406 protein-coding genes, 4 tRNA genes, 1 other RNA gene and 1 pseudogene (2 of these 412 running past the window's edge) are annotated in these 453,758 nt (G+C 66.9%); 208 read left to right on the forward strand and 204 right to left on the reverse strand.

What is annotated here, in order from left to right:
* Positions 1–236 carry the 3' portion of a PEPxxWA-CTERM sorting domain-containing protein gene (locus OIK44_RS13595; protein ID WP_273671308.1) on the forward strand. Its footprint begins 412 nt before the window's first position, so only the last 236 of its 648 coding nucleotides appear in the window; the start codon falls outside the window, past its left edge; it ends in the stop codon at positions 234–236.
* 16 nt (positions 237–252) lie between these two features.
* On the opposite strand, the gene OIK44_RS13600 is transcribed toward OIK44_RS13595, so the two are convergent.
* From OIK44_RS13600 to OIK44_RS13625, 6 genes are all read right to left on the reverse strand, one after another.
* Entirely contained in the window at positions 253–729 is a 477-nt protein-coding gene (locus OIK44_RS13600) for a DUF4405 domain-containing protein (protein WP_273671310.1), read from the reverse strand.
* 3 nt (positions 730–732) lie between these two features.
* Complete coding sequence (locus OIK44_RS13605) at positions 733–1,560, reverse strand: FAD:protein FMN transferase (RefSeq protein ID WP_273671312.1); 828 nt, start codon at positions 1,558–1,560, stop codon at positions 733–735.
* Positions 1,557–2,093 (reverse strand): FMN-binding protein, encoded by a 537-nt coding sequence (locus OIK44_RS13610; protein ID WP_273671313.1) that lies wholly within the window; start codon positions 2,091–2,093, stop codon positions 1,557–1,559. Before OIK44_RS13610 ends, OIK44_RS13605 begins: the two co-directional genes overlap by 4 nt.
* Before the next feature lie 9 nt (positions 2,094–2,102).
* Complete coding sequence (locus tag OIK44_RS13615) at positions 2,103–3,422, reverse strand: outer membrane beta-barrel protein (protein WP_273671314.1); 1,320 nt, start codon at positions 3,420–3,422, stop codon at positions 2,103–2,105.
* A gap of 25 nt (positions 3,423–3,447) precedes the next feature.
* The gene (locus OIK44_RS13620; RefSeq protein ID WP_273671315.1) at positions 3,448–4,683 is read right to left on the reverse strand and encodes a cytochrome-c peroxidase; all 1,236 of its coding nucleotides are present in this window, start codon (positions 4,681–4,683) and stop codon (positions 3,448–3,450) included.
* A gap of 284 nt (positions 4,684–4,967) precedes the next feature.
* Positions 4,968–6,095: a M14 family metallopeptidase gene (locus OIK44_RS13625; protein ID WP_273671316.1), complete on the reverse strand. Its 1,128-nt coding sequence runs from the start codon at positions 6,093–6,095 to the stop codon at positions 4,968–4,970.
* A 203-nt stretch (positions 6,096–6,298) separates the two neighbouring features.
* Between OIK44_RS13625 and OIK44_RS13630 the strand changes: the two genes are divergently transcribed.
* Both OIK44_RS13630 and OIK44_RS13635 read left to right on the forward strand, forming a co-directional pair.
* Positions 6,299–7,387 (forward strand): TRAP transporter substrate-binding protein, encoded by a 1,089-nt coding sequence (locus OIK44_RS13630; RefSeq protein ID WP_273671317.1) that lies wholly within the window; start codon positions 6,299–6,301, stop codon positions 7,385–7,387.
* 88 nt (positions 7,388–7,475) lie between these two features.
* Positions 7,476–8,261 (forward strand): type 2 periplasmic-binding domain-containing protein, encoded by a 786-nt coding sequence (locus OIK44_RS13635; protein ID WP_273671318.1) that lies wholly within the window; start codon positions 7,476–7,478, stop codon positions 8,259–8,261.
* Here OIK44_RS13635 and paaX read toward each other — a convergent pair.
* A complete protein-coding gene (gene paaX, locus OIK44_RS13640) occupies positions 8,229–9,152 on the reverse strand; it encodes a phenylacetic acid degradation operon negative regulatory protein PaaX (protein WP_273671319.1) in 924 nt (307 codons plus the stop codon). The genes OIK44_RS13635 and paaX overlap by 33 nt on opposite strands.
* 221 nt (positions 9,153–9,373) lie before the next feature.
* Between paaX and paaA the strand changes: the two genes are divergently transcribed.
* The 16 genes from paaA (at position 9,374) to OIK44_RS13720 (ending at position 26,291) form a co-directional block, all read left to right on the forward strand.
* Positions 9,374–10,363, forward strand: a complete 990-nt coding sequence (gene paaA, locus OIK44_RS13645) for a 1,2-phenylacetyl-CoA epoxidase subunit PaaA (RefSeq protein WP_273671320.1) — start codon at positions 9,374–9,376, stop codon at positions 10,361–10,363.
* A 14-nt stretch (positions 10,364–10,377) separates the two neighbouring features.
* Positions 10,378–10,662, forward strand: a complete 285-nt coding sequence (gene paaB, locus OIK44_RS13650) for a 1,2-phenylacetyl-CoA epoxidase subunit PaaB (RefSeq protein ID WP_093382317.1) — start codon at positions 10,378–10,380, stop codon at positions 10,660–10,662.
* Between the two features lie 18 nt (positions 10,663–10,680).
* Positions 10,681–11,433: a 1,2-phenylacetyl-CoA epoxidase subunit PaaC gene (gene paaC / locus OIK44_RS13655; RefSeq protein WP_273671324.1), complete on the forward strand. Its 753-nt coding sequence runs from the start codon at positions 10,681–10,683 to the stop codon at positions 11,431–11,433.
* Entirely contained in the window at positions 11,434–11,952 is a 519-nt protein-coding gene (paaD, locus tag OIK44_RS13660; RefSeq protein ID WP_273671326.1) for a 1,2-phenylacetyl-CoA epoxidase subunit PaaD, read from the forward strand.
* 35 nt (positions 11,953–11,987) lie between these two features.
* Positions 11,988–13,067: a 1,2-phenylacetyl-CoA epoxidase subunit PaaE gene (paaE, locus tag OIK44_RS13665; protein WP_273671328.1), complete on the forward strand. Its 1,080-nt coding sequence runs from the start codon at positions 11,988–11,990 to the stop codon at positions 13,065–13,067.
* A 41-nt stretch (positions 13,068–13,108) separates the two neighbouring features.
* The gene (gene paaG / locus OIK44_RS13670) at positions 13,109–13,900 is read left to right on the forward strand and encodes a 2-(1,2-epoxy-1,2-dihydrophenyl)acetyl-CoA isomerase PaaG (protein WP_273671330.1); all 792 of its coding nucleotides are present in this window, start codon (positions 13,109–13,111) and stop codon (positions 13,898–13,900) included.
* A 3-nt stretch (positions 13,901–13,903) separates the two neighbouring features.
* Positions 13,904–15,460 carry a 3-hydroxyacyl-CoA dehydrogenase PaaH gene (paaH, locus tag OIK44_RS13675; RefSeq protein WP_273671332.1) on the forward strand — a complete coding sequence of 519 codons (1,557 nt, stop codon included), beginning with the start codon at positions 13,904–13,906 and terminating at the stop codon, positions 15,458–15,460.
* The gene (gene paaI / locus OIK44_RS13680) at positions 15,453–15,905 is read left to right on the forward strand and encodes a hydroxyphenylacetyl-CoA thioesterase PaaI (protein ID WP_273671334.1); all 453 of its coding nucleotides are present in this window, start codon (positions 15,453–15,455) and stop codon (positions 15,903–15,905) included. Before paaH ends, paaI begins: the two co-directional genes overlap by 8 nt.
* A 19-nt stretch (positions 15,906–15,924) precedes the next feature.
* Positions 15,925–17,253 carry a phenylacetate--CoA ligase PaaK gene (gene paaK / locus OIK44_RS13685; protein WP_273671336.1) on the forward strand — a complete coding sequence of 443 codons (1,329 nt, stop codon included), beginning with the start codon at positions 15,925–15,927 and terminating at the stop codon, positions 17,251–17,253.
* 68 nt (positions 17,254–17,321) lie between these two features.
* Positions 17,322–18,527: a 3-oxoadipyl-CoA thiolase gene (gene pcaF / locus OIK44_RS13690; protein ID WP_273671338.1), complete on the forward strand. Its 1,206-nt coding sequence runs from the start codon at positions 17,322–17,324 to the stop codon at positions 18,525–18,527.
* Positions 18,528–18,586: 59 nt separating this feature from the next.
* Positions 18,587–19,735 carry an ABC transporter substrate-binding protein gene (locus tag OIK44_RS13695; protein WP_273671340.1) on the forward strand — a complete coding sequence of 383 codons (1,149 nt, stop codon included), beginning with the start codon at positions 18,587–18,589 and terminating at the stop codon, positions 19,733–19,735.
* 174 nt (positions 19,736–19,909) lie between these two features.
* The gene (gene paaY, locus OIK44_RS13700) at positions 19,910–20,521 is read left to right on the forward strand and encodes a phenylacetic acid degradation protein PaaY (protein WP_273671341.1); all 612 of its coding nucleotides are present in this window, start codon (positions 19,910–19,912) and stop codon (positions 20,519–20,521) included.
* A gap of 56 nt (positions 20,522–20,577) precedes the next feature.
* Positions 20,578–22,629, forward strand: a complete 2,052-nt coding sequence (gene paaZ, locus OIK44_RS13705) for a phenylacetic acid degradation bifunctional protein PaaZ (protein WP_273671342.1) — start codon at positions 20,578–20,580, stop codon at positions 22,627–22,629.
* Positions 22,630–22,948: 319 nt separating this feature from the next.
* Positions 22,949–24,208, forward strand: coding sequence for a porin (locus OIK44_RS13710; protein ID WP_273671344.1), 1,260 nt, complete (start codon positions 22,949–22,951; stop codon positions 24,206–24,208).
* A gap of 22 nt (positions 24,209–24,230) precedes the next feature.
* Positions 24,231–24,629 (forward strand): type 2 periplasmic-binding domain-containing protein, encoded by a 399-nt coding sequence (locus OIK44_RS13715; protein WP_273671345.1) that lies wholly within the window; start codon positions 24,231–24,233, stop codon positions 24,627–24,629.
* Positions 24,630–24,734: 105 nt separating this feature from the next.
* Positions 24,735–26,291, forward strand: coding sequence for a methyl-accepting chemotaxis protein (locus OIK44_RS13720; RefSeq protein WP_273671346.1), 1,557 nt, complete (start codon positions 24,735–24,737; stop codon positions 26,289–26,291).
* 82 nt (positions 26,292–26,373) lie between these two features.
* Here the strand turns inward: OIK44_RS13720 and OIK44_RS13725 are convergent, their stop codons facing one another.
* The 12 genes from OIK44_RS13725 to OIK44_RS13780 form a co-directional block, all read right to left on the reverse strand.
* Positions 26,374–27,597, reverse strand: coding sequence for a M24 family metallopeptidase (locus OIK44_RS13725; RefSeq protein ID WP_273671347.1), 1,224 nt, complete (start codon positions 27,595–27,597; stop codon positions 26,374–26,376).
* A 151-nt stretch (positions 27,598–27,748) separates the two neighbouring features.
* Positions 27,749–28,240: a type II secretion system protein gene (locus tag OIK44_RS13730; RefSeq protein ID WP_273671348.1), complete on the reverse strand. Its 492-nt coding sequence runs from the start codon at positions 28,238–28,240 to the stop codon at positions 27,749–27,751.
* A 1-nt stretch (position 28,241) separates the two neighbouring features.
* A complete protein-coding gene (locus tag OIK44_RS13735; RefSeq protein WP_273671349.1) occupies positions 28,242–28,622 on the reverse strand; it encodes a type IV pilin protein in 381 nt (126 codons plus the stop codon).
* Positions 28,623–28,627: 5 nt separating this feature from the next.
* Positions 28,628–29,098: a type II secretion system protein gene (locus OIK44_RS13740; protein ID WP_273671351.1), complete on the reverse strand. Its 471-nt coding sequence runs from the start codon at positions 29,096–29,098 to the stop codon at positions 28,628–28,630.
* On the reverse strand, positions 29,095–31,029 hold the full coding sequence (locus OIK44_RS13745; protein WP_273671352.1) for a tetratricopeptide repeat protein: 1,935 nt from the start codon (positions 31,027–31,029) through the stop codon (positions 29,095–29,097). Before OIK44_RS13745 ends, OIK44_RS13740 begins: the two co-directional genes overlap by 4 nt.
* Positions 31,026–31,550, reverse strand: a complete 525-nt coding sequence (locus OIK44_RS13750) for a hypothetical protein (RefSeq protein WP_273671355.1) — start codon at positions 31,548–31,550, stop codon at positions 31,026–31,028. Before OIK44_RS13750 ends, OIK44_RS13745 begins: the two co-directional genes overlap by 4 nt.
* Positions 31,547–32,155, reverse strand: a complete 609-nt coding sequence (locus tag OIK44_RS13755; protein ID WP_273671357.1) for a hypothetical protein — start codon at positions 32,153–32,155, stop codon at positions 31,547–31,549. Before OIK44_RS13755 ends, OIK44_RS13750 begins: the two co-directional genes overlap by 4 nt.
* The gene (locus OIK44_RS13760) at positions 32,143–32,685 is read right to left on the reverse strand and encodes a hypothetical protein (protein WP_273671359.1); all 543 of its coding nucleotides are present in this window, start codon (positions 32,683–32,685) and stop codon (positions 32,143–32,145) included. The genes OIK44_RS13755 and OIK44_RS13760 overlap by 13 nt, the downstream gene beginning before the upstream one ends.
* Positions 32,676–33,458: a hypothetical protein gene (locus OIK44_RS13765; RefSeq protein WP_273671360.1), complete on the reverse strand. Its 783-nt coding sequence runs from the start codon at positions 33,456–33,458 to the stop codon at positions 32,676–32,678. The genes OIK44_RS13760 and OIK44_RS13765 overlap by 10 nt, the downstream gene beginning before the upstream one ends.
* Positions 33,445–35,127 carry a GspE/PulE family protein gene (locus OIK44_RS13770; protein ID WP_273671361.1) on the reverse strand — a complete coding sequence of 561 codons (1,683 nt, stop codon included), beginning with the start codon at positions 35,125–35,127 and terminating at the stop codon, positions 33,445–33,447. The genes OIK44_RS13765 and OIK44_RS13770 overlap by 14 nt, the downstream gene beginning before the upstream one ends.
* Positions 35,124–36,308 (reverse strand): type II secretion system F family protein, encoded by a 1,185-nt coding sequence (locus tag OIK44_RS13775; protein ID WP_273671363.1) that lies wholly within the window; start codon positions 36,306–36,308, stop codon positions 35,124–35,126. The genes OIK44_RS13770 and OIK44_RS13775 overlap by 4 nt, the downstream gene beginning before the upstream one ends.
* Before the next feature lie 301 nt (positions 36,309–36,609).
* Positions 36,610–39,126, reverse strand: a complete 2,517-nt coding sequence (locus tag OIK44_RS13780) for a M4 family metallopeptidase (protein WP_273671364.1) — start codon at positions 39,124–39,126, stop codon at positions 36,610–36,612.
* A 730-nt stretch (positions 39,127–39,856) separates the two neighbouring features.
* Between OIK44_RS13780 and OIK44_RS13785 the strand changes: the two genes are divergently transcribed.
* Positions 39,857–40,513 carry a hypothetical protein gene (locus OIK44_RS13785; protein WP_273671365.1) on the forward strand — a complete coding sequence of 219 codons (657 nt, stop codon included), beginning with the start codon at positions 39,857–39,859 and terminating at the stop codon, positions 40,511–40,513.
* A 178-nt stretch (positions 40,514–40,691) separates the two neighbouring features.
* Here the strand turns inward: OIK44_RS13785 and OIK44_RS13790 are convergent, their stop codons facing one another.
* The 3 genes from OIK44_RS13790 to argH form a co-directional block, all read right to left on the reverse strand.
* Entirely contained in the window at positions 40,692–42,356 is a 1,665-nt protein-coding gene (locus OIK44_RS13790) for a TRAP transporter large permease (RefSeq protein ID WP_273671366.1), read from the reverse strand.
* A gap of 51 nt (positions 42,357–42,407) precedes the next feature.
* Complete coding sequence (locus OIK44_RS13795; protein WP_273671978.1) at positions 42,408–42,980, reverse strand: TRAP transporter small permease subunit; 573 nt, start codon at positions 42,978–42,980, stop codon at positions 42,408–42,410.
* 98 nt (positions 42,981–43,078) lie between these two features.
* On the reverse strand, positions 43,079–44,476 hold the full coding sequence (gene argH, locus OIK44_RS13800) for an argininosuccinate lyase (protein WP_273671368.1): 1,398 nt from the start codon (positions 44,474–44,476) through the stop codon (positions 43,079–43,081).
* Between the two features lie 381 nt (positions 44,477–44,857).
* Between argH and OIK44_RS13805 the strand changes: the two genes are divergently transcribed.
* Positions 44,858–45,052, forward strand: coding sequence for a hypothetical protein (locus OIK44_RS13805; RefSeq protein ID WP_273671370.1), 195 nt, complete (start codon positions 44,858–44,860; stop codon positions 45,050–45,052).
* A gap of 140 nt (positions 45,053–45,192) precedes the next feature.
* On the forward strand, positions 45,193–45,633 hold the full coding sequence (locus tag OIK44_RS13810) for a GNAT family N-acetyltransferase (protein ID WP_273671371.1): 441 nt from the start codon (positions 45,193–45,195) through the stop codon (positions 45,631–45,633).
* A gap of 43 nt (positions 45,634–45,676) precedes the next feature.
* On the opposite strand, the gene OIK44_RS13815 is transcribed toward OIK44_RS13810, so the two are convergent.
* Both OIK44_RS13815 and OIK44_RS13820 read right to left on the reverse strand, forming a co-directional pair.
* A complete protein-coding gene (locus OIK44_RS13815) occupies positions 45,677–47,065 on the reverse strand; it encodes a YfcC family protein (protein WP_273671373.1) in 1,389 nt (462 codons plus the stop codon).
* A 36-nt stretch (positions 47,066–47,101) separates the two neighbouring features.
* Positions 47,102–48,220, reverse strand: a complete 1,119-nt coding sequence (locus OIK44_RS13820; protein ID WP_273671375.1) for a succinylglutamate desuccinylase/aspartoacylase family protein — start codon at positions 48,218–48,220, stop codon at positions 47,102–47,104.
* 272 nt (positions 48,221–48,492) lie between these two features.
* Between OIK44_RS13820 and OIK44_RS13825 the strand changes: the two genes are divergently transcribed.
* The 14 genes from OIK44_RS13825 to OIK44_RS13890 all read left to right on the forward strand — a co-directional run bounded on the left by OIK44_RS13825 (position 48,493) and on the right by OIK44_RS13890 (position 69,249).
* Entirely contained in the window at positions 48,493–51,225 is a 2,733-nt protein-coding gene (locus OIK44_RS13825; protein ID WP_273671376.1) for a TonB-dependent receptor, read from the forward strand.
* A gap of 112 nt (positions 51,226–51,337) precedes the next feature.
* Positions 51,338–52,486, forward strand: coding sequence for a cyanophycinase (locus OIK44_RS13830; protein WP_273671980.1), 1,149 nt, complete (start codon positions 51,338–51,340; stop codon positions 52,484–52,486).
* Positions 52,487–52,571: 85 nt separating this feature from the next.
* On the forward strand, positions 52,572–54,005 hold the full coding sequence (locus OIK44_RS13835) for an IgA Peptidase M64 (RefSeq protein ID WP_273671377.1): 1,434 nt from the start codon (positions 52,572–52,574) through the stop codon (positions 54,003–54,005).
* Positions 54,006–54,267: 262 nt separating this feature from the next.
* On the forward strand, positions 54,268–56,016 hold the full coding sequence (locus tag OIK44_RS13840; protein ID WP_273671379.1) for a PHA/PHB synthase family protein: 1,749 nt from the start codon (positions 54,268–54,270) through the stop codon (positions 56,014–56,016).
* A gap of 1 nt (position 56,017) precedes the next feature.
* The gene (gene fabI / locus OIK44_RS13845) at positions 56,018–56,788 is read left to right on the forward strand and encodes an enoyl-ACP reductase FabI (RefSeq protein ID WP_273671382.1); all 771 of its coding nucleotides are present in this window, start codon (positions 56,018–56,020) and stop codon (positions 56,786–56,788) included.
* An 11-nt stretch (positions 56,789–56,799) separates the two neighbouring features.
* Complete coding sequence (locus tag OIK44_RS13850; RefSeq protein WP_273671383.1) at positions 56,800–58,191, forward strand: efflux transporter outer membrane subunit; 1,392 nt, start codon at positions 56,800–56,802, stop codon at positions 58,189–58,191.
* A gap of 50 nt (positions 58,192–58,241) precedes the next feature.
* Positions 58,242–59,315 (forward strand): HlyD family secretion protein, encoded by a 1,074-nt coding sequence (locus OIK44_RS13855; RefSeq protein ID WP_273671385.1) that lies wholly within the window; start codon positions 58,242–58,244, stop codon positions 59,313–59,315.
* Positions 59,316–59,317: 2 nt separating this feature from the next.
* Positions 59,318–62,053 (forward strand): ribosome-associated ATPase/putative transporter RbbA, encoded by a 2,736-nt coding sequence (gene rbbA, locus OIK44_RS13860; protein ID WP_273671981.1) that lies wholly within the window; start codon positions 59,318–59,320, stop codon positions 62,051–62,053.
* 1 nt (position 62,054) lies between these two features.
* Positions 62,055–63,179, forward strand: coding sequence for an ABC transporter permease (locus OIK44_RS13865; protein ID WP_273671386.1), 1,125 nt, complete (start codon positions 62,055–62,057; stop codon positions 63,177–63,179).
* A 43-nt stretch (positions 63,180–63,222) separates the two neighbouring features.
* Entirely contained in the window at positions 63,223–63,516 is a 294-nt protein-coding gene (locus OIK44_RS13870) for a hypothetical protein (protein WP_273671388.1), read from the forward strand.
* A 130-nt stretch (positions 63,517–63,646) separates the two neighbouring features.
* Positions 63,647–65,881: a DUF3141 domain-containing protein gene (locus tag OIK44_RS13875; RefSeq protein ID WP_273671389.1), complete on the forward strand. Its 2,235-nt coding sequence runs from the start codon at positions 63,647–63,649 to the stop codon at positions 65,879–65,881.
* Between the two features lie 60 nt (positions 65,882–65,941).
* The gene (locus OIK44_RS13880) at positions 65,942–67,369 is read left to right on the forward strand and encodes a bifunctional enoyl-CoA hydratase/phosphate acetyltransferase (RefSeq protein ID WP_273671390.1); all 1,428 of its coding nucleotides are present in this window, start codon (positions 65,942–65,944) and stop codon (positions 67,367–67,369) included.
* Complete coding sequence (locus tag OIK44_RS13885) at positions 67,366–68,571, forward strand: acetate/propionate family kinase (RefSeq protein WP_273671392.1); 1,206 nt, start codon at positions 67,366–67,368, stop codon at positions 68,569–68,571. The genes OIK44_RS13880 and OIK44_RS13885 overlap by 4 nt, the downstream gene beginning before the upstream one ends.
* A 300-nt stretch (positions 68,572–68,871) precedes the next feature.
* On the forward strand, positions 68,872–69,249 hold the full coding sequence (locus OIK44_RS13890; RefSeq protein ID WP_273671394.1) for a BRCT domain-containing protein: 378 nt from the start codon (positions 68,872–68,874) through the stop codon (positions 69,247–69,249).
* An 11-nt stretch (positions 69,250–69,260) separates the two neighbouring features.
* Here OIK44_RS13890 and OIK44_RS13895 read toward each other — a convergent pair whose 3' ends face one another.
* The 7 genes from OIK44_RS13895 to OIK44_RS13925 form a co-directional block, all read right to left on the reverse strand.
* Positions 69,261–70,352, reverse strand: a complete 1,092-nt coding sequence (locus tag OIK44_RS13895; protein ID WP_273671395.1) for a patatin-like phospholipase family protein — start codon at positions 70,350–70,352, stop codon at positions 69,261–69,263.
* An 83-nt stretch (positions 70,353–70,435) separates the two neighbouring features.
* Positions 70,436–72,553: a TonB-dependent receptor gene (locus OIK44_RS13900; protein WP_273671397.1), complete on the reverse strand. Its 2,118-nt coding sequence runs from the start codon at positions 72,551–72,553 to the stop codon at positions 70,436–70,438.
* Positions 72,554–72,777: 224 nt separating this feature from the next.
* Positions 72,778–73,305, reverse strand: a complete 528-nt coding sequence (locus OIK44_RS13905; RefSeq protein WP_273671398.1) for a GNAT family N-acetyltransferase — start codon at positions 73,303–73,305, stop codon at positions 72,778–72,780.
* 143 nt (positions 73,306–73,448) lie between these two features.
* Positions 73,449–75,776, reverse strand: coding sequence for a DNA topoisomerase IV subunit A (gene parC / locus OIK44_RS13910; protein WP_273671399.1), 2,328 nt, complete (start codon positions 75,774–75,776; stop codon positions 73,449–73,451).
* Positions 75,777–75,824: 48 nt separating this feature from the next.
* Positions 75,825–77,600, reverse strand: coding sequence for a J domain-containing protein (locus OIK44_RS13915; RefSeq protein WP_273671400.1), 1,776 nt, complete (start codon positions 77,598–77,600; stop codon positions 75,825–75,827).
* The gene (locus tag OIK44_RS13920) at positions 77,597–79,306 is read right to left on the reverse strand and encodes a molecular chaperone HscC (RefSeq protein WP_273671402.1); all 1,710 of its coding nucleotides are present in this window, start codon (positions 79,304–79,306) and stop codon (positions 77,597–77,599) included. The genes OIK44_RS13915 and OIK44_RS13920 overlap by 4 nt, the downstream gene beginning before the upstream one ends.
* Position 79,307: 1 nt before the next feature.
* Positions 79,308–81,305, reverse strand: a complete 1,998-nt coding sequence (locus OIK44_RS13925) for a DNA topoisomerase IV subunit B (RefSeq protein ID WP_273671403.1) — start codon at positions 81,303–81,305, stop codon at positions 79,308–79,310.
* A gap of 396 nt (positions 81,306–81,701) precedes the next feature.
* Between OIK44_RS13925 and kdpF the strand changes: the two genes are divergently transcribed.
* The 7 genes from kdpF to OIK44_RS13960 all read left to right on the forward strand — a co-directional run bounded on the left by kdpF (position 81,702) and on the right by OIK44_RS13960 (position 90,665).
* On the forward strand, positions 81,702–81,791 hold the full coding sequence (gene kdpF, locus OIK44_RS13930; protein ID WP_273671404.1) for a K(+)-transporting ATPase subunit F: 90 nt from the start codon (positions 81,702–81,704) through the stop codon (positions 81,789–81,791).
* Positions 81,791–83,596, forward strand: a complete 1,806-nt coding sequence (gene kdpA / locus OIK44_RS13935; protein ID WP_273671405.1) for a potassium-transporting ATPase subunit KdpA — start codon at positions 81,791–81,793, stop codon at positions 83,594–83,596. The genes kdpF and kdpA overlap by 1 nt, the downstream gene beginning before the upstream one ends.
* A 10-nt stretch (positions 83,597–83,606) precedes the next feature.
* Complete coding sequence (gene kdpB / locus OIK44_RS13940; protein ID WP_273671406.1) at positions 83,607–85,673, forward strand: potassium-transporting ATPase subunit KdpB; 2,067 nt, start codon at positions 83,607–83,609, stop codon at positions 85,671–85,673.
* A gap of 10 nt (positions 85,674–85,683) precedes the next feature.
* A complete protein-coding gene (kdpC, locus tag OIK44_RS13945) occupies positions 85,684–86,259 on the forward strand; it encodes a potassium-transporting ATPase subunit KdpC (protein ID WP_273671408.1) in 576 nt (191 codons plus the stop codon).
* A 79-nt stretch (positions 86,260–86,338) separates the two neighbouring features.
* Positions 86,339–89,077 (forward strand): two-component system sensor histidine kinase KdpD, encoded by a 2,739-nt coding sequence (kdpD, locus tag OIK44_RS13950; protein ID WP_273671409.1) that lies wholly within the window; start codon positions 86,339–86,341, stop codon positions 89,075–89,077.
* Complete coding sequence (gene kdpE / locus OIK44_RS13955; RefSeq protein WP_273671410.1) at positions 89,074–89,772, forward strand: two-component system response regulator KdpE; 699 nt, start codon at positions 89,074–89,076, stop codon at positions 89,770–89,772. The genes kdpD and kdpE overlap by 4 nt, the downstream gene beginning before the upstream one ends.
* Before the next feature lie 146 nt (positions 89,773–89,918).
* Entirely contained in the window at positions 89,919–90,665 is a 747-nt protein-coding gene (locus tag OIK44_RS13960) for a TorF family putative porin (protein WP_273671411.1), read from the forward strand.
* Between the two features lie 72 nt (positions 90,666–90,737).
* Here OIK44_RS13960 and OIK44_RS13965 read toward each other — a convergent pair whose 3' ends face one another.
* The 3 genes from OIK44_RS13965 to OIK44_RS13975 are packed head-to-tail and all read right to left on the reverse strand — an operon-like array spanning position 90,738 to position 92,549.
* On the reverse strand, positions 90,738–91,244 hold the full coding sequence (locus tag OIK44_RS13965; protein ID WP_273671412.1) for a nucleotide-binding protein: 507 nt from the start codon (positions 91,242–91,244) through the stop codon (positions 90,738–90,740).
* Positions 91,225–92,292, reverse strand: coding sequence for a 4-hydroxy-tetrahydrodipicolinate synthase (dapA, locus tag OIK44_RS13970; RefSeq protein ID WP_273671413.1), 1,068 nt, complete (start codon positions 92,290–92,292; stop codon positions 91,225–91,227). The genes OIK44_RS13965 and dapA overlap by 20 nt, the downstream gene beginning before the upstream one ends.
* Positions 92,289–92,549, reverse strand: coding sequence for a hypothetical protein (locus OIK44_RS13975; protein WP_273671415.1), 261 nt, complete (start codon positions 92,547–92,549; stop codon positions 92,289–92,291). The genes dapA and OIK44_RS13975 overlap by 4 nt, the downstream gene beginning before the upstream one ends.
* Before the next feature lie 241 nt (positions 92,550–92,790).
* On the opposite strand from OIK44_RS13975, the gene OIK44_RS13980 reads away from it, so the two are divergent.
* Both OIK44_RS13980 and OIK44_RS13985 read left to right on the forward strand, forming a co-directional pair.
* Positions 92,791–93,741: a gamma-glutamyl-gamma-aminobutyrate hydrolase family protein gene (locus OIK44_RS13980; RefSeq protein WP_273671417.1), complete on the forward strand. Its 951-nt coding sequence runs from the start codon at positions 92,791–92,793 to the stop codon at positions 93,739–93,741.
* Positions 93,742–94,045: 304 nt separating this feature from the next.
* Positions 94,046–95,191 carry a trypsin-like serine peptidase gene (locus OIK44_RS13985; protein WP_273671419.1) on the forward strand — a complete coding sequence of 382 codons (1,146 nt, stop codon included), beginning with the start codon at positions 94,046–94,048 and terminating at the stop codon, positions 95,189–95,191.
* Positions 95,192–95,217: 26 nt separating this feature from the next.
* Here OIK44_RS13985 and OIK44_RS13990 read toward each other — a convergent pair whose 3' ends face one another.
* From OIK44_RS13990 to OIK44_RS14010, 5 genes are all read right to left on the reverse strand, one after another.
* Positions 95,218–96,348 carry a YbdK family carboxylate-amine ligase gene (locus OIK44_RS13990; RefSeq protein WP_273671420.1) on the reverse strand — a complete coding sequence of 377 codons (1,131 nt, stop codon included), beginning with the start codon at positions 96,346–96,348 and terminating at the stop codon, positions 95,218–95,220.
* 1 nt (position 96,349) lies between these two features.
* Positions 96,350–97,537: a cation:proton antiporter gene (locus OIK44_RS13995; protein WP_273671422.1), complete on the reverse strand. Its 1,188-nt coding sequence runs from the start codon at positions 97,535–97,537 to the stop codon at positions 96,350–96,352.
* Positions 97,538–97,707: 170 nt separating this feature from the next.
* Positions 97,708–98,877, reverse strand: a complete 1,170-nt coding sequence (locus OIK44_RS14000) for a vWA domain-containing protein (protein ID WP_273671424.1) — start codon at positions 98,875–98,877, stop codon at positions 97,708–97,710.
* A 1-nt stretch (position 98,878) separates the two neighbouring features.
* The gene (locus OIK44_RS14005; protein WP_273671425.1) at positions 98,879–99,463 is read right to left on the reverse strand and encodes a GNAT family N-acetyltransferase; all 585 of its coding nucleotides are present in this window, start codon (positions 99,461–99,463) and stop codon (positions 98,879–98,881) included.
* Positions 99,463–100,329, reverse strand: coding sequence for an AAA family ATPase (locus OIK44_RS14010; RefSeq protein WP_273671426.1), 867 nt, complete (start codon positions 100,327–100,329; stop codon positions 99,463–99,465). The genes OIK44_RS14005 and OIK44_RS14010 overlap by 1 nt, the downstream gene beginning before the upstream one ends.
* Positions 100,330–100,569: 240 nt before the next feature.
* Between OIK44_RS14010 and OIK44_RS14015 the strand changes: the two genes are divergently transcribed.
* The 3 genes from OIK44_RS14015 to OIK44_RS14025 all read left to right on the forward strand — a co-directional run bounded on the left by OIK44_RS14015 (position 100,570) and on the right by OIK44_RS14025 (position 102,001).
* Positions 100,570–100,902: a c-type cytochrome gene (locus OIK44_RS14015; protein WP_273671427.1), complete on the forward strand. Its 333-nt coding sequence runs from the start codon at positions 100,570–100,572 to the stop codon at positions 100,900–100,902.
* A gap of 11 nt (positions 100,903–100,913) precedes the next feature.
* Entirely contained in the window at positions 100,914–101,255 is a 342-nt protein-coding gene (locus tag OIK44_RS14020; protein WP_273671428.1) for a c-type cytochrome, read from the forward strand.
* A 440-nt stretch (positions 101,256–101,695) separates the two neighbouring features.
* A complete protein-coding gene (locus tag OIK44_RS14025; RefSeq protein WP_273671982.1) occupies positions 101,696–102,001 on the forward strand; it encodes an addiction module antidote protein in 306 nt (101 codons plus the stop codon).
* 62 nt (positions 102,002–102,063) lie between these two features.
* On the opposite strand, the gene OIK44_RS14030 is transcribed toward OIK44_RS14025, so the two are convergent.
* Positions 102,064–102,486, reverse strand: a complete 423-nt coding sequence (locus OIK44_RS14030) for a DUF1841 family protein (RefSeq protein ID WP_273671429.1) — start codon at positions 102,484–102,486, stop codon at positions 102,064–102,066.
* Between the two features lie 112 nt (positions 102,487–102,598).
* On the opposite strand from OIK44_RS14030, the gene OIK44_RS14035 reads away from it, so the two are divergent.
* Positions 102,599–103,180: a malonic semialdehyde reductase gene (locus tag OIK44_RS14035; RefSeq protein WP_273671430.1), complete on the forward strand. Its 582-nt coding sequence runs from the start codon at positions 102,599–102,601 to the stop codon at positions 103,178–103,180.
* A 99-nt stretch (positions 103,181–103,279) separates the two neighbouring features.
* Here the strand turns inward: OIK44_RS14035 and OIK44_RS14040 are convergent, their stop codons facing one another.
* Entirely contained in the window at positions 103,280–103,906 is a 627-nt protein-coding gene (locus tag OIK44_RS14040; protein WP_273671431.1) for an RNA pyrophosphohydrolase, read from the reverse strand.
* A gap of 203 nt (positions 103,907–104,109) precedes the next feature.
* Between OIK44_RS14040 and OIK44_RS14045 the strand changes: the two genes are divergently transcribed.
* A complete protein-coding gene (locus OIK44_RS14045; RefSeq protein ID WP_273671432.1) occupies positions 104,110–105,849 on the forward strand; it encodes a proline--tRNA ligase in 1,740 nt (579 codons plus the stop codon).
* Positions 105,846–106,460, forward strand: a complete 615-nt coding sequence (locus OIK44_RS14050; protein WP_420213846.1) for a lytic transglycosylase domain-containing protein — start codon at positions 105,846–105,848, stop codon at positions 106,458–106,460. Before OIK44_RS14045 ends, OIK44_RS14050 begins: the two co-directional genes overlap by 4 nt.
* 212 nt (positions 106,461–106,672) lie before the next feature.
* Here the strand turns inward: OIK44_RS14050 and OIK44_RS14055 are convergent, their stop codons facing one another.
* Together OIK44_RS14055 and ffh are read right to left on the reverse strand one after the other, a co-directional pair.
* Positions 106,673–107,065, reverse strand: coding sequence for an SWIB/MDM2 domain-containing protein (locus OIK44_RS14055; RefSeq protein WP_273671433.1), 393 nt, complete (start codon positions 107,063–107,065; stop codon positions 106,673–106,675).
* Positions 107,066–107,290: 225 nt separating this feature from the next.
* Positions 107,291–108,658 carry a signal recognition particle protein gene (ffh, locus tag OIK44_RS14060; RefSeq protein WP_273671435.1) on the reverse strand — a complete coding sequence of 456 codons (1,368 nt, stop codon included), beginning with the start codon at positions 108,656–108,658 and terminating at the stop codon, positions 107,291–107,293.
* Positions 108,659–108,832: 174 nt separating this feature from the next.
* Between ffh and OIK44_RS14065 the strand changes: the two genes are divergently transcribed.
* From OIK44_RS14065 to OIK44_RS14155, 19 genes are all read left to right on the forward strand, one after another.
* Positions 108,833–109,342: a sigma-70 family RNA polymerase sigma factor gene (locus tag OIK44_RS14065; RefSeq protein WP_273671436.1), complete on the forward strand. Its 510-nt coding sequence runs from the start codon at positions 108,833–108,835 to the stop codon at positions 109,340–109,342.
* On the forward strand, positions 109,339–110,349 hold the full coding sequence (locus OIK44_RS14070; RefSeq protein WP_273671437.1) for a FecR domain-containing protein: 1,011 nt from the start codon (positions 109,339–109,341) through the stop codon (positions 110,347–110,349). The genes OIK44_RS14065 and OIK44_RS14070 overlap by 4 nt, the downstream gene beginning before the upstream one ends.
* A 114-nt stretch (positions 110,350–110,463) precedes the next feature.
* Entirely contained in the window at positions 110,464–112,950 is a 2,487-nt protein-coding gene (locus OIK44_RS14075; protein WP_273671438.1) for a TonB-dependent siderophore receptor, read from the forward strand.
* 46 nt (positions 112,951–112,996) lie between these two features.
* A complete protein-coding gene (locus OIK44_RS14080; RefSeq protein WP_273671440.1) occupies positions 112,997–113,275 on the forward strand; it encodes a DUF3649 domain-containing protein in 279 nt (92 codons plus the stop codon).
* The gene (locus tag OIK44_RS14085) at positions 113,272–114,957 is read left to right on the forward strand and encodes a PepSY-associated TM helix domain-containing protein (RefSeq protein WP_273671441.1); all 1,686 of its coding nucleotides are present in this window, start codon (positions 113,272–113,274) and stop codon (positions 114,955–114,957) included. The genes OIK44_RS14080 and OIK44_RS14085 overlap by 4 nt, the downstream gene beginning before the upstream one ends.
* Entirely contained in the window at positions 114,954–115,295 is a 342-nt protein-coding gene (locus OIK44_RS14090) for a DUF3325 domain-containing protein (protein WP_273671442.1), read from the forward strand. Before OIK44_RS14085 ends, OIK44_RS14090 begins: the two co-directional genes overlap by 4 nt.
* A gap of 5 nt (positions 115,296–115,300) precedes the next feature.
* Complete coding sequence (locus OIK44_RS14095) at positions 115,301–116,488, forward strand: efflux RND transporter periplasmic adaptor subunit (protein WP_273671984.1); 1,188 nt, start codon at positions 115,301–115,303, stop codon at positions 116,486–116,488.
* A complete protein-coding gene (locus OIK44_RS14100; protein ID WP_273671444.1) occupies positions 116,485–118,446 on the forward strand; it encodes a MacB family efflux pump subunit in 1,962 nt (653 codons plus the stop codon). The genes OIK44_RS14095 and OIK44_RS14100 overlap by 4 nt, the downstream gene beginning before the upstream one ends.
* Positions 118,447–118,559: 113 nt before the next feature.
* A complete protein-coding gene (locus OIK44_RS14105) occupies positions 118,560–119,303 on the forward strand; it encodes a substrate-binding periplasmic protein (protein WP_273671446.1) in 744 nt (247 codons plus the stop codon).
* Between the two features lie 135 nt (positions 119,304–119,438).
* The gene (locus OIK44_RS14110; RefSeq protein WP_273671448.1) at positions 119,439–120,413 is read left to right on the forward strand and encodes an ABC transporter substrate-binding protein; all 975 of its coding nucleotides are present in this window, start codon (positions 119,439–119,441) and stop codon (positions 120,411–120,413) included.
* Positions 120,414–120,432: 19 nt separating this feature from the next.
* Entirely contained in the window at positions 120,433–121,254 is an 822-nt protein-coding gene (locus OIK44_RS14115; RefSeq protein ID WP_273671450.1) for an ABC transporter permease, read from the forward strand.
* Position 121,255: 1 nt separating this feature from the next.
* Positions 121,256–122,053, forward strand: a complete 798-nt coding sequence (locus OIK44_RS14120; protein ID WP_273671451.1) for an ABC transporter ATP-binding protein — start codon at positions 121,256–121,258, stop codon at positions 122,051–122,053.
* Positions 122,054–122,212: 159 nt separating this feature from the next.
* Positions 122,213–123,016: a cytochrome C assembly family protein gene (locus OIK44_RS14125; protein WP_273671452.1), complete on the forward strand. Its 804-nt coding sequence runs from the start codon at positions 122,213–122,215 to the stop codon at positions 123,014–123,016.
* Complete coding sequence (locus OIK44_RS14130; RefSeq protein ID WP_273671454.1) at positions 123,013–123,261, forward strand: PP0621 family protein; 249 nt, start codon at positions 123,013–123,015, stop codon at positions 123,259–123,261. Before OIK44_RS14125 ends, OIK44_RS14130 begins: the two co-directional genes overlap by 4 nt.
* A gap of 3 nt (positions 123,262–123,264) precedes the next feature.
* Complete coding sequence (locus tag OIK44_RS14135) at positions 123,265–124,929, forward strand: two-component system sensor histidine kinase NtrB (protein WP_273671455.1); 1,665 nt, start codon at positions 123,265–123,267, stop codon at positions 124,927–124,929.
* Positions 124,930–124,957: 28 nt separating this feature from the next.
* Complete coding sequence (locus OIK44_RS14140) at positions 124,958–126,436, forward strand: sigma-54-dependent transcriptional regulator (RefSeq protein WP_273671456.1); 1,479 nt, start codon at positions 124,958–124,960, stop codon at positions 126,434–126,436.
* On the forward strand, positions 126,433–127,047 hold the full coding sequence (gene ampD / locus OIK44_RS14145; protein ID WP_273671457.1) for a 1,6-anhydro-N-acetylmuramyl-L-alanine amidase AmpD: 615 nt from the start codon (positions 126,433–126,435) through the stop codon (positions 127,045–127,047). Before OIK44_RS14140 ends, ampD begins: the two co-directional genes overlap by 4 nt.
* Positions 127,048–127,404: 357 nt before the next feature.
* Positions 127,405–130,335: a ribonucleoside-diphosphate reductase subunit alpha gene (locus OIK44_RS14150; RefSeq protein WP_273671458.1), complete on the forward strand. Its 2,931-nt coding sequence runs from the start codon at positions 127,405–127,407 to the stop codon at positions 130,333–130,335.
* 104 nt (positions 130,336–130,439) lie between these two features.
* Positions 130,440–131,585 carry a ribonucleotide-diphosphate reductase subunit beta gene (locus OIK44_RS14155; RefSeq protein WP_273671460.1) on the forward strand — a complete coding sequence of 382 codons (1,146 nt, stop codon included), beginning with the start codon at positions 130,440–130,442 and terminating at the stop codon, positions 131,583–131,585.
* A 535-nt stretch (positions 131,586–132,120) separates the two neighbouring features.
* Here the strand turns inward: OIK44_RS14155 and OIK44_RS14160 are convergent.
* Positions 132,121–132,882: a hypothetical protein gene (locus tag OIK44_RS14160; RefSeq protein ID WP_273671461.1), complete on the reverse strand. Its 762-nt coding sequence runs from the start codon at positions 132,880–132,882 to the stop codon at positions 132,121–132,123.
* A gap of 599 nt (positions 132,883–133,481) precedes the next feature.
* Here OIK44_RS14160 and OIK44_RS14165 point away from each other — a divergent pair.
* The 4 genes from OIK44_RS14165 to OIK44_RS14180 all read left to right on the forward strand — a co-directional run bounded on the left by OIK44_RS14165 (position 133,482) and on the right by OIK44_RS14180 (position 137,832).
* Entirely contained in the window at positions 133,482–134,012 is a 531-nt protein-coding gene (locus OIK44_RS14165) for a YggT family protein (RefSeq protein WP_273671463.1), read from the forward strand.
* The gene (locus OIK44_RS14170; RefSeq protein WP_273671465.1) at positions 134,009–134,320 is read left to right on the forward strand and encodes a DUF167 domain-containing protein; all 312 of its coding nucleotides are present in this window, start codon (positions 134,009–134,011) and stop codon (positions 134,318–134,320) included. Before OIK44_RS14165 ends, OIK44_RS14170 begins: the two co-directional genes overlap by 4 nt.
* Positions 134,321–134,528: 208 nt before the next feature.
* Positions 134,529–136,700: a CTQ-dependent lysine 6-oxidase LodA gene (gene lodA, locus OIK44_RS14175; protein ID WP_273671467.1), complete on the forward strand. Its 2,172-nt coding sequence runs from the start codon at positions 134,529–134,531 to the stop codon at positions 136,698–136,700.
* The gene (locus OIK44_RS14180) at positions 136,681–137,832 is read left to right on the forward strand and encodes an NAD(P)/FAD-dependent oxidoreductase (RefSeq protein WP_273671469.1); all 1,152 of its coding nucleotides are present in this window, start codon (positions 136,681–136,683) and stop codon (positions 137,830–137,832) included. Before lodA ends, OIK44_RS14180 begins: the two co-directional genes overlap by 20 nt.
* Before the next feature lie 40 nt (positions 137,833–137,872).
* Here the strand turns inward: OIK44_RS14180 and OIK44_RS14185 are convergent, their stop codons facing one another.
* The 8 genes from OIK44_RS14185 to OIK44_RS14220 all read right to left on the reverse strand — a co-directional run bounded on the left by OIK44_RS14185 (position 137,873) and on the right by OIK44_RS14220 (position 144,766).
* Positions 137,873–138,811 (reverse strand): carbohydrate kinase family protein, encoded by a 939-nt coding sequence (locus OIK44_RS14185; RefSeq protein WP_273671472.1) that lies wholly within the window; start codon positions 138,809–138,811, stop codon positions 137,873–137,875.
* A gap of 5 nt (positions 138,812–138,816) precedes the next feature.
* A complete protein-coding gene (locus OIK44_RS14190) occupies positions 138,817–139,938 on the reverse strand; it encodes a zinc-ribbon and DUF3426 domain-containing protein (RefSeq protein WP_273671474.1) in 1,122 nt (373 codons plus the stop codon).
* An 8-nt stretch (positions 139,939–139,946) separates the two neighbouring features.
* Complete coding sequence (gene prmA, locus OIK44_RS14195) at positions 139,947–140,894, reverse strand: 50S ribosomal protein L11 methyltransferase (protein WP_273671476.1); 948 nt, start codon at positions 140,892–140,894, stop codon at positions 139,947–139,949.
* Positions 140,891–142,306, reverse strand: coding sequence for an acetyl-CoA carboxylase biotin carboxylase subunit (gene accC / locus OIK44_RS14200; RefSeq protein WP_273671478.1), 1,416 nt, complete (start codon positions 142,304–142,306; stop codon positions 140,891–140,893). The genes prmA and accC overlap by 4 nt, the downstream gene beginning before the upstream one ends.
* A gap of 93 nt (positions 142,307–142,399) precedes the next feature.
* Positions 142,400–142,864 (reverse strand): acetyl-CoA carboxylase biotin carboxyl carrier protein, encoded by a 465-nt coding sequence (gene accB / locus OIK44_RS14205; protein ID WP_273671480.1) that lies wholly within the window; start codon positions 142,862–142,864, stop codon positions 142,400–142,402.
* A gap of 91 nt (positions 142,865–142,955) precedes the next feature.
* Positions 142,956–143,393 carry a type II 3-dehydroquinate dehydratase gene (gene aroQ, locus OIK44_RS14210; protein ID WP_273671481.1) on the reverse strand — a complete coding sequence of 146 codons (438 nt, stop codon included), beginning with the start codon at positions 143,391–143,393 and terminating at the stop codon, positions 142,956–142,958.
* 84 nt (positions 143,394–143,477) lie between these two features.
* Positions 143,478–144,023: a TlpA family protein disulfide reductase gene (locus tag OIK44_RS14215; protein WP_273671485.1), complete on the reverse strand. Its 546-nt coding sequence runs from the start codon at positions 144,021–144,023 to the stop codon at positions 143,478–143,480.
* Between the two features lie 119 nt (positions 144,024–144,142).
* Positions 144,143–144,766 carry a hypothetical protein gene (locus OIK44_RS14220; RefSeq protein ID WP_273671488.1) on the reverse strand — a complete coding sequence of 208 codons (624 nt, stop codon included), beginning with the start codon at positions 144,764–144,766 and terminating at the stop codon, positions 144,143–144,145.
* 118 nt (positions 144,767–144,884) lie between these two features.
* Here OIK44_RS14220 and mpl point away from each other — a divergent pair, with 118 nt between their 5' ends.
* From mpl to OIK44_RS14265, 9 genes are all read left to right on the forward strand, one after another.
* Positions 144,885–146,255 carry a UDP-N-acetylmuramate:L-alanyl-gamma-D-glutamyl-meso-diaminopimelate ligase gene (mpl, locus tag OIK44_RS14225; RefSeq protein ID WP_273671490.1) on the forward strand — a complete coding sequence of 457 codons (1,371 nt, stop codon included), beginning with the start codon at positions 144,885–144,887 and terminating at the stop codon, positions 146,253–146,255.
* Positions 146,252–146,833 (forward strand): YqiA/YcfP family alpha/beta fold hydrolase, encoded by a 582-nt coding sequence (locus OIK44_RS14230; protein ID WP_273671492.1) that lies wholly within the window; start codon positions 146,252–146,254, stop codon positions 146,831–146,833. The genes mpl and OIK44_RS14230 overlap by 4 nt, the downstream gene beginning before the upstream one ends.
* Complete coding sequence (locus OIK44_RS14235) at positions 146,830–147,435, forward strand: chorismate--pyruvate lyase family protein (RefSeq protein WP_273671493.1); 606 nt, start codon at positions 146,830–146,832, stop codon at positions 147,433–147,435. Before OIK44_RS14230 ends, OIK44_RS14235 begins: the two co-directional genes overlap by 4 nt.
* Positions 147,432–149,480 carry a ribonuclease catalytic domain-containing protein gene (locus OIK44_RS14240; protein WP_273671495.1) on the forward strand — a complete coding sequence of 683 codons (2,049 nt, stop codon included), beginning with the start codon at positions 147,432–147,434 and terminating at the stop codon, positions 149,478–149,480. The genes OIK44_RS14235 and OIK44_RS14240 overlap by 4 nt, the downstream gene beginning before the upstream one ends.
* 105 nt (positions 149,481–149,585) lie before the next feature.
* Entirely contained in the window at positions 149,586–150,473 is an 888-nt protein-coding gene (locus OIK44_RS14245) for an energy transducer TonB family protein (RefSeq protein ID WP_273671497.1), read from the forward strand.
* Complete coding sequence (gene aroE / locus OIK44_RS14250) at positions 150,470–151,297, forward strand: shikimate dehydrogenase (protein ID WP_273671499.1); 828 nt, start codon at positions 150,470–150,472, stop codon at positions 151,295–151,297. Before OIK44_RS14245 ends, aroE begins: the two co-directional genes overlap by 4 nt.
* Complete coding sequence (gene mtgA / locus OIK44_RS14255) at positions 151,294–152,013, forward strand: monofunctional biosynthetic peptidoglycan transglycosylase (RefSeq protein WP_273671500.1); 720 nt, start codon at positions 151,294–151,296, stop codon at positions 152,011–152,013. Before aroE ends, mtgA begins: the two co-directional genes overlap by 4 nt.
* Positions 152,014–152,213: 200 nt before the next feature.
* The gene (gene corA, locus OIK44_RS14260; RefSeq protein ID WP_273671501.1) at positions 152,214–153,182 is read left to right on the forward strand and encodes a magnesium/cobalt transporter CorA; all 969 of its coding nucleotides are present in this window, start codon (positions 152,214–152,216) and stop codon (positions 153,180–153,182) included.
* 227 nt (positions 153,183–153,409) lie between these two features.
* Positions 153,410–153,772 carry a cyanovirin gene (locus OIK44_RS14265; RefSeq protein ID WP_273671502.1) on the forward strand — a complete coding sequence of 121 codons (363 nt, stop codon included), beginning with the start codon at positions 153,410–153,412 and terminating at the stop codon, positions 153,770–153,772.
* A gap of 198 nt (positions 153,773–153,970) precedes the next feature.
* Here OIK44_RS14265 and OIK44_RS14270 read toward each other — a convergent pair whose 3' ends face one another.
* The 3 genes from OIK44_RS14270 to thiD form a co-directional block, all read right to left on the reverse strand.
* On the reverse strand, positions 153,971–154,873 hold the full coding sequence (locus OIK44_RS14270) for a DMT family transporter (protein WP_273671503.1): 903 nt from the start codon (positions 154,871–154,873) through the stop codon (positions 153,971–153,973).
* 158 nt (positions 154,874–155,031) lie between these two features.
* Complete coding sequence (gene hemL, locus OIK44_RS14275; protein WP_273671504.1) at positions 155,032–156,321, reverse strand: glutamate-1-semialdehyde 2,1-aminomutase; 1,290 nt, start codon at positions 156,319–156,321, stop codon at positions 155,032–155,034.
* Between the two features lie 22 nt (positions 156,322–156,343).
* Positions 156,344–157,183: a bifunctional hydroxymethylpyrimidine kinase/phosphomethylpyrimidine kinase gene (thiD, locus tag OIK44_RS14280; RefSeq protein ID WP_273671505.1), complete on the reverse strand. Its 840-nt coding sequence runs from the start codon at positions 157,181–157,183 to the stop codon at positions 156,344–156,346.
* A 96-nt stretch (positions 157,184–157,279) separates the two neighbouring features.
* On the opposite strand from thiD, the gene OIK44_RS14285 reads away from it, so the two are divergent.
* From OIK44_RS14285 to OIK44_RS14310, 6 genes are all read left to right on the forward strand, one after another.
* Positions 157,280–157,432, forward strand: coding sequence for a rubredoxin (locus OIK44_RS14285; RefSeq protein ID WP_273671985.1), 153 nt, complete (start codon positions 157,280–157,282; stop codon positions 157,430–157,432).
* 84 nt (positions 157,433–157,516) lie between these two features.
* Positions 157,517–157,924, forward strand: coding sequence for a response regulator (locus OIK44_RS14290; RefSeq protein WP_273671506.1), 408 nt, complete (start codon positions 157,517–157,519; stop codon positions 157,922–157,924).
* A 28-nt stretch (positions 157,925–157,952) separates the two neighbouring features.
* Entirely contained in the window at positions 157,953–158,318 is a 366-nt protein-coding gene (locus OIK44_RS14295; protein WP_273671508.1) for a response regulator transcription factor, read from the forward strand.
* Positions 158,319–158,320: 2 nt separating this feature from the next.
* Positions 158,321–158,881 carry a chemotaxis protein CheW gene (locus OIK44_RS14300; protein ID WP_273671510.1) on the forward strand — a complete coding sequence of 187 codons (561 nt, stop codon included), beginning with the start codon at positions 158,321–158,323 and terminating at the stop codon, positions 158,879–158,881.
* Between the two features lie 21 nt (positions 158,882–158,902).
* On the forward strand, positions 158,903–161,173 hold the full coding sequence (locus OIK44_RS14305; RefSeq protein ID WP_273671512.1) for a methyl-accepting chemotaxis protein: 2,271 nt from the start codon (positions 158,903–158,905) through the stop codon (positions 161,171–161,173).
* Positions 161,174–161,212: 39 nt separating this feature from the next.
* Positions 161,213–166,639 (forward strand): hybrid sensor histidine kinase/response regulator, encoded by a 5,427-nt coding sequence (locus tag OIK44_RS14310; protein WP_273671514.1) that lies wholly within the window; start codon positions 161,213–161,215, stop codon positions 166,637–166,639.
* On the opposite strand, the gene OIK44_RS14315 is transcribed toward OIK44_RS14310, so the two are convergent.
* Positions 166,617–168,107, reverse strand: a complete 1,491-nt coding sequence (locus OIK44_RS14315; protein WP_273671515.1) for a cryptochrome/photolyase family protein — start codon at positions 168,105–168,107, stop codon at positions 166,617–166,619. The genes OIK44_RS14310 and OIK44_RS14315 overlap by 23 nt on opposite strands.
* 191 nt (positions 168,108–168,298) lie before the next feature.
* Here OIK44_RS14315 and OIK44_RS14320 point away from each other — a divergent pair, with 191 nt between their 5' ends.
* From OIK44_RS14320 to OIK44_RS14345, 6 genes are all read left to right on the forward strand, one after another.
* Positions 168,299–168,958 carry a YqgE/AlgH family protein gene (locus OIK44_RS14320; protein WP_273671516.1) on the forward strand — a complete coding sequence of 220 codons (660 nt, stop codon included), beginning with the start codon at positions 168,299–168,301 and terminating at the stop codon, positions 168,956–168,958.
* A gap of 15 nt (positions 168,959–168,973) precedes the next feature.
* The gene (ruvX, locus tag OIK44_RS14325; RefSeq protein WP_273671517.1) at positions 168,974–169,378 is read left to right on the forward strand and encodes a Holliday junction resolvase RuvX; all 405 of its coding nucleotides are present in this window, start codon (positions 168,974–168,976) and stop codon (positions 169,376–169,378) included.
* Entirely contained in the window at positions 169,362–169,874 is a 513-nt protein-coding gene (gene pyrR, locus OIK44_RS14330) for a bifunctional pyr operon transcriptional regulator/uracil phosphoribosyltransferase PyrR (protein ID WP_273671519.1), read from the forward strand. Before ruvX ends, pyrR begins: the two co-directional genes overlap by 17 nt.
* A gap of 5 nt (positions 169,875–169,879) precedes the next feature.
* Positions 169,880–170,845 carry an aspartate carbamoyltransferase catalytic subunit gene (locus OIK44_RS14335; protein WP_273671520.1) on the forward strand — a complete coding sequence of 322 codons (966 nt, stop codon included), beginning with the start codon at positions 169,880–169,882 and terminating at the stop codon, positions 170,843–170,845.
* A complete protein-coding gene (locus OIK44_RS14340; protein WP_273671521.1) occupies positions 170,842–172,137 on the forward strand; it encodes a dihydroorotase in 1,296 nt (431 codons plus the stop codon). Before OIK44_RS14335 ends, OIK44_RS14340 begins: the two co-directional genes overlap by 4 nt.
* Before the next feature lie 152 nt (positions 172,138–172,289).
* Positions 172,290–173,057 carry a lysophospholipid acyltransferase family protein gene (locus OIK44_RS14345; RefSeq protein WP_273671522.1) on the forward strand — a complete coding sequence of 256 codons (768 nt, stop codon included), beginning with the start codon at positions 172,290–172,292 and terminating at the stop codon, positions 173,055–173,057.
* A 13-nt stretch (positions 173,058–173,070) separates the two neighbouring features.
* Here OIK44_RS14345 and OIK44_RS14350 read toward each other — a convergent pair whose 3' ends face one another.
* The 7 genes from OIK44_RS14350 to OIK44_RS14380 form a co-directional block, all read right to left on the reverse strand.
* A complete protein-coding gene (locus tag OIK44_RS14350) occupies positions 173,071–173,823 on the reverse strand; it encodes an ABC transporter permease (RefSeq protein WP_273671524.1) in 753 nt (250 codons plus the stop codon).
* 1 nt (position 173,824) lies between these two features.
* On the reverse strand, positions 173,825–175,063 hold the full coding sequence (locus tag OIK44_RS14355; protein ID WP_273671526.1) for an ABC transporter substrate-binding protein: 1,239 nt from the start codon (positions 175,061–175,063) through the stop codon (positions 173,825–173,827).
* Positions 175,060–175,857 (reverse strand): ABC transporter ATP-binding protein, encoded by a 798-nt coding sequence (locus tag OIK44_RS14360; protein ID WP_420213847.1) that lies wholly within the window; start codon positions 175,855–175,857, stop codon positions 175,060–175,062. The genes OIK44_RS14355 and OIK44_RS14360 overlap by 4 nt, the downstream gene beginning before the upstream one ends.
* Complete coding sequence (locus OIK44_RS14365) at positions 175,854–176,912, reverse strand: acyl-CoA dehydrogenase (RefSeq protein ID WP_273671527.1); 1,059 nt, start codon at positions 176,910–176,912, stop codon at positions 175,854–175,856. Before OIK44_RS14365 ends, OIK44_RS14360 begins: the two co-directional genes overlap by 4 nt.
* 2 nt (positions 176,913–176,914) lie before the next feature.
* On the reverse strand, positions 176,915–177,469 hold the full coding sequence (locus OIK44_RS14370) for a carboxymuconolactone decarboxylase family protein (RefSeq protein WP_273671528.1): 555 nt from the start codon (positions 177,467–177,469) through the stop codon (positions 176,915–176,917).
* 40 nt (positions 177,470–177,509) lie between these two features.
* Positions 177,510–178,478, reverse strand: a complete 969-nt coding sequence (locus tag OIK44_RS14375; RefSeq protein WP_273671529.1) for a helix-turn-helix transcriptional regulator — start codon at positions 178,476–178,478, stop codon at positions 177,510–177,512.
* 80 nt (positions 178,479–178,558) lie between these two features.
* Complete coding sequence (locus OIK44_RS14380; RefSeq protein WP_273671530.1) at positions 178,559–179,401, reverse strand: symmetrical bis(5'-nucleosyl)-tetraphosphatase; 843 nt, start codon at positions 179,399–179,401, stop codon at positions 178,559–178,561.
* 131 nt (positions 179,402–179,532) lie between these two features.
* Between OIK44_RS14380 and rfbB the strand changes: the two genes are divergently transcribed.
* The 8 genes from rfbB to waaA all read left to right on the forward strand — a co-directional run bounded on the left by rfbB (position 179,533) and on the right by waaA (position 187,385).
* Positions 179,533–180,603, forward strand: coding sequence for a dTDP-glucose 4,6-dehydratase (gene rfbB, locus OIK44_RS14385; RefSeq protein ID WP_273671532.1), 1,071 nt, complete (start codon positions 179,533–179,535; stop codon positions 180,601–180,603).
* The gene (gene rfbA, locus OIK44_RS14390) at positions 180,600–181,499 is read left to right on the forward strand and encodes a glucose-1-phosphate thymidylyltransferase RfbA (RefSeq protein WP_273671534.1); all 900 of its coding nucleotides are present in this window, start codon (positions 180,600–180,602) and stop codon (positions 181,497–181,499) included. The genes rfbB and rfbA overlap by 4 nt, the downstream gene beginning before the upstream one ends.
* The gene (gene rfbC / locus OIK44_RS14395) at positions 181,499–182,044 is read left to right on the forward strand and encodes a dTDP-4-dehydrorhamnose 3,5-epimerase (protein ID WP_273671536.1); all 546 of its coding nucleotides are present in this window, start codon (positions 181,499–181,501) and stop codon (positions 182,042–182,044) included. Before rfbA ends, rfbC begins: the two co-directional genes overlap by 1 nt.
* The gene (gene rfbD / locus OIK44_RS14400; RefSeq protein WP_273671538.1) at positions 182,041–182,901 is read left to right on the forward strand and encodes a dTDP-4-dehydrorhamnose reductase; all 861 of its coding nucleotides are present in this window, start codon (positions 182,041–182,043) and stop codon (positions 182,899–182,901) included. The genes rfbC and rfbD overlap by 4 nt, the downstream gene beginning before the upstream one ends.
* Before the next feature lie 342 nt (positions 182,902–183,243).
* Positions 183,244–183,552, forward strand: a complete 309-nt coding sequence (locus OIK44_RS14405; protein WP_273671540.1) for an H-NS histone family protein — start codon at positions 183,244–183,246, stop codon at positions 183,550–183,552.
* 136 nt (positions 183,553–183,688) lie between these two features.
* Positions 183,689–185,071 carry a phosphomannomutase/phosphoglucomutase gene (locus OIK44_RS14410; RefSeq protein ID WP_273671542.1) on the forward strand — a complete coding sequence of 461 codons (1,383 nt, stop codon included), beginning with the start codon at positions 183,689–183,691 and terminating at the stop codon, positions 185,069–185,071.
* A 35-nt stretch (positions 185,072–185,106) separates the two neighbouring features.
* Positions 185,107–186,087, forward strand: coding sequence for a lipopolysaccharide heptosyltransferase I (gene waaC, locus OIK44_RS14415; RefSeq protein WP_420213850.1), 981 nt, complete (start codon positions 185,107–185,109; stop codon positions 186,085–186,087).
* On the forward strand, positions 186,087–187,385 hold the full coding sequence (gene waaA, locus OIK44_RS14420) for a lipid IV(A) 3-deoxy-D-manno-octulosonic acid transferase (RefSeq protein ID WP_273671544.1): 1,299 nt from the start codon (positions 186,087–186,089) through the stop codon (positions 187,383–187,385). The genes waaC and waaA overlap by 1 nt, the downstream gene beginning before the upstream one ends.
* A 41-nt stretch (positions 187,386–187,426) precedes the next feature.
* On the opposite strand, the gene OIK44_RS14425 is transcribed toward waaA, so the two are convergent.
* The 11 genes from OIK44_RS14425 to OIK44_RS14475 form a co-directional block, all read right to left on the reverse strand.
* Positions 187,427–188,326 (reverse strand): M48 family metallopeptidase, encoded by a 900-nt coding sequence (locus tag OIK44_RS14425; RefSeq protein WP_273671545.1) that lies wholly within the window; start codon positions 188,324–188,326, stop codon positions 187,427–187,429.
* Between the two features lie 44 nt (positions 188,327–188,370).
* On the reverse strand, positions 188,371–189,111 hold the full coding sequence (locus tag OIK44_RS14430; RefSeq protein WP_273671546.1) for a lysophospholipid acyltransferase family protein: 741 nt from the start codon (positions 189,109–189,111) through the stop codon (positions 188,371–188,373).
* Positions 189,112–189,125: 14 nt separating this feature from the next.
* Positions 189,126–189,698, reverse strand: coding sequence for a D-glycero-beta-D-manno-heptose 1,7-bisphosphate 7-phosphatase (gene gmhB, locus OIK44_RS14435; RefSeq protein ID WP_337587201.1), 573 nt, complete (start codon positions 189,696–189,698; stop codon positions 189,126–189,128).
* A gap of 14 nt (positions 189,699–189,712) precedes the next feature.
* Positions 189,713–191,821 carry a glycine--tRNA ligase subunit beta gene (gene glyS, locus OIK44_RS14440; RefSeq protein ID WP_273671550.1) on the reverse strand — a complete coding sequence of 703 codons (2,109 nt, stop codon included), beginning with the start codon at positions 191,819–191,821 and terminating at the stop codon, positions 189,713–189,715.
* Between the two features lie 19 nt (positions 191,822–191,840).
* Positions 191,841–192,755 carry a glycine--tRNA ligase subunit alpha gene (gene glyQ / locus OIK44_RS14445; RefSeq protein WP_273671551.1) on the reverse strand — a complete coding sequence of 305 codons (915 nt, stop codon included), beginning with the start codon at positions 192,753–192,755 and terminating at the stop codon, positions 191,841–191,843.
* Between the two features lie 133 nt (positions 192,756–192,888).
* Positions 192,889–194,460: an apolipoprotein N-acyltransferase gene (lnt, locus tag OIK44_RS14450; RefSeq protein ID WP_273671553.1), complete on the reverse strand. Its 1,572-nt coding sequence runs from the start codon at positions 194,458–194,460 to the stop codon at positions 192,889–192,891.
* Positions 194,460–195,338: an HlyC/CorC family transporter gene (locus OIK44_RS14455; RefSeq protein ID WP_273671555.1), complete on the reverse strand. Its 879-nt coding sequence runs from the start codon at positions 195,336–195,338 to the stop codon at positions 194,460–194,462. Before OIK44_RS14455 ends, lnt begins: the two co-directional genes overlap by 1 nt.
* A gap of 105 nt (positions 195,339–195,443) precedes the next feature.
* The gene (locus OIK44_RS14460) at positions 195,444–195,854 is read right to left on the reverse strand and encodes a DUF4259 domain-containing protein (protein WP_273671557.1); all 411 of its coding nucleotides are present in this window, start codon (positions 195,852–195,854) and stop codon (positions 195,444–195,446) included.
* Position 195,855: 1 nt separating this feature from the next.
* Positions 195,856–196,341 (reverse strand): rRNA maturation RNase YbeY, encoded by a 486-nt coding sequence (gene ybeY / locus OIK44_RS14465; protein ID WP_273671559.1) that lies wholly within the window; start codon positions 196,339–196,341, stop codon positions 195,856–195,858.
* Entirely contained in the window at positions 196,325–197,371 is a 1,047-nt protein-coding gene (locus tag OIK44_RS14470; RefSeq protein WP_273671562.1) for a PhoH family protein, read from the reverse strand. The genes ybeY and OIK44_RS14470 overlap by 17 nt, the downstream gene beginning before the upstream one ends.
* Entirely contained in the window at positions 197,368–197,985 is a 618-nt protein-coding gene (locus tag OIK44_RS14475; RefSeq protein WP_273671564.1) for a TRAM domain-containing protein, read from the reverse strand. Before OIK44_RS14475 ends, OIK44_RS14470 begins: the two co-directional genes overlap by 4 nt.
* A gap of 534 nt (positions 197,986–198,519) precedes the next feature.
* On the opposite strand from OIK44_RS14475, the gene OIK44_RS14480 reads away from it, so the two are divergent.
* On the forward strand, positions 198,520–198,846 hold the full coding sequence (locus OIK44_RS14480) for a hypothetical protein (protein ID WP_273671565.1): 327 nt from the start codon (positions 198,520–198,522) through the stop codon (positions 198,844–198,846).
* Between the two features lie 56 nt (positions 198,847–198,902).
* Here the strand turns inward: OIK44_RS14480 and OIK44_RS14485 are convergent, their stop codons facing one another.
* Both OIK44_RS14485 and OIK44_RS14490 read right to left on the reverse strand, forming a co-directional pair.
* Positions 198,903–199,751: an HDOD domain-containing protein gene (locus OIK44_RS14485; RefSeq protein WP_273671566.1), complete on the reverse strand. Its 849-nt coding sequence runs from the start codon at positions 199,749–199,751 to the stop codon at positions 198,903–198,905.
* Positions 199,748–200,086: a hypothetical protein gene (locus OIK44_RS14490; protein ID WP_273671568.1), complete on the reverse strand. Its 339-nt coding sequence runs from the start codon at positions 200,084–200,086 to the stop codon at positions 199,748–199,750. Before OIK44_RS14490 ends, OIK44_RS14485 begins: the two co-directional genes overlap by 4 nt.
* A gap of 164 nt (positions 200,087–200,250) precedes the next feature.
* On the opposite strand from OIK44_RS14490, the gene OIK44_RS14495 reads away from it, so the two are divergent.
* Genes OIK44_RS14495 through OIK44_RS14505 form a run of 3 tightly spaced genes read left to right on the forward strand, consistent with a single transcriptional unit; the run spans position 200,251 to position 202,646 of the window.
* Positions 200,251–201,837 carry a sensor histidine kinase gene (locus OIK44_RS14495; RefSeq protein WP_273671569.1) on the forward strand — a complete coding sequence of 529 codons (1,587 nt, stop codon included), beginning with the start codon at positions 200,251–200,253 and terminating at the stop codon, positions 201,835–201,837.
* A gap of 32 nt (positions 201,838–201,869) precedes the next feature.
* Entirely contained in the window at positions 201,870–202,427 is a 558-nt protein-coding gene (locus tag OIK44_RS14500; RefSeq protein ID WP_273671570.1) for a DUF1697 domain-containing protein, read from the forward strand.
* 36 nt (positions 202,428–202,463) lie between these two features.
* Complete coding sequence (locus OIK44_RS14505; protein WP_273671572.1) at positions 202,464–202,646, forward strand: hypothetical protein; 183 nt, start codon at positions 202,464–202,466, stop codon at positions 202,644–202,646.
* A gap of 59 nt (positions 202,647–202,705) precedes the next feature.
* Here the strand turns inward: OIK44_RS14505 and OIK44_RS14510 are convergent, their stop codons facing one another.
* Positions 202,706–203,146, reverse strand: a complete 441-nt coding sequence (locus OIK44_RS14510) for a PEP-CTERM sorting domain-containing protein (RefSeq protein ID WP_273671573.1) — start codon at positions 203,144–203,146, stop codon at positions 202,706–202,708.
* Between the two features lie 272 nt (positions 203,147–203,418).
* Between OIK44_RS14510 and OIK44_RS14515 the strand changes: the two genes are divergently transcribed.
* From OIK44_RS14515 to OIK44_RS14525, 3 genes are all read left to right on the forward strand, one after another.
* Complete coding sequence (locus OIK44_RS14515; protein WP_273671989.1) at positions 203,419–203,769, forward strand: ArsR/SmtB family transcription factor; 351 nt, start codon at positions 203,419–203,421, stop codon at positions 203,767–203,769.
* Positions 203,770–203,788: 19 nt separating this feature from the next.
* Positions 203,789–204,646: a ChaN family lipoprotein gene (locus tag OIK44_RS14520; protein WP_273671575.1), complete on the forward strand. Its 858-nt coding sequence runs from the start codon at positions 203,789–203,791 to the stop codon at positions 204,644–204,646.
* Between the two features lie 90 nt (positions 204,647–204,736).
* Positions 204,737–205,447: a fumarylacetoacetate hydrolase family protein gene (locus tag OIK44_RS14525; RefSeq protein ID WP_273671576.1), complete on the forward strand. Its 711-nt coding sequence runs from the start codon at positions 204,737–204,739 to the stop codon at positions 205,445–205,447.
* Here the strand turns inward: OIK44_RS14525 and OIK44_RS14530 are convergent, their stop codons facing one another.
* Complete coding sequence (locus OIK44_RS14530; protein WP_273671577.1) at positions 205,448–205,681, reverse strand: hypothetical protein; 234 nt, start codon at positions 205,679–205,681, stop codon at positions 205,448–205,450.
* Positions 205,682–206,130: 449 nt separating this feature from the next.
* On the opposite strand from OIK44_RS14530, the gene OIK44_RS14535 reads away from it, so the two are divergent.
* On the forward strand, positions 206,131–207,432 hold the full coding sequence (locus OIK44_RS14535) for an MFS transporter (protein ID WP_273671579.1): 1,302 nt from the start codon (positions 206,131–206,133) through the stop codon (positions 207,430–207,432).
* A 154-nt stretch (positions 207,433–207,586) separates the two neighbouring features.
* Entirely contained in the window at positions 207,587–209,476 is a 1,890-nt protein-coding gene (gene ftsH / locus OIK44_RS14540; protein WP_273671581.1) for an ATP-dependent zinc metalloprotease FtsH, read from the forward strand.
* A 155-nt stretch (positions 209,477–209,631) separates the two neighbouring features.
* Here the strand turns inward: ftsH and OIK44_RS14545 are convergent, their stop codons facing one another.
* The 12 genes from OIK44_RS14545 to OIK44_RS14600 all read right to left on the reverse strand — a co-directional run bounded on the left by OIK44_RS14545 (position 209,632) and on the right by OIK44_RS14600 (position 220,210).
* Entirely contained in the window at positions 209,632–210,228 is a 597-nt protein-coding gene (locus OIK44_RS14545; protein ID WP_273671583.1) for an SRPBCC family protein, read from the reverse strand.
* 28 nt (positions 210,229–210,256) lie between these two features.
* The gene (locus OIK44_RS14550) at positions 210,257–210,829 is read right to left on the reverse strand and encodes a dual specificity protein phosphatase family protein (RefSeq protein WP_273671585.1); all 573 of its coding nucleotides are present in this window, start codon (positions 210,827–210,829) and stop codon (positions 210,257–210,259) included.
* A 39-nt stretch (positions 210,830–210,868) separates the two neighbouring features.
* Positions 210,869–211,993: an MGDG synthase family glycosyltransferase gene (locus OIK44_RS14555; RefSeq protein WP_273671587.1), complete on the reverse strand. Its 1,125-nt coding sequence runs from the start codon at positions 211,991–211,993 to the stop codon at positions 210,869–210,871.
* 441 nt (positions 211,994–212,434) lie between these two features.
* The gene (locus OIK44_RS14560) at positions 212,435–212,629 is read right to left on the reverse strand and encodes a hypothetical protein (RefSeq protein ID WP_273671589.1); all 195 of its coding nucleotides are present in this window, start codon (positions 212,627–212,629) and stop codon (positions 212,435–212,437) included.
* A 486-nt stretch (positions 212,630–213,115) separates the two neighbouring features.
* Positions 213,116–214,465: a radical SAM/SPASM domain-containing protein gene (locus OIK44_RS14565; protein WP_273671591.1), complete on the reverse strand. Its 1,350-nt coding sequence runs from the start codon at positions 214,463–214,465 to the stop codon at positions 213,116–213,118.
* A gap of 203 nt (positions 214,466–214,668) precedes the next feature.
* Complete coding sequence (locus tag OIK44_RS14570) at positions 214,669–214,854, reverse strand: hypothetical protein (protein ID WP_273671593.1); 186 nt, start codon at positions 214,852–214,854, stop codon at positions 214,669–214,671.
* A 253-nt stretch (positions 214,855–215,107) separates the two neighbouring features.
* A complete protein-coding gene (locus OIK44_RS14575) occupies positions 215,108–215,290 on the reverse strand; it encodes a hypothetical protein (protein WP_273671594.1) in 183 nt (60 codons plus the stop codon).
* Between the two features lie 666 nt (positions 215,291–215,956).
* Positions 215,957–216,033 (reverse strand) — tRNA-Met (locus tag OIK44_RS14580).
* A gap of 82 nt (positions 216,034–216,115) precedes the next feature.
* Positions 216,116–216,192 (reverse strand) — tRNA-Met (locus tag OIK44_RS14585).
* A 91-nt stretch (positions 216,193–216,283) separates the two neighbouring features.
* The gene (miaA, locus tag OIK44_RS14590; protein WP_273671598.1) at positions 216,284–217,243 is read right to left on the reverse strand and encodes a tRNA (adenosine(37)-N6)-dimethylallyltransferase MiaA; all 960 of its coding nucleotides are present in this window, start codon (positions 217,241–217,243) and stop codon (positions 216,284–216,286) included.
* 62 nt (positions 217,244–217,305) lie between these two features.
* Positions 217,306–219,216: a DNA mismatch repair endonuclease MutL gene (gene mutL / locus OIK44_RS14595; protein ID WP_273671600.1), complete on the reverse strand. Its 1,911-nt coding sequence runs from the start codon at positions 219,214–219,216 to the stop codon at positions 217,306–217,308.
* 61 nt (positions 219,217–219,277) lie between these two features.
* A complete protein-coding gene (locus tag OIK44_RS14600) occupies positions 219,278–220,210 on the reverse strand; it encodes a peptidylprolyl isomerase (protein WP_273671602.1) in 933 nt (310 codons plus the stop codon).
* 235 nt (positions 220,211–220,445) lie between these two features.
* On the opposite strand from OIK44_RS14600, the gene OIK44_RS14605 reads away from it, so the two are divergent.
* Together OIK44_RS14605 and OIK44_RS14610 are read left to right on the forward strand one after the other, a co-directional pair.
* Positions 220,446–221,090, forward strand: a complete 645-nt coding sequence (locus tag OIK44_RS14605; protein ID WP_273671603.1) for a VTT domain-containing protein — start codon at positions 220,446–220,448, stop codon at positions 221,088–221,090.
* 133 nt (positions 221,091–221,223) lie between these two features.
* On the forward strand, positions 221,224–222,273 hold the full coding sequence (locus tag OIK44_RS14610; protein ID WP_273671604.1) for a carbonic anhydrase: 1,050 nt from the start codon (positions 221,224–221,226) through the stop codon (positions 222,271–222,273).
* A 25-nt stretch (positions 222,274–222,298) separates the two neighbouring features.
* Here the strand turns inward: OIK44_RS14610 and OIK44_RS14615 are convergent, their stop codons facing one another.
* The 3 genes from OIK44_RS14615 to tsaE are packed head-to-tail and all read right to left on the reverse strand — an operon-like array spanning position 222,299 to position 224,990.
* Positions 222,299–223,135, reverse strand: coding sequence for a D-hexose-6-phosphate mutarotase (locus tag OIK44_RS14615; protein WP_273671606.1), 837 nt, complete (start codon positions 223,133–223,135; stop codon positions 222,299–222,301).
* A gap of 17 nt (positions 223,136–223,152) precedes the next feature.
* Positions 223,153–224,541 (reverse strand): N-acetylmuramoyl-L-alanine amidase, encoded by a 1,389-nt coding sequence (locus tag OIK44_RS14620; RefSeq protein WP_273671608.1) that lies wholly within the window; start codon positions 224,539–224,541, stop codon positions 223,153–223,155.
* Entirely contained in the window at positions 224,505–224,990 is a 486-nt protein-coding gene (gene tsaE / locus OIK44_RS14625; protein WP_273671609.1) for a tRNA (adenosine(37)-N6)-threonylcarbamoyltransferase complex ATPase subunit type 1 TsaE, read from the reverse strand. Before tsaE ends, OIK44_RS14620 begins: the two co-directional genes overlap by 37 nt.
* Before the next feature lie 84 nt (positions 224,991–225,074).
* On the opposite strand from tsaE, the gene queG reads away from it, so the two are divergent.
* Entirely contained in the window at positions 225,075–226,160 is a 1,086-nt protein-coding gene (gene queG, locus OIK44_RS14630) for a tRNA epoxyqueuosine(34) reductase QueG (RefSeq protein ID WP_273671610.1), read from the forward strand.
* A gap of 11 nt (positions 226,161–226,171) precedes the next feature.
* Here queG and OIK44_RS14635 read toward each other — a convergent pair whose 3' ends face one another.
* Positions 226,172–226,756, reverse strand: coding sequence for a response regulator transcription factor (locus OIK44_RS14635; protein WP_273671611.1), 585 nt, complete (start codon positions 226,754–226,756; stop codon positions 226,172–226,174).
* A gap of 9 nt (positions 226,757–226,765) precedes the next feature.
* Entirely contained in the window at positions 226,766–228,772 is a 2,007-nt protein-coding gene (locus OIK44_RS14640) for a two-component system sensor histidine kinase NtrB (RefSeq protein ID WP_273671612.1), read from the reverse strand.
* Positions 228,773–228,898: 126 nt separating this feature from the next.
* Between OIK44_RS14640 and OIK44_RS14645 the strand changes: the two genes are divergently transcribed.
* The 6 genes from OIK44_RS14645 (at position 228,899) to OIK44_RS14670 (ending at position 233,836) form a co-directional block, all read left to right on the forward strand.
* Positions 228,899–229,885, forward strand: a complete 987-nt coding sequence (locus OIK44_RS14645) for a TRAP transporter substrate-binding protein (RefSeq protein ID WP_273671613.1) — start codon at positions 228,899–228,901, stop codon at positions 229,883–229,885.
* Between the two features lie 61 nt (positions 229,886–229,946).
* Positions 229,947–230,519 carry a TRAP transporter small permease gene (locus OIK44_RS14650; RefSeq protein WP_273671614.1) on the forward strand — a complete coding sequence of 191 codons (573 nt, stop codon included), beginning with the start codon at positions 229,947–229,949 and terminating at the stop codon, positions 230,517–230,519.
* A complete protein-coding gene (locus OIK44_RS14655; protein WP_273671615.1) occupies positions 230,516–231,796 on the forward strand; it encodes a TRAP transporter large permease in 1,281 nt (426 codons plus the stop codon). The genes OIK44_RS14650 and OIK44_RS14655 overlap by 4 nt, the downstream gene beginning before the upstream one ends.
* 376 nt (positions 231,797–232,172) lie before the next feature.
* Positions 232,173–232,670, forward strand: coding sequence for a methylated-DNA--[protein]-cysteine S-methyltransferase (locus OIK44_RS14660; RefSeq protein ID WP_273671990.1), 498 nt, complete (start codon positions 232,173–232,175; stop codon positions 232,668–232,670).
* Positions 232,670–233,572, forward strand: coding sequence for a site-specific tyrosine recombinase XerD (gene xerD / locus OIK44_RS14665; protein ID WP_273671616.1), 903 nt, complete (start codon positions 232,670–232,672; stop codon positions 233,570–233,572). Before OIK44_RS14660 ends, xerD begins: the two co-directional genes overlap by 1 nt.
* An 81-nt stretch (positions 233,573–233,653) precedes the next feature.
* A complete protein-coding gene (locus OIK44_RS14670; protein WP_273671617.1) occupies positions 233,654–233,836 on the forward strand; it encodes a hypothetical protein in 183 nt (60 codons plus the stop codon).
* A gap of 34 nt (positions 233,837–233,870) precedes the next feature.
* Here OIK44_RS14670 and OIK44_RS14675 read toward each other — a convergent pair whose 3' ends face one another.
* Entirely contained in the window at positions 233,871–236,990 is a 3,120-nt protein-coding gene (locus tag OIK44_RS14675; protein WP_273671618.1) for an efflux RND transporter permease subunit, read from the reverse strand.
* Positions 236,991–236,993: 3 nt separating this feature from the next.
* Entirely contained in the window at positions 236,994–238,190 is a 1,197-nt protein-coding gene (locus tag OIK44_RS14680; protein WP_273671619.1) for an efflux RND transporter periplasmic adaptor subunit, read from the reverse strand.
* Positions 238,191–238,518: 328 nt separating this feature from the next.
* Here OIK44_RS14680 and OIK44_RS14685 point away from each other — a divergent pair, with 328 nt between their 5' ends.
* A complete protein-coding gene (locus tag OIK44_RS14685; RefSeq protein ID WP_273671620.1) occupies positions 238,519–240,966 on the forward strand; it encodes a sensor domain-containing protein in 2,448 nt (815 codons plus the stop codon).
* A 4-nt stretch (positions 240,967–240,970) separates the two neighbouring features.
* Here OIK44_RS14685 and OIK44_RS14690 read toward each other — a convergent pair whose 3' ends face one another.
* Positions 240,971–241,954, reverse strand: a complete 984-nt coding sequence (locus OIK44_RS14690; RefSeq protein WP_273671621.1) for an endonuclease/exonuclease/phosphatase family protein — start codon at positions 241,952–241,954, stop codon at positions 240,971–240,973.
* A 37-nt stretch (positions 241,955–241,991) separates the two neighbouring features.
* On the opposite strand from OIK44_RS14690, the gene ybaK reads away from it, so the two are divergent.
* A complete protein-coding gene (ybaK, locus tag OIK44_RS14695) occupies positions 241,992–242,483 on the forward strand; it encodes a Cys-tRNA(Pro) deacylase (protein ID WP_273671622.1) in 492 nt (163 codons plus the stop codon).
* 83 nt (positions 242,484–242,566) lie between these two features.
* Positions 242,567–243,196, forward strand: a complete 630-nt coding sequence (gene plsY, locus OIK44_RS14700) for a glycerol-3-phosphate 1-O-acyltransferase PlsY (protein WP_273671624.1) — start codon at positions 242,567–242,569, stop codon at positions 243,194–243,196.
* A gap of 27 nt (positions 243,197–243,223) precedes the next feature.
* On the opposite strand, the gene OIK44_RS14705 is transcribed toward plsY, so the two are convergent.
* The 3 genes from OIK44_RS14705 to OIK44_RS14715 form a co-directional block, all read right to left on the reverse strand.
* A complete protein-coding gene (locus tag OIK44_RS14705; RefSeq protein WP_273671625.1) occupies positions 243,224–243,814 on the reverse strand; it encodes a hypothetical protein in 591 nt (196 codons plus the stop codon).
* Complete coding sequence (locus OIK44_RS14710) at positions 243,811–243,975, reverse strand: hypothetical protein (RefSeq protein WP_273671626.1); 165 nt, start codon at positions 243,973–243,975, stop codon at positions 243,811–243,813. Before OIK44_RS14710 ends, OIK44_RS14705 begins: the two co-directional genes overlap by 4 nt.
* 185 nt (positions 243,976–244,160) lie before the next feature.
* The gene (locus OIK44_RS14715; protein ID WP_273671628.1) at positions 244,161–244,301 is read right to left on the reverse strand and encodes a hypothetical protein; all 141 of its coding nucleotides are present in this window, start codon (positions 244,299–244,301) and stop codon (positions 244,161–244,163) included.
* Positions 244,302–244,369: 68 nt separating this feature from the next.
* Between OIK44_RS14715 and OIK44_RS14720 the strand changes: the two genes are divergently transcribed.
* The 5 genes from OIK44_RS14720 to OIK44_RS14740 all read left to right on the forward strand — a co-directional run bounded on the left by OIK44_RS14720 (position 244,370) and on the right by OIK44_RS14740 (position 250,259).
* Entirely contained in the window at positions 244,370–245,017 is a 648-nt protein-coding gene (locus tag OIK44_RS14720) for a DsbA family oxidoreductase (protein WP_273671630.1), read from the forward strand.
* A 42-nt stretch (positions 245,018–245,059) separates the two neighbouring features.
* On the forward strand, positions 245,060–246,292 hold the full coding sequence (locus OIK44_RS14725) for a metal-dependent hydrolase (protein WP_273671631.1): 1,233 nt from the start codon (positions 245,060–245,062) through the stop codon (positions 246,290–246,292).
* A 101-nt stretch (positions 246,293–246,393) separates the two neighbouring features.
* Positions 246,394–247,479 (forward strand): RpnC/YadD family protein, encoded by a 1,086-nt coding sequence (locus tag OIK44_RS14730; protein WP_273671633.1) that lies wholly within the window; start codon positions 246,394–246,396, stop codon positions 247,477–247,479.
* Between the two features lie 98 nt (positions 247,480–247,577).
* Complete coding sequence (locus OIK44_RS14735; protein ID WP_273671635.1) at positions 247,578–249,329, forward strand: monovalent cation:proton antiporter-2 (CPA2) family protein; 1,752 nt, start codon at positions 247,578–247,580, stop codon at positions 249,327–249,329.
* Between the two features lie 27 nt (positions 249,330–249,356).
* Positions 249,357–250,259 carry an ion transporter gene (locus OIK44_RS14740; protein WP_273671636.1) on the forward strand — a complete coding sequence of 301 codons (903 nt, stop codon included), beginning with the start codon at positions 249,357–249,359 and terminating at the stop codon, positions 250,257–250,259.
* Positions 250,260–250,306: 47 nt separating this feature from the next.
* Here OIK44_RS14740 and OIK44_RS14745 read toward each other — a convergent pair whose 3' ends face one another.
* Positions 250,307–251,302, reverse strand: coding sequence for a DUF3616 domain-containing protein (locus OIK44_RS14745; protein WP_273671637.1), 996 nt, complete (start codon positions 251,300–251,302; stop codon positions 250,307–250,309).
* A gap of 297 nt (positions 251,303–251,599) precedes the next feature.
* On the opposite strand from OIK44_RS14745, the gene ntrB reads away from it, so the two are divergent.
* Positions 251,600–252,514, forward strand: a complete 915-nt coding sequence (ntrB, locus tag OIK44_RS14750; protein WP_273671638.1) for a nitrate ABC transporter permease — start codon at positions 251,600–251,602, stop codon at positions 252,512–252,514.
* Between the two features lies 1 nt (position 252,515).
* Complete coding sequence (locus OIK44_RS14755) at positions 252,516–253,322, forward strand: ABC transporter ATP-binding protein (RefSeq protein WP_273671639.1); 807 nt, start codon at positions 252,516–252,518, stop codon at positions 253,320–253,322.
* Between the two features lie 3 nt (positions 253,323–253,325).
* Here OIK44_RS14755 and tsaD read toward each other — a convergent pair whose 3' ends face one another.
* From tsaD to OIK44_RS14790, 7 genes are all read right to left on the reverse strand, one after another.
* Positions 253,326–254,366, reverse strand: coding sequence for a tRNA (adenosine(37)-N6)-threonylcarbamoyltransferase complex transferase subunit TsaD (gene tsaD / locus OIK44_RS14760; RefSeq protein ID WP_273671991.1), 1,041 nt, complete (start codon positions 254,364–254,366; stop codon positions 253,326–253,328).
* A gap of 214 nt (positions 254,367–254,580) precedes the next feature.
* Complete coding sequence (locus OIK44_RS14765; RefSeq protein WP_273671640.1) at positions 254,581–255,645, reverse strand: 3-deoxy-7-phosphoheptulonate synthase; 1,065 nt, start codon at positions 255,643–255,645, stop codon at positions 254,581–254,583.
* A gap of 103 nt (positions 255,646–255,748) precedes the next feature.
* The gene (locus tag OIK44_RS14770; protein ID WP_273671641.1) at positions 255,749–256,402 is read right to left on the reverse strand and encodes a hypothetical protein; all 654 of its coding nucleotides are present in this window, start codon (positions 256,400–256,402) and stop codon (positions 255,749–255,751) included.
* Between the two features lie 66 nt (positions 256,403–256,468).
* Entirely contained in the window at positions 256,469–257,605 is a 1,137-nt protein-coding gene (locus tag OIK44_RS14775; protein WP_273671993.1) for a HupE/UreJ family protein, read from the reverse strand.
* Positions 257,605–258,801, reverse strand: coding sequence for a hypothetical protein (locus OIK44_RS14780; protein ID WP_273671642.1), 1,197 nt, complete (start codon positions 258,799–258,801; stop codon positions 257,605–257,607). Before OIK44_RS14780 ends, OIK44_RS14775 begins: the two co-directional genes overlap by 1 nt.
* A gap of 90 nt (positions 258,802–258,891) precedes the next feature.
* The gene (locus OIK44_RS14785; protein ID WP_273671643.1) at positions 258,892–259,128 is read right to left on the reverse strand and encodes a hypothetical protein; all 237 of its coding nucleotides are present in this window, start codon (positions 259,126–259,128) and stop codon (positions 258,892–258,894) included.
* 35 nt (positions 259,129–259,163) lie between these two features.
* The gene (locus tag OIK44_RS14790; RefSeq protein ID WP_273671644.1) at positions 259,164–260,663 is read right to left on the reverse strand and encodes a DUF4331 domain-containing protein; all 1,500 of its coding nucleotides are present in this window, start codon (positions 260,661–260,663) and stop codon (positions 259,164–259,166) included.
* Between the two features lie 148 nt (positions 260,664–260,811).
* On the opposite strand from OIK44_RS14790, the gene ybiB reads away from it, so the two are divergent.
* The 8 genes from ybiB (at position 260,812) to OIK44_RS14830 (ending at position 271,232) form a co-directional block, all read left to right on the forward strand.
* The gene (ybiB, locus tag OIK44_RS14795; RefSeq protein WP_273671645.1) at positions 260,812–261,789 is read left to right on the forward strand and encodes a DNA-binding protein YbiB; all 978 of its coding nucleotides are present in this window, start codon (positions 260,812–260,814) and stop codon (positions 261,787–261,789) included.
* Positions 261,790–262,041: 252 nt separating this feature from the next.
* Complete coding sequence (locus OIK44_RS14800; RefSeq protein ID WP_273671646.1) at positions 262,042–263,256, forward strand: BaiN/RdsA family NAD(P)/FAD-dependent oxidoreductase; 1,215 nt, start codon at positions 262,042–262,044, stop codon at positions 263,254–263,256.
* 153 nt (positions 263,257–263,409) lie between these two features.
* On the forward strand, positions 263,410–263,622 hold the full coding sequence (rpsU, locus tag OIK44_RS14805) for a 30S ribosomal protein S21 (protein WP_008451879.1): 213 nt from the start codon (positions 263,410–263,412) through the stop codon (positions 263,620–263,622).
* Positions 263,623–263,775: 153 nt separating this feature from the next.
* A complete protein-coding gene (locus OIK44_RS14810) occupies positions 263,776–264,225 on the forward strand; it encodes a GatB/YqeY domain-containing protein (protein ID WP_273671676.1) in 450 nt (149 codons plus the stop codon).
* 84 nt (positions 264,226–264,309) lie between these two features.
* Positions 264,310–266,106 carry a DNA primase gene (dnaG, locus tag OIK44_RS14815; protein ID WP_273671678.1) on the forward strand — a complete coding sequence of 599 codons (1,797 nt, stop codon included), beginning with the start codon at positions 264,310–264,312 and terminating at the stop codon, positions 266,104–266,106.
* A 568-nt stretch (positions 266,107–266,674) separates the two neighbouring features.
* Complete coding sequence (gene rpoD / locus OIK44_RS14820; RefSeq protein WP_273671680.1) at positions 266,675–268,864, forward strand: RNA polymerase sigma factor RpoD; 2,190 nt, start codon at positions 266,675–266,677, stop codon at positions 268,862–268,864.
* A 101-nt stretch (positions 268,865–268,965) separates the two neighbouring features.
* Positions 268,966–269,044, forward strand: a tRNA-Ile gene (locus OIK44_RS14825).
* Between the two features lie 166 nt (positions 269,045–269,210).
* On the forward strand, positions 269,211–271,232 hold the full coding sequence (locus OIK44_RS14830) for an acyltransferase family protein (protein ID WP_273671681.1): 2,022 nt from the start codon (positions 269,211–269,213) through the stop codon (positions 271,230–271,232).
* Positions 271,233–271,405: 173 nt separating this feature from the next.
* Here OIK44_RS14830 and OIK44_RS14835 read toward each other — a convergent pair whose 3' ends face one another.
* The 4 genes from OIK44_RS14835 to OIK44_RS14850 all read right to left on the reverse strand — a co-directional run bounded on the left by OIK44_RS14835 (position 271,406) and on the right by OIK44_RS14850 (position 273,563).
* Positions 271,406–271,579, reverse strand: coding sequence for a hypothetical protein (locus tag OIK44_RS14835; RefSeq protein WP_273671682.1), 174 nt, complete (start codon positions 271,577–271,579; stop codon positions 271,406–271,408).
* 194 nt (positions 271,580–271,773) lie between these two features.
* Positions 271,774–272,322 carry a GNAT family N-acetyltransferase gene (locus OIK44_RS14840; protein ID WP_273671684.1) on the reverse strand — a complete coding sequence of 183 codons (549 nt, stop codon included), beginning with the start codon at positions 272,320–272,322 and terminating at the stop codon, positions 271,774–271,776.
* Entirely contained in the window at positions 272,319–272,693 is a 375-nt protein-coding gene (locus OIK44_RS14845) for a nuclear transport factor 2 family protein (protein WP_273671685.1), read from the reverse strand. Before OIK44_RS14845 ends, OIK44_RS14840 begins: the two co-directional genes overlap by 4 nt.
* A gap of 78 nt (positions 272,694–272,771) precedes the next feature.
* Positions 272,772–273,563, reverse strand: coding sequence for a Crp/Fnr family transcriptional regulator (locus OIK44_RS14850; RefSeq protein WP_273671687.1), 792 nt, complete (start codon positions 273,561–273,563; stop codon positions 272,772–272,774).
* Between the two features lie 398 nt (positions 273,564–273,961).
* Between OIK44_RS14850 and OIK44_RS14855 the strand changes: the two genes are divergently transcribed.
* The gene (locus OIK44_RS14855) at positions 273,962–275,650 is read left to right on the forward strand and encodes a methyl-accepting chemotaxis protein (protein WP_273671689.1); all 1,689 of its coding nucleotides are present in this window, start codon (positions 273,962–273,964) and stop codon (positions 275,648–275,650) included.
* Here OIK44_RS14855 and OIK44_RS14860 read toward each other — a convergent pair.
* Positions 275,647–275,856: an oxidoreductase-like domain-containing protein gene (locus tag OIK44_RS14860; protein ID WP_273671691.1), complete on the reverse strand. Its 210-nt coding sequence runs from the start codon at positions 275,854–275,856 to the stop codon at positions 275,647–275,649. The genes OIK44_RS14855 and OIK44_RS14860 overlap by 4 nt on opposite strands.
* A gap of 359 nt (positions 275,857–276,215) precedes the next feature.
* On the opposite strand from OIK44_RS14860, the gene OIK44_RS14865 reads away from it, so the two are divergent.
* Positions 276,216–277,721, forward strand: coding sequence for a DEAD/DEAH box helicase (locus tag OIK44_RS14865; protein WP_273671693.1), 1,506 nt, complete (start codon positions 276,216–276,218; stop codon positions 277,719–277,721).
* Between the two features lie 228 nt (positions 277,722–277,949).
* Here OIK44_RS14865 and OIK44_RS14870 read toward each other — a convergent pair whose 3' ends face one another.
* From OIK44_RS14870 to OIK44_RS15015, 30 genes are all read right to left on the reverse strand, one after another.
* A complete protein-coding gene (locus OIK44_RS14870; RefSeq protein ID WP_273671695.1) occupies positions 277,950–279,182 on the reverse strand; it encodes a lipopolysaccharide biosynthesis protein in 1,233 nt (410 codons plus the stop codon).
* 101 nt (positions 279,183–279,283) lie between these two features.
* Positions 279,284–281,233 carry a polysaccharide biosynthesis protein gene (locus tag OIK44_RS14875; protein WP_273671697.1) on the reverse strand — a complete coding sequence of 650 codons (1,950 nt, stop codon included), beginning with the start codon at positions 281,231–281,233 and terminating at the stop codon, positions 279,284–279,286.
* 104 nt (positions 281,234–281,337) lie between these two features.
* Positions 281,338–281,898 carry a sugar transferase gene (locus OIK44_RS14880; protein ID WP_273671699.1) on the reverse strand — a complete coding sequence of 187 codons (561 nt, stop codon included), beginning with the start codon at positions 281,896–281,898 and terminating at the stop codon, positions 281,338–281,340.
* Complete coding sequence (locus OIK44_RS14885; RefSeq protein WP_273671994.1) at positions 281,895–282,848, reverse strand: UDP-glucose 4-epimerase family protein; 954 nt, start codon at positions 282,846–282,848, stop codon at positions 281,895–281,897. Before OIK44_RS14885 ends, OIK44_RS14880 begins: the two co-directional genes overlap by 4 nt.
* The gene (locus OIK44_RS14890) at positions 282,841–284,025 is read right to left on the reverse strand and encodes a glycosyltransferase family 4 protein (protein WP_273671701.1); all 1,185 of its coding nucleotides are present in this window, start codon (positions 284,023–284,025) and stop codon (positions 282,841–282,843) included. The genes OIK44_RS14885 and OIK44_RS14890 overlap by 8 nt, the downstream gene beginning before the upstream one ends.
* Before the next feature lie 65 nt (positions 284,026–284,090).
* On the reverse strand, positions 284,091–285,224 hold the full coding sequence (locus OIK44_RS14895) for a UDP-N-acetyl glucosamine 2-epimerase (protein WP_273671702.1): 1,134 nt from the start codon (positions 285,222–285,224) through the stop codon (positions 284,091–284,093).
* 3 nt (positions 285,225–285,227) lie between these two features.
* The gene (wbjC, locus tag OIK44_RS14900) at positions 285,228–286,334 is read right to left on the reverse strand and encodes a UDP-2-acetamido-2,6-beta-L-arabino-hexul-4-ose reductase (protein WP_273671704.1); all 1,107 of its coding nucleotides are present in this window, start codon (positions 286,332–286,334) and stop codon (positions 285,228–285,230) included.
* Between the two features lie 4 nt (positions 286,335–286,338).
* On the reverse strand, positions 286,339–287,373 hold the full coding sequence (locus tag OIK44_RS14905; protein ID WP_273671705.1) for a polysaccharide biosynthesis protein: 1,035 nt from the start codon (positions 287,371–287,373) through the stop codon (positions 286,339–286,341).
* 36 nt (positions 287,374–287,409) lie between these two features.
* Positions 287,410–288,192 carry an AglZ/HisF2 family acetamidino modification protein gene (locus tag OIK44_RS14910; protein WP_273671706.1) on the reverse strand — a complete coding sequence of 261 codons (783 nt, stop codon included), beginning with the start codon at positions 288,190–288,192 and terminating at the stop codon, positions 287,410–287,412.
* 1 nt (position 288,193) lies between these two features.
* The gene (gene hisH, locus OIK44_RS14915) at positions 288,194–288,808 is read right to left on the reverse strand and encodes an imidazole glycerol phosphate synthase subunit HisH (RefSeq protein ID WP_273671708.1); all 615 of its coding nucleotides are present in this window, start codon (positions 288,806–288,808) and stop codon (positions 288,194–288,196) included.
* Positions 288,805–289,956 carry an N-acetyl sugar amidotransferase gene (locus OIK44_RS14920; RefSeq protein ID WP_337587202.1) on the reverse strand — a complete coding sequence of 384 codons (1,152 nt, stop codon included), beginning with the start codon at positions 289,954–289,956 and terminating at the stop codon, positions 288,805–288,807. The genes hisH (OIK44_RS14915) and OIK44_RS14920 overlap by 4 nt, the downstream gene beginning before the upstream one ends.
* A gap of 124 nt (positions 289,957–290,080) precedes the next feature.
* Positions 290,081–291,298 (reverse strand): glycosyltransferase family 4 protein, encoded by a 1,218-nt coding sequence (locus tag OIK44_RS14925; RefSeq protein WP_273671712.1) that lies wholly within the window; start codon positions 291,296–291,298, stop codon positions 290,081–290,083.
* Between the two features lie 47 nt (positions 291,299–291,345).
* Positions 291,346–292,725 (reverse strand): hypothetical protein, encoded by a 1,380-nt coding sequence (locus OIK44_RS14930; protein WP_273671713.1) that lies wholly within the window; start codon positions 292,723–292,725, stop codon positions 291,346–291,348.
* On the reverse strand, positions 292,722–293,390 hold the full coding sequence (locus tag OIK44_RS14935) for an acyltransferase (protein ID WP_337587203.1): 669 nt from the start codon (positions 293,388–293,390) through the stop codon (positions 292,722–292,724). The genes OIK44_RS14930 and OIK44_RS14935 overlap by 4 nt, the downstream gene beginning before the upstream one ends.
* A 55-nt stretch (positions 293,391–293,445) precedes the next feature.
* Positions 293,446–294,840, reverse strand: coding sequence for a hypothetical protein (locus OIK44_RS14940; RefSeq protein WP_273671714.1), 1,395 nt, complete (start codon positions 294,838–294,840; stop codon positions 293,446–293,448).
* Complete coding sequence (locus tag OIK44_RS14945) at positions 294,830–295,789, reverse strand: Gfo/Idh/MocA family protein (RefSeq protein ID WP_273671715.1); 960 nt, start codon at positions 295,787–295,789, stop codon at positions 294,830–294,832. The genes OIK44_RS14940 and OIK44_RS14945 overlap by 11 nt, the downstream gene beginning before the upstream one ends.
* A gap of 14 nt (positions 295,790–295,803) precedes the next feature.
* Positions 295,804–296,853, reverse strand: a complete 1,050-nt coding sequence (locus tag OIK44_RS14950) for a Gfo/Idh/MocA family protein (protein ID WP_273671716.1) — start codon at positions 296,851–296,853, stop codon at positions 295,804–295,806.
* Positions 296,854–296,872: 19 nt separating this feature from the next.
* On the reverse strand, positions 296,873–298,177 hold the full coding sequence (locus OIK44_RS14955) for a lipopolysaccharide biosynthesis protein (RefSeq protein WP_273671717.1): 1,305 nt from the start codon (positions 298,175–298,177) through the stop codon (positions 296,873–296,875).
* Positions 298,174–298,833 carry an imidazole glycerol phosphate synthase subunit HisH gene (gene hisH, locus OIK44_RS14960; protein ID WP_273671719.1) on the reverse strand — a complete coding sequence of 220 codons (660 nt, stop codon included), beginning with the start codon at positions 298,831–298,833 and terminating at the stop codon, positions 298,174–298,176. The genes OIK44_RS14955 and hisH (OIK44_RS14960) overlap by 4 nt, the downstream gene beginning before the upstream one ends.
* A complete protein-coding gene (gene hisF, locus OIK44_RS14965; RefSeq protein WP_273671721.1) occupies positions 298,830–299,591 on the reverse strand; it encodes an imidazole glycerol phosphate synthase subunit HisF in 762 nt (253 codons plus the stop codon). The genes hisH (OIK44_RS14960) and hisF overlap by 4 nt, the downstream gene beginning before the upstream one ends.
* 4 nt (positions 299,592–299,595) lie before the next feature.
* Positions 299,596–300,768 carry an N-acetyl sugar amidotransferase gene (locus tag OIK44_RS14970; protein ID WP_273671723.1) on the reverse strand — a complete coding sequence of 391 codons (1,173 nt, stop codon included), beginning with the start codon at positions 300,766–300,768 and terminating at the stop codon, positions 299,596–299,598.
* 4 nt (positions 300,769–300,772) lie between these two features.
* Positions 300,773–301,504: an acylneuraminate cytidylyltransferase family protein gene (locus OIK44_RS14975; protein WP_273671725.1), complete on the reverse strand. Its 732-nt coding sequence runs from the start codon at positions 301,502–301,504 to the stop codon at positions 300,773–300,775.
* The gene (locus OIK44_RS14980) at positions 301,501–302,550 is read right to left on the reverse strand and encodes a nucleotidyltransferase family protein (RefSeq protein ID WP_273671727.1); all 1,050 of its coding nucleotides are present in this window, start codon (positions 302,548–302,550) and stop codon (positions 301,501–301,503) included. Before OIK44_RS14980 ends, OIK44_RS14975 begins: the two co-directional genes overlap by 4 nt.
* The gene (locus OIK44_RS14985; RefSeq protein ID WP_273671729.1) at positions 302,547–303,197 is read right to left on the reverse strand and encodes an acetyltransferase; all 651 of its coding nucleotides are present in this window, start codon (positions 303,195–303,197) and stop codon (positions 302,547–302,549) included. Before OIK44_RS14985 ends, OIK44_RS14980 begins: the two co-directional genes overlap by 4 nt.
* Positions 303,194–304,270, reverse strand: a complete 1,077-nt coding sequence (gene neuB / locus OIK44_RS14990) for an N-acetylneuraminate synthase (RefSeq protein ID WP_273671730.1) — start codon at positions 304,268–304,270, stop codon at positions 303,194–303,196. Before neuB ends, OIK44_RS14985 begins: the two co-directional genes overlap by 4 nt.
* On the reverse strand, positions 304,267–305,433 hold the full coding sequence (gene neuC, locus OIK44_RS14995) for a UDP-N-acetylglucosamine 2-epimerase (protein ID WP_273671732.1): 1,167 nt from the start codon (positions 305,431–305,433) through the stop codon (positions 304,267–304,269). The genes neuB and neuC overlap by 4 nt, the downstream gene beginning before the upstream one ends.
* Positions 305,430–306,596, reverse strand: coding sequence for a LegC family aminotransferase (locus OIK44_RS15000; RefSeq protein WP_273671734.1), 1,167 nt, complete (start codon positions 306,594–306,596; stop codon positions 305,430–305,432). Before OIK44_RS15000 ends, neuC begins: the two co-directional genes overlap by 4 nt.
* 8 nt (positions 306,597–306,604) lie before the next feature.
* On the reverse strand, positions 306,605–307,615 hold the full coding sequence (locus tag OIK44_RS15005; protein ID WP_273671735.1) for an NAD-dependent 4,6-dehydratase LegB: 1,011 nt from the start codon (positions 307,613–307,615) through the stop codon (positions 306,605–306,607).
* A 20-nt stretch (positions 307,616–307,635) separates the two neighbouring features.
* Positions 307,636–308,925 carry a nucleotide sugar dehydrogenase gene (locus tag OIK44_RS15010; protein ID WP_273671736.1) on the reverse strand — a complete coding sequence of 430 codons (1,290 nt, stop codon included), beginning with the start codon at positions 308,923–308,925 and terminating at the stop codon, positions 307,636–307,638.
* A gap of 183 nt (positions 308,926–309,108) precedes the next feature.
* Positions 309,109–309,990 (reverse strand): sulfurtransferase, encoded by an 882-nt coding sequence (locus OIK44_RS15015; protein ID WP_273671737.1) that lies wholly within the window; start codon positions 309,988–309,990, stop codon positions 309,109–309,111.
* 133 nt (positions 309,991–310,123) lie between these two features.
* On the opposite strand from OIK44_RS15015, the gene dnaE reads away from it, so the two are divergent.
* Positions 310,124–313,660 (forward strand): DNA polymerase III subunit alpha, encoded by a 3,537-nt coding sequence (gene dnaE / locus OIK44_RS15020; RefSeq protein WP_273671738.1) that lies wholly within the window; start codon positions 310,124–310,126, stop codon positions 313,658–313,660.
* Positions 313,661–313,716: 56 nt separating this feature from the next.
* Here dnaE and OIK44_RS15025 read toward each other — a convergent pair whose 3' ends face one another.
* The 3 genes from OIK44_RS15025 to OIK44_RS15035 form a co-directional block, all read right to left on the reverse strand.
* The gene (locus tag OIK44_RS15025; RefSeq protein WP_273671739.1) at positions 313,717–314,679 is read right to left on the reverse strand and encodes a glycosyltransferase family 8 protein; all 963 of its coding nucleotides are present in this window, start codon (positions 314,677–314,679) and stop codon (positions 313,717–313,719) included.
* Complete coding sequence (locus tag OIK44_RS15030; RefSeq protein ID WP_273671740.1) at positions 314,676–315,773, reverse strand: glycosyltransferase family 9 protein; 1,098 nt, start codon at positions 315,771–315,773, stop codon at positions 314,676–314,678. Before OIK44_RS15030 ends, OIK44_RS15025 begins: the two co-directional genes overlap by 4 nt.
* A gap of 72 nt (positions 315,774–315,845) precedes the next feature.
* Positions 315,846–317,102, reverse strand: a complete 1,257-nt coding sequence (locus OIK44_RS15035; RefSeq protein WP_273671741.1) for an O-antigen ligase family protein — start codon at positions 317,100–317,102, stop codon at positions 315,846–315,848.
* Between the two features lie 222 nt (positions 317,103–317,324).
* Here OIK44_RS15035 and OIK44_RS15040 point away from each other — a divergent pair, with 222 nt between their 5' ends.
* Positions 317,325–318,848 carry a GGDEF domain-containing protein gene (locus OIK44_RS15040; RefSeq protein ID WP_273671742.1) on the forward strand — a complete coding sequence of 508 codons (1,524 nt, stop codon included), beginning with the start codon at positions 317,325–317,327 and terminating at the stop codon, positions 318,846–318,848.
* Here OIK44_RS15040 and OIK44_RS15045 read toward each other — a convergent pair.
* Entirely contained in the window at positions 318,845–320,614 is a 1,770-nt protein-coding gene (locus OIK44_RS15045) for a methyl-accepting chemotaxis protein (protein ID WP_273671744.1), read from the reverse strand. The genes OIK44_RS15040 and OIK44_RS15045 overlap by 4 nt on opposite strands.
* Positions 320,615–320,893: 279 nt before the next feature.
* Positions 320,894–322,141 (reverse strand): annotated as a pseudogene (locus tag OIK44_RS15050) (malic enzyme-like NAD(P)-binding protein); the annotation flags it as partial.
* A 206-nt stretch (positions 322,142–322,347) separates the two neighbouring features.
* Between OIK44_RS15050 and OIK44_RS15055 the strand changes: the two are divergent.
* On the forward strand, positions 322,348–323,376 hold the full coding sequence (locus OIK44_RS15055) for a LacI family DNA-binding transcriptional regulator (protein WP_273671746.1): 1,029 nt from the start codon (positions 322,348–322,350) through the stop codon (positions 323,374–323,376).
* A gap of 73 nt (positions 323,377–323,449) precedes the next feature.
* On the opposite strand, the gene rng is transcribed toward OIK44_RS15055, so the two are convergent.
* The 6 genes from rng to hemF form a co-directional block, all read right to left on the reverse strand.
* Positions 323,450–324,913, reverse strand: a complete 1,464-nt coding sequence (rng, locus tag OIK44_RS15060; RefSeq protein WP_273671748.1) for a ribonuclease G — start codon at positions 324,911–324,913, stop codon at positions 323,450–323,452.
* 136 nt (positions 324,914–325,049) lie between these two features.
* Positions 325,050–325,670, reverse strand: a complete 621-nt coding sequence (locus OIK44_RS15065) for a Maf family protein (protein WP_273671749.1) — start codon at positions 325,668–325,670, stop codon at positions 325,050–325,052.
* Between the two features lie 31 nt (positions 325,671–325,701).
* The gene (gene rlmH, locus OIK44_RS15070) at positions 325,702–326,172 is read right to left on the reverse strand and encodes a 23S rRNA (pseudouridine(1915)-N(3))-methyltransferase RlmH (RefSeq protein WP_273671750.1); all 471 of its coding nucleotides are present in this window, start codon (positions 326,170–326,172) and stop codon (positions 325,702–325,704) included.
* A gap of 6 nt (positions 326,173–326,178) precedes the next feature.
* Positions 326,179–326,892: a ribosome silencing factor gene (gene rsfS / locus OIK44_RS15075; RefSeq protein WP_273671751.1), complete on the reverse strand. Its 714-nt coding sequence runs from the start codon at positions 326,890–326,892 to the stop codon at positions 326,179–326,181.
* Complete coding sequence (locus OIK44_RS15080) at positions 326,893–327,543, reverse strand: nicotinate-nucleotide adenylyltransferase (protein ID WP_273671752.1); 651 nt, start codon at positions 327,541–327,543, stop codon at positions 326,893–326,895.
* Positions 327,540–328,454, reverse strand: a complete 915-nt coding sequence (gene hemF, locus OIK44_RS15085; protein ID WP_273671754.1) for an oxygen-dependent coproporphyrinogen oxidase — start codon at positions 328,452–328,454, stop codon at positions 327,540–327,542. Before hemF ends, OIK44_RS15080 begins: the two co-directional genes overlap by 4 nt.
* A 420-nt stretch (positions 328,455–328,874) precedes the next feature.
* Here hemF and OIK44_RS15090 point away from each other — a divergent pair, with 420 nt between their 5' ends.
* The gene (locus tag OIK44_RS15090) at positions 328,875–329,081 is read left to right on the forward strand and encodes a hypothetical protein (RefSeq protein ID WP_273671755.1); all 207 of its coding nucleotides are present in this window, start codon (positions 328,875–328,877) and stop codon (positions 329,079–329,081) included.
* 79 nt (positions 329,082–329,160) lie between these two features.
* A complete protein-coding gene (locus OIK44_RS15095) occupies positions 329,161–329,286 on the forward strand; it encodes a hypothetical protein (protein WP_273671758.1) in 126 nt (41 codons plus the stop codon).
* 213 nt (positions 329,287–329,499) lie between these two features.
* Here OIK44_RS15095 and purD read toward each other — a convergent pair whose 3' ends face one another.
* Entirely contained in the window at positions 329,500–330,768 is a 1,269-nt protein-coding gene (gene purD, locus OIK44_RS15100; protein WP_273671759.1) for a phosphoribosylamine--glycine ligase, read from the reverse strand.
* A 58-nt stretch (positions 330,769–330,826) separates the two neighbouring features.
* Positions 330,827–331,552 carry a YebC/PmpR family DNA-binding transcriptional regulator gene (locus OIK44_RS15105; protein ID WP_273671761.1) on the reverse strand — a complete coding sequence of 242 codons (726 nt, stop codon included), beginning with the start codon at positions 331,550–331,552 and terminating at the stop codon, positions 330,827–330,829.
* Positions 331,553–331,798: 246 nt separating this feature from the next.
* Between OIK44_RS15105 and OIK44_RS15110 the strand changes: the two genes are divergently transcribed.
* Genes OIK44_RS15110 through OIK44_RS15125 form a run of 4 tightly spaced genes read left to right on the forward strand, consistent with a single transcriptional unit; the run spans position 331,799 to position 334,288 of the window.
* Complete coding sequence (locus OIK44_RS15110) at positions 331,799–332,716, forward strand: DMT family transporter (RefSeq protein ID WP_273671763.1); 918 nt, start codon at positions 331,799–331,801, stop codon at positions 332,714–332,716.
* A gap of 31 nt (positions 332,717–332,747) precedes the next feature.
* The gene (locus tag OIK44_RS15115) at positions 332,748–333,137 is read left to right on the forward strand and encodes a methylglyoxal synthase (protein ID WP_273671764.1); all 390 of its coding nucleotides are present in this window, start codon (positions 332,748–332,750) and stop codon (positions 333,135–333,137) included.
* Between the two features lie 27 nt (positions 333,138–333,164).
* Positions 333,165–334,139 (forward strand): quinone oxidoreductase family protein, encoded by a 975-nt coding sequence (locus tag OIK44_RS15120; RefSeq protein ID WP_273671765.1) that lies wholly within the window; start codon positions 333,165–333,167, stop codon positions 334,137–334,139.
* 5 nt (positions 334,140–334,144) lie between these two features.
* Positions 334,145–334,288: a hypothetical protein gene (locus tag OIK44_RS15125; protein WP_273671767.1), complete on the forward strand. Its 144-nt coding sequence runs from the start codon at positions 334,145–334,147 to the stop codon at positions 334,286–334,288.
* Positions 334,289–334,326: 38 nt separating this feature from the next.
* Here OIK44_RS15125 and OIK44_RS15130 read toward each other — a convergent pair whose 3' ends face one another.
* The gene (locus OIK44_RS15130; RefSeq protein ID WP_273671769.1) at positions 334,327–334,956 is read right to left on the reverse strand and encodes a DUF4136 domain-containing protein; all 630 of its coding nucleotides are present in this window, start codon (positions 334,954–334,956) and stop codon (positions 334,327–334,329) included.
* 177 nt (positions 334,957–335,133) lie between these two features.
* On the opposite strand from OIK44_RS15130, the gene pepN reads away from it, so the two are divergent.
* The 4 genes from pepN to OIK44_RS15150 all read left to right on the forward strand — a co-directional run bounded on the left by pepN (position 335,134) and on the right by OIK44_RS15150 (position 339,478).
* The gene (gene pepN / locus OIK44_RS15135; RefSeq protein WP_273671771.1) at positions 335,134–337,782 is read left to right on the forward strand and encodes an aminopeptidase N; all 2,649 of its coding nucleotides are present in this window, start codon (positions 335,134–335,136) and stop codon (positions 337,780–337,782) included.
* A gap of 35 nt (positions 337,783–337,817) precedes the next feature.
* Positions 337,818–338,819, forward strand: coding sequence for a class 1 fructose-bisphosphatase (locus tag OIK44_RS15140; RefSeq protein WP_273671772.1), 1,002 nt, complete (start codon positions 337,818–337,820; stop codon positions 338,817–338,819).
* 108 nt (positions 338,820–338,927) lie between these two features.
* Positions 338,928–339,003, forward strand: a tRNA-Thr gene (locus tag OIK44_RS15145).
* 112 nt (positions 339,004–339,115) lie between these two features.
* Entirely contained in the window at positions 339,116–339,478 is a 363-nt protein-coding gene (locus OIK44_RS15150) for a translation initiation factor Sui1 (protein ID WP_273671774.1), read from the forward strand.
* A 29-nt stretch (positions 339,479–339,507) separates the two neighbouring features.
* Here OIK44_RS15150 and OIK44_RS15155 read toward each other — a convergent pair whose 3' ends face one another.
* Entirely contained in the window at positions 339,508–340,323 is an 816-nt protein-coding gene (locus tag OIK44_RS15155; RefSeq protein WP_273671776.1) for a MipA/OmpV family protein, read from the reverse strand.
* A gap of 220 nt (positions 340,324–340,543) precedes the next feature.
* Positions 340,544–341,452: a LysR family transcriptional regulator gene (locus OIK44_RS15160; protein ID WP_273671778.1), complete on the reverse strand. Its 909-nt coding sequence runs from the start codon at positions 341,450–341,452 to the stop codon at positions 340,544–340,546.
* Between the two features lie 107 nt (positions 341,453–341,559).
* Here OIK44_RS15160 and OIK44_RS15165 point away from each other — a divergent pair, with 107 nt between their 5' ends.
* The 3 genes from OIK44_RS15165 to OIK44_RS15175 all read left to right on the forward strand — a co-directional run bounded on the left by OIK44_RS15165 (position 341,560) and on the right by OIK44_RS15175 (position 346,041).
* Positions 341,560–342,990 (forward strand): MFS transporter, encoded by a 1,431-nt coding sequence (locus tag OIK44_RS15165; protein ID WP_273671780.1) that lies wholly within the window; start codon positions 341,560–341,562, stop codon positions 342,988–342,990.
* Complete coding sequence (locus OIK44_RS15170; protein WP_273671782.1) at positions 342,983–343,411, forward strand: hypothetical protein; 429 nt, start codon at positions 342,983–342,985, stop codon at positions 343,409–343,411. Before OIK44_RS15165 ends, OIK44_RS15170 begins: the two co-directional genes overlap by 8 nt.
* 122 nt (positions 343,412–343,533) lie before the next feature.
* Positions 343,534–346,041 (forward strand): eCIS core domain-containing protein, encoded by a 2,508-nt coding sequence (locus OIK44_RS15175; protein WP_273671784.1) that lies wholly within the window; start codon positions 343,534–343,536, stop codon positions 346,039–346,041.
* A 77-nt stretch (positions 346,042–346,118) separates the two neighbouring features.
* Here the strand turns inward: OIK44_RS15175 and OIK44_RS15180 are convergent, their stop codons facing one another.
* Positions 346,119–346,955, reverse strand: coding sequence for a hypothetical protein (locus OIK44_RS15180; protein ID WP_273671786.1), 837 nt, complete (start codon positions 346,953–346,955; stop codon positions 346,119–346,121).
* 229 nt (positions 346,956–347,184) lie between these two features.
* Entirely contained in the window at positions 347,185–348,309 is a 1,125-nt protein-coding gene (locus OIK44_RS15185) for a branched-chain amino acid ABC transporter substrate-binding protein (protein WP_273671787.1), read from the reverse strand.
* Between the two features lie 484 nt (positions 348,310–348,793).
* Between OIK44_RS15185 and OIK44_RS15190 the strand changes: the two genes are divergently transcribed.
* Complete coding sequence (locus tag OIK44_RS15190; RefSeq protein WP_273671789.1) at positions 348,794–350,122, forward strand: reverse transcriptase family protein; 1,329 nt, start codon at positions 348,794–348,796, stop codon at positions 350,120–350,122.
* A gap of 75 nt (positions 350,123–350,197) precedes the next feature.
* Here OIK44_RS15190 and OIK44_RS15195 read toward each other — a convergent pair whose 3' ends face one another.
* Positions 350,198–350,785: a PEP-CTERM sorting domain-containing protein gene (locus OIK44_RS15195; RefSeq protein WP_273671790.1), complete on the reverse strand. Its 588-nt coding sequence runs from the start codon at positions 350,783–350,785 to the stop codon at positions 350,198–350,200.
* Between the two features lie 363 nt (positions 350,786–351,148).
* Between OIK44_RS15195 and OIK44_RS15200 the strand changes: the two genes are divergently transcribed.
* A complete protein-coding gene (locus tag OIK44_RS15200) occupies positions 351,149–351,898 on the forward strand; it encodes a hypothetical protein (RefSeq protein ID WP_273671791.1) in 750 nt (249 codons plus the stop codon).
* A gap of 232 nt (positions 351,899–352,130) precedes the next feature.
* Here OIK44_RS15200 and OIK44_RS15205 read toward each other — a convergent pair whose 3' ends face one another.
* From OIK44_RS15205 to OIK44_RS15240, 8 genes are all read right to left on the reverse strand, one after another.
* The gene (locus OIK44_RS15205) at positions 352,131–355,259 is read right to left on the reverse strand and encodes an efflux RND transporter permease subunit (RefSeq protein WP_273671793.1); all 3,129 of its coding nucleotides are present in this window, start codon (positions 355,257–355,259) and stop codon (positions 352,131–352,133) included.
* A gap of 9 nt (positions 355,260–355,268) precedes the next feature.
* Positions 355,269–356,426 carry an efflux RND transporter periplasmic adaptor subunit gene (locus OIK44_RS15210; RefSeq protein ID WP_273671794.1) on the reverse strand — a complete coding sequence of 386 codons (1,158 nt, stop codon included), beginning with the start codon at positions 356,424–356,426 and terminating at the stop codon, positions 355,269–355,271.
* A 31-nt stretch (positions 356,427–356,457) separates the two neighbouring features.
* Positions 356,458–357,849, reverse strand: coding sequence for an efflux transporter outer membrane subunit (locus OIK44_RS15215; protein WP_273671795.1), 1,392 nt, complete (start codon positions 357,847–357,849; stop codon positions 356,458–356,460).
* Positions 357,846–358,544: a CerR family C-terminal domain-containing protein gene (locus OIK44_RS15220; RefSeq protein WP_273671797.1), complete on the reverse strand. Its 699-nt coding sequence runs from the start codon at positions 358,542–358,544 to the stop codon at positions 357,846–357,848. The genes OIK44_RS15215 and OIK44_RS15220 overlap by 4 nt, the downstream gene beginning before the upstream one ends.
* Before the next feature lie 163 nt (positions 358,545–358,707).
* Complete coding sequence (locus OIK44_RS15225) at positions 358,708–360,090, reverse strand: aspartate aminotransferase family protein (protein WP_273671799.1); 1,383 nt, start codon at positions 360,088–360,090, stop codon at positions 358,708–358,710.
* Positions 360,091–360,127: 37 nt separating this feature from the next.
* Positions 360,128–361,378, reverse strand: coding sequence for an acyl-CoA dehydrogenase family protein (locus OIK44_RS15230; protein ID WP_273671996.1), 1,251 nt, complete (start codon positions 361,376–361,378; stop codon positions 360,128–360,130).
* Between the two features lie 76 nt (positions 361,379–361,454).
* A complete protein-coding gene (locus OIK44_RS15235; RefSeq protein ID WP_273671801.1) occupies positions 361,455–362,459 on the reverse strand; it encodes a beta-ketoacyl-[acyl-carrier-protein] synthase family protein in 1,005 nt (334 codons plus the stop codon).
* 365 nt (positions 362,460–362,824) lie between these two features.
* Entirely contained in the window at positions 362,825–363,568 is a 744-nt protein-coding gene (locus OIK44_RS15240; protein WP_273671803.1) for a helix-turn-helix transcriptional regulator, read from the reverse strand.
* Positions 363,569–364,045: 477 nt separating this feature from the next.
* Between OIK44_RS15240 and OIK44_RS15245 the strand changes: the two genes are divergently transcribed.
* The 24 genes from OIK44_RS15245 (at position 364,046) to OIK44_RS15360 (ending at position 386,482) form a co-directional block, all read left to right on the forward strand.
* Positions 364,046–364,672 (forward strand): acyl-homoserine-lactone synthase, encoded by a 627-nt coding sequence (locus tag OIK44_RS15245; protein WP_273671804.1) that lies wholly within the window; start codon positions 364,046–364,048, stop codon positions 364,670–364,672.
* Positions 364,673–364,916: 244 nt separating this feature from the next.
* Positions 364,917–365,297 carry a DsrE family protein gene (locus OIK44_RS15250; RefSeq protein WP_273671805.1) on the forward strand — a complete coding sequence of 127 codons (381 nt, stop codon included), beginning with the start codon at positions 364,917–364,919 and terminating at the stop codon, positions 365,295–365,297.
* Position 365,298: 1 nt separating this feature from the next.
* Positions 365,299–365,775, forward strand: coding sequence for a DsrE family protein (locus OIK44_RS15255; RefSeq protein WP_273671807.1), 477 nt, complete (start codon positions 365,299–365,301; stop codon positions 365,773–365,775).
* A complete protein-coding gene (locus OIK44_RS15260; RefSeq protein ID WP_273671808.1) occupies positions 365,775–366,179 on the forward strand; it encodes a hypothetical protein in 405 nt (134 codons plus the stop codon). The genes OIK44_RS15255 and OIK44_RS15260 overlap by 1 nt, the downstream gene beginning before the upstream one ends.
* Before the next feature lie 15 nt (positions 366,180–366,194).
* Positions 366,195–367,046, forward strand: a complete 852-nt coding sequence (locus tag OIK44_RS15265; RefSeq protein ID WP_273671809.1) for an ApeI family dehydratase — start codon at positions 366,195–366,197, stop codon at positions 367,044–367,046.
* A 164-nt stretch (positions 367,047–367,210) separates the two neighbouring features.
* Entirely contained in the window at positions 367,211–367,945 is a 735-nt protein-coding gene (gene fabG / locus OIK44_RS15270) for a 3-oxoacyl-[acyl-carrier-protein] reductase (RefSeq protein WP_273671811.1), read from the forward strand.
* Complete coding sequence (locus OIK44_RS15275; RefSeq protein WP_273671813.1) at positions 367,942–368,910, forward strand: ApeI family dehydratase; 969 nt, start codon at positions 367,942–367,944, stop codon at positions 368,908–368,910. The genes fabG and OIK44_RS15275 overlap by 4 nt, the downstream gene beginning before the upstream one ends.
* Positions 368,907–370,088 (forward strand): beta-ketoacyl-[acyl-carrier-protein] synthase family protein, encoded by a 1,182-nt coding sequence (locus OIK44_RS15280; protein ID WP_273671815.1) that lies wholly within the window; start codon positions 368,907–368,909, stop codon positions 370,086–370,088. The genes OIK44_RS15275 and OIK44_RS15280 overlap by 4 nt, the downstream gene beginning before the upstream one ends.
* Positions 370,085–371,092, forward strand: coding sequence for a beta-ketoacyl synthase N-terminal-like domain-containing protein (locus OIK44_RS15285; protein WP_273671817.1), 1,008 nt, complete (start codon positions 370,085–370,087; stop codon positions 371,090–371,092). Before OIK44_RS15280 ends, OIK44_RS15285 begins: the two co-directional genes overlap by 4 nt.
* A 14-nt stretch (positions 371,093–371,106) precedes the next feature.
* Positions 371,107–371,373: an acyl carrier protein gene (locus tag OIK44_RS15290; RefSeq protein WP_273671819.1), complete on the forward strand. Its 267-nt coding sequence runs from the start codon at positions 371,107–371,109 to the stop codon at positions 371,371–371,373.
* 4 nt (positions 371,374–371,377) lie between these two features.
* Complete coding sequence (locus OIK44_RS15295) at positions 371,378–372,583, forward strand: beta-ketoacyl-[acyl-carrier-protein] synthase family protein (RefSeq protein ID WP_273671820.1); 1,206 nt, start codon at positions 371,378–371,380, stop codon at positions 372,581–372,583.
* 12 nt (positions 372,584–372,595) lie between these two features.
* Entirely contained in the window at positions 372,596–373,696 is a 1,101-nt protein-coding gene (locus tag OIK44_RS15300) for a beta-ketoacyl synthase N-terminal-like domain-containing protein (protein WP_273671821.1), read from the forward strand.
* A 49-nt stretch (positions 373,697–373,745) separates the two neighbouring features.
* Positions 373,746–374,906: a beta-ketoacyl-[acyl-carrier-protein] synthase family protein gene (locus OIK44_RS15305; protein WP_273671823.1), complete on the forward strand. Its 1,161-nt coding sequence runs from the start codon at positions 373,746–373,748 to the stop codon at positions 374,904–374,906.
* Positions 374,903–375,913 carry a beta-ketoacyl synthase N-terminal-like domain-containing protein gene (locus OIK44_RS15310; RefSeq protein WP_273671825.1) on the forward strand — a complete coding sequence of 337 codons (1,011 nt, stop codon included), beginning with the start codon at positions 374,903–374,905 and terminating at the stop codon, positions 375,911–375,913. Before OIK44_RS15305 ends, OIK44_RS15310 begins: the two co-directional genes overlap by 4 nt.
* Positions 375,914–375,920: 7 nt before the next feature.
* Positions 375,921–376,805, forward strand: coding sequence for an alpha/beta fold hydrolase (locus OIK44_RS15315; RefSeq protein ID WP_273671827.1), 885 nt, complete (start codon positions 375,921–375,923; stop codon positions 376,803–376,805).
* A gap of 22 nt (positions 376,806–376,827) precedes the next feature.
* Positions 376,828–377,787, forward strand: a complete 960-nt coding sequence (locus OIK44_RS15320; protein ID WP_273671829.1) for an acyl-CoA thioesterase family protein — start codon at positions 376,828–376,830, stop codon at positions 377,785–377,787.
* A gap of 4 nt (positions 377,788–377,791) precedes the next feature.
* Positions 377,792–378,508 (forward strand): DsbA family protein, encoded by a 717-nt coding sequence (locus OIK44_RS15325; protein WP_273671831.1) that lies wholly within the window; start codon positions 377,792–377,794, stop codon positions 378,506–378,508.
* Between the two features lie 64 nt (positions 378,509–378,572).
* Entirely contained in the window at positions 378,573–380,945 is a 2,373-nt protein-coding gene (locus OIK44_RS15330; RefSeq protein WP_273671833.1) for an efflux RND transporter permease subunit, read from the forward strand.
* Positions 380,945–381,727, forward strand: a complete 783-nt coding sequence (locus tag OIK44_RS15335) for an outer membrane lipoprotein-sorting protein (RefSeq protein ID WP_273671835.1) — start codon at positions 380,945–380,947, stop codon at positions 381,725–381,727. Before OIK44_RS15330 ends, OIK44_RS15335 begins: the two co-directional genes overlap by 1 nt.
* Positions 381,724–382,941, forward strand: coding sequence for a hypothetical protein (locus tag OIK44_RS15340; RefSeq protein ID WP_273671836.1), 1,218 nt, complete (start codon positions 381,724–381,726; stop codon positions 382,939–382,941). Before OIK44_RS15335 ends, OIK44_RS15340 begins: the two co-directional genes overlap by 4 nt.
* A gap of 16 nt (positions 382,942–382,957) precedes the next feature.
* The gene (locus OIK44_RS15345; protein ID WP_273671837.1) at positions 382,958–383,383 is read left to right on the forward strand and encodes a hypothetical protein; all 426 of its coding nucleotides are present in this window, start codon (positions 382,958–382,960) and stop codon (positions 383,381–383,383) included.
* Positions 383,384–383,388: 5 nt separating this feature from the next.
* On the forward strand, positions 383,389–384,378 hold the full coding sequence (gene fabD, locus OIK44_RS15350; RefSeq protein ID WP_273671838.1) for an ACP S-malonyltransferase: 990 nt from the start codon (positions 383,389–383,391) through the stop codon (positions 384,376–384,378).
* A gap of 12 nt (positions 384,379–384,390) precedes the next feature.
* Positions 384,391–385,152: a TetR/AcrR family transcriptional regulator gene (locus OIK44_RS15355; protein WP_273671839.1), complete on the forward strand. Its 762-nt coding sequence runs from the start codon at positions 384,391–384,393 to the stop codon at positions 385,150–385,152.
* Positions 385,153–385,156: 4 nt separating this feature from the next.
* Positions 385,157–386,482, forward strand: a complete 1,326-nt coding sequence (locus tag OIK44_RS15360; protein ID WP_273671841.1) for an ABC1 kinase family protein — start codon at positions 385,157–385,159, stop codon at positions 386,480–386,482.
* A 157-nt stretch (positions 386,483–386,639) separates the two neighbouring features.
* On the opposite strand, the gene OIK44_RS15365 is transcribed toward OIK44_RS15360, so the two are convergent.
* The 6 genes from OIK44_RS15365 to OIK44_RS15390 form a co-directional block, all read right to left on the reverse strand.
* A complete protein-coding gene (locus tag OIK44_RS15365) occupies positions 386,640–387,992 on the reverse strand; it encodes a hybrid sensor histidine kinase/response regulator (protein ID WP_273671843.1) in 1,353 nt (450 codons plus the stop codon).
* A gap of 121 nt (positions 387,993–388,113) precedes the next feature.
* On the reverse strand, positions 388,114–388,848 hold the full coding sequence (locus OIK44_RS15370; RefSeq protein WP_273671844.1) for a 2OG-Fe dioxygenase family protein: 735 nt from the start codon (positions 388,846–388,848) through the stop codon (positions 388,114–388,116).
* Positions 388,849–388,923: 75 nt separating this feature from the next.
* Complete coding sequence (locus OIK44_RS15375; RefSeq protein WP_273671846.1) at positions 388,924–390,966, reverse strand: TonB-dependent receptor; 2,043 nt, start codon at positions 390,964–390,966, stop codon at positions 388,924–388,926.
* Between the two features lie 63 nt (positions 390,967–391,029).
* Positions 391,030–391,524, reverse strand: a complete 495-nt coding sequence (locus OIK44_RS15380; protein WP_273671848.1) for a DUF6702 family protein — start codon at positions 391,522–391,524, stop codon at positions 391,030–391,032.
* Entirely contained in the window at positions 391,521–393,890 is a 2,370-nt protein-coding gene (locus OIK44_RS15385; protein WP_273671850.1) for a M1 family metallopeptidase, read from the reverse strand. The genes OIK44_RS15380 and OIK44_RS15385 overlap by 4 nt, the downstream gene beginning before the upstream one ends.
* 112 nt (positions 393,891–394,002) lie before the next feature.
* Positions 394,003–394,458, reverse strand: coding sequence for a MarR family winged helix-turn-helix transcriptional regulator (locus tag OIK44_RS15390; RefSeq protein ID WP_273671852.1), 456 nt, complete (start codon positions 394,456–394,458; stop codon positions 394,003–394,005).
* Between the two features lie 284 nt (positions 394,459–394,742).
* Here OIK44_RS15390 and OIK44_RS15395 point away from each other — a divergent pair, with 284 nt between their 5' ends.
* A complete protein-coding gene (locus OIK44_RS15395) occupies positions 394,743–397,052 on the forward strand; it encodes a CHASE domain-containing protein (protein WP_273671997.1) in 2,310 nt (769 codons plus the stop codon).
* On the opposite strand, the gene OIK44_RS15400 is transcribed toward OIK44_RS15395, so the two are convergent.
* Positions 397,049–397,888, reverse strand: a complete 840-nt coding sequence (locus OIK44_RS15400; protein WP_273671853.1) for a phytanoyl-CoA dioxygenase family protein — start codon at positions 397,886–397,888, stop codon at positions 397,049–397,051. The two genes, OIK44_RS15395 and OIK44_RS15400, sit on opposite strands and share 4 nt — an antisense overlap.
* A gap of 90 nt (positions 397,889–397,978) precedes the next feature.
* A complete protein-coding gene (locus OIK44_RS15405) occupies positions 397,979–399,037 on the reverse strand; it encodes a M29 family metallopeptidase (RefSeq protein WP_273671855.1) in 1,059 nt (352 codons plus the stop codon).
* Here OIK44_RS15405 and OIK44_RS15410 point away from each other — a divergent pair.
* The 4 genes from OIK44_RS15410 to OIK44_RS15425 all read left to right on the forward strand — a co-directional run bounded on the left by OIK44_RS15410 (position 399,036) and on the right by OIK44_RS15425 (position 400,835).
* A complete protein-coding gene (locus OIK44_RS15410) occupies positions 399,036–399,272 on the forward strand; it encodes a hypothetical protein (RefSeq protein WP_273671857.1) in 237 nt (78 codons plus the stop codon). The genes OIK44_RS15405 and OIK44_RS15410 overlap by 2 nt on opposite strands.
* Positions 399,273–399,292: 20 nt before the next feature.
* Entirely contained in the window at positions 399,293–399,742 is a 450-nt protein-coding gene (locus OIK44_RS15415) for a hypothetical protein (protein ID WP_273671859.1), read from the forward strand.
* A gap of 184 nt (positions 399,743–399,926) precedes the next feature.
* A complete protein-coding gene (locus OIK44_RS15420; RefSeq protein ID WP_273671861.1) occupies positions 399,927–400,400 on the forward strand; it encodes a cache domain-containing protein in 474 nt (157 codons plus the stop codon).
* 105 nt (positions 400,401–400,505) lie between these two features.
* Entirely contained in the window at positions 400,506–400,835 is a 330-nt protein-coding gene (locus tag OIK44_RS15425) for an apolipophorin (RefSeq protein WP_273671863.1), read from the forward strand.
* 466 nt (positions 400,836–401,301) lie between these two features.
* Here OIK44_RS15425 and OIK44_RS15430 read toward each other — a convergent pair whose 3' ends face one another.
* From OIK44_RS15430 to OIK44_RS15445, 4 genes are all read right to left on the reverse strand, one after another.
* On the reverse strand, positions 401,302–403,392 hold the full coding sequence (locus OIK44_RS15430) for a tetratricopeptide repeat-containing diguanylate cyclase (RefSeq protein ID WP_337587204.1): 2,091 nt from the start codon (positions 403,390–403,392) through the stop codon (positions 401,302–401,304).
* A 197-nt stretch (positions 403,393–403,589) separates the two neighbouring features.
* The gene (locus tag OIK44_RS15435) at positions 403,590–405,374 is read right to left on the reverse strand and encodes an ABC transporter ATP-binding protein (RefSeq protein WP_273671865.1); all 1,785 of its coding nucleotides are present in this window, start codon (positions 405,372–405,374) and stop codon (positions 403,590–403,592) included.
* Positions 405,358–407,112, reverse strand: coding sequence for an ATP-binding cassette domain-containing protein (locus OIK44_RS15440; protein WP_273671867.1), 1,755 nt, complete (start codon positions 407,110–407,112; stop codon positions 405,358–405,360). The genes OIK44_RS15435 and OIK44_RS15440 overlap by 17 nt, the downstream gene beginning before the upstream one ends.
* Positions 407,113–407,259: 147 nt before the next feature.
* Positions 407,260–407,814 carry a phasin family protein gene (locus OIK44_RS15445; RefSeq protein ID WP_273671869.1) on the reverse strand — a complete coding sequence of 185 codons (555 nt, stop codon included), beginning with the start codon at positions 407,812–407,814 and terminating at the stop codon, positions 407,260–407,262.
* Between the two features lie 304 nt (positions 407,815–408,118).
* Here OIK44_RS15445 and OIK44_RS15450 point away from each other — a divergent pair, with 304 nt between their 5' ends.
* The 5 genes from OIK44_RS15450 (at position 408,119) to OIK44_RS15470 (ending at position 414,146) form a co-directional block, all read left to right on the forward strand.
* Positions 408,119–408,370, forward strand: coding sequence for a DUF2164 domain-containing protein (locus OIK44_RS15450; RefSeq protein WP_273671871.1), 252 nt, complete (start codon positions 408,119–408,121; stop codon positions 408,368–408,370).
* A 20-nt stretch (positions 408,371–408,390) separates the two neighbouring features.
* Positions 408,391–409,668, forward strand: coding sequence for an amidohydrolase family protein (locus OIK44_RS15455; protein ID WP_273671872.1), 1,278 nt, complete (start codon positions 408,391–408,393; stop codon positions 409,666–409,668).
* A gap of 72 nt (positions 409,669–409,740) precedes the next feature.
* The gene (locus OIK44_RS15460; protein ID WP_273671874.1) at positions 409,741–410,259 is read left to right on the forward strand and encodes a GNAT family N-acetyltransferase; all 519 of its coding nucleotides are present in this window, start codon (positions 409,741–409,743) and stop codon (positions 410,257–410,259) included.
* A gap of 240 nt (positions 410,260–410,499) precedes the next feature.
* Positions 410,500–412,134 (forward strand): methyl-accepting chemotaxis protein, encoded by a 1,635-nt coding sequence (locus OIK44_RS15465; protein ID WP_273671875.1) that lies wholly within the window; start codon positions 410,500–410,502, stop codon positions 412,132–412,134.
* A 197-nt stretch (positions 412,135–412,331) separates the two neighbouring features.
* Entirely contained in the window at positions 412,332–414,146 is a 1,815-nt protein-coding gene (locus OIK44_RS15470; RefSeq protein ID WP_273671877.1) for a putative bifunctional diguanylate cyclase/phosphodiesterase, read from the forward strand.
* On the opposite strand, the gene OIK44_RS15475 is transcribed toward OIK44_RS15470, so the two are convergent.
* The 4 genes from OIK44_RS15475 to OIK44_RS15490 form a co-directional block, all read right to left on the reverse strand.
* A complete protein-coding gene (locus OIK44_RS15475; protein WP_273671878.1) occupies positions 414,143–414,496 on the reverse strand; it encodes a DUF3325 domain-containing protein in 354 nt (117 codons plus the stop codon). The genes OIK44_RS15470 and OIK44_RS15475 overlap by 4 nt on opposite strands.
* Positions 414,493–416,106 (reverse strand): PepSY-associated TM helix domain-containing protein, encoded by a 1,614-nt coding sequence (locus tag OIK44_RS15480; protein ID WP_273671880.1) that lies wholly within the window; start codon positions 416,104–416,106, stop codon positions 414,493–414,495. The genes OIK44_RS15475 and OIK44_RS15480 overlap by 4 nt, the downstream gene beginning before the upstream one ends.
* Positions 416,103–416,432: a DUF3649 domain-containing protein gene (locus OIK44_RS15485; RefSeq protein ID WP_273671882.1), complete on the reverse strand. Its 330-nt coding sequence runs from the start codon at positions 416,430–416,432 to the stop codon at positions 416,103–416,105. Before OIK44_RS15485 ends, OIK44_RS15480 begins: the two co-directional genes overlap by 4 nt.
* 134 nt (positions 416,433–416,566) lie before the next feature.
* A complete protein-coding gene (locus OIK44_RS15490; protein ID WP_420213851.1) occupies positions 416,567–418,705 on the reverse strand; it encodes a TonB-dependent siderophore receptor in 2,139 nt (712 codons plus the stop codon).
* A gap of 253 nt (positions 418,706–418,958) precedes the next feature.
* On the opposite strand from OIK44_RS15490, the gene OIK44_RS15495 reads away from it, so the two are divergent.
* A complete protein-coding gene (locus OIK44_RS15495) occupies positions 418,959–420,590 on the forward strand; it encodes an alpha-D-glucose phosphate-specific phosphoglucomutase (protein ID WP_273671886.1) in 1,632 nt (543 codons plus the stop codon).
* Between the two features lie 368 nt (positions 420,591–420,958).
* On the opposite strand, the gene OIK44_RS15500 is transcribed toward OIK44_RS15495, so the two are convergent.
* Positions 420,959–422,506: a POT-type proton-dependent oligopeptide transporter gene (locus OIK44_RS15500; protein WP_273671888.1), complete on the reverse strand. Its 1,548-nt coding sequence runs from the start codon at positions 422,504–422,506 to the stop codon at positions 420,959–420,961.
* Positions 422,507–422,798: 292 nt separating this feature from the next.
* Between OIK44_RS15500 and OIK44_RS15505 the strand changes: the two genes are divergently transcribed.
* The gene (locus OIK44_RS15505) at positions 422,799–423,317 is read left to right on the forward strand and encodes a PadR family transcriptional regulator (protein ID WP_273671889.1); all 519 of its coding nucleotides are present in this window, start codon (positions 422,799–422,801) and stop codon (positions 423,315–423,317) included.
* Positions 423,318–423,338: 21 nt separating this feature from the next.
* Positions 423,339–424,574: an MFS transporter gene (locus OIK44_RS15510; RefSeq protein ID WP_273671891.1), complete on the forward strand. Its 1,236-nt coding sequence runs from the start codon at positions 423,339–423,341 to the stop codon at positions 424,572–424,574.
* Here OIK44_RS15510 and OIK44_RS15515 read toward each other — a convergent pair.
* From OIK44_RS15515 to groES, 3 genes are all read right to left on the reverse strand, one after another.
* Positions 424,571–425,122 carry a hypothetical protein gene (locus OIK44_RS15515; RefSeq protein ID WP_273671893.1) on the reverse strand — a complete coding sequence of 184 codons (552 nt, stop codon included), beginning with the start codon at positions 425,120–425,122 and terminating at the stop codon, positions 424,571–424,573. The two genes, OIK44_RS15510 and OIK44_RS15515, sit on opposite strands and share 4 nt — an antisense overlap.
* 154 nt (positions 425,123–425,276) lie before the next feature.
* Positions 425,277–426,926: a chaperonin GroEL gene (groL, locus tag OIK44_RS15520; RefSeq protein WP_273671894.1), complete on the reverse strand. Its 1,650-nt coding sequence runs from the start codon at positions 426,924–426,926 to the stop codon at positions 425,277–425,279.
* A gap of 54 nt (positions 426,927–426,980) precedes the next feature.
* On the reverse strand, positions 426,981–427,271 hold the full coding sequence (gene groES, locus OIK44_RS15525) for a co-chaperone GroES (RefSeq protein ID WP_010400979.1): 291 nt from the start codon (positions 427,269–427,271) through the stop codon (positions 426,981–426,983).
* Positions 427,272–427,658: 387 nt separating this feature from the next.
* Here groES and OIK44_RS15530 point away from each other — a divergent pair, with 387 nt between their 5' ends.
* The 5 genes from OIK44_RS15530 (at position 427,659) to OIK44_RS15550 (ending at position 429,851) form a co-directional block, all read left to right on the forward strand.
* Positions 427,659–428,384: a hypothetical protein gene (locus OIK44_RS15530; RefSeq protein ID WP_273671899.1), complete on the forward strand. Its 726-nt coding sequence runs from the start codon at positions 427,659–427,661 to the stop codon at positions 428,382–428,384.
* A gap of 140 nt (positions 428,385–428,524) precedes the next feature.
* Positions 428,525–428,761, forward strand: a complete 237-nt coding sequence (locus tag OIK44_RS15535; protein ID WP_273671900.1) for a DUF904 domain-containing protein — start codon at positions 428,525–428,527, stop codon at positions 428,759–428,761.
* Entirely contained in the window at positions 428,761–429,072 is a 312-nt protein-coding gene (locus OIK44_RS15540) for a cell division protein ZapA (RefSeq protein WP_273671902.1), read from the forward strand. Before OIK44_RS15535 ends, OIK44_RS15540 begins: the two co-directional genes overlap by 1 nt.
* A gap of 47 nt (positions 429,073–429,119) precedes the next feature.
* A non-coding RNA gene (gene ssrS, locus OIK44_RS15545) (6S RNA) lies at positions 429,120–429,299 on the forward strand.
* 90 nt (positions 429,300–429,389) lie between these two features.
* The gene (locus OIK44_RS15550) at positions 429,390–429,851 is read left to right on the forward strand and encodes an EVE domain-containing protein (RefSeq protein WP_273671904.1); all 462 of its coding nucleotides are present in this window, start codon (positions 429,390–429,392) and stop codon (positions 429,849–429,851) included.
* A gap of 42 nt (positions 429,852–429,893) precedes the next feature.
* Here OIK44_RS15550 and lgt read toward each other — a convergent pair whose 3' ends face one another.
* Positions 429,894–430,712, reverse strand: coding sequence for a prolipoprotein diacylglyceryl transferase (gene lgt / locus OIK44_RS15555; RefSeq protein ID WP_273671906.1), 819 nt, complete (start codon positions 430,710–430,712; stop codon positions 429,894–429,896).
* On the reverse strand, positions 430,706–431,608 hold the full coding sequence (locus OIK44_RS15560) for a LysR family transcriptional regulator (protein WP_273671908.1): 903 nt from the start codon (positions 431,606–431,608) through the stop codon (positions 430,706–430,708). The genes lgt and OIK44_RS15560 overlap by 7 nt, the downstream gene beginning before the upstream one ends.
* 192 nt (positions 431,609–431,800) lie before the next feature.
* On the opposite strand from OIK44_RS15560, the gene ilvD reads away from it, so the two are divergent.
* Complete coding sequence (gene ilvD / locus OIK44_RS15565) at positions 431,801–433,663, forward strand: dihydroxy-acid dehydratase (protein WP_273671909.1); 1,863 nt, start codon at positions 431,801–431,803, stop codon at positions 433,661–433,663.
* 33 nt (positions 433,664–433,696) lie between these two features.
* Here ilvD and OIK44_RS15570 read toward each other — a convergent pair whose 3' ends face one another.
* Entirely contained in the window at positions 433,697–433,921 is a 225-nt protein-coding gene (locus OIK44_RS15570) for a TIGR04438 family Trp-rich protein (RefSeq protein WP_273671911.1), read from the reverse strand.
* A gap of 167 nt (positions 433,922–434,088) precedes the next feature.
* On the opposite strand from OIK44_RS15570, the gene OIK44_RS15575 reads away from it, so the two are divergent.
* Positions 434,089–434,400 (forward strand): c-type cytochrome, encoded by a 312-nt coding sequence (locus OIK44_RS15575; RefSeq protein ID WP_273671912.1) that lies wholly within the window; start codon positions 434,089–434,091, stop codon positions 434,398–434,400.
* Between the two features lie 108 nt (positions 434,401–434,508).
* On the opposite strand, the gene OIK44_RS15580 is transcribed toward OIK44_RS15575, so the two are convergent.
* From OIK44_RS15580 to folD, 7 genes are all read right to left on the reverse strand, one after another.
* Complete coding sequence (locus tag OIK44_RS15580; protein WP_273671913.1) at positions 434,509–435,651, reverse strand: branched-chain amino acid ABC transporter substrate-binding protein; 1,143 nt, start codon at positions 435,649–435,651, stop codon at positions 434,509–434,511.
* A 260-nt stretch (positions 435,652–435,911) separates the two neighbouring features.
* On the reverse strand, positions 435,912–437,054 hold the full coding sequence (locus OIK44_RS15585; RefSeq protein WP_273671914.1) for a branched-chain amino acid ABC transporter substrate-binding protein: 1,143 nt from the start codon (positions 437,052–437,054) through the stop codon (positions 435,912–435,914).
* A 167-nt stretch (positions 437,055–437,221) separates the two neighbouring features.
* Positions 437,222–437,599 (reverse strand): hypothetical protein, encoded by a 378-nt coding sequence (locus tag OIK44_RS15590; RefSeq protein WP_273671915.1) that lies wholly within the window; start codon positions 437,597–437,599, stop codon positions 437,222–437,224.
* Positions 437,596–438,021 (reverse strand): DNA polymerase III subunit chi, encoded by a 426-nt coding sequence (locus tag OIK44_RS15595; RefSeq protein ID WP_273671917.1) that lies wholly within the window; start codon positions 438,019–438,021, stop codon positions 437,596–437,598. The genes OIK44_RS15590 and OIK44_RS15595 overlap by 4 nt, the downstream gene beginning before the upstream one ends.
* Positions 438,022–438,090: 69 nt before the next feature.
* Complete coding sequence (locus OIK44_RS15600) at positions 438,091–438,699, reverse strand: glutaredoxin family protein (RefSeq protein ID WP_273671918.1); 609 nt, start codon at positions 438,697–438,699, stop codon at positions 438,091–438,093.
* A 76-nt stretch (positions 438,700–438,775) separates the two neighbouring features.
* A complete protein-coding gene (locus OIK44_RS15605; RefSeq protein WP_273671920.1) occupies positions 438,776–440,854 on the reverse strand; it encodes a M3 family metallopeptidase in 2,079 nt (692 codons plus the stop codon).
* A gap of 49 nt (positions 440,855–440,903) precedes the next feature.
* A complete protein-coding gene (gene folD, locus OIK44_RS15610) occupies positions 440,904–441,749 on the reverse strand; it encodes a bifunctional methylenetetrahydrofolate dehydrogenase/methenyltetrahydrofolate cyclohydrolase FolD (protein ID WP_273671922.1) in 846 nt (281 codons plus the stop codon).
* A 274-nt stretch (positions 441,750–442,023) separates the two neighbouring features.
* Here folD and aceE point away from each other — a divergent pair, with 274 nt between their 5' ends.
* The 4 genes from aceE to OIK44_RS15630 all read left to right on the forward strand — a co-directional run bounded on the left by aceE (position 442,024) and on the right by OIK44_RS15630 (position 450,244).
* Complete coding sequence (gene aceE, locus OIK44_RS15615; protein WP_273671923.1) at positions 442,024–444,720, forward strand: pyruvate dehydrogenase (acetyl-transferring), homodimeric type; 2,697 nt, start codon at positions 442,024–442,026, stop codon at positions 444,718–444,720.
* 36 nt (positions 444,721–444,756) lie between these two features.
* Entirely contained in the window at positions 444,757–446,067 is a 1,311-nt protein-coding gene (gene aceF, locus OIK44_RS15620; protein WP_273671925.1) for a dihydrolipoyllysine-residue acetyltransferase, read from the forward strand.
* A 148-nt stretch (positions 446,068–446,215) separates the two neighbouring features.
* Positions 446,216–447,994, forward strand: coding sequence for a dihydrolipoyl dehydrogenase (lpdA, locus tag OIK44_RS15625; RefSeq protein WP_273671926.1), 1,779 nt, complete (start codon positions 446,216–446,218; stop codon positions 447,992–447,994).
* A 225-nt stretch (positions 447,995–448,219) separates the two neighbouring features.
* Positions 448,220–450,244: a hypothetical protein gene (locus OIK44_RS15630; RefSeq protein ID WP_273671928.1), complete on the forward strand. Its 2,025-nt coding sequence runs from the start codon at positions 448,220–448,222 to the stop codon at positions 450,242–450,244.
* A gap of 68 nt (positions 450,245–450,312) precedes the next feature.
* Here OIK44_RS15630 and OIK44_RS15635 read toward each other — a convergent pair whose 3' ends face one another.
* The 3 genes from OIK44_RS15635 to OIK44_RS15645 all read right to left on the reverse strand — a co-directional run bounded on the left by OIK44_RS15635 (position 450,313) and on the right by OIK44_RS15645 (position 453,629).
* Positions 450,313–450,540 (reverse strand): hypothetical protein, encoded by a 228-nt coding sequence (locus OIK44_RS15635; RefSeq protein WP_273671930.1) that lies wholly within the window; start codon positions 450,538–450,540, stop codon positions 450,313–450,315.
* A gap of 195 nt (positions 450,541–450,735) precedes the next feature.
* Positions 450,736–452,379, reverse strand: coding sequence for a type VI lipase adapter Tla3 domain-containing protein (locus OIK44_RS15640; RefSeq protein ID WP_273671932.1), 1,644 nt, complete (start codon positions 452,377–452,379; stop codon positions 450,736–450,738).
* A 506-nt stretch (positions 452,380–452,885) separates the two neighbouring features.
* The gene (locus OIK44_RS15645; protein WP_273671933.1) at positions 452,886–453,629 is read right to left on the reverse strand and encodes a TetR/AcrR family transcriptional regulator; all 744 of its coding nucleotides are present in this window, start codon (positions 453,627–453,629) and stop codon (positions 452,886–452,888) included.
* Positions 453,630–453,739: 110 nt separating this feature from the next.
* Here OIK44_RS15645 and OIK44_RS15650 point away from each other — a divergent pair, with 110 nt between their 5' ends.
* Positions 453,740–453,758, forward strand: the 5' portion of a protein-coding gene (locus OIK44_RS15650) for an HlyD family secretion protein (protein ID WP_273671934.1). The gene runs 1,118 nt beyond the window's last position; 19 of the gene's 1,137 nt are visible here — the first part of the coding sequence; its start codon is at positions 453,740–453,742; the stop codon falls past the right edge of the window.

Raw genomic sequence — 453,758 nt, forward strand, 5'->3', positions numbered from 1 at the left:
ACCAGGGCGGGGTGATGGACTGGGAGCGCATGTCCTTCGACTGGGTGGCCAACAGCGGCAGCGCGCAGATTACCTTCCTCGGCGTGGCGAACGGCAAGCTCAGCAACAATGCCGTCATCGGCCTGGACAACGTCGTCTTCGAGCAGCTCTCCGCCGTGCCGGAACCGTCCACCTATGCCATGCTGCTGGCGGGGCTGGCGCTGGTCGGCGCGGCGATGCGGCGCAAGGCCGGCTGATTTCTTCCCCGCGAAGCTAGTGCCGGCGCCTGCCCAGCACGATGTGCAGCACGCTCAGCGCCGCCAGCGCCAGTCCGGCCACCCAGTGCACGCCAGACCACAGCGGCCGGTCGCTTTCGCCGGCCAGATAGTAGAGCCCGAAGCCGGTGGCGATCAGCAGCGCGAACGTGGCGATCATGGCCCAGCCCGACACCAGGTTACGGCCCGCCTTCAGCGCGCGGCGGATGTGGGCGTTCATCAGGCTGCCGAGAAAGAACAGCGCGGCCATCGCGCTGGCGCCGTGCAGTTTCATGGCCCATGGTTCGAGCGGGTGGATGGCCTCGCCGAATTCGCCGGGCGTGCGCAGGAAGTAATGCGCCAGCAGCCAGGCGGCCCCGCTGAGCAGCAGAGCGGCGCCGCTGGCGTAGAGGCAATGGCGGTGCCAGCGCTCCAGGCGCAGGTTGATGTGGTGGCGCGCGTGCGCGTGCGGGGTGGCGGGTTTGTGGGAGTGCATTGTCTAGATTATAAGGGCTGAGGCGCCGAAGGCCGCCAGCGCCGGGTGTTGTGCGTCGCCGCTGGCCAGCACGACCTTGGTCAGGGCGTCCGCCGCGGCGCAGGCGGGCGCCAGCACCGTGACGCTGGCGGCGCCGCCGGCCGGCTTGCCGTCGCGGCCGTCGACGAAGGCGCCGACCGGGACGCCGTCCTGGACCCTGGCGGAGAAGTAGTTGGCCGAGGTGGCCAGCGCGCCATCGCGCAGCGGCAGTTCGGCGGCGGCGCTTTGGGGCCGCCATGGCGCGCGTATCGCCACCGGAAATGTGGCCGCGCCGAGTACGCGCAGGTCGCCGCCGGCGTTGACGCAGGCGCTGCGCACGCCGGCCCGCGCCAGCGCGGCGACGGCCAGGTCGACCGCGTAACCCTTGGCGATGCCGCCCAGGTCGATCCAACCGGGTGCGTGCTTGCGCACGGCGCCGTCGCGCTCGCAGCCCAGCACGTCCAGGCCGGGCCGGTAGCGCGGCGCCGCGGCGCGCGGCGCCGGCAGGTAGTTCCAGGCCACCAGTTGCGGCGCGCAAGCGATGTTGAAGATGCCGTCCGAGGCGGCCGCGACGCGCTGCGCCAGTTGCAGCACGCGCCAGGTGTGCTCGTGCACGCTCGTCAGCGTGCCGGGCGCGGCCAGATTCAGGCGCGCGACGTCGCTGGCGCCGTCGTGGAAGCTCATCAAGCGGTGCACCAGCGCGATGTCGGCGAAGGCCAGCGCCGCCGCGCGGTGGGCCTCGGCGTCCGGCAGCGGATCGGCGATGTGGATGTCGACCAGCGTGCCCAACCAGGGCTGGGCACGGCGTATCATTTTTTCAGCACCACCTGGGCGATGGCGGCGATGCGCCGCACGCCGTCGGTGACGTGGGTGGCGGACAAGGTCGCGCCGCTGATGTTGGCGATGCCTTCGCCCACGCTCAAACCGGCCGGCGCCGTCTTGCCGACGAATTGTTTGCGCCATGCCGGGTTGCGGATTTCGCCGCCGTGGCTTTCGCGGTAGCTCAGGATTTCCACCTGGCGCACGCTGGCGTCGAGGTTGACGCCGACGGCGTAGGAGATCAGCTCGAACTTGCCGATGACGTCGTCGAGGATCAGATAGCCGATCGCCGCGTCGGCCTTGTAGGCGGCGAACACGCGCCAGTGGACCGAGCGCGCCGGCAGGCCGGCCAGTTTTTCGACCTGCTGCATCTGCGCCGTGTTCAAGGCCACATTCTGTTCCCGGAAGCTGTTCGCCTCCGGGAACATCAGGCGCTGCGCCTGCTCCACGTTCAGGTACTGGGTGGCAAAGGCGGGCGCGCTGGCCGCGCTGGCCGCCAGCGCGGCCAGGTGCAGGTTTTTCATCATGCGCCGATGTTAGTATGAAAAGCCGACGCCCAGGTTCAGGCGGTCGCGCGTTTTGTCTTCGCGGAATTTCTGGTAGTCGGCCTTCAGCACCACGCCTTCGCCCACTTTCAGGTTGGCGCCGACGGTGACGACTTTTTCATCGACGGCCGGCGTCACGCCCACGCCCTGCGGCACGCCCTTGAAGCTTTTCGCCGTGTTGTACTGTTCGTAGCGCAGGAAGGGGCTCAGCGTGTAGTCGCCCGCCTTCAGCAGTTGGTAGGCGGCCTGCAGATACCAGCCGGCGAAGGCGCTCGGTATCGGGTTCGGCTGGCCGATGTTGAGCTGGTTGACGGCCTCGGTGTTGCTGATCTGGCCGCGCGCGTACAGCGCCGACAAGTCCCACTGGCCCGGCGTGTAGCGGCCGTGCAGGTCGAGCACCGTGATGCGCGCGTCGTTGGCGGCGAAATCGGCCGTCTTGTGGCCGGCCTTGCCGGTGAAGACGGAGCCGCCCAGCAGCAGGCCGGGCACGCCGCGCCAGTTCAGCGCGCCGTGCACGCTCAGGTCGCGCGACTTGGCCAGCTGGCCTTCCTGGTGGATGTTGCCCAGCGGCGATTCGCGGCCTTCGCCGTCGGCGTTGAAGACCCATTTGCTCAGGTCGAAACCGGTGGTGACGCCGACGTCCCAGCTCAGGCCGTTGGCGAATTCGCCCGACAGGCCGAGGCCGGCTTCGCGCCAGGTCGAGGGGATGATCGCCGTCTCGACGAAATTGCGCTCGACGCCGTAGTAGGCGGTCGGCTCATGGTTGGTGTTGAGCAGGCCGACCGGCATCAGGAACAGGCCGGCCTTGGCGCGCAAGCCGTTGCCGAATTCGCGTTCGACGTACAACTGCTCGACTTCAAATTCGCCCTTGTCGTCGGCCGAGACGACGGCGTGTTCCAACTCGAACTCGCCGACCACCTTGGTCTTCTCGTCGAAGCGGTGCTGGATGCCGATGACGGCGCGCCGCAAGTCGCTCTGGGCCGCGCTGGCATTCTTGGTCGGGCGGTTGTAATTGATTTCGCCGTAGCCGCTCAGCACGGTGGCCGGCGCGGCGCCGGAGGCGCTTGCGACCCCGCTTGCGGCCCCGCTCGCGGCCGGCGCGGCGGCGACCTGCGCCGTCAATGCCTGCTGGCGCTGCTCGACGACTTCGGTCTTCTTGACGCTGGCCCGCAACTCGCTTTTCAGCTGTTCCAGCTCGGCGGCCATCTTTTCTATGCGTTGCAGCAATTCGGCTTCGCCGGCGCTGGCGGCCAGCGGCGCGCCCAGGAATGCGGCCGCGACGGCGGCGGCGATCATATGTTTGCTCATCATGGTGGAGTCTCTTTCAATAATGGGATTAGTGTGCGGTGTAGCCGTCCGTGAGCGTGCCGAGGAATTTCACGACATCGCCGATTTCGCTTTCCGACATTGCCGGCGCCATGCCGGGCTGGCGGTTGTAGGGCACTTCGGCGACGTTGACGTAGCGGCGGTACTGCGGCGGCAAGTCGTTGAACTTGTCGACCTGGCCGTCGGCGCCCAGCGGATACCACTCCTCCGGATGGGTATCGCGGCGCACATAGAAGCGCGTCACCTCGGTCAGGTCGGTGAAGGCGCCGTTGTGGAAGAACACCTTGCGGGTGGCGACGTTGCGCAGCGTCGGCACCTTGAAGGCGCCGCACAGGTCGGCGCGGTCGGCCAGGTCGGTGCGGTCCGGGCCGCACAGGCCCAGGTCGAAGTAGGCCGGGTCGAGCGTGGCGGCGATGCGCGGGTTGCGCGGCACGCCGAGGTTGTCGAAGCTGAAGTCGGTGAACAGCGGCGGCGCGCCGTCGGCGCCGCGGGTGCTGGTGTGGCAGGCCGCGCAATTGCCCTTGGTGGGGTTGTTGAACAGGGCCAGGCCGCGCAATTCGGCCTCGTCCAGCTTGGCTTTGCCGGCCAGGAACAGGTCGTATTTCGAGTCGTAGGGGTGGAAGGCCGGGTCTTCCTTCTGGTATTGCTGCAGCGCGAAGGTGATGCGTCCGAACGCCTGCTCCGGGTTGTCGAAGATGGCGGCGCCGAAGACGGCGCGGAACTGCCCGGCGTAGGCCGTGCTCTTCACGCGGGCGACCACGTCCGCCTTGCTGGCGTTGGCCATCTCGTGCGGCGCCAGGAAGGGGCGCGCGGCCTGCTCGGCCAGCGAGGCGGCGCGGCCGTCACGGTTGATGCCGCCGGTTGGCGTGCCGTCCTTGGCGAAGAAAAAGGCCGGGTTCAGGTCCAGGTAGCGCAGCGACGGCGAGGCGCGGAAGCCCTGCACGTCGCCGTTCGGACCGCCCAGCTGGACGGCCAGGCTGTCGCTCTGGGCATGGGCGTTGGCGGGGTTATGGCAACTGGCGCAGGATTGCTTGCCGGACGCCGACAGCGACGCGTCGCTGAAGATTTTCTCGCCCAGCGTGGCGGCCTGGCTCAGTTTGCTGACGGGATCGACGGGCGTGGTCGCGCCCGGCGTGCCGGCGCCGCTCCCGCCGCAGGCGGCCAGGGCCAGCGCCAGCGTGGCGGCGGCGAGACGGGAAAGCGCGGGCAGGGGCGCGGACGGCCGTGTTGTTATATTGTTTTCCATCGCTTGGTGGTGAATGTAAAAGAAGGGGGCGCTAGGCCGCAAATGAGAATGATTGTAATTTACGCTTGTTGATGTTGCAATTAGGCAGCAAGAACTAGTGCGTGGGCGGGGCGCGGCGATATCGGGGGGACGGAGGCGGAAACGCCGGCTGGCAGAGGCGGCGCGGGGTTTGTCCCCATGCAAGACGGCGGCAAGGCGCTGTTGTTTTTTTGCACGGCCTGGACTGGCCGGGGCGGGGCGGCGGCCGGCCGCGTCAATCCGCAGCCGGCCTTGGTGGTGGGCGCTTACTTCGCGCGCAGCGTCTGCAGGATGGGTTGCAGGACGGCCTGGCCCAGGCGCACGCTGCGCGGACCGCTCCAGCCCGCCTGCGGGTCAGGATCGTTGGCATTGTCCTTGAACGGCATTTCCAGCGTCAGCGCCAGGCAGCCGAAGGCGTGCGTGATGTGCGGCGAGCCCATCGTCAGCACTTCCGGCGTGAACGGGCCTTCCGGATAGCCGACGGCGTTCTGGAAGTCCGGGCTGGCGACCTTGAAGTCGGCGATGAAGCGTTCCTGCTCGGCCTTTTGCGCCGGCGTGAACGTTTCCAGCGCGTCGCTGCCGGCCATGAACACATACGGCAAGCCTTCGTCGCCGTGGATGTCGAGGAACAGGTCGCAACCGACTTCGTGCATCTTGTTTTTCACGCACAGCACTTCCGGGCTGCGCTCCAGCGTCGGCGTCATCCATTCGCGGTTCAGGTTGGCGCCGGCCGCGTTGGTGCGCAGGTTGCCGCGCACCGAGCCGTCCGGGTTCATGTTCGGCACCACGTAGAACACTGCGTCCTTGAGCAACTGGCGGGCGAAGGGGTTGGCGCCGTCGAGCAGGGCGTCGAGCATGCCCTCGACAAACCATTCGGCCATCGTCTCGCCCGGATGCTGGCGCGCGATCACCCACACTTTATGGGCGGCGTCGGGGTTGCCGACGACCAGCAGGTTCATGTCGCGGCCCTCGACGCTGCTGCCCAGGTCGAGCATGTGCACCAGCGGCGAGGCCTGGGCGTTGTCGAGCAGGGCCAGGTGGCGGTCCCACGGGTAGGGCTCGAAGTAGGCGTAGTAGACGCTGTCCTCTTCCGGCGTGTGCTCGATCGTCATGACCTTGCCGTCGTAGCTGGTGGGCACGCGGAACCAGGTTTCGCGGTCGTAGCTGGCGACGGCCTGGTAGTCGACCCAGCCGTCCGGGTAGGCTGCCGCGCTGGCGTTGAGGAAGCGCATCGTGCACGCTTCGGCCTGGGCGCCCTGCAGGCGGAAGTAGAACCATTGGATGATGTCGGAGTGCGAGTCTTTGCGGATGTTCAGTTCGATCGCGTGCGGCGCGTCGGCGCGCAGGACGTCGATGGCGCCGGCGTCGAACTGGTGGCTGATTTTGATAGACATGGGATGGCTTCCTAGTGAATTCGAGACGGTGTGTTTTTGCATCTGTGTGCAAGTCGTTCATGATACTAGTTTTGCCAGTGTTGCATAAAGTTGCGCATCGGAATCTGCCTATTGCCAGCGCGCGGAGACGCCCCTACACTAGAGCGGCGCATGACAAACTTGTCATTTATGCATACGAGAATAAAAACTTCCGGAGACTTGTTATGGAACGTCGTTCCTTTTTGAAAAAAGCCGCCGTGGGCGCCACGGCCGGCGCGGCCATCGCGGCGCCGGCGCTGGCGCAGACCCTGCCGACGGTCAGCTGGCGCATGGCGTCGAGCTTCCCGAAAACCCTGGACACGATTTTCGGCGCCGCCGACCTGTTCGTGAAACGGGTCGCCATGCTCACCGGCGGCAAATTCCAGATCCGCCAGTTCGCCGCCGGCGACATCGTGCCGGGCCTGCAGGTGATGGACGCGGTCCAGGCCGGCACGGTGGAAATGGGCCACACGCCGTCTTACTATTACTTCGGCAAGGATCCGACGTTCGCCTTCGACTGCGCCGTGCCCTTCGGCCTGACGTCGCGCCAGCAGACGGCGTGGATGGACCAGGGCGGCGGCCGGGCGCTGATGCGCGAATTCTTCAAGGGCTATGGCATCGTCAATTTCTTCGCGGGCAACACCGGCACCCAGATGGGCGGCTGGTATCGCAAGGAAATCAAGACGATGGCCGACATCAAGGGCTTGAAAATCCGTATCGCCGGTTTCGCCGGCCGCGTCATGGAGCGCCTGGGCGCCGTGCCGCAGCAGATTCCCGCCGGCGACGTCTACGCGGCCCTGGAAAAGGGCACGATCGACGCGGCCGAATGGGTCGGCCCCTACGACGACGAGAAGCTGGGCCTGGTCAAGGTGGCGCCGCATTACTATTCGCCGGGCTGGTGGGAGGCCGGGCCGCAACTGTCCTTCTACATCAACATCAAGGAGTGGGAGAAGCTGCCGAAGGAATACCAGGCGGCGATCGAGGTGGCCAGCTACGAGTGCCACGTCGTCATGCAGGCCGAGTACGACGCGAAGAATCCGGCGGCGCTGGCGCGGCTGATGAAGAACGGCGCCAAGCTGCATAATTTCTCCAAGGAAATCATGGACGCCGCCTTCAAGGAGTCGACCGCCGTGATGGAGGAGGAGGCGGCCCGCAACGCCAAGTTCCGCAAGGTCTACGAGCCGTGGAAGCGTTTCCGCCATGACCAGAACCAGTGGGCCTCGGTGGCCGAGGCGACGATGCAGAACTATCTGATCGGCGCCGGCCGCAAGTAAGCCGCGCCGCCGCCGGCGCGGCGAGAATTTTCTCGCCCGGCCCGGCAAACCGGATTACACTCGTGCATCACTTTAACGGGGGGCGGGGATGCTCTGGTCGCGCTTGTGCCTGTGTGCTGTGTTGCTGCTGCCCGCCTGGGCGCAGGCCGTCAAGCTGCGCCTGTGCGTCGACGCCCGCCCGCATCCGCCCTTCCTGACGCCCGACGGCGGCGGCAGCGTCGGCCTGCTGATGCGGCTGGCGGCGGCCGAGGTCGGCGTCGAACTGGAGCTCTACCACGCGCCGGTGACGCGCTGCCGCGAGGAAATCCGCGCCAACCTGGCCGACGGCTATCCGAGCGCCTCGCACACGCCGTCCTGGCTGCCGCTGCTCGACTATCCGATGAAGAAGGGGCGCCCGGACCCGGCCCGCTCGGTGCTGTTCGTGCGCGTGCTGGCCTTCCAGCGCAAGGGCGGCGGCGTCGACTGGGACGGCCGGCGCTTCGCCCGGCTGGCCACGCCGGTGCTGGTGGCCTACGGCAGCGTCTTGATCGGCGACCGCCTGGCGGCGCTGCGGCAGCCCAGCGATACCACCGGCAAGAACCTGGACGTGGTGTTCGCCAAGCTGCTGGCCGGCCGCGGCGACGTCGCGCTCGGCTGGGAGCAGGACGGCCTGAACTTGATGGGCAAGCCCGAGTTCGCCGGCAAGGTCGAGGCGCTGTCCCTGCCCTTCGCCGAGGAGTGGTTTTACCTGGGCCTGTCGAAACGCTTTTACCAGCAGTACCCGGGCGTCGCCGAGCAGTTGTGGGCCGCCATCGGGCGCCTGCGCAATTCGCCGCTGTACCTGGACGCGCTGCGCGAGCCCCTAGCGCAAACCGCCAAAGCGCTCAAAGAATGAGTCTTGCGCCGGCGGCGCGTTGGCGTCTTCGCGCCGCAGCGTCGCCATGATGTGCTCCTCGGCGCCGGCGTAGAGCAGGCGGTACAGCGCGCGCGTCAGGTCGTAGGCGGCGCTGCCCGGCCACGGTTCCGGCAGCAGTTCGACGGGCAGTTGCGGGTCGTGCAGCTGGACGCGGCGGTAGGCGTGGATCAGCAGCGAGCGGATCACGAAGGCTTGCTCGGGCGCCACCGGCTGCGCCTGCAGCACGGCCAGCAGCGGCGCGAACTGGGCGATGAATTGGGCATACGCCTGGACCACCACGGACAGGTCCCAGCCCTCGTCGATCATGGCGCGCAGCGGCCGCTGCGTCACGCCCGGCAGCTCGGTGGCGCGGCAGACGTAGAGCTTGCCCTGCACGCCGTGGCGGCCGAGGATGTCGTCGAGCACCCCGGCGTCGGCGCCCGGGTGGCCGAAGACGCCCGGCGCGATCACGCTATAGCCTTCCCACAGCAATTCCTTGCGCAGCGCGCCGCGCTCGGCCGCGCCGACGCTGCCGTTCGAGCCGATCAGGATGGTCCAACTGCCGTCCCAGTGGGTGCGCAGCGGCGCGTAGATGCGCCGGTAGGCGCGGCCGAAGCGGGCCAGCGCGTCCGGCACGATGGTGTAGGCGCTGCGCCGGCCGTCGCGCTGCGCCCCCAGCCAGCCCTCCTGCGCCAGGCGGAACACGCTGGTGCGCAGCAGGCGGTCGTTGACGCCGAACGGCGCCAGCAGCTCGATCAGGCTGCCCAGCCAGATCATGCCGCCGTGCGGCACGATGGCGTCGCCGAAGATCGTCATCACCAGCGACTTCGAACGCGGCGGGTCGCTGGCCAGGAAGTGGCTGATCCATTCGGTGCTGCTGGTCTTCGTCATCGGGGCCTCGGGGCGTTTGTTCGGTGAAATCGTCGCAGGCAGCAGTTTACTTTGCGTGGCGATGGGCGCAGCATTATTTTTGCACGCGACGCCGGCAAAGTGCACATAAGATACGGAATTTGTAAATGATTCAAATCAAGTGTATTCAAATCTAATTTTGTATCGTATTATTCTTCCATCGTACCGCAGCGCCGCGCCACCACACGACTTGGAGAGTGATCATGTACGCACAAATGGTTGAAACCGGCCTCAAGAACGTCCGCTCCGCCGCCGACATGGGCGCCGAGGAGCTGGCCTTCCAGGCCCGCATCGACGCCGGCATCAAGATCGAGGCCAAGGATTGGATGCCGGACGCCTACCGCAAGACGCTGGTGCGGCAAATCTCCCAGCACGCCCACTCGGAAATCGTCGGCCAGCTGCCCGAGGGCAACTGGGTGACCCGCGCGCCTACGCTCAAGCGCAAGTCCATCCTGCTGGCGAAGATCCAGGACGAGGCCGGCCACGGCCTGTATCTGTACAGCGCCGCCGAAACGCTGGGCGTGTCGCGCGACGAGCTGCTCGCCGCGCTGCACTCCGGCAAGGCCAAGTATTCCAGCATTTTCAATTACCCGACCCTGAGCTGGGCCGACATGGGCGCCATCGGCTGGCTCGTCGACGGCTCCGCCATCATCAACCAGATTCCCCTGTGCCGCTGCTCCTACGGCCCGTATGCCCGCGCCATGATCCGCGTCTGCAAGGAGGAATCCTTCCACGCCCGCCAGGGCTACGACATCATGATGAGCCTGTGCCAGGGCTCGGCCGCGCAAAAGGCCATGGCCCAGGACGCACTGAACCGCTGGTGGTGGCCGTCGCTGATGATGTTCGGCCCGTCCGACGCCGAATCCGTCAACAGCGCCCAGTCGGCGCAGTGGCGCATCAAGCTGTTCTCGAACGACGAGCTGCGCCAGCGCATGGTCGACCAGACCGTGCCGCAGATCGAGTACCTGGGCTTGAGCGTGCCCGACCCGGACCTGAAGTTCAACGCCGAGACGGGCCACTACGAGTTCGGCGCCATCGACTGGGCCGAGTTCCACAACGTCTTGAAGGGCAACGGCCCGTGCAACCGCGAGCGCCTGCAAACCCGCGTCAAGGCTTACGAGGACGGCGCCTGGTTCCGCGATGCGCTGCTGGCTTACGCCGACAAACACGCAGATGTCAAAGCTGCGGCTTAACTGAGGAGAGATGCATGAGCAAAGAATGGCCATTGTGGGAAGTCTTCATCCGCAGCCAGCACGGCCTGGCGCACAAGCACGTCGGCAGCCTGCACGCGTCCGACGCGGAAATGGCGGTCAACAACGCGCGCGACGTCTACACGCGGCGCAATGAGGGCGTCAGCATCTGGGTGGTGCGCGCCGCCGACATCGTCGCCAGCAGCCCGGCCGACAAGGGCGCCTTGTTCGAGCCGTCCAACAGCAAGGTGTACCGCCATCCGACCTTCTTCCCGATGCCGGAAGAAGTCAAAAACCTGTGACGCGCGGAGACTGCGATCGTGGATGACAAAGTCAATTACCTGCTGCGCCTGGGCGACAACGCGCTGATCCTGAGCCAGCAACTGTCGCAGTTGTGCGGCAAGGGGCCGGCGATGGAAGAGGACATGGCGCTGACCAACGTCGCGCTGGACCTGCTGGGCCAGACCCGCTTGTGGCTGGACTACGCCGGCGAGCTGGAGGGCGCCGGCCGCGGCGAGGACCAGCTGGCCTTCCTGCGCGACGCGCACGACTTCAAGAACTGCCTGCTGCTGGAGCAGCCGAACGGCAATTACGCCGACACGGTGGTGCGCCAGTTCTACTTCGACACCTGGCACTACTTCCTGCTGCGCGGCCTGTGCCAATCGGGCGACGCCCGCATCGCCGAGGTGGCCGAGAAGTCGCTCAAGGAAGTCACCTACCACCTGCGCCGCAGCGGCGACCTGGTGGTGCGCCTGGGCGACGGCACGGCCGACAGCCACGCCAAGACCCAGGCCGCCGCCAGCCGCCTGTGGTCCTACACGGGCGAGATGTTCCGCTACGACGCCGTCGACGAGGCGATGGTCGCGGCCGGCGTCGCGCCCGCCGCGCCGGCGCTGCACGCGCAATGGCTGGAGCACGTCGGCGAAATTTTCGCCGAGGCGACCCTGGCGGCGCCGCCGGCCGACGCCTGGATGCAGCACGGCGGCAAGCAGGGCCGGCACACCGAGCACCTCGGCTTCATCCTGGCGGAGATGCAGTTCCTGCAGCGCGCCTATCCCGGCTCGGAGTGGTAAGTGGGCGCCGCGACGCCCAGCGCTGAACAAGTCTGGACCTGGCTGGGCGAGGTGCCCGACCCGGAGATCCCGGTGATTTCCGTGGTCGACCTGGGCATCGTGCGCGCCGTCGAGCTGCGCGGCGCCGAATGCGTGGTGACCATCACGCCGACCTATTCCGGCTGCCCGGCGATGGCCGTGATCGCGGCGGCCGTGACGGAGGCGCTGCAGCGGCACGGCCTTGCGCAGGTGCGGCTGGTGAATCAGCTGTCGCCGGCCTGGACCACCGACTGGATGAGCGAGAGCGGCAAGCGCAAGCTGAAAGGCTACGGTATCGCGCCGCCGGCGCAGCAGGCCATCGACATCAGCGGCCTGGCCGCCGGCGTCAAGCGCCGCCCGGCGGCCAGGCTGCTGGTGGTCTGCCCGAACTGCGGCTCCAGCCACACCGGATTGACCAGCCAGTTCGGCTCGACGCCGTGCAAGGCGCTCTACAAATGCCTGGACTGCAGCGAACCCTTCGACTACTTCAAGTGTCACTAGCGGCGGCCCGGCCGCCCGCAATGGAGAACCAGTACATGAGCAAATTTTATCCGCTGTCGGTATCGAACGTGCGCCATGAAACGCGCGACGCCATCGCCGTCACCTTCGCCGTGCCGCCGGAGCTGCGCGAGAGCTTCCGCTTCCAGCAGGGCCAGCACCTGACGCTGCGCGCCCACATCAACGCCGAGGACATCCGCCGCTCGTACTCGATCTGCTCGTCGGTGCAGGAGGGCGCGCTGCGCGTGGCGATCAAGCGCACGCCGGGCGGCGCCTTCTCGACCTGGGCCAACGACACGCTGAAGGCCGGCGCCACGCTCGACGTGATGCCGCCGATGGGCCACTTCAACGTGCCGCTGGCGGCCGACAACCGCAAGCACTACCTGGCCTTCGCCGCCGGCAGCGGCATCACGCCCATCCTGTCCATCATCAAGACCACGCTGCAGAGCGAACCGCACAGCCGCTTCACCCTGTTCTACGGCAACCGCGCCTCCTCGTCCGTCATCTTCAAGGAAGAATTGAGCGACCTGAAGGACAACTACCTGGAGCGCCTGAACCTGGCCTACGTGATGAGCCGCGAGCAGCAGGACATCGAGCTGTTCAACGGCCGCATCACGCAGGAAAAGTGCGAACAGTTCCTGCGGCACTGGATACGCATCGAGGACTTCGACCACGCCTTCATCTGCGGCCCGGAAGACATGATGCTGGGCGTCTCGGCGGCGCTGCAGGCGGCCGGCATGCCGAAGCAAAACATCAAGATCGAACTGTTCGCGGCCAGCATACCGAAGCACCAGCACCAGCCGCGCGCCCGCTCCGACGCCCAGGCGCAGCTGGCAACCCAGGTCACCGTCATCATGGACGGCAACCACACCACCTTCACGATGGAGCGCGACAAGGAATCCATCCTCGACGCCGGCCTGCGCCAGGGCATAGACATGCGCTATTCGTGCAAAGGTGGGGTATGCTCGACCTGCCGCTGCAAGCTGGTCGACGGCAAGGTCGACATGGACGTCAACTACGCGCTGGAAGACTACGAGATCGCCCGCGGCTTCGTCCTCAGCTGCCAGAGTTTTCCGGTGACCGACAGCGTCGTGGTCGACTTCGACCAGGCCGAATGAACCTTGGTTTTCCGCTCCCACGTAACCTTACCGAGACGCCCATGAACTACGCAAACATCCTCTTCGAGATCGGCGACGGCATCGCCAAGCTGACGCTGAACCGCCCCGACAAATTGAACAGCTTCACGAATGCGATGCACGAGGAGGTGCGCCACGCGATGGCGCGCATCCACGCCGACGCCAGCGTGCGCGTGATGGTGCTGACCGGTGCCGGGCGCGGCTTCTGCGCCGGCCAGGACCTGTCCGACCGCGCCGTCGAGCCGGGCAGCAAGGGCGTCGACCTGGGCGACTCCGTGGAAAAGAACTACGCGCCGCTGGTGCTGGCGCTGCGCGCCTTGCCGATGCCGGTGATCTGCGCCGTCAACGGCGTGGCCGCCGGCGCCGGCGCCAACCTGGCGCTGGCCTGCGACATCGTGCTGGCCGCCAAATCGGCCAGCTTCGTCGAAGCCTTCTGCCGCCTCGGCCTGATCCCCGACACGGGCGGCACCTACTTCCTGCCGCGCCTGGTCGGCACGGCGCGGGCGATGGGCCTGGCCATGCTGGGCGAAAAGCTGACGGCCGAAAAAGCCGAAAGCTGGGGCCTGATCTGGAAATGCATCCCCGACGAGTGCCTGGCCGGCGAAACGCTGGCCATGGCGCAGCATTTCGCCAGCGCGCCGACCAAGGGCCTGGCCTTCACCAAGCAGGCGCTGTACGCCAGCCCCGCCAACACGCTGCAGCAGCAACTGACGCTGGAATGCAACATGATGAGCGAACTGGGCAACAGCAACGACTACCGCGAGGGCGTCGCCGCCTTCATGGCCAAGCGCGTGCCTGAATTCAAGGGGAACTGAGCGATGCCAGCACTGACAACGGGCAGCGTCGTCGCCGTCATCGGCAGCGGCGCGATGGGCGCCGGCATCGCCCAGGTCGCGGCGGCCTGCGGCTACCGCGTGAAACTCTATGACAGCCGCGCCGAGGCGGTCGGCAAGGCGCTGGCCGAGATCGGCCAGATGTACCACAAGCTGGCCGGGAAGGGCCGCATGACAGCCGACGAGGCCGCCGCCGCGACGGCGCGCCTGCAGGGCGCCGCGACGCTGGCCGAGGTGGCCGACGCCGCCCTGGTGGTCGAGGCCATCGTCGAGAACCTCGACGCCAAGCGCGCCCTGTTCGCCGAGCTGGAAGGCATCGTCGGCGACGCCTGCATCCTGGCCACCAACACCTCGTCGATCTCGGTCACGGCCATCGCCGCCCAACTGCGCCTGCCGCAGCGCCTGGCCGGCATGCACTTCTTCAACCCGGTGCCGCTGATGGCGCTGGTCGAGGTGGTCAGCGGCCTGGCCACCGACGCGGCCGTCGCCGACACCGTCTTCGCCACCGCCGCCGCCTGGGGCAAGAGCCCGGTGCACGCGAAATCGACGCCGGGCTTCATCGTCAACCGCGTCGCCCGGCCTTTCTACGCCGAGGCCCTGCGCCTGCTGACCGAGCAGGCCGGCAGCGCCGCCAGCATCGACGCGGTGCTGCGCGAGGCGGGCGGTTTCCGCATGGGGCCGTTCGAGCTGATGGACCTGATCGGCCACGACGTCAACTTCTCGGTGACGCAGTCGGTCTTCCACGCCTATTTCAACGACCCGCGCTTCACGCCCTCGGTGCTGCAGCAGGAAATGGTCAACGCCGGCTTCCTCGGCCGCAAATCCGGGCGCGGCTTCTACCGCTACGGCGACGCCGCGGCGGCGCCGCAGCCGGACACCGAGGCGCCGCAGCCGCGCCCCGAATTCGTCAGCTACAGCGTGGCGGCGGGCAGCGGCAACGGCGGCGTCAGCGACGCGCTGGCGCGCCGCCTGCGGACGGCCGGCTTCAACATCGTCGAGCGCGACGCGGGCGCCAGCGAACATGGCGACGCGGCACCGGCCTTCCATTGCAACGGCGCCGCCATCTACCTGAGCGACGGCCGCAGCGCCACCGGGCGGGCGCGCGCCAACCAGCATCCCGACACGGTGCTGTTCGATCTGGCGCTGGACTACGCCGGCGCCACGCGCATCGCGCTGAGCCGCGCCGACCAGTGCAGCGCGTCCGCCTGGCAGGCCGCCGTCGGCCTGTTCCAGGCGGCCGGCTTCGCCGTCACGCGCCTCGACGACGTGCCCGGCCTGGCCGTGATGCGCACCGTCGCCATGCTGGCCAACGAGGCCGCCGACGCCGTCAACCAGGGCGTCTGCAGCGCCGCCGCCGTCGACATCGCCATGCAGAAGGGCGTCAACTACCCGCGCGGGCCGCTGGCCTGGGCCGACGCCGTCGGCCTTGCCCACATCGCCGCGGTGCTGCACAACCTCGCCGACAACTACGGCGAGGACCGCTACCGGGTGGCGCCGCTGCTGCGCCGCAAACTCGCCGCCGCGGGCACTTTCCATGCATAAGGACAACGACCCCGCCGCCGCGCTGGCGCTGGCCCGGGCCGCCGGCGCCGCCATGTTCGCGCGCGACCGCGCCAGCCAGGCGATGGGCATGCGGCTGGGCGAGATCCGCCCCGGCTATGCGCGCATGACGATGCCGGTGCGCGGCGACATGCTGAACGGGCACCAGAGCTGCCACGGCGGCTATATATTTGCCTTGGCCGACAGCGCCTTCGCATTCGCGTGCAACAGCCACAACCAAAACACGGTGGGCGCCGGCTGCACCATCGACTACCTGGCGCCCGGCCGCCAGGACGACGTGCTGACGGCCGAAGCGGTGGAACAATCGCTGGCCGGGAAAAGCGGCATCTACGACGTCAAGGTCAGCAACCAGGACGGCCGCCTGATCGCCCTGTTCCGCGGCAAATCCATCCGCGTCGCCGGCGAGGTCGTTCCCACGCCCATTTGAGAAGATTGAGGAGACAGCAATGGTCCAACGTACCCCCGCGCCCGGCGACCTGGAGGCTATCGAGCGCGCCAGCAGGGACGAACTGCAGGCGCTGCAACTGCAGCGCATGAAATGGTCGCTGCGGCACGCCTATGACAACGTGCCGCACTACCGCGCCGCCTTCGACGCCGCCGGCGTCCACCCGGACGACCTGAAGACGCTGGCCGACCTGGCCAAGTTCCCCTTCAGCGACAAGAAAACCCTGCGCGACAACTACCCGTTCGGCCTGTTCGCCGTGCCGCGCGAGCAGGTGGTGCGCATCCACGGCTCCAGCGGCACCACCGGCAAGGCCACCGTGGTCGGCTACACGCAGAACGACATCAACACCTGGGCCGAGGTGGTGGCGCGCTCGATTCGCGCCGCCGGCGGGCGCGCCGGCGACATGGTGCACATCTCCTACGGCTACGGCCTGTTCACCGGCGGCCTGGGCGCGCACTACGGCGCCGAGCGCCTCGGCTGCACGGTGATCCCGATGTCGGGCGGCCAGACCGAGAAACAGGTCCAGCTGATCTGCGACTTCAAGCCGGACATCATCATGGTGACGCCCTCGTACATGCTCAACATCATCGAGGAGTTTTCGCGCCAGGGCATGGACCCGGCCGAATCGTCGCTGAAGGTCGGCATCTTCGGCGCCGAGCCGTGGACCGACGCCATGCGCGCCGAAATCGAAACGCGGGCCGGCATCGACGCCCTCGACATCTACGGCCTGTCCGAGGTGATGGGGCCGGGCGTGGCCAGCGAATGCATCGAGAGCAAGGACGGCCCGGTCATCTGGGAAGACCATTTCTACCCGGAGATCATCGACCCCGACACCGGCGAAGTGCTGCCGGACGGCGCGGAGGGCGAATTGGTGTTCACCTCGCTGACGAAGGAGGCGCTGCCGGTGATACGCTACCGCACGCGCGACCTGACGCGGCTGCTGCCGCCGACTGCGCGGGCGATGCGCCGCATCGGCAAGATCACCGGCCGCTCCGACGACATGCTGATCATCCGCGGCGTCAACGTGTTCCCGTCGCAGATCGAGGAGCTGATCCTGAAGATGCCGAAGCTGGCGCCGCATTACCAGCTGGTGGTGTCGCGCGAGGGCCACCTCGACAAGCTCGACGTCATCGGCGAACTGCGCGCCGAAGTCTCCGGCAAGATGACGGAGTTCGACACCGAGGCGCTGGCGCGCGAGCTGGGCCACCAGATCAAGACCTATGTCGGCGTGACGACGCGGGTGCGCCTGCTGGCGGCCGGCAGCATCGAACGCACGCTGACGGGCAAGGCCAGGCGCGTCGTCGACAAGCGCCCGAAAAACCCCGGCTGAGCCGCAAACAGTGCGCGAAGCCGCGGCGCCGCCCGGGTTCGCCAGCAACCACGCATGGAGAAAATAACGTGAACGAAGCCTTTATCTGCGACGCAGTGCGCACCCCGTTCGGCCGCTACGGCGGCGCCCTGGCCGGCGTGCGCGCCGACGACCTCGGCGCGCTGCCGATCGCCGCGCTGATGGCGCGCCATCCCGGCGTCGACTGGGCCGCCGTCGACGACGTCTTCTACGGCTGCGCCAACCAGGCCGGCGAAGACAACCGCAACGTCGGCCGCATGGCCGCGCTGCTGGCCGGCCTGCCGGTCGAGGTCCCGGCCAACACCATTAACCGCCTGTGCGGCTCCAGCATGGATGCCGTCGGCATGGCCGCGCGCGCCATCAAGGCCGGCGAAGCGGGCCTGATCATCGCCGGCGGCGTCGAAAGCATGACGCGCGCGCCCTTCGTCATGGGCAAGGCCGACAGCGCCTTTTCGCGCGCGGCGAAGATCGAGGACAGCACGCTGGGCTGGCGTTTCGTCAACGCCGCGATGAAGGCGCAGTACGGCATCGACACGATGCCGGAAACGGCCGAGAACGTGGCCGCGCAGTTCGGCATCAGCCGCGCCGACCAGGACGCGCTGGCGCTGCGCAGCCAGCAGCGCTGGGCCGCCGCCAACGCGGCCGGCGTGTTCGCCGGGGAAATCGTGCCGGTGTCGCTGGCGCAGAAGAAGGGCGAGCCGAAAATCGTCGGCGCCGACGAGCATCCGCGCCCCGACACCTCGCTGGAGATGCTGGCCAGGCTGAAGGGCGTGGTGCGCCCGGACGGCACGGTCACGGCCGGCAACGCCTCGGGCCTGAACGACGGCGCCTGCGCGATCCTGCTGGCCTCCGGCGCCGCCGCCGAAAAATACCAGCTGAGGCCGCGCGCCCGCGTGCTGGGCATGGCGACGGCCGGGCTGGCGCCGCGCATCATGGGCTTCGGCCCGTCGCCGGCGACGCGCAAGGTGCTGGCGCAGACCGGCCTGAGCATCGCCCAGATGGACGTCATCGAACTCAACGAAGCCTTCGCGGCGCAGGCGCTGGCCGTCACGCGCGACCTCGGCCTGGCCGACGACGCCGCCCACGTCAACCCGAACGGCGGCGCCATCGCCATCGGCCATCCGCTGGGCGCGTCCGGCGCGCGCCTGGTGATGGCGGCGCTGAACCAGCTGGAGCGTAGCGGCGGGCGCTACGCGCTGTGCACGATGTGCATCGGCGTCGGCCAGGGCATCGCGCTGGTCATCGAACGTATCTAAAAAAAAGCCGCAGCCATAGCGGCCCCGCATCCTATTGTTGTGCAACCGGGGAGACAAGCTTGTTATCGATTATCCTGAAGAAGACCGTCATTGCCGCCGCGCTGTGCTGCGCCGGCGCCGCCTGCGCCGCCGAGAACATCAAGATCGGCTCGGTGCTGTCCGTTTCCGGCCCGGCCGCCTTCCTCGGCGACCCGGAGCTGAAGACGCTGCAGATGTACATCGAGAAGATCAACGCCGAGGGTGGCGTGCTGGGCCGCAAGCTGGAGCTGGTGCATTACGACGACGGCAGCGACGCGGCCAAGGCGAACGGCTTCGCCAAGCGCCTGATCGAGTCCGACAAGGTCGACGTGCTGATCGGCGGCACCACCACCGGCGCGACGATGGCGATGGCGCCGCTGGTCGACAAGGCCAGCCTGCCGTTCATCTCGCTGGCGGGCGCGGTGGTCATCGTCGACCCGGTCAAGAAATGGGTCTTCAAGACGCCGCACACCGACCGCATGGCGGCCGAGAAGGTGTTCGAGGATATGAAGAAGCGCGGCATCAGCAAGGTCGGCCTGCTGTCCGAGACGAGCGGCTTCGGCGCCTCGGGGCGCAAGGAGTCGCAGGCGGTCGCCGCCAAGTACGGCATCACCTTCGTCGCCGACGAAACCTACGGCCCGAAAGACACCGACATCACCGCCCAGCTGACGCGCATCAAGGGCACGGCCGGCGTGCAGGCCGTGTTCGTCTTCGGTTTGGGGCAGGGGCCGGCCGTCGCCACCAAGAACTACGGCCAGCTGGGCATGGGCGCGCTGCCGCTGTACCAGTCGCACGGCGTGGCGTCGGACGAGTACATCAAGCTGTCGGGGAAATCGGCCGAAGGCGTGCGCCTGCCGACGCCGGCGCTGCTGATCGGCGCGATGCTGCCGGCGGCCGACGCGCAAAAGGCCATCGTCACCGGCTACGACAAGCAGTACAAGGAACGCTACAAGATCGACCCGTCGACCTTCGGCGGCTATGCGCTGGACGCGCTGAACCTGTCGGTGGACGCCATCAGGCGCGCCGGCTCCACCGACAAGGAAAAAGTGCGCGGCGCGCTGGAGCAGACCAGGGGCTTTGTCGGCACCACCGGCGTGTTCAACATGACGCCGGCGAACCACATGGGCCTGGACCTGTCGGCCTTCCGCATGGTCGAGGTGAAAAACGGCGAATGGGCGCTGCTGAAGTAGAGGCGGCGCGCAAACAAGGGCCGGAGGCGGCCGTGCCTGGCCAATTTTTGTCGTTCCCGCACTCGGGAATGCGCGCCGGTCCGGCCTGCGCGCAGGGAAGCGTCGCCGGACCTGAATTGTCGAATCAGGCCCGGGTGCGGAGCGCCCATCCGGGCGCCGAATTGGAGAAGAAATATGGTTAAAGTGTACGAAATCAACGGCGTCACGCCGGTGGTCCACCCCAGCGCCTACGTGCACCCGAGCGCGGTGCTGATCGGCGACGTCATCATCGGGCCGCGCTGCTACGTCGGCCCGCTGGCCTCGATCCGCGGCGACTTCGGCCGCCTGATCCTGGAGGAGGGCGCCAACCTGCAGGACACCTGCGTGATGCACGGCTTCCCCGGTTGCGACACGGTGGTCGAAGTCGACGGCCACATCGGCCACGGCGCCGTGCTGCACGGCTGCCGCATCGGCCGCAACGCGCTGGTCGGCATGAACGCGGTGGTGATGGACAACGCCGTCATCGGCGCGGAGTGCGTGGTCGCCGCGATGAGCTTCGTCAAGGCCGGCATGCTCGTGCCGCCGCGCAGCATGGTGGTCGGCGCGCCGGCGCGGGTGACGCGCGCGCTGAGCGACGAAGAAATCAAATGGAAAAGCGGCGGCACCGCCCAGTACCACGAACTGGCGGTGCGCTCGATGCGCAGCATGCGCGAGGTCGAGGCGCTCAGCGAGGTCGAGGCCGGCCGCAAGCGCATCGACTGGGAATCGTCGCTGCCGCTGCACCTGCATAAAAACGCCTCGGCTTAAAGCCTTCCGGAAGCAACTGCCGACTACTCACCTTACCTCTATCCTGGAGATTTTTGATGGCCCAAGTATCCACCCTGCAAAGCTTGATCGGCGGCCGCTGGCTCGGCGCCGCCGCCGCCGTGCCGCTGCACAGCGCGCTCAACAACAGCCTGATCTACCATACCCACGCCGAGTCCATCGACTTCGACGAGGCCGTCACCTACGCCCGCAAGACCGGCGTGCCGGGCCTGATGGCGCTCGACTTCCAGCAGCGCGCCGCGCGCCTGAAGGCGCTGGCGCTGTACCTGGTCGAACGCAAGGAAGAGCTGTACGCGATCTCGCACCTGAGCGGCGCCACGCGCGCCGACAGCTGGGTCGACATCGAGGGCGGCACCGGCACGCTGTTCGCCTACGCCAGCATGGGCAGCAACGAGCTGCCCTCGTCGAACGTGCTGCACGAAGGCCCGGCCATCGCGCTGGGCAAGAAGGGCGGCTTCGCCGGCACCCACATCCTGGTGCCGCGCGGCGGCCTGGCGGTGCACATCAACGCCTTCAACTTCCCCATCTGGGGCCTGCTGGAAAAATTCGCGCCGAGCTTCCTGGCCGCCATGCCCTGCATCGCCAAGCCGGCCACCGCGACGTCCTACCTGACCGAAGCCGTGGTGCGCATGATGCACGGCTCCGGCCTGCTGCCGGAGGGCAGCCTGCAACTGGTGATCGGCGGCACCGGCGACCTGCTCGACCGCCTCAACGGCCAGGACGTCGTCACCTTCACGGGCTCGGCCGCCACCGCCGCCAAGCTGCGCAGCAACCGCAACCTGGTCGAGCACGCGATCCCCTTCAACGGCGAGGCCGATTCGCTCAATTGCGCGATCCTGGCGCCGGACGTCAAGCCGGACGACGCCGAGTTCGAGCTGTTCATCAAGGAAGTGGCGCGCGAGATGACCGGCAAGTCCGGGCAGAAGTGCACGGCGATCCGCCGCATCATCGTGCCGCAGAATATGCTCGACGCCGTCGGCGCGCGCCTGCGCGAGCGCCTGGCGAAAGTCACCGTCGGTGACCCGTCCATCGAGGGCGTGCGCATGGGCGCGCTGGCCTCCAAGGAGCAGCAGCGCGACGTCGCCGAGCGCGTCGCCATGCTGGCGCGCGGCAACGAGGTGCTGTACGGCGCCGCCGACGGCTTCGCGCCGCTGGGCGAGGGCGCCGCCGACGGCTGCTTCTTCAGCCCGACGCTGCTGATGTGCCGCGACGCGCTGAGGAACGACGCGGTGCACGACGTCGAAGCCTTCGGCCCCGTCAGCACGCTGATGCCCTACGGCGACATCGACGAGGCGCTGGCGCTGGCGGCGCGCGGCAAGGGCAGCCTGGTCAGCACGCTGGTGACGCGCGATCCGAAGATCGCCGCCCACGCGGTGCCGGTGGCGGCCGCGCTGCACGGCCGCGTCCACATCCTCGACCGCGAGGCGGCCGTCGACTCGACCGGCCACGGCTCGCCGCTGCCGCAGCTCAAGCACGGCGGGCCGGGCCGCGCCGGCGGCGGCGAGGAGCTGGGCGGCGTGCGCGCCGTGCGCCACTACCTGCAGCGCGCCGCCATCCAGGGCTCGCCGACGATGCTGGCGGCCGTCACCGGCGAATACGTGCGCGGCGCCGCCGTCAAGGAAAGCCCGCTGCACCCCTTCCGCAAACACTTCGAGGACCTGGAAACGGGCGACTCGCTGCTGACGCACCGGCGCACCGTCAGCGAGGCCGACATCACGGCCTTCGGCGGCATCTCGGGCGACTTCTTCTATATGCACTTCGACGAAATCGCGGCGCGGCAATCGCAGTTCGGCAAGCGCATCGCGCACGGCTACTTCGTGCTGTCGGCGGCGGCCGGCCTGTTCGTCTCGCCCGGCGTCGGCCCGGTGCTGGCCAACTACGGCCTGGACAACCTGCGCTTCGTCAAGCCGGTCGGCATCGGCGACACCATCCGCGCGCGCCTGACCTGCAAGCGCAAGGTCGACCGCAACCGCAAGGACGTGTTCGGCGTCGGCCAGGGCGTGGTGGCCTGGGACGTGCAGGTCACCAACCAGGACGAGGAGCTGGTGGCCAGTTACGACATCCTGACGCTGGTGTCGAAGCGCGAATGAAGCATGGCCGTGTCGGCTGTTCCCGGCCCTTGCCGGGCGGCCGACACGACACGCTGACAGTAACAACAAGTTTGATTGTATTGCTATTCTTATTAGAAATTTCCCTCTAAAAACGGCTATTTTCTGCCCCAAAAACAACGAAACACCTGTTTTTAGCCCTAATATTTTCCAGCGGCAATATTTTTACCTGTAGCATTCCAGGCTCCGAGGTAGCGCACATCCTGCGCAAACACAGTGGCCGGCCCAAACCGGCGCCGGCGCCCACCAGTGACCTCGAACCGATATCCCACATTGAGTCACACACGCTACGGGTAGAACTATGAAAAAACGCTTTTTAGTCACTTTGCTCACCATGCCGCTGGCGCTCGCCAACGCCTTCGCCGACGAGGGCGGGCCGACCGTCAAGTTCAGCGGCTACGGCACGGCCGCGCTGACGCGGAGCAACACCGACGAGGCCCAATTCGCCCGTCCGAACCAGTCCACCGGCGCCGCCAAGAGCGCGCGCTTCGGCATCGACTCGAACCTCGGCCTGCAGGCCAGCGTGACCGCCAACGACACCTTCTCCTTCACCGCCCAGACGCTGGTGCGCAAGGACGGCGTCGACGACTTCCGCCCCGAGCTGGCATGGGCCTTCGCCAAGGCCAAGCTGTCGGACGAGTTCAGCGTGCGCGTCGGCCGCATGGGCCTGCCCGTCTTCATGATCTCCGACTACCGCAACGTCGGCTACGCCAACACCATGCTGCGTCCGCCTGGCGAGGTGTACTCGCAAGTGCCGATGAACGGCATCGACGGCATCGACGCCACCTACCAGCGCAGCTTCGGCGACACCAACGTCACGGCGCAACTGGCGCTGGGCCGCACCCGCGCCACGCTGGCCACCGGCCCGGACACGCGCGTGCACATGGAAGCGAAAAACATCTCGGCCCTGAACTTGGTGGCCGAACACGGCCCGCTGACCTTGCGCTTCGGCCGCGCCGACACCAAGATCACGGTGGCCGACTCCGTGTCGCTGAACGGCCTCGACGCGGCTCTGCGCGCCACCGGCGCCGGCTACGGCTTCCCGCAACTGGCCACGCTGGCCGACAACTTGGCGGTGAAGAATAAAAAAGCCTCGTTCACCTCGCTGGGCCTGGCGCTGGACTGGAACAATATCCTGGTGCAGTCCGAGTACGCCAAGCGCAAGACCGACAGCTACATCAACGACACCACGTCCTGGTATCTGATGGCCGGCTACCGCATCGGCAAATTCCTGCCCTACTACAGCCACGCCAACCTGAAGGTCGACAGCATCGTCGCCAACACCGTGCCGGCGTCCTGCCCGGCCGGCTACCCGGCCGCCTGCACGCCGACCCTGCGCGTTCTGTCCGGCGCCGTGAACAGCGTGTCGAGCACCGGCACCCAGGGCGAGCAGTCGACCGACAGCATCGGCCTGCGCTGGGACTTCCACCGCTCGGCGGCGCTGAAGCTGCAGATCGACCGCATCAAGCCGAAGAACGGCCAGGGCCTGCTGCTGCAGCCGGCCGCCGGCTTCAAAGGCCCGGTGACGGTTGGCGCGATTGCCATCGATTTCGTATTCTAAGGACGAGCACATGAAGACAACTATGAAAGCGCTCGTTCTGGCGGGCGCGGTATTTGCTGTGGCGGCGCCGGCGCTGGCCGAGGTGGTGGTGGTGGTGAATCCGAAGAGCGCCAGCGGCGCGATGACGAACGAGCAGGTGTCGCAGTTCTTCCTCGGCAAATCGACGGCGATGACGCCGATCGACCAGCCGGAAAGCGCGCCCATCCGCGCCGAGTTCTACAAAAAGGTGACGGACAAGGAGCCGTCGCAGGCGAAGGCCCTGTGGTCGAAGCTGGTCTTTACCGGCAAGGCGACCCAGCCGAAGGAAGTGGCCAACAGCGCCGACGTGAAAAAGGCCGTCGCGGCCGATCCGAAAGCCATCGGCTACATGGAAAAAAGCGCCGTCGACGCCACCGTGAAGGTTGTGTTGACCGCGCCGTAAGGCTACATTGAATGATGTGCCCGAGGCCCGTATCGCCAGACCCCGGTCTGGCGCTGCGGGCCTTGTGACATGGCGAAAAGAAGAATCCCGATACAGGAGACGGCAATGAGCATCAAACGCAAGATATGGGCACTACCGGTCATCTCGACCATCATCTTCGGCCTGGGTCTTGCGGGCAGCGCTTATCTGGCCACTTCCGCGCTGGACTCGATCCGCACCACGGAAAGCGTCGACTACCCGGTGCTGGACACGGCCAAGTCGCTGACGCTGGACATCGGCGCGGTCGGCGACGGCCTGCGCGACGCCGTCAGCGAGGGCGACAAGAACCGCGTCGGCCAGGTCGGCGAGCAGGCCAACAAGCTGCGCGCCAAGCTGGCCAAGTTCGGCGAGATCCCCGGCCAGCGCGAGGCGGGCGCGCGCCTGGGCAAGGAATTCGACGCCTACTACGCGCCGGCGCTGAGCGCGGCGCGCATCATGCTGGAACTGGAGCAGGGCGACCCGCAGGCGACGGTGGCGCGCATGCAGGCGGCGCTGACGGTGCTCAACGCCGACCTGGCAAAAACCAACGAGGCGGCGCAGCAGCAGTTCAAGGCCGGCATCGCCCGCAGCGAGGCCAGCGTGCGCAACGTGCTCACCACCAGCATCCTGGTGGCGCTGGTGGTCATCGTCAGCCTGGCGCTGGTGTCCTATTTCGTCGTCCAGGCCATCTGGCAGCAGCTCGGCGGCGAGCCGGAGTACGCGCGCGAAATCGCCCGCGCCGTCGCCGACGGCGACCTGTCGATGGACATCGCGACCGATCCGAAGGACCGCGGCAGCCTGCTGGTGGCGCTGAAGGACATGCGCGACAAGCTGGGCAATATGGTTGCCGAGATCAAGGTGTCGGCCGAAACGATCAAACTGGCCAGCTCGGAAATCGCCAGCGGCAACGCCGACCTGGCCTCGCGCACGGAATCCCAGGCGGGCAGTCTGGACCAGACGGCGCGCTCGATGGAAAGCCTGACCAACACCGTGCGCGAGAACGCCCACAACGCCACCGAGGCGAACGAGCTGGTGGTGACGGCGTCCAACGTCGCCATCAAGGGCGGCAAGGTGGTCAATCAGGTCGTCACGACGATGGGCGAGATCAACGACTCGGCCAAGAAAATCGTCGACATCATCGGCGTCATCGACAGCATCGCCTTCCAGACCAATATCCTGGCGCTGAACGCGGCCGTGGAAGCGGCGCGCGCCGGCGAGCAGGGGTGCGGTTTCGCCGTGGTCGCCTCCGAGGTGCGCAACCTGGCGCAGCGCAGCGCCGGCGCCGCCAAGGAAATCAAGGAACTGATCGGCGACTCGGTGGCCAAGGTCAACGTCGGCTCGCGCCTGGTCGACGAGGCCGGCATGACGATGGGGCAGATCGTCGACTCGGTGAAGAAGGTGGCTGACATCATGGCCGAGATCAGCGCCGCCAGCCAGGCGCAGAACACCGGCATCGCCAACATCGGCGACGCCATCGGCAGCATGGACGAGATGACGCAGCAGAATTCGGCGCTGGTCGAACAGGCGTCGGCGGCGGCCGAATCGCTGCGCGAGCAGGCCGACCAGCTCAGCGGCGCGCTGGCCGTCTTCAAGCTGGAGCGGGGCGCGGCGCGCGCGCCAGGGACGCTGGCGCTGGGCGGCTAAGGCCCGCCCAGCCGGCGCAAACAAAAACGGCGGCGCGCAGACAGCGGCTGCCGTTTTTGTTTATCGCCTTGCCGGCCGCCGCCTATTTCTGCAGCCCGAACGGGTCGTCGATGCTGTGGGCCGGCTCGGTGAACCACTTCGGCCCCTGCTCCGTCATGTAGAAATGGTCCTCGTGGCGTATGCCGAATTCGCCCGGCACGCAGATCATCGGCTCGTTCGAGAAGCACATGCCGACGTCCAGCGGCGTGCTGTCGCCGCCGACCAGGTAGGGCCATTCGTGGATGTCGAGGCCGATGCCGTGGCCGGTGCGGTGCGGCAGTCCGGGCAGCGCGTAGCCGGGGCCGTAGCCGTCCGCCTCCAGCGAGGCCCGCGCCGCGCGGTCGACGTCCTGGCACGGCACGCCCAGTTGCGCGGCGCGGAAGGCGGCCAGTTGCGCCGCCTTTTCGCTGTTCCACACGGCGCGCTGGCGGGCGCTGGGCTCGCCGAACACATAGGTGCGGGTGATGTCGGAAATGTAGTTCATCAGCTGGCAGCCGGTGTCGATCAGCACCACGTCGCCGCGCTTGAGCGTCTGCACATAGCTGACGCCGTGCGGGTAGGCGCTGGCCTCGCCGAACAGCACGATGCAGAAATAGGAGCGCGGCGCGCCGACCTTGCGGTGCGCGCGCTGGATGAACTCCTCCACCTCGACGCTGCTGACGCCCTCGTACAGCATGCTGGCGGTGGCGACGTGCACGGCCAGCGTCATGTCCTTGACCCTTTGCATCAGCGCGATTTCGGCGGCGGACTTCCTGCTGCGGCAGTGGGCGGTGACGCCGCGGGCGTTTTCCAGCGCGTAGCCGGCCGCCAGCGGGCGGATGCCGTCGTAGATGAAGAAGGCGGCGCTTTCGCAGATGCCGATGCGCGGCGGCCGCGCCGCGTCGGGCGCGATGCCCATGCGCGCCAGCGTGGCGACGAACAGCTGGTAGGGGCTCTCGTGCTCCTGCCAGCAATTGACGCGGCCTTCGACCAGCATGAAGTCGCGCAGCGTGCTCTCCTCGAACGCCGGGGCGAGGTATTCGAGGGCGCCGCTGGCGGGCAGGATCGCGCCGACCATGCGCTCGCTGGCATACCATTTGGTGCCGGTGAAATAGGTCAGGTTGGCGCCCGCGTTCAGGTAAATCGCGGCGATGCCCTGTTCGCGCATATAGGCTTGCGCCTTGCCGATGCGTTGAAGGTGTTCGGCCTTGCCGATGGCGACCATGCCGGCCGTCATGTCCGATAGCGAGGCCAGCGCCTCGTCGATTGATTTTCCGCCTATGCCCATGCCGCCTCCTGTGAATGTGGGCGCGATGATAGCAGCTCGCGGCGGCGCCGGCTTGTGGTTTCGGCGGCCCGCGCGCGCCGATTTCTCCATAGGGGACAGACCACGATTTCCGGGAAATATTTCCCGGAAATCGTGGTCTGTCCCCGGCTGTTCACGGCGCGCCGCCCGGCTGCGCCGTGAACAGCTCGGGCGGGTAGGTGAAGAGCCAGTCGGCGTAGCGTTTTTTGTGGCGCAGGCCGTCGTCGTCGTCGTCGAAGTTGTCCTGTTTGATCGGCGTGCGCCCCGACAGCGAGCGCACGCCGACGATGCGCCCTTGCTGCATCACCAGCCCCCATTCGGCCTGGCCGGTGGTCGGGTCGGTGTAGAGCCGGCGCAGGTGGCGCTTCGGGTTCGGGAAGCGCGGGTCTTTCAGCAGTTCCTCCAGCGTCTGCGGGTATTGGTGCTGGCCGTTGGCGCCGTTGATTTCGAAGTAGCGGCCGATGGCGCGGCGGAATTCGTGGCCGATGAAGATCAGTTCGCGTTCCTGGTCGCGCCGCGCGGCGGTGGCGTACAGGTCGGCGCCGATGGCCAGGCCGGCGCCCATCAGGGCCACCAGGGCCAGCGTCCACAGGTAGGCGAAGCCGCCCGCGCGCCGCCGCGCCATCTCAGAGTTGCCCGTATGGGGTGCCGTCGCGCGCCTTGCCCTTGGCGCCGCTGCGGATGTCGGCCACGCCCGGTTTGTCGCTGTCGGGCGAGGCCAGCAGTTGCCAGGTGTTGGCCGACTCCGTCACCGGGTCCACCGGCACGGCGCGGAAGTAGCGCTGCGTGACCAGGTCGGCCAGCGCCGGCGGGTATTCGCCCTTGTCGGCGTAGAATTTGTCGATGCCGCCGCGCAGTAGCCTGAGGTTTTCCTTGAGCGCGATTTCCTTGGATTTTTCCACCGAGCCGAAGTAGCGCGGCAGGGCGATCGTCAGCAGCAGGGCGATGATGGCCAGCACGACCAGCAGTTCGACCAGGGTGAAGCCGCCGCGCGGTTTGTGTCGCATCGGTTTCACCATTGTTTCAGCGGCACGCCGTTCAGGCCCACCAGCTGCGAGCGCGAGGCGACGTCGAACACGTCCTCTCCTTCGCTGGGGTTGTCGGGCGGCGAGGCGTAGGCGCGCCTGGCCCAGGTTTCGGCCGCGCTGCCCTCGTTCGGCTGGAAGGGGTCGCGTGGCAGCTTGCGCAGGAAGTAGATGTTTTGCTTTTTCGCGCTGCGCTGGTCCGGCACGCCCTCCACCAGTTCGTCGAGTTTTTTCGGGTAGCCGGAGGCGCCTATGCCCAGCTTGATGCGGCCATTGTCGGCGGCGCGCTTGTAGGCGTCGAGCGCCTCGCGGATCTGTATCAGCGCGTTGCGCAGCTCGCGCTCGCGCTCGCGCTGCAGCGCCACCTGGGCCAGCGGCGCCGCCACCAGCGCCAGCGTGGCCATGATCGCCAGCGTGATCATCAGTTCGATGAAGGTGAAGCCGCGCCGGCGTTTCACTGGCCGCCCTTCTTGGTCGCTCCCGGCGACGCTCCGGGCGCTGCGGTTTTTTCGGCCGGCGCCTGCGCCTGCGCCGGGGCGGGGGTGTCGTCGCCGCCCGTCATCGGCGAGTTGAGGCGCGCCGGCGCCACTTCCGGCGGCGCGCCGCCGCCGATGCCGGCCAGCGGCGCGCGCGCGCCCGCCGTGGTTTCCGTGCCGGAGTTGAATTCGGCTGTCAGCAGGTCGGGGCGGCGGATGCTGCGCACGATGCGCGGCGTGATCGACAGCACGATTTCGCTGCGCGAGGCGTCGTCCTTGCGGCTGCCGAACAGGCGGCCCAGCAGCGGCAGCTCGCCGACGCCGGGCAGCTTGTAGGCGTTGCTGCGGTCCTCGTCGTTGATCAGGCCGGCCAGCACCTGGTTTTCGCCGTCGCGCAGGCGCAGCACGGTGTTGGCCGTGCGCGTGCCGATCTGGTAGGCCAGCGTGCCCGATTTGCTGGTGACGTCCTTGACCACGTTGCTCACTTCAAGGTTGATCTTGATGGCCACCTCGTTGTCGAGGTAGATGTTGGGTTCGACTTCGAGCTTGATGCCGACGTCGACGTAGTTGACGCTGTCCGAGCTGACGCCGTTGTTGGTGGTGACGGTGATGACGGGCACGCGGTCGCCGATCAGTATCTTGGCTTTTTCCTTGTTGCGCACGCGGATGCGCGGGTTCGCCAGGAGGTTGCTGTCGGTGTCGGTCTTGTTGGCGTGGAGGGTGACGTCGCTGATGCCGAGGTTGATGTTTGCGCCGTTGATGCGGCGCAGGTCGGCCACCTTCAGCCCCGTCACGCCGTTCAGGCCGGCGCCGCTGCCGGCCAGGCTCAGCGCGGCCTTCTCGGGCCAGCGCACGCCCAGTTCCAGCAGGCGCGAGCGCTTCACTTCCAGCACCTCGACTTCCAGCATCACCTCGGGGTCGGCCAGGTCCTGCACGGCGATCAGGCGCTCGGCCATGCGCAGCATTTCCGGCGTGTCGCGCATCATGATGATGCCGAGGCGCTCGTCGGTGACCACGTCCTTGGCCTTGAGCAGGGTCTTGATCGTGAACGAGACGTTTTTCACGTCGGCATTGGCGAGGAAGAAGGAGCGCACCATCAACTGCTGGTAGTCCTTCACCTTTTGCGGCGTGTTCGGATAGATCGTCACCGACTTCTCGTTGGCCACGCTCTGTTCCAGCTGGTTCGCGCTCAGCAGCAGGCCGATGGCTTCCTCGATGCTGGTGTCGCGCACGGAGATGGTGGCGCGGATGTTCGGGTCGACCTCCTTGTCGAAGACGAAGTTCAGGCCCGACACCTTGCTGATGAAGTCGAACACGGAGCGCAGCGGCGCGTCGCGGAATTCCAGCGTGACGGGTTTGCGGTAGGCGGCCGCCAGCTTGCCGGCGGCGGGGCGTTGTTTCGCCTGCTCGTCGCCGATGCGGCTTTTCAGGTTCAGGGCCTCGCGCTGGGCCGGCTGCTCCAGCAGCACCAGCCGCAGCATTTCCTGGGCCTGCGCCAGGCTGGCGTCGCCGCCGCGCTGGTAGGCGGCCTCCGCCTCGGCCACCATCTGCAGGTGGCGGCGCTCCAGCGCCAGCGCCGCCAGGCCTTGCCGGGCGACGCTGTTGCCCGGATCGATCGCCAGCGCCTGCTGGTAAGCCTGCTCGGCCTCGGCAAGATTGCCCTGCTGGCGCATGGCGTCGGCGCGGCCGTTGGCGGCGTTCACCAGGCGCATCCTGCGGTTCGTCAGCGTGATGCGGAATTGCGCGTTGCCAGGTTCCGCCTGCACGGCCTGTTCCAGTTTGGCCAAGCCCTGCTCAAGCTTGCCCTCGTCGAGCAGGGCGTTGCCTTCCATGAAGGTCCGATTGCCGGCGCAGGCGCCCAGCAGCGCGCTCAGGGCCAGCAGGCTCAGGCGGGCGATTGCGGTTCGATTCAATTCATGTCCCCTACGACTAAGGCTTGCTGTTGATTGAGCGGCAGATAGGTGAAGTGCAGCGCGTCGCCGCTGACGCTGTCGAGGATGTAGTGCTCGTCGACTTTCTCGCCGACGCGGGCCACCACATTGCGTCCCTGCGCCTGCAGGAAGTAGGCGGCCCGGCCCTCGTCGACGAAGCGGCCGAGGAACTGGAAGGGCAGCGGCGGCGCGCCCGGCGCGGCGCCGGCGCCTTTCGCGGCCGGCTGGGCGGCGGCCTGGGCCAGCATGATTTTCTTCGGCGTCTCGGGCTGCCAGCTTTGCTTGGCGAAGACGTTGCCCAGGTCGCTGTCGTCGTGGCGCGGCTCGATGCGCAGGTCGGCGCCGGCCGGCGCGGCGGCGGCCGGCAAAACCGGCGCCGGCGCGGCCGCCCGCTCGCGCGTGGTGGCGGCGGCCGGCCCGACCACGCCGCCCTCCTCGTCGGGGGCGAAGTAGACGGCCAGCAGGGTGGCCGCGGCGGCCGCGCCAAGGACGATTTTCCTCATCGCCGCGGCTCCGGCTGTTTGACCAGCAGGACGAACTGGATGCGCGCCTCGACCTCGCCCGCCTCGATCTGCTCGCGCTTGAACAGCACCGATTCCAGCGTCAGCGTCGGCAGGGTTTGCAGCGCGCCGACGATGAAGCTCTGCACGCCGGCATATTCGGCCTTGACGGGCAGCGTGATCTGGTAGCGCAGGAAGCCGGCGTCCTGCTCGCTCTGCGCCTTGTATTCAGCCTTGGCCAGCGTGACGCCGTTTTTCTGCGCGACGCCGACCAGTTCCTTCAACTGCTCGGGGATGGCGTCGTGCGCAGGCAGGAAGGCGTAGAACGCGGCCACGCCGCCGGCCGCGCCGGCCGCGCCGGCCAGCGGCGCCGGCGCGGCGGCGGCCTTGCCGGCGGCCGCCAGTTGCGCGCCCAGCGCCCGCTGGCGCGCCTCCAGTTGCGGCGTCTGCTGCAGCGCCAGCGCGGCCAGCGCCAGGCCGGCGGCGCCGGCGGCGCCGGCCCAGCCGCTGCGGCGCCACAGCCGGCGCGCCTCCCAGGCCAGGCGCGGCCCCAGTTTGCCGGCGGCGCGCGCGGCCGGCATGGCGGCCGCGGTTTTTATTGCTGCCATTGGGCCTCCAGTTGAAAACGATAGGGGTGCTCGGGCGCGCCCGTGTGCATCTCATGCTTGAGCAGATACACCGACTTGAACAGCGTTTGCTGGTTCAGGAAGGCCAGGTAGTTGAGCATGTCCTGCGCCGTTTCCGCCTCGGCGGCGATCTTCAGGGCGCCGGACGGGCGGCCGCCCTCGTCGTTGTCGCCGTTCAGGTCCAGCCCCAGCAGCGCGACGCGGACGTCGCGCGGCGCCTGCACCGTCCTGATCAGCCGCGTCACCGGCAGGTTCAGGCGGCGCACGGCGTCGGCCACCCGTTTCAGCTGCGCGTCCTGTTCGCGCTGCAGCGCCGGCGCCAGCGGCGCCGCCGCCACCTGGCGCGGCTGCGCCTGCGCCAGTTGCGCCTCCAGGCGGCGCACGGTCTGGGCCTGCGCCAGCCAGTGGCCGGCGGCCGGCAGCAGCGCCAGCGCGCCGGCCGCCAGCAGCGCCAGGCGCCAGCCGTCGCAGCGGGCCGGGCGGCGGATGAAGTTCAGCTCGCTCAAGCCCATGCGGATTGCTCCAGCAGGCCGGCGGCGACGGGGGCGAAGGGCGCCGCCAGTTCGCCGGCGGGCGCGCCGCTCAGGTCGATGACGGCGACCCGCTCGACGGCGCCCAGCTCGGGCGCGCGCAGGCGCCAGCGCAGCCAGGCCCGCGCCAGTTCGGCGCGCCAGTCGGCGCCGCTGGCCTGGGCCTGCAGCGCGACGATGCGCCCGCCGCTGACGGCCGCCAGCACCAGGCGGCCCGCCTCGGCCACGGCGAAGGCTTGCGGGCGCGTCGCGGCGATGGCGCGCCAGGCCAGCGTCAGCACCGGTTCGATGGCGTCGCAGCGGTGGCCGTGCCCGGCGGCCAGCTGCCGCAGCGCCTGCGGCAGCGCGGCGTCGACGCCGCACACCAGGCGCGGCTGGCCGTAGGGCGCGTCGTCGCTGCCGATGTCCCAGGCGCGCGCGCCCTCGCCGTACAGGGCCGCCAACTGGCTGCGCAGATAGTGGCCGGCGCCCGGCTCCGCCAGCAGCGCCTCGCTCCAGGGCGCCAGCGCCATCTGGCACCAGCGGCTGGCCAGGCTGATTTCCAGGGGCTGGCCGGCGCCGGGCCGGTCCGGCCGGTGCAGCCAGGCGTCCAGGGCCTCCAGCGTCACCTGCCAGTGGCCGTCCGGATTGTCGACGGCGAGCCGCGCCGCGCTGCCGGGCACGGCGCGGCCGCCGCGCCGCAGCGCCCAGCCGAGCCGCTGCGGCGCCAGGTGCAGGCACAGCACCGGCGGGACGAGGCGCTCAATAAGTGACACGGTTCAGCTCCGTCAAGGTGGTTTCGCCCAGCCGCACCAGGTCCAGCGCGGCCTCGCGCGCCAGCCGGAAGCCCTGCGCCGCGGCCGCCTCCTTCATGCGGCTGACGGGGGCGCGCGTGCAGATCATTTCGCGCAGGGCGTCGTCCAGCATCAGCACCTCGGCGACGGCCTTGCGGCCCTTGTAGCCGGTGCCGCGGCAGTGGCCGCAGCCCTTGCCGGCCATGAAGCGCCAGCCGCCCACCCGGCCGGCGTCCAGGCCGCTGTCCTGCAGTTGCCGGGGCTCGGGCGCGACGTCGACGGCGCAGTGTTCGCAGTTGAGGCGCAGCAGGCGCTGGGCGACGATGCCGTTGAGCGCGGCGGCGAAGCTGTAGGGGTCCACGCCCATGTGCAGGAAGCGCCCGACGACGTCGAACACATTGTTGGCGTGCACGGTGGTGAAGACCAGGTGGCCCGTCAGCGAGGCTTGCACGGCGATCTGCGCCGTTTCGTCGTCGCGGATTTCGCCGATCATGATTTTGTCGGGGTCGTGGCGCAGGATGGAGCGCAAGCCGCGCGCGAAGGTCAGGCCCTTCTTTTCGTTGACGGGGATTTGCAGCACGCGCGGCAGCCGGTATTCGACCGGGTCTTCGATGGTGACGATCTTGTCGCGCCCCGTGTTGATCTCGGTGATGGCGGCGTACAGCGTGGTGGTCTTGCCGGAGCCGGTGGGCCCCGTCACCAGCAGCATGCCGTGCGGCTTGGCGGCGAGGCGGCGGATCTGCTCGATGGCGTCGCCGTTCAGGCCCAGGCTTTCCAGCCGCAGCGCCTGCGCCGCCTCGGTCAGCGCGCGCCGGTCGAGCAGGCGCAGCACGGCGTCCTCGCCGAAGATGTTCGGCATGATGGAGACGCGGAAGTCGATTTCGCTGCCCTTGACGCGCACCTTGAAGCGGCCGTCCTGGGGCACGCGGCGCTCGGCGATGTCGAGGTCGGCCATGACCTTGATGCGCGAGATGATCTGCTCGGCCATCGCCAGGCCCTGCACCTGGCCGGCCTGCACCAGCACGCCGTCGACGCGGTATTTGATGAGCAGGCTGGCGGCGTCGCATTCGAGGTGGATGTCGCTGGCCTGGAACTTGAGCGCGTCGTAGATCGTCGAATTGACCAGCTTGACCACCGGGCTGCTGTCTTCGCTGATGCGTATCAGCGAGATGTCCTCGATGCTCAGGTCCGGGTCGGGCAGGTCGGCGCCGTCCTGCGCCATCGCCTGCATGGCCTGCTGCACGCTTTCCTGCTGCGCCAGGTAGGCGGCCAGGTCGTCCGGGTGCGCCAGCGCCACCGTGAACGGCGCCTTGACGGCGAAGTCGGCCCACTGCAGCACGTCGTCGGCGAAGGGGTTGCCGATGACCAGCACCGGCGCCGCGCCGGCCGCCTCCATCAGCACGCAGTCGCGCTGGGCGCAGTCGGTGTAGGGCAGCAGCGCGAAGGCCGGGGCGGCGGCCTGCAGCTCGGCCATGCTCCAGGCCGGGTAGTGGAACAGCGCCGCCAGCTCGCGCGTGAACTGCTGCGGCGTCAGCCCGGCCGCCTCCTGCAGGGCCGCCAGCGCCGGCCGGCCCTGCGCCAGCGCTTCGGCGCGGGCGTGCTGCAGCGCGGCCGCCGTCAGCGGCTCCCTGGCGTGTTCGCGCGCGTTCACGACAGGCTCCCGGCCAGCTCGAAGATAGGCATATACATCAGCACGACGACGCCGCCGATGACGACGCCGATCAGCATCATCAGCAGCGGCTCCAGCAGGCGCGAGGCCCAGTCCACCCAGCGGGCGAATTCCTCGTCGTGGAACTTGGCCGAGCGCTCCAGCATGTCGCCGAGGCGGCCGGTGTTTTCGCCGACCCTCAGCAGCGACTGCGCCACCGGCGTGGCCAGCCCGTTCTGCTCCAGCGCGGCGGAAAAGGGCTGGCCCTCCTGCACGGCGCGGCGCGCCCGCGCCAGTTGCGCCTGCTGGGCCGGCAGCAGCATCGTCGCCACCATCGCCAGCGCCTTCGACAGCGCGATGCCGGCGTGCAGCAGCAGGCTGAGGGCGCGGTAAAAGCGCGCCAGGCGGAACTCGGCCGCCTTGGCCGACAGCACGGGCAGGCGCAGCACGGCCAGGATCAGGCGCCGGCGCGGCGCCGGCCTGGCAAGGATGAGGGCGGGCGCGGCGACGCCGGCGAGCAGGGCCGCCAGGCACAGCAGCGGATGCGCGGCCAGCGACTGGCCGAAGCCCAGCAGCATCTGCGACATCCACGGTATGTCGCGCCCCGAACTGGCGTAGACGACGCTGAACTTGGGCACGACGTAGCCGAGCAGGAACAGCGTGACGAGGGCGCCGACCAGCAGCAGCATGCTCGGGTAGATGGCCGCCGCCACCAGCTTTTTGCGGATGGCGTCGAATTGCAGTTGGTAGCCGACGTAGCGGGCCAGCGCCTCCGGCAGGTTGCCGGAGCGCTCGGCCGCGTGCACGGTGGCGACGTAGATGTCGGGGAAGATCGCCGGGAAGCCCGCCAGCGTGTCGGAAAAGCTCTTGCCCTGCTGTAGGGTCTGGACGATGGCGGCCAGCGTGGCGCGGGCGCCGCCGCGCTGCTCCTTGTTGTGCAGGGTCGCCAGCGCCTCGCTCAGGTTCAGGCCCGCCTCCAGCAGGGCCAGCAACTCCTGGCTGAACTGCAGCAGCGGCAGGGCCTGCTGGCGCGCGGCCCGGGCCGGCGCCGCCGCCGCGCCGGCGATGGCCAGCACGCGCCAGCCGTCGCGCGCGGCCGCGCGGATCGCCTCGGCCTCGCTGGCGGCGTCGACGGCGAGGGCGCGGCGCCCCGCCGTCCCCTGTACCTGGAGGTGGAACTGCATCGCCGCGTCAGGCGGGCACGCCCGCGGCGGTCGGGGCAAGGGGGCGGGCGGGGCGTGACGGCAGTGTAGGCATCGGAAATAGCAATCGGAAAAGTGTTCTCGACAGCCGGAACGGCCGCCCAGTTGAAACCAAACCAAGCACAGGCCCGCGCGGACAGGGTCCGCCCGCTTGCCTGCGGCGTTGACAACATTAACCAGGTGCACAGCCTTACCTTAGACCGCGCTTGTGAAAAAATCAATCTTGTTTTTGTTGTTTGTTGTAAAAACCGCCCCGCGGCATGCGCGGGGCGGGCCCGGGCGCTTACTGGGCGATCAGGCTGACCTTGTCGACCACGAAGGAGGTCTGCAGCGAGGCATCCTCGGTGGCGGCGAAGGAGATCTGCACCGTCTGCCCCTTGTAGGCGAGCAGGTTGAAGGTGCGGATCTGGTAGCCGCTGGCCGGGTTCACGTTGCTGTAGGTGGCCAGCGTGCCGAGCACGGTGCCGGCCGCGTTCTTCACGGTGACGCGCAGGCGGTCATAGACGGTCGTGCCGGTTTCGGCCGTGTCGATGTGCAGCGCGAAGCTCAGCGTGGCCGAAGTGGCCGAGGCCGGGATCGTCACGCTTTGCGACAGCGTTTCCGTGCTGGTCTTGCCGTTGCCGCCCAGCCAGGCGAACTTGCTGCCCTCGTAGGGGCTCTGGCCGGCCTGGTCGCCGATCGCGCCGGTGTTGCCGCTCCAGCCCGTGGCGCCGTCCTCGAAGCCGCCGTTGGTGATCAGCTCGCTGGAACTGTTGTTCGACACCGTCAGCGTGGCGTTGGCCGAGCTCACCGTCACGGCCGGCGACGAGGCGTCCGTCACGCTGGCCTTGAAGACGGCGCCGTTGTCGGCGGCCTGGGCCGTGAAGGCGTAGCCCGAGGCCGTCGCGCCGGCGATGGCCGCGCCGTTGCGGTACCACTGGTAGCTGTAGGGCGCGGTGCCGCCGCCGGCGCCGACGGCGAACGAGGCGTTGCCGCCCGGCGCCACCGTGATGCTGGCCGGCTGGCTGGTGATGGTGACGGCGCCGCCGGTGCTGGTTTCATCGACGTCGGCGCCGACGTTGATGGCGGCGTAGGCGCGCTTGACGGCCGTCGCCTCGGCGCTGCCGACGCCGTACAGCTCCTCGGCCGCCAGCAGCACCTTGTTGCGGGCGTCCGCGTAGTTGGTCGACGAGGTGAATTTCGTCGTCAGCGCCTTGAACCAGATGCGGAAGGCCTTGTCGGTGCCGATGCCCGTCATCGCCAGCGGGCTCTTGTTCAGGTAGGAGCTGTAGTAGTCGCTGCCGGAGCTGGCGTTCGAGCCCTGCGACAGGAAGTAGAACATGCGGTTGTTCGGGCCGCTGCTGTAGTGCACGTCGAGGTTCTTGATCGTGCTGCTCCAGGCGTTCGGGCTCTTACCGTCCTTGCTGGGCTTGAACAACCAGCGCAGCGGCTGGCCCGTCTTGCTGATCTCCTTGCCCGTCATCCAGTCGTTGCCCGTGTTCGGCAGCGTGTTGCCGGTGCCGCCGGCGCGCGCGTAAGCCTCGACGGCCTCGCCGCCGATGTCCGAGTGCGACTCGTTCAAGCCGCCCGACTCGCCCGAGTAGACCAGGTCGGAGGTGGCGGCCGTGACGCCGTGCGACATTTCGTGGCCGATCACGTCGATCGCGCCCAGGCTGTTGAAGTTGCTGCCGTCGCCGATGAACATGCATTTGCAGTTGTCGTCGTAGTAGGCGTTGTCATAGGCCGTGTTGACGTGGGCGGCGATGTAGGTGGAGGTGTTGTTGCCGTCCAGGCTGTTCCAGCCCAGCACGTTCTTCAGCATGTCGTAGGTGTTCATCAAGCCCCACAGCGCGTTCACGGCCGCCGTCTGGCCGTTGGCGTCGGTGGTGCTGCCGCCGTTGTACTGCTGGCCGTCGCCCCAGGTGTTGGTGGGGTTGGTGTAGACGCTGCCGGCGCTGGTGCCGTGGTTGGCGTTGGTGATGGCCATCGCGCCATACGTGCCGCCGGTGCCGCGCACCGGGTCCTTCATCGAATACACGCCGTTGCTGAAGGTGGTGCTGACCGGCACGGTGCCGTTGTACTGGCTGTTGCCGACGCCGATGACGGTTTTCAGCGCCTTCCACTGGGCCAGCACGCTGCCGTCCTTGGCGCTGACGACGCTGTCGAAGTAGATCGGCTTGTTGCCGCTGACCATGCGCGTCTGCACCAGATAGGCCAGTTCGTAGCGGTCGACGACCTCTTCCAGGTCGAGGGCGTTTAGGGCCGCCTCGGACTTGTCGGCGGCGCCGGACACGCGCACCGATTTCATCACCGGATACACGAGCAGCTCGGCGGTCGGCGCGACGAAGTGGGTGGCCCGCGGCGCGACGGCCTTGACGACGAGGTCGATGGCGGCGATGCCGCTGATGGCCGGGGTCGTCTCGAAGCGGGCGTTGGCGGCGCCGTCGGCGGACTTGGCGGCGTTGTTGCCCAGGCCGGCGCGGCGGTCGGCCACGGATTCGCTGACGATGTCGCCGGCGGCGTTGCTGACGACCACGGTTTCCGAGCCGAACACGCGCAAGCCCTGGAAGGTGTGCTGGGCGCGGCTGATCTTGGTGCCGGCGACGCCGGGGTGCTGGCTGGAAATCGCGTAGCCGTGGCCGGCGTCCAGGCCCAGCTTGCTGCTGCGGGCGGCCAGCTTGGCGACCAGCGCGGCGCTCTCTTGTGGAGACAGTTGCTGGACGGGTGCCGCCATCAAGGGGGTGGCGGCGTGGGCCGGAACAGTCGCCATCACGGGTAGGGCGGCGATGGATGCGGCGAGTAATGTCTTACGTAAATTCATCTCTTCTCCATGAGTGATTGGTGGTGCACGTGGTGGGATGGACTTGGCCGCTGCTATCGAGGTGGCCGCCCCGGCTATTTCTGGTGGAAACGCCGAGTAGCGACGACACTATTCTTATCGATGGGAGGAAGTCAAAAATCTTCGCAAATTCGTCGGAAGCGGGGGCGGTGTTAAAAAATGGACATTCTTTTAAGACATGAAACATTCCGCAGGGCAGGGCCGCCGCGCCGGGCGGCGGCGCGCAGGGCGCATGGCAGGCCGGGCTGGCGGCAAGGGGGCGGCGGTGGAGTCAATATTCCAATTTTGTGAGATACGCAACACTATGCCCATTTTTTCAGCAAAGTCAGTTGCATTCGTTTAATGTTGCGAACTACACTAGACGAAACCCCGCCGCCGCCGGCATGGCCGGGCGGGAAGAAAAAGCGCACGCGGCACGACCGCGCAAAAGCAAGGCGCCTCGGGAACCTCAGGGAGAAAGAAATGACTTCACGTACAGGTCTGGCCGCACCCTCCACCGTCATGCGCTGCGCGTCGCCGGCGCCCATGGGCCCGCTGACTTAGCGCCGCCGCGCAGGGGCCGGGCGCATGGCGCCCGGCCGGCCAGCCGCCCCCGCCGGCCGGCCCGAGACAGCAGATGCCGCTCCCGCCGGCCAGCCGGCCGCGCGGGCGCGTCCCCCGACCTCATTGCCGGAGTCTTCGCCCGCCGCCGCCGGACGGGCGATAGTTAACCATGCAATCCATTTCCACCAAAGTTGAGCAGATCGTCACCGAGTCGGCCTTTTTGACCGAGGGCCTGGGGCGGGGTTTGATCAATCTGTCCGAGCTGGCGCGGCAGTTGCAGCCGCAAATCGAGACGGACCTGTGGAAGCCGGTCGGCCAGGCGGCCGTCGTGATGGCGCTGCGGCGCCTGTCGGAGCGCCTGCCGGCGCCGCAGCGCGGCGACATCGTGCTGGGCCAGCGCAGCGGCGAGCTGACCACGCGCACCGACCTGACGGTGTTCACCTACCGCTATTCGGAGCGCAGCCAGGACTGCCAGCGCCAGTTGCTGGCGCTGGCCGCGCCGCAGCGCGGCGCCTTCGTCACCGTCACGCGCGGCGTCAACGAGGTGATGGTCATTTGCAGCCGCTCGCTGACGGGCGTCGTCGACGAGGTCTTCAGCGACGAGCGCCAACTGGCGCGGCTGGAGCGGCTGACGGCCGTGACGCTGCAGCTGGACCCGGCCAAAGCCGGCACGCCCGGCATCTACCACGCGATCTTAAAGAAGCTGGCCTGGGACAAGATCAACCTGGTCAACATGATCTGTACCTACACCGAGCTGACCATCCTGCTCGAACAGTCGCAGACGGGCGCCGCGTTCTCGGTGCTGTCGCAACTGGTCGAGCACTAGGGAAGCGCTGATTTATTCATGAGGGCGGACTTGACCGCGAAAATAGGTGTCCTGCGGCGTTGCAAAATCTTGCAATAGCTCGCTATTGCTGCGATTTCGCGCCTTGCAGGCCACCTTTTTCGCTGGCCAATCCCAACCCTCAGAATAAATCAGCGCTTCCCTAGCCCGGACGCGGGCGCTACTTCTTGTCCGTGTCGCTGGAGAAGTTCAGCGCCGGCGCCTCGTCGTCGCCCTTCTTCGCGTCGGCCGGGGCCGGCGTGTCGTAGTTGGCCGGGGCCTCGATGCGCAACTCGATCTGCTCCTTCATGTCGACCTTTTTCTCCACCGAGACGAGGCCGGGGAAGGCGATGATCAAGCCGACCATGATGACCTGGATGCAGACGAAGGGGATCGCGCCCCAGTAGATGTCGGAGGTTTTGACTTCCTTCGGCGCCACCGAGCGCAGGTAGAACAGGGCGAAGCCGAACGGCGGGTGCATGAAGGAGGTCTGCATGTTCACGCCCAGCAGCACGCCGAACCAGATCAGGTCGATGCCGAGCTTGTTCGCCACCGGCCCCACCAGCGGCACGAGGATGAAGGCCAGCTCGAAGAAGTCGAGGAAGAAGGCCAGGGTGAAGAACATGATGTTGACGAAGATGAGGAAGCCGGTGACGCCGCCCGGCAGGCTGGACAGCAGGTGCTCGACCCACAGGTCGAGGTTCATGCCGCGGAACATCAGCGTGAACACGGTCGAGCCGATCAGGATGAAGATGACGAAGCAGGACAGGCGGGTGGTCGAGTGCATGGCCTGTTGCATCAGGCGCCAAGACAGCCGGCCGTTGCCCATCGCCAGCAGCAGCGCGCCCATCGCGCCCATGCCGCCGCCCTCGGTCGGCGTGGCCATGCCGATGAAGATGGTGCCCAGCACGAGGAAGATCAGGGCCAGCGGCGGGATCATGACGAAGACCACTCTTTCGGCCATGCGCGAGAGCAGGCCCAGTTTCAGGTGGCGGTTGGCCAGCGCGAAGACGAAGGCGCCGACGATGCCGAAGGCGCCCGAGAAGATGCCCAGTTCGTCCGCCGCCAGCGCCGGGTGGCTGGCGCCGTACAGGTGGGCGAAGCCGAACGAGGCGGCCACGGCGGCCAGCAGCAGCACCAGCAGCGAGACGGCGCCGCTGTCGCCGTTCGGCTGGCGCAGGTTGCGCGCCTCCGGCGGCAGCGCCGGCACGTGGTGCGGCTTGAAGATCGACAGCGCCAGCACGTAGCCGGCGTACAGCGCCGTGAGCATCAGGCCGGGCAGGAAGGCGGCCTTGTACATGTCGCCGACCGAGCGGCCGAGCTGGTCGGCCATGACGATCAGCACCAGCGAGGGCGGGATGATCTGCGCCAGCGTGCCGGAGGCGGCGATGACGCCGGAGGCCAGCCTCTTGTCGTAGCCGTAGCGCAGCATCACGGGCAGCGAGATCAGGCCCATCGAAATCACCGAGGCGGCCACCACGCCGGTGGTGGCGGCCAGCAGCGCGCCGACGAAGATGACGGCGTAGGCGACGCCGCCGCGGATCGGCCCGAACAACTGGCCTATCGTGTCGAGCAGGTCCTCGGCCATGCCGGAGCGCTCCAGGATCAGGCCCATGAAGGTGAAGAAGGGGATAGCCAGCAGCGTGTCGTTGGCCATGATGCCGAAGATGCGGTTCGGCAGCGCCTGCAGCAGCTCCGGTTTCAGCAGGCCCAGCTCGATGCCGACGAAGCCGAAGAACAGGCCGTTGGCGGCCAGGGAAAACGCCACCGGGAAGCCCGACAGCAGGAAGATGACCAGGGTCCCGAACATGATCGGGGCCAGATTTGCCGTGATAAATAATTCCATGTCTCTGCGCCGCTTTTTCTAAGAGTTGTCAGTGAAGGTGGCCGTGCGGGCTTAGTCGAGTTTGTTGGCGGCCTTGATGGCCTCGATCTCTTCTTCCGGCGTGGTGACGTGCTTGGCGAACGCGCTGGCGTCGAGTTTTCCGGCCAGGAAGGCGATGCGCTTGATGACCTCGGAGACGCCCTGCAGCACCAGCAGCAGGAAGCCGAGCGGCACCAGCACCTTGGCGGGCCAGACGATCAGGCCGCCGGCGTTGCTCGACATTTCCGCGCTCTGCACCGACAGCAGCGCGAACGGCAGGCCGTAGTACAGGATCACCAGCGAGATAGGCAGCAGGAACAGCAGGAAGCCGAGCAGGTCGATCCACACCTGGGTGCGTTTCGAGAAGCGCCCGGCGACGACGTCGATGCGCACGTGCTCGTCGCGCTTGAGCGTGTGCGCGCTGGCCAGCATGAAGACGGCGCCGAACAAGTACCACTGGATTTCCAGCCAGGCGTTCGAGCTGGCATTGAAGATGTAGCGTATCAGCGCGTTGGCGCTGCAGATGACGACGGCCGCGAGCAGCGCCCAACTGACGGCGCCGGCGATTTTTTCGTTCATCGTGTCGATGAAGCGCGAGAGTGGCATAAACATAGGGTGTCTCCTCTATCCTCTTGGGACGCTACTTTGGCGTCCGTGTTGGGGGGGCAATGCCGGGCGGGCGCGAGCCGCCCCGGTGGGCGCGCCTAGCCGGCCAATTGCGCCCTGACGCGGGCGATCGCGGCGCGCACCTGGCGCGGCGCGGTGCCGCCGACGTGGTCGCGCGCGGCCACCGAGCCCTCCAGCGTCAGCACGGCGAAGACGTCCTCGCCGATCAGATCGGAGAAGGCGCGCAACTGCTGCAGCGACAGGTCGGCCAGGTCGCAGCCGGCGTCGACGCAGGCGCGCACGGCGCGCGCCACCGCCTCGTGGGCGTCGCGGAAGGGCAGGCCCTTCTTGACCAGGTAGTCGGCCAGGTCGGTCGCCGTGGCGTAGCCCTGCAGCGCGGCGGCGCGCATCGCCTCCGGCTTGACGCTGATGCCGCCGGCCATGTCGGCGAAGATGCGCAGCGTGTCGACGACCGTGTCGACGGTGTCGAACAGCGGCTCCTTGTCCTCCTGGTTGTCCTTGTTGTAGGCCAGCGGCTGGCCCTTCATCAAGGTCAGCAGGCCGATCAGGTGGCCGTAGACGCGGCCGGTCTTGCCGCGCGCCAGCTCCGGCACGTCGGGGTTCTTCTTTTGCGGCATGATCGACGAGCCCGTGCAGAAGCGGTCGGCGATGTCGATGAAGCCGACGCGCGGGCTCATCCAGATGACCAGCTCCTCGGCCATGCGCGAGACGTGCATCATCAGCAGCGCGCCGGCGGCGCAGAACTCGATGGCGAAGTCGCGGTCCGAGACGGCGTCCAGCGAATTGTGGCAGACGTCGTCGAAGCCCAGCGTCTTGGCGACGCGCGCGCGGTCGATCGGGAAGGTGGTGCCGGCCAGCGCGGCGGCGCCCAGCGGCAGGCGGTTGACGCGCTTGCGGCAGTCGGCCATGCGCTCGGCGTCGCGGCCGAACATCTCGACATAGGCCAGCATATGGTGGCCGAAGGTGATCGGCTGGGCCACCTGCATGTGGGTGAAGCCGGGCATGATGGTGTCGGCGTGCTGTTCGGCCAGATCGGTCAGGGCGGCGCGCAGCGTGCCGAGCAGGGCGCCGATGTCGTCGATGGCGGCGCGCACGTACAGGCGGATATCGGTGGCGACCTGGTCGTTGCGCGAGCGGCCCGTGTGCAGGCGCTTGCCGGCGTCGCCGACCAGTTCGGTGAGGCGCTTCTCGATATTCAGGTGGACATCCTCCAGGTCGAGCAGCCACTCGAACTGGCCGGCGCCGATCTCCTGGGCGATCTGCGCCATGCCGCGCTCGATCTCGGCGTAATCGGCGGCGCTGAGGATGCCCTGCGCGTGCAGCATTTCGGCGTGGGCCAGCGAACCCTGGATATCGAACAGCGCCAGGCGCTTATCGAAAAAGACCGATGCGGTATAACGTTTCACGAGATCCGAGACGGGTTCGGAGAATCGCGCCGACCAGGCTTCGCTTTTTTTAGAGAGTTGTGCAGTCATAGAATGGGGTCCGGTTGTTTTAAACAATTATAAACAAGGAAAGGGCGCGGTAGGGCGTTTCAGGCATTTTAGCGGGCGGCCGTGTGCACACCTTGCAAACGTTTCCAATCCAACACCATGGGGTCAGGTCTAGACATGGCGGTTTTCGCGCACACAACATTGGGGTCAGGTCTAGACATGACGGTTTTTGGGGCCGTTTTGGGGCCGTAAACCGCCATGTCTAGACCTGACCCCAAAGTTGTGAAGGGGGAATTGGGTTCGGTATGGGCTTTTGGTATTCTGTCCCGCGTTTTGCCCGCTTCGTCGCATGCGGGTGGTGCGGCGCGGGGTGTTTGGCTAAAGTTCAAGCATCGAAACGCCACCCACTGAAAGGATGTCATCATGAATATCGCTAAAAATATGGAAGCTCTTTTTGTCGCCGCTGTTGTGTTGGCCGGCGCCGCCAGTTTCGCCACCGCCGCCGCGCCAAAGTGGCACGCCGCGCCTGCCGCGCCGCAGTTCGCCGCCGACGCGCCTATGCAGACTGTGGTTGTGGTCGGCAAGCGTTTGAGCGCCGCCGAAAAGGCCGCGATGTAATGTATTGCGCTTCGTTTGCTGCGCCTCTCCGGAGAGGTTGTGGGCAGGCGCCAGCCGCTTCTTTTTCCTTTCTTTTGATGACAGCCGCGTAGAAATCGTCGATTATTGTTTTTTCATGAACTTTGATTCGATACCACGCTATGTCCGACTTCTGTATCAGCAGCGATCCGGCGGAACTTGACGTTTCGGCCATCCACCATTTTCTCAGCACGCAGTCTTCATGGGCGATCGGTATTCCGATGGCGACCCTGCGGCGCGCGCTCGACCATTCTTTGTGCTTCGGCGGTTTCGCCGACGGCCGCCAGGTGGCGTTCGCGCGCGTCATCACCGATTACGCCACGTTCGCCAATCTGGTCGATGTGTATGTGTTGCCGGAGTGCCGCGGCCGCGGTTTCAGCAAGCGCTTGTTGGAGGCCGTGTTCGCGCATCCGGACTTGCAGGGTTTGCGCCGTTTTACGCTGGCCACCGGCGATGCCCACGGTCTGTACGCGCAGTACGGCTTCACGGCGCCGCTGCGGCCGCAGTCGCTGATGGAGCGCTATTTCCCGGCCCTGTATACGGACGCCGCGGCCGCCGCCTGAGCGTCCACGCCGTCCGCGCCCGGCCCGGGCGGCGTCGCTGCGCTCATTGCCAGTGCAGCAGGGCGGGCGGCACGAGCAGCAGCAGGGCCAGCGCCAGGTAGATCAGTTGCAGCGGCACCATCCATTTGGCCCAGGTGATCCAGGGGATGCGCGCCAGCGCCAGCACGCCGACGGTGATGCCGGAGGTGGGAATCATCGGTGTCGTGAATTCGCCGAACTGGTAGGCCAGGATCGCCGTCTGGCGCGTCACGCCGACCAGGTCCGCCAGCGGCGCCATGATCGGCATCGTCAGCGCCGCCTGGCCGGTGCCGGAGTGGATGAAGAAGTTGATCACGGACTGGATGAGGAACATTTTGTGCGCGGCGAAGACCGGGCTCGATGAGGCCACCAGCGGGGTCAGGCCGTGCAGTATGGTGTCGATGATGTTGGCGTCGCGCGCCAGGATCATGGTGCCGCGCGCCAGCGCGATGACCAGCGCGGTGGTGACGAGGTCGCGCGCGCCCTGCTGGAAGGCGGCCACCAGTTCGTCCATGTCGAGCCGGCCGATCAGGCCGACCGCCAGCGCCATCGTCAGGAACAGGGCGGCGATTTCGTTGATGTACCAGTCGAAGCCGATCACGCCGAGGACCATTCCGCCCAGCGCCGCCATGAAGATCCACAGCACCAGCGTATGGGTGTGCGTCATGCCGGCGAAGTCGTCGAGATTGAGGGTGTGTTCGGCGCGCTTTTCCAGGTCCAGCGCGTAGGTCGGGCTTTTTTCCGGCGCGCGCTTGACCTTCGCCGCGTACCACATCAGGAAGGCGATGGTCAGGGCGGTGGCGACGGCCCACACCAGCACGCGGTAGCCCATGCCGGAGAACAGCGGCAGGCCGGCGATGCCCTGGGCGACGCCGACGTTGAAGGGGTTGAGGAAGGCGGCGGCGAAGCCGACCTGCGAGCCGATGAAGGGGATGGCGACGCCGACGATGGAGTCGTAGCCGAGCGCCAGCGCCAGCGGCACGAAGATGAGGATGAAGGGGATGGCCTCCTCGTTCATGCCGAAGGTGGCGCCGCCCAGCGAGAACAGCGTGAGGAAGACGGGGATGACGCCGGCGCGCACCAGGCGCGAGTGGGCGTGCGCCTTGGCGATGGTTTTGATCAGCGCGTCGATGGCCTCGGTCTTTTGCAGCACGGCGAAGGCGCCGCCGACGATGAGCACGAAGCCGATGATCTGGGCCGCCTCGACGAAGCCCTTGATCGGCGCCATCATCAGCGCCGCGAAGCCCTGCGGCTTGCTGGCGACGTGGTGGAAGGAGGCCGGGTCGATCAGCGTCTTGCCGTCGACGATGTGGGTGTCGTATTTCCCGCCCGGCACCAGCCACGTCGACAGCGCGATCAGCGCCAGGATGGCGAACAGCAGGACGAAGGTGTTGGGCAGCTTCAGGCGTCTCATGCGGACCTTGTTGTATGGGGGAGGGGCGGCGCGCCGTTACTGGCTGAGCAGGTCGCCGCTGCGGAAGGCGGTGGCGCCGGCGATCTTGCCGACGTTCATGCCGCGCAGCACGTGGCGATGCGCGCTGCGGGCGAAGAACACGCCGTCCACGCTGCAGCGCAGCGGCGTGCAGGCGCCGCTGACCGGGTCCGTCACCTCGGCCACGACGGCGCCCGCTTCGAGCCGCTGGCCCAGTTCGCGCAGGTAGACCAGCACGCCGGCGTGCGGCGCGATGATCGGTTCGACGCCTTCCAGCGGCGTCGGCTGGCACAGCGGCGCCGGCAGCGCCGGCGCCGCCGCGTCGATGACGCCGGCGTGCGCGAGGAAGCCGAGCAGGCCGGCGGCGTCGCGCTGCGCCAGGTCGTAGCCGACGTCCATTTCGCCGCGCAGCTCCACCGTCGTCGACAGGCAGGACAGCGGAATCGGCAGGGCCTCGCCGAAGTGTTCTGCCAGCTCCCACCACAGGCGGCTGCAGGCTTCGTCGAACGGTTCGCCGCCGGCCTCGCGCGCCAGCAGCACGGCTTGCGCGCCGAGGATGGCCGAGAGCGGCGCGATGGCCTCGGCCAGCGGCGTGCCGGTGTAGATGTGCAGCACCGCCTCGTTGTCGCAATGCAGGTCGAGGACGATGTCGGCGTCGATCGCCAGCCCCAGCAGGATTTTTTTCAGCGCGTCGGCGTCGCTCGACGGCTGCCAGCCGGCGACGCTGGCGCGGGCCTGGCGCCGCACGGCCGCGACGTTGGCGGCGGCGTCGGCGCCCAACTGGCCCGCCAGCGTTTCCTTGAGTTCCCGCGCCACGTGCTTGTAGGCGCGGTTGAAGTTGATGCCGGTGCTCAGGTCGAAGCGGCCGAACGGCGCGCCGTGGATGGCCTGCGCCAGGCCGATCGGATTGGCGGCCGGCACCAGCACGATTTCGCCGCGCAGTTTGCCGGCCGCCTCCAGCGCCAGCAGTTCGCGGCGCAGGTATTGCGCCACCAGCATGCCGGGCACCTCGTCGGCGTGCAGCGCGGCCTGGATGTAGACCTTCTTGCCCTGTCCCTTGACGCCGAAATGGAAGCTGTTCAGGGTGTAGGCGGTGCTGCTGTGCGGCGTCGAGATGGGGTGGCTTGCTGCGTGCATAAGGGGGCGGGGCGCTGCGTGGCGGCGCGCGGTGGTGGGCTTGCGGCCCATTATGTGGCATTTTTTTCTTAGTGTAAATGTATGCAAGTTTTCTTGCATAAACTGATTGAGTTTTCTTTTTGGCATTGTTATATTCATGTTATCGCGTCGCCGCCTGCCTGCCGCGCCAGCGGGTGCGGGGGGCGATGCCGGGCGGCGGCCAGCGCCTACCGTTTCGCGCGCCGAGCCGCGGCAGGCAGGCAAGGCGCCATTCATGAACGGGGGAGTCGCATATGAGTCCGCAGCAAAATTGCACCGCCCTGCGCCTGGCGCTGGGCCTGACGGCGGCGCTCGGCGCCGCCACGCCGGCCGCCCGCGCCCAGCAGGCGGACGCCTCGCCGATGCTGCGCGTGGAAATCACCGGCTCCTCGATCAAGCGTATCGACGGCGAGACGGCGCTGCCGGTGCAGATCATCACGCGCGAGGACATCGACAGGAGCGGCGCCACCACGGCGTCCGAGCTGCTGAAGAAGGTCAGCGCCAACACGGCGCCGCTGTCGGACGGCGTCAGCATCACCGACGGCACCTCGGGCCAGCGCGGCTTCAACGGCGCCAACCTGCGCGGCCTGGGCGTGTCGTCGACGCTGATCCTGCTCAACGGCCGGCGCCTGGCCAACTTCGCCTCGCCCGGAGACAACGCCGGCGTCGACCTGAACAACATCCCCTCCGGCGCCATCCAGCGCGTCGAGATCCTCAAGGACGGCGCCTCGGCCATCTACGGCACCGACGCCATCGGCGGCGTGATCAACTTCATCACGCGGCGCGACTACCGCGGCGTCGACGTGAACGCGTCGGCGCTGGCGACCCAGCACGGCGGCGCCGGCAAGCGCACCGCCAGCGTCAGCGCCGGCCACGGCGACTTCGCCAAGGACGGCTTCAATGTGTTCGGCGTGCTCGACGTGCAAAAGCTCGACGCCATGCGCTCCGGCCAGCGCGCCTTCATCCGCGACCGGCCGCTGGCGACGACGCTGCCGGCGCAGATGTCGGGCAACGCCTTCCCGGCGAATATGGACATCTCCTCGGCGCAGCGCGAGGCGCTGATCGCCGCCGGCCTGCTGCCGGCCGGCACGACGACGAACCGCATCAACCCCAGCGCGCCGGCCTGCAATCCGCCGGCCACCGTGTACGCGCCGCAGAGCCCGGGCGGCGTGGCCGCCTGCGGCTACGACTACATGCGCGACACGGAGATCTACCCGGAGGACAGCAAGGTCGGCTTCATCGGCCGCGCCACCTTCCAGCTCAGTCCCGCGCACCAGGTGTTCGCCGAGGTGATGCATTCGGTGGCGAAGAGCCGTTACGTGATGAGCCCGAACCCGCAGCGCCTGCGCAACCTGCCGATCGCGCTGCTGCCGGAGCCCTACCGCAAGGCGCTGACGTCGCCGGACCTGCCCGACACCTTCAGCGGCGTGCGCTACCGCATGAGCGAGGCCGGCAACCGCACCAGCGAGGTCAACAGCACCGGCCAGCGCCTGCTGCTGGGCGCCTCCGGCACGCTGGCCGGCTGGGACTACGACGTCGCCGCCAGCCGCGCCGAGAACCGCGCCGTCGACAAATACGTCGACGGCTACGTGCTGTTCGACCAGTTCTATGAAGCCGTGCGGGCCGGCCTCGTCAACCCGCTGGGGCCGTCGGGCCAGGCCGGCCTCGACCTGCTCAAGCGGATCAAGGTCAACGACGAGGCGCGCAAGTCGAAGGGCGTGTCGAACGCCGTCGACGCCAAGCTGTCGAAGGGGCTGCTGGCGCTGGGCGGCGGCGACCTGGCGCTGGCCGTCGGCGCCGAGTTGCGCTGGGAGCGCACGACGTTCACGCCGTCGGCGCTGCTGCTGTCGAATAACATCGGCGGCGACCGCGACTCGACCGGCGCGCCGGACCTGGGCCCCAGCGACGACAAGCGCACGGTGCGCTCGGTTTTCGCCGAGATCAACGCGCCGTTCAGCAAGGACGTCGAGATGCAACTGGCCGCGCGCCACGACCGCTACAGCGAAGTGGGCGCCACGACGAATCCGAAAATCGGCCTGCGCTGGCAGCCGGCGGCCAGCCTGCTGCTGCGCGGCTCGGCCGGCACCGGCTTCCGCGCGCCCTCGCTGACGGACTTGAAGCGGCCGGTGATCTACGGCAGCGCGTCCGGCTACCTGACCGACCCGCAATGCGTCAGCAGCGGCCTGGACACGATCGAGGGCTGCACCGACCAGTACGCGGTCGAGCGCCGCTCGAATCCCCGGCTGAAGCCGGAGAAATCGCGCCAGTTCACGCTGGGCGCCGTGCTGGACGTGAGCAAGCAACTGAGCCTGAGCGTCGACTACTGGAACATCAAGAAGGAGGATGTGATCAGCACGCTGGGCGAGCAAATCATCGTCGACAGCCCGGACAAGTACAACGACCGCTACATCAAGCGCGACGAGGACGGCTACATCAGCAGCATCCTGCTGCAAAAGGAAAACCAGGGGGTGCAGAAAACCTCGGGCCTGGACCTGGGCCTGAACTACCGCGGCGCGGCCGGCCGCTTCGGCAGCTTCAGCGCCGACTTGAGCGGCACGCTGATCCTCAAGTACGAACGCCAGTTCGGCGCGCTGGAGAACTTCCGCAGCAACCTGGGCCTGTTCCTGAACGACCAGGCGATCCAGAAATGGCGCCACCACCTGAGCTTCGGCTGGGATATGGCGCCGTTCAACCTGACGCTGTCGAACGACTACTCGTCCGGCTACACCGACCAGAACACGACCTACGACCCGGCCAGCAACAAGCTGTTGCCGGCGCGCCGCGTCAAAGCCTACTCGCTGTGGGATCTGACGGGCAGCTGGGACTGGAACAAAAATCTGAAACTGCGCGCCGGTGTGTTAAATTTGGCCGACACCGACCCGCCGTTTTCGAACCAGGGCGCGTTTTTCCTGGTCGGCTTCGACCCGACCTATACCGACCCGCGCGGACGCAGCTTCTTCGTCAGCGCGAACTACGCGTTTAAATAGCGCCATTATTGGGCATGGGGTGAACATCGTGACGTCATTCAGAACGACCTTCCGGCGGCTGTGCTGCGCCTTGCTGATCGGCGCGGCCGGCCTGGGCGCGCAGGCCACCGAGATGGGCACGCCGACCGGTTCGCTGGTCATCATCGGCGGCGGCCTGCGCGCCGACAACGCCGAAGTGTGGCAGCGCATCGTGGAACTGGCCGGCGGCAAGGGCGCGCGCATCGCCGTCTTCCCCTCGGCTTCCGGCAAGCCCGAGAAATACGGCCAGAGCACGATCGCCAAACTCAACCAGTACGGCGCCGACGCCTTCCTCGTGCCGGTCGCCGTCAAGCTGGCCGGCAGCGACTACCGCGAGGCGGCCGACGACCCGCTGCTGGCCGCCAGAGTGCGCGCCGCCGCCGGCGTCTACTTCGTCGGCGGCGACCAGGGGCGCATTACGCAGGCGCTGCTGCGCGCCGACGGCAGCCGCACCAAGGTGCTGGACGCCGTGTGGGCGGTGTACCGGGGCGGCGGCGTGATCGCCGGCTCCAGCGCCGGCGCCGCCATCATGAGCAGCACCATGTTCTACGACGCCAAGCCGGTGCTGGAGATGCTCAAGATGGGCGTCACCGACGGCCGCGAAATCGCCCCCGGCCTGGGCTTCATCGGCAACGACATCTTCATCGACCAGCACCTGCTGGTGCGCGGCCGCTTCGCGCGCATGATCCCGGTGATGCTGAAGAAGGGCTACAAACTGGGCATGGGCATCGACGAGAACACGGCGATGGTGGTCACCGGCAAGCGCGACGTCGAAATCATCGGCTACAGCGGGGCGCTGCTGATCGACCTGTCGCGCGCCTCCAGCGACCCGGGCAACAAGAACTTCAACGTCAGCAACGCCTTCATCAGCTATCTGGACCGCGGCGACAAATTCAACCTGATCACGCGGGCGTTCACGCCGTCGGCGGACAAGGCCGACGGCAAGCTCGACCCGACCCAGCCCGACATGCGCGAGCCCGTCTTCACCAACGACATTTTAGGCAACAGCGCCGTGCTCGACCTGATGGGCAACCTGATCGACAACTCGCAGCAGGAGGCCATCGGCATCGCCTTCGGCAATCCGCGCGACTCGCTGGCGGAGCTGGGTTTCGAGTTCAGGTTCAGCAAGACCGTCAACAGCGTCGGCTACAGCTCCAGCGAGGCGGAGGCGTATTCGGTGCTCAAGCTGCGCCTGGACATCCGCCCGATCCAGCTGCAGCAGCCTTTCTACCGCTATAAATAGGCGCTGCGGACCGCCGCCTAGCCCGGCCAGCGTCCATAATGCATGGCGTTTTCCATTTGACTCAAACCCGTCCGCAAGGAGCTTTATGATTTTGTTTTGCCCCCGTTTTATCCGGCCGCTGCTGGCCGCCCTCGCGCTGGCCGCCGGCATGGCGCCGGCCGCCGCGGCGGCGCCGGCCACCGTGCGCCTCGATTACCAGCATAGCGGCAACGCGCTGGCCGAGCAGTACGCCATCGAGCGCGTCGTCATCGAGCCGCTGCCCTGGGCCGGCAATCCGGCGCGCAATCTCGACGATAGCGACCGTGGCGTGAACCGGGTCGAGGTGGTCGACGTGAAGAACGGCGACCTGCTGTATTCGCGCGGCTTCAGCACCATCTTCGGCGAGTGGCGCAGCACCGACGAGGCGAAATCCGTGACCCGCGCCTTCCAGGAGTCGGTGCGCTTCCCGAAATTCGACAAGCCGGTGCGCGTGCGCATCCTCAAGCGCGACGAGCGCAACGCGTTTTCGGTGGTGTGGAGCGTCGATGTCGACGCCGACGCGCCGGACGTGGTGCGCAAGCTGCCGCCGGCGCCGGCCAAGCCGATTCCGATCCGCGTCAGCGGCGCCTCGGCCGACAAGGTCGATCTGCTGATCCTCGGCGACGGCTACACCCAGGCGGAGATGGCCAAGTTCGAGGCCAGCGCGCGCAGCCTGGCGGAGCACCTGTTCACGGTGTCGCCGTTCCGCGAGCGCGCCAGGGACTTCAACGTCTGGGCGCTGGCGCTGCCGACGCAGGAGTCGGGCGTGTCGCGGCCGTCGACGGGCGTGCACCATGCCTCGCCGCTGGGCACGCGCTACGATATCTTCGGCAGCGAGCGCTATGTGCTGACGGTCGACAACCGCGCGCTGCGCGAGCTGGCGCAGTACGCGCCGTATGAGTTCATCGAGATTTTGGTCAACAACGACACCTACGGCGGCGGCGGCATTTTCGGCCAGTTCAGCACGGCGGCGGCGAACAGCGACTGGGCCAATTATCTGTTCGTGCACGAATTCGGCCACCATTTCGCCGGCCTGGCCGACGAGTACTACACCTCGCCGGTGGCCTACCAGTCGAACGGCGAGCGCCAGGAGCCGTGGGAGCCGAACGCCACCGCGCTGCGCGATCCGGCCAGGCTGAAGTGGCAGAAGCACGTCAAGGCCGGCACCGCGCTGCCGACGCCGTGGCCGAAGCAGGCTTACGACGACTACGCGCGCGCCTACCAGAAGCGGCGCGCCGAGCTGCGCGCGGCGAACCGCCCCGAGGCGGAGATGAGCGCCTTGTTCAAGGCCGACCTGGCGCACACCCGGGCGCTGTTTGCGCAGGCGCCGCACCAGCACGAGGCGGGCGCTTTCGAGGGCGCCAATTACGAGTCCAATGGTTACTACCGTCCCGAGATGCAGTGCATCATGTTCGACCGCAGCGAGCAGTTCTGCTCCGTGTGCCGGGAGGCGATCGGCACCATCATCGACCTGTACTCGCGTCCCGCAGCGCAGCAGTAAACCTCTGCGCCGCGGCGCCGGCCGGGCGCGCCGGCGCGGCGCGGCGCACCCGCTTGCCGGCCCGGCGCCCGTCCCATCCCTGGCCGCTGCTCACCGAATCAGATCGGCGAATCAGAATATGAATTCTAAAATCATGTTGCGAAATTTGATATAGATCAATGTTGCGGTGCCGCAATTACTCGTATAGTTGAAGCGCCTCAAGCTTCGCGGGGCGCCGGACCGGCCTATGCCGGCACGGAATTCTGAATAGGAAACCGGCTCCATGAAAATGATGTCACTTCCGCCGCCCAGCGCCGCCAGCAGCATCGATCCCATTGTCCACGCGGCATGGGCGCGCGTCGTTGCGTCGCTGGCGCCCGAATCCATCATGCAAGCCTGGCTGGATTGGGGCGCGCACCTGGCCAGTTCGCCGGGCAAGCGCATCGACCTGGCGCAACTGGCCTTGAGCCAGGCCGGGCAGATGGGCGCATACCTGCGCGACTGCCTGGTCGCCGGGCCGGGCGCGGCGCGCGCCTGCGTCGAGCCGCCGGCGCGCGACCATCGTTTCGCCGCGCCGGAGTGGCGCCAGTGGCCGTTCAACCTGCTGCACCAGAGTTTTTTGCTGCAGGAGCAGTGGTGGGACGCGGCCGCCCACGGCGTCTGGGGCGTCGACAAGCACCACGAGGACGTGGTGGCGTTCATGATGCGCCAGTGGCTGGACATGTTCTCGCCGGGGAACCTGCTGGCGACCAACCCGCTGGTGCTCAAGCGCACCGTGGCCGAGGGCGGCGGCAATCTGCTGCGCGGCGCCGGCGTGCTGGCGGCCAAGCTGCAGCAGATGGCGACGGAGGCGCCGCCGCGCGGCACCGAGGACTTCGTCGTCGGCCGCGATGTCGCCATCACGCCGGGCAAGGTGGTGCTGAAGAACCGCCTGATCGAGTTGATCCAGTACAGCCCGGCGACGCCGCAGGTGCATCCCGAGCCTATCCTGATCGTGCCGGCCTGGATCATGAAGTATTACATTCTCGACCTGTCGCCGCAGAATTCGCTGATACGCTATCTGGTCGGGCAGGGCCATACGGTGTTTTGCATCTCGTGGAAAAACCCCACGGGCGAGGACCGCGACCTGGGCATGGACGACTATCTGGAGCTGGGCTTCCACGCCGCGCTGGGCGCCGTCAACGCCATCGTCCCGCAACGCAAGGTGCACGCCACCGGCTACTGCCTGGGCGGCACGCTGGTGTCGATCGCGGCGGCGGCGATGGCGCGCGACGGCGACGCGCGGCTCGCCTCGCTGAGCCTGTTTGCGACGCAGACGGATTTCAGCGAGCCGGGCGAACTGGGCCTGTTCATCGACGAGGGGCAGATCAGCCTGCTGGAGGCGCAGATGGCGCAGACCGGCTATCTGACCGGCGCGCAGATGGGCGGCGCCTTCCAGATGCTGCGCTCCTACGATTTGCTGTGGTCGCGCCTCGTCAACGACTACCTGCTCGGCACGCCGGCGCAGATGAACGACCTGATGGCCTGGAACGCCGACACGACGCGCATGCCGGCGAAGATGCATTCGCAGTACCTGCGCCGGCTGTTCCTCAACGACGACCTCAGCGAGGGCCGCTATCCGGTCGGCGGCAAGCCGGTGGCGCTGAACGACATCGCGCTGCCGCTGTTTTGCGTCGGCACGGCGGCCGACCATGTGGCGCCGTGGCGCTCCGTCTACAAGCTGCACCACGAGGCCGTCACCGAAATCACCTTCGTGCTGACCAGCGGCGGCCACAACGCCGGCATCGTCAGCGAGCCGGAGCATCCGCACCGCCACTATCAGATGCAGACGCGCCCCTTCGGCGCGGCGTATGTGGCGCCCGACGCCTGGGCCGCCGCCGCGCCGCAGTTCGAGGGCTCGTGGTGGCCGGCGTGGACGGCCTGGCTGCGCGCCCGTTCGGAGGCGCCGCAACAAGCGCCGCGCATGGGCGCGGCGGCCCTTGGATATCCGCTGCTGGGCGACGCGCCCGGCGCCTACGTCATGGAGAAATAGCATGCTCAACACTGGATTGCAGGGCAAAAAGGGGCTGGTGGTCGGCATCGCCAACGAGCACAGCATCGCCTGGGGCTGCGCGCGCGCCCTGCGCGCGGCCGGCGCCGAGCTGGCCGTCACCTGGCTCAACGACAAGGCGCGTCCGCACGTGGAACCGCTGGCGCGGCAGGTGCAGGCGGCCATCGCGCTGCCGCTCGACGTCGGCTCGGACGAGCAGATGCGCGCGCTGTTCGACGCCATCGGCGCGCAGTGGGGGCAGCTCGACTTCCTGGTCCATTCGATCGCCTTCGCGCCGAAGCAGGACTTGCAGGGCCGCGTCGCCGACAGCTCCGCCGCCGGCTTCGCCCAGGCCATGGATATCTCCTGCCACTCCTTCCTGCGCATGGCGAAGCTGGCCGAGCCTTTGATGCAGCAGGGCGGCAGCCTGATGACGATGAGCTACCTGGGCGCCGAGGAAGTCATCGGCGACTACGGTTTGATGGGGCCGGTGAAGGCGGCGCTGGAGTCGTCGGTGCGCTACCTGGCGGCCGAGCTGGGGCCGGCCGGCATCCGCGTCAACGCGATTTCGCCGGGGCCGCTGGCGACGCGCGCCGCGTCCGGCATCGCCCACTTCGACCGCCTGCTGGCCGACGCCGCCCAGCGCGCGCCGCTGCGGCGCTTGGTCGACATCGACGACGTCGGCGCGCTGTGCGCCTTCCTGGCCGGCGACGCCGCCCGCGCGATCACCGGCGGCACGCTGTACGTCGACGCCGGCTACCACATCCTCAATTGATGGCTGCAAACATGAAGACAGCATTTCCCTGCATGGCCGCGCTGACGCTGGCGCTGGCCGGCTGCGCCTCGCTGGCGCCGCCGTACCAGGCGCCGGCGCTGCCGGTGCCGGCCGCCTATCCAGACGGCGGCGCCGACGGCGCCGGCGCCGCCGCGCAACTGGCCTGGCGCACGTATTTTTCCGATCCGCGCATGCAGCGCCTGATCGCCCAGGCGCTGGAGAACAACCGCGACCTGCGCGTGGCCGCGCTGCGCGTCGAGGAGGCGCGCGCCGCCTACGGCATCCAGCGCGCCGAGCAGTTTCCCAGCGTCGGCCTGGGCGTCGAGGGCAGCCGCGCGCGCGTGCCGGGCGACCTGAACCCGACGCGCAAGCCGCTGTTGTCGGACCAGTACCAGGTCGGCCTGAGCGTCGGCGCCTGGGAGCTGGATTTCTGGGGCCGCGTGCGCAGCCTGAAGGACGCGGCGCTGCACAGGCTGCTGGCCGGCGACGCGGCGCGCCGCGCCGTCACGCTGGCGCTGGTGGCGCAGGTGGCCGACGCCTACCTGGCGCTGCGCGAGCTGGACGAGCGCATCGGGCTGGCCGAACGCACGGTGGCCAGCCGCAGCGAGTCGCTGCGCATCTTCAAGCGCCGCTTCGAGGTCGGCGCGACGTCGAAACTCGACCTGACCCAGGTGGAGACGCTGCTGACGCAGGCGCAGACGCTGGAGGCGCAGCTGCGGCAGGCGCGCGAGCTGCGCGCCCACGCGCTGACGCAACTGGTCGGCGCGGCGCCGGACCTGGCGCCGCAGCAGGGCTTCGACGACGCCGCCGTGCTGCCCGGGCTGCGCGCCGGCCTGCCGTCGGACTTGCTGGCGGCCCGGCCCGACATCGCCGCCGCCGAGCAGCAGCTGCGCGCGGCGCAGGCCAACATCGGCGCGGCGCGCGCCGCCTTCTTCCCGCGCGTCACGCTGACGACGGCCCTGGGCACCGCCAGCGCCGAGCTGGACGGCCTGTTCGACGCGGGCAGCCGGGCCTGGACGCTGGCGCCGCGCCTGACCCTGCCGATCTTCGACGCCGGCCGCAACCAGGCCGGGCTGGACCTGGCGACGCTGCGGCGCGACGTCGCCGTGGCCAATTATGAGCAGAGCGTGCAGAACGCCTTCCGCGAAGTGGCCGACGCGCTGTCGGGGCGGCGCTGGCTGGCCGAGCAGGTGCGCATCCAGCGCACGGCGCTGGCGGCGCAGAGCGAGCGCGCGCGGCTCGCCAAGCTGCGCTACGACAACGGCGCGGCGCCCTATCTGGAGGTGCTCGACGCCCAGCGCGACCTGCTGTCGGTCGAGCAGCAACTGGTGCAGACGCGGCGCGCGCTGCTGTCCAGCCAGGTCAGCCTGTACGCGGCCCTGGGCGGCGACGCCAGCTTATGACGCCGCCGGCCCGGCCCGGCGTCACCCCACTCAACAAGAAGACCGAACATATGAACGCTCAACTGAAGAAAAAACTGCTCCCCGCCGCGCTCGCGCTGGCCGTCGCCGCGCTGGCCTATTCCGGCTGGCACATGCTGCAGCCGTCCGGCCCCGGCCCCGGTTTCGCCAGCGGCAACGGCCGCGTCGAAGCCACCGAGATCGACGTCGCCACCAAGTTCGCCGGCCGCGTCGACAGCATCCTCATCGGCGAGGGCGACTTCGTCAAGGCCGGCCAGCCGCTGGCGAAGATGCAGGTGCAGTCGCTGGCGGCGCAGCGCGACGAGGCGCGCGCCCGCCACCAGCAGGCGCAGGACGCGGTGGTCGGCGCGCAGGCCCTGGTGGCCGTGCGCGAGAGCGACAAGGTGGCGGCGCAGGCCGTGGTGGCGCAGCGCGAGAGCGAGCTGGACGCGGCGCAGCGCCGCCTGGCCCGTTCCGAGACGCTGTCGCGCGAGGGCGCCTCCTCGGTGCAGGAGCTGGACGACGACCGCGCCCGCGTGCGCAGCGTCGGCGCCGCGCTGAACGCGGCCCGCGCCCAGGTCAACACGGCGCAGGCGGCCATCGAGGCGGCCAGGGCGCAGGTGGTCGGCAGCCGCTCGGCCGTCGGCGCCGCCGAGGCGACGACGGCGCGCATCGACGTCGACCTGGCCGACAGCCAGCTGGTGGCGCCGCGCGACGGCCGCGTCCAGTACCTGGTGGCGCAGCCGGGCGAGGTGCTGGGCGGCGGCGGCAAGGTGTTGAACCTGGTCGACCTGGGCGACGTCTACATGACCTTCTTCCTGCCCGAAACGGTGGCCGGCAAGCTGGCGCTGGGCGGCGAGGTGCGCCTGGTGCTCGACGCCGCGCCGGACTATGTGATTCCGGCGACGATCTCCTTCGTCGCCGCCAGCGCGCAGTTCACGCCGAAGACGGTGGAAACGAGCAGCGAGCGGCAGAAGCTGATGTTCCGCGTCAAGGCACAGATCCAGCGCGAGCTGCTGCAGCGCCACCTGAAGCACGTCAAGGTCGGCCTGCCGGGCGTGGCCTGGGTCAAGGTCGACGCGCAGGCGGCGTGGCCGGCTAATCTGGCCGTCAAGGTTCCCCAGTGAAGATGCACGATTCCGCGTTGGCGCCGGTGGTGCGCCTGGCCGGCGTCAGCCAGCGCTACGCCAAGACGCTGGCGCTGGACTGCATCGACCTGGCGATTCCGGCCGGGCGCATGGTCGGCTTGATCGGCCCCGACGGCGTCGGCAAGTCCAGCCTGATGGCGCTGGTGGCCGGCGCCCGCGCCGTGCAGGAGGGCCGCGTCGAGGCCCTCGGCGGCGACATGGGCGCGGCCGCGCACCGCTCGGCCGTGTGTCCGCGCATCGCCTACATGCCCCAGGGCCTGGGCAAGAACCTCTATCCCACCCTGTCGGTCGAGGAAAACCTGCAGTTCTTCGCGCGCCTGTTCGGCCACGACGCCGCCGAGCGGCGCCGCCGCATCGACGAGCTGACCCGCAGCACGGGGCTGCAGGCCTTCCTGGCGCGCCCGGCCGGCAAGTTGTCGGGCGGCATGAAGCAGAAGCTGGGCCTGTGCTGCGCGCTGATCCACGACCCCGACCTGCTGATCCTCGACGAGCCCACCACCGGCGTCGACCCGCTGGCGCGGGCGCAGTTCTGGGACTTGATCGCGCGCATACGCGCCGAGCGCGGCGGCATGAGCGTGATCGTCGCCACCGCCTATATGGACGAGGCGCAGCGCTTCGACTGGCTGGTGGCGATGGACGAGGGCAAGGTGCTGGCCACCGGCAGCCCGGACGAGCTGCTGGCGCGCACCGGCAGCGCCACGCTGGAGGCGGCCTTCATCGCGCTGCTGCCGGAGGCGAAGCGGCGCGGCCACCAGGCCGTGGCGATCGCGCCGCTGGCGCCCGGCGCCGCCGCCGACGTCGCCATCGAGGCGAAGCAGCTGACGATGCGCTTCGGCGACTTCACGGCCGTCGACCATGTCAATTTCCGCATCGGCCGCGGCGAGATCTTCGGCTTCCTCGGCTCCAACGGCTGCGGCAAGTCGACGACGATGAAGATGCTGACCGGCCTGCTGCCTGCCAGCGAGGGCGAAGCCTGGCTGTTCGGCCGCCAGGTCGATTCCAGCGACATCGACACGCGCCGCCGCGTCGGCTACATGTCGCAGGCATTCTCGCTGTACAGCGAACTGAGCGTGCGGCAGAACCTGGTGCTGCACGCGCGCCTGTTCCACGTGCCGGAGGACGGCATCGCCGCCCGCGTCGACGAGATGGTGGCCCGCTTCGACCTGGCCGAGTCCCTCGACGCGCTGCCCGACAGCCTGCCGCTGGGCATCCGCCAGCGCCTGTCGCTGGCGGTGGCGATGGTGCACAAGCCGGAGCTGCTGATCCTCGACGAGCCGACCTCCGGCGTCGACCCTATCGCGCGCGACAATTTCTGGCGCCTGATGATCGAACTGGCGCGGCGCGACAAGGTGACGATTTTCATTTCGACGCACTTCATGAACGAGGCCGAGCGCTGCGACCGCATCTCGCTGATGCACGCCGGCCGGGTGCTGGTCAGCGACGCGCCGGCCGAGCTGGTGCGCAAGCGCGGCACGGCCACGCTGGAGCAAGCCTTCATCGCCTACCTGGAAGAGGCGGGCGGCGCCGCCGAGGCGGCGCCGCAAACGGCGCCGGCCGGCGCCGCGCCGGCGGCCGCCGCGCCGCGCCGCCGCGCCTTCAGCCTGAACCGCATGCTCAGCTACCTGTGGCGCGAAACGCTGGAACTGCGGCGCGATCCGGTGCGCGCCACGCTGGCGCTGGGCGGCTCGCTGATCCTGATGTGCGTGATCGGCTTCGGCATCAGCCTCGACGTCGAGAACCTGCGCTACGCCGTGCTCGACCACGACCAGACGGCGCTGAGCCGCGACTACACGCTGAACCTGGCCGGCTCGCGCTACTTCATCGAGCGCGCGCCGCTGGCCGACTACGCCGACCTGGACCGGCGCATGCGCAGCGGCGAGCTGGCGCTGGCCATCGAAATCCCGCCCGGCTTCGGCCGCGCCGTCGAGCGCGGCGCGCCGGCGCAGATCGGCGCCTGGGTCGACGGCGCCATGCCGATGCGGGCCGAGACGGCGCAGGGCTATGTGCAGGGCATGCACCAGGGCTGGCTGGCGACGCAGGCCGTGCACCGCCTCGGCATCAAGCTGCCTAACCCGGTCGGCATCGAAACGCGCTACCGCTACAACCCCGACGTGAAAAGCCTGCCGGCCATGGTGCCGGCCGTGATTCCGCTGCTGCTGCTGATGCTGCCGGCGATGCTGGCGGCGCTGTCGGTGGTGCGCGAGAAGGAGCTGGGCTCGATCCTGAACCTGTACGTGACGCCCGTCACGCGCACCGAGTTCTTGCTCGGCAAACAGGCGCCCTACCTGGCGCTGGCGATGCTGAACTTCCTGCTGATGACGCTGCTGGCCGTGACGCTGTTCGGCGTGCCCGTCAAGGGCAACTTCCTGACGCTGACGGCCGCCGCCTTCCTGTACAACATCAGCGCCACCGGCATCGGCTTGCTGGCCTCGACCTTCACGCGCAGCCAGATCTCGGCCATGTTCGTGACGATGATCAGCACGATGATCCCGGCGATCCAGTTCGCCGGCCTGCTCAACCCCGTCAACTCGATGGAGGGCGGCGGCCGCCTGATCGGCGAAATCTACCCGGCCACGCACATGCTGACGATCAGCCGCGGCGTCTTCAACAAGGCGCTCGGCTTCGCCGACCTGCAGGCGTCCTTCCTGCCGCTGCTGCTGGCCGCGCCGCTGATCCTGGGGCTGACCATCGCCCTGCTCAAGAAACAGGAGCGCTGAGATGCGCCAGATCGCCAATATCTACCGCCTCGGCGTCAAGGAGCTGTGGAGCCTGCTGCGCGACCCCATGCTGCTGGCGCTGATCGTCTACACCTTCAGCGCGGCCATCTACGTGGCCGCCACGGCCAAGCCGGAGACGCTGCACATGGCCGCCATCGCCATCGTCGACGAGGACGCCTCGCCGCTGTCGGCGCGCATCGCCGGCGCCTTCTTCCCGCCCCAGTTCACGGTGCCGACGATGGTGGCGCAGGGCGACGTCGACGCCGGCCTGAACACCGGCGCCTACACCTTCGCGCTGAACATCCCGCCGAACTTCCAGCGCGACGTGCTGGCCGGCCGCCACACCGAGCTGCAGCTGAACGTCGACGCGACGCGCATGAGCCAGGCGTTCAGCGGCAACGCCTACATCCAGCAGATCGCCGCCGCCGAAATCCGCGAATTCGTCCAGCGCCACCGCGGCGCCGCGGCGGCCCCGGTCGAGCTGGTGCTGCGGGCGCGCTTCAACCCGACGCTGAAGTCGGCCTGGTTCGGCGCGCTGATGGAAATCATCAACAACGTGACGATGCTCTCGATCATCCTCACCGGCGCCGCGCTGATCCGCGAGCGCGAGCACGGCACCATCGAGCATTTGCTGGTGATGCCGGTGACGCCGGCCGAGATCATGCTGGCCAAGGTCTGGGCGATGGGCCTGGTGGTGCTGACGGCGGCCGCGCTGTCGCTGACCTTCGTCGTGCGCGGCGCCCTGGGGGTGCCGATCGAAGGCTCGGTCGCGCTGTTCCTGGCCGGCGCCGCGCTGCACCTGTTCGCCACGACGTCGATGGGCATCTTCATGGCCACCGTGGCGCGCAGCATGCCGCAGTTCGGCATGCTGCTGATCCTCGTGCTGCTGCCGCTGCAGATGCTGTCGGGCGCCGTGACGCCGCGCGAGAGCATGCCGGCGCTGGTGCAGGGCATCATGCAGTTCGCGCCGACCACGCATTTTGTCGAGCTCAGCCAGGCGATCCTGTATCGCGGCGCCGGCATCGGCGTAGTATGGAAACCCTTCCTGGCGCTGCTGGCAATCGGGGCCGCGCTGTTTACCGTGTCACTGTCCCGTTTTCGCAAGACGATCAGCCAGATGGCTTGACGCCGGCGCCGAGCGGATTTCTCCCCCACCGAAAGGACACACCATGAGCACCAACACCGAACTGCCGATGCACCTCTACAAAGCCAACCTGGAGCTGCTGCAAACGACGGGCAAGCTGATCCAGGAGAGCGGCCAGCAATTCCTCAGCCAGGCGGCGCCGGGCGACCTGCAGGCCTTCGTCAGCAACGTCGGCAACAGCCAGGCCGCCTTCGTCGCCGGCCTGGGCGCCGCCGTCCAGACCTGGCAAAAGGAGACGACCGAGGCGCTGGGCGGCCTGGCCGGCGCCGCGCCGTTCGGCAACGCGATGGGCGACTTCCTGAAACAGTTCGGCAAGTAAGCCGGGGGCGGCCCCAAATAAGGGGGCTGACCCCGTATTTGGGGTCTGACCCCGGCTTTTCCGGTTTTTCGCCGCGCAGCCAAACAGAACCGGCGGCCGCCCGCGGCCCCATCGAATGAAATGGACCGACATGAGCAACCAGACATCCGGCTTTTTCTCCCCCGGCGGCATGCCGCTGCTTGACGCCGTCTCCAGCTACGCGCTCGACGCCTGGCAGCGCGGCGTGCTGTACGCCGACGTGATGCGCCGCCGCGGCAACCAGTACCAGGCCCACCTGGCCGAAAAAACCCCGCACGTGCTCGACTTCGAGGCCGACATCGTGCTGTCCGGCCTGGAACTGGCGCGCCCGGTGAACTACGGCCTGGTGCGCATCGCGCCGGCCGACGGCGTCGCCACCGACCCGGCCATGCGCCCCTTCGTGGTGGTCGACCCGCGCGCCGGGCACGGCCCCGGCATCGGCGGCTTCAAGGCCGAAAGCGAGATCGGCGTCGCCATCCGCGCCGGCCACCCGTGCTACTTCGTCGGTTTCCTGCCCGAGCCGGTGCCGGGCCAGACGGTCGAGGACGTGATGCACGCCGAGGCCGCCTTCCTCGAAAAAGTCATCGCCCTGCACCCGCACAGCGAAGGCAAGCCGGCCGTGATCGCCAACTGCCAGGCCGGCTGGCAGATCCTGATGACGGCGGCCATGCGCCCGGAGCTGTTCGGCCCCATCGTCGTGGCCGGCGCGCCCCTGTCCTACTGGGCCGGCTGGCCGGGGCGCAACCCGATGCGCTACTCCGGCGGCCTGCTGGGCGGCAGCTGGGGCACGGCGCTGGCCGGCGACCTGGGCAACGGCCGCTTCGACGGCGCCTCGCTGGTGCAAAACTTCGAGAACCTGAACCCGGCCAACACGCTGTGGGGAAAAAAATACAGCCTGTACGCCAACATCGACACGGAGGCCGAACGCTACCTGGGCTTTGAAAAATACTGGGGCGGCCACGTCTTCCTGAACCAGGTCGAGATGCAATACATCGTCGACAACCTGTTCGTCGGCAACCGCCTGGCGACGGCCGAGCTGCTCACCTCGGACGGCGTGCGCCTGGACTTGCGCAACATCCGCTCGCCCATCGTCGTGTTCTGCTCGAACGGCGACAACATCACGCCGCCGCCGCAGGCGCTGGGCTGGATCACCGACCTGTACCGCGACGACACCGACGTGCTGACGCACGACCAGACCATCGTCTACGCCGTGCACGACAGCGTCGGCCACCTCGGCATCTTCGTCTCCGCCAGCGTCGGCCGCAAGGAGCACCAGAAATTCGCCAGCAACATCGACCTGATCGACCTGCTGCCGGCCGGGATCTACCAGGCCGAGATCGCCGACAAGACGGCCGCCACGCCGAACGCCGAACTGGCCGGCGGCGACTACGTGCTGTCGCTCAAGCGGCGCGGCATCGCCGAGGTGCGCGCCATCGTCCAGCCCGACCCGGCCAGCGACCGCAAGTTCGCCGCCGCCGCGCGCGTCTCGGAAATCAACCTCGGCCTGTACCGCCACTTCATGCAGCCGCTGGTGCGCGCGCTGGTCACGCCGCAGTCGGCGCGCTGGCTGCAAAGCGTGCATCCGCTGCGCATCTCCTACGAATGCTGGTCCGACCGCAACGCGCTGGCGCCGCTGGTGGCGCGGCAGGCGCAGGCCATCCGCGCCGACCGCCGGCCGGCGCCGCCCGACAATCCCCTGCTGCAGATGCAGCAGGCGTTTTCCGCCGCGGTGGTGCGCGCGCTCGACGGCTGGCGCGACCTGCGCGACGCCGCCGCCGAGCAAACCTTCAACCAGATCTACGGCTCGCCCTGGGTGCAGGCGCTGGCCGGCCAGCACGCCGGCGACGGCCAGGCGCCGCGCCCGCACCCCGGCGTGTCGCCGGAGCACCGCGCCTTCGTCGCCGGCGCAATCGACAGGCTGCGCGCCGGCATCGGCGAGGGCGGCCTGGTCGAAGCGGGCGTGCGCGCGCTGTGCTATGTGCACCGCTTCAACGGCGAGGCCGACGAGCGGCGCTTCAATCTGGCGCTGCAGCTGGACGAGCCGGACGACACCAAGGACATGGACGTTGAAACCTTCCGCCAGGTGGTGCGCCAGCAGTCGCGCCTGATGCTGCTCGACGAGGACGGCGCCATCGAGGCGCTGCCGCAGTTGCTGGCGCGCGCCGCGCCGGACGCCATCCGCATGTACGCCAGCGGCCTGCGGCAGATGCTGAGCATGCCGCTGCCGTCCAGCGCCCAGGAGCAGGCCGACCTGGCGAAGATACTGACGATTTTCGAGGCGGCGGCGCTGCGCCAGGAACCGGCGGCGCGCAGCCAGCCAAAGGAGCATCCCGCGCGCACCGCGTAAACGCTTTTTCGACGGCGCCGCCTGCCAAGGCGCGCCTTTTTTTGACCACTTGATACGCCTATGACGACTATTACCGACATGCTTCCAGACGACGACCTGAAGGTCATCCGCAACCGCACCTTCGACCAGATCGCCATCGGCGACACCGCCGCCATCGAGCGCACCCTGAGCACCGAGGACATCCAGCTGTTCGCCGTCATGTCCGGCGACGACAACCCGCAGCACCTCGACCCGGAGTTCGCCGCCTCGACGCGCTTCCACGGCGTCATCGCCCATGGCATGTGGGGCGCGGCGCTGATTTCGGCCGTGCTCGGCACGCGCCTGCCCGGCCCCGGCACCATCTATCGCGGCCAGACGCTGCACTTCCTGCTGCCGGTGCGGGTCGGCGACACGCTGACCATCCGCGTCACCGTCAGCGCCATCGTGGCGGAGAAAAAACTGCTGAAGCTGGCCTGCACCTGCATCAACCAGGACGGCAAAACCGTCATCGAGGGCGAGGCCGAGGTGATCGCGCCGACCGAGGCGATCGAACGGCCGCGCACCACGCTGCCCGAAGTGCGCCTGCGCACCGGCAGCGGCGTGCAGCGCCTGCTCGACCACGTGCGTCCGCTGGCCGCCGTGCGCGTCGCCGTGGTCCACCCCTGCGACGAACTGAGCCTGTCGGCCGCCCTCGACGCCCGCGGCCTCGGCCTGATCGTGCCGGTGCTGGTGGCGCCGCGCGCCAAGCTGGCGGCGGTGGCCGCCGCCGCCGGGCTGGACCTGTCCGGCATCGAGATCGTCGACGTTGAGCACAGCCACGCGGCCGCGCTGCGCGGCGCCGAGATGGCGCGCAAGGGCGAAGTCGAGGCGCTGATGAAGGGCAGCCTGCACACCGACGAATTGATGGGCGCCGTGCTGGCCTCGGCGGCCGGGCTGCGCACCAAGCGCCGCGTCAGCCACTGCTTCCTGATGCAGACGCCGGCCTACCCGCGTCCCTTCATCATCACCGACGCCGCCATCAACATCTCGCCGACGCTGGAGGACAAGGCCGACATCGTGCGCAACGCCATCGACCTGGCGCACGCCATCGGCGTCAAGCAGCCGCGCGTGGCCATCCTGGCGGCGGTGGAAACGGTGAATCCGAGCATGCCGGCCACGCTGGACGCCGCGGCCCTGTGCAAAATGGCCGACCGCGGCCAGATCGGCGGCGCGCTGCTGGACGGCCCGCTGGCCTTCGACAACGCCGTCTCGGCCGCCGCCGCCCGCGTCAAGGGCATCGTCTCGGAAGTGGCGGGGCGCGCCGACGTGCTGGTGGTGCCGGACCTGGAGAGCGGCAACATGCTGGCCAAACAGCTCGAATACATGGGCGACGCGGCCAGCGCCGGCATCGTGCTGGGCGCCAAAATACCGATCGTGCTGACCAGCCGCGCCGATTCGCGCGAAAGCCGCATCGCCTCCTGCGCCATCGCCCTGATGCTGGCCCACCACTACCGCGCGAGCCCACCATGAAGCATAGTCCCGAACTGATCCTGGTGCTGAACTGCGGCTCGTCGAGCATCAAATTCGCGCTGTTCGACGCCGGCGTCGAGCCGCTGCCGCGCCAGGCCGAATGGAGCGGCAAAGTGACCGGCATCGGCGGCCCGCATCCGGCCTACCGCGACAGCGCCGGCGCCGGCGAAGACCTGGCGCTGGACCGGCAGCAGCCCTACCACGCGGCGCTGGAGCGCATCCGCGAACACGTCGTCAGGCGCCTGGAGGGGCGCGGCCTGCGCGCCGTGGCCCACCGCGTCGTCCACGGCGGCAGCAAATATTCGGCGCCGACCCGCGTCGACGCCGCCGTGCTGGCCGACCTGAAAAGCTTCATTCCGCTGGCGCCCCTGCACCAGCCGTTCGCGCTGGAGGCGATCGAAGTGCTGCTGACGGAACTGCCGGAGCTGCCGCAGGTGGCTTGCTTCGACACCGCCTTCCACCACACGGTGCCGCAGGTCGAGCAGATGCTGGCGCTGCCCTACGCGGCGTGGCAGCGCGGCCTGCGCCGCTACGGCTTCCACGGCCTGTCGTATGAATACATGGCGACGGTGCTGGAGGAGCGCTTCGGCGCGGCCGCGCGCGGCCGGGTGATCGTCGCCCACCTGGGCAGCGGCGCCAGCCTGTGCGCGCTGCAGGACTTGCGCAGCGTCGCCACGACGATGGGCTTCTCGGCGCTGGACGGGCTGATGATGGGCACGCGCTGCGGCGCGCTCGACCCCGGCGCCGTGCTGTACATGATGGAAATCGAAAAGCTGACGCTGCAGCAGGTCGGCCACGTGCTGTACCACGAATCGGGCCTGCTGGGCGTCTCCGGCGTGTCGGCCGACCCGCCGGTGCTGCTGGCGCAGGAGGACCGCGACGACGCCACCGGCGAGCGCGTGCGCGCGGCGCTGGCGCTGTACGTGCGCCGCATCGTGCGCGAGATCGGCGCGCTGACGGCGGTGCTGGGCGGCCTCGACCTGCTGGTGTTCACGGCCGGCGTGGGCGAGCACAGCGCCGAGCTGCGGCGGCGCATCTGCGCCGGCCTCGGCTTCCTCGGGCCGGTGCTGGACGAGGCGGCCAATGCGCGCCACGGTCCGCTGATTTCGGCGCCGGAGAGCCGTATCCAGGTCGGCGTCGAAGCGACCAACGAGGAGTGGGTGGCGGCGCGCCTGGCGGCTGCCGCGGTGCCGCCGGCCTGAGCCGGCGCCGAGTAAGCCAGACGGGCCGGCCGACAGTGCCGCCCAGCGAGTAAAACCATCGGCGATAGCCGGAGCCGGGCCAGGCTCCAGCATTGCGCCGCTGTTTTTTTCGCCGGGCGGCATTTTTTATTGCGTCGCATAAAAATTAACAAATAATTACAAATTAAATTAAAAAATAACGATTTAAATTATTTGACGGACGATTAAATCTGCGATATATTTTTGAGTGTTGATTTTTTGGTCATTGTTCCGGAGCTGCTCCGGTTTTGCCAACTCGATGTCAATACGATTTGATCTGATATGGGTAAAGTAATTTTAGAGAAATTATTTCTATCCGTATTCTTATTTTTCTCCATTACCTTTCTATTATTCTCGCTGGCCCCGGTTTTCCCGGAGGAATTGGCGTTACTGGATAATTTCGCCTCGGTGGGAATCGCGATATTTTATAATGCGCTGATATTGCTCGCCGCCGTTTTGCTATGGGGGCGGAAATACGAGAATTTGCGGGAATTGAGAAATTCCGTATTTAAAATCTGCGCCGTGCTATTGTTTTTCTCCGGGGTGCTGACTTTATTTTTCGTGCCCGAGGATCATGCGCTTGCGGTGCTGATTATTGCTTTTGGGGCGGTGCTATTGGTGCGCTCCAATGCAAGCGGCAATGCCGACGTCAAGCGCTGATGCGTGCATGCCTATGGCGCGGCACGGTTGTATTTGGTGGCCAGGCGCATGCGCGGCTTTTCCTTGGCCGCGGCCCGGGCGAAGGCTTCGCGCGCCCGCCCGTAGCCATACTGCCACTGCGCCTCCACATGCGCGACGAAGCGCTGGTAATCGGCCGGCATGACAAGGCGGATGCGGTTTTCGCGCCAGCACAGCTTTTGCTGCATGCCGCTGGTGCGCAGCACCTGCTCGACGTCCGACGAGTCGATCCACACGTCGGCGCGCTGGCCGTGGATGTGGCGCAGGCGCTGGTTGCCGTCGATGCCCAGCACGGCCCGCAGCGCCGGAATGGCCGCGTTCTGGCTGAACGGCGCCTTCATCTCGATCACCACCTCGCGCGCCATGCGCTGCGCCAGTTCAATGGGGAACAGGTCGATCACGCCGCCCATATAGTGTTCGCCGTCGCGCGAGTGGCAGCGGAAGTAATACATGTCCGAAATGGAAATGCGCACCGCGTCGCCGATCGGCATGGTGGTGTCGGTGAGCAGGCGCGGCGCGATGGCGTTGTCGCCCCATTCCGGCGTGCTCAGCGGCGAGTGCATGCCGGCGAGCAGGGCGGCGCTGCGGGCGTCGCCGAAGACGGTTTCGGCAAACAGCTTGCGCCCGGCGCGGAGCTGGCCGACATCCTCCGGCTCGAAGAGGATTTTGCCGCCGACGATGGCGACGGCGACACCGCCGTCGCCCCGGCGCGGCGGCAGCGGCAGTTGCGCCGGGATGTCGAAGAAGTAGTCGCCGAACAGGTCGGGGATCAGCTCGGTGCGGCCTTTTTTGAGGCGGCGCTTCAGGGCTTCGACGAAGGAGCGGCCGATGGCCGCCTTCGGCGTCGATTGCAGGCCGCGGAGAAAGTCGTACATCGCCGGCGAGCTGACCCAGGCTTTGCGCTGGGCGTCGTCGGGCAGGGCCTGGATGACGGCGGCGGCGATCGAGCCGCCGCAGCTGGCCAGCAGCAGGTCCGGTGGATTGCCGCTGTCGACGGCGGCGGCGTACATGCCTAGGTAATAGGGGAAGCGGAAACCGCCGCCGGCCATCACCATGCAGCGCTGGTATGGGTGAAATTCTTTCATGGCCTGACATAATGCACCAATCGCCCGCGCAACGCCAAGGGCGGCGTGCCCCGGCGTCGCCACGCCGGGGGCGGCGTCGGCCGTCAGAAGTTGCTGTGCGCCGTCAGTTGCACGCTGCGCGGCGCGCCCAGCAGCCAGCGCACGCCGCCGCTGCCCGATACCGCATAGTCGCGGTCGGCCAGGTTTTTCACGGCCAGCGTCAGCGCCAGCGCCGGCGAGGGGGTGTAGGCCAGCGACGCGTCCAGCACGGCGTAGCCGGGCAGGCTGGCCGTGTTGGCCGTGTTGCTTTGCCGCTTGCCGGTGTAGCGGGCGCCGAGGGCCGCCTGCCACTGCGGCAGGAAACGGTAGGCCGTCCACAGATTGGCGACGCGCTCCGGCACGCCGGTCGGCGTGTTGCCGCTGCGCGAAACCGGCTTGCCGGCGATGATTTCGTTGAAGCTGTCGTAGCGCGCGCGCAATAGGGCGACGTTGGCGTCGACGCTCCAGCCGCGCACCGGCTCGGCGGCGAACGCCAGTTCGAGGCCGGTCGAGGACTGTTGGCCGATCTGCAGCGTGACGTTGGCGTTGTCCGGGTCGCGCGACAGCAGATTGCGCTTCTCGATCTTGTACAGCGCCACCGTCCATTCGCCCTTCAGCGCCGGCAGGCCGCCCTTGGCGCCCACTTCCAGCTGGCGGCCCCTGGTCAGATCGTTGTTGGTGCTGCCGTTCGGCAGCGACAGCGCGCCGCTGAGCGGGTCCGTGCCCGTGCCGTACTGGCTGTACAGCGACAGCGCCGGGTCCGGCGCCCAGATGGCGCCGACGCGGCCCGTCACGGGCGCATATTGTTTCGCCAGGCTGACGCGGCTGCGCAGGTCGTGGTTGTCGAAGCTCATCTGGTCGCGGCGCAGGCCGGCCACCAGTTTCCACTGCGGCGCGATGTCGAGCACGTTCTCGGCAAACAGCGCCGCCGTTGTCAGCTCCGAGCGGCGGCCGGGCAGCGTCGCGACGGGGCTGATGAAGTTGCCGGGGACGATGTGCTCGGGGTTGACGACGCTGGCGCCGCCGTAGGGGGCGTTATTGCTGTGCAGTAGCTTGGTGCGATACCAGTCGAAGCCGGCGACGAAGCGGTTCTTGCGGCCGGCGATCTGGCCGTCGACGCTGGCGTCGAAGCGGTTGCCGCGCTGTTGCTGGTCGTGCAGGATTTCCAGATAGTCGCTGCGGTTCACCTGCGTGCCGGCCGCGTTGAAGGTGTAGGTTTCGGCGTTGCGCCAATGGCGGTCGCTGTTCAGGTAATAGGTTTCGTTGCGCAGGCGCAGGTTCGGCGCGGCCTGGTACTCGACCTTGACGCGCCAGACGCGGTCGCGGTAGGCGGCGCGCGCGTCGGCGACGTTGAAGCTGCTGCGGCGCAGGCGCGCGTCGAGTTGGCCGTTGCGCAGCGGCGTGCCGTAGTAGTGGGCGTCGTCGTTGTGGCCGGCGTCGAGCGACAGCGTGACGTTCAGGGCGCGGTCCGGACGCAGCGTCAGCGCCGCCGACAGGTTTTGCCGGGCCGCCGCCATATCGCGCCGATAGCCGCGGTTCTTTTCGGCGTCGGCATAGACCGAGTAGGCCAGCATGTCGTTGAGCGGCCCGCTCAGGCCGACGCCGCCGCGCTTGCCGCCGTAGGATGCGGCGCCGAGGAAAGCCTCGCCCTTGCTGCGGTCGAAGCGGGGGCGCCGGGTCACGTAGTTGACGGCCGCGCCGATGGCGCCGTCGCCGTACAGCACCGAGGCGGGGCCGCGCAGCACCTCGACGGACTCCAGCGGCCAGCTGGAAAACGGGTAGGTGATGGTGCCGGAGGCCACCACCAGGCGCGTGCCGTCGACCATTTGCGCCACCGAGTTGTGGCCGGCGAAGCCGCGCGCCACCAGGCTGGTGCCGCCGTTGCCGGGCGCCGGCGCCTCCGTCACGCCGGGCAGGCGGATGGCGACGTCCTGGGCGCGGGTGAGGCCGCGCTCGGCGATGTCGGCGCTGCCCAGGCTGCTGACGCTGGCGGGCGTCTCGCGCGCCGTCAGGTCCAGGCGCGAGCCGGTGCCGTTGTGCTGGTCCAGGCCGAGGCTGCCGCCGGCGGCGGCGCGGGTTTCCGTGACGTAGACGGTCGGTAAGGTGCTTTCCGCGCCGTTGGCGGCGCAGGCGGACAGGCTGGCAGCGGCCAGGGCCGTCGCTTGAAATGCTAACTTCTTCATACGCTGATGGGGTTTTTCTGAACTGGATGGGTGGATCGGGCAATGCAGCGGCCACCCCCCTGTTGGCGGGTGCTCTGGCGATGGCTGGAGAGGGTGACGCGGGATGGCGCTGCTTGATATGGCAATCTTACTGCAATATCAACATGCAGTCATTTGAAAGATATTCATGGTCGCATGAATGAAATTCATATTGCCCGGCACGGCCTGCCGCCGTGCCGGGCGCTTCAGAGCGCCTCGAATTCCGGGCGCAGCAGCGAATACACGACGACGTCCATCGGCGTGCCGTTCTCGGTGGAGGCGCCGCGCGCCACGCCTTCCTTGGTGAAGCCGCATTTCTGTGCGACTTTTTCCGACGCCCCGTGCCCCGCGATGAAGGTGATTTGCAGGCGGTGGAAATAGCGCGTCATGAACAGGTAGCGCACCATGCTTTTCAAGGCGTCGCTGGCATAGCCCTGGCCGCGGTCTTCCACCTTGTAGATTTTATAGCCGATCTCGAAGCCGTCGTACAGCGCGTTCGAGGGGAAGTAACCGATGTCGCCGACCATGCGCCCCTGCTTGTCTTCGATCAGCAGGCGGCCGTTGTGTTCGCCCAGCAGCGCCGTTTCCTGGAACTCGCGCTTGAGGGCCGGGCCAGATTTGAAGCGGATCGAGGAGTATTCGCTCAGCGTGCCGACGTCGTTGAGCGCCTCGATAAACGGATCGAGGTCGGCTTCCTTGAATGGTCTGAGATTGCAGCGTGTTCCTTTTAACATCCTGTATTACCCCCGAAATTAGGTGATCAGCAAACGGATACGTGAATGGATGTTCAATGTTATCAAATATTGCATGCATTGTGTTCGGGCGAAAAAAAAGACAGCGGCGCTGTCTTTTTTCATGGCGGCGATGGCCGCCCGCCTCAGCCCAGGGCCGTCAGCGTCAGCGGTTTCAGCTTCGTCTCCAGCGCCTTGCCCTTGCGCGCGCGCTTGCCGAAGTGGATCGCCAGGCCGGACGCCGACAGGCGCGCTTCCTGCGGCTTGGCGGCCCGGCCTATGCCCGACACCAGCACGCCCTTCTGGCTGATCGGCTGCACGGCCAGCAGTTTTTCCTTGGCGTCCAGCTCCATCAGCGTGACGCCGCGGCCGCCGTTGCTCAGGGTTTTCATCTCGTCGAGGCCGAACACCAGCAGGCGCGCGTTCTCCGACACGCAGGCGATGGCGCTGGCGCTCTCGCCAACCACTTTCGGCGCCAGCGGCAGGTCGCCCTCGTCGAGGGTGATGAAGGCCTTGCCGCCCTTGATGCGGCTGACCATGTCGCCGGCCTTGGCGATGAAGCCGTAGCCGGCGCTGGACGCCAGCATCAGCAAGGTGGCAGCGTTGCCGGCGAAGTAATGCAGGATGCGCGCGCCGCCGGACAGGTCGACCAGCGTGGTGATCGGCACGCCGTCGCCGCGGGCGTTCGGCAGGGCCGCCACCGGCACCGAGTAGACCTTGCCGTTCGAGCCGAAGCCGAGCAGGGTGTCGACGGTGCGGCACTCGAAGGCGCCGTGCAGCGAGTCGCCCGCCTTGAAGGTGAATTGCGCCGGGTCGTGGCCGATGCCGGTGCGCGCCCGTATCCAGCCCTTGTCGGAGACGATCACGGTGACCGGCTCGTCGACCACCTTCTGTTCGGCGACGGCCTTCTGGGCCTCCTCGATCAGCGTGCGGCGGGCGTCGCCGAACTGCTTGGCGTCCGCCTCGATTTCCTTGATGATGCAGCGCTTCATCGACGCCGGATTGTCGAGCAGGTCTTGCAGCGACTGGCGCTCCTTGCGCAGCTCGGCCAGCTCCTGCTGGATCTTGATGGTTTCCAGCCGCGCCAGCTGGCGCAGGCGGATTTCCAGGATGTCCTCGGCCTGGCGCTCCGACAGATTGAAGGCTTCGATCAGCGCCGGCTTCGGCTCGTCCGCATTGCGGATGATCTGGATCACCTTGTCGATGTTGAGCAGGATCGCCTCGCGCCCCTCAAGGATGTGGATGCGGTCGTCGACCTTGCCCAGCTTGAAGGTGCTGCGCCGGGTCACCGTCTCGAAGCGGAACTCGATCCACTCGCGCAGGATGTCGCCCAGGCCCTTCTGGCGCGGCCGGCCGTCGCCGCCTATCATCACCAGATTGATCGAGGTCGACGATTCCAGCGAGGTGTGCGCCAGCAGCATCAGCATGAATTCGGTCTGGTCCTGGTTCTTCGACTTCGGCTCGAACACCAGGCGCACCGGCGCGGCGCGGCCGGATTCGTCGCGTATCGTGTCGAGCGAGTTGAGGATCAGCGCCTTCAGCGTGATCTGCTCCGGCGACAGGGTCTTCTTGCCCAGCTTGATCTTCGGATTGGTCAGCTCCTCGATCTCCTCCAGCACCTTCTGCGACGAGGTGCCGGGCGGCAGTTCGGTGACGACGGCCTGCCACTGGCCGCGCGCCAGTTCCTCGATCTTCCAGCGGGCCCGTACCTTCATGCTGCCGCGGCCGCCGGCGTACATGTCCTGGATCTGTGCCGGCGGCGTGATGATCTGGCCGCCGCCGGGGAAGTCCGGGCCGGGGATGATGGCCATCAGCTCGGCGTGCGTCAGCTTCGGGTTGCGGATCAGCGCGACGGCGGCCTGCGCCACCTCGCTCAGGTTGTGCGAGGGGATCTCGGTGGCCAGGCCGACGGCGATGCCGGAGGCGCCGTTCAGCAGCACCACCGGCAGGCGCGCCGGCAGCAGGCGCGGCTCCTCGGTGGAGCCGTCGTAGTTCGGCTGGAAGTCGACCGTGCCCATGTTGATCTCGTCCATCAGCAGGCGGGCGATCGGCGTCAGGCGCGCCTCGGTGTAGCGCATCGCCGCGGCGCCGTCGCCGTCGCGCGAGCCGAAGTTGCCCTGGCCGTCGATCAGCGGATAGCGCAGCGAGAAGTCCTGGGCCATGCGCACCAGCGCGTCGTAGACCGACTGGTCGCCGTGCGGGTGCAGCTTGCCGAGCACGTCGCCGACCACGGCCGCCGACTTGCGCGGCTTGGCCGTGGAATTGAGGCCCAGCTCGTTCATCGCGTACAGGATGCGGCGCTGCACCGGCTTCTGGCCGTCGCAGACGTCGGGCAGGGCGCGGCCCTTGACGACGGAAATCGCGTAGTCGAGGTAGGCCCGCTCGGCGAAGGTGGATAGGGTCAGCGTTTCGCCGTCGGCCAGGACCACCGGCTCGGGTTGTGGATCGTCGAATAAGTTGGATTGTGTGGACATGGTGCCTGTTTCAAATTGGGTGCGCCGCAAGGCGCGAGACAAAAATGGTTAGGAAAAATGTAGCTCTTTACTGTCGCCGTGATACATATTGATCAGCATGAAAAATGCGACCGTTAGCAGGGCCGGAATCAGCAGCGGCAAATGCGGATCGCGCAACTGGTTCAGTTTCTCTCCGCTGAGGTCGGTAAAGATGGACAAGGCGACCATGCCGGGCCAGATGACGATGGCGGAAAAGACAAAGCGCGACAGGAGCAGGCCGGCGAAGCACCACAGCCAGAGCAGCGGCGCCAGCGCCGCGCCCGGCACGACGTCGCCCTGCCGGCAGAGGTACAGCAGCACGCCGCCGGCCAGCCAGCCGCCGCGCAGCTTCGTCAGCATGGCGGGCGGCAGCGCCAGCGTCGCGCACAACTGTTCTCCGCCGCGCACCGCCAGCATGGCGATGCAGACGCTGGCGGGCAGGCTGGCGCTCAGGCCGAATGCGCCGAAGCCGCTGGCGGGCATGGCGTAGCCGAGCAGCAGCGCGAAGAGGGTGACGATAAACCAGTGCCACCGCCCCAGCATGACGGTGCCGGCGAACAGCGCCGCCAGCATGCAGCCGATCAGGCCCAGCGACACGGCGGCGCGCGTCAACGGTCCCGGTTCGGCGATGAACATCAGCAGCGACAACAGCAAAAATGGCGCCAGCCAGCCATGCTGCCAGGCCGGCTCGAAGCGGCGCACCTGCAGCAGCATGTCGAGGCGCGACTCCTTGAAGCGCCGCAGCGCCGCAAACAGGCGGGTTGGCGGCTTGAAGCTGTACAGCGCGCCCAGCCCGAAGGACAGGGCCTGGGTGAGGCCGAAGTCGCGCCATCCCGTGTCATCCGCGCAGAGGCGGATCAGGAACTGCAGCAGCAGGCCGGCCAGCAGGGAGAACACGGCGGACTGGATGAAATAGCGCTTCGCCTGCACCTTCTCTTCCCACAAGTCCAGCACCTCGGCGTCGACTTCGTATTGCAGCACTTCGGGGTGCTGCCAGCGGATCGCCGGGATGAGGCGCCGCATGGTGTTCGTGAAAGTGGCGTCCGGCGTATAGCGGCCGAGCTTCGGCCGTATTCCCGAGGCCAGCACATGCATGGCCTCGCTGCGCCCGGCCTGCTGCTGCAGATACTGCAGCGATTGCTTGGCGCGGTGGCGGTCGATGGCGCTGCGGGCCGCCTGCGGGTCAAGCTTGAGCAGGTGTGCGAAATTGTTCTGCCAGCCGAAATGCAGGACGAAGGCTTCGCGCAGCGTCTCTGGGCACGCGGCGGTGGCGCAGTATTGCAGGGCCTGGCGCTCGAACGCTTCACGCACCATGAAGTTGAGCATGGCGTCGCTGCTGTCGATGGCATGTAGTTTCAGGCGCGGACTGACATGGGCGGTCCCGATGAACGATTGCCAGATGGCTTGCGCCTCGCCGGCCGCGTCGGGCAGTTGCAGGTCGATCGCCGCCGCCTCCGCTTGCTGGCGGCGCGCCTGCGGCCGCGGCGCCGGCCCGGCGGCCGGCGCTTTTGTCAGCGACAGCGGGGGCGCGCCGGCGGGCGCGGTTTCGGCTTCGGCCTTGGCCTCGATTTCGGCCTCGGCCTCGGCCTGCGGCGGCGCCGCATCCGCATCCTCTTCCACGGCGCGCCACTGCGCCGCCATGCGCAGGGCATGTTCGTAGGCGTCGCGCAGTTGCTGGAAGGCGGCCGCGTCGTCGTCCGGCCGGTTCGATTTCAGCAGCGCCGCGTAGGCGCGCTTGATGCTGCGCTCGTCGCCGGTCGCGGCGATGCCCAGGATGTCCCAGACGCTGACGGCGCTAGGCATCACAGGAAGCTTTCATTTTCAACCTGCTCAAGCGCCTGCGCCAGCGTGCCGCGGGCTTCGCGCACCGTGGCCGCGTCCTGGGTTTCCAGCGCCGCCTGGAAGCGCGCCGTGTGGTGCGCCAGGAACTGGCGCACGTCGCCCAGCGACTGCTCGTAAAGACGGTCGGCGCGGGCGATCAGCGTGCGGTTTTCCATCTTGTCGCGCGGGTGTATCTTCAGCTCGGCCAGTTCGGCGAAGCGTTTTTCGATGTCCTCCGGCGCCATCACGCCGGCGTTCTCGGTGATGACGACCTTGTGGCGCTCCTGGGTTTCCCGCACCGTGGCCTCGGCCTCCAGCACGCCGCTGATGTCGTAGGTGAAGCGGATGTCGACGGCGACTTCGCCGGCCTTTTTCGGCGGCACCGGGAAATGGATCTTGCCAAGGAAGACGTTGTCGGCCACCAGGCGCGATTCGCCCTGATAGATCGCCACCACCAGTTCCTTCTGGAAGTCGGATATCGTCACGATGGATTCGCTGCGCGACACCGGCACCGTCGAGTTGCGCTCGATGATGGGCAGGTAGTGGCCGGCGTCGAACTGCTTCGGCCCGATCTGCCGCGAGATGGCGATGCCGAGCGAGTAGGGCGCGACGTCGGTCATCACCACCTCGTCGAGCGCGGCATCGCGCATCTTCAGGCCGGCCTGCACGGCCGCGCCAAGCGCGATGGCCTCGTCCGGGTCGAGGTGGATGTCCGGGAAGCGGCCGAACATGCGCGAAACCAGCTTGCGCACGATGGGCATGCGGGTGGCGCCGCCGGCCAGCACCACGTTGTTCAGCTCGGAGGCGCGGATGGTGGCGTCGCGCAGCGCGCTCTCGACCGGCGCGCGCAGGCGCGCCATGAGCGTTTCGCACAGTTTCGCCAGCGTGTCCTCGTCGACCTCCCAGCTGTAGTCCTGCTCCTGGTAGCGCATCGTCATGCGCGCCGTCGGCTGCTCCGACAGCGCCCGCTTGGCGCGCTCGGCCTCGTCGCGCAGGCGTTGCTGCTGGCGCGCGTCGAGCGCGTCGCCGCCGATGGCCTTTTTCAGGCCGCTGCGTTCGAGGAAGGCGTCGTGCAGCGCCGTGACGAAGTCTTCGCCGCCGAGGAAGTTGTCGCCGGCCGAGGCGCGCACCTCCATCACGCCCTCGAACAGTTCGAGGATGGAGACGTCGAAGGTGCCGCCGCCCAGGTCGAAGACGAGGAATTTGGATTCCTGGCCGGCGTCCTGGATGCCGTAGGCCAGCGCCGCCGCCGTCGGCTCGTTGAGCAGGCGCTCGACCTTCAGGCCGGCCAGCTGGCCGGCGATGCGGGTGGCCTTGCGCTGGGCGTCGCTGAAGTAGGCCGGCACGGTGATGATGGCCTCGTCGACGGGCTCGCCGAGCCAGGCTTCGGCGTCCTCCTTCAGCGCCCGCAGCAGCATCGACGACAGCTCCTCGGGGCGGAACTGCCTGCCGCCGAGGCTGACGCTCTTGGCGCTGCCCATATAGCGCTTGAAGACGGCCGCCGTCAACTGCGGGTGGGTCTGCAGGCGCTCGCGCGCGGCCCTGCCGACCAGCACGCTGCCGTCGTCGTCGAGGCCGACGCAGGACGGCGTCAGGCGCTCGCCGAGCGCGTTCGGGATGATCTGCGCGCGGCCGTCGCGCCAGAACGCGGCCAGGCTGTTGGTGGTGCCGAGGTCGATGCCGATGATCATATTAGATATCCGCCTCCGCCTCGTTGCCGTGCTCCTCGATCCAGGCGCGGCGGCCGGCCGCCTCGCCCTTGCCCATCAACATATTGAAGCGCGCGGCCGAGGCCGGGTGGTCGACCTCGCCCAGCGCCACCGGCAGCAGGCGGCGCGTGTCCGGGTTCATGGTGGTTTCCCACAACTGCTCGGCGTTCATCTCGCCCAGGCCCTTGAAGCGGGAAATCGCCCAGGCGCCCTGCTTGACGCCGTCCTTGCGCAGCTTGTCCTCGATGGCGACCAGCTCGCCGTCGTCGAGCGCGTAAATCTTCTGGATCGGCTTCTTGCCGCGCGCCGGCGCGTCGACGCGGTACAAGGGCGGGCGGGCGATGCAGATGTGGCCCTTGGCGATCAACTGCGGGAAATGCTTGAAGAACAGCGTCAGCAGCAGCACCTGGATGTGCGAGCCGTCCACGTCCGCGTCGGAGAGGATGCAGATTTTGCCGTAGCGCAGGCCGGACAGGTCGGGCGTATCGCCGTGGCTGTGCGGGTCGACGCCGATGGCCACGGCGATGTCGTGGATCTCATTGTTGGCGAACAGGCGGTCGCGGTCCGTCTCCCAGGAGTTCAGCACCTTGCCGCGCAGCGGCAGGATGGCCTGGAACTCCTTGTCGCGGCCCATCTTGGCGGAACCGCCGGCCGAGTCGCCCTCGACCAGGAACAGCTCGTTGCGGCCGATGTCCGAGGACTCGCAGTCGGTCAGCTTGCCCGGCAGGACGGCGACGCCGGAGGATTTTTTCTTCTCCACCTTTTGCAGCGAGCGCTGGCGCGACTGCGCCTGCTTGATGACCAGCTCGGCCAGCTTCTTGCCGTACTCGACGTGCTGGTTCAGCCACAGCTCCAGCGGCGGCTTGGCGAAGGTCGACACCAGGCGCACCGCGTCGCGCGAATTCAGGCGCTCCTTGATCTGGCCCTGGAACTGCGGGTCCAGCACCTTCGCCGACAGCACGAAGGAGGCGCGCGCGAAGACATCCTCGGGCAGCAGCTTGACGCCCTTCGGCAGCAGCGAGTGCATCTCGACGAAATTCTTCACGGCGCCGAACAGGCCCTCGCGCAGGCCGGACTCGTGGGTGCCGCCGTTCGAGGTGGGAATCAGGTTGACGTAAGACTCGCGCACGATGGCGCCTTCCTCGGTCCAGGCCACCACCCAGGCCGCGCCCTCGCCCTCGGCGAAGCCCTCGGCGTCGGGGCCGGCGTACTGGGCGCCCTCGAACAGGGGAATCAGCGTCTCGCCGTTGCTGCTTTGCGCCAGCGCCTCGGTCAGATAGCCGCGCAAGCCCTCGGCGTACAACCAGGTCTGCGTGTCGCCCGTCTTGGCGTTGCTCAGCGTCACCGTCACGCCGGGCAGCAGCACGGCCTTCGAGCGCAGCAGGCGCTGCAGCTCGGTCTGGGAAATCTGCGGCGAGTCGAAATACTTCGGATTCGGCCAGGCCGTCACGCGCGTGCCGGACTTCTTGCCGTCGCGGGGGGCGGGGCGCGAGTTCAGGGGCTCGATCACCTCGCCGTCGGCGAAGACCATATGGTGCAAGCCGTTGCCGTTGTCCTCCTTGCGCCAGACGGTGATCTCCAGGCGCGACGACAGCGCGTTGGTGACGGAGACGCCGACGCCGTGCAGGCCGCCGGAAAAGGCGTAGGCGCCGCCGGAGCCCTTATCGAACTTGCCGCCGGCGTGCAGGCGGGTGAAGACGATCTCCACCGTCGGCACGTTTTCCTCGGGGTGCAGGCCGACCGGGATGCCGCGGCCGTTATCCTCGACGGTGATACTGCCGTCGACGTTCTGCGTCACGGCGATATGCGAACAATGGCCGCCGAGCGCCTCGTCGGAGGCATTGTCGATCACCTCCTGAATGATATGCAGCGGATTCTCGGTGCGGGTATACATCCCCGGGCGCTGCTTGACGGGTTCCAGGCCCTTGAGGACGCGGATGGATGATTCGCTGTAGTCGGATGCAGGTTTTTTAGTGGCCATACGTGTTCAAGCTAATAAAGGCGGTTCTGGGTTTATGCGGACGCCTGCGCATTCTATCCTCAACGGGCGGAAATGGCGGAAAACGCCGTTGCAACATTGGGGTCAGGTCTAGACATGGCGGTTTTTCGTCGCAAAACCGCCATGTCTAGACCTGACCCCAATGTTGCTTATGAGAATTATGCCTGCGGGGCCGGTATTTTTGTCATTTTTACGTTTTGTTTACACCCCCGTCCCTAGTCTTTACGACATTTTTAGACGCTTCCCGATAACCTTCCGGCTATCAAAACAAACCTGACTGGGGATGGTGATGGATATCGTGTATCTCGGCTTGCTTGCCGTGTTTTTCCTTGTCGTGTGCGGCTTCGCCGTCGCCTGCGACACATTGGGAGGTCCGCAATGAACGGGTTTTATGTGCTCGGCGCCGTCGTGGCGGCCGGCTTGTTGGTGTATTTGCTGGTGGCGCTGTTGAAGGCGGAGGAGCTGTGATGACGACGCAATCGGTTTTGTTGTTGCTGGCTTTCCTGGCGGTGTTGCTGGCGCTGGCTTATCCGCTCGGCCTGTTTATGGCGAAGGTCGCCGGCGAGGCCCCCGTCCGCGGCCTGGGCTGGCTGCAAAAGTGCGAGGACGCGCTGTACCGCCTGGCCGGCATTGCCGCCGATAAGGCGATGGGCTGGAAGACGTATGCGATCGCGCTGATCGTCTTTAATGCGCTCGGCGCTGTCTTTGTTTATGGCCTGCAGCGCCTGCAGGGCGTGCTGCCGCTGAATCCGCAGGGCCTGGGCGCCGTCAGCCCCGATTCCTCGTTCAATACGGCGGTCAGTTTTGTCGCCAATACGAATTGGCAGGGCTACGGCGGCGAGCAGACGATGAGTTATCTGACGCAGATGCTGGGCATGGCTTGCCAGAATTTTTTCTCGGCCGCGACCGGCATCGCCGTCATTTTCGCGCTGGTGCGGGGCTTTTCCGCGCGTTCGAGCAAGTCGATCGGCAATTTCTGGGTCGATGTGACGCGCTCGACCTTGTATGTGCTGCTGCCGCTGTCGCTGGTGTTCGCCGTGGCCTTCAACAGCGAGGGCATGATCCAGAATTTCTCGGCCTATAAGGAGGTGGCCCTGTTGGACCAGGTCGCGTATTCGGCGCCGAAGGCCGGCGCCGACGGCCAGCCCGTGCTCGACGCGGCCGGCCAGCCGGTGATGGAGGCCCTGGTGGCGAAGACGCAGACCATCGCCATGGGGCCGGTGGCGTCGCAGGAGGCGATCAAGCTGCTCGGCACGAACGGCGGCGGCTTCTTCAATGCGAACTCCGCGCATCCGTTCGAGAGTCCCAGCGCGCTGTCGAATTTCCTGCAGGTGCTGGCGATCTTCCTGATTCCGGCCGGGCTGTGCTTCACCTTCGGCCGCATGGTCGGCGATATGCGCCAGGGCTGGGCCGTGATCGCGGCGATGACCCTGCTGTTCGCCGCGCTGACGGTGGCGGTGATGGGCGCCGAGCAGGCCGCGCATCCGGCCTTGCAGGCGCTCGGCGTCGACCAGGGCGCCAGCGCGCTGCAGGCCGGCGGCAATATGGAGGGCAAGGAGACGCGCTTCGGCATCAGCGGCTCGACCCTGTTCGCGGCCGTCACGACGGCGGCTTCCTGCGGCGCCGTGAATTCGATGCACGATTCGTATATGCCCCTGGGCGGCATGGTGCCGCTGCTGCTGATGCAGTTCGGCGAGGTGATTTTCGGCGGCGTCGGCACCGGCTTGTACGGCATGCTGATGTTCGCGATCCTGGCGGTGTTCATCGCCGGCCTGATGATAGGCCGCACTCCCGAGTACCTGGGCAAGAAGATCCAGGCCTATGAGATGAAGATGACCTCGCTGGCCATCCTGGTGACGCCGGCCCTGGTGCTGACCGGCACCGCCATCGCCGTCATGGTCGATCCCGGCAAGGCCGGCGTCCTCAACCCCGGCGCGCACGGCTTCTCGGAGGTGCTGTATGCCTTCACCTCGGCCGCCAACAACAACGGCAGCGCCTTCGCCGGCCTGTCCGCCAACACGCCTTTCTACAACGTGATGCTGGCCATCGCGATGTGGTTCGGCCGCTTCGGCGTGATCGTGCCGGTGCTGGCCGTGGCCGGTTCGCTGGCCGCCAAGCAGCGCCTGCAGGCGAACGCCGGCACCATGCCGACCCACGGCCCGATGTTCATCGCGCTGCTGGTCGGGATCGTGGTCCTGGTCGGCGTGCTGAACTACGTGCCGGCGCTGGCGCTCGGCCCGCTCATCGAACACCTGCAACTTTTCACACAATAAGAGGCTAGACATGTCACGCACCAGCCTGACGCTTTTCGATTCCGCCCTGATCGGCCCCGCCGTTCTGGACGCGTTCAAGAAACTCCATCCGCGCACGCAGTGGCGCAGCCCCGTGATGTTCGTCGTCTATGTGGGCAGCATCATCACGACGCTGTTGTATATCCAGGCGCTGAACGGCGCCGCCGAGGCCCCGCCGGGCTTCATCCTGGCGACCACGGTGTGGTTGTGGTTCACGGTGCTGTTCGCCAATTTCGCCGAGGCGCTGGCCGAGGGCCGCAGCAAGGCGCAGGCGGCTTCGCTGCGGGCGCTGAAGAAGACCGTGATGGCGAAGAAGATGACGACGCCGAAGTACGGCACCACCTGGCTGCCGACGCCGGCCACCGATCTGCGCAAGGGCATGACGGTGCTGGTCGAGGCGGGCGACGTGATCCCCGCCGACGGCGAGGTGGTCGGCGGCGTCGCCTCGGTCGACGAGAGCGCCATCACCGGCGAGTCGGCGCCCGTGATCCGCGAGTCCGGCGGCGATTTCTCGGCCGTCACCGGCGGCACCCGCGTGCTGTCGGATTGGCTGATGGTGCGCGTCTCGGTGAATCCCGGCGAGGCTTTCATCGACCGCATGATCGCGATGGTCGAGGGCGCCAAGCGGCAGAAGACGCCGAACGAGATCGCCCTGACGATCCTGCTGGTGGCGCTGACGATCGTGTTCCTGGTCGTCACCGTGACGCTGCTGCCGTATTCGCTGTTCGCCGTCGAGGCGGCCAAGTCCGGCACGCCGGTCACCATCACGGTGCTGATCGCGCTGCTGGTGTGCCTGATTCCGACCACCATAGGCGGCCTGCTGTCGGCCATCGGCGTGGCCGGCATGAGCCGCATGATGCAGGCGAACGTGATCGCCACCTCGGGCCGCGCCGTCGAGGCGGCCGGCGACGTCGACGTGCTGATGCTCGACAAGACCGGCACGATCACGCTGGGCAACCGCCAGGCGTCGGCCTTCGTCGCCGCGCCCGGCGTCACCGAGCAGCAGCTGGCCGACGCCGCGCAACTGGCTTCGCTGGCCGACGAGACGCCGGAGGGCCGCAGCATCGTCGTGCTGGCCAAGCAGCGCTTCAACATCCGCGAACGCGAGATGGCGACCTTGAACGCGACCTTCGTGCCGTTCACGGCGCAGACGCGGATGAGCGGCGTGGACGTCGCCGGCCGCGAGGTGCGCAAGGGCGCCGCCGATTCGGTGCGCAAATATGTCGAGGCGCTGGGCCGGCCTTACCCCGACGAGGTGGCGCGCGCCGTCGACGACATCGCCCGCTGCGGCAGCACGCCGCTGGTGGTGGTCGACGACGGCCGCGTGATGGGCGCGGTCGAGCTGAAGGACATCGTCAAGGGCGGCATCAAGGAGCGTTTCGCCGAGCTGCGCCGGATGGGCATCAAGACGGTGATGATCACCGGCGACAACAAGCTGACGGCCGCCGCCATCGCCGCCGAGGCCGGCGTCGACGATTTCCTGGCCGAGGCGACGCCGGAGGACAAGTTGAAGCTGATCCGCAGCTACCAGTCGGAAGGCCGGCTGGTGGCGATGACGGGCGACGGCACCAACGACGCGCCGGCGCTGGCCCAGGCCGACGTCGCCGTGGCGATGAATTCCGGCACCCAGGCGGCGAAGGAGGCCGGCAATATGGTCGACCTCGACTCCAACCCGACCAAGCTGCTGGAGATCGTCGAGATCGGCAAGCAGATGCTGATGACGCGCGGCTCGCTGACGACGTTCTCGATCGCCAACGACATCGCCAAGTACTTCGCGATCATTCCGGCCGCCTTCGTCGGCACCTATCCGCAGTTGAAGGCGCTCGACGTGATGCATCTGGCCAGCCCGGCGTCGGCCATCATGTCGGCGGTGATCTTCAACGCGCTGATCATCGTCGTGCTGATCCCGCTGGCGCTGAAGGGCGTGCAGTACCGGGCCATCGGCGCGGCCATGCTGTTGCGCCGCAACCTGCTGATCTACGGCGTCGGCGGCATCGTCCTGCCGTTCATCGGCATCAAGCTGATCGACATGGTTTTATCCGCTTTCAATTTAGTCTAAAGGACACCTCATGAGTTCCATCCTTCGCCCCGCCCTGGTGCTGTTCGCCTCGCTGACCCTGGTGTGCGGCATCGTCTATCCCTACGCCGTGGCCGGCGTCGGCCAGCTCGCCTTCCCCGACGAATCGGCCGGCAGCATCGTCCAGGCCGGCGGCCGGGCCGTCGGCTCCAGCCTGATCGGCCAGTCCTTCACCTCGCCGCGGTACTTCTGGGGCCGGCCGTCGGCCACCGCGCCGATGGCCAACAACGGCGCCGGCTCGGGCGGCTCGAACCTGGGGCCGAGCAATCCGGCCCAGCTCGACGCCGTCAAGGGCCGCCTCGCGGCGCTGCGGGCGGCCGACCCCGGCAACATGGCGGCCGTGCCGGTCGACCTGGTGACGGCCTCGGGCAGCGGCCTGGACCCGGAGATCAGCGTGGCGGCGGCGCGCTACCAGGCCGGCCGCGTGGCGCGGGCGCGCGCGATGGCGCCCGCGCAGGTGGACGCGCTGCTGGCGCGCCACGTGCAGACGCCGTATTTCGGCATTTTCGGCGAGCCGCGCGTCAACGTGCTGGCGCTGAACATGGCGCTCGACGCCGCGCGCAAGTAAGATGTCAGCCAGTGGCGTAGCGGCGCGGCCAGCCGCGCCGCCACGCCCGCTTTCAACGCACCCGGACAACAAGGCAAGCATGCCCCCGAACGACAAGCAACGCCCCGACCCCGACGCCCTGCTGGCGCAAGTGCAGGCGCAGGAAAAAAAAGCGTCGCGCGGCAAGCTGCGCATCTATTTCGGCGCCTCCGCAGGCGTGGGCAAGACCTACGCGATGCTGGCGGCCGCCCGCAAATTGCAGGCGGACGGCCAGGCGCTGCTGGTCGGCGTGGTGGAAACCCACGGCCGCGCCGACACGCTGGCGCTGGCCGAGGGCTTGCCGCTGCTGGCGCGCAAGGCCATCGCCCACCGCGGCAAGACGCTGAGCGAGTTCGACCTCGACGAGGCGCTGCTGCGCCGTCCGCCGCTGATCCTGATGGACGAGCTGGCGCACTCCAACGCGCCCGGCTCGCGCCACCCGAAACGCTGGCAGGACGTCGAGGAGCTGCTGGAGGCGGGCATCGACGTGTTCACGACGGTCAATGTGCAGCACCTGGAGAGCCTCAACGACGTCGTCGGCGGCATCACCGGCGTGCGCGTGGCCGAAACCCTGCCCGACACCGTGTTCGACCGCGCCGACGAGGTGGTGCTGGTCGACATTCCCGCCGACGAGCTGCTCAAGCGCCTGAAGCTGGGCAAGGTCTACCAGCCGCAGCAGGCCGAGCGGGCGTCGCAGAATTTTTTCCGCAAGGGCAACCTGATCGCCCTGCGCGAGCTGGCGCTGCGCCGCACGGCCGACCGCGTGCAGGACGACGTGCAAGCCTACCGCGTGGAAAAATCCATCAACCCGATCTGGAAGACGGGCGCGGCGCTGCTGGCCTGCGTCGGCCCGCGCCCCGGCAGCGAGCATGTGGTGCGCAGCACGGCGCGCCTGGCCAGCCAGCTCAACGCCGAGTGGCACGCCGTCTACATCGAAACGCCGCAACTGCAGCACCTGCCGGCGGCGCAGCGCGAGCGCATCCTGAAGACCCTGAAGCTGGCCCAGGACCTGGGCGCGCGCACGGCCGTTTTGTCGGGCAATGACATCGCCGCCGCTATCGTCGACTACGCCCGCGCCAACAACATCTCGAAACTGATCCTCGGGCGCGCCCACCGGAGCTGGCCGTGGCGCGCCGCGCCCGCCAGGCGCATCGCGCAACTGGCGCCCGACGCCGACCTGATCCAGATCGGCCTGGCCGGCGGCCGCGCGGCGCCGGCGCCGCGCGGCGCCGAGCCGGACGGCGCCGACACCGAGCGCCGCCCGGCGCGCCACTGGCGCTACGCGCTGGCGGCCGGCGCCAGCCTGCTGACGGCGGCCGCCAGCCTGCCTCTGCTGGCCTACCTGGACCTGGCCAACATCGCCATGCTGTTCCTGCTGACGGTGGTGCTGGTGGCCGTGCGCCTCGGGCGCGGCCCGGCGGCGCTGGCCAGCCTGGTCGGCGTGGCCGCCTTCGACTTCGGCTTCGTGCCGCCGCGCTTTTCCTTCGCCGTCGGCGACATCCAGTACCTGGTCACCTTCGGCGTGATGCTGGCCGTCGGCCTGATCACCGGCCACCTGACGGCCGACCTGCGCTTCCAGGCGCGGGTGGCCTCGCACCGCGAGGCGCGCGCCCGCGCGCTGTACGAATTCGCCCGCGACCTGTCCGGCGTGCTGCAGACCGAGCAGATCGTCGAGATCACCCGCAACTACATCCAGCGCGCCTTCCAGGCCCGCGCCACGCTGCTGGTGCCGGACGACGCCGGCCATCTGCACCTGGCGCAGCCGGGCGCCGACGCCGCCGGCGGCGCGCCGGAGATCGACGCCGGCATCGCCCAGTGGGCCTTCGACCACGCCGAGGCGGCCGGCAGCGGCACCGACACGCTGCCGGCGTCGAACGTGTTCTACCTGCCGCTGATCGCGCCGATGCGCACGCGCGGCCTGCTGGCGCTGCTGCCCGAGAACCGCCGCTGGCTGCTGGTGCCGGAGCAGCGCCAGCACCTCGACACCTTCGCCGCGCTGGCCGCCATCGCGCTCGAGCGCGTGCATTACATCGACGTCGCCCAGGGCGCGCTGGTGCAGATGGAGTCGGAGCGGCTGCGCAACTCGCTGCTGGCGGCGCTGTCGCACGACCTGCGCACGCCGCTGACCTCGCTGGTGGGCCTGGCCGAGTCGCTGGCCATGTCGAAGCCGCCGCTGTCGGCGCCGCAGCTCGACATGGCCCGTTCGCTGCAGGGCGAGACGCTGCGCATGAGCGCCCTGGTCGCCAACCTGCTCGACATGGCGCGCATCGAAAGCGGCCAGGTGCGCCTGAACCTGCAATGGCAGGCGCTGGAAGAGGTGGTCGGCAGCGCGCTGCGCGCCAGCCGCCCGCAGCTGCTGGCCCACACCGTGCGCACGCGCCTGGCGGCCGGGCTGCCGCTGGTGCGCTTCGACGCCGTGCTGATCGAGCGCGTGCTGTGCAACCTGCTGGAGAACGCCGCCAAGTACACGCCGGCCGGCAGCACCATCACGGCGGCGGCGGAGCTCAGCGGCCAGTACCTGCAAGTGACCGTGTACGACAACGGCCCCGGCCTGCCGCCCGGCCGCGAGGAAGCCGTGTTTGAAAAATTCACCCGCGGCGAACGCGAGTCGGCCAAGCCGGGCGTCGGCCTGGGGCTGGCGATCTGCCGCGCCATCGTCGAGGCGCACGGCGGCAAGATCCGCGCCGGCCAGTCGCCGCAGCACGGCGCCGCCATCGTCTTCACGCTGCCGCTGGGCACGCCGCCGGCGATGCCCGAACTCGACGACATCGAAGCACCCTTGAACGGACAAGCAATATGAACGACACCCCCGCAACGGCCCTGCTGGTCGAAGACGAGCCGCAAATCCGCCGCTTCGTGCGCGCCGCGCTGGAAGAGGAGGGCTGGCAGATATTCGAGTCGGCCACCATGCAGCGCGGCCTGATCGACGCCGGCACCCGCCGCCCCGACCTGATCGTGCTCGACCTCGGCCTGCCCGACGGCGACGGCATCGACTTCATCGCCGACATCCGCAAATGGTCGAACGTGCCGATCATCGTGCTGTCGGCGCGCGTCGACGAGCAGGACAAGATCCGCGCCCTCGACGCCGGCGCCGACGACTACCTGAGCAAGCCCTTCGGCGTCGGCGAACTGCTGGCGCGGGTGCGCGCCACCCTGCGGCGCCAGCGCCAGCCGGGCGCCGGCGCCGACGGCGCCGTGCAGTTCGGCGACGTCAAGGTCGACCTGCGGGCGCGCCTGGTCACCCGCGGCGGCCAGCTGGTGCACCTGACGCCGACGGAATTTCGCCTGCTGGCGGTGCTGGTGACGAACGCCGGGCGCGTCGTCACCAATCCGCAACTGCTGCGCGAAGTGTGGGGGCCGTCGCATTCCGAGAGCGGCCACTACCTGCGCATCTACATGGGGCACCTGCGCCAGAAGCTGGAGAACGACCCGACCCAGCCGGTCCACCTGCTGACCGAAACGGCGGTCGGCTACCGCCTGCTGCTGCCGCTATGAACTAGCGCCATCCCGGCCTGAGCTTCCCTCGATATGCAAAGGCGCGTGCGCGCGCCGGGGGAGGGGCTTGCCCAAATATTTGCAGCGACGGGCCAGCTGCGCCATTCCGGCAAAGGCCCATTCCACTCACTACACAGAAGAACACCATGAAAAAATTGATCCTTGCAAGCGCCATTGCGGCAGCCCTCGCCGGCGGCCTGGTCCACGCGGAAGACAAAAAGCCCGACAACGAAGTGACGTTCAACGTCGCCGGCGTGTCCGACTACCGCTTCCGCGGCATCTCGCAAACCCGCCTGAAGCCGGCGCTGCAGGGCGGCGTCGACTACGTCAACAACCCCAGCGGTTTCTACGCCGGCGCCTGGGCGTCGACGATCAAATGGACCAAGGACGCGGGCGGCAGCGGCGACGTCGAAGTCGACCTGTACGGCGGCAAGCGCGGCGAGCTCGCCAAGGACCTTGCGTATGACCTTGGCGTGCTGGCCTATGTCTACGCCGGCAACGACCTCGATAAAGTCGGCCTGAAAAACGCCAACACCTTCGAACTTTACGGCCAGCTCGGCTACGGCCCCGCCTACATCAAGTATTCGCACGCGGTGACGAACCTGTTCGGCGCCGTCGACAGCAAAAACAGCGGCTACCTCGACATCGGCGCCAACATCGACCTGACGAACGGCTGGACTGGCAACCTGCACGTCGGCCACCAGAATGTCAGGCACGCTTCGGTGTCCAGCTACACCGACTGGAAGCTTGGCGTGACCAAGGACTTCGGCGTGCTCACGGGCGCGCTGGCCGTGGTCGGCAGCAACGCCGACAAGAAGGCCTACGCCTCGCCGGTGAACGGCAAGTTCACGGGCAAGACGGCGCTGCTGCTGACGCTCAGCAAAACCTTCTAAGGGACTGGAAATGGAGCGGGGCGGGCGCCATGCGGCGCCCGCCCCGTTTCGACGTGCCGGCGGGCGGCGCCCCTACTGGAACACCGCGCCGTACAGCCCTTCTATATCGGTCACCGAGGCGGCCGGAATCTGCGCCGCGAAAACGTCGGCGCGCGCGCGCTCGGCCGGCTCGCAGACCAGCAGCACGCGCAGGCCGGGATTGAACATGCGCGCCTTGCCGATGCGCCGCACCAGCAGCTCCCGCGCGGCGGCGTCGCCGTGCTGCGCGTCGAAGGGCACGATGACGACGCGCGCAGCGATCAGGGCCGCGCGGCTGCCCATCGAATCGCGGCCCTCGCTGTCGATGACGATGTCGTGGTAGCAGTTGACCAGGTGCTCCAACTCCGGCTGCAGCCCCTTCGCGCTGATGGCGCGCGCCACCAGCCTGGGCCGGGCGGCGCAGCACGCCAGCGCGCCGCGGCGCGGATCGGCGTCGAGCAGCAGCACCTTGCGCCCGGCCAGCGCGCGCGCCGCCGCCAGCCGGCCGGCCAGGACGGACTTGCCGGCGCCGCCGCTGGCGTCAGTTACGGTGATGATCATCGTGGCGTCCCGCCGGGATGACGGAGGATGACGACACCAGCTGCATCAGCCAGCCCTGGCGGCCGGCGCGGGCCGTGGGGCAGGCGCCGGCCGCCGGCCACTGCGGCAGCGCCATCAACTGCTCCAGCGCGGCGGACAGCCGGGCCTTGCCGGCGGCGGACATCGGCGTCATCGGCAGGCGCAGCTCGTCGCGTATCCTGCCCTGCATGGCCAGCGCGGCCTTGATCGGGCCGGGGTTGGGCTCGGCGAACAGCAGCCGTATCATCGGCAGCAGCGCCTTGAACAACTGCTGCGCGGCGTGCAACTGGCCGCTCTTGACCAGGTCGAACAACTGCACATACAGGTCGGGGCGGATCTGCGCGGCGGCCGAGATGGCGCCGTGGCCGCCCGCGCACAGCGTGGCCAGCAATAGCGCGTCGTCGCCGCCGAGCACATCGAGGCGCGTCGTCAGCAGCAGCTCGGTGAGCTGCTGCATATCGCCGCCGGCCTCCTTGATGGCGACGAAGCGCGTGTCCTGGCTCAGCTCCGCCACGGTGGCGGGCGCGATGTTGATGCCGGTGCGGGCCGGCACGTTGTAGAGGATGATCGAATGGTCGGTCGCTGCCGACATGGCCTGGAAATGGCGCAGGATGCCCAGTTGCGAGGGGCGCACATAGGCGGGCGCGGAAATGAGCAGGCCCGCCAGCGGATGGTCGTTGAAGCGCTGCGCGCGCGCGGCGACGGCGCGCGTGTCGCTGCCGCCGACGCCCATGACGACGGGGAAGTGCGGGCCGACGGCGTCGAGCACCTCGGCCAGCAGCATCGTCTGTTCGGCTTCGCTCAGCATGGCCGCCTCGCCGGTGGTGCCGCAGACGACGAGGCCGTGGATGCCGCTGGCGGCCAGCGCCGTCGCCAGCGCGCGGGCGGCGGCGTAATCGACCTCGCCGTCGCGGAAGGGCGTGACCATCGGCACCCAGATACCCTGGAAATGGGCGGTGATGCGGCTCGACGACATGGCGTTGTCGCAGGGGACGGGCGCGGCGGAGGCGTTGTGGCTGGCGTTGCTCATGATTGCTGCGCCTTGCGGATACGGCCGAACTCCGCGGCCGGCAGCAGGCGCATCACCGCATCCATCGTCAAGCGGAGCGCCGGCTCGGCCACGCACAGCCACACCTTCATCCGCTCGGCATGGTCGACCGGCTCGATGCGCATGAAAGAGAGCATGCCGCCGCAGGTTTTCGCGACCAGTTGGCGCAGCTCGGTGAGGCGGCCGGTATCGACCGTGATATGCATCAGGAAAGTCGGACTGCGTGAATAGGTTTCCATAAGGGCTGTGAAGCGGTTGTTGAGGTGCTGTAAAGGTTAGCAGTCCCCATATAAAGATTCTCTAAAAAGGCGGGGCCGGCGCGTAAACAGGCTGTATAAAAGCTGGGGACAGACCACGATTTCCGGGAAAGATTTCCCGGAAATCGTGGTCTGTCCCCAGCTTTTGTTACAAAATCGAAGCGTGTGCGCGGCGCACTAGGTTTATATTGAAACTGTCTGCGTTTTCCGCCCGCTTCCAGCCATGTCCGATATCGATCCGCCCACGCCGCCGCACCCCGAGCGTATTCCCGACCGCCGCGCCGGCGAGGCCGCGCCCCGCTATCTGAAGGAGAACGACACGCCGCTGGCGCTGGCCTGGCGCGTCGTGGTGGCGCGCTACCGGGCCATGCGCGACAAGGCCGGCCGCGATTTCATGCGCCGCACTTTGCGCATCGGTATTTCGGCGCGCATTTTTCACCCGGAAGCCGGTTCCACGGGTTTGCGCAGCAAGAATCTGCAGTATCTCGAGGAGTCGATCGCCCAGTGGGTGATGTCGCGCGATGTGCTGGTGTTTATGATTCCGACGGTGAATACGGGCGGCTTGCTGCATCCCAGTAATATCACCCTGCGCCATTACGCCCGCCACCTGGACGGCCTGGTGCTGCAGGGCGGCGCCGACGTGTCGCCGCAGACGTATTCCGAGGCGGCCACCCGGCCCGAGTGGAGCGGCGACCGCGCCCGCGACATTTACGAGCTGGAGCTGTTGCATGAGTTCGTCGAGGCGGGCAAGCCGGTGCTGGGCATCTGCCGCGGCTGCCAGTTGATCAACGTCGCCTTCGGCGGCACGCTGTACCAGGACATCGCCGCCGACGTGCCCGACGCCGCCGAGCATGTCAACAATCTGTACGACAGCCACCGCCACAGCATCGTCTTTCCCAAGGGCTCCTCGCTGGCGCCGCTGTTTCCGCAGCGCGGCGAGGCGCTCGTCAATTCGATCCACCACCAGGCCGTGAAGGACCTGGGGCGCGATATCACCGTCGAGGCCATGTCGCAGCCGGACAACATCGTCGAGGCGATACGCTACCAGCGCGCGCATTTCGTCGTCGGCCTGCAGTGGCATCCGGAGTTCCATTCGGCGGGCGGCGTCGATTTGCTCGATTGCACGCCCATCCTCGACCATTTCCTGCGCGCGGCCCGCGAAACCCGCTTTTGAGTCCGCTTATTTAGCACTTGAGGCCGTTCGAGCTTTGACGAAGCTCAAGCCCGGTGTGCGTTTCATTGTGGATTTTTCGTTCTATCCCTAACAATACACCGGCGTAGTTGAACTACGTATAGGTCTTTGTTGAGATCCGCATGACATGACGCGATGCTCGTCGGCGATTGATTGTTCCATCCGACAGCACCTTTCCCCACACCAGCAAGACCGCTGAAAATGCCCCGCGACGTGGCAGGGTGGCGTGTTACTTTTTTTTCAGCGCCAAGGAAAACCGGTGGTCTTGTGTATTTGCGAGGACGATATGAAATATACCGCAATATATTCCGCTTGCACGCTGTTCGTGCTGGCCACTTCCACGGCCTACGCCCAGCATGGCCCCGTCAGCAAAGTCAATGCCGAGGTGGCGACGAACGGTAGCGCGCCCTACTGGACGGCCGAGCGCCTCAAGGCCGCCAAACCGCTGCCTTTGCCGCAGGCGCGGGCCGGCGCCCATGTGCCGGACCCCGCGGCGGCGCTGGCGCAACCGGCCAGCCAGGCCGGCGCCGATGGCCAGCCGCCGTCGCTGCAGGGCGCGCCCGCGCCGCAGCAATTGTTTTTCCCCAGCCCCGAGCAGAAAATCCTGCCGGACAGCGAGGGCGTCAGCCCCAGCGCGGCCGGCACCTTCGGCGCGCACTACACCAGCACCCGGGTGTTTCCGCTGTTTAGCGGAGCGAACGCCGGTTTTTCCGCCGACCGCGCCTATCCTTACACGACGGTCGGCAAGCTGTTCTTCTCGATCAGCGGCGTGCCCTATGTCTGTTCGGCCTCGGTGATACAGCGGCGCATCGTGGCGACGGCCGGGCATTGCGTGCACAGCGGCACGGCGGCCGGTTTTCACAGTAATTTCATGTTCGCGCCCGCCTACCGCGACGGCGTGGCGCCCCTCAAGACGTGGAACTGGCGCCTGGTGACGACGACCGCCACCTGGGCCGGCGGCGGCGGCGGCGTGCCGAATGCCGCCGATTACGCGATGATCGAGTTCGTCGACCAGGCGCTGACCCCCGGCGGCCCCGTCTACAAACTGGGCAATCTGACGGGCTGGCTGGGCTGGCAAACCGTCAGCCTGGCGCTGAACCACACCTCGAAACTCGGCTATCCCTGCAATCTCGACAGCTGCCAGAAAATGCAAAATGTCGCGAGCAATAACTTCCGCACGACGTTCCCGAACAATGTCGAATACGGCTCCGACGCCAGGGGCGGTTCCAGCGGCGGGCCGTGGGTGCAGAATTTTGAAACGGTGCCCGTGGGCGGCGCCACCGGCCTGAACACGGGCGTCAACCGCGTCGTCGGCGTGACTTCCTACGGCTATATCAGCACCGACCCGAAGGTGCAGGGCGCTTCCATCCTCGACAGCCGCTGGGTGCAGCTGTGGAACCTGGTGTGCTCGATCGCCGGTAACTGCTCGTAGGCGCCGGCGGGGCGGCGGCGCGGCCCTCAGAATTCCATTGCTTCGCCGCGGAAGCAGCGGATGGCCGCGTCGACCATGCCCTCGGCGCTGCCCTGGCGGTCGTGCTGGGTGCGCAGGTAGTGGGCGTCGCTCCACAGTTTGGTGACGTCGCCCAGGTGTTTCAGGGCGGCCGTGCTGTCCAGCGCCTCGCCGTGCGGCTCCATCTTGCGCAGCGTCGTCATGATGTCTTCCCGCAGCGACATCGTTTCATAGGTCTTCGGGTGCGTGATGGCGCCGTCCAGGCCGAAGCGGCAAGCCTGGAAGCGGTTGTAGTTGTAGACCAGGTAGTCGTCTTCGGCCGGCGCCGCCTCGCGCCGCTCCAGCAGGTGGCGGCACAGCGCCTGCAGGTAGGCGGCCAGCGCGGCCGCCCGCTCCACCGTCAGCGGCGTGTCGCAGACGCGCAGCTCGATGGTGCCGAATTCCGGCTTCGGCCGGATGTCCCAGTAGAAATCCTTCATGCTCTTGATGATGCCGGTCTTTTCCATCTTGGCGAAGTACTGCTTGGAAAATTCGTCCCAGCTGAGCGTGAACGGCGCCCGCCCGCTCATCGGGAAGGCGAACACGGAGTTCAGGCGGGCCGAGTCGAACAGCGTGTCGCGCCCCTGCACATACGGCGAGGAGGCCGACAGCGCGATGAAGTGGGGGATGTAGCGGTTCAGGGCGTGCAGCAGGAACATCGCGTCGTCGCCCGAGGCGCAGCCGATGTGCACGTGCTGGCCGAAGATGGTGAATTGCTTGGCGAGGTAGCCGTATAGCTCGGAAATTTCTTTGAAGCGGGGCTTGGCGAAGATTTTTTGCGCGGACCACTGCTGGAAGGGGTGGGTGCCGCCGCCGCCGATGCCGATGTTGAGCTTGTCGCCGGCGGCCACCAGCGTGTCGCGGATTTCCTGCAACTGCGCCAGCAGCGGCGCGTGGCGGGTGTGCACGGTCGAATTGATCTCGATCATCGCCTCGGTGATTTCCGGCGTGACGTTGCCGGGGAAGGGGTTCTTGCCCAGCAGGTGCAGCAAGTCCGGGCTGGCGGCCGTCAGGTCGAAGTCCGACAGGTTCACCAGTTGCAATTCGAGTTCGACGCCGAAGGTCAGCGCGGCGGATTGGCTAAACGCTTCCAGCGGCATCTCAGTGCTCCTGTTCGTTGTGGGTTTCCTTGGCCCAGATCAGGGCGCGCTGGATGATGACGGGGCCGAGCAGTTCCAGGATCAGGATGAAGGCGGCCAGCGCGCTGAGTTCGTCGGCGAAGCTGACGCCGCGGTGGCGCGCGTGCTCCAGCAGCAGCACGACGGAGACGGAGACGGGCGTCAGCGCCACGCCGGTCAGCACGCCCTTGCGCCAGGAGATGCCGCTGACGTGGGAAAACGCGCCGACGCCGATGATTTTCGTCACGAAGCGTCCGGCGATCATGGCCAGCGCCAGGCCGGCGCCGGCGACCACTTGCGGCCAGGCCAGCGTCGCGGCGACGAAAACGAACAGCAGCACGGTGAGCAATTCGCCGAGGGCGCCGAAATTGCGCTGGGCCTGGCTGAAGGCGACGCGGCGGTGGCGCGCGACGAGGCCGAAGACCAGTGTGGCCAGCAGCGGCGAGAGCCGCGTCGTGTAGGTGATGGCGACCAGCAGGATTACCGCCAGCGCGAAGGCGACCGTGGCGTCCTGGGCCATGTTGCCGAGGCGGCGCAGCATGGCCGGCACGACGACGCCGAAGACGGCGCCGGCGCCGGCCGAGGCCAGCAGCATCGTGAAGCTGCTCATGCCGGCGTCGAGCAGGTCGCCGGAGCTGTGGAAGGTGCGGTAGGCGACGATGACGTTGAAGATGAACACGGCCAGCACGCAGTTCAGCGCCGACATGTGCATGACGCGCTCGCTGACCTGGCCGGAGCTGCGCTCCTCGTTGATGACGCGCATCACCGTGGCCGGCGACGTCGACATCGACAGGGCCGCCAGCAGCAGGGCCGTGCCGGGGACGACGGCGAACTCGATGGCGATGCAGTAGACGACGGCGAAGGTGCCGATCGCCTCGACCAGGCCGGCGACGGCGATCCACGGGTTGTTCGACAGCCAGCGCAGGTTGATGCGGTAGCCCAGCTCGAACAGGATCAGGCCGAAGGCGACGTCGGCCAGGACCAGCATCGGGCCGTTGCCGACGTGGGGCAGCACGCCGACCTGGGTTTGCGCCAGCAGGAAGCCGACGGCGCCGTAGAAGCTGATGCGCGGCAGGCCGGTCCAGCGGTGGCCGAACTCGCCGGCGACCCAGGCCAGGGCGATGGCGAAGGGCCAGGACAGATCGGATGCAATCGACAGGATGCTTTGCATAGACTCCTCAATGAAAATCGGCGGCTGGCGGCGCCCGCGCGCGGGGCCGCCGCGCGGCGCGTGTTGCCGTGAGTGCGTTGCCGATTCTACTTGATGCGCGGCGGCGCACGATACGATTGCTGTGTCGGCTATCGCTTATCGGCGGCGGCGCGGGGGCGCGGCCCGGCCCGTCACTTGCTGAGCAGGCGCATGCCGCGTTCCAGTCCCGCTATCGACAGGGGAAACATGCGGTGGTTCATCAATTGGCGGACGATGCCGATCGACTGGCGGTATTGCCACAAGCCTTCCGGCTCGGGATTGAGCCAGATGAATTTCGGAAAGGCGCTGGTGAAGCGCGCCAGCCAGCTCGATCCGGCCTCCTCGTTGTTGTACTCGACGGAGCCGCCCGGCTGCAAGATTTCATACGGGCTCATCGTCGCGTCGCCAACAAAGATCAGCTTGGTGTCGGGCGGGTATTTGCGCAGCACATCCCAGGTGGGGAAGCGCTCGGCGTTGCGGCGCCGGTTGTTTTTCCACAGGTAATCGTAAACGCAGTTGTGGAAGTAAAAGAATTCCATGTTCTTGAATTCCGTCTTCGCCGCCGAAAACAATTCCTCGGTGCGCTCGATGTGCTCGTCCATCGTGCCGCCCACGTCGAGCAGCATCAGCACCTTGATGCGGTTCTTGCGTTCGGGCCGCATCTTGATGTCGAGGTAGCCGGCGTTGCTGGCCGTGGCGTGGATGGTCGCCTCCAGCGCCAGCTCGTCCTCCGCGCCCTCGCGGGCGAACTTGCGCAGGCGCCGCAGCGCCACCTTGATGTTGCGCGTGCCCAGCTCGCGCTCGCCGTCGTAATCCTTGTAGGCGCGCGCCTCCCACACCTTGACGGCCGTGCGGTTGCCGCCCCGGCCGCCGATGCGGATGCCCTCGGGATTGTTGCCGCCGTTGCCGAAGGGCGAGGTGCCGCCGCTGCCTATCCACTTGCTGCCGCCCTCGTGGCGCTCCTTCTGTTCCTTCAGCAACTCCTGGAGGCGCTCCATCAGCTTGTCGTAGCCGAATTTTTCCAGTTGCGCCTTTTGCTCGGCGGACAGTTCGCGCTCCATGCGCTTGACCAGCCAGTCGAGGGGAATCGCGGCGTTCGTCTCGAAAGCCGCGTTGATGCCCTTGAAGTATTGGGCGAAGGCGCGGTCGAACTTGTCGAAATGGGCCTCGTCCTTGACCAGCGTCAGCCGCGCCAGATAATAGAAGTCGTCCATCGACGCCGCGATGACGTTCTGTTGCAGCGCTTCGAGCAGGGTCAGGAACTCCTTGATCGAGACGGGGATCTTGGCGTCTTTCAAGGTGAAGAAGAAGTCGATCAGCATGTCAGTCCCGCTTCAGCTTGTATTCCAGGTGGGCCTTGATTTCCGGCCACTCGCCGCGCGCGATGCTATACATATGCGTGTCGCGCACGGTGTTGTCGCGGCGCAGAGCGTGGTGGCGCAGCACGCCGTCCAGCTTGGCGCCGAGGCGGGTGATGGCGGCTTGAGAGGCGAAGTTGAAATTATCGGTGCGAAAGCCGACCAGGGCGCAGCCCAGCGTCTCGAAGGCGTGCGTCAGCAGCATCAGCTTGCAACTGGTGTTGACGTGGGTGCGCTGCCAGCTTTGCGCGTACCAGGTGTAGCCGATTTCGACGCGCTCCAGCTCCGTCACGATGTCGTGGTAGCTGGTGCTGCCGATGACGGCGCTGCTGGCCGCGTCGACGACGGCGAAGGCCAGGCGGCTGGCGCGCATTTCGGCGGCCTTGAAGATGTACTGGTCGACGTGGTCGGGTTCCGGCACCGAGGTGATGCGCAGCTTCCACAGCTCGCCGTCCGCGGCGGCCGCGCGCAAGCCGTCGGCGTGGTGCGGCGCCAGCGGCTCCAGGCGCACCCCGTTGTGTGCCAGCGTCAGCGCGGTGGGGGCCCGCATCAGCGGTTCGTCCGCGACATGAACACGAGGCGCTCGAACAGGTGCACGTCCTGCTCGTTTTTCAGCAGGGCGCCGTGCAGCGGCGGCACGACGGCCTTGGCGTCCTTGCTGCGCAGCGCCTCGGCCGGGATGTCCTCGGCCAGCAGCAGCTTGAGCCAGTCGAGAAATTCCGAGGTCGACGGCTTCTTCTTCAGGCCGGCCACCTCGCGCACCTCGTAGAAGGTGTGCAAGGCTTGCGCCAGCAATTCCTTCTTCAGGTTCGGGTAGTGGACGGCGACGATCTGCTCCATCGTGTCCTTGTCTGGGAACTTGATGTAGTGGAAGAAGCAGCGCCGCAGGAAGGCGTCCGGCAACTCCTTTTCATTGTTGGAGGTGATGATCACCAGCGGGCGGTGCTTGGCCACGACCATTTCGCGCGTCTCGTAGACGTAGAATTCCATGCGGTCCAGCTCGCGCAGCAAGTCGTTGGGGAACTCGATGTCGGCCTTGTCGATTTCGTCGATCAGCAGCACGACGGGCTCGGGCGCCGTGAACGCCTGCCACAGCACGCCCTTGACGATGTAGTTGTGGATGTCGCGCACGCGCTCGTCGCCCAGTTGCGAGTCGCGCAGGCGCGAGACGGCGTCGTATTCGTACAGGCCCTGCTGGGCCTTGGTGGTCGACTTGATGTGCCACTGCATCAGCGGCATGTTCAGCGCCGCCGCCACCTCTTCGGCCAGCATGGTCTTGCCGGTGCCGGGCTCGCCCTTGATCAGCAGCGGGCGCTGCAAGGTCAGCGCGGCATTGACTGCCAGTTTCAAGTCGGCGGTTGCGACATAGTTGTCGGAACCCTGGAAGCGGTGGCCTTGGCCTGGATGTGCGTGCATGGGCGGGGAGCTCGAAGTGGTGAGTGGAAATAATAAAAACCGAGTATAAGACAGAACGGCGCCGCGTTGCCATGGAAGGCGTCGGCGCCGCGCCGCGCGGGGGCCGAGGTTCTGCTTCCACACGGAAAACATTGCATGTGGACTTGCGGGAAGGTCTTGAGTTAAAATCGCAGGTTGATAGTGCAAAACTCAACTTTTGCACCCGCTGTATCCCCGATTACCACTGATTACCTTGCCACCATGAAAAAAATCTTTGCACTTCTCGTGCTCGCCGGCATTGCCAATGTCGCCGCAGCGGCGGACATCGTTGGAAACGCCAAGGCCGCCCCCGCCAAGGTGGAAATGTGTATCGGTTGCCACGGCATCCCAGGATACAAAGCGACCTTCCCGGAAGTGTTCCAGGTGCCGATGATCGGTGGCCAGTCGGCGAAATACATCGAAAACGCATTGAAGGCCTACCAAAAGGGCGACCGCAAGCACCCGACGATGAAGGGTATCGCCGCCAGCCTGTCGGACCAGGATATTGCTGACGTTGCCGCTTACTACGCGCAACAAACTGCCCAGCCGAAATGAGGAATAACAATATGAAAAACATTCTCGCCGCCCTGTTCTGCTCCACCATCTCGTTCAGCGCCGTTGCCGGTGGCAACATTGACGCCGGTAAAGCCCTGGCCGAAAAATACAATTGCGCATCCTGCCACGGCAAGGACCTGAATTCGCCGATCGACCCCTCGTACCCGAAACTGGCCGGCCAGCATAAGGATTACCTGGAACACGCGCTGACGACGTACAAACGCGGCGACGGCGCCAACGGCCGCAACAACGCCATCATGACGGGCCAGGTCAAGCCTTTGACCAACCAGGACATCAAGGATCTGGCCGCGTATCTGCACAGCCTGCCTAAGACGCTGGTGATCCATCGTTAAGATGTGAGGCCCCGTCAGGAATAGAAAAAACCACGTTCGCGTGGTTTTTTTTCGCGGGTGCGCGGCGTAGACAGGCCTCGCCGGTGAGCCCTGTCCCCGGTGCTCGCGCGATAAACTGCCCAACTTTTATTGGGACGGTTAATTATCGTGGCTTTTTGCGCTGCTTCACGTGGTGGGAAAGTACCCAATAGGAGGCGCATACAAGAGTGGCGTAGACTTTCTTGAAGATGGTCTTGCCGCTGCAACGGCTCGCGCTACGGTTGTGGCCTGGATCAAGCGTTTGGGGCGCGGACTAATGGGTGCTCGGTGAAGGCGTTAGCGAACTGCGCATATACATTGGTTCCGGCTGGCGAGTATATTTCATGCAGCGCGGCGGCCAGTTGATCGGGGTGCTGGCTGGCGGTGCGAAGCGTACCCAGAACAGCGACACTAAGATATATATGGAAAAACGAATTAACGCGGCTGATTTACCCGATTTCGACGCGGCGCCCTATCTTGATAGCAAGGTTGCCGTTGCCGCTTACTTGACCGATATTCTGGGGGCGAATGACGCTTCTTTATTGGCGGCCGCTTTGGGCGACATTGCCCGCGCTCACGGTATGACGGAAATCGCCAAGTCCGCCGGGATCACCCGCGAGGCTTTGTACAAGGCACTGCGGCCGGGCAGCGCTCCGCGTTTCGATACGGTTAACCGGGTCTGCGCTGCGCTGGGAGTGCGGCTGGTTGTGCAGCCGCTTGATGCCTGATGGCTGGGATCACCCGGAGGGGCCGACCTCGCGGCGCTTTCCGGCTGCGGGCGGGGCCGGGCTTAGCGGCGGCGCACGCACTCCAGGTAGGCGGCGCCGTCCGGCGGCAAGCCGGCGCGCTGCGAGTTCCAGATCATCTGTCCCAGGCATTCCATGATCTGGTGGTGGGCCGCGTGCTCCGAGTCGAGCCGCTGCGTCAGCCCCTGGCTGGCCGCGCGGATGCCGGTCGGGCGGTCCACGGCGATCTGCTCGGCGATGGTCAGGTGCATGGACAGGTGCAAAAAGGGGTTGGCCTGGCCGCCGTCGACCGAGTAGTCGCGCGCCAGGGCCGCGTCGACGTCGCCCAGGTCGCTTTCGTATTCGGGGTGCTGGACGATCCAGTCGAGCGCGATCGCTTCGAGCGGGCTGAGGATTTCTTTGGCGTGGTGCTTGCGGTAGATGTCGCAGAAGAAGCGCCGCACATCGTCGGAGGAGGGAGTAAACATCGTGATATCACTGGGGGTAGCGGAAGCAGCCGTCATTGTACCGCGTGGCGAATATGTGTACTCTTGTGCCTTAGTCTATTCCGCATCCAACTTTTACGGAGGTTTTCCACCCATGCTCAACGATACCGCCCTGGACACCCTGTTTTACGCCGCCCGCACCCACAACGGCTGGCTGGAGCGCCCGGTGAGCGACGCCCAACTGGCGCATCTGTTCGATTTGATGAAGTGGGGGCCGACGTCGGCGAACAGTTCGCCGGCGCGCATCGTCTTCGTCAAGTCGGCGGCCGAGAAGGAGAGGCTGGCCACCTGCATGGCGCCGGGCAACGCGCCGAAGGTGCTGGCGGCGCCGGTGACGGCCATCGTCGGCATGGACATGGAATTCTACGAGAAGCTGCCGTATCTGGCGCCGCACATGGACGCCAGGTCCTGGTTCACCGGCAACCAGGCGCTGGCCGACGCAACCGCCTTCCGCAATTCCTCGCTGCAGGGCGCCTACCTGATCATGGCGGCGCGCGCCATCGGCCTCGATTGCGGCCCGATGTCGGGCTTCGACGCGGACAAGGTGAACGCCGCCTTCTTCGCCGGCAGCACCGTCAAGGCCAACTTCGTCTGCAGCCTCGGCTATGGCGACGCCACCAAGGTGCATCCGCGCGCCCCGCGCCTGTCTTTCGACGAGGTGTGCAAGATCGTCTAGCATTCGCGGCGCCTGGCCGGACCCGCCGCGACGCTCCGTTCGACGGGCGCCGGCGTAAAAAAAACGGGCATCCGAGGATGCCCGTTTTGGCGCGCGGCGCTAGTCCTTGTGCGCCGGCGTCAGCAGCGCCGGCTCCGGGTCGGCGAGCGGCGCGGCCGCCGCCGCGCCCTGCGGCGCCTCCTGCGCGCGCGGCGCGTGCGGCTGGCGCAGGTAGCGCGAGGTGTGCCGGTGCGGCGCCGGACTGCCGTTCACCGGCCACGTCAGGAAGCGCGACAGTTCCTGCAGCGCGCGCTGGTAGACGTCGCGCTTGAACTCGATGACGACGTCCAGCGGCACCCAGTAATCGTGCCAGCGCCAGGCGTCGAACTCCGGATGGTCGGTCAGGCGCAGGTTGACGTCATTGTCGCGGGCGCACATGCGCAGCAGGAACCAAATCTGCTTTTGCCCCCGGTAATGGCCGCGAATCTCGCGCTTGATGAAATGGTCCGGCACCTCGTAGCGCAACCAGTCGCGCGTGCGGCCGACGATCTTGACGTGCTCCTGCCTTAATCCTATCTCCTCTTCCAGTTCGCGAAACATGGCTTGTTCGGGGGTTTCCCCGTACTTGATGCCGCCTTGCGGAAACTGCCACGAGTGCTCGCGCACCCGTTTTCCCCACCACACCTCATTTTGGGCGTTTAGCAGGATGATGCCGACGTTGGGCCGGAACCCTTCACGATCGAGCATAATGCACCTCAAACTTTCTGCGACCGAGCGCCTTTCTTATATTTTTGCCCACATCTCCGCATGCCGGCCGCATTTTCGGGGTACGAAAACGGCAGGCATGTCATCAATTGCACGCATTTGTATAAAGTATGGACGCATCCGCCAGCTAATCCTTTAAAATTAGGTTGATTATAACCCTCTCTTTTTAAAAAGAATTCAACGTTATGCGCGCCTCCCGATTTTTTATTTCTACGCTCAAAGAAGCCCCATCTGACGCGGAAATCGTCAGCCACCAATTGATGATGCGCGCCGGTATGATCAAACGCATCGGTTCGGGCATCTACACCTACATGCCGATGGGCCTGCGCGTGATCCGCAAGGTCGAGGCCATCATCCGCGAGGAGATGAACGCGGCCGCCGGCATCGAGCTGCTGATGCCGCTGGTGCAGCCGGCCGAGCTGTGGCAGGAAACCGGGCGCTGGGACAAGATGGGCGCCGAGTTGCTGCGCGTCAAGGACCGCCACGGCCGCGACTATGCGATCCAGCCGACGTCGGAAGAGGTCATCACCGACGTGGTGCGCTCGGAAATCAAGTCCTACCGCCAGCTGCCGTTGAACTTCTACCATATCCAGACCAAGTTCCGCGACGAGCGCCGGCCCCGCTTCGGCCTGATGCGCGGCCGCGAATTCACGATGAAGGACGCCTATTCCTTCGACCGCGACCTGGCCGGCCTGCAGGCGTCCTACCAGATCATGTTCGACGCCTACGTGAAGATCTTCACCCGCTTCGGCCTGAAGTTCCGCGCCGTGGCGGCCGACAACGGCGCCATCGGCGGCTCCGGTTCGCACGAGTTCCACGTCATCGCCAGCACCGGCGAGGACGCGCTGGTGTACTGCCCGAGTTCCGACTACGCCGCGAACATGGAGGCGGCCGAGGCGCTGCCGGTGGCGGCGGCGCGCGGCGCGGCCGGCCAGGCGCTGGCGAAAACGGCGACGCCGGACACGGTCAAGTGCGAAACCGTGGCGGCGCTGCTGGGCCTGCTGCCGCTGGCGCAGACCGTCAAAACCATCGCGCTGACGGTGGAAACGGAGAGCGAGGGCAAGCTCGCCAAGCGCTACTTCATGCTGCTGCTGCGCGGCGACCATGAGTTGAACGAAGTCAAGGTCGGCAAGGTCGCCGGCCTGGCCGGCCACCGCTTCTCGACCGAGGCCGAGATACTCGAAGTCTACGGCACCGTGCCCGGCTACCTGGGGCCGATCGGCACCAAGGTCCCAGTCACCGTCGTGGCCGACCGCACCGTCGCCAACATGCACGACTTCGTCTGCGGCGCCAACGACGCCGGCTACCACTACACGGGCGCGAACTGGGGCCGCGACGCGGCCGAGCCGGCCATCGTCGCCGACCTGCGCAACGTCGTCGAAGGCGACGCCTCGCCGGACGGCAAGGGCGTGCTGGCGATCGAGCGCGGCATCGAAGTGGGCCACGTGTTCCAGCTCGGCACCTCCTACTCGGAAAGCATGAAGGCCACCTTCCTCGACGAAAACGGCAAGCCGGCCCCGCTGCAGATGGGTTGCTACGGCATCGGCGTGACGCGCATCCTGGGCGCGGCCATCGAACAGAACTTCGACGACAAGGGCATCATCTGGCCGACGGCGATCGCGCCGTTCGAGCTGGTGCTGTGCCCGATGAGCTACGACCGCAGCGAACTGGTCAAGGAAGCGACGGACACCCTGTACGCGGCCATGCAGGCGGCCGGCGTCGACGTCATCGTCGACGACCGCGGCCTGCGCCCGGGCGCCATGTTCGCCGACTGGGAACTGATCGGCGTGCCGCACCGCATCGTCATCGGCGAGCGCGGCCTGAAGGAAGGCAATCTGGAATACCTGGGCCGCCGCGACACCGAGGCGAGCGCCGTGCCGCTGGCCGACATCGTCAGTTTCATCCAGGGCAAAATGCAGCCGTGAGGCTGACGCTGCCCGGCCGGGCCGGCGCGCTGCTGCTACTGGCCGCCGGCCTGCTGAGCGGCGCCGGCGCCCGCGCCGGCAACCAGAAGGAAGAGGCGCTGGCCGACTCCGTGCGGCTGGCGCTGTCCCACGCGATCAAGGACGAGCGGCCGCCGCGGCAAATCTTCCGCGACGAGCGGGAGCGCCAGCGCTACGCGCACTGGCTCGAGCAGATGTCGGCGCGGCTGGCGCGCAAGCTGCCGGACGTCCAGGTGCGCACGGAATTTCTCGAAGCGGCATGGTACGAGGCGCGCCGCGCCGGCCTCGACCCGGGGCTGGTGCTGGGCCTGATCCAGGTCGAATCGGCCTACCGCAAATACGCGGTGTCGATGGCGGGCGCGCGCGGCTACATGCAAGTGATGCCGTTCTGGACCGGCGTCATCGGCGACAGCGACAGGCGCAAGCTGTTCCACATGCAAACGAATCTGCGCTACGGCTGCGCGATCCTGCGCATGTACCTCGACATGGAGGGCGGCAATCTGTACCTGGCGCTGGGGCGCTACAACGGCAGCCGCGGCCGGCCCGAATATCCGGGCGCCGTGCTGGCGGCGTGGCGGCGCTGGCAGTTGTAAAGCCGGGGACAGACCACGATTTCCGCGCTATTCAGTTGTAAGGGGACAGACCACGATTTTCGTAAAGCTGGGGACAGACCACGATTTCCGCGCTGAATAGCGCGGAAATCGTGGTCTGTCCCCGGCTGTGCGGCTGTGCAAAAAAAATGCCCCGTTCGCGTTGGCGACGGGGCACGCCGGCCGGCTTCCGGAGCCGACCGCGACGGATTCGATTATTTCAAATGATCGGAGATGAGTTTGGTCATTTCAAACATGGACACTTGGGCTTTGCCGCCAAACACAGCTTTGAGCTTGTCGTCGGCATTGATCATGCGGCGGTTGGCCGGATCTTGCAGGTCCAGCTTTTTGATGTAATCCCACACCTTTTTGGTCACTTCGGTACGCGGCAGTGGTGCTGCGCCTACGACGGCGGCCAATACCGTGGACGGTGTCATCGCTTTCATGAATGCTGCGTTCGGCTTGCGTGGAACTGCCGGTGCTGCCGCTTTTTTCACTGCTGGCTTGGCTGCTGCTTTGGCGGGTGCTGCTTTTTTCACTGCTGCAGGTTTGGCTGCCGCAGCCGATTTAGCTGGCGCTGCTACTGGGGTTTTTTTGGCTGTTGCCATCTTCGAGCCTCCTTAACAAACACATGGGAAATTGCGCAATTGATCGCACGGCTAATATTGGTGGGGATTTACCCAGTATGCAAGTGTTTTTCACGTTTTTCCTCGGAAAACATGCCTAAAATGCTTCGCCGATGCGCCGCCGCAGCGCTTCCGGGCGCGGCGCCCTGTTTTTGCCCCTAAAGCGGGGCTGGGCCAGGGCTGCGGGGCGGCGCCGCCGGCGCGTTCTTAGCGCATGCCCGGCATCATGCCTTTCATGCTGCGCATCATTTTCATCATGCCGCCGCCCGAGAGTTTTTTCATCATCGTCTGCATTTGCTCGAACTGGGTCAGCATGCGGTTCACTTCCTGCACCTGGACGCCGGCGCCGGCGGCGATGCGGCGCTTGCGCGTGGCCTTGATCAGTTCCGGCTTGGCCCTTTCCTGCGGCGTCATCGAGTCGATGATGCCGACCATGCGCCGCACCTGCTTGTCGGCCTGGTCCATGTTCTTGCCGCCGGCCGCCTGCTGGAACTGGGCCGGCAGTTTGTCGACGAGGCTGGCCATGCCGCCCATTTTCTTCATCTGCCCCAGTTGCGACTTGAAGTCGTTCATGTCGAACTTGCCGCCGACCTTGATCTTTTGCGCCAGGTCCGCCGCCGCCTTGACGTCGACGCCTTTGCGCGCCTCTTCGACCAGGGCCAGGATGTCGCCCATGCCGAGGATGCGGTTGGCCATGCGGGTCGGGTCGAACGCTTCGAGGCCGTCGAGTTTTTCCGACACGCCGGCGAACTTGATCGGCTTGCCGGTGATATGGCGCACCGACAGGGCGGCGCCGCCGCGGGCGTCGCCGTCCAGCTTGGTGAGCACGATGCCCGTCAGCGGCAGCGCGTCGTTGAAGGCCTTGGCCGTGTTGATGGCGTCCTGGCCCAGCATGGCGTCGACGACGAACAGGGTTTCGATCGGCGTCACGGCCGCGTGCACGGCGGCGATTTCGCGCATCATCTCGGCGTCGATGCCGAGGCGGCCGGCCGTGTCGATGATCAATACGTCGTGGTAGTGCTTCTTGGCCCAGTCCAACGCCGCCAGCGCGATGTCGACCGGCTTGTCCGCGCTGGTCGAGGGGAAGAAGTCGGCGCCCACTTGCGCCGTCACCGACTGCAGCTGGGCGATCGCGGCCGGGCGGTAGACGTCGGCCGAGACGGTCAGCACTTTTTTCTTTTTCTCTTCGCGCAGGTATTTCGCCAGCTTGCCGACGGTGGTGGTCTTGCCGACGCCCTGCAGGCCGGCCATCAAGATGATCGCCGGCGGCTGGCAGGCGAAGCTCAGCTGCGCCGCGTCCGGACCCAGGTCGGCGCCCATGATGGCGGCCAGCTCGCGCTGCACCACGCCGACCAGGGCCTGGCCCGGCGTCAGCGAGGCAATGACGTCCTCGCCCAGCGATTTTTCCTTGACCTTGGCGATGAATTCGCGCACGGCGGGCAGGGCGACGTCGGCTTCGAGCAGCGCCAGGCGCACTTCGCGCAGCATCTCGGCGGTGTTGGCTTCGGTCAGGCGCGCCTCGCCGCGCATGGTCTTGACGACTTTGGCGAGCCGCTGGGTAAGATTATCTAGCATGATGAACCTGCATATATGGCTTGGAAGGGGACGGCACGGGGCCGGACGTTGGGCGCCATTTTACCCCATCGGGGGCGGCCATCGCGGGATTGCGCCCAGGCATTGTTAACGGCTATAATGAGAATAATTCTTATTTACATCAAGGTGCCAGGCGCCTGAATCGAAAGGGGTGGCATGGCGCTCGCCGAGTTGGTCCAGCACAGCGAAGTGCACGCGCTCTACAGCAGCCACCACGCCTGGTTGCAGGGCTGGTTGCGCCACAAGCTGGGCAACGCCTGGGAGGCGGCCGACCTGGCGCAGGACACCTTCATCAGCGTGCTCAGCGGCGGCGCCGCCGCGCCCATCCGCGAGCCGCGCCCCTTCCTGGCCACCGTCGCGCGGCGCCTGGTGGCCCACCGCCACCGCCGCCAAGTGCTGGAGGAGGCCTATCTGGCGGCCTTGGCCGCCTTACCGCAAAGCCTGGCGCCGTCGCCGGAGGAGCGCCTGCTGGCCCTGGAGGCCCTGCAGCAAATCGACGCCGCCCTCGACGGCCTGGTGCCGCCCGTGCGCGAAGCCTTCCTGCTGGCCCAGCTCGAAGGGCTCAGCTACGCCGAGATCGCCGCGCGGCTGAACGTTTCCGCCAGCTCCGTCAAACAATACCTGACGCGCGCCAACCGCCACTGTTTTTTCGCGTTGCCGGCATGAGGCCGCCCGTCCGCGCGCCGCTGGCCGGCGGCCTGCCGATCAGCGCGGCGACGGCCGATGCGGCCGCCGAGTGGCTGACGCTGCTGATGTCGGACGAGGCCGACGACGACGCGCGGCGCCGCTGGCGCGCCTGGCGCGACGCCGACCCGGAGCACGAGCGCGCCTGGCGGCATATAGAGGCCGTCGCCGCCCGCTTCAAGGGCTTGCACGGCGGCGCCGCCTACCAGACCCTGTCGCCGCAGGCCGAGGCCGAGGCCGAAGCCGGCGCGCCGGCGCGGCGCAAGGGCCTCAGAACCCTGCTCTGGCTGGGCGTGGCGGTGGGCGCCGGCCTGTTCGGGGCGCGCGCCCCCGCCGTGCGCTACGCGCTGGCCGAGCATCGCAGCGGCGTCGGCGAGCGGCGCGAGCTGGTGCTGGCCGACGGCAGCCGCGTCACGCTCAACACCAACAGCGCCGTCAACGTCGATTTCGACGGCCGGCGCCGGTTGCTGCGCCTGGTCGAGGGCGAGGTGATGATCGTCACCGGCCACGCCGGCGCGGCCGCCGCGGCGCCCTTCATCGTCGAGACGGCCGAGGGCACGGTGCGCGCGCTGGGCACCCGCTTCAGCGTGCGCCAGCGCGACGGCAGCACCGAGGTCGCCGTCTTCGACAGCGCCGTGGCCGTGGCGCCGTCGGCGCGCGCCGGCGCCGCGCTGCGGCTGTCGGCCGGCCAGCGCATCGCCTTCAGCCGCGCCGAACTGGGCGCGCAAAGCGCCACCGACGAACACAGCGCCGCGTGGCTGCGCGGCCAGGTCCTTGCCGACAATGTGCGCCTCGACGACTTCCTCGCCGACATCGCCCGCTACCGCCGTGGCGTGCTGCGCTGCGAGCCGGACGTCGCCGGCCTGCGCATTTCCGGCGTGTTCCCCCTGTCCGACACGGACCGCGTGCTGGACATGCTGGCCAGTTCGCTGCCGGTGCGGGTGCGCAGCCGCACAGCCTATTGGGTGACGGTCGAAGCGGCGCCGTAAGCGGCCACTATCTAATAGGTGAAAAAAAAATCGCACCCGGCCTGCCCGATTTGCTTTTTCGCGGCACCTACAGTTAAGAGCTTCATTTTTTTTCCCTTCTTATCGAGGAATAGTATGCCGCAGCAAGCAAACCAGAGCGCCGTCCGAGGCGCCGCCCCATCATCGTTCACCTTGCGTCCGCTCAGCGGCGCCGTCGCGCTGGCCCTCGCCGGCCTGTGCGCGCTGGCCCCGGCCCAGGCGCAAACGGCCGCGCCGGCCGTCCAGCAAGCGGCCGCGCGGCAGGGCTACAACATTCCAGCCGGCCCGCTGGCGGCGACGCTGCGCAATATCGCCAGCAGCGCCGGCGTGCCGCTGGCGTTCACGGCCGACCTGACCGATGGCAAGACCAGCGCCGTCCTGCGCGGGCAGTTTACGACGCAGGAAGCGTTCGCCGCCGCGCTGGCCGGCAGCGGCTTGCAAAGCGTCTTGCTGAGCAATGGCGCCTATGTGCTGCGCAAGCAGGCCGCGGCGGCGCCCGGCGCCTCGGCAGCCGGCGTCGCCTCGCAGACGATGGCGGCCGTCACGGTGACGGCCACGGCCACCGCCCGCACGGAAGGCAGCGATTCCTATACGACGGGCGTGGCCAATACGGCAACCAAGCTGAACCTGGCGCTGCGCGACACGCCGCAATCGGTCAGCGTGTTGACGCGCCGGCAAATCGACGACCTCGGCATCAAGACGCTGGACGATGCCGTGCAAAGCATCACCGGCCTGGTGACGCAGAAGGGCAATTACGCGGGCGATTCCGGCAGTTTCGGCGCGCGCGGCTTCGCCATCGACAATATGCTGTTCGACGGCGTGCCGACCAGCCTGGGCACCAATGCCAGTTTCAACGCCGACAACGACGACCTGGCCATCTACGACCGCATCGAGGTCGTGCGCGGCGCGGCCGGCCTGACCACCGGCGCCGGCACGCCCAGCGCGGCCATCAATATGGTGCGCAAGCGCCCGACCCTGGCGCCGCAGGTGCTGCTGAGCGCCAGCGCCGGCAGTTGGAACAATTATCGCGGCGAGCTGGACGCCGCCGGCCCGCTCAACGAGGCGAAAACCCTGCGCGGGCGCGTCGTCATCACGGCCCAGGACAAGAAGAATTTCTACGACGTCGTGCACGACCGCCAGCACCAGGTCTACGGGATACTGGAGGCTGCCCTGGCGGCGCGCACGACGCTGACGTTGGGCTTGCACTATCGCAAGAGCGACAGCGATGGCCTGTCGATCGGCGTGCCGACTGCGCCCGATGGCAAGTTCCTGGCGCTGCCGCGCTCGATCTATCTGGGCAATGACTTCGATTACTGGCGCCAGACCGACAAGACCGCGTTCGCCGAGCTGGAGCAGCGCTTCGACAACGACTGGCGCGTCCGCCTGGCGCTGACGCACAAGACGCCGGAGATCGCGACGATGATGTCCGGCCTGAGCCGCAAGGACGGCAAGCTGTACCAGAACTCGCAAAGCTACAAGGCGGAAAACGCGCAAACCAGTTACGACGCCTACGCGACGGGGCCGTTCACATTGTTCGGGCGCCAGCATGAGCTGACACTGGGCCTGAGCCACCGCAAGGCGCTGAAAAACAGTTATGGCGGCTGGTCCAAGGACGCCTGGACCGACCAGGCACAGCTGGTCGACCCCTTCCATTGGAATAGCGGCACCGTCACGGCGCCGGACATCAACTACAGCCAGTGGGGCACCAAGTCCTCGATCAAGCAGAGCGCCGTGTACGGCGCCACCCGCCTGCGCCTGGCCGATCCGCTGTCGCTGATCGTCGGCGCGCGGGTGAGCTGGTACAAGGACGAGAAGAATTTCAGCGTGGCGCGTGAAGTCACGCCGTATGCCGGCGTCGTCTATGACCTGGACGCCCGGCATTCCGTGTACGCCAGCTGGACCGAGGTGTTCCAGCCGCAGGGCATCAACGACAAGAACAAGCAGCCGCTGAAGCCTATCAGCGGCAGCAATTACGAGGCCGGCGTCAAGGGCGAGTATTTCGACGGTGCCCTCAACGCCAGCGCCGCCGTGTTCCAGATCCGCCAGCAAAACCGCGCCGTCGACGACCTGAGCGGGCCGTCAGTCTGCCCCGGCAGCAACTGGGGCTATTGCAAGCGCGCTTCGGGCGAAGTGCGCAGCGAGGGCGTCGAGCTGGAGGCCAGCGGCGCGCTGACGCCGAACTGGCAGCTGTCGGGCGGCTACACCTATGTGTCGGCGAAGTACACGAAAGACAGCGACGTGGCCAATATCGGCAAGGTCTTCGACAGCAAGTACCCGGCGCACCAGTTGAAGCTGGCGACCAGTTACCGCCTGCCGGGCGCGTGGCAGCAGTGGCGCGTCGGCGCCTCGCTGTACGGCCAGAGCGCCGTCTACGGCGCCGGCGACGGCGCCCGCGTCGACCAGGGCCGCTACGCGGTGGCCGGGCTGAATGCCGGCTATCAAATCGACAGCAAGGCGGAACTGCGCGTGAACGTCAACAACCTGTTCGACAAGCATTACTACCAGGGCGTGTATTCGGACGTGTTCGGCAATCTGTTCGGCACGCCGCGCAGCGTCATGCTGACGCTTAACTACAAACTGTAATCGGAGGAGGCATCATGGGCAAATCGGGCAATCGGGAGCGGGGACGATGAGCGCCGCGCAGTGGACGCTGTGCGCGCGCGTGGGCGCCGCCGTCGTCGGCGGCTACGCGCTGACGTCGGCTGTGGCCGTGCTGCTGGCGGCGCTGTTGCCGCTGCCGAAGGCGGAGGCCGTGCTGGCCGCCGGCATGTCCAGCTTCGTCGTCTATACCGGCGCCGTCATCTGGGTCTTCGCCGTGGCCGGGGCGCGCCGCGCCTGGCTGGGCCTGATGGTGCCGGCCCTGCTGCTCGGCGCTTTGGGGTGGTTGTTGTCGCGGGGGGGCGCATGAGCGGCGCGGCGGCGAAGCAGGCGAAGCCGCCCGGCGGCTTGCGCCAGTCCATGGCCTGGTTGCACACCTGGAGCGGCTTGTGGCTGTCCTGGCTGCTGTTCGCCATTTTCCTGACCGGCACGCTGGCCGTCTTCGACGACCCGATCGGCCACTGGATGACGCCCGAGCACGCCATCGCCGAAAGCGCCCATCAGGCCGCGCCGGCCAAGGTGAGCGACCGCGGCCGCCGCATCGAGCTGGGTCTGGCCTATATGGCCAGGCACCACGGCGACGCCGGCATGTGGGAACTGTGGCCGGTGCAGCGCCCCGGCAACGGCCTGTCCGCCTACTGGTTCCAGCCGAACGGGCAGTACGGTTCGGCCGACCTCGACCCGGCCACCGGCGCGGAGCTGCGCCACGACGCCGCCGCCACCGTGCGCGCGACGGAGGGCGGCCACCATTTCGTCGATTTCCATTACGAGCTGCACGCCGGCAAGATCGGCCTGTGGGTCGTGGCGATCACGACGATGGTGATGCTGGTGGCGCTGGTCAGCGGCGTCATCACGCACAAGCGCATCTTCAAGGACTTCTTCACCTTCCGTCCGGCCAAGGGGCAGCGCTCCTGGCTGGACGCGCACAACGCCGTGGCCGTGCTGACGCTGCCGTTCCAGTTCATGATCGCCTACACCGGCATCGCCTTCTACAGCACCCAGTATGTGCCGGCGCCCGTGCTGGCGCAGTACGGCGCCGGCCCGGCGGCGGTGAAGCGCTACAACGCCCAGCTGATGGAGCCGGGCAAGCCGGCGCGCAGCGGCACGGCGCTGGCGGTGCCGGACCTGGAACCGTATGCGCGCCGCGCCGAGCAGTCGATAGGCCAGGAAATCCGCGCCATCGTGCTCGACAATCCCGGCGACGCGTCCATGCGCGTGTGCATGTATGGCTGGAACGAGGAAGCCGAACTGCGCACCCGCCTGAGCGCCAGCAGCGGCATGGCTTGCTACGCCGTGGCCAGCGGCGCCGAGCTGGCGGTGCGCCAGCCGGGCGCCGTCGACGGCGGCGCGGCCGTGCTGACGCAGCATGTGATGGGCGGACTGCACATGGCCGGCTTCGGCGGCGTGGGCGTGCGCTGGTTGTACTTCTTCTGCGGCCTGGCCGGCGCGGCGATGATGGGCACGGGCGCCGTGCTGTTCATGGTCAAGCGGCGCCAGCGCCACGGCGGCGAATTCGGCGCCGCCACCGAGCGCGTCTACCGCCTCATCGAGGGCATGAACGTGGCCGCCATCGCCGGCCTGGGCGTGGCCTGCATCGCCTTCCTGTGGGCCAACCGCCTGATCCCGCTGGGCGTGGAGCAGCGCGCCGGCTGGGAAGTGCGGGCCTTCTTCGCCGTCTGGGTGTTGATGCTGATGCACGCCTTGGTGCGGCCGGCGGCGCGCGCCTGGGTCGAGCAACTGGGCCTGCTGGCCGCGCTGTGCCTGCTGCTGCCCTTGCTGAACATCGTCAGCACCGGCGACAGCATGGCGGCGCAGATCGCCCGCGGCGACTGGGAAAGCGCCGGCGTCGAGCTGTGCAGCCTGGCCTTCGCCGCGCTGGCCGGCTGGGGCGCGTTCAAGCTGCACACCCGCAAACACCAAGCGGCCGCCGCCAAGCCGGCGCCGCGGCAACCGGCGGCGCAGGCCGCGCACACCGAGGGGTATCGAGGATGATCATAGTCTGGAGCGCGCTGGCGCTGAGTTATGCCGGCATGGCCGGCCTGTGCCTGGCGATGGACCGCCACCACGGCCAGGTGTGGGGCCGCGACGCGGCGCCGCCGCGGCGGCGCGGCTTGCGCGCCGGCGGCGCGCTGCTGCTGGCGCTGTCGCTGTGGGCCTGTGTGACGGCGTGGAGCGGCAGCGTCGGCTTCGTCGCCTGGCTCGGCGTGCTGGCGGCCGGCGCGCTGCTGGTGGTCGGCCAGTTGCCGTATGCGCCGCGCCTGCTGCCGCGCAGCGCGGCGCTGGCCGGCGCCGCCGCGCTGGCCGCGCTGGCCTGGCGGGTGGCCGCGTGATCGCCGTGAAACGGCCGCGCCGGCCGCTGCGCGCGCGCACCTGGGGCCTGCTGTTGCTGCTGGGCGCGGCCGGCGCCGGCGCCTGGGGCTTGAGCCGCGCGCCGGCCGCCGTGTTCGACACGGTGCCCGTCAAGCGCGGCAACATCGAGGCCAGCGTCACGGCCATGGGCACGCTGCAACCGCAGCGCTACGTCGACGTCGGCGCCCAGGTGTCGGGCCAGATCACGCGCCTGCACGTGCAGCCGGGCAGCGCGGTGGAGAAGGGCCAGTTGCTGGCCGAGATAGATCCGAGCGTGCAGCGCGCCACCGTCGACGCCGGCCGCGCCGCGCTGGCCGGCCTGCGCGCCCAGCTGGCCGACCAGCAGGCCCAGCACCGTCTGGCCGGCCAGCAGCACGGCCGCCAGAAGCAGATGGCCGCGCACGACGCCGCGCCGCTGGCCGACGTGCAAAGCGCCGAGGCGGCGCTGGCCTCGGCCGCCGCCAAGATCGACCACCTGAAGGCGCAGATCGACCAGACCCAGGCCAGCCTGAAGGCCGACGAGGCGCGCCTCGGCTACACGCGCATCTACGCGCCGATGGCCGGCAGCGTGGTCGGGCTGGAGGCGAAGGAGGGGCAGACCCTGAACGCCACCTACCAGACGCCGAATATCCTGCGCATCGCCGACCTGTCGGCGATGACGGTGTGGACCGAGGTTTCCGAGGCCGACGTGCGCCGCGTCCGGCCCGGCATGGCCGTGTATTTCACGACGCTGGGCGGCGACCAGCGGCGCTGGAGCGGCAAGGTGCGCCAGGTGCTGCCGGCGCCGCCGGCGGCCGGCGGCGGCGCCAGCGGCACGGCACTGGCGCCGGCCAGCGGCAAGGTGATCCTGTACACGGTGCTGTTCGAGGTCGACAACGCCGACGGCGAGCTGATGCCGCAGATGACGGCGCAGGTGGTGTTCGTCACGGCCGCCGCCGAGAACGTGCTGGCGGTGCCGCTGCCGGCCCTCAGCGCCAGGCCGCGCGAGGGCGCCGCCGCCGAGCGCTACACGGCGCGCGTGCTGGGCGCCGACGGCAAGGTCGACACGCGCGAGGTCACGGTGGGCGTGCGCAACCGCCTCAGCGCCGAGGTGCTGGACGGCCTGCGCGAGGGCGACCTGCTGGTCACCGGCGAGCGGGCGGACGGCGCCTCCTCCAGCCGGTTCCAGCTGTGAGCGGCGCCGCCACGGCGCCGCTGATCGCGCTGCGCGGCATCCGCAAGCGCTACGGCGGCCAGGACGGCGCCCCGGCCGTCGAGGTGCTGCGCGGCGTCTCGCTGGAGATCGGCGCCGGCGAATTCGTCGCCATCGTCGGCGCCTCCGGCTCCGGCAAGTCGACGCTGATGCACCTGCTCGGCTGCCTGGACCGGCCCAGCGGCGGCAGCTACCATTTCGCCGGCCAGGACGTGGCCACGCTGGACGCCGACGCGCTGGCCTGGCTGCGCCGCGAGGCCTTCGGCTTCGTGTTCCAGGGCTACCACCTGATCGCCACCGAGTCGGCGCGCGAGAACGTCGAGGTGCCGGCCCTGTACGCCGGCATGCCGGCGGCGGCGCGCCAGGCCCGCGCCGAGGCGCTGCTGCGCCGCCTCGGGCTGGGCGAGCGCCTCGACAACCGCCCCAGCCAGCTGTCCGGCGGGCAGCAGCAGCGCGTCTCGATCGCCCGCGCGCTGATGAACGGCGGGCGCATCATCCTCGCCGACGAGCCCACCGGCGCCCTCGACAGCGCCAGCGGCGCCGAGGTGATGGCGCTGCTCGGCGAGCTGGCCGACGCCGGCCACACGATCATCCTGATCACCCACGACCGCAAGGTGGCGGCGCAGGCGCGCCGCGTCATCGAAATCCGCGACGGCGCCATCGTCGGCGACTCCGGCGCGGCGGGCGGCGCGGCGGCGGCCGCGCTGGCGCCGCTGGACCTGGCCGGCGCCGCCCGCGACAGCGGCGCCGCCCTGGGCGCCGAACTGCGCGACGCCGCCCGCGCCGCCTGGCGGGTGATGTGGATCAACCGCTTCCGCACCGGCCTGACGCTGCTCGGCATCGTCATCGGCGTCGCCTCCGTCATCGTCATGCTGGCCATCGGCCTGGGCACGCGCCAGCAGGTGGTGGCGCAACTGGGCGCCTTCGGCTCGAACCTGCTGTACATGTCCTCGGTCGGCGAGAGTTCGCGCATGCCGGGGCGCAGCATCACGCTGGCCGACCTGGACGCCCTGGCGCAACTGCCCGGCATCGCGCACGTGCTGCCCAACGTCACCGGCAACAAGGTGGTGCGGCACGGCAAGCTCGACGTCCAGACCTATGTGCGCGGCACCGGCGCGGCGCTGCCGCAAATCCAGACCTGGCCGCTGGCCCACGGCGGCTTCTTCAGCGAGCGCGACGAGCGCGAAATGGCCACCGTCGCCGTGCTCGGCTGGCGCCTGGCGCGCAAGCTCATGCCCGATATCGCCAACCCCGTCGGCCAGCACATCCTGATCGAAAACGTGCCCTTCCAGGTGATCGGCGTGATGAGCGAGAAGGGCGCGCTGACGGGCGACAAGGACGAGGACGACTTGCTGCTGCTGCCGTTCTCGACGGCCGGCGTGCGCGTGTTCGGCCAGCGCGAGCCGACCTACACGGTGCTGGCCGTCGACGACGTGGCGCGCATCGGCGCCGCCGAGCGGGCCGTCGACGCGCTGATGTTCGAGCGCCACCGGCTGCGCGACTACCGCATCAGCAACGCCGCCGCCTCGATCGCCGCCCAGGCCAAGACGCAGGACACGATGACGGTGATGCTCAGCCTGATCGCCGCCGTCTCGCTGGTGGTCGGCGGCATCGGCGTCATGAACGTGATGCTGATGACGGTGCGCGAGCGCACCCGCGAAATCGGCATACGCATGGCCACCGGCGCGCGCCGGCGCGACATCCTGCGCCAGTTCCTCACCGAGGCGGTGCTGGTGTCGGTGGTCGGCGGCGTCGCCGGCATCGGCGTCGGCGTCGCCTTCGGCGCCCTGTTGCTGCTGTGGCAGGTGCCGGTGATCTTCTCGCTGAGCGCCATCGGCGGCGCCTTCGGCTGCGCCGTCGCCACCGGCCTGCTGTTCGGCTTCATGCCGGCGCGCAAGGCCGCCGCCCTCGACCCGGTGGTGGCGCTGGCCGGCCACTGAGGCGGCGTCGGCATTTTTGCAACAGCGGCGGCGCGCCGGCCCGACTCCTGCTACCATATTCACCACGCGCCGGCGCGCCGCCGGCGTCTTCCCTTTCCCGACCCAGGAGGCGCATGAACGTGCCGATGCTTGCCCTGTTGCTGATGCCGGCGCTGGCCGGCGGCGCCGGCGCCGCCAGCGTCAGCATGGCCTTCGGCGACAATCTGCCGCCCTATATCATGGCGCAGAACCATTCCGGCATCGAGCTCGACGTGGTGCGCGAGGCGCTGGCCTACCGCGGCCACCTGCTGCAGCCGAAGTACATGCCGATGGGCCGCATCGTGACCAGCTTCGTCGCCGGCAGCGTCGACGCCATCATGATGGACGTGGGCGAGGACCTGGAGGCGCGCGGCGGGCACTATGGCGCGCCGCCCGTGCTGTACGATAATTTCCTGATCACCTTGAAGCGCCGCCACCTGCAACTGCGCAAGCCGGCGGACTTGAAGGGGCTGACCATCATGGCCTTCGTCGGCGCGGCCAAGCGCTACCCGGACTGGCTGCGGGCCCTCAGCCGCACGCCCGACTACGTCGAGCGCAACAGCCAGTCGGCCCAGCCGCTGCTGCTGGCGATGGGGCGCTACGACGTCGTCCTCAGCGACCGCACGATCTTCCAGTACTACAGCCGCCTGCAGCAGCTGGCCGACCCGAATTTCGTCGCCCCCGACGTCGACGAGCACGCGCTGACGCCGCTCGATCCGCGCGACTACCGCCCGGTGTTCCGCGACGCCGCCATCCGCGACGACTTCAACGCCGGCCTCGAACAATTGCGCAAAAGCGGGCGCTACAAGGCCATCTACGATAAATATCTGGGCCGATAAGGGAGCCGCCGGCCCGCCGCGCCACTGTTTCCTGCGTTTGCGCAATAGCGAACCGTTTTAAATCGGCCCGCCCTTGGTATGATCTGCTGGTAAGCAATCTTGTCTGCGTCAGCACGCTTTTCCGGGGGAATGCGAATGAGCAATCATTGGACAGGCCGGGCCGTCGCCGCCGCCGCGCTGCTGGCGGCGGGCGCTGCGGCGGCGCAGGAGGTGGTGCGCCTGGGTAACCTCAAGTTCGCCCACTTCGGCGCCATCTCCTACATCAAGGAAATCGCGCCGCAGTGCGGCATCAAGGTCGACGAGCACATCTTCGCCAAGGGCCTCGACGTCATGCAGGGGATACTCGCCGGCGAACTCGACGTCGGCGCCACGGCGTCCGAGGCGGCCATCTCGGGCCGCGCCGGCGGCGCCCCCATCTACGTCGTGGCCGGCTTCGCCAAGGGCGGCGCCCGCCTGGTGGGGCGCAGCGACTTAAAGCTGAGCAAGGTCAAGGACTTGAAGGGCAGGCGCGTCGGCGTCACCCGCGGCGGCATCCAGGAAGTGCTGCTGCTGGCCGAGCTGGCCCGGCACGGCATGACGGCGTCCGAGCTGCCGGGCAAGGACGTGCGCCTGGTCTTCCTCGCCTACGCCGACCTGAACCAGGCGCTGATGGGCAAGAACATCGACGCCATGATGCAGTCCGAGCCGCAATCCTCGCAGGCCCTCAACAAGGGCTACGGCAGCGAGTTGTTGAAACCCTACGACACGCCGATCGGCGAGCCGGTGCGCACCCTGGTGATGACGGAAAAATTCTACCGGGAGCGCCGCCCCGCGGCCGAGAAATTCATGCGCTGCTTCGTCGCGGCCACCAAGACCTTCCTTGAGCAGCCCGGCGTGGCCGAGAAATACGTGCGCGAAGTCATCTTCAAGGGGCAGATCAGCAAGGACGACTTCGACGACGCCATCAGCAACTCGCCCTACACCTACGACATCACGCCCGAGCACATCCAGACCACCACCGACGTCATGCACCAGACGGGCGTGGGGCGGATGGCCAGGCCGCCGCGGGCGCAGGACTGGGTCAAGACGGACTTGCTGGAACAGGCGAAGAAAAGCCTGCACGTCAAATAAACGCTACAGCGGAGGCGGCATGGACACAGGACGGTGGCGGGAAATCGGCGTCGGCTGCATCGCCCCGGCGCTCGTCGTGGCGCTGTGGCAGGCCGTGGCGATGCTGGGCTGGATCAACGCGCAAGTGCTGCCGGCGCCGCTGGCCGTGCTGGAACGCTGGATCGCCTACCTGCTGCCGGTGGCGCCGCGGGCCGACTACGCCGGCCACTGGCTGGCCTGGGCCGTCTCGGGCGAACTGATCGTCGACGCCCTGGGCAGCCTGTACCGGGTCGCGGCCGGCTTCGCCATCGGCGCCGGCCTGGCCCTGCCGCTGGGGCTGGCGATGGGGGCGCGGCCGCGCGTCCACGCCTGGCTCAATCCGCTGCTGCAAATACTGCGGCCGATCCCGCCGATCGCCTACATCCCCCTATCCATCCTCTGGTTCGGCCTGGGCAACCCGCCGGCCGTGTTCCTGATCGCCCTGGGCGCCTTCTTCCCCGTGCTGATGAACACCATCGCCGGCGTGCGCCAGGTCGACGGCATCTACCTGCGGGCGGCGCGCAACCTGGGCGCGTCCGGCGCCACGCTGTTTCTGCGCGTGATACTGCCGGCGGCCGTGCCCTACATCCTGGCCGGCGTGCGCATCGGCATCGGCACGGCCTTCATCGTCGTCATCGTCTCCGAAATGATCGCCGTCAACAGCGGCCTGGGCTTTCGCATCCTGGAAGCGCGCGAATACTTCTGGTCCGACAAAATCATCGCCGGCATGGTCAGCATCGGCCTGATCGGCCTGGCCATCGACGTCGCCATGAACCGGCTCAACAAGCACCTGCTGCGCTGGCACCGCGGCGCGGAGCACTGACATGGACGCCCCCCACATCGTCATCGCCGGCGTCGGCAAAGTCTACCGCGCCGGCGGGCGCGAAGTGGTGGCCCTGCAGGACATCGACCTGGCCATCCCGCGCGGCCAATTCGTCTGCCTGCTGGGGCCGTCCGGCTGCGGCAAATCGACGCTGCTCAACGCCGTCGCCGGCTTCGCCGCGCCCAGCGCCGGCAGCATCCGCGCCGACGGCCGCGTCGTCGACGGGCCGGGGCCGCAGCGCGGCATGGTCTTCCAGGAATACGCGCTCTTCCCGTGGATGACGGTGGCCGAGAACATCGCCTTCGGCCTGGAAATCAAAGGCCAGCCCCGGGCGGACATCGAGGCCAGCGTGGCGCGGCTGCTGGCGACGCTGTCGCTGAGCGACTTTCGCGGGCGCTACCCGAAAGACCTGTCGGGCGGCATGCGCCAGCGCGTCGCCATCGCCCGCGTGCTGGCGCTGGACTCGCCCATCATGCTGATGGACGAACCGTTCGGCGCCCTCGACGCGCTAACCCGGCGCAACCTGCAAGACGAACTGCTGCGCATCTGGGCCGAACTGAAAAAAACCATACTCTTCGTCACCCACAGCATCGAAGAAGCGCTCTACCTGGCCGACCGCATCATCGTCATGACCTACCGGCCGGGCAGCGTCAAACGCGACCTGCTGGTCGACCTGCCGCGGCTGCGCGACCCGGCCTCGGCCGGCTTCAACGCCCTCAAGCGCGAACTGGGGCAACTCGTCATGGAAGAACAACAACGCCACCACAACGACGAACTGCGCCAGGCCGCCGCCGACTAAACCACCCCTGGGGTCAGGTCTAGACATGGCGGTTTTCCACATAGAAACAATGGGGTCAGGTCTAGACATGGCGGTTTTCCGCATAAAAACCGCCATGTCTAGACCTGACCCCACGGGTTTGCGCTGCTGCGGGGGCGGGCTATGGTGTAAACTTAAACTATGCAGACATATTTTTTTATCGCAGCCGCGTTGTCTTACGCCGTTTGCGCTTTCCTTCCGTCCCGTCAGGGTGTGTTGATCGGCGCCGCCACCGCCGTCGCGTGGTTGTTGCACGGCGTGACGCTATGGTTCGATTTGATGGCGCCCGGCAGCTTGCGCATCGGTTTCGCCGCCATGCTGTCGTCGGCGTTGTGGGTGTCCGTCGGCGCCTACTGGATCGAGAACCGCAATTTCTGCCTCGACGGTTTGCGCCGCATGGTCATGCCTTGCGCCACCGCCGCCGTGCTGCTGGCCTGGGCCTTCCCCGGCAGCGAGGTTTTGTTGCAGGGGAAGTCGGCGATGTTCGGCTGGCATATCGCCGTCGCCATCCTGGCCTATAGCACGCTGACGATCGCCGCCTTCCACGCCGTGCTGATGGCGCTGCAGGAGTCGCGCCTGCACACGCGCAGCGAACGCAGCGGTTTCCTCGCCACGGCGCTGGACCAGTTGCCGGCATTGTTGACGATGGAAAAGCTGTTGTTCCGCATGATAGGCTTCGGTTTCGCCTTGTTGAGCCTGACCGTGTTGTCGGGCATCGTGTTTTCCGAGCAGTTGTTCGGCAAGGCGCTGAACTGGGATCACAAGTCGGTGTTCACCTTGCTGTCGTGGCTGCTGTTCGCCGCGCTGCTGGCCGGACGCCGTTTCCGCGGCTGGCGCGGCAAGACGGCGCTGACTTTCACGCTGGCCGGTTTCGCCACCTTGGCGCTGGCCTATGTCGGCAGCCGTTTTGTCTTTGAAGTGGTTTTGCATCGGGGATTCGCATGACACGTCTGTTATTCTGGCTGGGGCTGGCCTTTCTGGTGCTGATGGCGATCCGCAGCAAGCTGCGCGGCCTGCAGCAGGGCGGGCAGCCGCCGCGCCGCCCGTCCGCGCCGGCGCGCGCCGCGCCGCTGCCCGATGCCGAGGTGATGCTGTGCTGCGCCCACTGCGGCGTGTATTACCCGTCTTCGGAGACGGTGCAGGCGAAGGGCCGCGATTTTTGCAGCCAGGCGCACGCCAGCTTTCCCTAGACCGTGAGGGCGCGCCTGCAGGTGCTGGCGGTGGAGCAGCGCGAGACCTTCTGGCGCTCGCTGCAGACGCTGAGCCTGACGCGCATGGTCATCGCCATCGTCCTGCTGCTGTATCTGGTCGTCGGCGGCCTGGGCTGGCAGGGCGTCGGCAATTTCGCCTACGGCGAGATTTGCTCCGGCTATTTGCTGGTGGCGGCCGTGTTCGCGCTGCTGACGGTGTACTGGCGCCAGCGCTTCCTGGCCCAGCTGCTGGTGCAACTGGCCGTCGACGTGAGCGTCATCTCGCTGCTGTACATGGACGCCGGCGGCGTGCGCAGCGGCCTGGCCATCCTGTATCTGTTCCCGCTGGCCGGCGCGGCCATCCTGGCGCCGCTGCTGCTGGCGCTGTTCGGCGCGGCGCTGGTGACGCTGTTCATGCTCTCCGAGAGCACCTACCAGATTTTCCTGATGGCCGGCGAGCGCAGCGTGCTGCAGGCCGGCCTGTACGGCGCCGCCTTCTTCGCCGTGGTGCTGCTGGTGAGCCGCCTGGCCGCGCGCCTGATCGGCCAGGAGGAGCTGGCGGCGCAGCGCGGCAACGCGCTGGCGATCCAGCAGGCCATCAACCGCCTGGTCATCGCCGACATGGGCGACGGCATCCTCGTGGCCGGCCGCGACGGCCAGGTCTTCACCGGCAATCCGGCCGCCCAGCAGATGCTGGGGCTGGCCGGCCTGGAGCTCAACTTCCGCCTGGCCGACATGGCCAGCCTGCAGCCGATCGCCGTCGCCTACGCCGACTGGCTGGCCGAGCCGGCCCGCAGCACGGCCTTCGTCACCGTCAAACCCTACACCGACGCGGCGCTGCAGGGCGTCACGGCGGCCTGGGGCGGCCGGCGCGACCTCGCCACCCACTTGAAGGTGCGCTTCGCCACCGTCGACACGGCCGGCCTGGCGGCCGAGCGCAGCGTGATTTTCCTGCAGGACGTGACGGCCATCGAAAATCAGGCGCAGCAACTGAAGCTGGCGTCGATGGGGCGGCTGACGGCCAGCATCGCCCACGAGGTGCGCAATCCGCTGTCGGCGATCGGCCACGCCACCGCGCTGCTCAGCGACGACCTGGTTGAACCGGTGCAGCGCCGCCTGCTGAAGATCGTCGCCGACAACGTGGCGCGGGTGAACCGCATGGTCGAGGACATCCTGCAGCTGTCGCGCAAGGTGCAGGTGCAGGACGCGTCGCTGGCGCTGGCGCCCTTCCTGGCCGAGCTGAGGGCGGAGTTCCAGGAGACCCACGCGCTGGCCGCCGACGTCGTCCGCCTGGCCGACTGCGGCGCGGCCCAGGTCCGCTTCGACCCGCTGCACCTGCGCGAAATCCTCCTCAACCTGCTCAGCAACGCGGCCCGCTACGCCAGCGGCGCGCCGGCCAGCATCGAGCTGTTCGTCGTCGGCGGCAAGGGCAGGCGCATGGAATTGCACGTGCAGGACGACGGCCCGGGCATTTCGCCCGAAGTGCGCGCCCACTTGTTCGAGCCGTTTTACACGACCTCCAGCAAGGGCACGGGGCTGGGACTGTATCTGGCGCGCGAACTGTGCTTGAATAACGGCGCGCTGCTCGATTATGAATTCCATTTCGGCGCAGGCGGCGAGCAGCGCGCCAGCGGCAGGTTCGTCATCACCTTCGCGGCGCCCCTATGAGCGTATCCGGCAACAGAAAGGCTGTACCATGAGCTCTCCCCGTATTCTCGTCGTCGACGACGAGGCCGACCTGCGCGAACTGCTGGAGATCACGCTGCTGAAGATGGGGCTGGACGTCGACAGCGCCGCCTCGCTGGCGCAGGCGCGCGGCTTCCTCGCGCACACCGAGTACGCGCTGGTGCTGACCGACATGCGCCTGGGCGACGGCCTGGGCCTGGAACTGGTGCGCGAGGTGGTGGCCACATATAAGAACACGCCGGTGGCCGTCGTCACGGCCTTCGGCAGCGCCGACAACGCCGTCGTCGCGCTGAAGGCGGGCGCCTTCGACTATGTCTGCAAGCCCGTCGCGCTGGACCAGCTGCGCCTGCTGGTGCAGTCGGCGCTGGGCCTGAGCGCGCCGGCGCGGCGCGCCCAGGCCAGCGCGGCCGCGCCGGCCTCGCGCCTGAAGGGCGAGTCGGCCGTCGTGCAGGCGCTGCGCGCGCAGATCGCCCGGCTGGCCCGCTCGATGGCGCCGATCGCCATCAGCGGCGAGTCCGGCAGCGGCAAGGAGCTGGCCGCGCGCGAGATCCACGCGCAAAGCGCCCGCGCCGAGCAAGCTTTCATCGCCGTCAACTGCGGCGCCATTCCCGAGGCGCTGATGGAGGCCGAGTTCTTCGGCTACCGCAAGGGCGCCTTCACCGGCGCCGCCGACGAGCGCGACGGCTTCTTCCAGGCCGCCCACGGCGGCACGCTGATGCTCGACGAGGTGGCCGACCTGCCGCTGGCGATGCAGGTCAAGCTGCTGCGCGCGATCCAGGAGCGGCGCGTGCGCAAGATCGGCGCCACCGCCGAGGAGGCCGTCGACGTGCGCATCATCAGCGCCACCCACCAGGACCTGGCCGCCTGCGTCGCCGCCGGGCGCTTCCGCCAGGACCTCTTCTACCGCCTGAACGTGATCGAGCTGCGCCTGCCGCCGCTGCGCGAGCGCCTCGACGACCTGGCCGTGCTGACCGAGGCCATCCTGGCGCGCCTGGCCGGCGCCGGCCAGCCGGCCACGCTGACGCCGGCCGTGCTGGCGGCGCTGCGCGCCTACTCCTTCCCCGGCAATGTGCGCGAGCTGGAGAACATCCTGGAACGGGCGCTGGCCTATGCCGACGACGGCGTCATCGGCGTCGGCGACCTGGCGCTGAAGGGCGCCGCGGCCGCGCCGGCGCCGGCGCCGGAAGCGCCGGAAGTGGCGGAGGCGGCGGAGGCGGCGGAGGCGGGCGATCCGGCCGCCGCCGGCGCGCCCGCCGCGGCCGATCCGGCGGCGCCGCGCTTCGCCTTCGCCGCGCCGGCCATCGCGCCGGCCGCGGCGCTGCCGAACTGCCTGCCCGACTACCTGAACCAGGTCGAGCGCGACATCATCCTGCGCGCGCTGGCGCAGACCCAGTTCAACCGCACCCAGGCGGCGCAACTGCTGGGCATCAGCTTCCGCCAGCTGCGCTACCAGATGCAGAAGCTGAATATCCAGGAGCCGGACGCGTGAGGCCCGACTGGACGGTGGCGCAGGATGGCTGGTGCGCCGCCGCGCTGCGCTACGAGACGCCGTTTTGCGACGCCCGTCCGGCCGGCACCGACATCGACCTGCTGGTGATCCACAACGTCAGTTTGCCGGCCGGGCAGTTCGGCGGCCCGCATGTGTCCGACTTGTTCACCGGCCGCTTGGACTATAATGCCGATCCCGCGTTCGCCGGCTTGCGCGGCCTGGAAGTGTCGGCGCACTTTTTCCTGCGCCGCGACGGCCGCGTCATTCAATATGTTTCTGCCAACGACAGGGCCTGGCACGCCGGCCTGTCGGCGTTTGGCGGGCGCGAGCGCTGCAACGGCTTTTCCATCGGCATCGAGCTGGAAGGCTCGGACTTCGTGGCCTTCACCGCAATGCAATACGCGGCGCTGGCGGCGTTGACGGCGGCCCTGCAGACGCGCTACCGCCTGCTCGACGTGTGCGGCCACGAGCATATCGCGGCCGGCCGCAAGACCGATCCGGGGCCCTGTTTTGACTGGAAACTTTATAAAAAAACATGGGAAGAAACCTTGCGCAAGACGCCAGGGTTAGCGCTTACTCACCGGGCATTGCGCTTCCCCTCGGGACTCTGAAAAGTCAACCGAAATTGATATGGAAATACAAAAATTTACTACCGGCGGGCGCTTGAAAAGTATTGCGCCAGCTCCAGATGGGCACTACAATTAGTGCATAACTTAAGGCTTTTCACTATATGTAGTGCCACCTCGGATGGATTCTTCGAATTATTCAAAGCGGCTGGCCGGCTGATGGATAGCCTGGAGCTGGTGCAGACTACCCTGTTTTCTGTCGATGTACCGCCGGCCAGGCAGGCATGGTCGGCTGCTGTATCTTTGTCTTTTTTAACTATATTTATCTGATGAACTCGCCTCACCGGGCGTTCTCAATTCACACACAGCGGCAGACCCTGCCCGCTGTTACCGGGAGCTTCAATGCAATCAACCTCAGACATTTCCATTCATCCAGCGGCAAGCCCTGCGGCGCCGACCTCGGCGAACCATAGCGTGGCCACTTCCGCTGGCGCCCTGGGCGACTACCGCATCATCCGTCGCAACGGTTCCGTGGTGGCGTTTGAGCCGTCGAAGATCGCCATCGCCATGACCAAGGCCTTCCTCGCCGTCAGCGGCGGCCAGGGCGCGGCCTCGGCGCGCGTGCGCGAACTGGTCGAGCAGCTCACCGACGGCGTCGTCGCCGCGCTGGTGCGCCGCCAGCCGGGCGGCGGCACCTTCCACATCGAGGATGTGCAGGACCAGGTGGAATTGTCGTTGATGCGTTCGGGTGAGCACGACGTGGCCCGCGCCTACGTGCTGTACCGCGCCAAGCACATGGAAGAGCGCCGCTTGCAAAAAGAAGCGCAGCAGGGCGGTGCCAGCGCCGCCGCCGCGCCGCAGTTGCACGTGACGGAAAACGGCGTGCGCCGCGTCCTCGACATGAACCAGGTGCGCGACCTGATCAACGCCGCCTGCGTCGGCCTGGAAAAGCACGTCGACGCCGAGGCGATCCTGGCCGAGACGGTGAAGAACCTGTACGACGGCGTGCCCGTCGAAGAGCTGCACAAGTCGGCCATCCTGGCCGCCCGCGCGCTGATGGAAAAAGACCCGGCCTACAGCCAGGTCACGGCGCGCATCTTGCTGCACACGGTGCGCAAGGAAGTGTTCGGCAAAGAGGTGCCGCAGGCGGCGGCGGCCGCCCACTACATCGACTACTTCCCGGCCTACATCGCCAAGGGCATCGCCGCCGAGCTGCTCGACCCGCGCCTGGCCGAGTACGACCTGGCCCGCCTGGCCAAGGCCCTGGTGGCCGACCGCGACCTGCAATTCGGCTACATCGGCCTGCAAACCCTGTACGACCGCTATTTCCTGCACATCAATGAAGTGCGCATCGAAATGCCGCAGGCCTTCTACATGCGCGTGGCGATGGGCCTGGCCCTGAACGAGACGGACCGCGAAGCCCGCGCCATCGAGTTCTACAGCCTGCTGTCCTCGTTCGACTTCATGAGCTCGACCCCGACGCTGTTCAACTCCGGCACGCGCCGCTCGCAACTGTCCTCGTGCTACCTGACGACCGTCTCGGACGACCTGGAAGGCATCTACGACGCCATCAAGGAAAACGCGCTGCTGGCCAAGTTCGCCGGCGGCCTGGGCAACGACTGGACCCCGGTGCGCGCGCTGGGCGCCCACATCAAGGGCACCAACGGCAAATCGCAGGGCGTCGTGCCGTTCCTGAAAGTGGTCAACGACACCGCCGTCGCGGTCAACCAGGGCGGCAAGCGCAAGGGCGCCGTCTGCGCCTACCTGGAAACCTGGCACATGGACATCGAGGAATTCCTCGACCTGCGCAAGAACACCGGCGACGACCGCCGCCGCACCCACGACATGAACACGGCCAACTGGATTCCCGACCTGTTCATGAAGCGCGTGATGGAAAAGGGCGATTGGACCCTGTTCTCGCCTAGCGAGGCGCCGGACCTGCACGACAAGGTCGGCAAGGCTTTCGAGCTGGCTTACACCGGCTACGAGGCGCGCGCCGCCGCCGGCGAGATCCGCGTGTTCAAGAAGATCGCCGCGCTGGACCTGTGGCGCAAGATGCTGTCGATGCTGTTTGAAACCGGCCACCCTTGGATCACCTTCAAGGACCCTTGCAACATCCGCAGCCCGCAGTCGCACGTCGGCGTGGTGCACAGCTCGAACCTGTGCACGGAAATCACGCTCAACACCAACGACAAGGAAATCGCCGTCTGCAACCTGGGCTCGGTGAACCTGCCGGCCCACATGAAAGAGGGCAAGCTGGACCATGTCAAGCTGCAAAAGACCGTGCGCACCGCCATGCGCATGCTCGACAACGTCATCGATATCAACTACTACGCCGTCGAGAAGGCGCGCGCCTCGAACATGGCGCACCGCCCGGTCGGCATGGGCATCATGGGCTTCCAGGACTGCCTGCACATGATGCGCGTGCCGTTTGCCTCGGACGCCGCCGTCAGCTTCGCCGACACCTCGATGGAAGCGGTCTGCTACTACGCCTACCTGGCCTCGACCGACCTGGCCGAGGAACGCGGCCACTACAGCTCCTACAAGGGCTCGCTGTGGGACCGCGGCATCCTGCCGCAGGACTCGCTCAAGCTGCTGGCCGAAGAGCGCGGCGGTTACCTGGAAGTGGACGGCTCGTCGGCCATGGACTGGTCGCTGGTGCGTTCGCGCATCAAGCAGTTCGGCATGCGCAACTCGAACTGCGTGGCGATCGCTCCGACCGCCACCATTTCCAACATCATCGGCGTGTCGGCCTGCATCGAGCCGACCTACCAGAACCTGTACGTGAAGTCGAACCTGTCGGGCGAATTCACCGAGATCAACGCCTACCTGGTGCGCGACCTGAAGGCGCGCAACCTGTGGGACGAGGTGATGATCTCCGACCTGAAATACTTCGACGGCAGCCTGACCAAGATCGACCGCATCCCGCAAGACCTGCGCGAACTCTACGCCACCGCCTTCGAAGTGTCGCCAAGCTGGCTGGTGGAAGCGGCGTCGCGCCGCCAGAAGTGGATCGACCAGGCCCAGTCGCTGAACATCTACATGGCCGGCGCCTCGGGCAAGAAGCTCGACGAAACCTACAAGCTGGCCTGGCTGCGCGGCCTGAAGACCACCTACTACCTGCGCACCATCGCGGCGACGCACATGGAGAAATCGACTTCCCGCACCGGCGCGCTGAACGCGGTGGCGGTCGACGGCGGCATGTCCGCCAGCGCCCAGGCCGCGCAAGCGGCCGCCGCCCCGGCCGTGGCCGCCGCGGCGGAAGCGGACGGCGCGGCGTGCTACCTGCGCCCCGGCGATGACGGTTTCGAGGAATGCGAAGCCTGCCAATAAGCTGGGCGCCGGCGCGGCCACGGCCGCGCCGGCCCGGCTAGAACGAGTTTGACCCGACCCGGCCGTGCCGGGCGGGCTTTTTGACAGATAAAGGAAATACCACCATGTTGTCTTGGGATGAGGAAGTTTCGTCGGCGCCCGCGCCACGCCAGCCGCAGCAAGCGCCTTTGGGCGACACCGGCTTGAACCAGGCCGCGGCGGCCGAGCCGCAGGCCGACGCGGAGTCGCTGGCCAAGCGCGTCAACGCCGACGACAAGCGCATCATCAACGGCAAGACCGACGTCAACCAGCTGGTGCCGTTCAAATACAAATGGGCCTGGGACAAATACCTGGCCGGCTGCGCCAACCACTGGATGCCGCAGGAAGTGAACATGCAGCGCGACATCGAGCTGTGGAAGAACCCGAACGGCCTGACCGACGACGAGCGCCGCCTCGTCAAGCGCAACCTGGGCTTCTTCGTCACGGCCGACTCGCTGGCCGCCAACAACATCGTGCTGGGCACCTACCGCCACATCACGGCGCCGGAATGCCGCCAGTACCTGCTGCGCCAGGCTTTCGAGGAAGCCATCCACACCCACGCCTACCAGTACATCGTCGAGTCGCTCGGCCTGGACGAGGGCGAGATCTTCAACGCCTACAACGAAGTCAAGTCGATCCGCGACAAGGACGAGTTCCTGATCCCCTTCATCAACACGCTGACCGACCCGGCCTTCACCACCGGCACCGTGGAAAACGACCAGAAGCTGCTGAAGTCCCTGATCGTCTTCGCCTGCCTGATGGAAGGTCTGTTCTTCTACGTCGGCTTCACGCAGATCCTGGCGCTGGGCCGCCAGAACAAGATGATGGGCGCCGCCGAGCAGTACCAGTACATCCTGCGCGACGAATCGATGCACTGCAACTTCGGCATCGACTTGATCAACACGATCAAGATGGAAAATCCGCAGCTGTGGACGGCCGCTTTCCGCGAGGAGATCAAGGCGCTGTTCCTGAAAGCCGTCGACCTGGAATACGCCTACGCCGAAGACACGATGCCGCGTGGCGTCCTGGGTCTGAACGCGCCGATGTTCAAGGGTTATTTGCGCTTCATCGCGAACCGCCGCGCGCAGCAAATCGGCCTCGAACAATTGTTCGCGCAAGAAGAAAATCCTTTCCCTTGGATGAGCGAAATGATCGACTTGAAGAAGGAGCGTAACTTCTTCGAGACCCGCGTCATCGAGTACCAAACTGGTGGTGCGCTGAACTGGGAATAAGCCGATTTGCTGCGCTACCGTGAAATAGCGTACGTATCCTGCAAAAAAGCATACGAAATCGCGTCGTGCCGGTTGCGCATTGACAAGGTTTTCGTGTACTTTATGAGATTGAAAATGCGAGCAATAAAACGCGCGGTTTTTTGAGCCGCGCGGCGACGCAAAAAATCGCAAAATCGGGATACAGATTCACACGGATATGCACAAACCCACACCGTTTTTTTCTGCCGCCATGCCTGAATTTTTTCAGGCATGGCGGTTTTTGTTTTGAAGAATGGGGTGCGGCTGCGGACACGTTGAAGGACGTCGAGAAGTCGTCCGGACGCGGGGTCGCAACACACCAGACTTTGCCACCAGCTGCGAGATAGGGCAGGGTGGCACCGACGATGGCTGAAGTGCTGCAAACGTGAGGAGTTGCAGCAGTTCAGCTGGTGCCGAATTCATTAGCGCAAACCAGTCGTTTGTGCCGATGAATAATTCGCCTGACCCAATATGATGGGTTGGACGGGTTTTAATCTTGTAGCGTAAATTTCTCATCTCAGATGAAGGAGAGACAAATGGCAACAGCCGCTAAGAAACCAGCAACAAAGAAACCAGCCGCCAAGGCTGCGCCCGCCGCTAAGAAACCGGTGGCCGCAGTGAAGGCAGTGGCCGCTAAACCAGTCGCGAAAGCCGCAGCGAAGCCAGTAGTCAAGGCCGCCGCTAAGCCAGCCGCGAAAGCAGCCGCCAAACCGGCAGCAAAACCAGCAGTGAAAGCGGCAGCGAAGCCGGCAGCAAAAGTGGCGGCGAAGCCAGCGGCGAAAGCAGCGGCCAAGCCAGCGGCAAAAGCAGCAGCCAAGCCAGCAGCAAAAGTAGCGGCGAAGCCAGCAGCGAAAGCGGCAGCCAAGCCAGCGGCGAAAGCGGCAGCCAAACCAGCGGCAAAAGCGGCAGCGAAGCCAGCGGCAAAAGCCAAACCAGTAGCAAAAGCAGCGGCCAAGCCAGCGGCAAAAGCAAAAGCGGCGGCCAAGCCAGCGGCAAAAGCGAAAGCAGCAGCCAAGCCAGCGGCAAAAGCAGCAGCCAAGCCAGTAGCAAAAGCCAAAGCAGCGGCCAAGCCAGCGGCAAAAGCGGCAGCGAAGCCAGCGGCGAAAGCAGCAGCCAAGCCAGCGGCTAAAGCGAAAGCGGCAGCCAAGCCAGCGGCAAAAGCAAAAGCAGCAGCCAAGCCAGTAGCAAAAGCCAAAGCAGCGGCCAAGCCAGCAGCAAAAGCAGCAGCGAAGCCAGCGGCAAAAGCAGCAGCGAAGCCAGCAGCTAAAGCAGCAGCCAAGCCAGCGGCTAAGGCAGCAGCCAAGCCAGTAGCAAAAGCTGCAGCGAAGCCAGCGGCAAAAGCGGCAGCGAAGCCAGCGGCGAAAGCAGCAGCCAAGCCAGCAGCGAAAGCGGCAGCCAAGCCAGCGGCTAAGGCAGCAGCCAAGCCAGTAGCGAAAGCAGCGGCGAAGCCAGCGGCCAAAGCAGCAGCGAAGCCGGCAGCTAAAGTTGTAGCGAAGCCAGCTGCTAAAGCAGTAGCGGCTAAGCCAGCGGCTAAAGCGGCAGCCAAGCCAGCTGTAAAAGCGGCAGCCAAGCCGGCAGCTCCGGCTCCAGTCGCAGCGCCAGTGGTAGCGGCTCCGGCAGCGGCCGCAGCGCCAGCCGCAGCGAAGCCAGTCGCGAAAAAAGCGGCAGCCAAGCCTAAGAAGGCAGCGCCTAAGAAGGCAGTTGTGGCCAAGCCGGCTGCGGCCGTCGCCCCAGCAGCAAAAACAGTGTTGGCGCCGGCAGCAGCCTGGCCGTTCCCGACCAGCACTCGCCCATCGTAACCAAGTTCGCTTGGGTGCCTGGATGAGGCAATGCCGCTGTGTGAATTAATCACACAGCGGTTTTTTTTGGAGAATTGTCGTGCTGAGTATTCTTACGTTAATCGTTGACACCATTGCCAGCGTGTTGGGTGGCGTCTTGTTGTTGCGGTTCTGGATGCAGGCAGTCCGGGTGCGGCCACCGTCGTCGGTCGCCCAATTCACGTTTCAACTATCCGACTGGCTGGTGCGGCCCCTGCGCCGTATCGTTCCCGGCGTCGGCGGATATGACTGGGCCAGCCTGATTGGCGCCTTCCTCGTTGTTCTGCTGGCATCGTCAGTCTTCTTGATCGCCGGCGTGCCGTTCCAAATTATTCTGGTGCATGCGCTGAAGCGCTTCATGCAGTGGATCATTTACGGTTTCATGGCCTTGCTCATTATCGAGGCAATTTTCAGCTGGATTAATCCGCACGCGCCGCTGGCGCCGTTTGTGCGCGCCCTGAACGAACCATTGCTGCGTCCCCTGCGCAAGGTCGTTCCGCTGGTCGGCAATCTGGACTTGTCGTTGTTGGTCGCACTGATTTTGCTGCAGGTGGCGCAATTATTGGTGAATATGCTGTTTGCGGGCGCATGAGTAAAGCTTGGTGTTCGGCGCTGCCGGGCGGAGTCCGCCTGGCCGTGCAAATTACGGCCAACGCCAAGAAAACCGAAGTCATCGGCGTGCTCGATGACGCCTTGAAGTTGAAGTTGCACGCGCAACCCATCGAAGGCAAGGCGAACGAGGCCCTGATACGCTATCTGGCCGATACGCTGGACGTGCCCAGAAGCGCCATTACGCTTACCCACGGGCAGACCAACAAGCGCAAGCTGCTGGAAATCGTCTCGGCCCGGCTGACGCCGGAAGACGTGGCGCGCCGGCTCGGCCTGGGCGGCGCCAACTGAAGCCGCGCGCGGCGCCGGCGCCCATTTCCCCTTATTCCAAAAATATTAATTTTATTGTAAATATAAGCACGTCGTAGTACATTGATGTGTTCGTTTCTGCTGTTGATATCGCTTCTGCTATCGCTTCCGCACGCCCGTTGTTCCTTGTTTTAGTTTGCATCCATGACACCTTTGGTCACTCTGGTCGTATTCATAAGGAGACACAACTATGGCAACAAATAGTATCTACCGCATCCACCCGTCGATAGGCGTCGCCCGGGTCGGCAACAGCCCCGATGAGTTTTATCTCGCTCCCGATTCGATAGGCGGTTTGCCGATCGAGGTGGACGCGTCGAACAATCCGCTGCGCGATGCCGGCGGCGCCAGCGTCAAGGTGACGCAGTTCAAGGACAACCAGGGCCGCGTCAAGCGCCAGGCCGCCACCTTCGCCATTTATCGCAGCGACCCGGCCAACCCCGGCGTCGAAGTGCCGGTCGATCTGAGCGACCCGGAGATTGCCTCCATCGAGTGGACGGTGCACCTGGCCAACAAGAAAGCGGCCTGGTGGGACTTCGTGCCGCTGCTGGGCGACTTGATGTTCGGCCCCGACAATAGCTACGAGACGTGGCAGAACCCGCCGCCGGCGTGGAACGTCGGCGATAGCGCCTGGACCAATTTCCGCAACAGCGACACCAGCGGCGCGCAGCGCCAGAGCCTGATCATCGATCCGGGGCCGCGCACCGTCAGCCTGCCGGGCCAGCGCGCCGAATTCATCAAGGAAAGCGTGCCGCCCGAGTACACCTTTGCCTCCTTCCCCGATCCGGCCAAGGTGACCCAGGGCTTGCCCGTCAGGTCGCTGGGTGAAATCCGTTCCGATTCGCGGGGTAACCTGCTCGTCATGGGCGGCTTCGGCAACGCCGGCGGCAGCGAAAGCATCACCGGCTTCGGCGGCGGCGACACCTGGCACGACGACATTGCCGACGGCCCCGTCACGGCCCGCGTGACGCTGAACGGCGGTGCGGTGCTGGAATTGCAGGCGTGGGCCGTTATCGGCTCGCCCAAGTTCGCCCCCGAGCTGGTGAATATTTCGACCTGGGACGATGTCGCCACCGACTGCGCGCTGAAGTACCTGGGCGCCCGCCCGGACATCTACAACGCCGACCGGCCGGAATGGGCCGACAACGAGGGCTGGAACCCGAACTACATCGTCAATTACTGGCAGGACATCAAGCCCTTCCTGAACCGCATCGCCGACTACCAGTGGGTCGCCACCGTGCCGTCGATGACGGCCTTCATCAACCCGCCGTTCGACCCGCTGGACGCGTCCGAGGCGACGAAGGCACAGCGCGAAGCCTTCCTCGGCTATTTCCGCAAGCCGTCGCAGCGGCGCATGGCGACGCAGGAAGCGCCGGCCGGCTTCACGGACGGGCAGAACCAGCAATTGTTCAGCGCCGCCACCGATCCGGACCCGGCCGCCGGCATCCCGCTGATGCCGCTCAATTCGGGGACGAACTCGGTGCGCAACAACGTCATCGACAAGTTTTCCGTGCTCACCGACACCCAGTACTACCTGCTGCAGCAGTGGGCGCGCGGCTGCTTCTCGTCCCAGGCGCCGGCCTTGAGCATTCCCGGCGTGCATCCGCTCGACCAGGTTGGCGTCGGCAACTGCGTCGGCGAACCGATGTGCCCCGGCATCGAGGTGACCTGGAGCGTGCGCAACCCGACCGTGTACGCGGCGCCCTTCGTCATCCGCCACCGCCACGCCCAGGAATATTATTACCAGAACGGCTTGTCCTGGCAGGAAGACGAGACGGCGCCCGCCGATTGGAACGCCCCCACCATCGGCCTCGGTTGCGAGCCGGGCGACCTGACCAAGCGCATGGCGATCCCGTGGCAGGCGGACTTCTTCGATTGCTCGGTGCAGTTCATTAACTTCGACAATCCGAACATCGTCAAAGACCCGATCAGCATGATTCCCGTGCCGCCGACCTACTATGCTTACTGGTGGCCGCCGCAAAGCCCGTGGAACGTCCTCAGCGGCGCCAGCACCGTCGAAGAGCAGAAGGTGTCCGGCATCCCGGCCGGCTTGCAGGTGCTGTACAGCCGCGGCATCAACAGTTTCACGCAGATGATCACGGCGTGGAAGTACCTCGGTTTCGTGCTGAACCAGAACACCGACCCGCTGCACGGCCGCCAGTACCCGTATTTTGTCGAAAAGGAGCGCAATCACGATCGCTACCACGTCGCCAGCGTCGCCGTCGGCAACGTCAGCAGCTTCGTTACCGGGGACGATTCCAACTTCTACCCGGCCTGGTTCCTCAAGGACGAAGACCCGCAAACGCACAACGGCGACACGCCGCGCAAGCTCCTGGTGGCGCGACGTGGCCGTACCAGCCGCTGACGCGGGCGGGGTGGCCGCCGCCGATTATGACGTCGTCATCATCGGCGGCGGCCCGGCGGGCGCCGCCGCCGCCATCACGCTGCGCCGCTACGGCGGCTTGCGGGTGGCGCTTGTCGAGCGCCGCCCTTTCGACCCCTACCGTCCGGGCGAGACGGTGTCGCCGGCCCTGTTTCCGCTGCTGGAATACCTGGGCATCGCGCGCGAGGGCTTCGAGCGCCAGCACCTGCGCTCGTATGCACACGCGGCCGCCTGGGGCAGCGCCGACCTGGTGGTGCGCGATTTCCTGTTCACGGGGCAGGGCAGCGGTCTGCACCTGGACCGCATGGCCTTCGACGCGATGCTGCTGGACGAGGCGGCGCGGCTGGGCGCCGTCGTGCTGCAGCCGGCCGAGTTGCTGCGCATCACGCCGGGGCCGCGCTGGCGCCTGGCGTTGCGCCAGCGCGGCTGCGCGCTGAGCCTGAGCGCGGCCTATGTGATCGATTGCAGCGGCCGCAGCAGCGTGCTGGTGCGCCAACAGGGTTGCCCGGTGCTGCAGACGGACCGCATGGTCGGCGTGTACGCGTATTATCCGGCGGGGATGGCGCGCGAGCGCCTGCAGCAAACCCTGGTGGAGACGACCGAACAGGGCTGGTTCTACCTGGCGCCCTTGCCGCAGCAGCGCACGGCCGTGGCCTTCATGACGGATGCGGAAACGCTGCGCGGGCTCGATTTACTGGACCCTGCCTGCTGGCGCAGGCATGGGCTGGCCACCGAGCACATCGCGGGCCTGTTGCGGGACTTGCCGGAGCCGCAGGCGTTTCGCCAGTATCCGATACACAGCCGGGTTGCGCGCCTGCCGGCGCAGGCGGCGTGGACGGCGGCGGGCGACGCCGCCGCCTGCTTCGACCCGATCTCGTCGCTGGGGATAGGGCACGCGCTCAGCTCCGGCATCCACGCGGCAAGGGTGGCGCACGCGCATGTCGGGCAACTGGAGGGGCTGGGGGAGTCGTACCGGGAGTCGCTGCTGGCGCACTTCAAGACCTATGTGCAGACCCGGCGCGGCTTCTACTCCAGCGAGCGGCGCTGGCCGCAGGCCGGATTCTGGCGGCGGCGCGTCAACGCCGTCGACGAAGCAGTAAAAGAACCGGGCTGAGAAAACGCCCGGGCAGTACGCGAAAAACCAGTGGCGCCGATCAGTAGCGGTAGCCGAACGCCGCCTCGAAGCGGTCGGCGATGTCGGCCGCCGTCAGCTTGTGGTTTTGCGCGCCCTGGTGGGCGATCTTGATCGCGCCCATCAGGCTGGCCAGGCGGCCCGTGGTTTCCCAGTTTAAATTGTTGGTGATGCCGAACAGCAGGCCGGCGCGGTAAGCGTCGCCGCAGCCGGTCGGGTCCAGCACGGCGTCCGCCTTGACGGCTGGAATGTCGATGCGCTTGCCGCCCGTGTAGATTTCCGAGCCGTTCTCGCCGCGCGTGACGATCAGCGCTTCCAGGCGGCTGGCCATGTCGGGCAGGGTCAGGCCGGTGCGTTCCATCAGCATTTCGATTTCGTAGTCGTTGGCGGTGACGTAGGTGGCCTTGTCGATGAAGTCGATCAATTGCTCGCCGTTGAACATCGGCATTTGCTGGCCCGGATCGAACATGATGGGAATGCCCAGGTCGGCCAGGTCCTTGGCGTGCTTGAGCATGCCCTCGTGGCCGTCCGGCGAGATGATCGCGACGCGGGCCGGGCCGGCCTTGGCGATATCGTTTTCATGGGCGAAAGACATCGCGCCAGGATGGAAGGCGTTGATCTGGTTGTTGTCGACGTCGGCCGTGACGAAGCACTGGGCGTTGTAGCTGTCGGCCTTGATCAAGATGTTTTCGGTGGAAATGCCGAGCTTTTGCAGGCGTTCCAGGTACAGGCCGCAGTCCTGGCCCATCACGCCGACGATGCGCGGCTCGCCGCCCAGCATTTTCAGGCTGTAGGCGATGTTGCCGGAGCAACCGCCGAACTCCGTGCGCAGCGTCGGCACCAGGAAGGAAACGTTAACCTTGTGCAATTGATCGGCCAGCAGGGACTCGCCGAAGCGGCCGTTGAATTGCATGATGGTGTCGATGGCGAGCGATCCGCAGATCAGGGAAGTCTTGGTCATGGTTTTTATGGGTAGAAGATAGCAATATGATAGCCAGCCGCTTTTAGCTGGGCCAGTTCAAAATACAGTTTAACGGCTTGTTCGGATCGTGGGGGGAAACCTTTGCTCACGTCAAGCGTGGCCGGCAGGTAATCGCGCGGCGCGACGACACGGCGCAGCACGGCCTTGTCGTTGCCGTCATTTAAGATCAGTTCGAGGTGCGGCCAGGCTTGCGTGCTGTTGCCGGCGTTGCGCAACACGGTGGCGTAGGAGAAGGTTTGCTCGGCCAGCGTCTGCAGCTCGCCCTGCTCGATGGACAACTGCTCGATCTGGGCCGGCAGTTCCACCCGGCAGCCGAGCACGGCGCAGATCTGCACCAGCGCCGGCTTCAGTTGCGGCACCTGGGACGCCAATTGGTTGCGGAAAGTGCCCACGCCCTGCACCAGCAGCGCGGCGAGCAGGGGCAGCAAGCCGATCGCCATCAGCACGCGCAGCGCCTTGCCGGTGCGCTGGCGGCGCCGGCCCTGTTTGACGAAGCCTGGTTCGTCGCCGGCGTCCCCGGTATCCTCGACATCCTCGGCTTCGATGGTTTCGGCGGCCGATTCCGTGGCCGCGCTTGCCGCCGGTTCCACTGTGGCGGCCGCTTCGGCGCCCGGCGCGGCGCTGGCGACGGGCGGCGCCGCAATCTCTTCAGGCGCAGTGTGGATCGGTGCCTTGCGCCAGACGTCATGTGTGGTTTGCGCCGGCGCGGGGGCAATGGCCGCCACCGGGCTTGCCGGCATTGCCGGTTCGGCCAGCGGGGCGGGCGCCGCCGCCACGGGCTGCGGCTGCGGCGTCACCGGCGCGGCGGGCGCAGGCGCGCTTTTGCGCTGGGCGTAGTCGGGCAGCGTCCCATAGGGATCGTAGGAAATGTCGAAGTCGAGCGCGTAGTCCGACGCATCGTCCGCGGCGGACGGGGCAATCATGGCTGGGGCGGGCGGAATGGCCGTCACCGGCTGCGCGGGCGCGGCCGGATCGAGCAGGGCGGCGTTGCCGTCGAATACTTCCTGGCAAGCGCCGCAGCGTACTATGCCCCCACGCAACTTCAACTGGTCAGCGGCGACCCGAAAGATGGTGTTGCAGTGCGGGCATTTGGTGGCGAGCGCCATTGCGGTGTTTATGCGCCTTCTTGAACGCGGGCCGGCGGCACGGTGTCGCTGCCGAGGCGGCCATGCAAGGCCACCCAGCCGTCTTGCCCGGCCCAAACGGCCAATTTGATGAAGGGTGCATAGGCTTCGGCCACTTCCTCGGCCTGGCGTGCCAGCACGCCCGACAGGATCAACGCGCCGCCGTCGGCGACGCGGCCCGACAGCATGGGCGCCATCAGTTTCAATGGGCTGGACAGAATATTCGCGACGACGGTGTCGAAACGCCGCTCGGCGTGGCCGGACTTGGCAAAGCTGTCCGGCAGGAAGTATTCGATGTCGCAATGGTTGCGCAGCGCATTGTCACGCGCCGATTCGATGGCCTGCGGGTCGATGTCGACGCCGGTGACGACGTCGGAGCCGAGCTTCTTGGCCACCATGGCCAGGATGCCGGAGCCGCAGCCGTAGTCGAGCACGGTTTTGCCGGGCGTGGGATGGGCTTCCAGCCATTCCATGCACAGGCGCGTGGTCGGATGGCTGCCGGTGCCGAAGGCCAGGCCCGGGTCCAGCTCCAGAATCAAGCCTTCGGGGTCCGGCGCCTCATGCCAGCTCGGCACGACCCAGATGTTCTTGCCGATGTGGATGGGCGCGAACTGCGATTGCGTCAGGCGCACCCAGTCCTGCTCTTCCACCGGGCGCAGCGTGAACGGCGGCGGCGCCGCCAGGCGGATGGCGGCGGCCGCGGCCGCCACAATGCCGGCCTGGTCGGCGTCAAGCTCGGTCAGGGCGACGACGCGGCTGTGTTCCCAGGCCGCCTCTTCCGGCTCCATGCCCGGCTCGCCGAACAGGGGTTGCTCGGCATCCGTGCCTTCGTCGGCGTCTTCCACCGACACCGACAGCGCACCCGCCTCCATCAAGGCGTCCGACAGGGCCTCGGCGTGGTCGCGCGCGATTTCGATGACGATTTCAGTCCAACTCATGCCTGTACCTTCAGTTCCGACTTGCTGGCGATGCTGGGGCCCATTTTACTCAGGCTCTTCGACAAATCCGGCATGTCCGCCAGTTTTTGTTCCAGATAGTGAATATTGGTGCCGCCTTCGATGAAGCGGGCGTCGATCATCAGCTCGCGGTGCAGGGCGATATTCGTCGAAATGCCTTCGACCACCATTTCCGACAGCGCGATCTGCATGCGGCGGATCGCCTGTTCGCGCGTGGCGCCGTAGGCGATGACCTTGCCGATCATCGAATCGTAGTGCGGCGGGACATAGTAGCCGGCGTAGGCGTGCGAGTCGACGCGGATGCCGGGGCCGCCCGGCGTGTGCCAGGAGACGATTTTGCCCGGCGATGGCGTGAACTTGAACGGGTCTTCGGCGTTGATGCGGCACTCGATGGCATGGCCGGAGAGCATCACGTCGCGCTGGCGGAAGCGCAGCTTCTCGCCGGCGGCGATGCGGATCTGCTCTTGCACGATGTCGATGCCGGTGATCATTTCGGTGACCGGATGCTCGACCTGCACGCGGGTGTTCATTTCGATGAAATAGAACTCGCCGTTTTCATACAGGAACTCGAACGTGCCGGCGCCGCGGTAGCCGATCTTGCGGCAGGCTTCGGCGCAGCGGTCGCCGATCTTCTCGATCAGCTTGCGCGGGATGCCCGGCGCCGGCGCTTCCTCGATGACCTTCTGGTGGCGGCGCTGCATCGAGCAGTCGCGTTCGCCCAGCCAGACGGCGTTCTTGAATTCGTCGGCGAGGATCTGGATTTCCACGTGGCGCGGATTTTCCAGGTACTTCTCCATATACACTTCGGGATTGCCGAAGGCCGTGCCGGCCTCGGTCTTGGTCATCGCGACGGCGTTCAGCAGGGCCGCCTCGGTGTGGACGACGCGCATGCCGCGCCCGCCGCCGCCGCCGGCCGCCTTGATGATGACCGGATAACCGATCTTGCGTGCCGTTTGGATGATGATCTTGGGATCGTCGGGCAGCGCGCCTTCCGAGCCGGGCACGCAGGGCACGCCGGCCTTGATCATGGTTTGCTTGGCCGAAACCTTGTCGCCCATCAAACGGATCGATTCCGAGCGGGGGCCGATGAAGACGAAGCCCGATTTCTCGACGCGTTCGGCAAAATCGGCGTTTTCCGACAGGAAACCATAACCGGGATGGATGGCCTCGGCATCCGTCACTTCCGCCGCGCTGATGATGGCCGGCATGTTCAGGTAGCTCAGGGTCGAGGGGGCGGGTCCGATGCAGACGGACTCGTCGGCCAGCTTGACGTATTTCGCGTCTTTGTCGGCTTCGGAGTGAACTACAACCGTTTTGATGCCCATTTCGCGACAAGCACGTTGAATGCGGAGGGCAATTTCACCACGGTTGGCAATGAGGATTTTTTCAAACATGGTAGGTTCGCTATGTTCTGTGAGCGCCGGAAGCCGGCGGAACCATCAGTGAAAGGCGCTGCGGGCGGCCGTTTCCGGCCGCCGGGCTGGCTGTTAGCCGATCACAAACAGGGGTTGGCCGAATTCGACCGGTTGACCGTTTTCGACCAGGATCTGGGTCACGACACCAGCTTTGTCCGAGTCGATTTCATTCAAGAGCTTCATCGCCTCGATGATGCAGAGGGTGTCGCCTTCCTTGACGGTGGCGCCGACCTCGACGAAGGCCGGGGAGCCCGGGGCCGACGAACGGTAGAAGGTGCCGACCATCGGCGACTTGACGACGTAGCCGGATGGTTCGACGGCGACGATGGGGGCGGCGGCCGGCGCGGCGCCCATGGGGGCGGCGGCTGGCTGGTAATGCTGTTGCATGCCCTGGGGCTGCATCATGACAACTTGGTTTTGCGGCATGGCGGACGACTTGACGATGCGAACCTTGCTCTCGCCCTCGGTCACTTCCAGCTCGGCGATATCCGATTCGGCGACCAGGTCGATCAAGGTCTTGAGTTTTCGTAAATCCATGTAAAACCCCTAGGAATTATATTGTTATATGAATAATGCGGCAATGTTGCTCACTAGTATCGCCGCGCTAATTGCATGCAGATCGCGTAGATTAACGTGTTTTAAGCACAAAGTCGATGGCAAAGCGATATCCATCGATGCCCAGGCCGCAGATCGTGCCTTGCGCGATCGCGCTCAGAAAAGAATGATGGCGAAACGCTTCGCGCTGATAAATATTTGAAATATGTACTTCAACGAAAGGGATGGCGACCCCTGCCAGCGCGTCGCGCAAGGCCACGCTGGTGTGGGTCAAACCGCCCGGATTGATCACGATGGCGTCCACGCCTTCTATTCTCGCGGCGTGGATGCGGTCGATCAATACGCCTTCATGGTTGCTTTGAAAGCAAGAAAGTTCAGCGCCGGCCGCGGCGGCTTGCGCCTGTGCCGCCAGCTCGACATCGCTCAAGGTGCTCGCCCCGTACACCGCGGGCTCGCGCGTCCCCAGCAAATTCAAATTGGGTCCATTCAGCAGAAGAATTTTTTTTGCCATGTAAGGAAAACCATTTTTCGCGAAAGTTCCGCATTTTGCCGCCAATATAAGGCAATGGCAAGAGAAAAAAACTTATCGAAAAGATTATAGTGTTGATAAGTCTGCACGCAGCTCGGCAAACTTCAAGCGTCCCAGATAGGTCTTTTTGACTTGGCCGTCGGCGCCGATCAGCACCGTGTAGGGCAGGCCGCCGGCCGTATTGCCGAACAGGCGGGACAGATTGGTGCCCTCCAGGCCGGCCACGTAAACGGGATAGTCGATCTTGAATTTTCCGGCGAATTGCGCGATGTTGGCGGGGGAATCAATCCCGATGCCAATAATTTGCAGGTTTTTGCCGGCCATTTCCCTTTGCAGCGCCGACAATTCCGGCATTTCATCAACGCAAGGCGCGCACCACGGCGCCCAGAAATTCACGATCATGGCCTTGCCCCGCCACTGCCCGAGCGCCTGGGTCTTGCCGGCGGCGTCCGCCATCGACTGGGCAAACAGGGCTTGCACGGGGCCGGTCACGCCGGGGGCGGCGCTGGTCGTCTGCGGCCCCGCCTTGTTCTTGCTCAGGCCGACATAAGCTCCCATGCCGCCGAACATGAGCGCGATGAATGCATAGGCCAGTAAATTCTTCTTTTTCATATCGTTTTGTCAAGAATGGGATTTGAACAGTACACACTGTACATGAAATGCGCGGCCGCGCCAGTAATCCGGACGCATACCCCGCGTCCGTCCAAGCGGGCTAGGCCGGGCGGGCTAGGCTAGGCCGGCGCGTGGCTGCTGGCCAGCAGCAGGGCGCGCACGCCGGCCGCGTCGGCGCGCACGGCCTTGCCGTCGGCCTTGGGCTTGCGCGCGCCGCGCAGATCGTCGCGATCATACAGGGCCGCGTGCACGCCCTCCTTATTCCACAGGAAGCTGACGGTTTCCACCGGGTCGAAGCGCGGCCCCTTGAAGTGCGCCGATGTCGAGATGGCGATATCGACGTTCTTATCTAGTAAGAAGATCTGCACCTCCTTGGCGCTGTCGGCGAACAATTGCAGATGGATGTCGGCGTGCGGCCCGGCCGTGCCGTTGAACACGGCGCCCGTCAAATACGGCTGGAAGGACGCCAGCGCCTCCATCACCTGCAGCGCGACGCTGCGCAACTGGAACAGGCGGGCCGGTTGCGTGTCGGCGAGGAACAGCGCGTTATACAGGCGCACCTCGGCCTCGATCTGCGCGTTATCGGGCAGCAAATGGGCGCCGGCCTGGGAGTCGCCGAGCACCTGCCGGGCCGCCTTGCGCTTGGCCGTGCTGTAGTCGGCGCCGTCCTGGGCGATCAGGCGCGCGGCGGCGGCGGCTATCTCGCTGCGCAACTGCGCATCCTCATAAACATTCGTCATCATGCCGCGATCATAGCAAAATCCAGCCGCAAACCGGCATCCGCTCGCCGGATTGCCAGGCTTGCCCGCCTTCTCGGTTAAAATCGCATACTTACACTTTCGCCTGCACTCTCTTCTTAACATGCATATTCATATTCTCGGCATCTGCGGCACCTTCATGGGCGGCCTCGCGGTGCTGGCCAAGGAAGCCGGCCATCGCGTCACCGGCTGCGACGCCAACGTTTATCCGCCGATGAGCACCCAGTTGGAGGCCCAGGGCATTGAACTGATCCAGGGTTACGACCCCGGGCAGACGCAGCTTGCGCCTGATTTATATGTGATCGGCAATGTGGTGTCGCGCGGCAATCCGCTCGTCGAAGAGATTTTGAACCGCAGCCTGCCCTATGTGTCGGGGCCGCAGTGGATGGGCGAACATATATTACGCAATAAATGGGTGCTGGCCGTGGCCGGCACCCACGGCAAGACGACGACGTCGGCGATGTTGACGTGGATACTCGAGGACGCCGGCTACGCGCCCGGCTTCCTGATCGGCGGCGTGCCGATGAATTTCGGTATCTCCGCCCGTTTGTCCGGCAAGGGCGTCGATTCCGACTTCTTCGTCATTGAGGCGGATGAGTACGACACGGCCTTTTTCGACAAGCGCAGCAAGTTCGTCCACTACCACGCGAAAACCGCCGTGATGAATAACCTGGAATACGACCACGCCGACATCTTCCCCGATCTGGCCGCCATCGAGACGCAATTCCACCATCTGGCGCGCACGGTGCCGGGCATAGGCCGCATCGTCTTCAATGCCGACGAGGCGGCGCTGGGCCGCGTGCTGCAGCGCGGTTGCTGGAGCGACAAGGAAAGCTTCGGCCGCGGCGCCGGCCATGACTGGGGAATGACCGAGCACGCCGACGGCAGTTTCGACGTGCTGTTCCAGGGCAAGGCCGAGGGCCGGGTCGAGTGGGCCCTGACGGGCGGGCACAACCGCTGCAACGCGCTGGCCGCCATCGCCGCCGCCCGCCACGTCGGCGTGCCGGTCGCCCAGGCCGCGCAGTCGCTGGCCCGCTTCGAGAATGTCAAGCGGCGCATGGAAGTGCGCGGCGTAGTCAACAATATCACGGTGTTCGACGATTTCGCCCACCATCCGACGGCCATCGCGACGACGGTCGGCGGCCTGCGCCAGAAGCTGGGCGCGGGCGGGCGCATCCTGGCCGTGCTGGAGCCGCGCTCGAACACCATGAAGCTGGGGGCGATGAAGGATGCCTTGCCGGGCAGCTTGGCCGAGGCCGACCTGGTGTTCGGTTTCGGCAGCCGCGAGGCGCTGGGCTGGAGCCTGGGCGACGCGCTGGCGCCGCTGGGCGCGCGCGCCAGCAGTTTCGAGCAGATCGACGCGCTGGTGGCGGCCGTGGCCGCGGCCGCGCTGCCGGGCGACCAGATTATTGTCATGAGCAACGGCGGCTTCGGCGGCGTGCACCAGAAACTGCTGGAGGCCCTGGCCCGATGATCTTGTATCTGCACGGTTTCCGCTCCTCGCCGCTGTCGATGAAGGCGCGCCTGATGGCCGGCCGCATGCACGCGCTGGGGCGCGACGCCGAGTGGCTGTGCCCGCAGCTGCCGGCCTCGCCGAAGGCGGCCATCGCGCTGGCGCTGGCGCTGGTCGAGTCGGTGCCGGCCGGCCAGTTGAGCATCGTCGGCTCCTCGCTGGGCGGTTATTACGCGACTTGGCTGGCCGAGCGCCTCGCCTGCCGCGCCGTCTTGCTGAACCCGGCCATCGTGCCGCTGCAAGACCTCGACAAGCATGTCGGCGTCACCACCGAGTTCCACTCGGACAAGCCGTTCGAGTTCAAGCGCGAGTATATCGATGAGCTGCGGGCACTGAGCGTCGCCCGGATTACCGCGCCGCAGCGCTATTTCCTGATCGCGGCGACCGGCGACGAGGTGCTCGATTACCGCGACATGGTGGCGCACTACGCGGGCGCGCGCCAGCAACTGATTCAGGGCAGCGACCATGGCATTGCCGAGTTCGCCGATTATCTGGCGCCCGTGCTGGCCTTTTGCGGCATCGAGGACGGCGCGCGGTGAGGGGCGGCTCGCTGCGGCAGACCCAATGGCACCGCCACCTGAACGCCGTCAACGCGCCGCCGGCCCTGCGCCATTGGCTGAGCGGCGACGGTTCGCTGACGGCCAAGTTGCGCGCCCACAGCGGCAGCTTCCGCGTCCAGTGCCTGCACCAGCGGACGGCGCGCTGCCTGTCCGACGAGGCGGCGGCCATCGGTTTGCACCGGCCCGGCCGCGTGTGGGAACGGGAAGTGCTGCTCAGGTGTGATAATAGGCCGGTGGTGTTCGGCCACACCGTGGTGCCGATGACGGCGACGGCCTCGGACTGGCCGCTGTTCAGCGCGCTGGGCGAGCGTTCGCTGGGCAGCACGTTGTTCGGCGACCGCCAGGTGCGCCGCGGGGCGCTCGAATATGCGCGTTTGCGCGCCGGCCATCCGCTGGTGCAGCGGGTGCTGGCGGCGCTGGGCGGGGACGCCGGGGCGGAACAGATTGCGTATGCGCGGCGTTGCTTGTATCAGCGCCACCAGGGATTGCTGCTGGTGACGGAGGTTTTTCTGCCGACGCTGCTGGAATTGGTGCGCTACGACAGAAACATTAATAAACAGACGATAAGAACAGAGCAATGAACCTATTTTTCGAAGAATCCGGCGATTTCAAGGTCGGTACGATGATGTCGCAGGCGGGCGAGGCTTACCAGGTCGAGATGCCCAGCGGCAAGCGCACCAAGGTCAAGATCAAGGACGTGCTGCTGCAGTTCGCCGCGCCGGCCCCGGCCGAGTTGCAGGAGCAGGCCAAGGCCGTCGCCGCCGACATCGACCTCGATTTCCTGTGGGAAGTGGCGGGCCAGGAGGAGTTCGGCTTCGCCGAGCTGGGCGCCGAGTATTTCGGCCACGCGCCGCTGGCCCACGAGGCGGCCGGCCTGATCCTGAGCTTGCACTCGGCCCCCGTCTACTTCTATAAGAAGGGCCGCGGCCGCTACAAGGCGGCGCCGGAGGCCGCGCTGAAGGCGGCGCTGGCCGGCATCGAAAAGAAAAAGCAGCAATTGCTGGTGCAGGCCGGCTATGTCGAGGAGCTGAAGGCGAATAGCTTGCCCGCCTCGATGCAAAACATCGTGCTGCAACTGTTGTTCAAGCCGGACAAGAACACCATGGAATACAAGGCGCTGGAGGCGGCGTGCATGGAATTGCACACCAGCGCGGCGCGGCTGATGTTGGCCACCGGCGGCATCGCCTCGCCGAAGGAGTTGCACCTGTCCAAGTTCCTGTTCGAGAACTTCCCCAAGGGCGCCGGCTTCCCCGACGTGCCGGTGCCGGCCGTGACGGCCAAGCTGCCGCTGGCCGACGTGGCCGCCTTCTCCATCGACGACGTGACGACGACCGAGATCGACGACGCCTTTTCCGTCGTCACGCTGGAGGACGGCACGCTGCGCGTCGGCATCCACATCGCCGCGCCGGCGCTGGGCATCCGCCCGGACGACGCCATCGACAAGATGGCGCGCCAGCGCATGTCGACCGTGTACATGCCGGGCGACAAGATCACCATGTTGCCGGACGAGATAGTCGACGCCTTCACGCTGGCCGAGGGCAAGACCTGCCCGGCCCTGTCGCTGTACGCGACGCTGAATCCGGCCGACTGGAGCGTGCTGCAGACCGTCACCCGCGCCGAGCTGGTGCCGATCGCCAGCAATCTGCGCCACAACGACCTGGACGACCTGGTCAACGAGGAAACCCTGGCCAGCGGCGCCGGCGACTACGCCCACAAGGCCGACCTGGGCCTGCTGTGGCAGTGGGCCCAGCAGCTGGAGCAGGGGCGCATGAAGAAGCGCGAGGGCTTCGGCCTGAAGCCGGAGCAGAACAACCGCATCGACTTCAACTTCTACGTCGAGAACGACGTCGTCACCGTGGCGCGCCGCAAGCGCGGCGCGCCGCTGGACAAGATCGTCGCCGAGCTGATGATTTTCGCCAACAGCACCTGGGGCAAGCTGATGCACGACCACGGCGTGCCCGGCATCTACCGCAGCCAGGGCGGCGGCAGTGGCAACGGCTGGGCCGCGAAGATGCAGGTGCGCATGGTCACGCACGCGGCGCCCCACCAGGGCCTGGGCGTCGACCAGTACGCCTGGAGCACCTCGCCGCTGCGCCGCTACACGGACCTGGTCAACCAGTGGCAAATCATCGCCTGCGCCGAGCACGGCGTGACGGCGCCGCTGGTGGCGCCGTTCAAGCCGCGCGACGCGAATCTGTTTGCCATCGTCTCGGCCTTCGACGCGGCCTACGCGGCCTATGGCGATTTCCAGTCGAACATGGAGCGCTACTGGTGCCTGCGCTGGCTGGGCCAGGAAAACGCCCGCCAGGTCGACGCCGTCGTGCTCAAGGATGAAATCCTGCGCCTCGTCGACATTCCGCTGGTGATCAAGCTGCCGGGCATGCCGCAGGTGGCGCGCGGCGCCCAGGTCAAGCTCGACATCCTGCGCTGGGACGAGGTCGACCTGTCGATCGAGGCGCGGCTGCTGGAAATCGCCGCGGCGCCGGAGGCGGCCGACGCCGGGCTGGACTATGAGGACGAGGCCGGCGAGGCCGACGCCGGCATGGCGCCGGAGCAGGCCGACGCGGCCGCCGACGCCGGCGCCGGAGCGGCCGAGCTGGCCGGCGCCGGGCCGGCCGCCGACTAAGCGTGGCGGCGCCGCGAAAAACCTGCGGGTAAGCGGCGCCGATCACGTAGAATCCGTAGAACCGAGCCATTCTTTCGGCCTAACGTAACCTATGCCTGCCCGCGCGTGAAGTCCCTCCAAGAAAACCGTTTCCTGTTCGTCGCCGTCGCCGTGTCGCTGCTGGCGCACGGCGCCCTGCTGGCCGTGAACTTTGTCGCGCCCGCGCCGGCGCCGCTGGCGCCGGCCGACCCCGGCCTGGAAGTGATTTTGGTCAACGCCAAGCACGCGAAAAAGCCGCTGAAGGCGGACGCGCTGGCCCAGGCCAACCTGGACGGCGGCGGCCAGGCCGACGCCGGCCGCGCCAAGTCGCCGCTGCCGGACATGCGCAAGATGGAGACGGGCGACAGCGTCAAGGCCAGCAAGCGCAGCATCGCCGAGCTGGAGCGGCAGCAGCGCGAGCTGATGACCCAGCTCAGCCAGCCGACGCCCTTGCGCGCCGCGCCCGTCACCGAGAAAAGCACGCCGGACCCCGTGCCCAGGGGCGCCGACCTGATCGAGACGAGCAAGGCGATCGCCCGCATGAGCGCGGAAATCAGCCAGACCATCGACGACCAGAACAAGCGCCCGCGCAAGACCTTCATCACGCCCAGCACGCAGGAGGTCGGCTATGCGATGTATTACAAGACCCTGCAAAAGCGCATCGAGGAAATCGGCACGCTCAACTTCCCCCAGCAAAACGGCCGCAAACTCTATGGCGAGCTGGTCGTCTACATCCCGGTTTTCCAGGACGGCACGATCTACCAGAAGGATGGCGGCGCCCGCGTCGAGAAAAGCTCGGGCAACCCTGCCCTCGACGCGGCCGCGCTGGCCATCGTCCGGCGGGCCGCGCCGTTCGGGCGTTTCCCGCCGAATATGCTCTCTAGCGACAAGGACGATCTGTGGGTTATCATCACGCGGTTTAAATTCACCCGTGAAGAGAGAATGGAAGCGAACCTGACTGGCGGTGCGAATTGAGCGGCGCCGCGCGCTATTGCGTATTCGGCAACCCGATCGCCCATAGCAAATCACCGGACATCCACGCCGCCTTCGCGGCCCAGACGGGCCAGGACCTGGTCTACGAGCGCCGCCTGGCGGCGCTGGACGGCTTTGCCGCCGCCGCGCGCCAGTTCGCCGCCGCCGGCGGCCGCGGCGCCAATGTGACGCTGCCCTTCAAGCTGGAGGCTTGCGCGCTGGCGACGGCGCTGACCATGCGCGCCCAGGCGGCCGGCGCCGTCAACACCCTCAGCTTCAGCGACGGCGAGATCCACGGCGACAACACGGACGGCGACGGCCTCGTCGCCGACATCGTCCGCAACGCCGGCGTCGCCATCGCCGGCAAGCGCGTGCTGCTGCTGGGCGCCGGCGGCGCGGCGCGCGGCGCCATGCTGCCCTTGCTGGAGCAGCGCCCCGCCGAGTTGAGCGTCGCCAACCGCACGCAGGCCAAGGCTGACGCGCTGGTGCGGCAGTTCGCGCCGCTGGCCGGCGCCGGCCGCCTGCAAGCCTGCGCCTTCGACGCGGCCGGCGGCGTCTACGACATCGTCATCAACGCCACCTCGGCCAGCCTGGGCGGCGCGCTGCCGCCGCTGGCGCCCGGCGTCTTCGGCCGCGACACGCTGGCGCTGGACATGATGTACGGCGCCCGGCCGACGGTGTTCATGGACTTCGCCGCCGGCCACGGCGCCCAGGTGCGCGACGGCCTCGGCATGCTCGTCGAGCAGGCCGCCGAAGCCTTCCTGGTGTGGCGCGGCGTGCGCCCCGACACGGGAGCCGTGCTGGCCAGCCTGCGCGCGGCCCTATGAAGAAACAGCGCAAAGCGCCGGCGCGCGCCGGCCGCCCTTGGATCAAATGGATTTTCCTGCTGCCGCTCATCGCCTTCCTGGCGATCCAGTTGTATTTCCTGTTGCAAATTTGCTGGTGGGTCAAGCACGATCCGGACAGCACGGCCTTCATGCGCGAGCAACTTTCGGTGCTGCGGCAGAAAAACCCGAATGCCGAACTGCAGCACAGCTGGGTGCCCTACAACCGCATCTCGAACCACCTCAAGCGCGCCGTCATCGCCTCGGAAGACGCCAACTTCTCCGAGCACGAGGGGGTAGACTGGGAAGCCATGCAAAAGGCTTACGAGAAAAACACCCGCAAGCACAAGGTGGTGTCGGGCGGCTCGACCATCACCCAGCAGTTGGCGAAGAATTTGTTCCTGTCCGGCTCGCGCAGCTACATCCGCAAGGGCGAGGAGCTGATCATCACGTATATGCTGGAAACCTTGATGGACAAGGAGCGCATCTTTGAAATCTACCTCAACGTGGTCGAGTTCGGCAGCGGCATCTTCGGCGCGGAGGCGGCGGCGCGGCATTACTACGGCGTCGGCGCTGCCGGCCTGAACAGCGGCCAAGCGGCCAAACTGGCCGTGATGCTGCCGAATCCGCGCTTTTTCGACAAGCACCGCGATTCCGGCTATTTGGCGCGGCGCACCGGCGTCATCCTGCGGCGCATGGGCTCGGCGGACCTGCCGTAAGCGGCCCCGGCCGGGGCCGGCGCCACGGCCGGCGCCAAAATGCGTAAAAATGCCGCCCGGCGCGGCAAAAATAGCGTTGCGCACTGGCAGGCAAAAGGGCTTTGCGGGTACACTTGCGCTGTTTCGATTTTGGCGCCGCGCTTCCTGCGGGCGCCGGCATAACTATACGACAACCCCCCAACGTCCGGCTGAGAGCGCGCATGATCAATGTCTTTGTTTTACAGAATGGCCGGCTCAACCAGGTGCCGATCGACAGCCGCACGGATCTGGAAAGCGTCGACCCGGTCTGGGTCGACCTGACCGACCCGAACGACGACGAGCGCGCCTGGGTCAAGGCCATCTACGGCGTGACGCTGCCGGGCGAAGACGAAGTCAAGGACATCGAGGCCTCGGCCCGCTACTACGAGGCGGAGAACGGCGACCTGCACCTGCGCACCGACTTCCTGCTGGAAGAGGACGACGGCCCGTCGCGCGTGGTCACCGTGGCCTTCATCCTGGCCAAGAAAATGCTGTTCTCGGTGCACACCGACGACTTGCCCGTGTTCCGCCTGGTGCGCATGCGCGCGCGCTCGCGCCCCGGCTCGATCGCCGACTACATGGACGTGCTGCTGGACCTGTACGCGACCGACGCCGAATATTCGGCCGACGCGCTGGAAGGCATTTACCAGAACCTGGAAGAGGTCAGCGGCCGCGTGCTGCAGGAAGAGTTCACCGACCAGGACGCGGCCTCCGCACTGAATTCCATCGCCCACGAGGAAGACTTGAACGGCCGCATACGCCGCAACATGATGGACACGCGGCGCGCCGTCAGCTTCCTGATGCGCGGCCGCCTGCTCAATTCCGAGCAATTCGAGGAGGCGCGGCAGATTCTGCGCGATATCGAATCGCTGGACGGCCACACCTCTTTCCTGTTCGACAAGATTAACTTCCTGATGGACGCCACCGTCGGCTTCATCAACATCAACCAGAACAAGATCATCAAAATCTTCTCGGTGGCCAGCGTGGCCTTCCTGCCGCCGACGCTGATCGCCAGCATCTATGGCATGAACTTCAAGGGCTGGTTCCCGGAACTGGAGTGGTCCTTCGGCTACCCCTTCGCGCTGCTGCTGATGGTCATCAGCGCGATCGCGCCGTTCTGGTACTTCCGCCGCCGCGGCTGGCTGAAATAAGGCCGCGCGCCGGCTCCGCCTATCCCGCACTATTTACTTGCGTCACGCTTGATTTGCATCAGTGTGATTATTGAAGAGTATGTGCCGAAAAATATGGCGCAAACTGGTCTTTATCACATCGATGCCGGCCAGCTACCGGCGCCGGGCTTGAAGCATGTGTCCATGCGTTGCGGGCACGCGGCCCCGGCAGTGCGAAAGCGACGCCAGCCATTTTGATGGGAGTCCACATGTCCCGCTTCGTTCCACCTGGCAGTTACCAGAAAACCGCCACGCAGATCAATACCAATCTGTATGGCAAAGCCCAGCGCCGCGACCAGACCTGGGTGGCCAGCGGCGCCAACATCACCAACCTGTCCGGCGGCCTGGTCAACCTGGACGGCTCGCTGCAGGCGGAAAACGACGCCGCGCCCAGCGCCGGCTTCGTGCCCAACGGCAGTTACAAACTCAGCACCGAAAACATTTCCGTCGTCCTGTCGGCGTATTGCCAGAAGCGCGACGGCAGCTGGCAATGGGCGACGCTCGACATCAGCCGCTACATCACGGGGCATGGCGACATCGCCAATATCGACGGGGAATTGAAGATTCAGTAAGGCAGCACGCCCAAGTTTTACGCGGCTGAGTTGGCCCGGCGACCCTCCGCCCGGCCAGGCGCATACCTCCTGTGCGCAGCGGCGTTCTACGGCCAGGGTTTGAACCGCTTGCGACGGTTTGCTAAAGGGTCTCTGGCTGCTCCGACGCGGTCATCGCCGTATCCCGGCGATGGCCGTTTTTTTGTGTGCCGGCGCCGCTCAGCTGCGGCGCAGATTGACCAGCACGATGCCGGCCAGCACCAGCGCGGCGCCGGCGCCGAAGCGCAGGCTCAGTTGCTCGCCGAGCAGCGCCACGCCGAAGCCGACGCCGAACAGCGGCGTCAGGAAGGAAAACGTGGCAATGCGCGACGCCAGGTAGCGCCGCAGCATCCAGAACCAGGCCAGGTAGCTGGCGAAGGCGATGACGACGACCTGGAAGAACAGGCTCAGCCACGCCATGCCCGTCATCTTCACGGCCGCCACGTCGCCGCCGACGATGGCCAGGGCCAGCAAAATCAGCGCCGCCACCGCCAGCTGGTACAGCAGCGTCGTCGTGGGCGCCGCCTCCGACAGCGCCGAGCGGCGCACGACGATGGTGGTGGCGGCCCAGAACAGGCTGCCCAGCAGCGCCAGGGCGTCGCCGATCAGCGTCCGGCCCCAGCCGCCGCCGGCCTCGCCCAGGCCGTTGGAGAAGGCCAGCGCGATGCCGGCGAAGGCGGCGCAGATGCCCAGCCATTGCCGGTGGCCGAGGCGCTCGCCGGCCACGCCCCAGTGCAGGCCGAGCACCGTGAAAATCGGTGCTGCGTACAGGAAGACGACGATGTGCGAGGCCGAGGTGTAGTTCAGTCCCAGCGCCACGCAGAGGAATTCGGCGGCGAACAGCACGCCGGCGGCGATGCCGGGCCAGAGCGTGCCGTCGCCGATGGCGAAGCGCTGGCCGCGCCAGCGCATCAGCGCCCACACGAGCAGCGCGGCGCCGCCGCAGCGCAGCCCGGTCTGCAGCATCGGGCTCATGCTGGGCGCCGTCGCCTTGACGGCCACCTGCTGCAAGCCCCAGCACAGGCACAGCACCAGCATCAGGCCGGCGGCGAAGCCGTCGAGCGGTTTGCGCGTGGCGCTCATAGGCGCGGCCCGCTGCGGCGCGCCTGGCTGGCGGATGCTTGTCGTGGTGTGGGCATGGTGGGGAGGTTTTGCGGGCGTGGGAGGGGCGGGCAAGCCCGGGGGGAACAAGCCCGGGGGCTGCCCCCCGGGCCTGCGGCTGCTGCTCTGGCGGCGTCGACTCAGGCCAGTTTGGCGAAGACGCGGCGCGCCGCCTCGATGGTGGCGTCGATGACGGCGTCGTCGTGCTGCGCCGAGACGAAGCCGGCCTCGAAGGCGGCCGGCGCGAAGTACACGCCCTCGTCCAGCATGGCGTGGAAGAAGGTGTTGAACTTGCTGCGGTCGCCGGCCATCATTTCGGCGTAGCTGGTCGGCACCGTCGCGCTGAAGTAGATGCCGAACATGCCGCCGATCGAGTCGGCGCAGAATGCCACGCCGGCTTCCTTGGCCGCCGCCGTCAAGCCCTGCGCCAGCCTGGCCGCCGTCGCGCCCAGCGCCTCGTAGAAGCCGGGCGCCTGGATCAGTTTCAGCGTCGTCATGCCGGCCGCCACCGCCACCGGGTTGCCCGACAGCGTGCCGGCCTGGTAGACGCCGCCCAGCGGCGCCATATTGTGCATCAGCGCCGCGCTGCCGCCGAAGGCCGCCACCGGCAGGCCGCCGCCGATGACCTTGCCCAGCGCCGTCAGGTCCGGCTGGATGCCGTACAGCGCCTGGGCGCCGCCCAGCGCGACGCGGAAGCCGCACATCACCTCGTCGAAGATCAGGATGGCGCCGTGCTGGGTGCACAGCGCGCGCATCGCCTGCAGGAACTCCGGCTTGGCCTTGATCAGGTTCATATTCCCGGCCACCGGCTCGACGATGACGCAGGCGATTTCCGCGCCGAAGCTGTCGAAGGCGTCCTGCAGTTGTTCGACGTTGTTATAGTCGAGCACCAGCGTGTGCTTGACGAAGTCCTCGGGCACGCCGGCCGAGGTCGGGTTGCCGAAGGTCAGCAGGCCGCTGCCGGCCTTGACCAGCAGCGAGTCGGCGTGGCCGTGGTAGCAGCCCTCGAACTTGATGATCTTGTCGCGCCCGGTGGCGCCGCGCGCCAGCCGCAGCGCGCTCATGGTCGCCTCGGTGCCCGAGGACACCAGGCGCACCTGCTCGATCGACGGCACCAGGCGGTGGATTTCCTCGGCCATCTCGATCTCGCCCTCGGTCGGGGCGCCGAAGGACAGGCCGCGCGCGGCCGCCTGCTGCACCGCCGCCACCACTTCCGGGTGGGCGTGGCCGACGATGGCCGGGCCCCAGGAGCCGATGTAGTCGATGTAGCGCTTGCCGTCGGCGTCCCAGAAGTACGGCCCTTCGGCGCGCGTGATGAAGCGCGGCGTGCCGCCGACCGAACGGAAGGCGCGCACCGGCGAGTTGACGCCGCCCGGCGTGGTTTTCTGGGCGCGGGCGAACAGGGTGTCGTTTTTCGAGTTGCTTGTCATGATCGTGTCTTCAGGTAGTGAGTCATTGAGCTGGATTGAGTCGCTGGAAAAACCGGTTCGGCACCAGCTTGCCCATGCCGAAACGCTGCGCGTGCGCCAGCGCGCCGGCCGTGTAGTCCTGCGCCGCCTGCACCGCCAGCGCGGCGTCGCCGCCGTCGCCGCCGTGCGCCATCAGCGCCGTCAGCGCCGCCGACAGCGTGCTGCCGGCGCCGCTGAAGCTGCCGGCCAGGTGCTGCCAGGCGTCGTGGCGCACCACGCCGTCGTGGCCGAACAGGGTGTTGGCGCGCAGCGCGTTGTCGCCGTGGCCGGCGTTCGGCGTGCCGGTGACGAGGACGAATTCGCAGCCCAGCGCCAGCAGGTAGTCGACGTCGGCGCGCAGGGTGTCGCTCGGGTCGGCGTCGCGCCAGGTTTCGGCCAGGCGCTCCAGCTCGACCTGCGACAGCAGCAGCACCGTGGTCTGCGGGATCAGCAGCTGGCGCAGCGCCGTCAGCGCGTCCTCGCCGTCGGCGCCCGGGTCGGGCAGGGCCGAGACGAAGGGGTCGAGGATCAGCGGCACGTCCGGGTAGTCGGAGACGATTTCGGCGATCGCCGTGATGTGCTCGATGCCGCCCGGCGCGCCGATCTTGATGGCCGCCACGGCCATGTCTTCGAGCAGCACGCGGGCCTGGTCGGAGACCCAGTCGGGGTCGATTTCCTGGACGTCCTCGACGCGCGCGGTGTCGCCGATCAGCAACGCGGTGCTGACGGTCAGGCCGTGGCAGCCGAACGCGGAAAATACCGCCAGGTCGGCCTGGATGCCGATCGCGCCGACCGGATCGGAGACGCCGAAGCTTAATATGAGGGGAGAAGTTTGGTTTTGCACGGCGGGTAGATTAAGATACCTAATTCAGCATTTTACTTGATTGAAGGGTGGCGGAACGTGAGTAGTAACGAAACAACGCAGCAATTCCAGACCTGGATGTGCCTTATTTGCGGCTGGGTGTACGACGAGGCGGCCGGTCTGCCCGACGAGGGCATCGCCGCCGGCACGCGCTGGGCCGAGGTGCCGATGAACTGGACCTGCCCTGAATGCGGCGCGCGCAAGGACGATTTCGAGATGGTGGTGATTTAATTAATGTTGCGCCGGGCGGGGAAAGGCGGCCTGTTGCGCCCCTCCCTATGCTATCGTGCTGGTTCATGCCCCCAGTGAGCAAATATGACGACAACGCCGCAGTCCACGGCCGCGCCCCAGGCCGGCCTGAAAATCATGGTGATCGACGATAGCAGCACGATACGCCGCTCGGCCGAGATTTTTCTCAGCCAGGCCGGCTATCAGGTGGTGCTGGCCGAGGACGGCTTCGACGCGCTGGCGAAGATCAACGACCACCGTCCGGCGCTGATCTTCTGCGACATCCTGATGCCGCGCCTGGACGGCTACCAGACCTGCGCGCTGATCAAGAAGAGCGCCATCTTCCACGCCACGCCGGTGCTGATGCTGTCCTCGAAGGACGGCCTGTTCGACCGCGCGCGCGGCGCGATGGTCGGCTCGGCGGCCTACCTGAGCAAACCATTCACCAAGGACAGCCTGTTGGCGGCCGTGCGCGAGCACACCGCCGCGGCCTAGTCCGACACTTACACCGCAGGGGGCGCATATGGCCATACATAAAATTCTCATCGTCGACGACTCGCCCACCGAGCGCTACTACCTGAGCGACATCCTGGTGCGCCACGGCTTCGCCGTCAGCACCGCCGAGAACGGCGAGGAGGCGCTGGCGAAGATCAAGCTCGACAAGCCGGAGCTGATCTTGATGGACGTCGTCATGCCGGGCGCCAACGGCTTCCAGGTGACCCGCTCGATCGTCCGCGATCCGGCGCTGGCCGACGTGCCGGTGATCATCTGTTCGAGCAAGAACCAGGAAACCGACCGCATCTGGGGCATGCGCCAGGGCGCGCGCGCCTACCTGGTCAAGCCGGTCGACCCGGCCGAGCTGCTGGCCCACATCGCCGCGCTCGGCTGACGATGGCGGCGGGCGGCCACGAGCACCAGCGGGCGGCGCCGGACGGCGCCGAGCGGCGCAGCCGGCTGCGCCAGTACCAGGTGCAGCTGCTGGAGCGCATGCAGGCCGCCAGGAGCGGCGCCGTCGACCGCAGCAAGCGGCTCGGCGTCATGCTGGGCGGCAGCCGCTGCCTGCTCGACCTGAGCCAGGTCGGCGAGATCGCGCCGCTGGCCGGCGTCGTCGCCGTGCCGCTGGCGCGCGACTGGTATCTGGGCCTGTCCAACATCCGCGGCAACCTGTGCGGCATCGTCGACCTGGCCCGCTACCGCGGCGAGGCGGCCGCCGTGGCGGGGCCGGACAGCCGCGTCATCACGTTTGCGCCGGCGCTTGGCTTCAACTGCGCGCTGCTGGCCGCGGCCGTGCTGGGCCTGCGCCAGCCGGAGCAGATGCAGGCGCAGGCGCGCGCCGCCGACGCGCCGGCGTGGGCGGCGCAGCGCTTCGTCGACGCCGACGCGCACAGCTGGACCGGCATCGACCTGGCCCTGCTGGTGCGCGAGGCGCGCTTTTTGCACATCGGTTTTTAAGCCTTAGGCACGGGAGATGGAATGGGATTGATATCAGCGTGGTGGTCCAGGGAGCGGCAGGCGCCGGACGACGCGGCGCCGAACTCGGAGTTCGCCGCCGCCGCGCCGGCGCCGGCCGCCGACGCCGGCGCCGACGCGCCGCTGCGCCTGCGCGACGCGCTCGGCAGCAAGCGAAGCCGCGCGCCGGCGCGCGAGAGCGACTTCCGCCTGCCTCTGATCGGCCACCTGGCGCTGCAAAAGCAGCTCAGCATCCTCTCGACGGTGCTGGCGCTGAGCCTGGCCGCCAGCCTGCTGTTCGTCGGCCTGAACATCCGCCACAGCGCCGTGCTGTCGACGCAGACGCAGATCGCCAGCGACGCGCTGATGCACTCGCAGCGGGTCGGCAAGGCGGCGCCGAACGCCGTGCAGGGCAACGCCGAGGCATTCCGCCAGCTCGACGAGAGCCGCAATGAATTGAACCGCGACCTGGCGCTGATGGCCCGCGGCGGCGACTACCAGGGCCGCCACGTCGGCGAGCCGGACGCCGCGCTGGCGCCGGTGGTGGCCGAGGCGCGCAAAAAATGGGCCAGCAGCGACAAGGCGGCCCACACGATCTTGCGCATGAAGGCCGAGCTCAGCGAGTTCGACCTGACGCTGCGGCAGTTGAACGCGCTCTCGCCGGTGCTGCTGGCGCAGAGCGAGGAAATCGCCGCGCTGAAGGTGCAGCGCGGCGCCGGCGCGCGCGAGATGGCGGTGCTGGGCCGGCTGACCATGCTGACCCAGCGCATGAGCCGCAGCGCCAGCGAATTCCTCGGCTCCGGCGGCATCAGCCCGGACACGGCCTTCCAGCTGGGCGGCGACACGACCTATTTCCGCGCCGCCATCGACGCCTTCCTGAACGGCAGCGACACGCTGCAGATCGCCGCCAGCCGCGACGCCGAGCTGCGCGACAAGCTGGGTGCGCTGAAAAGCCGCTTCGACCAGTACCAGAAGCTGGTCTCGGCCATCCTCGACAAGCTCGACAAGTTCACGGCCGCGAAGGCGGCCGAGCAGCTGATCTTCAACGAGAACGAGGGCGTGCGCCAGCGCCTGGCGCTGCTGCAGCAGCGCTACCACAGCGACCAGGACACGCCGGGCCGGGAATTCTGGGCCATGGTCGGGGCGGCGCTGCTGACGCTGATCGCGGCGGCCGGCATCGGCCGCGTGCTGCTGCAGGATTCCAGCAACCGCACCCGCGGCGCCGACCGGCGCCGCCAGGACGCCGAGGCGCAGCGCCTGCTGTCGCAGCGCAAGGAGGAGGAGGCCAAGGCCACCAACGACCAGAACCAGGCCGCCATTTTGCGCCTGATGAACGAGTTGCAGGAGGTGGCCGACGGCGACCTGACGGTGCAGGCCACGGTGTCGGAGGACATCACCGGCGCCATCGCCGACTCGGTCAACTACACGGTCGAGGAATTGCGCGGCCTGGTCGGGCGCGTCACCGCCACCGCCGAGCAGGTCACGCGCGCCTCCAGCCACGCCCACAGCATCTCGCGCGACCTGCTGAGCGCCTCGCAGCAGCAGTCGCGCGAGATCCAGGACGCCAGCGCCACCGTCGTCAAGATGGCCAACGAGATCACCGACGTGTCGAAGTCGGCCAGCGAGTCGGCCGACGTGGCGCGCCAGTCGCTGGCGGCGGCGCGCCAGGGCTCGACGGCCGTGGAAAACGCCATCAAGGGCATGCACGAGATCCGCGAGCAGATCCAGGAGACGTCGAAGCGCATCAAGCGCCTGGGCGAGTCCTCGCAGGAGATCGGCGAAATCACCGAACTCATTTCCGACATCACCGAGCAGACCAACGTGCTGGCCCTGAACGCGGCGATCCAGGCCGCCTCGGCCGGCGAGGCGGGGCGCGGCTTCTCCGTCGTCGCCGAAGAGGTGCAGCGCCTGGCCGAGCGCTCGGCCGGCGCCGCCAAGCAGATCGGCGCGCTGGTGCGCACCATCCAGACCGACACCCACGACGCCGTCGCGGCGATGGAAAAATCGACCCAGGGCGTGGTCGAGGGCGCGCGCCTGTCCGACGCGGCCGGCGCGGCGCTGTCGGACATCAGCCAGGTGTCGCACCGCCTGGCCGAGCTGATCCAGGGCATTTCCTTCGCCACCGGCCTGCAGGCCACGTCGGCCAACGGCGTCGCCCTGAACATCCAGCACATCCTGTCGGTGACCGAGCAGACCCAGGACGGCACCCAGCAGACCGCGCAGTCGATCCACAAACTGGCGGTGCTGGCGCAGGAGCTGAAAAACTCGGTGTCGCGCTTCCGCGTCGTCGCCTGAACATGACGAGCGCACCCCCCACGAATTGCCGAGGCCAGCATGAGCACAACTGATGTAACGTCCGCGCCGCCGGCGCCGCAGCTGACGGGCTTCGACAGCGGGCCGCTGTCCTGGGTCATGGCGGAAATCCGCGAAGCGCTGGGGCGCTCGCGCACGGCCCTGTTCGAGGCCGGCGGGCGCCAGCTGGAGGAGCGCGCCACCGCGCTGCGGCACGCCAAGTCGCACCTGCACCAGGCCCACGGCGCGCTGCTGATGGTCGACGTCGACGGCGTCTGCATGCTGACGCTGGCGGCCGAGCAGGTGCTGGAGGGCTTCAAGCAGGGCACGCTGGAATACAACGTCGACAACGCCGAGGCCGTCGCCGAGTTGTACCTGGCGCTAGGCGAATACCTGGACGAGCTGCTGGCCGGCGCGCCGCCGCAGCCGGCCCGCCTGTTCCCCTATTACCGCGCGCTGCAGACGCTGCTGGGCGTCGAGCGCATCCACCCGTCCGAGCTGTTCTTCCCGCCGCCGCCGGCGCAGGTTAGCATCCGTGCCGCCGCGCAGCCGGCGCCGCCGGATTACCCGGCCTACCGCCAGCGCTTCGAGAAGGCGCTGCTGCCGTTCTTGAAAAGCGCCGCCGGCGCCGAGCAGGATGGCTACGCCGGCGCGCTGCGCGAGGCCGTCAAGCTGGTCGCCGAGGCGCAGCTGGAGGCGCCGGCGCGCACCTTCTGGTGCGTGATGCAAAGCTTCGCCGAGCTGGTCGCCGCCGGCGAGCTGGCCTGCGACCTGTACGTGAAGCAGTTGTTCGGCCTGATCAACCTGCAGATGCGCCGCCTGGCCTCGGGCGGCGCGACGCTGCCCGAGGCCATGTTGCGCGACGCGCTGTTCTTCATCGCCGCCGCCGCGCGGCCGACGCCGGGCGCGCAGCAGATGCGCAAGGCTTACCGCCTGGACGGCCTGGCGCCGTCCGACTACGCGCTGAAGCGCTACGGCCGCATCGACCCGGAGGCGCTGGAGCGGGCGCGCGCGGCGCTGGCGCGGGCCAAGGCGGCCTGGGGCCGGCTGGCCGAGGCCGAGCCGGACACGGCGCTGGACGCCGCCTTCGCGCAAGCGCTGGAAGAGGTGGCGCGCGAGGCCGAGCGGCTGAAGGTGGCGGCGCTGGCGGCGCTGATGCGCCAGCTGGGCGTCGTCGCGGCGGCGGCCGCGCGCACCGGGCGCAGCGCCGGCCTGGAGCTGGAAATGGCGACGGCGCTGCTGTTCGCCGAGCACGGCCTGGAGCAGATCCGCCGCCTGCCCGACGACTTCGCCGGCAACGCCGCCGGCATCGGCGCGCGGCTGGAGGCGCTGCTGGCCGGCGACACGCCGCCGGCGCCGTCGCAGTGGCAGGGCGACATGGCGCGCCAGATCGAGCAGGAGCAGACCGTCGCGGCGTTGGCCGGCGAAATGAAAACCGGCCTGCGCCAGGTCGAGAAGGTGCTCGACGAATACTACGCCGATCCGGCCACGCGGCCGGCGCTGGCCGGCATCGACGCCGTGCTGCACCAGTTGCAGGGCGCGCTGGCGATGCTCGACCAGGAGCACGCGATGCGCGCGGCGCGGCACGTGAAGGCGGCCGTGCGGCAGTTGGCGGACGGCGCCGGGGCGCCGGGCGCGCTCGACGCTATCGCGCAAAATGTCGGCGCGCTGGGCTTCTTCGTCGACATGCTGGGCCGCAACGCCGACGCGGCCAAGGGCCGCTTCCACTTCGACGCGGCGGCGGGCACCTTCCGCGCCATCCCGTTCGAGAAAATCGCCGCCGCCGATCCCGTGCCGCTGCTTGACGACGCGCTGGAGGCGCAGCCGGCCGCGCCGGCCGCCGCGGACGCGGAAGCCGGCGACGCCGCCGTCGAGGCCGAGCTACTCGACATCTTCATCGCCGAGGCGCGCGAGGTGCTCGGCTTCGTCGAGGCGACGCTGGCCCGGCCGCGCGCCCACAGCGGCGCCCCGGACAGCCTGGCCATGCTGCGGCGCTCCTTCCACACGCTCAAGGGCAGCGGGCGCATGGTCGGCCTGAACCAGTTCGCCGACGCCGCCGCCGCCGTCGAGCGCGTGATGAACGTCTGGCTGGCCGAGGAACGCGCCGCCAGCGACGAACTGTTTGGCCTGCTGGCGCACTGCTGGAGCGAGTTGAGCGACTGGGTCGCCGAACTGGCCGGCGGCGCCGGCGCCGGCCGCGATGCCGCCGCCATGGTCGCGGCGGCCGCGCGCGTGCAGCAGGGCGGGGCCTTCGAGGCTGGCGACATGCCGGCGTCCATCGCCGGCGCCGGCCCGGACGACGGCGCCGCCACGGCGCCGGCCGCGCCCGCGTCCGGCAAGGTCATCGGCTTCCAGTCGGCGACGGCGCCCAGCGAGCAGCGCGACGACAACCGCAAGCTGGTTGGCGAACTCGATATCGCCCTGCCGCTGTACAACATCTATCTGGCCGAGACGGACGAGCTGCTGCGCCTGCTGGGCGTCGACTTCAGCGAATGGCGCCACGAGCCGCAACGCGCCGTCAGCGCCGAGGCGCTGCACGCGGCGCACACGCTGGCCGGCACCTCCGGCACGGTCGGCTTCAAGGCGCTGCGCGACCTGGCGCACGCGCTGGAACTGGCCATCGAGGCGGCGGTGCCGCCCGCCGCCGCGCTCAACGAAGCGCAGCACGGGCTGCTCGATCAAGTGCGCGAGCGCATCGGCCAGATGCTGCAGGATTTTGCGCTGGGCGAGCTGGCGCCTGCGCAGCCGGAACTGGTCGCGGCGCTGCAGCAACTGCGCGAGCAATTGCTGGCGCGGCCCAGCAAGGAGGCGAGCCACCTCGACGCGCTGGAAGTGCGCCTGAACACGCTGTTCGCCGCCACCTACGACAGCATCGTCGCCGCCACGCCGGCGGATGCCGAGGCGGCGGCGGCGCCGCCCGCCGTAGCGCCGCCGCAACCCGCGCCCGCCAGCGCCGCGCCCGCAGTGGCCGGCGACGATCCGGCGGCGCGGCTCGACGCGCTGTTTGAGGCGACTTACCACAGCATCGTCGGCAATCCGCCGCAGTCGGGTGCGGCCTCCGCCGTCGCCGACAGCGCGCCGCCGGCCAAGCCGGCACTGCCGCCGGCGCCCGACACCAGCGGCGTCGACGAGCTGTTCGACGCCATCTTTGACGAAGCGGCCGTGGCGCCGGCCGTGGCCGCAGCCGCGCCGGAAAGCGTCGTCGCGGCCGCGCCCGACAGCGTCGCCGCCGCGCCGGCCGAGGAGGTGCTGGTCGCGGCCGGGCCGCGCGACGAGCTGGACCCGGACCTGCTGCCGGTGTTCCTGGAAGAGGGCGCCGACCTGCTGCCGCAGATCGGCCAGGCGCTGCGCAGCTGGCAGCGCAGCCCCGACGGCAACGGCCAGGCGCAGATGCTGCTGCGCACCCTGCACACCGTCAAGGGCAGCGCGCGCATGGCCGGCGCGATGCGCCTGGGCCAGCATGCGCACGACATCGAAACCCACATCGAAAACATGCTGCACGCGGGCACCGCCACGCCGCACGCCTTCGAGGAACTGCTGGCCCACTACGACCACGCGCTGCTGCTGTTCGAACAATTGCAGCAGCCGGCGCCGGCGGCGCCCGCGGCCGAGGCCGGGCGGGTTCCCGAGGCCGGCCCCGCCGCCGACGCCAAGGTGGCGCTGGTGCGTGTGCGCGCCGACATCCTCGACCGGCTGGTGAACCAGGCCGGCGAAGTGTCGATCACCCGCTCGAAACTGGAAACCGAAGTCGGCGCGCTGCGCGCCTCGCTGCTGGAATTCGCCGACAACCTGGCGCGGCTGCGGCGCCAGTTGCGCGAGGTCGAAATGCAGGCCGAGTCGCAGATCGCCTCGCGCATGGCCATCTCCAGCGAGCGCGAATTCGACCCGCTGGAATTCGACCGTTTTACGCGCCTGCAGGAACTGACGCGCATGATGGCCGAAAGCGTCAGCGACGTCGCCTCCTTCCATGAAAATCTGACGCGCAACGTCGACAGCGCCGCCGACGACCTGGTGCTGCAGGGGCGCCTGACGCGCGAACTGCAGCGCGACCTGATGCGGGTGCGCATGGTGCCGTTCGCCAGCATCTCCGAGCGCCTGTTCCGCGTCGCCCGCCAGAGCGCGAAAGAGGTCGACAAACGCGTCAACCTCGACCTGCGCGGCGGCGCCGTGGAAATCGACCGCGGCGTGCTCGAACGCATGGCCGCGCCGTTCGAGCACCTGCTGCGCAACGCCATCGCCCACGGCATCGAAACGCGCGCCGGCCGCGCCGCCGCCGGCAAGAACGAAACCGGCGAGCTGCTGGTGCAGGTGAGCCAGCAGGGCAACGAAGTCGTCATCGAATTCAGCGACGACGGCGCCGGCCTGGATCTGGCGCGCATCCGCGCCAAGGCGCGCAGCGCCGGTTTGCTGGGGCCGGACGAGGAGGTCGACGACGCCCAGGCGGCCGCGCTGATCTTCCAGCCCGGCTTCTCCACCGCCGACAGCCTGACCGAGCTGGCCGGGCGGGGCGTCGGCATGGACATCGTGCGCGCCGAGGCGCACGCGCTGGGCGGCCGGGTCGACACCGAGTCCGAGCCGGGGCAGGGCGCGCGCTTCACCATCCACCTGCCGCTGACCTTGGCGGTGACCCAGGTGGTGCTGTTGTCGTGCGGCGGAAAAACCTATGCGCTGCCGTCCATCCTGGTCGAGCAGGTGCTGCAGCTGAAGGAGGCGGCGCTGGCCGAGGCGCACGCCGCCGGCGGCGTCGGCGCCCAGGGCCAGCAGGTGGCGCTGCATTACCTGTCCGAGCTGCTCGGCGAAGCGGCCGCGCGGCCGCAGGGCCAGCGTTCCAGCCCGGTTCTGCTGCTGCGCAACGGCCACGACCGGCTGGCGCTGCAAGTCGATGAGGTGCTGGGCAACCGCGAAGTCGTCATCAAGAACGTCGGGCCGCAGCTGGCGCGCATGGCGGGCATCGCCGGCGCCACCGTGCTGGGCTCCGGCGAAATCGTGCTGATCCTGAATCCGGTGGCGCTGGCGCAGCACCTCGCACAGCATCCCGAGCTGCGCGCCCACTACGCCGCCGCCGCGGCCGGCGCCGATGCGGGCGCCGCCGCGCGCCTGCGCGACAAAGTCATCATGGTGGTCGACGATTCGCTGACCGTGCGCCGCGTCACCCAGCGTTTGCTGGAGCGCGAGGGCTATCAGGTGGTGCTGGCCAAGGATGGCGTCGACGCGCTGGAGCAACTGCAGGGCGTGACGCCGGCCATGATGCTGGTCGACATAGAAATGCCGCGCATGGACGGCTTCGACCTGACCCGCAATGTGCGCGGCGACGCCCGCACGCAGGCGATACCGATCATCATGATCACCTCGCGCAGCGCCGACAAGCACCGCAACTACGCGCTGGAACTGGGTGTGGACGCCTACTTCGGCAAGCCCTTCCAGGAAGAGGTGCTGCTGGCGGCCATCAGCGGCCTGCTGGCAAAGTAGGCGCAGCCGGGGCGTGTGGTCCCTTCACCACGGCGTAGCGCGCCAGCGTCCGCTGGCGCGCCGCGTCGTGCTGCACGATGGGCTCCGGATAGTCGCGCCCCAGGCGAATGCCTTTCTGCTCCAGCAGCATCCGCGGCACCAGCCACGGCGCATGGATTTCACTGTCGTCCAGCGCCTTCAGTTGCGGCAGGTAGCGGCGGATGAAGCGGCCGCTGGCGTCGAATTTCTCCGACTGCGTGACCGGGTTGAAGATGCGGAAGTAGGGCTGGGCGTCGCAGCCCGACGATGCCGCCCACTGCCAGCCGCCGTTGTTCGAGGCCAGGTCGAAGTCGTTCAGGTGCAGCGCGAAGTACGCTTCGCCACGGCGCCAGTCTATGCCCAGGTCCTTGATCAGGAAGCAGGCCGTGACCATGCGCAGGCGGTTGTGCATATAGCCGCTCTGGTTCAGCTGCGCCATCGCCGCGTCCACCAGCGGATAGCCGGTGCGGCCTTCGCACCAGGCGGCGAAATCGGCGTCCGCCCGCGGCCCGCTTTCCCATTCTATGGCGTCGTAGGCCGGCTTGAACGCGGCGCCGACGACGTGCGGATGGTGGAACAGGATCATCGCGTAGAACTCGCGCCAGATCAGCTCGGCCAGCCAGACGGGCGCGCCCTCGCCGCCGACGCCGCGGTCGATCAGCTCGACGACGCTGCGCACCAGATGGCGCACCGACAGCGTGCCGAAGCGCAGGTGCAGCGACAGGTAGGACGGCCCCTTCAGCGCCGGGAAGTCGCGCGCGCTGGCGTAGTTGGCAAGGCGCGCCAGGAAGTCCTCGAACAGCTTGGCCGCACCGGACATGCCGGTCGGGATCGCCAGGCTGGCCAGCGCGTCCGGCTCGAAACCCAGTTCGGCCAGCGTCGGCAAGGCCGCCGGGCCGGCCGGCGCGGCGAAGCGGGCCGCCAGCGGCGCGACCGGCAGCGGCGCCGTGCACGCGGGCTGGGCGCGCAGCTTTTTCAGCCAGGCATGTTTGTACGGCGTGTACACGGAGAACGGTTTGTCGGACAGCGACAACACTTCGCTCTTGTCGAACACGAGCTGGTCCTTGAAGCTGAACCACAGGCAGGGCTGCGCCGCCAGCGCCCGCGCCACCCGCGCGTCGCGGGCGATCGCCTGCGGCTCGTAGTCGTCGTTGGCGAAGACGGCGTCGACGCCCAGCTCGGCCGCCAGTTGCGGGATGGCGACGGCGGCGTCGGCGTGGCGCACGATCAGCCCGCCGCCGAGCTGGCGCAGCTCCGCGTCCAGCTCGGCCACGCAGGCGTGGATGAAGCCGACGCGCCGGTCCTGGCGCGGCAGGCTGTCGAGGATGGCGCGGTCGTAGATGAAAACACAATATACTGTTTTACTTTGCTGCAATGCATGATGCAGGGCGGCATGGTCGAAGGCGCGCAGGTCGCGGCGCAACCAGACCAGTGATTTATTCAGAGCCATTTGCGTGTTCGGGGTCAAGGTAGAAGGTGGTTTTCATGCCTACCATCAGAATATGGCAGCGCGGCAAGCGGCGCAGGCGCCGCCGCCGCCGCAATTCAGTGTAAACTGTCGTTAGTTTCACGGCATGTCGCCGGCGACGACGATCTTACCAGCAAAGCAGGATAAGCAAGCCAGCAGAGAGAGCAACGCGTATGAAAAAGAGCAAAACCGGCAAATCTCTATCTGGACACGGATCGTTACAGGATCCCACCGACCGCGTGGCGCCGTCCGGCGCCATGGGCGCGGCCGCGCTGAATTTGGCGAATCATTTCCTGATCGCCATGCCGTCCATGCAAGACCCTATCTTCGGCGGCACCGTCGTGTATGTCTGCGAGCACAATGAAAACGGCGTGCTCGGCGTGGTCATCAACAAGCCCACCGACATGACGATGCAGGTCTTGTTCGAGCGCATAGACTTGAAGCTGAGCGCCGGCCTCGACACGCCCATGGTCAACGAACCTATCATGTTCGGCGGCCCCGTGCAGGACGACCGCGGCTTCGTGCTGCACACGCCGGGCGGGCGCTACTCGTCGTCGCTGACGGTGACCGACGAGGTGGCCTTCACGACGTCGATCGACGTGCTCGAAGCCGTCGCCAGCGGCGCCGGCCCGCAGCGCCTGCTGGTGTCGATCGGCTACGCCGGCTGGAGCCCCGGCCAGCTGGAGGACGAGATCGGCCGCAACGGCTGGCTCACCGTCGGCGCCGACGCCGACATCCTGTTCGATCTGCCCATCGAGGAGCGCTACGTGGCGGCCATCAAGCTGCTCGGCATCGACCCGCTGATGCTGGCCTCCGAGGCCGGCCATGCGTGACGCGGGCCGCACCCTGTGAGCGCGGCCGTCGACACCGTGCTGGGCTTCGATTTCGGCGTCAAACGCATCGGCGTGGCGATCGGCAACACCATGCTGCGCCAGGCCCGGCCGCTGAGCGTCATCGCGGCCGTCGCCAACGAGCCGCGCTTCGCCGCCATCGCCGCCCTGATCGCCGAGTGGGGCGCGACGCGCGTCGTCGTCGGCCTGCCCAGCCACCCGGACGGCACCGAGCACGAGATGAGCGCGCGCTGCCGCCGCTTCGCCAACCAGATGCACGGGCGCTTCGGGCTGCCCGTCGTGCTCGTCGACGAGCGCTATTCCTCGGCCGTCATTGCGGCCAAACGGGGCGAGGTCATCGACGACCGCGCCGCCTCCATTATTTTGCAACAATATTTTGACGACCATGCCCAATCCAACTAACCCTTCCCAACTCGATGCCGAGGCCCTGTACGGGGTCTTGCTGCAACAGCTGCAGAGCGGCCTGTCCGGCGCCAGCGACGTCGCCATCGTCGGCATCCACTCCGGCGGCGCCTGGCTGGCCGAACGCCTCGCGGCCGACCTCGGCCTGGGCGCGCGCCTGGGCTTCATCGACGTCTCGTTCTACCGCGACGACTTCGCCCAGAAGGGCTTGCACGCGGACGTCAAGCCGACGCAGATCGGCTTCGACGTCAACGGCGCCAGCATCGTCCTCGTCGACGACGTGCTCTACACCGGGCGCACCACGCGCGCCGCCATCAACGAGCTGTTCGACTACGGCCGCCCGGCGCGCATCATGCTGGCCGCGCTGGTCGACCGGGGCGGCCGGCAACTGCCCGTCGCCGCCGACTTCGTCGCCGCCAGCGTCACGCTGGACACGGCGCAGGCCCTGGTGCTGCAGCGCGCAGACGCGGGACGATTCACGCTCACCATAGAATAAACACCATGCTTAATCCGCAACTGAACAAACACGGCGAGCTGCAGCATCTGCTGACCATCGAGGGGCTGCCGAAGTCCATCGTCAACCACATCCTCGACACCGCCTCGTCCTTCGTCGGCATCTCCGACCGCGACGTCAAGAAAGTGCCGCTGATGCGCGGCAAAAGCGTCTTCAACCTGTTTTTTGAAAACTCGACGCGCACCCGCACCACCTTCGAGATCGCCTCGAAACGCCTGTCGGCCGACGTCATCAACCTGAACATCCAGGCCTCCTCGGCCAGCAAGGGCGAGTCCCTGCTCGACACCATCGACAACCTGTCGGCCATGCACGCCGACATGTTCGTGGTGCGCCACGCGCAGTCGGGCGCGCCCTACCTGATCGCCAAGCATTTGCACGACACGCGGCAGAACCACGTCCACGTCGTCAACGCCGGCGACGGCCGCCACGCGCACCCGACCCAGGGCCTGCTCGACATGTACACGATCCGCCACTACAAGCAGGACTTCAGCAAGCTGACGGTGGCCATCGTCGGCGACATCCTGCACAGCCGCGTGGCGCGCTCGGACATCCACGCGCTGACCACGCTGGGCGTGCCGGAAGTGCGCGCCATCGGCCCGCACACGCTGCTGCCGGGCGGCCTGGAGCAGATGGGCGTGCGCACCTTCACCGACATGAACGCCGGCTTGAAGGACGTCGACGTGATCATCATGCTGCGCCTGCAGAACGAGCGCATGAACGGCGCCCTGCTGCCGTCGGCGCAGGAATACTTCAAGAGCTACGGCCTGACGCCGGAGCGGCTGGCGCTGGCCAAGCCGGATGCGATCGTCATGCATCCGGGGCCGATGAACCGCGGCGTCGAAATCGACTCGGCGGTGGCGGACGGCGCGCAAGCGGTGATTTTGCCGCAGGTGACATTCGGGATCGCGGTACGGATGGCAGTGATGAGCATTTTGGCGGGAAATCAAGGATGAAATTACATATCAAGAACGGCCACCTGATCGACCCGGCCAACGGCGTCGACAGCCTGCAAGACCTCTTCATCGCCGACGGCGCCGTGCTGGCCGTGGGCCGGGCGCCGGCCGGCTTCGTCGCCGAGCGCACCATCGACGCCAGCGGCCTGGTCGTCGCGCCCGGCCTGGTCGATCTGTCGGCGCGCCTGCGCGAGCCCGGCTACGAATACAAGGCCACGCTGGAGTCCGAGCTGCAGGCGGCCATGCAGGGCGGCGTCACGCGCCTGGTCTGCCCGCCCGACACCGACCCCGTGCTCGACGAGCCGGGTCTGGTGGAAATGCTCAAGCACCGCGCCAAGACCATCAACCAGGCCCACGTGCACCCGCTGGGCGCGCTGACGGTCGGCCTGAAGGGGCGGGCGCTGACGGAAATGGCGGAACTGACGGAGGCGGGCTGCATCGGCTTCGCCCAGGCCGAGGAAGCCATCGAAGACACCACCGTGCTGCTGCGCGCCCTGCAATACGCCAACACCTTCGGCTACACCGTCTGGCTGCGGCCGCAGGACGCCCACATCGGCCGGGGCGGCATCGCCCACAGCGGGCCGCTGGCCTCGCGCCTGGGCCTGTCCGGCGTGCCCGTCATGTCGGAAACCATCGCCCTGCACACCATCTTCGAACTGATGCGCGCCACCGGCGCCCGCGTCCACCTGTGCCGCATCTCCTCGGCGGCCGGGCTGGAGCTGATCCGCGCGGCCAAGCGCGAAGGCTTGCCGGTCAGCTGCGACGTCGGCGTCCACCACGTCCACCTGACCGACGCCGACATCGGCTTCTTCGACCCGAACGCCCGCGTCACGCCGCCGTTCCGCAGCCAGCGCGACCGCGACGCGATCCGCGCCGGCCTGCTCGACGGCACCATCGACGCCATGTGCTCGGACCACACGCCGGTCGACGACGACGAAAAACTGCTGCCCTTCGGCGAAGCGTCGCCCGGCGCCACGGGGCTGGAACTGCTGCTGTCGCTGGCCCTCAAATGGGCCGACGACTACGCCGCCGGGCAGCCCGGCGGGGCGCGGCCGATCGCCCGGGCGCTGGCCAAAGTGACGGCCGACGCGGCCCGCGTCGCCGGCATACCGGGCGGCAACCTGGCGCCCGGCAGCGTCGCCGACGTCTGCCTGTTCGATCCGAAGGCGCGCTGGACCGTGGCGGCGCCGGCCCTGGCCAGCCAGGGCAAGCACACCCCCTTCCTCGGCTACGAACTGAGCGGCGTCGTCCAGGCGACCATCGTCGCCGGCCACGTCGCCTTCCAGCGCTAATTCCCAAACCCAACTTTGGGGTCAGGTCTAGACATGGCGGTTTTTGACGCGCAAGCGCACGCGAAAACCGCCATGTCTAGACCTGACCCCATTGTTGGTTGGTGGAAAACCGTCATGTCTAGACCTGACCCCTTTTTTGTTTTTGGTGTGATTTGAAACTATTGCTTATTTACCGCCTCGGGCGGGTGGCCGCGCATGTGTCCCTCGGGATGGCGACGTGCGCCGTGGTCTTTCCCTGGCTGGGCACGCCGGCGCGCAACCGCCGCATCCGTGTTTGGTCGTGTCAGTTGATGGCGATCTGCGGCGTGCGCGTCGAGCGGGGCGCCGGTTGGGAGCAGGTGTTGCCGCGGGCGATGGTGGTCGCCAACCATGTGTCGTGGCTGGATATTTTTGTGATGAACGCCGTGCATCCCTGCCGTTTCGTGGCGAAGGCGGAGATCCGCGCCTGGCCGGTGCTGGGCTGGCTCAGCGCCAAGGCCGGCACGGTGTTCATCGCGCGCGGCAAGCGCCGCGATTTGCGGCATATTTTCAAGGGGCTGGTGGATAAGCTGGTCGAGGGCGAGCGCATCGCCTTTTTCCCCGAGGGGACGACGGCGGCGCAGGGGCAGTTGCTGCCGTTTCACGCGAATCTGTTCGAGGCGGCCATCGACGCCAAGGTGCCGGTGCAGCCGTTCGCGCTGGCCTATGTGGACGCCGCCGGCGCTTCGCATCCGGCCGTCGATTTCATCGGCGAGATGAGTTTCGCGCAAAGCTTGGTGATGATTTTGAGCGGCCCGCCCGTGACGGCCCGCCTGGTCTGTTTGCCGCCCATCGATAGCGTCGGCGCCCACCGCCGCGAGCTGGCGCTGGCCGCCGAGCGCTCGGTGGCGGGCGCGCTCGGCATCGCGGCGCCGGACGCCGGCGCGGCCGCCCCCGTTTAATCGGCGCCGCCGCCTAGTTGCTGACGTGCAGCCAGCGCGCGTGCGCGGCCCGCGCCAGGTAGTCGAGCAGGAAGCCGAGTCCGCCGATGAGGATGATGGCGGCCATCAGTTCCGAGTAGGCCAGGCGGTCGCGGGTGTCGAGGATGAAGTAGCCGATGCCGGCCGAGACGCCGAGCATTTCCGCCGGCACCAGGACGATCCAGATGATGCCGATGGCTAGCCGCACGCCCGTCAGGATGTCGGCCGTGATGCCCGGCAGGATGACGCGCAGCACGGTTTCGCTGCGCGTCGCCGACAGGCTGCGCGCCAGCAGCAGCCAGTTCGGGTCGAGCCGGCCGACGCCGGCCGCCGTGTTGAGCAGGATGGGCCAGACGGCGGCGAAGGCCAGCAGGAAGTAGACGGGCGCGTCGCCGACGCCCAGCACCATCACGGCCAGCGGCATCCACGACAGCGGCGAGACCATGCGCAGCAGCTGGAACAGCGGCATGGCGCCGCCGGCGAAGTTTTTCGACGTCGCCACCAGCACCCCCAGCGGCACGCCGAGGACGGCCGCCAGCCCCAGCCCCACCGCCACTCTTTGCAGGCTGAGCCAGATGTGCAGCCAGATGTCGCGCCCCTGCACCAGTTCGGCCAGCGCCAGCGCGGCCCTGGCCGGCGCGAAGGCGGCCGCGATCGGCGTGCTCCGTTCCAGCGCGGCCACGCCGGCGCCCCACAGCAGCAGCGCCAGGCCGAGGCCGGCCAGCGGCAGCAATATCCGTTTCAGCATCTCAGACCGCCACGGTTTCGCTGCGCAGCAGGTTGGCCGGCAGGCCGAACGCGGCCGGGCCGCCGACGGCCGCCAGGGCCTTGCGCACGAAGCGCTCGTCGACCAGGTCGCGGGCGACGAATTTCGGATCGAGTCCGCTCAGGAAGCGGGTGTCGCCCTCGACCTTGGTGCGGGCGATGGCGCGCACCATCTCCTCGGTGTAGGAGGCGAACGGGTAGGGCTGGAAGTCGATGCGGCGCTGCTGCCAGTTCTTGTGGGCGATCAGGCCGCGGCTTTCGTAGGCGCTGTAGTCGGTCGTCACCAGCACTTTCGACAGCACCTGCAGCGGGTGCGGCGTGTAGCGGTTGTCGCCGCTGGCGGCCAGCAGCTTGGCCGTGTCGAGCTGGTTCGAGCGGGTCCACAGCTGCGCCTTGACGATGGCCGTGGTGACGCGCTGCGCCCATTCCGGCCGTTCGCTGATGTCGCGCTCGGACAGGAAGGTGACGCAGCAGGCGTGGTTTTTCCAGACGTCGCCGGAGAAGCGCAGCACCTTGCCGATGCCGGCCGTTTCGGCGGCGGCGTTGAACGGTTCGGCGACGATGAAGCCGGCGATCGACTTGCCGGCCAGCGCGGAGACCATTTCGGCCGGCGCCATGACGACCAGGTTGACTTCGTTCGGCTTGATGCCGGCGTTGCGCGCGCGCGTCACCGGGGTCAGGCCGGCGGCCGTGAGGATCTGCTGCAGCAGGATGTTGTGGATCGAGTACCAGAACGGCACGGCGACGGTGCGCCCGCCCAGGTCGGCGACCTTGTCGATGTCGTTGGACACCGTCAGCGCGGAGCCGTTGACGTGGTTCCAGGCCACCACCTTGGCGGGGAATTTGGCGCCGTAGCGCACCCACAGCGTGGCCGGCGAGAGCATGTGGATGACGTTGACCTGGCCGGAGACGAAGGCTTCGGTGATCTGCGCCCAGCTGCGGAACAGCCGCGGCGTTTCCGTCTTCAGGCCCTCGGCCTCGAACAGCTTGCGGGCGTGCGCCACCAGCAGCGGGGTGGCGTCGGTGATCGGCAGGTAGCCGATTTTGACGGCCTGGTCGTCGCCCTTGGCGCCCTGGCGCGCCATGGCGTCGCCGGCGAACAGCAGGGGCGCGGCGGCGCCGGCGCCGGCCAGCGCCGAGAGGCGCAGGAAGTCGCGCCGCGTCAGGCCGCAGTCGCAGTCGGAGGAGGCGCAGATGTGCAGCGGGTTCGATGTGTCGGTCATGGATGTGTTCCTGGTCGGGTGGCGGAGGGGGATGGCTCGCGCAGCGCCAGCAGGGCGGCGAGGATGTCCATTTTGAGTTCGGTGACGGCGCCGCCGTGGCTTTCGCGCGGCGCGGCGATGTCGACGCGCCATTCGCGCACGATGCGGCCGGGCCGTCCACCCATCAGCAGGATGCGGTCGGCCACCAGGATGGCTTCGTCGATGTCGTGGGTGACCAGCAGCACGGCGCTGTGCCAGCGGTGCACGACGTCGACCAGCAGCGTCTGCATCTCGGCGCGGGTGATGGCGTCGAGCGCGGAGAACGGCTCGTCGGCGAACAGCAGCTCCGGTTCGCGCGCCAGCGCGCGCGCCAGCGCGACGCGCTGCGCCATGCCGCCCGACAGCGCGGCCGGGTACAGGTGGGCGCGGCCGGCCAGGCCGACCGCCTCGATGGCCTGGGCGACGCGGGCGTGGTGGCGCTCGGCGCCGAGCTCGGGCTGGCGCGCGAAGTCGAGGCCGAAGCCGACGTTGCCGGCCACGTCCAGCCAGGGCAGCAGGCTGGCCTGCTGGAACACCAGCGCGCTGCGCGGGTCCGGCTGCAGCAGCGGCGCGTCGAGGAAGCGGATGCTGCCGCCGGCCGGCGCCTGCAGGCCGGCCAGCACGCGCAGCAGGCTGGATTTGCCGCAGCCGCTGCCGCCCAGCAGGCAGACGATTTCGCGCGGGCGCACGGCCAGCGAGACGGCCTCGAACAGCGGCGCCGCGCCGGGGTAGCCGAAGCTCAGTTCCTGCGCCTGCAGCGCCCAGTCGCCCGTCACGCGGCGCCTTCGAGCTGTTGCAGCGCGGCCTGCAGTTGCGTCAGGCTGGGCGTGACGACGGGGATGAAGGCCGCCTCGCGCCAGCGCCGGGCGAAGCCGTTCTGCTCCTGCTGCAGGTAGGCGCGCCCGCCCATGGCCTGCAGTTCCAGCGTCAGCGCCTGCTGCACGACGTCGGCCAGCGCGATGCGCAGGCGGAACATGGCCGGCGCCTTGCTCCGGAAGCGGCCGTCGTGGACGCCGGCCATCAGCGTTGCCGTGTGCTCTTCCAGCGTTTGGCGCAGCGCCTCGATGCGCGGCGTCAGCTGGTTGCGGCTGCCGGCCGAGATGGCGGCCGCCTGGGCCAGGCTGGCGCGCGCCAGGCCGATCGACATGCCGCATTGCATGCCGAGGAAGGACGGGCGCACGGCCGGCAGCCAGGTGGTGGCGTCGGCGGCGATGAGGTCGGCCGCGCCGATGGCGACGGCGCTCAGCTTGACGGAGGCGGTGTTGCTGCCGCGCAGGGCGATCAGGTCCAGGTCGGCGCCGCGGACCACGCCGGCGCAGTCGCTGTCGAAGGCGATGATGGCCGGCGGCGCGCCGTCGCTGGGCGCCACGGCGGCGGCGGCGGTGAAGCCGGCCTTGCGCAGATTGGTCAGCCACTGCAGCGCGCCGTCCAGGCGCCAGCCCTGCGCCTGCGGGGTCGCGCAAATTTGCAGTTGCTCTATGCCGGAGAGGAATTTCATCGCGTTCGACAGGCCGGTGGCGCCGGCCAGCCGGCCCTCCAGCAGGGCCGGCAGGCGCCGCTCGGCCAGTGCGCCGTTCGGGCTTTGCAGCAGGTATTCGATGAAGGTGCGCTGGCCCCAGAAGACGAAGGCGGCCGTCAGCGAGTGCTGGGCCACGGCGGCGATGGCGGCGATGGCGTCGCGCACGTCGCCGCCGCCGCCGCCCTGGGCGGCCGGCACGCCGATGCGCAGCAGCTGGGCGCCGGCCAGCATCGGCAGCACGTCCTCGGCCAGGCCGGCGTCGCTGTCAAGTTGCTCGGCGTTGGCGTGCAGCCAGTAGGTGAGGGCGTCCATGCTCAGACCGCGCCGGGCAGGTAGGGCTGCAATTGCGGGTTGACCGGCGTGCCGGCCAGGCTGTTGGCGAAATTGCACAGCGTCGCCAGGCTCACGCCCAGCACCACTTCGAGGGCTTGCTGCTCCTGGTAGCCGGCCGCCAGGAAGGCTTGGTAGTCGGCGTCGTCGACGTTGCCGCGGCGGGCGATGACGGCGCCGGTGAAGGCGGCGACGGCGTCCAGGCGGGCCTCGCCCGTGGCGGCGCCGTGCTGCAGCGCGCGCACCGTGTCGGCGCCCTGGCCGGCCTTCTTCAGCGCGATGGCGCTGTGGCCGGCGATGCAGAAGTCGCAGCCGTGGATGCGCGCGGCCGTGATCTGCACCACTTCGCGCTCGGCCAGCGTCAGGCTGGCGCGGGCGTTGATGCCGGCCACCGTCATATAGGTTTCCAGCGCCACGGGCGCGTTCGCCAGCACGCCGATCAGGTTCGGCAGGAAGCCGTTGTTGACGAGCGCCTTGTCGACGAAGTGGCGGCTGTCGGCCGGAGCCGTGTCGAGGGTGTGCAGGGTGAGACGTGCCATGGTGCGCCTTCTGTTAGTAAGGATGAGGCCGCATTATCCTTCAGGCGGGCGCGGCGGGGAAGGCGCCGGCGTCGCCATTTTTTGCCCGTTCGTCTAGGCGCGGCGCCAGTTGGCGCAGGCGCCGGGCGCGCCGGTAGGCGCCCGGCTGTTCGCCGATGATGCGCTTGAAGGCGCGCGAGAACGCCGCGGGCGAGTGGTAGCCGACCTGTTCGGCGGCCCGTTCCACGGCGACGCCGGCGCGCAGCTGCTGGGCGGCGATCTGCATGCGCAGCCTTTGCAGGAACTGGGCCGGCGGCTGGCCGCAGGCGGCCGCGAAGTGCTTGCAGAAGCTGGCGCGCGACATGTGCGCGATCCCGGCCATGCGTTCGATGCTCCAGGCCGCGCCCGGTTCCCGCAGCAGGCGCTCGAGCAGGGGGGCGAATGCGCCGTGCCGGGCCAGCGCCAGCAGGCCGGCGCCGTCGTGCTCTTGCAGGGCGGCGTGGCGGACCAGGTAGAAGAACAGCAGTTCGACCAGGCGCGCCACCAGCGGCGACGGCCGCAGCGGGTCGCCGCCGCGCTCGGCCAGGATCAGCGCGAACAGGGCGGCGGCCGCGTCCGGCGCGGCGGCGCCGGCGCGCAGGACCAGGTAGTCGGGGAAGGCGTCGGCGATCAGCGCGCTGAGCGCGCCGCGCAGCTGGAAGAAGCCGCAGGCCAGGCCGGCGCCGCCGGCCGCGCCCAGCGGCGCCATCGGCTGCGGCGCGACGGCGGCGGCCGCGTCGGCCAGGGGGCTGAGGAAGTGCTCGATGTCGCGCAGCAGGAACACGCCGTCGCCCGGCCCCAGCGGCAGCGGCGCCGCGTCCGGCAGGTGCAGGAAGCACGCGCCCTGCAGCACCAGGTGGAAGCTGCCCAGCGCGCGCCCGGCCGTGGAGGCGCGCCAGCGTCCGCAGTAATGGCCGACGTGCAGCGCGGCGGCGTCGAGTTCGACGCTGCCGAGCAGCCAGTGGGCCAGGTTGTCGCTGTCAGGGGCCATGGCCGCAGTCTCGAAAAGGCTCCATGATACGGCGGGCGCGCCGCCGCGCCGACGAAAAAAAACGCATAAGCATATGCGCCTCAGGGCGCCGCGGCGCCGGGCCGGCGGTAGCCGGGGCAGGCCACTTGCAGCAGGCTGCCGTCGTCGAGGCAGACGGCGGACAGGCTGCCGCCCCAGACGCAGCCGCTGTCGAGGCCGATCAGCGCGGGCCGCCGCAGCAGGCCCAGCGCCGACCAGTGGCCGAACACCACCTTGTCGCCGGCGCTGCGCCGGCCCGGCACGTCGAACCACGGCAGCAGGCCGGAGCCGGGCGGGGCGCTGCCGCTTTCCTTCATCTTGAAGTCCATCACGCCGTCGGCCGTGCAAAAGCGCAGCCGCGTCAGCGCGTTGACGATGCAGCGCAGGCGCGCGGCGCCGCGCAAGCCCTCGTCCCAGGCGGCCGGCGCGTTGCCGTACATGTCGAGCAAGAAATCCTTCCAGGCGGGGCCGCGCAGCGCGCTTTCGACCTCGCCGGCCAGCGCCACGGCCTGTTGCGCGCTCCACTGCGGCAGCAGGCCGGCGTGCACCAGCAGGTGGCCGTCGCGCAGCAGGGCCAGCGGGCGCCGCCGCAGCCAGTCGAGCAGGGCGTCGCGGTCGGGCGCCGCCAGGATCTCGTCCAGCGTGTCGGCCGCGTGCGGCGGGCGGATGCCGGCCGCCACGGCCAGCAAATGCAGGTCGTGGTTGCCCAGCACGCTGTCGGCCTGGCCGCGCCGGGCCAGCCCGTGCACCAGGCGCAGCGTCGCCAGCGACTGCGGGCCGCGGTTGACGAGGTCGCCGGCGAACAGCAGGGTGTGCGGGCCGGCGCAGCTCTGGCCTATGCGCTCGAGCAATTCCACGGTTTGCGCGTGGCAGCCCTGCAAGTCGCCGATGACATAGGTTTTCATGGTGTTTGAGCCTGTCTGCTGTGCTGGCGCCCCGTGCAAGCGCACTCAGCAATTATTTTTTGTCGGTGCGCGGCCGCCGTTTCACTTAGAATCATGCGTATCGCTACTTTATGCTTTCGGCAGGATACTAAATGATTTTCGTCACGGGCGGTGCAGGCTTTATCGGATCGAACTTCGTCCTGGACTGGCTGGGCCAGTCCGACGAGCCGCTGGTCAACTTCGACAAGCTCACTTACGCGGGCAATCTGCACAATCTGGCGGCGCTGGCCGGCGACCCGCGCCACCAGTTCGTGCGCGGCGACATCGGCGACGGCGCCCACGTGCTGGCCCTGCTGCGCCAGCACCGGCCGCGGGCGATCCTCCATTTTGCCGCGGAAAGCCATGTCGACCGCTCCATCCACGGGCCGGACGCCTTCATCACCACCAACATCAACGGCACCTTCAGCCTGCTTGAGGCGGCGCGCGCCCACTGGGCCGAGCTGGACGGGGCCGGGCGGGCCGCCTTCCGCTTCCTGCACGTCTCCACCGACGAGGTGTACGGCACGCTGGGACCGGACGCGGCGCCGTTTTGCGAAAGCACGGCCTACGCGCCGAACAGCCCGTATTCGGCGTCGAAGGCGGCCTCCGACCACCTGGTGCGTTCCTACCACCACACCTACGGCTTGCCGACGCTGACGACGAATTGCTCGAACAATTACGGCCCCTTCCATTTCCCGGAAAAACTGATTCCCCTGGTGATCGCCAACGCCCTCGCCGGCAAGCCGCTGCCCATCTACGGCGACGGCCGGCAGGTGCGCGACTGGCTGTATGTGAGCGACCACTGCGCCGCCATCCGCCGGGTGCTGGCGGCCGGCCGCCCCGGCGAGGTGTATAACGTGGGCGGCTGGAATGAAATGGCCAATGTCGACGTCGTCCGGGCGCTGTGCGCGATCCTCGACCGCCTGGCGCCGAAGGCCGGCGCCAGCTACCTGGCGCAGCTGACGTATGTGGCGGACCGCCCCGGCCACGACCGCCGCTACGCCATCGACGCCGGCAAGATCGAGCGCGAGCTGGGCTGGCGGCCGGCGGAAACCTTCGACAGCGGCATCCTGAAGACGGTGCAATGGTATCTGGACAACCAGGCCTGGGTCGCCGACGTGCAGTCTGGCGCCTACAGCAACTGGGTCGAACAGAACTACGCCGGGCGCGGGGTGGCGGCATGAGGCACAATCCGCAACGCCGCAAGGGCATCATCCTGGCCGGCGGCTCGGGCACGCGCCTGTATCCCGTGACGATGTCGGTGTCGAAGCAGTTGCTGCCGATTTATGACAAGCCCATGATTTATTACCCGCTCAGCACGCTGATGGTGGCCGGCATCCGCGACATCCTGGTCATTTCGACGCCGCAGGACACGCCGCGCTTCCGCGAACTGCTCGGCGACGGCAGCCAGTGGGGCATGAGCCTCAGCTACGCCGTGCAGGCGGCGCCGGAAGGGCTGGCGCAAGCCTTCATCATCGGCCGCGAGTTTATCGGCAACGCGCCATCCGCCCTCATCCTCGGCGACAATATTTACTACGGCAACGAACTGCACTCGATGCTGGGCCAGTCGAACCGGCGCGCCGGCGGCGCCACCGTGTTCGCCTACCACGTGCAAGACCCGCAGCGCTACGGCGTCGTCGAATTCGACGCGCAGCGGCGCGCCGTCAGCATCGAGGAAAAGCCGGCGCAGCCGAAATCGAACTACGCCGTCACGGGCCTGTATTTCTATGACCAGCAGGTGTGCGACATCGCCGCCGGCATCGCGCCGTCGGCGCGCGGCGAACTGGAAATCACCGACGTCAACCGGGTGTATCTGGAGGCCCAGCAATTGAACGTCGAACTGATGGGGCGCGGCATGGCCTGGCTCGACACCGGCACCCACGACTCGCTGCTGGAGGCGTCGCAATTCATCGCCACCATCGAAAAACGCCAGGGCTTGAAGGTGGCGTGCCTGGAGGAGATCGCCTTCCGCAAGGGTTATATCGACGCCGCCCAGCTGGAGCGCCTGGCGGCGCCGCTGCGCAAAAATGGCTACGGCGAATATCTGATGCAGATTCTTGACGATAAGGTGATCCGATAATGAACGCGCTCCCCACTGCTATCGCCGATGTGCTGGTTTTGGAGCCGACGGTGTTCGGCGACGCGCGGGGGTTTTTGTATGAAAGTTTCAACGCCCGGCGTTTCCGCCAGCTGAGCGGGACCAGCGTGGAATTTGTCCAGGATAACCACTCGCGCTCCGCCAGGAATGTGCTGCGCGGCCTGCATTACCAGATCGTCCAGCCGCAGGGCAAGCTGGTGCGCGTGACGGCCGGCGCCGTCTTCGACGTCGCCGTCGATCTGCGCGCCAGTTCGGCCACCTTCGGCCGCTGGGTCGGGTTTGAGCTGTCGGCCGAGAACCGCCGCCAGATGTGGATACCGCCGGGCTTCGCCCATGGCTTCCTGGTCACCAGCGACAGCGCCGAAGTGCTGTACAAGACCACCGATTACTGGGCCCCCGAGCATGAGCGGGCGATCCAGTGGGACGACGCGGCGCTGGGCATTGCCTGGCCGCTGGCCGGCGCGCCCGCGCTGTCGGACAAGGACAGGCGGGCCGGGTCGCTGGCCGACGCCGAGCTGTTCGCGTGAAAATCCTGCTGACCGGCGCCAGCGGCCAGGTCGGCTACGAGCTGGCGCGCAGCCTGCAGGGCCTGGGCCAGGTCGTCGCGCCGGGCCGCGGCCAGATGGACCTGGCCGATCTGGACCAGGTGCGCGACGTGGTCCGCGCCGTACAACCGCAACTGATCGTCAATCCGGCCGCCTACACGGCCGTCGACCAGGCCGAGCGCGAGCCGGCGCTGGCGCAGCGCATCAACGCCGAGGCGCCGGGGCTGATGGCACAGGAGGCGGCCCGGCTGGGCGCGGCGATGGTGCATTATTCGACCGACTATGTGTTCGACGGCGCCAAGGCCGGCGCGTATGCGGAGGACGACGCCACCGGCCCGCTGAACGTGTACGGGCGCAGCAAGCTGGCCGGCGAGCGGGCCGTCGCGGCGGCCGGCATTCCCCACCTGATCCTGCGCACCAGCTGGGTGTACGGCATGCGCGGCAAAAATTTCCTGCTGACGATGCTGCGCCTGGCGCGCGAACGCGCCGAGCTGCGCATCGTCGACGACCAGTGCGGCGCGCCGACATGGAGCCGCACCGTCGCCGACAGCACCGCGCTGATCCTGGCGCAGGCGCGCGCCGGCCAGGCCGACTGGTGGCGCGAGAATAGCGGCCTCTACCATTTGAGCAGCCAGGGCCAGACCACCTGGTTCGGTTTCACCGAGGCGATCCTGGCGGCGGCCCGCATCGATTGCCGCCTCATTCCCATTCCCGGCAGGGAATATCCGCTGGCGGCGCAGCGGCCCGCCAATTCGCTGCTGTGTTCGGATCGTCTCATGGCGCGGTTTTGTCATTTGCCGCATTGGCAAGAGTCGCTCGCTTTGTGCATGCAGCAATAATCCCTCGCATGGCGCTACTCAAACGATAGGCTTGGCCGTTTCATTCCCGCGCGAATATCCGCCCCCTATCCCTTTCTCCCTTGATTCCTGTCGAATATGCCTGTTGCCATTGCGGAAGGCGGCTTCGGGTATATCCGTATCCATGTGTTAATAAGGCGGCTTTAATTGGCGGAGCGGCTCTTGCTGAATAGGTAAGAGAATATGTGAGTGGAATCGGAATAATCCGATTGCGGCCGGCCGGCGTAAAATTTGATGAGTGGGCGGGAAATGCGCCGAGAATGTAGTATATTGCAGTTACAAGCAAAAGTTTTTATAAATATAACTCACTCTAAAGGAATAATGATGGATCTAGCGAATATGTCGGCGGTAGAGTTGCGCAATCTGCAGGATAAAATCAAACAGGAAATGAAGCGTCGCGAAAACCAGGATATTGCCAAGGCGCGCGAGCAAATCCTGGCGATCGCGCAAAGCGTCGGCATGCCGCTGAAAGAGCTGGTGAGCAGCGGTCCGCGCGGCAAGACGGGCAGCGTGGCGGTGCGTTACCGCAACCCTAGCGACGCCTCGCAGCAATGGACCGGCCGCGGCCGCCAGCCGAAGTGGGTCAAGGCATGGGTCGATTCCGGCCAATCGATCGATCTGCTGCGCGTATAATTCGGTATACTTCCGCGGGCGCCTGCCGAAGACCGCCGCGCGGTGCGGCGGCCGCCCACGGCGTCACTGCCATGTGACGATACCGCGGCGCCGGCCGATCCGGCGGCGCGCGGTGTTCCGCATTCTGAATACAACTATGCCTGCCCTGTCAAACACCATCTTCAAAGCTTACGATATCCGCGGCGTCATCGGAACAACCCTCGATGCCGACGTGGCGCGGCGGATCGGCCGCGCCTTCGGCCGCGCCGCGCTGGCCAAGGGGCAGGCGCGCGTGCTGATCGGCCGCGACGGCCGCCTGTCCGGGCCGCAACTGAGCGGCGCGCTGGCGCAGGGCTTGCAGTCGGTGGGCGTCGATGTGATCGACCTGGGCATGGTGGCCACGCCGATGCTGTATTTCGGCACGCACGCGCTCGACACCCAGTCCGGCGTGATGGTCACCGGCAGCCACAATCCGCCCGACTACAACGGCTTCAAGATGGTGCTGGCGGGCGAGGCGATCCACGGCGAGACGATCCAGGCGCTGTACCACGCCATCGTCGCCGACGACGGCGCCGCCGCCGGCCGGACCGGCGGCTATGCGACGCACGACATCCGCGCCGCCTACCTGGAACGCATCCTCGGCGACGTCAAGCTGGCGCGGCCGCTCAAGATCGCCGTCGATTGCGGCAACGGCGTGGCCGGCGCCTTCGCCGGCGCGCTGTTCCGCGGCCTGGGTTGCCAGGTGAGCGAGCTGTTCTGCGACGTCGACGGCAGCTTCCCCAACCACCACCCGGACCCGGCCCATCCGGACAACCTGCAAGACCTGATACGCCACCTGCGCGACTCGGACGCCGAGATCGGCATCGCCTTCGACGGCGACGGCGACCGCCTCGGCGTCGTCACCAAGGACGGCCAGATCATTTATCCGGACCGGCAGATGATGCTGTTCGCCGCCGACGTGCTGACGCGCCACCCCGACGGGCAGATCCTGTATGACGTCAAATGCACGCGCCACCTGGCGCCGTGGATCGCCGGCCACGGCGGCCGGCCGCTGATGTGCCAGACCGGCCACTCGCTGGTCAAGGCCAGGCTGCGCGAAACCGGCGCCCCGCTGGGCGGCGAGATGAGCGGCCACATCTTCTTCAAGGACCGCTGGTACGGCTTCGACGACGGCCTGTACGCCGGCGCGCGCCTGCTGGAAATCCTCAGCTGCGCCGCCGACCCGTCGGCCGTGCTGAATGCGCTGCCGCAGTGGGACAGCACACCGGAGCTGCACCTGCAACTGCGCGAGGGCGAGAACGTCGCGCTGATGGCGCGCTTGCGCGAGCATGCCGTGTTCCCCGGCCACGAACGCATCATCACCATCGACGGCCTGCGCGTCGAGTACGCCGACGGCTTCGGCCTGGCGCGCGCCTCGAACACCACGCCGGTCATCGTCATGCGTTTCGAGGCGCAGACGCCGGCCGCGCTGGCGCGCATCCAGGAGCAGTTCAGGGACGTGCTGCTGGCCGCCAAGCCCGACGCGGTACTGCCATTTTGAGTGCCCCGACCAAGCCGGCCGGCACGGCCGCGGCGCTGAAGATTTTGCTGGTGCGCGTCTCCTCGATGGGCGACGTGCTGCACAATCTGCCGATGGTCGCCGACATCGCGCGCCACCACCCCGACGCCAGCATCGACTGGGTGGTGGAGGAGGGCTACACCAGCCTGGTGCGCCTCAACGGCCGGGTCGGCGCCATCATTCCCTTCGCGCTGCGGCGCTGGCGCAAAAGCCTGGGCAAACGCGAGACGCGGGCGGAAATCGCCGCCTTCTTCAAGACCCTGCGCGAGCGGCGCTACGACTATGTGTTCGACACCCAGGGCTTGCTGAAGACCGGCATCATCATGGGCGCGGCGCGGCTGGCGCCGGGCGGGCAGAAGGTCGGCCTGGCCAACGGCAGCGAGGGCTCCGGCTACGAGGGCGTCTCGCGCCTGTTCCACAGCAAAAGCATACCGCTCGACCCGCGCACCCACGCGGTGGCGCGCGGGCGCCTGGTGGCCGGCGCCGCGCTCGGCTACGCGGTCGACACGCCGGCCGACTTCGGCCTGCCCGACGCGCCCCGGCCCGTGCCGCCGCCCGACTGGATGCCGGCCGAGCCCTACGCCGTCTACTTCCACGGCACCGCGCGCGACGCCAAGAAATGGCCGGCGCAGAACTGGATCGCGCTGGGCGCGCAACTGGCGCCCATGCCCATCCTGCTGCCCTGGGGCTCGGCGGCCGAGAAGGCCGAGGCCGAGCTGCTGGCGGCGGCGCTGCCGAACGCCCGCGTGCTGCCGAAGCTGGCGATGGCCGACGCCGTCACGCTGGCGCGCCACGCCGCGCTGGCGGTCGGCGTCGACACCGGCCTGACCCACATCGCCGCCGCGTTCGCGCGCCCGACGGTGGAACTGTACTGTGACTCGCCGCGCTGGAAAACCGAGGGCAACTGGTCGCCGAAGATCATTAACCTGGGCGACCGCGGCGCGCCGCCCGATGTGGCCGCGGTGCTCGCCGCGGCAAAGAGTTTGCTGGGCCAATAATGCGTTTCCTCTATTCCCTGATGTGGTGGCTGGCTTTGCCGCTGGTATTGGCGCGGCTGTGGCTGCGCGGACGGCAGGAGCCCGGCTACCGCCGGCACTGGGCCGAGCGGCTCGGCTGGTACGGCCGCAAGCCGGCCGGCGCGGCGCCGCCGACGGTCTGGCTGCACGCCGTCTCCGTCGGCGAGACGCGCGCCGCCGAGCCGCTGGTGGATGCCCTGCTGGCGGCCTGGCCGGAATGCCGCATCGTCCTGACCCATATGACGCCGACCGGGCGCGCCGCCGGCAGCGCGCTGTTCGGCAAGCACGGCGCGCGTTTGCTGCAATCCTACCTGCCCTACGACACCGGCACGATGGTGGGCAGCTTCATCGCCCGCTTCGAGCCGCGCATCTGCCTGTTGATGGAGACGGAAGTGTGGCCGAACCTGATCGCCGTCTGCGGCCGGCGCGGCGTGCCGGTGGCGCTGCTCAACGCCCGGCTGTCGCAGCGTTCGCTGGGCAAGGCGCGGCGCTTCGGCCGCCTGCTGCTGGACGCGGCGCGCGGCATCACGCTGGTGGCGGCGCAGACCGAGGCCGACGCGGCGCGCGTGCGCGCCCTGGGCGCGGCGCGGGTCGTCGTCACCGGCAGCATCAAATTCGACGTCGCCGTGCCGGCCGCCGCGCTGGCCGCCGGCGCGCGCCTGCGCGCCCAGTTCGGCGCCCGCCCGGTGCTGCTGTGCGCCAGCACGCGCGACGGCGAGGAGGCATTGATCCTCGACGCCTACCAGGGCGCCGCCGGGCTGCCCGCCGGCCTGTTGCTGGTGCTGGTGCCGCGCCACCCGCAGCGTTTCGACGGCGTCGCCGCGCTGCTGGCCGCGCGCGGCCTGAGCGCGCGGCGCCGCTCGCAACTGGCGCTGGACGAGGCGGCGCTGCCGGCCGGCGTGCAGGTGCTGCTGGGCGACTCGATGGGCGAAATGTTCGCCTATTACGCGGCCTGCGACTGCGCCTTCATCGGCGGCAGCCTGCTGCCGCTGGGCGGGCAGAACCTGATCGAGGCGAGCGCGCTGGGCAAGCCGGTGCTGACCGGGCCGCACACCTTCAATTTCGCCCTCGTCACGCAGGACGCGCTGGCGGCCGGCGCCGCCGAGCTGGCGCCCGACGCCGACGCGCTGATGCGGCAGGCCAGCGCGCTGCTGCAGGACGGCGCCCGGCTGGCGGCGATGGGCGAGCGGGCGCTGGCGTTCGCCAGCCAGCACCGCGGCGCCACCGCGCGCACGCTGGCCCTGCTGGCGCCGCTGTTGCGGATGGACCCGCCGGCCTGACGGGCGGCGCCCCTGCCCTTGAAAGCCGCAAGCGCGCCGGCTTACGCGAACAGCGCCGGCAATTCTTGCGCGCGCTTGCGCAGCGCCTGCTTGGCGCCGTCGCAGTCCGGGTAGATCGATTCGAGCGTGGCCCAGAAGCGCGGGCTGTGGTTCATTTCCAGCAGGTGCGCCAGTTCGTGCGCGACGACGTAGTCGACCAGCGGCAGCGCGAAATGGATCAGGCGCCAGTTCAGGCGGATCTTGCGCTGCACCGTGCACGAGCCCCAGCGCGTGCCGGCCGACGACAGCGCGAACGAGTGGTAGCTCACGCCCAGCCTGGCGGCGTACAGGTCGAGCCGCTCGGCGAACAATTGCTTCGCCTCGGCCTGCAGGCAGGCCCGCACCTTGTCCTTCAATTGCTGTTCGGTGCCGCTCGGCGTGACCCAGACGTGCAGCTCGGCGCTGTCGCGGTTGAGGCTGGCGCGGTGGCGCGCCGCCTGGTGCAGGCGCAGCGTGACGCTGCCGCCCAGGTAGGGCAGCGCGGCGCCGTCGCGCCACACCATGGGCGGGCGCTGCAGGCGCTGGACGCGCCGTTCGCGCCGCTCGTGCAGCTTGGACAGGATCCAGCCCTGCTTGGCGCGGATGGCGTTGTCGATTTCGGCGAGGGTGATGCGTTTCGGCGCCGTCACGCGCAGGCCGTCGTCGTCGATCATGAAGCCGATCGAGCGGCGCGTCGAGCGGCGCAGTTCATATTCGAGGCTGTGCTGGCCCAGTTGCAGCTGGCGCAGCGGTGGCGCGTCGGGCGCGCGCGGCGGCGCGGGCAGGGGCGGCGGGGGCGGCGGCGCGCTCCACAGCAGCGAGGGCGGCGCCGACGGCGCGGCCTGCGGCGGCGTTGCCGCCGTCGCTGGGACATCTTGCGCAAACAGATCCAGTTGCTGGCCGTCGACCTTCAGCGACTTCATTTGCTGTCGCAGCGTCGGCTCCTGGATCGATGCGCCTATGCCATCTAGCCAGCGCTGTAGGCGTGAGGCGAAATGACGCGCATTTCTGATTCTATCCAATTTTCCACCTGTTGCATCATGCTGTCCGGTGTGTGGCCTTCCGGCGCAATCGGTTTGCCTATCGAGACCGTGATCAAGCCCGGCCGTTTCAAAAATGACTGCTTGGGCCAGCATTCGCCGGAATTGTGGGCGATCGGCACGACGACGGCGCCGGTTTCCACGGCCAGGCGCGTGCCGCCGCTCTTGTACTTGCCTTTCTGGCCGACGGGAATCCGGGTGCCCTCGGGGAACATGATAATCCATTGGCCGTCCGCCAGGCGCCGTTTGCCGTGGTTGACGACGTGTTTGAAGGCGTTTTTTCCCTGCTTGCGGTCGATCGGGATCATGCGCAGCAGCGCCATGCCCCAGCCGAAGAAGGGGATGTAGAGGATTTCCTTCTTGAAGACGTAGACCAGCGGGCGCGGCAGGCTGGGCAGCAGGAAGATGGTTTCCCAGGCCGACTGGTGCTTCGACAGCACGATGGCCGGCGCGTCGGGGAAGTTTTCGGCGCCCTTGATTTCGTAGCGGATGCCGCAGATGACTTTGGCGCACCAGATGATGAAGACGTTCCAGCGCGACGTGACGAAGAAGCGCTTGTTGTAGGACAGCGGCGCGGCCAGGAAGCAGACGCAGGCCCAGACGATGGTGGCGACGATCATGACCAGCATGAACAGCAGGGAACGCAGAAACAGGGAAATATTACGCAATCCGGACTCCAGAATTAAACACTAAAGGCGACGTTCGGCGAGGCCGGCGTCGCCGCTTTCAGCAGGTGGCCCACGGTCGCGGCCAGGTCGGGGAACACCAGCGTGCCGGGCGGCAGGCCGCCGGTGGCCTGGGTCTTGTCGCCCTTGCCGGTCAACACCAGGTAGGGCGCGCAACCGCTGATGTAGCCGGCCTGCAGGTCGCGCAGCGAGTCGCCCACCGTCGGCACGCCTTTCAGGCTGGTCTTGTAGCGCTGCGAGATCTCCTTGAACATGCCCGGCTTCGGCTTGCGGCAGTCGCAGTTGTCGGCCGCCGCGTGCGGGCAGAAGAAGACGGCGTCGATGCTGGCGCCGACCTGCTGCGCCAGCGCGTGCATCTTCTGGTGGATCGCGTTGAGTATCGTCATGTCGAAGAACTCGCGCGCGATGCCGGACTGGTTCGAGGCCACGACGACGCGGTAGCCGGCCTGGTTCAGCCGCGCGATCGCCTCCAGCGAGCCGGGAATGGGCAGCCATTCCTGCGGCGATTTGATGAAGTCCGGCGAGTCGTGGTTGATGACGCCGTCGCGGTCGAGGATGATCAGTTTCATCGCCGGAGCCCCCATTACGCCGCCAGTTTCGAGATGTCGGCGACGCGGTTCATCATGCCGTGCAGCGAGGACAGCAGCGCCAGGCGGTTGTTGCGCAGCGCCAGATCCTCGGCCATCACCATGACGTCGTTGAAGAAGGCGTCGACGTCGTCGCGCAGCTGGGCCAGCGTCTTCAGCGTGCCGGCGAAGTCGCCGCCGGCGAACGCCGCCTCGACCTGGGGTTGCACGCGCAGCACGGCCGCCGCCAGGTTTTTCTCGGCGGCGTCCTGCAGCAGCGCGGCGTTGACGCCGGCCGCGGCCACCTGGGCAAGCGCGGCCTCGTTCTTTTTCAGGATGTTGGTGATGCGCTTGTTGGCGGCCGCCAGCGAGGCGCTCTCCGGCAGCGCGGCGAAGGCTTGCACCGCTTCCAGGCGCTGGACGATGTCGTCCAGGCGCTCCGGGTTCTGCGCCACCACGGCCTCGATCTCGTTCGGCGAGAAGCCGCGCTCGCGCAGGATGCCGCGCAGGCGGTCGAGCATGAACGCCTTGACGTCGGCGCTCGGGTCGACGAAGCCGGGGCGGCCGGCGAAGGTCGCGGCGGTGTCGGCCAGCAGTTGGGACAGCGCCAGCGGCAGGCGCTTTTCCAGCAGCATGCGCAGCACGCCGAGGGCGTGGCGGCGCAGCGCGAACGGGTCCTTGTCGCCGGTCGGCTGCAGGCCGATGCTCCAGATGCCGACCAGGGTTTCCAGCTTGTCGGCCAGCGCCACCACGGTGCCGGTGCCGGTGGCCGGCAGGGCGTCGCCGGCGAAGCGCGGCTGGTAGTGTTCCGAGGCGGCCAGCGCCACTTCCTCGTGCTCGCCGTCGTGGCGGGCGTAATAGGTGCCCATGATGCCCTGCAGCTCGGGGAACTCGCCGACCATGTCGGTCAGCAGGTCGGCCTTGGCCAGCAGCGCGCCGCGCCGCGCCAGCGCGGCGTCGACGCCGAGCTGCGCGGCGATGGCGCCGGCCAGCACCGCGATGCGCTCGGTGCGCTCGGCCTGGGTGCCCAGCTTGTTATGGTAGACCACGTTTTTGAGCAGCGGCAGGCGCGCCTCCAGCGTCTTCTTCTTGTCCTGCTCGAAGAAGAACTTGGCGTCCGACAGGCGCGGGCGCACGACGCGCTCGTTGCCGCCGACGATGTGTTCGGGCGTGGCCGTCTCGATGTTGGAGACGATCAGGAAGCGCGAGCGCAGCTTGCCGCCGGCGTCCGTCAGCGCGAAGTATTTCTGGTTGGTCTGCATCGTCAGGATCAGGCATTCCTGCGGCACGGCCAGGAATTCTTCCTCGAAGCGGCACTCGTAGACGACCGGCCATTCGACCAGGGCCGTCACCTCGTCGAGCAGGGCTTCAGGCATCAAGACCAGGTCGGCGCCGGCTTTTTCCAGCAGCTGGGCGCGGATGCTTTCCTTGCGCGCCTCATTGCCGGGAATGACCTTGCCCTCGGCGGCCAGCACCTCGGCGTAGTTGTCGGCGTGGGCGACGCTGACGGCGTGGGCGCGGTCGGCGCACAGGAAGCGGTGGCCCAGCGTGCTGCGGCCGGCCGCCAGTCCGAGCAGCGTCAGCGGCACGACGTCGGCGCCGTGCAGGGCGAGCAGGCTGTGGGCTGGGCGGACGAATTGCACGGTGCTGCCGTCGGGGCGCTGGTAGCTCATCAGTTTAGGGATGGGCAGCTTCGCCGCCGACTCTTCCAGCGCGGCCTGCAAGCCCGTCGCCAACTGGCTGCCGGGCGCCGTGTAGGTGTAGAAGAAGCTTTCGGCCTTGCCGTCGGCGGCCCGTTCCAGCTCGGCCACGCCGACCTCGGGGAAGCCCAGCGCGGCCAGCTTCTTCGCCAGTGGCGCCGTGCCGGCGCCGTTGGCGTCGAGGGCGACGGAAACGGGCAGGACTTTTTCGCGGATCGCCTTGTCGGGCGAGACTGCGCGCACCTTGGTGATGGAGACGGCCAGGCGCCGCGGCGTCGAGTAGGTGGTGGCGACGCTGTCGGTTTCGAGGAAGTCGCGCGCCTTCAGGCCGTTGACGATGCCGGCGGCGAAGGCGGCGCCCAGTTTGGCCAGCGCTTTCGGCGGCAGTTCTTCGGTCAGCAGTTCGATGAGCAGTGTGTGGTTCATGGTTTCTTGTTCTTGTCTCTTACGCGGTGGGGCGGGCGGCGCCGTCGAGCATGGGGAAGCCGAGGCGCTCGCGCGAATCGTAGTAGGCTTGCGCGACCAGGCGCGACAGCGTGCGCACGCGGCCGATGTAGGCGGCGCGCTCGGTCACGGAGATGGCGCCGCGGGCGTCGAGCATGTTGAAGCTGTGCGAAGCCTTCATGATTTTTTCGTAGGCCGGCAGCGTCAGTTGCAGCTCGATCAGGCGCTTCGCCTCGGCTTCGTAGTTGGCGAACTGGGCGAACAGCAGCTCCGTGTTGGCGTGTTCGAAGTTATAGGTCGACTGCTCGACCTCGTTCTGGTGGAAGACGTCGCCGTAGCTGAGCTTTTTCGTCACGCCGTTCTCTTCCCATTCCGTCCACACCAGGTCGTAGACGTTTTCCACGCCCTGCAGGTACATGGCCAGGCGTTCGATGCCGTAGGTGATTTCGCCGAGCACGGGTTTGCAGTCGAGGCCGCCCACTTGCTGGAAGTAGGTGAATTGCGTCACCTCCATGCCGTTCAGCCAGACTTCCCAGCCCAGGCCCCAGGCGCCCAGCGTCGGGCTTTCCCAGTCGTCCTCGACGAAGCGCACATCGTTCTGCTGCAAGTCCAGGCCGAGCGCGGCCAGCGAGCCGAGGTAGAGGTCGAGGATGTTTTCCGGCGCCGGCTTGAGCACCACCTGGTACTGGTAGTAGTGCTGCATGCGGTTCGGGTTTTCGCCGTAGCGGCCGTCTTTCGGGCGGCGCGAGGGCTGCACGTAGGCGGCGCGCCAAGGCTCCGGCCCGATGGCGCGCAGGAAGGTGCCGGTGTGGAAGGTGCCGGCGCCCACTTCCATGTCGTAGGGTTGCAGCAGGGCGCAACCCTGCTTGTCCCAGTAGGTTTGCAGCGTCAGGATAATTTGTTGAAATGTGAGCATCGTGGTTTGTCTCTACGCGAATGACGGCGCGCGCTTGGGGTAGCGACGCTAAAGCGCTTAATTTTAGCGGGTTTTGCCGGCAGGCTGTGACTCTTCCAGCAAGTATCTGCCCACTATCGGCAAATTCCCCCGTTCAGACGGGGTTTTTGCGGCTGCGGCGCGCCAGCAGGCCGGCGCCGGCCAGCGCCAGCGCGGCGATGCCAAGGATCAGCGCATTGCCGCAGACGATGTAGGGCGTCATGCCGGCCATGCCCTGCACGCTGGCCGCCAGCGTGCCGCGGGTGTAGGGCGCCAGGCGGCTGACGACGACGCCGCGGCCGTCGATGACGGCGCTGCCGCCGCTGTTGCCGGCGCGTAGCATCGGCCGGCCCGTCTCCAGGCTGCGCATCTGCGAAATCTGCAGGTGCTGCGGGATCGCCGTCGATTCGCCGAACCAGGCCAGGTTCGACATATTGATGAGGATGGTCGCCGGCCGTTCGCCGGCGCGGTGCGGCGCCGCCAGCTGGCCGGCGATTTCCTCGCCGAACAAGTCTTCGTAGCAGATGTTGGGCAGTACCAGTTGCCCGCGCACGGGGAAGGGCGCCTGCACGGCCGCGCCGCGCCGCATGTCGCCCAGCGGGATCGCCATCGAGCTGACCAGCCAGTGCAAGCCGTCCGGGGTCGATTCGCCGAAGGGCACCAGGTGGTGCTTGTCGTAGCGGTAGGCCGGCGCGCCGGGGGCGTTGCCGGGGGCGATGCCAATGGCGCTGTTGCTCACTTGCTGGCCGTCCAGCAGCGGCAGGCCGAGCAGCAGATGGCTGCCGCTGCTGCGGGCGAAGTGCCGCAGGCTGTCCAGATAGTCGGGCGGCAACTGGTGCTCGAAGACGGTCACCGCCGTCTCCGGCGTGGCGATCAGGTCGGCCGCCCCGGCGGTGGCGGCGGCGTGGTACATACGCAGCGCGTCGCGCACGTGGGCCGGGTTGAATTTTTCATCCTGCGGCACATTGCCCTGCAGCAGGCGGACGGTCAGCGGCTTGCCGACCGGCTCGGTCCAGCGCACCCAGCCGAGGGTGTGGCCGGCGGCGAAGATGGCGAGCACGAGGCCGGCGGCGGCCAGGCGGGTGCGGTGCGCCAGCAGCAGCAGGGCGCCGGCGCTGAGGGCGGCCAGCCAGCCCAGGCCGTAGACGCCGAGCACGGGCGCGTAGCCGGCCAGCGGGCTGGCCGTGTGGGCGTAGCCGCTGGCGACCCAGGGCAGGCCGGTGAAGAACCAGCCGCGGCACCATTCCTGCAGCAGCCACAGGGCCGGCAGCAGCAACAGGGCGCTCAGCGGCAGGGACAGGGTCCAGCGCCGCCGCAGCCAGGCGGCGCCGGCCATCGCCAGGCCGGCGTAGAGGCCCATCAGCGCGGCCAGCAGCGCCACGGCCAGCGCCGCCAGCGGCGCCGCCATGTCGCCGTAGCGGTGCATCGAGATGAACAGCCAGTACATGCCGGCGGCGAACCAGGCGGAGCCGTAGGCCCAGCCGATCAGGAAGCCGCTTTTCGGCGTGCCGGCGCGCAGCACCTGGTAGAACAGCAGGGCCAGGCTGATTATTTGCAGCGGCCAGTAGCCGAACGGGGCGAAGGCCAGCACGGCGCCGGCGCCGGCGCCGGCGCCGATCAGCATGCGGCTGCGCATGCTGCGCGGCGCGACCGGCGGGTCGGCCGGGTGGGCCCGTCGGAAACGCATCAGGCGGCGGACTCGGCGGCGTCGGGCAGTTTTTCGACCAGCAGCACGTGCACCTGGCGGGCGTCGGCGCGCAGCACCTCGAAGCGCAGATTGTCGAGGTCGAACACGTCGCCCTTGTGCGGCATGCGCCCCAGGTGGTTCGACACCAGGCCGCCGATGGTGTCGACGTCCTCGTCGGCCAGGCCGGCGCCGAGGGCGTCGTTGAACTGGCCGATCTCGGTCAGCGCCTTGATGCGCCAGCGCGGGCCGTGCTGGCCCTCCTTGATCGACAGGATGTTGTCCTCTTCCTCGTCGAAGTCGTACTCGTCCTCGATGTCGCCGACGATTTGTTCGAGCACGTCCTCGATGGTGATCAGGCCGGCCACGCCGCTGTACTCGTCGACGACGATGGCCATGTGGTTGTGGTTGGCGCGGAAGTCGCGCAGCAGCACGTTCAGGCGCTTCGATTCGGGGATGAAGATGGCCGGGCGCAGCATGTCGCGCACGTCGAAGGATTCCTCGGCGTAGTAGCGCAGCAAGTCTTTCGCCAGCAGGATGCCGATTACCTTGTCGCGCTCGCCTTCGATGGCGGGGAAGCGCGAGTGGGCCGTCGACAGCACGGCCGGCATCCATTCCTCGATGGGTTTGCTGATGTCGATCATGTCCATCTGCGAGCGCGGCACCATGATGTCGCGGGCGGACAGATCGGATACCTGGAACACGCCTTCGATCATCGACAGCGCGTCGGCGTCGATGAGATTGCGCTCGTGCGCGTCGTGCAGGACTTCTAGCAGTTCCGCGCGGTTCTCTGGCTCAGGGGAAATCAGTGCGGTCAGGCGTTCAAACAGTGACCGGTGGGGCTTGGCGTCAGTTTTGACGCCACTAGGGTGCTCTTGCATAGGAGGCGTGAGCCGTTGTTGCGAAGGGGTATAGCATACACCAAAAGGCCGGCGCCGCACGATTTTGCCAAAAAAACATCGTTTCGCGGGGCGCCGCCGGCCGCCTCAGGCCACCCTCACGCGCGCCTTCAGGGCCAGCACGGCGGCGCGCCATTCCTCGTAGTGCGCGCTGTCGCGCCACAGCCGGCACAGCTCGGACTGCTCGCCGAGGATGCGCTCGACGGCCCGCAGCGCCTTGCCGGCCAGCGCGGGCGACACCTGTTGCTTGCGTTGGGCGACCCAGCGCTCGATGTCTTGCATGTGCGCGCCCGTTGCGCCGTCCGCGTTGCCCTGCAGGCGGGCCAGCACGTCGACGGCGGCCAGCGCCTCGGCGCCCAGCGGCGCCTCCAGCTCGCCGTCGCCGAGGGCGTAGTCGAGGGTGCTCTCGATCGGCTCCAGGTTGCTGGTTTCCTGCAGATCCTGCGCCCAGTCCAGCGCGTAGTCGTTGCCGTAGGTGTCGACTGACCAGGTGCCCATGTCATGCTCCCGGCAGGTGCGCGCCGGCGGCGTAGGGGTCGGCCACGCCCAGCCTGGCCAGGATGGCCGTTTCCAGCCCCTCCATCTCGGCCGCCTCCTCGTCGTCCATGTGGTCGTAGCCCTGGGCGTGCAGCACGCCGTGGACGATCAGGTGCGCGGCGTGCGCCTCGACCGTCTTGTTCTGCTCGGCCGCCTCGCGCTCCAGCACGTCGGTGCACAGGATGATGTCGGCCTGGGTAGGCGCGTCGTCGGCCAGCTCCTCGCCCTCGTTGTAGGCGAAAGTCAGCACATTGGTCGCGTAGTCCTTGCCGCGGTAGTCGCGGTTCAGCGCGCGGCCCTCGTCGGCGTCGACGAAGCGGATGGTCAGCTCGGCCGGCGCGAACAGCGCGGCCTGGACCCAGCGCCGCACTTGCGGCCGGGTGATCGTCGTTTGCAGGCGGGCGTCGGGGTATTGCACCGACAGGGACAGCTTATTTTTTTCGCTCATGTTTATTCGTCGTCGATTTCAGGAGGGGGGCCAGTTCGTGCGCCACCGATTGCGCGTTTTCATAGGCGTCGACGATGCGCGCCACGAGCGGGTGGCGCACCACGTCGGCGCTGGTGAAGTGGGTGAAGGCGATGCCGCGCACGTCGCGCAGCACGGAGATGGCGTCGACCAGGCCGCTCTTCTGGCTTTTCGCCAGGTCGACCTGGGTGACGTCGCCGGTGACCACGGCCTTGCTGCCGAAGCCGATGCGGGTCAGGAACATCTTCATCTGCTCGACCGTCGTGTTCTGCGCCTCGTCGAGGATGACGAAGGCGTGGTTCAGCGTGCGCCCGCGCATGTAGGCGAGCGGGGCGATTTCGATGACCTGTTTCTCGAACAGCTTCTGGGTGCGGTCGAAGCCCAGCAGGTCGTACAGCGCGTCGTACAGGGGGCGCAGGTAGGGGTCGACTTTCTGCGCCAGGTCGCCCGGCAGGAAGCCCAGGCGCTCGCCGGCCTCGACGGCCGGGCGGGTCAGGATGATGCGCTTGACGGCGTCGCGTTCGAGCGCGTCGACGGCGCAGGCCACCGCCAGGTAGGTCTTGCCGGTGCCGGCCGGGCCGACGCCGAAGCTGATGTCGTGTTCGAGGATGTGGCGCAGGTAGGCGATCTGGTGCGGGGTGCGGCCGCGCAGGTCGCTGCGGCGCGTCTTCAGCACGGGGCTCTGGATGTCCGGCTCGACGAAGGGCGTGGCCGGGTTGTGCTCGGAGGCGGCCGACAGGCCGGCGCGCTGCTCGACGAGGGCCAGTTGCACCTCCTCCAGCGGCACCACCTTGTTGGCGACGGCGTAGAACTGTTCGAGGATGGCGACGGCGCGCTCGGCGTTGCTGCCGCCGACGATGAATTTCTCGCCGCGGCGGAAGATCGTCACGTCGAGCGCGGCGGAGATCTGCCGCAGGTTTTCGTCGAGCGGGCCGCACAGGTGGGCCAGGCGGCCATTGTCGAGCGGTTCGGGGATGAAGTAGTGCGGCTGGATCGGGGTCTTGGTTTTCAACTGGCTCTTTTCGTTTCGGAGGTGGCGGCGACGAGTTCGCCGCGCAGGGTGTAGGAGTGGCTGGCCGTGATGCGCACGTCGACCAGCTGGCCGACCAGGCGCGGCGCGTCGGCGCCGCCGGCGAAGTTGACGACGCGGTTGTTTTCGCTGCGGCCCTGCAGGTCGCCGGGGTCTTTTTTCGCCGGCCCCTCGACGAGGACGCGCTGCACGCTGCCGACCATCGCCAGGCTATGGCGTCGGGTGTTGGCGGCGCCGCCGCGCCGCGCCGCGCTCATCTGCGGCAGGCGGTGCAGCGTCTGCGGGCCGAACACCATGTCGACGTAGGGGGCGCGCCGGACGATGGCGGCGCCCTCCTGCGAGGCGACGCAGCCGCCGACGCCGATCAGCAGCTCGGGCTTGGCCAGCTTCAACTGGTGCAAGCGGCCCAGGTCGGAGAAGACTTTTTCCTGGGCCTTTTCGCGCACCGAGCAGGTATTCAAGAGGATCACGTCGGCGTCCTCGGCCGTGTCGGTGCGGACCATGCCGTCGGCGCCGCCAAGCACGTCGGCCATCTTGTCCGAATCGTACTCGTTCATTTGGCAACCGAAAGTTTTGATGAATACTTTTTTCTGCATGAAATGAGGCGCTAAAGGTTGTGCCGGGGCGGTGGCCAAGGCGGGTCGCCAAGGCGGAGGCCCGGGCGGCATGCCAAGGCGCTAGTTTAACGCAGTTCCCCCGCCCGGAGCGGGGCGGGTGTGCGGCGGCGCGCCGGCCGGCGCCCGCGAAACGCCGCTAAGCTGCTGATTTGTAACAATTTCTTACGCTTCCTTGCGTGCGACGTCAGCCATCCCTATGTGTTGAAATGACAGCGTTGCTTGAGTTTCCTGCAGCTTGATTGATGTTGAACAACGTTCGTTTCCGGGCCCCGTGCGGAACGGCTGGCTTTTGGAATAGAATATTGTTTTAAATGCAATTCCATTAAAGGAATTGCAAATTTACATTGCTCACGGTGGAGCTGGCCTGGATTTTTGCTTAATGGAAATGAGTTTCGTGAGCCCGTTGTTCAACCAAGGTATGACCCGGATGTATATGGAACTTATTTGGCGAAACTAAGTCTTCCTTAAGTTCGAATCGGCATTATTTTTCACACTTACTAGACGAGGAAAATCATGGCACACCATTCTCTTGCTTCTCAAGAAAGCTACAACCCGAACCACCTGCTCGACATCCTGCTTGGCAAGATGCAGCTGAAAAACGACGCGGCCTTGTCGCGCCTGCTGGAAGTGGCGCCGCCCGTCATCAGCAAGATCCGCCACCACCGTTTGCCGGTCGGCGCCTCGCTGCTGATACGCATGCACGAAGTGACGGGCATGAGCATCCGCGACCTGCGCGACTTGATGGGCGACCGGCGCACCAAGTATCGTCTGTCGGACGCCCAGGGCCGGCCCAAGGCCGAGGACCGTCCGGAGCCGCAGGAATCGAGCTATGCCCACTGAGGCGGGGGCAAGCGGCGGCGGGCCGCGCCGCTTGCCTTGGCCCGGCCGTTGCCGGTTCAGGCCAGCAGGGCCGTGGTGATCTCTTCGTAGTGCAATTCGGTTTCGCGGAACAGGTGCAGATAGGCCGCCTCGTCCAGTCCGAGCGCGCCCCAGGCGACGGTGGAGACCGCCGGCACCAGGTCGTCGGCCCCCTGCGCCAGGTCGAGCGCGTAGACGACGGCGTCGGCGACGTGAATGATGGCGGCGAGAAAGCCGGCGCCCGGCGCCTCCGGATCGTGGTGGCCGCCTATGGCCAGGCGCATCGTGTCGGAAAAATTCCAGTGCTCGGCCAGCGCCAGGCCGGCGTCGACGTGGTCGACGCCGAGCACGGCGCGCTCGGCCTCGCGCAGCGTGCAGTCGTGGGCGGCGCGGTGGACCAGGGCGGCGGCGAAGCGCTCGGGGAAGCTGCTGACCAGCACCAGGCGGCCGATGTCGTGCAGCAGCCCGGCCGTGAACGCGTAGTCCTGGTTGAAGCGGATTTGCCGCGCCAGCACCTTGGCGCAGGCGGCCGTGGCGATCGAGTGGCGCCAGAAGGCCTTGTCGTCGAAGCCGGCGCAGCGGCCCTCGGGGAAGCAGCCGGTGACGGCGGCGGCCGTGATCAGGTTGCGCGTCGTCTGGAAGCCCAGGTAGGTGATGGCTTGCTGGATCGTCGTCACCTTCACTTGCAGGCCGTACAGCGAGGAATTGGCCAGGCGCAGCGTCTTGGCCGTCAGCGCCTGGTCGTGCGCGACTTTTTTCGCCAGCACGGAGATGTCGACGTCGTCCTGGTCTATGCTGTTGAGCAACTCCATGACGACGGCCGGCAGCGAGGGCAGGTCGTCCAGGCTGTTGACGATGTCGTCCTGGGTCAGCGGCGCGGCGCTCATTGCGGCGCTTCCTTGCCCAGGCGGTAGTCTTCGACGAAGCGGCGCAGCAGGCCGGTGGCCCAGTCGCCCTCGTTGTCGGGCGCGTGCTGGCGGAACAGGCGCGCCAGGCGCTGCTGGAAGTGGGCGCGGGCGGCCGCCGCGTCGGCCTCGGACAGGCCGCAGCCGGCGATGGGCAGCATCTCGATGCCGTGGCGCGGCATCAGCGCCAGCATCGCCGCGCTCAGCACGGTGCCCTGGGGCAGCAGCACATGGCCCTGCATGTCGAGCAATTCGTCGGATAGAACCATGCCCTCCTGCACTTGCGCCAGCGCAAGGTGTTGGTAGCTTGCCGTCATCGCATCCCCCTCTTGAATAGCTGCGATCTTACCATTGCGGAGGCGCAATGTCGCGGGGGTGTGTCAAGGCCGCCGCGGTGGCGCCCGAACTGTTCGTCTTGCCAAGATTCTAGCCATACCGTACATTGGGGCGTTGCTGTCAAATCACTAGGGGGAGCGCGCCGATGGTTCGCATTCAAGTCCGGCTGACACTGCTTTTCGTCGTCATCGTCACGCTGGTGCTCGCCATTTCCGGCAGCTATACGCAATACAGCCTGAGCCAGGAGCTGGAGTTGCGCAGCCAGCGCCTGCGCGAGGGCGTGCTGACGCGGCTGCAGACCAGCCTGCCCTCGGCCCTGTGGGACCTCGACAAGTCCAAGGTCGACAGCATCGTCGCCGCCGAAATGTTGCCGCCCGAGCTGGTGGCGATCCGCGTCTACGACTCCTCCGTCGGCTTGTTCTCGGGCAAGGCGCGCGACGCCGACGGGCACATCCAGGCGATCGCCTCGGAGGCGCCCGTGGCCGGCGCCCCCGTCGAGGCGAATCTGGTGTTCCGCGACTCGGTGGCCGTGTCGGCGTCGAGCAAGCCGGTGACGGTGGGCAAGGTGGTGGTCAATTTCAGCCGCGCCCAGATCGACGCGGCCCTGGTGGCCGAGGTGCGCCGCAAGGTCATCGAGGTCTTGCTGCTGGACTTGATCCTGGTGGCGGCGCTGGTGCTGAGCCTGCGCATCATCTTCGACCCGCTGAAGCGGCTGCGCGACGGCCTGGACGACCTGGCCACGCGCGGCAGCGACGAGGTCGAGGAATTGCCGGACAACCGGCGCGACGAGCTGGGCGACGTGATCCGCGGCTTCAACGCCGTGCAGCGCAAGCTCAAATCCATCATCGAGCGCATCCGCGACGCCGAGGACGCGTCGCGCCGCTCGCAGCAGGAGACGGCGCGGGCGATGGACAATCTGCGCCAGGCGCAGGAATCGCTGCTGCAGTCGGAGCGGCTGGCCTCGCTGGGCGCGCTGGTGGCCGGCGTCGCCCACGAAATCAACACGCCGGTCGGCATCGCCCTGACCAGCGCCTCGGTGCTGAAGGAGGCCACCGACGTCGTGTTCGCCAATGTCAGCGCCGGCAACGTCAAGAAGTCCGACATCCTGCGCTACCTGGAGACGGCCAACGAGAGCGCGCGCCTGATCATGAACAATGCCTACCGGGCCGCCCACCTGATCCACAGCTTCAAGCAGATCGCCGTCGACCAGGTCAGCGAGGCGCGCCGCCACTTCGAGTTGCGCGAATACATAGGCGAGGTGGTGTCGAGCCTGCAGCCGACGCTGAAGAAGACCCGCATCGCCATCGCCATCGACTGCCCCGACGACATCGTGCTCGACAGCTATCCGGGCGCGCTGGCCCAGGTGCTGACCAATCTGACGCTCAATTGCGTCGAGCACGCCTTCGACGCCGACAGCGAGGGCCGCATCGCCATCGGCGTGCGGCGCGACGGCGGCTGGATCGAGATGCAGGTCAGCGACAACGGCAAGGGCATCGCCGCCGACATGCTCGACAAGGTGTTCGACCCCTTCGTGACGACGCGGCGTGGCCAGGGCGGCACGGGCCTGGGGCTGAACATCGTGTTTAACTTGATCGTCAAGCAGTTTGGCGGCACCATTTCAGTGAATAGCACGCCGGGGCGGGGGGCCTGCTTCACGCTGCGCATCCCGCGCGAGCCGCCGGCCCCGGCCCGGCCGGGTGCCGCGCCGGCCGCCGCGGCCTTGCTGCCCTGACGACGCGGAGGATGAGCAATGGGGAGACGGTTATGAATGCAGAGCGGCAGGTGGCGTTGTTGCGCGGTATTAATGTCGGACGGGCCAAGCGGGTGGCGATGGCCGATTTACGCAAACTGCTGGGCGACCTGGGGTATGCGGACGTGCGCACGCTGCTCAACAGCGGCAATGTCGTGTTCGGCGCCGCCGGCGACACGCCGGCCCAGTCGGCCGCGCGCATCGAGGAGGCGCTGGTGCTCAAGCTGGGCGTGGCGGCGCGCGCGACGGTGCTCGACGCGGCCCGCTTCGGCGAGCTCATGGCCGACAACAGCCTGGTGGCGCTGGCCGACGACCCGAGCCGGCTGATGGTGTCGGTGCTGAACGATCCGGCCGACATGGCGCGCCTGGCGCCGCTGCTGGGCCAGGATTGGACGCCGGAGGCGCTGGCGGGCGGGCGCTGGGCCGCCTACCTGTGGTGCCCCGACGGCGTGCTGGCCAGCCGCGCCGCCGCGGCGCTGGGCGCGCTGCTGGGCGACGCCGTGACGTCGCGCAACTGGGCGACGATGGGCAAGTTGCACGCGCTGTTGCAGGAAACGGGCGTTGCCGGGTGATGGGGGCGCCAGCGCGGCCTGCTAGAATGCCGCTCCATGAATAAAGACATCCTCAAAGGCATGCTGATCCTGCTGCTGGCCGTCAGCGCCGTGCTCACCCTGTTCGTCCTCATGGCCGATTCCGGCCCGGACAAGGCCGGTTGCATCGCCAGGGCGCTGAAGGGCGGCATCCCGGTGGGCAATATCGAGCGCGTCTGCAACCTGACGTCGCGGCGCTGAGCGCCGGTCCCATCCCCTCAAGCATCCCGCGCCAGGCGGGATTTTTTTCGCCCGCGCGGCTAGGAGGGCGCCGGCGCGAATTTTTCCGTCACCTCGGCGCGCGTCGTAAACACCAGCAGGCACAGGCCGATCAGCAGCATGGTGATGAAGCTCGGCTCCGGCACCGGCTGGGCCGCGCTGTAGTCGCTGGCGGCCACTCTGGGACCGTCAAGGCGGCGTGCCGCGCCGTTGGCGGGCGGCCTGTGGCGCGCCGCGGGCGGACTGGCCCAGGGGGCGGCGACGCCGTCGAGCGAGGCCAGATAGGTGTCGGCCGAGGGCGGCGTGTACATGCCGGGGGATAAAAAGTCGGGCAGCGGGGCGATATAGTCAGGCGCGGCGCCGTCGGCCTGGACGGACAGGGTGTCGCCCTGGTGCGTGAGCGCAGGCGGGGGCGTTACTGGCGCGCCGCTGGCGAGTGGACAAGCCAGCAGTGCCGCCACGGTGAATGCGAAAAGCTTCATTCCGGGCTCCTGGTTCAGCGGACGGGAGGGGCTGCAGTCCAGCGCGTTCCCGGCCGAAGCGTCTGCCTGTGCGGGGGCAGACTGACGAGGTCGTAATCCAGTTTTCATTAAAGCACATGCGCGGTGTTTTCGATATGTGTATTTGCTTAAAGTCATTGAACTTGCTTCAAGGGAAATATTTTTTGCGACAGTGACTGCCCGCCACGGGACACGGTATATTATATGAAATGATATAATGATTGCTGACTTGAGGGATGGGAACAGCGATGCAGATGGACGGGGACAACTTTGATATGGACGGCATGCGCGCCGCCGCGCAGCGCGCCAGCGCCTTGCTGAGGGCGATGGCGAATCCGGACCGTTTGCTGCTGCTGTGCCAGCTGTCGCAGGGCGAGCGCAGCGTCGGCGCACTCGAACAGCTGCTGGGCATCCAGCAACCCACGCTGTCGCAGCAACTGGGCGTGCTGCGCGAAGAGGCACTGGTGGCGACGCGGCGCGACGGCAAGCAAGTGTTTTACCGCGTGGCCAGCGTCCAGGCCCTGGCGGTATTGCAAGTGTTGTACAGCCAATTTTGCGCCGAGCGAACGGCATGCGGCGATATACAATCGTCGCCATCGCAATGATATGGAAGGACGCCCGACGATGACAAGCCCGACTGAACGACGCGGCCGCGTGCCCGCCCGCCTGCTCTTGCTGGCGGCGACGCTGGCGCTGGGCGCCTGCGCCGGCAAGGCCAGGCTGGCCCAGCCGGAGGCCGCCGCGCCGCTGGCCAACCCCCAGGTGCTGCTGCTGGGCGAGGTGCACGACAACGCGGCCGGCCACCGCGCCCGCTTCGCCGACTTGCAGCGGCGCGTGGAGGCGGGCTGGCGCCCGGCCATCGCCATGGAGCAGTTCGACCGCGAGAACCAGGCCCTGCTGAGCAAGGCGCAGCGCGACTGCGCCGACGCCGAGTGCCTGATCCGCGTGATGGCGGCGCCGCGCTGGGACTGGCAATTGTACCGGCCGGTGATCGCGTTGGCGCTGCAGCACCAATTGCCGCTGCTGGCGGCCAATCTGTCGCGCGCGGACGCCTCGCGCACCGTGCGCGACGGCGTCGCGGCGACCTTCGACGCGGCCGCGGTGGCCGACTACGGCCTGGCGGCGCCGTTGCCGGCCGACATACGCGCCGGCCAGCAGCGCGACATCGTCGCCGGGCACTGCAATATGCTGCCCGATGGCATGATCGGCGGCATGGTCGATGCGCAGATCGCACGCGACATCTGGATGGCGAAGATTATCCGCGCGCAGGCGCCGCGCGACGTGGTGCTACTGGCCGGCAACGGCCACGTGCGCAAGGACATCGGTGTGGCGCGCTGGCTGACGCGGGCGACGCCGGCGCTGGTCGTGCGCAGCGAGGGGTATGTCGAGCCGGGCGGCGCGGCGGCCGGCGCCTTCGACGTTGCGCACACGGTGGCGGCGCAGGCGCGGCCCGACCCCTGCGCCAGTTTGCAGAAGAAATAATCGCCCCGCCTTGGCGCTTAGGCGAGCCGCCCCGCCTTGGCGCCTAGGCGCCTGGGCGCCATCCCCCGATATCCCACCGCAGGAGTTGACATGCCCTATGTTTTCCCCCCGCCGGCCCAGGCCGCCGTCCCCGTCGCCGGCAGCGACGCGGTTTTTCCCGTCCACCGCATCTACTGCGTCGGGCGCAACTACGCCGAGCACGCCGAGGAAATGGGCCACAGCGGCCGCGAGGCGCCGTTCTTCTTCATGAAGCCGGCCGACGCCGTGCTGCCGGTGGCGGCCGGGACGCTGGGGCGCATGGCGTATCCGGGCATGACGGCCGAGCTGCACCATGAAATCGAGCTGGTGGTGGCGATCGGCAAGGGCGGCGCCGACATTGCCGCCGCCGCCGCGCTGGCGCATGTGTGGGGGTATGCGGTCGGCCTGGACATGACGCGCCGCGATTTGCAGGCCGAGGCGAAAAAACTCGGGCGGCCCTGGTGCACCGGCAAGAGCTTCGAGCGGGCGGCGCCGATCGGGCCGATCACGCCGCTGGCGGCGGCCGGCGCCATCGGCAGCGCAGCCATCGCGCTGACGGTGAATGGCGTGGTGCGCCAGCGCAGCAGCATCGACAAGCTGATCTGGAACGTCGCCGAAACCATCGAACACCTGTCGCGTTACTATGTGCTGCAGCCGGGCGACCTGATTTTCACCGGCACGCCGGCGGGGGTGGCGGCGGTGGCGCCGGGCGATGTGCTGGAGGGCGCCATCGACGGCCTCGACAGCCTGCGCCTGCTCATCGTCGAGGGCGCAGGCGGCTGATTACGCGCCGGGCTGACCCGGCTGGGCGGGCGGGCCGTCGCGCAGGTCTTGTATGTCCTGGGCGCTCATCGTGCGGACGTTGCCGCTGCCTTCGGACTTGCCGCGCGGAATACGGCTGCCGGTGAGGTATTCCTTTTTTTCTTGCTCGGCCTGGGGAGCCGTGGTGCCGCTGTCGGTGCTGGCGCAGGCGGCCAGCGAGGACAGGATGGCGAGGCTCAAGACAATTTTTTTCATGTGCGATCGTTTCACTATGTTGAAGAAAGCGCCCGATGCGGGGAGAAGCTTGCTCGATGAGCAAGTCCCGCGCCCGTCCGGCGTTGCCCAATAGTAAACGTCTTGTTTAATTGCCTCAATATAATTATTGATTTTTGTGAATTATTGATCGCCGGAGGCGGTGCTTGCTGTGGCGCCGGCGGCAGCGTATTATGTGGATTGGTAGCAAGATTGATAGCTTCATCACACGAAGCAGGCGTCACCACCGCAAGCCCGCTGACCCCAGCCGGCCCCACGCAACCGGACGAATTACCCATGCGTCCATGCCGCGCGATCCGCCTGCCGACCCGCCGCCGCGCCGCCATCCCCTGCGCGCCACCTTGCCTGAACGGGCCGGCCTGTCCATCTTCCGCCATCGCATCCCGGCGCCGCAGTGCGCCCGTCCCCATCCCTCCCACAGGAGAGCAGTAATGAGTCAGCATCACGCCGGCGCCGTCAAGGCGAATTCCCCCGGCACCGTTTTATTTGCCAGCCTGATCGGCACCACCATCGAATTTTTCGACTTCTACATCTACGCGACCGCCGCCGTGCTGGTCTTCCCCAAGCTATTCTTCCCCGCCGGCGACGCCGCCGCGGCGACGCTGCAATCGCTGGCCACCTTCGCCATCGCCTTCTTCGCGCGGCCGGTCGGCTCGGCCGTCTTCGGCCACTTCGGCGACCGCGTCGGCCGCAAGGCCACGCTGGTGGCGGCGCTGCTGACGATGGGCCTGTCGACGGTGATCATCGGCCTGCTGCCGACCTACGCCACGATAGGCACGGCGGCGCCGCTGCTGCTGGCGCTGTGCCGCTTCGGCCAAGGCCTGGGTCTGGGCGGCGAGTGGGGCGGCGCGGTGCTGCTGGCGACGGAAAACGCGCCGCCGGGCAAGCGCGCCTGGTATGGCATGTTCCCGCAACTGGGCGCGCCTATCGGCTTCTTCCTGTCCGGCGGCATTTTCCTGTTGCTCACGCAAACCCTCAGCGACGCGCAGTTCTTCAGCTACGGCTGGCGCATCCCCTTCCTCGCCAGCGCCGTGCTGGTTGTCGTCGGCCTGTATGTGCGCCTGAAAATCACGGAAACGCCGGCCTTCCAGCAGGTGCTCGACAAGAACGAGCGTGTCAAGCTGCCCGTCGTCGCCGTGTTCCGCGAGCACGCCCGCGTGCTGGTGCTGGGCACGCTGGTGGCGCTGGCCACCTTCGTGCTGTTCTACCTGATGACGGTGTTCGCGCTGAGCTGGGGCACGACGGCGCTGGGTTTCTCGCGGCGCGACTTCCTCATCCTGCAACTGTTCGCCGTGGTCTTCTTCGGCCTGACGATTCCGCTGGCGGCCCTGCTGGCCGACGTCCACGGCCGGCGCCTGACGCTGATCGTCGTCTCGGCCGCGATCGCCCTGTTCGGCCTGCTGCTGGCGCCGCTGTTCGGCTCCGGCAGCGTGTGGGAAGTGACGCTGTTCATGTCGCTCGGCCTGGGCTTGATGGGCATGACCTACGGCCCGCTCGGCACCATGCTGTCGGAATTGTTCCCGGCCGAGGTGCGCTACACGGGCGCCTCGCTGACGTTCAACCTGGCCGGCATCCTGGGCGCCTCGCTGGCGCCGTACATCGCCACCTGGCTGGCCACCCATTATGGCTTGCAGTACGTCGGCTACTACCTGTCGGCCGCCGCCGCGGTGAGCCTGCTCGCGCTGGTGCTGGTCGGCAAGCAGAAGCAGGGTGCGCGCGGCTGGTCCGAGTGAGCCCGGTGAACCCTTGAAGGCAAGGCCGCCGGCAGCGATGCCGGCGGCCTTTTTTCATGCGCGCACGCTTGAGGCAGCGCAAACGCGTGGCCGCGCCGCGCGCTTAGTCTGGACCTGGACTCACCATTGCGCCGCGGCGTTGAAGGCAGCACATATGAAGGCGGACCAGGACAAGGCGACACTGTGGCGCATACCAATGTGGTTCTGGCTGGTGCTGCCCGCGCTATTGCTGTTGGTGCAGGCGCTGCTGGGGCCGCAAAGCAGCGAGCCGCTGCCGTACAGCGACTTCAAGCAATTGCTGCGGGCCGGCAAGGTCAACGACCTGTTGCTGAACAATGAAACGATCAAGGGCACGCTCAACACCGACGGCCTGGAGCAGATACTGCCGAAGCAGCGCGCCGCCGCCATCAGCGGCGGCAGCACGGCGCGGCGCGACTTCGTCACCGTCCGCGTCGGCGACCCGGCGCTGACGGACGAGCTGGAGGCGGCCGGCGTCCATTACGCCGGCCAGGTGCGCAGCGAGTGGCTGGGGGCGCTGCTGTCTTGGCTGCTGCCGCTGGCGCTGATCTTATGGCTGTCCTCCTATCTGACGCGGCGCGCCGGCTTCGGCGCGGGTTGGGCCCTCGACATCGGCAAAAGCAGGGCGCGCGCCTACGTCGAAAGTCAGACCGGCGTCAGCTTCGACGACGTCGCCGGCATCGACGAGGCGAAGGAGGAGTTGCGCGAAATCGTCGACTTCCTGAAAAACCCGCAGCGCTACCGCCGGCTGGGCGGCAAGATTCCCAAGGGCGTGCTGATCGTCGGCGCGCCCGGCACCGGCAAGACCTTGCTGGCGAGAGCCGTGGCCGGCGAGGCCGGCGTGCCCTTCTTTTCCATCAGCGGCTCGGAATTCGTCGAGATGTTCGTCGGCGTCGGCGCCGCCCGCGTGCGCGACCTGTTTGCCCAGGCCGAGCAGAAGGCGCCGTGCATCGTCTTCATCGACGAGCTGGACGCGCTGGGCAAGGCGCGCGGCATGGGCACGCTGCTGGGCGGGCACAGCGAGCAGGAGCAGACGCTGAACCAGTTGCTCGTCGAAATGGACGGCTTCGACGCGAACAAGGGCGTCATCATCCTGGCGGCGACGAACCGGCCGGAAATCCTCGACCCGGCGCTGCTGCGGCCGGGCCGCTTCGACCGCCACGTCGGCGTCGACCGGCCCGACTTGCGGGGCCGGGAAAAAATCCTCCAGGTGCACGCCCGCCAAGTCAAGCTGGCGCCCCAGGTCGAGCTGGGCGCGGTGGCCGCGCGCACGGCCGGCTTTGCCGGCGCCGACCTGGCCAACCTCGTCAACGAGGCCACGCTGCTGGCGGCGCGGCGCGGCAAGGACCAGGTCGGCATGGCCGAGTTCGACGAAGCCATCGACCGCGTCGTCGCCGGCCTGGAAAAGCGCACGCGCGTGATGAACCCGCAGGAAAAGGAGACGGTCGCCTTCCACGAGGCGGGCCACGCGCTGATCGCCGAGTTCCGCCGCCACGCCGACCGCGTGGCGAAGATCTCCATCATCCCCCGCGGCGTCGCCGCGCTCGGCTACACCCAGCAACTGCCCACCGAGGACCGCTACCTGCTCAAGCGCAGCGAGTTGTACGACCGGCTCGACGTGCTGCTGGGCGGGCGCGTGGCCGAGGAGCTGGTGTTCGGCGACATTTCGACGGGCGCGCAGAACGACTTGCAGACGGCGACGGACATGGCGCGCCACATGGTGACCCAGTACGGCATGAGCGAGCGGCTGGGGCTGGCCACCTTCGAGGAGGTGCGCGGGCCGCTGCTGAACCCGGCGGCGCCGGCGGAAAAGAAATCCTACAGCGAGCACACGGCCGAAACGATAGACGCGGAAATTTCCAAGCTGCTCGACGAAGCCCACGCGCGCGTGCTGGCCACGCTGCGCGAGCGCCGCGGCCTGCTCGACAAGCTGGCGCGCCTGCTGCTGGAAAACGAGACGGTGGACCGGGCCGCGCTGGACGCGCTGGGCAAGGAGGCGGCGCCGCCCGCCTGTGCCATAGGCTAGTGTCCTGGATCACAGATTCGTTGAATAAATATGACGAGAATCACCCTGATACGGCGTCGCAAATGCGCGCAAGGCCCCGGCCTCGCTGTGCTTTGCTCCTGGTCTCAGGCCGATTTCGTCACATTTATGATTCAAGGAACTTGTGATTCAGGACACTAGCGCCCCGCCTTGGCGCGCAGCGCCTCCAGGGTCTTCGGCAGGCTGTCCTTGCTCAGGCTGTCGACGATCCAGCCCATGCCCATCGGCACCGGCCCCGGGTCCGTGTAGACGAAGTAGCGGACGACGGTTTTCAGTTTGTCCGCCGGGGCCGGCGTCAATTGCCAGTAACCGCTGGTGTCGGCGATCGTCTCCTCCTGCTTCAGGCCCGCCGACGGCACCATCTTCCACGCCAGCTGGCACAGTTGCGCGCCGCTCTTCGCCTCCATCTTCAAACGGTATTTCTTGACCTTGCCCAGCGGCAGTTGCAGCGTCATGTCGACCAGGACGGCCGCGTCGGCGCCGCGCGTTACCGCCGTCTTCGCCACGCTGGGCATGAAGCTGGGATAATCGGCAAAATTCTGGATGATCGCGCACAGCGACGGCAGCGGCGCGTCGATGATGGTGGCGGCGAGGAAGGACTTGCCGGCGGCGCCGGCCTTGCCGACCTCTTGCAGCGTCACTTTCGACTCCGACAGCGTGGCCGCGTCGATGGCGGGCTCGGCCCGGGAGGCGCCGCAGCACAGGCAGGCGGGCAGCAACAGTGTGTGAAGCATGTTCATGCGGATAGCTGTCATGGTGGATTCAGGGTTGTGCGACGCGGCGGCGGATCGCCTCGACGTCGACCTTGCGCAAATAGCTGTCGATATTCTTCCAAATCGCATGGTAGCCGTAGCCGCCATGCTTGAGCTCATCGACGGCCTGCTCCTTGCTGCGCTGCTGGTAAATGATGCGGTACATGGCCGTCACCAGGCCGGTGCGGTCGGCGCCGTGCAGGCAGTGCAACAGCACGGCGCCGTCCCGCTCGGCGCTGCGGATCGCCCGCAGCGCCTGCACCACCTGCTCGTCGCGGATCTTCCAGGTGTAGATGGGAATCTGCACCGTCTTGATGCCGCTGTCGGCCAGCAAGACCTCGTCGGAATGGAAGGCGCGCAGGCTGACCACGGTCTTCACGCCCAACGCCTGCAGGCGGGCGACGTCGGCCGGTTCCAGCTTGGCGCTGCGGTAGAAAGTCGGCGTCACGCTGTACAGATTGGACGCCTTGTCGAGTTGGGGGGCCCATAGCGGATCGCGCGCATCCTGCGCCGCGGCCGCCGGCCACGTGGCCAGCGCGAGGGCGCCGGCCAGGACCAGCGGGGAAGGGGAAAAACGTATCATCTTGTTTGCCTGTCAGAGAAAAAAGTCGCCGGCCCGGCCTTACGCCGGGGTGTCGCCTAGCACCCGCTGCAACACCTGGCGCGCCGCGCCGGGGCGGCCCAGCGCCCTGGCTTTGGCGGCCATGTCGGCCAGTTTGGCCGGCTGGTCGAGCAGGTGGCGGATGCGGTATTCCAGCGTCACGGCGTCGAAAGCCTTCAGCGCCACACCCTGTTCGAGCAGGAAATCGGCGTTGCGTTCCTCCTGGCCGGGAATCGGCGAGTTGACGATCATCGGCAAGCCCATGGCCAGGCACTCCGACGTCGTCAGGCCGCCCGGTTTGGTGACGACCAGGTCGGCGCAGGCCATCAGGCGCTCGACCTGATCGGTGAAGCCCTGGGCCAGCAAGCGGCCCGGATGGCGTGCCGCGAGCGCCTGCAGCGCGGCCAGCGCCTGGGCGTTCTTTCCGGCCAGCACGACCAGCTGGAAAGTGCCATCCAGGGCCAGCAGGCGCGCGGCGATCATCTCCAAACTGCCCAAGCCGGCCCCGCCTCCCATCAGTAAAATCGTCGTGCGCTGCGGGTCGAGGCCGAAGGCGCGCGCGCATGCGGCGCGCTCATGCGCCTGGCCGAACGCCGGCATGATGGGGATGCCCGTCACATGGATCTGCCCGGCGCCGATGCCGCAGGCGCGCATGCGGAACGCCACCTCCTCGTTGGCGGCGAAATAGCCGCTCATGTGCTCATGCACCCACATCCGGTGCAAGTCGAAATCCGTGACCTGCACCCAGACCGGGCAGTGCAACTCTTGCTTGCGCAGGGACCGCGACAGGATTTCCGCCGGCAGGAAATGCGTGCAAACGATCGCATCCGGCTTGAACGCGGTAATTTCCTTCAGCAGCGCCCGCGTGTTGAGGCGCTCGACGCCGCGCCGCAGCCGCTGCATCGAACTGTCGGGCGGGGCGTCGTTGCTGGCCTGGTACAGATAACCCCACAGCGTCGGTGCCTTGTTCACCAGTGCAATGTAGAAATCCGTGTAGAGCTTACGGAAGCCGGCCGTGACGAAGTTCATCACGTCGAGGTGGATGGCGAGGACGTCGGCGCCGGCGTGGGCTCGGATCGCCTCGGCCGCGCGCATGTGGCCGGCGCCGGCGGAAACGCTCAACAAGAGGATTTTTTTCTGTGTCATGGACGGCAATCGGCGCAAATCCCGTGTTGGCGGGACGTGGTAGTTGTAAAGACGATATTGTCGCTGCTATTTACCATGGCTGACAACACTCTTCAGTTTCTCCTTGGAGGGCTTCACTGTTGACGTGGAGTGGCTTTAAAGCAGGAAAATTCTCTCGCTAAAAGTATGCGTACCGGCGCGATGGCAGTCGCTATTCGCACCGTAATGTCGATGCGGGCGATCCTTGGGGGCGGAAGGCGCTACGGCACACTATCGGGTTCTTCCAGCGCGGATAGCTTGCTTCGACGCGGCTTGCTTGAAAAAGCTTTTTCATGAAATGCGCCAGCAAGCTGGGATGGCTGAACGCTGGAGCCAGGCGAGATCGCTTAAAAATGGGCGTGTGCCGCATTTTATTTCAATGCAACGCAAAAAGCGGAGCACATTGCTCCGCCAGATTATTATTTACTCATCGGCCTGTTTTTGTGATGGTTGCTCTGAATAGGTGCCGCACGTTAGCAGCAGGCCGCAGCTTCGTCCGCCGGCGACGTCATCCAAATCGCCGTCGCTAACTTCCACGTTCTCTTCCGGCGTGGCATCGGTTTCCATTTTTTTGATGAGTTCTGCTTTCAGTGCGCCTTTCAATTTTTCATTGCTCATGTTTCCGCCTTTTTATTTTGAAATATTCTTTTTAGTTTTAAGACATTAAGAAGTGTTCGGTCTTTTTTTTACATTGCTAACCATGCCCTTGTTTTACATGCCGCCAACGCTCTGCACGCTCGTGCCTTGCTCAGTAAGTTCATTGAATGTCTAATCAATTTCCGATTTTATTATTGCGGATATGCTGAGTACATATCGCAGATGAACAACAGGCCGCAGCCGCCAGCAACGTCATCCAAATCGCTCTCGGGAATTTCCACGTTATCTGCCGGGGTAATTTTTGTTTGAATTTTTTTGATAATTTAAGATTTCAATGCATCTTTCAGTTTTTCATTGCTCATTTTTTCATAATTTTTTAGAAAATTTTTTTGGCTTTAAGACATTGATAAATTATTGGTATTTTTTTTGCAGTTATATCTTGGCCGTTTTTCTATCGGAAAAATTTCCTGTCCGAATTTTTCTTGATCTATGCCAGGATGCTGGCATTCAATTGGAAGGATTGTTTTCTAGAAAATCCTGTAAATTTCCATCTTTTTTCATCAAATGGTGCATTAAAAGTTTGTCTTTTATATTGATTTTATAGGAAGGGCATGCGACATCTTTTTCGTACCATTGCTTGGGACAGCCGCCGCCGCATACGGGGAAAAGATTGCATGTTTTGCAGGGGGCGATATCTGTTTTTATATCTCTGTACCAATCCCTGGTGATGGCGTGCTCATTGCGCTCCACGTCAATGGTGTCGACGTTTCCTATTTTATATTCAGCTTCTGCAAATTTAGGCGTATAAGGATATTCGTAGCAGGGGTAAATATTTCCGTTTGCATCATAAACTTCGGCATCTTTCTGTACCGTCATGCAAGGTTGAACCGTTCGGCGCGGAAGAACATTGCGGAACTTGAAGCCTTTTTGTATTCCATACAGTATCCAGTCGATTTCGGCGACGGCAAATTCTTCCCTGCTCAAGCTGCTTTTTTGCGCATTGTTACCGCCCCAGTCACTCACCGGCGCGAAATGCAAACTGACGCCCCGTTGCAAATTGTAGTAAGCGAGACGGTCGATTAATTTATGGATGCTCTTGGCGCTTGCTCTGGTGACGTTAACTCTGACCGTAATGTTGCAATGATTGTCTGCGAACTCGGGTAAATTGATGACATTGACGATATTGCCAAATATGATTTCGAATGTTTTCTTTCCCTCTTTGGTAATCCGAAATAAGTCGTGAGTTTCGCCCAGGCCGTCCAGCGTAATTTGATAGTGCGTGATCTTTTTTTCGAGTAATTTTAAGAATATATTCGGTTTGAAATTCACGCCATTTGTAATCATGTGGGCGCTGTAGCGAATGCCGTTGGCTTTACAGTAGTCGATCATGCGCTCGCTCATCGCCAAAATTTCTTTTTGCGCCATTAATGGCTCTCCCCCGTACCATTGCACCATGATGCTTTCGAAGGAATTTTTTTTCAAGTTGTGAATGATTCGGTCGGTAATTTTTATGCTGGTTTCTTCGTCGACATTTTTCTTTGAGTGTACCTGTCCGCAATAATTGCAGCCGAGTTGGCAATTCGCCGTCGGTTGGATGGTCACGTTGACACTTTTTGCGCTATCTAAAACAGAAACATTTCTTCCCAAAACTTCATCGAATTCATCTTGGAGCTCCGGGACAAGAATTTCCAGGTCTTTTAATGTAGTTAAATGTCTGTCTTCGACATCCGTAAAAATTCCGTTTTGCAATGCGACATACACTTTCTCCTTCACCATGACGGTTTTTCCGCTACGTGTTGAATACAGTAATCGCGAGGGATCGTCAGTGTGCTCCTCATCTAACAGGTCGGTTGCCACAATATACGTCGACAGTCGGTATTTTATTGTCATAATTTATCACCAATAAGGCAAGCGGTTGTAATGCGGGCGGCATCGGGTGTGGGTTCGGCGTGGTGTCCTTAAAGCGGCAGGCAGCGCGGCCCGCGGTGCTTGAAGGCGCACCACGCTGCTTTATTTCAAGGCGTAAAAAAATAGGCGGCGCCGCCTATTTCGGCAATTCATTATATGTCTGGGGGAACGTTCATGCCGCTGAAATTGAAGCAGACGTTGAGTAGCGCGCAGCCGCCGCCGGAAAGGCCATCCAAGTCGCCGTCGGTAATTTCTACGCTATCCGCCGGAACGACATCGCTCTCATTTTTTTTGATGATCTCGGATTTCAATGCGCCTTTTAATTTTTCATTGCTCATTTCATCTCCAATTTAGTTAAAGAATTTTTATATTAAAAAGTCCTAACTCTTTGCTGCACAGCTGCCTGTATCGCTGTTTTCCGCGCCCAAGCGCAGGCGAAATAAGTGGTGGAAAAGCTATTGATTTTTTAATGTGAATAACTTGCCAACGCACGGTCCCGACGGTTGAGCGCTTGGGTGAGACAAGCTTGGCCTTGAATCGAGCCATGCCGCTCAAAAAATAGGCGGCGCGTCCCGCTCCGCCTATTGGTTTTTAATTTTCTACGGGTGGGGTGGTTGTGCTGTAATTGCCGCACGTCAGCAGAAGGCCGCAGCCGCCGGCGACGCCATCCAAATCGGTCTCGGTGATTTCTACGCTATCTGCCGGCGGGGAATCGGTTCCATTTTCTTTGGTGATTTCGGATTTCAAAGCGTCTTTCAATTTTTCATTGCTCATTTTTCCATCCTTTTTTGAGAGATTCTTTTTAGTTTTAAGACATTAAGAAATTGTCGGTCTTTTCTTGAATTTCTATCTTTGCCGTATTTCCGCACTCTCTTGTGGCCGTTTTTTTGAAATGATATTCCGCTCGATATTGGCGCTATTTTTAACGGTATGGGCGAGTATGGACGTTTTATAAAACTCCATAGGTTTGTAGCGAAAGTTAAATGTGGAAACATACGGGCGTCATTCCGCAGACGATCGCCGGCAAGCGCCGCTCGATGTTTCCATAATAGATAAAACATTGCCCGCCCAGTTTCAGGCGCAGCCAAAAAATTAATTATTTAATAATTCAATGCTTGCCAAATCCTACATCATAAAAAAAAGGCATGTCAAGTTGTGAATAAATAAACAATCGAAACGAATAAGTTCAGTTGTTTTTCCTATGGCCAAGCCTCGCACCATGCTTGTGAGGGGGATGTTGTGGCGCCGGCGGCGTCGCTGCCGCCCGTGGCGCGCGCGGCAGGTGCCGTGCCAGAAAGGGGGGGGGGGGCTGTCATGGTGGCAGCCAATCGATGTCGCGCAGGAAGAAGGCGGCCGGGCGCCAACCGGCCGCGCGACGGGCAACAAAAAACCCGCGTACTCGCAAGGAGCGACGCGGGTTTTTCATGTGCTGCGTATTCGTGGTGGTGATAGGTGGACTTGAACCACCGACCCCAGCATTATGAATGCTGTGCTCTAACCAACTGAGCTATATCACCAAACAGCCCGGCGTGAGCCGGTGGCTGGTATAAACAGAAATGGTTCAGTCCGAAACCGGTCTGAACCATTTCTGATGATTCGTGGTGGTGATAGGTGGACTTGAACCACCGACCCCAGCATTATGAATGCTGTGCTCTAACCAACTGAGCTATATCACCCAACAGCCGAGCATTATCCCGGCTTCGCTTTTCTTTGTCAAGGCGGGGGCGGAAAAATCCGCACATTTCTCCCTCCAGCCCCGATTCATGGTCATTTCTTCAACGCCGCCAGGTGCGCCAGCATGCGCGCGGCCGGGTCGGCGTCGAGGCAGTCGACGACGATGCGTTCCGGCATGGAGCGCAGCCAGGTCATCTGCCGCTTGGCCAACTGGCGCGTGGCGATGATGCCCGTCTCGCGCAGCGCGGCGTAGCCGATGCGCCCGTCCAGGTAGTCCCAGGCCTGGCGGTAGCCGACGCAGCGCATCGACGGCAGGCCCGGGTGCAGGTCGCCGCGCCGGCGCAATTGCTCCACTTCGCCGATCAGGCCGCCGTTGCCGCCATCCTCGGCCAGCATCGCGTCGAAGCGCGCGGCGATGCGCGCGTGCAGCACGGCGCGGTCGGACGGCTCCAGCGCGAACGACAGCAGCTCGAAGGGCAGCACGGGCTTTTCGCGCAGCGCCAGCAGCTCGGACATCGGCTTGCCGCACAGTGCGATGATTTCCAGCGCGCGCTGGATGCGCTGGGCGTCGTTCGGCGCCAGCCGCGCGGCCGTGGCCGGGTCCTGCGTCTGCAGGCGCGCGTGCATTGCCGGCCAGCCGATGGCGGCGGCGTCCGCCTCCAGCGCGGCGCGGATGGCCGGGTCGGCGCCGGGCAGCTCGTCCAGCCCGTCGGCCAGGCCCTTGAAGTACAACATCGTGCCGCCGACCAGCAGCGGCAGCTTGCCGCGCGCCGTGATGTCGGCCACCAGGGCCAGCGTGTCGGTGCGGAACTGCGCCACCGAATAGGCGTCGAGCGGGTCGATGATGTCGATCAGGTGGTGCGGCGCGCTGGCGCGTTCGGCGGCGCTGGGCTTGGCCGTGCCGATGTCCATGCCGCGGTACACCAGGGCCGAGTCGACGGAGATGATTTCGGATGGGATCTGGCGCGCGATGGCCAGCGCCGCGGCCGTCTTACCGGATGCCGTCGGCCCCATGATGGCGAGCGCGAGCGGCAGTTTTGCTGTGTTTGTCATGATGCGATTCTAAAAAACGTGGTGGTGCGAAACAGCTGGCGGGGCTGTGCGGCCCTGGATATTTACTGCCCGCGCAGGAACAGCTTGTCGAGCGCGCCGATGTCCACCTGCACCCAGGTGGGCCGGCCGTGGTTGCACTGGTCGGCCCGCTCGGTGTGCTCCATCTGCCGCAGCAGCGCGTTCATCTCCTGCACCGACAGAATGCGGTTGGCGCGCACGGCCGTGTGGCAGGCGAGGGTGCCGAGCAGCTCGTTCTGCCGCTCGATCAGCACGCGCGAGCCGCCGTATTCGCGCACGTCGCGCAGCACGTCGCGCGCCAGCGTCTGCGCGTCGGCGTTCTTCAGCAGCGTCGGCACGGAGCGCACCGCCAGCGTCGTCGGCGACAGCGCGGCGATGTCGAAGCCGAGCGTCTTCAGCGTGTCCTGGTTTTCATTCGCCGTGCTCACCTCGATGGCGTCGGCGTAGAAGGTGATCGGGATCAGCAGCGCCTGCACCTGCATGTCCTGGCCGGACACCTGGGCTTGCAGCGCCGTCTTCAGCTGTTCGTACAGGATGCGCTCGTGCGCCGCGTGCATGTCGACCAGCACCAGGCCCTTGGCGTTCTGCGCCAGGATGTAGATGCCGTGCAGCTGCGCCAGGGCGAAGCCGAGTGGATGCTCCTCCTGCGCCATGGCGGCCGCCGACGCGATATACGGCTCGGCCGGCTGGAGCGCGTCCGGGCGGTCGGTTGCGAACAGCGCGCCATAGTTGCTGCTGCTTTGCGCCACGCCGCCGGCCTCGTTGTTTTGCAGCGAACGCGCCGACGGCCCGAACGGCGACGGCGAGTAGGTCGCCGAGAACTGCGGCCCGAACGAGGTCTGGGTTTGCTCGCGGCGCCACACGCCGGGTCCGCCGGCCAGCTCGGCCGGCTGCGCGCCGAAGCCGTTGCCGGCCGCCGGCTGCGGCGCCTGCACGTTGCCGAAGGCCGTGGCCGAGGTCTGCGCCAGCACCCGCTGTACGGCGTGGAAGACGAACTGGTGCACCGCGCGGCTGTCGCGGAAGCGCACCTCGATCTTCGACGGGTGCACATTGACGTCGACCAGCGCCGGGTCGAGGTCGAGCGCCAGCACGTAGGACGGGAAGCGGTCGCCGTGCAGCACGTCCTGATAGGCGGCGCGCACCGCGTGCACCAGCAGCTTGTCGCGCACGAAACGCCCGTTGACGTAGAAGAACTGGCCGTCGGCGCGCGCCTTCGACGCCGTCGGCAGGCCGGCGAAGCCGTGCAGGCGCAGCGGCCCGGCCGTCTCGTCGAGCGCCAGCCTGGCCTGGGCGAAGCCGTCGCCGAGGATGTGGGCGCTGCGCCTGGCCATCTCGCTGACGTTCCAGTGGTCGATGGTGCGGCCGTTGTGCGTCAGCGAGAACGACACGTCCGGGCGCGCCAGCGCGATGCGCCGCACGACCTCGGCGCAGTGGCCGAATTCGGTCTGCTCGGACTTGAGGAATTTGCGCCGCGCCGGCGTGTTGAAGTACAGGTCCAGCACGTCCACCGTGGTGCCGTGCGCGCCCGACGACGGCGCCACGCCGCCCGTGTGCGAGCCGACGATCTCCCAGGCGTGGGCGGCGTCGGCCGTGCGCGAGGTGAGGGTGACGGCGGCCACCGAGGCGATCGAGGCCAGCGCCTCGCCGCGGAAGCCCAGCGTGCCGACGTTTTCCAGGTCGCTCAGCGAGGCGATCTTCGAGGTCGCGTGGCGCGCCAGCGCCAGCGGCAACTGCTCGGGCGCGATGCCGCGGCCGTTGTCGGTGATGGCGATGCGCTTGACGCCGCCCTCTTCGAGGCGCACGGTGATCTGGGTGGCGCCGGAGTCGAGGGCGTTCTCCAGCAATTCCTTGACGACGGCGGATGGCCGCTCGACCACCTCGCCGGCGGCGATTTGCGAAATCAGTTGGTCGGGCAGGGCCTGGATCGGGCGGTGGGGCGTGATGGGAGCGTTCATGCCCCGATTATAGCGTTTCGTTGTACCGGCTAGCCGCCCCGGCTAGCCGAGGCGGCTTTGCTCAGTCCCGCGCCCGCTCGCGCACGGGCAGCGGCGCGTTGCACAGCTCGATATGGCCGGCCGCCACCTTGTTCCACGGCCCGCCGCGGTTGCGCTGGGCTTCGACGGCGGCCTGGTAGGTGGCCGTGTCGGTGCGCATCAGCTCCAGATTGCTGCGCTCGGCCGGCGCCACGTCGGCCGCCAGGCGGACCGAGGCGATCGGCACGTTTTGCTCCGGCTTGGCATAAAAACCCATCGGCGCCGTGCCGCGCGGCAGCGTCGCCAGCAGCGGCATGCCGGCCACGACGCGTCCGACGACGGTGATGTTGCGGTCCAGGTGGCGCGGCGCGTGGCCGATCACCGCATACAGCTCGGCGCCGCCGCCGCTGTCGCTGGCGTTGTCGCGCCCGACCCCGACCGTTCCATAGCAGTGGGTCAGCCAGGCCGCGCCGGTTTTCGGGTCGCGCGCCGACGCAAAGCCGTTCGAGTGGCCCACCTGCGGCGCGTAGCCGTCGCGGTCCGGCAGCCGGGTGAACTTGCCGGCGCCCTTCAGCGGCACGGTGAATTCGCCCGGCAGCGTGCGCTGCGCCGTCGTCATCGGCTTCGGATTTTTCTCGTCCGGGTCGCCCCATTGCACCACCCAGTTGTCCTGCGCGCGCAGGATGGCCAAGCCGTCGAAATAGTGTTCCCGCACCAGCGCCTTGATGTTGGCGACGTGGCGGGGCGCGAACGCCGGCGCCATCTCGATGACGACGCGGCCGGCTGGAATCTCCAGGTACAAGGTGTTGTCCGGGTCGAGCGGGCGCCAGTCGGACGGCTGCGAGCCCTTGATGACGTCGGCCAGCGTCGGCTTGGCGGCCGGCGCGGCGGCGGCGCCCGGCGCCAGCGTGGCCAGCGCCAGGATCAGGGCCGCGCGGGCGGCGGGGCGGTTTGCTGCTGCGGTGAAAACGGGCATCCTGTCTCTCCTGGCTGGGGCGCCGCGAACGCGCGGCTGGGCAGGAATTGTAAACTGAAATATAGTCAATTAGAAAACTTCCTGTGCCCGCCGGAGGGCGCGGACAGGCAATCGGTCGCCGGCGCGCCGCCGCTTTCCCGCCCTTGAAAAATAATCACACAATAATCGCCGCGAGGATGGCCGCCCGGCCCGCGCGGTGGTGTATGATTCCGCCGCGACCTTTAGGGAATAATTTATGGATTTTGTGCAATTACTTGACATGCTCGTCCATGTCGACAAGACGCTCGGCACCCTCATTGCCCAATACGGCACGCTGGTGTACGCCGTGCTGTTCGCGATCATTTTTTGCGAAACCGGGGTGGTGTTCCTGTTTTTCTTCCCCGGCGACACGCTATTGTTCATCGCCGGCGCGTTCTGCGCGACCGGACATATGCATCCCTTGCTGCTGATGCTGCTACTGGTGACGGCCGCCGTCAGCGGCAGCACGCTGAACTACTGGATAGGCGAGGCCATCGGCCACCGCGTCTTCACGCACGACTACCGCTGGATCAACAAGGACGCGCTGCGCCGCACCCACGAATTCTTCGAGAAGCACGGCGGCAAGACCATCATCCTGGCCCGCTTCGTGCCCGTCGTGCGCACCTTCGCGCCCTTCGTCGCCGGCGTGTCCGACATGACGCATGCGCGCTACCAGTTGTATAACGTCACCGGCGCGCTGATCTGGGTCGTCGGTCTGGTGACGGCCGGCTACTTCTTCGGCAACATCCCGCAGGTGCGCGACCACCTGACCTTGATCGTGCTGATCGGCGTCGGCGTGGCCGTCGTGCCGGTGCTGCTGGGCGGCCTGTGGAAACTGGGCCGCCGGATGCTGGGCCGCTAGGACGCGGCGAAGGCTGCGGCGCCCGCCGCAGCCGGCCCCCGGTAATTATTTCTCCTGTGCATGGCCGGCACGTCTCAAGTTTCCCCCTGTTGTTGCCGTATACCAGAGTGTATTTTTTACTTTCTGGAGTCCCATGCGCCACCTCATCGCCCTGTTAGCCTGCAGTTTCGTCACGACGGCGGCAAGCGCGAACGACGCGCCGGCGTCGGAAGCGGCCAAGGCCGCGGCCGTCAAAACCATTACCGACTCCGTCAAGCCGAAACCCGTGTCCTCGCCGATCGCCGGCAAGCAAATGCTGGCGCCGTCGGCGCCGGCCGGCGCGGCGCCCGCCACCCGCTCGAAGGAGGAGCAGGCCGAGGTGGACCTGTCGGCCAAGATCGCCGCGCGCCTGGCCGAGATGCGCGCCAACCAGGCCGCCCGCGTGGCGGCCGCCGCCAAGGCCAGGCGGGCCGCCGCCGCGGCCGCCGCCGCGCGCGCCGAGGCTCCGCCGGCCACGTTCAAGGCGCACGGCAACCACTGGTCTTACGAGGGCGAGACGGGGCCGGCCAACTGGGGCAAGATCAATGCCGACTGGACCCGCTGCGGCACCGGCTCGCGCCAGTCGCCGATCGACATACGCGACGGCATGAAGGTGGACCTGGAACAGATCAGCTTCGATTACAAGCCTTCCTCGTTCAACGTCGTCGACAACGGCCACACCGTGCAGGTGACCGTCAGCGGCGGCAACTACCTGACCGTGCAGGGCCGCATGTACGAGCTGATGCAGTTCCACTTCCACCGTCCGTCGGAGGAGCGCATCAACGGCAAGGGCTTTGAAATGGTGGTGCACCTGGTGCACAAGGACGCCGAGGGCAAGCTGGCCGTGCTGGCGATCCTGCTGGAGCGGGGCAAGCCGCAAAACACCATACAGACCGTGTGGAACAACCTGCCGCTGGAAAAACACGAGGTGATGGCGCCGTCCATCGTCCTCGACCCGCTGGAGCTGCTGCCGCAGCGGCGCGACTACTACACCTACATGGGTTCGCTGACGACGCCGCCGTGCAGCGAGGGCGTGCTGTGGCTGGTGATGAAGGAGCCGCAGCAGGCGTCGGCGGCGCAGATGGCCCTGTTCAGCCGCCTGTATCCGCTCAACGCCCGGCCCATCCAGGGCAGCTCGGGGCGCATGATCAAGGAATCGAACTAGGGCGCCGCGGGCGGAAAAAGCGCCCTCAGCGCGCGACGATGCGCTGCACGCCGCGCCACTCGGCGCCGGCGGCCAGCACGTCCGGCTCGATCAGCGCCGCCTCGACGCAGACGAAGCGGCGGTATTCCTCATCCTCCATGTCGGCCAGCGCGGCCGCGTCGGCCGCGCCGGGGTTCCACACGACGGCGTCGGTGAAGCCCTCTTGCTCCAGGCGCAGCGCGGCGTCGCCGGCGCGCAGGCTCAGCGGTGCCGGCAATTGGTAGTAGATACGGTCGAGCTTGTCGCTGAAGTGCAGCGCCGCCGTCTCCTGCAAGGCCATCGCGCCGCTCTCGTCGGCGAAGCGCACATGCTGCAAGCCGCCCAGCTCGCAGCGCTCCAGCTGCTCGACCAGGAAATAGCTGTGCAGCGCGGCCGAGAAGGGGAAGGCCGCCGTGCCCGTGTTGCGCACGCTGAAAGACAGGGCCAGGGCGTCGCCGTGCAGCGCGACGCGGAACGTCAGCTCGAAGGCGAACGGCCAGGCGGCCGCCAGCTCGACCGGCACATCGCCGGCCGCCAGGCTGAACTCGGCAAAACCGTCGGCGCCGTCGCGGCCGCCGCCGGCCAGGCGCCAGTTGCTGACGCGCGCGAAGCCGTGGCGCAGGCCGTCGCCGCGCGCGCCGAATTGCGGGAAGATCAGCGGCACGCCGCCGCGGATGGCGCGGCTGCCGTCGAGCGCCGAGCGGGCGCTGCAAAACAGCCGTTCGCGCCCGTCGGCGCTGCGCCAGGACACCAGGTGGCCGCCGTACAGCGTGACGATGGCCTGGGCGCCGTCGGCGGCGCGGATGCATACCGCCGGCAGTTTGCCAAATTCAGTCAGTTGCATCGCGTCTCCCTTGCGGTTCAGGTCTGCCGGCTTTTCGCCAGCGGCGGGTTCTTGGCGAAGTAGCGCCGGATGCCGGTGACGATGGCCTCGGCCAGCTTGTCCTGGTAGGCGTTGTCGGTCAGCTTGGCCTCCTCCTCCGGGTTCGAGATGAAGGCCGTCTCGATCAGGATGGAGGGAATGTCGGGCGCCTTCAGCACGGCGAAGCCGGCCTGCTCGACCGAGCCCTTGTGCAGCCGGTTGATGCCGCCGATTTCGCTCAGCACGGCCTTGCCCAGCTTCAGGCTGTCGTTGATCTGCGCCGTCGTCGACAGGTCGAACAGCACGCTGGCCAGTTGCCGGTCGTGGCCCTTGCTGAGGTTGACGCCGCCTATCGAGTCGGCCAGGTTTTCCTTGTTCGCCAGCCAGCGCGCCGCCGTCGAGCTGGCGCCCTTTTCGGACAGCACGAAGACCGACGAGCCGCGCGCCGTCGGTTCGACGAAGGCGTCGGCGTGGATGGAGACGAACAGGTCGGCCTGCACCTTGCGGGCCTTTTCGACGCGCATCCCCAGCGGCACGAAGAAGTCGGCGTCGCGCGTCAGCATCACGCGCATATTCGGCTGCTCCTCCAGCTTGGCCTTGAGGCGCTTGGCGATGGCCAGCACGACATCCTTCTCGCGGCTGCCGCCCCTGCCGCTGGCGCCCGGGTCCTCGCCGCCGTGGCCGGGGTCGAGGGCGATGGTGATCATGCGCAGCACTTTTTGCGGCGCGCCCGGCTTGGCCTCGGCTTTGTGCTCGGGCTTGTGTTCGGGCTTGGGCGCGGCGGCGGCAAGGTCCGGCTTGGGCGCCTCCGCCGCCGGTGTCGGCGCTTCCGCCGGCTCCGGCTTGGCGGCAAGGGGCGGCGGCTTGGCCGCGCCGTCGCTGGACCATTCGCGTTTTTCGATCATCGCCGCGATCAGGTCAGGCTGGCGCACCGGATACAGGTCGAAAATCAGGCGGTGCTGGTAGGCGCCCACCGGCGCCAGCGTGAACACCTGCGGCGTCACCTCTTCCTTCAGGTCGAACACCAGGCGCACGACGTTGGGGCGGTTCTGCCCGACCCGCACCTGCTTGATATACGGGTCGCCCGACTGGATCTTCGCGACCAGGCCCTTCAGCGTCGGGTTCAGTTCCAGGCCCTCGATGTCGACGACCATGCGTTCCGGGTCCTTGACGATGAAGTGGGTGACCTTCAGCACGCTGTCGTTTTCCAGCGTGACGCGGGTGTAGTCCTCGGCCGGCCAGACGCGCACGGCGAGGATCTGCGCGGCGTTGGCGGACAGCGGCGCCAGCACCGACAGCAGCAGCGTGCCGCCGGCCTTGAGCGCGGTGCGCCGGGTGATCGGCTTGGCGCTCACAGATTGGGGGCGAATTTGAGACGGTTGAGGCATGACAGACCCAGTTCAGACGACGCTTGCAATTTTACATCACGACCCTGGCCGGCGACCTCCAGGAAAATATTCAGGTCGGCCGGCGGCAACACCGGCGCGGCCTTTTCCGGCCATTCGACGATGCAGATGTTGGCGCCGTCGAAGTCCTCGCGGAAACCGGCGTCGAGGAACTCCTCGGGGCTGCCCATGCGGTACAGGTCGAAATGGATGACGTTGACGGCGCGCCCGTCGAGCTGCACGCGGTACGGCTCGGACAGGGTGTAGGTGGGGCTTTTGACGTTGCCGGCGTGGCCGGCCGCGTGCAGCAGCGCGCGCGTCAGCGCCGTTTTGCCGGCGCCGAGGTCGCCGTGCAGGTAGATCGCCAGGCCGGGGGCGAGGGCGCGCGCCAGCGCGGCGCCCAGCGCGGCGGTGCCGGCTTCGTCGTGGAGGTGGGCTGTAAAATGCTGCATCGAATAGAATGTCGTCTGATTGTCTGAGGGGTTCGCGGTTGCGGACCCGCCCATTGTAACCGCGAGCGTAAGCGAAGTCCGAGCATGTCCCCCACCGAATCCGAACTGGCCGAACTGGCGCGCACCATTAAAAGCTGGGGCGAGCAGCTCGGTTTTGCCGAAGTGCGCATCGCCGACGTCGACCTGACGCACTGCGAGGCGGGTCTGCAAGCCTGGCTGGACGCCGGCTACCATGGCGATATGGACTATATGGCCAGCCACGGCATGAAGCGGGCGCGTCCGGCCGAGCTGGTGCCCGGCACGCTGCGGGCCATCTGCGCGCGCATGAACTACCTGCCGGCGACGCTGGACACGCACTGGCGCGAGCGCGAGGCGGCGCGGCTCGACGAGCCGGGCGCCGCCGTGATTTCCGTGTACGCCCGCGGCCGCGACTACCACAAGGTGATGCGCGCCCGCCTGCAGCAGCTGGCCGAGCGCATCCGCGGCGCCGCCGGCGCCCTCGGCTTTCGCGTCTTCACCGACTCGGCGCCGGTGATGGAGGTGTCGCTGGCGGAAAAGTCCGGGCTGGGCTGGCGCGGCAAGCACACGCTGCTGATCAACCGCCAGGGCGGTTCCTTCTTCTTCCTCGGCGAGATACTGGTCGACCTGCCGCTGCCGGTGGACGAGGCGGAGACGCCGCACTGCGGCCAGTGCCAGGCCTGCATCAGCGTCTGCCCGACCCAGGCCATCCTCGGGCCGCACAAGATGGATGCGCGGCGCTGCATTTCCTACCTGACGATCGAACTCAAGGACAGCATTCCGGAGGCGATGCGGCCGCTGATCGGCAACCGCGTCTACGGCTGCGACGACTGCCAGACGGTGTGCCCGTGGAACAAGTTCGCGCAGCGGGCCGTCGTGCCCGACTTCGACGAGCGCCACGGCCTGGGCCAGGCGTCGATGGTCGACTTGTTCGCCTGGACCGAGGACGAGTTCAACCGCCGGATGGAGGGCAGCCCGATCCGCCGCATCGGCCACGTGCGCTGGTTGCGCAACCTGGCGGTCGGCCTGGGCAACGCGGCGCGGCAGGCGAAGGGCGCGCCGGACATCGTCGCGGCGCTGCAGGCGCGCCGGGACGACCCGTCGGCGCTGGTGCGCGAGCACGTCGAATGGGCGCTGGCGCAGCACCGCTGAGCGCCGCTACCTCACTTCAGCAAGCCGGCCAGCTCGACTGCCGTCTTCACCTGCATCTTGTCGAAGATGTGGGCGCGGTGCACCTCGACGGTGCGCATGCTGATGCCCAGCTTGTCGGCGACGACCTTGTTCATCTTGCCGGCCAGGATCAGGTCGAGCACCTCGCGCTCGCGCGTCGACAGCGTCGCCAGGCGCGCGTGCACGGCCGCCAGCTCGCCGGCCTGGCGCGACGTCGCCAGGCCCTGTTCGACGCGGTCCATCAGGGCGTTGTCGTTGAAGGGCTTCTCGAAGAAGTCGAAGGCGCCGCGCTTCAGGCTGTCGACGGCCATCGGCACGTCGCCGTGGCCGGTCAGGAAGATCACCGGCAGGCGCTGCGCCAGCTCGCGCCGCACCAGTTGCTCGAACAGGGCGACGCCGTTCATGTCGGGCATGCGCACGTCCAGCAGCACGCAGTCGCCCAGCGGGTCGAACTGCAGGCCGGCGCCGGCCAGGAAGGCCTGCGCGCTGGCGTAGCTGCGGGCGGCGATGCCGCGCGAGGCGGCCAGCCAGGACAGCGAGGCGCGCACCACCTCCTCATCGTCGACGATATGCAGCATGCGGTTCTCCTATTTGAGGTGCGCGACCGGCAGCGCGAAAGTGAAAATGGTGCCGCCCTGCGGGTTGGCGCGGTGGCTCAGCGTGCCGCCATGGAATTCGATGGCGGTGCGGCAGATGTTCAGGCCCATGCCCATGCCCTCGGCCTTGGTCGAGAAGAAAGGCGAGAACAGGCGCTCGGCGACGTCGTCGGCGATGCCGTGGCCCTGGTCGACGACGGCCAGCGTGACCTGCTGTTGGGCCGCGTCGCAGCGCGCCACCAGGCACATGACGCGGCGCTCGGCGGCGATGTCCTGCATCGCCTCGATGGCGTTGCGGGTCAGGTTCAGCAGCACCTGTTCGATCATCACGCGGTCGGCCCGCACCGGCGGCAGCCCGGCCGGGATGTCGGTTTGCACGACCACATAGAACTGCCGCGCCTGCAGCTCGATCAGCGCGCCGATGCCGTCGACCAGCGACTGCACCGACAGCGGCTGGCGCTCGGCGTCGCGCTTCTTGACGAATTCATGGACGCTGCGGATGATCTGGCCGGCCCTTTGCGCCTGCGCGCTGGCCTGTTGCAGGGCCGGTTGCAGCAGCGCGCTGTCGACCGGCTGGCCGCTGTCGGCGGCGCGGCCGAGCAGGTTCAGCGCCCCCGTCGTGTAGCTGGAAATGGCCGCCAGCGGCTGGTTCAGCTCGTGCGCCAGCATCGACGCGATCTCGCCCATCGTCGCCAGGCGCGCGCTGGCCTGCAGCTTTTCCTGCTGCTGCCGGTTGAGTTCCTCGACGCGCTTGCGGTCGGAGATGTCGAGTATCGATCCCATCCAGCCGGTTTGCCTGCCGTCCTTGTCGACCAGCGGCGCCTCGAAGATCAGCACCGGCACGCGCACGCCGTCGCAGCGCTGGAAGATGGTTTCGAACTGCGGCGTGATGGTGCCGGCCAGCACGCCGGCGAAGCGCTGCTGGTATTCGGCCATCACGTCCGGCGCCCAGTAGGGCATGGGCGGCAGCTTGCCCAGCAGCTCCTCGGGCGGGTAGCCGACGATCTGGCAGAAGGCCGGGTTGACGTAGGTGACGCGGCCCTCCAGGTCGCGGGCGCGCAAGCCCGTCACCAGCGAGTTCTCCATGGCCGTGCGAAACGACATCTGCTGGCGCAGCGCGCCCTCGGCGGCGAGGCGGCGCGAAATGTGCCGCCACAGCGCCAGCAGGCTCCACAGCAGCCCCAGCGACAGCGCGACGACGGAGCCCACCAGCAGGTTGGGCAGCAGGCGCGGGGCGCTCTTGACGCTGTCGGTAAACAGCGTGATGGCGGCGCCCGGCAGGTCGAGCGCGCGCTTGTGCGTGTAGACGCCGTGGCCGGGGCCGGCGGCGGCGCGCCGCGCCAGCACCTTGTCGTCGCGGTCGAGCAGCGTGATCTGGTTGTCCTGGGCGAACCACCACGGCACCATTTCGTCGAGCAGGCTGCTGACCTGGTAGGTGGCGACCAGGCTGCCGAGGTAGCGTTCGCCGCGGAACAGCGGCAGGTGGTAATCCATCAGCAGCGCCGCCGGCGCCGCGTGCGGATTGCCGCTCTGCGGCGCCGGCTGACTGTATTGCGCATTTCGCGTTTTACGTGCATGATCTGCCGCCGTGGCCGAGGCGGCGCCGAATTCGGCGGCGGCCGCCGCGCCGGCGTCGCTGGAGGCGGCCACGCGGCCCCGCTCGTCGACCCACAGCACGCGCCGCAGTTCGCGGCCGTTGCGCAGCAACTGGCGCAGGCGCGCCTGCAGCGCGGCGTCGCCGAGGTGGCCGGCGCCGATGTCGGCGCCCAGCGTGCGCAGGCTTTCCTCGTGGCGCGCCAGTTGGAAACGGATGGTTTGTTCGACCCACAGCGTGTCGGCGATCAACTGCTCCTGGCGCTCGTTGCTTTCCATCTGGCGCGCCTGCCACGGCAGCCAGAACAGGATCGCCAGGAAGAACAGCAGCAGCACGACCGGCAGCAGCCAACGCAGCGGGCTGGTAAATTGCGGACGGCGCGCGGGCGGGAACGGATTTGTCATCGCTAGCAGGATAAGGCTTTGATCGTCACGGGCTATTGTGGTTTTCCACAATAGCGGCGCGGCCCATAGTCGGACAGTATCGGCGATATTCAAATAATAATAGATTTTTTACCATAGGGAGACTGTATGAAACTGAAAACCATCCTGGTCGCGCTGAGCGCGGCCGTCAGCATCAACGCCTACGCGCAAGCGCCCATCGTCATCAAATTCAGCCACGTCGTCGCCACCGACACGCCGAAGGGCCAGGCCGCGGAACGCTTCAAGCAGTTGGCGGAGAAGGCCACCAACGGCCGCGTCAAGATCGAACTGTACCCGAACAGCCAGCTGTACAAGGACAAGGAAGAGCTGGAGGCGCTGCAACTGGGCGCCGTGCAGATGCTGGCGCCGTCGCTGGCCAAATTCGGCCCCTTGGGCGTGAAGGAGTTCGAAGCCTTCGACCTGCCCTATATTTTCCCCACCAAGACGGCCCTGTACAACGTCACCGAGGGCGAAATCGGCAAGAGCCTGCTGAAGAAGCTGGAACCGAAAGGCATCACCGGCCTGGCCTACTGGGACAACGGCTTCAAGGTGATGTCGGCGAACAAGCCGCTGCGCCTGCCGGCTGACTTCAAGGGCATGAAAATGCGCATCCAGTCGTCCAAGGTGCTCGACGCGCAGATGCGCACGCTGGGCGCGAACCCGCAGGTGCTGGCCTTCTCCGAAGTCTACCAGGCCCTGCAGACGGGCGTCGTCGACGGCACCGAGAACCCGCCGTCGAATATGTACACGCAGAAGATGCACGAGGTGCAAAAGCATGTGACCGTGTCGAACCACGGCTACCTCGGCTATGCCGTCATCGTCAACAAGAAGTTCTGGGACGGCTTGCCGGCCGACGTGCGCGGCCAGCTGGAAAAGGCCATGAAGGAGGCGACCACGTTCGAGAAGGCCATCGCCCAGCGCGACAACGACCTGGCGATGGAAGCGATCAAGAAGGCCGGCAAGACCACCATCTACACGCTCAGCGTCAAGGAGCAGGCCGAATGGCGCCGCGTGCTGGCGCCGGTGCAGAAGGACATGGAAGGGCGCATCGGCAAGGAGCTGATTGCCGCCATCAACAAGGAAAGCGCGAAGTAATGCCGTCCCGGCGCGCCGCAGCTCGCCGGCGCGCCCCCTTCCTTTCTGAAAGTCATCCACCATGAAACTTCTCGATCATCTGGAGGAGTGGCTGATCGCGTCCCTGATGGGCGCCGCCACCCTCATCATCTTCGTCGCGGTCGTGCACCGCTACCTGGCCGGCCTGCCGATTCCCGGCCTGCAGGACTACCTGATTCAAATTAACACCAGCTGGGCCCAGGAACTGTGCATCTACATGTTCGTCTGGATGGCCAAGTTCGGCGCCGCCTACGGCGTGCGCACCGGCATCCACGTCGGCGTCGATGTGCTGATCAACCGCATGAACCCGCAGTGGCGCGACAAATTCGTCGTCTTCGGCCTGCTCTCGGGCGCGCTGTTTACCGGCATCGTCGGCACGCTGGGCGCCAGCTTCGTCTGGGAGATCGGCCACACCGACCAGACCTCGGCCGACATGGAAGTGCCAATGTGGATAGTCTACCTGGCCGTGCCGCTCGGTTCCTACCTGATGTGCTTCCGCTTCCTGCAGGTGACCGTGCAGTTCCTGAAAACCGGCAACCTGCCGAAACACGACCATTCCTTCGTCGAGGGCCTGGACAAAGAGCTGGCCGCCGAAGCCAAAGGAGGCAAAGCATGAACGCGCTGATTATTTTCGTCCTGCTGATGGCGCTGATGCTGACCGGGATGCCGATCTCGATCTCGCTGGGCCTGACGGTGCTGACCTTCCTGTTCACGATGACCAGCGTGCCGATCGAATCGGTGGCGCTGAAGATCTTCACCGGCATCGAGAAGTTCGAGATCATGGCGATCCCCTTCTTCATCCTGGCGGGGAACTTCCTGACCCACGGCGGCGTCGCCCGGCGCATGATCGACTTCGCCAGCTCGATGGTCGGCCACTGGCACGGCGGCCTGGCGCTGGCCGGCGTGATGGCCTGCGCGCTGTTCGCCGCCGTCTCCGGCTCCAGCCCGGCGACGGTGGTGGCGATCGGCTCCATCATCCTGCCGGCGATGGTCAAGCAGGGCTACCCGCGCGGCTTCGGCGCCGGCGTCATCACCACCTCGGGCGCGCTGGGCATCCTGATCCCGCCCTCCATCGTCATGGTGATGTACTCGGTGACCACCAACACCTCGGTGGGCAAGCTGTTCATGGCCGGCGTGATCCCCGGCCTGATGCTGGCCTTCCTGCTCGGCCTGACCACCTGGTTCCTGGCGCGCAAGCACAACTACCCGCGCCTGAGGAAGGCCAGCTGGGGCGAGCGCTTCGCCACGTTCAAGAAAAGCGCCTGGGGCTTGCTGTTGATCGTCATCGTCATGGGCGGCATCTATTCGGGCGTGTTCACGCCGACCGAGGCGGCGGCGATGGCGGCCGTGTACGCCTTCATCATCGCCGTCTTCGTCTACAAGGACTTGCGCCTGAAACAGGTCGGCAAGGTCTTGCTGGACTCGGCGGCCATGTCGGCGATGCTGCTCTACATCATCACGAACGCCGTGCTGTTCTCGTTCCTGATGACCAGCGAAAACATCCCGCAGGCGATGGCCGAGTGGATCACCGGCCAGGGCCTGGGCGTGATCACTTTCCTGTTGGTCGTCAATGTCTTGCTGCTGCTGGCGGGTAACGTCATGGAACCCTCGTCGATCGTGCTGATCATGGCGCCCATCCTGTTCCCGGTGGCGATGAAGCTGGGCATAGACCCCGTCCATTTCGGCATCTTGATCGTCGTCAACATGGAGGTGGGCATGTGCCATCCGCCCGTCGGCCTGAACCTGTACGTGGCCTCGGGCATCACCAAGATGGGCATTTCCGAGCTGACGGTGGCCGTGATGCCGTGGTTGCTGACGATGCTAGGCTTTTTGTTACTTGTGACTTATGTACCACAAATCTCGCTGTGGCTGCCAAATTTAATTTACAGTTAACGCGATTCAAGGGTCCTTGCCGCAAAAAAACTGGGAATCTGCTTATTAAGTACGCTATGATGGGCAACTTTCCGGGAAGCGCGGCATATGCTTATGCGCCCCGGTAGCAAGGACAGGTATGACGGTTGGTGGGGAGTGTCTATAAGAACGGTATCGATACCGAGGATATATTGAGGGAGACACACGTTTCACAGAATGCTGTTGGAGTCATCGCTGCAAGCTGCCACAAGCATGCTACGGCGGGTCCCAAACAGTCGGGAACGTGGGCTGGATTTGAAACGCACCGCAAGGTGCGTTTTTTTTCGTCCGCCGTTTTGGCGCGTCCGTTGCGCGCGCGCGACGCCGCGGTTTTGTGATAAAGGAGTAAACTGGCGTGATGAAAAAACAACAGGGCAGCGAATTCTTTACGGCCATCGTCGCCGTGCCGTTCGGCGCCGTCGGCATCCGCAGCGAGGCCGGGCTGCTGCGCGAGCTGGTCTATCTGCCGCCGCACTTCGCCGAGAAGGACGCGGCCGACGCGGTGGCCGCGCTGGCGGCCGAGCAGATCGTCCGCTACTGCCGCGATGCGGACTTCCGCTTCGACCTGCCGCTGGCGCCGGCCGGCAGCGCCTTCCAGCAGCGCGTCTGGGACGCGATCGCGGCGATCCCGCGCGGCCAGGTGCGCACCTACGGCCAGGTCGCCAGGCACATCGGCTCGGCCGCGCGCGCCGTCGGCCAGGCCTGCGGCGCCAACTGGTATCCCCTGGTCGTACCCTGCCACCGGGTGACGGCGGCGGGCGGACTGGGCGGCTTCGCCAACCACGCCGACGCGGCCGGCTTCCACCTCGGCGTCAAACGCTGGCTGCTGGACCACGAAGGCGTGGCGGCCTACTGATGGCGCAGCACAACGGCGCGCTGATCGACGCCTTCTGCGACAGCCTGTGGCTGGAGGACGGCCTGTCGAAGAACTCGCTGGACGCCTACCGCCGCGACCTGCGCCTGTTCGCCCGCTGGCTCGACGTGGCGCGGCCGGCCGTGGCCGGCCTGCTCGGCGTCGGCGGCGCCGACATCGCCGACTATTTCGCCGCGCGCCAGGACGACACCAAGGCCAGCTCGTCGAACCGGCGCCTGTCGGTGCTCAAGCGCTTTTACCAGCTGGCGCTGCGGCAAAAGCAGATCGACGCCGACCCCTGCCTGAACCTGGCGTCGGCGCGCCAGCCGACCCGCTTCGTCCACACGCTCAGCGAGGCCCAGGTGGAGGCGCTGCTGGCCGCGCCCGACGTCGCCACGCCGCTCGGCCTGCGCGAGCGCACGATGCTCGAATTGCTGTACGCCAGCGGCCTGCGCGTGTCCGAGCTGGTGGCGCTGAAATCGGTCGAGATGAGCTTGAACGACGGCGTGCTGCGCATCACCGGCAAGGGCGGCAAGACGCGCCTGGTGCCCTTCGGCGCGCAGGCGCGGCAGTGGATCGAGCGCTATCTGCGCGAGGCCCGCGGCGTCATCCTCGACGGCCAGGTCGACGACGCCCTGTTCGTCACGGCGCGCGGCGGGGCGATGACGCGGCAGATGTTCTGGGTCTTGATCAAGAAGCACGCGCTGAAGGCCGGCATCACGGCGCCGCTGTCGCCGCACACGCTGCGCCACGCCTTCGCCACCCACCTGCTGAACCACGGCGCCGACCTGCGCGTCGTGCAACTGCTGCTGGGGCACTCGGACATTTCGACGACGCAAATCTACACCCACGTGGCGCGCGAACGGCTGAAACAGCTGCATGCGCAACATCATCCCCGCGGCTGAAAAAATTTGCATTTGTCATATCTGCGTCATAATGTGCGCTATGCACACGCTTGCATCATCCAAATTTAATAGAGGTAGTAAATGGCAAAGACAAATTTCCAATATGAAAAACGGCAAAAAGAGTTAGAAAAGAAGAAGAAAGCCGAGGAAAAAGCCAGGCGCAAGCTGGAAGCGAAGAACAATCCGAAGCCGGCCGACGAGGCGGCGGGCGAGGCTGAAGGCGAGGCGGGCGAGGCGGACGAGACGCCGGCCCAGCCCGAGTAAACCGGCGGGGGGCCATCCCCCGCCGTCACATCGCTCAGGCCACGTCGGCGGCCTGTTGCTCTTCCGGCGCGTGCCCGTCCTTGCCGCCGAAGAAGCGCGCGGCGCGCTTGCCCAGGTTGTCCAGATAGGTGTAGGCGACCGGCACCACCACCAGCGTCAGCAGCGTCGAGGTGATGACGCCGCCGATCACGGCCCGTCCCATGGGCGCCTGCATCTGGCCGCCGTCGCCGGCGCCGATGGCCATCGGCAGCATGCCGAAGATCATCGCCAGCGTCGTCATCAGGATGGGCCGCAGCCGCACCTGGCCCGCCTCCAGGATGGCGTCGTGCTGGCTGCGCCCGTCGCGCTGGGCGTGGTTGGTGAAGTCGACCAGCAAAATCGCATTCTTCGTCACCAGGCCCATCAGCATGATGATGCCGATCACCGAGAAAATGTTCAGCGTGCTGCCCGTCGCCAGCAGCGCCGCCAGCACGCCTATCATCGACAGCGGCAGCGACACCATGATGGCGATCGGCTGCAGGAAGCTGCCGAACTGCGAGGCCAGCACCAGGTAGATGAAGATGACGGCGATGCCCAGCGCGGTGGCGGCGCCGGACAGGGTTTCCTGCATCTCCTTGGCCTGGCCGCCGACGTCGAAGCGCACGCCGTCCGGCAGTTCGATGGCGTCCATGACTTTCTTGACGTCGCCGTCGACGTCGCCGATGGGCCGGCCCTGCACCCCGGCGTAGATCGCCACGCGGCGCTGCAGCGCCTGGCGCTTCAGCACCTGCGGGCTGGACGAGGGGACGAATTCGACCACCTGGCGCAGCGGCACCATCAGGGGCGTGCCGTCCGGCCCGGTCTTGCTGGACGCCAGCGACAGCTCGCCCAGGTCGGCGACCTTTTGCCGGCCCGCCTTGGGCAGTTGCACGTTGACGTCGTAGTTCTGGCCGTCGCCGGCCAGCCAGTGGCTGACCGTGTCGCCGGCGACGAAGGGCCGCAGCGCGTTGCCGATCTGCGCCACCGACAGGCCCAGGTCGCTGGCCAGTTCGTTGTTGATCTTCAGCATGGTCGACGGGTTGGCGCCTTCCTGGCTGTATTCGAGGTCGGTCAAGCCCTTGATCGGCCGCATCTTGTCCATCAGCCGGTGCGCCACCTGGTCCAGCTTGCCCTCGTCGGTGCCGAGGATGGCGATGAAGATAGGCTTGTCGCCGCCGCCTATGGACAGGGTGATGCCGGCGATCGGCAGCAGGCGCTCGCGTATCAGTTTTTCCAGCTCCTTTTGCGGCCGCCTGTGCGTCTTGTGGACGTCGCTCAGCTTCAGGTCGACGCGCGCCGTGTTGCGCCCGTCGTAGGTGCCGACGTTGGCGATCACGCTGTCGATCTCGGGGAAGGCGCGCAGCGCCTCCTCGACCTGGCGCACCTTGCTGTCGGTGTAGTCGAGGCTGGAGCCGACGGCCGTCTTGAAGTGCAGGCTGACCCAGCCCTCGTCCGTCTCGGGCATCATTTCGCCGCCCACCATCGGCAGCAGCATCAGGCTGGCGGCGAACAGCGCGAGGGCCGAGGCCAGCGTCGCCTTGCGCCAGCGCAGCGCCAGTTCCAGCACCCGGCCGTAGCCGCCGTGCAGGGCGTCGATGCCGCGCTCGATCTTTTCCATCAGCCGGCCCAGCCACGGCACATACTTGAAGCGGTCCTTGACGGGGTCGCGCCACACGGACGAGAGCATCGGGTCGAGCGTGAAGCTGACAAACAGCGACACCAGCACGGCGACGGCGACGGTGATGCCGAACTGCAGGAAGAAGCGGCCTATCATGCCCTTCATGAAGGCCACCGGCACGAACACGGCGACGATGGCGAAGGTCGTCGCCATCACGGCCAGGCCGATTTCATTGGTGCCGTCGCTGGCCGCCTTGTGGTGGTTCTTGCCCATGCCGAGGTGGCGCACGATGTTTTCGCGCACCACGATGGCGTCGTCGATCAGCAGGCCGATGCACAGCGACAGCGCCATCAGGGTCAGGAAGTTCAGCGTGAAGCCGAAGGCCTTCATGGCGATGAAGCTGGCCAGCACGGAGATCGGCAGCGTCAGGCCGGTGATGATGGTGCTGCGCCACGAGTGCAGGAACAGGAAGACGATCAGCATCGTCAGCAGCGCGCCCTCGACGATGGTTTTCTTGACGTTGTCGAGCTGGCTTTGCACGCGCTTCGACTCGTCGTCGACGATGCGCATGCGGATGTCGGCCGGCAGCGTCTTCTGCAGCTCGGCGAGGACGCGGGCGATGCCGTTGCCCACTTCGACGACGTTGGCGTCCTGCACCTTGGTGATGTCGAGCGTGATGCCGCTGTGGCCGTTGATGCGCGAGATCGAGGTCTGCTCGCGCTCGCCGTCGACGACGTCGGCGACCTGCTCCAGGTAGACGACGCCGTTGGCGCGGCGCGCGACGATGATGCGGCCGAAGCCGCGGGCATCCTTGATCTTGCCTTCGACGCGCACCAGTTGCTCGCGGTCGGCGAAGCTGATGTTGCCGGCCGGCAGGTTCTGGTTGGTGCTCTGGATCGCCCGCACCACCTCGTCGACGCCGATGCCCTGGGCGTTCATGTCGGTGGGGCGCAGGCTGATCAGCACCTGCCGCGTCGACGTGCCGCTGGCCTTGACCTGGCCGACCCCGGCCACGCCCTGGAAGCGTTTGGTGATGACTTGCTCGCTGAGCGTGGACAGCTCGCGCAGGCTGCGGCGCTCCGAGGTCAGCACCAGCTCGACGATGGGGCGCTCATTGTCGCCCTCGGCGCGGGCGATGAAGGGGTCCTTGGCCTCCTTGGGAAACTGCGGCCGCACCAGCGCGACCTTGTCGCGCAATTCCTGCATGGCCTTGTCCATCGGCGTGGACAGCTCGAATTCCACGGAGAGGCCGGCCCGGCCCTCCCAGGAGTTGGCCTTCAGCGTCTTGACGCCGCTGACGGTGTTGATGATGTTCTCGATGGGCCGGGTGATGTCGTTCTCGACGGCCTCGGGCGAGGCGCCCGGATAGTTGACCTCGATCCAGGCGTAGGGCAGTTGCACGTTGGGCATGCTTTCGACGCCCAGGCCCCGGTAGGAGAAAATGCCGAGCACGACCAGGGCGGTCATGACCATCGTCGCGAAGACGGGGTGGCGGATGCTGGTGTTGGTGATCCACATGGCTCAGTCCTTGCGCGCCAGCGCGGCCGGCGCGGCGCCGCCGACCTTGACGCGGTGGCCGGGTTTGACGCCGTCGAGGCGGGCGACGATGACGCTGGCGCCGCTGGCCAGGCCGGCGCTGACCTCGGCGTAACCCTCGTCCTCGTTGCGCAAGCCCAGCGTGACCGGCCGGGCCACCACCTTGCCGTGCTCTATCGTGTAGACCAGCGGCGCGCGGGCGTCGCCGCGCAGCGCCGCCAGCGGCACCAGCGGCGCCACGGCCGAGCGCTGCGTCGTCAGGCTGCCCTTGGCGAACATGCCGGCGCGCAGGGCGCCGTCGGCGTTGTCGACGGCCACATAGACGAGCATGGCGCGCGAGCCGGCCTCGGCGCTGGGGTTGATGCGCGCCACCTTGCCGGCGAAGTCGCGGCCGGGGAAGCCGTCGACCTTGAAGCGCACGTCCTGGCCCACCATGACGCGGGGGATTTCGGCGGCCGGCACCTGCGCCTCCAGCGTCATGCGCGACAGGTCGACGATGGTGTAGACGGGCATGTCGGGGGCCAGTTTTTCGCCGGCCTGGACGTGGCGCTTGCTGACCACGCCGGCCAGCGGCGCGCGCACGACGCTGTCGGCCAGCGCGATGCGCGCCAGCTCGACCTGGGCGGCGGCCGCCTTGACGCTGGCGCGCGCCAGCTCGACCGAGTTCTGCGTCGTGTCGTAGGCTGTCTGCGAAATGTATTTCTGTTTCAGCAGGGCCAGGTTGTTGGCCTCGTTCTTGCCGGCCATCGCCAGGCGGGCCTGGGCCTCGTCGAGGGCGGCCTGCTGCTGGGTCAGGCGCGCGCGCGGCTCGGCCGCGTCGAGGCGGGCCAGCACCTGGCCGGCGGCCACGGCCGTGCCCTCCTGCGGCGCCGCCTCCTGCACCTGGCCGGAAGCCTTGGCCTTGACGGTGGCTTGGCGCAGCGGCGCCAGCGCGCCCGACAGCGGCAGGGTCAGGCTCAGCGCGCGCGCGCCGATGGCGGCGACGTCGCCGCGCGCCAGCTCGTAGACGTCGACCTTGGGCGGTCCCTGGTGTTCCTCGGCGGCCGGCTTGGCGGCGGGGCGCAGCAGGGCCCAGCCGCCGCCGGCCAGGGCCAGCGCCGCCAGGCCGAGCACGGGGGCGCGCCAGCGTTTTCCGGACGCGGCCGGCTGGGCGGGGGAGGGGGGCGGGTTGTAGGCTGTCATGGTGGACTTCTTCCGGCATGGGGTTGGCGCGGCGGCGGCGTTGCGCGATGTTCGCACTGTACGGATGGGCCGGCGCGCCGGCCAGCGGAATGCGACAAACTGCCGTTAGACGCGCTTGAAATGCATAAACGGCGTCGCGGTCCGGCACCGCCGGGCGGCGCCGGCGCCGTGTTCGTTGCAGGATGGCAGGAAATGAGGCGGGAAAGGGGCTGTTGCAGACATCGTTGACGGCGCTCAAGGGGTGGTTTGGCGGCCGGGCAAGAATGGCTGGACACGCTGCGCGGCCGGCTTTTCCGGCCGCGGCGGCCGCTAGGGGCGGGGGTGTCTGGTGTCTGAATTGATCTCTGGGCCGGCCGCGCCGCCCGCCGCCGCCGGGCCGGCGCAGGACGCGCTGGCCTTGCTGAGCGAATTGGTCACGGCGCTCGAACGCAGCCCGCTGCTGGCCGTGCGCAGCGTCGACCGCAGCGGCATCGTGCGCTTCTGGAGCGACGGCGGCGCCGCCCGGTACGCCGGCGCGGCCGCGCTGGCCGCGCCCGGCGCGCAGGAGGCCGAGTTCGCCGCCGCCGTCGAGCAGGTCTGGCGCAGCGGCCAGGCGCAGCCGGCGCGCGACTGGCAGGTGCGCGGCGCCGACGGGCGCGTGCGCTGGATCTACGCCAGCCTGTTTCCCGTGTTCCGCGCCGGCCATTTGCAGCAAGTGTTTTGCATGGAAATCGACGTCACGGCGCGCAAGCTGGCGGAGGACGCGCTGCGCGCGGCCGGCGGCAATTTCCGCCAGTTGTTCGAGAAGTCGTCCGACGCCATCGTGCTGCTGCGCGAGCAGCGCATCGTCGACGTCAACCCGGCCGCCGTCGCCCTGTTCCGCTGCGGCGACGGGGCGCGCATGACGGGGCGGGCGCTGGACGATTTTTCGCCGCCGCGCCAGCCCGACGGGAGCGCCTCGGCGCCGCAGAACGCCCGCTTCGCCGAGCGCGCCCACGCGGCCGGCAACTGCCGCTACGACTGGTCCTACCTGGGCTGCGACGGCGCGCCGTTCTGGGCCGAGGTGCTGCTGACCTCGATCACCTTCGACCACGAGTACCTGTTCTACGCGGTGATCCGCGACATCTCGGCGCGCAAGGCGGCCGAGCGCTCGCTGCATCTGGCGGCCCAGGTGTTCGAGAACGCCCGCGAAGCCATCCTCGTCATGGACGCCGGGCGGCGCGTGGTGGCCGTCAACCGCGCCTACGCCGACATCACCGGCTACGCCCCGTCCGACATGGTGGGGCGGCCGTTCAGCGTGCAGCGCGGCGGCGCCGACGCCCTGTCCGAGCAGGTCTGGGCCGCCCTGGCGGCGGCCGGCCACTGGCAGGGGGAAACCGAGGGCCAGCGCAAGAGCGGCGCGCTGTACCCGGCCTGGCTGTCGCTGACGGCGATCCGCGACAGCGAGGGCGCCGTCAGCAACTACATGGGCATCCTGTCCGACATCAGCGAGCGCAAGAAGGCCGAGGCGCACACGCGCCACCTGGCCGAGCACGATTTTCTGACGGACCTGCCGAACCGCGTGCTGCTGCTCGACCGCCTCAGCCTGGCGCTGGTGGCGGCGCGGCGCAAGCGCAGCATGCTGGCCATCCTGTTCCTCGACCTCGACCACTTCAAGAACATCAACGACACGCTGGGCCACCCGGCCGGCGACCTGCTGCTCAAGGAGGTGGCGCGGCGCCTGATCAAGTGCGTGCGCGGCGTCGACACCGTCAGCCGCCAGGGCGGCGACGAATTCGTCATCATCCTGGCCGACATCGGCGGCATCGACCAGGCCGCGCACGTCGCCGCCAGCGTGCTGCAGGCCGTGACCCAGCCCTACCAGATCGGCGGCCATGAGGTGTGCGTCTCGACGTCGATCGGCATCAGCGTCTTTCCCAGCGACGGCGCCGACATCGACACGCTGGTGAAGAACGCCGACATCGCCATGTACCACGCCAAGGAGGGCGGGCGCAACAGCTTCCAGTTCTTCAACGCCGAGATGAACGCCCAGATCGTCGAGCGCGTCGGCTTCGAGAACGGCCTGCGCCAGGCGCTCGGGCGCGGCGAATTCATCCTCGAATACCAGCCCGAGATCGACGTCGCCAGCGGCGCCATGGTCGGCGCCGAGGCGCTGATACGCTGGCAGCATCCGCAACTGGGCCTGCTGCGGCCGGAGCGCTTCATCGGCGTGGCCGAGGAGTGCGGGCTGATGCTGCCGATCGGCGACTGGGTGCTGCGGCGCGCCTGCGCCCAGGCGCGCCTGTGGCACGACGCCGGCCACCCGCTGGTGGTGGCGGTGAACCTGTCGGCCGCCCAGTTCATGCAGAAAAGCCTGCCGGCCAGCGTCGCCGACGCGCTGCGCCAGAGCGGGCTGGCGGCGCCGCTGCTGGAGCTGGAAATCACCGAGGCGGTGCTGATGAGGGGCGGCGCCAACGTCGCCGACATGCTGGCGGCGCTGCGCCGGCTCGGCGTCAAGCTGACCATAGACGACTTCGGCACCGGCTATTCGCGCCTGGGCCAGCTGCGCAACTACCCGATCGACAAGCTGAAGATCGACCAGTCCTTCCTCGGCGCGATGCGCGCCGACCCGGGCGAGGCGGCCGTCGTCACGACCATCATCGCCATGGCCAAGGGCTTGCAGCTGCTGGTGATCGCGGAAGGGGTGGAGACGGCCGAGCAACTGGCCTTCCTGCGCGCCCAGGGCTGCGACCAGTACCAGGGCTTCTACGCCAGCGCGGCGGTGCTGGCGACCGAGCTGGGCAAGCTGCTGCCCTAGTGCCCTATGCCGTGGCGGCGTCGCGCGCGCCGTACAGGCGGATGCGCGCCAGCACCTGGCCGTGGTCGGAGGCTTGCGGCAGCGCCTGCAGCAGGTGGTCGTTCAGATAGGTGACGTCGAGCACCTCGCCGATGGCGTAGCGCGAGGCCGGGTTGAACTCCTCCGACACGAGGATGTGGTCGATCGTCATGTAGTGGCCGTCGTGGATGTTGGTGTAGCCGACGTGGCGCAGGTAGTCCTGGCGCGACTGGATCTGGTTGCTGTCGAACATGCGCCCGGCCGGCTCGCGGCAGGGCGCGCAGCCATTGCCGGCGCCCAGCACGATGCTGGTCGTGACGGCGTCGGCGACGTCGTTGAAGTCGCCCAGCACGACGCGCGGGCGGCCGCCGTCGCGCGCCAGGCCGGCCAGCAGCACGCGCAGCGCGACGGCCTCGGTGCCGCGGCGTATCAGCGAGCGCAGATTTGCCATGCCGACGGCCAGCGGGTCGTCGCCGCAATCGCCGTTGCGGTAGTCGGGCCGGCGCGATTTCAAATGGACCACGACGACGTCGAGGGCGCGGCCGTCGGCCAGGGCGATTTGCGCGTGCAGCGGCGGCCGGGCGAAGCGGTCGGCGTCGCGGCTGCCGGCCGGCATCGTCACGCCGGCGGGGAAGGCGGCGTGGAAGGCGGCCGGCGCCGCCAGCGGCAGGCGCGACACCAGGGCCACGCCCGGCGTCAGGCGCTCGGCCGCCGGCTCGGCCGGGGCGCAGGCGTGGGCGGCGTCGCGGTAGCGGCGGCTGCGGGCGAGCACGTCGCGCAGCGTCGCCGGGGCGAAGATTTCCTGCAGGCCGACGACGTCGGCGTCGAGCTGGTCGAGCTGGCGCGCCGTCCAGTCGACCTTGGCCGCGTACTGCTCCGCCGTGAGCGGCTCCAGGTTGTCGTACAATTTCGCGCCGGGCGGCGCCAGGTTGCAGACATTGAAGGTGGCAAAGCGGATTTCTTGCTGCATAATTCGATACTCCCATTGAACGATTAGCGTATCACGCATGGCCAAAAAAGAGCATATCTCCGAGACGCAGGCGACGCAGATGCTGCGCAAACACGGCGTCGTCTTTTCCGAGCACCCCTACGCCTACGAGGAGCACGGCGGCACCGCCGTGTCGGCGCGCGAGCTGGGCGTGCCCGAATACGCGGTCGTCAAGACCCTCGTCATGCAGGACGAGGCGGCCAAGCCGCTGATCGTCCTGATGCACGGCAATTGCAAGGTGTCGACGAAGAACCTGGCGCGCGCCATCGGCTGCAAGTCGATCGAACCGTGCAAGCCGGAGGTGGCGCAGCGCCATTCCGGCTACCAGGTCGGCGGCACCTCGCCGTTCGGCACGAAGAAGGCGCTGCCCGTGTACGTCGAGGATAGCATTTTGCGGCTGGAAAAGATTTATATCAATGGCGGGCGGCGCGGCTACCTGGTCGGGCTGGCGCCGCAGGTGCTGGGCGATCTGCTGGGGGCGCGGCCCGTGCAGTGCGCGCTGGCCGACTGAAAAGTCGCGCCGGCGCCGACGCCATGGTGTATATTCAGCAGCCCCGGCCGATAGGGCCGGATTAAAAAAACAAGAGGGATCAGATGAATACAGTATTGATGACGCTGGCCGCGTATTTGCTCGGCTCGGTTTCCTTTGCCGTCGTGACGAGCAAATTGTTCGGCCTGGCCGACCCGCGCACCTATGGCTCGAAAAACCCCGGCGCGACCAATGTCCTGCGCAGCGGCAACAAGGCGGCCGCCGTGCTGACCCTGCTGGGCGACGGCGCCAAGGGCTGGTTGGCCGTGTTCCTGGCGATCCACTTCCAGCAGCAGTTGCAGGTGGGCGACCTGGCCATCGCGCTGGTGACCATCGCCGTCTTCCTCGGCCACCTGTGGCCGCTGTACTCGCGCTTCGTCGGCGGCAAGGGCGTGGCGACGGAGCTCGGCGTGCTGCTCGGCATCAATCCCTGGCTGGGCCTGGCTACGCTGGTCACCTGGCTGGTAATCGCCTACGCCTTCCGCTACTCGTCGCTGGCGGCGCTGGTGGCGGCGCTGTTCGCGCCGTTCTACTACGGCCTGCTGTTCGGCGCCGACGAGATATTGTTCGCCATCACCGCGATGAGCGCGTTGCTGGCCTATCGCCATAGCGCGAACATCGGCAAGCTATTGGCCGGCAAGGAAAGCCGCATCGGCGCCAAGAAGGACGAGGCCGGCAAGGCGGCGAAAAAATAGTCCGCGCGCGTATGCCGTTCAGGGCGATCAGTGGCAATCCGGCAGATTGTCGTCGCCGGTAATGAGTGCCGAAAATTTTGCAGCGTAAGAATAGCCATCCGAGCCAATGCCGGGAGGTCGCCCGAAATCCTCGACATTATCGATTCCATAGCATGATGTTAGTCGTTTTGTGCTTGGCCACCAAAATAACGATGCATCTTTATTGTTGAACTTGGCAATTATCGATTGCGATTTTTCAACGACGGTCTTAAAGTCGCTGTAATATGCTGCCGCTATTTTTAGATCCGTAGAGAATTGACGTTCAAGCCTGGCTTGTTTGGCAAGAGCCAGGCGTAAATCTTCCACTTCCGTTTCAATTCCGGAAGATGGTAAGCCTGCATCGAGCAGCATTTCCCGCATTCTTTTGTCGTCGGCAAGAGAGGTCGTGTAAGCTGTGCCATGAAGCGCGAGAATCGCCCCGGCTGGTATGATTTTTCTTCTTGCCGCGGGAAATAGGTAATTGGCACAGCTGGAAGCACAAATCTCATCCACCTGGATGTCTAGATTTTTCTCTCTTATAAACCTTCCGAGTAACATGCCCGCTTCCGTATTGCCACCGCCGCTTTTTACTCGGATCAAAGTGGTTGCTGGAGAGTAGATTTTTCTATTTTTTGCAAATCCCCGTCGCTGATCGCGCCGGCCATATGTATGGTGGATGGGCTTTCTCTTGTAAACTCAGCGGCCTTGGAGCTTGTGTTTAAAAAAGTAAATAAAATTAAACATGATGCAGTAATGCGCATTTCAATTCCTTTAGGGTGTGGATAAATAATACTTAACACCAAATCCACGGTCAATAAGTTATTCAGTTTATTAGTTTAATTTTTTGCTCTCTTTGTTCTCGTGGCTGTTCAGCCACTATGCGGCGAGCCGAGTGTGGATCACCATCGACGGCGCGCGTCGGTAAAGTGTGCGGGAGGCGGAGGCATCAATCGGCACTGAACGCGAGCTGTTTTTGCCGGGCAGCCAGACCTACTTTGTTGGCGTTCAGCAGCAAGGTCATCATCGATTGCCGCCATGTCTGCCCGCTGATTTCCTCGATGTACAGCACCACCCTATTGATTTTCATCAAAGCGGGCCTATCTGGGTGTCTGCGTGGCCGCACCGTGCGGCCGCCTTTCCAAGCAAGGTCAGCCGATGAGTACCGCGATGAAAATCGATTTCGTTTCCGACGTGTCATGTCCATGGTGCGTCATCGGCCTGAGGTCGCTGGAGCAGGCGCTGCAACACCTTGACGGCGAGGTCAGCGCCGCCATCCATTTCCAACCGTTCGAGCTGAATCCGGGCATGCCCGCCGAGGGCCAGGACGTCGGCGAGCACTTGGCCGAAAAGTATGGATCGACGCCCGAACAGATGGCGCAGTCGCGCGAGGCGATCCGCGCCCGCGGCGCCGAGCTGGGCTTCGCATTCGAGATGGACCAGCGCAAGCGCATCTACAACACCTTCGACGCCCACCGCCTGCTGCACTGGGCCGGGCTGGAAGGGCGCCAGCGTGAACTCAAGCACGCGCTGTTCGAAGCTTATTTCAGCCACGGCGACAACCCCGGCGCGCACGCCGTGCTGCTGCGGCTGGCGCAACAGGTCGGCCTGGACGGCGCCACCGCCGCCCAGGTGCTGGCCACGGACGCCTATGCCGACGAGGTGCGCGCGCACCAGCGCTATTACCGGGAGCAGGGCATCAACTCGGTGCCGGCGATTATCATCAACGATCGCCACCTGATCTCGGGCGGGCAAAGCGTCGACGTGTTCGAGCAGGCGCTGCGCCAGATCGCCGCCGGCGCCTGAGCGGCGGCCCCGCCGCGGGCCGCTTTCTTGTAATATTTGCCGATGGATAATATTTCTCACTCAGTCATCGGCCTGGGCGTGGGCGAATTGCTGCAGCGTAGCCTGCCGCAGGAAGTCGACGCCGCCCGGCAAACCACCCGCCGCCGCCTGCTGCTGTTCTCGTGCTGGTTCGCCAGCAATATGCCGGACCTCGACCTGTTTTTGACGCGCCTGCTGCCCCGGCCGCTGGGTTATCTGCTGCACCACCGCGGCCACACCCACACGCTGCTGTTCGCGTTGCCGCAGGCGCTCCTGCTGCTGGCGCTGGTCTGGCTGCTGTGGCCGGCCGCGCGCCGGCTGCTCAAGACGAGCGCCAGCGCCCGCGCCGGCCTGGGCGCGGCGCTGGTGCTGGGCCTGCTGCTGCACCTGCTGATGGACTCCTTGAATTCCTATGGCATCCACCCCTTCTATCCGCTCGACGCGCGCTGGTTCTACGGCGACATGGTGTTCATCGTCGAACCGCTGTTCTGGACCGCGTTCGGCGTGCCGCTGGCGCTGGCGATCGCGCGCCCGGCGCTGCGCGCCCTGGTGTTGCTGGCGCTGTGCGGCGCGCTGGGCTTCTTCGCGGTGCGCGGCTTCCTCGCATGGGGCGCGGTCGCCGCCCTGCTCGCCATCGGCGCCGGCGTAGGCGCGCTGGCGCTGCGTGCCGGTGCCCACAGCCGCGCCGCGCTGGCGCTGGCCGCCGTCTTGTGCCTGGGCTTCATCGGCTTGCAGGGCGCCGCCTCGGCGCTGGGCAAGCGCGACGTCCGCGCCGCACTGCGGCAGGCCGATCCGGCCAGCGAGGTGCTCGACGTGTCGATGACGGCTTACCCCTCGCATCCGCTGTGCTGGAGCTTCGTCGCCGTCGAACGTAATGAGGGCGCCGACCGCTACCGTCTGCGCAAGGGCGTGCTGAGCCTGGTTCCAGGCTGGCTGAAGCCGGACGCGTGTCCTGCGGGCATGGCGCAGCCGCTGCCGCGCCGCGCGCTGACGGCGGGCATCGCCATCGAGCTGGAGTACAGCGGCGGCTTGGCGGCGCTGCGTCGGCTGCGCCAGGACAATTGCCATGTCGAGGCGTGGTTGCGCTTCGCCCGCGCCCCGGCGGTCGATGGCGCAGCCGCGTCCGACCTGCGTTTCGGCGCCGGCTTGACGGGCAATTTCAGCACCCTGGACCTGGAACAGGCGGCGCACCGCGATTGTCCGCAGCAGGTGCCCGGCTGGGCGTTTCCGCGCGCGGACCTGCTGACGCCGCCATGAGAAGCGCCATATCCAAGGTGAACGAAAGGTAAGCGGGCCGTATTGCCGGCGCGTTTGCGCCAGACGGCATCGGCCCAGGCGGCCTGCCGCTACACTGGCGCATGGCCACGCCACCCGACGACTACGACACGCCCTGGAAGAATGCCGTCACGCGGTATTTTTCCACGTTCATGGCATTCTATTTCCCGGCGGCCCATGCGCAAATCGACTGGTCGCAGGCGCCCGTGTTCCTTGAGCAGGAAATGGCGCAATTGGCGCGCGGCGCGGCCCTGGGCAAGCGCGTGCTCGACAAACTGGTGCAGGTGGTTTTGCGCGACGGTGCGCAGCAATGGGTCTTGTTGCATCTGGAGTTGCAGGGCAGACGGGAGAGCGGCTTCGCCGAACGCATGTTCACCTACAACTACCGCATCTGGGACCGCTACCGCCGGCCTGTCGCCAGCCTGGCCTTGCTGGCCGATGCCAGCCCCGGCTGGAAGCCCGGCGCTTTCGGATACAGCCTGCTGGGCAGCCGGATGCAACTGGACTTCCCGGTGGCCAAGCTGAGCGACTATGCGCAGCGCTTCGACGCCCTGCTGCAAGACGACAATCCTTTTGCCACGCTGACCGCCGCGCATTTGTTGACGCGCAAAACCAAGGGAAATCATAGCCGGCGCGGCGCGGAAAAGCGGCGCCTCGCGATGCTGCTGTTGCAGCGGAATTGGGACGAACAACGTATCATGGACTTCATCGATGTCATAGACTGGATGATGCGTTTGCCGGCCGAGTTGGATTGCGGGCTGTGGAGCGACATCCGGGCAATGAAAAGGAGTAATGCGATGCCTTACATGAGTATGCTGAAACGTATGTTGCTGGACGAGTGCAAGCAGGAAGCTCGCCAGGAAGTTCGCCAGGAAATGCAGCAGGAAATTCGCCAGGAAATTCGGCAAGAAATGCGGCAGGAAATTCGGCAAGAAATGCGCCAGGAAATTCGGCAAGAAATGCGGCAGGAGATTCCCCAGGAAGTTCGGCAGGAAGCCCGCCAGGAAGGCCGCCAAAGCATTCTTGCCATACAGATGGAGGAGCGCTTCGGGCCTTTGCCGGACGAGGTGCGTGAACGCCTTGCCATGGCCAGCGACGAACAGATGGGCCGTTGGGCCAAGTCCTTGCTGCATGCGCCCACCCTGGACGAGGTCTTCCGCCGCCATTAAACGGCGGCCAAAGGCGATCGCTCCCGCGCGCCGGCGCGGGCAGGGGCGGTGCGTGTGCGACAATCGCGGCCACGACATTGTGCATGAACGGAACCAGAGTGGAAGAACAACACGCATTACCTTATCTGCGCGAGACGCTGCTGTTTCTCGCGCTGGCCGGCATTTTCATTCCCTTGCTGCAGCGGCTGCGCGTCAACCAGGTGCTGGGCTTCCTCGCCGTGGGCGCGCTGTTCGGCCCCTTCGGCTTCGGTCTATGGGCGCCCAGCCAGCCGTGGTTGGGCCATTTCACCTTCATGCGCGTGGAGCAGGTGTCCGGCCTGGCCGAGCTGGGCGTGATGTTCCTGATGTTCATGATCGGCCTGGAACTGTCGACCGAGCGCCTGTGGTCGCTGCGGCGCTGGGTCTTCGGCGCCGGCGTTGCCCAGGTCGGCATCTGCGCCACGCTGCTGGGCGGCCTCGGCTATCTGTTCGGCCTGAGCCTGGAGGCCGCCATCGTGCTCGGCTGCGTGCTGTCGCTGTCGTCGACGGCCGTCGTCATGCAATTGCTCAACGAGCGGCGCGCCCTGCACACGCCGGCCGGCCAAGCCGCCTTCTCCATCCTGATGCTGCAGGATCTGGCCGTGGTGCCGCTGTTCATCCTGATCGGCGTGCTGGCCGGCGGCGACAGCGCGGGCCTGGGCTACCTGCTGGGCTTTACGCTGCTCAAGTCGGCCGGCGCCATCGTCCTGATCTACCTGCTGGGGCGGCGCGTGATCCGGCCCCTGTTCCAGTTCTTCGTCAAACAGCGCCAGCCGGACGTGTTCATGGCGCTCACGCTGCTGAGTACGCTTGGCATCGCCGGCTTGACGGCCGCCGCCGGCCTGTCGATGGCGCTGGGCGCGCTGCTGGCCGGCCTGCTGCTGGCCGAAACGGAATTCCGCCACGAAGTCGAGGTGACCATCGAACCGTTCAAGGGCTTGCTGATGGGCCTGTTCTTCATGTCGGTGGGCATGCAGATCGACGTGCGCGACATCGTCCGCCAGCCGCTGCTGATTCCACTGGCCGTGCTGACGCTGTTCGCCATCAAGACGGCCGTCATCGGCACCATCTTCCGCATCGGCGGCTTCCACTGGGGCCGCGCGCTGGAGTCGGGCGTGCTGCTGGGGCAGGGCGGCGAATTCGCCTTCATCGTCGTCGCCTACGCGCTGAGCACCAAGCTGATCGCCGCGCCGGTGGCGCAGTTCCTCATGCTGGTGGTGGGGCTGAGCCTGTTTGCGACGCCGGCGCTGGCCAAGGCCGGCATCGCCTTCGGCAACTGGTGGGAGCGGCGCCACCGCCAGCAGGTGGGCGACCTCGACGGCGATGCGGCGGCGCCGGCTGGCAGCCGCATCATCATCGCCGGCTTCGGCCGCATCGGCCAGATGGTGGCGAAGATATTGCAGGAGCAGGGCGTGCCGTATGTGGCGGTGGAGAACGACGCGCGCCTCGTCACGCGGCTGCACCCGCGCGGCTTCCCCGTGTACTTCGGCGACGCCTCGCGCGCCGAGCTGCTGCACAAGGTCCACGCCGACCAGGCCGCGGCCGTGGTGCTGACGATGGACCACCCGGCCTCGGTGCTGCACGCCGTCAAGTCGATCCGCCGCGAGTGTCCGCACCTGCCGGTGTACGCGCGGGCGCGCGATGAAAAACATGCGGCCGCGCTGATGCACGCCGGCGCCACGCTGGTCGTGCCGGAGGCCCTCGAATCGGGCCTGCAACTGTCGGCGACGGTGCTGCAGCGGCTCGGCTTCGACGAGGCGCGCGCTTTCGAGCTGGTCAACGACGAGCGCGAACTGCGCAACGCCGGCCTGCGCGGCGAAGCGCAGCTCTAGTATCCGTGCTGCCTATACAATGGCGGCATGACTGCTTCCTCTTCCCTGCCGCCGGCCGACGCCCGGCGCCGTCCGCCGGCCGCCGCCGCGCTGCCATTCGGCAAGCCGGAGCGCGGCCCGCGCGAGCGCCTCTACACCATCATTTTCGAGGCCGACACGCGCGCCGGCCGGCTGTTCGATCTGAGCCTGATTGCCGCCATCGTGCTCAGCGTGACGGTCGTCGTGCTGACCAGCGTGGCGCCGGTCGCCGCCCGCTGGGGCAGGGAACTGGTGGCCCTCGAATGGTTCTTCACCGGCCTGTTCAGCGTCGAATATGCGGCGCGGCTGTACTGCGTCAAGCGGCCGCTGCGTTACGCGCGCAGCTTCTTTGGCGTCATTGACCTGCTGGCCATCGTGCCCACCTACATCGGCCTGGTCTTCCCCGGCGCCCACGTGCTGATCGACGTGCGCATCCTGCGCCTGCTGCGCATGTTCCGCATCCTCAAGCTGACCTCGTATGTGCACGAATACGGCATGCTGGGCCGCGCCCTCGTCGCCAGCCGGCGCAAGATCCTGATCTTCCTGTCCGTCGTCATGATGGTGGTGTTCCTGCTGGGCACTGTCATGTACGCCGTCGAAGGCCCCGAGCATGGCTTCACCAGCATCCCGACGGCCGTCTACTGGGCCATCAGCACGGTGACGACGGTCGGCTTTGGCGACCTGACGCCGAAAACCGACCTGGGGCGCGCCGTCGCCTCGCTGATGATGCTGCTGGGCTGGGGCATTTTGGCCGTGCCGACCGGCATCATCAGCGCGGAAATGACGGCCCAGCGCGGCCTCGGCATGCCGACCACGCGCACCTGCTCCGAATGCCTGAGCGAGGGCCACGAGGCCGGCGCCGACTATTGCAAACACTGCGGCGCCGCGCTGCCGCCGTATATCTACGACTAGCGGCGGCGAAAACGCTTGATGGGCGGGCGGCGCAAGCGTCGAGAGCGTCAGCGCGCCGGCGGCAGTTTGATGACCGCGCCGCGGAAGGTTTGCCGCGCTTCCGGTAAATCCTTGCATGCCTCGCCGCCGTCGTCGCTGAGAATCTGCACTGTGTCGCTGCCGGGAATGGCGAACAGGGCTTCCGGGCGCAGCGTCTTGAAGTCATGCGCGAGGCGCACGGCGGCGTCGTTGCGCTGCCCCGACCAGCGATACAGCGCGAAGCTGCCGCTGTCCCCGGTGGGGCCGGCGACAATCAGATACGCCGTCCCCACCAGCTCGATGCTGCGCACGCCGCGTCCGCCCAGGTCGAGTTCGATGGGGCTGCCGAACTTGGCCCGTTTGCCGCCGTTTTCGACCAGCTCGGCCGGATTCTGCAGCGGCAGCAACAGGGCCTTGCCGTGCAGCAGGGGGCTGCGCAGGCCAATCAGCAACTGCCCCTGCGGCGCGGCGGCCAGCCCCTCGATGTTCAATCCGCCGGGTTGCGTCGGCGTCTCCGGCGCTTCCGGCGCCCGCTCTGCCGCGGCCGCCAGCCTGAGACGGGCGAAACCGGCCTCCGACTTCATGTCCGCCAATAAGTTCGTGTAGGCCGTTCCCAGCAGCTCGGGGGGCGCCAATCCGTCGCCCAGATCGCTGGCGAAGAAGCGCCAGCGGCGCTCCTGCACCTCGCCCGAGGCATTGCGCCCGTGCGAAGAAATCCAGTAAATGCGCTGGCCGAGGATGGCGGCGCCTTCCAGGTCGGACTCCTTTTTCTCCTTGGTGCCGAGAAATTTCCAGGCATCGACCTTGTCTTGGGCCTCGGCCACGTCGCGCCGGTAAATCTTCAGCGTATTGCGCTCGTCGTTGGCGACGATGAAGCGGTCCGGCCCCAGCGCGACGGCGGCCGAGGCGTCGCATAGACCGTGGTAAACGAAGGGCTGTTGCGCGTGCAACTGCGGCGCGGCGGCGAGCACGGCGGCCGAGGCCAGGACGCGCAGGGTAGACGATAGCGGGAAAGTCATGTGCATAGTAGGACTCCAGTGGCGCCAGCGCCCGGCCGATCCCGGCGGCGGCTAAGACACGATAGTGCGAAACGGGGCTGGCGTCGACCGCTTTCTTGCGCCGGTCCGCCGCGCCCTCCTGGTGCGACGCACAAATTCAGTGCCGAAAAAATAGTCAGACCACCAGAAACGCCCTAAAACCTGCCGCTGCCGCCCCGCCGGGCTGGCACAACAATTGCTGCAGAAGCGGTAGTTGGAGAGGCTAAAAATCCGCGGGCCTACGCCGCTTCGATCAAGATCACAGCCTGATAAAGGGAGGGCGCGATGAGTGCAGTCATGGATAATCTGAAGGGAGCGCTGCCGCTGGCCGACCCGGCATTAAAAGGCATGGACAAGCCGCTGCGCAGCGAGCGGCTGGCGGCGCGCGGCTACGTGTTGAGCACGGGGCAATCGCGGCTGCGTCCCTATGTCCTCACTTACCTGCCACCGCTGCTGGGGCTGGCCCTGCTGCTGCTCGTGTGGCACGTCGTCGCCGCGAAAAATAGCAACTTCCCCGGCCCCTGGCTGACCTGGCAGGAGGCCGTCAAACTGTTCGCCGACCCCTTCCACCGCCAGGGGCCGAACGAGCAGGGCATAGGCTGGAACATCCTCGCCTCGCTGCAGCGGGTCGGGCTCGGCTTCGGCCTGGCGGCGGCCGTCGGCATCCCGCTGGGCTTCCTGACCGGCCGCTTCCGCTTCCTGGCCGGCATGTTCAATCCTATCGTCGCCCTGCTGAAGCCCGTCTCGCCGCTGGCCTGGCTGCCGATCGGCCTGCTGCTCTTCAAGGCCGCCGACCCGGCCGCGATCTGCTCCATCTTCATCTGTTCGATCTGGCCGATACTCGTCAACACGGCCGCCGGCGTGCAGCGCGTGCCGCAGGACTACCTGAACGTGGCGCGCGTGCTGAACCTGTCGGAATGGCAGAGCACGACGAAGATACTGCTGCCCGCCGCGCTGCCGCATATGCTGACGGGCGTGCGCCAGGCTATCGGCACGGCCTGGCTGGTCATCGTAGCGGCCGAAATGCTGAGCGGCGACGTCGGAATCGGCATCGGCTTCTGGCTGTGGAACGAATGGAACAACTTGAACGTGCCGCACATCGTCATCGCTGTCGTCGTCATCGGCGCCGTCGGGCTGCTGCTGGAACTGGCGCTGGCGGCGCTGGCGAAGGCATGGACATACGAGGAAGCGGGAGGCTGACATGCGCGCCAATAAATTCATCGACATCCAGCACACCGACATGGCGTTCCCCACCAAACAGGGGCCCTACCAGGCGCTGCGCGACATCAACCTGACCGTCTCCAAGGGCGAATTCGTCACGCTGATCGGCCACTCCGGCTGCGGCAAATCGACCCTGCTGAACCTGATCGCCGGCCTGAGCACGGCCACCGGGGGCGCGCTGATCTGCGGCGGGCGGGAAATCGCCGGGCCGTCGCCGCAGCGCGCCGTGGTCTTCCAGAACCACTCGCTGCTGCCGTGGCTGAGCTGCCACGACAACGTCCACCTGGGCGTCGAGCGCATCTTCGGCGCCACCGAAAACGCCGCGCAACTCAAGGCGCGGGCGATGGCGGCGCTGGCGCTGGTCGGCCTGACGGCGTCGGCGCGCAAGCGGCCCCACGAAATCTCGGACGGCATGAAACAGCGCGTCGGCATAGCGCGGGCCTTGGCGATGGAAGCGAAAGTGCTGCTGATGGACGAACCCTTCGGCAAGCTCGACGCGCTGACGCGGGTCCACCTGCAAGAGGCGCTGCTGCGCGTCGTCGCCGCGACCGGCTCGACGGTGGTGATGGCGACGCACGACGTCGACGAAGCCGTGCTGCTGTCGGACCGCATCGTCATGCTCGGCAACGGGCCGGCGGCGCGCATCGCCGAGATCCTGCAAGTGCGGCTGGCGCGCCCGCGCGAACGGCTGGCGCTGGCGCAAGACCCGCTGTACGCGGGCTACCGCAGCAGCGTGCTCGACTTCCTGTACCGGCGCCAGGGGCGGCCGGAACCGGACGCCGCCTGAGCCTTAAATTTCCCTGATTTCGTCGAGCGGCCAGCGCGGCCGCACATTGAAAGAATAGTCGCGCTTGGCCGCCTGAGGATTGATCTGCAGGCGCATCGCGCCGGCGAAGGCGATCATCGCGCCATTGTCGGTGCAAAACTCCAGCTCCGGATAAAACACCTTGAAGCGCTTCTTGGCGGCCGCCGCGTTCAGCGCGGCGCGCAACTGCGCGTTGGCGCCGACGCCGCCGGCAATGACCAGGCGCTTCAAACCCGTATGCTTGAGCGCGCTGACGCACTTGGCCGTCAGCACATCGACGATGGCGTCGACGAAGCCGCGCGCGATATCGGCCTTGTCCTGCTCGCAGATATTGGCGATGACCTTTTCCTCGTGGTTCTTCACCACCGTCAGCACGGCCGTCTTCAAGCCGGAAAAACTGAAATTCAAATCCTTCGAATGCAGCATCGGGCGCGGCAGCTTATACACGCTGGGGTCGCCGAACTCGGCCAGGCGCGAAATGGCCGGCCCGCCCGGATAACCGAGGCCGAGCAGCTTGGCCGATTTATCGAAGGCCTCGCCGGCGGCGTCGTCGAGCGTCTCGCCCAGCAGCGCGTACTGGCCGACGCCGTCGACACGCATCAACTGCGTGTGGCCGCCCGACACCAGCAGGGCGACAAAGGGGAATTCGGGCGGCTCGGAGGCCAGCAGCGGCGACAGCAAATGGCCCTCCAGATGGTGGATGCCGAGCACCGGCTTGTCGGCGGCCAGTCCCAGGCTGCAAGCCACCGAGGAACCGACCAGCAGCGCGCCGGCCAGGCCCGGACCCTGGGTATAGGCGATGGCGTCGATGTCGGCCAGCGCCACGCCGGCCTTGGCCAGCGTCTCCTGCAGCAGCGGGATGGCGCGGCGGATATGGTCGCGCGAGGCCAGCTCCGGCACCACGCCGCCGTACTGCTCGTGCATCGCCACCTGGGAATAGAGGGCGTGGGACAGCAGGCCGCGCTGGGTGTCGTACAGGGCCAGGCCGGTTTCGTCACAGGAGGATTCGACGCCGAGAACAATCATGAAGGAGTACAAAGAGGAAGGGGAATCCACCATTGTACAACGTTGGGGTCAGGTCTAGACATGGCGGTTTTCCCCGGCACAACTTTGGGGTCAGGTCTAGACATGGCGGTTTTTTCCCCCGAATAAGGCTGCGGGCAGGCTATTTGGCAAGAAAACCGCCATGTCTAGACCTGACCCCAGGGTTTTGCAATGTTGTTGCGCCGCCGCGCCGGCGTCAGGCTTGCGGGCGCAGGCGCAGTTGCGCCGCCGCGTCGCGCAGCATCGCCTCGGTCGTGTCCCAGTCGATGCAGCCGTCCGTCACCGAGCAGCCGTATTTGAGCTGCGACAGGTCTTGCGGGATCTTCTGGTTGCCGGCGACGAGGTTCGATTCGATCATCACGCCCACCAGCGACTGGTTGCCGTGGCGGATCTGGTTGATCACGTCGGCCATTACCAGGGGCTGCAGCTCCGGCTTCTTGTAGCTGTTCGCGTGCGAGCAGTCGACCACCAGGTTGGCCGGCAGTTTGGCCTTGGCCAGCGCCTGTTCGGCGATGGCGATCGACACCGAATCGTAGTTCGGCCGGCCGTCGCCGCCGCGCAGCACGACGTGGCCGTAGGCGTTGCCGCGGGTGCGCACGATGGCGACGTTGCCCTGGCTGTTGATGCCGAGGAAGGAGTGCGGGTGCGCCGACGACAGGATGGCGTTGATGGCGATGCTGATGTCGCCGTCGGTGCCGTTCTTGAAGCCGACCGGGGTCGACAGGCCGGACGACATTTCACGGTGCGTCTGCGATTCCGTGGTGCGCGCGCCGATCGCCGTCCAGGCGATCAGGTCGCCCAGGTACTGCGGCGAGATCGGGTCGAGCGCCTCGGTCGCCGTCGGCAGGCCCAGTTCGCACACGTCGAGCAGGAACTGGCGCGCCTTTTCCATGCCGGCGTCGACGCGGAAGGAGTCGTCCATGTCCGGGTCGTTGATGTAACCCTTCCAGCCCGTCGTCGTGCGCGGCTTTTCGAAATACACGCGCATCACCAGCAGCATCGTGTCGGCCACCTCGGCCTGCAGCGCCTTCAGGCGGCGCGCATAGTCGAGGCCGGCGACCGGGTCGTGGATCGAGCAGGGGCCGACGACGACGAAGAGGCGGCGGTCCTTGCGGTCGATGATGTCGCGCAGCGCCTCGCGGCCCTTGCTGACGCTGTCGAAGGCGCTGGCCGACAGCGGCAGCTTGGCGTGCAGGGCTTCCGGCGAGGGCATCGGCGCGAAAGAGGTGACGTTGATGTTTTCGATATCTGGTGTGTTCATGATTCTGGCTTCGGCTTTCGGTAACGCTGATTCGGGAAACCAATAGTGTAGCGGAAATGAGCGCCTGCCACGCCGGCGACGCCGGGGCGGCCGCCGCCGCGCCCTAGTGCGGCAGGCCGGCGCCGTCCGCGCCGGCGGGCGCGCGCCTGGCCAGTTCGATGTTGCGCGCCAGCGCGGGGTGGCGGTGCAGATGGGTGTCGATGTCCTTTTCCAGCAGGCGCAGCTGGGCGTCCAGGCAGGCGATGCTGTCCCGGACGTGCTGCGCCAGCGCCTGCTGGCCGGCCTGTTCGTGGCCGAACTGGCGCTGCGCCTCGCGCAGGCGCACGGCGCGCAGCGCGTGCAGTTGCGCCAGCCAGGCCCGCAGCGTGCGGAAGGCGGCCGGCGGCGGCACCCACGGCGCCGGGTGGGTGGCGGCGCAAAAGCGCGCCAGCAGCACGGCGTCGAGGCGCGCCGCGCAATCGGCGGCCGGTGCGGCGCCGGCGAAGGCCTGGACGCTGGCCGGGTCGACGTCGCTGACGACCATGCCCATCGCCGTCAGGGCCAGCGCCGCCGCCTCGCTGTAGGGCCCGGTCGCCTGCATGCACACGGGCAGGCCGGCGACGCTGACCTCGCGCCGGGTCAGCCAGGTGCGCAGCCAGCGGAAGCCGGCCAAGTCGTTTTCCACCACTTTGTTCTGGATTTCGCCGTGCGCCAGCAGCGCCACGTCCAGTTTCAGTTTGCTGACATGGATACCGACGGTTACTTGGGTGTTGTTCATGATTCGTTCATTTTCATAGGTGCTGGCACGGATAGTATTGCAAAGTGCGGGAAAGGGGGCGCCCGATTAGAGCGGCAGCAGTTTCAGATCGAGCGCGCGCTCGACCAGCCAGACCGTGGCCAGCAGCGCGATCAGCGTCGAGCCGGCGCCCAGCAACTGGCGGTAGAACCAGGTGTGGCGCAGCAGATAGGCCAGCGGCAGGAAGGCGGCGACGATGGCCAGCTGGCCCAGCTCCACGCCGAGGTTGAAGCCGAGCAGGCTGGCCAGCAGCGACGCCTGCCCCAGCCCCAGGTCGGCCAGCACGCCGGCGAAGCCGAAGCCGTGCACCAGGCCGAAGGCGAAGGCGACCAGCGGGCGGCGCCCGCGGAACAGCGGCAGCAGATTGTTCAGCGCCGCCAGCACGACCGAGGCGGCGATGGCCGTCTCGACCCAGCGCGAGGGCGGCGTCAGCAGCGACAGGCTGGCCAGGCTCAGCGTCAGCGAATGGGCTAGCGTGAACGCCGTGACGACCTTGCACACGTCGACCAGGCTGTCGCGGAAGCTGTCGGACGGGCGCGCCGTGGCCGGCGCCAGCACGGCCGGCAGCAGCAGCGACAGCAGGAACAGGATGTGGTCGTAGCCGATCCAGATATGCCAGGCGCCGTGGCGCACATAGGCGGCGAACTGGCCGAGCCGGTCCGGCGCCGCCAGCGCCAGGCTCTGGCGCGGCCGCTCCGGGCTGAAGATGGCCGTCGACGTGGCGCCGCCGTGGCGCAGTTGCAACAGGCCCTTGTGCTGCGGGTCGATGTCGGCGAACAGGCGGTAGGCGATATCGACGGCGTCGAGCGGCGCCGCGCAGTCGGCGTCGAAGCGCAGCACGCTGTAGGCGCCGTCCGTATGGCGCTCGATCAGTTGCTCGCGCAGGCGCACCGGACAGCCCGCCTGCGCGCTCGACAGCGCCAGCCGGCCCAGCGCGTAGGCGGCGATGGCCGGGTGGCGCGCGCGCACCTCGTCCCACGTCAACCGGCCGTCGGCGTCGGCGTCGAGGCCGATGGCGAAGTCGAGGTCGCGCAGCGCGATGTCCCACTGGCCCGTGATATGGCTGCCGCGGACGTCCAGCGTCAGGTAGCTGTCGCTGGGCTTGTGCGCCCGCGCCGGCGCCGCCAGCCCGCACAGCAGCGCCAGCAGGGCGGCCCAGGGCGTCCACCGCGCGCGGCGGCCCATCACGCCCCCGCCCGCAACTGGCGCGCCAGGCGCGCGATGGCGACGTCCTCTATCCCTTTCGCCGCGATCCATTGCAGCACGGGCGCGGCGGCGCCGGGGTCGCGCGCCTGCAGCGCCGCTTCGAGGAAGATACGGATGTCCGCCGGCTCCTTCTGCACCGCCCAATTCAAGCGCGCCAGCGCCAGCGCGGCCGGTGCGTTGCGGCGCAGATGCAGCTCGAAACGGGCCTCCTCGCGCTGGTGCACGCTGTCGCCGCGCAGCGCGGCGGCGCGAAAGCGCGCCAGCAGTTCGGCCTCGGCCGCCGCCAGCGCCTGCTGCGTGCCGGCGCCCTGGCGCAGCGCCAGCGCCTGGCGCAGCAGCAGGGCGTCGATGCGGCCCTGCTCGCGCAACAGGTTGAGTACCTCGGCCGGGCGGCGCTGGTCCAGCAGGAAATCGGCGTAGGCGCCCAGCAGATAACTGTCGCGCGCATCGAGCGCCAACGCGCGGCGAAAGCGCGCCTCGGCCGCCGCCGCGTCGCCGCGGCGCGTCGCCATTTCCGCCAGCAGCGTCAACACCCAGACCTGCACCTCCGGCGCGGCGCCGGCGCTGCGGCCCAGCGTCAGCGCCAGCAACTGCTCGGCGCCGGCCGCGCGCCCCGTCAAGCCGGCGATGCCGGACAGGCAGGTGGCGCTGACCAGATCCCCGGCCAGCGCCGACAGGCGCGCGCAACTGGCGGTGGCCGCCGCGTACTCGCCCTGCACGGTCAGCACCGTGGCGCGCGTCAGCCAGGCCTGGGCGTTGGCCGGCTCGGCGGCGACGACGGCGTCCAGATCGGCCAGCGCGGCGGCGAAATGGTGGGTGCTCTGCAGCAGGGTGGCGCGCAACAGACGCACGGCCGGCGGCGGCGCCGTCGACTGCCACCACGGCGCCAGCGCGGCCTGGGCGTAGCCGAGATAGCGCGGATCGGTTTCGCTGCGCGCGGCGGCCAGATAGCGCCGCGCCAGCCGGCTGGCCAGGCCGACGTCGCGCGGGCTGGCGGCCAGCTCGGCGCGCAGGCGGCGCAGCTCCTGCTGCAGCGGGTCGGCGCGGCGCGGCAGCACCTCGACAACGACGGCGCCGCTGGCGGGCGTGTAGGGCGTCGCCTGCGCGGCGGCGCCGGCCAGCGCCGCCGCGCAAACGGCCAGTGCGCGCCGGCGCAGGGAAAAGGCGTTATTCATGGCTGAACTCCACTGGAAAATGGGGGCGGCGAGGCGGTGGGCCGTGGCGCGGCCGCCGGACACCGCGACCGCGCCGCCGGCTCCAGGGCGCTACAAGATCAGCGGATCGGTATCGTCGGGCGCCGTCACCGCGACGCTATCTGGATCGAGCGGATCGGCGTCGTCGTCGCTGGCGGCGGCCAGCGCCTGGATCTGCGCGACATAGGCGCTCGGCGCCGGCGGCGCAGGCGTGACGACGACATCGCCGCCGCCGGCGGGACCGCTGCCGCCGCCACCGCCGCCGCAGGCGCTCAGAAAGACGGCAAACACCAGACATAGCTTGTTCATTTTGCTCTCCTGTCTCATTGGTATGGTGGCGCTGACTACTGCGGCGAACCGGCCAACGGCGTCGTCAGATACGGGAAGGCGGCCGTGAAAGCGCTATCGTCGAGGTAGGCGCCGTCCGTGAAGCGGATCGCCCCGGCCGGCGCGTCGGCGGGCGCGCAGCCGATATTCAGCGTGCACAACTTGCCCATCACCACGCGCAGCGCCACGTCGACGACATCGTCGCCCGGGCGGCGGCCGTTCGGGAAGCCGGCGCTGTCGCCGTCGATCACGCCGAGGCGTTTTTGCGCGCCCATCGGTAGCGGCGCCACCGCGGTGTTCAGGCGCAGCATCTCGGCCGCCTTGACCGTGGCGGGTTGGTTCACGCCCTTGATGCCGGTCAGGAAGGCGGCGACCAGGTCATTGCGGGGGAAATTCGTCGGCGCCTTCGCGCCGGCGCTGCCGAACAAGACCTCCACCAGCGCCGGCAGGGTCGGATTCGTCACATAATCGGCAAACTGGCCGTCGGCGGCCGGTGCGCTGTGGTTGAAGCGGTCCTTATCCTTCAGTCCGATGACCACCTCGTTCACCAGCGGCATGCCCAGGCGCGACACCTGCACCCAGGCACCGCCCTCCTTCGACGCGCCGGCGCCGCTCCTCGGCGCCGGATTCAGCAGGCGGCCCTGGCGCAGACTGGCCGTGGTCCAGCCGCCGATCACCGGATCGCCGCCGCCGGCCGTCAGGCAGGACGTGGCCACCTCCAGCGCGATCGAGGTGACGTTCTTGTCGGCCAGATCGTCCCTGGCGTCCCTTTCGGCGCTGGGGCTGAACTCGACGGCCGGCGCCTTGATATTGATCAGGTCGAACGTTTCGCCCAGATTGACGACGAAGGAATCCTTGCGCTGGCCGACGAACATCCGCCCCGGCGTGGCGCAGCCGGGAATGTGCACATTGTAGACATGCTTGGCGGCATACTTCGCGTATTCCGGAATGGACTTGGCGCCGATATTGTCGATCGGCTTGTCGAACACGGCCGCGCCGCCGTCGGCATTGGTGACGGCGGCGCGGCTGCCGTGGCGGCGGTCGCCGCGCACGACGGTCACGCCATAAGTCTCGCGCACATTGATGCCGGGCGGATTGACGCCATCGATCGCGCCGCCGTTGATTACCAGCGGAATCGACACCTTCTTGCCGCCGACGGTGAACTGGGCATCCTTGATGCTGTTGGCGAAGCGGAACTGGAACGTCAGATCCTCCCTGGCGTCGCCGTTGTTGTCGATATGAATTTCATACAAGGCGTCCGGATCCAGCGCGAAATAATTCGGGCCGCCGTAGGGATCCTGCAGCGGCACATAATTGGCCACCAGCGTGACGAACTTATCGCGGCCCGGCTCGTAGCTGCGGAACATATAAAAATCGGTCGCGTCGACCTTCGGCGCGCGCGTGATGAACGGCGCCTCGCGGTGGCTGGACGCGCACGCGGGCGGACTCCAGGCGCAGGCCAGGACCGTGTTGAATATCGCCGTTCCAAGGGCGACCCTGGATGAAAGAACTGACATATCAACCTCCGAATAGGGTAAGGAAACGGGTGAGAAAAAGGCGCTGCAAGCTCATATACGGGGCGGCGGGGCGGACGGATTCAAAGCGGGCCAGATATTTTCAGCGGGGCGCGCCGGGCGGCGCGGCAAATCCGCTAAACTGACAGGCATGACACCTACCGCCTCCCCCCATTTACCAGAACCCTACCCGGCCGCGCGCTTCATCAAAGAAATCGGCCGCGGCAAAGACGGCGCGCGCAGCATGACGCGCGGCGACGCCCGAGAACTGTACGGCGCCATGCTGGAAGGCCGCGTCAGCGACCTCGAGCTGGGCGGCATCCTGCTGGCGATGCGCATCAAAGGCGAATCCGTCGACGAAATCGCCGGCTTCCTCGACGCGGCCGAGGCCTCCTTCGCGCCGCTGGCGGCGCCGGCCGGCCCCTACGCTCCCATCGTCCTGCCCAGCTACAACGGCGCGCGCAAAATGGCCAACCTGACGGCCCTGCTGGCGCTGCTGCTGGCGCGCGAAGGCGTGCCCGTGCTCGTACACGGCGTCAACAGCGACCCGGGCCGCGTGACGACGGCCGAAGTCTTCCAGGCGCTGGGCCTGGCGGCGGCGGGCAGCCACGCCGAAGCGGAAGCGGCGCTGGCGGCCGGCCGGCCCGCCTTCATCGGCATCGACGCCCTGGCGCCGGCGCTGGCGCGGCTGCTGGCGCTGCGGCGCGTGCTGGGCGTGCGCAACTCCACCCACACCCTCGTCAAAATCATGCAACCGTTTGCCGGGCCGGCGCTGCGGCTGGTGTCCTACACCCACCCCGAATACCTCGCCATGCTGGGCGCCTACTTCACGACGGCGGCGCCGCGCGAACGGGGCGACGCCTTCCTGATGCGCGGCACCGAAGGCGAAACGGTGGCCAACGCCAACAAAGCGCAACAAATCGACTGGTTCCACGCGGGCGAGCGCAGCATCCTCGTCGAAAAACAAAATCTGGTGCAAACCCTGCCGGACCTGCCGGCCGAGCGCGACGCGGCGACGACGGCGGCATGGATAGCGGCCGTCCTGGCGGGCACGATCCCGGTGCCGGCGCCGATCGTCGAACAAATGGCGCAATGCCTGCGCGTTTGCGCCGCCCTGCGCCATTCCTAAACCCAACAATGGGGTCAGGTCTAGACATGGCGGTTTTTTCAAAAAAACAACACTGGAATCCGGTTCTGGCGTGACAGCTTGTTTGCCGGTTTATTAGTTTTTCTGGCGGGCCATCAAAAAAACCGCCATGTCTAGACCTGACCCCATTGTTGCTTTTGCGAAAACCGCCATGTCTAGACCTGACCCCAAGCGGGCTGGAGGGCGGCTGGGTTTACAATGGCGCTTTGTGTTCAGGCGGGTGTGGATTTTTTTATGGCAAAACAATTTGATGTGGCGGTGATCGGCGCCGGCGCGGCCGGTATGATGTGTGCGGCCGTCGCCGCCCAGGGCGGTAAGCGGGTGGTGTTGCTCGACCATGCGGAGAAGCTGGCTGAGAAGATCCGCATTTCCGGCGGCGGGCGTTGTAATTTTACGAATGTGAATGCGGGGCCGCTGAATTTTTTGTCGGAGAATCCGCATTTCTGTAAGAGCGCTTTGTCGCGGTATACGCCGCAGGATTTCCTCGCGCTGGTGAAGAAGCACCGTATCGCTTATCACGAGAAGCATAAGGGCCAGTTGTTTTGCGATGAGTCGGCCGAGCAGATCATTCAGATGTTGAAGGATGAGTGTGCCGCCGCCGACGTCCATTGGCGCATGCCATGCAAGGTCGAGGCCATCGCCCAGGCACCCGATGGCGCCTTCTTGCTGTCCACCGACAGCGGCGATGTCGAGGCGGCCAGTGTCGTCGTCGCCAGCGGCGGTTTGTCGATTCCGAAGATAGGCGCCAGCGATTTCGCCTACCGCCTCGCCAAGCAGTTCGATTTGCGCCTGGTCGAGCCGCGCCCGGCGCTGGTGCCGCTGACCTTCGACGACGCCGGCTGGGCGCCGTTCGCGCCCCTGTCCGGCATCGCCCTGGAGGTCGAGGTGACGACGGGCACGCTGAAGGGCCGGAACCCCGGCGGCGCGCGTTTCCGCGAGGATTTGCTGTTCACCCACCGCGGCCTGTCCGGCCCGGCGATCCTGCAAATTTCCAGTTTCTGGCAGCCGGGCACGCCGATCGTCGTCAATTTGTTGCCGGAGATGGATGTCGCCCAGACTTTGATCGAGGGCAAGGGCAGCATCAAGAAGCAACTGGGCAATGTGTTGTCGCAGTGGTTGCCGGTGCGCCTGGCCGAGGGCTTGCTGGCGGCCACGGGCCTGGCCGCCGACGCCCGCCTGGCCGATTTGCCGGATGCGGCCTTGCGCAAGCTGGGCCTGGCGATCAATCAGTGGTCGCTGGTGCCCAGCGGCTCCGAGGGTTACCGCAAGGCCGAGGTGACGCGCGGCGGCATCGATACGCGTGAGTTGTCGCAGCAGACGATGATGGCGAACAAGGTGCCCGGCCTGTATTTCATCGGCGAGGCCGTCGATGTGACGGGTTGGCTGGGCGGCTATAATTTCCAGTGGGCATGGGCGTCCGGCGTGGCCGCGGGGCTGGCGCTGCGCTGAGCCGTGCCGCGCCGTGGCGCGTCCCCGGCGCGGTGCGCCGCCGTGGCGGGGTTTTTGCAACGGCGGGCGGGGGCGGGCACATCGGCGCTTCCATTTTTCGGGGAAAGGTGGTACGATCTACCTCTTCCATAAATCAACGGTTTGAATTTTTACATGACCACTATTCGCCTTAAAGAAAACGAGCCGTTCGAAGTCGCAATGCGTCGCTTCAAGCGCACTATTGAAAAAACTGGTCTGCTGACCGAATTGCGCGCACGCGAATTCTACGAAAAGCCAACAGCTGAGCGCAAGCGCAAGCTGGCAGCTGCTGTTAAGCGCCACTACAAGCGCATTCGCAGCCAGCAATTGCCGAAAAAATTATTCTAAGACTGTACATTCAAAACTCGCCCGGCTTGTAGGCGCCTTGGTCGCCGGGGGTGATGTTTTGTTTCATCTGGATGTCAATTCAGATGGGTCGCATGCCCGCTCCGGTTCGCCGCAGCGGGTTTTCGCATTTATACCTCATATTTGGAGCACGTCATGGGTTTGAGAGAGCAGATTACGGAAGACATGAAGGCGGCGATGCGCGCCAAGGAAGCGGGCAAGCTGGGCACGATCCGCCTGTTGCTGGCGGAAATCAAGCGCAAGGAAGTCGACGAGCGCATCGAGGTGACGGACGAGCAGACCGTGGCCATCGTCGAAAAGATGATCAAGCAGCGCAAGGATTCGATCACCCAGTTCGAGGCCGGCGGCCGCGCCGACCTGGCCGAGATTGAAAAGGCCGAGCTGGCCTTCCTGGTCGGCTACATGCCGGCCGGCCTGTCGGACGCCGAGGTGGCCGCCGAAGTGGCCGCCGCCGTGGCCGCGTCCGGCGCCGCCGGCCCGCAAGACATGGGCAAGGTGATGGCCATCGTCAAGCCGAAGCTGGCCGGGCGCGCCGACATGACCGTCGTCTCCGCGCTGGTCAAGCAGGCGCTGGCTCCGGCCTAAGCCACACCGCGCCGCGCGTTGAGCCGGATCAAGGTCCGGCCGGCGCGGCGGTATAGTCTGATCAATAACAAGGCCCGTCCAGCCGTGATTCCACAATCCTTCATTGCCGATCTGCTCAACCGCGTCGATATCGTCGACGTCGTCGGGCGTTATGTCCAGCTGAAAAAGGGGGGCGCCAATTTCATGGGCCTGTGCCCCTTCCACAGTGAAAAATCGCCGAGTTTCACGGTCAGCCCGACCAAGCAGTTTTACCACTGCTTCGGTTGCGGCGCCCACGGCACCTCGATCGGCTTCCTGATCGAATATTCGGGCATGGGATTCGTCGACGCCGTCAAGGACCTGGCGCAAAACGTCGGCATGGTCGTGCCCGAGGCCGACGACCGCATCCCGCCGGCCCAGCGCGCGCAGATGCAGGCGCAGAGCATGGCGCTGTCGGAGGCGATGACGCGCGCCTGCGACTTTTACCGCGGCCAGTTGCGCGGCGCCACCGAGGCCATCGCCTATCTGAAGAACCGCGGCTTGACGGGCGAGATCGCGGCCCGCTTCGGCATGGGCTTCGCGCCCCATGGCTGGGACAATCTGCGCGCCGTCTTCCCCGACTACGAGGCCGTCGTGCTGGCCGAGGCCGGCCTGGTCATCGACAAGGTCGACGAGGACGGCGGCAACCGCAAGCGCTACGACCGCTTCCGCGAGCGCATCATGTTCCCGATCCGTAACACGAAAGGCCAGGTGATCGCCTTCGGCGGGCGGGTGCTCGACCACGGCGAGCCGAAATACCTGAACTCGCCGGAAACCCCGCTGTTCTCCAAGGGCTTCGAGCTGTACGGCCTGTTCGAGGCGCGCCAGGCGATCCGCGACGCCGGCTACGTCCTCGTCACGGAGGGCTATATGGACGTCGTCGCGCTGGCGCAGATGGGCTTCCCGCAAGCCGTCGCCACGCTGGGCACGGCCTGCACGACGACCCATGTGCAAAAGCTGCTGCGCCAGACCGACAACGTCATCTTCAGCTTCGACGGCGACAAGGCCGGCCGGCGCGCCGCCCGTCGCGCGCTGGAGGCCAGCCTGCCGCACGTGTCCGACAACAAGACCATCAAATTCCTCTTCCTGCCCACCGAGCACGACCCGGACAGCTATATCCGCGCCTATGGCGCCGAGGCGTTCGAGCAGCAGGTGCACGAAGCCATGCCGCTGTCGCAATTCCTGCTGCGCGAAGCGTCGGGCGAGCACGACCTGTCCGAGCCGGAGGGGCGGGCCCGCGTGCAGTTCGACGCCAAGCCGCTGCTGCAGGCGATGGCGCCGTCGGCGCTGCGCCTGCAGATCGTGCGCGGCCTGGCCTCGCTGACGCAGACGACGCCGGCCGAGATCGAGGGCCTGTTCGAGCTGGCCAAGCCGGTCGCCGTGGCGCAGCGGGCGCCGCCGAAGTCGGGCCGGGCGATGCCGGTCGGGCTGGAGCTGCAAATCATCCGCATCCTCGTCGCGCATCCGCCGCTGAGCCTGGAAATCGACGCCGCCGGCCTGGCCGCCTTCGGCCATTTCGGCGCCGGCGGCGCCGAGCGGCTGGCGCAGCTGGTGGCGGCCGGACAGGAGCTGGGCGCCCAGGGCAGCTTCGCCGCGCTGGCCCAGCACCTGAAGGCCCAGGGCGGCGACTACGACGCCATCATTGGCGAGATCGCCGCCAGCCCGGAGTCCGACGTCGACAGCGACCGCGCCTGGATGGTCGGGGCGATCCGCCAGTTGAAGCTGGACGCGCTGAAGCTGGAGCTGAGCCAATTGTTCGCCGCCGGTTTGTCTTCTGACGAAATTGGTGTACGCTACCGCGAAATTACATCGAAGCAAGATCAATTGCTGCGCGAAGGGGAGGCCGAGTTATCGAACCGGTAATGTGGCGCGGCAAGATGGCGGGGCATGCCTTGAAAAATCCGCCTTCTCCCCTACCTTGGGCCTGGGGCGGCCCTGGCTGGAAAAAGGTTTTTGGCGTGCTATAATTAAATGCTAAGTATTATATGCTTTGGCATGGTAGTTCAGTTTCGGAAATAGTGTTTGTTTTCAGTAAGTTAGGCTCTTGATCGGCGCATACGGACAGCGTCGGCGGCCAGGGCCAGCTCGTGGTATCGGCGGCGCAGCGAGGTCTGCGCCGGCGGCAAGCATGCCGTCAGCCGCCGCCATATTTGGCCTTCGCCCCCATACGCAGTCGGATGCAGTAGAATTTCGCCGAGGACGGCCGGGTGAGGCCGTGGCGGAGGCTCCTGCAGGATACGCAGATCGTGGCCGACGAGGTGTAAGTAATAGGCAGTGCCGTCCCGTGCCGTCGGCGGGGCGGAGATGGTGGCCCCGGCGGGGCCGGCAGCAAACTTTATCCTAATCCACCGTAAAGCAAGTCGTTGTGTAATCGAAAGCGCCTGTGCCAATCAAGAAACCCGAACCCAAAGCGGCTGCGAAGCCAAGCAAAGTGAGCGCGAAAGCCGAAAAGGCCAGCGACAAGCCGGAAACGCGCGTGACCAGCGCGCCGGCGGTGAGCCAGACCACCGACGCGGCCGCGCTGGCCGCCATCGACACCTCGGGGTATGTGCTGCCGTCGGTCAAAGTGCCGGGGCGGCGCGGCCGCAAGCCGAAGGAATTCCAGCCCGAGAACGACGAAGTGGCGGCCCTCAACGCCGTCGAGCGCGCCGAGTTGAAGGCCGTCGACAAGGCCAAGGCGAAGGACCGCAAGGCCAAGGAGCGGGCGCTGCTGAAGGACGCGTTCTCGTCCGACACCGAGGCCAGCGAGGAGGAGTTGGAGCGGCGCCGGCAAAAGCTGAAGACCTTGATCAAGTTCGGCAAGGAGCGCGGCTTCCTCACCTACGCCGAGATCAACGACCACTTGCCGGAAAACATAGTCGATCCGGAAGCGATCGAAGGCATCATCGGCACCTTCAACGACATGGGCATCGCCGTCTACGAGCACGCGCCGGACGCCGAGACGCTGCTGCTGTCGGACAATGTCGCCACCGTCACCAGCGACGACGAGGCCGAGGCCGCCGCCGAGGCGGCCCTGTCGACGGTCGATTCCGACTTCGGCCGCACCACCGACCCGGTGCGCATGTATATGCGCGAAATGGGCTCGGTCGAGCTGCTCACGCGCGAGGGCGAGATTGAAATCGCCAAGCGCATCGAGGACGGCCTGAAGGACATGATACAGGCCATTTCCGCCTGCCCCGTGACGATCGCCGAAATCATCGCCGCCGCCGACCGCATCGCCAACGACGAGAGCAAGATCGACGAAATCGTCGACGGCCTGGTCGACCAGAACGAGGAGGAGGCGGCCCCCGTCGTCGTCGCCGCCGCCGAGGACGAGGAAGAAGAGGGCGAGGAAGAGGAGGAGGAAGAGGAGGGGGAAGAGGAGAGCAGCGCCTCGGGCGCGGCCGGCTTCTCCGCGGAGCAGCTGGAAACGCTGAAACGCAGCGCGCTGGAAAAATTCGCCCTCATCTCCCAGCAGTTCGACAAGATGCGCAAAGCCTTCGAAAAGGATGGCTACAACTCGAAAGCCTACGTCAAGGCGCAGGAAGCGATCTCGCAGGAACTGCTGGGCATCCGCTTCACGGCCAAGGTCGTCGAAAAGCTGTGCGACACGCTGCGCGGCCAGGTCGACGAAGTGCGCCACATCGAAAAGCAAATCCTCGACGTCGCCGTCAACAAATGCGGCATGCCGCGGGCCCACTTCATCAAAGTCTTCCCCGGCAATGAAACGAATCTGAACTGGGTCGACGGCGAAGTCAATGCCGGCCACGCCTACAGCTCCATCCTGGGCCGCAACATCCCGACCGTCAAAGAGTTGCAGCAGCGCCTCATCGACCTGCAGGCGCGCGTCGTGCTGCCGCTGCCGGACCTGCGCAACATCAACCGGCAGATGGCGGCCGGCGAAATGAAGGCGCGCAAGGCCAAGCGCGAAATGACCGAGGCCAACCTGCGCCTGGTGATCTCGATCGCCAAGAAATACACCAACCGCGGCCTGCAATTCCTCGACCTTATCCAGGAAGGCAACATCGGCTTGATGAAGGCCGTCGACAAGTTCGAATACCGCCGCGGCTACAAATTCTCGACCTACGCGACGTGGTGGATACGCCAGGCCATCACCCGCTCGATCGCCGACCAGGCGCGCACGATCCGCATTCCCGTGCACATGATCGAGACGATCAACAAGATGAACCGCATCTCGCGCCAGATCCTGCAGGAAACCGGCGCCGAGCCCGATCCGGCCACCCTGGCCATCAAGATGGAGATGCCCGAGGACAAGATCCGCAAGATCATGAAGATCGCCAAGGAACCAATCTCGATGGAAACGCCGATCGGCGACGACGACGATTCCCACCTGGGCGACTTCATCGAGGACAACAACACGCTGGCGCCGGCCGACGCGGCGCTGCACGCGTCGATGCGCGGCGTCGTCAAGGACGTGCTGGACTCCCTGACGCCGCGCGAGGCGAAGGTGCTGCGCATGCGCTTCGGCATCGAAATGTCGACCGACCACACCCTGGAGGAGGTCGGCAAGCAATTCGACGTCACGCGCGAGCGCATCCGCCAGATCGAGGCGAAGGCGCTGCGCAAGCTGCGCCACCCTTCGCGTTCCGACAAGCTGAAAAGCTTCTTGGAAGGTAACTAAGACTTGACTAGCGTCGGCGTAAGCCCTATCCTCGCCACTTCGTTTCTGCACGAGCTGGGCGCGGGCGGCTTGCGCCGGCCCCGGTACCAGGGCAGCAGACTGGGCCTCTAGCTCATGCTTGGTTAGAGCAGCGGACTCATAATCCGTTGGTGCCGTGTTCGACTCACGGGAGGCCCACCAGACATTAGTAATATCAAGGGGGTTACGATATATCGTAACCCCTTTTTGTTATGCGGGTGTTTGAAGGAAGCACTTCTAACATCCTCGATCTCTTGCCATTGCCACGATGATGGATTGTTGCGGCAGTTATTTAAGTGCGCTGATGTATATGGTTTGATGGATAGACATGTCTGATAATTCGAAATTCCCCTACCGCGCCGACGTCGATGGGCTGCGCGCGATCGCCGTACTGTCGGTTGTTGTGTTTCACGTGTTCCCCGATATTCTGCCCGGTGGATTCATCGGGGTAGATATATTTTTCGTTATTTCCGGATATTTAATTTCTGGAATAATCTTCAGGGAAATCGCTCAGGGAAATTTCAGCGTCGCGGATTTTTATTCTCGAAGAATCCGGCGCATATTTCCAGCCTTGTTATTGGTTCTTTTTTCATGTTATGTCTTCGGGTGGATCTTGCTTTTGCCCGGCGAATACACTCAACTCGGCAAGCATATTGCCTCGGGCGCCGGTTTCGTCTCGAATATCGTGCTGCGCCAGGAAGCGGGATACTTTGACAGCATAGCTCCGCTGAAGCCGCTCTTGCATTTGTGGTCCCTCGGCGTCGAGGAACAATTTTACCTCGCCTGGCCCCTGATGTTGATGTTGATACTGGGCTGGCGGCGCGTTCGCCCCCTGCCTGTCATTATACTGATCTTTCTTGCATCTTTTTGCTACAGCATCGCCAGCCTTCGGGGCGACGCGGTCGCAGCTTTTTATTCGCCGGCAAGCCGTTTTTGGGAATTGCTCGCGGGCGCTATCTTTGCCCATGTGCAGTTGGCCAATACCGGAGGCGCCCTCCTTTTTCTGCAACGCTATCGAAACCCGATCTCTGCGTGCGGTCTGGGCTTGATTGTTTTGGCACTGTTCAGTGTCACTGAAAAATCCGCTTTTCCGGGGGGCTGGGCGCTATTGCCTGTGCTGGGGGCAGTGCTGCTTATCGCCGCCGGACCCGACGCGTATTTCAGCCGCCAGGTGTTGTCGAACCGTACGATGGTCTGGTTTGGTTTGATCAGTTATCCTTTGTACTTGTGGCACTGGCCGATATTGTCGTTTTTGCGAATTATCGAATCGAAAATTCCATCCATTGAAATCCGCATCGGCGCGATTGTTCTGAGCGTGATGCTGGCCTGGATCACGGTGAAATGTGTCGAACGTCCGCTACGATTCGCCTCCCCGTATCGCGGCCGCGTCAGCGCTCTTTGTGTCTTGATGCTGGTGATTGGCTCTCTGGGCTATTACACATACGAAAACAAGGGCTTTGAGTCAAGGGAGAATATTCAGGCGTTGCCAAAATTTCAAAATCCCTTGGGGTGGTCCAATGACGGACGAAATTTTGATGCCCAATGTAAAGAAAAATTCGCATATGGCGGCCACTACTGCTTGGTCGGCGATATCGAAAAACCGCCGACTGTCATTCTGATCGGCGACAGCCACGCGAATCAATTTTTCTGGGGCTTGGCCGCGCAATATAAGGCGGCGGGAGAGAATCTTCTCATGCTGGGCTCGGCAGGGTGCGTGCCGTTTTTCGATGTCGAAAGCCAGGAGAAGGGCATGGCGGATACATGCTTGCGTTTCATGAACGCTGCCCTGGAGTATGCGATTCGGCAGGAAGGCATAAAAACCGTCATGCTCGCCAGCCGCGGGCCGCTATACATCGACGGCAGGGGGTTTGGCGAAGCGGAAGCGGGAAAATATAACCGCTATTTGAAGTCATTGCGCAACCCGGGCTTGAACGGAAATGCCGGAGTTTTTCAAGCGGAACTGAATGCGACTGTGGCGAGTTTGCGCAAAGCCGGCAAGGAAGTGATATTGCTCGTCGATATCCCAGAGCTGGGTTTCAGTCCCGAGTCATGCGTGCGCACCCGGCCAGTTACCATCACGCAGGCTGTGCGCTCACCCTGTGCCGTTTCTGCCGAGCTGGCGCTACAGAGGAATGCCGAGTATCGCGCCATTCTTCAATCTTCGCTCAAGGAAAATCCTGGCGTGAAGATTTTTGATCCCGCCAAGACTTTATGCGATGATAAATACTGCTGGGCAATGCGAGGAAATACGGTTTTGTATCGTGATGACAATCATTTGTCATATTTCGGCAGCATGTATATTGGCCGCCTGTTCGATCCAACGTTGTTTTTGCCGACCGTGAAGCAGTGAGTGCGAGGTGCCTGAAATAGCTCGGCGCGGTCAGCATATTTCACGACTCGCCATCGGCAGCAAGACTCCAGTGAACTGAAAAGCAACAGCCGCCGTAACAAAAAAGGCACGCATCAGCGTGCCTTTTTTGTTGTGATGGCGGCTAATGCAGCCGGCCTGTGCTGCGCATGCGTTTAGGGGCAGTGGCGGGCCAGCAATTCGCAGGCCCTTGGGTTGCCTTGCTGGCATTTTATTTCCAGGTTGTCGCAGGTTTGCTGGCTGGGCCGGGCAACGGCGAAACCGGCGATGGCGCCGGACAGGCCGACTGCGGCGCAAAAGATGAACAGGGCTTTTTTGATAGAAATCATTATGTCTCCACTTTATAAGTTAAAGAATGATCTTCAAGAAACGTGCACGACATGCCCAGGCAAGCCAGTTGCAGAATTGCCATTCGGCATGGTGATGAAATATAGCACTAAGCAAGTGTGAAAGTGCTAAATATTTAATATTGAAATATAACCAAATGTCACGGCGCGGCTCTGCCGGATTCCCGCGCTCCTGCTCAGGCTGGGCCAATTGCTTGGCGCATGCGCGCCAGCGGCACGATGATGCCGCCCGGGAGATGCAGTTCGATGCTGTCGACGACCTCGAAACCGGCCGCCAGATAGAGGGGCACGCCGGGCATCGTCGCGGCCAGTTCCAGCGTCCGGAAGCCGGCCAGTAGCGCTTGTTCCTTGCAGTGCTGCAGCAGTTGCCGCCCCAGTCCGCGGCGCGCCATTTCCGGCGCGACGAAGAAGGCGCGGATGCGCGCCGCCTCTGACGCCGGATCGAGCAGCGGGTCGGGGCCGGACTTGGCGCGGTCGCCGCCGAACAGGGTGCGGCGCCGGCTCCAGCCGCCGCAGGCGAGCAGGACACCGTCCTGTTCGATCAGGAAATAGCTGCGGTCGGCGATCAGTTGCGAGTCGACGCCGAAGACGTGGCTGGTGACGGCCTCGGCCTGTTGCGGCGTGTAGAAGCCGGCGCTCAGCGCGATGCCGGAGTGGGCGATCAGCGCTTCCAGGCGCGCCACGTCGACCGTTTCGGCCAGGCGCAGTGTCGGCGCGGCGCTCACCGGGCGGCGTCCGCCGCCGGCGCGGTCATGAACCAGGCCCTGGCGATGCGGCCGGCGCGCACTTCATAGATGGCGACCATGTCGACGCTGGCCGGGCCGTCGGGCGTGGTGCTGTGTACGGTTTCGTGGTCGATCACGGTGTCGCCGCAGACGATGCGCTGCAGCAGCACTGCGTGCGGTTTGGCGCTGGCAAACCTGGCCGTGAAGCGGCTGCGGATGGCCTCGGTGCCGCTGGCGAGCAGCGTCGACGGATGTTGGTAATGTTCGACGTCGTCGGCATAGACGGCGACCAGGGCGGCGACGTCGTGGGCGTTGTAGGCGTCCAGCTGGGCCTGCACGACGGCTGCGGGGCCGCCTTGTTCTTGTCGCATGGGAGTGTTCCGTTTGGCTGGGTGGGGACGTGTTAACGTAACGTAAATCTTGCGCGCCGTCCACCGGGCCGCCGCCCCTCAGTTGCCGGCCGCTGCGCGCCGCCGCAGTTGCTCCAGGCCGACGCAGGCGGCCCGGTAGCAGGCGCCGGCGGCCCGCTCCAGTCCGTTCCGGTCGAGCACGACGACGGTGCCGCGGCGGTAGCGGATCAGGCCGGCGTCCTGCAGCTTGCGGGCCGCGACGGTGACGCTTTCGCGGCGCACGCCGAGCATGCTGGCCATCGTGTCCTGGGTGAGCTTCAGTTCGTTGCTCGGCGAGCGGTCGAGGCGCTCCAGCAGCCAGCGGCACAGTTTTTGTTCGATCGAGCAATGGCGTCCGCCGACGACGTTTTGCGCCATCTGGCTGAAAAGGGCGCCGTTGTGGCGCATCAGTAATTGCGCCAATGTGCCCCCTTCGTGGAACAGCGCGCGCATGCAGGCCGTTTTCAGGCGGTAGCCGTAGCCGGCGCTTTGCACGACGGCGCTGCAGCTGGCCCGTTCGGCCTCGTACAGCGCGACGCCGACGGCGCCCTCGCTGCCGATGACGGCCAGTTCCGTGGTGGCGCCGTCGGCCATCACATACAGCAGCGCGACGATGGCATTGGTGGGGAAGTAACAGTGGGCGATTTTGTCGCCAAAGTCGAACAGGTGCTTGCCCGCAGGCAGGCTGACCAGCTCAAGGTGGGCGAACAGGCGTTCCAGCTCGTCCCGGCCCAGGGCCCGCAGCAATTCGTTTTGTTGCGCGCCGGCGATGCTGATGACGGTGGCGCCGGCGGCCTTGCATTCGGCGGCGCGGACGGGCGGGGTGGCGGCAGTGCTTGGAGGCGAATACATGGTGTCCTCGTCGTCTGATTGATGCTTCGGAAGATGCCGTGTCGGTCGGGCCGGCGCCGGGCGCCTTGTTCTCACTGTAGCGGCTGGCGGCGGGGCCGGGCATCGGATCAGCCGACGCGCCGATGTAGGCTGGGAACATTGCCTCTTGTCATCCGGCTCCTACGCGGCCCCGCCCGCCGCCCGTCCGCGCCACGGTTTGGAGAACGACACGCGGGCGTATTTAGTTCCTTACCATCGGTTACTCGGTGCTAGAATATTTACTCAAGGAAATGAGTAACGGCGTGCCCCTTGCCGTCTATGCCGGCCTGCCGCTTGTGCCCCCCGCTCCGTTCCGGCGAGCGCCATCCACTGTGTTGACAGCACCCTTAACCACATCTGCGCAATTTAAGGAAAACACCATGAAATGGTTCTATGATTTGAAAATCGCCACCAAGTTGATCTGTTCCTTCAGCGCGGTGCTGGTGCTGACGGTGATCCTTGGGGTATCGGGCATTTTTTCCATGTCCCGCATCAATGCCGCGTCGACCGAGCTGTCCGAGGACTGGATGCCCAGCGTCCAGGCCGTGATGACGATCAGAACCGACCTGGGCGACTTGCGCCGCTGGGAGTTGTCGCACATTTTGTACCCGGACGAGGCCGGCATGGCCTTGCCGGAAAAGAAAATGACGGAAATCCTGGCCCAGTTGAAGACGGACGCGGACCGATACGTCAAGCTGATCAACAGTCCGGAGGAGCGGACGCTGTTCGACGAGTTCGTCCGTGTCAACGACGCCTATCTGCCCGAGCACAATAAAATGATCGAGCTGTCGCGCCAGATGAAGAAGGATGAGGCGCGCGCCTTGCTGTCGGGGCCGACGTCGAAGATGCAGGCGCAGATGACGGAGGTGATCGGCAAGCTGGTGGCCCTGAACATCGACGGCGGCGCCGCCGCCAGCAAGGCGGCCGACCAGGCTTATGCCAGCGCCCGCATGACGGGCATCGGCTTGTTGCTGGGCAGCGTGCTGATCGGCTTCGTGCTGGCGCTGTGGGTCGCGCGCATCGTCTCGCAACCCTTGAACGCGGCCGTCAGCGTCGCCAAGCGCGTCGCCGGCGGCGATTTGACGGCCAGCATCGTCGTGACCTCCAGCGACGAGACGGGCGAGTTGATGCAAGCCTTGAAGGACATGAACGGCAGCCTGCAAGACCTGGTGGGCCGGGTGCGCAGCGGCACCGACACGATCGCCACGGCGTCCAGCGAAATTGCCGCCGGCAACCAGGACCTGTCCTCGCGCACCGAGGAGCAGGCCAGCTCGCTGGAGGAAACCGCCTCGTCGATGGAAGAGCTGACCTCGACCGTCAAGCAGAACGCCGACAATGCGCGCCAAGCCAACACGCTGGCCGCGTCCGCGTCCGGCATCGCGCTCAAGGGCGGCAACGTGGTCGGTCAGGTGGTCGGCACGATGGCCTCGATCAATGAGTCCTCGAAGAAGATCGTCGACATCATCGCCGTCATCGACGGCATCGCCTTCCAGACCAACATCCTGGCTTTGAACGCGGCCGTCGAGGCGGCCAGGGCCGGCGAGCAGGGGCGCGGCTTCGCCGTCGTCGCCACCGAGGTGCGCAATCTGGCGCAGCGCTCGGCCGCCGCCGCCAAGGACATCAAGACCTTGATCGGCGACTCCGTCGAGAAGGTCGCGGCCGGCTCGCGCCTCGTCAACGAGGCCGGCAGCACGATGGATGAAATCGTCGCCAGCATCACCCGCGTCACCGACATCATGAGCGAGATCACGGCCGCCAGCCAGGAGCAGAGCGCCGGCATCGAGCAGGTCAACCAGGCCATCGCGCAGATGGACCAGGTGACCCAGCAGAACGCCGCCCTGGTCGAGGAGGCGGCCGCGGCCGCCGAGTCCATGCAAGACCAGGCGCAGACGCTGAGCGAGGTGGTCAGCGTGTTCAAGCTGGACCAGGCGCAGGCCCAGGCGGCGCCGCGCGCCGCCGCCAAGCCGGCCGCGCGCCCCCGTCCGCCCATGGCCGCCGCGAAGGCGGCGCCGGCGCGCGTGGCCGCGGCGCCGGCCGGCGCCGACAAGGACGAGTGGGAAACGTTTTAATCTCGGGGCGGTAATCCGGCGCCGCGCCGCCGCGGCGCGGCCGTCTGGCGCGCCCGCCAGGCGGCCAGCGCGCACCGGTATTGTTCGAGCTCGTCCTGGTACAGTTCGAGCACGCAATAGGCGCAGCCGCCGCGGCAGCAGGCGTCCGGCCCGGGCGGCGGCGGCGCTTGCGGCGGCGGGTCGGGCGGGGCGGGGGAGGGGCTCATCGTCGGTCTCGAAAAAACGCCATAATTATTGCTCTGAAACAATGATTTTTGCCGGAAAAATGCGGTTTCCGTGTACAGTTGCGCTAATATAGGGTATCGTTTAGGGAACTGATATTGTATCCTCGTCTGCGCGCGCCATGCCACGCCTGCACTATATGGCGCTTGCTCCGCCTGGTCGTCGCCCCGCACCCGTCCACCGCTCCCTGCACGCGCAACATAGATGGCCTCGGAGCAAAGAGGTGCCGAAGGGGGTATGATCTTTGGCGAGCGAAGCCATGCGAAACGCCGCCCGCGCCCAGAAAATGTTGTTATTGAAGAAAGCACGGCTTCCCGTAGCCCGGGGGCACACCACACTACTTATGTCCGACACCGAGTTCACTTCCCAGCCCATTACCTTGCCCGCCGCCGCGCCGGCCATCGAAGCGACCGCCGAGGCGCCTGTGCGTTTTGCCGACTTCGGCCTGTCCCCGGACATCCTGCGCGCCCTCAGCGACCAGGGTTACGTCCACCCGACGCCTATCCAGGCGCAGGCGATCCCCATCGTGCTGCAGGGGCGCGACGTGATGGGCGCCGCGCAGACGGGCACCGGCAAGACGGCCGGCTTCTCGCTGCCCATCATCCAGCTGCTGCTGGCGCACGCCAGCAGCAGCATGTCGCCGGCGCGCCACCCGGTGCGCGCGCTGGTGCTGACGCCGACGCGCGAGCTGGCCGTGCAGGTGGCCGAGAACGTCAAGGCTTACGCCCGCCACACGCCGCTGCGCTCGACCGTCGTGTTCGGCGGCATGGACATGGCGCCGCAGACGGCGGCGCTGCGCGCCGGCGTCGAAATCGTCATCGCCACGCCGGGCCGCCTGCTCGACCACGTGCAGCAAAAGACGCTGAACCTGTCGCAGGTGCAAATCCTCGTCATGGACGAGGCCGACCGCATGCTCGACATGGGCTTCTTGCCGGACTTGCAGCGCATCATCAACATGTTGCCGAAGCAGCGGCAAAACCTGATGTTCTCGGCCACCTTCTCGCCGGAGATCAAGAAACTGGCCGCCAGCTTCCTCAACGACCCGCAATTGATCGAAGTGGCGCGCAGCAACCAGACGGCCGACAAGGTCACCCAGGTCGTCTACAAGGTCGCCGACGAGCACAAGCGCGACCTGGTCGCCCACCTGATACGCGGCCGCGACCTGAAGCAGATCCTGATCTTCTCGAACACCAAGATCGGCGCCTCGCGCCTGGCGCGCAGCCTCGAACAGGACGGCGTCAAGGCCACGGCTATCCACGGCGACAAGACCCAGCAGGAGCGCATGGCGGCGCTGGACGCGTTCAAGAAGGGCGACATCGACGTCCTCGTCGCCACCGACGTGGCGGCGCGCGGCCTGGACATCTCCGACCTGCCCTGCGTCATCAATTTCGACTTGCCGTACAACGCGGAAGACTATGTGCACCGGATCGGCCGCACGGGCCGCGCCGGTGCCTCCGGCGACGCCATCTCGATCTTTTCCGACAAGGACGAGCGCCTGCTGGTCGATATTGAAAAACTGATCAAGCAAACCATCCGGCGCGGCGAACTGGCCGGCTTCACGCCGGCGGCCGGCCGCGCCAGCGTCGAGCGCGAGCGCCGGCCCCGTCCCGATGGCGAGGCGCGCGCGCCGCGCCACGGCGGCGACGAGTCCCATTCGGCCATCCGTCCGCCGGAGCGCGAGCGCGGTAGCCGTTCCTCCGCCTTGCCGCGCCGCGAGAAGGCCGACCCGTGGTTCTCGAAACCCTATGAGCCGGCCCAGATTGCGCCTGCGGCCGTCAGCAACGCCATGCCGGCGGGGAAACCGAAACAGAAAGTGGCCGCCTTGCTTGGCGGCTTGCTGAAACGCTAGTGTCCTGAATCACAAGTTCGTTGAATCATAAATGTGACGAAATCGGCCTGAGACAGGGAGTAAAGCACAGCAAGGCTGAGGCCTTGCGCGCATTTGCGGCGCAGTATCAGGGTGATTCTCTTCATGCTTATTCAACGAATCTGTGATGCAGGGCACTAGGGACACACCGCTGTCCCGCCGGGCGGGGCCGGCGCCTCCCGCCGCCCCGTCTCCTCCCTACAGGCCCACTTAGAGGCCCAGTTTCTCGCGGTTTTGCAACCACCACGCGTGCCCGAGCACGACCAGCGTCGAGCCGAATAAGCCCAGTACAAAGCCTAGCAGCAGGCCCGTCGACAGGCGTGTCGAGCGGTTTTCCGGCAGGCTTGGGCCGGCGATGAAGCGGCTTTTTTCCAGGTACAAGCTGGTTGCCAATTGATTCTCGATGCTGATCTTGTTGAAGATTTCCTGGACCAGCTCATCCCTCAAATCCTTGTCTTTGAATACATTCTGTTTGAGCGCATCGATACCGCGCACGACGGCTTCGCCGGACTTACTGCCATCGAGCAGGATTTTGGCTTGGTCGTAGTATTCGCGCAACAGCAGGTTTTGCTTCTGTTCCCGTTTCGCCTGGCGAATCGCCTCGGTGGCGTCCGCCGCGTCGACCTCGGACGTCATCAGTTGTGTGAGGGGCGACAGATAGCGCGCGCTGTCCTCGTTGATCGAAATGACTTGGCGCGCGGCCTGGTTGGCCGAGTCGGGATAGCGGGCGATGATTTGTTTCAGGTTCGCGCCTTTGCGCTGGAACAGCTCAAGCTTTTCCTTGTTCTCGATAATGTCATTATCGAGTTTGCTGATGCGTGCCGTAATTTCCGAATGCTTGAAGCGCAGCGCATCCGAGTAAATCAGGTAGATGATGCTGTCCATCGTATACCGGCCCAGCAGGCTGACCATGCGCCGGGCGGTTTCGGCGTTCTCCGCCTGGTAGACGATGCGCAGGCCGATGACGTTGTTGCTGGCATCCTTTGGTTGCTCCATTAACTCTTTGGCGTCGAGTTTGGTGAAGGGGAAAACCGGCTGCACCAGTTTGGACAGGCTGTCTGGCGAGGAAAAGATGCGCTGCAGGCCCGCCACGCTGGGGTTGGCCTCCAGTTTGTTTTGCTGGACGAATTCGCGGAAGCGTTCGCCGCTGTTGAACGCCGCGGAGTAGCGTTTGTAATTGGGCAGCGTGATGCCGCTGCTGGCCTCCTTTTCCTTCGGACTGCTGTCCTTTAGCAGCGGAATGGGGCCGCCGAACTGGAAGAAACCCTCGCTCAGGTACTGCGCCGAATAGATGGCCGTCGACAGGCCGATGGCGGCGGCGACGGCCGTGCTGCCGGCGATCAGCCAGCGTCCCCGCCACAGGGCGGGAAGGATGGCGGTCAGCGACAAGCCCGCTTGCTCATGCTCGGCGTATTGCTCACTATATTCGTCATACTTGTCCATAATTGCACTTTTAAAGATTGATCGGTTGGTTTCTTGGAACAGCTGTGCCCGCCGCCGCGGGCCGCGGCGGGCGCCTCCGCTTCGGCACAGCGGGTCTGCTATCAATGCAGGTTTTGCAAGGCGGCGGGCAGCGTCGTGGTGACTTGGCCGGAGAGGGGCGCGCGGCGCTCGGCGCACCAGATCAAGTCTTCGATGCCGCATTGCGGCGTGTATTCGCGCACGGCGCGTAACAGCAGCGCCCGGATGGTTTCAACCTCAAAATTGCTGCACGCCGCTTCCAGCGCCGCCAGTAGCGCGCGCAATTCCGCCCAGGGAATGGCGGCCTCCTGGGCGCGCATGATCAGCGGGTGTTCGGTGCCTTCGACATTGTCGCCGATGAGTAATTCCTCGTACAGTTTCTCGCCCGGGCGCAAGCCGACATGGACGATTTCGATGCCGTTCGGCGCGCTCTTGCTTCTGACTTCGAGCCCGCTCAAGTGTACCATTCTCGCCGCCAGGTCCATGATTTTGACCGGTTCGCCCATATCGAGCACGAACACGTCGCCGCCCGATCCCATGGCGCCGGCCTGCAGCACCAGTTGCGCCGCCTCCGGAATGGTCATGAAATAACGGGTGATCTCCGGGTGGGTCAGCGTAATCGGGCCACCTTCCATGATTTGCTGGCGGAACAAGGGAACCACCGAGCCTGACGATCCCAGCACGTTGCCAAATCGCACCATGCAAAAGCGCGTGCGCGCGCCTTCCCCCGCCAAGGCTTGCAAAATCAGTTCCGCGAGGCGCTTGGTGGCGCCCATCACATTCGTCGGGCGCACCGCCTTGTCCGTCGAAATCAGGACGAAACACGTGACGCCGGCCTCGACCGCCGCCTGGGCGATGCTCAGGGTGCCGAAGACGTTGTTGCGTACGCCCTCGATGGGGTTGTACTCGACGAGCGGCACGTGCTTGTAGGCGGCCGCATGGTAGACCGTCTCGACGGCGAAAGTGCGCATGATGCGCTTGCATTTTTCGGTCTCCAGCACCGAGCCGAGAAAGGGCATCAGTTCCAGCTCGCCGCCGAGGCTGATGTGCAAGCCCTTCAATTCCTGCTTGATGGAGTACAGCGCGAACTCCGACATTTCCAGCAAAATCAGGCGGCTCGGGCGCAGGCGGATAATCTGCCGGCACAGCTCCGAGCCGATCGAGCCGCCGGCGCCCGTCACCATGACGCACTTGCCGGTGATGCAGGTGGCAATGAGGCCGAGGTCGGGCGCGACCTGGTCGCGCCCCAGCAAGTCCTCGATTTCGATGTCGCGTACGTCTTGCAGGCCCAGTTCGCCGCTGACCAGGCTTTCCACCGGCGGGGTGACCTTGACCTTGACCTTCAAGGCTTCCAGCTGGTTCAGGATATGCCGCTGGTGCTTTTTGGACAGCGAAGGCATGGCCAGCAAGACTTCGCTGATTTTCGCCTTGCCGATCAGGTCAGGCAGATAGGTGGCGGCGTAGACCTTGATGCCGCCGATGGTCGCGCCGTGCAGTTCGGCCGTGTCGTCGATGAAGGCGACCGGCAGGTAGTCCTGGCCGGCGCGCAAGGCGCTGGCCAGTTGTGAACCGGACTTGCCGGCGCCGTAGATGGCCACGCGCACGGTTTCCTGGCCGCCGTTCGGATGCAGCAGGAAGCCGCGGGCCAGGAAGCGGCTCGCGACGACATAGGTGATCGCGCTGATCCAGTAGATGCCGAACACGCCGCGCGAGAGGCCCTCCATATGCGTCAGCAGGCCGGCGATGGCCAGCAGCCCCACCACCGAGATGGTGACGCCCAGCACGACGACGTAGACGATTTTCTGGTCGATGAAGCGGATCACGGCGCGGTACAGGCCAAGCCGGATGAAAATCGGAATCGACACCAGCGGGACGGTAAAAATGAGCCACAGGTAATGCGTGAACTGGGCCGGGCTTGATATATCGTAGCGCAACAGAATGGCGAAACAAAACGTCAGCGGCAGAAACAATAAATCGGCTGCCGCCGCAATTAACTGCTTGTGAATGCGCGATAAATCAAGGAATGATTTCATTTTACTGTTCAAACGTAATGGTCGGTACTGCTGAAAACAGGGCGCCGGCGGCGATGTGCGCGGCGACCCAGCATAGCACAGATGATGTAAAAATATACACGCCGCTAATGGGCGACGCCATCCCGGCGCACGACCTTCAGGAAGGTCAGCAGAATGATTTTCACATCCAGCGCGAACGACTGGCGCTGCAGGTATTCGAGGTCCAGCTTGACCTTGTCCGGAATCGGCAATTCATCGCGGCCGTTGACCTGGGCCCAGCCCGTCAAACCAGGCAAGAGCTGGTCGACGCCGTGCTCGGTGCGCAGGGCGATCAGGTCTTGCTGGTTGAACAGGGCCGGGCGCGGGCCGACAAAACTCATATTGCCGCACAAGATGCTCCACAACTGCGGCAGTTCGTCCAGGCTGGATTTGCGCAAGAAGGAGCCGCCCGGCGTGAGGAACTGCTGCGGGTCGGACAGCAAATGGGTGGCCACGGCCGGCGTGTCGGTGCGCATCGTGCGGAATTTCGGCATGCGGAAGATGCGGTTGTGCCGCCCCACCCGGTCCGACCAGTACAGGGCTGGCCCGACGGAGCGCCATTTGACGAACAGCGCCACCGCCGCGATGGCCGGCAGGAGAAGCAGCAAGGCCAGCATGGCCAGCAGCAGGTCGAAGGTTCTTTTCATGTGGACGGCGCTCCCCGGCGCGACAAAAAACTGGCCACCGTTTTGTTGAGCGACTCCTGCATGCCGACGGCGGGGCGCCAGCCCAGCGTTTGCCGGGTGTGGCTGATGTCGACCTGCAGGGAGCCGAGCAGGCGCTGCGCCTCGGCGGACTTGCCGAGCACGGCGGCGGCGGCGCCGAGCAGCGCGGCCGGCACCGGCACCAGCCGCGCGCGCTTGCCCATCGCCGTCGCCAACATGCGCAGCAATTCCGCGATGCTGACGTCCTGGCCGTCCGACACCATGAACACCTGTCCGGGCGCGGCTGGATGGACGCTGCATAAAAGTAATAAATCGACGAGGTTATCCAGCGATACCATGCTGCGGCGGTTGTGCACGGCGCCGAAGGGCAGCGGCCAGCCGCCGTGGGCCAGTCCCATCAGGCGCTGGAAATTGGCGCGCACGCCCGGCCCGTAGACCAGCGGCGGACGCACGATCACCAGTTCCATGCCGCTCTCCCTGGCGAACGCTTGCAGGGCCTGCTCGGCCTCCAGCTTGGACTGGCCGTAGGGGTCGAGCGGCGCCGGCACGTCGGCGCCGGTGAACGGCCGCCGCGGCGTCGCCTCGCCGTTCACCTTGACGCTGCTGACGAAGACGAAGCGCCGCACGCCCGCCGCCCGGGCCTGCCTGGCCAGATTCAGCGTGGCCTCGACATTCACGGCGCGGTAGGCGCGCAAGGCGTCGCCGGCCGTTTCCTGCATGACGTGCACGCGGGCGGCCAAGTGGATCACGCCGGTGCAGCCGTCCAGTGCGCCGCTCCAGTCGGTGGTCGCGTCCAGTTCGCCGACCGCGTAGTGCTGCGCCGTGGCGGCTGCGCGCACCGCCGCGACGAAGGGAAGCTGGCGCTGCGCCAAGGCTTGGCACAGCGCCGTGCCGACGAAGCCATTGGCCCCGCTCACGAGTATTTTATGCATGGTCATTCACGGCTTTCTTGCTTGACAGACGATTAAAATGCCGCTCCAGGGTGTCGATCAGCATGTTCTTTTCAAATTGCGCCGCATAGTAGGCACGGCCCGCCGCGCCCATCGCGGCGCGCTGCGCCGCGCTCAATGCCGCCATCGCGGCCACGGCGGCCGCCAGTCCGTCGGCGTCGCCGGCCGGGCAGGCGTGGCCGGCGCCCGCTTCGCGGATGATCGCGCCGCCTTCGCCGTCAAGGGCGGCGACGATGGGCAAGCCCGACGACAGATAGGTCTGCACCTTGCCGGGAATGGTCATGGCGAAGACCTCGTTCGGCTTGAGCGTGACCAGCAGCGCGTCGGCATGGGCGAAGAACGCCGGCATGCGCTCCAGCGGGAAGCGGCCGGCCATCTGCACCTGTGCGTGCAAGCCCCTTTGCGCAATCTCTTGCTTGACCCAGGCCGTCATGCGTCCGTCGCCGACGATGATCCAGCGGATGTCGGCGCGCGCGCGCAAGCGCTCGGCCGCGGCCAGTATCGTCGGGAAATCCTGGGCATCGCCGATGTTGCCCGCAAACAGAATCGTGAACACGCCGTCGGCGCGCGGGATTTCCGGCGCCGGCGCCGGCGCCGCGCCGCTGAACAGATCCTCGGACCAACTGGGGAAGTACTGGATTTTTTCCCGCTGCGGGCAGTATTTTTCGATGCCGCCGATGAAGGAGCGCGATTGCGCGAGAATCAAATCGCAGCGCCGGTAGATGAACGACACCATCCGGCCGACGCCGGCCAGGATGCCGGCCGAGCGCACGGCGCCGACGGCGCTCAGCGATTCGGGCCACAGGTCGAGCACCCAGAACACGACGGGCGCGCCCTTCAGGCGCTTCAGCAACAGCGCCGGCAAGCCCACCGTGACGGGCGAGGGCTCATAGACGAAAATCACGTCGTAGGGCCGGCCGCGCAGCTTGAAGGCGCCGATGACGCTGGCCGACAGGGCAAAGCTCAGATAGTTCAGCATCAAGCGCATGGCGCCGCGGCCGCGGGCCAGCAGCGGCACCCGGATGACGGCGACGCCTTCGAAGTCGCGGTAGTTTTCCGGGCATCGCGCGAAATCGGCATCGATGCTGCCCTCCGGATAATTTGGCCAGCCGGTCAGCACGCTGACCTCGTGGCCGCGCTGCTGCAAGGCGGCGGCCAAGTCATTGATGCGGAAATTCTCCGGCCAAAAATATTGGCTAACGATTAATATCTTCACTGTTTGACTTAGTCGGCCTTGTGCCACACCTTGCGGTTCACATAATCGGTATAGCTGTGCAGGATGCGCACCACCTTGTCGGAGACGTTGGGCACGCTGTAATCGGCCACCAGCGCCAGGTCGCGGGCCGCGCCCCGTCCCTGGGTGTCGAGGATGGCCAAGCCCTGCAGCACGCGCTCGATGTCCAGTCCGGTCATCATCACCGCCGCCTCCTCCATGCCTTCCGGACGCTCGTGGGCTTCGCGGATGTTGAGGGCGGGGAAATTCAAAATCGACGACTCTTCCGTGATCGTGCCGCTGTCGGACAGCACGGCCTTGGCGCTGGCCTGCAGTTTGACATAGTCCTTGAAGCCGAGCGGCTTGAGCAGGCGCACCAGCGGGTGGAAGGTGGCGCCGCGGGCGTCGACCTTCTTTTGCGTGCGCGGGTGGGTCGAGACGATCACCGGCAACTGGTAGTGCGCGGCGACGGCGTTGAGCATGCCGACCATCTTGTCGAAGTTGCGCTCGGAATCGATGTTTTCCTCGCGGTGCGCGCTGACGACGAAGTAGCCGCCCGGCGCCAGGCCCAGGCGCGTCAGCGCGTCGGACGCCTCGATGCCGTCCCGGTAATACTGCAGCACCTCGTACATCGGGCTGCCGGTCTTGATCACGCGGTCCGGCGGCAAGCCTTCGCGCAACAGGTATTCGCGGGCGATGGCGCTGTAGGTGAGGTTGACGTCGGCCGTGTGGTCGACGATCTTGCGGTTGGTTTCTTCCGGCACGCGCTGGTCGAAGCAGCGGTTGCCGGCCTCCATGTGGAAGATGGGGATTTTCCGACGCTTGGCGGGAATCGCCGCCAGGCAGCTGTTGGTGTCGCCGAGTATCAGCAGCGCATCCGGCTGGGTCCGCTCCAGCACGGCGTCGACGGCGATGATGATCTTGCCGATGGTCTCGGCGGCAGTCGCGCCGGCCGCGCCGAGGAAGTGGTCGGGCTTGCGCACGGCCAGGTCGTGGAAGAATATTTCATTGAGCTCGTAGTCGTAGTTCTGGCCCGTGTGCACGATCAGGTGCTCGCAGAACTGGTCCAGTTTGGCCAGCACGCGCGACAGGCGGATGATTTCCGGACGCGTGCCGACGACCGTCATGACTTTTAATTTTTGCATGGTTTAAACCTCGTGGCTGACCGTGTCGGGGTGCTGGCGGTCAAATATTTCGTTGGCCCACAGCATGACGATCATTTCCCCCTCGCCGATGTTGGTGATGTCGTGCGACCAGCCGGGGATGGTTTCCACCACCTCGGGCAGGGCGGCACTGGTGCGGCGCTGGTAGGTGGCGCCGCTGTCGATGTGGCGGAAGCCGAACCGGGCTTCGCCCTTGACGACCAAAAACTTTTCGTTTTTGGTGTGGTGGTAGTGGCCGCCGCGGGTCACGCCGGGATGGGCGGTGAAGTAAGAGAATTGGCCGGCGTCGCGCGTCTTTAACATTTCCACGAAGACGCCGCGCGGGTCCTCGTGCTTGTTCAGGGGATAGGTGAACTGCTCCGGCTGAAGATAGCTGAGGTAGCTCGCGTACAGGGCCCGCGTCAGGCCCGTGCCGACGGCCTCGGTCAGCAGGCTCGCGCGGCTGTCCTTGAACGCTTGCAACTGCTGGGCCAGCGCGCCGACGCTGATGCGGTACACCGGCCCCACCGGCTGGTATGGGCTTGGCGCGGGCGCCTGCCCGAGCGCGCCCAGGAAGGCGGCCACGACATCGTCGATGTAGACCAGGTCGATCTCGGCGGCCGCGTCGTGTATCTGCAGCGGCAAGCCTTGCGCGATATTGTGGCAGAAGGTCGCCACCGCCGAATTGTAGTTCGGCCGGCACCACTTGCCGAACACATTCGGCAGGCGGTACAGATAGACGGGGGCGCCGCTGGCGGCGCTGTAGGCGCGCAGCGCCGCCTCGGCGCCGCGCTTGCTGCTGCCGTAGGCGTTCTCGCGCTCGGCCTGGGTCGACGAGGTGTACAGGATGGGCACGGCGCGGCCGGCGGCGCGCACGGCGTCGCAGACGGCGCGGGTCAGGTCGGTATTGCCTTGCGCAAATTCGTCCTCCGTTTGCGGCCGGTTGACGCCGGCCAGGTGGAAGATGAAATCGGCTTGGGCGGCCTTCTCGGCCAGCGCCTGCGGCGTCTCGCCCTTGAGCAGGGTCAGCACCTCGACGCCGCCCCGCTCGCGCAGGTGGACCAGCAGATTCTTGCCGATGAAGCCATGGGCTCCGGTCACGAGTACTTTCATGCGCCTAGCCCTCCGCGACGGCTGCTTCGCCGCGGGCGATGGCCTGGATGAAATCTAGCTTCATCAGCAAGGCGCGCATGCCGGCCTGGTCCAGGCGCTCCGTGTTGTGCGAATTGTAGTCGTCGCAGTTGGAAATCTTTTGCTCGCCCTCTTCGACGAACTTTCCGTAGTTCAAGTCGCGCAAGTCGGGCGGCACGCGGAAATACTCGCCGAGGTCGGCGGCGGCGGCCATCTCCTCGCGGCTGAGCAGGGTTTCATACAGTTTTTCGCCGTGCCGGGTGCCGATGATGTCGACCGGATGGTCGGGCTTGCCGAGGATGGCCAGCAGCGCGCGCACCAGCACCTCGACGGTGGCGGCGGGGGCCTTTTGCACGAACATGTCGCCGTTGGCGCCGTGCTCGAAGGCGTACAGCACCAGGTCGACGGCGTCCTCCAGCGTCATCATGAAGCGCGTCATGGCCGGGTCGGTGATGGTAATCGGCAGGCCGCCGCGGACCTGTTCGACGAACAGCGGGATCACCGAGCCGCGCGAGGCCATCACGTTGCCGTAGCGGGTGCCGCAGATGATGGTTTTGGCGTCGTCCAGGTTGCGCGATTTGGCGACCATGACCTTTTCCATCATGGCCTTGGAAATGCCCATCGCATTGATCGGATAGGCGGCCTTGTCGGTGCTCAGGCAGACCACGCGCCGCACGCCGTTCTGGATGGCCGCTTCGAGCAGGTTGTCGGTGCCGAGGATATTGGTTTTCACCGCTTCCATCGGATGGAACTCGCAAGACGGCACCTGCTTCAGGGCGGCCGCGTGGAAAATATAGTCGACGCCGCGCGTGGCGTTGAGCACGCTGTCGAAATCGCGCACGTCGCCGATGTAGAACTTCAGCTTGGCGCTGAGGTACTGCTTGCGCATATCGTCCTGTTTTTTTTCGTCGCGGCTGAAAATGCGGATCTCGCCGATGCCCGTGTCGAGAAAACGTTTCAAGACGGCGTTGCCGAAGGAACCCGTACCGCCCGTAATCAAAAGAACCTTGCCTTCAAACATAATGTCTCTTTCCAATGAAATCGTATGGTGGGCCGCTTAGGCCCAGCCCAGCGCCCGCCCCACCAGCGCGTCGCGCTGGGCTACCGTGGGATAGTTGATCAGCACGGCCTTGTAGGCGCCCTTGAAGACGAACAGGCTGCCGGCCGAGGCGCCGACCACGCCGCAACTGCGTATCAGGTCGGCCACGTCGTCGAGCGAACCGGCGCCGCCGAGCAGCGTGATGGGCACGCCCACGGCGGCGCGGACCTTTTGCGCCAGCGCCAGGTCGTAGCCCTTCATCTGGCCGTCGTGCTCGATCGAATTGATGACGATTTCGCCGGCCCCCAGCGCGGCGGCGCGCTGGGCCACCTCGATCGCGTTCAGCTTGGTGTTCTTGCGGCCGTTGTGCAGGAAGACGTCGTATTCCTTGCTGAGCATGCGCTTTTTGACGTCCAGCACCACGACCACGCTCTGGCTGCCGATCTCCTCGGCGATCCGGGCGATCAGTTCCGGGTCCTCGATCGCCGCCGCGCTGAGGGCGATCTTCTCGACCCCGAGGCTGATGATGCGCTTGGCCTGGGCGACGCTGCGGATGCCGCCGCCGTAGCACAGCGGCATGCGGCATTCGGCCGCCAGGTCGGCGATCAATTTATAGTCGGGCTCGTTGCCGTGGACGGTGGCGTCGATGTCGAGGACGATCAGCTCGTCGCTTTCCTTTTCATTGAAAATCTTCACGGCGTTGATCGGGTCGCCGACATATTTCGGATTCTTGAAGGAGACGGTCTTCACCAGGCCGCCCTCGTGCACCAGCAGGCAGGGGATAATTCTGGGTCTCAGCATATTACAACTCCGCAAAGTTTTTCAGCAACCGGGCGCCGTGGTGGTGGCTCTTCTCGGGGTGGAACTGGACGCCGTAGACGTTGTCGCGGTGAACCGCGCAAGCGAAATCCACGCCGTAGGTCGACGTCGCCATCACGCCGCCGGCCTGCGCGCAGGCGAAAAAATACGAGTGCAGGAAATAAAAGCGCGCCTCCGTCTCCAGCCCGGCGAACAGCGCGTGCGGCGCGGCCGGCGCGACGTCGTTCCAGCCCATGTGCGGGGTAGGCAGTTGGGCCGCCGCCGGCGCGTCCTTGAAGGCGCGCACCCGGCCGGGCACCCAGCCCAGGCCCGGCCGCTTGCCCTCGTCGCTGCCGTCGGCCAGTATTTGCATGCCGACGCAGATGCCCAGCACCGGCACGCGCGCGTCGCACACCAGCGCCTCCAGCGTCGCGCGCATGCCGGAAGCGTCGAGCAAGTCCATCGCATGGTCGAAGGCGCCGACGCCGGGCAGGATGATCTTGCTGGCGCCGTCCAGTTCGGCCGCCGTTTTCGCGGCCGCCGCGGGGATATTCATGCGCTTGTACATATTCGAGAACGCGCTGATGTTGCCGAGGCCGTAGTCGACAATTTTGATCATCGGATGATCGCCTTCTGCCAGCCGACCAGGCGCAAGAGCTTGGTGATGGCGTCGAGCAGCGGCATGCTCGACTTGTAGTCGCGATAGCTCTTGTTGTCGCCGGCCATCACGGCCTTGAGCTCGTCCACGCTCAGGCCCAGCTTGGTGGCGATGTACTCGAAATCCTGGGCCACGGTGGCCTCGTCGTAAGCCTTGACGCTGATCTTGTCGAGCGCCTCGGCGCGCGTCAGCTGCCCCGTCAGCACGAGGCTGGAGAAGTGGGCGCGGCGCTTGTCGAAACCGAACTTGGTCGGCAGCCAATAGCCTTCGTAAAAGCGGGTGAAGCGCGACTCGTAGTGCTTGTGCGCGTATTTTTGCCAGCCGTAGGTGTCGACCAGCAATTGCATGGCTTCTTCCTTGATGAAGGGCACGCAATTTAGCGGTTTCACGACTTTGACGCCCTTGACGAAGCGGTAATAGAGCTTGTATTTGAAGATGTCGCACAGCGGGAAGGTCTTCAGCTTGCGCTTGCCGAAGCGGCGGTGGATGTCTTTCAGCTGCGTCAGGTCGGACGCGTGGTAATGCCATTCCAGCGGTTCGCGCACGCATTCCGTCGAGTAATTGGCGCCCGTCAAAATATACTGGACGCCGTTCTTGGCGGCGAAATTGTACAGCGAGGCGAAAAAGGCGTGGTCTTGCGGCGTGTCGATGTGCGGCACCTGGGCCTTGAAGAAGGCCAGTTGCAAATCCTGCATTTCCTGCCAATTCACCACTTCCGTGTGCAAGTCGAAGCCCAGTCCGTCGACCATTTTTTCAATGTTGTTGACGGCTTGCTGGGAATTCCAGCCGGCGTCCACGTGGAACAGCAGCGGCCGCAAGCCGTACTGCTTGGCCAGGTAGGCGACGTAGGAACTGTCGACGCCGCCGCTCAAACCGATGATGCAATCGTGGGCCTTGCCGGCGCCGTCGCGCTTGATGCGCGCGACGATGGCCTCCAGCTCGCGCTGGCCGCGCGCGTCCGGATGCCAGTTCGGCACGATATTCGCGTGATAATTGTTGCAGTAGTCACACCAGCCTTTGTCGTCGAAGCTGATGTTGGAATCCGAGGTATCCATGATGCAATTGCTACAGATAGCATAGTCACGCTTGGCTTGCATTGATTGGTCCATATTCTAGTATTTATCAAAAAATAGTAAATGACGGGGCGGCCCTGCCCCGCATCGCCGCGCCGCCGGCGCACGCGGTGCGTCTGGGCTGCATTGTAAAGCAATGCCGGGGGCGGACGCGAGCCGCTTAGCCCGGTCCGAGCACGCGTTGGTAGACCCCGAGCAGGCGCCTGGCGTTCGCCGCCGGGTCGAAATTGTCTTGCGCCAGGCGCCGGGCGTTCTCGCCCATGCGCTTGACCTCGTCGCGGTGCTCGGCGTAATGGGCGATCGCCTGCGCCAGCCTGGCCGGCTGCCTGGCCGGAATGGCCAGGCCGGTCTCGCCGTCGACCAGGGTGTCGGCCAGCGGCCGGTCGACGGCGACGATCGAGGGCACGCCGGAGAACGCCGCCTCGAACACCGGCCGCCCCGGCGCGTCATAGTGGGAGGCGAAGCACAGCACGTCGATGCGTTCGTAGACGCAACTGATGTCCAGCGTGGCGCCCATCAGGTGGAAGCTCGCATCCAGGCCTTCCGCGGCGATCCGCCCGGCCAGTTCCGCCGCGACGTTCTGCGCCAGGCCGGCCCTGGCCAGCAACCAGGCCTTGGGCCCCTTGTCGGCCACCGTCACGCCGCCGACGATGACGAATTCGACGTCGTGGCCGGCGCGCTTGAGCAGCACGGCCGCGTCCAGCATGTCGAACAAGCCCTTGGAGTGGTGCAGATTGCCGACGAAACCCACTTTCAGCGAGCCCTTGCGCAAACCGTCCAGCTTCGCCGCCATGGCGGTGTCGGGCTCGGGCGCGCGCTTGGCGGTGAAGGAGTTTTGGATCACGTCGACCGGCAGGGCGGCCGGCAGCGTGGCGCGGGTGTTTTCATTGATGGAAATGACGGCCGCCGCGTGCCTGGCCAGGCTGCGGTTAAACCAGGCGCAGCGCAGGCTGTTTTCCTTGGCCCACATCAGGGCGCGCACGTGCACCACCAGCGGGGCGCGGAAGATCGCCTTGGCCAGCAGCGCCGTCACCAGGTAGACGCCCTCGTTGACGTGGATCAGGTCGACCTGCTGCCAGCGCCGCTTCGCCTTCAGCAGGGCGATCACGGCGAAGGGCAGGTGGAACAGCTCGCGCAGCAAGATCAGCCAGCGCACGCCGCGGTAGTGGCTGTAGCGGGTGTTGTCGAATTTCGGCATGCCGCGCGCGGTCACGAGGCCGCTCGCCACCTGGCGGTAAAAGTCCAGGGCCGTGCCTTCGCTGGCGACGAACAGGGGCGCCACCGCGCCCGCCGGCAGCGCGCGCACGGCTTCGAACAGGCTGCGCGAGGCGCCGCCGAAGGGGCCGTCGCCGTCGATGTAGAGAATTTTGATTGTCATATTATGTGTCCGCTGCCTGTGCCGCGGCGCCGGGGCGCCGGGCGTGATTATTGTGTCGGTGCCGCCGCTGTCGCCGCGCCGGCCGCCATACTGTTGCCGTCCATGTTAGCAGAGCCTCCGGCGTCGGTGGCCGCCCGGCGCGGCGGCGCCGCCGCGGCGCGTCGCCGCGCCCGCCGGCGCGCCGGCGCGAACGCGGCCGAGCCGTGCAACAGCATCAGCAGGAACAGCGAGCCGTTGGCGTCCGTCGGATGGTAGATATTCCCCCACTGCATCATCAACAGTATGATGGGCGGAAAGCATGCGCAAGCCCACAGGTCGCGCGACTTGGCCGCGCGGTGCAGGCGGGCGCCGAGGAAGTACAGGAAAAACAGGCTGGGCAAGCCGTAGGTCGCCAGCAGGCGGGTCAGCAGGGCTTCGTTGCCGGCCGGCGTGGTGCCGACGTTTAATTCTTCGAGCTGCATGTCGACGAAATCGAAGGCCCCCCAGCCCATCAGGGAGGGGCTGGTGCTGAACAGGTTCCAGTGCTGCCACCACAGCCAGGGCCGGTACAGTTGCTGGAAGATTTCGTCCACGCTCAGGCCCGATTCGCCGCGCAGGAATAGGCGCGAGATGAGCGGGAATTGTTGCAGGTATTCGATCGCGTACGCCGACGTGGCCAGCGCGGCGTTGACGCCGACGGCCAGCAGCAGGGCGGCGGCGCACATGCCGGCCGCGCTGCGGCGGCGCCGGCCCAGCCACCAGCGCATCGCCGCGTACAGGGCCAGGGCGATCAGGGCCGTGCGCACGAAGGAAAAAATCACGAAATACAGGGCGATGCAGAGCACGACCGGATGGGCCCGCGCCAGCGCCGCGTTGCGCGTGAGCAGTAGCACCATGGCCAGCGAGAGAATCGCCGTGTTGGCGATGTTGGGAAAAAACGACACCCGCCAGATGCCGTACTCCTCGGCCGTGGTGGCGGGCAGGATGCCCCAGCGGTTCAAGTCCGTCGTCAGCCACATGGCCACGCCTATGGCCAGCAGCACGACATACAGGCGCACCAGGTCCTCGGTGCTGACGTGGACGCGCTCGCAGCACAACCAGGCCAGCACCCACACCATCAAGCCCAGTTGCAGCACGGCGCGCATGTCGCCGGCGGCCAGGTGCCAGGCGCCGCCGAGCAGGCCGAACAGCAGGAGCGGCCGGGCGTGCCCGAGCAGCGCCCGCAGCACGGACGCCGCGTTGGCGAAGGGCAGCAGGCCGGCCGCGCCGACCAGCAGCCAATAGGATAGCGAGCCGAGCTCGGGCGTTTCCTCCTGGCTGATCGTCATCGATATCAGCAGCGATATGATGAGGTACAGCAGCAGGGCGACATTGCGCCGCCGGGGCGGCCCCGCCCGCCCGCCGCCGGGCGGGGGGGTGCCGCGCGCCGTTGCCGTGGCCACGCTCATGCGGACAGGGTTTGCGCGGTGGCCGTCACGGCGCTGGCCGTCATGCGTTCGAAGCGGCCGCCCGGCGTGTAGTGGAGGATGTCGCGCGGGCCGGGCTGGCGCCGCAGCTCGCTGCCGCACAGGTGGTAGGCGTCGCCCGTGTGCGGGCAGTGCCACTCGCCCTCGCCGCTCAGCGGCAGGGGGATCTTCTCGCCGTAGGCGCTGACCCAGCCGAGCTGGCGCGCCGGCGCGCCGACCATCAGCGCCCAGTCCTTGCTATCCCTGGTCAGGGTCGAGCCGGCCGCCAGGAAGGTGCCGGTGCCGATCGTGATGCCCGGCACCACCGTCGCGTTCGCGCCCAGCGACACGCCATCCTTGACGATGGTCTTCTCGAAGTTGGCGCGCCGGCTGACGCAGGCGCGCGGGAAGGCGATATGGGTAAACACCATGAATGGCGCGCAAAAGACGAAGTTGCCCAGCTCGACGTGCGAGAACACGGCGACGGAATTGCCCAGGCGGCAGCCGTGGCCGATCACGGTCTGGTTGCCGACGTAGACATTCTGGCCGAGATTGCAATGTTCGCCGATCACGGCGCCCGCCTCGACATGGGCGTAATGCCAAACGGCGGTGTGGGCGCCGATCTTGGCGCCTGCGTCAACGGTGGCGGTGGGATGGATCTGGTTCATCTGAAGGTCCGGTAAAGATGGTGGGAGGTCAAAGTGGGGAAATGGTTCGCCGGGCTCAGCCCAGCAGGCGCTGTAGATTGCCGATGAAGCCAGGCGTCGCGTAGTGGTGCGCGCGCGCGGCCGGCGCGGCCGGCGCGGCCGCCAGCGCCCACACGTCGCCCGGCTGGCGCGCCAGCGCGATCTGGGTGCCGTCGACGGCGCCCAGCATGGCTTCGTGGCCGGCCAGCGGAATGACGACGCTGGCCACGCCGAGGGCGGCGGCGTCGAAATGGCAGGCCGAGGCGATGCTCAGGTGCAGATCGGCCTGGGCCAGCAGTTCGAACACGTGCGGCTGCTCGGCGCCGCCGATGACGCGCACGCGGGCCCGCCCGCGCAGGCCGTCGAAGGCGCGCGTGCCGGCGTCGTAGACGGGGTGCAATTTGATCGCCAGCTCCCAGTCCAGGCCGGCGGGGGCGGCCGCCAGCATCGCTTCCAGCCACTGGGCCAGGCGTTCGCTGTCGAGGCCCTGGGTGCTCAGCACCAGGCGCAGGCGGCCGTCGGCGCGGCGGCCGTGCCGGCTGGCGCGCGCCAGGTCGATCAATTCATTGCCGACCGCCACCGCGTGGTCGCGGCCCTGCCGGGTGCCGGCCAGTTGCTCGATCCAGTAAGCGCCGCGGCAGGCCAGCACGTCGGGCAGCAGCAGCTCGGCCGCCGCGCCCTCGACCCAGGCGGGAATGGCGTCCGGGTGCTGGGCGTCGAAGACGCCGTGCTGGAGCTCGATGAAGCGCACGCCGCAGCGCTGGCAGGCGATGCGCAGCGCATATTCGCCGGTGTCGGAGACCAGCACGGCGGCGGGGCGCACGCGCCGCAGCAGCAGGGTGTACAGGCGCGCCTGCCAGTACACGGTCGACAGGCGCGCCCGCAGCCAGCGCGCCGGCACGGCCAGGCCGACCTCGCGCTCGAGCAGCGCGGCGACGTCGGCGCAGAAGGGGCCGGCCTTGAGCGGCAGCAGCAGGCCAAGCACGCGACCCCAGAACGTGAAGACGACGGGGTCGAGGTCGGCCGGATGGCAGGCGGCCGCCGCCTGGCGGTCGAAGTCGGGGCTGTTGATTTCCTCCAGCTTCAAGGCCCCGTGGCCGGCCCCGAGCAGGCCGTCGAAATACACGTCGCGGTAGCCCTCGCCCTGCGGCAGGCGCAGGCCGGAGCGGCAGGTCTTCAGCAGCAGTTCGCGGCGGGCGCCGCCGGCGAGCAGGCGCAGCAGCCGGAACGTGGCCAGCAGCGCCTGCGCGCTGCGCCGGCCGTTCGAGCGCGCCGGCTGGGCCAGCGGCAAGCCTTCGGCCATCCGGTGCAGCGGGTTGCGCACGACGCGCCAGGCCGACCAGCCGTCGACCCGGAAGGCGAACAGGGCGTGGCGCCGCTCCAGCTGCGCGAGCGCGCGCAGCTTGCCGGCCGAATCCAGGTCAGGCCGCAAGGGCGGGCCTCAGACCGTAGATGTCGGCGCACAGCGCCATCGAGCGGGTGGCTTCGTCGAGCGTGGCCAGCATGCTGGGCCGGCCGGCCAGCAGGTGCACGACCTGCTCGGCCTGGTGGCGCAGGCCCGGCTTGAATTCGCTGTCGATGGCCTCGGGGGCGACGTCGAGCAGGCGCCGCTCGCCGCGCAATTGCACGGCGAGTTTCTCCAGCGGGCGCAGTTCCAGCCTGGCCTGGGCGTTGCTGACCGTCACCGACCACGGGCCGGGGCCGTTCCAGACCGCCTGGTAGAGGCCCTTGTCGCCGCTGGCGTAGTGCACGGTCGCCGCGACGAAGCCCGGTTGCTCGGGGTTCCAGCGCAGCGTCGGCTCGACGCCGACGATGGCGCCGCGGCCGAACAGGTTCAGGTAGTCGATCAGGTGGATAGAGTTGGCGTACATATAGTTGCGCACCACCTCTTCAGGCTGGCCGCCTTCGCGGGCCGACACCATGTCTTGCTGGTCGAGCACGGAGATGAGGCGCGCGCTGTCGTCGCCCTCCAGCCTGGCCAGCGCCTGCCGCGTCGAGGCGTAGGAGCGCCGGTTCAGGGCCACGTAGGCGCGGGCGGCGGCGCGCCGGGCGCCGTCCTGGATGGCCAGCGCCTGGGGCAGGTCGACGCCGACGGGTTTTTCCAGCAGGCACAGCCATGGATGGGCGAAGCAGGCCGCGCTCACTTCCTGCATCGACAGCTCGTTGACGGCAACGACGACGGCGTCGGCCGCCGTGGCGCGGTACAGCGCGTCGATGCTGTCAAAGGCCGGCACGGCGTAGGTGGCGGCCAGCGCCTCGGCGCGGGCGCGGCCGCGGCCGCAGACGCCGACGATCTCGACCTCGGCCAGCGAGGCGAAGGCCCTGGCGTGCTCCTGTGCCATGTAGCCGGAGCCGACGATAGCGATTTTCCATTTTTTCATTGCGTTCTCTCCCATTAAGCCCAGTTAAATTGGCGCGCGCGCGGCAGCGCGGCATCGGCCAGCCGCACTTCGCTGCCGCCCGCCTCGTGCGAGGCGTGGGCGGCGACCAGGCAGGCCAGCGCGTGCGCGCCGTCCGCGCCGTCCGGATAGCTGCCGCCGTCGAGCAGGGCGTTCCACACCTGCATGGTCGGCGCGACGGTGTCGGCCGGTTCGATGCTGTGCTCCTGTATGTCGACGGGCATGCCGTAGCGCGTCGTCGGCAGGTCGCGGAACTCGGCCTGGCGGTAGGCGACGCGCATGGCGCCGTTCAATTCGTCGACGACGATCTGGCCGTGGCGGCAGATATACACCACTTGCAAGCCCCAGCCGGCGGTGGCGGAAAAGTCGATGAACATGCTGACGCCGTTGTCGCTGCGCGCCAGCAGGCGTCCCGAGCGGTCGTCGAATTGCGCGCCGCGGGGGTTCGCCAGCGGCGCCGCGTCGAGCCAGGCCTGGACGCCGTGCACCTGGCTGTCGCCGATGTAGCGGAACATCTCGAAATAGTGGCTGGCATTCATCGCCAGGCCGAAATTCGAGCCGGCCACGAGGATGCTCGACAGGGGCCCCAGCTCGGCGCTGCCGATCAGGGCCTTGACGCGCGTGTATTGCGGCATGAAGCGCATCTGGTGATTCACGGCGAGGCCGGCGCCGGCGTCCCGGCAGGCCGCGATCATCGCCTCGGCGTCGGCCAGCGAGGTGGCCATCGGCTTCTCGCACAGGATGTGGCGCACGCCCTGCGCGGCCGCGGCCAGCACGAAGGGCGCGTGGCTGGGCGCCGTCGTGGCGATGACCAGGGCTTGCGGCCGGACCGCCTCCAGCATGGCGTAGGCGTCGGTGAAACAGGCGGCCGGGGCCACGCCGTAGCCGTCCTGGGCCATCTGCAAGGCGGGCGCGGCGGTGTCGGCGACGCCGCACACCTGCATGCCGAGCTGCTGCGCCGCCTGCAGGTGGCGCACGCCCATGCGGCCGAGGCCGATGACGGCGACGCGCAAGCCGCTCGCGTAGGGGGAATTCGATGTGGTCATATGCTGAGCTAAAGAAAGGTTAAATGGATGGGGAATGCCCGGCCGCAAAGGCGTTGCGGCGCCAGGCGGAGAGGGCCTTGCCGGGTTCGCGCCACGGCAGGTCGAAGGAGCGGAAGGCGACGGCGCTGGTAAACAGCGCCAGCAAGCCCTGGGTCAGCGCATAGCCGGCGGCGGCGCCGGTGCTGCCCAGCGCGGTGACCAGCAACCAGGTCGACGCGGCGCCGCAGGTGGCGGCGCTGAGGGTGGTGGCGGCGAGCAGGCCGGTGCGGCCGGAAAAAAAGAACAGCACCGAGGTGCACAGGTAGACGCCGCTGAAGGCGCCGCCCAGCATGAACCATGGCAGCACGGCCGTCGCGGCCTGGTACTGCGGGCCGAGCAGGGTGCCGCTGGCCAGGTGCAGGAACAGGCCCACCGCGGCGGCGATGGCGACGAAGGCCGGCATGGCCGTGTAGATTGCGCCGACGGCGCAGTGCTGGTCGGCCGCCTTGCCGGAGGCCAGCTTGGCGTACAGCCACGGGCCGTAAGCCTTGACGAAGGCGTCGGCCAGGATCGCCATCACCATGCCCAGCTGGGCGCCGGCGCCGTACACGCCCAGCGCCTGCGGCCCCAGCTTCAGGGCGACGGTCCAGCGGTCGGCGGTGCCCAGCAGGACGCCGGCCAGCGAGTGCAGGATCAGCGGCAGGCCGAACAGCACCAGCGTCTTCAGCTGCGCCCGGTCCGGCGCCCAGCGCAGCTCGCCCGAGCGCAGGAACAGGCCGACCGACAGGGCGGCCATCAGCACGGCCGTCAGGGCGATGGCGCCATTGCGGCCGTTGTCGCCCAGGCCGAGCAAGAGCACGGCGACGAGCGAGAAGGTGACGTTGATGAGGCTGGCGAGCACCTGCAGCACGGCGTTATGCAGGGCCTTGTGCTGGCTTTGCCACAGCACCAGGCGGCACTGCAGCAGCACGCCGGCGCCGGCCGTGACGGCCGCCGCCATGCCCCAGCCGGCCGACACGCCCGAGCCCAGCGCGGGAAACAGCGCCAGGACGCCGCCCACCAGGGCCGCCACCAGCAGCGTGCTGGCGGCGGCCAGCGCCAGCGCGGTGGCGCTGAAGGCGGGCATCTGTTCGGCCGGCTGCTTGAACCAGAGGACCCCGAGCGCGGCATGGGCGTTCAAGCCGGCCACCGTCATGCACAGGGTGACGAGCAGGGAGAAACTGACGACGAGCCCGTATTCGAGCGGGCTCAGCACCCGCGTCAGCAGGGGCAGCAGGAGGAAGGGCACGGCCGCCGACGCGATGTTGGCGGCGGCGTAGATGGCCCCGGTGCGCAAAAACCTCATCGCGCCTTGCCGCCGTCGAGCCGCAGGAAGGCGGCCAGCAGGGCGAGCCCGGCCGCGCCGCTTTTTTCCGGATGGAACTGGCAGCCGATGATGTTGTCCGACTGCACCGCGGCGGCGATGGCGTGGCCGCCGTAGTAGCAGTCGGCCAGGCGCTGGTCCGGCTGGTCCGGCACGAAATGGAAGGAATGCACCAGGTACACGGAAGTGCCCTCGGGCGTGGCCTCGAACAGCGTGCCGGCCCAGCGTCCCGGCCGGGGCGGCTGCAGGTCGGCCCAGCCGATATGCGGGATTTTCTGCGCCGTGCCGTCGACGTCGCGCGCCGGAATGGCTTGCACGCGCCCGGGGATCAGGTTCAAGCCGCCGTGGGAGCCGAACTCGGCGCTGTCGCTGGCCAGCATCTGCATGCCGAGGCAGATGCCCAGCAGCGGCCGGCCCGACGCCGCGTAGCGCAGGATGGCGTCGACCAGGCCGCGCTCGTGCAAGCCCTGCATGCCGTCGGCGAAGGCGCCGACGCCGGGCAGCACGAGGCGCTCGGCGCGCTCGATCGCGGCCGCGTCCTGGGCCAGCGCGGCGCTGGCGCCGCAGTGCTCGAAGGCGCGGGCGACGCTGAGCAGGTTGCCGCTGCCGTAGTCGATGATGCTCACGGCGGCCGTCATGGCGTCCTCACTTGCAGCCCGGCGGCGCGCGCGGCGGCGCGGATCTCCACCATGCTGCTGCGGCCGTAGTGGAGGATGTCGGCCATGGCGACGGCGTCGGCGGCGCCCTCGCGCACGACGGTGGCGACGTCGTCGACGCAACCCATGCCGCCGCTGGCGATCACCGGCACCGGCACGGTCTTCGACACGGCCGCCACCAGCTCGACGTCGAAGCCTTCCCGCGTGCCTTCGCGGTCGACCGAGGTCAGCAGGATTTCCCCCGCCCCCAGTTCGACGCCGCGCTGGGCCCACTCGACGACGTCGAGGCCGGTCCGCTCCCGGCCGTTGTCGGTGTACACTTCCCAGCGCCCCGGGGCGACGCGCTTGGCCTCGATCGACAGCACCATGCACTGCGAGCCGAATTTGCGGGCCACTTCGCGGATCAGCTCGGGGCGTTTGGTGGCCGCCGTGTTGATGCCGATCTTGTCGGCGCCGGCGCGCAGGATGTTGCGCACGTCGTCGACCGAGCGGATGCCGCCGGTGACGGTGAGCGGCACGAAGACGTCGCGCGCGGCGCGCTCGATGATGTCGTGCAGGCTGTTGCGGCCGTACAGGCTGGCGACGACGTCCACGTACAGCAACTCATCGGCGCCCTGCTCGTAGTAGCGCCGGGCGAATTCCTGCGGCTCGCCCATCACCCGCAAGCCTTCCAGCTGGATGCCCTTGATGAGGTTCGGCCCCTTGATGTCAAGGCGCGCGATCAGACGGATCTTCTTCATGTCGTCAAGCCTGCTCCGGCGCCTGTTCCCAGACCGGATGCTTGAGCTCCCAGCCGTCGGCCGTCTTGCGCCACAGATGCTCGGAGCGCCAGCTGTCGACGACGGCCTGGAAGTCCTCGTCGCTGATGCCGCAGTAGTCGAGGAATTGCTGGTAATACTTTTGCGGGAATTCGCCGTCGTAGCGCTTGACCAGGGCCACGCCCTCTTCGCGAGTGATCTTGCTGTCGCGGATTTCGTGGGCGGCGTCCGAGGTCGTGCGGCCGATGCCGAACTTGATGTAGCCCAGATAGTAGTGGTAGCCGTCGATGCAGTCGTCCAGGCTGGCGTACTTCGAATACGTGCCTTCCGAGCGCTCGGTGTTGGGCTGGAAGCCGGTGTTTTCGCGGCAATAGTAAAAGTTTTCCTGGGGGTCCCAGAACTTGTAATAGCCGAGGAAGTGGATTTCCGTCTGATTGGCCAGAATCGATTCATAGCTGGGGGCCATGAAGGGTTTCAGGTCGGCCGCGCTGACGCCGTGCTCGATCCAGAACTCGGGCGGCAGGCCGGAGAAATAGTGCTTGTCGTGGTCCTTGATTTCGCGCGTGGGCTGGTGGGCGTTCTTCATGTCGCCGCCGTACTCGACCTCGCCGTTCTCGCCATACATGATCAGCGCGACATTGTGCTTGACGGCCATGTGCAGCGGATAATTGGTCTGGCCGTAGATGAAGGGCTGGAACGGGTCGCCGATATGCTGGGTGGCCAGGCGGGTCAGCTTGCGCGTGATCTTGCCGTTCGGCGTGCCGAGCACGTTGTCGAAGCCGGACTGGATGAAGGCGTCGAGGTTGCGCCGGCCGATCTCGGTCGCCTTCAGCGGCGCCCAAGTGACGGTCAGCGGATTCATGCCGTATTTGTACTTCAGCTGGTGGGCCACGTAACTGCCGTCCTTGCCGCCGCTGCAAGGGACGATGACGTCGTATTCGCCATTGTTCTTGCGGTGGCGGTCGCACAGGGCGATCAGCTCGCGCTCGCGCTCGGCCCAGTCGATCTTGTTGCGCTTGTAGAGGGCGAAATTGCAGGCCGAGCAGACGCCGTTGGCGTCGAAGCTGATGCGCGGACGCTGGTTCGAGACCGTGCACAGCGTGCAGAACTTGACCTCGGGCGGCAGGTTGTACTGTTTGATGACGTCGCGTTTTTTCATGGGTTCACCTTGTGGATGGCGCTTCAGGCCGGTCGTTGGGAAGGGGCCGCAGGGACTGCACGGCCGTTTTCAGGAGCTCGACGTCGGCGGGCGTGTCGATGTCGAGCGAGCGTTCGGCGGGCATAGGATAGCCCGCCGTCTGCGGCGAAAGAAAGCTGCGCTGGCGCAGGAACCAGCCGGTGCGGGCGGCGTAGACGGCGCCGTTCAGGCACCAGGCCGGCGGCAGGTCCTGGCGCCGCAGCGGCATGCCGGCGGGCGGTTCGGCGTAGCGCGCCAGCCTGCCGTCGGCGTCGAGCCGGTAGGTCCAGTAGGGATGCTCGTCGGCGGCGCGCAGCGAGACGCAGGACGGCGCGCCGCTCGCTTCGAGCAGTTCCAGCGTGCCGTCGATGTCGGCGGTGCTGCGCAGCGGCGAGGTGGGCTGCAGCAGCACGACGATGTCGTGGCCGGGCACGCGTTCGAGGGCGTCGACGACGACGTCGATCGACGAGGCCGCGTCGCCGGCCAGGGCGGCGCTGCGGCGGAACGGCGCCTCGCAGCCGGCGCGCAGCGCCGCGGCGATGATGGCCTCGTCGTCCGAGGAGAGGATCAGGCGGTCGATGTAGCGCGAGGCGCGGGCGGCGTCGATGGTCCACTCGATCAGCGGCCGTCCGCCGATCGGCAGGATGTTCTTGCCCGGCACGCCCTTCGAGCCGCCGCGCGCGGTCACCACGGCCAGCACGGAGCGGCCGCCGATCATCGGAACACCTCGTCGAATTCCTGGTTGGCGCGGGTATAGTCGGGCAGGCGGCCGATGTCGAGCCAATAGCCGTTGATGCGGTGGCAGCGCGTGTGCATGCCCTTGGCGACGACCGCCTCGAACAGCGAGGGCATGTCGAAGAACTGGTCGGGCGGCACCAGCGCCAGGGCGCTCGGCGACAGCACATACATGCCGGAGCTGACGGTGAAGCGCTGGATCGGCTTTTCCTCGATCGACTCGATGCGGCCGTTGCGCTCGCGCACCACGCCGAACGGCACCTGCATCTCGTATTCGCGCACGCCCATGGTCGCGTCGGCCTCGGCCTCAAGGTGCTGGTCCAGCATGGCGCCGTAGTTTTCCTTGGTCAGCAAGTCGGCATTGGTGACGAGGATGGGCTGGGTCGGCAGCTCGGGCAGCAGGCTGAGCGCGCCGGCCGTGCCCAGGCGCTGCCGTTCGCGCAGGTAGTGGATGCGGATGCCCAGTTGCGCGCCGTCGCCGAAATGTTGTTCGATCTGTTCAGCCTTGTAGTTGACGGCCAGGTAGAAGTTGCGGAAACCCTGGTCGGCGTAGCCGCGCATGATGGTTTCCAGCAGCGGGCGCGATCCGACTTGCAGCATCGGCTTCGGCGTGTCCTGGGTGAGTTCCTTGAGCCGGCTGCCCAGCCCGCCCGCCATGATGACGACGCTGTGCTCGCGCTCCTGGGGGCCGAGGAAGTCGTCGACGGTTTCCAGTCCGACCACCAGGCCGGCGCCGTCGAGCACCGGCAACTGGTGCACGCCGAGGCGGCGCATCATCGACAGCCGGGTGGCGCGGTCGTCGTCCGTGCTGGCGCAGGTCGGCGTGATGTGCATGGCGGCGCTGACCGGGTCGGCCAGGCTCAGGCCGCGCAGCAGGGCGCGGCGGGCGTCGCCGTCGCTGAGCGTGCCGAGCAGGCGGCGCTGCTGGTCGACGACGAGCACGATTTGGCTGCCGGCCCGGTTGATCGTTTCCAGCGCCGTGCGCAAGCTCATTTCCGGCCCGATCAGGGCCTCTTTCCAAATTCTCATTTTGCTTGTTCCCATGGACGTGCGGGCGTGCCCAGCAGCACGCCGCCGCCCGAAAAATTCTTGACTACCACGGCGCCCGCGCCGACCAGGGTGGCGGCGCCCAGGCGCACGTCCTGGCGCACGGTGGCGCCGGCGCCGACGTGGCAGGCGGCGCCGATCCGGACCTGGCCGCAGACGACGGCGCGCGGCGCCAGGTGGCTCCAGGCGCCGATGCAGGCGTCGTGCTCGACGATGGCGCCGGTGTTGACGATGCAGCCGGCGCCGAGTTCGGCGCCGGGCTGGACCACGCAGCCAGCCATCAGTTGCACGGCGGCGCCCAGGCGGGCGAAGGGCGAGACGATGGCGCCCGGGTGGCGCACGCCGCAAAACTGCCAGCCCTGCGCTTCGAGGCGCTCCTGCACGCGCGCGCGCAGCGGCGGCGTCTCGCCGCCCAGGCCGCCCAGGCCATTGGCCAGGCGCAGCCCGGCGCGCTCGTAGCGGGCCAGCACGGCGTCGTCGCCCAGCACCGGTAAGCCACATAATACACGACCGTGGCGGGCCGGGTCCGTATCGGTGAAGCCGAGCACGGCGGCGCCGGCGGCCAGCAAAGCGTCGGCGACGACGGCGGCGTGGCCGCCGGCGCCGACTATGATGACTGGCAAGGTCATGCTTCGATCAATTCGTCGGCGGCGTAGGCGCGCTGGGCGCGGCGCCCCAGCATGGCCCAGAATTCGAGGGGCGAGATGCCGCCGCCGGGGCGTTTGGCGGTGAGCATGTCGGCGCGGAAGATTTCGCCGGCGGCGATGGCGCGCGCCGCCACCAGGCTGCGGCGGGCGACGGCGCGGTTCGGCACTTCCAGCGGCGCCGGCTGCTTCAGCGGCGAGCCCAGCGCCTGTTCGACGTTGCGGATGGCGGCCACCAGCTGGCGCAATTCCTGCGGTTCCAGCGAGGCCGCATGGTCGGGGCCGGGCAGGGAGCGGTCCAGCGTGAAGTGTTTTTCGATCACGCAGGCGCCCCGCGCCACCGCCGCGATCGACACTTCGATGCCCAGCGTGTGGTCGGAGTAGCCGACCGGCAGGCCGAAGGCGGCCGCCATGGTGTCCATGGCGCGCAGGTTGACGGCGCCGGCCGGGGCCGGGTACTGGGTGACGCAGTGCAGCAGCGTGACGTGGGCGGCCAGCGCGGCGCGCCCGGCCGCGCTGCAATAGGCCAGGTCGAAGTCGGCGCGGCCGGACGGTTCGGCGTCGCCGAGCAGGCCGAAGGCGATGACGCCGAGCGCCTGTTCGATGTCGGCCAGCGTCGCCATGCCGCTCGAGACGATCAGCGGCTGGCGCAGGCGGGCCGCCTGCAGCAGCAGGGGGCCGCAATTGATGTCGCCGGAGGGAATCTTAATCGCCGGCATGTTCAGCGGCGCCAGCAGCGCCAGGCTGGCGGCGTCGAAGGCGGTGGACATGAAGCGGATGCCGCGCCGCTGGCAGTGGGCCAGCAAGACTTCGTGGTCGTGCGGCGACAGCTCCAGCGCGCGCAACATGGCCAGCTGGGAGCCGGCCTCGCCCGTGTTGGCGACCTGGTAGTCGGCCTTGGCGGCGCCCGCCGTGGCGAGCAGCTCGGCCTTGAAGGTCTGGAACTTGACGACGTCGGCGCCGGCGTCGGCGGCGGCGTCGACCAGTTGCAGGGCGCGCTCGATCGAGCCGTTATGGTTGACGCCGGCTTCGGCAATAAACAGCACAGGTTTATTCACGGGGCAATATCCAAGAGGTGAAAGGTTTTTTTCAGCCGGGCTGGGTCGCCCGGCAACTGGCGCAGCGCCGCCACGATGCGCGCGCTGGAGGCGCCGTCACCGTAGGGGTTGAGCACGGCGCTGCAGTCGAGAGCCAGCGCCTTGCCGAGGGCCGCCGCGATGGCGCCGCGCTCGGCCTCGCAATGCAGGACGGAGGCGGCGGCGCTGCGGCCGCGCTGGCGGTCGCCGATGTCGACGGTGGGCACCTTGAACGAGGGCGCCTCGTACAGGCCGCTCGAAGAGTTGCCCAGTACCGCGTCGGCCTGCGCCATCAGGCTCAGGTAGCGCAACTGGCCCAGCGAGGCGAACACGCGCGCATTCGGCCGCTGCGCCGCCCACAGGTCGAGGGCGGCGGCCAGCGCCCGCCCGCCCGTGTCGGCGTTGGGGCGGGTGAACCACAGCGCCGTGTCGGCCGGCAAATCGGCCAGCGCGGCCAGCAGTTCGGCCTGCTGGGCCACGCCTTGGGACGGCTCCAGCGTCACCGGGTGGAAGGTGATCAGCAGATTGCGCCGGCCCAGCGGCGCGCCGAGCGCCTCGGCCAGCGCGGCTGCTTCGAGCAGCGGGCGGCGCCGCAGGTGGTCGAGGCCGGGATTGCCGACCACGTGCACGGCTTGCGGGTCTTCGCCCAACTGGCGCACGCGGCGCGCCGACAGCTCGTTGGTCACCAGGTGCAGATGCGCCATTTTGCTGATGGCGTGGCGGATCGACTCGTCGAACGCGCCTTCCGTGGTGTCGCCGCCGGCGATGTGGGCCAGCGGGATGTTGTGCAGCATGGCGGCCTGGGCGGCGGCGAGGATTTCGAAGCGGTCGCCCAGCACCAGCACGAGGTCCGGGCGCAGTTGTTCGAAGGCATCGGCGATGCCGATCAGGCCCAGCGCCATGGATTTCGCGATGCCGCCCGGCGTGTCGCTGGAGAGCAGCATTTCGACGCGGCGGGCGATCGGGAAACCGTCGTTTTCGATCTCGCGCACGGTCAGGCCGAATTCCGGCGCCAGGTGCATGCCGGTGACGATCAGTTGCAGCTCGACGTCCGGCGCGGCGCGCAAATCGTGCAGCACCCAGTACAGCAAGCCGTACTCGGCGCGGCTGCCGGTGACGACGGCAATTTTCCGTGGCGCGCTCACACGGCGCCCATGATCAGTTGCGGACTGCTGGGCAGATTGATGATGCGCCGCGCCAAGTCCTGCGCCACCGGCGTGGCCATGCTGGCGCAGTCGCGGTACATGGGCAGGGTGCTCAGCAGTTCCCATACGGGGCGCGTCATTTGGCCGGCGCCGTTGGTGGCGGCCAGGATCGCGTCGCGCTGCTCGGCCAGCTCCGGCGCGATCAGCAGGGTTTGCAGCCAGTAGTTGGCGCGCGTGCCCGGCCTTTCGGTGAACAGGCGCACATGCGGCAGGTCGCTGAAGGCTTCCAGGTAGCGCTGCGTCAGCTCGCGCTTGGCGTCGAGGAAGCCGTCGATCTGCTCCAGTTGCGCGCAGCCGAGCGCGGCGTTCAGGTTCGGCATGCGGTAGTTGTATGCCACTTCGTCGTGGTAGAAGGCCCACGCGTGCGGCATTTTCGCCGTGGTGCTCAGGTGCTTGGCGCGCTTGGCCAGCGCGGCGTCGTCGGTGAGGATGGCGCCGCCGCCGCCGGTGGTGACGATCTTGTTGCCGTTGAAGCTGAGCATGCTGCAGCGGCCGAAGGTGCCGGTGTGCCGGCCGCCTATCGTGCTGCCGAGCGATTCGGCGGCGTCTTCGACGACCTCGATATGGTAGCGCGCCGCCAGCTCCAGCAGCGCCGGCATGTCGACCGGATGGCCGAAGGTGTGCATCGGCACGACGGCGGCGATGCGCCGCCCGGTGCGTTTGTTGCGGCACACGCCGGCGAGCACCTCGGCCACCTGCCCGAGGTGTTCCGCCAGCGCGGCGATGCCGATGCCGAGGCTGGCCTCGTCGCTGTCGACGAAGTGGGGCTGGGCGCCGCAGTGGCGCACGGCGTTTGCCGTTGCCACGAACGATAGCGCGGGAATCAGCACTTCGTCGCCCGCTTCGACGCCGACCAGTTGCAAGGCGATTTGCAAGCCGGAGGTGCCGTTGCTGACCACCACCGCGTGCTTCGCCCCCGTATAGGCGGCGAGGTCGCGTTCGAAGCGGTCGACATAACTGCCCACCGAGGACACCCAGCCCGTTTCGATACATTCCGTCACATACGCGAGTTCGCGGCCGCGGAAGCAGGGTTCGTGGAGCGCCACCTTGGCGGTGGCCGTGACGCGCCTGACGCGTTCCGTGATGATCTCAGCGAGTTGCATGCAATCTTTCAAATATTGTAGATGCCGGCCTTGTAGCGGCGCAGATTGTCTGGCTGGCTGAACCAGTCTATGGTTTCCTGCAAGCCGTTGCGCAGGCCGGCGATGCCAGGGTATTCCGGTTCCCAGCCCGTCAGCGCCTTGGCGCGGCTGTTGTCGGCCCACAGCCGCTCGACTTCGCTGCCGGCCGGGCGCATGCGCTGCTCGTCGCTGGTGAACTCGACTTGGCGGCCCATCAGCTCGGCGATCAGTGCCGCCGTGTCGCCGACGGAAATTTCGTAATTGCTGCCGATGTTGACCACCTGGCCCAAGGCGGCGTCGCACTCGGCCACCGCGATGAAGCCGCGCACGGTGTCGCGCACATAGTTGAAGTCGCGGGTAGGGTGGACCGCGCCCAGCTTGATCTGCTGGGCGCCGGAGGCAACTTGGGTGATGATGGTGGGGATCACGGCGCGGGCCGACTGGCGCGGGCCGTAGGTGTTGAACGGGCGTATGGTTGCCACCGGCGTGTTGAACGAGTGGTAGAAGCTCTGCGCGATCTGGTCGGCGCCGATCTTGCTCGCCGAATAGGGCGACTGGCCCTGCAGGGGGTGTTCCTCGGTGATGGGGACAAAGCGCGCCGTGCCGTACACCTCGCTGGTCGAGGTGTGCACCACGCGCTCCACGCCGAGTTCGCGCGCGGCCTGGACCACGTTCAGCGTGCCCTTGACGTTGGTGTCGATGTAGGTGTCGGGCGAGTGGTAGGAATAGGGGATGGCGATCAGCGCGGCCAAATGCAGGACCACGTCGCAACCCTGCATGGCGGTGCGCACGCCGTGCGGGTCGCGGATGTCGCCGGCGAAGACGTCGAGCGAGGACTTGACGTTGCTGTCGGCATCATCCAGCCAGCCCCAGGAGTTGAAACTGTTATAGCAGACGAAGGCGCGCACGTCGGCGCCGGCGCGCACCAGATGTTCGGTCAGATGCGAGCCGATGAAGCCGTCGGCGCCGGTAACGAGGATTTTTTTGTTTAAGATATTCATGATAGTTAATGAGCGAGTGCTTAGAACCTGAAGACGGTCAGGCCTTCGCTTGTCAGGGCGTGCCGGTCAAACAGACTTTTCAGGTCGGCCAGCACCGGTTTGCCGGGTTTGCACAGCGCCTTGAGTTGCGCAGGCGTCATTTGGCGATAGGCATGGTGTCCGACCGCAACCACCAGGGAGTCGACCGGTTGCGCCGGGCTGACCTGGCCCAGCGCAAGCTGGTATTCGTGCATCAGCTCGTCCGCGTCGGCGTAGGGATCGACGATGTGCACGGTGACGCCCCAGGCTTCGAGTTCGCGGACCAGGTCGACCACCTTGCTGTTGCGGATGTCGGGGCAGTTTTCCTTGAAGGTGATGCCGAGCACGCCGACGCTGCTGCGGGCGACGTCGATGCCGTTGCGCAGCATGAGGCGGATGAGGTTGCGCGCCGCGTAGCGCGCCATATTGTCGTTGATGCGCCGGCCAGCCAGGATCACCTGCGGATGGTAGCCGACTTCCTCCGCCTTGTGGGTCAGGTAGTAGGGGTCGACCCCGATACAGTGCCCGCCCACCATGCCGGGGCGGAAGGGCAGGAAATTCCATTTGCTGCCGGCCGCTTCGAGCACTTCAAGCGTGTCGATGCCGAGGCGCTCGAAAATCACCGACAATTCGTTGACCAGGGCGATGTTCAGGTCGCGCTGCGTGTTTTCAATCACCTTGGCCGCTTCCGCGACGCGCAGGCTGGTCGCCTTGTAGGTGCCGGCCGTGATGATGCTGGCGTATAGGCGGTCGACGACATCGGCCACTTCCGGCGTCGAGCCGCTGGTGATTTTCTTGATTTTTGTTAAAGTGTTGACCTTGTCGCCAGGATTGATGCGTTCCGGGCTATAGCCGCAAAAGAAATCTTTGTTGTATTTAAGCCCGGAAAATTTTTCCAGCAGGGGGACGCACACTTCCTCGGTGCAGCCGGGGTAGACGGTGGATTCGTAAATGACGATGGCCCCGGCTGTCAGCGCGCGGCCGACCGTCTCGCTGGCGCTGATCAGCGGCGCCAGGTCGGGGCGGTTGGCCTTGTCGATGGGCGTCGGCACGGTGACGATGAAAATGCCGCAAGAGGCGAGATCGGCCGCATCGCTGCTGAAGGTCAGTTGCCGGCTGGCCAGCAAGCTGGCGTCGGCCACTTCCAGCGTCCTGTCCCGGCCCGCCCGCAGCTCGGCGATCCTGGCGGCATGGATGTCGAAGCCCAGGGTCGGGCGTTGTTTGCCGAACTCCACCGCCAGGGGCAATCCGACATAGCCGAGGCCGATGATGGCGAGATGGTGATTATTCATGCGTTCCACTGCCGCTCCACGGAATGATCCTGCAAATTGGGGAAGGCCGCAGAAATTGCAATTTGAATAACAATTTTGATCCACCACAGGCCGAGGCAAAATAAAAAGGCTACGAATTATAGCTGGGCGTTTACCCGCTTGCCAGTGCTATTACGGATTGTTACGCTTTCGTGACATGCCGATTCAACTGCCTTTCTTGCCGTGGCAATGCGGGCACGACACCTCGTACACGTATTCGGGCGCCAGTTGCTGGCGCGGCGTGACGACGGCGCGGCAGACGAAGCACTGCACCGTCTCGGTCGGCTGCAGCTGCGGGTTGAGTGCCGTGCGGTAGTCGAACACGAAGCAGTCGCCCGTGTAGTGGGCGCCGCCGACCTCCTCGAAGTACTTCAGGATGCCGCCGTCGAGCTGGTAGACGCTGTCGTAGCCGATCTCCTTCATGTGGATGGCCGCCTTTTCGCAGCGGATGCCGCCGGTGCAGAAGGTCACCACGGTCTTGCCGTCGAGCTCGTCCTTGTGGGCGGCGGCCACGGCCGGGAATTCGGTGAACTTGTCGATGCGGTAGTCGAGCGTGTTGTCGAAGGTGCCCACGTCGACCTCGAAGGCGTTGCGCGTCTCCATCATCACCACCGGCTTGCCGGCGTCGTCGACGCCGCTGTCGAGCCAGCGCTTGAGCGTGCGCGCGTCGACCGAGGGCGCGCGGCCCAGCTCCGGCTTGATCAAGGGCATGCGCATCGTGATGATCTCTTGCTTCAGCTTCACCAGCATGCGCTTGTGCGACTGCTCGGCCGAATAGCTTTCCTTGACCTCGATGTCGGCGAAGCGGGCGTCGCCGCGCAGCCAGCCGAGGAACTGGTCGATGGCCGCGCGCGGGCCGGACAGGAACATATTGATGCCCTCGGGCGTGAGCAGGATGGTGCCCTTCAGGCCCAGCTCCGCGCAGATGGCCTGGAAGCGCGGGCGCGCCGCCTCGGTGTCGTCGAAGGTGACGAATTTGTAGGCGGCGATGTTGACGTGGGCCGCGGCGGCGTTGGCGGCGGCGCTGGAGTTCGGTGTGGCTGGCATGGGGACAATCGGAATAAACAGAATAGCCGGTATTATAAACTTTGTCGCCCCGCGGCCTGAAGCGGACCGCCCTTCACGGTAAAATAGCGCCACTAGTGACAGCAAGAGAATGGCAAACAGCATGGAAATGGTAATGCAAGACGCCGCCGGCGCGGCCGCGGCCGTCGGCGCGCCGCAGGGCCCTGGCTTCGTGCACCTGCGGGTGCACTCCGAATACTCGATCGTCGACGGCCTGGTGCGCATCGACGACCTGGTCGACGCGGCCGCCAAGGACAAACAGGCGGCGCTGGCCGTGACGGACCTGTCGAACCTGTTCGGCATGGTCAAGTTCTACAAGGCGGCGCGCGGCAAGGGCGTCAAGCCGGTGGTCGGCTGCGACGTCTGGATCAGCAACGACGACAACCGCGACAAGCCCTCGCGCCTGCTGCTGCTGGCGAAGAACCGCATGGGTTACCTGCAGTTGTGCGAATTGCTGTCGCGGGCCTGGCTGGAGAACCAGCACAAGGGCCGCGCCGAGGTGCGCATCGAGTGGTTGCAGGCGCTGGCGACGACGCCGTCGGCGCTGCTGCCGGGCGTGAGCCCGGCGCACGGCCTGATCGCGCTGTCGGGCGCCCATTTCGGCGACGTCGGCATGGCCTTCGACAACGGCAACGCGGCGCTGGCGGAGCGCTGCGCGCAGCGCTGGGCCGACATCTTCCCCGGCCACTTCTACGTCGAAATCCAGCGCGGCGGCCAGCCCAACCAGGAACGCCAGGTGCGCCAGTCGGTGGCGCTGGCGGCCAAGCTGGGCCTGCCCGTGGTGGCGACCCATCCGGTGCAATTCATCGACCGCAACGAATTCATCGCCCACGAGGCGCGCACCTGCATCGCCGAGGGCGAGATGCTGGCCAACGCCAAGCGCGTCAAGCGCTTCAACGACGGCCAGTGCTTCCAGTCGCAGGCCGAGATGGCGGCGCTGTTCGCCGACCTGCCGGCGGCGCTGCGGAACTCCGTCGAAATCGCCAAGCGCTGCAACCTGACGCTGGTGCTGGGCAAGCCGCAATTGCCGAACTTCCCCACGCCGCCCGGCATGACGATCGACGAATTCCTCGTCGCCGAGTCGCGCGCCGGCCTGGAGCAGCGCCTGCTCCACCTGTACCCGGACCCGGCCAAGCGCGAGGCGCAGCGGCCGCGCTACGAGGAGCGCCTGAAGTTCGAGACGGACACCATCAGCAACATGGGCTTCCCCGGCTACTTCCTGATCGTGGCCGAGTTCATCCGCTGGGCCAAGGAGAACGGCGTGCCGGTGGGGCCGGGCCGCGGCTCCGGCGCCGGCTCGCTGGTCGCCTATTCGCTGCTGATCACCGACCTCGACCCGCTCGCCTACAATCTGCTGTTCGAGCGCTTCCTGAACCCGGAACGCGTCTCGATGCCCGACTTCGATATCGACTTTTGCCAGGAGGGGCGCGACCGCGTCATCCAGCACGTCAAGGACTTGTACGGCAAGGACGCCGTGTCGCAGATCGCCACCTTCGGCACCATGGCGGCCAAGGGCGCGATCCGCGACGTCGGCCGGGTGCTCGACTTCGGCTACAACTTCTGCGACGGCATCTCCAAGCTGATCCCGTTCAAGCCGGGCAAGCCGGTGTCGATCGCCGACGCCATCAAGGAGGAGCCGCTGCTGGCCGAGCGCCTCGACAACGAGGAAGAGGTCAAGCAGTTGCTCGACCTGGCCCAGCAGGTCGAGGGCATCGCCCGCAACATCGGCATGCACGCCGGCGGCGTCCTGATCGCGCCGGGCAAGCTGACCGACTTCTGCCCCCTCTACACCCAGGGCGGCGACGGCGGCGTCGTCTCGCAGTACGACAAGGACGACGTCGAGGCCGTCGGCCTGGTCAAGTTCGACTTCTTGGGCTTGACCACGCTGACCATCCTCGACCGCGCGGTGCGCTACATCAAGCAGCTCGACCCGGCCCAGGCCGACTTCGACCTGGCGCGCCTGCCGCTCAACGACAAGGCGTCCTACGAGCTGCTGACGAAGGCGAAGACGGTGGCCGTGTTCCAGCTGGAGTCGCGCGGCATGCAGGGCATGCTGAAAGACGCCCGGCCCGACCGCTTCGAGGACATCATCGCGCTGGTGGCCTTGTACCGCCCCGGCCCGATGGACCTGATTCCCGACTTCTGCAAGCGCAAGCACGGCGAGCGCTTCGACTATCCGGACCCGCGCACCGAGTCGATCCTGTCGGAAACCTACGGCATCATGGTGTACCAGGAGCAGGTGATGCAGATGGCGCAGATCGTCGGCGGCTACTCGCTGGGCGGCGCCGACATGCTGCGCCGCGCCATGGGCAAGAAGAAGGCCGAGGAGATGGCCGAGCACCGCCAGATCTTCCGCGACGGCGCCGCCAAGGACGGTCTGACGAACGACAAGGCCGACGAGATCTTCGACTTGATGGAGAAGTTCGCCGGCTACGGCTTCAACAAGTCGCACGCGGCCGCCTACGCCTTGCTGTCCTACCACACCGCCTACCTGAAGGCGCACCACACGGCCGCCTTCATCGCCGCCAACTTGTCGCTGGCGATGGACGACACCGACAAGATCAAGATCCTGGTCGAGGACGCCATCGACGTGTGCGGCCTGACGCTGCTGCCGCCGGACATCAACCAGTCCGACTACCGCTTCACGCCGGACGGCCCGCCGCCTTCCGTGTCGGGCAAGCGCGTCACGCAGATCCGCTACGGCCTGGGCGCCGTCAAGGGCTCCGGCCAGAGCGCCATCGAGGCCATCATCGCGGCGCGCCAGAGCGGCGGCCCGTTCACCGACCTGTTCGACTTCTGCAAGCGCGTCGACAAGCGCCAGATCAACCGCCGCACCATCGATTCGCTGATACGCGGCGGCGCCTTCGATTGCTTCGGCGTCGACCGCGCCATCCTGCAGGCCTCGGTCGGCTTCGCCATGGAGTGCGCCGAGCAGGACGCCAAGGCGGCCAACCAGGTCAGCCTGTTCGGCGGCGACGACAGCGACATGGTGGCGCCGCCCGAGTACGTCAAGGTGGCGCCGTGGAGCGACAAGCAGAAGCTGACGGAGGAAAAGATCGCCCTCGGCTTCTATCTGTCGGGCCACCTGTTCGACTCCTACGCGCCCGAGGCGCGCCGCTTCGCCCGCACCAAGCTGGCCGACCTGGACCCGTCGCGCGAGCCGCGCATGATGGCCGGCGTCATCACCGGCATCCGCACGCAGATGACGCAGCGCGGCAAGATCATCATCGTCACGCTGGACGACAAGAGCGGCACCGTCGAGGTGACCGTGTACAGCGAATTGTTCGAGCAGAACCGCAAGATCTTCAAGGAGGACGAGTTCCTCGCCGTCGTCGGCAAGGTGTCCGAGGACCGCTTCTCGGGCGGCTTGCGCATCACGGCCGAGAAGGCCTTCGACATCGTCGCCGCGCGCATCCAGTACGGCCGCCAGCTGGGCCTGGCGCTGCCGGCCACGCTGGACCCCAAGCGCATCCGCGAGGTGCTGCTGCCGCACCGGCTCGACGGCGGCCTGTTGATCGCCGCCCGCATCGCCCCGCAGGGCGTGGCTTGCACCTTGCAGTTCGGCGAGGAGTGGCGGGTGGCGCCGTCGGACGATTTGCAACTGGCCTTGCAGCAACTGCTGGGCGCGCAAGAGGTGGCCGTCGAGTATTGAGGCGCGCCGGGGCTGGCGCGCGTCACGGCGCGTCAGCCCCGCGGATCGTGGCGGGTTTAGCGGGCGCGCCGCTTGCGCAGGTAGCGCAGGAACCAGCGCAGGCTCTGCAAGGGCTTGCCCTGGCGCCACAGGAAGCGCGAGTGCATGCGCATTTCCTTGGTGTTGCCCGGCTCGCCGTCCAGGCCCAGTTCGGCCCATGGCGATTGCGCCAGATGGTGGGCGAACAGCCGGCAGGCGGCGTGGCCGCTCCAATCGGCCCAGGGCTTGACGGCGCCGGCGAAATGCACCAGCGCGGCCTTGCCGACGGGGCGCAGCGCCGTCTTGTTGTCGTTCAAGTCGTGGATCAGGTCGTACAAATAGTTCCAGCGCGGCGAGATGTAGCGGGCGCGCCCGTTCAGCACGATGTTCAGCGCGTCCTGGTCGGGGAAACGCAATTCCTTGTCGCTGTGCTGCAGCGTGGCCAGCGTGGCCTCCTTGATACCCGCCTGCAACCAGCGTTCGATGTTGATGAGCATGACGCCGCTGTTGAAGTATTCGGCCTGCGGCAGGCCCAGCGCCGCCACCCGGCGCCGCGTCGTCACCGGCGCGTCCGGCACGACGACGGCGATGTCGGCGCCGATGTCGAGCGCGGCCAGCTCGTCGAGGGGGCCGACGCACAGGATGTCGGCGTCCAGGTAGAGCACGCGCTCGCTCTGGCCGCGCAACTGTTCGGGGATCAGGAGGCGGGTGAAAATCGACAGCGAATAGTGCGAGTGGCCCAGCAGGTGGGCGAACTGGTCCAGCGTGGCCGCGTCGATCAGGTGCAACTGCGTCTGCACCAGCGGGTGCATCTGTTCGAGGCGGCGCAGGCGGGCCTGGTGTGCGGCGTCGATGGCGATGCCGAGCACGTGGAACTTGAAGCGCCGCCCCGGGTTGTGGGCGATGATCGAGGCGATCGTCGCGCCCATCGCGCGGCAATAGCGGTCGTCGACGCAAAAGGCGATGTGGAACTGCGGCTCGGCGGCCGCCACCGCCGTCATGGCAGCGCCTGCATGACCTGGGCCACGCTGATGGCCTTGACCCAGTCGCGCCGCCGCAGCGCCGTGACGACGGTGCTGTGGGCGCGGTCCAGCGGCACCCATTCCGGATTCTTTTGCCGCATCAGGGCCACCACAGGCACGTGCACGGCGTTGGCCAGGTGCATCACCGCCGTCTCGACCGAGACGATCAGGTCGCACTCGGCCAGCATGGCCGGCAGCTGGAAGAAATTCTCTTCGGCGCTGAACAGTTCGGTGCGGGCCAGGCCGTAGCTGTGGATGACCTGGCGCGCGTGCTGCAGTTCCTGCGGCACGGCGTTGACGATGAAGCAGGCGTCGCGCCAGGCCTCCTGGGCGCGCATCGCGGCGATCAGCTCGGCCACCCGCTCCAGCGGCCAGCAGCGCTTGTGCGTCTTGGCGTAGGGGTTGATGAAGACCAGCTTGCCGGTGCGTGGCGCGAAGCCCCAGTCGGCCAGGCGCTGGCGCGCCGCCAGCGGCCATGACGCCGGCATGTCGACGAAGGGGAAGCGCGCGGCCGGCGCCACATCGAGCCCGCACAACTGGCGGAACCAGTCGGCGTAGACGTCGCTGATGTGGTGGTCGGCCGGGCCGGCGTAGGGCGCCAGCGCGGCGTCGAGGCGGCGGTAGGCCAGCAGGTGGTGGGGCTGGAACAGGCCGACCGGCTTTTTCATGCCCAGCACCAGGCCGTCCGGGCTGATGCTGCGCGCCAGGCCGGCGTACAGGTGCGGGCGCAGCGTCGCCAGCGAGACGACGATGGGATACTGCTCGCGCCGCGCGGCGGCGATGGCTTCCTGGTACAGGGCCGGGCTGTAGGTGCTGTTGTAGACCTTGGCGAAGCAGCCGCAGTGGCCGACCCAGTCGTACAGCGAATATTTCCTCAATCCTTCCCACTGGGCCGGGTCGGCGGTGCGGCGCACCTCGTCCACCCACAGGTGGACTTGCAGATGCGGGTGGGCGCGGGCGAAGGCCTGGAAGTAGTTTTGCAGGTAGGTGAAGTCGCCCAGCGCCAGGTGGGCGATGAAGAGGATTTTATTCGATTGCTGCAGCCGGTCGGCGGGGATCAGGGTCGGTGTCATAAGGTGTGCGGCGGGTTCGGCGCCGGTTATCGGTGGCGCCCAGGCGGTTTGTCGGTGAAAATGTCCGTGTCGCTAAGCGGCGCCGTCGGCCAGCGGCGGCATCGTTTGGCGCGCCGGCTGGCGTTGGCGGGCGCGCAGGGACGACCAGAGCATGATGATCAGGAAACTCAGCATCATGACGCCGTTGTTGTGGGTCGTGAAAGACTGCGTCAGGCTGAACAGAATGTAGCTGACGCACAGCAAGACACCGCCTATGGCGTAGGGCTGGGCCGCGATGCCGCCCCGTTTTAGCTGGCGGGCGAACAGCAGTAGCGGCGTCAGGTACAGCAGCAGCAGCGCCAGCAGGCCGGCCACGCCGCGCTTGACGAGGGCGTCCAGGTAGTCATTGTGCAGGTGGTTGTAGTCGTCGATCACCGGCGCGGCCAAGCCCTTCTGCACCAGCGCATGCTTGCGCGCGACGTAGCCGTCCTTGCCCCATCCCAGCCACAGGTGCTCGGGTGCGATGATGAGGCCGGTGCGCCACATTTCCAGCCGGGCGCCGACCGATGAGTCGGCATTGCCGGTGTTGGCGTAGGCTTGTTGCTCGCGCTCGGCACGCTCGATGCGTGCCCGCAGATTCGACTGCGGCAGCGCATAGGCGAGCGTGACCAGCCCGGTCAGCCCGGCCAGTATCAGCAGGCCGATCCGCAGGGAGCGCTTGCCATGGGCGCTGTAGTGGTGGATAGCCAGCAGACCGATGCAGAAGGGCAGCGCGATCCAGCTGCCGCGGCTGCCGGTGAGCAGGGAGCCTAGCATGCCGAGAATGGCGCCCGCCACCAGCAGCAGCAGCCAGCGCAGCTTGTGCGCTTGCGCCAGCGCCCAGGCGAGGCCGGCCAGGCACAGGATGCCCAGCAACAGGCTGATGTTACCGAACTGGATGGGGTTGGTCGTGCCGCTGGCCCGGTCCGCGCCCCCGATCACTTGCTGCCAACTGGCAAACAGGCCGGCGCTGATGGCGCCGACAGCCATGCCGGTCCACAGCGCGGACGGCGCAGGCGGATAGGCCAGCAGCAACAGCAAGGCCGGAATTGCCAGCAGGAAGCGCAGCGGCGCGTCATATTCCCGCAGCGGGGCGCCATGAAAGGCGAGCACGCCGGCATTGATGACAAAATACAGGGCCAGCGCGCCAATCAGCCAGCGATCGTTATTTTCCAACGCCAGCGCCGGCCTCTTGCGCAGCAACGCGGCGCTGCCGAAAAACAGCAAGCTTGCGCCGAACGAAAAACCGCTGGAGAGGACAAGCGCGGGCGCCAGGAACAGAAAGACAGCGAAAGAGGTGAAACAGGTCATCAAGCAAACCTTAGAGTGCTCCCACACTGGCGGGGGGACCGCAGTCCTGCCGCAGCGTTGTTTAGAGAAAGGCACCATTGTAAAGCATCGCCTGCGCCGAACCAACGGAAAGCGCCCGAGGCTTGCCCAAGCGCGCAACAATGCGCCGCCGGCGCCGCGCATGCCCGCCCGCCCGGCGCCGTTTTGCTGTATAAAGCCGGATCATAATCTCGCCGAACGTCCATGTTAAAACGCCCCCCGATCACCTTTTGGGCCACCGTCTTCGTCACCGTCGTGTGCCTGTCGCTGGTGGCCATCGACGCCTGGCGCAGCTGGAACGCGCGGGCGCTGCAGCTGCTCGAAGTCGAGCGCGCCGGCGCCAACCTGGCGCGCGCCATCGCCCAGCAGGCCGACGACACGCTACGCGCGGCCGACACCAGCCTGGCCGACATCGTCGAGCGCATCGAGACGGACGGCCGCGGCGCGGCGGCGCTGGCGCGCCTGCAGCGCCAGATGCAGGCCCACGTGGCCGAGCTGACGCAGTTGAACGGCCTGTTCGTCTTCGACGCCGAGGGCGACTGGCTGGTCCATTCGCGCCCGCCGCCGCACGCCTACAACAACGCCGACCGCGAATACTTCCGCTTCCACCGGCGCGACGCCGGCCGCCGCGCCCACATCGGCGTGCCGGTGCAGAGCCGTTCCAGCGGCAAGTGGGTGATCCCCGTGTCGCGCCGCATCAACCGTGCCGACGGCAGCTTCGGCGGGGTGGCGCTGGCGACCATCGACATCGACTATTTCAAGCGCTTCTACGAAAGTTTCGACATCGGCCGCCGCGGCGCCGTGGCGCTGACGACGCACAGCGGCACGCTGCTGCTGCGGCGCCCGTTCAACGACGCGACGATCGGCATGGACATGCGCGGCACGACGCTGTACCAGGCTTACACCGGCGCCGGCCCCAGCGGCAGCGTGCTGCTGGCGTCACCGCTGGACGGCGAGGTGCGGCTCAACAGCTACCGCGCGCTGGCGCACTATCCGCTGTTCGTCACGGCCGCCCTGTCGAAGGACGAGTTGCTGGAGAACTGGCGCCGCGACACCTTCCTGCATTCGTCCGGCGTGGTGTTGCTGGCGCTGCTGCTGGGCCTGTTCGGCAAGCGCCTGGTGCAGCAAATCGGCCTGCGCGCGGCGGCCGAGGCGCAACTGCTGGGCGCCCGCGACGCCCTCGAGGACATGAACCGCCAGTTGGAGACGCTGGCGCTGCAGGACGGGCTGACGGGGCTGGCCAACCGGCGCCAGTTCGACGCCACGTTGGAGCGGGAGTGGAGCCGGGCGCGCCGCGGCGGCGGCACGCTGGCCTTCATCATGCTCGACGTCGACTGCTTCAAGCAATACAACGACTGCTATGGCCACAGCGCCGGCGACGCCTGCCTGCGCGCGCTGAGCCAGGCCATCCGCGCGCAGTTGCCGGGCCGGCCGGGCGACCTGGCGGCCCGCTACGGCGGCGAGGAATTGTGCATCCTGCTGCCCGCCACCGCGCTGGAGGGCGCGCTGGCGGTGGCCGAGCGGGTGCGCCTGGCCGTCGAGCGGCTGCAGATCGTGCACCGCGGCAGCCCGGCCGGTTTCGTCACCGTCAGCGCCGGCGTGGCGGCGCTGGCGCCCTACCATGGCGGCGGCGCGCCGCTGCAACTGGTCGAGGCGGCCGACGCGGCCCTGTACACGGCCAAGCTGGCCGGCCGCAACGCGGTGCGCGCCGCCGCGCCGGCGGCTTAAAACTCTTCCCAATCCTCGCCCGTGGCGGCGGCCGCCTTGAGCAGCTTTTTCGGCGCCGGCGCCTGGGGCGCGGCGGCGCGGCGCGGCGCGCTTGCCGGCGGCCGCGCCGCCGCGGCCGGCGTCTCGGCCAGGGCGGGCGCGGCGGCCGCTTCGGCCAGGTCGTACAGCGCCGGCGGCTCGGGCGGCGCCAGCGCGCCGGCGTCGAGGCGGAACACGCTGACCAGTTGCGCCAGGTTGCCGGCCTGGCCCTGCAGCGACTCGGCGGCCGCGGCCGCCTCCTCGACCAGCGCGGCATTCTGCTGCGTCACGCCGTCCATCTGCGTGATGGCCTGGTTGATCTGCTCGATGCCGGACACCTGTTCCTGGCTGGCGGCCATGATCTCGCCCATGATGTCGGTGACCCGGCGCACGCTGGAGACGACTTCGTCCATGGTCGCGCCGGCCTGCTCGACGAGGCGGTTGCCGACCTCGACCTTCTCGACGGAATCGCTGATCAGGGTCTTGATTTCCTTGGCGGCGGCGGCCGAGCGCTGCGCCAGGTTGCGCACCTCGGAGGCGACGACGGCGAAGCCGCGGCCCTGCTCGCCGGCCCGCGCCGCCTCGACGGCCGCGTTCAGGGCCAGGATGTTGGTCTGGAAGGCGATGCCGTCGATGACGCCGATGATGTCGACGATTTTCTTCGCCGACGCGTTGATCGAGCCCATCGTCTGCACCACCTCGCCGACGACGGCGCCACCCTTGACGGCCACGTCCGAGGCCGACAGCGCCAGCGCGTTGGCCTGGCGCGCGCTGTCGACGTTCTGCTTGACGGTCGAGGTCAGCTCCTCCATCGACGAGGCGGTTTCCTCCAGCGAGCTGGCCTGCTCCTCGGTGCGCGAGGACAGGTCCAGGTTGCCGGAGGCGATCTGGCGCGAGGCCGCCGCGATCGTCGCCGTGCCGGCGTGCACCTGGCCGACGATATTGGCCAGGCTGTCGCGCATCGCGCGCATCGCGAAGAGCAGGCTGGACTGGTCGTGGCGGGCCGTCTCGATGTGCACGGCCAGGTCGCCGCCGGCGATGCGGCCGGCGATCTCGGCGGCGTAGTCCGGTTCGCCGCCCAGCTGGCGCAGCAGGCTGCGGCTGACCCACAGCGCGGCGATGATGCTCGTCAGCAGGGCCAGCAGGCCGAAGCCGAGCATGGCCGCGCGCGCGCCCGCGTGGGTGCGGCCGGCTTCGAGCGCCGACTCGGCGCTGGCTTTCTCCTCGATCACGCTGAGCGCGCGCAGCGACTCCCACCAGCGCTTCTGCACCGGCCGCAGTTCATCGCGCAAGACCTGGTAGGCTTGCTCGCCCTGCTGCGCCTGGCCCAGCGCGGCGGCGCGGGCGATGATGGGCGCGGCCAGCGCCGCCTGCGTCTTGATCTTGTCGAGCAGCGCCGCCTCCTCGGCGCTGGCGCTGGATTGGTCGGCGAACATCCGGCTCAGTTGCTCCTGCGCGGCCGTGTAGCGTTTCGCCTGCTCCTCGATGCGCCCCAGCTCGCCGCGGATTTCCGTATCGTCCTTGAGCAGGATAATATTGCGCAAGGCCAGCGCGCGCTCCGTCACCGTCAAATCCATCGACGCCGCCAGCCGCGCCGCGACGGCGTTGACCTCGGTGATCTCGGTGATCTGCTCGCGCATCACGCCCATGCGGTTCACGCCGAGCCAGGTGACGGTGGCCAGCAGCAGCGACACCAAGCCATAGCCGACGGCCAGCCGGGTGGCGACCTTCATCTTTGCGGTACTCATGCTGTGTTCTCCAATGAATGGGGGCAAGCGGAAAGTATTTCCTGGAAGATTTTGAGAGTCGCATCGGCGCAGGCCGCTGTCAACGGCGCCGGCGGCCGCATCAGATATGCCTCAAGCTTGCTGCAAATAGCGGCGGCGCGCTGTTGCAAACGCGGCGGAAAGCGGCGCAGGGGAGGGGAGGGACGGCCGAGGCCGCCGCCATGTCTAGACCTGACCCCAGGGGGCAGGGCTGGACATGGGGTGCTGCGGGGGGGCTTATTGCTGGTCGGGGACGGTGACCATCGGGCGCGTCGCCACGCCCGAGGCGACGGCCGCCAGCGCGACGGCCGGCGCGACGCGCTGCAGCAGGCGCGGGTCGAACGGCGACGGGATCAGTTGCAGCGGCGTCAGGGCGCTCTCGGTCTGGCCCGGCAGCGGCTCTTTCGCCAGTTGCGCGATGGCCCGCACGCAGGCCAGTTTCATTTCCTCGTTGATCGTGGTCGCGCCGACGTCGAGCGCGCCGCGGAAGATGTAGGGGAAGCACAGCACGTTGTTGATCTGGTTCGGGTAGTCCGAGCGGCCGGTGGCGACGATGGCGTCGGCGCGGGTGGCGTGGATCAGTTCCGGGGCGATTTCCGGGTTCGGGTTGGCCAGCGCGAAGATCAGCGGGTGGCCGGCCATCGATTCGACCATCGCCGCGCTGACCACGCCGCCCTTGGAGACGCCGATGAAGATGTCGGCGCCGACCATGGCGTCGGCCAGCGTGCGGTCGCCCGTGTCGTTGGCGTAGCGCGCCTTGTTCGCTTCCATGTCGGCGTCGCGGCCGGTGTAGATGACGCCCTGGCTGTCGCACACCTTGAGCAGTTGTTTGTTCAGGCCCAGCGACACCAGCAGGTCGAGGCAGGCGATGGCCGCCGCGCCCGCGCCCGAGACGGCCACGCGCACGGCGCCGATGTCTTTGCCGACCAGTTCCAGGCCGTTCAGGATGCCGGCGGCGACGATGATCGCGGTGCCGTGCTGATCGTCGTGGAAGACCGGGATGTTCATGCGCTGGCGCAGTTGCTGTTCGATGTAGAAGCAGTCCGGCGCCTTGATGTCTTCCAGGTTGATGCCGCCGAAGGTGGGCTCCATGCGCACGACGGTGTCGATGAACAGGTCGGGGTCGTTCTCGGCCAGTTCGATGTCGAAGACGTCGACGTCGGCGAATTGCTTGAACAGGCAGGCTTTGCCTTCCATGACCGGCTTGCTGGCCAGCGGGCCGATGTCGCCCAGGCCCAGCACGGCGGTGCCGTTGGTGATCACGGCCACCAGGTTGCCGCGCGACGTGTAGCGGCCGGCCGCGCGCGGGTCGTCGACGATGGCTTCGCAGGCGTAGGCCACGCCCGGCGAGTAGGCCAGCGTCAGCGCGCCGGCGTCGCCCAGCGGTTTGGTCGGCACGACCGAGATTTTGCCGGCGCGCGGCGCCGCATGGTAGGCCAGCGCGGCGTCTTTCAGGGACAGGGTCTCGGCGGCGGGGACGGCGTGCAGCTTGGTGTTGGATGTAGGCATGAGAATTCTGGTTGGCGGCGCGGAGCCGGGTTAAAATGAATGGTTTTGCAGTATTTTATGCAAGCGTTTGCACGCGATGTAATAAGGAATTTACCAGATAATCGGGGAAAGTAAATCCATTTCTTTGCGGGCGCTTACGCAAGCGCTTGCCTTGTTCCCCGGCGTTTTTTTGCCGGGTTTTTCGTTTATCGCCATTTGGGAGTGATATGACAAACAAAGCCGCCACGTTGAGCGACGTAGCCCGCGCCACCGGCGTGCACCTGTCGACCGTCTCGCGCGTGATGAATCCCGACACGCGCGGCATGGTCAGCGCCGAGGTGGCGAAACGCATCCTGGCGGAGGCGCGCCGGCTCGGCTACCGCGCCAACCGGGCCGCCTCGACGCTGGTCACGCGCAAGTCGAACATCATCGGCGTGGTGTTGCCCGACATCACCAATCCGGTGTTCCCGCCGATTCTGACGGGCATCGAGGAGGGCTTGCGCAAGCACGGCTACCAGGCCATCGTCGCCAACGTCGGCGCCGACGAGGAGGAGCAGCGCGTCGTCATCAACCTCTTGCTGGGTCAGCAGGTCGACGGCTTGATACTGGCGACGGCGCGGCGCCACGACCCGGTGGTCAAGATGTGCGTCGAGCAGCGCGTGCCGCTGGTGACGGTGAACCGGCGCGACGAGACGGGCACGGCGTCCTGCGTCATCAGCGACGACGGCCACGGCATGCGCCTGGCGGTGCAGCATTTGCTGGCATTGGGGCACCGCCACATCGGCCACATCGCCGGGCTCGATTCGCTGTCGACCGGGCATTTCCGCCGCCTGGGCTTTCTGGCGGCGGTCGAGGCCAGCGGCATCGACCCGCGCCAGGTGGCCGTGTGCGAGAGCAGCGGCCATACGCGCGAGTGCGGCAAGGCGGCGCTGCTGGAGTTGCTGCGGCGCGCGCCGCTGACGACGGCGGTGGTGACCGGCAACGACCTGGTGGCGATCGGCTGCTACGACGCGCTGGCGGAGCTGGGCCTGCGCTGCCCCGAGGACCTTTCCATCGTCGGCCACAACGACGTGCCCTTCATGGATATGGTGCGGCCGCCCCTGACGACGGTGCGCATCCGTCACCACGGCATGGGCGTCGAGGCGGCGCGGCTGATTTTGCAGACCATAGAGCGGCGCGACGCGCCCGTGCTCGACATCCGTTTGAAACCGGAACTGGTGGTCAGGGAGTCGAGCGCCGCGCCGCAACTGCGCTGATCATGGGCAGCTTGGCTAGCGTGTCGGCGCTGTCCGGCGCACGGTCGCCGGCGCGTGGCCTATGGTTAGGAGACTACATCAAAATCACGTCGTACTGTTCCTGGTGGTAGGTGTTCTCGACCTGTAGCGAGATCTTCTTGCCGACGAAGTCGCCCAGCATCGCCAGGTGCTGCGACTCCTCTTCCAGGAACAGGTCGACCACCTCCTGCGAGGCGAGGATGCGGAATTCGCGCGGGTTGAACTGTTTCGCCTCGCGCAGCAGCTCGCGCAGGATTTCATAGCAGATCGTGCGCGAGGTCTTGACCTGGCCCTTGCCGGCGCAGGCCGGGCAGGGTTCGCACAGGATGTGGGCCAGCGATTCGCGCGTGCGCTTGCGCGTCATCTCGACCAGGCCCAGCGCCGAGAAATTGCTGACCGATACCTTGGTGCGGTCGCGCGACAGCGTCTTCTTCAGCTCGGCCAGCACGGCGTTGCGGTGCTCGGCGTTGTCCATGTCGATGAAGTCGAGGATGATGATGCCGCCCAGGTTGCGCAGGCGCAGCTGGCGGGCGATGGCGTGCGCCGCCTCCAGGTTGGTCTTGAAGATGGTGTCGGCGAAGTTGCGCCCGCCGACGAAGCCGCCGGTGTTGACGTCGATCGTCGTCATCGCCTCGGTCTGGTCGACGATCAGGTAGCCGCCCGACTTCAGGTCGACGCGCCGGCCCAGCGCCCGCAAAATCTCTTCCTCGACGCCGTACAGGTCGAACAGCGGGCGCTCGCCCGTGTAGTGCTGCAGGCGCGTCAGTTCGCTCGGCGTGTAGGCCTGGGCGAATTCGCGCAGCTTGACGTAGTTTTCCCGCGAGTCGACCTGGATCGTCGCCGTCTCGTCGTGGACGAAGTCGCGCAGCACGCGCTGGGCCAGGTTCAAGTCCTGGTGCAGCAGGCTGGTGGCCGGGCGGGTCTTGGCGCCGTGGGTGATGGCGCTCCAGGTCTTGCGCAGGTAGTCGACGTCGGAGGCGAGGTCGGCGTCGGAGGCGTCCTCGGCCATCGTGCGCACGATGTAGCCGCCTTTTTCTTCGGCCGGCAGCATGCCCTGCAGGCGGCTGCGCAGCAGTTCGCGTTCCGCCTCCTTTTCGATTTTCTGCGAGATGCCGATGTGGCAGTCCTGCGGCAGGTAGACCAGCATGCGGCCAGCGATGGAAATCTGGGTCGACAGGCGGGCGCCCTTGGTGCCGATCGGGTCCTTGATGACCTGCACCGTCAGCACCTGGCCGTCGAAGAGGATTTTTTCGATCGGCGCCGGCGTGGCGTTGCCGCCGTCGTGGCTGCGCGCTTCCCAGATGTCGGCCACGTGCAGGAAGGCGGCGCGCTCCAGGCCTATGTCGATGAAGGCCGACTGCATGCCGGGCAGCACCCGCACCACTTTGCCGGAGTAGACGTTGCCGGCCAGGCCGCGCGTCAGTGTGCGCTCGATGTGCAGCTCTTGCACGGCGCCCTGGACGATCAGGGCGACCCGGGTTTCTTGCGGGGTGATGTTGATGAGGATGTCTTCGTTCATGCTTCTGGGCTGCCGACAGGTGGGAGGGAAGGGCGAACGACGATCATACGCTATTGCCGCTTGCTTAAGGGGCCGGGAACGGCAAAACCCGGGCGCGGGCGCGAGGCCGGCGCGGCGGCGCCGCTCCGGCCCCGGTTTACGGCAGGGCCAGGCCGGCCTGGCGCAGCAGTTGCGCCGTCTCGAACAGGGGCAGGCCCATGATGCCGGAGTGGCTGCCTTCGATGTGTTCGACGAACAGCGCGGCGCTGCCCTGGATGCCGTAGCCGCCGGCCTTGTCGTATGGTTCCATCGTCGCGCAGTAGGCGGCGATCGAGGCCGCCGACAGCACGCCGAAGCGCACCTGCGACACCTGGGTGACGCTTTCGGCCATGCCGGTGTGGTGGACGGCGACGGCGGTCAGCACTTCGTGGGTGCGGCCCGACAACTGCTGCAGCATGGCGGCGGCCTCGGCGCGGTCGGCCGGCTTGCCGAGGATGACGCCGTCGATGGTGACGGTGGTGTCGGCCGCCAGCACGGGGCGCGGGCGCAGGTGGCGGCGCCGCACCAGGTCCCAGGCGTAGGCGGCTTTTTCATTGGCGACGCGGGCCACGTAGTCGAGCGCGCTCTCGCCGGGATGGACGGTTTCGGTGACGTCGGCGCCGCGCGGGCCGTCGCTGCGCAGCAGCAGCAGTTCGAAGTCGACGCCGATCTGGCGCAGCAGTTCGCGCCGTCGCGGGCTTTTCGACGCCAGGTAAATTTTCGTGTCGGCCTGTTTCATCGTATTTTCTTGGGGAAGCCCATATGCGATCTCAGACGCGATGATAGGGGTGGTTTTGGGTGATCGACCAGGCGCGGTAGAGCTGTTCGGCGAGCAGCACGCGCACCATGCCGTGCGGCAGGGTCATGCTGGAGATGCGGATCAGGCCCTCGGCGCGGGCTTTCAGGTCCGGGTCGAGGCCGTCGGCGCCGCCGATCAGGAAGGCCGTGTCGCGGCCGTCCTGCTGCCACTGCATCAGCTGCTGCGACAGGCCGACGCTGGTCAGGTCCTTGCCGCGCTCGTCGAGCGCGATGATGCGCACGCCCTTCGGCAGCGCCTGCTCGATGCGCTCGCGTTCGAGCGCCATCGCGGTGGCGGCGGTCTTGCTGCCGGAGCGTTCGACCGGCTTGATTTCCTTGAGCACGACGCGGCATTCGGGCGGCATGCGCTTCGCGTATTCGGCGAAGCCCGTCTCTATCCACGCCGGCATCTTGTGGCCGACCGCAGCGATGATGAGCTGCATGCGGCCTTACTCGGCGACTTTTTTGATGCGCTTGATGACGGTTTTGGCTGGCGCCGCGTCCGCTGCCACTTTCGGCGCCTTGGCCGCTTTCGGTGCCGGCGCTTTCGGCGGCAGCGCTTTCAGGGCCTTGACGGCGGCCGCTTCGGTTTTCGTCGGCGCGACCTTGACGGTTTTGCCGACGGCTTTCGAGGCCGGCGCTTTTTTCGCCGCCGGCGCCTTGGCCTTCGCCGCGGTGGTGCCGGCGGCCGCTTTCTTGGCCGGTTTCTTCTCGATCACGGGGGCCGTCTCGACTTTGGCTTTGCTGGCCGCCAGGTGGCTGCCGGTTTTCTTCGGCGCTTCTTCGCCTTCGCTGGCGGTGCGCTTCGAGGCCAGGCGTTTCGCGGCGCCCAGTTTCACCGGCTTTTCGCCCCAGATCTCTTCCAGGCGGTAGTAGGCGCGGATAGGCGCCTGCATGATATGGACGATCATGTCGCCGAGGTCGACCAGCACCCATTCGCCGGTGTCTTCGCCTTCGACGCCGATGATGTCGCCGCCGGCTTCCTTGACCTTGTCGCGCACCGAGGCGGCCAGCGCCTTGGTCTGGCGGTTCGAGGTGCCGGAGACGATGGCGATGCGGTCGAACAGGCTGGTCAGGTGGGCCGTTTCAAATACGGCGATGTCCTGGCCTTTGACGTCTTCAAGGGCGTCGACGACGAGAGTTTGTAATTTTTTGATGTCCATTTAGCTTTTGTATAGATTATGTTGTTCAATATAGTCTAGCACTAGCGGGGAGATAAGCGAGTTTGCCGTCGCGCCCCGTTGTAATGCCGCACGTATTTGGGTGGCGGAGATATCCACCGCGAAGTCCTGTGCCAGATAAGTCAGACCGTGCGGCGTGTTGCGGATGTGTTCCAGGGTGCCCAGGCGGCGCGCGAACGCGTCCGCCACCGCCTGCGGCATCCCCGGCCCGTCCAGCGCGAAGCCCGCTCGGGCCGCCACGCAGAAGTGGGCGAAATCAAATAACTGTTGCCAGTCGCGCCAGGTGTCGAGGCGCCGCAGCTGGTCGGCGCCCATCAGGAACACCAGCGAGGCTTGCGGGCCGAACTCGGCGCGCAACTGGCGCAGCGTGTCGATCGAGTAGGTCGGCGCGGCGCGCTCGATTTCCTGGCAGTCGACGACGACCGGCACGGTCAGGCCGGCGAAGGCCAGGCGCACCATCTCGGCGCGCTGCTCCGGGCTGGCCGTGACGGCCTCCTTCTGCCACGGCGCGCCGGCCGGGATCACGCGCAACTGGTCCACCTGCAGCTGCGCGGCGAAATAGCTGCCGAGCGCGACGTGGCCCTTGTGCACCGGATCGTAGCTGCCGCCGAGCAGCGCGACGCATACCGTCACGCCTGCAGCCAGTCGCGGTGGACCAGGAAGTCCGTGTACAGGGCCGCTTCCGGGCTGCCCGCCTCGGGCTGCCAGTCGTAGCGCCATTTGACCAGCGGCGGCATGGACATCAGGATCGCCTCGGTGCGGCCGCCCGACTGCAGGCCGAACAGCGTGCCGCGGTCGAACACCAGGTTGAACTCGACGTAGCGGCCGCGCCGGTAGGCCTGGAAGTCGCGTTCGCGCTCGCCATACGGCATATCCTTGCGGCGCGCCAGGATAGGCAGGTAGGCGTCGACGAAGCTGTCGCCGACGCTGCGCGTCATGGCGAAGCTCGGTGCGAAGCCGGGGGCGTTGAAGTCGTCGAAGAAGATGCCGCCGACGCCGCGCGGCTCGCGCCGGTGCTTCAGGTAGAAGTAGTCGTCGCACCAGGTCTTGAAGCGGGCGTGCAGGTCGTCGCCGAAGGGCGCGACGGCGGCGTGGCAGCTCTGGTGGAAATGCCGCGCGTCCTCGGCGTAGCCGTAGTAGGGCGTCAGGTCCATGCCGCCGCCGAACCACCAGACCGGCTCGCCGCTGGCCTTGGTGGTGGAAAAGAAGCGCACATTCATGTGCACGGTCGGCGCGTGCGGATTGCGCGGATGCAGCACCAGCGACACGCCCATCGCCTCCCAGGCGCGGCCGCCCAGCTCGGGCCGTCCGGCCGCGGCCGACGGCGGCAGGCTGGCGCCCGTCACGTGCGAGAAGTTGACGCCGCCCCGTTCCAGCGCATGGCCTTCCTCGATCACGCGCGAGATGCCGCCGCCGCCCTCGGGGCGCTGCCAGGCGTCGCGCAGGAAGGGCTTGCCGTCCAGCGTTTCGAGCGCCTGCACGATGCGTTCCTGCAGGTCGAGCAGATAGGCCTTGACGGCGGCGGGGGAAGGGGATGACGACATTGCGCGCTGGAATAAAAAATTTGAGGCTGGATTGTACCCTGTCGCGCGTTTTTGTGATAGCAAAATGACGGGGCCGGCGGCGCCGCGCAAAGTCGAAGGGGCGAATTGAGCGGATGCAGCCATCATGCCCCCGGTAGCGTCCTGTTTGCCGCATGCGTTTCTATATTGCAACCGCAGTAAAATTGTTATTTTGGTAGTGTTGCTTTTTTACTAGTTGCGCGATAGTATTGTTTCGGTGCCGAAATTATAACTTTGCAGCCCTTGCCCGGAAAGGCAGGATGTTCACGCTTTTTTTGCCTTGCCGGGCGAGCCACGGGATTTGTCCAGCGGTTTTTGGAGGAGGATGGTTCCGGGACTGCGGGTAGGCGCACCAAGTGTTGTTAATTCAATAATTAAATTTAACTTACCAAGGAAATTGCAATGCAAGAAATGACTTTGAGCGAGATTGAACAGGTTTCCGCTGCCGGCGTCTCCGGCGTATTCATCGGCACGGTGGGCGGCTCGATTGTTGGTGCTGCCATTGGCGCGGGCATGGGTGGCGTGGCCGGCGCGATGATTGGTTATCGCTATGGCCGCATGATTGGCGGCGCGGTGGGCGGCTACATGCAGCAGCATGCATCGAATTAATCTGGTATAAGATGAAAAAGGTGCGTGCAGTGCGGCGTAAAAATGCCCGCACCTTTTTCTAAGGCTATGGGAGCTTACTATGCTTGTTTACATCAAAGAGATGGCGATCAAGGCAAAAAAATCACCGTTATTTCCGGGTATTTTGATCGTTTCCGTATTCGATGTCATCTTGCTGATATTGCTGACCGTTAAAGGGCCTGCTTAGGCCCCGGACGGCGTGCAACAGCGGCCCTGACTCAGGCGCGCCCGCGCCCGGCATCTGCGCCGAACGGCTGGCCGGGACATGCCCGATATTGCCCGTCGCGCCGCCATTCTTCCCCACACATCAACAGTAGCAAGGTCCACACCCGTTCAGGTCATTGCCGCCCGCGTCCGGCGGCGTCGTTGCGCTCCCCCGCAGAGGGGGAGCGGGCCGGGCTTAATGTTTCAGGCCGCGCCAGCCGATGTCGCGGCGGAACTGGGCGCCGTCGAAGTGGATCTTGTCGACGGTTTCGTAAGCCACTTTCTGCGCCATCCTGACGCTGTCGCCGAGGCCGACGACGCACAGCACGCGCCCGCCGTTGGTGTAGAGCTTGCCGTCGGCTTCGCGCGTGCCGGCGTGGAAGGTCACCGAATCGGCCGTCTCGGCGGGAATGCTGCCGATCTGCGCGCCCTTGAGCGGGGCGTCCGGATAGCCGGCGGCGGCCATGACGACGCCGACGGCCGTGCGGCGGTCCCATTCCAGCTCGACGGCGTCGAGCGTGCCGTTGACGGCGTGCTCCATCACCGTGACGAGGTCGGTTTTCAGGCGCGCCATGATGGGCTGGGTTTCCGGGTCGCCCATGCGGCAGTTGAATTCCAGCGTCTTCGGGTTGCCCTTGTCGTCGATCATCAGGCCGGCGTACAGGAAGCCGGTGAAGGTGATGCCGTCCTTGGCCATGCCGGCGATGGTCGGGTTGATGATTTCGCGCATCACGCGGGCGTGCATGGCCGGCGTGACGATGGGCGCCGGCGAATACGCGCCCATGCCGCCCGTGTTCGGGCCTTCGTCGTTGTCCTTCAGGCGCTTGTGGTCCTGGCTGGTGGCCAGCGGCAGCACGTTCTTGCCGTCGCACATGACGATGAAGCTGGCCTCCTCGCCGGCGAGGAATTCCTCGATGACGATGCGGGCGCCGGCGTCGCCGAACTGGTTATCGGAGAGCATCATGTCGACGGCCTGGTGGGCTTCCTCCAGGCTCATCGCCACGACCACGCCCTTGCCGGCGGCCAGGCCGTCGGCCTTGATGACGATGGGCGCGCCCTGGGCGTCGACGTAGGCGTGCGCCGGGGCCGCCTCGGAAAAGGTCTGGTACAGGGCCGTCGGGATGCCGTGGCGCTGCATGAATGCCTTGGCGAAATCCTTCGACGACTCCAGTTGCGCCGCCTCCTTGCTGGGGCCGAAGATCTTCAGGCCGCGCGAGCGGAACAGGTTGACGATGCCGGCCGCCAGCGGCACTTCCGGGCCGACCACGGTCAGGCCGATGTGCTCGGCGACGACGAAGTCGGCCAGCGCGTCGAGGTCGCCGATGTCGAGGTTGACCAGGCGCGCGTCGCGCGCCGTGCCGCCGTTGCCGGGCGCCACATACACCATCTGTATGCGCTCCGATTGCGCCAGTTTCCAGGCCAGTGCGTGTTCGCGGCCGCCAGAGCCGACTACCAAAATTTTCATAAGAACCGTTCGTTCAGTTGGGGCGCGGGCGGCGGGGCCGCCCGCGGTAGTTCGTCGATTAGTCTTCGATCAGCGCGTTCGAGAACACTTCCTGGACGTCGTCCAGGTTTTCCAGCGCGTCCAGCAATTTTTGCATCTTCATGCCTTCCTCGCCGCTGAAGACGGTTTCGGTGGCGGGCTTCATGATGATCTCGGCCACCTCGGCCTTGAAGCCGGCTTTCTCCAGCGCGTCCTTGACGTTGGCGAAGTCGTGCACGGCGCACAGCACCTCGAAGCCGCCCTCGTCGTCGGTGACGACGTCTTCGGCGCCGGCCTCCAGCGCCGCCTCCATCAGCGTGTCCTCGCTGGTGCCGGGGGCGAACAGGAACTGGCCGCAATGCTGGAACATGAAGGCGACCGAGCCCTCGTTGCCCATATTGCCGCCGAACTTGGAGAAGGCGTGGCGCACCTCGGCCACCGTGCGCACCCGGTTGTCGGTCATGCACTCGACGATGATGGCGGCGCCGCCGATGCCGTAGCCCTCGTAGCGCACCTCCTCGTAGTTGGCGCCGTCGACGCCGCCGCTGCCGCGGGTGATCGCGCGCTGCACGTTATCCTTCGGCATATTGGCGTCGGCCGCCTTGTCGACGGCCAGCCGCAGGCGCGGATTGGCGGCGATGTCGCCGCCGCCCATGCGCGCGGCGACCGTGATTTCCTTGATCAGGCGCGTCCAGATCTTGCCGCGTTTAGCATCCGTCGCGGCCTTCTTGTGTTTGATATTGGCCCATTTACTATGTCCAGCCATGGCGAATCTTCCTTAGACGGTGTGCAATTGTGGCCGATATTTTACCATATTGGCATGCCGAAAATCCCCCTTCGCCCGCCTGGGGCGCCGCGCTCGAGTGCGCGCGCGCAACGCCGCAGCCGGGGACAGACCACGATTGCAGCACAGCCGGGGACAGACCACGATTTTCGGGTAATGCATTACCCGAAAATCGTGGTCTGTCCCCGGCTGTCAGCGGTGTTTCGTTTTTGCCTTTACAATCAAGGCATGAGTACAAGTCCCGCCAGCCCGCCCCAGCATTCTCTTCCACGTTCGGCATATCTCGGCGGCTTGTCCATCGCCGTCGGCGGCGCGGTATTGTTTTCCACCAAGGCCATCGTCGCCAAGTTGTTGTACCGCTATCACATCGACGCCGTCACGCTGATCGCCTTCCGCATGTTGTTTTCGCTGCCCGTGTTCGCCGCCGTGGCGCTGTGGAAGATGCGCACCGAGGCGCCGCTGGCCGCCGGCGACCGCTGGCGCATCGCCGGCCTCGGCCTGGTCGGCTATTATCTGTCGAGCTTTCTCGATTTCCTCGGGCTGCAATACATCTCGGTCGGGCTGGAGCGCCTGATCTTGTTCCTGACGCCCACCTTCGTGCTGTTCATCACGACGGTGTTCCTGAAGCAGCACATCAGCCGCAAGCAGTGGCTGGCGCTGGCCGCCTCCTATTGCGGCATCGTGCTGGTGTTCGTGCACGATTTGCGGGGCGGCGCCAGCAATGTGGCGCTCGGTTCGCTGCTGGTGCTGGGCTCGGCCAGCGCCTATGCCGTCTACCTGCTGGGCTCGGGCGAACTGGTCAAGCGCATCGGCTCGCTGCGCCTGGTGGCGTATGCGATGTGTGTGTCGACGCTGGCCTGCCTCGCCCAGTTTTTCCTGCTGCGCCCGGCCGCGCTGCTGATCCAGCCGCTGCCGGTGTATGGCTTGTCGCTGCTGAACGGGATTTTTTGCACGGTGATGCCGGTCTTTATGACGATGACGGCGGTGGCGCGCATCGGCGCGGCCACGGCCTCGCAGGCCGGCATGATCGGCCCCGTGTCGACGCTGTTCCTCGGCGCGCTGATTCTCGGCGAGCCGATCACGAATTGGCAGTTGGCCGGCACCGCGCTGGTGCTGGCCGGTATCTACATGCTGTCGAAAAAATAAACCTATGCCTTGCACTGTTACGGATCCCCCCATGAGCCCGCGTATTGCCCTGATTGCCCACGATAAGAAAAAAGACGACATGATCGCGCTGGCCGCGGTGTACCTGGATTTTCTGCGCACCTGCACGCTGTCGGCCACCGGCACCACGGGCGCGCGCCTGATCAAGGAGCTGGGCCTGGTCGTCGAGCGCAAGCATTCGGGGCCGTTCGGCGGCGATTTGCAGATCGGCTCGATGCTGGTCGAGGGCCAGATCGATTGCGTGATCTTCCTGCGCGACCCGATGACGCCGCAGCCGCACGAGCCCGACATCAACGCGCTGGTGCGCGCCTGCGACGTGCACAACGTGGCCTGCGCCACCAATGTGGCGTCGGCCCATCTGCTGCTGTCGCAACTGGTGGCGCGCGCCGCGCCGTCCGCTTAATTTTTCATTCACCCATAAGGCAAGCTCATGGTAAAAGCAATCAGGATGTCCAGGACCGGCGGGCCGGAAGTGATGGAGTATGTCGACGTCGAGCTGGCGCCGCCCGGTCCCGGCGAGGCAAGGGTGCGGCACGAGGCGATCGGCCTGAATTTCATTGATGTGTATTTCCGCAGCGGCCTGTATCCGCAGCCCTTGCCGGGCGGCCTGGGCATGGAGGGCGCCGGCGTCGTCGAGGCCGTCGGCGCCGGCGTCACCGAGTTCGAGGTGGGCGACCGCGTCGCCTACGCCAGCCGGCCGAACGGCGCCTACGCGCAGGCGCGCAATGTGCCGGCGGCCGTGCTGCTGGCGCTGCCGCAGGCGATCGGTTTCGACACGGCGGCCGCCATGATGTTGCAGGGGATGACGGTGCAGTATTTGCTGAACCGCACGGTGCCGCTGAAGGCCGGCGACACGGTGCTGTTCCACGCGGCCGCCGGCGGCGTCGGGCTGATCGCCTGCCAGTGGGCCAGGGCGCTGGGCGTGACCCTGATCGGCACGGTCGGCTCGGACGCCAAGGCGGCGCTGGCCAAGGCCAATGGCGCCGCCCACGTCATCAACTACAACACGGAAAATTTCGTCGAGCGGGTCCGCGAGATCACCGGCGGCAAGGGCGTGCGGGCCGTCTACGATTCGATCGGCAAGGACACCTTTATCGGCTCGCTGGACTGTCTGGCGCCGCTGGGCACGATGGTCAGCTTCGGCAACGCCTCCGGGCCGGTGCCGCCGTTTTCGCTGGGCGAGCTGGCCTCGCGCGGCGCGCTGTTCATCACCCGTCCGGCGCTGTTCAGCTACACCTCCACGCGCGCCGACCTGGAGGCCACGGCGGCCTCGCTGTTCGACGTCGTCGCCAGCGGCGCCGTCAAGATCGACATCCGCCAGCGGTATAATCTGGCCGATGTGGGGCAAGCCCATATCGCGCTGGAGTCGCGCGCGACCAGCGGCTCGTCCATTTTATTACCCTAGGAAATATGAACGATACCAAAGAAGACGATGTGCCGGCGCGCGAAACCGGCGACGGCAGGCCGAAATTCGGCCGCCTCTTGATTGTGCTGGCGCTGGCGGTGATGCTGATCGGCGCGCTCACGCTGTCGGCCGAGGCCCTGTACTCCTGAGGCCCGGCGCCGCGGGCCGCCACCGGCGGCCCCGGCCTTCACTCCAGTTTCAGGTCGACGCGGTGCGGCACGCCGCTCTGGCCGGGGAAACCGGCGAAGGCGCTGGCCACCAGGGCCGGCATGACGAGCGGCGTGGCCGCCTTGCGGCTGGTGTTTTGCACGGTGACGTCAAACAGCTTCTTGCCGTCGGCCATGTTGATGCTCAGCTGCAGCTGGCGCTCGTAGTTGTGGCGTATGTTTTCGCGCAAGTCCATCGGGCCGTACAGGAAGGGGTCGTAGAAATAGGGCCGGAAGCCGTACCAGCGCGCCTGACCCCAGTAGCCGTAGCGGCTCGGCCAGTAGCCCGGCCCGCCCCAGAACGGGTCCATCGACTCGATCACGCGCACCGGCCGGTCGGTGGTCGAGAAGCGCATCGCCACCCGCAGTTTCGCCGCGTCCTGGCTGGCCGCCTCGCTGAAGCCGAGCTTGCCCAGTTCGCCGCGCACCAGGTTCAGGTAGCTGCGGTATTCCAGGGTGTCCTCTTCGGCCGGGGGCGCCTGGAAGACATAGGATTTGTCCGGCAACTGCGCCGGCCACTCGTGGAAGGCCGTGACGTCGCTGCGGATCGTGGTGGCGCAGCCGGCCAGAAGCAGGCTCATGGCGGCGGCCAGGATGGCGAGGTATTTCATCGCATTGATCTCCCACAAAAAATTGGCAATCTCTATCAACAGTTTACGTCCGGACAGGGGGCGCCGCTTGATTATTACAGATTGTTACCCCCGGCGCTGCCCGGAGAGAAGATTCAGCCGCGCACCGGTCCGGTATTGGTAAAATAGGATTTTGCTCACGCTCCCACCCAAATCCCTATGCGCACAGACAGCCCTCAGACGATTTACCGCAAAAATTACACCCCGCCAAGTTTTCTGGTCGAGAGCGTGGAGCTGGGTTTCGATCTCGACCCCGCCCGCACGATCGTCGCCAACCGCATCAAGCTGGTGCGCAACCGGGACGGCAAACATAGCGACATCGAACTGCACGGCGAGCACATCGAACTGGTGGGCGTGCGCATGAACGGCAAGCGCCTGAAGCCGGGCCAGTACACGCTGAGCGAGCACGGCCTGACGATACGCAAGGCGCCCGCCAAGGTGACGCTGGACATCGAAACCGTCCTGGCGCCGCAGGAGAACACCTCGCTGTCCGGCTTGTACGTGTCGAACGGCAACTTCTTCACCCAGTGCGAGGCCGAGGGCTTCCGCCGCATCACCTTCTTCCCCGACCGTCCCGACGTGATGGCCAAGTACACGGTGATGCTGCGCGCCGACAAGGAAAAATTCCCCGTGCTGCTATCGAACGGCAACCTGATCGAACAGGGCGAGCTCGGCGACGGCCGCCACTACGCCAAGTGGGAAGATCCGTTCAAGAAGCCGTCCTACCTGTTCGCGCTGGTGGCGGCGCGCCTGGTGTGCCAGGAAGAGCGCTACACGCTGCAATCGGGCCGCGAAGTGCTGCTGCAGGTGTGGGTCGAAGAGGGCAACCTCGACAAGACCGACTACGCGATGCAGTCGCTGAAGAACAGCATACGCTGGGACGAGCAGCGTTTCGGCCTGGAGCTGGACCTGGACCGCTTCATGATCGTCGCCGTGGGCGACTTCAACATGGGCGCGATGGAAAACAAGGGCCTGAACATCTTCAACACGAAGTATGTGCTGGCCAACCCGCGCGTGGCCACCGACGTCGACTACGCCGGCATCGAGGCCGTGGTCGGCCACGAGTACTTCCACAACTGGACCGGCAACCGCGTCACCTGCCGCGACTGGTTCCAGCTGTCGCTGAAAGAGGGCCTGACCGTGTTCCGCGACCAGGAGTTCTCGGCCGACATGATAGGCACCGACACGGGCCGCGCCGTCACCCGCATCGACCAGGTGCGCACGCTGCGCCAGGCCCAGTTCCCCGAGGACGCCGGCCCGATGGCGCATCCGGTGCGGCCCGACTCCTTCGTCGAGATCAACAACTTCTACACCGTCACGATCTATGAAAAGGGCGCCGAGGTCGTGCGCATGATGCAAACCCTGGTCGGGCGCGACGGCTTCCGCAAGGGCATGGACCTGTATTTCGCGCGCCACGACGGCCAGGCCGTGCAGTGCGACGACTTCCGCGCCGCGATGGCCGACGCCAACGGCCGCGACCTGAAGCAGTTCGAGCGCTGGTACAGCCAGGCCGGCACGCCGGTCGTGAAGGCCGTCACGCAGTATGACGCGGCCGCGCAGACCTACCACATCACGCTGGCGCAAAGCTGCCCGGACACGCCGGGCCAGACGGCCAAGCTGCCTTTCCACATCCCCGTCGCGGTCGGCCTGCTGGGCGCCGACGGCAAGGACCTGCCGCTGTACACGGACGGCGCGGCCGGCCAGGGCACGGTGGTGCTGGAGCTGACCGAGGCGACGCAGACCTTCCACTTCAGCGGCGTGGCGCAGCGGCCGACGCCGTCGCTGCTGCGCGACTTCTCCGCGCCGGTGGTGCTCGACTACGACTATAGCGACGCCGAACTGTTGCACCTGTTCAGCCACGACAGCGACCCCGTCAACCGCTGGGAAGCGGGCCAGCGCCTGGCCATGGCGCGCCTGCTGAAACTGACGGCCGACGTCGGCGCCGGCGCGCCGCTGGCGCTGGACGCCACCTTCATCGCCGCCCAGCGCGCGCTGCTGACGGACGCCACGCTCGACGCCGCCTTCCGCGAGCTGGCGCTGATCCTGCCGTCGGAAACCATCATCGCCGAACGGATGGAGGTGGTCGACCCACAGGCGATCCACACGGCGCGCCAGTTCATGCGCCGCAGCATCGCCGCCGCGCTCAAGCCGGAGCTGCTGGCCCAGTACCAGGCCAACCAGACGCCGGGCGCGTACAGCCCGGACGCGCAATCGGCCGGCAAGCGCGCGCTGAAAAACCTGGCGCTGGCCTACCTGCTGATCGCGCCGCAGGCGGCCGAGCTGGAACTGGCGCAGCGCCAGTTCGACGCGGCCGACAACATGACCGACCGTGCCGCCGCGCTGGCGGCGCTGATCCACTCGGGCGCGCCGGACGGCGCCGCCAGCGCGTTGAAGAGCTACTTCGCCGACTTCGAGCACGAGGCGCTGGTCATCGACAAATGGTTCGCCATGCAGGCCGGCGCGCCGGGCACCGACGTGGCGGCCGTGCGCAAGCTGATGACGCATCCGGCCTTCACGCTGAAAAATCCGAACCGCGCGCGCAGCCTGATCTTCAATTTCTGCGGCGGCAATCCGTCGCAGTTCCACGCGGCCGACGGCAGCGGCTACGCCTTCTGGGCCGAGCAGGTGATCGCGCTCGACGCGCTGAACCCGCAGGTGGCGGCGCGGCTGGCGCGCAGCATGGACCGCTGGCGCCGTTACGTGCCGGCGCTGCAGGCGCACATGAAGGCGGCGCTGGAGCGGGTGGCCGGCAGCGCCAGCCTGTCCAACGACGTGCTCGAAGTCGTCAGCAAGGCCTTGGCCAACTAGTACGCCACACCATATTCAATACACAAAGGGAAGTCATGAAACGCATCAGCCTCACGCAATATCTGGTCGAAGAACAACGCTCGCACAACAGCATCCCGGCCGAATTGCGCCTGCTGATCGAAGTCGTCGCACGCGCCTGCAAAACCATCAGCCACTCGGTCGGCAAGGGCGCGCTGGGCGACATTCTGGGCAGCGCCAACACGGAAAACATCCAGGGCGAAGTGCAAAAGAAACTCGACGTGATTTCGAACGAAATCCTGCTTGAGGCGAACGAGTGGGGCGGCCACCTGGCGGCGATGGCCTCGGAAGAGATGGAATCGATCCACCCGATCCCGAACCGCTATCCGAAGGGCGAATACATGCTGCTGTTCGACCCGCTCGACGGCTCCAGCAACATCGACGTCAACGTCTCCATCGGCACCATCTTCTCGGTGCTGAAGGCGCCCGATGGCATGGGCGAGCCGACCGAGCAGGACTTCATGCAGGCCGGCAGCAAGCAGGTCGCCGCCGGCTACGCCGTGTACGGCCCGCAGACCATGCTGGTGCTCACCACCGGCAACGGCGTGAACTGCTTCACGCTGGACCGCGAGATGGGTTCCTGGGTTCTGACGCAGAGCAAAATGCAGATTCCGGCGGCGACCAAGGAATTCGCCATCAACGCGTCCAACGCGCGCCACTGGCACGAGCCCGTCAAGCGCTACGTCGACGAGCTGCTGGCCGGCGCCGAAGGCGCGCGCGGCACCAACTTCAACATGCGCTGGATCGCCTCGATGGTGGCCGACGTGCACCGCATCCTGAACCGCGGCGGCATCTTCATGTACCCGGCCGACCTGCGCGACACCTCGATGCCGGGCAAGCTGCGCCTGATGTACGAAGCCAATCCGATGGCCTTCATCGTCGAGCAGGCCGGCGGCGCGGCCACCGACGGCAAGAACCGCATCATGGACATCGAACCGCACAAGCTGCACCAGCGCGTGCCGGTTTTCCTCGGCTCGAAAGACGAAGTGGTGCGCGTGACCAGCTACCACCAAGCCTGATCGCGTGCGGCTTGCGGCGCCTTTTTTTGGGGCGCCAAAAATATTTTCTAAAAAAGTGGTTTTTGCCCTAGTAAAATTTCAGGGTTCTTTGTTAGAATACGCGTCTTCGCCGTTGTAGCTCAGTTGGTAGAGCAGCACATTCGTAATGTGAAGGTCGCCAGTTCGATTCCGGCCAACGGCACCAAGTTTCATCAGAAAGCCCGCTCCCTGTAAAGGTCGGCGGGTTTTTTGTTTTCCGGCCCGCTTTCCGGGTGTGGCAAAATCTGCGCCTATCCTATATTCCCAGGCAATCCATCATGAAAAGTAGTTCATCAGGCGGCCTTGTGTATTCCACCGATGCCGGCCGCATGTGCCCAGAGTGCCGGCGCGCCATTGCGCAGTGCGTCTGCAAGGCCGGCGCCAGGGCGGCGCCCGCCGGCGACGGCGTGGTGCGCGTGTCGCTGCAAACCAAGGGGCGGGGCGGCAAGTGTGTGACCCTGGTCAAGGGCGTGGCGCTCGACGCGCCCGCGCTGGCCGTGCTGGGCAAGCAGTTGCGCGCCGCCTGCGGTTCCGGCGGAACCGTCAAGGACGGCGTGATTGAGGTGCAGGGCGACCATTGCGAGACGGTGATGGCGGCCCTGGGCAAGCAGGGCCATCGCGTCAAGCGCGCCGGCGCCTGATCTTCGGCGGGCCGGGCGCCCGCCGCGGCTTAGAAGGTGTAGGCGACGCCCGTGATCACGATGGGGCTGACTTTGCGCTGCGTCAGCGGGCTGCTGGCGGCGTCGCCGACCAGGCCGGTGACGCCCAGCGTGCCGCGCAGCGACCACGATTTGCTGAGCGTGCGCTCCCAGTTGATGCTGGTGTTGACCGTCTCGAAGCCGGCCTTGGCCGTCTTCTGGCGGTAGCCGGATGTGAGGCTCTGCGCCGCCGTCACGCCGAAGTAGGTTTGCGCATGCTTGGCGTCGCCGTATTCGGCCGACGCGCTCCAGCTGATTTTGTCCGTGGCCGTTTGGTACAGCGGCGCCGACACGCCGAAGGTGTAGGTGCTGCCGTTTTTCCTCCGGCTCAGGGACTGGCTGGTGCCGGCGCTCAGGTCGAACACGCCGAGGCGGGCGCTGGCGCTCAGGTTCAGCAGCGCGGAGCCGTCGACCTTGCCCATGCCCTTGAAGGCGTCCGAGCCGTAGAAGGCGTTTTCCTTGTGATCGGGGCGCGCGCCGCCATAGCCCAGCGCGGCGCTGACGTTCACGCCGCCGACCGTGCGCTGGTAGCCGATGCCGCGCGAAGTGCCGACGAAGATGCCGTTGCCGAAGTGCGCCTCGGCGATCGGCAGCGGCACGACGCGGGTTTTTTTCGCCCCCGCATATTCGGGCAGGGTGGCCAGGCCGAGGCCGACGATGAAGGTCGCCGCCGGCGCGGTCGCGGCGGCCGGGGCCGCTGCCAGCCTGGCCGGCGGCGCTTCGGCGGCGACGCCTGCGCTGGCCAGGGTGCTAAGTGAAAGGAAGAGGGTGGTCAGGGTGCGCGGCATACATAGTCCTAGTCTGGAATGATGGATTGGATCGTGGCGAACGGAATACGGCGACGACGGCGCGAAGTGTCGCAACGTTTCCTCAGAAACACTATCTGCTTGTGCGAAGCACTGTATGGGGGGCTGTTGGGGGGCGTATTGCGCTACTTCGCATGTCATATTTCATGCGGAAGCGGAAATGGCGGGTAAAAATCGCCCGTAAAGCGATGGGCGAAGTGTTTTAAGCGGCTTGCTGCGCCGCGGCGGCGCCGACGAATTGGCGGATGAAGTCGATAAACAGGCGCACCTTGGCGGGCACGTGGCTGGTGTTCGGGTACAGCGCGAACACGCCCTGCATCGGCAGGCGGTAGCCGGGGAACAGCACCTGCAGGCGCCCCTGCGCCAGGTCCTCGCCGACCATCCACGCCGGCAGCACGGCGACGCCGCAGCCGGCCAGCGCAAAGCCGTGCAGCGCCGACGCCGTGTCGGCCTGGATCGCGCCGCCGACGGCCAGCGTCGCCGTCGCGCCGTCGGGCGCCTTGAAGGGCCACTGGCGGGGACCGTTCAGGCGGCTGTGGCTGAGCCATTCCAGCGCGCCGGGCGCGTCCGGCGACGACGGCGCGCCGCAGCCTTGCAGATAGGCGGGCGCGGCCACCGGCAGGATGGCGTAGCTCTGGATCAGGCTGGCGCGGTGGTTGGAGTCGTCCAGCGTGCCGAGGCGTATCGCCACGTCGAAACGCTCGGAGATCAGGTCGGCGTGCAGCGACGACGAGACGAAGTCGACCCTCAAGCCCGGGTGCCGGCGGCGGAAGGCGGCCAGCGCGGGGACGACGACGCGGTTGCCGTATTCCACCGTCGAGGTCACGCGCAAGGTGCCGCCCAGCGTGGTGTGGCCGGAGCGGGCGTGGGCGACGGCCGTCTCCGCCTCCCGCAGCAGCCTGACGCAATCGCGGTAGAACTGTTCGCCCACCTCCGTCAACGCCAGACGCCGCGTGCTGCGCGTGAGCACGGCCACGCCCAGCTCGGCTTCGAGTTCCTTGATCTGCAGGCTGACCATGGCCTTGGTGTGGCCCAGCGCGGCCGCCGCGGCGGTGAAGGAGCCCGTGTCGACGACGGCGACGAGGGTGGCAAGGCGGTTCAGATTCAGCACGGCGGACTCCACTGTCAAGGAAATATTGACAGTCTATCTGTGAATGGCGGCTTTTTGGCGGATAGATGCATCGCTATACTCGCCGCTGCTCATACACGGGAGGCCATTTGGCTTACAAATACCGCGTCGCCGTCATCTACCTGCTCGGCTTCTTCATCGACCTCATCAATATGTTCATGGCCTCCGTCGCCTTCCCCGACATCGGCCGTTCGCTGCACGCCTCGATCGGCACGGTGGCCTGGGTGGCGAACGCCTACACGCTGGGCCTGACGCTGGTGATTCCGCTCAGCGCCTGGCTGGCCGAGCGTTTCGGCGGCAAGGCCGTCTTCGTCGCCTCGCTGGGCATCTTCCTCGTCGCCGTGACGGGCGCCGGCTGCGCCGCCAGCATCGAGGCGCTGATCGCCTGGCGCTTCCTGCAGGGCCTGGGCGGCGGCCTGCTGATCCCGCTCGGGCAGACGATGAGCTACCGCCTGTTCGACAAGTCCGAGCGCGCCCGTCTGTCCGCCGCCGTCATGGCGACGGCCCTGCTGGCGCCGGCGTTGTCGCCGCTGCTGGGCGGGCTGGTGGTCGACACGCTGGGCTGGCACTGGATGTTCTTCCTGAATATACCGCTGACGGTGCTGACGCTGGCGCTGGCCGTCGCCTGGCTGAAGGAGGGCAGGAGCGCGGTGCGGGAGCGGCCCGACCTGCCCGGCATGGCCTTGATCGGCGCCGCACTGGCGCTGGTGCTATACGGCTTGTCGCGCTTCGAGCGGGCCGACGGCTGGACCGGCGGCGCCGCGTTTGTGCTGGCCGGGCTGGCGGCCCTGGCCGGGTTCCTGTGGCACGCGCGGCGCGCGGCGGCGCCGGTGCTCGACTTGGCGGTGCTGCGCGATCCCCTGCTGAGGACGGCGATGCTGGTCTACCTGTTCGTCCCCGGCGTGTTTACCGGCATCGGCGTGATCAACATCTTCTTTGTCCAGAGCGCACTGCATATGAGCGCGATCCAGGCCGGCGCGCTGATGCTGCCGTATTCGGCGGCGGCCTTCGTTTCCATCGGCATGGTCGGGCGCCTGTTCAACCGCGTCGGCCCGCGCACGCTGCTGCTGCCTGGCGTCGCCCTGTTCGGGCTGGGCATCGCGACCTTGCTGTCGGTGTCCGGCAGCGGCCACGGCGCGCGCATGGTCGCGGCCTTCCTGCTGATGGGCTTCGGCGGCGGCATCGCCTCCAGCACGGCGCAGACAATGGCGCTGCTGGACATCGGCGACGCGGCGATGGCCAAGGCCAGCGCCATATGGAACTTGAACCGCCAACTGTGCTTTTGCGTCGGCGTCGCCGTGTTCAGCCTCATGCTGGGGCTGTTGCTGGCGCGCGCCGGCATTGCCGACCTGGCGGCCGCGCCGGACGGCGGCAAACTGGTTGCCATCTTCCACCTGTGCTTCGCGGCCGGCGCCGCCTCGACACTGATCCCCTTGCTGGCCGTTGCCCGCATCGACAACCGCGGCGTGCTGGCCACGCTGCACCAAGCCCACCACCCCAGCGGAGTAAAAAATGACTGAAACAAGCAGCACCTCATCCCTGCGCGAGGCCGCCCTGCGCGAAGTCGCCGACACCCACGTGCTGATCGAACGCTGCTTGCGCGGCGGCGACGCGGCCGGCCCGGCCTTGCTGGACGCGCTGCTGGCGCGCTTCGAGCCGGGTTTCGGCATGGTCACGCCGGGCGGCTCGCGCCTCGACTACGCGGCGTTGGCGGCATTTCTCGGCGCCGCCGCCGGCACCCGGCCGAACCTGGCGATCGAACTGGCGGACCTGCGCGTGCTGCATGCCGAGGGGAGCGCCGTGTGGTTGACGTTCCGCGAAATCCAGCGCATGGGGCCGACGACGACGCAGCGCCAGTCCAGTGCCCTGCTGGTGGCCGACGCCGGCGGCGCCGTGCGTTGGCGGCACCTGCATGAAACCTGGGGCGGCGCCGCCTCGTAGCGCATGCGACAGCTGGGGACAGACCACGATTTCGGTGAAATATTTCTCGGAAATGGTGGTCTGTCCCCAGCTTTATGTTGTCAAGCATGTTACCCTGTATGGCAACTTTCTAAGGGGTGGCGATGCTCAAGTCCTTGGCGGTGGGCGACAGGGCCGGCGACAAGCCGTCGGCGCAGATGCAGCGCAATTGCGCGTGCGGCAGTCACACCGTCGCCGGCGCCACCTGCACGCGATGCGCGCAGGAACGCGGCGGCGCGGCGCGGCGCGCCCTTGCGGCGCCGCTGCAGCGCGAGGCGCTGGAGCGGGAGGCCGATCATTTCGCCGCCACCGCCACCGCCACCGCCACCGCCACCGCCACCGCGACGCCGGCGCCGGCCGCCGCGGCGCTGTCGCTGGGGGCGGCGCGGCATTTGCGCGCCAGCCCGAATCCGCTGCTGCGCGCCACCATCGAGGCCGGCGCGGCGACGCCGCATGAGGCGCTGGCCGGCGGCGCGGTGCGGCTGCACCGCAATGCGCAGGCGAACGCCGCCGCCAGGCTGGCCGGCGCGCACGCCTACGCCTACGGTTCGCATATCGTGCTGGGCCGCGCGGCGAGCGACGTCGGCAGCGCTTTCGGCCGGCAGGTCTTCGCGCACGAGTTTGCCCACGTGGGCCAACAGACGGCTTTCCGCGGCGAGGCCGCCGCGCCGCAGCCGCAGTTCAGCTTGAAAACCTATATCGCCGCGATGAACCAGCAGCCCGAGCCGGACTGGAAAATGGCGGCGGAGCATTTGAATGGCGAGACGCCCGCAACCATCAACATCATCCTGAAGAAGCTGCCGCCGCCGTACCGCGCCAAATTGCATGCGGCGGCGCGCGAGTGGCCGGGTTTGTGCTCGAATATCGGCCGGCTCACCGAGGCCGATTACCTGAAGGAGCATCCGGAGGTCGAGGCGCGCGCCGCCGCCACCTGCCAGCAGAGCGCGGCGCCGGCCGCCGCGCCGCCGGCGCCGCCCGTGCCCGAGGCCGAGGCTGAGGCGGCCCCGGACACGGCGGGTGAACTGCGCGAGGTCGACGCGGCCAGCTGTTCGCCGCTGTATCTGCAAAAACTGTGCGTCTACATCGTCGGCGGCTTCAACGGCGACCGCAGCGGCGTCGAAACGCCGGACGAGATGGCGGGCCTCAACGCCGCGTGCCGCGCCGAGTCCGAGTATTCGGGACCGGATGTCGCGCTCGACGACGCGGAGCGGCTGGCGCTGCGCACGCCGCGTTGCCCGCGCGGCAATCCGGTCGAGGCGCGCGCCCGCGCCCGCGCCGCGCGCATCGGCGAGGTGCTGCGGCGCTCCGCCAGGTACGGCAATATCGGCGAGGAATTGGCGCGCATACTCGGCGACCCGGTCTTCCAGGTCAGTCTGGCGCTGGGCGTCAGCGCCTATCTTGCCCTGTGGTTGATGCCGGAACCCTTGATCAGCAAGTTCGTCGCCGCGCTGACGACGATCGCCATCCTGAGCAGCGGACTGTTTTCCGTGTCGATGATTTACAACCTGGCCCAGGCATGGACGGGTATGGAGAGCGAGGCCGATGCGGCGCAGTCGGACGAAGCCTTGGAGCGGGCGGCCGAGCATTTCGGCCGCCGCATCGCCGCCGCCGAGGCGGACTTGCTGGTTTTCCTCGCCTCGATCTTGCTGGGCAAGGTGATTCCGGGGCCGAAGCGGCTGCCGGCGCCGGCCAAGGCGATGGCCGACGCCGAGCGCGCGCTGGCGTCGGCCAAACCCGGCGACAATCTGATCCAGGGGCCGTGGGGGCGCGTCCGCGCCGTCGAACCGGGCGGCAGCGCGGCGCCATCCGGTCCCGCCACGCGCGGCGCCCTGGCGCTGAAGATCGACAGCGCGCCGGCGCCGCAGCCGCGCGTGGCGCCTTACGAAGCGCCGGCGCTGCCGGCCAGCGAGAGTCTGCCCGCCGCCTTGCCGGCCAACGACAACGCGGTGGCGGCGCTGCCGGCGGCGGCGTCGCCGAAACCGACCATCGTCGTCTTGCCCGGTGTCGGCGTGGCGCCGGCCCCGCATACGCCGCCGAAAAAGACCCGGCCGCCGTTCGTGCTCCGGCTGCCGCTGCAAAAGGGGCCGCATCTGCGCACCTACCGGGGCTGGCTGGGCGTGCTGCAATCGGACCCGAACTATGTGCGCGGCAATCCCGACCAGTTGCGGGACTGGCACAAGGCCCTGCGCATCGGCGGCAGCGACCCGATACCGATGCGCGTCTACGAGCGCGGCCACCGGCTTGGTTTTACCGGCGAAAAGGGGGAGGAGACCATCCGCGCGCCGCAATGGTCGGGCACGCGCGACGTGGCGATGGAGGTCGACCATATCGTCGAGCTGCAATTGACGCCCGACTCGCACCGCGATCATTTCAACTCGATCGCCAACTTTGAGTTGCTCGACCGCGGCGCGAATGGCACGTCGGGCCCGCTGCTGGCGGCGCGTATCCGCACCGAACGGGCCAAGCAGGTCGCCTTCGACCCGACGCTGGTCAACAGCGTGCTGCGCTTTGACGAGGTGGTGCTGGAGGGCGGCAGCGCCGGGGAGCGCTGGGTGCCGGACGAGCTACGCGCCGGCAAGCAGTTGGACGCCTACCTGCGCAACAAGAAATAGCGCGGCGGCTGTCCCTGCCAGCATCATCTTGCCGCAGCCGGAAAGCATGACTGAATCGGATTGGACGTCGCCGAAGCCTACTTCGCGTCCTTCTTGAAATCGCCCGGATCATAGCCAGCGAATTTTTTGATGCACCACAGGTAGACGGGGAGCGAGCAGAGAGCGCCTATCCCCGTCACCAACAAGATTAAAGCGGGCTTTTGCGGCCAAGCCCAATGGTATTGACTGCTCAATTGGAATAAACCGATCGACGCCACGATGGCCGCAATGCTGAGCCAAGCGAGGCACTTCCCCACGATATGATAGACCGCCCGCTTTTGCGTCCATGTCTTATCCGCCAACCTGAACAGTGCCTTGACGTTGTGCCGCCAGTTGAAGCAGTATTTGCTGGCCGGGGAGAGCGATACCCGGGCAGCTAGCTCAAGTATGGACGGCCTCCGCTGAATCGATTCGATCGCGCCCAGTGATGCATAAATCGCCTTGACGATATCGGCAGCCTCGCTCTTGGTGGAAGCTTTCGCGCTGTTGCATGCGATTTTCGACCACTGCGACTCGACGACATCTCCGTCGCCGCGCCCCTGATTGGGAAAGTAGTATGCCATCACCAAATCGTGCAGTGCGACATATGGGACAGCATGGCTCCCCAGGTATTTCATTTCCTTGCGGCAGACGGCGTGGACCAGTTCGTGCACGATGGTGTAGTCTAGCTCAGGCGAAGCTGCCGATAAGCGGATGGAGTGAGGCCCCGCCAAATACTCGCCATGTATCTGCATTTTTGCAGCCTTGGCTGCGCTCAAGACTTCAAGCGCCGGCCGCCTGTCCTTCGGCAGACCCAATTCCCCGCAGATGAATGCGTACCTGTTCGACGCATAGTCTGCGGGATCAATCGGGTTCTGCTCCAGCTGGTACTCCATATATCCTCACTAAATTAAACCAAAGACCTGGTCTGCGATTCCTCAGGAACCGAACAATCTCCGACGGGAAGATCATACTAGTCTGAGTTGCAGATTCGTTCAATGCATAGAGCGAGAATCGGCCCGATACCGGGCGGGCAAAACAGCGCGGCCCGGCGTTGAACGAATCAACGCCGGGCCGCGGCGGGTGCAAAGGCGGCGGCCCCGGAGGGCGCGTCGCCGGCTGCGATTAGTAGCTGGTCAGGGCGGCTGGCTGGCCGCCTTTGAAGGTGAAGATCGTCACTGGCGACTGCTTCATGTCGCCGTTGGCGTCAAACGCGTAGTTGCCGGCCACGCCCTTGTAGGCGATCGCCGAGATGGCCGGGCCAACCTTGGCCGGGTCGATCGAGTTCGCCTTCTGCATCGCCTGGGCAAACATCATCGTGGCGTCGTAGAACGAGGCGGCGTAGACGTCGGCGTTCTGGTTGAAGCGCTTCAGGAAGCGCGCCTTGAAGGCCGGGCCGTTGGCGGCCTTGTCGAGGATGGCGCCGCCTTGCGAGCACAGCACGTTGTCGGCGACGGCCTCGCCGCCCAGGTGGCCCATTTCGGCCGTGCAGATGGTGTCGCCGCCCAGCAGCTTGGCGTTGATGCCCAGTTGTTTCATCTGGCGGGCCATCGGCGCGCCCTGCGGCGCGTAGCCGCCGAAGAAGATCGCTTCGACGTTCTTGGTCTTGAGTTTGGTCAGGATCGAGGTGAAGTCGAACGATTTGTCGGTGGTGAATTCATGGCCGGCGACGGTCATGCCGGACAGCTTGGCCTGCTTCTTGAACTCTTCCGCCAGACCCTGGCCGAAGGCGGTGCGGTCGTCGATGACGGCGACGGTTTTCAGCTTCATTTCCTTGGCCGCGTACAGCGCCATCTTGGAGCCCAGCTGGGTGTCGCTGGCGTTCACGCGGAACAGGTTTTTGTAGCCCTGCTGGGTGATTTTCGGGTTCGAGGCGACGGTGGCGATGACGACGCCGGCGTCGTTGTAGGCGCGCGAGGCGGGAATGGTCACGCCCGAGTTGTACGGACCGGCGACGAACTTGACGCCGCTGTCGATCAGCTTTTGCGCCGCCGCCACGCCGGCTTTCGGATCGCCCTGGTCGTCCTCGGACTGCAGTTCGAATTTGATTTTTTTGCCGGCCACGGTGATCGGCTTGGCGTTCAGTTCCTCGATCGCCAGGCGCACGCCGTTTTCATTGTCCTTGCCGGAGAAGGACTGCGAGCCCGACAGGGGACCGCTATGGCCGATTTTAACAACGGTCTCTTGGGCGGCGGCGCCGACGGCAACGCTCAGCAGGGCGGCTGCGCCGACGATGTGTTTGATTTTCATGTAGTCTCCAGATGGTAAATGTGCCGGCCGGACGGTGATCGTATCGATGCCCGGCCTGCACCGCGAACGGTAAAGCGCGGAACAGAATTATGCTTAAATTCTGGACGTATTATTGTGTTATTTCACGCCGCTGTCGCGCTATTTCCCTCACCTTTCCGTCGGAGCGTTGCATTTTGGCGAATTTTGTTCTGTTCGCCTGAAAGCGGGCAGCGACCTGTTGTCATCGCGGAATTGTTGCCTTTTTTGCGCAGATGGCCCGGCGGCGATTGACGGCCGTGGCCAAATCCTCTATCGTCGGCACGCGGCGGACCCTTCAAGCCGGCCGACCCTGCCTTGAGCGAGGGCGCGCCTCCACGGGGTTACCCCTTGGGATTTGATCGACCCGCACTACGTCGCGTGAGCCGCACTGCACTGCGTGCAGCAGTGCTCACGCATAACAAGACTGGTTGGAGGCTCTCCGCCGCCCCTATAAAGAAGCGTTGCTATGACACCCCAATCCCTGGTCGCGCTGGCGCTGGCCGACTCGATGCTGGCGGGCGAGGCCACGGCGGCCGGGCTGGCGCGCAGCGCCGCCTGGTCGCTGGGCCGCTCCTGGCCCTGGGTGGCGCCGCTGTGCCGCGCGCTGTGGCGCCGCGCCGGCGCCCATTTCCCCCACTACAGCCGCGACGAGCTGGCGCAATTGATCGTGCGGCAGCGCAGCTTCGCCGCCGCCTGGCAGGCGGGCGCGCCGTTGCCTGCCATCGTGCGTTACTGCCTGCGGCGGGCGCCGGCGCCGGCGGCGCCGGCCTGGCTGGCGCCGCTGGGCCTGCCCGGGCTGGCCGGCAGCGCCGAGCTGGCGCGCTGGTTGCGCGTCACGCCGGGCGAGCTGGCATGGTACGCCGACCAGTGGCGCGACAACGCGGCGGCGGACCAGGCGCTGGGGCATTACCGCTACCGCTGGCTGGCCAAGCGCAGCGGCGGCCTGCGCCTGTTGGAGATGCCCAAGCTGCGCCTGCGCGCGATCCAGCGCCAGGTGCTGCGCGGCCTGCTCGACCGGGTGCCGGCGCATCCGGCCGCGCACGGCTTTCGCCGCGGCCGCTCCTGCGCCACGCACGCGGCGCTGCACACCGGCCAGGCGCTGGTGCTGCGCATCGACCTGCAGGATTTCTTCCCCTCGATTCCGGCGCCGCGCGTCCAGGCGCTGTTCGCCAAGCTCGGCTATCCGGACACGGTGGCCGGCTTGCTGGCGCGCCTGTGCACGCACCGCGCGCCGGGCCGCGTGCTGGCGGCGGCGCCGGCGCCCGACGGCTTGACGGCGGCCGGGCGCGCCGCGCTGCGCACGCCGCACCTGCCGCAGGGCGCGCCGACCTCGCCGGCGCTGGCCAATCTGTGCGCCTACCGCCTCGACCTGCGCGTCGATGCGCTGGCGCGCTCGCTCGGCGCGACGTATTCGCGCTACGCCGATGACCTGGCCTTTTCCGGCGGCGCCGCGTTCGCGCGCGCCGCCGGGCGTTTCGCGCAGCAAGTGGCGGCGATCGCGCTGGAGGAGGGCTTCCGCGTCCAGCACCGCAAGACGCGGGCGATGCGCGCCGGCACGCGCCAGCAGCTCACCGGCATCGTCGTCAACCGCCATCCGAACCTGCCGCGCGCTGACTTCGACGTGCTCAAGGCGACGCTGAACAATTGCGTGCGGCACGGGCCGGCGTCGCAGAACCGCGAGGGGCGCGCCGACTTCCGCGCCTGGCTGGCGGGGCGGCTGGCCTATCTGCACATGCTCAACCCGCAGCGCGGCCTGCGGCTGCGGCGCCTGTTCGAGCAGATCGACTGGGGCTGAGGCGCGGCGCCCGGCGACAAAAAAATGCCGCCCGGTGTGCGATCCGGACGGCATCGGGCGTCTGCGCGTGCGTGCTTACTGCTTGTCGCGGCGGCGGGCGGCGAAGCCCAGGATGCCCAGGCCGGCGAGCAGCATGGCGTAGGTGCCCGGTTCAGGCACTGCGGTCATGAAGGCGCGGTAATTGCTCAAACCGTGGGGCAGGCCGCTGATCATGAAGGTGTCGTTCGGTCCCAGCGGGGTGGTCCAGTGGAAGAACAGCTCGCCCTGGCCGAAATGGATGGCCAGATAGTCGTAGGGAACGCTGCTGTTGAAGGTATTGGCGCCGCCTGACACGCCGCCCGTCGCATTGCTGCAGTTGCTAGTCGGGTTGTCGCACCCGGAGACGGCGGCGCCGACCGCGCTCGATCCGGACAGGCCGAACTGGGCGTTCAGATAGTTCATGATTTCGGTGTCCGACTGCGGCGTCAGGTTGTCATTGTAATAGGCGACCATCGACGCCGGCGAAGGCGAGAAACTCACGCTGCTGCCCTCGATGACGAAAGGACTGTCGGGGCCGACCGCAACCCATGTACCGTTGTTGGATGCCTGCGCGGACGCCGCCGCGAGCACTAGCCCCGCGGTGACGGTTGCTGCCTTGAGAATGTGGCTGATTGACGTTTTCATCTTATCCCTCTTGCGTTTAAATGTAGCCTCAGGTGTGGCCTTATCCTGCAAGCGGCCCGCCCGACGGTTATTATTTCTGCTTTGTTTGCGACAAAGTTGACGCCTGTTTGCGCGAATCGACTGCGCATCCTGCAGATTAGACGTGAATTCCATAATTACAATGAAAATATCTTAATTGTAACTTTGTTATCTTCTAGGCATTGCATTTGCGGCTGAGGCGGCTTATCCCCGTTTAAGTTGCTGGGGCAACTTCGCTGCGCCGGGATGGTTGCCGCTGCGGCGCGGGCGGGTAAAAGATATGCGAAAATGCCGGCAATATTGGCATATTGCCAAATTCCCTCCCTCTACGTTTACAGGAATAACATGCCGATCTTTGGTATAGGCTTACATGTTCTCATCGCGCTGTTCTTCGCCGTCCACGCGATCCGCCACGGCCAGCAACTGTTCTGGCTCATCGTGCTGTTCTCCTTCCCCCTGCTGGGCAGCGTCGTCTACTTTTTTGCGATCTACCTGCCCAACTCGCGCCTTGAGCACGGCGCGCGCAAGGTCGCCGTCGCCGCCGCCAAGTCGCTCGACCCGGGCCGCGCGCTGCGCGAGGCGCGCGCCGCCTTCGATTACACACCGACGGCGCAAAACCAGATGCGCCTGGCGTCGGCCCTGCTCGACAGCGGCGCCGGCGTAGAAGCCGCGGACACTTACGAGGCCTGCCTGCGGGGCGCCTTCGCGTCCGACCTGGAAATCCGTTTCGGCGCCGCGCGCGCCAACCTCGCGTGCGGGCGCGCGCGCCAAGCCATCGAACATCTGGAGTCGATCCAGCGCAGCGACGCCAACTTCCGCGCCGAGCCGGTGGCCTTGCTGCTGGCGCAGTCCTACGCCGCCGCCGGCCGCCGGCAGGAGGCCCGCGACGCGTTCGAGGCGGCGCTGGCCCGCTTCGGCAGCTTCGAATGCCAGGCCGAATACGCGATCTGGGCGGCCGGCGCGGGCGAAAAGGAACTCGCCGAGCGCCACAGGCAGGAATTGCAGCGCACCGTGGAGCGCTGGAGTCGTCACACCCGCGGCATCAACGCGGACTTGCTGCGCCGCGTCAACGCCGCCCTCGGCGGCAATCTGTAGCTGCTGAGCAGGGAAGCTGGGAAGCTGGGGACAGACCACGATTTTCAAGAAATTATTTCTTGAAAATCGTGGTCTGTCCCCGGCTGTGGCCTCGGCGTGGCCGTCGGTGCGCTTGAGCGGGCGCTCAAGGTCGTCGATGTAGGTGAATAGAAGCGGCGGGGACAGACCACAATTTCCAAGAAATAGTTTCTCGAAAATCGTGGTCTGTCCCCGGCTGTGGCGCCGCCTGGAATCAGGCTTGCTTTTTCAGGCTCACGGTATTGCCGGCCTCGGCGTGGCCGTCGGCGTGCTTGTGGCGGCGCAGCTTGGCGGCGAGGCGCTTGAGCAGGTGCTCAAGGTCGTCGATGTAGGTGAACACGGCCGGCACCACCAACAGGCTCAGCAGCGTCGACGTGATCAGGCCGCCGATGACGGTGATCGCCATCGGCGAGCGGAAGCTCGGGTCGGCGCCCCAGCCCAGCGCCAGCGGCATCATGCCGGCGCCCATCGCGATGGTCGTCATCAGAATCGGCCGGCTGCGCTTGTGGCAGGCGTCCACCAGCGCGTCGAAGCGGCTCATGCCGGCCTGGCGCGCCAGGATCGCGTAGTCGACCAGCAGGATCGAGTTTTTCGTCACGATCCCCATCAGCATGATCAAGCCTATCATCGACGGCATCGACAGCGCCCGCCCGGTGATCAGCAGCGCCACGAAGGCGCCGCCTATCGACAGCGGCAGCGCCGCCAGAATCGTCACCGGCTGCATGAAGTCCTTGAACAGCAGCACCAGCACGCAGTAGATGCACAGCACACCGATCAGCATGGCCAGGCCGAAGCTGGCGAACAGCGCCACCATTTCCTGGGCGTCGCCCAGTTCGGCGATCTTCACGGCCGGCGGCAGGTTCTTCATCGACGGCAGCGCGCGCGCCTCTTCATTGAGCTCGCCGAGCGAGCGCCTGCCCAGCTCGACGTCGAGCGTCACGTTGCGGCTGCGGTTCAGGCGGTCGATCTGCGCCGGCCCGCTTTCCATCGTGATGCTGGCGACGTTGGACAGGCGCACCGGCCCGTGTTTGCCGGGCACGGTGAGCTGCTCGATGGCCGCCAGGTCGGCGCGCACGCTGTCGGGCAGCTTGACGCGGATCGGCACCTGGCGCTCCGGCAGGTTCATCTTGGTCAGGTCGGTGTCGTAGTCGCCGGCCGTGGCCACGCGCACGGTTTCGCCGATCGCCGCGGCCGTCACGCCCAGGTCGGCGGCGCGGGCGAAGTCGGGCCGCACGATGATTTCCGGGCGCACCAGCGAGGCGCTGGAGCTGACGTTGCCGATGCCTTTCAGGCCGCGCAGTTCGCGCTCGACCTTCTGCGCCGCCTCGGTCAGCGCGACCGGGTCTTCGCTGCGCAGCACCAGCTGCATCTTGACGCCGGAGTCGGGCGGGCCGACGTTGAAGCGGGCGCCGGGAATGGCGTCGAGCTGGTGGCGGATCTGCGTCTCCAGGTCGGCCATCGACTCCTTGCGGTCGGTGCGGTGCACGGTGGTCAGGGTCAGCACGGCGCGGCGCGCCTCGGCCGCCGCGCCCGGGGCGAAGGCGTCGCCGCTGGAGCCGCCGCCGATCGAGCTGAACACGCCGGTGACGCCTTTCACGCGCATCGCCGCCAGGCGCGCCTGCTCGGCCACGCCGCGCGTTTCCGTCAGCGTCGAGCCGGGCGGCAGCTCCAGGTTGATCTGGGTCTGGTCGCGGTCGGCCGCCGGCACGAAGCCCGTCGGCAGCAGCGGCACCAGCATGATCGAGCCGACGAAGAAGGCCGCCGAGGCGATCCCCGTCACCAGGCGGTGCGTCAGGCACCAGCGCATCAGGCGGATGTAGCGCTGCATCACCCAGCTGTCCTTTTCCTCCTCGACGTGCAGGTGCGGTTTCAGCAGGTACGCCGCCATCATCGGCGTCAGCAGGCGCGCCACCACCAGCGAGGCCAGCACGGCCAGCACGGCGGTCCAGCCGAACTGCTTGAAGAACAGGCCCGGCACGCCGCCCATGAAGGCGGTCGGCAGGAACACGGCGACCAGGGCGAAGGTCGTGGCGATGACGGCCATGCCGATTTCGTCGGCCGCCTCCATCGCCGCCTGCATCGGCGTCTTGCCCATGCGCAGATGGCGCGAGATGTTTTCGATTTCGACGATGGCGTCGTCGACCAGCACGCCGACCACCAGCGCCAGCGACAGCAGCGTGACGGTGTTGAGGGTGTAGCCGAACCAGTAGATGCCGAGGAAGGCCGGCATCACCGACAGCGGCAGCGCCGCCGCCGCCACCAGGGTGGCGCGCCAGTCGCGCAGGAACCACCACACCACCAGCACGGCCAGCAGCGCGCCCTCGTAGAGCAGCTCCATCGAGCCCTGGAAGTTTTCCTCGACCGGCAGGGCGTTGTCGATGGTCTGTTTCAGCACGACGTTGGGATTGGCCGCCTGCAGTTCGGCGATGGCGGCGCGGCTGCCGTTGGCGACGGCCACCTCGCTGGCGCCCTTGGTGCGGAAGATTTCGAAGCCGACCACGTTGCGGCCGTCCTGCTCGGCCAGCGAGCGCGGCTCGGCCACGGTGTCGCTGACCGTGGCGACCTGGTCGAGGCGGATGTGGCGCCCGTCCGGCAGGGGAATCTCGACGCGCGACAATTCCTCGGCCGTCTTGACGGTGGCGATGGTGCGCACCGACTGCTCGGCGCCGCTGACGTCGCCGCGCCCGCCCGGCGCCTCCTTCTGCACCAGGCGCAACTGGCGCGACACGTCCAGCGCCGACACCTTCAGCGCCGCCATGCGGGCGTCGTCGAGCTCGACGCGGATCTCGCGGAACACGCCGCCGACGCGCTTGACGGCGCCCACGCCGGGCACCGACAGCAGGCGCTTGGCGACGGTGTTGTCGACGAACCAGCTCAGCTCCTGGCCGTCCAGCTTGCCGCCGGGGGCGGCGCTGGCCGTGAAGGTCAGGATCACCCGGCCGGCCGTCGAGGCCTTCGTCACGGTCGGGTCGCGCAGCTCGGCCGGCAGGTCGGCCTTGACGCGGGCGACGGCGTCGCGCACGTCGTTGACGGCTTCGGCGATCTGCTTTTCCAGGATGAACTCGACGGTCACGGTGACGTTGCCGTCGAGCACCTTGGTGTAGATGTTCTTGACGCCCTGCAGCGTGGCGACGGAGTCCTCGATCTTGCGCGCCACCTCCGTTTCCAGCTGGGCCGGGGCGGCGCCCGACAGCACGGCGCTGACGGTGATGAGGGGCAGTTCGATGTCGGGGAAGTCCTGCACCGGGTTGGCGCGGTAGGCCAGCAGGCCGGCCAGCGTCAGCAGCGCGAACAGCATGATGGCCGGGATCGGGTTCTTGATCGACAGGGAGGAGAAATTCATCGCGGCCCCTTACTTGGTGCGCGGCGCGGCCGGCGCGCTGGCGCTGGCGCTGGCCGCGACATTGCGCACCAGGTCGCCGTCGTTGAGGAAGCCGGCGCCGCTGATGACCACCGGCGTGTTGGCCTGGATGCCGTCGAGGATCTCGATGCGGTCGGCCAGGCGGCGGCCCGCGCGCACCTTGACCTGGCTGACGCGCTGGTCGCTGTTCAGGCGGAACACATAGCTGAAGCCGTCGCGCACGGCGATGGCTTGCTGCGGCACCGTCATCGCCGCCGACACGCCCAGCTCGAACTGGCCGCTGGCGAACATGCCGGCCTTGAACGGCGCGTCCTTGGCGTCGCTCGCCGGCAGGTCGACATACACCAGGGCGTTGCGGGTTTGCGGGTCGACGGTCGGGGCGATCGTGCGCACCTTGCCCGTCAGCGTGCTGCCGTTGGCGGCCTTGACCAGCGCGCTGGTGCCAGGCTTCAGGTTCAGCAGCTCGCTGGCGGTGACCTCGGCGCGCCATTCGAGGCGGCCCTGGCGTATCATGCGGAACAATTCCGTGCCGGCGCCGACGACGGCGCCGACGGTGGCCGCGCGCGCCGAGATGACGCCGCTGTCGGGCGCCAACACCTGGGTGTAGCGCAGGCGCAGCTGCTGCGTCGCCAGCGCCGCGCGGGCCGAGGCGATGCGCGCGTTGGCGGTCTGCTCGGCCGTCAGGTACTGGCTGATCTGCTGCGCGCTCAGCGCGCCGGTCGTTTGCAGCGAGCGGGCCCGCGCCGCGTTGGCGCCGGCCTCGGCGGCGTTGGCCTCCGCTTCGAGCAGGGCGGCGCGGGCCTGGGCCAGGTCGGCCTGGACGCTGTCGGCCGAGAACACGGCCAGCACCTGGCCGGCGCGCACCTGGTCGCCGACGTTGACGCGCACCTCGGTCAGGCGCAGGCCGTTCGACTCGCTGCCGATGACGGCTTCCTGCCAGGCGGCGACGTTGCCGTTGGCGCTCAGCTTGATCGGCAGGCGCGCCGCCTGCGGCGTCGCGGTGCTGACCGTCAGCGCCGGTTTCGGCGCGTCGGCCTTCTTGTCGTCGGCGGCGGTCGAGGCCGGCGCGTACAGCGCGAAGCCCAGGCCGGCGGCGCCGACGGCGGCGGCGACGATGACGGTGATACGGTTCAGTTTATATGTTTTCATGGTTTATCCGGCAAAGGTCGATACGGGATGGTCAATTCGCGGCGGGGGCGGTCCAGCCGCCGCCGGCGGCGCGGTACAGGGCGATCCAGGCGGCGCGGCGGTCGCGCTCCAGGCTGACCACCGCGTTCTCGGCGGCCAGGCGGGTGCGGCGGGCGTCCTCCAGCTCCAGCAGGCTGGCCAGGCCGTTCTTATAACGGTCCTCGGTGGCCGTGAACGAACTGCGGTAGCCGGCCAGCGCCGTCTGCGCGTGGCCGCCGCGCTCGTCGGTGCTGGCCAGGTTGACGAGCGCCTCCTCGACCTCGCGCACGGCCTGGCGCACGCTGCCGCGGTAGTTGGCGACGGCTTCGTCGTAGCGCGCGGCGGCGGCGTCGACGTTGGCGCGGCGCCGGCCGCCGTCGAACAGCGGCAGCGTCACGGCCAGCGGGCCGATGCTCCAGGTGTTGTCCCTGGCGCTGCTGTCGCCGTTGCGGACATGGGTGGCGCCGACGGCGCCCGACAGCGTCAGGCGCGGATAGCGCTGGGCCTGGGCGGCGCCGACGTCGGCGCTGGCGGCCGTCACGGCGCGCTCGGCGGCGAACACGTCGGGGCGCTGGCCGAGCGTGCGGGCCGGCAGCGCGTCCACGGCCAGCGGCGGCGTCGGCGCGGCGGCGGCGCCGGCCAGGCGCTGGCGCAGCTGCTCCTCGCTCAGCGCCGTCAGCGCCACCAGCGCCTTGACGTCGCGGTCGCAGGCGGCGCGCTGCTCGATGGCGCGGCTGCTGCCCTCGGCGGCGCTGGCGCGCGCCAGCGCCACTGTGGCCGGCGCCTGGAAGCCGGCGCCGGCGCTCAGTTCGGTCAGGCGCGCCGTGTCGGCGCGCGAGGCGGCGTCCTGGCGCGCCACGGCCAGCAGTTGCTCGCAGGCGCGCAGGCTGTAATACTGGTTCGCCACCTCGGCGGCGACGGACACGCGGGCGTCGTGCCAGCCGGCCTGGGCGCCGTCCAGGCGGGCCTGGGTGGCGTCGCGGGCGGCGCGGTTGGCGCCGAACAGGTCGATTTCCCACGACGCCTGCAGCGCCGCCTGCGCCGTCGTGCCCGGCGGCTGCGCCGCCTGCCGGCCGGCGCGGCCTACGCTGGCGTTGCCGTCCAGCGTAGGCGCCAGCGCGGCGCCGCTGGCCACGCGCTCGGCGCGCGACTGGGCGATGCGCGTGCGCGCCGCGGCGATCGACGGGCTGACCTCCTGCGCCGCGGCGATCAGTTGCACCAGCAGGGCGTCGCCCTGGCGCTGCCACCAGCCGGCCAGGTCGCCGACGCTACCCTGGTGCGGCAGCGGCGCCTGCCATTGTTGCGGCGCGGCGGCCGTCACGTGGGGCGCCGGCGCCTGCGCGGCACAGGCGCTCAGCGCCAGCGCCGCGGCGGCGGCCAAGGCGCGTCGTGGGAATGTCTTCATGCTGCTCCTTGTTGTAGACGAATTTTTTCGGCGGCGATGATCGCCTCGGCATAGCCGACCAGCTGCGCGCTCCACTGCTGCAGCGCCTCCGGCGTGGATTTCAATTGCGGGTGGGTCGCATCGACCACTTCGCAGGCCAGCATCAGTTGCAGGCCGATGCCGCTGACGGCGAAGGCCAGCCGGTGCATGGCGTCGTCCGCCGCCGCGACGCCGAGGTGGCGGCACAGCAGGCCGACCAGGGCCAGGTGCATGGGCTTGAGCGACAGGTTGATCTGCTCGGTCAGCAGGCCGGTGGGTTCGAGCATCTCGCGCGACCACAAGCGCATGCACCATTGCGCCACCTCGCCTTGCCGCAGCGGTTCCACCATCAGGGCGAAATAGCCGTCGAGCGACTGGCGCAGCGTGAAATGGGGCTGGTCGAAGCGGTCGATATCGTGTTGCGGGCCGGTGGGCGAGGCCGACAGCGCGGCGCGGTACAGGCCGGCCTTGTCGCCGAAATAATAGCTGATTGCGGCGACGTTCGCTTCGGCCGCGTGGGCGATGTCGCGGGTCGGGGTGTTGCTGTAGCCGCGCTCGGCGAACAGGCGCATGGCCGCCGTCAGCAGGCGCTGGCGCGACTGCGCGCCGTCGGCGCGCGGCTTGCGCGCGTCGTCGTTGCCGGCGCCGCGGGATTTATTGCGAAATTGTACATTCATGCCGATATTACACCACATATTTTAAACAATTGATATAATTTAATCGCTTGTTTTGTTTGTGTGCCGGCCGGGGGGCGGGATGCCGGGAATTGGCGCAATCGGGCCCGGTGGGGGAGGGCACGCCGCAGCTGCGCGGCGTGCCGGGGCCAGCTAGCCGCCCGTGTTACTTGATGCCAAACTTGGAGAACTCTTCCAGGGTTTTGTCGATTTCCGCCTTGCTCGCCTGCATCGCGTCGCCGATCCGCGACCCGAAGAACGCCACGTCGCTGTCATTGAGCATGATGTTGGAATACATGCGCGAAATCGGGCAAAACTGGATGCCGAAGCGCTTGCTGGTTTCCCGGATGATATTCGACAGCATCTTGTTCTTGTTCGAATAGGTATCGGCGCTCGTCGGCGCGACGTCGTCGACGTGGAAGGTGAGCGCGTTGGGCAGCCCCTGGACGAACATGGGAATGTCGTTGTCGTCCGCCGCGGCGACCAGCAATTCGCCGATTTTTTTCATGTGGCCTTCCACGCGCTCGTAGCAGCCCGTGTCCGCCTGCAGTATCGTCAGGCAGGCCTTGACCGCGACCAGACCCATCGTATAGCCGTTGAAGGTGCCGCCGAAAATCACCTTGCCGTCGGCGTAGAGCGACATGATTTCCTTGGTCGAGAGCACGGCGCTGACGGGCATGCTGCCGCCGCCCAGGGCCTTGCCGAGGATGGTGATGTCGGGCTTGATGCCGTACAGGCCTTGCGCGCCGCCGATGCCGGCGCGGAATCCGGTGATGACCTCGTCGAAAATCAGCAGCACATTGTGCTTGGTGCACAGGGCGCGCACCTGTTCGAGGTAGCCGGGCGCCGGCGCGATGCCGCCGCCGTTGACGAGGAAGGGCTCCATGATGACGGCGGCGATCTCGCCGCTGTATTTCTCCAGGGTGCTTTGCAAGACCGCCGCGTCGTTCCACTGCAGCAGGAAGGATTGCGCCTCCAGCACGCCGTCGGCGCGCCCCTTGGTGTTGAGCACGTCATTGGACTTCATCTTCGGCGTGGGGAAGTCCGTGTCGCCCGGATAGCCGCCGATGATGTTGTCGGCGTTGCCGTGGTAGTGGCCGGAGAAGCGCACGAAGCGCTGCTTTCCCGTGTAGCCGCGCGCCAGGCGGATGGCGTTTTGCACCGCCTCCGTGCCGCTCAGGCAAAAGCGCACCTGGTCCGCCGACGGGTAGCGCGCCAGCAGGGCTTCGGCCACTTCGACTTCCATGTCGCACATGTCGACGGCGGTGGCTTTTTTCAAGCCGCCTATCATGGCTTCCAGGTATTGCGGATGGTTGTGGCCGAGGAAGAGGGCGCCGAATTTATTGAAAAAGTCGATGTGCTCGTTGTTGTCCAGGTCCCATACGCGCGCCCCTTCGCCGCGCTTGAAGGGGATGTTCAGCGGTCTTTGCGGGGTGGCGAAATTGAAGTGCGAGCCCCCCGGGTAGTACTTGATGCAGCGATCCAGGTATTTTTTGGACAGGTTGAGGTTCAATCTGGCCATCGGACGGTGAAGGTCGGTGGATGTCATGTCGGTTCGTTTCTATGGAGTAGGTCGGCAGGTCGGCTTATTTATAGTTCAAGTCCCAGAACGGCATGATGGCGACCGGATTTCCGCCCAGCAAACTCGCGCCGGAGGCTTCGTAGAGGCGGTGCGACAGGGCGATGTGCGAACGCGCGGTGGTCATGTCGCGCAATAATTTCTGCAGCGGCTTTTTATCGTAGATGCTGGCCGAGGCGCCCGACAGGTAGAACAGGTCGGTGACGACCTGGTAGGCGTCCTCGGACGATTTGACGGCCGCCAGATGCCCCAGCGCGATGGTGTCCTCGTCGATCTCCTGCCCCTGCTGTACCTTTTCCCAGATATCGCGGATGGTGCCGAACAAGAACGCCCGGGCCGACTGGAACAGCGCGTAGCGCTTGGCGAATTCGATTTGCGTGCCGGAGTCTTCGCTGATGAAATAGTTGGAGCCGAACGGCTGCGTCGACATGCTCCATTTGCGATAGTGCTCCACCGTCGCCTTGGCGATGCCCATGGCCACGCTGGCCTTGGTCAGGGCGAACAGCACGGCCCACGGGAAGCCCAGCACCTTGTTTTTCCGCAACGCCGTGCGGGTGATCGGCCAGACCTGGTCGGCGCCGATGCGCTGGTCCTTGACGCCCCAGTGGTGGCTGCCGGTGCCCTTCATGCCGAGCGTGCGCCAGGTGTCGTTGATATAGATCATGTCCTTCGGGAACATCGCCACGTGCAGCTCGGGATTGCCGCTGGAGCCCATGACGGGCATCTCGTCTTCCATCAGAATGCAACTGCCCAGCATCCAGGTGGCGTGCTGGCAGCCGCTGCCGAAAGGCCACAGCCCGGTCGCGGTGTATTCCTCGCCGTCTTGCTCCAGGCTGCCGCCGGGCATCACGACGCCGCCGGAAATCGCTTTCCCTTCGCCCGAAAAGAATTTCCGGATCACGCTGTCGGGCGCGTAGTTCGAAATGAAGCCGTTCATTTCGATGCCGATCATCAGCGCCCACGCGGTCGAGGCGTCGTAGGAGGCGATTTCTTCCAGCAGTTTCAGCGTCGTCAGCGGGTCCACGTCGGCGCCGCCGAGGCTGGTGGGAACCCACAAATTGTACAAGCCTTCCGCGTGCATTTTGTCGACGATATCGTCGCTCAGGCGCTTCTCGTCTTCCGCCAGGGCGGCCGATTTGATGATGTCGCTTTTGAGTTGTTGCGCCGTCTCGAACAGCTCGCCGCGCAAGCCCACGACGTGGACGCCGGACAAGACCTCCTCGTGGCCGCGGCTGTCCGCGGCGCTGCCTTCAATCATTTTCAAATTTGCACTCATAACTGCTCCGAATTATTCTGCCTGCTTGTTGAAAGAAAAAAACGCTGCGCGGCGGCGCTTAGTAGACGAAGGTGAACGCCGCAAACGCGAACCCGGAACTGGCGACCCAGCCGGCGATCTTGTCGCCGCGGGCGATCTCGCCCTGTTCCTCGAAATGCACGATGGAGGCGGGCATGGAGCCCGATCCGACGTTGCCGTATTCCGGATAGATATACTTGACGAGGTGGCCGGCATTGGCCGCTTCGGCCAGCTTTTGGAATTCCTTCGGTGGGCCGCCGGTATGGCAAAACACGGTTTTCAGCGAGCCGTACTGGTCTTCCAGCGTCTTCAGGATATCGCTCATGCCCGGGCCGCCGTAAGTGAACATGGCCGAGCCCCAGGCGGTGAATGCGCCTATGCCGTTCTTGCCCAGGCGGTCGGTGACCTTGCAGCGGCCTTCCCAGCCATTCAAGGGGATCGTGCACAGATCGGTGTATTTCGTCTGGGAAGAGAAATGGAAATCCCAGTCGTTCCCTTCGTCTTTCTGCAAGATGGTGGCCGAGGCGCCGTCGCTGCCCACCCAGGCCGAGAAGCAGTAGGGCAATTCCTTGATCGACTTCAGCTCGTAGCTGCTGGGGTAGCCGAGGCCGTTGTCGCCGAAGAAGCGCTCGGCGTTGACGACCAGGGCGGTCTTGTACTTACCGAGGAGGAAATAGTTCTGCACCAGTTCGCACGCCCTGGTCCAGCTGATGCAGGCGTCGAGGATGTCGAAGCAGATGGCGTTTTCCATCCCCATGTAATTCGCGACGAAATAGGCGTCGCCCGGCTCCAGGAAGCCCTTGCCCATGCCGGTGTAGATGACCAGGTCGATGTCGCTGGCCGACATCTTGGCCTTGTCGAGGGCGCTGCTGATGGCGCTGGCGAGGAGCTCGATAGGCTTCTCGTTTTCTCCTAGCCAGTAGCGGTATTTGCAGCCGCCCGCCTCCAGCAGGAACCGCGCTGATTTTTTGAACTGCGCAAAGTCGCCGTCGAACACCGGCTCGCTCAGTACTGAAACCTCATGAATGATATCGTCGGTGTCCATTCTTTTGGACCCTTTGACGTACTCAACGCCTGCAATTCTCATAGATATTCCTTCTGATTTCTCATCGTCACGTGGCTGCCATTTGAAAAAACAGGTGCCTATGCAGACCCGGCTATGCGACCGCATGGCATGCGAGGGCGACCCAGTTGCGTTCAGTGCATGAAACAGGATGGTTTTTTAGCGCGCCATACATTGTGATACGCTCCGCGCCCCGGCGTTACTACAGAGCCATGTAGCAAACGGGGGAAATCGGCGGAAAGTTCAGGGCAGCGGGCCGCGCGCCGGGGCCGGGCGCGGCCGCCGCGCCGGGCCGTGGCGGCCGGCGTGGGGGAAGGCTGTGGAGTCGGGGAGCCGGGCGGCGCCCGCTAGATCAAGCCGCAAAAACTGGCCCGTACCACCGCTTGATGGCGGCAACTGACATTGAATTTGCTCATCATGTTGCGCACGTGGTGGACGACGCCGTGTTCGGAAATGCCGAGTATTCTCGAGATCTCCCACGTCGACTTTCCCGACGCCACCCATTTCAGGCACTCCAGCTCGCGCTTGGTCAATGGCGAGGTCAGCGCGACGCCGGGTTTGTTGACGATGCTTTGCATGGTTTGGTGGACGAAGTTGACGATCAAGGGCCCGTGCAGCACGTTCATCTGCAGCAGTTTGCGCGCGTCGTCGCACTGGCGTGACACGGCGAAACTGAGCACGCCCACGTCGCCGTTGCGGCCGTGCACGGGATAACTGATGCCCGCCGCCAGGCCGAAGGCGCGCGCCTCCTCGAAAAATGCCGTCTGATCGGGCCGGCTGTAAGTCTCCGGCCGCCAAATCAGCGGCGTCAAGCGGTTGGCCACGTGGCTGATGACGGGATCGATCTCGATATAGTTCTGCTGCTCGTATTTCTGGCGCCACGCGGACGAGTAATTGGTGAGTATCCGGTCTATGCTTTTATTGCGGTCGATGACGAAGCGCGCGCCATACAAGTAATACTCCATCCCCAGCTTGTGGGTGATCGTCAAGAGCTGCGACTCGATTTGCTTTTCCGTCTGGCACTGGGCCAGGGCGCAAAAATCATCCAGGTCGCCAGCGGGGCCGCTGAAGAGTTTCTCTAATTCCATCATACATACCCATGTGCCGAAATTTTCATGATCGCATCGCATTCAATGAAGAGGATTGGTGGTGAGGATTGCAGTGGTGCGCCGTGCAAATGGATGGCGCCGGGAGGCTTGGGCGCAAGGACTTTCCACTTTGGCATATTGCAATTTATGCATAGAACATACTTGATGATAAGTTGATTTTTTTGACTTGTCAGCGTTTTTTTTCCAGCCGAAACGGCCCCTCTGGGCTGCTTTTCCGCCCTGTTTTTCGCCCCTGTTTGTTGCCGTGGAAACAGTCTGTAAGGCGCATGTTTACTGGCTTTGATCTCGCTGGGCGACGCGGGCCGGTGTCCAAAAAGGGCGGCGCCGCGCGGCGTTTTCGACGCGGACGTACAACTGCCCATCTGCACGTAGTTTGCGAAATATCAAAGTTTATATGTGTTGTTGTTTGCGCAAAATCATTCCGCGGCGAAGATGGCAGTTTTTTTGAGGCAAAAAAATATGGATATCGAGATCGCGCGCGGGCGCTTCCTGTCGACCGAGGATGAATACGATATGTACCGCCTGCGTTACCGGGTGTTCAGGGAGCGCCTGAAATGGCAGGTCGATACCGTCGGCCAACTGGAGGTGGACCAGTTCGACCTGTGCGACCCCGTGTACGTGATTGCCAAAGAGGCGCAGCAGTTGCAGGGGTGCTGGCGGCTGTTGCCGACGACGGGGCCGTATATGTTGAAGGACACCTTTCCCGACCTGTTGCACGGCTTGAGCGCGCCCTGCGACGACGCGACTTGGGAATTGAGCCGCTTCGCCGTGCGGCGCGGCAGCGCCGGCCCTTTCGGCTTTGGCGATACGCCGATGGCGATGATGCAGGAAACGCTGACGTATGCGCAGGCCCACGGCATCCAGCGCTACGTCACCGTGACGACGCCGGCCCTGGAGCGCCTGCTCAAGCACCTGAACATCCGCTTCGAGCGCTTCGGCCCCGCCTTGCAAATGGGCATAGAGCGTGCCGTCGCCCTGAGCTTCGACACGAATCAGCGGATCGACGCCGCGCTCCGCAAGGCGGGCGAATACCTCGCCCCTTGCGCGCAGTCGTCCGGGGCCGCGCGCGACCTCGCCTGCGCCTAGTCTTCCCCTCTTGCCGGCCCGCCCGAGGGCCGGCAAGACGCGCCGCCGCATCCTCTCCGGCCGCGCCATCGACGCCTCTCCGTGCGCCGCCTCCCCGTCCATTCCGCCTGCCTTGAGGTGTCGCGCGCCGGCCCGCTACATGGCCATGTAGCAGACATGGCGCCGGCCCGGCACTAGACTGCCGTCCAGGACATGGGGGCGTGGCGTGCGCCGCGCAAGGCCCATGCATATCCGGAGAGCTTACGTGAACCCACACACTTCAATCGCCAGTGCCGACGCCGCGTCTGGCGCCAAGACGATGCTGATGGTCGAAACCCGTTCCCCCTGGGAATCGGGCGACGCCGCCGATTTTCTTTTGATCGTGCGCGCATTGCTCGACGCCGGAGAACAGGTGCAATTGTTCCTGATACAGAACGGCGTCTTCTGGCTGCAGCAAGAGCGCCAGCAACTGCTGCAGTTGTGCAGCCAGTTCGACGGGCGCCTGGCGCTGTGCGCCGACGACATGTCGCTGGAAATGCGCGGCATGTCGCACCAGGACGCCGCGCACCCTGCGCGCATCTGCGCCATCGATGCCCTGGTGGCGAGCATGGCGCAGCCCAACGTGAAAACCATTTGGCACTCATAACATGACGCTAGAACACCTCCACGGCGCCAGCGCGCCCGCCGAAGCCGGCCTGGCGGCGGCGCCCGCGGGCGGCGCCGCCAAGCCCAGCTTTTTCTTCGGCATGATGGGCGCGCCGTTCCAGTCCGATACTGTCACGTCGCTGTTTCGCATGGTCGAATCGGCCTTGTCGCAGGGCCACAACGTCACCGTCTGGAACTGCGGCTACGCCACCGGCCTGTCGCAAACGACGCTGGTGCGCCCGCGCGATTTTTTCGCCCCGCCCGACAGCGCCGCCAGCAATCCGAACACGGCCGAGATGGTCCAGGCCCTGTTCCGGCGCTACCCCGACGAGGGGCGCTTTGAGTGGCTGGTGTGCCGCTACTGCATGGAGGAGCGCGGCACCGTGCACCAGATCGAGCAGGCCAAGGTGAAGATTCCGTTTTCGTTCCAGCACTATCTGAGCGCCGCCGACGTGTCGCTGGTATTGGGGGTGAAATGATGCGCACGCCAAGACGCCCCTCCAAGACCTCGCTGGCCATCATTGAGCGGGCCTACCGCGGCAGCCTGGAAGAACAGTACGGCCACATCGTCTGGCTCACCCGCATCATGAAGGGGATGAGCGCACCCACCGCCCTGCTGCTCAAGGGCGACACGCTGATGTTCGCCAAGCGCGGCCAACTGGTGCGGCCGCTGCGCATCGGCGACCTCGACATCGACGTGCTGTCCAACTATGAGGCGGGCCTGGTCGATGTCCTCGCCGCCCAGGTTCCCGTCTACGCCTGGCACGCCGACATGCTGCGCCTGGGATTGACGCAGGCCGACCTGGTCGACGGTATCGAACCCATTCACGCCGCCGGCATGCCGGCGCTTCTCAACCGCTACGACTGTATTTGGTATTGGTAAACACAAATGAACGATATGACATCCCCCCTGTTGTGCGACACCCATTTGCACGTCGACGGCGAGCAAGCCCGCGACTTGTTGTTGGTCAGCGGTAGCGACATCTTTGCGCTCGGGCACTACCCGGGCAACCCGATCTACCCCGGCGTGCTGATCGCCGAGCGCCTGTGCGCACTGGCGGCGGCGCTGGCCGGCGCGCAGTTCGGCGGCGTTGCCCACGTCGGCGCGATCAAGCGCATCCAGTATCTGGACGCCATCCTGCCGGGCGACGTGGTCGAGCTCAGCGCTTCGCTCAAACGCGCCGAAGGCGGGCGCCTCGACATCGTCGCCGCCGCCACGGTGGCGGGCAAGGCCAAGACGCGCGCCACCCTGATCTGTCAGGCCGGCCCGATGCCGGCCTGCGCGCCCGCCGCGCTGGAGTCGCCCGTGCCCGGGGCGCAGCGCATCGAGCACCGGCAACTGGCCAAGTTGCTGCCGCACCGCTATCCCTTCCTGCTGGTCGACCGCATCGAGCATTACACCAGCGGCCAGACGGTGCTGGCGACCAAGCTGCTGAACCGCGCCTCGCCGCTGTTTCTCGACGCCCGGCCGGCCAGTTATCCGCACGGCCTGATGGTCGAATCGATAGGCCAGGCCGGCATTGCCCTGTTCTTCCTGTCGGGCCAGCAGGACGAGCCGCAGGACATCGTGCTGGGCTCCGTTGTCGACGCCAGCTTCGAGGCGCAGATACCGTTCGACGTCGCCGTCACGCTCGAAGCGCGCATCGAACGCCTGCTGCCGAACGGCGTCGTGTTCAGCGGTTTGGCCCGCGTCGGCGAGCAGGTTTTGACGCGCGTCGGCAGCATGATCGCGATGATCGACCCGCGCTGAAACGCAACAGATACGCCCTTACTACAGGGGCATGTAGCAGACGCGCAAGCGGACGCTCCCTAGAATGATGTCATCGCTTGGAGCGGCGCAAACGCCGCGTTACCAGGCGGTGCGTGGCGCGCCAGCGCGGCCTTGTTCGATAGATTGCATTTTTGGAGACGACAGTGAAAAAGACGGCATTGGTAACGGGCGGCTCGCGGGGAATCGGGCGCGCCATTTGCATTCAACTGGCCAGGCAGGGCTACGACGTGGCTTTTTGCTACCAGTCCAACAGCGATGCCGCTCTGGCCGTGAGCAATGAATTGGCGCAGCTGGGCGTGCGCTCCTACGCCTCCCGCTGCGACGTCTCGCAGATGGCCGACGCCAAGCGCTTCTTCACCGCGGCCCAGGCCGAGCTGGGCGACATCGAGGTGCTCGTCAACTGCGCCGGCATCATCAACGACGCCCCCCTGGTCAGCCTGTCGGAAGAAGCCTGGCACGCCGTGATCGACACCAATCTGACCGGCACCTATAATTTTTGCAAGCTCGCCGCCTTCGCCTTCATGAAGATGAAGCGCGGCAGCATCATCAACGTCTCCTCGATCGCCGGCGTCACCGGCAACGCCGGCCAGACCAACTACGCGGCGTCGAAGGCGGGCATCAACGGTTTCACCAAGGCCCTGTCGAAGGAGCTGGGGCCGTTCGGCGTGCGCGTCAACTCGCTCGCACCCGGCTTCATCGACACCGACATGACGGGGCACCTGCACGAGGCGATCGAGAAGAAAATGCTGGAGAAGATATCGCTGCGCCGCATGGGCCGGGCCGACGAGGTGGCGCACCTGGCCGGTTTCCTGGCGGGCGACAACGCCAGCTATATCACCGGCCAGGTGATCCAGGTCGACGGCGGCATCGCCTTATGAACGGGCCGGCACTCTTCCTGCGGGCGGACGCGGCGGCGGTGGCGGAGCCTGACTACGCCGCCCCCTTCGACGCGCTCGCCTGCATCGTCGAAGATGCGCCGGGCCGGATGGTTTTTGAGAACACGCTGGCCCACGACGATCCGATTTTCGCGGGCCACTATCCCCACTTCGCGATTTTCCCCGGGGTCTTGATTTTCGAGGCGTTTTCCCAGGGCATCGCCTGCATGACGCGGCGCCATGGCGGCGCGGCCTTGCGCGTCATGCGCATCAAGAGCCTGCGCTTCCTGAAAAGCATGCACCCGGGCGACTGCTACCGCATCACGCTGGAGGCGGGCGCGGCCGACGCCGCCGGCGTCGTCGACTTTGCGGCGCGCTGCGAATGCGCCGGCGAGCTCGTCGCCACCGCCGCCTTGACGGCCGGCCCGCAACTGACGCCCGGCCCGCGCGCCGCCGCCGACTTGCTCGTCCCGGCCGTGGCCGCCTCGCCCCAGGACTTGATGCATTTGCACGCGGTGCTGCCGCAGCGCTATCCGATGCTCTTGCTCGACCGCAGCCTTGCGCTGGACGAGGGGCGCAGCGTGCTGGCGCAGAAAAACATCTCGATCGGCGAGCCGTGCTACCGTTTTTGCCGCTCGCTCAAGCAGCCCCTGGCGCTGGCCTATCCGACTTCCTTGCTGATCGAATCGTTCTCGCAAGCGGTGGGCTTGTTGCTGGGCAGCGTGTGGGACATGGCCAGCGCCAAGGATAGCCATGCCATCGCCTTCGGCACCTTCCAGGACATCGTCATCCACGGCCACGCCTATCCGGGCGACCGGGTGGTCCACCACGCCGAACTCGACTACGCCAACGCCAGCACGGCCATGTTCCGCGGCAGCAGCTATGTGGATGGCGTGGCCATCCTGACGTACAAACGCTTGCTCGGCGTGATGCTGCCGAGCGCGCAACTCGGCGCGGCGCAGCCATGAACGCCGCGCACGCCATCGTCATCACCGGCATGGGGGTGATTTGTCCCCTGGGCCGCGACGTCCCGAGCTACTGGCGCGCCTTGCAAGAGGATGACGCCGAGCCGGGCCGGCGCGACGACGCCGGCTTCAATTCGCAAATGCTCAACAACACCCTGTGTTACGGCGTGGCCGAGCGCGGCGCGGCGCCGGCGGGAAGCGGCGGGGCCAGCGGTTTCGCGCTCGTCGCCGCCCGCGAGGCGATGCGCGACGCCGGCATCGACGGCGCGCGCGCGGCCGGCATGACGGTGGCGCTGGCGATCGGCACGGGCGCCGGCGACAGCGACGTCGGCGAGCGCGCGCGCCTGGCCGGCGGCCCGCCCGAGGCCGGCGACCTGCCGTATGGCGTGGCCGACAGCGTGGCCGCGGAGCTCGGTTGCGAGGGGCCGGTTTTCACCTTGAGCAACGCCTGCTCGGCCAGCCTGTATGCCTGCGCCTATGCGGCCGAGTTGCTGCTGGACGGCTGCGCCGACGCCGTCGTCGTGATCGGCAGCGAGTCGATCGGACGCGTCACCCAGGCCGGCTTCGAGCGCATGCTGGCGCTGGACGGCGAAGCCTGCCGCCCCTTCGACGCGCGCCGCCGCGGCACCTTGCTGGGCGAGGGCGCTGCCGCCCTGGTGCTGGAACGCGCCGACGCCGCGGCGCGGCGCGGCGCCCATGTCTACGGCGAACTGCTTTCCTACGCCAGCAATTGCGACGCCCACCATCCGACGGCGCCGCGCGCCGACGGCGCGCGCGCCGAGGCCGTGATGCGCGAGGCGCTGGCGCATGCCGCGCTGGACGCCGGCGCGATCGATGCGATCGTCCCGCACGGCACGGGAACCCAGATCAACGACGCCACTGAAAGCGATATATTGCAGCGCGTCTTCGGCGACCGCCTGGGCGCGATCCCCGTGTGCGCGATCAAGTCCAAGCTGGGCCACGGGGCCGGCGCGGCCGGCGCGTTTTCGCTGCTGACGGCGCTGCTGATGCTGCGCGACCGGCTGGTGCCGCCCATGGTCAACGGGCGCCGTTTCGAGCCCGGCTGCGACTTGCGCTTCGTCACCGGCGCGGCGCTGGCCCATCCCGTGCGGCGGGTGCTGGTGAACGCCTATGCCTTCGGCGGCAACAATATGTCGATGATCGTGGGAGGGCCGCCATGAGCGTCTATCTGTCGGCGCCCGGCATGCTGTCGCCATGCGCGTCCAGCCTCGCCACGCTGGGGCAGGCCGGCGCGGCCGCGGCCCCGGGCCAGGCCTGGTTCGATGCGCGCCAGCACCTCGGCCAGCGCAAGATCCGCTACCTCAGCCGCGCCACCCGCTACCTGCTGGCGGCGGCGGGCCAGACCATGCAGACGGCGGGGGCGCGCTTCGCCGCGCTGCCCGAGCACCGCAAGGGCGTGATCGTCGGCACCAATTTCGCCGACTACGCCGTGCGCAGCGAATTCGACCAGGTGCTGCTGCGGCAGGGTTCCGGCGCCTTGAGCTCGGCCCAGGCGCCGAATATGTCGGTCAACATGCCGGCGGCCCAGACGGCCATCGACTACGGCTGCGGCGCCGTGTGCACGACGCTGACCAGCAGCGCGACGGCCGGCATCGAGGCCATCGTCTATGCCGGCAACGCCTTGCGGCGGGGCCAGGCCGACGCCCTGCTGGTCGGCAGCTGCGAAGACAATGGCGACGACGGCGAGGGCACGCCCCTGCTGCCGCACGTGCTGGGCGGCAGCTCCACCTTCGCCGCCTGGACGGCGGCCACGCCGCCGGAGGCCGGCGCCCACAAACTGGCCGGCTGGCATTGGCGGCGCTATCCGGCCGCCGCCCTGGCCGACCCCGCCCGCGGGCCGGCGCTGCGCGCCGCCTTCGGCGCGGCCATGGCGGGCCTGCTTGGCGCCGGCGCCGCACCGATCGACGTGCTGTGGTCGGGTCCGCCCGACGCCGATCCGCACCTCAAGGCCGGCCTGGCGCAGGCGCTGGCCGGCGCCGCCATCGACCACCGGATGCTGGCCTTGCCGCCGGCGCTGGCCCACTCATTCGCGGGTTGCAACGCGCACATGCTGGCGCTGCAATTTGCCTTACTCACATCGAGCAGAGCGCTGCTCTTTGTCGCCACCCAGGCCCTGGGTAGCGTCGTTGTACTTTACCTCACCCCAACAAACCACTTAACTTAAATTAGGAAACCGCTATGAATATGCCTACATCGACGATCGCCGAACGCAAAGCCATGATCAAGGGAATCGTCACCGAAATCCTGGAAATCGAAGCCGAAGAAATGACCGAAACCAGCCTGTTCAAGGAAGACCACGGCGCCGACTCGCTGCGCGCCATCGAAATCCTGGCCAGCCTGGAAAAAGCCTTCAGCGTGCAGATCGCCCAAGAATCGCTGGCCGCCATGGTCAATCTGGACGGTGTCTACGGCATCGTCAAGACCGCCGCCAACTGGAACGAGTAATCCCATGAAAAGAGTAGTCATTACTGGTATCGGCGCCGTAACGAGCATCGGCATCGGCGGCCGCGATTTCTGCAACGCATTGAGAGCTGGTGTATCTGGTGTCAGTGAGATTACTTCTTTCGACACCAAGGGATTCGAGCATTTCAAGGGCTGCCAGATACATAATTTCGAGCCCGCCAACTGGCTGCAGCACGTCGACCCCGCTAGCATCGGTCGCAGCAGCCAGTTCGCGGCGTCGGCCGCCGTCATGGCGGCCGCCGACGCCGGCCTGAGCCGCGAGGCCCTGGCCGCGTCGAACTGCGGCGTTTGCATCGGCACCACCGACGGCGAGTCGCAGATCATCGACCAATTGAGCGAGCAGGCCCTGCAGCACGGTTTTGCCGCCATCGACGCGCGCCTCGTCACCCAGGTGCCCTGCCATAACATCGCCACGGCGGTGGCCACCGAATTGGGCTTGCGCCACCAGGCGCTGGTCATGCCGACGGCTTGCTCGGCGGGCAATTACGCGATCGGCTATGCCTACGACTTGATCAGCCTGGGCGAAGCCGATTTCATGATCTGCGGCGGCGCCGACTCCATCTGCCGCAAGACCTTCGCCGGCTTTTACCGGCTCGGCACCATCGCGCCGGAAGTCTGCCAGCCCTTCGACATGCACCGCAAGGGCATCATGACGGGCGAGGGCGCCGGCATCCTGCTGCTGGAAACCCTCGACAGCGCGCTGGCGCGCGGCGCCCACATCTATGCGGAGGTGCTCGGCTACGGCTTGACGTGCGATGCCGACCACATGGTCGCGCCCAACCGCGACAGCATCGCGCGTTGCATCCGCAACGCCCACAGCAACGCCGGCATCACCCCGGCCGACGTCGATTACATCTGCGCCCACGGCACCGGCACCGTCGCCAACGACGTCACCGAGGCGGCGGCGATCCGCAGCGTATTCGGTGCCGACATGCCGCCGGTGAGTTCGATCAAATCGATGATCGGCCACACCATGGGGGCCGCCAGCGCCATCGCCAGCGTCGCGTCGGCCATCGCGATCGACGAGGGCTTCATTCCGCCCACCATCAACCATGTGGAGGACGATCCCCAGTGCGGCGTCGATTGCGTTCCCAACGTATCGCGTCCGGCGCCACTGCGCATCGTCGAGAACCATGGCTTTGCGTTCGGAGGCAACAATGCCATCACCATTTATGCGCGCTACGAAAGCTGAGGCGACACTGCAATGAGCAAACCATTAGACATCGCCATCACGGCCTGGGAAACGATTTCGCCGCTGGGCGCCGGCGCGCAAGCCTTCGCCGGCGCCGCGGCGGGCGCGGCCAATCTGCCCGAGGACTTCGTCGCGGCCCAGTACCCCAGCGAGCTGGAATACAAATTCGCCCCCTATGAGGGCAAGCAGTTCCTCGGCAAGGGAACCCGCACCATGGACCGCACCACGGCCCTGGCGGTGGGCACGGCCAAGCTGCTGTTCGAGGCCTGCCCCTTCGGCGAGGAGCAGCGCGACCGCTCCGGCTTCATTCTCGGCACCAGCACCGGCAGCATCCGCAGCACCAGCGACTTCATGCGCGATTCCCTGGTCGGCGAGCGGCCCTTCCTGGTCAATCCGGCGCTGTTCCCGAACACCGTGATGAATTGCGCCGCCGGGCAGTGCGCCATCTGGTTCAAGGCGCGCGGCGTCAACGCGACGATCGCCGCGGGCCGTCTGTCCGGCTTCATGAGCCTGCAGTACGCGTCGATGATGCTGCGCCGCGGCTACGCCGACATGCTCTACACCGGCGCCGTCGAGGAGCTGTGTCCGCAGACGGCCTGGGCGCACCAGATCCTCGGCGCCGCCGGCGAGCGCCTGGCCCTGCCGCAGGGCGAGGGTTGCGCCATGTTCGCGCTGGAGCGCGCCAGCGACGTCGCCGAGCGCGGCGGCCGCGCCGCGACCACGCTGTACGCCCTGCATTGCCAGCGCTATTTCGACGCCACCAAGGAAATCACCCAGGCCGCCGTCGACGGCGTCGTCGCGGCGATCCGCGAGGTGCTGGCGCGCTTCAAGTTCGGCGCCGACGACATCGGCTTCATCAGCATCGGCGCCACCAGCGACAAGGCCGCCTATGACATCGAGCGCGCCGCCGTGGAGGCGTATTTCGGCCGCAGCCGCCTGAGCGTGATCGACGTCGTCGACCGCGTCGGCGAGACGTACAGCGCGGCATTCTCGTTCAAGCTGGCCGGCCTGCTTGGCCATGCCGGCTACCAGGGCGAGGGCAATAGCCCGTTCGGCATCGTGCTCTCGGCCACCCACGACGGCTATGTCGGCGTCGCGCTGGTGTGCCGTTGATCGCGGTTAATGTTATTTCATGCATGAATTCATGCGAGGAGAGAGTTTGATGCGCTTAGCAATCACGGGGTCGGCCATGGTGACCAGCGTCGGGCCCGACAAACAGACCGGTTTCGACGCCATGTGCCGGGGCGTCAGCGGGCGGACGACGCTGCAGGGCTTCCCGGCCCAGCGCTTCAACGCCAAGTATGCATACGAGATCGCCGACCGCCCGGCCCAGGCCGACGGCAGCACGGCCGACGCCACGCTGCGCGCCAGCGCCTGGCTGCGCGACGCCATCGTCGCCGCCGTCCGCGAGGCCAAGCTGGGGCCGGACGAGGACTTGTGCGTGATCGTCGGCACGGGCTTGCGCGAATTGCGCTCGCTTGAGCTGTTCTGGACCGAGGGCCAGGAATTCTCGCTGCCGGCCCTGCATTTCGAGGCCGCCGTCGAGCAGGCGCTGGGCTTTGCCGTGCCGGTCATGACGGTGTGCAACGCCTGCTCGGCGTCGAACTATGCGCTGGCCATGGCCGAGGACTTGATCGCCAACGGCAGATACCAATGCGTCGTCGTGGCCGGTTGCGATGCCATCACGGAGAGCATGTTCGGCCTGCTCGACCGGGTCAACCCGGAGCCGCCGGAAATGGTCCAGCCCTTCGAGCGCGCCCGCAAGGGCGTGCTGATGGGCGAGGGCGCCGCCGCCCTGGTGCTGGAAAACCCCGGCAACGTGGCGCGCCGCGGCGCCCGCGTCCAGGCCTGGTCGCGCGGCGTCGGCACCAGTTGCGACGCCAACCACGAGACGGCGCCCGACATGGCCGGCATCGCCCGCGCCATCGCCGACGCCCACCAGCGCGCCCGCCTGCAGCCGCGCGACATCGACCTGATCGTGGTGCACGGCACCGGCACCCATTTGAACGACGCCACCGAGGCCAACGCGCTGCGCCACGTCTTCGGCGCGGCCATCTCGTCGGTGCCGATCTCCGGCCTGAAGTCGATGACCGGGCACACTTCGGGCAGCTCGGGCCTGGTCGGCGTGGTCACGGCGATCGCCTCGCTGCGCGCGCAGACGATCGCGCCGACGCTGAACTTCTCCAGCCCGATGGCCGAGGCCGAGGGCATGCTGATCGTGCACGACCGGGCGCTCCAGCATGCGATGACGTATGTCCAGGTCAACGCCTTCGGCTTTGGCGGGGTGAATGCGGTGGCAATTATTGAAAAGGTGGCAGCATGACGATACGCGTAGCAATCACCGGCCTGGGACTGGAAGCGCCGGTCCTGGCCCACACGACGGGCATCGAAAGCTTGCTCGACCGCTCCGCCGAGTACGGCTGGGACTTCGACCCCTCGCGCAAGCTGGGCAAGAAAGGCTTGCGCTACAAGGAGGTGGCGACCTTGATGAGCTTGTGCGCCGCGCGCGGCGCGCTGGAGGATAGCGGCCACCTGGCGGCCGGCGCCGACGGCAAGCTCAACGACGAGCGTTTCGGCGTCGCCATCGGCTCGAACAGCAGCAACCTCGACACCATCTGCCAGGTGGCCGAGCGCATCCGCAGCGAGCACGTCGACGCCACCAGCCCGATGGACTTGCCGAATGCGTCCAGCAATGTGGTGGCCTCGACGCTGGCGATCCGCCACGGCCTGCGGGCGCTGAACCTGATGCTGACGTCGGGCGCCAACGCCTCGTTCGACGCGCTGGCGCTGGCCGCGAACGCCATCACGGCCGGGCGCGTCGAGCGCATGCTGGTGGGCGCCGTCGAAGTCGACAGCCTGGCCCTGAACAGCCTGCAGGCGGGACGGCGCCTGGACCCGGAGCAAGCCTCGCCGGTGCCGGCCGTCATGCCGGTGGCCAGCGCCGTGGTGCTGGAAAACGCCGAGCTGGCGGCGCGGCGCGGCGTGCGCATCTACGGCTACCTGGACGACTACGCGATGAACGGCGCCTCGACCCAGGCGGCGCAGCGCTTCGCCCGCTTCGTCATGGGACGCCACCACGAGTTGTACTGCCTCGACGCGGCGCAACTGGGGGCGACGCTGCGCGGCTTCTCCGTGGCCGACCTGGGCGCCGACGCCAACATCGTCGACCTGAGCGCCAGGACGGGGCAGTGGTATGGCGGCCTGGCGCTGGCGCAACTGATGCTGGCCTGCGAGCGCTTCGCCACCGGCCGCGCCGCCAACGCCATGCTGGTCAGCGGCGCCACGCTGGGCGACCGCCGCCTGTCGGCGCTGGCCCTGTCGAAGGCGTAGACCGGCGATGAACATGCCCCTGCGCCTCGACGGCGCCGCCCGCCGCCAGGTCACGCGGGAGGTGGCCGGCTATCCGATCCGCGCCACCTACCATGGCGAGTGCGCCCAGCCGCGCGCCACCTGGCTGTTCGTGCACGGCATGGTCGAGTCCGACGACGTGTGGGCCAGCGTGCCGCCGCTGCTGCCGCCGGGCGTGGTGGCGGTGACGCTGGAGCTGCCGTGGAGCGGCCGGCTCGACGCGCTGTGGGGCTTGAGCATGGCCCCCGAGCAGTGGTTGCACGCGGCGCTGGAGGCGCACGGGATCGCGCCGGACGGCATCGTCGCCCATTCCTTCGGCGCCAATGTCGTATTGCAGTACCTAGAGCGTCATGGCAGCGGCGGCGTGGCCCACCTGCTGCTCATTTCGCCGTTTTACAAGGCGTCGACCGGGGACGTGAGCTGGGAATTGTTCCAGCACTATGTTTTCGAGTTTGAACGCTTCATCGAGCTGAGTCTGACCGTGCGGCAGGGCAGTCGCCCGCTGGCCCCCGAGCTGTTTGGCGCGGTGCGCCAAAAGCTGCGCGATCAGTTCGGTTGCTACAGTTGGATGCAGTTTTGGCAGTTGTTTTCGCGCACGCCTTTTTTGTCGCTGCGCGAGTTCACTCAGCCTTGCCTTTTGATCACGGGCGCCGACGATTTTTCCAGTCCGCTCGCCGACGTCACGGCGCTGGCGCGCGGCCTGCCGGATGCGCGGCTGGTCGTGTTCGAGGATTGCAGCCATTTTTGTCTGAGCAGCAAACGGCAGGAGACGCTTGCCCAGATTGTCGATTTTGTGGACATGTCCCTGCCCGCACCTTTTTCCACCTCACCTACACACAGGAGTACACACGATGCACGCAGTAGCCATACCTGAATCTATCGCCGCCGTATCCGAAATGCGCACCACCACCGTCCTGCTGCGTCCGCGTTTCGAGGGCTCGAACATTTGCACCTGGATCGGTTTCAAACACGTCATGTACGTGGTCGAGGAAGCGGTGCTCGACCATTTCCGCCAGCACGGCCTGGTGCCGCGCGAGCTGTATGAAGAGCACGGCCTGTGCCTGGAAGTGATCGATTCGAGCGTGCGCATCCTGCACGCGCTGCACATGGACGACCAGGTGGAAGTGCGCATCGAGCCGAAGACCAAGGCCGGCGCCAAGGAAATCACGGTGGCGGTGACGCTGACGGTGGAGCGCGAGGGCAAGCCCGTCAAGGCCCTGACCGGCAAGGTCTTGCTGATGCTGCGCCAGGACGACAGCCAGATCACCGGCGGCGCCGGCGCCGTCGCGCCGCACTTCCTGCAAGAGCACTCGGCGCCGACGCTGCGCCGCGCCGGCCACGCGGTGCTGCCGCTGGACCAGAGCGTCAGCCGCGAGCGCGCCGCCGTCGCGCCGGACGTCTTGAAAGCCCTGGGCGCCGACAGCAGCAACAGCTTCGTGTGGAAATGGCATGTGCCGTATTTCTATTGCCACTACAACGACCGCATGCAGCACAACGGCTACCTGCGCCTGATGGAGGAAGTTGTCGACCTGTTCCTGGCCGAGCGCGGCATTTCCATCCGCTCCCTGCTTGAGGACAACAAGTGGATCCCCGTGGTGCCGACGGCCCGCGTCGAAATCGTCGACGAGGCGCGCATGGAAGAAACCATCTACACCGTCTACACGGTCGAGGAAATCTTCAAGGACACCACCTACCGTTCGCGCATGGATTGCTACGTCGAGCGCAACGGCGCGCTGGTCAAGACGGCCACCGGTTCGATCGTGCACGGCTATGCCGTCATCGAAAACCGCAAGGATTGGAGCCTGGTGCAGTTCGACCAGCGCACCATCGACGCGCTGAGCGGCAAACCGGCGTAATCCGATGGCCAGGACCTTGCAGCCGCAACTGTTCTTTTCCCTGCGCAGCCCGTATTCGTGGCTGGCGTGGAGCGATTTGCGGGCGCGCCACGGCGCCGAGCTGGCGCGCCTGGAATTGACGCCGTTCTGGGAGCCGGACGCGGCCTACACGGAGCAACTGGGCGCGGACGGCCAGTACTTCCTGTATGCGCCGATGTCGCGCGAAAAGCATTTGTACATCCTGGCCGACGTGAAGCGCCTGGCCGGCCAGCGCGGCTACACGATCAAGTGGCCGCTCGACCCGGTGGTGTGCCGCTGGGAAGTGGCGCACCTGGCGTATTTCGTGGCGCAGGCGGCCGGGAAGGGGGCGCAGTACATCGACGCGGTGTGCCAGGCGCGCTGGGTCGAGGGGCGCAACATCCACCTGCCCGAAACCATCGCCGAGATCGGCGAAGGGCTAGGCCTGGACGGCGCCGCGCTGGCGGCGGCCCACCTGGACCCGGCGCTGCGCGAGGCGGGGCTGGCGGCGCTGCGCAGCTGCATCGCGAACGGCGTGTTCGGCGTGCCCTATTTCGCGCTTGGGCGCCAGCGTTTCTGGGGCCTGGACCGCTTGCCGGCCTTCCTCGACACGCTGGCGGCCGCGCAGCAGGGCCAGCCGACCTTGACGCTGGCGGTGCCGGCGGCGGAGGCGGCGGCGCCGCCGCACCAAATGGTATTTGACCACGCGGGCGGCTGCGGCTAGCCCGGCGGCCGTCGCGCCCGCGCGGCGGCCTCTTTTCAATGATGGACACTGTGACGGACACGCCATGATTCAAACAATGCTACAAGCCTATGCGAAGCGCGTCGTCGCCTGGCGCTGGGCCATCCTGCTGCTGTCCGTCCTGCTCGTCGGCGGCGCCGTCAGCCAGGCGGGCAAGGTGCAGTTCAGCAGCGACTACCGCGATTTTTTCAGCGCCGACGACCCGGGTTTGCAAGCCTATGAATCGCTGCGCAGCGCCTACAGCCGCGATAACACCGTGCTGGTCGCGTTCGCGCCGAAGAACAAGGACGTGTTCACGCCGGCCACGCTGGGCCTGATCGAACAATTCACCAGCGACGCCTGGCGCCTGCCCTACACGCGCCGGGTCGATTCGCTCAGCAACTTCCAATACACGCGCGCCGACGGCGACGACTTGACGGTCAAAAACCTGGTCAGCGGCGCCAAGGACTTGAACCCGGAGCAACTGGCCGCCATCAAGCGCATTGCCCTGGCCGAACCCTTCCTGGTCGACAAGCTGGTGTCGTCGACGGGGGCGGTGAGCGGCGTCAGCATCAGCTTCCTGCTGCCGCAGCTATCCGATGAAGAAACCGGCAAGGCCGTGGCCGCCCTGCGCGCCAAGCTGGCGGAATACCGCAGCGCCCACCCGGACATCGCGATCCACGCCACCGGCGACTTGCTGCTCGACTATGCCTTCGAGGAGCAATCGCAGAACGACATCATGACGCTGGTGCCGCTGATGTACCTGTGCATCTTCGTGGTCATGTTCTGTGTGACGCGCCGCGTCGCCGGCATCCTCGGCACGCTGCTGGTGCTGACCTTCTCGGTGCTGGCGGCGGTCGGCATCGCCGGCTTTGCCGGCATCAAGTTCAGCGCCGTGTCGGTGTCGGCGCCGACCGTGATCATGACGGTGGCGGTGTCGAGCTGCATCCACGTGGTGCTGGCCGTCCTGAACGGCATGGCGCAAGGGCAGTCCAAGCACGCAGCGATCGCCGGCGCCATGGGCGCGACGATGCCTATCCTGTTCTTTGTCAGCGCCACCGACGTGCTGGGCTTCCTCAGCATGCGTCTGTCGAGCGTGCCGCCGATCGTCGACTTCGGCACCATCGTGGCCGCCGGCACGGCCGCCTCCTTCCTGTTCGCCAGCACCTTCCTGCCGGCGCTGCTGGCCGTGCTGCCGCTCAAGGTGCGGCCGGCCGAAGCGCGCCGCGGCGCCAACTTCGGCCAGCTCGCCGTCGGCTTGATCAAGTACCGGCGCCTGACGCTGGCGGCCGTCTCGGCGCTGGCCTTGCTCGGCTCCTACGGGCTGATGCAGAACCGCTACGAAGACAATTTCGTCAATTACTTCTCGACGTCGGTGCCGTTCCGGGTCGACTCGGATTTTATCGAGGGCAATCTGAGCGGCGTGCATGAAATCCTCTATTCCGTGCCCGCCAAGGGGGCCGGCGGCATCGCCGAGCTGGAGTACCAGAATGCGCTGGAGCGCTTCACGGCCTGGATGCGGGCCCAGCCCGAGGTGTACAGCGTGGCCTCGATCAGCGACGTGGTCAAGCGCGTCAACCGCAGCATGCACGGCGACGACCCCGCCTACTACCGGGTGCCGGACGACGCCAAGGAGCTGGCCCAATACCTGCTGTTGTTTGAACTGTCGCTGCCGGCCGGCCTGGAGTTGAACGACCAGATCCGCGTCGACCGCTCGGCCACCAAGATGTCCGTGATGATGCGCAATATGCCGACCGCGTCCCTGCTCGCTTTCGAGCAGCGCAGCGCCGACTGGCTGCAGAAAAACGCCCCCGCCTACATGGCCACGCGCGGCACCGGCCCGTCCATCCTGTTTTCCCGGATCGGCGAGGTGAACGTCGAGGGCATGATGCAGGGCTATGTCCTACAGCTCTTGCTGATTTCGCTGGCGGTGGCGGTCTTCTTGCGCAGCTTCAAGTTTGGCGTGCTCAGCCTGATACCGAACGTGCTGCCGTCCATCCTCGCCTTCGGCGCCTGGGGCTTTTTTGTCGGCCAGATCGGCATGTCCGTGTCCATCGTCGCCGTCATGACCTACGGCATCATCGTCGACGACACCATCCACACGATCTTCAAGTATGTGCATGCGCGCAAGCAGTTGCGCCTGGGCGCAGACGAGGCCGTCGAATACGTGTACGCCCAGATCGGCCCCAGCATCTTTTCCACCACCCTGACCCTAATGGCCGGCTTCGCGGTGCTGGCGTTCTCGCACTTCGACTTGAACAAGGATCTGGGATTGATGTCGGTGATGACGATCGGCATCGCCGCGACCTGCGACTTCCTCATCATGCCGGCGCTGTTCTCGCTGACCGGCCGCTGGGGCCGCGACAGCAAATATGCGCAGCACCCGCCTGCCGTCCGGGCCGCGGAAACGCGCGAAACCACTTTGATATCGGAGACGTAATGGGAATGCATAAAAGCGTATTGTTGGCCTTCGCGCTGTGCTGCGGCGGGGCCTGGGCGGCGGGCAACGCCGAGCGCGGCCTGGAGGTGGCGCGCGAAATGGATGCGCGCGACAAGGGCTTCGGCGACTACCGGATGGCGATGGCGATGACCTTGCGCGACAAGCAGGGTTCGCTGAGCGTGCGCCAGATGCAGGGCGCCGTGTACGAAACGGCCAAGGACGGCGACAAGTCGCTGATCGTGTTCCAGGCGCCGAACGACATCCGCGGCACGGCCTTCCTGACCTTCGCCCACGGCAACCGCCCGGACGACCAATGGCTGTACCTGCCGGCGATCAAGCGCACCAAGCGCATCGCCTCGGACAACCGCATGGGCTCCTTCATGGGCAGCGAATTCGCCTTCGAGGACATGGGCAGCCAGGAACTGGACAAGTACAACTACCGCCTGCTGGGCGAGGAAAAGCTCGGCGACATCGCCGCGTTCAAGCTCGAACGCACGCCGAAGGCCGAGGGCTCGGGCTACAGCCGCCAGGTGGTGTGGGTCGATGCGCAGCGTTACATCCCGCTGCGCATCGACTATTACGACCGCAAGAACGAGCCCTTGAAAACGCTGCTGTACGGCGCCTACCAACAGTTCAAGAACAAGTACTGGCGGGCCGAAAAGATGGAGATGCAGAACCAGCAGAACGGCAAGTCGACCACCATCGCCTACAGCGGTTACCAGTTCCAGGTCGGCGTGACGGAAGACCATTTCGATCCGCAGCGTTTGGAACATGCCCATTGAAAGGTGCCAGCGTATCGGCGGTCCGGCCGGCGCCGGGTAGGCGCGCGCGCGGCGCACTGCTCGGGCTGCTGGCCTGCGCGGCGGCCGCCGCCCAGGCCCAGGACGTGCGCGGCAGCGTCACGGGCGAGCTGCGGGTGTTTGCCGAGGCGCCGCCGTTTGCCGCGCAACGGCGCCACGGCGCCAGCGTTGCGGCCGAGCTTGAGGCCAACTGGCGTTGGCAGGGCGGCGCGCTGGCGCTGCGTTCCTATCTGCGCCGCGACGCCGCCGACGCCGCCGGCAGCTATGCCGACCTGCGCGAGGCGCTGTGGCTGCGCGAGGACGGCATGTGGCAATGGAGCGCGGGCGTCGGCATGGTCTACTGGGGCGTGTCCGAGTCCAACCACCTGGTCGATATCGTCAACCAGAGCGATCTGGTGGCCGACCCGGACGGCAAGGCCAAGCTGGGGCAGCCGATGCTGCGCCTGAGCTGGCGTTCGCGCGAGATCGGCCGCGTCGACGCGCTGATCCTGCCGTATTTCCGCGAGCGCCGCTTCGGCGGCGCCAAGTCGCGCCTGCGTCTTGAGCCGCAGGTGGGCGAGGCGGACGGCGGCGCCGCGCTGGCCGGGCGCTGGCATCCGGACGCCGTGGTGCGCTGGTCGAAAAGCGCCGCCGGCGCCGACCTGGGCGCGTATGTCTTTCGCGGCATCAGCCGGGAGCCGGACCTGGCGCCGCGGCGCGCCGGCGCCGGCATGGCCTGGCAGGCCAGCTACCGCCCGATCACCCAGTTCGGCGCCGACTTCCAGATACCGCAGGGTGGCATGCTGTGGAAGGGCGAGATGCTGCGCCGCAGCGGCCAGGGCCGGACCTTTTCCGCCTTCGTGCTGGGCGGTGAGTACACCGTGCCGGCCGCGACGGGGGAGCTCGGCTTCCTGCTCGAATGGTCGCGCGACTACCGCGACGCCAGCGCGCCGTCCACGGCGTTCGCCAAGGCCCTGTTCGCCGGCCTGCGCTACCGCCTGGGCGACTTGCAAGACTCCGACGTGCTGGCCGGCCTGCTATACGACAAGGAGGGCGCCGCGCGGCAGTGGAGCATCGAAGCGAACCGCCGCCTGGGCGCGGACTGGAAGCTGCAGCTCAAGGCGCGCAAATTCGTCACCTCCGGCAGTACCCCTTACCCACTTACCATCTTCGGCCGCGAGAGCTATTTCCAGCTGCAGCTAAGCCGTTTTTTCTAGAGAAAGAGAAGCGAGAATGAATGCAAGATTATTGTTGATCGGCGCCGCGTCGCTCAGCGTGCTGGTGGCCTTGCTGCACGTGTATGTGATCGTCCAGGGAGCGTGGGCTTACCGCTATTTCGGCGCCGGCGAGAAAATCGCCACGATGGCCGAGCAGGGTTCCTGGTTCCCGGCCCTGCTGACGGCCGGCGTGACGCTGGTCTTCATGATCTTCGCCGCCTACTACCTGTCCGGCGCCAGCGTGGTGCCGGCGCTGCCCTTCCTGCGCCTGGCCATGGCGGCCATCGCCGCCATCTACACGCTGCGCGGCATCATGGTGGTGGCGGCCGTGTTCATGCATTTGACGCCCTTCGAGATCGGTTCGTCGCTGGCCTCGCTGGCCATCGGCCTGGTCCATTGCGCCGCCCTGGCGCTGACCTGGTCCTACCTGCCGGCACGGTGATCGACATGGATACTCCGAACCATGCGCCGCGCTGCGCCTACCTGTTCCCCGGCCAGGGCGCGCAAACGATAGGCATGCTGCAAGACTTCGCCGGCCATCCCCTGTTGCAGGAAACCTTCGCCGCGGCGTCCGATGCCCTCGATCTGGACTTGTGGAAGCTGGCGTGCGAAGGCCCGAAGGCGGAACTGGACTTGACCCTCAACACCCAGCCCATCATGCTCGCGGCCGGCTTCGCCGTGTACCGCATCTGGATGGCCGAGAGCGGCCTGCAGCCGGCCTTCCTGGCCGGCCACAGCCTGGGCGAGTACACGGCGCTGACGGCCGCCGGGGCCATCGACTTCGCCGACGCGATTCGCCTGGTGCGCCTGCGCGCGGCGGCGATGACGGCGGCGGTGGCCTCGGCGGGCGGCGGCATGTGCGCCATCCTGGGCCTGGATGCGACGGCCGTGGCGGCGCTGTGCGCGCAGGCCAGCCTGCCCGGCGACATCGTCGAGGCGGTCAACCTGAACGGGCCGACCCAGATCGTCATCGCCGGGCACCGCGGGGCGCTGGGGCGCGCGGCGCTGCTGACGCGGGCGCAATCGCATCTGTGCATCGACTTGCCCGTCAGCGGCCCCTTCCACAGTTCCCTGATGCGTCCGGCCGCCGACGCGCTGGCCGAGCACCTGGCCGGCATCTCGCTGCGCCGGCCGCGCATCCCCGTCATCCACAATTACAGCGCGGCGCCCCAGGACGCGCAGCAGACGCTCGCTGACTTGCTGGTAAAACAAGTTTATAATCCAGTGCGTTGGACCGAAACGGTGGCGTATGCGCTCGCGCATGGCGTCGAGCGCATGTTCGAGCTCGGGCCGGGCACGACGCTGACGGGCCTGGCGCGCTACATCGCCCCGGGTCTGCCTTGCCTGGCCGTCAATGGCGAGCGTGCGCTGCAGGCCGCGCGCGCCTGCCTGCAGGCGGCCGCGCCAGCCGAACATCAATCCGTTGTCCATTCATAGTGGAGGCATGAGATGAAAATACCCAAGTCGAAACCCAAGGCGGAAGCCGCGGCCGGGCAGGACGATCCGCGCCGCCTGGTGCTGCGCGCCGCCGTCGACCTGATGTCGGCGCAGGGTTACGCCGGCACCAGCATGAAGCAGATTGCCCGCGCCGCCGGCGTCGGCGATGCCGGCATCTACCGCCTTTTCGCGTCCAAGGAGAAATTGCTGACCGGCTACTACGAATTGGCCATCGGCGACGCCATCGCCCACAGCGAGGCCACGCCGGGATTCGACGAGTATTCCTTGCAGGAGCGCCTGCAGCGTCTGGTCGACGCGGTGCTCGACCTCTTGCTGGCCGACCGGGAATTCGTCGCGCTGTCGGCCACGCTGCTGCGCCGGCGGCCGCTGCTGATGCTGCGCGAGCGCCTGCCGGGCGCGCAACTGCTGGAGGACAAGGTGCTGGCCTTTTTGGCCGAGGCCGAGGACAAGGGCGATATCGCCCGCTGCCAATTCAAGCCCGCCGTCGGCCGCATGTTCGCCGACTACCTGTACACGCTGATCAGCTACTGGCTCGACGACGACAGCGCGGAGTTCTCGAAAACGACGGAATTGGTCGACCTGACGCTGTCGGTGCTGGTGCTGTCCCTGCGCAGCGGCGTCGGCGACAAATGCGCGGAGCTGGGCAGCTTCCTCGTGCGCGACCAGATGTCGCGCTGGATGGGCGGGCAGTCCGGCATGCTCGACATGTTGCAGCGCACGCGCGACACGCTGTCGGCGCGCTGCTGCGCCTGAGCCGATGAGTATACAAGGTCCCCACACCGGCAAGCTGGCCCGCACCACCCTGACGAGCCTGACGGCGGCCCGCGTCGGCCTGTCCCACGCCGGCCACCGGGCGCGCCAGTTGTTGATGGATGAGCCCGCCAAGGCGGCCGCCCAGCGCGCCCACGAGGAAAAGATCGGCCGCCTGCTGTTCTCCGCCCTGAACCAGTTGAAGGGGACGGCATTGAAGGTGTCGCAAATGCTCAGCATGGAGTCCGACATCTTGCCGGAAGCCATACGGCGCGAGCTGGCCAAAGGCTGCCACCAGGTGACGCCGCTGAACCGCGCCCTGGTGCACAAGGTGTTCCAGCAAGAGTTCGGCGCCGCCCCGCAAGCCCTGTTCGCGCACTTCGACCCGGTATCCTTCGCCGCCGCCAGCCTGGGGCAGGTTCACCACGCCGAGCTGGCCGGCGGCGAGCGCGTCGCCGTCAAGGTGCAGTACCCGGGCATCGCGGCCTCGATCGGCAGCGACATCGCCATGCTGCGCGGGGTGGTGCAAACCGTTGCCATGATGTCGGACTTGCTGCCGCCGCGCGCCCTCATCGAGCGCGTCATGAACGATATCGAGAGCAAGCTGGGCGAGGAACTGGACTACGAGCACGAGGCCGGGCAACTGGCGTGGTTCGCCGCGCGCTTGCCGGCGCCCCAGTTGTGCGTGCCGCTGCCGGTCGCCTCGCACTCCAGCAAGCGCGTGCTGACCATGCAGCGCCTCGACGGCCTGCACCTGGACGCTTGGCTGGCGACGCAGCCGGACCAGGCCCAGCGCAACCACTACGGCCAGTTGCTGTTCGACTGGTTCATGTATAGCGTCTTCGAGCTCGCCCACCTGCACGCCGATCCCCATCCGGGCAATTTCCTGTTCATGGCCGACGGCAAGCTCGGCTTGCTCGACTTCGGCTGCACGAAAGCCATCTCGCCGGCCTTCAGCGGCGCGCTGGCCGAGGTCTGGTGCGCCGCCCTGCGCCGGGACGAGGACCCCTCGGGCGCGGCGCTGCACCGCGGCTATGTCGCGCTGGCGATGATCGCGCCCGATCTGCCGCTGGAAGACTTCCGCGAGCAACTGCTGCCGGCCCTGGCGGACATGCAGGATTGGCAGGTCGAGCCGTTTCGCGAGGCCAGCTTCGATTTTTCGCGCAAGAGCGTGTTCCCCACCCCGGAGTGGGAGCACAACAAGGTGCTGAGCCGCTCGCTCACGGGCATGCATGAGGAGTTGCCGTATTTCGACCGCGCCTACATGGGCTTGCTGCACATGCTCAAGCGCATGGGCGCGCTGGTCGTCACGCGCAACCGCTGGATCGCCTAGCGGGGCGGGCCGGGCAAAAAAAATGCCCGCTGGCCTTGCGGCGCGGGCTGAATCCAATGTTCGGAGAACGAATTGGAGGAGACGAGTCCACTATAGTTCAAATTATGTTGCGCTGCAATACGGTAGAAATACGATGTCGCTTTGACCATGCGCCGGCTCACGGCTGGCTGCGCAGCGCCAGCGTGAAGGTGCTGCCGCTGCCGTAGTCGCTGTTGAAGAACAGCGCGCCGCCGATGGCGTGGGCGAGGTTCTGGCACAGGTAGAGCCCCAGGCCGGCGCCCTCGGCGTGGCGGGTCGAGGTCGAGTCGAGCTGGGAAAATGCCTGGAACAGCTTGGCCTGGTCTTCCTCGCGGATGCCGGCGCCGCTGTCGGCCACGCTCATTTCCGTCAAGCGCTGGCCGCCGTCGTTGCGCTGGCTCAGGCTGACGCGCACGCTGCCGCGCTCGGTGAACTTGATGGCGTTGTTGAGCAGGTTGAGGAGGATCTGCGTCAGGGCGCGGCGGTCGGTTTCGACCCTGATCGGCGTCTCCGGCATGTCGACCAGCAGTTCCAGGCCCTTTTGCCGGGCCAGCGGGCGCAGCGCCTCCGTCACCTCGGCGACGAGGGCCTGGTAATCGATCGTTTCCAGCGTCAGCGTGACCTTGCCCGCCTCGATCTTGGCGACGTCGAGGATGTCGTTAATCAGCGACAGCAGGTGGCGCGCGCTGGAGCGTATCGTGTTGAGCTGCTTGTCCTGCTCCGTCGTCAGCGGGCCGGGCAGCTTCATCAGCAGCGCGCCGGTGAAGCCGATGATGGCGTTCAGGGGCGTGCGCAGCTCGTGCGACATATTCGCGATGAAGGCCGACTTCATGCGGCTGGCCTCGGCCAGTTCCAGGTTCTTCAGGGCGATTTCGCGGTTGATGGTTTCCAGCTCGCCGGCGTGGTGGGCCAGGCGCATGTTCAGCTCGATCACCTGGCGCTCGCGCGCCTGCAGCTCGGCGTTCACCTGCACGGCCTGCTCGTAGGTGGAGATCAGCAGGTCGAGGATTTGCTGGCGCCCGGCGTTGATGAAGTGTTTCTGGTCGCCCAGGTAGAGCGCGATGCCGACGTCGACGCTGCTGTCCTTGCGCAGCTTCTGGTTCATCAGCATGTGGCCGATGCGGTTCAGCAGATAGTCTTCCGCGTAGGGCTTGCGCACGAAGTTGTCGGCGCCGCACTCGATGCCGCGGATGATGTCCTTGGGGTCGTTCAGCGACGTCACCAGAATGACGGGAATGTCGTGCAGCGTCGTGTCGGACTTGATGGCGCGGCACAGATCGTAGCCGTTCATTTCCGGCATGACGATATCGCTGAGCACCAGCTGCGGTTTGCGCGCGCGGATCGCCGCCAGCGCCAGCTGGCCGTTGCCGGCCACCCGCGCGCCGTAGTGGGCGGACTGGATCAGGCGGCGCAAGCGCTCCGCCTGGGTCGGGCTGTCTTCGACGATCAGGATTTCGATGCCATCGGCTTGAATCTCGATGCTGGAGTCCACAGACCACCTCCTAGAGTGCGCCTAACACTGGCGGCGCCCGCCGCGCGCCGTCCCTGCCGTGTGACTATATCGGATTTAGCGGCGCCACAGTATTTTTTTCGCGCCCGCGGCCGCGCCCCGCCTAGGTTTCGCCCTGGAACTGGCCGGCGCGGTAGGTCAGCACCAGCGTGTCGCGGTGGCCGGCGGCGCCGCTCGGCTGGATGGGCGTCGATTCGTGGATCACGGCGGCGTCGTCGAGCAGCAGCAGCGACCACGGCTCGGTCAGCGTGAAGCGCTTGCCGTTCGGGCCGTCGGCCTCGAAGATGCGCGTCTCGCCGCCCTTGACCTGGTGGCGCCCGACCAGCAGCACGGCGACGAAGTCGACGCCGTCGCGGTGGGCGCCCTCGGGCGTCGGCCGGCCGATGCCGTCGGTGGTGTCGATGCGGAACTGGTGCGCCTCGATGAACCAGGGTTGCTCGCCCTTGACGCGCGAGCAGACCCGGCCCAGCCCGCGCAGCAATTGCCGCCAGGCGGGGCGGGCGGCGATCTCCGCCTCGACCGGCTCGAACAGGCGGTGCATGCCGCCGTGCAGGGCGTTGTATTCGAGCGGCTGCCAGTGGGCGCGGTGCGGCGTCTGCCGCAGCGCCGCGCCGTCCTGGACGAAGCAGGAGTGGCGGCGGCGCCGGTAGCGGCCGCCGTCCTTCAGGTAGTTGTCCGGCGGCAGAGCGTCCCAGCTGGGCACCAGGGCGGCCAGCTCGGCCGGCGCGCAGCCGGCCAGGGCGCAGACGTCCTGCGCGCGCAGGACGGCATAACCGTCGCTGCGCAGCGCCTCGACGAGGTGGTCGGGGGCGGTGAAAATCGGTGCGGAAGTAGTCATCGTTACGCCAGGCAGTGGTGGGTATTGCAATATTCTACGACGCCACGGCGCAACCGTGGGCCGGGCCGCGCCGCTTTAGAAGTTTTTCACCAGCGTCAGGCGCAGCGAGCGCGATTCCAGCGGGTGGAAATGGACGTCCTCGACCGGCTCCGCCTCGCCCTTCAGGCGCGAGGCGTAGAAGTAGTCGATGGCCGAAGCGCGCCGGTTGCTCAGGTTGAAGGCCTCCAGTTCGACGCGCAAGTCCCTGTCGATGCGATAGCCGATGCGGCCGTTCAGCGTCAGGCTGGGCGCCGAGCGCACGCGGTTGTCCTCGGTCAGCGGGCGCGGGCCGAAATAGCGCAGGCGCAGCGCGCCCGAATACGGCCCCAGCTTGTCGACCGTCAGCGCCAGTTGCGCCACGCCCTCGACGGCGCCGGGGATGAAGCGGCCGGCCGGGTCGGCGTCGCGCGAACGGGCGCGCGCGTAGGCCAGGTCGAGGTCGACCGACAGCCAGCTGCTGGCCTTGTAGTAGCTGCTCAGCTCGATGCCGGTGCGCCGGCTCGGCCGGCCCGCCTCGGTGGCGCCGGCGTCGCCGACGAAGCGCAGCTCCGAATCGAAGTCGAGGCGGTACAGCGAGACGGCGCTTTGCAGGCCGGGCAGCCACTCGCTGCGCGCGCCCAGTTCGATGCCGCGCGAGCGCACCAGCTGGGTCACCTTGTCGGCCGCCGCGCCGCTCTTCGGATCGATGTTGATGGTGGCGCCGCGGGCGTCGTTGCTGTGGAAGCCGTTGCCGACGTTGACATACAATTCGCTGCGCGCCCACGGTCCGAAGATCAGGCTCAGGCTGGGGCTGAGCAGGTGGTCGCCGGCCTTGCCGGAATTGGCCGCCAGGTCGCTGCGCACGTCGCTGCGGTAGTGGTCCAGGCGGGCGCCGGCGACGCTGCGCACGCTGGCGTTCCAGCGCGTGCTGTTTTCCACATACAGGCCGACGCTGGTTTCGACGATGTGGTCGGCGCGCGTCGTCGACAGGCGCCGCCGCGCCTGGGTGTTGTGCAAGCCGTTGAAGATATTGTCGTTTTGCAGCTGCACGCCGACGCTGGTGTCGGAGCGGCCCTCGTCCATGTGGCGGTGCCAGGTGTGGCTGGCGTTGACGCCGCTGGTGACGCGCCGGTCCGGCTGGGCGAACTGGTCGCCGCGCTGCGGGTCGTCGTTGAAATAGCTGAAGTTCGAATACAGGTCGAGCTGGTTGGCGATCACGTAGGCGCTGACCTTGTCCGAGCTGTCGTCGTCGCTGCGGCGCCACGCGCCGGACAGGCTGTAGCGGTGCGCCTGGCCGCCGTCGCTGGGGTCGACCGTGTCGAAGCGGCCCAACTGGCCCCGCTCGACGGCGCGGCGGGGGATCTGGTCGGTGGCGTTCCAGTGGGCGCGGTAGAACATCGCGCTGACGTTGAAGCCGTTGTTGGCGTAGCCCCGGCTGTAGCGCAGCACGCCGTTGAGTTTGCGGTACAGGTCGGGGTGGCTGAAGGGGCCGTCCGAGCGCAGCCCCTCCAGCGCGTACAGCACGCTGCCGGCGCCGGCGCCGGCGTCGACGCTGTCGGCCAGCAGCGCGCGGCCGTAGCCGTTCTGTCCGACGCCGACGCTGGCGACGCCGCGCGGCAGGCGGTTCGCGTACACCACGGCGGCCGTGCCGGCCGAGGCGAAGTCGCCGTCCTCGGCGGAGTAGGGGCCTTTTTTATAATCGAGGCGGGCCGTCAGTTCCGGGATCAGGAAGTTCAGGTCGGTCCAGCCCTGGCCGTGGCTGTGGCTGCGCTGGTTGACGGGCATCTCGTCGACGCTGGTGCGCAGATCGGTGCCGTGGTCGAGGTTGAAGCCGCGCAGGTAGAACTGGTTGGCCTTGCCTTCGCCGCTGTGCTGGCTGACGATCAGGCCGGGCGCCGCCTCCAGCATTTCGCCGGGCCGGTAGATGGTGCGCGCCTCCAGCTGCTTTTGCGTGACGCTGCCGGCGTTGGCGGAGTCGGCCACGCCCAGCTGGCTGCCGCGCGAGCCTTCGACCAGCACGCGCGGCAGCACGGCGTCGTCGGCCGCGCAGGTGGAATGGATAATCAGCGCGGCCAGCGCGCAACGGGTGGGATGGGACATGGTGGTGGACTCGGGTTGAAAGTGCTTGCTGCCTTGGCGGAGCGGCGGGGCCGGACCGCGGGGTCAGCGCAGGGCCTGGGGGCCGCTGCTTTTATCGAAAAAGAAAGATTGTACTGCGCCGCCGCCGCGCACGTTGACGGTATTTTTCTGCGCCGCGAGGAAGTCCGTCAACACCTGGTTGTCGATCAGCGTGCCGGGCGCGAGCTGGCTGCGTTCGAGCTCCTGGAACACGACGATGTTGTCGGCGTCGAGCTGCAGGCCGATCCAGCGCGGCGCCAGGCGGGCGCCGTGCGGCGCGACGATGGCGAAGCGCTGTTCCACGTAGCGGCGCAGCAGCAGCGCGTCCTCGGCGTCGCTGAGGTCGAAGCGGCGCTGGTACAGATTGGCCAGCAGCGCCTCGACGTCGTGGGCCGTGTAGGTGTGGACGATCTCGGTGCTGCCGCTGGCGGCGTTGAAGCTGACGTCGGCCATCCCCATGTGGTAGTTGTGGGCGGCGGCGGAAGCGCCCCAGCACAGCAGGGCGGCGGCCAGGGCGCGCCTGAGCGCGTGCCGCCTCATTCCGCCGCGCCGTCGCGCGCCGGCGCGCCCTTCGGCCGCAGCGGCGTCTTGAACTCCTTCATCAAGTCGCCCTTGCTGCGGTCCGTCTTGAACAGCTCCAGCCGCGACGGCGTCACCTTGCGCGGCCAGGCGTTGTTGTTGACGTCGATGTCGGCCGTCTCCCAGTAGGGGTCTTGCACCAGGCCGACCATCGGCTCGTCGGTGACGATCAGCTTGGTGATTTTCTTCGGCGAGTAGCGCCACACCTCGGCCGGCACTTTTTCCAGGTATTTCTTGCCGCTTTTGAGCTCGATTTCCAGCAGCAGCGGCATCACCAGCCCGCCCAGGTTGGAGAAATCGACGAGGTACAGGTGCTTGCCCTGCGCCAGCAGGGATTTTTCCCACGGCTCCAGCCCGTCCAGCGCGGCGTGGTACTGGTTGCGGTCCTTGTTGGTGACGGTGAAGTCGTCGTGCTCGTTATAGAAATCCTTCAGCTCCGGATGCTGCTCCAGGCGCCGCGGCATGCCCTTGTTGCGGCGCGCCGTCACCGACTCCGGCTCGGCGTCGCGCTGGGCCTTTTTCCAGGCTTTTTCCGTCTCCGGATTCTTGCTGCTGACGCCGTACTCGCTGATGCCGTCGACGCTGATGTCGACGGCGTCGGTGGTGTAGAACCAGCCGCGCCAGAACCAGTCCAGGTCGGTGCCCGAGGCGTCCTCGATGGTGCGGAAGAAGTCGGCCGGGGTCGGGCGCTTGAACTTCCAGCGCTGCGCGTACTCGCGGAAGGCGAAGTCGAACAGCTCGCGGCCGAGGATGGTTTCGCGCAGGATGTTCAAGGCCGCCGCCGGCTTGGCGTAGGCGTTGTTGCCGAACTGTAGCAGCGACTCCGAATTCGTCATGATCGGCACCTGGTCGCGGCTGCGCATGTAGTCGACGATGGTGCGCGGCTCGCCGCGCGAGGCCGGGTAGTGCTCCTCCCACGCCTGCTCGGCCAGGTACTGCACGAAGGTGTTCAAGCCCTCGTCCATCCAGCTCCACTGGCGCTCGTCGGAGTTGATCACCATCGGGAAGTAGTTATGCCCGACCTCGTGGATGATGACGCCGATCAGGCCGTACTTGGCGCGCTTCGAATACGTCAGCTCGCCCGTCTTCTTGTCCTTCGTCGGGCGCGGGCCGTTGAAGGAGATCATCGGATACTCCATGCCGCCGACCGGGCCGTTGACGGAAATGGCGGTCGGATAGGGGTAGTCGATGCTGTACTTGTTGTACTGCTCGATGGTGTGGAGGATGGCCTGGGTGCTGTAGCGCTCCCACAGCGGATTGCCCTCCTTCGGATAGAAGGACATCGCCATCAGCTTGCTGCCGCCCTTGTCGTAGCCCTGCGCGTCCCAGATGAACTTGCGGCTCGACGCCCAGGCGAAATCGCGCACATTGCTGGCCTTGAAATGCCAGGTCTTCTGCGCGCCGCTGCGGGATTTCTCGGCCGCCTCGGCCTCCTTCTGGGTGACGATCAGCACCGGCGCGGCGGCCGTGCGGGCGCGGGCCAGGCGCTCGCGCTGGGCCGCGCTGAGCACCTCGTCGGGATTCTGCAGCTCGCCCGTGCTGGCGACGATATGGTCGGCCGGCACGGTCAGGCGGATGTCGTAGTCGCCGAACTCCAGCGTGAACTCGCCCGAGCCGAGGAACTGCTTGTGCTGCCAGCCGGCGGCGTCGTAATACGCGGCCATGCGCGGGAACCACTGCGCCACCTCGAACAGCGCGTTCTTGTCGTCCTCGAAATACTCGTAGCCGGCGCGCCCGCCCAGCACCTTCTGCTCGTTGATCTGGTACTGCCAGTCGACGCTGAAACTGAGGCGCTGGCCCGGCTTCAGCGGCGCCGGCAAGTCGATCCGCATCATGGTCTGGTTGATGACGTGGCGCAGCGGCTGGCCGGCGCCGTCGCGCACCGCCTTGATCTGGAAACCGCCCTCGGAGGCGCGTCCGGCCAGGATGTTGCGCAAACCCTCGAACTTCATGCCATCCTCGTCGCTCTTCGCCTTCGCCCAGGCCTGGCGCGACGGCGCCGTCATCACGCGGCGCGCGTCGGAATCGGGTTTATAGATGTTCTGGTCCAGCTGCAGCCACAGATAGCCGAGCGTGTCGGGCGAATGGTTGTGATAGGTGATCTGGGCGCTGCCGCTGATCTGGCGCTTCGCCTCGTCGAGGGTGGCGCGTATCGCATAGTCGGCGCGTTGCTGCCAATAGGCGTGGCCGGGGGCGCCGGACGCCGTGCGGTAGATGTTCGGCGTCGGCAGCAACTCTTCGAGCTGGCGGAACTTGTCGTCGAAGGGCTCGGCGGCAAACGCGGACATCGTCAAAAAAACGGCGGCAAAGCTGATCGGCAAACGCATGGGTCGCACCCTGATATTAACTTGGAGAAATAGAAACCTTATTCTAAACTCAAGTCAAGCCGGCATGTTCGACCAAATTGTAATTTGTATAGACGGATAGTGAAGGGGGGCGTCAAACGCTCTGCATCAGGCTGGCGCGCAGCGCGTTCAACTGATTCTTCATGCTGACGACATCGTCGGCATTGCAGCGGGTGGCGCCGAGGATGGCCTCGGGCAGCAGGGCCGCGTCGGCGCGCATCCGGTCGCCCTTGGCCGTGAGCGAAATAATCACCTGGCGCTCGTCGCTGACGGCGCGCACGCGGGTAATCAGCTCGGCCTGCTCCATGCGCTTCAACAGCGGCGTCAGCGTGGCCGAATCGAGGAACAGGCGCTCGCCGACCTCGGACACGGTCAGATCATTATTCTCCCACAACACCATCATCACCAGATACTGCGAATACGTCAGGCCCAACTGGCGCAACAGCTTGCGGTACAACTTACTCATCGCCAGCGACGTCGAGTACAGCGCAAAGCACAACTGGCCGTCCAGGCGCGGCACCTGATGCAGGGGGTTCGGTTTCGTCTCCATCCGCCCAGTATATATAGCGCGCTATTCAATTGCAAGCAACAATGGGGTCAGGTCTAGACATGGCGGTTTCGTCGCGATGGCAATCGAAAAACCGCCATGTCTAGACCTGACCCCAATAGTGCTTTTTTGCAATTTGTCATGTTATAGTCGTTTCACTACGGTTGGCTGGAGCGCATGGCAGCCGATTTTTTTCCTGACCCAGCGGGGGTGAAATAGTGCGCGGACACGGATATCTGGCTTTTGTTGTCGGGATTTGCACGACTGTGTGGATTTGTTTGCTTGTGATGGATGTGCAGGATAGGCAAATCAGCGCCAATTTCCAGCGCGACAGCGAGAAGATCGCGCACGATACCCGCCTGCGGCTGCAAACGTATTTCGATGTGCTGCTCAGCGTGAAGGCCATGCATGCCGTCGGCGACGGCGTAGGCCGCGCGCAACTGGCGCGCTTCATCGGCGAGTTGAAGCTGACGCAGCGCTACCCCGGCTTCCAGGCGATCCAGTTCGTGCGCCGGGTGCCCGGCGCCGGCCTCGACGCCTACGCGGCGGCCGTGCGCGCCGATGCCAGCATCAGCCCGGGCGGCTATCCCCGTTTCAAGGTCCACCCGGCGGTGGCCCGCGACGAGCATTTCGTCATCGATTTTTCCGAGCCGATGCAGGGCAACGAAAACGCCTTCGGCCTTGACTTGGCGGCGCTGCCGCTGCATGCGCGGGCGCTGGAAATGGGCCGCGACAGCGGCGCGATCATCGCCACCGAGCGCATCGCGCTGGTGCAGGACGCCAGCGGCGAGCCGGGCTTTGTCGCGCGCGCCCCCGTGTACCGCAGCGGCCTGCCGCTCGACACGGTGGCGCAGCGGCAGGCCGCGCTGAGCGGTTTCGTCGCCATCGTTTTCCGCGTCAATAATCTGATGCGCGAGGTGGTCGACGCGAAGATGCTGCCGCATATGGCGCTGCGCATCCACGACGGCGGTTATGCCGGCGACGGGGCGGGCCGGGTGTTGCTAATGTATGACAGCGCCAACCAGCCGGGAGGCGGCGCCGGCGGCGCGGCGCTGCCGCAACTGCGCGCGCGCGCCAGCGTTAACGTCGGCCAGCGCCAGTGGCAGTTGACGTTCAGCGCTTACGACGGCAGCCGTTACGGCCGCAACCGCGCCGTCATCGCCGTCATCGGCGGCGCCGGCGCCATCATCAGCGCCCTGATCGCGGCGCTGATGCTGACCTCGCAGCGGCGCCGCGCCCTGGCCGATACGCTCAGCGCGACGCTGCACGAGCAGCGCGCTTTCCAGGATAGCGCCATCGTCGGCATCGGCCTGTTCTCGGGCGGCTTCATCCTGCGCTGCAACCGCGGCCTGGAGGAGATGATGGGTTACCGGCCGGGCGAGTTGAACGGGCTGCCGACCAGCGCGCTGCTGCCGCGCGCCGCGCTGGCGCAGGCCGACCCCTTCGATTGCGACGCGGACGGCCAGGGCCGGCGCGGCGAGCTGCAACTGGTGTGCAAGGTGGGGACGCCGCTGTGGTGCATGATCAACGGCAAGGCGCTCGACCCGGACAATCCGGCCAAGGGCTGCATCTGGGTGATTCACGACGTCAGCGACCGCAAGCGCGCCGAGGCGGCCCTGCTCGACGCCCGCGACGGCCTACAGCACAGCGTCGCCGAGCTGGAGCAGCAGACCGCCAATGTCGAGGCGGCGCGCGACGACCTGGCGGCCGTGCTGGCGACGCTGAAACAGGCGCAGAACAATCTGATCACGTCGGAAAAAATGGCCTCGCTCGGCTCGCTGGTGGCGGGCATCGCGCACGAGCTCAACACGCCGATCGGCAACAGCCTGTTGACGGCCACGGCCTTGCAAGACATCGTTTGCGACTTCGAGCGGCAGTTCGTCGACGGCGCCGTCAAGCGCTCGGCGCTGCTGGCCTACCTGGCCGACACCAAGCAGGCTTGCGCCATCATGGCCGGCTCGCTGGCGCGGGCGGCCGACCTGATCACCTCCTTCAAACAAGTCGCCGTCGACCAGACCAGCGACCAGCGGCGCAGCTTCGACCTCGACGAGGTGCTGCGCGACACGCTGGCGACCTACGCGGCGCAGCTGCGCCGCGCCAACTGCGAAGTGCGCGTCGACGTGCCGCGCCGGCTGCGCTTCGAATCGTATCCGGGCAGCGTAGGCCAGGTGCTCAGCAACCTGATCAACAACACCCTGCTGCACGCCTTCGAGGGCCGCGCCAGCGGCGTCATCACCATCCGCGCCACGGCGGCCGAGAACGGCCAGGTGAGGCTGCTGTTCGCCGACGACGGCGTCGGCATGGCGCCGAAAACGCTGCACCAGGTGTTCGACCCCTTCTTCACCACCAAGATGGGGCAGGGCGGCTCAGGGCTGGGCATGAATATCGTCTACAACATCGTCACCGGCATGCTGAAGGGGCGCATCGAGATCCAGTCCGAAGCGGGGCGCGGCACCAGCGTCACGCTGACGCTGCCGACGACGGCGCCGGAGCACAGCCAGGAAAGCGCCGACGAGCTGCTGGGGACAGACCACGATTTCCGGGGAATATTCCCCGAAAATCGTGGTCTGTCCCCGGCTGTGCGCTGTCCGGCTTAGAGGAAGCCGCGCACGGGGAAGGCGGCGTCGCGCTGTATCCAGTTGTGCGGCGAGTAGCGGCTGCGGGCGTCGGTGGCGTGCAGCGTGTAGGCGTGGCGCGACACGGGCGAGCGGTTCGGCGCGCTGTAGTGCGGCAGCAGGCCGTGGAAGCACACCAGGCTGCCGGCCTTGACTTCGAGCGGCAGCGCCGCGCTGTTGTCCGGCCACGGCGTGGCGTCGAGTTTTTCGAGCCGCACCCGGTCGCCGTCGCGGACGAAGCGTTCGCGCAGCGGGCCGCGGTGGCCGCCCGGTTCGGCCCATAGGCAGCCGTTGTCGCGGCTGGCGTCCTCCAGCGCGAACCAGAAGGTGGTGACGCTGATGGGCGTCGTCTCGAAGTAGGTGGCGTCCTGGTGCCAGCGCACCTCGCCGCCGATGCCGGGCTGCTTGAAGATGTACATCGATTGCCATACCTGCGCCTGTTCCAGGCCCAGGTCGCGCGCCACGGCGGCCAGCCGCGGGTCGCTGGAGAAGGCGCGGAACACCGGGTCGAAGTCGTGCATCGCGTGGCCGATCTTGTTGATCGACAGGGATTTGTCCTGCTTGAGTTGGCCGTCGGCGCCGAAGGCTTCTTCCTCGAAGAAGCAGCGGATGGTGTTGTCGGAGGCGAGGAAATAGTCGTCGCTCTTCTTCTCCTGCTCGCGGGTCGTGAAGATCGCCCGGCTCGCGCTTGGGTCGAATTGGCTGACTATCTGTGCGGCGCGCTCGCGCAGGGCGGCGATGGCGGCGGCGTTCTTGAAGCCGGGCAGGATCAGGAAGCCGTCGCGCCGGTATTGCTTGATCTGCTCGCTGGTCAGCATGGATGGGGTTCCTCAGTGAAGACGAAACCCCATTGTAAGGTGGAAGGGCCGATTGCGCGCAATGGCAATGCGCGCCTGCGCGGCCGCCGCTCAGGCGATCCAGGCGCCGTCGCGGTAGACCAGTTCGTCGTCGAGGTAGACGCCATCGGTGACGGCGAAGACGTCGACGTGGTAGCGGGTGTCCTTGCGCTTGAATTGCGGCTTGGCGTAGACGCCGTGCTTGGCGCCCAGCGACAGGTGGATGCCGCACATGCGCTCGTAGGTGCCGATGTCGTTGACCATCTGTTCGCGCGAGAACGCGCGGTTCATGCCGAAGCCCAGTTCGCGCACCCACACCTCGCCCTCGTGGGCGCGGATGATCTCCAGCATGGCCTGGAATTCCGGCGTGGCGTCGAGCGCGCCGGCGACGCGGCCCTTTTCGATGATCAGTGTGATCGGCGTAGCCGGCCGGTTGACCATGAAGGCGGTGTCGCCGAAGACGAAGATGCGCACGCGGCCGTTGACGGCTTCCAGGTCTTGCGCCTCGGTGAACACTTCGCCGATGGGGAACTGGCCGCCGACGTTCTTCATGTCGCTGTAGTCGCCGATGTTCAGCTTGGCCGGCTCGAACGGCGAGGCGAACACCAGTTGCGCGCCGCCGCTGTCGACCATGCCGTGGCGGGCGCGGTCGATGCGCGCCTTCAGCGCCTGGCCGACGCCGCGGTAGTAGGCCGGGTCGTAGGCCAGCGAGGCGATGTAGTGCAGCCCCTGCACGCCCGGCATGCGCGACAGGTGCACGTGTTCGATCACTTTCAGGCCGCGCTTGAACAGTTCGATGCGGATGCGGAAGGCTTCCAGGCGGAAGCTGGTGGACTGGATCAGCACCACCAGGCTGCCCGGCGCCAGTTGCGCGAACGCGGCCAGCACCTGGTCCGGCGTCACCTCGCCGAAGTCGATGAAGGCGGCCTGCGGCAGCGCGCGGCGGTAGGCTTCGGTGAGCACGGCGTTGAGCCAGGAGTTGCTGTCGCAGACGACCAGCGCGGGCTCTTGCGGGCCGTGCTCGATGGCCAGCGCCAGCAGGTCGGCGACGTTGGTGGCGGCCATGTCGATGGCGGCGTCGGTGATGGCGTCGAGGCGGCTGGTGTCGTTGGCGGAAAGAGTCGATGTCATGTTGTTTGTCTACGGTGCGGGGGAAGGGCTTGCGCATTATAAAGCCCCGGCCGGCGCGGCCGGCTATCCTGTATTGTCGACGCGCAAGTTCGCCCGCCGCGGCGAATGGCGCGTCGGCCTTGTACGGCGCCGGGGGGCGATGTATTATTTGAAAAAGCTAGCTCTGGAGGAAAGGTCGGCTGCCCGCGCGCAATATCCCGCGGCGGCGCGGCACGGCCTTGCTGGCGATACATAACAACATGGTGGGATACTGCAATGAGTGTGATTGGACAGGATGTACCGATGGAGCGGCCGGACGCGGACGGCAGGGCGGCGGTGTTCGTGCCGGCCAACGGCGTCAAGGAAGATATCTTGCTGACCATCCGCAAGGGCGCGGCGATTGTCGGTTTTGCCAATCACGACCGCACCGTCACCGTCTACTTCGAGAGCAACCGCTTCGACGACCCGGCGCTGGCCAAGTGGGAGCACAAGGCGCGCAAGGCTTACGACCGGCTGATCGACAACGCGCCCACGGTGTCGAAACTGACGGCCGTGCCGGAGAGCTTCGAGCAGATCGGCTACATCAACGGCAAGGGCATCACGATACGCCGCATGGAAAGCCTGAAGCGCTGGCTGGCGTATTCGGAGGCGATGGATACCTGCCCGGACAGCGAACTGGTGCCGCGCACCGTCATCGCCAAGGTCGACAACAGCACCAAGGCTTGATGCCATCCCCCTCGGCTGTGGCGGGAATCCCGACACGGCGGCGATTTTTGTCGCTTTCATAAATATTGCTCTATTGCATGTGTTATTGTCGTTGACAACGCTTCCTTGCGCGCAAGGAAGCGTTGCATAACACGGCCACGAGGCCGGAAAACAGCCTTTTCTTTTTGAATCGAGGAGACATGCAATGAAAAATATGGTCCAGATCCTGATGGCGGCCCTGTTCACGTTCAGCCTGAGCGGCGTCGCGATGGCGCAGGAAAAGCGCGGCACGGCCGACGAGGCCGTCGCGATGGTCAAAAAAGCCGGCGCCTATCTGAAGGAGCACGGCAAGGACAAGGCCATCGCCGCGTTCAACGACCCGAAGGGCGAATTCATCAAGGGCGACCTGTATGTCTTCATGTTCGGCATGACGGGCGACAGCACCGGCGTGGCGCTGGCGCACGGCCAGAATGCCAAGATGGTCAACAAGAATCTGCTGGAGCTGAACGCCGGCGGCGTCTATCCGATCAAGGAATTCCTGAAGCTGGCCGGCAGCCCGGCCGGCAAGGGCTGGGTCACCTATAAATGGCCGAATTCGCTCAGCAAGAACCTGGAAGAGAAAAACACCTATGTCGAGAAGTTCGGCGAAGTGCTGATCGGCGTCGGCATCTATAAGTAAGCGCGCGGCCCGCGTTGCGTCACGCCCGCCTCGGCGGGTTTTTTTTCGTCCCGCGCGCCGGCTGGCGGTGTATGCTGTGTCGAACTGATAATAAATGGAGGAATCATGCATATCGGTAAAAACATCGCGGCCGCCTGTGCCGTCAGCCTGGCGCTGCTGGCCTTGTCGGCTTGCCAGAAGAAGGACGAGACGGCCGGCGCCGGACCGGCCGAGCAGGTCGGGCGCAAGATCGACCAGGTCACCGAGAAAACGGGGCGCGAACTGACGCAGGCGGCGGAAAAGGCCAACGAGAATATCGCCCGCACGGCCCAGGACGCCAAGGAAAAGATCAACGAGGCCACCGAGCAGGCCGGCAAGGCGGCCGAGAAGGTCGGCGAGAAGGTTGAGCAGGCCGGCGAGAAGATTCAGGAGTCGGCGCGCAAGGCCCGCCAGTAAGGGAGATTGGGGTCTGACCCGGTTTTTGGGTCAGACCCCGGCTTTTGGCGCCGGGAAAATTAAAAGCTGGGGTCAGACCCAAAGGGCGGGTCAGACCCCTGGTCGGCTTTAGTGGATGCTCAGCGCCTTGGGCGCCGCCAAGCATCATGCTGAGTTCGACGCAGCCGGCGCGCCAGTAAGGGGGATTGGGGTCTGACCCGTTTTTTGGGTCAGACCCCGGCTTTTGGCACCGGGGAAATTAAAAGCTGGGGTCAGACCCAAAGAACGGGTCCGACCCCTGGTCGGCTTTAGTGGGCGCTCAGCGCCTCGGGCGCCGCCAAGCACTATGCTGAGTTCGGCGCAGCCGGCGCGCCAGTAAGGGGAATTGGGGTCTGACCCGCTCTTTGGGTCAGACCCCGGCTTTTGGCGCCGGGAAATTTAAAAGCTGGGGTCAGACCCCAAGAACGGGTCAGACCCCTGGTCGGTCTTAGTGGACGCTCAGTGCCTCGGGCGCCGCTGCGGCCGCGCCGCCCGCGTCCGGCTCGCCGCCGAGCACCACGCTGAGTTCGACGAAGCCGGCGCGCCAGGCTTGTTCCAGGTCTTGTTCGATGGCTTCGATCGAGGTCTGCGCCAGTTTGGCGAAGCCGCGCACGCCGTAGGCCCGGTTGCGCCCGTGCGCCTTGGCCAGGTAGAGCGCCATGTCGACCAGGTTGACGGCGCGCTCCCACGGCAGCGGCAGGTCGAGCGGCACCAGCGGGAAGGGCGCGAAGCCGATCGATACCTTGACGGCGATCTGCCGGCCCTGGTAGTCGATGTGATGGGCCGCGACGCCGTTGAGGACGCGCCGCGCCACTTCGTCGATGCCGCTGCGCGGCACGGCCGGCAGGAAGGCGAGGAATTCTTCGCCGCCCCAGCGCACGATCATGTCCGTTTCGCGCAGCAGCACGCGCAGGTGCTCGGCGATGCTCTTCAGCACGGCGTCGCCGGCGGCGTGGCCGTGGGTGTCGTTGACGTGTTTGAAGTGGTCGACGTCGAGCAGGAACAGGGCGCCGACCAGGTCGGCGTCGGCCGGCCCCGCGCCGCGCTGTTCTACCTGTTTGTGCAGGCGCATGAATTCCTGGAAGTGGCGGCGGTTGTACAGCGCCGTCAGCGGGTCGCGCGAGCTTTGCTGCTTCAGTTCCAGGTTTTTCACTTCGAGCTGGACGTTGGCGTGGCGTACCTTGCGGTACAGCAGGCCGACGACGGCCGAGGCCAGCGCGAAGACGACGGCCAGCAACCACCAGATGCGCTGCTGCAGGCGGCGGTTGTCCAGCTCGGCGCCCTTGACCTGGTTTTCCCGGCTCAGCAGTTCAATCTGGCGCCGCTTCTTGTCCATCTCGTATTTTTCCTGCAATTCGTAGACGGCTTTCTGGCGCTGCCGCTCGAATAACTGGTTCGAGATGGCCCGTTCGCGGTGGTAGGCGGCGACGGCGCCGGCCATGTCGCCGGCGCGCTCCAGCGCCGAGCCGTATTCCTGCAGCACGGTCTGCATCTCCGGTTGGCTGTTGGCCAGCTCGAAGAAGCGCAGCCCCTCCGCGAAGCGCTGCTTGCCCTCGGCCAGGCGGCCTTTGCCGATCAGCGCCTGGCCGATGTTGACGCGCGCCGTCGCGTCGATGATGCTGTCGTTGATGCGCGCGGCGGCGACGATGGCCTCGTCGGCGAATTGCAGCGCCTTGTTGTAGTCGTACTGCTTCAGGTAGCTGTCCGACAGGTTGACCAGGGTTTTCGCGATCATGCCCTTGGCGTCGAGCTTGCGCTCCAGGGCCAGCGCCTCCAGCAGCGCCCGCTGGCCGCGCTCGGGCTGGCGCGAATCCATCGCCAGGCCGTACTCGGTGTTCTTGGCGATCGCCAGCCGTCCCGGCGAGCGCAGCCGCTCGGCCACCTGCAGCGCCTCCTCCAGCACCTCGAAACCCTTGGCGTACTCCTTCATCTGCGTGTACAGCACGGCCAGCGCATTCAGCGCGCTGGCCAGCGAGCCGGGCGCGCCGTACTGGCGGGCCAGGTCGACGGCCTGTTGCAGCTTGGCCAGCGCGGCTGGGAAATTGCCCTCCTCGGCCCAGGCTTCGCCGGCCGTGATACTGGTCTGCACGCGCAACTGCATGTCGCCGCCGCCGCGCGCCAGCCGCTCCGCCTCGAAAGCCAGTTGGTGCGACAACTGCCGCTCGGCCATGGCGAACTTGACGTAGGCTTTCGTCAGCAAGCCCTTGGCCAGCACGGTGTCGTTCTTGCCGGCCCGGCCGTAGGCGACCAGTTCCTCGGCCAGCAGCAGCGCGGCGCCGTTCTCGCCCAGGCGCATGCGCGCGATGCTCAGCTGGGCGATGAACTCGGCGCGCGTCGGCGCCGCCGCCGCGCGCGCCTCGGCCTCGATCTGCAGCAATTGGCGCAGCGCCTTGTCGGGCACGAAGCGGCTTTGCTCGCGGATCTCGGCGATGCGCTCGTCGAGCGCCGTCTGCGCCCACGCCAGCGCCGGCAGCAGGCAGGACAGCGCCAGCGCGTGGCGCGCCCGCTTTAACCAGCTCGTCTCGGTAATCCCTGCCAATGCGCTGCCCCCCGTATGTGTCGCGCTGCTGGCGCGGCCCGTGCGGCGGCCGTCGGCGACTTGGATAAGCGGTCAATTATATTCTTGTTGCAGCAAAGAAATAGCATCCCGCGCAGGGTTTTTTTTGCCGGCGGGATGGGCGGCGCCGGCGCCGGGGGAGCGGGCGCCGGCCGGGCGGGCGGATGCCCGCCTTTTGTTCAGGCCGCCAGTTGTTGCAGCAGGTAGAGGCGCTGGTACAGGCCGCCGTCGATCTGCATCAGGCTGTCGTGCGGGCCGGCTTCGGCGATGCGGCCGTGGTTCAGCACGACGATGCGGTCGGCTTCGCGTATCGTCGACAGGCGGTGGGCGATGGCGATGACGGTCACCTTGCCGCGCAATTCGTTGAGGGCCGTCTGGACGATCTGCTCGGTCTGGCTGTCGATGCGCGAGGTGGCTTCGTCGAGCAGCAGGATGCGCGGCTGGCCGGCCAGGGCGCGGGCGATGGCGAGCAACTGCTTCTGGCCCGAGGACAGGCGCGAGCCGCCCTCGCCGAGGGCGCTGTCGTAGCCGTCCTCCAGCGCCATGATGAAGTCGTGCGCGTGCGCCGCCCGCGCCGCCGCCTCGATGCGGGCCTGGCTGTAGCCGCGGCCCATGTCGATGTTCTCGCGCGCCGAGGCCGCCAGCAGGAAGGGTTCCTGGGGCACCAGGCCGACGTCGGCGCGGAAGCGCTCGTTGTCGATGGCGTCGAGCGGCACGCCGTGGATGGCGATGCCGCCCTGGCTGGCCGGGTAAAAGCGCAGCAGCAGCGACAGCAGCGTCGATTTGCCGCTGCCGGTGTGGCCGACGATGCCGAAGAAGGCGCCCTGCGGGATTTCCAGCGACAGATTGTGCAGCACCTTGCGCGTGCCGTCGTAGGCGAAGGACAGCGCCGTGATCGCCACGGCCGGCGCGGCGGCGTCCGCGGCCGGCGCCGCCGCGCCGGCCGCGTGCCGCGGCGCGCCCGGCTCGTCGAGCAGGGCGGCGACGCGGGCCGACGCCACCACCGATTGCTGCAGCTGGCTGAACTGCATGGTGATCTGGATCAGCGGCTCGATGACGCGGGCGATGTAGTTGATGAAGGCGTACAGCACGCCCACTTCGAGCGCGTCCATCTGGCGCTGGCCGAAGCTGAAGATGACCGCCGCCAGCAGCATGATGTTGAGCATGTCCAGGGCCGGGCGCAGCAGCCAGGCGTTGGCGCGCAGCTCATCCATCCGCGCCACATAGTGCGCCTCGTTGGTGGCGCCGAAGCGGGTGCCGAAGCGGGCCCCGGCGTTGTTCGCCTGCAGCACGCTCATGCCGCCTATCGACTCGGCCACCTGGCCGTTGATGTCGCTGCGCAGGGCGCGCGCGCGCGTCACTGCCGGCGCGCTGCGGCGCTGGTACAGGAAGACGATGGCCAGCACGGCCGGCACCAGGGCCAGCACGATCAGCATCAGGCGCCAGTCCAGCCAGGCCATCGCGCAGGCCGTGCCGACGAGGACGATGGAGTTGTCGAGCATGACGAATAGCACCTGCACGTAAAGCGACTTGACGGCTTCGGTGTCGTTGGTGACGCGCCCGACCAGCTGGCCGACGATGGCGCGGTCGAAGAAGGCCATCGGCAGGCGCAGCACGTGGTCGTAGACGGTTTCGCGCAGGCGCTGCACGGAGCGCATGGCCAGTCCGGACAGGCGCAGCAGCTGCAAATAGCGCAGACCGCTGGCGATCCAGCCGCTCAGCAGGCAGCCGCCCAGCAGCAGCGCCATGCGGTTCCAGTCGAGGTGGCGCGGCAGCAGGTGTTCGTCGATCAGCGCCTTGCCGAGGATGGGACCGGCCACCTCCAGCGCGGCGGCGATGATCAGCCACAGCACGGCCCACAGCAGATGGCGCCGGTCGGGCCGGGCGGCGCGGCGCAGCAGCGTGAACGCCTGGGTGCTTTGGCGTCTTGCCGTGGCGGGGTCGGGTTTATTCGCTGGCGTCAAGGCTAGCCTCCAATTGTTGATAGCGCCACTGGCTGGCGTACCAGCCGTCGCGGGCCAGCAGGCTGTCGTGGTCGCCGGTTTCGACGATGCGGCCGCCGCGCAGCACGACGATCAGGTCGGCGCCGACGACGGCGCTGAGGCGGTGGCTGGCGATGATGACGCTGCGCTCCGGACGCTCGCGGCGCAGTTCGGCCAGGTGCTCCAGGATGCGCGTCTCGGTGCCGGTGTCGACGGCCGACAGCGCATCGTCGAGCAGCAGCAGGGCGCTGTCGGCCAGCAGCGCGCGGGCGATGGCGACGCGCTGGCGCTGGCCGCCGGAGAGCGTGATGCCGCGCTCGCCGACATGGGTCTGGTAACCGTCCGGGAACTGCAGGATGTCGTCGTGGATCGCCGCCAGCGCGGCCGCGTGTTCGATCTCGCGCTGGCTGGCGCCGGGGCGCGCCAGCGCGATGTTGTCGGCGATCGTCGCCGAGAACAGGAACGATTCCTGCGGCACCCAGCTGATCGCCGCGCGCAGCGTTTGCAGCGTGTAGTCGTCGAGGGCGTGGCCGCCCCAGTGCAGCGTGCCGCGCTGCGGCGCGAGCTGGCGCAGCAGCAGGCGCAGCAGGGTCGACTTGCCGCTGCCGGTGGCGCCCACCAGGCCCAGCGTCTGGCCCGGCTGCAGCGTCAGCGACACCTCGGCCAGCGCGGCGGCGCCCTGGCCCGGATAGGTGTAGCCGAGCGCGCGCACGGCCAGCGCGCCGGGCGCCAGCGCGGCGACGGCGCCGTCGTCGTCGATCGCCAGCGGCGCGTCCAGCACCGGCTGCAGGCGCGCGTAGGCGGCGCGGCCGCGCTCGATCAGCGACAGCACCCAGCCGGCCGCGAACATCGGCCAGATCAACTGCCCCAGGTACATCGAGAAGCTGGTCAGCGCGCCTATGCTCAGTTGCTGCTGCCACACCAGGTAACCGCCCAGGCCCAGCGTCAGCACGCTGGCCGCCGTCAGCGTCAGGCCGACGGCCGGCTCGTAAGCCGCCTCCCAGCGCTGCGCCGTCAGGTCGGCGGCGGCGGCGCGTCCGGCCAGTTCGGCGAACTGCGCGCTGCTGCGCTGTTCGAGGCCGAGCGCGCGCACCGTGCGCACCCCGGCCAGGGTTTCCTGAACGTGGTCGTTGAGGGCGCTGAAGCGCCGCAGCGCATCCGTCGAGGCGGTGTGGATGTGGCTGGAAATACGCCAGAAGGCCAGCCCCATCAGCGGGAACGGCAGCAGCGCGATGCAGGCCAGGCGCCAGTCCACGCCCAGCAGCATCACGCCGAGCACCATCGCCAGCGTCAGCGTGCCGTCGAAACCGGCCAGCATCGCCTCGCCGGCGGCCATTTCGATGGCGTCGATGTCGTTGGTGGCCAGCGCCATCAGGTCGCCGGTGCGCTGCTTCTGGTAGAAGCCCGGCCCCTGCAGGGCCAGGCGCTGGTAGAAGCGCGTGCGCAGGCCGACGCCGAGCTTGTAGGCTGCGGCGAACAGGGTGATGCGCCAGCCCACCCGCAGCAGGTAGATGGCCACGCCGATGGCCAGCAGCGTGGCCAGTTCCCGCCACAGCGCGTCGCCGCTGAGGCGCTGCGCGGCCATCGCGTCGATCATGGCGCCGATCTTGCGCGGCACCCAGGCGGTCAGCGCCGCAATGGCGGTCAGCATGACGGCCGCTGCCGCATAGGCGCGCCAGTGCTGCCGCACGAAGCCGGCGATCAATCTCGATAAACTCATGTCATTACCCTTGTGTGTGGGCGCGCGCTGCGGACCAAGGCGCGCGCGGCCGAAAAGCAGGGCGTAGGATACAACAGACGCAAAAAACGGGCCGAAGCCCGTAAGATTTTGCCGCCTGGGGGCGCGGGCGCGAGCCCGCGCCGGGGCTTACTTCTTCGGCGCGGCCTTGACGGCCGGCTTGGCGGAGGGCGCCGCGGCCACTGCCGGCGCGACCATTTTGATTTTCGGCTCGACCGCCGCGACGGCCTTGGCGGCGACGGCGGCCGGTTTTGCGGCAGTGCCGGAGGCCGCCTTGACCTCGGCCTTGGCTTCCGCCTTGACGGCCGGCTTGGGCGCGGCCGTCGCCGGCGCCACTTCCGCGGCGGCCGGGCCGGCCGGCGCCTGCTCGGCGGCAGGGGCGGCCACCACCACGGGCGCCGCCGGTTTGTCCGCGTCGATCACGATGGCGCTGCGCGGCGCCGGCAGGGCGGCCTCGATGCGGGGCACGGCCGCCGCGAGCGGCGCGCGCGGCTGGCCCAGATCGAATAGCCGGCGCGCGGCCAGGGTGCTGTTTTCGAGGGCGGCGCGGCCGGCGTCGAATTGCAGGGCGATGATTTTCTCGACGCCTTCGAATGCTTTGCCGGTGAGCGTGTTGACGATTTTCAGTTGTGCTTCAAGTTGCAATTTTGCCGAGGTTGAAAACGGTTCTGGAATCTGAAACATGGCTACTCCCTTGTGCGGATTAAAATGCTGGCAAAACGCTCTGCACAAGCTGCGGCGGGCAATACGGCCGGGTGTGCAGGGGGTTCAGCGTTGTTAAACCTATTTTGATGCAACGCAATACGAATATTCTAGCGGCGTTTCCATTCAGGTGATAGTTTTTTTTGACGGCTGTTTGGGCGTTCTCGTCAGCAAAAATGCGGCGTGCCGGAAGTTTGCGCCAACGCAATGATTATGCGGCACTTTTATGGCGTGAAACGGACGGCCCTGGATATTTTGCGCTGCAACATCAACACCGAAGGAAGTCATGGCAATCAAATTGAACCAGGAAGTGGAAAAACGTCTGCTGGGCTCGATCCAGCGCTATTGCGCCGAAAACATGGACGAGGAGGTGGGCGAATTGAAGGCGCGCCTGCTGCTCGATTTTTGTTTGCGCGAAATCGGCCCGTCTGTCTACAATCAGGCCATCATCGACGCGCAGGCGGCGATGCACGACAAAATCGCCGAAGTCGAGACGGTCTGCTATGAAACCGAGTTCGGCTACTGGAAGAAAAAATAGGCACGCAAGAGGAGCTCCATATGGACGTGGTCATACGCAATGCCAGCCTGCCTGACGGCCGCCGCGACATCGACATCGCCATCGCCGACGGCCGCATCGCCGCCGTCGGCCCGGCCCTGGCGGTGCGCGGCGGCGAGGAAATCGACGCCGCCGGCGACCTCGTCACGCCGCCCTTCGTCGACGCCCACTTCCATATGGACGCCACGCTCAGTTACGGCCTGCCGCGCGTGAACGAGTCCGGCACGCTGCTCGAAGGCATTGCGCTATGGGGCGAGCTGAAGCCGCAACTGACCCAGGACGCGCTGATCGAACGGGCGCTGCGCTACTGCGACTGGGCCGTCGCCCGCGGCCTGCTGGCGGTGCGCTCGCACGTCGACATCTGCGACACGCGCCTGCTGGCCGTCGAGGCCCTGCTCGACGTCAAGCGCCGGGTCGCCCCCTACCTCGACCTGCAACTGGTGGCCTTTCCGCAGGACGGCGTGCTGCGCAGCGCCGGCGCGCTGGCCAATCTGCAGCGCGCCATCGCCATGGGCGTCGACGTCGTCGGCGGCATTCCGCATTTCGAGCGCAGCATGGCCGAAGGCGCCGAATCCGTGCGCATCCTGTGCGAGTTCGCCGCCGAGCGCGGCTTGATGGTCGACATGCATTGCGACGAGTCGGACGACCCGCTGTCGCGCCACATCGAAACGCTGGCCTTCCACAGCCAGCGCCTGGGCATGCAGGGCAGGGTGGCCGGCTCGCACCTGACGTCGATGCATTCGATGGACAATTACTACGTCAGCAAATTGCTGCCGCTGATGCGCGAGGCCGGCGTGGCGGCGATCGCCAACCCGCTCATCAACATCACCTTGCAGGGCCGCCACGACCACTACCCGAAACGCCGCGGCATGACGCGGGTGCCGGAGCTGCTGGCGGCCGGCATCGACGTCGCCTTCGGCCACGACTGCGTGATGGACCCGTGGTACAGCCTCGGCTCGGGCGACATGCTGGAGGTCGCCCACATGGGCCTGCACGTGGCGCAGATGACGGGCCGGCAGGCCATGCACGACTGCTTCCTCGCCGTCACGGCGACGCCGGCGCGCATCCTCGGCCTGGACGGCTACGGCCTGGCGCCCGGTTGCCACGCCGACCTCGTCATCCTCGACGCCGGCGACAGCGTCGAGGCGATCCGCCTGCGCGCGGCGCGCCGCCTGGTGATGCGGCGCGGGCGCGTGCTCAGCGAGGCGCCGCGCGCCGGCGCCAGCCTGCGCCTGCCGGGCCGCCCGGCCAGCGTCGATTTCCGCCTGCGCCCCGGCTGAGGGCGCGCGCCGGGGCTGGACTGGATGTAAAAAATGCATGACAATATGGCATCGCCATTAGTTGGGGTTGCCTTGAAAGACATTCAGATCCGTCCCGCGCTGGACGCCGACTTCGCCGCCATGTGGCCGATCTTCCAGGCGCTGGTGGCCGGCGGCGACACCTATACCTTCGACGCCGACACGGGCGCCGACGTGTGCCGCGCCTACTGGTTCGGCCCGGGCGTGCAAAGCTATGTCGCCGTCATGGGCGGCGAGCGCCTGCTAGGCATGTACCGCCTCGTCGCCAACCAGCCCGGCCACGGCGGCCACGTCGCCAACGCCGCCTTCATGGTCGATCCGGCCGCCCAGGGCGTCGGCGTCGGCCTGCTGCTGGGGCGCCACTGCCTGGAGCGGGCGCGCCAGTGCGGCTACCTGGCCATGCAGTTCAATTTCGTCGTGAGCACGAATATCGGCGCGCTGATGCTGTGGAAGAAGCTGGGCTTCGCCGTCGTCGGCACCTTGCCCAAGGCGTTCCGCCACGCCCAGCTCGGCTATGTCGACGCGTATGTGATGTACCAGTTGTTCGGCGAGCCGAACCAGTGGCCGCTATAAACGGGCGTTGCTGGAGCGCAACGCGCAATCGGGCCGGCGCCGCGGCGCTCCCCCGGCCCGGCAAATAATTGTTTCAAAGATAGCTCAGTTCTTGGCTTTTTTCCGGCAAAAGCGCATCATGCATTGACCATGTGTGAGTATTGGATAGTTTTCTTTTAGTAGTCAGTCTAGAGAAAAACCTGCCGGCGCGCGCCCGCGCGCCGCCCGTATCCGACCGTATAGCGCGACTGGGGGAATGTCATGCAACTCGCCAACCTGAAAATCGGCCTGCGTCTGGGCTTGCTGGGAGGGTTCTTCTTCCTCGCCCTGCTGGTCGTCGCCGGCGGCGGCTGGAGCGCCCTCAACGACAGCAACGCCCGCAGCGCCGCCGCGCTGCAGCGCTCCGTGGCCTTGAGCGAGGCGATCGACGCGGCCCGCAGCTCCCAGGTGGAATTCAAGATCGAGGTGCAGGAGTGGAAGAACATCCTCTTGCGCGGCAATGACCCGGCCGCCCTCGACAAATACCGGCAAGCCTTCGTCAAGAGCGGCGAGGCGACCGACCAGGAATTGCGCAAGCTGAGCCAAATGCTGGAGCAGCTCAAGCTGAGCACGCCGCTGGTGGCGGAGGCCATCCAGGCGCACGGCGAGTTGGGCAAGAACTATCTGACGGCGCTGAAACAGTATGACGCCGCCAACCCGGACAGCGCCCACGTCGTCGATGGCCTGGTGAAGGGCATGGACCGGCCGCCGACGAAGAAAATCGACGACATCGTCGCCTTCATCGGCGAGCAGTCGCGCCGCCTGATGGTGGAAATGGCACAGGAAAACACCCAGGCGCACCGCCGCGCGACGCTGACGATGAGCGCGACGGTGCTGCTGACGCTGCTGGTGGGCGGCGCCGCCGTGCTGTGGCTGATCAAGGGCATCACGGGGCCGCTGCGCGCCGCCGTCGACGTCGCGCAACTGGTGGCGGCCGGCGACCTGCGCGCCAATGTCGCCGCCGGCGGCGGCGACGAGATCGGCGAGCTGCTGCGCGCGCTCAAGCTGATGAGCGAGAACCTGGCGCGCATCGTCGGCCGGGTGCGCCTGGGCACGGACGCCATCGCCAGCGCCTCCGTCGAAATCGCCAGCGGCAATCTGGACCTGTCCTCACGCACCGAGGAGCAGGCCAGTTCGCTGGAGCAGACGGCCGCCTCGATGGTGCAGATCACCACCACCGTCAAGCAAAACCACCACAACGCCGGCGAGGCTTGCCGCCTGGCCGACACGGCCTCCGGGGTGGCCCGCAAGGGCGGCGAGGCCGTCGCGCAGATGGTGCAGACGATGGGCGCGATCAACGACTCGTCGAAGAAAATCGTCGACATCATCGGCGTCATCGACGGCATCGCCTTCCAGACCAATATCCTGGCCCTGAACGCGGCCGTCGAGGCGGCCCGCGCCGGCGAGCAGGGGCGCGGCTTCGCCGTCGTCGCCTCCGAGGTGCGCAACCTGGCGCAGCGCTCGGCCGCCGCCGCCAAGGAAATCAAGGAGTTGATCGGCGACTCGGTGCAGCGCGTCGACGCCGGCAGCCGCCTGGCCGGCCAGACCGGCCAGACGATGAGCGAAATCGTCGCCAGCGTGCAGCGCGTCACCGGCATCATCGGCGAAATGTCGATCGCCAGCGGCGAGCAGCAGGACGGCATCGAGCAGATCAGCATCGCCATCAACCAGATGGACAGCGTGACGCAGCAGAACGCCGCGCTGGTCGAGGAGGCGGCGGCCGCCGCCGACGCGCTGCAGCAGCAGGCCGCCAGCCTGGCCGAGGCGGTGGCCATCTTCAAGCTGCACGACACGGCGGCGCGGCCGGCACCGGCCGCGCGCGGCCACGCCCCGGCGGCGCTGCGCCACGCCGGCTAGTTCGCGCGTCCCGCGTCCCGCGTCCCGCGTGTCGCGGCGGCGCCGCGACGCCGCGCTTGAGCGCTGTCAAGCGCGGCGCAATCTGCGCCGCGCGCGGCGGCGATTCTTATACTATTTCTTTTCGACCATGTGTGCTGCGCCGGCCGGCGCGACGAAAGGGAAGGTATGCCTCTGACCTGCTGCCGCCGCGGTGGCGCATGAGCACCGCGCTGTGGCTGCTGGGCGCCCTGTGCGGCGCGCTGCTGGCCTCGCACTGGCGCATGGCGCGCCTCGGCCAGCGCCAGCGCCTGCGCGGCGCCGTGCGCCAGCGCGACCTCGACGACGCGCTGGCGCTGCTGCAGGCGCTGCCGGCGGCCGTCATCGGCACCGACCAGCACGGCGCGGTGCGCTACCTGAACCCGCGCGCCGAGCTGATGACCGGCTACGCGGCCGGCGCCGGCGCCGGTCTGTCCCTGGCCGAGCTGCTGACGGTGTACCAGGACGGCGTCGCCGTCGACGCGCGCCAGCAAATCCTCGACTGCGTCGGCAGCGGCGACGTGCTGGAGGCGGCGCGCGGCGCCGTGCTGCTGCGCCGCGGCGACGGCAAGCGCACCGACGTCCAGTACTGCTGCGCGCCGCTGGCGCGCAGCGGCGCCGTGATGCTGCTGCAGGACGTTTCGGCGCGCCGCAGCGCCGAGGCGCACCTGGAGTTCATCGCCCACCACGACGGCCTGACGGGCTTGCCGAACCGGCTGCACTTCCAGATCCGCTTCGAGCACGCCATCGCCTACGCGCGCCGCCACCGCAGCCTGCTGGCCGTGCTGTTCGTCGACCTCGACCGCTTCAAGTGCATCAACGACAGCCTCGGCCACGACGTCGGCGACCAGGTGCTGGCGCAGTTCGCCCAGCGCGTGCTGCAGTGCGTGCGCAAGGTCGACACGGTGGCGCGCCAGGGCGGCGACGAATTCATCATCCTGCTCACGGAAATGCGCACGCCGCAGGACGCCGAGCGGGTCGCCGAGAAGATCGCCGGCGCCGTCAAGCCGCCCTTCGTCATCGGCGAATACAGCCTGTCGGTGCGCGCCAGCATCGGCGTGGCGATCTACCCGGAGGACGACGACGACGTCAACCAGCTGATCGAAAAGGCCGACATGGCGATGTACGTGGCCAAGCGCCAGGCGCCGGGCAGCTGCGTGCGCTACGCGCCGAACATGCAGACGCAGAGCTATTCGCGGGCCATCCTCGACACGGAGCTGCGCCACGCGCTGGAACGCCAGGAGTTCGTGCTGTACTACCAGCCGCGGCTGGACCTGCGCGCGCAGCGCATCACGGGCGTCAAGGCGCTGCTGCGCTGGCGCCATCCGACGCTGGGGCTGGTGATGCCGCCCGACTTCCTGCCGGTGCTGGAGGAGCGCGCGCTGATCCTGCCGGTGGGCGCCTGGGTGATGGCCGAGGCGGCCGCGCAGGCGCGCCGCTGGATCGACCAGGGCCAGCCGCTGACGGTGTCCGTCAACCTGTCGCCGCGGCAGTTCTACCAGACCGACATCGCGCGCAGCTTCGGCGCCATCCTCGACGCGGCCGGCGTGCCGGGCCGCTACATCGAGCTGGAAATCGCCGCCGGCATCCTGATCGACAAGAACCAGAATTGCGAAACCATCCTGCGCCAGTTCAAGCAACTGGGCATGGGCATCTCGATCAGCGACTTCGGCACCGGCGACACCTCGCTGAGCTACCTGAAGCGCTTCCCGGCCGACGTCGTCAAAATCGAAAAATGTTTTATTGACGACCTGCGCCGGCACGACGTGCTGGCCGACCACGGCGCCATGGTGCGGGCCATCGTCGCGATGGCGCACACCATGAAAATGCGGGTCATTGCGGGCGGCGTCGAAACTGCCGACCAGTTGGCCCAGCTGGTGGCGATGGAGTGCGACGAGGCCTTCGGCTTTTACCTGAGCCGGGCGGTGTCGCCGGCGGAAATCGACAGCCTGATCAAGAGCAGCACGAGCTGGGTCGGCCTGAGTTGGGAAGTCTAGCCCAGGCTGAGCGCGCCGGCCAGCAGCGCCGCCGCCGCCGCCGCGACGGCCAGCCGCGCCGCGTGGCGGGCCGCGTAGGGCAGCAGCACGATCAGCAGCAGGCCGCAGGCCGTCAGGCTGCCCAGCCAGAACAGCAGCCCGCGCGCGCCGTCGTCGGCGCCGCCGGCCCAGCACAGCGCCAGCGCCAGCGCGGCCCAGCCGCCCAGGCGCAGCTTGCGCCGCGCGGCCGGCGGCGCCTCGTTGCCGCGTCCGCGCAAATCGGCCGAGTGGCGCTCCATCGCCAGGCACAGGCCGGCCAGGCCGGCGTAATTGAGGGCGAACACCCCGACGTTGTCGAGCAAGAGCATCATGCGGCCTCCCGGCGTGGCGGCTGCGCCGGGGCGGCGGCCTGGGTTGGGCGGGCGGCGCGCGGCCGCCCCATGCGGCGCGCGGCATAGCCCAGCGCCAGCGCGAACAGCAGCGCCGTCAAGTCGAAACCGGCGACGGCCGAGGCGCCGTTCTGGAACAGCGTGCGGCCCAGATGGGCGCCGCCGAGGTTGAGCAGCGGCAGGCCGGCGAACAGCAGGGCGCCGGCGCCCAGCTGCCAGCGCCACATGGCCCGCGTCGGCCGCAGCAGCGCCAGCGCGGCGGCCGCGCCCCAGGCGGCGAAGAAGCAGGCGATCTCCTGGTCGGGGCGCTGCGGCAGCGCGACCGGCAGCAGGCGGTTGGCCCAGAAATAGGCGGCGTAGGCGATCGGCAGGCCGGCGATGGCGCCGATGTTGAGCGCCTCGACCAGCCACAGGCCGACGCTGCGGCGCGCCCCGGCGGCCAGCGCCTTGGCCTGCTTCTGCCGGCTCTTGACGGCCCACAGCAGCGCGCCGGTGGCGACCATCGCGCAGCCGGCCAGGCCGGAGACGAAGAACAGCGCGCGCAGCAGCGGCCCGGCGAAGTGGGCCAGGTGCAGGCCGACCATCACGCCCTGGGTGGCGGCGGCCGGCGCCGGCTGCTCGCCGCCGCTGCCCAGCAGGGCGCCGGTGGCGCCGTCGAAGTGCAGCGTGGCGCGCTGATGCGACAGCGCCGCGCCCTGCGGGCGGGTGAGGGTGACGGTGGCGTTGGCGTCGCCGGGGAAGCTGACGGCGATGGCGCCGGCGGCCGTGCCCCAGCGCCGCTCGGCCTGTTCCAGCAGCGGCCGCAGCGGCGTCAGCGGCACGCGCTGGCCGGACGCCTTGACGTTCCGCTCGAAGCGCGGGAAGGCTTCGTCGAAGAAGGCGTCCCCGTTGTCCTTGTAGGCGGCGCTGACGCCGACCGGCATGTAGAGGAACATCAGCGTGACCAGGCCGGTGTAGGTGATCATCAGGTGGTAGGGCAGCGCCAGCACGGCCGTCACGTTGTGGGCGTCGAGCCAGGAGCGCTGGCCCTTGCCGGGACGGAAAGTGAACAAGTCCTTGAAGATGCGCTTGTGCGTGATGACGCCGCTGACGATGGACACCAGCATGAACATGGCGCAGAAGCCGACCAGCCAGCGCGCCCAGATGACGGGCATGTAGTGCAGGTCGAAATGCAGGCGGTAGAAGAATTCGCCGCCGCGCGTCTCGCGCGGCGCGGCGATGACGGCGCCGCTGGCGGGGTCCAGCAGCTCGCTCTTGAAGCGGGCGCGCCGGCTCTGCTTCTCGGCGCCGGGCTTGGGCGGATTGCTCCAGCCGATGCGCGTGGCCGGGTTGCGCTCCCCCGGCAGCGTGACGCTCCAGCGCTCGGCCTGCAGGGCGCGCTGGCCCAGCACGGCCAGCGCCACCTCGGCGGCGGCGGCCGGGGCGACGCCGCCGGCGGCCGCCGCGTGCAGCTCCGGCCGCATCCACAGGCTCACTTCCTCGCGGTAGTAGCTGGTCGTGCCGGCGCAAAAGATCAGCAGCAGCACCCAGCACACCAGCAGGCCGGACCAGGTGTGCAACCAGGCCATCGATTGGCGGAAACCTTCCTTCATCGGGCGCTCCAGGGCAGGCTGTACAGGACCAGCGCGGCGCCGCCCAGCAGCGCGGCCGGCAGCAACAGGCCGAGCCAGGCGCGCGCGGCGCTGCGGGCGGCGAACACCCACAGCACGGCGCCGGCGTAGGCGGCGAAGGAAAACAGCGTGGCGCTGAGAACGGCCTCGGCGCGCGCCATCGGCAGCGCCAGCGACAGCAGCGCCGTCAGCGCCGCCGCCAGCGCGTAGCCGCCGGCGATGGCGGCGCACACCCGCGAGAACACGCCGGCGCGGTAGCGCGCCGCCACGCCGCCGCGCGGCGCCTTGATCGAGATGGGCGGCTGCATGTCAGGGCCGCGCCGGGTTTGCCCGGGGCGCGGCGGCCATCGGGATGTTCAAGAATGCAGTACACATGGGCTGTTTCCTTTCGCTTCAGAAGAACCCTGCCCGGCGTCGCCGGGCAGGGGGAATACCGGTTTGCTCACCATAGATAGCGGGCGCTCGCCAGCAGCGTGCGCCGCTGGCCGTAGAAGCAGTCGCCGCGTGCCAGGCAGGTGGTGATTTGCGCCCGGTCGGTCAGATTGCTGGCGTTCAGCGCGAAGCGCCAGGCGCCGCTGTCGTAGGCCAGCATGGCGTCGAACAGCGCCGTGCCCGGCGTGCGCAGCGTGTCCGTGCCGTCGTAGGAGGCGCCGATCAGGCGCACGCCGGCGCCGGCCGTGAAGCGGCTCCCGCCGTCCAGCGCGAAGTGGTGGGCCAGCCAGGCGGAGGCGTTGTGGGCGGGGGTGCCGGACAGGCGCTTGCCGCGCCCGCCGCCGCCGTTCGCGGCCCGCGCGTCCGTGTAGGCGTAGGCGGCGCTCCAGTCCCAGGCGCCGCCGACGCTGCCGGCGCCTTCCAGTTCGACGCCGCGCACGCGCACCTCGCCGAGCTGCAGGCTGTTCATCGGATTGGCCGGATCGGCCGTCTTGCGGTTGCGCTCGCGCAGCTCGTACAGGGCGGCGCTGGCGCTGAAGGCGGCGCCGGCCGGCTGCCATTTCAGGCCGCCCTCCCACTGCCTGCCGCGCTGCGGCAGGAAGGCTTTGTTGTAGACGTCGACGCCGCCCAGCGGCTGGAACGATTCCGTGTAACTGGCATACGGCGACCAGCCGCCGTCGGCCAGATACAGCAGGCCGGCGCGCGCGCTGCTGGCGCGGTCGTCGGTGCGCGCGGCCGGGTCGCCCTCGACGTCGTTTTGCGCGCTGTCGCGGCGCAGGCCCAGCACCGTCACCCAGCGCGACCCGTACTTGATCTGGTCCTGGGCGTACAGGCCCAGCTGGCGCAGCTCGCTGCCCGGCCGCGCCTGCAGCGCGGCCGGCGGCGTGAAGTTGCCGTACACGGGAGCGTAGACGTCGATAGGCGCGGCCACGCCGGCGCCGCTGCGCTGGCGGATGCGCGCGCGCTGGCTGTCGACGCCCAGCAGCAGCGTGTGCCGCAGCGGGCCGCTGGCCAGCGCCGCCTCCAGCTGGGTGTCGACGAGCAGGGTGTCGAGCCGGTTGAGCTGCTGGCGCAGATCGCGGTTGAGCGTGCGCTGGTCGGCGTTGAACACGGGCCGGGCCGGGCGGCCGCTGGCCGGCACGGATGCGAAGCTGGTGTAGGCGGTGCGGTAGTCGACCTCGCTGCTGCTCTTGCGCAGCGCTTGGCGCAGGCTCAGCTGGTCGCTGAAGCGGTGGCTGAACAGATAGCCGAGCGAGCGCTGGCGCGTGATGTAGGCGTCCCAGCCCGGCTCGCCGATGAAGGTGTGGGTGGGAATCTGGCCGTGGCGCGACGGCAGCAGCGTGCCCTGCCAGGGGAAGAAGCCGATCAGCGAGCCGCTCTCGTCCTTCTGCTGGCGCGCCTGCAGCGTCAGCGCCGTGTCGGCGTCGGGCGCCCAGGTCAGCGCCGGCGCCAGCAGTTGGCGCCCGTCCGCCACATGGGCGACCTGGCTGCCGCTGTCGCGGCCGATGGCGACGACGCGGGCGCTCCAATGGGCGTCGAGAACCTGGTTGAGGTCGAGCGCCACTTGCTTGCGCTGGTGGCTGCCCAGTTGCAGTTGCAGTTCGCGCTGGTTTTCCCGCAGCGGCCGCTTCGACACGGCGTTGAGCACGCCGCCTATGCCGCCCTGGCCGTACAGCACCGAGGCGGGGCCGCGCAGGTATTCGACGCGCTCAAGCATGAAGGGATCGAGGCGGGCCGCGTTGTAGGAGCCGAAATTGCCCTGCAAGCCATCGAGCATCTGGCTGGGGTTGCCGCCGCGCGAACTGAGCGATTCGCCGCGGCTGTCGAAATAGCTCGACACCACGCCGGCCGTATAGTTCAGCACCTGGCTCAGCGTTTGCGCGCCCTGGGCCTCGATGCGATCGCGCGTGACGACGGAGATCGCCTGCGGCGTCTCCAGCAGCGGCGTGTCCGTCTTGGTGGCGCTGGCGGCGCGCCGGGCGACAAAGCCGCGCACGGGGGCGGTGGCGCTGTCCTGCTCGGAGCCGGCCTCGACGGTGACGGCCGGCAGGGTCCGCTCGCCGAGCGACTGGGCCAGCGCGGGTCCGCCCAGCATGAGGGCGCCTGCCTGGACCAAGGCCAGGACCAGGGGGCGGCGCTGGAACAGCATACTGTTTGCTTGCATCACATCTTCCGGGGGGGCAATGGCGCTGCGCGAATGAACTGGCTGGCGCGCCGGAAAGACGGGCTCTGGCTGACTTAATCGTAATGATAACTATTCTCATTGTATCGCACCGGCCCTTCGGCGCGCAAGCCATGGCGCGCCAATTGAACTCGCCGGAATCGGCCGGTGCCGGTATCATGCCGCTGAAGCGGGCGGCGGCCGCCGCCGCAATCCGACCATGCAAGGCCCGAGAGCGACCATGACGATCCAGACCATCCCGACCCAACCCTTCCCCGGGCAACGGCCCGGCACCTCCGGCCTGCGCAAGAAAGTGCGCGTCTTCCAGCAGCCCGGTTACCTGGAAAACTTCGTCCAGAGCCTGTTCGACACGCTGGGCGACTGCGCCGGCCAGACCCTGGTGCTGGGCGGCGACGGCCGCTACCACAACCGGGCGGCGATCCAGACGGTGCTGCGCATGGCGGCCGCGCACGGCTACGCGAAAGTGCTGGTGGGGCGCGGCGGCATCCTGTCGACGCCGGCGCTGAGCTGCGTCGTGCGCAAGCACGGCGCGCTGGGCGGCATCGTCCTGTCGGCCAGCCACAACCCGGGCGGCCCGGACGGCGACTTCGGCATCAAATACAACATCGGCAACGGCGGCCCGGCGCCGGAAAGCTTCACCGAAGCCGTTTACCGGCGCAGCGGCGCCATCGAGCGCTACCGCATCAGCGACGGCGCCGCCGTCGACCTCGACCGCCTTGGCGCGGCGCGGTGCGAACAGATGCTGGTCGAAGTCATCGACCCCGTCGCCGACTACGCCGAACTGATGCGCGGCCTGTTCGACTTCGCCGCCATCCGCGCCCTGTTCGGCGCCGGCTTCACGCTCTGCTACGACGGCATGCACGCCGTCTCCGGCCCCTACGCCCAAGCGATACTCGAAGGCGAACTGGGCGCGCCGGCCGGCAGCGTCATCAACGCCGTGCCGCTGGAAGACTTCGGCGGCGGCCACCCGGACCCGAACCCGGCCAACGCGGGCGAACTGATCGCGCGGATGGCGGCGCCGGACGCGCCCGACTTCGGCGCCGCGTCGGACGGCGACGGCGACCGCAACATGATCGTCGGGCGCGGCATCGCCGTGACACCGTCGGACAGCCTGGCGATCCTGGCCGCGCAGGCGACGCTTGCGCCCGGCTACCGCAAGGGCCTGGCCGGCATCGCCCGCTCGATGCCGACCTCGCGCGCGGCCGACTGCGTGGCGGCCGCGCTGAGCATCCCCTGCGTCGAAACGCCCACCGGCTGGAAATTTTTCGGCAACCTGCTCGACGCCGGCCTCGTCACCCTATGCGGCGAAGAAAGCTACGGCACCGGCTCGGACCACGTGCGCGAAAAAGATGGCCTATGGGCCGTGCTGTTCTGGCTCAACCTGCTGGCGGTTCGCGGCGGCAGCGTGGCCGCCCTGGTCGAAGCCCACTGGGCCCGCTACGGGCGCCACTACTACTCGCGGCACGACTACGAAGACATCGACAGCGACGTGGCCGGCGCCCTGATGCAAGCGCTGCGCGGGCAACTGGCGCAACTGGCGGGACAAACGCTGGACGGCTACACCGTCGCGCTGGCGGACGACTTCAGCTACACCGACCCGGTCGACGGCAGCGTATCAAGCCAACAAGGCGTGCGCCTCATCATGACGGACGGCGCGCGCATCATCTACCGCCTATCCGGCACCGGCACCGAAGGGGCGACGCTGCGCGTCTACCTGGAACGCTACGAAGCCGAGCCGGCGGCGCACCACCTGCCCACCCAACAAGCGCTGGCGGGGCTCATCGCCGTTGCCGACCGCGTGGCCGGCATCGCCGCCCGCACCGGCCGCGGCGCCCCCAGCGTCACCACCTGAACCTGGGGTCAGGTCTAGACATGACGGTTTTCCCGAACCCAACTTTGGGGTCAGGTCTAGACATGGCGGTTTTTTCTTGGAGTAGGGAATGAAGTTGCCGGGCGGCGCGGAGGAGGGGGCGGTAAACCGCCATGTCTAGACCTGACCCCAGGGGTAAAGCAACATGGCGCACCTTGCTGCCCGAACCCAACTTTGGGGTCAGGTCTAGACATGGCGGTTTTTTCTTGGAACAGGGAATGAAGTTGCCGGACGGCGCGGGTGTGGGGGCGGTAAACCGCCATGTCTAGAGCTCCCCCCTTGGGGTGACCCCAGGGGGTAAAGCAAGATGGCGCACCTTGCCGCCCGCGCAGGGCGGCAAGGCGCCGCGCTTACGGTGTCGCCAGGCCGGCGGCGGCAGGGGCGCCACGGTAGTTGTCGACCATGCGGTAGCGCTTGGCGTACCAACCGAACGCCAGCATGGCGATGGCGGCGAAGGCGGCGAAGAAGAACATTTGGAAGGCGGTCACGCTGAAGCCGGTGGTCTGGATGTAGGCGGTGACGGCGTCGTTTTTGACGCTGGCGTTGACGATCAGCACCCACAGGTTGCCCACCGTCGTGGACAGCAGCCACAGGCTCATGATGGTGCCTTTCATCGACGCCGGCGCCTGGCTGTAGGCGAATTCCAGGCCCGTCGCCGACACCAGCACTTCGCCCATCGTCAGCAGCACGTAGGGCAGGATTTGCCAGACGATGGACATGCTGGTGCCGCCGTCCATCTTCATCTGGATGGCGCCGATGACGATCCACGCCAGCGCCGAGAAGCCGATGCCCGCCGTCATGCGGCGCAGCGCCGTCGCTTCGTAGCCGAGGCGGCCCAGCAGCGGGTAGAGGATCAGGTTGTTGAAGGGGATCAGCAGCATCACCAGCGCCGGGTTCAGCGCCTGCATTTGCGCCGGCATGAACCACGACGGTTTTTCCATCGCGCCGCCTTGCACGACCCAGGTCGAGGCCTTTTGGTCGAACAGCGAGAAGAACGGCGTCACCAGCGCGAAGATGATGAGGATGCGCAGCACGGCGCGCACGCCTTCGACGGCGTGGTCGGGATGCATGCCGCGGGCGCGCTCCAGTTGCATGGCGATGCCGACGCCGCCGAAGGCCAGCAGCAGCACGAGGGCGCTGCAGGCGGCGATGACGAAGCCCCATTGCGGCGCCATGCACAGACTGACGATGGCGCCGGCCACGCCGAGGCGGGCGACGCTCAGGCCGGGCCGGGCCTGGCCCGGTTCGGCCGCCAGCAGCGCCGTGCGGGCGACGCGGCTGAAGGAGTGGGGGTCGGCCGGCGGCGGCGGCACGTGCACGTATTTCTTTTTGCCCATCCAGAACACCATCGTGGCGATGAACATCAGGATGCCGGGAATGCCGAAGGCCACGGCCGGGCCGTAGTCGCGCAGGAAGATCGGGATCAGCAGCGAGGCGCCGAAGGAGCCCAGGTTGATGCTCCAGTAGAACATGTCGTAGACCAGCTTGGCCTTGCCCTTGTTGCTGGCGTCGAACTGGTCGCCGACGAAGGACGACACCAGCGGCTTGATGCCGCCGGAACCGAGGGCGATCAGGAACAGGCCGAAGTAGAAGCCGTTGAGGTTGTCTTCAAAATAGGCCAGGCAGGCGTGGCCCATGCAGTAGACCAGGCTGAGCCAGAAGACGGTGTTGTATTTGCCGAAGAAGCGGTCGGCCAGCCAGCCGCCCAGCAGCGGGAAGAAGAAGACGCCGATGACGAAGGTGTGGAACACGTGCTTGGCCTCGCCGGCGCGGTCGGCCACGGGCATGAACATCAGTAGCGTGCTGATGAGGAACGGCGTCAGGATGTTGCGCATGCCGTAGAAGCTGAAGCGCTCGCAGATCTCGTTGATGATGATGAAGGGAATTTGCCGGGGCATCGGTCCCTTGCCGGTTTGTGTCTCCACCTGTGACATTGGTTTGCTCTCCCAAATTTTTATCAGTGCGCGATGCTAAGCCGAAGTCCGTGCCTTGGCAACCAGAAATATGTCCGTTTACGCTATTCGCTTAGCCAACGTTAGCATATATACCTCATTTCGATGCCAAGACGTCAGCATTTTTGCGACAGCGCCGGATGCGCGCCGGTTCCGGCAATATTGAAAAAATAACTTGAAAAATCCCAAAGAGCGTCTTAAGATATATCTTAGTTTGATATATCTTATGGAGGTTTCTATGTTCCACTTCTTTCGCGGACAGCACCGTGTCCACGCCCACCAGCACGGGCAGCCGCATTGCGGCGGGCGCGGGCCGAAGATGTTCGACGCCGGCTCGATGCGTTATGTCGTGCTGCAACTGATCGCCGAAAGGCCGCGCCACGGCTATGAAATCATCAAGGAAATCGAACAGCGGGCCGGCGGCAGCTACGCCCCCAGCCCGGGCGCGATCTATCCGTTGCTGTCTATGTTGCTCGACCTGGGCCATGTCTCGGCCGAAACCGAGGGCAACAAAAAGCTGCACAGCATCACCCCGGAAGGCCAGGCGTTTCTGGATGAAAACCGCCAATTCGTCGACGCCATCCTGGCGCGCATGGCGGCGCCGCAGGAAGGGCGCGACGACGTCCGCCACCTGCTGCACGAATTGAAAGGCGTCGTCGTCGCGCGCGTGCGCAACGGCCAGCCCAGCGAGGCGCGCCTGGCCGCCGTCTGCGCCATCCTGCGCCGCGCCGCGGCCGAGATCGCGCAACTTGATTAACTACCCATACAAAGGAAGAAAATGACCCCTATCCTCTTATCGCCCGGGCGCGAGCGCGCCATGCTATGGCTGCTCGCCCTGACGCAATTTACCGTCATCATGGATTTCATGGTGATGATGCCGCTGGCGCCGCAACTGATGCAAGCCTTCGCCATCTCGCCGGCCGCCGTCTCCGGCGCCGTCTCCGCCTACGCCTGGTGCGCCGGCGCGTCCGGCCTGTTCGCGGCCATCTACATCGACCGCTTCGACCGCAAGAAACTGCTGTTGCTGATGTTTTGCCTGTTCACGCTGTCGAATCTGGCCTGCGCGCTGGCGCCGACCTTCCACATCCTGGTCCTGTCGCGCGCCTTCGCCGGCCTGACCGGCGGCGTGCTCGGCTCGATCATCCTGGCCATCATCGGCGACACCATCCCGGCCCAGCGCCGCGGCGCCGCGACCGGCATCGTCATGACCTCGTTCAGCCTGGCGGCCGTGGCCGGCGTGCCGATCGGCGTCGTCATGGCGGCCCGCTTCGGCTGGGCCTCGCCGTTCTACCTGCTGGTGCTGCTGTCGGTGCTGATCTGGCTGGGCGCCGCCCGCGTGTTGCCGACGCTGACGGCGCACCGCGGCGCGCGGCAAGCCACGCTGGCCGAAGCCCTGCCGAACCTGCTCGCGCTGCTGGTGGTGCCGCAGCACCTGCGCGCCTTCCTGCTGTCGGGCCTGACGATGGTCTCGGCGATGCTGGTCATCCCCTTCATCTCGCCCGTCATCGTCAGCAACCTGGGCGTGAAGCCGGCCGACATCACCTGGATCTATTTGGCCGGCGGCCTCGCCTCGCTGTTCACGGCGCGCCGCATCGGCATGGCGGCCGACCGCTACGGCAAGCAGCGCGTCTACCGCTGGCTCGCGCTGTTCTCCATCCTGCCCATCCTGTGCATCACGCACCTGCCGGCGCTGCCGCTGCTGGCGCTGGTGTTCTTCTTCCCCTTCTTCATGGGCTCGATCGCCGGGCGCATGATCCCGCTGCAAGCCTTGCTGACGACGATACCGGATCCGGCCAAGCGCGGCGCCTTTCTCAGCGCCACCTCGGCGATCCAGCAACTGGGCAACGGCCTGGGCGCGTGGCTGGGCGGCCTGACCTTGACCACGGATAGCGCCGGCCACATCGGCGGCTACGCCATCAATGGCTGGCTGGCGGCGGGGCTGACCCTGATCGCCGTGTGGTGGGTCGGGCGGGTGCAGGGCGCGGCCGCGCCCCAGGCAGTGAAAGCGGCTTAATTCTCGGCCGCGCCGGACGGCGCCTGCGCGGCGCCCCGGCGCTGCAAGGGCTGCCTCTCGCGGCGCCAGCGTTGCAGGCTCAGCAACTCGTCGCTGGCCGTATCTTCCACCAGAATCTCCTCGCTGCCGCTGGCGACGAGGAAGCTCTCCCAGCGGTGCGCCGCGTCCGCGCTATTCTCCACGAAACTGAATTGCCAATAACGCTTGCCGTTGACGGTGCGCGGCGCCGACTCGTACTCGATCAGCGCGCCATGCGCGGCGCCGGCGGAATCCTGCGCTATCCAGGCCGACCATGCCTGCAGCTCGGGCAAGGCCAGCAAAGCCTGCGCCGCCTGCTCCTTGCTGCGGCCGGCGGCGGCCCGTGGCGTGTCGGCCGCGGCCGGCGGCGCGGCGGCCGCGGCGAGCGGGGCCGGCACTGCGGCCGGCGCGGGCGCGGGTGCGGGCGGCTGTTGCGCCCATAGATAATAGGCGCCCAGCCCGGCGGCCAGCAGTCCGGCCAGCGTGCCGGCGACGATAGCGGTTTTCGACGATGATGGGCGTGGCGACATGCTGGCGGGTCCGGGTAGATGAGATGGCGGCCATACTAAAGCAAAGGTTAGCGGCGGGCAACGCAAGTGGAATGGAAAAAGCCTGCAAGGCGCGAACCTTGCAGGCTTTTTTGCGTTGACGGGGCGCCGTCGCCGGCGTCCTATCGGTCCGACATTACATCATGCCGTCCATACCGCCCATGCCGCCCATACCACCCATGCCGCCGCCCATGCCGCCGGCTGCTTTGTCTTCAGCAATTTCGCAGACCATGCAGTCGGTCGTCAGCATCAGCGAAGCGATCGATGCGGCGTTTTGCAGCGCCGAACGGGTCACTTTCGCTGGGTCCAGAACGCCCATTTCAACCATGTCGCCATAGGTGCCGTTGGCGGCGTTGTAGCCGTAGTTGCCTTTGCCGGCCAGAACCGCCGCAACGACGACGGATGCTTCTTCGCCGGCGTTTTGCACGATCATGCGCAGTGGCTCTTCCATTGCGCGCAGCACGATCTTGATGCCGGCTTCCTGGTCGGCGTTGTCGCCTTTGACGGCGATGTTGGCGCGTGCGCGCAGCAGGGCAACGCCGCCGCCTGGCACGATGCCTTCTTCCACGGCAGCGCGGGTAGCGTGCAGTGCATCTTCAACGCGGGCTTTCTTTTCTTTCATTTCGACTTCGGTGGCTGCGCCAACCTTGATCACGGCAACGCCGCCAGCCAGTTTGGCGACGCGCTCTTGCAGTTTTTCACGGTCGTAGTCCGAGGTCGCTTCTTCGATCTGCACGCGCACTTGCTTGACGCGGGCTTCGATCGACGACGCTTCGCCGTTGCCATCGATAACGATGGTGTTTTCCTTGCCCACTTCGATGCGCTTGGCTTGGCCCAGTTCGGCCAGGGTGATTTTTTCCAGCGTCAGGCCGACTTCTTCAGCGATGACTTGGCCGCCGGTCAGCACGGCGATGTCTTCCAGCATGGCTTTGCGGCGGTCGCCGAAGCCAGGCGCTTTCACTGCGCAGGTTTTCAGGATGCCGCGGATGTTGTTCACAACCAGGGTCGCCAGCGCTTCGCCTTCGATGTCTTCGGCGATGATCAGCAGCGGACGGCCGGCTTTGGCGACTTGTTCCAGTACCGGCAGCAGATCGCGGATGTTCGAGATTTTCTTGTCGCACAGCAGGACGAATGGATTGTCCAGGATCGCCACTTGCTTCTCTTGGTTGTTGATGAAGTAAGGCGACAGATAGCCGCGGTCGAATTGCATACCTTCGACGATGTCCAGCTCGTCGTTCAGCGATTTGCCGTCTTCGACGGTGATCACGCCTTCTTTGCCGACTTTTTCCATCGCTTCAGCGATGCGCTCGCCGATCGAGTAGTCCGAGTTTGCCGAGATCGCGCCGACTTGGGCGATTTCTTTGGTGGTCGTGCATGGACGGGCGATCTTCGCCAGTTCTTCCACGGTCGCCGCAACGGCCTTGTCGATGCCGCGCTTCAAGTCCATCGGGTTCATGCCGGCGGCAACGAACTTCATGCCTTCGCGCACGATGGCTTGTGCCAGCACGGTCGCGGTGGTGGTGCCGTCGCCGGCGTTGTCGCTGGTGCGGGAAGCGACTTCCTTGACCATTTGCGCGCCCATGTTCATGAGCTTGTCTTTGAGTTCGATTTCTTTCGCAACCGACACACCGTCCTTGGTGACGGTAGGGGCGCCGAACGAACGCTCCAGCACAACGTTACGGCCTTTCGGGCCCAGCGTGACTTTGACTGCGTTGGCGAGGATGTTGACGCCTTCAACCATTTTGGCGCGCGCTGCGTCGCCGAACACTACTTCTTTAGCTGCCATGTTTGTTTCTCCTGAATTTCGTGGAATAAGTATCGAACGCGGGGAAGTCGCGGATTACTTGACGACGATCGCCATGATGTCTTCTTCGCGCATCACCAGCAGCTCATCGCCGTCGACCTTGACGGTTTGGCCGGCGTATTTGCCGAACAGGACACGGTCGCCGACTTTGACGTCCAAAGGACGTACTTTGCCGTCGTCGAGAATCTTGCCATTGCCTACGGCGAGCACTTCGCCTTGATCCGGTTTTTCAGCAGCAGCATCAGGAATGATGAGGCCGGATGCAGTTTTGGTCTCTTGGTCGAGGCGTTTGACGATGACACGATCGTTCAAAGGGCGAAGATTCATACAAAACTCCTTAAAGTTCAATGGATAGATATTGCTAAATGATGAAAGTGGCGGCCCGCGGCCGTCACCGTCTTCAGTCGATTGCCGCGGCAAATGGCTTGTGGGCAGCTTGCCGCGGCGAGAAAGAGTTGTTAGCACTCTCTACTAACGAGTGCCAATTATAGGGACGGTATGGGGGTATTTCAAGGGCGCACACGTTTATTTCATATCGATATGCATAATGCTCGGGCGCAAATGCACTGGCTTTGCGCTGCCTCAAGCGCGCGGCGCCGCCGTCCCGCTTTCCGTCGCTATCGCTTGTTTGGATTCGATTGCTTTTGTGTATGGAAGTCTTTAGAGTATGACCCTGATAATATTTGCCAATCAGTAATTCGTAAAAGGATAGCCATGTCTTCACCCATTCGCCACCTGTGCGCCGCCGTACTGGGCGCCGTCGCCCTGATGAACGGCGCCGTCGCCGCCGAGCCGGCTTTTCTCGACGACGTCAGCATCGTCGCCATGACGGCCGACGACAAGCAGGCCCTGAAGGAGGGCGTGCTGCACTTCCTCGATAAAAACGAGGACGGCGGCAAACAAACCTGGCGCCACCCGGGCAATGCCGGCATGACGGCCGATTTGTCGGTGGACAAGACGGTGATGCTGGAAGACGGCCGCTCGTTCATCTTTTGCCGCCAGTTGGGCCTGGTGTTGCGCGCCGGCGGCAAAGAGCAGGACTTGAGCCGCAAAACCTGCACGCAGAAAAGCGGCAAGTTCGACATCGCCGGACTGGACCCCGTCGCCGCCGTCCATCCGCCCTTCCTGTCCGACGTCAGCGTCGCGCAGCTGAACAAGAAGGAAAAGGCGTCGCTGCTGGCCGCCGCCGTGGAGGCGCTGAAGGGGATGGAAGAAGGCCGCACGGCCGCCTGGAGCAACAAGGGCCTGGGCAATCCGCAGCCGCTGCGTGTGGCCTTGACCGTGTCCAACACGGCGACCAAGCCGGGCGGCTTCAGGGATTGCCGCGACTTGACGATGGTGCTGTCGGCGAAAAACACCCAGCAGACGCTGGTGCGCCGTTCCTGCGAGGGGCGCACCGGCTGGATGGACATCGAGCCCGGCCACGAGCACGACGACTAAGTCCGCCGGACAGGGCGGCGGGCGCCTGCGCGGCGTGCTACGGCATGTCCCCGCAGGCAACTTGACTGCATTATTGTAAATATCTGTGACGGCGGCCTGATTCGATTGACGCCCCTGTGGGTGCGCCCTATAGTGGTGGGATGATTTCCGAATTCCACGAATTATCCGAAAAAATCGGCCAGTTGGCCGACATGACGCACGCGCTGCGGCGCGAAAATGCCTACCTGCGCCAGGCCAACGCGGCCCTGGGCGCCGAAAACGCCGTGTATCTGCAGCGCATCAGCGAGGCGCACCAGCGCGTCGAAGCGCTGCTGGAAAAAATCCCCGAGCTGGTCCAGGCGGGAATCAATGAAGCGGCCGAAGAGAAAGAAGCTTGATGACACATTTGGACGTCACCATCATGGGCCAATCCTACCGCATGGTGTGCAAGGAGGAGGAAGAGAAGGCTTTGCGCGAAGCGGCCAAATTCCTCGACGGCAAAATGACGGCGATCCGCGACGCCGGCAAAATCAAGGGCAACGACCGCATCGCCGTGCTGGCCGCCCTGGGTGTGGCGGCGGAATTCCTGTCCGTCAAATCGCCGCAGGGCCCGCTCTCCGAACTGACCATCCTGGAAGTCAAGGAGAAAATCGACGCCATGCACGCCGTCCTCGACAGCGCCCTGACGCCGCAGGAAAATCTGTTCTAATCAGCGAAATAGGTTTGACATGCGGGGGCATAGGAGTAAACTTCGGGTCTACCCTGCAGTGTTCGCGATTGCCATATATTCCTTGAACCATTTATGTGCACCGGTTGCGGAATTTTGTTCGATGGGAGTGAGCGTCGCTAGTCCGACGAACCCGAAATTGAACTAACTGTGACCACCTTGAACCGTTTGGTTCGGGATGCCGGCATAACGGCACATGCGGGGTTCCACATTCGATAGCGGTTGCCTGCATCTTGCGATGCGCAACCGCTTTTTTGCGCGCGCGGCGTATGCGCGCCGCCCATCAGGAGCGCAGCCCCATGCAATATTGGTTGATGAAGTCCGAACCGGACGAGGTCAGTATCGACGACGTGATGGCGGCGCCGGCGCGCACGGTGCCGTGGTTCGGCGTGCGCAACTACCAGGCGCGCAACTTCATGCGCGACGGCATGCGCGTCGGCGACGGCGTGCTGTTCTACCACTCCAGTTGTCCGCAGCCCGGCGTGGCCGGACTGGCCGAGGTGGCCAGCGCGGCCTATCCCGACGCCAGCCAGTACCAGGCCGGCGGCAAATACTTCGACCCGAAGGCGACGCCGGAACAGCCGCGCTGGGTCAGCGTCGACGTGCGCGGCCGGCGCAAGACGCGCCTGCTGCCGCTGGCCGAGATGCGCCAGGTCGCCGCGCTGGAAGACATGCTGTTGCTGAAAAAAGGCAGCCGCCTGTCGATCACGCCCGTCACGCGCGCCCAGTGGGACGCCATCGTCGCCCTGCTGCAGGCGTAAGCCCGCCGCCCCCGTGGCGGCGGCGGGGCCTGCGCGGCGCTGTTACGCGGCCCGCGCCGGCGCGCTGCCGCGGGCGTTGCGCCGGTAGGCCCACAGCAACAGCAGCAAGCCGCCGGCGATCATCGGCAGCGACAGCATTTGTCCCGACGAAATCGTCATGCCGGCGAACGTCACCTCATAGTCGGGCACGCGGAAGTATTCGGTGAAGAAGCGCGCGCAGCCGTACAGCAGCGTGAACATGGCGCCTACGGCCATGCGCGGGCGCGACTTGCGCGCAAACAGCCACAGGATGACGAACACCAGCAAGCCGTCGACGAGGGCCTGGTACAGCGGCGAGGGGTGCACGGGCAGGGCGATGCCGGGCCACTGCATGGCCCACGCCAAGCCCTCGGGCGCGGGGCGGCCCGGCAGCTCGGCGTTGATGAAGTTGCCGATGCGTCCGGCCGCGTAGCCGAGCGGCACCAGCGGCGCGATGAAGTCGTAGACGTCGAACAGATTGCGCCCCGACTTGCGCGCCCACAGGCACATCGCCAGCATCACGCCGAGGAAGCCGCCGTGGAAGGACATGCCGCCGTGCCAGACGGCGAGGATTTCCAGCGGATTGGCCAGGAAGAAGGCGGGGCGGTAGAACAGCACCTCGCCCAGGCGGCCGCCGATGACCACCCCCAGCACGCCGTAGAACAGCATGTCGTCGAGGTCTTCCTTGCTCCAGCGCTGGGCGGCGATGTGCGGCTGCCTGATGCGCAGGCGGCCCAGCGCGATGAACAGCGCGAAGGCCAGCACATACATCAGGCCGTACCAGTGCACTTGCAGCGGGCCGAGGGAAACGGCGACGGGGTCGGGCATCGGGTGTATCAGCATTGTGTATTCTTTCTCAGTAATTCCAAAAAGCCCTGCAGCACGGGCGAGCGGTTGTCGCGGCGCCAGGCCAGGCCGGTTTCCACCAGCGGGGTCGGGTCCGCCAGCGGACGGTATTCTACGCCGGGGCGCATCAGGTTCGAGACGGATTGTGGCACAAGTGCGATGCCCATGCCGGCCGATACCAGGCTGACGATGGTTTGCATCTGGATGGCTTCCTGGCCGATGGCCGGCGTGACGCCGGCCGCGCGGAAGACGCCGAGGATGGCGTCGTGCAGGGCCGGCGCGATGGCGCGCGGGAAAATGATCAGCGGCAGCGGCGGCAGCGCGGCCAGGCGCACCGGCCCGGGCGGCTTGAGCGCGTCCAGGCCGGCCGGCGCCGCCAGGATCAAGGCTTCCGCCAGCACGGGCAGGTAGTCGAGGTCGACGCGCACGCGCTCCGACAGCGGCGGGATCACGAGGCCGGCGTCGATGCGTCCGTGCAGCAACTCGTCGACTTGCACGTCCGACGTCGCCTCCTGCAGGCTGATCCGCACCTGCGGGTAGGCGGCGCGGTAGGCGCGCAGGAAGGGCGGCAGCACGCTGTAGTCGGCCGACGAGACGAAGGCCAGCGCCAGCCGGCCGGCCTCGCCGCCGGCGGCGCGGCGCACCAGCTCGGGCAGGGCCTGCGCCTGTCCCAGTATGCGGCGCGCCTCCGGCAGCAGCGCCAGCCCGGCCGGCGACAGGCTGACCTCGCGCCGGCTGCGCGCGAACAGGGCCGCGCCCAGCATGGCTTCGAGGGCCTGGATGGTTTGCGACAGCGGCGGCTGGGTCATGTGCAGGCGCTGCGCGGCCCGGCCGAAATGCAATTCCTCGGCGACGGTGACGAAGTAGCGCAGTTGACGCAGTTCAAGATTCATTGATATGCATTTCCATTCATAGTCTGATGCGTGATATGTTTTGCGACTCACAGCCATGTGCATCATATATTTGACAGCGCCCCGCAGGCAAGGCAATCTGGTGTACCCACACGCGCCATTCCCGGCCCCGCCGCCAAGCCGGCGCCGGCGCCCTGGCGCGCCAGGCAATCATATCTTTTTAGAAAGTCTACCATGCCCGCATACCGCTCCCGCACCACCACCCACGGCCGCAACATGGCAGGCGCGCGCGCGCTGTGGCGCGCCACCGGCATGCAGGACGGCGATTTCGACAAGCCCATCATCGCCGTCGTCAATTCCTTCACCCAATTCGTGCCCGGCCATGTGCACCTGAAGGACCTGGGCCAGATGGTCGCGCGCGAGATCGAGGCGGCCGGCGGCGTCGCCAAGGAATTCAACACCATCGCCGTCGACGACGGCATCGCCATGGGCCACGGCGGCATGCTGTACTCGCTGCCCTCGCGCGACCTGATCGCCGACTCGGTCGAATACATGGTCAACGCCCACTGCGCCGACGCCATGGTGTGCATCTCCAACTGCGACAAGATCACGCCCGGCATGCTGATGGCGGCGCTGCGCATCAACATCCCCGTGGTCTTCATCTCCGGCGGGCCGATGGAGGCCGGCAAGGTCGTGAAGGTGGTGAATGGCGCGCAGAAAATCATCAAGCTCGACTTGATCGACGCGATGATCAAGGCCGGCGACAGCAGCGTCAGCGACGCCGACGTGGCCGAGATCGAGCGGGCCGCCTGCCCCACCTGCGGCTCCTGCTCCGGCATGTTCACCGCCAATTCGATGAATTGCCTGACCGAGGCGCTGGGCCTGGCGCTGCCGGGCAACGGCACCATCGTCGCCACCCACGCCGACCGCAAGGAACTGTTCCTGCGCGCCGGCCGCCTGGTCGTCGAGCTGGCCAAGCGCTACTACGAGCAGGACGACGCCACGGTGCTGCCGCGCGCGATCGCCACCAAGGCCGCGTTCGAAAACGCCATGGCCCTCGACGTCTCGATGGGCGGCTCGACCAACACCGTGCTGCACCTGCTGGCGGCCGCGCACGAGGCCGGCGTGGCATTCTCGATGGCCGACATCGACCGCATCTCGCGCAAGGTGCCCTGCCTGTGCAAGGTCGCGCCGATGACCGACAAATACCACATCGAAGACGTGCACCGCGCCGGCGGCATCGTCGGCATCCTCGGCGAACTGGCGCGCGCCGGCCTGCTCGACACCAGCCTGCCCACCATCCACAGCAAGAGCATGGGCGAGGCCATCGCCAACTACGACATCACGCAGACCGACGACCCGGCCGTGCGCGAACTGTTCCGCGCCGCCGCCGGCGGCGTGCCGACCCAGGTGGCGTTCTCGCAGTCGTCGCGCTTCGCCACCTCGGACCTGGACCGCGCCACCGGCTGCATCCGCGACAAGGCGCACGCCTACTCGCAGGACGGCGGCCTGGCCGTCCTGTACGGCAACCTGGCGGAAAAGGGCTGCATCGTCAAAACGGCGGGCGTCGACGAAAGCATCTTGAAGTTCAGCGGCAAGGCGCGGGTGTTTGAAAGCCAGGACGCGGCCGTCGAGGCGATCCTGGCCGACAGCGTCAGCGCCGGCGACGTCGTGATCATCCGCTACGAAGGCCCGAAAGGCGGCCCCGGCATGCAGGAGATGCTGTATCCGACCTCCTACATCAAATCGAAGGGCCTGGGCAAAGCCTGCGCGCTGTTCACCGACGGCCGCTTCTCGGGCGGCTCGTCCGGCCTGGTCATCGGCCACGCCTCGCCGGAGGCGGCCGAGGGCGGCGCCATCGGCCTGGTGGAAGAGGGCGACATGATCGACATCGACATCCCCGCGCGCAGCATCAACCTGCGCATCGACGCCGCCGCGCTGGCCGCGCGCCGCACGGCGATGGAGGCGAAGGGCGCGGCCGCCTGGCTGCCGGTCGGGCGCGAGCGCTTCGTCTCGCAGGCGCTGCAAGCCTACGCCGCGCTGACCACCTCGGCCGACCGCGGCGCCGTGCGCGACCTGTCGCAGCTGCGCCGTTAAGCCGGGGGAGGCGGGCGGCCGCGGCCGTCCCGCCTACTTGCGCTTGTCGAAGGATTGCTTGACGCGGTCCTTGCGGCGTTTCTCGTCTTCATCGTGGGCCTTGCGCTTGTCCAGCCCCAGCATGGGCTCGATAAATTCGAACCAGATGAAGGCCAGCGCCATCAATCCGACGATCCACCACCACGATAATGCGGCGAAGCGCCAGATCTCGAAATAACGCAAGAGGCAAAGCGAAAGAATCACTAAAATAATGGGCATTATTTTTCTCCTCCGGTTACATCAACTTACAAAAAAAACTGCGCGACAGGAGTAAGATGACCGCCGTGGTCAACCGGTGTGCGCAACATCACGTTATGTACCCAATGGCCCCTCGTTCCAGCTGTGAAAAACACGGTAGAATGCATTTAGTTACTTTGGAGAATACAATGAAACGTTCCATGATGGTTGGTGTGTTGATGGTATCCGCATTTGCTTCGCAAGCTGCGCTGGCTAATGCCGATTTGGCAAAAGCAAAAAACTGCATGGCATGCCACGCGGTCGCCAGCAAACTGGTCGGCCCGGCATACAAGGATGTCGCCGCCAAATACGCAGGTCAAAAAGACGCCGAGAACAAACTGGTGCAAAAAATTCTGAAAGGCGGCTCCGGCGCGTGGGGCACGGTGCCGATGCCAGCCAATCCGCAAGTGAGCGAGGCCGAAGCCCGCACGCTGGTCAAATGGGTGCTGGCGCAAAAATAAACCATTGCGCCGCCAGACAAAAAAAGCGCGCTGACCGAGGTCAGCGCGCTTTTTTTATGCCTACACGACAAACAGCCGGGCTCCGCCCCCGGCTGCCCGGACCGCCGCTTATTTCACCACGTCCATCTTGACCTTCTTGCCGCCCTTAAAGGTGAACAAGGTCAGCGAACCATCCTTGATGTCGCCGTTCGCGTCGAACGCGATCGTGCCCGTGACGCCTTGGTACTTGACCTTGGCCAGGAAGGGCAGGTACTTGGCCGGGTCGGCCGACTTGGCGTCCGCCATCGCCGTCGCCATCGTCATCACGGCGTCGTAGGTGTGCGGCGCGTAGATTTGCACATCGCTGCCGAACTTCTTCTTATAACGCGCTACAAACGCGTCCAGGGCCTTCTGCTGGCTGCTGGCGATGCCGCCGGCTTCCGCGCAGGTGACATTGCCCTCGCCGAGGCCGTCGCCGGCCAGGCGCGGCATCGATTCGGTGCAGATGCCGTCGCCGCCCATGAACTTGGCCTTGATGCCCAGCGCCTTCATCTGGCGCAGCATCGGGCCGCCGACGGCGTCGATGCCGCCGAAGAAGATCAGGTCCGGGTTCTTGCCCTTGATCGAGGTCAGGATGGCGTTGAAGTCGGTCGCGTTGGCGGTGGTGAATTCCTTGCCGACGATTTGCACGCCGGGGAACTTGGCTTTCGCGCCCTTGACGAACTCCTCGGCGACGCCCTGGCCGTAGGCCGTGCGGTCGTCGATGATGGCGATCTTCTTCGCCTGCAGCTTGTCGACGGCGTAGCGGCCCAGCGTGCCGCCCAGCTTGTTGTCGTTGGCGACGACGCGGAAGGCCGTGTTGAATTTCTGCCTGGTGTACTGCGGCGTCGTCGCCGACGGCGAGATTTGCGGGATGCCGGCGTCGAAGTAGATCTTCGAGGCGGGAACCGTGGTGCCCGAATTCAGGTGGCCGATGACGCCGTTGACTTTGGCGTCCACCAGCTTTTGCGCGGCGGCCGTGCCCTGCTTCGGATCGGCGGCGTCGTCTTCCGTCACCAGCACGAATTTGACGGCTTTGCCGTTGATCTTGAAGCCGCCGGCGTTCAAGTCCTCGACCGCCATCTTGGCGCCGTTTTCGTTATCTTTGCCCAGGTGCGCGATGCCGCCGGAAATCGGGCCGACGTGGCCGATCTTGACGACTTCCTGTGCGCCGGCGCTGGCGCTGAAGGCGAGGGCGATGGCGAGTGGGGCGAACTTAACTTTAAACAGCATAAACATCTCCAATTTGACAGAAAAACAGCGGCGCGGCCATTTGCGCCGCTTAAAAATTTGGTGCAGATGGAGAAAGGTACAATAAAATATGGAAATCTCAAAGCTCGCCGCCGGCTTTTTTCGGGAAATGTGGCTAACTGTTGGTTAGGCGACGAAAAAAAAAGCGCGCTGATTTGCTCAGCGCGCTTTTTTTGTAGATTGGGGGCAACTTGATGCGCCCCTGGCCGTTCGCCCTTGCTTGAAAGGCGCCCGGCAAGGACTTACTTGACCACTTCCATCTTGGTCTTTTTACCGCCCTTGAAGGTGAACAAGGTCAGCGAGCCGTCCTTGATGTCGCCGAAGGCGTCGAAGGCGATCGGGCCGGTCACGCCGCTGTACTTGACCTTGGCCAGGAAGGGCAGGTACTTGGCCGGCTCGGCCGACTTGGCGTCCGCCATCGCCGTCGCCATCGTCATCACGGCGTCGTAGACGTTCGGCGCGTACAGTTGCACGTCGCTATTGTATTTTTTCTTGTAGCGGGCGACGAAGTCGTCCATCGCCTTTTGCTGGTCGCCCATCACGCCGCCCGCTTCCGCGCAGACGACGATGCCTTCGCCGACGCCGTCGCCGGCCAGTTTCGGCAGCGATTCCGTGCAGACGCCGTCGCCGCCCATGAAGCGCACCTTCATGCCGAGGGACTTGATCTGGCGCAGCATCGGGCCGCCCACGGCGTCCATGCCGCCGAAGAAGATCAGGTCGGGGTTCTTGCCCTTGATGGCCGTCAGGATGGCGTTGAAGTCGGTCGCGTTGGCGCTGGTGAATTCCTTGCCGACGATTTGCACGCCGGGGAACTTGGCTTTCGCGCCCTTGACGAACTCCTCGGCGACGCCCTGGCCGTAGGCCGTGCGGTCGTCGATGATGGCGATCTTCTTCGCTTGCAGCTTGTCGACGGCGTAACGGCCCAGCGTGCCGCCCAGCTTGTTGTCGTTGGCGACGACGCGGAAGGTCGTGTTGAATTTTTGCTTGGTGTACTGCGGCGTCGTCGCCGACGGCGAGATTTGCGGGATGCCGGCGTCGAAGTAGATCTTCGAGGCGGGAACCGTGGTGCCCGAATTCAGGTGGCCGATGACGCCGTTGACTTTGGCGTCCACCAGCTTTTGCGCGGCGGCCGTGCCCTGCTTCGGATCGGACGCGTCATCTTCGGTCAACAGCACGAATTTGACGGCTTTGCCGTTGATCTTGAAACCACTGGCGTTCAAGTCCTCGATCGCCATCTTGGCGCCGTTTTCATTGTCTTTGCCCAGGTGGGCGCTAGGGCCCGAGATAGGCGCGACGTGGCCGATTTTGACGACTTCCTGTGCGCCGGCGCTGCCTGCGAAAGCCATGGCGATTGCAAGGGGAATGAACTTGGTCTTGAACAGCATAAACATCTCCAATGGATAGATTACGGCGGCGCCTCATGAACGCCGTCTCAAAATTTGGTACGAGGCAGCAAGGTACAACAAAACCATGGGTCCGCAAAGTGCGTTCGCTAAATATTACTTTTTATAACAACGTTATGCGCGGCGGCGGCCGCGGCGCGCGCGGACCGCTACTTCTTCAGCGTCTGCAGGTGCGTCAATTCCTGGCTCACGGCCCGGGTGACGATTTGTTCTATGGTGTCTTGCAAGCCGCTGCGCAGCGCGCCGGTGAAGTCTTCCAGCGCGCGTTCCAGCGCCTCGGCCATGCAATCCTTGATGCGCTGTTCCAGCACGAAGTCCACACGTCCCTGCAATTGGTGCAGGATGCGCTCCGACAGGCGCCGTTCCAGCATATGCCAGTCCTGGTCGCTCCATTGCTTGAGCGCCAGTTCCTCCAGCTGCTCGCCATGGTCGACGGTGGGGGGCGGAATTTTCCGGACCGACTCCGTGCTGTCTTTCAACACCTCGGTCAGAACCGGAATGCTGGGGTCGAACGGCGGCTGGCTCATGCCTTGCCCGCGACGAAGTGGCTCGGCTGATACGCCTGCTGCTTGTATTGCAGATAGCGCTGGCGGCCGACGGCCGCGTCTTCCGGGGCGGCCGAGACGATTTCGAAGACGCGCTGGAATTCGGCGAAATTGGCTGGTTGCCGGCGCGACAGGTTGACCAGGATATCGTGGTGCGGCAGGGCCGCGCCGTCGCTGTCGGTCAGCACAATCGGCGTTTCCGGCGCCAGCGCGTCGTCGGCCAGCACATGCGGCAGGTAATCGGTTTCCGACAGGGTCCACATGGCGGCGTTCAGCGCGGCCAGTTGCTCGGCGTCCTCGGCCAGCAGCACCACCCGGTTACGCGCCATATAGGCTTTGCGGGCCAGCCGGCAGGCATAGCTGATCTTGTCGGGGACGTTGGTATGGAAGTCGATGCGTGTCATAGGCAATGTAGGAAGCGTCAGGGTCTGGAATGCCGACCCGCAGCCATGATTTTAACCGCTCGGCCGCCCTTAGAATTGAAAGCCCGGCGGCGGCGTGGCGGCGGGGGGCTGCTCGCGGCGGCTTTGCTCGGCCGCGTCGGCCTTGGCCTTCGCTTCGGCGGGGTCGGCGCGCGGCGCGGCCGGCGTCGGCGGCGGCTGCCGGTAGTCGGCCGGCAGCATGCGCTGGGCCGGATAAGCGGCGGCGTTCAGCGCGCTGTCCCAGGCGCCCTGCTCGAAGCCCGTGTATTTCCTGCGCCCCAGCAGCAGGAAGGGCAGTTGCGCGGCGCCGCCGGCCTGTTTCAGCGCCGCCTGGTCGGCGGCGTTGCCGACGGTTTTTTCCGTGTAGGGGATGCCGCGCCCGCGCAGCAGGTTGCGGCCCAGGTCGCAGGCTTCGCACTGTTCGGCCGTGTACAGCGTGACGGGATGATTGCGCACCGCCTCGGCCAGCTCGAACGGCAGCGCGGCCGTGTCCTGGCTGCCATACGATTTAAGCTCGACCTTGGCGGTCGAGGCGGGCGGCGGCGTGTCGCTGAAATGGGTGACGCCTTTCGCGTCCTTCCACTTGTATACCTGGGCGCTGGCCGCGCCGGCACAGGCCAGCAGCAAGACGCCGATTTTCCAGTTCGATGGCAGCTTCATGGTCTAGTGCCTTATCAGAAAGACGCGCAGTGATGTCCGCGCCGGCCACGCTTGGGGGCGGGGCCGGCGTTGTGCCTCAGGCCGCCATGCCGCTGTGGCGCAGCAGGGCGTCGATGCTCGGTTCGCGTCCGCGGAAGGCGGTGAAGGACTCCAGCGCCGGGCGCGAACCACCCACGGCCAGGATTTCTTGCTGGAAGCGCCTGCCCGTTTCCACCGACAGGATGCCGCCGCCCAGCGCCGCCGCTTCCTCGAAGGCGCCGTAGGCGTCGGCCGACAGCACTTCCGCCCATTTATAGCTGTAGTAGCCGGCCGCGTAACCGCCGGCAAAAATATGCCCGAAGGAGTTCTGGAAGCGGTTGTAGGCCGGCGGCACCATCACGGCGAATTTGCCGCGCACCTCGTCGATGACTTCCTGCACGCTTTTCGCGCTCTGCGGATCGTAGTCGTAGTGCAGGTGCATATCGTGCAGCGACAGTTCGACGTGGCGCAGGGTTTGCAGGCCGGACTGGAAGTTGCGCGCCGCCAGCATCTTGTCGTACAGCGCGCGCGGCAGCGCCGCGCCGGTGCCGACGTGGGCCGTCATGTGTTCCAGCACTTCCCATTCCCAGCAGAAGTTTTCCATGAATTGCGACGGCAGTTCGACGGCGTCCCACTCGACGCCGGAAATGCCGGACACGCCGATTTCGTCGACCTGGGTCAGCATGTGGTGCAAGCCGTGGCCGAATTCGTGGAACAGCGTGATGACCTCGTCGTGGGTGAACAGCGAGGGGTGCGCTTTGCCGTCGATGACGGCCGGTTCGGTGAAGTTACAGGTCAGATAGGCAACCGGCGTTTGCACGGCGCCGCCCGCCTCGAGGCGGCGGCCGCGGGCGTCGTCCATCCAGGCGCCGCCGCCCTTGCCGGCGCGCGCGTACAGGTCGAGGTAGAACTGGCCGAGCAGTTTGCCGTCTTTTTCGATGCGGAAAAAGCGCACGTCCGGGTGCCAGGTGCTGGCCGTGTCGCTGACGATGGACACGGAGAACAGCGTTTGTATCAGACGGAACAGGCCGTCGACGACCTTGTGCTCGGGGAAGTACTGCTTCACTTCCTGGGCGGAAAACGCGTAGCGGCGCTCCTGCAGCTTCTCGGACGCGTAAGGCATGTCCCAGGCTTTCAGCTCGGCCAGTCCCAGCTCGTCCTTGGCGAAGGCGCGCAACTCGGCCAGGTCTTGCTCGGCGTAGGGGCGGGCGCGGGTGGCCAGATCTTCCAGGAAGGTAATCACTTGCTCCGGGCTGTGGGCCATCTTCGGCACCAGCGAGACTTCGGCGAAGTTCTTGTAGCCGAGCATTTTCGCTTCTTCGTCGCGCAACTTCAGCAAAGTGACGATGTTCTGGCTGTTATCCCACTTATCCTTTTCGCTGAAGCCGCTGCCCATCTCGGACGCCTTGGTGGCGTTGGCGTGGTAGATCGCCTCGCGCAGCGCGCGCTTGTCGGCAAATTGCAGCAGCGGGAAATAGGAGGGGAAGTGCAGCGTGAACTGGAAGCCGGCCTTGCCGTCCTTGTCGGCGGCGGCGCGGGCCGCCTGCTTGACGTCGTCCGGCACGCCGGCCAGGTCGGCCTCGTCGGCCACCAGCAGCTTGAAGTCGTTGGTGGCGTCGAGCACGTTCTCGGAGAAGCGCGTCGACACGCCGGCGTGCTCTTCCTGGATTTCCGCGAAGCGCTCCTTCTTGTCCTCGGCCAGCTCGGCGCCGCCCATGCGGAAGTCGCGGATGGCGTTGTCGATGATGCGCTGGCGCGGCGCCGACAGCGCGGCAAATTCCGGCCCCGCCTTCAGCGCCTTGTATTTGGCGAACATTTCCTCGTTCTGGGCCAGCGCGGTCCAGAATTCCGTGATCTTCGGTTGGTTCTCGTTGTAGGCGGCGCGCAGTTCGGGCGTGTCGACGACATTGTTCAAGTGGCTGACGATGCCCCATGCGCGGCCCAGCAACTCGGTGGCGTTCTCCAGCGGCGCGACGAAGTTCTCCCATGTCACATGGGCGATGGGCGCTTCCAGCTGCGCCACGACGGCGTTGCTGTCGGCCAGCAGCGTGTCGATGGCCGCGGTGACGTGTTCCGCCTTGATCGCGTCGAAACGCGGCAGGCCCGAGAAGTCCAGCAGAGGGTTGTGTGTAGTCATCAGTCTTTCCAATTGTTCGTCAAGCGCGCCCGGACCGCGGCGCGGCGTGTTATTCCCGTTCCGCCGCTTCGACGGTGTTCATCAGCAGCATCGTGATCGTCATCGGCCCGACGCCGCCCGGCACCGGCGTGATGTGCGAGGCCACTTCGCGGACGCCGTTGAAATCGACGTCGCCGCACAGCTTGCCGTTATCGTCGCGGTTCATGCCCACATCGATGACGATCGCACCCGGCTTGACCATGTCGGCCGTGAGCGTGTTGCGGCGGCCGACGGCGGCCACGACGACATCGGCGCCGCGCGTGTGCTGGGCCAGGTCCGGCGTCGCACTATGGCATATGGTCACGGTGGCGTTCGCTTGCAAGAGCAGCAGCGCCATCGGTTTGCCGACGGTGTTGCTGCGGCCGATGACGACGGCGTGCTTGCCGCGCAGGTCGGTGCCCGTGCTCTCGATCAATTTCATGCAGCCGTAGGGGGTGCAGGGGCGGAAGCCCGGCAGGCCCGTCAGCAGTTCGCCGGCGCTCAGCACCGAGTAGCCGTCGACGTCTTTGGCGGTCGAGATCGCCTCGATGACCTTGTGCGGGTTGATGTGCTTGGGCAGGGGCATCTGCACCAGGATGCCGTGGATGGCCGGGTCGGCGTTCAGCGCGTCGATGCGCGCCAGCAGCGCCGCCTCCGTCAGGTCCGCCTCATACTTTTCCAGCACCGAGTGGAAGCCGACGTCGCCGCAAGCCTTGACCTTGTTGCGCACATATACCTGGCTGGCCGGGTCTTCGCCGACCAGGATCACGGCCAGGCCGGGCTGCTTGCCCTTGGCGGTGAGGACGCTGGCGCGCGCGGCGATTTCACCGCGCAGTTTTTGGGAGAGCAAGATTCCGTCGATCGATTGTGCTGGCATGGTTTTGGCTGGTGGGAGGATAAAAGCAGATTATAAAGCCGGCGCGCCGCGGCGGCCGCGTTTTCGGGTGTTTTCTTCATGGAAATTGCGGCGCTGCAGCATGGTTTTCACTGTGAAATTTCACATTGTGGAAAGGTATATCGTAATTTGAAAAATAACAAATAGCCTGTTAGAATCCCCTGACTAATTTAGGGTATTGGTAAATAATCAGCGAAATGCCGTCCGCCAAGCGATCAGGTATCCTGGTGGGGCGCTCACAAAGGAGACTCAACAGATGTCAGCTCAACTCGACCAGGTTACGGCGTTAATCGCCCAGGACCCCGATTCGCAAGAAACCAAAGAATGGCTCGACGCGCTAGAAGCCGTTTTGGAAAACGAGGGTCCGGAACGCGCCCACTACCTGATGGAACGCATGGTCGATCTGGCGCGCCGCCGCGGCGCCCAGATCCCATTCTCCAGCAACACCGCCTACGTTAACACCATTCCCGCCCACCTCGAAACACACTGCCCCGGCAACCTGGAATACGAAGAGCGCCTGCGCTCGTGGATGCGCTGGAACGCCATGGCGATGGTGGTCAAGGCCAACCGCGCCGACGGCGACCTGGGCGGCCACCTGTCGAGCTTCGCCTCGCTGGCGAACATGCTGGGCATCGGCTTCAACCATTTCTGGCACGCCCCGACCGAAGAGCACGGCGGCGACCTGCTGTACATCCAGGGCCATTCCTCGCCGGGCGTCTACGCGCGCGCCTTCCTGGAGGGCCGCCTGAGCGAAGAGCAGTTGCTGAACTTCCGCAAGGAAGTCGACGGCAAGGGCCTGTCCTCCTACCCGCATCCCAAGCTGATGCCGGACTTCTGGCAGTTCCCGACCGTCTCGATGGGCCTGGGCCCGCACATGGCGATCTACCAGGCGCGCTTCCTGAAATACCTGCACGCCCGCGGCATCGCCAAGACCGACAACCGCAAGGTGTGGGCGTTCTGCGGCGACGGCGAGATGGACGAGCCGGAATCGCTGGGCGCGATCGGCCTGGCCGCGCGTGACATGCTCGACAACCTCGTCATCGTCGTCAACTGCAACCTGCAGCGCCTGGACGGCCCGGTGCGCGGCAACGGCAAGATCATCCAGGAACTGGAAGGCGACTTCCGCGGCGCCGGCTGGAACGTCGTCAAGGTCATCTGGGGCCCGGGCTGGGACACCTTGCTGGCGCAGGACAAGGAAGGCATCCTGCAGCGCGTGATGATGGAAACCGTCGACGGCGAGTACCAGAACTACAAGGCCAAGGACGGCGCCTTCGTGCGCAAGCACTTCTTCGGCAAGCATCCGAAGCTGCTGGAAATGGTCGCCAACATGAGCGACGACGACATCTGGCGCCTGACCCGCGGCGGCCACGATCCGCACAAGATCTACGCCGCGTTCAAGATCGCCCAGGAGCACAAGGGCCAGCCGACCGTGCTGCTGGTGAAAACCGTCAAGGGCTACGGCATGGGCAAGTCCGGCGAGGCGCGCAACACGGCGCACCAGACCAAGAAGCTCGACGACGAGGCGATCCGCGAAATGCGCGACCGCTTCTCGCTGCCCATCCCCGACGACAAGCTGGCCGAGATTCCGTTCTTCAAGCCGGCCGACGACTCGCCGGAAATGATCTACCTGCAGGAGCGCCGCAAGGCCCTGGGCGGCTACCTGCCGCAGCGCCGCCAGCAGGCCGAGGAAACCCTGCCGGTGCCGGACCTGTCGGCGTTCAAGAACGTGCTGGAAGCGACGCCAGAAGGCCGTGAAATCTCCACCACGCAGGCTTTCGTGCGCGTCATCTCGACGCTGCTGCGCGACCCCAACCTGGGCCAGCGCGTCGTCCCCATCCTGGTCGACGAATCGCGCACCTTCGGCATGGAGGGCCTGTTCCGCCAGATCGGCATCTACAACCCGAAAGGCCAGATGTACGAGCCGGTCGACAAAGACCAGGTCATGTACTACCGCGAAGACAAGGCCGGCCAGATCCTGCAGGAGGGCATCAACGAGGCGGGCGGCATGAGCTCGTGGATCGCCGCGGCGACCTCGTACTCGACCAACAACCGCATCATGATCCCGTTCTACACCTTCTACTCGATGTTCGGCATGCAGCGCATCGGCGACCAGGTGTGGGCTTCCGGCGACATGCGCGCGCGCGGCTTCCTGATGGGCGGCACCGCCGGCCGCACCACGCTGAACGGCGAAGGCTTGCAGCACGAGGACGGCCACAGCCATATCGTCGCCGCGACCATCCCGACCTGCATGCCATACGACCCGACCTTCAGCCATGAAGTCGCGGTCATCATCCAGGACGGCCTGCGCCGCATGATCGGCAACCAGGAAGACGTGTTCTACTACATCACGATCATGAACGAGAACTACGCCCAGCCGGGCATCAAGCCGGGCCAGGAAGAGGGCATCCTGAAAGGCATGTACCTGTTCTCCGAAGGCGACAAGGCCGCCAAGCTGCGCGTGCAACTGATCGGCTCGGGCACCATCCTGCGCGAATCGATGTTCGCCGCCGAGCTGCTGCAAGAGGACTGGGGCATCGCCGCCGACGTCTGGTCGGCGCCGTCGCTGACGCTGGTGGCCCGCGACGGCCAGGACGCCGAGCGCTGGAACATGGTCAACCCGAGCCAGACCCAGCGCGTGCCCTACGTCACCGAGTGCCTGCAAAACACCAGCGGCCCGATCGTCGCCACCACCGACTACATGCGCGCCTTCGCCGAGCAGATCCGCGCCTTCGTGCCGAAGGGCCGCAGCTACAAAGTGCTGGGCACCGACGGTTTCGGCCGCTCCGACAGCCGCGCCAAGCTGCGCGAGTTCTTCGAAGTGAACCGCTATTATGTGACCGTGGCGGCGCTGAAGTCGCTGGCCGACGAAGGTTCGATCGACGTCTCCGTGGTCGAGCAGGCGATCGCCAAGTACGGCATCAACCCGAACAAAGCCAATCCGGTCACCCAATAACGCGGTTCTGACGAATAGAAAAACGGAGCAAACGCTATGAGCATTGTGGAAGTTAAAGTCCCGGATATCGGGGATTTCAAGGAAGTGGAAATCATCGAGTTGATGGTCAAGCCGGGCGACACGATCAAGGTCGACCAGTCGCTCATCACGGTGGAATCGGACAAGGCCAGCATGGAGATCCCCTCCAGCCATGCCGGCGTCATCAAGGAATTGCGCGTCAAGGTCGGCGACAAGGTGCATGAAGGTTCGCTGCTGCTGATTCTGGAAGCGGGCGACGCCGCCGCTGCCGCGCCCGCCGCGGCCCCGGCCGCCGCGCCCGCCCCGGCTCCGTCTCCGGCCGCCGCCCCGGCGCCCGCGCCCGTTGCTGCGCCGGCCCCGGTTGCGGCTGCGGCGCCCGCCGCCGCCGCGCCAAGCGGCGCGCTGGCGCACGCCTCGCCGTCGATCCGCAAGTTCGCCCGCGAACTCGGCGTCGACCTGCTGCGCGTTCCCGGCAGCGGCCCGAAAGGCCGCATCGTCCAGGAAGACGTGCAGAATTTCGTCAAGGGCGTGATGGCCGGTTCGCTGTCGAGCGGCGCCGCGCCCGCCGCCGGCAAGGGCGTCGGCATGGACCTGCTGCCGTGGCCGTCGCTGGACTTCAGCAAGTTCGGCGAAACCACCTTGCTGCCGCTGTCGCGCATCAAGAAGATCAGCGGCCCCAACCTGCACCGCAACTGGGTGATGATCCCGCACGTGACGCAGTTCGACGAAGCCGACGTGACCGAGCTGGAGGAGTTCCGCGTGTCGACCAACGCCGGCAACGCCAAGAACAAGGAAGCGGTCAAGCTGACCATGCTGGCCTTCGTTATCAAGGCATCCGTCGCGGCGCTGAAAAAGTACCCGGCCTTCAACGCCTCGATCGACGCCAACGGCGAAAACCTGATCCTGAAGCAGTACTACAACATCGGCTTCGCGGCCGACACGCCGAACGGCCTGATGGTTCCGGTCATCAAGGACGCCGACAAAAAAGGCGTGGCGCAGATCGCCCAGGAAATGGGCGAGCTGTCGGCGCAGGCGCGCGAGGGCAAGCTGAAGCCGACCGACATGCAGGGCGCGACCTTCACCATCTCCTCGCTGGGCGGCATCGGTGGCACGGCGTTCACGCCTATCATCAATGCGCCTGAAGTGGCGATCCTGGGCCTGTCGAAAGCGGCCATGAAGCCGGTCTGGGACGGCAAGGCGTTCCAGCCGCGTCTGATGATGCCGATGTCGCTGTCCTACGACCACCGCGTCATCGACGGCGCGATGGGCGCGCGTTTCGCCGTGTATCTGGGCGAGGTGCTGGCCGACCTGCGCAAGACGCTGCTGTAATGTGAGCCCGGCGCGGGCGCGCGGCCTTCACCGGCCGCGCGCCCGCGCCGCAATCCAGGGCAGGCCGGACGCGTAGGCGCCGCCTGCGTCCCTCATTTTTTACCCGGCGCCGGCGGCACCAGCGGCGAGGGGAGCGATGGAGTATGCGATGAGTACGATCGAAGTGAAAGTGCCCAATATCGGCGATTTCAAAGAAGTGGAAGTGATCGAAATGATGGTCAAGGTGGGCGACACGATCAAGGTCGATCAGTCGCTGGTGACCGTCGAGTCGGACAAGGCCAGCATGGAAATCCCGGCCAGCCATGCCGGCGTGGTCAAGGAATTGAAAGTCAAGATCGGCGACAAGATCGCCGAAGGTTCGCTGTTGCTGGTGCTGGAAGAGGGCGCAGCCGCCGCGCCTGCGGCCGCGGCGGCTGCCCCGGCCGCCGCGCCGGTCCCGGCGCCTGCCGCGGCCCCGGCCGCGCCGGTGGCGGCGCCCGCCGGCGGCAGCTACGCCGGCAAGGTCGACATCGAATGCGACATGATGGTGCTCGGCGGCGGCCCCGGCGGCTACTCGGCCGCCTTCCGCGCCGCCGACCTGGGCCTGAACACCGTCATCGTCGAGCGTTACGCGACGCTGGGCGGGGTCTGCCTGAACGTCGGCTGCATCCCGTCGAAGGCGCTGCTGCACGTGGCGGCCGTGATCGACGAAGCGGCGACGATGTCCAAGCACGGCGTGACCTTCGCCGCGCCGCAGATCGACATCGACGCCGTGCGCGGCTACAAGGAAAAAGTCATCGGCAAGATGACGGCCGGCCTGAGCGGCATGGCCAAGGGCCGCAAGGTCAACGTGGTGCGCGGCGTCGGCCAGTTCCTCAGCCCCTTCCACATCGAGGTGACGGCGGACGACGGCAGCAAGCAAGTGCTGCAGTTCAAGCAGGCCATCATCGCGGCCGGTTCCTCGGTCGTCAAACTGCCGTTCGTGCCGGAAGACCCGCGCATCGTCGACTCGACCGGCGCGCTGGAATTGCGCGCGGTCCCGAAACGCATGCTGGTCATCGGCGGCGGCATCATCGGCCTGGAAATGGCGACGGTGTACTCGACCTTCGGCGCGCGCATCGACGTCGTCGAAATGCTCGACGGCCTGATGCAGGGCGCCGACCGCGACATGGTCAAAGTGTGGCAGAAGTTCAACGAGAAGCGCTTCGACAACATCATGACCAAGACCAAGACGGTGGCCGTCGAGGCGCTGGCCGAAGGCATCAAGGTCACGTTCGAGGCGGCCGAGGCGGGCGCCGCCGCGCCTGCGCCGCAGGTGTACGACATGGTGCTGGTGGCCGTGGGCCGCAGCCCGAACGGCAAGAAGCTGGCGGCCGACAAGGCCGGCGTCAGCGTCACCGAGCGCGGCTTCATCAACGTCGACGGCCAGATGCGCACCAACGTGCCGCATATCTTCGCCATCGGCGACCTGGTCGGCCAGCCCATGCTGGCGCACAAGGCCGTGCATGAAGGCCATGTGGCGGCCGAGGCGGCAGCCGGCCAGAAAGCCTACTTCGACGCCAAGGTGATCCCGTCGGTGGCCTACACGGACCCGGAAGTGGCGTGGGTCGGCATCACCGAAGACGAAGCCAAGGCCAAGGGCATCAAGCTTGAGAAGGGCGTGTTCCCTTGGGCCGCCAGCGCGCGCGCCGTGGCCAACGGCCGCGACGAAGGCTTCACCAAGCTGCTGTTCGACGCGAGCACCCACCGCATCGTCGGCGGCGGCATCGTCGGCACGCACGCCGGCGACATGATCGGCGAAATCGCCCTGGCCATCGAAATGGGCTCGGACGGCACCGACATCGGCAAGACCATCCATCCGCACCCGACGCTGGGCGAATCGATCGGCCTGGCCGCCGAAGTGTACGAAGGCGTCTGCACCGACATGCCGGCGCCGCGCAAGCGCTGACCGCAGCGCCGCGCAGGCGCCGTTCAGTCCCGCGAAAAACCAGCAGCCTTACGCTGCTGGTTTTTTTTCGCCGTTTTTCGGCTAAATATGGGCTGAAAGCTATCCCAAGTGAATATTGGTTAGTATTTCCCTAGTGAAAAAATGTAAAAATTCTGTTTAGGAAAGTTTTAGTTCGTCCAGCCATGTTGGGGCGGCAAAACACCGGCACCGGACAACACCATTCAGATGAAAAAATTCACCGCGCTTCACGTCTCCGACCTGCACCTGAGCCGCTCCCGCGAGCGCGAGCAGCAGTTGGCGCTGTGCGCTTTGTACAAGGACATTGCCGACTACCGCGACGCCGGCCACCTGATCGATGCGATTTTCTTCACCGGCGATCTGGTGGCGAAGGGCGACGCCCAGGCCACGCCGCCGACCTACATCTTCGACAATTTCATCCAGCCGCTGCTGGCCGCCGCGTCCGCGCCGGGCGCGCGCTTCTATCTGGTGCCGCGCAGCCGCGACCAGCAGGCCGCCGGCGCCACCGGCTTCAGTTTCTTTTCGACGCATGAGCGGGCCGACGCCGAGCAGCGGGCCGTCTACCAAAATGTCCATGCGGTGTTTCACGGACGCAAATACACGGGCGACGCCGGCTCGCTGATGCAAGCCTTGCGCACCCTGTTCGAGGGCAATGCCGGCACGCCGGAGGCATCCGTTTCCGGCTTTGAAGGCTATTCCGTGCTGGAATTCAAGGGCGCGCCGGCGCCGCGCTGGAATGTCACGCTGCGCCAATACGACAATGCGGACCAGGCGTTCCACGTGGCGGCCCGCTACACGCAGGACGGCAAGGAAAGCTGCGGGCTGGCCGAAGCGGTGCCGCTGCCCGTGCCGGTCGCGCTGTACGAGCGCTTCGACCGCCAGTTGCTGTCGCACGCCACGTCGGGCATCGCGCCGAAGACGCTGCGCGCCATCTTCGTCGAGCCGCCGATCAGCAATTTGTCGCGCCAGCCGGAGCAGGGCGGCGTGCCGTCGATCCAGTCGCGCTCCCTGGCCGAATTGGCGGCGAACGACAGCGCGGTGTTCTTTGTCGGGCGCGACGAGTCCGGCAAAACGACGCTGCTCAATTACCTGTGCCTGCAGGCGAACACGCCATGCGTTTTCCAGGTCGACATGAGAGCCGTCGGCAAGGTGACGCGGGCGGCGCTGCTCGACGCGGCGGCCCGTTCGCGCGGCGGCGACTTCCATCCGTCCGCCATCGCCGCGCTGCTGCACCGGCCCGGCGCCATGCTCTGCATCGACAATCTGGCGCCGGGGCAGGCGGACGCGCTGGACGTCCTGGCCGCCTTCCTTGCCGAATTCAACAGCTGCAAATTCTGCTTCACGCTCGGCGAAGGCCAGGAAAAAGCGCTGGAGGCCAGCTTCCTGCCGATGCTGGCGTGCCGCACCGAGCTCGTCTACCTGCACAGTTTTAGCGCGGCGCAAGTGCGCCAGCTGGCGGAAAACTGGTTCGGCGCGGCGCTGGCGGCGGTCGGCCCGCGCCTCGACGCCATGCTGCGCGCGATGGCGGACGCGGGCATGCCGCAGACGCCTTTCCTCGTTTCCATCGCGCTTAGCCTGGCGGAGCGGGGCCGCTCGCTGGCCGCGGCGAACCGCGCCGAAATGATCGCGGCCTACACAGCCGCCTTGCTGGAAACGGCGGACGACGCGGCCTGCCAGAGCGGCTTCCTGGTCGAGCTGGCCTACCACTTGTTCGAGGCGAAAAAACTCAGCATGCACGCGGCCGAGCTGGAACAGTTCGAGGCCGACTATTTCGGCGTGCGCGGCCTGGGCTTGCCGACGCTGCCGATCTTCTCCACGCTGTGCGAGCGCGGCATCCTGTTCGACGCCGGCGGCGCAGTGTCGTTCCAGTTCGACTGCCTGCGCACCTTCTATCTGGCGCAGAAATTCGACACCTCCATCGACCTGATGCGTTATGCCTTCACGCAGCGCGGCTTCGTCGAACTGCAGCCGGAACTGGATATTTACGCCGGACTGCACAAGGACCATATCGAGGTGTTGACGGCCACGGCGCCCGCGTCGGAAGCGCCGGCCCAAGGCGGCCCGGCGCAAGCGCATGGCGCCGGGCCGGGCACCTATGAGGAGCGCTTCCTCGGCGGCGGCCGGCACAGCGCCGACCTGCAGGAGAGCCTGATTCTGGACGTCGCCAGGCGCGCCAGGATCAGCCGGCGCGCCAGCCTTTCGGGCGTCGTGCTGAGCGATTCCTCGTTGTAGCGGCGCGGCACTACCAAGCCATTGGGATCACCAGTCAACTTTTCATTGATAGTGTTGTATGCCACAGGTCACTTTGGCTTAACAGCCATTGTCTTTGCAAAGCGATAGGCTTCTGAAATTTTTTTGCTTGAAACGCCTACTTCCCGCATAACTTTCGCCGCAACAGGTGAGGATGGCGAGCGCGACAAAGTAGTAGAAGCCGGGCCATAGTTAGCCTCTTTCGGCACGGCCGATTTGCTAGACATTCGGCCATTGATAGCCATAACGTCACTACGAGAGAAAGCTACTTTCGCCATGCCGTTCTCCTCGCTATCAAATTTGCTATAAATTTACATCAAAGAAACAACCTAAATTTATACGCCCCCTTCATAGAGACGGCCGAGAAGAGCGACATCGTCGACGCGAACCAGAAGAATGACATAAAGCTGCCCATGCCGCCACAGGTTGCCGAGAAGCGGTCGTCCAATACATGATGTCTAGACAGTTATCTGCTATTGCGAATAGTCCGCAGGATCAATGGCTGGCGTGGCATGATGCGCGAACACATCGCCGCCGCGCGGATGCTGTTGGGTTTTGCGCTTTTCGGCCGATGGCGGGCTGATGAAGACGATAGACGCTTCGTCCTTGTCGCGCAGGTTGATCGCTGCACTGATGCCGCCAGTGCGGTAGCTCCCCATCACGCCTATCGCCATCTGCATAAACAGCGTACTCGCGCCGGTGTTGCCAAGGCGCTTGTCGGTGTCGATAAATTGCTCGGACTTTCCAGTGTCGATTTCTGGCCCGCCCTGAGCCGCATAGGCGTTTAAGACGCTATGCAAAGCGATCGTCTGAGCGGTATTGCCGCCACTCGCTGCAACGATGAGGGCTGGCGCCTTGATCCGCTGCGATTCAGACAGCGCAAGCAATGCCTCCTGCCAACCAGCCTTCAGGGCCTTGCTCCGCTGGTCCGGTCGTGTCAGTGGCTTGCCGTGTTCGTCGGCGAACTTGACGAACTTGGGGCGGTGGATAAAACCGAGCGAAGGCAGGCTGTCAAACGTGGCAAGTTGACTCTTACTCCAGGGAATCGGGAACCAGGGCGTCGGTTTCCAGTTCGTGGGCGGGCGGTGCGCCCAGGGGTTGATGCGATTAATCAGGCTGATGTTTCCGGTGCCACGGATGTCAGGGCGTTGAGCGAAGGCGGCTGCGGCCTCCAGCCATTCGCTGACTAGCGGGGGGCGTTCCGCGCCATGGCCATCTTCGTGACGGGTGGGGTCAGCGCCAACTTGTGCCGGCGTCCGAGTGATTTTTTTGCGGTCTGGATGAGGCACTTCTGATTGCAGTTCGAAATACATCCAGCGAAAAATCTTCTGCAGGAAGTCGTTGTCGGGGTCATCCCATACGAAGGGCCGCACCGCATCGACCCGTTCGCGGCGCGCCAGCACGAACAGCGCCGAGGCGTCGGGCATTTCGGGTATGTAGTTACCGTCGTGCATGAGTGGCGCGGAACCATCCGGGCGGTACAGATCGCGGGTGGCCATGCTGTCCTCCGAATTGAGGACGATGTAGGGGACGTCGGGATGGGCATCAAAAAAAGCGAATACATCGTCCAATATGCGGTCGGGATGCTCGCCAAAGCGGCGATCCCCGATCACGAACAAATGCCATGCCATGCCTGAAGACACGGCGCCCCCGGCCAAGCCCATTAGCGGGCTGTCGGGCTTCTCGATCATTCTCGAATTGAAAACTGGCGGCTCAGCGTCAAATACCGGAACACCGTAGTACATCGGCGTGTACTGCGCACCGTTCTCCAGCGAAGCGCCGCCACGCTCACCGCTGAGGCCATCCTTCTCCATGTTGGAATATGGATATTTCTCCTTGTCCTGTTCGCGGATCGTCACGTATGGGCTACCCTTTTGCAGTGCCGCCCACAATGCCCCTTGTCGATACTTGTCGAGCGTGACGCCCAGCCCGATGACTTCCAATACATACTCGCGCTTGTCCCGCTGAGACGACGCGGCGTCTTGTGGTTGCGTTGTTTTTACCGTCTGCTGCTCGCCTGCTTTGGCGGCCTTCGACGTCATTATCCAGCGACCGCCGAAAGCCAATGCCACCACCGCCAGCGGTCCCGCAACCCACCACAATAATCGCTTGTTCATCGTTTGCTCCTGCAGAGTAAGGCTTTCTGGCTGCACTTGGCCCATAGCGGGATCAGGACAAGAAGTACGATCAGCGCACCCAACAGGTATCTCCACGTTTTCGGCGCATGCGCAGCCGTGGCAGTACTCATGCGTCCACCCATTTAGGCATGAGGGGAGCAATCTCGGCTGAGGCGAAGAAATCTATTTGTGACAGCACAACGCGGACGGCTATTTCGGCGCCCGGTCATCGAGGGCGCATCAAAATCCAGGCTGTCGTATTCGCCAGTGGGTAACGCTTAATTTGAACTGCTGACGGTCCCGCGTATTGCGTCGTATCAAGGTTGCGCTTGCGCATACTTTTGGACGCCGCCGGGATGTTGAAGAGTCGCGCTGCCCATCGCCAGCGAGCGCATGGTGGCTGGGCGGGGAGCCCGCATGCGCAGCAGGGTGGCGCTGCTGCTTGCAATGAACGAGGGCCCAAAATGGCGTCGAATGCGGGCGCGCCCGTTTGCCAACACGAGCCGCTACCCCTGGCTCAGCCGCGCCGGGTCCGCCAGCGCACTGCGGAAAAACAGGTCCAGCCCCAGCGCCACCTTGGCGCGCATCTCCGCCTCCGTCGGCGCCGTCTCCGGCGGGAACAGCAGGCGCGACAGCTGGTCGCCCATGATGCAGTTGAGCAGGTGGACGGTCAGTTGTTCGTGCGGCAGGCCGGGCCGGAACAGGGGGGCGATGTCGGGGCGGCCGAAAAAGCGCCCCAGCGTCTCGCGGGTCAGGCCGGGGCCGACCTGGTAGAAGGTGGTCGCCAGCTCCGGGTTGCTGCCCGCCTCGGCCAGCACCATGCGGTGCAGGCGGATCGCCTCCGGCTTGGAAATCAGTTCGCTGATGCGCAAGCCGAAGTCGCCGAGGATCTGCTCGATCGGCCGCATGTCCGTATCCATGTTCGCCATCGTCGAGAAGTAGCGCTCGCGGTGGCGCGTGATGATGGCGTTGAACAGCCCGGCCTTGCCGCCGAACTTCACATAGATGGTGCGCACCGCGACGTGGGCTTCGCGGGCGATCGCCTCCAGGCTGACCTTGCTGTAACCGTGTTGCAGGAAGAGGCAGCCGGCCGTCCCCATCAGGCTTTCCATGCGCGCCTCCATGTCGGCCGCGCGCGGCCGCCCGGCCGGCTTGCCGCAGCAGGAATGGTCGGTGGCGGCGGACTGCGCCGCGCTGTCTGGCTGATCGGTGGCGGGGAGTGGCATGGTCATCGCGATATTGTGGGGCATGGCGGCACTCTAGTCCACATTGAAATGAAATGCAATCGTTTCATTTCTTGACTTGCGCTAGTGTTTGCCGAATAATGCACCTATATCATTTCATTTTTTGGAGCGCCGCCATGCCTACCCAGCACACCC

The organism is Janthinobacterium fluminis, from assembly GCF_028595325.1.
GTDB lineage: Bacteria > Pseudomonadota > Gammaproteobacteria > Burkholderiales > Burkholderiaceae_D > Janthinobacterium > Janthinobacterium fluminis.

Bases quoted from the DNA above. Each gene is read 5' to 3' on its own strand.
- OIK44_RS13600 (WP_273671310.1), bottom strand. From the start codon at position 729: ATGCACTCCCACAAACCCGCCACCCCGCACGCGCACGCGCGCCACCAC.
- OIK44_RS13605 (WP_273671312.1), bottom strand. From the start codon at position 1,560: ATGATACGCCGTGCCCAGCCCTGGTTGGGCACGCTGGTCGACATCCAC.
- OIK44_RS13610 (WP_273671313.1), bottom strand. From the start codon at position 2,093: ATGATGAAAAACCTGCACCTGGCCGCGCTGGCGGCCAGCGCGGCCAGC.
- OIK44_RS13615 (WP_273671314.1), bottom strand. From the start codon at position 3,422: ATGATGAGCAAACATATGATCGCCGCCGCCGTCGCGGCCGCATTCCTG.
- OIK44_RS13620 (WP_273671315.1), bottom strand. From the start codon at position 4,683: ATGGAAAACAATATAACAACACGGCCGTCCGCGCCCCTGCCCGCGCTT.
- OIK44_RS13625 (WP_273671316.1), bottom strand. From the start codon at position 6,095: ATGTCTATCAAAATCAGCCACCAGTTCGACGCCGGCGCCATCGACGTC.
- OIK44_RS13630 (WP_273671317.1), top strand. From the start codon at position 6,299: ATGGAACGTCGTTCCTTTTTGAAAAAAGCCGCCGTGGGCGCCACGGCC.
- OIK44_RS13635 (WP_273671318.1), top strand. From the start codon at position 7,476: ATGCTCTGGTCGCGCTTGTGCCTGTGTGCTGTGTTGCTGCTGCCCGCC.
- paaX (WP_273671319.1), bottom strand. From the start codon at position 9,152: ATGACGAAGACCAGCAGCACCGAATGGATCAGCCACTTCCTGGCCAGC.
- paaA (WP_273671320.1), top strand. From the start codon at position 9,374: ATGTACGCACAAATGGTTGAAACCGGCCTCAAGAACGTCCGCTCCGCC.
- paaB (WP_093382317.1), top strand. From the start codon at position 10,378: ATGAGCAAAGAATGGCCATTGTGGGAAGTCTTCATCCGCAGCCAGCAC.
- paaE (WP_273671328.1), top strand. From the start codon at position 11,988: ATGAGCAAATTTTATCCGCTGTCGGTATCGAACGTGCGCCATGAAACG.
- paaG (WP_273671330.1), top strand. From the start codon at position 13,109: ATGAACTACGCAAACATCCTCTTCGAGATCGGCGACGGCATCGCCAAG.
- paaH (WP_273671332.1), top strand. From the start codon at position 13,904: ATGCCAGCACTGACAACGGGCAGCGTCGTCGCCGTCATCGGCAGCGGC.
- paaI (WP_273671334.1), top strand. From the start codon at position 15,453: ATGCATAAGGACAACGACCCCGCCGCCGCGCTGGCGCTGGCCCGGGCC.
- paaK (WP_273671336.1), top strand. From the start codon at position 15,925: ATGGTCCAACGTACCCCCGCGCCCGGCGACCTGGAGGCTATCGAGCGC.
- paaY (WP_273671341.1), top strand. From the start codon at position 19,910: ATGGTTAAAGTGTACGAAATCAACGGCGTCACGCCGGTGGTCCACCCC.
- paaZ (WP_273671342.1), top strand. From the start codon at position 20,578: ATGGCCCAAGTATCCACCCTGCAAAGCTTGATCGGCGGCCGCTGGCTC.
- OIK44_RS13710 (WP_273671344.1), top strand. From the start codon at position 22,949: ATGAAAAAACGCTTTTTAGTCACTTTGCTCACCATGCCGCTGGCGCTC.
- OIK44_RS13715 (WP_273671345.1), top strand. From the start codon at position 24,231: ATGAAAGCGCTCGTTCTGGCGGGCGCGGTATTTGCTGTGGCGGCGCCG.
- OIK44_RS13720 (WP_273671346.1), top strand. From the start codon at position 24,735: ATGAGCATCAAACGCAAGATATGGGCACTACCGGTCATCTCGACCATC.
- OIK44_RS13725 (WP_273671347.1), bottom strand. From the start codon at position 27,597: ATGGGCATAGGCGGAAAATCAATCGACGAGGCGCTGGCCTCGCTATCG.
- OIK44_RS13730 (WP_273671348.1), bottom strand. From the start codon at position 28,240: ATGGCGCGGCGGCGCGCGGGCGGCTTCGCCTACCTGTGGACGCTGGCC.
- OIK44_RS13735 (WP_273671349.1), bottom strand. From the start codon at position 28,622: ATGCGACACAAACCGCGCGGCGGCTTCACCCTGGTCGAACTGCTGGTC.
- OIK44_RS13750 (WP_273671355.1), bottom strand. From the start codon at position 31,550: ATGAGGAAAATCGTCCTTGGCGCGGCCGCCGCGGCCACCCTGCTGGCC.
- OIK44_RS13755 (WP_273671357.1), bottom strand. From the start codon at position 32,155: ATGGCAGCAATAAAAACCGCGGCCGCCATGCCGGCCGCGCGCGCCGCC.
- OIK44_RS13760 (WP_273671359.1), bottom strand. From the start codon at position 32,685: ATGGGCTTGAGCGAGCTGAACTTCATCCGCCGCCCGGCCCGCTGCGAC.
- OIK44_RS13775 (WP_273671363.1), bottom strand. From the start codon at position 36,308: ATGCAGTTCCACCTCCAGGTACAGGGGACGGCGGGGCGCCGCGCCCTC.
- OIK44_RS13780 (WP_273671364.1), bottom strand. From the start codon at position 39,126: ATGAATTTACGTAAGACATTACTCGCCGCATCCATCGCCGCCCTACCC.
- OIK44_RS13785 (WP_273671365.1), top strand. From the start codon at position 39,857: ATGCAATCCATTTCCACCAAAGTTGAGCAGATCGTCACCGAGTCGGCC.
- OIK44_RS13790 (WP_273671366.1), bottom strand. From the start codon at position 42,356: ATGGAATTATTTATCACGGCAAATCTGGCCCCGATCATGTTCGGGACC.
- OIK44_RS13795 (WP_273671978.1), bottom strand. From the start codon at position 42,980: ATGCCACTCTCGCGCTTCATCGACACGATGAACGAAAAAATCGCCGGC.
- argH (WP_273671368.1), bottom strand. From the start codon at position 44,476: ATGACTGCACAACTCTCTAAAAAAAGCGAAGCCTGGTCGGCGCGATTC.
- OIK44_RS13805 (WP_273671370.1), top strand. From the start codon at position 44,858: ATGAATATCGCTAAAAATATGGAAGCTCTTTTTGTCGCCGCTGTTGTG.
- OIK44_RS13810 (WP_273671371.1), top strand. From the start codon at position 45,193: ATGTCCGACTTCTGTATCAGCAGCGATCCGGCGGAACTTGACGTTTCG.
- OIK44_RS13815 (WP_273671373.1), bottom strand. From the start codon at position 47,065: ATGAGACGCCTGAAGCTGCCCAACACCTTCGTCCTGCTGTTCGCCATC.
- OIK44_RS13820 (WP_273671375.1), bottom strand. From the start codon at position 48,220: ATGCACGCAGCAAGCCACCCCATCTCGACGCCGCACAGCAGCACCGCC.
- OIK44_RS13825 (WP_273671376.1), top strand. From the start codon at position 48,493: ATGAGTCCGCAGCAAAATTGCACCGCCCTGCGCCTGGCGCTGGGCCTG.
- OIK44_RS13830 (WP_273671980.1), top strand. From the start codon at position 51,338: ATGGGCACGCCGACCGGTTCGCTGGTCATCATCGGCGGCGGCCTGCGC.
- OIK44_RS13835 (WP_273671377.1), top strand. From the start codon at position 52,572: ATGATTTTGTTTTGCCCCCGTTTTATCCGGCCGCTGCTGGCCGCCCTC.
- OIK44_RS13840 (WP_273671379.1), top strand. From the start codon at position 54,268: ATGAAAATGATGTCACTTCCGCCGCCCAGCGCCGCCAGCAGCATCGAT.
- fabI (WP_273671382.1), top strand. From the start codon at position 56,018: ATGCTCAACACTGGATTGCAGGGCAAAAAGGGGCTGGTGGTCGGCATC.
- OIK44_RS13850 (WP_273671383.1), top strand. From the start codon at position 56,800: ATGAAGACAGCATTTCCCTGCATGGCCGCGCTGACGCTGGCGCTGGCC.
- OIK44_RS13855 (WP_273671385.1), top strand. From the start codon at position 58,242: ATGAACGCTCAACTGAAGAAAAAACTGCTCCCCGCCGCGCTCGCGCTG.
- rbbA (WP_273671981.1), top strand. From the start codon at position 59,318: ATGCACGATTCCGCGTTGGCGCCGGTGGTGCGCCTGGCCGGCGTCAGC.
- OIK44_RS13865 (WP_273671386.1), top strand. From the start codon at position 62,055: ATGCGCCAGATCGCCAATATCTACCGCCTCGGCGTCAAGGAGCTGTGG.
- OIK44_RS13870 (WP_273671388.1), top strand. From the start codon at position 63,223: ATGAGCACCAACACCGAACTGCCGATGCACCTCTACAAAGCCAACCTG.
- OIK44_RS13875 (WP_273671389.1), top strand. From the start codon at position 63,647: ATGAGCAACCAGACATCCGGCTTTTTCTCCCCCGGCGGCATGCCGCTG.
- OIK44_RS13880 (WP_273671390.1), top strand. From the start codon at position 65,942: ATGACGACTATTACCGACATGCTTCCAGACGACGACCTGAAGGTCATC.
- OIK44_RS13885 (WP_273671392.1), top strand. From the start codon at position 67,366: ATGAAGCATAGTCCCGAACTGATCCTGGTGCTGAACTGCGGCTCGTCG.
- OIK44_RS13890 (WP_273671394.1), top strand. From the start codon at position 68,872: ATGGGTAAAGTAATTTTAGAGAAATTATTTCTATCCGTATTCTTATTT.
- OIK44_RS13895 (WP_273671395.1), bottom strand. From the start codon at position 70,352: ATGAAAGAATTTCACCCATACCAGCGCTGCATGGTGATGGCCGGCGGC.
- OIK44_RS13900 (WP_273671397.1), bottom strand. From the start codon at position 72,553: ATGAAGAAGTTAGCATTTCAAGCGACGGCCCTGGCCGCTGCCAGCCTG.
- OIK44_RS13905 (WP_273671398.1), bottom strand. From the start codon at position 73,305: ATGTTAAAAGGAACACGCTGCAATCTCAGACCATTCAAGGAAGCCGAC.
- parC (WP_273671399.1), bottom strand. From the start codon at position 75,776: ATGTCCACACAATCCAACTTATTCGACGATCCACAACCCGAGCCGGTG.
- OIK44_RS13920 (WP_273671402.1), bottom strand. From the start codon at position 79,306: ATGATCATCGGCATCGACCTCGGCACCACCAACAGCCTGGCCGCGTTC.
- OIK44_RS13925 (WP_273671403.1), bottom strand. From the start codon at position 81,305: ATGGCCACTAAAAAACCTGCATCCGACTACAGCGAATCATCCATCCGC.
- kdpF (WP_273671404.1), top strand. From the start codon at position 81,702: ATGAACGGGTTTTATGTGCTCGGCGCCGTCGTGGCGGCCGGCTTGTTG.
- kdpA (WP_273671405.1), top strand. From the start codon at position 81,791: ATGACGACGCAATCGGTTTTGTTGTTGCTGGCTTTCCTGGCGGTGTTG.
- kdpB (WP_273671406.1), top strand. From the start codon at position 83,607: ATGTCACGCACCAGCCTGACGCTTTTCGATTCCGCCCTGATCGGCCCC.
- kdpC (WP_273671408.1), top strand. From the start codon at position 85,684: ATGAGTTCCATCCTTCGCCCCGCCCTGGTGCTGTTCGCCTCGCTGACC.
- kdpD (WP_273671409.1), top strand. From the start codon at position 86,339: ATGCCCCCGAACGACAAGCAACGCCCCGACCCCGACGCCCTGCTGGCG.
- kdpE (WP_273671410.1), top strand. From the start codon at position 89,074: ATGAACGACACCCCCGCAACGGCCCTGCTGGTCGAAGACGAGCCGCAA.
- OIK44_RS13960 (WP_273671411.1), top strand. From the start codon at position 89,919: ATGAAAAAATTGATCCTTGCAAGCGCCATTGCGGCAGCCCTCGCCGGC.
- OIK44_RS13965 (WP_273671412.1), bottom strand. From the start codon at position 91,244: ATGATCATCACCGTAACTGACGCCAGCGGCGGCGCCGGCAAGTCCGTC.
- dapA (WP_273671413.1), bottom strand. From the start codon at position 92,292: ATGAGCAACGCCAGCCACAACGCCTCCGCCGCGCCCGTCCCCTGCGAC.
- OIK44_RS13975 (WP_273671415.1), bottom strand. From the start codon at position 92,549: ATGGAAACCTATTCACGCAGTCCGACTTTCCTGATGCATATCACGGTC.
- OIK44_RS13980 (WP_273671417.1), top strand. From the start codon at position 92,791: ATGTCCGATATCGATCCGCCCACGCCGCCGCACCCCGAGCGTATTCCC.
- OIK44_RS13985 (WP_273671419.1), top strand. From the start codon at position 94,046: ATGAAATATACCGCAATATATTCCGCTTGCACGCTGTTCGTGCTGGCC.
- OIK44_RS13990 (WP_273671420.1), bottom strand. From the start codon at position 96,348: ATGCCGCTGGAAGCGTTTAGCCAATCCGCCGCGCTGACCTTCGGCGTC.
- OIK44_RS13995 (WP_273671422.1), bottom strand. From the start codon at position 97,537: ATGCAAAGCATCCTGTCGATTGCATCCGATCTGTCCTGGCCCTTCGCC.
- OIK44_RS14000 (WP_273671424.1), bottom strand. From the start codon at position 98,877: ATGCTGATCGACTTCTTCTTCACCTTGAAAGACGCCAAGATCCCCGTC.
- OIK44_RS14005 (WP_273671425.1), bottom strand. From the start codon at position 99,463: ATGCGGGCCCCCACCGCGCTGACGCTGGCACACAACGGGGTGCGCCTG.
- OIK44_RS14010 (WP_273671426.1), bottom strand. From the start codon at position 100,329: ATGCACGCACATCCAGGCCAAGGCCACCGCTTCCAGGGTTCCGACAAC.
- OIK44_RS14015 (WP_273671427.1), top strand. From the start codon at position 100,570: ATGAAAAAAATCTTTGCACTTCTCGTGCTCGCCGGCATTGCCAATGTC.
- OIK44_RS14020 (WP_273671428.1), top strand. From the start codon at position 100,914: ATGAAAAACATTCTCGCCGCCCTGTTCTGCTCCACCATCTCGTTCAGC.
- OIK44_RS14025 (WP_273671982.1), top strand. From the start codon at position 101,696: ATGGAAAAACGAATTAACGCGGCTGATTTACCCGATTTCGACGCGGCG.
- OIK44_RS14030 (WP_273671429.1), bottom strand. From the start codon at position 102,486: ATGTTTACTCCCTCCTCCGACGATGTGCGGCGCTTCTTCTGCGACATC.
- OIK44_RS14035 (WP_273671430.1), top strand. From the start codon at position 102,599: ATGCTCAACGATACCGCCCTGGACACCCTGTTTTACGCCGCCCGCACC.
- OIK44_RS14040 (WP_273671431.1), bottom strand. From the start codon at position 103,906: ATGCTCGATCGTGAAGGGTTCCGGCCCAACGTCGGCATCATCCTGCTA.
- OIK44_RS14045 (WP_273671432.1), top strand. From the start codon at position 104,110: ATGCGCGCCTCCCGATTTTTTATTTCTACGCTCAAAGAAGCCCCATCT.
- OIK44_RS14055 (WP_273671433.1), bottom strand. From the start codon at position 107,065: ATGGCAACAGCCAAAAAAACCCCAGTAGCAGCGCCAGCTAAATCGGCT.
- ffh (WP_273671435.1), bottom strand. From the start codon at position 108,658: ATGCTAGATAATCTTACCCAGCGGCTCGCCAAAGTCGTCAAGACCATG.
- OIK44_RS14065 (WP_273671436.1), top strand. From the start codon at position 108,833: ATGGCGCTCGCCGAGTTGGTCCAGCACAGCGAAGTGCACGCGCTCTAC.
- OIK44_RS14070 (WP_273671437.1), top strand. From the start codon at position 109,339: ATGAGGCCGCCCGTCCGCGCGCCGCTGGCCGGCGGCCTGCCGATCAGC.
- OIK44_RS14075 (WP_273671438.1), top strand. From the start codon at position 110,464: ATGCCGCAGCAAGCAAACCAGAGCGCCGTCCGAGGCGCCGCCCCATCA.
- OIK44_RS14080 (WP_273671440.1), top strand. From the start codon at position 112,997: ATGAGCGCCGCGCAGTGGACGCTGTGCGCGCGCGTGGGCGCCGCCGTC.
- OIK44_RS14085 (WP_273671441.1), top strand. From the start codon at position 113,272: ATGAGCGGCGCGGCGGCGAAGCAGGCGAAGCCGCCCGGCGGCTTGCGC.
- OIK44_RS14090 (WP_273671442.1), top strand. From the start codon at position 114,954: ATGATCATAGTCTGGAGCGCGCTGGCGCTGAGTTATGCCGGCATGGCC.
- OIK44_RS14105 (WP_273671446.1), top strand. From the start codon at position 118,560: ATGAACGTGCCGATGCTTGCCCTGTTGCTGATGCCGGCGCTGGCCGGC.
- OIK44_RS14110 (WP_273671448.1), top strand. From the start codon at position 119,439: ATGAGCAATCATTGGACAGGCCGGGCCGTCGCCGCCGCCGCGCTGCTG.
- OIK44_RS14115 (WP_273671450.1), top strand. From the start codon at position 120,433: ATGGACACAGGACGGTGGCGGGAAATCGGCGTCGGCTGCATCGCCCCG.
- OIK44_RS14120 (WP_273671451.1), top strand. From the start codon at position 121,256: ATGGACGCCCCCCACATCGTCATCGCCGGCGTCGGCAAAGTCTACCGC.
- OIK44_RS14125 (WP_273671452.1), top strand. From the start codon at position 122,213: ATGCAGACATATTTTTTTATCGCAGCCGCGTTGTCTTACGCCGTTTGC.
- OIK44_RS14130 (WP_273671454.1), top strand. From the start codon at position 123,013: ATGACACGTCTGTTATTCTGGCTGGGGCTGGCCTTTCTGGTGCTGATG.
- OIK44_RS14140 (WP_273671456.1), top strand. From the start codon at position 124,958: ATGAGCTCTCCCCGTATTCTCGTCGTCGACGACGAGGCCGACCTGCGC.
- OIK44_RS14150 (WP_273671458.1), top strand. From the start codon at position 127,405: ATGCAATCAACCTCAGACATTTCCATTCATCCAGCGGCAAGCCCTGCG.
- OIK44_RS14155 (WP_273671460.1), top strand. From the start codon at position 130,440: ATGTTGTCTTGGGATGAGGAAGTTTCGTCGGCGCCCGCGCCACGCCAG.
- OIK44_RS14170 (WP_273671465.1), top strand. From the start codon at position 134,009: ATGAGTAAAGCTTGGTGTTCGGCGCTGCCGGGCGGAGTCCGCCTGGCC.
- lodA (WP_273671467.1), top strand. From the start codon at position 134,529: ATGGCAACAAATAGTATCTACCGCATCCACCCGTCGATAGGCGTCGCC.
- OIK44_RS14185 (WP_273671472.1), bottom strand. From the start codon at position 138,811: ATGACCAAGACTTCCCTGATCTGCGGATCGCTCGCCATCGACACCATC.
- OIK44_RS14190 (WP_273671474.1), bottom strand. From the start codon at position 139,938: ATGGCGCTCGCCACCAAATGCCCGCACTGCAACACCATCTTTCGGGTC.
- prmA (WP_273671476.1), bottom strand. From the start codon at position 140,894: ATGAGTTGGACTGAAATCGTCATCGAAATCGCGCGCGACCACGCCGAG.
- accC (WP_273671478.1), bottom strand. From the start codon at position 142,306: ATGTTTGAAAAAATCCTCATTGCCAACCGTGGTGAAATTGCCCTCCGC.
- accB (WP_273671480.1), bottom strand. From the start codon at position 142,864: ATGGATTTACGAAAACTCAAGACCTTGATCGACCTGGTCGCCGAATCG.
- aroQ (WP_273671481.1), bottom strand. From the start codon at position 143,393: ATGGCAAAAAAAATTCTTCTGCTGAATGGACCCAATTTGAATTTGCTG.
- OIK44_RS14215 (WP_273671485.1), bottom strand. From the start codon at position 144,023: ATGAAAAAGAAGAATTTACTGGCCTATGCATTCATCGCGCTCATGTTC.
- OIK44_RS14220 (WP_273671488.1), bottom strand. From the start codon at position 144,766: ATGATGACGAATGTTTATGAGGATGCGCAGTTGCGCAGCGAGATAGCC.
- mpl (WP_273671490.1), top strand. From the start codon at position 144,885: ATGCATATTCATATTCTCGGCATCTGCGGCACCTTCATGGGCGGCCTC.
- OIK44_RS14230 (WP_273671492.1), top strand. From the start codon at position 146,252: ATGATCTTGTATCTGCACGGTTTCCGCTCCTCGCCGCTGTCGATGAAG.
- OIK44_RS14240 (WP_273671495.1), top strand. From the start codon at position 147,432: ATGAACCTATTTTTCGAAGAATCCGGCGATTTCAAGGTCGGTACGATG.
- mtgA (WP_273671500.1), top strand. From the start codon at position 151,294: ATGAAGAAACAGCGCAAAGCGCCGGCGCGCGCCGGCCGCCCTTGGATC.
- corA (WP_273671501.1), top strand. From the start codon at position 152,214: ATGATCAATGTCTTTGTTTTACAGAATGGCCGGCTCAACCAGGTGCCG.
- OIK44_RS14265 (WP_273671502.1), top strand. From the start codon at position 153,410: ATGTCCCGCTTCGTTCCACCTGGCAGTTACCAGAAAACCGCCACGCAG.
- OIK44_RS14270 (WP_273671503.1), bottom strand. From the start codon at position 154,873: ATGAGCGCCACGCGCAAACCGCTCGACGGCTTCGCCGCCGGCCTGATG.
- hemL (WP_273671504.1), bottom strand. From the start codon at position 156,321: ATGACAAGCAACTCGAAAAACGACACCCTGTTCGCCCGCGCCCAGAAA.
- OIK44_RS14285 (WP_273671985.1), top strand. From the start codon at position 157,280: ATGTGCCTTATTTGCGGCTGGGTGTACGACGAGGCGGCCGGTCTGCCC.
- OIK44_RS14290 (WP_273671506.1), top strand. From the start codon at position 157,517: ATGACGACAACGCCGCAGTCCACGGCCGCGCCCCAGGCCGGCCTGAAA.
- OIK44_RS14295 (WP_273671508.1), top strand. From the start codon at position 157,953: ATGGCCATACATAAAATTCTCATCGTCGACGACTCGCCCACCGAGCGC.
- OIK44_RS14300 (WP_273671510.1), top strand. From the start codon at position 158,321: ATGGCGGCGGGCGGCCACGAGCACCAGCGGGCGGCGCCGGACGGCGCC.
- OIK44_RS14305 (WP_273671512.1), top strand. From the start codon at position 158,903: ATGGGATTGATATCAGCGTGGTGGTCCAGGGAGCGGCAGGCGCCGGAC.
- OIK44_RS14310 (WP_273671514.1), top strand. From the start codon at position 161,213: ATGAGCACAACTGATGTAACGTCCGCGCCGCCGGCGCCGCAGCTGACG.
- OIK44_RS14315 (WP_273671515.1), bottom strand. From the start codon at position 168,107: ATGGCTCTGAATAAATCACTGGTCTGGTTGCGCCGCGACCTGCGCGCC.
- OIK44_RS14320 (WP_273671516.1), top strand. From the start codon at position 168,299: ATGAAAAAGAGCAAAACCGGCAAATCTCTATCTGGACACGGATCGTTA.
- pyrR (WP_273671519.1), top strand. From the start codon at position 169,362: ATGCCCAATCCAACTAACCCTTCCCAACTCGATGCCGAGGCCCTGTAC.
- OIK44_RS14335 (WP_273671520.1), top strand. From the start codon at position 169,880: ATGCTTAATCCGCAACTGAACAAACACGGCGAGCTGCAGCATCTGCTG.
- OIK44_RS14340 (WP_273671521.1), top strand. From the start codon at position 170,842: ATGAAATTACATATCAAGAACGGCCACCTGATCGACCCGGCCAACGGC.
- OIK44_RS14350 (WP_273671524.1), bottom strand. From the start codon at position 173,823: ATGCTGAAACGGATATTGCTGCCGCTGGCCGGCCTCGGCCTGGCGCTG.
- OIK44_RS14355 (WP_273671526.1), bottom strand. From the start codon at position 175,063: ATGACCGACACATCGAACCCGCTGCACATCTGCGCCTCCTCCGACTGC.
- OIK44_RS14365 (WP_273671527.1), bottom strand. From the start codon at position 176,912: ATGGACGCCCTCACCTACTGGCTGCACGCCAACGCCGAGCAACTTGAC.
- OIK44_RS14370 (WP_273671528.1), bottom strand. From the start codon at position 177,469: ATGGCACGTCTCACCCTGCACACCCTCGACACGGCTCCGGCCGACAGC.
- OIK44_RS14375 (WP_273671529.1), bottom strand. From the start codon at position 178,478: ATGGCCCCTGACAGCGACAACCTGGCCCACTGGCTGCTCGGCAGCGTC.
- OIK44_RS14380 (WP_273671530.1), bottom strand. From the start codon at position 179,401: ATGAAAACCTATGTCATCGGCGACTTGCAGGGCTGCCACGCGCAAACC.
- rfbB (WP_273671532.1), top strand. From the start codon at position 179,533: ATGATTTTCGTCACGGGCGGTGCAGGCTTTATCGGATCGAACTTCGTC.
- rfbA (WP_273671534.1), top strand. From the start codon at position 180,600: ATGAGGCACAATCCGCAACGCCGCAAGGGCATCATCCTGGCCGGCGGC.
- rfbC (WP_273671536.1), top strand. From the start codon at position 181,499: ATGAACGCGCTCCCCACTGCTATCGCCGATGTGCTGGTTTTGGAGCCG.
- OIK44_RS14405 (WP_273671540.1), top strand. From the start codon at position 183,244: ATGGATCTAGCGAATATGTCGGCGGTAGAGTTGCGCAATCTGCAGGAT.
- OIK44_RS14410 (WP_273671542.1), top strand. From the start codon at position 183,689: ATGCCTGCCCTGTCAAACACCATCTTCAAAGCTTACGATATCCGCGGC.
- waaA (WP_273671544.1), top strand. From the start codon at position 186,087: ATGCGTTTCCTCTATTCCCTGATGTGGTGGCTGGCTTTGCCGCTGGTA.
- OIK44_RS14425 (WP_273671545.1), bottom strand. From the start codon at position 188,326: ATGAAGTCGCTGAAGGTCGACGGCCAGCAACTGGATCTGTTTGCGCAA.
- gmhB (WP_337587201.1), bottom strand. From the start codon at position 189,698: ATGAAACTGATCATCCTCGACCGCGACGGCGTCATCAACCACGACTCG.
- glyS (WP_273671550.1), bottom strand. From the start codon at position 191,821: ATGAACCACACACTGCTCATCGAACTGCTGACCGAAGAACTGCCGCCG.
- glyQ (WP_273671551.1), bottom strand. From the start codon at position 192,755: ATGCTCACATTTCAACAAATTATCCTGACGCTGCAAACCTACTGGGAC.
- lnt (WP_273671553.1), bottom strand. From the start codon at position 194,460: ATGCGTTTCCGACGGGCCCACCCGGCCGACCCGCCGGTCGCGCCGCGC.
- OIK44_RS14455 (WP_273671555.1), bottom strand. From the start codon at position 195,338: ATGCAAGAGCACCCTAGTGGCGTCAAAACTGACGCCAAGCCCCACCGG.
- OIK44_RS14460 (WP_273671557.1), bottom strand. From the start codon at position 195,854: ATGGGCACCTGGTCAGTCGACACCTACGGCAACGACTACGCGCTGGAC.
- ybeY (WP_273671559.1), bottom strand. From the start codon at position 196,341: ATGAGCGAAAAAAATAAGCTGTCCCTGTCGGTGCAATACCCCGACGCC.
- OIK44_RS14475 (WP_273671564.1), bottom strand. From the start codon at position 197,985: ATGCAGAAAAAAGTATTCATCAAAACTTTCGGTTGCCAAATGAACGAG.
- OIK44_RS14480 (WP_273671565.1), top strand. From the start codon at position 198,520: ATGGCACACCATTCTCTTGCTTCTCAAGAAAGCTACAACCCGAACCAC.
- OIK44_RS14485 (WP_273671566.1), bottom strand. From the start codon at position 199,751: ATGAGCGCCGCGCCGCTGACCCAGGACGACATCGTCAACAGCCTGGAC.
- OIK44_RS14490 (WP_273671568.1), bottom strand. From the start codon at position 200,086: ATGACGGCAAGCTACCAACACCTTGCGCTGGCGCAAGTGCAGGAGGGC.
- OIK44_RS14495 (WP_273671569.1), top strand. From the start codon at position 200,251: ATGGTTCGCATTCAAGTCCGGCTGACACTGCTTTTCGTCGTCATCGTC.
- OIK44_RS14500 (WP_273671570.1), top strand. From the start codon at position 201,870: ATGAATGCAGAGCGGCAGGTGGCGTTGTTGCGCGGTATTAATGTCGGA.
- OIK44_RS14505 (WP_273671572.1), top strand. From the start codon at position 202,464: ATGAATAAAGACATCCTCAAAGGCATGCTGATCCTGCTGCTGGCCGTC.
- OIK44_RS14510 (WP_273671573.1), bottom strand. From the start codon at position 203,146: ATGAAGCTTTTCGCATTCACCGTGGCGGCACTGCTGGCTTGTCCACTC.
- OIK44_RS14515 (WP_273671989.1), top strand. From the start codon at position 203,419: ATGGACGGGGACAACTTTGATATGGACGGCATGCGCGCCGCCGCGCAG.
- OIK44_RS14520 (WP_273671575.1), top strand. From the start codon at position 203,789: ATGACAAGCCCGACTGAACGACGCGGCCGCGTGCCCGCCCGCCTGCTC.
- OIK44_RS14525 (WP_273671576.1), top strand. From the start codon at position 204,737: ATGCCCTATGTTTTCCCCCCGCCGGCCCAGGCCGCCGTCCCCGTCGCC.
- OIK44_RS14530 (WP_273671577.1), bottom strand. From the start codon at position 205,681: ATGAAAAAAATTGTCTTGAGCCTCGCCATCCTGTCCTCGCTGGCCGCC.
- OIK44_RS14535 (WP_273671579.1), top strand. From the start codon at position 206,131: ATGAGTCAGCATCACGCCGGCGCCGTCAAGGCGAATTCCCCCGGCACC.
- ftsH (WP_273671581.1), top strand. From the start codon at position 207,587: ATGAAGGCGGACCAGGACAAGGCGACACTGTGGCGCATACCAATGTGG.
- OIK44_RS14545 (WP_273671583.1), bottom strand. From the start codon at position 210,228: ATGCTTCACACACTGTTGCTGCCCGCCTGCCTGTGCTGCGGCGCCTCC.
- OIK44_RS14550 (WP_273671585.1), bottom strand. From the start codon at position 210,829: ATGATACGTTTTTCCCCTTCCCCGCTGGTCCTGGCCGGCGCCCTCGCG.
- OIK44_RS14555 (WP_273671587.1), bottom strand. From the start codon at position 211,993: ATGACACAGAAAAAAATCCTCTTGTTGAGCGTTTCCGCCGGCGCCGGC.
- OIK44_RS14560 (WP_273671589.1), bottom strand. From the start codon at position 212,629: ATGAGCAATGAAAAATTGAAAGGCGCACTGAAAGCAGAACTCATCAAA.
- OIK44_RS14570 (WP_273671593.1), bottom strand. From the start codon at position 214,854: ATGAGCAATGAAAAATTAAAAGGCGCATTGAAATCCGAGATCATCAAA.
- OIK44_RS14575 (WP_273671594.1), bottom strand. From the start codon at position 215,290: ATGAGCAATGAAAAATTGAAAGACGCTTTGAAATCCGAAATCACCAAA.
- miaA (WP_273671598.1), bottom strand. From the start codon at position 217,243: ATGACAAACACAGCAAAACTGCCGCTCGCGCTCGCCATCATGGGGCCG.
- mutL (WP_273671600.1), bottom strand. From the start codon at position 219,216: ATGAACGCTCCCATCACGCCCCACCGCCCGATCCAGGCCCTGCCCGAC.
- OIK44_RS14600 (WP_273671602.1), bottom strand. From the start codon at position 220,210: ATGCCCGTTTTCACCGCAGCAGCAAACCGCCCCGCCGCCCGCGCGGCC.
- OIK44_RS14605 (WP_273671603.1), top strand. From the start codon at position 220,446: ATGGATTTTGTGCAATTACTTGACATGCTCGTCCATGTCGACAAGACG.
- OIK44_RS14610 (WP_273671604.1), top strand. From the start codon at position 221,224: ATGCGCCACCTCATCGCCCTGTTAGCCTGCAGTTTCGTCACGACGGCG.
- OIK44_RS14615 (WP_273671606.1), bottom strand. From the start codon at position 223,135: ATGCAACTGACTGAATTTGGCAAACTGCCGGCGGTATGCATCCGCGCC.
- OIK44_RS14620 (WP_273671608.1), bottom strand. From the start codon at position 224,541: ATGCCTCAACCGTCTCAAATTCGCCCCCAATCTGTGAGCGCCAAGCCG.
- tsaE (WP_273671609.1), bottom strand. From the start codon at position 224,990: ATGCAGCATTTTACAGCCCACCTCCACGACGAAGCCGGCACCGCCGCG.
- queG (WP_273671610.1), top strand. From the start codon at position 225,075: ATGTCCCCCACCGAATCCGAACTGGCCGAACTGGCGCGCACCATTAAA.
- OIK44_RS14635 (WP_273671611.1), bottom strand. From the start codon at position 226,756: ATGCTGCATATCGTCGACGATGAGGAGGTGGTGCGCGCCTCGCTGTCC.
- OIK44_RS14640 (WP_273671612.1), bottom strand. From the start codon at position 228,772: ATGACAAATCCGTTCCCGCCCGCGCGCCGTCCGCAATTTACCAGCCCG.
- OIK44_RS14645 (WP_273671613.1), top strand. From the start codon at position 228,899: ATGAAACTGAAAACCATCCTGGTCGCGCTGAGCGCGGCCGTCAGCATC.
- OIK44_RS14650 (WP_273671614.1), top strand. From the start codon at position 229,947: ATGAAACTTCTCGATCATCTGGAGGAGTGGCTGATCGCGTCCCTGATG.
- OIK44_RS14655 (WP_273671615.1), top strand. From the start codon at position 230,516: ATGAACGCGCTGATTATTTTCGTCCTGCTGATGGCGCTGATGCTGACC.
- OIK44_RS14660 (WP_273671990.1), top strand. From the start codon at position 232,173: ATGAAAAAACAACAGGGCAGCGAATTCTTTACGGCCATCGTCGCCGTG.
- xerD (WP_273671616.1), top strand. From the start codon at position 232,670: ATGGCGCAGCACAACGGCGCGCTGATCGACGCCTTCTGCGACAGCCTG.
- OIK44_RS14670 (WP_273671617.1), top strand. From the start codon at position 233,654: ATGGCAAAGACAAATTTCCAATATGAAAAACGGCAAAAAGAGTTAGAA.
- OIK44_RS14675 (WP_273671618.1), bottom strand. From the start codon at position 236,990: ATGTGGATCACCAACACCAGCATCCGCCACCCCGTCTTCGCGACGATG.
- OIK44_RS14680 (WP_273671619.1), bottom strand. From the start codon at position 238,190: ATGACAGCCTACAACCCGCCCCCCTCCCCCGCCCAGCCGGCCGCGTCC.
- OIK44_RS14690 (WP_273671621.1), bottom strand. From the start codon at position 241,954: ATGCAGCAAGAAATCCGCTTTGCCACCTTCAATGTCTGCAACCTGGCG.
- ybaK (WP_273671622.1), top strand. From the start codon at position 241,992: ATGGCCAAAAAAGAGCATATCTCCGAGACGCAGGCGACGCAGATGCTG.
- plsY (WP_273671624.1), top strand. From the start codon at position 242,567: ATGAATACAGTATTGATGACGCTGGCCGCGTATTTGCTCGGCTCGGTT.
- OIK44_RS14710 (WP_273671626.1), bottom strand. From the start codon at position 243,975: ATGCGCATTACTGCATCATGTTTAATTTTATTTACTTTTTTAAACACA.
- OIK44_RS14715 (WP_273671628.1), bottom strand. From the start codon at position 244,301: ATGAAAATCAATAGGGTGGTGCTGTACATCGAGGAAATCAGCGGGCAG.
- OIK44_RS14720 (WP_273671630.1), top strand. From the start codon at position 244,370: ATGAGTACCGCGATGAAAATCGATTTCGTTTCCGACGTGTCATGTCCA.
- OIK44_RS14725 (WP_273671631.1), top strand. From the start codon at position 245,060: ATGGATAATATTTCTCACTCAGTCATCGGCCTGGGCGTGGGCGAATTG.
- OIK44_RS14730 (WP_273671633.1), top strand. From the start codon at position 246,394: ATGGCCACGCCACCCGACGACTACGACACGCCCTGGAAGAATGCCGTC.
- OIK44_RS14740 (WP_273671636.1), top strand. From the start codon at position 249,357: ATGACTGCTTCCTCTTCCCTGCCGCCGGCCGACGCCCGGCGCCGTCCG.
- OIK44_RS14745 (WP_273671637.1), bottom strand. From the start codon at position 251,302: ATGCACATGACTTTCCCGCTATCGTCTACCCTGCGCGTCCTGGCCTCG.
- ntrB (WP_273671638.1), top strand. From the start codon at position 251,600: ATGAGTGCAGTCATGGATAATCTGAAGGGAGCGCTGCCGCTGGCCGAC.
- OIK44_RS14755 (WP_273671639.1), top strand. From the start codon at position 252,516: ATGCGCGCCAATAAATTCATCGACATCCAGCACACCGACATGGCGTTC.
- tsaD (WP_273671991.1), bottom strand. From the start codon at position 254,366: ATGATTGTTCTCGGCGTCGAATCCTCCTGTGACGAAACCGGCCTGGCC.
- OIK44_RS14765 (WP_273671640.1), bottom strand. From the start codon at position 255,645: ATGAACACACCAGATATCGAAAACATCAACGTCACCTCTTTCGCGCCG.
- OIK44_RS14770 (WP_273671641.1), bottom strand. From the start codon at position 256,402: ATGAACAACACCCAAGTAACCGTCGGTATCCATGTCAGCAAACTGAAA.
- OIK44_RS14775 (WP_273671993.1), bottom strand. From the start codon at position 257,605: ATGGGCCGCCGCGCGCGGTGGACGCCCTGGGCCGCCCTGCTGGCGCTG.
- OIK44_RS14780 (WP_273671642.1), bottom strand. From the start codon at position 258,801: ATGAATAACGCCTTTTCCCTGCGCCGGCGCGCACTGGCCGTTTGCGCG.
- OIK44_RS14785 (WP_273671643.1), bottom strand. From the start codon at position 259,128: ATGAACAAGCTATGTCTGGTGTTTGCCGTCTTTCTGAGCGCCTGCGGC.
- OIK44_RS14790 (WP_273671644.1), bottom strand. From the start codon at position 260,663: ATGTCAGTTCTTTCATCCAGGGTCGCCCTTGGAACGGCGATATTCAAC.
- ybiB (WP_273671645.1), top strand. From the start codon at position 260,812: ATGACACCTACCGCCTCCCCCCATTTACCAGAACCCTACCCGGCCGCG.
- OIK44_RS14800 (WP_273671646.1), top strand. From the start codon at position 262,042: ATGGCAAAACAATTTGATGTGGCGGTGATCGGCGCCGGCGCGGCCGGT.
- rpsU (WP_008451879.1), top strand. From the start codon at position 263,410: ATGACCACTATTCGCCTTAAAGAAAACGAGCCGTTCGAAGTCGCAATG.
- OIK44_RS14810 (WP_273671676.1), top strand. From the start codon at position 263,776: ATGGGTTTGAGAGAGCAGATTACGGAAGACATGAAGGCGGCGATGCGC.
- OIK44_RS14830 (WP_273671681.1), top strand. From the start codon at position 269,211: ATGTCTGATAATTCGAAATTCCCCTACCGCGCCGACGTCGATGGGCTG.
- OIK44_RS14835 (WP_273671682.1), bottom strand. From the start codon at position 271,579: ATGATTTCTATCAAAAAAGCCCTGTTCATCTTTTGCGCCGCAGTCGGC.
- OIK44_RS14845 (WP_273671685.1), bottom strand. From the start codon at position 272,693: ATGCGACAAGAACAAGGCGGCCCCGCAGCCGTCGTGCAGGCCCAGCTG.
- OIK44_RS14850 (WP_273671687.1), bottom strand. From the start codon at position 273,563: ATGTATTCGCCTCCAAGCACTGCCGCCACCCCGCCCGTCCGCGCCGCC.
- OIK44_RS14855 (WP_273671689.1), top strand. From the start codon at position 273,962: ATGAAATGGTTCTATGATTTGAAAATCGCCACCAAGTTGATCTGTTCC.
- OIK44_RS14860 (WP_273671691.1), bottom strand. From the start codon at position 275,856: ATGAGCCCCTCCCCCGCCCCGCCCGACCCGCCGCCGCAAGCGCCGCCG.
- OIK44_RS14865 (WP_273671693.1), top strand. From the start codon at position 276,216: ATGTCCGACACCGAGTTCACTTCCCAGCCCATTACCTTGCCCGCCGCC.
- OIK44_RS14870 (WP_273671695.1), bottom strand. From the start codon at position 279,182: ATGGACAAGTATGACGAATATAGTGAGCAATACGCCGAGCATGAGCAA.
- OIK44_RS14875 (WP_273671697.1), bottom strand. From the start codon at position 281,233: ATGAAATCATTCCTTGATTTATCGCGCATTCACAAGCAGTTAATTGCG.
- OIK44_RS14880 (WP_273671699.1), bottom strand. From the start codon at position 281,898: ATGAAAAGAACCTTCGACCTGCTGCTGGCCATGCTGGCCTTGCTGCTT.
- OIK44_RS14885 (WP_273671994.1), bottom strand. From the start codon at position 282,848: ATGCATAAAATACTCGTGAGCGGGGCCAATGGCTTCGTCGGCACGGCG.
- OIK44_RS14895 (WP_273671702.1), bottom strand. From the start codon at position 285,224: ATGCAAAAATTAAAAGTCATGACGGTCGTCGGCACGCGTCCGGAAATC.
- wbjC (WP_273671704.1), bottom strand. From the start codon at position 286,334: ATGAAAGTACTCGTGACCGGAGCCCATGGCTTCATCGGCAAGAATCTG.
- OIK44_RS14905 (WP_273671705.1), bottom strand. From the start codon at position 287,373: ATGTTTGAAGGCAAGGTTCTTTTGATTACGGGCGGTACGGGTTCCTTC.
- OIK44_RS14910 (WP_273671706.1), bottom strand. From the start codon at position 288,192: ATGCTGAGACCCAGAATTATCCCCTGCCTGCTGGTGCACGAGGGCGGC.
- hisH (WP_273671708.1), bottom strand. From the start codon at position 288,808: ATGATCAAAATTGTCGACTACGGCCTCGGCAACATCAGCGCGTTCTCG.
- OIK44_RS14920 (WP_337587202.1), bottom strand. From the start codon at position 289,956: ATGGACCAATCAATGCAAGCCAAGCGTGACTATGCTATCTGTAGCAAT.
- OIK44_RS14925 (WP_273671712.1), bottom strand. From the start codon at position 291,298: ATGACAATCAAAATTCTCTACATCGACGGCGACGGCCCCTTCGGCGGC.
- OIK44_RS14930 (WP_273671713.1), bottom strand. From the start codon at position 292,725: ATGAGCGTGGCCACGGCAACGGCGCGCGGCACCCCCCCGCCCGGCGGC.
- OIK44_RS14935 (WP_337587203.1), bottom strand. From the start codon at position 293,390: ATGAACCAGATCCATCCCACCGCCACCGTTGACGCAGGCGCCAAGATC.
- OIK44_RS14945 (WP_273671715.1), bottom strand. From the start codon at position 295,789: ATGAAAAAATGGAAAATCGCTATCGTCGGCTCCGGCTACATGGCACAG.
- OIK44_RS14950 (WP_273671716.1), bottom strand. From the start codon at position 296,853: ATGACCACATCGAATTCCCCCTACGCGAGCGGCTTGCGCGTCGCCGTC.
- OIK44_RS14955 (WP_273671717.1), bottom strand. From the start codon at position 298,177: ATGAGGTTTTTGCGCACCGGGGCCATCTACGCCGCCGCCAACATCGCG.
- hisH (WP_273671719.1), bottom strand. From the start codon at position 298,833: ATGACGGCCGCCGTGAGCATCATCGACTACGGCAGCGGCAACCTGCTC.
- hisF (WP_273671721.1), bottom strand. From the start codon at position 299,591: ATGAAGAAGATCCGTCTGATCGCGCGCCTTGACATCAAGGGGCCGAAC.
- OIK44_RS14970 (WP_273671723.1), bottom strand. From the start codon at position 300,768: ATGAAAAAACGCGACGTCATCAAACAGTACAACCTGCCGCCCGAGGTC.
- OIK44_RS14975 (WP_273671725.1), bottom strand. From the start codon at position 301,504: ATGATCGGCGGCCGCTCCGTGCTGGCCGTGGTGACCGCGCGCGGCGGC.
- OIK44_RS14980 (WP_273671727.1), bottom strand. From the start codon at position 302,550: ATGAGAATTTGGAAAGAGGCCCTGATCGGGCCGGAAATGAGCTTGCGC.
- OIK44_RS14985 (WP_273671729.1), bottom strand. From the start codon at position 303,197: ATGACCTTGCCAGTCATCATAGTCGGCGCCGGCGGCCACGCCGCCGTC.
- OIK44_RS15000 (WP_273671734.1), bottom strand. From the start codon at position 306,596: ATGCAACTCGCTGAGATCATCACGGAACGCGTCAGGCGCGTCACGGCC.
- OIK44_RS15005 (WP_273671735.1), bottom strand. From the start codon at position 307,615: ATGAATATCTTAAACAAAAAAATCCTCGTTACCGGCGCCGACGGCTTC.
- OIK44_RS15010 (WP_273671736.1), bottom strand. From the start codon at position 308,925: ATGAATAATCACCATCTCGCCATCATCGGCCTCGGCTATGTCGGATTG.
- OIK44_RS15015 (WP_273671737.1), bottom strand. From the start codon at position 309,990: ATGCCAGCCACACCGAACTCCAGCGCCGCCGCCAACGCCGCCGCGGCC.
- dnaE (WP_273671738.1), top strand. From the start codon at position 310,124: ATGCAAGACGCCGCCGGCGCGGCCGCGGCCGTCGGCGCGCCGCAGGGC.
- OIK44_RS15025 (WP_273671739.1), bottom strand. From the start codon at position 314,679: ATGACGGCGGTGGCGGCCGCCGAGCCGCAGTTCCACATCGCCTTTTGC.
- OIK44_RS15030 (WP_273671740.1), bottom strand. From the start codon at position 315,773: ATGACACCGACCCTGATCCCCGCCGACCGGCTGCAGCAATCGAATAAA.
- OIK44_RS15035 (WP_273671741.1), bottom strand. From the start codon at position 317,102: ATGACCTGTTTCACCTCTTTCGCTGTCTTTCTGTTCCTGGCGCCCGCG.
- OIK44_RS15040 (WP_273671742.1), top strand. From the start codon at position 317,325: ATGTTAAAACGCCCCCCGATCACCTTTTGGGCCACCGTCTTCGTCACC.
- OIK44_RS15045 (WP_273671744.1), bottom strand. From the start codon at position 320,614: ATGAGTACCGCAAAGATGAAGGTCGCCACCCGGCTGGCCGTCGGCTAT.
- OIK44_RS15055 (WP_273671746.1), top strand. From the start codon at position 322,348: ATGACAAACAAAGCCGCCACGTTGAGCGACGTAGCCCGCGCCACCGGC.
- rng (WP_273671748.1), bottom strand. From the start codon at position 324,913: ATGAACGAAGACATCCTCATCAACATCACCCCGCAAGAAACCCGGGTC.
- OIK44_RS15065 (WP_273671749.1), bottom strand. From the start codon at position 325,670: ATGAAACAGGCCGACACGAAAATTTACCTGGCGTCGAAAAGCCCGCGA.
- rlmH (WP_273671750.1), bottom strand. From the start codon at position 326,172: ATGCAGCTCATCATCGCTGCGGTCGGCCACAAGATGCCGGCGTGGATA.
- rsfS (WP_273671751.1), bottom strand. From the start codon at position 326,892: ATGGACATCAAAAAATTACAAACTCTCGTCGTCGACGCCCTTGAAGAC.
- hemF (WP_273671754.1), bottom strand. From the start codon at position 328,454: ATGTCGTCATCCCCTTCCCCCGCCGCCGTCAAGGCCTATCTGCTCGAC.
- OIK44_RS15090 (WP_273671755.1), top strand. From the start codon at position 328,875: ATGCAAGAAATGACTTTGAGCGAGATTGAACAGGTTTCCGCTGCCGGC.
- OIK44_RS15095 (WP_273671758.1), top strand. From the start codon at position 329,161: ATGCTTGTTTACATCAAAGAGATGGCGATCAAGGCAAAAAAATCACCG.
- purD (WP_273671759.1), bottom strand. From the start codon at position 330,768: ATGAAAATTTTGGTAGTCGGCTCTGGCGGCCGCGAACACGCACTGGCC.
- OIK44_RS15105 (WP_273671761.1), bottom strand. From the start codon at position 331,552: ATGGCTGGACATAGTAAATGGGCCAATATCAAACACAAGAAGGCCGCG.
- OIK44_RS15110 (WP_273671763.1), top strand. From the start codon at position 331,799: ATGAGTACAAGTCCCGCCAGCCCGCCCCAGCATTCTCTTCCACGTTCG.
- OIK44_RS15115 (WP_273671764.1), top strand. From the start codon at position 332,748: ATGAGCCCGCGTATTGCCCTGATTGCCCACGATAAGAAAAAAGACGAC.
- OIK44_RS15120 (WP_273671765.1), top strand. From the start codon at position 333,165: ATGGTAAAAGCAATCAGGATGTCCAGGACCGGCGGGCCGGAAGTGATG.
- OIK44_RS15125 (WP_273671767.1), top strand. From the start codon at position 334,145: ATGAACGATACCAAAGAAGACGATGTGCCGGCGCGCGAAACCGGCGAC.
- OIK44_RS15130 (WP_273671769.1), bottom strand. From the start codon at position 334,956: ATGAAATACCTCGCCATCCTGGCCGCCGCCATGAGCCTGCTTCTGGCC.
- pepN (WP_273671771.1), top strand. From the start codon at position 335,134: ATGCGCACAGACAGCCCTCAGACGATTTACCGCAAAAATTACACCCCG.
- OIK44_RS15140 (WP_273671772.1), top strand. From the start codon at position 337,818: ATGAAACGCATCAGCCTCACGCAATATCTGGTCGAAGAACAACGCTCG.
- OIK44_RS15150 (WP_273671774.1), top strand. From the start codon at position 339,116: ATGAAAAGTAGTTCATCAGGCGGCCTTGTGTATTCCACCGATGCCGGC.
- OIK44_RS15155 (WP_273671776.1), bottom strand. From the start codon at position 340,323: ATGCCGCGCACCCTGACCACCCTCTTCCTTTCACTTAGCACCCTGGCC.
- OIK44_RS15170 (WP_273671782.1), top strand. From the start codon at position 342,983: ATGACTGAAACAAGCAGCACCTCATCCCTGCGCGAGGCCGCCCTGCGC.
- OIK44_RS15175 (WP_273671784.1), top strand. From the start codon at position 343,534: ATGCTCAAGTCCTTGGCGGTGGGCGACAGGGCCGGCGACAAGCCGTCG.
- OIK44_RS15180 (WP_273671786.1), bottom strand. From the start codon at position 346,955: ATGGAGTACCAGCTGGAGCAGAACCCGATTGATCCCGCAGACTATGCG.
- OIK44_RS15185 (WP_273671787.1), bottom strand. From the start codon at position 348,309: ATGAAAATCAAACACATCGTCGGCGCAGCCGCCCTGCTGAGCGTTGCC.
- OIK44_RS15190 (WP_273671789.1), top strand. From the start codon at position 348,794: ATGACACCCCAATCCCTGGTCGCGCTGGCGCTGGCCGACTCGATGCTG.
- OIK44_RS15195 (WP_273671790.1), bottom strand. From the start codon at position 350,785: ATGAAAACGTCAATCAGCCACATTCTCAAGGCAGCAACCGTCACCGCG.
- OIK44_RS15200 (WP_273671791.1), top strand. From the start codon at position 351,149: ATGCCGATCTTTGGTATAGGCTTACATGTTCTCATCGCGCTGTTCTTC.
- OIK44_RS15205 (WP_273671793.1), bottom strand. From the start codon at position 355,259: ATGAATTTCTCCTCCCTGTCGATCAAGAACCCGATCCCGGCCATCATG.
- OIK44_RS15210 (WP_273671794.1), bottom strand. From the start codon at position 356,426: ATGAAAACATATAAACTGAACCGTATCACCGTCATCGTCGCCGCCGCC.
- OIK44_RS15215 (WP_273671795.1), bottom strand. From the start codon at position 357,849: ATGAAGACATTCCCACGACGCGCCTTGGCCGCCGCCGCGGCGCTGGCG.
- OIK44_RS15220 (WP_273671797.1), bottom strand. From the start codon at position 358,544: ATGAATGTACAATTTCGCAATAAATCCCGCGGCGCCGGCAACGACGAC.
- OIK44_RS15225 (WP_273671799.1), bottom strand. From the start codon at position 360,090: ATGACATCCACCGACCTTCACCGTCCGATGGCCAGATTGAACCTCAAC.
- OIK44_RS15230 (WP_273671996.1), bottom strand. From the start codon at position 361,378: ATGATTGAAGGCAGCGCCGCGGACAGCCGCGGCCACGAGGAGGTCTTG.
- OIK44_RS15235 (WP_273671801.1), bottom strand. From the start codon at position 362,459: ATGGACACCGACGATATCATTCATGAGGTTTCAGTACTGAGCGAGCCG.
- OIK44_RS15240 (WP_273671803.1), bottom strand. From the start codon at position 363,568: ATGATGGAATTAGAGAAACTCTTCAGCGGCCCCGCTGGCGACCTGGAT.
- OIK44_RS15245 (WP_273671804.1), top strand. From the start codon at position 364,046: ATGGATATCGAGATCGCGCGCGGGCGCTTCCTGTCGACCGAGGATGAA.
- OIK44_RS15255 (WP_273671807.1), top strand. From the start codon at position 365,299: ATGACGCTAGAACACCTCCACGGCGCCAGCGCGCCCGCCGAAGCCGGC.
- OIK44_RS15260 (WP_273671808.1), top strand. From the start codon at position 365,775: ATGCGCACGCCAAGACGCCCCTCCAAGACCTCGCTGGCCATCATTGAG.
- OIK44_RS15265 (WP_273671809.1), top strand. From the start codon at position 366,195: ATGACATCCCCCCTGTTGTGCGACACCCATTTGCACGTCGACGGCGAG.
- OIK44_RS15275 (WP_273671813.1), top strand. From the start codon at position 367,942: ATGAACGGGCCGGCACTCTTCCTGCGGGCGGACGCGGCGGCGGTGGCG.
- OIK44_RS15280 (WP_273671815.1), top strand. From the start codon at position 368,907: ATGAACGCCGCGCACGCCATCGTCATCACCGGCATGGGGGTGATTTGT.
- OIK44_RS15285 (WP_273671817.1), top strand. From the start codon at position 370,085: ATGAGCGTCTATCTGTCGGCGCCCGGCATGCTGTCGCCATGCGCGTCC.
- OIK44_RS15290 (WP_273671819.1), top strand. From the start codon at position 371,107: ATGAATATGCCTACATCGACGATCGCCGAACGCAAAGCCATGATCAAG.
- OIK44_RS15295 (WP_273671820.1), top strand. From the start codon at position 371,378: ATGAAAAGAGTAGTCATTACTGGTATCGGCGCCGTAACGAGCATCGGC.
- OIK44_RS15300 (WP_273671821.1), top strand. From the start codon at position 372,596: ATGAGCAAACCATTAGACATCGCCATCACGGCCTGGGAAACGATTTCG.
- OIK44_RS15305 (WP_273671823.1), top strand. From the start codon at position 373,746: ATGCGCTTAGCAATCACGGGGTCGGCCATGGTGACCAGCGTCGGGCCC.
- OIK44_RS15310 (WP_273671825.1), top strand. From the start codon at position 374,903: ATGACGATACGCGTAGCAATCACCGGCCTGGGACTGGAAGCGCCGGTC.
- OIK44_RS15315 (WP_273671827.1), top strand. From the start codon at position 375,921: ATGAACATGCCCCTGCGCCTCGACGGCGCCGCCCGCCGCCAGGTCACG.
- OIK44_RS15320 (WP_273671829.1), top strand. From the start codon at position 376,828: ATGCGCACCACCACCGTCCTGCTGCGTCCGCGTTTCGAGGGCTCGAAC.
- OIK44_RS15325 (WP_273671831.1), top strand. From the start codon at position 377,792: ATGGCCAGGACCTTGCAGCCGCAACTGTTCTTTTCCCTGCGCAGCCCG.
- OIK44_RS15330 (WP_273671833.1), top strand. From the start codon at position 378,573: ATGATTCAAACAATGCTACAAGCCTATGCGAAGCGCGTCGTCGCCTGG.
- OIK44_RS15335 (WP_273671835.1), top strand. From the start codon at position 380,945: ATGGGAATGCATAAAAGCGTATTGTTGGCCTTCGCGCTGTGCTGCGGC.
- OIK44_RS15345 (WP_273671837.1), top strand. From the start codon at position 382,958: ATGAATGCAAGATTATTGTTGATCGGCGCCGCGTCGCTCAGCGTGCTG.
- fabD (WP_273671838.1), top strand. From the start codon at position 383,389: ATGGATACTCCGAACCATGCGCCGCGCTGCGCCTACCTGTTCCCCGGC.
- OIK44_RS15355 (WP_273671839.1), top strand. From the start codon at position 384,391: ATGAAAATACCCAAGTCGAAACCCAAGGCGGAAGCCGCGGCCGGGCAG.
- OIK44_RS15360 (WP_273671841.1), top strand. From the start codon at position 385,157: ATGAGTATACAAGGTCCCCACACCGGCAAGCTGGCCCGCACCACCCTG.
- OIK44_RS15370 (WP_273671844.1), bottom strand. From the start codon at position 388,848: ATGACTACTTCCGCACCGATTTTCACCGCCCCCGACCACCTCGTCGAG.
- OIK44_RS15375 (WP_273671846.1), bottom strand. From the start codon at position 390,966: ATGTCCCATCCCACCCGTTGCGCGCTGGCCGCGCTGATTATCCATTCC.
- OIK44_RS15380 (WP_273671848.1), bottom strand. From the start codon at position 391,524: ATGAGGCGGCACGCGCTCAGGCGCGCCCTGGCCGCCGCCCTGCTGTGC.
- OIK44_RS15385 (WP_273671850.1), bottom strand. From the start codon at position 393,890: ATGCGTTTGCCGATCAGCTTTGCCGCCGTTTTTTTGACGATGTCCGCG.
- OIK44_RS15390 (WP_273671852.1), bottom strand. From the start codon at position 394,458: ATGGAGACGAAACCGAACCCCCTGCATCAGGTGCCGCGCCTGGACGGC.
- OIK44_RS15395 (WP_273671997.1), top strand. From the start codon at position 394,743: ATGGATGTGCAGGATAGGCAAATCAGCGCCAATTTCCAGCGCGACAGC.
- OIK44_RS15400 (WP_273671853.1), bottom strand. From the start codon at position 397,888: ATGCTGACCAGCGAGCAGATCAAGCAATACCGGCGCGACGGCTTCCTG.
- OIK44_RS15410 (WP_273671857.1), top strand. From the start codon at position 399,036: ATGTTGTTTGTCTACGGTGCGGGGGAAGGGCTTGCGCATTATAAAGCC.
- OIK44_RS15405 (WP_273671855.1), bottom strand. From the start codon at position 399,037: ATGACATCGACTCTTTCCGCCAACGACACCAGCCGCCTCGACGCCATC.
- OIK44_RS15415 (WP_273671859.1), top strand. From the start codon at position 399,293: ATGAGTGTGATTGGACAGGATGTACCGATGGAGCGGCCGGACGCGGAC.
- OIK44_RS15420 (WP_273671861.1), top strand. From the start codon at position 399,927: ATGAAAAATATGGTCCAGATCCTGATGGCGGCCCTGTTCACGTTCAGC.
- OIK44_RS15425 (WP_273671863.1), top strand. From the start codon at position 400,506: ATGCATATCGGTAAAAACATCGCGGCCGCCTGTGCCGTCAGCCTGGCG.
- OIK44_RS15440 (WP_273671867.1), bottom strand. From the start codon at position 407,112: ATGAGTTTATCGAGATTGATCGCCGGCTTCGTGCGGCAGCACTGGCGC.
- OIK44_RS15445 (WP_273671869.1), bottom strand. From the start codon at position 407,814: ATGTTTCAGATTCCAGAACCGTTTTCAACCTCGGCAAAATTGCAACTT.
- OIK44_RS15450 (WP_273671871.1), top strand. From the start codon at position 408,119: ATGGCAATCAAATTGAACCAGGAAGTGGAAAAACGTCTGCTGGGCTCG.
- OIK44_RS15455 (WP_273671872.1), top strand. From the start codon at position 408,391: ATGGACGTGGTCATACGCAATGCCAGCCTGCCTGACGGCCGCCGCGAC.
- OIK44_RS15465 (WP_273671875.1), top strand. From the start codon at position 410,500: ATGCAACTCGCCAACCTGAAAATCGGCCTGCGTCTGGGCTTGCTGGGA.
- OIK44_RS15470 (WP_273671877.1), top strand. From the start codon at position 412,332: ATGAGCACCGCGCTGTGGCTGCTGGGCGCCCTGTGCGGCGCGCTGCTG.
- OIK44_RS15475 (WP_273671878.1), bottom strand. From the start codon at position 414,496: ATGATGCTCTTGCTCGACAACGTCGGGGTGTTCGCCCTCAATTACGCC.
- OIK44_RS15480 (WP_273671880.1), bottom strand. From the start codon at position 416,106: ATGAAGGAAGGTTTCCGCCAATCGATGGCCTGGTTGCACACCTGGTCC.
- OIK44_RS15485 (WP_273671882.1), bottom strand. From the start codon at position 416,432: ATGCAGCCGCCCATCTCGATCAAGGCGCCGCGCGGCGGCGTGGCGGCG.
- OIK44_RS15490 (WP_420213851.1), bottom strand. From the start codon at position 418,705: ATGCTGTTCCAGCGCCGCCCCCTGGTCCTGGCCTTGGTCCAGGCAGGC.
- OIK44_RS15495 (WP_273671886.1), top strand. From the start codon at position 418,959: ATGACGATCCAGACCATCCCGACCCAACCCTTCCCCGGGCAACGGCCC.
- OIK44_RS15500 (WP_273671888.1), bottom strand. From the start codon at position 422,506: ATGCCCCGGCAAATTCCCTTCATCATCATCAACGAGATCTGCGAGCGC.
- OIK44_RS15505 (WP_273671889.1), top strand. From the start codon at position 422,799: ATGTTCCACTTCTTTCGCGGACAGCACCGTGTCCACGCCCACCAGCAC.
- OIK44_RS15510 (WP_273671891.1), top strand. From the start codon at position 423,339: ATGACCCCTATCCTCTTATCGCCCGGGCGCGAGCGCGCCATGCTATGG.
- OIK44_RS15515 (WP_273671893.1), bottom strand. From the start codon at position 425,122: ATGTCGCCACGCCCATCATCGTCGAAAACCGCTATCGTCGCCGGCACG.
- groL (WP_273671894.1), bottom strand. From the start codon at position 426,926: ATGGCAGCTAAAGAAGTAGTGTTCGGCGACGCAGCGCGCGCCAAAATG.
- groES (WP_010400979.1), bottom strand. From the start codon at position 427,271: ATGAATCTTCGCCCTTTGAACGATCGTGTCATCGTCAAACGCCTCGAC.
- OIK44_RS15530 (WP_273671899.1), top strand. From the start codon at position 427,659: ATGTCTTCACCCATTCGCCACCTGTGCGCCGCCGTACTGGGCGCCGTC.
- OIK44_RS15535 (WP_273671900.1), top strand. From the start codon at position 428,525: ATGATTTCCGAATTCCACGAATTATCCGAAAAAATCGGCCAGTTGGCC.
- OIK44_RS15540 (WP_273671902.1), top strand. From the start codon at position 428,761: ATGACACATTTGGACGTCACCATCATGGGCCAATCCTACCGCATGGTG.
- OIK44_RS15550 (WP_273671904.1), top strand. From the start codon at position 429,390: ATGCAATATTGGTTGATGAAGTCCGAACCGGACGAGGTCAGTATCGAC.
- lgt (WP_273671906.1), bottom strand. From the start codon at position 430,712: ATGCTGATACACCCGATGCCCGACCCCGTCGCCGTTTCCCTCGGCCCG.
- OIK44_RS15560 (WP_273671908.1), bottom strand. From the start codon at position 431,608: ATGAATCTTGAACTGCGTCAACTGCGCTACTTCGTCACCGTCGCCGAG.
- ilvD (WP_273671909.1), top strand. From the start codon at position 431,801: ATGCCCGCATACCGCTCCCGCACCACCACCCACGGCCGCAACATGGCA.
- OIK44_RS15570 (WP_273671911.1), bottom strand. From the start codon at position 433,921: ATGCCCATTATTTTAGTGATTCTTTCGCTTTGCCTCTTGCGTTATTTC.
- OIK44_RS15575 (WP_273671912.1), top strand. From the start codon at position 434,089: ATGAAACGTTCCATGATGGTTGGTGTGTTGATGGTATCCGCATTTGCT.
- OIK44_RS15580 (WP_273671913.1), bottom strand. From the start codon at position 435,651: ATGCTGTTTAAAGTTAAGTTCGCCCCACTCGCCATCGCCCTCGCCTTC.
- OIK44_RS15585 (WP_273671914.1), bottom strand. From the start codon at position 437,054: ATGCTGTTCAAGACCAAGTTCATTCCCCTTGCAATCGCCATGGCTTTC.
- OIK44_RS15590 (WP_273671915.1), bottom strand. From the start codon at position 437,599: ATGAGCCAGCCGCCGTTCGACCCCAGCATTCCGGTTCTGACCGAGGTG.
- OIK44_RS15595 (WP_273671917.1), bottom strand. From the start codon at position 438,021: ATGACACGCATCGACTTCCATACCAACGTCCCCGACAAGATCAGCTAT.
- OIK44_RS15600 (WP_273671918.1), bottom strand. From the start codon at position 438,699: ATGAAGCTGCCATCGAACTGGAAAATCGGCGTCTTGCTGCTGGCCTGT.
- OIK44_RS15605 (WP_273671920.1), bottom strand. From the start codon at position 440,854: ATGACTACACACAACCCTCTGCTGGACTTCTCGGGCCTGCCGCGTTTC.
- folD (WP_273671922.1), bottom strand. From the start codon at position 441,749: ATGCCAGCACAATCGATCGACGGAATCTTGCTCTCCCAAAAACTGCGC.
- aceE (WP_273671923.1), top strand. From the start codon at position 442,024: ATGTCAGCTCAACTCGACCAGGTTACGGCGTTAATCGCCCAGGACCCC.
- aceF (WP_273671925.1), top strand. From the start codon at position 444,757: ATGAGCATTGTGGAAGTTAAAGTCCCGGATATCGGGGATTTCAAGGAA.
- lpdA (WP_273671926.1), top strand. From the start codon at position 446,216: ATGAGTACGATCGAAGTGAAAGTGCCCAATATCGGCGATTTCAAAGAA.
- OIK44_RS15630 (WP_273671928.1), top strand. From the start codon at position 448,220: ATGAAAAAATTCACCGCGCTTCACGTCTCCGACCTGCACCTGAGCCGC.
- OIK44_RS15635 (WP_273671930.1), bottom strand. From the start codon at position 450,540: ATGGCGAAAGTAGCTTTCTCTCGTAGTGACGTTATGGCTATCAATGGC.
- OIK44_RS15640 (WP_273671932.1), bottom strand. From the start codon at position 452,379: ATGAACAAGCGATTATTGTGGTGGGTTGCGGGACCGCTGGCGGTGGTG.
- OIK44_RS15645 (WP_273671933.1), bottom strand. From the start codon at position 453,629: ATGCCCCACAATATCGCGATGACCATGCCACTCCCCGCCACCGATCAG.